Source organism: Microbacterium oryzae (assembly GCF_009735645.1).
In the GTDB taxonomy this organism is placed as follows: Bacteria; Actinomycetota; Actinomycetes; order Actinomycetales; family Microbacteriaceae; genus Microbacterium; species Microbacterium oryzae.
The window spans coordinates 1,015,924-1,471,328 of the sequence record NZ_CP032550.1; the positions used below are offsets into that span (position 1 = coordinate 1,015,924).

The 455,405-nt window shown below is 71.4% G+C and carries 423 protein-coding genes, 4 tRNA genes, 3 rRNA genes and 1 other RNA gene (2 of these 431 only partly in view); 143 read left to right on the forward strand and 288 right to left on the reverse strand.

Going from position 1 to position 455,405, the window contains the following annotated elements:
- Nucleotides 1-951, reverse strand: partial view of a 3-isopropylmalate dehydrogenase gene (locus tag D7D94_RS04715; protein WP_156241534.1) — the 5' portion only. 102 nt of this gene lie to the left of the window's left edge; 951 of the gene's 1,053 nt are visible here — the first part of the coding sequence; its start codon is at nt 949-951; its stop codon lies off the left edge, out of view.
- 39 nt (nt 952-990) lie between these two features.
- Nucleotides 991-2,517, reverse strand: coding sequence for an MFS transporter (locus D7D94_RS04720; RefSeq protein ID WP_156241535.1), 1,527 nt, complete (start codon nt 2,515-2,517; stop codon nt 991-993).
- A 77-nt stretch (nt 2,518-2,594) separates the two neighbouring features.
- Here D7D94_RS04720 and D7D94_RS04725 point away from each other — a divergent pair, with 77 nt between their 5' ends.
- On the forward strand, nt 2,595-3,161 hold the full coding sequence (locus D7D94_RS04725; protein ID WP_156241536.1) for a TetR/AcrR family transcriptional regulator: 567 nt from the start codon (nt 2,595-2,597) through the stop codon (nt 3,159-3,161).
- 290 nt (nt 3,162-3,451) lie between these two features.
- On the opposite strand, the gene serA is transcribed toward D7D94_RS04725, so the two are convergent.
- From serA to prfB, 4 genes are all read right to left on the reverse strand, one after another.
- Entirely contained in the window at nt 3,452-5,044 is a 1,593-nt protein-coding gene (serA, locus tag D7D94_RS04730) for a phosphoglycerate dehydrogenase (RefSeq protein WP_156241537.1), read from the reverse strand.
- 146 nt (nt 5,045-5,190) lie between these two features.
- Entirely contained in the window at nt 5,191-5,535 is a 345-nt protein-coding gene (locus D7D94_RS04735; protein WP_156241538.1) for a hypothetical protein, read from the reverse strand.
- Nucleotides 5,532-6,047, reverse strand: a complete 516-nt coding sequence (locus D7D94_RS04740; RefSeq protein ID WP_156241539.1) for a DNA polymerase III subunit gamma/tau — start codon at nt 6,045-6,047, stop codon at nt 5,532-5,534. Before D7D94_RS04740 ends, D7D94_RS04735 begins: the two co-directional genes overlap by 4 nt.
- 26 nt (nt 6,048-6,073) lie before the next feature.
- Entirely contained in the window at nt 6,074-7,183 is a 1,110-nt protein-coding gene (gene prfB / locus D7D94_RS04745) for a peptide chain release factor 2 (protein ID WP_156241540.1), read from the reverse strand.
- Between the two features lie 40 nt (nt 7,184-7,223).
- On the opposite strand from prfB, the gene D7D94_RS04750 reads away from it, so the two are divergent.
- Complete coding sequence (locus D7D94_RS04750) at nt 7,224-8,513, forward strand: MFS transporter (RefSeq protein ID WP_156243322.1); 1,290 nt, start codon at nt 7,224-7,226, stop codon at nt 8,511-8,513.
- Nucleotides 8,514-8,543: 30 nt separating this feature from the next.
- Here the strand turns inward: D7D94_RS04750 and D7D94_RS04755 are convergent, their stop codons facing one another.
- The 11 genes from D7D94_RS04755 to D7D94_RS04805 form a co-directional block, all read right to left on the reverse strand.
- The gene (locus tag D7D94_RS04755; protein WP_156241541.1) at nt 8,544-8,957 is read right to left on the reverse strand and encodes a pilus assembly protein TadG-related protein; all 414 of its coding nucleotides are present in this window, start codon (nt 8,955-8,957) and stop codon (nt 8,544-8,546) included.
- Complete coding sequence (locus D7D94_RS04760; RefSeq protein ID WP_156241542.1) at nt 8,954-9,424, reverse strand: TadE family protein; 471 nt, start codon at nt 9,422-9,424, stop codon at nt 8,954-8,956. Before D7D94_RS04760 ends, D7D94_RS04755 begins: the two co-directional genes overlap by 4 nt.
- Nucleotides 9,399-9,782 carry a TadE/TadG family type IV pilus assembly protein gene (locus tag D7D94_RS04765; protein WP_156241543.1) on the reverse strand — a complete coding sequence of 128 codons (384 nt, stop codon included), beginning with the start codon at nt 9,780-9,782 and terminating at the stop codon, nt 9,399-9,401. Before D7D94_RS04765 ends, D7D94_RS04760 begins: the two co-directional genes overlap by 26 nt.
- A gap of 1 nt (nt 9,783) precedes the next feature.
- Nucleotides 9,784-9,999 carry a hypothetical protein gene (locus D7D94_RS04770; protein ID WP_156241544.1) on the reverse strand — a complete coding sequence of 72 codons (216 nt, stop codon included), beginning with the start codon at nt 9,997-9,999 and terminating at the stop codon, nt 9,784-9,786.
- A gap of 21 nt (nt 10,000-10,020) precedes the next feature.
- Complete coding sequence (locus tag D7D94_RS04775) at nt 10,021-10,965, reverse strand: type II secretion system F family protein (protein WP_156241545.1); 945 nt, start codon at nt 10,963-10,965, stop codon at nt 10,021-10,023.
- Nucleotides 10,962-11,822 carry a type II secretion system F family protein gene (locus D7D94_RS04780; RefSeq protein ID WP_343032145.1) on the reverse strand — a complete coding sequence of 287 codons (861 nt, stop codon included), beginning with the start codon at nt 11,820-11,822 and terminating at the stop codon, nt 10,962-10,964. The genes D7D94_RS04775 and D7D94_RS04780 overlap by 4 nt, the downstream gene beginning before the upstream one ends.
- The gene (locus tag D7D94_RS04785) at nt 11,813-12,958 is read right to left on the reverse strand and encodes a TadA family conjugal transfer-associated ATPase (RefSeq protein ID WP_425486981.1); all 1,146 of its coding nucleotides are present in this window, start codon (nt 12,956-12,958) and stop codon (nt 11,813-11,815) included. Before D7D94_RS04785 ends, D7D94_RS04780 begins: the two co-directional genes overlap by 10 nt.
- 62 nt (nt 12,959-13,020) lie before the next feature.
- On the reverse strand, nt 13,021-14,271 hold the full coding sequence (locus D7D94_RS04790) for a DUF6716 putative glycosyltransferase (RefSeq protein ID WP_156241546.1): 1,251 nt from the start codon (nt 14,269-14,271) through the stop codon (nt 13,021-13,023).
- Complete coding sequence (locus tag D7D94_RS04795; RefSeq protein ID WP_156241547.1) at nt 14,268-15,140, reverse strand: N-acetylneuraminate synthase family protein; 873 nt, start codon at nt 15,138-15,140, stop codon at nt 14,268-14,270. The genes D7D94_RS04790 and D7D94_RS04795 overlap by 4 nt, the downstream gene beginning before the upstream one ends.
- On the reverse strand, nt 15,137-16,330 hold the full coding sequence (locus D7D94_RS04800; protein ID WP_156241548.1) for an acylneuraminate cytidylyltransferase: 1,194 nt from the start codon (nt 16,328-16,330) through the stop codon (nt 15,137-15,139). Before D7D94_RS04800 ends, D7D94_RS04795 begins: the two co-directional genes overlap by 4 nt.
- Nucleotides 16,327-17,238, reverse strand: coding sequence for a hypothetical protein (locus D7D94_RS04805; protein ID WP_156241549.1), 912 nt, complete (start codon nt 17,236-17,238; stop codon nt 16,327-16,329). Before D7D94_RS04805 ends, D7D94_RS04800 begins: the two co-directional genes overlap by 4 nt.
- A gap of 207 nt (nt 17,239-17,445) precedes the next feature.
- Here D7D94_RS04805 and D7D94_RS04810 point away from each other — a divergent pair, with 207 nt between their 5' ends.
- The gene (locus tag D7D94_RS04810; protein ID WP_343032146.1) at nt 17,446-18,420 is read left to right on the forward strand and encodes a hypothetical protein; all 975 of its coding nucleotides are present in this window, start codon (nt 17,446-17,448) and stop codon (nt 18,418-18,420) included.
- A 62-nt stretch (nt 18,421-18,482) separates the two neighbouring features.
- On the opposite strand, the gene D7D94_RS04815 is transcribed toward D7D94_RS04810, so the two are convergent.
- On the reverse strand, nt 18,483-20,147 hold the full coding sequence (locus D7D94_RS04815; protein ID WP_156241550.1) for a catalase: 1,665 nt from the start codon (nt 20,145-20,147) through the stop codon (nt 18,483-18,485).
- A 154-nt stretch (nt 20,148-20,301) separates the two neighbouring features.
- Between D7D94_RS04815 and D7D94_RS04820 the strand changes: the two genes are divergently transcribed.
- From D7D94_RS04820 to D7D94_RS04830, 3 genes are all read left to right on the forward strand, one after another.
- Nucleotides 20,302-20,679, forward strand: coding sequence for a PPOX class F420-dependent oxidoreductase (locus D7D94_RS04820; protein WP_156241551.1), 378 nt, complete (start codon nt 20,302-20,304; stop codon nt 20,677-20,679).
- 44 nt (nt 20,680-20,723) lie between these two features.
- Nucleotides 20,724-20,805: transfer RNA gene (locus D7D94_RS04825), tRNA-Leu, on the forward strand.
- A 46-nt stretch (nt 20,806-20,851) separates the two neighbouring features.
- On the forward strand, nt 20,852-21,610 hold the full coding sequence (locus D7D94_RS04830; protein WP_156241552.1) for a DedA family protein: 759 nt from the start codon (nt 20,852-20,854) through the stop codon (nt 21,608-21,610).
- A gap of 132 nt (nt 21,611-21,742) precedes the next feature.
- Here D7D94_RS04830 and ku read toward each other — a convergent pair whose 3' ends face one another.
- Nucleotides 21,743-22,630 carry a non-homologous end joining protein Ku gene (ku, locus tag D7D94_RS04835; protein WP_156241553.1) on the reverse strand — a complete coding sequence of 296 codons (888 nt, stop codon included), beginning with the start codon at nt 22,628-22,630 and terminating at the stop codon, nt 21,743-21,745.
- A 75-nt stretch (nt 22,631-22,705) separates the two neighbouring features.
- Between ku and D7D94_RS04840 the strand changes: the two genes are divergently transcribed.
- The gene (locus D7D94_RS04840) at nt 22,706-25,114 is read left to right on the forward strand and encodes an ATP-dependent DNA ligase (protein ID WP_156241554.1); all 2,409 of its coding nucleotides are present in this window, start codon (nt 22,706-22,708) and stop codon (nt 25,112-25,114) included.
- 62 nt (nt 25,115-25,176) lie between these two features.
- Nucleotides 25,177-26,523: an NADP-specific glutamate dehydrogenase gene (gdhA, locus tag D7D94_RS04845; RefSeq protein ID WP_156241555.1), complete on the forward strand. Its 1,347-nt coding sequence runs from the start codon at nt 25,177-25,179 to the stop codon at nt 26,521-26,523.
- On the opposite strand, the gene D7D94_RS04850 is transcribed toward gdhA, so the two are convergent.
- On the reverse strand, nt 26,516-27,145 hold the full coding sequence (locus tag D7D94_RS04850; protein ID WP_156241556.1) for a flavin reductase family protein: 630 nt from the start codon (nt 27,143-27,145) through the stop codon (nt 26,516-26,518). The two genes, gdhA and D7D94_RS04850, sit on opposite strands and share 8 nt — an antisense overlap.
- Before the next feature lie 70 nt (nt 27,146-27,215).
- On the opposite strand from D7D94_RS04850, the gene D7D94_RS04855 reads away from it, so the two are divergent.
- Together D7D94_RS04855 and D7D94_RS04860 are read left to right on the forward strand one after the other, a co-directional pair.
- On the forward strand, nt 27,216-27,575 hold the full coding sequence (locus tag D7D94_RS04855) for a DUF488 domain-containing protein (RefSeq protein ID WP_246171873.1): 360 nt from the start codon (nt 27,216-27,218) through the stop codon (nt 27,573-27,575).
- 2 nt (nt 27,576-27,577) lie between these two features.
- Nucleotides 27,578-28,603, forward strand: coding sequence for an NAD(P)H-dependent flavin oxidoreductase (locus D7D94_RS04860; RefSeq protein WP_156243327.1), 1,026 nt, complete (start codon nt 27,578-27,580; stop codon nt 28,601-28,603).
- Between the two features lie 2 nt (nt 28,604-28,605).
- Here D7D94_RS04860 and D7D94_RS04865 read toward each other — a convergent pair whose 3' ends face one another.
- Genes D7D94_RS04865 through murI form a run of 4 tightly spaced genes read right to left on the reverse strand, consistent with a single transcriptional unit; the run spans nt 28,606 to nt 31,710 of the window.
- Nucleotides 28,606-29,520 (reverse strand): cation diffusion facilitator family transporter, encoded by a 915-nt coding sequence (locus tag D7D94_RS04865; RefSeq protein ID WP_156241557.1) that lies wholly within the window; start codon nt 29,518-29,520, stop codon nt 28,606-28,608.
- 26 nt (nt 29,521-29,546) lie between these two features.
- Nucleotides 29,547-30,140, reverse strand: a complete 594-nt coding sequence (gene rdgB / locus D7D94_RS04870; protein ID WP_173024357.1) for an RdgB/HAM1 family non-canonical purine NTP pyrophosphatase — start codon at nt 30,138-30,140, stop codon at nt 29,547-29,549.
- A gap of 2 nt (nt 30,141-30,142) precedes the next feature.
- Complete coding sequence (gene rph / locus D7D94_RS04875; protein WP_156241559.1) at nt 30,143-30,877, reverse strand: ribonuclease PH; 735 nt, start codon at nt 30,875-30,877, stop codon at nt 30,143-30,145.
- Nucleotides 30,878-30,891: 14 nt separating this feature from the next.
- Nucleotides 30,892-31,710 carry a glutamate racemase gene (murI, locus tag D7D94_RS04880; protein ID WP_156241560.1) on the reverse strand — a complete coding sequence of 273 codons (819 nt, stop codon included), beginning with the start codon at nt 31,708-31,710 and terminating at the stop codon, nt 30,892-30,894.
- Between the two features lie 58 nt (nt 31,711-31,768).
- Between murI and D7D94_RS04885 the strand changes: the two genes are divergently transcribed.
- A complete protein-coding gene (locus tag D7D94_RS04885) occupies nt 31,769-33,100 on the forward strand; it encodes a nicotinate phosphoribosyltransferase (RefSeq protein WP_156241561.1) in 1,332 nt (443 codons plus the stop codon).
- A 39-nt stretch (nt 33,101-33,139) separates the two neighbouring features.
- On the opposite strand, the gene D7D94_RS04890 is transcribed toward D7D94_RS04885, so the two are convergent.
- The 4 genes from D7D94_RS04890 to D7D94_RS04905 form a co-directional block, all read right to left on the reverse strand.
- Nucleotides 33,140-33,406: a DUF3039 domain-containing protein gene (locus tag D7D94_RS04890; RefSeq protein WP_156241562.1), complete on the reverse strand. Its 267-nt coding sequence runs from the start codon at nt 33,404-33,406 to the stop codon at nt 33,140-33,142.
- Between the two features lie 10 nt (nt 33,407-33,416).
- Nucleotides 33,417-34,412 carry an IS481 family transposase gene (locus D7D94_RS04895; protein WP_156241563.1) on the reverse strand — a complete coding sequence of 332 codons (996 nt, stop codon included), beginning with the start codon at nt 34,410-34,412 and terminating at the stop codon, nt 33,417-33,419.
- 141 nt (nt 34,413-34,553) lie between these two features.
- Entirely contained in the window at nt 34,554-36,104 is a 1,551-nt protein-coding gene (locus tag D7D94_RS04900; RefSeq protein ID WP_156241564.1) for a hypothetical protein, read from the reverse strand.
- A complete protein-coding gene (locus tag D7D94_RS04905) occupies nt 36,080-36,874 on the reverse strand; it encodes an ABC transporter ATP-binding protein (protein WP_156241565.1) in 795 nt (264 codons plus the stop codon). Before D7D94_RS04905 ends, D7D94_RS04900 begins: the two co-directional genes overlap by 25 nt.
- A 185-nt stretch (nt 36,875-37,059) precedes the next feature.
- On the opposite strand from D7D94_RS04905, the gene D7D94_RS04910 reads away from it, so the two are divergent.
- The 3 genes from D7D94_RS04910 (at nt 37,060) to D7D94_RS04920 (ending at nt 39,158) form a co-directional block, all read left to right on the forward strand.
- Nucleotides 37,060-37,755 carry a phosphocholine cytidylyltransferase family protein gene (locus tag D7D94_RS04910; RefSeq protein WP_156241566.1) on the forward strand — a complete coding sequence of 232 codons (696 nt, stop codon included), beginning with the start codon at nt 37,060-37,062 and terminating at the stop codon, nt 37,753-37,755.
- Nucleotides 37,756-37,804: 49 nt separating this feature from the next.
- The gene (locus tag D7D94_RS04915) at nt 37,805-38,749 is read left to right on the forward strand and encodes a hypothetical protein (protein ID WP_246171874.1); all 945 of its coding nucleotides are present in this window, start codon (nt 37,805-37,807) and stop codon (nt 38,747-38,749) included.
- A 109-nt stretch (nt 38,750-38,858) separates the two neighbouring features.
- On the forward strand, nt 38,859-39,158 hold the full coding sequence (locus D7D94_RS04920) for a hypothetical protein (protein ID WP_156241567.1): 300 nt from the start codon (nt 38,859-38,861) through the stop codon (nt 39,156-39,158).
- A gap of 6 nt (nt 39,159-39,164) precedes the next feature.
- On the opposite strand, the gene D7D94_RS04925 is transcribed toward D7D94_RS04920, so the two are convergent.
- Nucleotides 39,165-39,473 (reverse strand): helix-turn-helix domain-containing protein, encoded by a 309-nt coding sequence (locus D7D94_RS04925; RefSeq protein ID WP_156241568.1) that lies wholly within the window; start codon nt 39,471-39,473, stop codon nt 39,165-39,167.
- A 94-nt stretch (nt 39,474-39,567) separates the two neighbouring features.
- Here D7D94_RS04925 and D7D94_RS04930 point away from each other — a divergent pair, with 94 nt between their 5' ends.
- A complete protein-coding gene (locus tag D7D94_RS04930) occupies nt 39,568-39,783 on the forward strand; it encodes an SCO4848 family membrane protein (protein WP_156241569.1) in 216 nt (71 codons plus the stop codon).
- A gap of 15 nt (nt 39,784-39,798) precedes the next feature.
- Here the strand turns inward: D7D94_RS04930 and D7D94_RS04935 are convergent, their stop codons facing one another.
- The 3 genes from D7D94_RS04935 to D7D94_RS04945 all read right to left on the reverse strand — a co-directional run bounded on the left by D7D94_RS04935 (nt 39,799) and on the right by D7D94_RS04945 (nt 41,831).
- Complete coding sequence (locus D7D94_RS04935; protein ID WP_156241570.1) at nt 39,799-40,641, reverse strand: class I SAM-dependent methyltransferase; 843 nt, start codon at nt 40,639-40,641, stop codon at nt 39,799-39,801.
- 65 nt (nt 40,642-40,706) lie between these two features.
- Entirely contained in the window at nt 40,707-40,961 is a 255-nt protein-coding gene (locus D7D94_RS04940; RefSeq protein ID WP_156241571.1) for a type B 50S ribosomal protein L31, read from the reverse strand.
- Between the two features lie 72 nt (nt 40,962-41,033).
- Complete coding sequence (locus D7D94_RS04945) at nt 41,034-41,831, reverse strand: ABC transporter ATP-binding protein (RefSeq protein WP_156241572.1); 798 nt, start codon at nt 41,829-41,831, stop codon at nt 41,034-41,036.
- Between the two features lie 64 nt (nt 41,832-41,895).
- On the opposite strand from D7D94_RS04945, the gene serB reads away from it, so the two are divergent.
- On the forward strand, nt 41,896-42,525 hold the full coding sequence (gene serB / locus D7D94_RS04950) for a phosphoserine phosphatase SerB (protein WP_246171875.1): 630 nt from the start codon (nt 41,896-41,898) through the stop codon (nt 42,523-42,525).
- A gap of 3 nt (nt 42,526-42,528) precedes the next feature.
- On the opposite strand, the gene D7D94_RS04955 is transcribed toward serB, so the two are convergent.
- Together D7D94_RS04955 and D7D94_RS04960 are read right to left on the reverse strand one after the other, a co-directional pair.
- Nucleotides 42,529-43,239 carry a beta-ketoacyl-ACP reductase gene (locus tag D7D94_RS04955; protein WP_156241574.1) on the reverse strand — a complete coding sequence of 237 codons (711 nt, stop codon included), beginning with the start codon at nt 43,237-43,239 and terminating at the stop codon, nt 42,529-42,531.
- 39 nt (nt 43,240-43,278) lie between these two features.
- Nucleotides 43,279-43,995 carry an aspartate/glutamate racemase family protein gene (locus D7D94_RS04960; protein WP_156241575.1) on the reverse strand — a complete coding sequence of 239 codons (717 nt, stop codon included), beginning with the start codon at nt 43,993-43,995 and terminating at the stop codon, nt 43,279-43,281.
- A 117-nt stretch (nt 43,996-44,112) separates the two neighbouring features.
- Between D7D94_RS04960 and D7D94_RS04965 the strand changes: the two genes are divergently transcribed.
- Entirely contained in the window at nt 44,113-44,823 is a 711-nt protein-coding gene (locus D7D94_RS04965; RefSeq protein ID WP_156241576.1) for an AAA family ATPase, read from the forward strand.
- On the opposite strand, the gene D7D94_RS04970 is transcribed toward D7D94_RS04965, so the two are convergent.
- Nucleotides 44,806-46,074, reverse strand: coding sequence for an MFS transporter (locus tag D7D94_RS04970; RefSeq protein ID WP_156241577.1), 1,269 nt, complete (start codon nt 46,072-46,074; stop codon nt 44,806-44,808). The two genes, D7D94_RS04965 and D7D94_RS04970, sit on opposite strands and share 18 nt — an antisense overlap.
- A gap of 217 nt (nt 46,075-46,291) precedes the next feature.
- On the opposite strand from D7D94_RS04970, the gene D7D94_RS04975 reads away from it, so the two are divergent.
- The 3 genes from D7D94_RS04975 to D7D94_RS04985 are packed head-to-tail and all read left to right on the forward strand — an operon-like array spanning nt 46,292 to nt 47,720.
- On the forward strand, nt 46,292-46,666 hold the full coding sequence (locus D7D94_RS04975) for a DUF3099 domain-containing protein (RefSeq protein ID WP_246171876.1): 375 nt from the start codon (nt 46,292-46,294) through the stop codon (nt 46,664-46,666).
- Nucleotides 46,663-46,893 carry a hypothetical protein gene (locus tag D7D94_RS04980; RefSeq protein ID WP_156241578.1) on the forward strand — a complete coding sequence of 77 codons (231 nt, stop codon included), beginning with the start codon at nt 46,663-46,665 and terminating at the stop codon, nt 46,891-46,893. The genes D7D94_RS04975 and D7D94_RS04980 overlap by 4 nt, the downstream gene beginning before the upstream one ends.
- Nucleotides 46,890-47,720 carry an SURF1 family cytochrome oxidase biogenesis protein gene (locus D7D94_RS04985; protein WP_425486982.1) on the forward strand — a complete coding sequence of 277 codons (831 nt, stop codon included), beginning with the start codon at nt 46,890-46,892 and terminating at the stop codon, nt 47,718-47,720. The genes D7D94_RS04980 and D7D94_RS04985 overlap by 4 nt, the downstream gene beginning before the upstream one ends.
- Before the next feature lie 3 nt (nt 47,721-47,723).
- Here the strand turns inward: D7D94_RS04985 and D7D94_RS04990 are convergent, their stop codons facing one another.
- From D7D94_RS04990 to D7D94_RS05010, 5 genes are all read right to left on the reverse strand, one after another.
- Nucleotides 47,724-48,260 carry a type 1 glutamine amidotransferase domain-containing protein gene (locus D7D94_RS04990; RefSeq protein ID WP_156241579.1) on the reverse strand — a complete coding sequence of 179 codons (537 nt, stop codon included), beginning with the start codon at nt 48,258-48,260 and terminating at the stop codon, nt 47,724-47,726.
- 102 nt (nt 48,261-48,362) lie between these two features.
- Nucleotides 48,363-49,961, reverse strand: a complete 1,599-nt coding sequence (locus tag D7D94_RS04995) for an ABC-F family ATP-binding cassette domain-containing protein (RefSeq protein ID WP_156241580.1) — start codon at nt 49,959-49,961, stop codon at nt 48,363-48,365.
- A gap of 139 nt (nt 49,962-50,100) precedes the next feature.
- Nucleotides 50,101-50,694: an energy-coupling factor transporter transmembrane component T family protein gene (locus D7D94_RS05000; protein WP_156241581.1), complete on the reverse strand. Its 594-nt coding sequence runs from the start codon at nt 50,692-50,694 to the stop codon at nt 50,101-50,103.
- A complete protein-coding gene (locus D7D94_RS05005; RefSeq protein ID WP_156241582.1) occupies nt 50,691-51,383 on the reverse strand; it encodes an energy-coupling factor ABC transporter ATP-binding protein in 693 nt (230 codons plus the stop codon). Before D7D94_RS05005 ends, D7D94_RS05000 begins: the two co-directional genes overlap by 4 nt.
- Before the next feature lies 1 nt (nt 51,384).
- On the reverse strand, nt 51,385-51,966 hold the full coding sequence (locus D7D94_RS05010) for a biotin transporter BioY (RefSeq protein WP_156241583.1): 582 nt from the start codon (nt 51,964-51,966) through the stop codon (nt 51,385-51,387).
- Between the two features lie 56 nt (nt 51,967-52,022).
- Between D7D94_RS05010 and D7D94_RS05015 the strand changes: the two genes are divergently transcribed.
- Nucleotides 52,023-52,586, forward strand: coding sequence for a TetR/AcrR family transcriptional regulator (locus tag D7D94_RS05015; protein WP_156241584.1), 564 nt, complete (start codon nt 52,023-52,025; stop codon nt 52,584-52,586).
- 9 nt (nt 52,587-52,595) lie between these two features.
- Here D7D94_RS05015 and D7D94_RS05020 read toward each other — a convergent pair whose 3' ends face one another.
- The 7 genes from D7D94_RS05020 to sufB are packed head-to-tail and all read right to left on the reverse strand — an operon-like array spanning nt 52,596 to nt 59,272.
- Nucleotides 52,596-54,002, reverse strand: a complete 1,407-nt coding sequence (locus D7D94_RS05020; RefSeq protein WP_246171877.1) for an MFS transporter — start codon at nt 54,000-54,002, stop codon at nt 52,596-52,598.
- On the reverse strand, nt 53,999-55,153 hold the full coding sequence (locus D7D94_RS05025; protein ID WP_246171878.1) for a MalY/PatB family protein: 1,155 nt from the start codon (nt 55,151-55,153) through the stop codon (nt 53,999-54,001). The genes D7D94_RS05020 and D7D94_RS05025 overlap by 4 nt, the downstream gene beginning before the upstream one ends.
- A 54-nt stretch (nt 55,154-55,207) precedes the next feature.
- Nucleotides 55,208-55,537 carry a metal-sulfur cluster assembly factor gene (locus D7D94_RS05030; RefSeq protein ID WP_156241585.1) on the reverse strand — a complete coding sequence of 110 codons (330 nt, stop codon included), beginning with the start codon at nt 55,535-55,537 and terminating at the stop codon, nt 55,208-55,210.
- 9 nt (nt 55,538-55,546) lie between these two features.
- On the reverse strand, nt 55,547-56,317 hold the full coding sequence (gene sufC / locus D7D94_RS05035; RefSeq protein ID WP_156241586.1) for a Fe-S cluster assembly ATPase SufC: 771 nt from the start codon (nt 56,315-56,317) through the stop codon (nt 55,547-55,549).
- Between the two features lies 1 nt (nt 56,318).
- Nucleotides 56,319-56,645 (reverse strand): non-heme iron oxygenase ferredoxin subunit, encoded by a 327-nt coding sequence (locus D7D94_RS05040; RefSeq protein ID WP_156241587.1) that lies wholly within the window; start codon nt 56,643-56,645, stop codon nt 56,319-56,321.
- Nucleotides 56,642-57,853 carry a Fe-S cluster assembly protein SufD gene (gene sufD, locus D7D94_RS05045; RefSeq protein WP_156241588.1) on the reverse strand — a complete coding sequence of 404 codons (1,212 nt, stop codon included), beginning with the start codon at nt 57,851-57,853 and terminating at the stop codon, nt 56,642-56,644. The genes D7D94_RS05040 and sufD overlap by 4 nt, the downstream gene beginning before the upstream one ends.
- Entirely contained in the window at nt 57,854-59,272 is a 1,419-nt protein-coding gene (gene sufB, locus D7D94_RS05050) for a Fe-S cluster assembly protein SufB (RefSeq protein ID WP_156241589.1), read from the reverse strand.
- 233 nt (nt 59,273-59,505) lie between these two features.
- On the opposite strand from sufB, the gene D7D94_RS05055 reads away from it, so the two are divergent.
- The gene (locus tag D7D94_RS05055; protein ID WP_156241590.1) at nt 59,506-60,447 is read left to right on the forward strand and encodes a COX15/CtaA family protein; all 942 of its coding nucleotides are present in this window, start codon (nt 59,506-59,508) and stop codon (nt 60,445-60,447) included.
- Between the two features lie 126 nt (nt 60,448-60,573).
- Here the strand turns inward: D7D94_RS05055 and D7D94_RS05060 are convergent, their stop codons facing one another.
- On the reverse strand, nt 60,574-61,092 hold the full coding sequence (locus tag D7D94_RS05060) for a YbhB/YbcL family Raf kinase inhibitor-like protein (RefSeq protein WP_246171879.1): 519 nt from the start codon (nt 61,090-61,092) through the stop codon (nt 60,574-60,576).
- A gap of 338 nt (nt 61,093-61,430) precedes the next feature.
- Between D7D94_RS05060 and D7D94_RS05065 the strand changes: the two genes are divergently transcribed.
- Nucleotides 61,431-61,856, forward strand: a complete 426-nt coding sequence (locus D7D94_RS05065) for a dinucleotide-utilizing enzyme (protein WP_156241591.1) — start codon at nt 61,431-61,433, stop codon at nt 61,854-61,856.
- Nucleotides 61,857-61,877: 21 nt separating this feature from the next.
- On the opposite strand, the gene D7D94_RS05070 is transcribed toward D7D94_RS05065, so the two are convergent.
- Nucleotides 61,878-63,368 carry an MFS transporter gene (locus D7D94_RS05070; protein ID WP_156241592.1) on the reverse strand — a complete coding sequence of 497 codons (1,491 nt, stop codon included), beginning with the start codon at nt 63,366-63,368 and terminating at the stop codon, nt 61,878-61,880.
- Between the two features lie 39 nt (nt 63,369-63,407).
- Nucleotides 63,408-64,340, reverse strand: a complete 933-nt coding sequence (locus tag D7D94_RS05075) for a heme o synthase (protein ID WP_156241593.1) — start codon at nt 64,338-64,340, stop codon at nt 63,408-63,410.
- Between the two features lie 221 nt (nt 64,341-64,561).
- Here D7D94_RS05075 and tkt point away from each other — a divergent pair, with 221 nt between their 5' ends.
- From tkt to pgl, 6 genes are read left to right on the forward strand one after another with little or no spacing between them, the layout of a single operon-like run.
- Entirely contained in the window at nt 64,562-66,658 is a 2,097-nt protein-coding gene (gene tkt, locus D7D94_RS05080; protein WP_156241594.1) for a transketolase, read from the forward strand.
- Nucleotides 66,655-67,761: a transaldolase gene (gene tal, locus D7D94_RS05085; protein WP_156241595.1), complete on the forward strand. Its 1,107-nt coding sequence runs from the start codon at nt 66,655-66,657 to the stop codon at nt 67,759-67,761. The genes tkt and tal overlap by 4 nt, the downstream gene beginning before the upstream one ends.
- Nucleotides 67,758-69,356, forward strand: coding sequence for a glucose-6-phosphate isomerase (locus tag D7D94_RS05090; protein ID WP_156241596.1), 1,599 nt, complete (start codon nt 67,758-67,760; stop codon nt 69,354-69,356). Before tal ends, D7D94_RS05090 begins: the two co-directional genes overlap by 4 nt.
- Before the next feature lie 23 nt (nt 69,357-69,379).
- On the forward strand, nt 69,380-70,927 hold the full coding sequence (zwf, locus tag D7D94_RS05095; protein ID WP_156241597.1) for a glucose-6-phosphate dehydrogenase: 1,548 nt from the start codon (nt 69,380-69,382) through the stop codon (nt 70,925-70,927).
- Nucleotides 70,924-71,862, forward strand: coding sequence for a glucose-6-phosphate dehydrogenase assembly protein OpcA (locus D7D94_RS05100; protein WP_156241598.1), 939 nt, complete (start codon nt 70,924-70,926; stop codon nt 71,860-71,862). The genes zwf and D7D94_RS05100 overlap by 4 nt, the downstream gene beginning before the upstream one ends.
- On the forward strand, nt 71,862-72,629 hold the full coding sequence (pgl, locus tag D7D94_RS05105; RefSeq protein ID WP_156241599.1) for a 6-phosphogluconolactonase: 768 nt from the start codon (nt 71,862-71,864) through the stop codon (nt 72,627-72,629). The genes D7D94_RS05100 and pgl overlap by 1 nt, the downstream gene beginning before the upstream one ends.
- A 78-nt stretch (nt 72,630-72,707) precedes the next feature.
- Here the strand turns inward: pgl and D7D94_RS05110 are convergent, their stop codons facing one another.
- The 10 genes from D7D94_RS05110 to uvrA form a co-directional block, all read right to left on the reverse strand.
- Nucleotides 72,708-73,061, reverse strand: coding sequence for an RNA polymerase-binding protein RbpA (locus D7D94_RS05110; RefSeq protein WP_156241600.1), 354 nt, complete (start codon nt 73,059-73,061; stop codon nt 72,708-72,710).
- Nucleotides 73,061-73,309: a preprotein translocase subunit SecG gene (gene secG / locus D7D94_RS05115; protein ID WP_156241601.1), complete on the reverse strand. Its 249-nt coding sequence runs from the start codon at nt 73,307-73,309 to the stop codon at nt 73,061-73,063. The genes D7D94_RS05110 and secG overlap by 1 nt, the downstream gene beginning before the upstream one ends.
- Before the next feature lie 99 nt (nt 73,310-73,408).
- Nucleotides 73,409-74,200 (reverse strand): triose-phosphate isomerase, encoded by a 792-nt coding sequence (gene tpiA, locus D7D94_RS05120; protein ID WP_156241602.1) that lies wholly within the window; start codon nt 74,198-74,200, stop codon nt 73,409-73,411.
- Nucleotides 74,191-75,405, reverse strand: coding sequence for a phosphoglycerate kinase (locus D7D94_RS05125; protein WP_156241603.1), 1,215 nt, complete (start codon nt 75,403-75,405; stop codon nt 74,191-74,193). Before D7D94_RS05125 ends, tpiA begins: the two co-directional genes overlap by 10 nt.
- 82 nt (nt 75,406-75,487) lie before the next feature.
- Nucleotides 75,488-76,492: a type I glyceraldehyde-3-phosphate dehydrogenase gene (gene gap / locus D7D94_RS05130; protein WP_156241604.1), complete on the reverse strand. Its 1,005-nt coding sequence runs from the start codon at nt 76,490-76,492 to the stop codon at nt 75,488-75,490.
- A gap of 99 nt (nt 76,493-76,591) precedes the next feature.
- Nucleotides 76,592-77,218 carry a superoxide dismutase gene (locus tag D7D94_RS05135; RefSeq protein WP_156241605.1) on the reverse strand — a complete coding sequence of 209 codons (627 nt, stop codon included), beginning with the start codon at nt 77,216-77,218 and terminating at the stop codon, nt 76,592-76,594.
- A gap of 144 nt (nt 77,219-77,362) precedes the next feature.
- On the reverse strand, nt 77,363-78,337 hold the full coding sequence (whiA, locus tag D7D94_RS05140) for a DNA-binding protein WhiA (RefSeq protein WP_156241606.1): 975 nt from the start codon (nt 78,335-78,337) through the stop codon (nt 77,363-77,365).
- Between the two features lie 128 nt (nt 78,338-78,465).
- Nucleotides 78,466-79,335 carry an RNase adapter RapZ gene (gene rapZ / locus D7D94_RS05145; protein WP_156241607.1) on the reverse strand — a complete coding sequence of 290 codons (870 nt, stop codon included), beginning with the start codon at nt 79,333-79,335 and terminating at the stop codon, nt 78,466-78,468.
- A 10-nt stretch (nt 79,336-79,345) separates the two neighbouring features.
- On the reverse strand, nt 79,346-81,298 hold the full coding sequence (uvrC, locus tag D7D94_RS05150; protein ID WP_156241608.1) for an excinuclease ABC subunit UvrC: 1,953 nt from the start codon (nt 81,296-81,298) through the stop codon (nt 79,346-79,348).
- A gap of 1 nt (nt 81,299) precedes the next feature.
- Nucleotides 81,300-84,188, reverse strand: a complete 2,889-nt coding sequence (uvrA, locus tag D7D94_RS05155; RefSeq protein WP_156241609.1) for an excinuclease ABC subunit UvrA — start codon at nt 84,186-84,188, stop codon at nt 81,300-81,302.
- A 154-nt stretch (nt 84,189-84,342) separates the two neighbouring features.
- Between uvrA and D7D94_RS05160 the strand changes: the two genes are divergently transcribed.
- Complete coding sequence (locus tag D7D94_RS05160; protein WP_156241610.1) at nt 84,343-84,561, forward strand: hypothetical protein; 219 nt, start codon at nt 84,343-84,345, stop codon at nt 84,559-84,561.
- Between the two features lie 45 nt (nt 84,562-84,606).
- Here the strand turns inward: D7D94_RS05160 and uvrB are convergent, their stop codons facing one another.
- From uvrB to D7D94_RS05210, 10 genes are read right to left on the reverse strand one after another with little or no spacing between them, the layout of a single operon-like run.
- A complete protein-coding gene (gene uvrB / locus D7D94_RS05165) occupies nt 84,607-86,694 on the reverse strand; it encodes an excinuclease ABC subunit UvrB (protein WP_156241611.1) in 2,088 nt (695 codons plus the stop codon).
- 9 nt (nt 86,695-86,703) lie between these two features.
- Nucleotides 86,704-88,332 (reverse strand): 5-oxoprolinase subunit B/C family protein, encoded by a 1,629-nt coding sequence (locus tag D7D94_RS05170; protein ID WP_156241612.1) that lies wholly within the window; start codon nt 88,330-88,332, stop codon nt 86,704-86,706.
- Nucleotides 88,329-89,108 carry a LamB/YcsF family protein gene (locus tag D7D94_RS05175; protein WP_156241613.1) on the reverse strand — a complete coding sequence of 260 codons (780 nt, stop codon included), beginning with the start codon at nt 89,106-89,108 and terminating at the stop codon, nt 88,329-88,331. Before D7D94_RS05175 ends, D7D94_RS05170 begins: the two co-directional genes overlap by 4 nt.
- Nucleotides 89,081-89,683, reverse strand: coding sequence for a dephospho-CoA kinase (gene coaE / locus D7D94_RS05180; RefSeq protein ID WP_156241614.1), 603 nt, complete (start codon nt 89,681-89,683; stop codon nt 89,081-89,083). The genes D7D94_RS05175 and coaE overlap by 28 nt, the downstream gene beginning before the upstream one ends.
- A gap of 9 nt (nt 89,684-89,692) precedes the next feature.
- Entirely contained in the window at nt 89,693-90,283 is a 591-nt protein-coding gene (locus D7D94_RS05185; protein ID WP_156241615.1) for a HutD/Ves family protein, read from the reverse strand.
- A gap of 9 nt (nt 90,284-90,292) precedes the next feature.
- Entirely contained in the window at nt 90,293-90,634 is a 342-nt protein-coding gene (locus D7D94_RS05190) for a P-II family nitrogen regulator (protein ID WP_156241616.1), read from the reverse strand.
- A gap of 22 nt (nt 90,635-90,656) precedes the next feature.
- Nucleotides 90,657-91,928: an ammonium transporter gene (locus D7D94_RS05195; RefSeq protein ID WP_156241617.1), complete on the reverse strand. Its 1,272-nt coding sequence runs from the start codon at nt 91,926-91,928 to the stop codon at nt 90,657-90,659.
- 26 nt (nt 91,929-91,954) lie between these two features.
- On the reverse strand, nt 91,955-93,187 hold the full coding sequence (locus D7D94_RS05200; protein ID WP_156241618.1) for an allantoate amidohydrolase: 1,233 nt from the start codon (nt 93,185-93,187) through the stop codon (nt 91,955-91,957).
- A gap of 1 nt (nt 93,188) precedes the next feature.
- A complete protein-coding gene (locus tag D7D94_RS05205) occupies nt 93,189-94,364 on the reverse strand; it encodes an FAD-dependent oxidoreductase (protein WP_156241619.1) in 1,176 nt (391 codons plus the stop codon).
- On the reverse strand, nt 94,364-95,518 hold the full coding sequence (locus D7D94_RS05210) for a tyramine oxidase subunit B (RefSeq protein ID WP_246171880.1): 1,155 nt from the start codon (nt 95,516-95,518) through the stop codon (nt 94,364-94,366). Before D7D94_RS05210 ends, D7D94_RS05205 begins: the two co-directional genes overlap by 1 nt.
- A gap of 151 nt (nt 95,519-95,669) precedes the next feature.
- Between D7D94_RS05210 and D7D94_RS05215 the strand changes: the two genes are divergently transcribed.
- From D7D94_RS05215 to D7D94_RS05225, 3 genes are read left to right on the forward strand one after another with little or no spacing between them, the layout of a single operon-like run.
- Nucleotides 95,670-96,590, forward strand: coding sequence for a LysR family transcriptional regulator (locus tag D7D94_RS05215; protein ID WP_156241620.1), 921 nt, complete (start codon nt 95,670-95,672; stop codon nt 96,588-96,590).
- 39 nt (nt 96,591-96,629) lie between these two features.
- The gene (locus D7D94_RS05220; protein WP_173024239.1) at nt 96,630-98,621 is read left to right on the forward strand and encodes an FAD/NAD(P)-binding protein; all 1,992 of its coding nucleotides are present in this window, start codon (nt 96,630-96,632) and stop codon (nt 98,619-98,621) included.
- Nucleotides 98,618-99,313 carry an SDR family oxidoreductase gene (locus tag D7D94_RS05225; protein ID WP_156241622.1) on the forward strand — a complete coding sequence of 232 codons (696 nt, stop codon included), beginning with the start codon at nt 98,618-98,620 and terminating at the stop codon, nt 99,311-99,313. The genes D7D94_RS05220 and D7D94_RS05225 overlap by 4 nt, the downstream gene beginning before the upstream one ends.
- 85 nt (nt 99,314-99,398) lie before the next feature.
- On the opposite strand, the gene D7D94_RS05230 is transcribed toward D7D94_RS05225, so the two are convergent.
- The gene (locus D7D94_RS05230; protein ID WP_156241623.1) at nt 99,399-99,914 is read right to left on the reverse strand and encodes a hypothetical protein; all 516 of its coding nucleotides are present in this window, start codon (nt 99,912-99,914) and stop codon (nt 99,399-99,401) included.
- A gap of 72 nt (nt 99,915-99,986) precedes the next feature.
- Complete coding sequence (locus D7D94_RS05235; protein WP_156241624.1) at nt 99,987-100,724, reverse strand: hypothetical protein; 738 nt, start codon at nt 100,722-100,724, stop codon at nt 99,987-99,989.
- A 171-nt stretch (nt 100,725-100,895) separates the two neighbouring features.
- Between D7D94_RS05235 and D7D94_RS05240 the strand changes: the two genes are divergently transcribed.
- The gene (locus D7D94_RS05240; RefSeq protein WP_156241625.1) at nt 100,896-101,258 is read left to right on the forward strand and encodes a VOC family protein; all 363 of its coding nucleotides are present in this window, start codon (nt 100,896-100,898) and stop codon (nt 101,256-101,258) included.
- A gap of 279 nt (nt 101,259-101,537) precedes the next feature.
- Here D7D94_RS05240 and rpsA read toward each other — a convergent pair whose 3' ends face one another.
- Nucleotides 101,538-102,986 (reverse strand): 30S ribosomal protein S1, encoded by a 1,449-nt coding sequence (gene rpsA, locus D7D94_RS05245; RefSeq protein WP_156241626.1) that lies wholly within the window; start codon nt 102,984-102,986, stop codon nt 101,538-101,540.
- Nucleotides 102,987-103,232: 246 nt separating this feature from the next.
- On the opposite strand from rpsA, the gene D7D94_RS05250 reads away from it, so the two are divergent.
- From D7D94_RS05250 to D7D94_RS05260, 3 genes are all read left to right on the forward strand, one after another.
- Nucleotides 103,233-104,474, forward strand: coding sequence for a dicarboxylate/amino acid:cation symporter (locus D7D94_RS05250; protein WP_156241627.1), 1,242 nt, complete (start codon nt 103,233-103,235; stop codon nt 104,472-104,474).
- A gap of 69 nt (nt 104,475-104,543) precedes the next feature.
- Nucleotides 104,544-106,031 carry a DNA recombination protein RmuC gene (locus D7D94_RS05255; protein ID WP_156241628.1) on the forward strand — a complete coding sequence of 496 codons (1,488 nt, stop codon included), beginning with the start codon at nt 104,544-104,546 and terminating at the stop codon, nt 106,029-106,031.
- Nucleotides 106,032-106,119: 88 nt separating this feature from the next.
- Nucleotides 106,120-107,904 carry a pyruvate kinase gene (locus D7D94_RS05260; RefSeq protein WP_156241629.1) on the forward strand — a complete coding sequence of 595 codons (1,785 nt, stop codon included), beginning with the start codon at nt 106,120-106,122 and terminating at the stop codon, nt 107,902-107,904.
- A 30-nt stretch (nt 107,905-107,934) separates the two neighbouring features.
- Here D7D94_RS05260 and D7D94_RS05265 read toward each other — a convergent pair whose 3' ends face one another.
- From D7D94_RS05265 to D7D94_RS05295, 7 genes are all read right to left on the reverse strand, one after another.
- Nucleotides 107,935-109,455, reverse strand: a complete 1,521-nt coding sequence (locus D7D94_RS05265; protein WP_156241630.1) for an amino acid permease — start codon at nt 109,453-109,455, stop codon at nt 107,935-107,937.
- Between the two features lie 98 nt (nt 109,456-109,553).
- Nucleotides 109,554-110,579, reverse strand: a complete 1,026-nt coding sequence (ilvC, locus tag D7D94_RS05270) for a ketol-acid reductoisomerase (RefSeq protein WP_156241631.1) — start codon at nt 110,577-110,579, stop codon at nt 109,554-109,556.
- A gap of 65 nt (nt 110,580-110,644) precedes the next feature.
- A complete protein-coding gene (gene ilvN, locus D7D94_RS05275; RefSeq protein WP_156241632.1) occupies nt 110,645-111,154 on the reverse strand; it encodes an acetolactate synthase small subunit in 510 nt (169 codons plus the stop codon).
- 1 nt (nt 111,155) lies between these two features.
- Entirely contained in the window at nt 111,156-112,961 is a 1,806-nt protein-coding gene (locus tag D7D94_RS05280; protein ID WP_156241633.1) for an acetolactate synthase large subunit, read from the reverse strand.
- Nucleotides 112,962-113,022: 61 nt separating this feature from the next.
- Complete coding sequence (gene ilvD / locus D7D94_RS05285) at nt 113,023-114,717, reverse strand: dihydroxy-acid dehydratase (RefSeq protein ID WP_156241634.1); 1,695 nt, start codon at nt 114,715-114,717, stop codon at nt 113,023-113,025.
- 76 nt (nt 114,718-114,793) lie between these two features.
- Nucleotides 114,794-115,585, reverse strand: coding sequence for a trehalose-phosphatase (otsB, locus tag D7D94_RS05290; protein ID WP_343032147.1), 792 nt, complete (start codon nt 115,583-115,585; stop codon nt 114,794-114,796).
- Nucleotides 115,582-117,000: an alpha,alpha-trehalose-phosphate synthase (UDP-forming) gene (locus D7D94_RS05295; RefSeq protein ID WP_156241635.1), complete on the reverse strand. Its 1,419-nt coding sequence runs from the start codon at nt 116,998-117,000 to the stop codon at nt 115,582-115,584. The genes otsB and D7D94_RS05295 overlap by 4 nt, the downstream gene beginning before the upstream one ends.
- 181 nt (nt 117,001-117,181) lie before the next feature.
- On the opposite strand from D7D94_RS05295, the gene D7D94_RS05300 reads away from it, so the two are divergent.
- Nucleotides 117,182-117,475: a hypothetical protein gene (locus D7D94_RS05300; RefSeq protein ID WP_246171881.1), complete on the forward strand. Its 294-nt coding sequence runs from the start codon at nt 117,182-117,184 to the stop codon at nt 117,473-117,475.
- 159 nt (nt 117,476-117,634) lie between these two features.
- On the opposite strand, the gene D7D94_RS05305 is transcribed toward D7D94_RS05300, so the two are convergent.
- The gene (locus D7D94_RS05305) at nt 117,635-119,566 is read right to left on the reverse strand and encodes an HNH endonuclease signature motif containing protein (protein ID WP_156241636.1); all 1,932 of its coding nucleotides are present in this window, start codon (nt 119,564-119,566) and stop codon (nt 117,635-117,637) included.
- 241 nt (nt 119,567-119,807) lie between these two features.
- Between D7D94_RS05305 and D7D94_RS05310 the strand changes: the two genes are divergently transcribed.
- Genes D7D94_RS05310 through D7D94_RS05320 form a run of 3 tightly spaced genes read left to right on the forward strand, consistent with a single transcriptional unit; the run spans nt 119,808 to nt 122,207 of the window.
- Complete coding sequence (locus D7D94_RS05310; protein WP_156241637.1) at nt 119,808-120,269, forward strand: MarR family winged helix-turn-helix transcriptional regulator; 462 nt, start codon at nt 119,808-119,810, stop codon at nt 120,267-120,269.
- Nucleotides 120,266-121,504, forward strand: a complete 1,239-nt coding sequence (locus tag D7D94_RS05315) for an MFS transporter (protein ID WP_156241638.1) — start codon at nt 120,266-120,268, stop codon at nt 121,502-121,504. The genes D7D94_RS05310 and D7D94_RS05315 overlap by 4 nt, the downstream gene beginning before the upstream one ends.
- Nucleotides 121,505-121,562: 58 nt before the next feature.
- Entirely contained in the window at nt 121,563-122,207 is a 645-nt protein-coding gene (locus D7D94_RS05320; RefSeq protein ID WP_156241639.1) for a GntR family transcriptional regulator, read from the forward strand.
- On the opposite strand, the gene D7D94_RS05325 is transcribed toward D7D94_RS05320, so the two are convergent.
- Together D7D94_RS05325 and D7D94_RS14345 are read right to left on the reverse strand one after the other, a co-directional pair.
- Nucleotides 122,192-123,619, reverse strand: coding sequence for an anthranilate synthase component I family protein (locus D7D94_RS05325; protein ID WP_216648691.1), 1,428 nt, complete (start codon nt 123,617-123,619; stop codon nt 122,192-122,194). The genes D7D94_RS05320 and D7D94_RS05325 overlap by 16 nt on opposite strands.
- Nucleotides 123,616-124,212, reverse strand: a complete 597-nt coding sequence (locus D7D94_RS14345) for an anthranilate synthase component II (RefSeq protein ID WP_216648692.1) — start codon at nt 124,210-124,212, stop codon at nt 123,616-123,618. The genes D7D94_RS05325 and D7D94_RS14345 overlap by 4 nt, the downstream gene beginning before the upstream one ends.
- A 40-nt stretch (nt 124,213-124,252) precedes the next feature.
- On the opposite strand from D7D94_RS14345, the gene D7D94_RS05330 reads away from it, so the two are divergent.
- The 3 genes from D7D94_RS05330 to D7D94_RS05340 all read left to right on the forward strand — a co-directional run bounded on the left by D7D94_RS05330 (nt 124,253) and on the right by D7D94_RS05340 (nt 127,679).
- Entirely contained in the window at nt 124,253-125,041 is a 789-nt protein-coding gene (locus D7D94_RS05330) for an aminotransferase class IV (RefSeq protein WP_156241640.1), read from the forward strand.
- A 62-nt stretch (nt 125,042-125,103) separates the two neighbouring features.
- On the forward strand, nt 125,104-126,477 hold the full coding sequence (locus D7D94_RS05335) for a cryptochrome/photolyase family protein (RefSeq protein ID WP_156241641.1): 1,374 nt from the start codon (nt 125,104-125,106) through the stop codon (nt 126,475-126,477).
- Between the two features lie 539 nt (nt 126,478-127,016).
- Nucleotides 127,017-127,679, forward strand: a complete 663-nt coding sequence (locus D7D94_RS05340) for a phosphoribosyltransferase (protein ID WP_156241642.1) — start codon at nt 127,017-127,019, stop codon at nt 127,677-127,679.
- A gap of 47 nt (nt 127,680-127,726) precedes the next feature.
- Here D7D94_RS05340 and D7D94_RS05345 read toward each other — a convergent pair.
- A tRNA-Lys gene (locus D7D94_RS05345) sits at nt 127,727-127,799 on the reverse strand.
- A gap of 170 nt (nt 127,800-127,969) precedes the next feature.
- Between D7D94_RS05345 and D7D94_RS05350 the strand changes: the two genes are divergently transcribed.
- From D7D94_RS05350 to D7D94_RS05395, 10 genes are all read left to right on the forward strand, one after another.
- Nucleotides 127,970-128,809, forward strand: a complete 840-nt coding sequence (locus tag D7D94_RS05350) for an inositol monophosphatase family protein (RefSeq protein ID WP_156241643.1) — start codon at nt 127,970-127,972, stop codon at nt 128,807-128,809.
- On the forward strand, nt 128,806-129,348 hold the full coding sequence (locus tag D7D94_RS05355) for a hypothetical protein (RefSeq protein WP_156241644.1): 543 nt from the start codon (nt 128,806-128,808) through the stop codon (nt 129,346-129,348). The genes D7D94_RS05350 and D7D94_RS05355 overlap by 4 nt, the downstream gene beginning before the upstream one ends.
- 29 nt (nt 129,349-129,377) lie before the next feature.
- Nucleotides 129,378-130,205, forward strand: a complete 828-nt coding sequence (locus D7D94_RS05360) for an aldo/keto reductase (RefSeq protein WP_156241645.1) — start codon at nt 129,378-129,380, stop codon at nt 130,203-130,205.
- Between the two features lie 47 nt (nt 130,206-130,252).
- Nucleotides 130,253-130,930 (forward strand): response regulator transcription factor, encoded by a 678-nt coding sequence (locus tag D7D94_RS05365; RefSeq protein ID WP_156241646.1) that lies wholly within the window; start codon nt 130,253-130,255, stop codon nt 130,928-130,930.
- Entirely contained in the window at nt 130,920-132,227 is a 1,308-nt protein-coding gene (locus D7D94_RS05370) for a sensor histidine kinase (RefSeq protein ID WP_156241647.1), read from the forward strand. The genes D7D94_RS05365 and D7D94_RS05370 overlap by 11 nt, the downstream gene beginning before the upstream one ends.
- A 56-nt stretch (nt 132,228-132,283) precedes the next feature.
- Complete coding sequence (locus tag D7D94_RS05375; RefSeq protein ID WP_156241648.1) at nt 132,284-132,991, forward strand: hypothetical protein; 708 nt, start codon at nt 132,284-132,286, stop codon at nt 132,989-132,991.
- Nucleotides 132,992-133,056: 65 nt separating this feature from the next.
- The gene (locus tag D7D94_RS05380) at nt 133,057-134,232 is read left to right on the forward strand and encodes a glycosyl hydrolase (protein WP_156241649.1); all 1,176 of its coding nucleotides are present in this window, start codon (nt 133,057-133,059) and stop codon (nt 134,230-134,232) included.
- Between the two features lie 71 nt (nt 134,233-134,303).
- The gene (locus tag D7D94_RS05385; RefSeq protein WP_156241650.1) at nt 134,304-134,804 is read left to right on the forward strand and encodes a heme-degrading domain-containing protein; all 501 of its coding nucleotides are present in this window, start codon (nt 134,304-134,306) and stop codon (nt 134,802-134,804) included.
- A 64-nt stretch (nt 134,805-134,868) separates the two neighbouring features.
- Complete coding sequence (trxA, locus tag D7D94_RS05390; RefSeq protein WP_156241651.1) at nt 134,869-135,246, forward strand: thioredoxin; 378 nt, start codon at nt 134,869-134,871, stop codon at nt 135,244-135,246.
- A 72-nt stretch (nt 135,247-135,318) separates the two neighbouring features.
- Nucleotides 135,319-135,756 (forward strand): hypothetical protein, encoded by a 438-nt coding sequence (locus tag D7D94_RS05395; protein ID WP_156241652.1) that lies wholly within the window; start codon nt 135,319-135,321, stop codon nt 135,754-135,756.
- A 76-nt stretch (nt 135,757-135,832) separates the two neighbouring features.
- Here the strand turns inward: D7D94_RS05395 and ssrA are convergent.
- Nucleotides 135,833-136,202: a transfer-messenger RNA gene (gene ssrA / locus D7D94_RS05400) on the reverse strand.
- Nucleotides 136,203-136,461: 259 nt separating this feature from the next.
- Here ssrA and D7D94_RS05405 point away from each other — a divergent pair.
- From D7D94_RS05405 to D7D94_RS05430, 6 genes are all read left to right on the forward strand, one after another.
- On the forward strand, nt 136,462-137,241 hold the full coding sequence (locus D7D94_RS05405; RefSeq protein WP_156241653.1) for a hypothetical protein: 780 nt from the start codon (nt 136,462-136,464) through the stop codon (nt 137,239-137,241).
- Nucleotides 137,238-138,830 (forward strand): DNA polymerase Y family protein, encoded by a 1,593-nt coding sequence (locus D7D94_RS05410; RefSeq protein ID WP_156241654.1) that lies wholly within the window; start codon nt 137,238-137,240, stop codon nt 138,828-138,830. The genes D7D94_RS05405 and D7D94_RS05410 overlap by 4 nt, the downstream gene beginning before the upstream one ends.
- Nucleotides 138,830-142,345, forward strand: a complete 3,516-nt coding sequence (locus tag D7D94_RS05415) for an error-prone DNA polymerase (protein WP_156241655.1) — start codon at nt 138,830-138,832, stop codon at nt 142,343-142,345. The genes D7D94_RS05410 and D7D94_RS05415 overlap by 1 nt, the downstream gene beginning before the upstream one ends.
- A 60-nt stretch (nt 142,346-142,405) precedes the next feature.
- On the forward strand, nt 142,406-142,921 hold the full coding sequence (locus D7D94_RS05420; protein WP_156241656.1) for a hypothetical protein: 516 nt from the start codon (nt 142,406-142,408) through the stop codon (nt 142,919-142,921).
- A 32-nt stretch (nt 142,922-142,953) separates the two neighbouring features.
- Nucleotides 142,954-143,802, forward strand: a complete 849-nt coding sequence (locus tag D7D94_RS05425) for a hypothetical protein (RefSeq protein ID WP_156241657.1) — start codon at nt 142,954-142,956, stop codon at nt 143,800-143,802.
- A gap of 90 nt (nt 143,803-143,892) precedes the next feature.
- Nucleotides 143,893-144,798, forward strand: coding sequence for a 5'-3' exonuclease (locus D7D94_RS05430; protein WP_156243335.1), 906 nt, complete (start codon nt 143,893-143,895; stop codon nt 144,796-144,798).
- Nucleotides 144,799-144,804: 6 nt separating this feature from the next.
- Here the strand turns inward: D7D94_RS05430 and trpD are convergent, their stop codons facing one another.
- Nucleotides 144,805-145,869, reverse strand: coding sequence for an anthranilate phosphoribosyltransferase (trpD, locus tag D7D94_RS05435; RefSeq protein WP_156241658.1), 1,065 nt, complete (start codon nt 145,867-145,869; stop codon nt 144,805-144,807).
- 127 nt (nt 145,870-145,996) lie between these two features.
- Between trpD and ctaE the strand changes: the two genes are divergently transcribed.
- The 5 genes from ctaE to D7D94_RS05460 all read left to right on the forward strand — a co-directional run bounded on the left by ctaE (nt 145,997) and on the right by D7D94_RS05460 (nt 151,445).
- Nucleotides 145,997-146,626, forward strand: a complete 630-nt coding sequence (gene ctaE, locus D7D94_RS05440) for an aa3-type cytochrome oxidase subunit III (protein WP_156241659.1) — start codon at nt 145,997-145,999, stop codon at nt 146,624-146,626.
- Nucleotides 146,627-146,646: 20 nt separating this feature from the next.
- Complete coding sequence (qcrC, locus tag D7D94_RS05445) at nt 146,647-147,450, forward strand: cytochrome bc1 complex diheme cytochrome c subunit (protein WP_156241660.1); 804 nt, start codon at nt 146,647-146,649, stop codon at nt 147,448-147,450.
- 29 nt (nt 147,451-147,479) lie between these two features.
- Nucleotides 147,480-148,544 carry a cytochrome bc1 complex Rieske iron-sulfur subunit gene (qcrA, locus tag D7D94_RS05450; RefSeq protein WP_156243336.1) on the forward strand — a complete coding sequence of 355 codons (1,065 nt, stop codon included), beginning with the start codon at nt 147,480-147,482 and terminating at the stop codon, nt 148,542-148,544.
- Nucleotides 148,541-150,244, forward strand: coding sequence for a cytochrome bc1 complex cytochrome b subunit (gene qcrB / locus D7D94_RS05455; RefSeq protein WP_156241661.1), 1,704 nt, complete (start codon nt 148,541-148,543; stop codon nt 150,242-150,244). The genes qcrA and qcrB overlap by 4 nt, the downstream gene beginning before the upstream one ends.
- A 160-nt stretch (nt 150,245-150,404) precedes the next feature.
- Nucleotides 150,405-151,445: an NAD(P)-dependent alcohol dehydrogenase gene (locus D7D94_RS05460; protein WP_156241662.1), complete on the forward strand. Its 1,041-nt coding sequence runs from the start codon at nt 150,405-150,407 to the stop codon at nt 151,443-151,445.
- 90 nt (nt 151,446-151,535) lie between these two features.
- On the opposite strand, the gene ctaF is transcribed toward D7D94_RS05460, so the two are convergent.
- The 5 genes from ctaF to D7D94_RS05485 form a co-directional block, all read right to left on the reverse strand.
- Complete coding sequence (gene ctaF / locus D7D94_RS05465; protein ID WP_156241663.1) at nt 151,536-151,958, reverse strand: aa3-type cytochrome oxidase subunit IV; 423 nt, start codon at nt 151,956-151,958, stop codon at nt 151,536-151,538.
- Entirely contained in the window at nt 151,958-153,700 is a 1,743-nt protein-coding gene (gene ctaD, locus D7D94_RS05470; protein ID WP_156241664.1) for an aa3-type cytochrome oxidase subunit I, read from the reverse strand. Before ctaD ends, ctaF begins: the two co-directional genes overlap by 1 nt.
- Before the next feature lie 2 nt (nt 153,701-153,702).
- Nucleotides 153,703-154,602 (reverse strand): aa3-type cytochrome oxidase subunit II, encoded by a 900-nt coding sequence (gene ctaC / locus D7D94_RS05475; RefSeq protein ID WP_156241665.1) that lies wholly within the window; start codon nt 154,600-154,602, stop codon nt 153,703-153,705.
- A 173-nt stretch (nt 154,603-154,775) separates the two neighbouring features.
- Complete coding sequence (erpA, locus tag D7D94_RS05480) at nt 154,776-155,141, reverse strand: iron-sulfur cluster insertion protein ErpA (protein ID WP_156241666.1); 366 nt, start codon at nt 155,139-155,141, stop codon at nt 154,776-154,778.
- Between the two features lie 103 nt (nt 155,142-155,244).
- On the reverse strand, nt 155,245-156,639 hold the full coding sequence (locus tag D7D94_RS05485) for a dipeptidase (RefSeq protein WP_156241667.1): 1,395 nt from the start codon (nt 156,637-156,639) through the stop codon (nt 155,245-155,247).
- A gap of 47 nt (nt 156,640-156,686) precedes the next feature.
- Between D7D94_RS05485 and D7D94_RS05490 the strand changes: the two genes are divergently transcribed.
- Nucleotides 156,687-157,256 (forward strand): DUF3043 domain-containing protein, encoded by a 570-nt coding sequence (locus tag D7D94_RS05490; protein WP_156241668.1) that lies wholly within the window; start codon nt 156,687-156,689, stop codon nt 157,254-157,256.
- A 70-nt stretch (nt 157,257-157,326) separates the two neighbouring features.
- Here D7D94_RS05490 and D7D94_RS05495 read toward each other — a convergent pair whose 3' ends face one another.
- The 24 genes from D7D94_RS05495 to D7D94_RS05610 form a co-directional block, all read right to left on the reverse strand.
- Nucleotides 157,327-158,358, reverse strand: a complete 1,032-nt coding sequence (locus D7D94_RS05495) for a quinone-dependent dihydroorotate dehydrogenase (protein WP_156241669.1) — start codon at nt 158,356-158,358, stop codon at nt 157,327-157,329.
- 26 nt (nt 158,359-158,384) lie between these two features.
- The gene (nrdR, locus tag D7D94_RS05500; protein WP_156241670.1) at nt 158,385-158,867 is read right to left on the reverse strand and encodes a transcriptional regulator NrdR; all 483 of its coding nucleotides are present in this window, start codon (nt 158,865-158,867) and stop codon (nt 158,385-158,387) included.
- An 11-nt stretch (nt 158,868-158,878) separates the two neighbouring features.
- Nucleotides 158,879-160,192 carry a histidinol dehydrogenase gene (hisD, locus tag D7D94_RS05505; protein WP_156241671.1) on the reverse strand — a complete coding sequence of 438 codons (1,314 nt, stop codon included), beginning with the start codon at nt 160,190-160,192 and terminating at the stop codon, nt 158,879-158,881.
- Between the two features lie 50 nt (nt 160,193-160,242).
- Nucleotides 160,243-161,529 carry a hypothetical protein gene (locus D7D94_RS14435; RefSeq protein ID WP_246171882.1) on the reverse strand — a complete coding sequence of 429 codons (1,287 nt, stop codon included), beginning with the start codon at nt 161,527-161,529 and terminating at the stop codon, nt 160,243-160,245.
- Between the two features lie 76 nt (nt 161,530-161,605).
- Nucleotides 161,606-165,118 (reverse strand): DNA polymerase III subunit alpha, encoded by a 3,513-nt coding sequence (gene dnaE, locus D7D94_RS05515; protein ID WP_156241672.1) that lies wholly within the window; start codon nt 165,116-165,118, stop codon nt 161,606-161,608.
- A gap of 260 nt (nt 165,119-165,378) precedes the next feature.
- Nucleotides 165,379-166,302, reverse strand: a complete 924-nt coding sequence (locus D7D94_RS05520; protein WP_156241673.1) for an RluA family pseudouridine synthase — start codon at nt 166,300-166,302, stop codon at nt 165,379-165,381.
- Nucleotides 166,299-166,874, reverse strand: a complete 576-nt coding sequence (lspA, locus tag D7D94_RS05525; RefSeq protein WP_156241674.1) for a signal peptidase II — start codon at nt 166,872-166,874, stop codon at nt 166,299-166,301. Before lspA ends, D7D94_RS05520 begins: the two co-directional genes overlap by 4 nt.
- Before the next feature lie 7 nt (nt 166,875-166,881).
- Nucleotides 166,882-167,526, reverse strand: a complete 645-nt coding sequence (locus D7D94_RS05530; protein WP_156241675.1) for a DivIVA domain-containing protein — start codon at nt 167,524-167,526, stop codon at nt 166,882-166,884.
- Between the two features lie 111 nt (nt 167,527-167,637).
- Nucleotides 167,638-167,940, reverse strand: coding sequence for a YggT family protein (locus D7D94_RS05535; RefSeq protein WP_156241676.1), 303 nt, complete (start codon nt 167,938-167,940; stop codon nt 167,638-167,640).
- Between the two features lie 37 nt (nt 167,941-167,977).
- Nucleotides 167,978-168,472, reverse strand: coding sequence for a cell division protein SepF (locus tag D7D94_RS05540; protein ID WP_156241677.1), 495 nt, complete (start codon nt 168,470-168,472; stop codon nt 167,978-167,980).
- 38 nt (nt 168,473-168,510) lie between these two features.
- Nucleotides 168,511-169,194, reverse strand: coding sequence for a YggS family pyridoxal phosphate-dependent enzyme (locus D7D94_RS05545; protein ID WP_156241678.1), 684 nt, complete (start codon nt 169,192-169,194; stop codon nt 168,511-168,513).
- 3 nt (nt 169,195-169,197) lie between these two features.
- Nucleotides 169,198-170,373, reverse strand: coding sequence for a cell division protein FtsZ (gene ftsZ / locus D7D94_RS05550; protein ID WP_156241679.1), 1,176 nt, complete (start codon nt 170,371-170,373; stop codon nt 169,198-169,200).
- 193 nt (nt 170,374-170,566) lie between these two features.
- On the reverse strand, nt 170,567-171,673 hold the full coding sequence (locus D7D94_RS05555; RefSeq protein WP_246171883.1) for a cell division protein FtsQ/DivIB: 1,107 nt from the start codon (nt 171,671-171,673) through the stop codon (nt 170,567-170,569).
- Nucleotides 171,674-171,678: 5 nt separating this feature from the next.
- Nucleotides 171,679-173,082 carry a UDP-N-acetylmuramate--L-alanine ligase gene (gene murC, locus D7D94_RS05560; protein WP_156241680.1) on the reverse strand — a complete coding sequence of 468 codons (1,404 nt, stop codon included), beginning with the start codon at nt 173,080-173,082 and terminating at the stop codon, nt 171,679-171,681.
- Nucleotides 173,083-173,198: 116 nt separating this feature from the next.
- Nucleotides 173,199-174,284, reverse strand: a complete 1,086-nt coding sequence (locus D7D94_RS05565) for a UDP-N-acetylglucosamine--N-acetylmuramyl-(pentapeptide) pyrophosphoryl-undecaprenol N-acetylglucosamine transferase (RefSeq protein ID WP_156241681.1) — start codon at nt 174,282-174,284, stop codon at nt 173,199-173,201.
- Between the two features lie 31 nt (nt 174,285-174,315).
- The gene (ftsW, locus tag D7D94_RS05570) at nt 174,316-175,551 is read right to left on the reverse strand and encodes a putative lipid II flippase FtsW (RefSeq protein ID WP_156241682.1); all 1,236 of its coding nucleotides are present in this window, start codon (nt 175,549-175,551) and stop codon (nt 174,316-174,318) included.
- Nucleotides 175,520-177,085 carry a UDP-N-acetylmuramoyl-L-alanine--D-glutamate ligase gene (murD, locus tag D7D94_RS05575; protein ID WP_156241683.1) on the reverse strand — a complete coding sequence of 522 codons (1,566 nt, stop codon included), beginning with the start codon at nt 177,083-177,085 and terminating at the stop codon, nt 175,520-175,522. Before murD ends, ftsW begins: the two co-directional genes overlap by 32 nt.
- Nucleotides 177,067-178,179, reverse strand: coding sequence for a phospho-N-acetylmuramoyl-pentapeptide-transferase (gene mraY / locus D7D94_RS05580; RefSeq protein ID WP_156241684.1), 1,113 nt, complete (start codon nt 178,177-178,179; stop codon nt 177,067-177,069). Before mraY ends, murD begins: the two co-directional genes overlap by 19 nt.
- A complete protein-coding gene (locus D7D94_RS05585; RefSeq protein WP_156241685.1) occupies nt 178,176-179,588 on the reverse strand; it encodes a UDP-N-acetylmuramoyl-tripeptide--D-alanyl-D-alanine ligase in 1,413 nt (470 codons plus the stop codon). Before D7D94_RS05585 ends, mraY begins: the two co-directional genes overlap by 4 nt.
- 28 nt (nt 179,589-179,616) lie before the next feature.
- Nucleotides 179,617-181,407, reverse strand: a complete 1,791-nt coding sequence (locus D7D94_RS05590) for a peptidoglycan D,D-transpeptidase FtsI family protein (protein ID WP_156241686.1) — start codon at nt 181,405-181,407, stop codon at nt 179,617-179,619.
- Between the two features lie 34 nt (nt 181,408-181,441).
- Nucleotides 181,442-182,053: a cell division protein FtsL gene (ftsL, locus tag D7D94_RS05595; RefSeq protein WP_156241687.1), complete on the reverse strand. Its 612-nt coding sequence runs from the start codon at nt 182,051-182,053 to the stop codon at nt 181,442-181,444.
- Entirely contained in the window at nt 182,050-183,003 is a 954-nt protein-coding gene (gene rsmH / locus D7D94_RS05600; protein ID WP_156241688.1) for a 16S rRNA (cytosine(1402)-N(4))-methyltransferase RsmH, read from the reverse strand. Before rsmH ends, ftsL begins: the two co-directional genes overlap by 4 nt.
- A gap of 97 nt (nt 183,004-183,100) precedes the next feature.
- Entirely contained in the window at nt 183,101-183,532 is a 432-nt protein-coding gene (mraZ, locus tag D7D94_RS05605) for a division/cell wall cluster transcriptional repressor MraZ (protein ID WP_156241689.1), read from the reverse strand.
- A 237-nt stretch (nt 183,533-183,769) separates the two neighbouring features.
- On the reverse strand, nt 183,770-184,156 hold the full coding sequence (locus tag D7D94_RS05610) for a DUF3040 domain-containing protein (protein WP_156241690.1): 387 nt from the start codon (nt 184,154-184,156) through the stop codon (nt 183,770-183,772).
- A gap of 65 nt (nt 184,157-184,221) precedes the next feature.
- Between D7D94_RS05610 and D7D94_RS05615 the strand changes: the two genes are divergently transcribed.
- Complete coding sequence (locus D7D94_RS05615) at nt 184,222-185,304, forward strand: polyprenyl synthetase family protein (RefSeq protein WP_246171884.1); 1,083 nt, start codon at nt 184,222-184,224, stop codon at nt 185,302-185,304.
- Between the two features lie 11 nt (nt 185,305-185,315).
- Here D7D94_RS05615 and D7D94_RS05620 read toward each other — a convergent pair whose 3' ends face one another.
- Complete coding sequence (locus tag D7D94_RS05620) at nt 185,316-185,666, reverse strand: Rv2175c family DNA-binding protein (protein ID WP_156241691.1); 351 nt, start codon at nt 185,664-185,666, stop codon at nt 185,316-185,318.
- Between the two features lie 218 nt (nt 185,667-185,884).
- Here D7D94_RS05620 and D7D94_RS05625 point away from each other — a divergent pair, with 218 nt between their 5' ends.
- Nucleotides 185,885-187,183 (forward strand): LysM peptidoglycan-binding domain-containing protein, encoded by a 1,299-nt coding sequence (locus D7D94_RS05625; protein WP_156241692.1) that lies wholly within the window; start codon nt 185,885-185,887, stop codon nt 187,181-187,183.
- Between the two features lie 88 nt (nt 187,184-187,271).
- A complete protein-coding gene (gene pknB / locus D7D94_RS05630) occupies nt 187,272-189,239 on the forward strand; it encodes a Stk1 family PASTA domain-containing Ser/Thr kinase (RefSeq protein WP_425486983.1) in 1,968 nt (655 codons plus the stop codon).
- A gap of 41 nt (nt 189,240-189,280) precedes the next feature.
- Here the strand turns inward: pknB and D7D94_RS05635 are convergent, their stop codons facing one another.
- Both D7D94_RS05635 and D7D94_RS05640 read right to left on the reverse strand, forming a co-directional pair.
- Complete coding sequence (locus D7D94_RS05635; RefSeq protein WP_156241694.1) at nt 189,281-190,618, reverse strand: class II 3-deoxy-7-phosphoheptulonate synthase; 1,338 nt, start codon at nt 190,616-190,618, stop codon at nt 189,281-189,283.
- A 55-nt stretch (nt 190,619-190,673) separates the two neighbouring features.
- Complete coding sequence (locus tag D7D94_RS05640) at nt 190,674-191,357, reverse strand: lysophospholipid acyltransferase family protein (RefSeq protein ID WP_156241695.1); 684 nt, start codon at nt 191,355-191,357, stop codon at nt 190,674-190,676.
- A gap of 125 nt (nt 191,358-191,482) precedes the next feature.
- Here D7D94_RS05640 and D7D94_RS05645 point away from each other — a divergent pair, with 125 nt between their 5' ends.
- A complete protein-coding gene (locus D7D94_RS05645; RefSeq protein ID WP_156241696.1) occupies nt 191,483-193,315 on the forward strand; it encodes an AMP-dependent synthetase/ligase in 1,833 nt (610 codons plus the stop codon).
- Between the two features lie 4 nt (nt 193,316-193,319).
- On the opposite strand, the gene D7D94_RS05650 is transcribed toward D7D94_RS05645, so the two are convergent.
- From D7D94_RS05650 to D7D94_RS05660, 3 genes are read right to left on the reverse strand one after another with little or no spacing between them, the layout of a single operon-like run.
- The gene (locus D7D94_RS05650) at nt 193,320-193,814 is read right to left on the reverse strand and encodes a peptide deformylase (RefSeq protein WP_156241697.1); all 495 of its coding nucleotides are present in this window, start codon (nt 193,812-193,814) and stop codon (nt 193,320-193,322) included.
- Entirely contained in the window at nt 193,811-195,454 is a 1,644-nt protein-coding gene (locus D7D94_RS05655; protein ID WP_246171885.1) for a MinD/ParA family ATP-binding protein, read from the reverse strand. The genes D7D94_RS05650 and D7D94_RS05655 overlap by 4 nt, the downstream gene beginning before the upstream one ends.
- A 50-nt stretch (nt 195,455-195,504) precedes the next feature.
- A complete protein-coding gene (locus D7D94_RS05660; protein ID WP_156241699.1) occupies nt 195,505-198,912 on the reverse strand; it encodes a pyruvate carboxylase in 3,408 nt (1,135 codons plus the stop codon).
- A 91-nt stretch (nt 198,913-199,003) separates the two neighbouring features.
- Here D7D94_RS05660 and D7D94_RS05665 point away from each other — a divergent pair, with 91 nt between their 5' ends.
- Nucleotides 199,004-199,822, forward strand: a complete 819-nt coding sequence (locus tag D7D94_RS05665) for a ParA family protein (protein WP_156241700.1) — start codon at nt 199,004-199,006, stop codon at nt 199,820-199,822.
- Between the two features lie 172 nt (nt 199,823-199,994).
- Here D7D94_RS05665 and D7D94_RS05670 read toward each other — a convergent pair whose 3' ends face one another.
- The 3 genes from D7D94_RS05670 to D7D94_RS05680 all read right to left on the reverse strand — a co-directional run bounded on the left by D7D94_RS05670 (nt 199,995) and on the right by D7D94_RS05680 (nt 201,849).
- Nucleotides 199,995-200,534: a MerR family transcriptional regulator gene (locus D7D94_RS05670; protein ID WP_156241701.1), complete on the reverse strand. Its 540-nt coding sequence runs from the start codon at nt 200,532-200,534 to the stop codon at nt 199,995-199,997.
- Between the two features lie 131 nt (nt 200,535-200,665).
- Nucleotides 200,666-201,346 carry a transcriptional regulator FtsR gene (gene ftsR / locus D7D94_RS05675; RefSeq protein WP_173024240.1) on the reverse strand — a complete coding sequence of 227 codons (681 nt, stop codon included), beginning with the start codon at nt 201,344-201,346 and terminating at the stop codon, nt 200,666-200,668.
- Entirely contained in the window at nt 201,346-201,849 is a 504-nt protein-coding gene (locus D7D94_RS05680) for an FHA domain-containing protein (RefSeq protein WP_425486984.1), read from the reverse strand. The genes ftsR and D7D94_RS05680 overlap by 1 nt, the downstream gene beginning before the upstream one ends.
- A gap of 152 nt (nt 201,850-202,001) precedes the next feature.
- On the opposite strand from D7D94_RS05680, the gene D7D94_RS05685 reads away from it, so the two are divergent.
- Both D7D94_RS05685 and lpdA read left to right on the forward strand, forming a co-directional pair.
- The gene (locus D7D94_RS05685; RefSeq protein ID WP_156241703.1) at nt 202,002-202,688 is read left to right on the forward strand and encodes a copper resistance CopC family protein; all 687 of its coding nucleotides are present in this window, start codon (nt 202,002-202,004) and stop codon (nt 202,686-202,688) included.
- 63 nt (nt 202,689-202,751) lie between these two features.
- Complete coding sequence (lpdA, locus tag D7D94_RS05690) at nt 202,752-204,152, forward strand: dihydrolipoyl dehydrogenase (RefSeq protein ID WP_156241704.1); 1,401 nt, start codon at nt 202,752-202,754, stop codon at nt 204,150-204,152.
- Nucleotides 204,153-204,252: 100 nt separating this feature from the next.
- Here the strand turns inward: lpdA and D7D94_RS05695 are convergent, their stop codons facing one another.
- From D7D94_RS05695 to D7D94_RS05730, 8 genes are all read right to left on the reverse strand, one after another.
- Nucleotides 204,253-204,861, reverse strand: coding sequence for a CYTH domain-containing protein (locus D7D94_RS05695; RefSeq protein WP_173024241.1), 609 nt, complete (start codon nt 204,859-204,861; stop codon nt 204,253-204,255).
- The gene (locus tag D7D94_RS05700; RefSeq protein WP_156241706.1) at nt 204,861-205,103 is read right to left on the reverse strand and encodes a response regulator; all 243 of its coding nucleotides are present in this window, start codon (nt 205,101-205,103) and stop codon (nt 204,861-204,863) included. Before D7D94_RS05700 ends, D7D94_RS05695 begins: the two co-directional genes overlap by 1 nt.
- Nucleotides 205,104-205,107: 4 nt before the next feature.
- Nucleotides 205,108-206,142 carry a YihY/virulence factor BrkB family protein gene (locus D7D94_RS05705; RefSeq protein WP_156241707.1) on the reverse strand — a complete coding sequence of 345 codons (1,035 nt, stop codon included), beginning with the start codon at nt 206,140-206,142 and terminating at the stop codon, nt 205,108-205,110.
- Nucleotides 206,143-206,210: 68 nt separating this feature from the next.
- Nucleotides 206,211-206,681 carry a prepilin peptidase gene (locus D7D94_RS05710; protein ID WP_156241708.1) on the reverse strand — a complete coding sequence of 157 codons (471 nt, stop codon included), beginning with the start codon at nt 206,679-206,681 and terminating at the stop codon, nt 206,211-206,213.
- Nucleotides 206,682-206,733: 52 nt separating this feature from the next.
- Nucleotides 206,734-207,210 (reverse strand): SsrA-binding protein SmpB, encoded by a 477-nt coding sequence (smpB, locus tag D7D94_RS05715; RefSeq protein ID WP_156241709.1) that lies wholly within the window; start codon nt 207,208-207,210, stop codon nt 206,734-206,736.
- Between the two features lie 54 nt (nt 207,211-207,264).
- On the reverse strand, nt 207,265-208,176 hold the full coding sequence (ftsX, locus tag D7D94_RS05720; protein WP_156241710.1) for a permease-like cell division protein FtsX: 912 nt from the start codon (nt 208,174-208,176) through the stop codon (nt 207,265-207,267).
- Nucleotides 208,173-209,291: a cell division ATP-binding protein FtsE gene (gene ftsE / locus D7D94_RS05725; RefSeq protein WP_156241711.1), complete on the reverse strand. Its 1,119-nt coding sequence runs from the start codon at nt 209,289-209,291 to the stop codon at nt 208,173-208,175. Before ftsE ends, ftsX begins: the two co-directional genes overlap by 4 nt.
- 75 nt (nt 209,292-209,366) lie before the next feature.
- A complete protein-coding gene (locus D7D94_RS05730; protein ID WP_156241712.1) occupies nt 209,367-210,782 on the reverse strand; it encodes a sugar porter family MFS transporter in 1,416 nt (471 codons plus the stop codon).
- Nucleotides 210,783-210,899: 117 nt separating this feature from the next.
- Here D7D94_RS05730 and D7D94_RS05735 point away from each other — a divergent pair, with 117 nt between their 5' ends.
- Together D7D94_RS05735 and D7D94_RS05740 are read left to right on the forward strand one after the other, a co-directional pair.
- Nucleotides 210,900-211,475: a TetR/AcrR family transcriptional regulator gene (locus D7D94_RS05735; RefSeq protein ID WP_156241713.1), complete on the forward strand. Its 576-nt coding sequence runs from the start codon at nt 210,900-210,902 to the stop codon at nt 211,473-211,475.
- 25 nt (nt 211,476-211,500) lie between these two features.
- Complete coding sequence (locus D7D94_RS05740; protein WP_156241714.1) at nt 211,501-212,604, forward strand: LOG family protein; 1,104 nt, start codon at nt 211,501-211,503, stop codon at nt 212,602-212,604.
- Here the strand turns inward: D7D94_RS05740 and D7D94_RS05745 are convergent, their stop codons facing one another.
- Both D7D94_RS05745 and D7D94_RS05750 read right to left on the reverse strand, forming a co-directional pair.
- Nucleotides 212,605-213,999, reverse strand: coding sequence for an FtsX-like permease family protein (locus D7D94_RS05745; protein WP_246171886.1), 1,395 nt, complete (start codon nt 213,997-213,999; stop codon nt 212,605-212,607).
- Nucleotides 213,996-214,727 (reverse strand): ABC transporter ATP-binding protein, encoded by a 732-nt coding sequence (locus tag D7D94_RS05750; protein WP_156241715.1) that lies wholly within the window; start codon nt 214,725-214,727, stop codon nt 213,996-213,998. Before D7D94_RS05750 ends, D7D94_RS05745 begins: the two co-directional genes overlap by 4 nt.
- Nucleotides 214,728-215,222: 495 nt before the next feature.
- On the opposite strand from D7D94_RS05750, the gene D7D94_RS05755 reads away from it, so the two are divergent.
- Nucleotides 215,223-217,628, forward strand: coding sequence for an HNH endonuclease signature motif containing protein (locus D7D94_RS05755; RefSeq protein ID WP_156241716.1), 2,406 nt, complete (start codon nt 215,223-215,225; stop codon nt 217,626-217,628).
- 63 nt (nt 217,629-217,691) lie between these two features.
- Complete coding sequence (locus D7D94_RS05760; RefSeq protein ID WP_156241717.1) at nt 217,692-218,186, forward strand: nucleoside deaminase; 495 nt, start codon at nt 217,692-217,694, stop codon at nt 218,184-218,186.
- Between the two features lie 108 nt (nt 218,187-218,294).
- On the opposite strand, the gene pepN is transcribed toward D7D94_RS05760, so the two are convergent.
- Complete coding sequence (pepN, locus tag D7D94_RS05765) at nt 218,295-220,787, reverse strand: aminopeptidase N (RefSeq protein ID WP_156241718.1); 2,493 nt, start codon at nt 220,785-220,787, stop codon at nt 218,295-218,297.
- 41 nt (nt 220,788-220,828) lie between these two features.
- Between pepN and D7D94_RS05770 the strand changes: the two genes are divergently transcribed.
- Nucleotides 220,829-221,275, forward strand: coding sequence for an acyl-CoA thioesterase (locus D7D94_RS05770; protein ID WP_246171887.1), 447 nt, complete (start codon nt 220,829-220,831; stop codon nt 221,273-221,275).
- Nucleotide 221,276: 1 nt separating this feature from the next.
- Here the strand turns inward: D7D94_RS05770 and D7D94_RS05775 are convergent, their stop codons facing one another.
- From D7D94_RS05775 to D7D94_RS05800, 6 genes are read right to left on the reverse strand one after another with little or no spacing between them, the layout of a single operon-like run.
- Nucleotides 221,277-222,230: a diacylglycerol/lipid kinase family protein gene (locus D7D94_RS05775; RefSeq protein ID WP_156241719.1), complete on the reverse strand. Its 954-nt coding sequence runs from the start codon at nt 222,228-222,230 to the stop codon at nt 221,277-221,279.
- Nucleotides 222,231-222,260: 30 nt separating this feature from the next.
- Nucleotides 222,261-222,461 (reverse strand): hypothetical protein, encoded by a 201-nt coding sequence (locus D7D94_RS05780; RefSeq protein WP_156241720.1) that lies wholly within the window; start codon nt 222,459-222,461, stop codon nt 222,261-222,263.
- A gap of 31 nt (nt 222,462-222,492) precedes the next feature.
- On the reverse strand, nt 222,493-224,049 hold the full coding sequence (locus D7D94_RS05785) for a gluconokinase (protein WP_246171888.1): 1,557 nt from the start codon (nt 224,047-224,049) through the stop codon (nt 222,493-222,495).
- A complete protein-coding gene (locus D7D94_RS05790; protein WP_156243343.1) occupies nt 224,046-225,065 on the reverse strand; it encodes a zinc-binding dehydrogenase in 1,020 nt (339 codons plus the stop codon). Before D7D94_RS05790 ends, D7D94_RS05785 begins: the two co-directional genes overlap by 4 nt.
- 17 nt (nt 225,066-225,082) lie before the next feature.
- Complete coding sequence (locus D7D94_RS05795; protein WP_156241721.1) at nt 225,083-225,850, reverse strand: SDR family oxidoreductase; 768 nt, start codon at nt 225,848-225,850, stop codon at nt 225,083-225,085.
- Nucleotides 225,850-227,232 (reverse strand): GntP family permease, encoded by a 1,383-nt coding sequence (locus tag D7D94_RS05800; protein ID WP_156241722.1) that lies wholly within the window; start codon nt 227,230-227,232, stop codon nt 225,850-225,852. Before D7D94_RS05800 ends, D7D94_RS05795 begins: the two co-directional genes overlap by 1 nt.
- A 112-nt stretch (nt 227,233-227,344) precedes the next feature.
- On the opposite strand from D7D94_RS05800, the gene D7D94_RS05805 reads away from it, so the two are divergent.
- The 5 genes from D7D94_RS05805 to D7D94_RS05825 all read left to right on the forward strand — a co-directional run bounded on the left by D7D94_RS05805 (nt 227,345) and on the right by D7D94_RS05825 (nt 231,982).
- Nucleotides 227,345-228,040: a FadR/GntR family transcriptional regulator gene (locus D7D94_RS05805; RefSeq protein WP_156241723.1), complete on the forward strand. Its 696-nt coding sequence runs from the start codon at nt 227,345-227,347 to the stop codon at nt 228,038-228,040.
- A gap of 88 nt (nt 228,041-228,128) precedes the next feature.
- On the forward strand, nt 228,129-229,277 hold the full coding sequence (locus tag D7D94_RS05810; protein WP_156241724.1) for a PP2C family protein-serine/threonine phosphatase: 1,149 nt from the start codon (nt 228,129-228,131) through the stop codon (nt 229,275-229,277).
- Complete coding sequence (locus D7D94_RS05815) at nt 229,274-231,232, forward strand: glycosyltransferase (RefSeq protein ID WP_156241725.1); 1,959 nt, start codon at nt 229,274-229,276, stop codon at nt 231,230-231,232. The genes D7D94_RS05810 and D7D94_RS05815 overlap by 4 nt, the downstream gene beginning before the upstream one ends.
- Entirely contained in the window at nt 231,229-231,561 is a 333-nt protein-coding gene (locus D7D94_RS05820; RefSeq protein WP_156241726.1) for an STAS domain-containing protein, read from the forward strand. The genes D7D94_RS05815 and D7D94_RS05820 overlap by 4 nt, the downstream gene beginning before the upstream one ends.
- Entirely contained in the window at nt 231,551-231,982 is a 432-nt protein-coding gene (locus D7D94_RS05825; protein ID WP_156241727.1) for an ATP-binding protein, read from the forward strand. Before D7D94_RS05820 ends, D7D94_RS05825 begins: the two co-directional genes overlap by 11 nt.
- On the opposite strand, the gene D7D94_RS05830 is transcribed toward D7D94_RS05825, so the two are convergent.
- Nucleotides 231,969-232,436, reverse strand: coding sequence for an SRPBCC family protein (locus D7D94_RS05830; RefSeq protein ID WP_156241728.1), 468 nt, complete (start codon nt 232,434-232,436; stop codon nt 231,969-231,971). The two genes, D7D94_RS05825 and D7D94_RS05830, sit on opposite strands and share 14 nt — an antisense overlap.
- A gap of 135 nt (nt 232,437-232,571) precedes the next feature.
- On the opposite strand from D7D94_RS05830, the gene pgi reads away from it, so the two are divergent.
- Complete coding sequence (gene pgi / locus D7D94_RS05835) at nt 232,572-234,257, forward strand: glucose-6-phosphate isomerase (protein WP_156241729.1); 1,686 nt, start codon at nt 232,572-232,574, stop codon at nt 234,255-234,257.
- A gap of 71 nt (nt 234,258-234,328) precedes the next feature.
- Here pgi and D7D94_RS05840 read toward each other — a convergent pair whose 3' ends face one another.
- The 5 genes from D7D94_RS05840 to D7D94_RS05860 form a co-directional block, all read right to left on the reverse strand.
- Nucleotides 234,329-234,841, reverse strand: a complete 513-nt coding sequence (locus D7D94_RS05840) for a metallophosphoesterase family protein (RefSeq protein ID WP_156241730.1) — start codon at nt 234,839-234,841, stop codon at nt 234,329-234,331.
- A 72-nt stretch (nt 234,842-234,913) separates the two neighbouring features.
- Nucleotides 234,914-235,255, reverse strand: coding sequence for a sugar ABC transporter ATPase (locus D7D94_RS05845; protein WP_156241731.1), 342 nt, complete (start codon nt 235,253-235,255; stop codon nt 234,914-234,916).
- A 99-nt stretch (nt 235,256-235,354) separates the two neighbouring features.
- Nucleotides 235,355-237,037, reverse strand: a complete 1,683-nt coding sequence (locus D7D94_RS05850; protein ID WP_156241732.1) for an ABC1 kinase family protein — start codon at nt 237,035-237,037, stop codon at nt 235,355-235,357.
- 6 nt (nt 237,038-237,043) lie between these two features.
- Nucleotides 237,044-237,586 (reverse strand): PadR family transcriptional regulator, encoded by a 543-nt coding sequence (locus D7D94_RS05855; protein ID WP_156241733.1) that lies wholly within the window; start codon nt 237,584-237,586, stop codon nt 237,044-237,046.
- Nucleotides 237,587-237,673: 87 nt separating this feature from the next.
- Nucleotides 237,674-238,540, reverse strand: coding sequence for a Rieske (2Fe-2S) protein (locus D7D94_RS05860; protein WP_156241734.1), 867 nt, complete (start codon nt 238,538-238,540; stop codon nt 237,674-237,676).
- Nucleotides 238,541-238,650: 110 nt separating this feature from the next.
- On the opposite strand from D7D94_RS05860, the gene D7D94_RS05865 reads away from it, so the two are divergent.
- The 3 genes from D7D94_RS05865 (at nt 238,651) to D7D94_RS05875 (ending at nt 240,729) form a co-directional block, all read left to right on the forward strand.
- Nucleotides 238,651-239,022 carry a TraR/DksA family transcriptional regulator gene (locus D7D94_RS05865; RefSeq protein ID WP_156241735.1) on the forward strand — a complete coding sequence of 124 codons (372 nt, stop codon included), beginning with the start codon at nt 238,651-238,653 and terminating at the stop codon, nt 239,020-239,022.
- A gap of 62 nt (nt 239,023-239,084) precedes the next feature.
- Nucleotides 239,085-239,861, forward strand: a complete 777-nt coding sequence (locus D7D94_RS05870; RefSeq protein ID WP_156241736.1) for a histidine phosphatase family protein — start codon at nt 239,085-239,087, stop codon at nt 239,859-239,861.
- Nucleotides 239,845-240,729 (forward strand): NAD(P)H-hydrate dehydratase, encoded by an 885-nt coding sequence (locus D7D94_RS05875; protein WP_156241737.1) that lies wholly within the window; start codon nt 239,845-239,847, stop codon nt 240,727-240,729. Before D7D94_RS05870 ends, D7D94_RS05875 begins: the two co-directional genes overlap by 17 nt.
- A 3-nt stretch (nt 240,730-240,732) precedes the next feature.
- On the opposite strand, the gene D7D94_RS05880 is transcribed toward D7D94_RS05875, so the two are convergent.
- Nucleotides 240,733-241,098, reverse strand: coding sequence for a DUF1622 domain-containing protein (locus D7D94_RS05880; RefSeq protein ID WP_156241738.1), 366 nt, complete (start codon nt 241,096-241,098; stop codon nt 240,733-240,735).
- Nucleotides 241,099-241,258: 160 nt separating this feature from the next.
- Here D7D94_RS05880 and D7D94_RS05885 point away from each other — a divergent pair, with 160 nt between their 5' ends.
- The 5 genes from D7D94_RS05885 (at nt 241,259) to D7D94_RS14545 (ending at nt 246,438) form a co-directional block, all read left to right on the forward strand.
- Nucleotides 241,259-241,666, forward strand: a complete 408-nt coding sequence (locus D7D94_RS05885) for a four-helix bundle copper-binding protein (RefSeq protein WP_156241739.1) — start codon at nt 241,259-241,261, stop codon at nt 241,664-241,666.
- Between the two features lie 129 nt (nt 241,667-241,795).
- Complete coding sequence (locus tag D7D94_RS05890) at nt 241,796-242,791, forward strand: IS481 family transposase (protein ID WP_156241740.1); 996 nt, start codon at nt 241,796-241,798, stop codon at nt 242,789-242,791.
- A gap of 440 nt (nt 242,792-243,231) precedes the next feature.
- A complete protein-coding gene (locus tag D7D94_RS05895; protein WP_156241741.1) occupies nt 243,232-244,362 on the forward strand; it encodes an SIR2 family NAD-dependent protein deacylase in 1,131 nt (376 codons plus the stop codon).
- Nucleotides 244,355-246,232 carry an ATP-binding protein gene (locus D7D94_RS05900; protein WP_156241742.1) on the forward strand — a complete coding sequence of 626 codons (1,878 nt, stop codon included), beginning with the start codon at nt 244,355-244,357 and terminating at the stop codon, nt 246,230-246,232. The genes D7D94_RS05895 and D7D94_RS05900 overlap by 8 nt, the downstream gene beginning before the upstream one ends.
- A 26-nt stretch (nt 246,233-246,258) precedes the next feature.
- The gene (locus D7D94_RS14545) at nt 246,259-246,438 is read left to right on the forward strand and encodes a KTSC domain-containing protein (RefSeq protein WP_216648693.1); all 180 of its coding nucleotides are present in this window, start codon (nt 246,259-246,261) and stop codon (nt 246,436-246,438) included.
- A gap of 360 nt (nt 246,439-246,798) precedes the next feature.
- Here D7D94_RS14545 and D7D94_RS05910 read toward each other — a convergent pair.
- Nucleotides 246,799-246,875: transfer RNA gene (locus D7D94_RS05910), tRNA-Pro, on the reverse strand.
- 106 nt (nt 246,876-246,981) lie between these two features.
- On the opposite strand from D7D94_RS05910, the gene D7D94_RS05915 reads away from it, so the two are divergent.
- Nucleotides 246,982-247,575, forward strand: coding sequence for a GNAT family N-acetyltransferase (locus D7D94_RS05915; RefSeq protein WP_156241744.1), 594 nt, complete (start codon nt 246,982-246,984; stop codon nt 247,573-247,575).
- Between the two features lie 31 nt (nt 247,576-247,606).
- Nucleotides 247,607-247,975, forward strand: a complete 369-nt coding sequence (locus D7D94_RS05920; protein WP_156241745.1) for an RNA-binding S4 domain-containing protein — start codon at nt 247,607-247,609, stop codon at nt 247,973-247,975.
- A 46-nt stretch (nt 247,976-248,021) separates the two neighbouring features.
- On the opposite strand, the gene D7D94_RS05925 is transcribed toward D7D94_RS05920, so the two are convergent.
- Nucleotides 248,022-248,921: an NUDIX domain-containing protein gene (locus tag D7D94_RS05925; RefSeq protein ID WP_156241746.1), complete on the reverse strand. Its 900-nt coding sequence runs from the start codon at nt 248,919-248,921 to the stop codon at nt 248,022-248,024.
- A gap of 303 nt (nt 248,922-249,224) precedes the next feature.
- Here D7D94_RS05925 and D7D94_RS05930 point away from each other — a divergent pair, with 303 nt between their 5' ends.
- Nucleotides 249,225-250,220 (forward strand): IS481 family transposase, encoded by a 996-nt coding sequence (locus tag D7D94_RS05930; RefSeq protein ID WP_156241740.1) that lies wholly within the window; start codon nt 249,225-249,227, stop codon nt 250,218-250,220.
- A gap of 156 nt (nt 250,221-250,376) precedes the next feature.
- On the opposite strand, the gene der is transcribed toward D7D94_RS05930, so the two are convergent.
- From der to pyrG, 14 genes are all read right to left on the reverse strand, one after another.
- Complete coding sequence (gene der, locus D7D94_RS05935; RefSeq protein WP_156241747.1) at nt 250,377-251,903, reverse strand: ribosome biogenesis GTPase Der; 1,527 nt, start codon at nt 251,901-251,903, stop codon at nt 250,377-250,379.
- A complete protein-coding gene (gene cmk / locus D7D94_RS05940) occupies nt 251,893-252,576 on the reverse strand; it encodes a (d)CMP kinase (protein WP_156241748.1) in 684 nt (227 codons plus the stop codon). The genes der and cmk overlap by 11 nt, the downstream gene beginning before the upstream one ends.
- Nucleotides 252,569-253,690 (reverse strand): prephenate dehydrogenase, encoded by a 1,122-nt coding sequence (locus D7D94_RS05945; protein ID WP_156243344.1) that lies wholly within the window; start codon nt 253,688-253,690, stop codon nt 252,569-252,571. Before D7D94_RS05945 ends, cmk begins: the two co-directional genes overlap by 8 nt.
- 11 nt (nt 253,691-253,701) lie before the next feature.
- Nucleotides 253,702-254,502 carry a pseudouridine synthase gene (locus D7D94_RS05950; protein ID WP_156241749.1) on the reverse strand — a complete coding sequence of 267 codons (801 nt, stop codon included), beginning with the start codon at nt 254,500-254,502 and terminating at the stop codon, nt 253,702-253,704.
- 36 nt (nt 254,503-254,538) lie between these two features.
- Nucleotides 254,539-255,108 carry an SMC-Scp complex subunit ScpB gene (gene scpB, locus D7D94_RS05955; protein WP_156241750.1) on the reverse strand — a complete coding sequence of 190 codons (570 nt, stop codon included), beginning with the start codon at nt 255,106-255,108 and terminating at the stop codon, nt 254,539-254,541.
- A complete protein-coding gene (locus D7D94_RS05960; RefSeq protein ID WP_156241751.1) occupies nt 255,098-255,946 on the reverse strand; it encodes a segregation and condensation protein A in 849 nt (282 codons plus the stop codon). Before D7D94_RS05960 ends, scpB begins: the two co-directional genes overlap by 11 nt.
- Nucleotides 255,930-256,796: a ParA family protein gene (locus D7D94_RS05965; RefSeq protein ID WP_246171889.1), complete on the reverse strand. Its 867-nt coding sequence runs from the start codon at nt 256,794-256,796 to the stop codon at nt 255,930-255,932. Before D7D94_RS05965 ends, D7D94_RS05960 begins: the two co-directional genes overlap by 17 nt.
- A gap of 151 nt (nt 256,797-256,947) precedes the next feature.
- Nucleotides 256,948-258,300 (reverse strand): ABC transporter permease, encoded by a 1,353-nt coding sequence (locus tag D7D94_RS05970; protein WP_343032148.1) that lies wholly within the window; start codon nt 258,298-258,300, stop codon nt 256,948-256,950.
- Nucleotides 258,297-258,974 carry an ABC transporter ATP-binding protein gene (locus tag D7D94_RS05975; protein ID WP_156241753.1) on the reverse strand — a complete coding sequence of 226 codons (678 nt, stop codon included), beginning with the start codon at nt 258,972-258,974 and terminating at the stop codon, nt 258,297-258,299. Before D7D94_RS05975 ends, D7D94_RS05970 begins: the two co-directional genes overlap by 4 nt.
- Nucleotides 258,971-260,599, reverse strand: a complete 1,629-nt coding sequence (locus D7D94_RS05980) for an efflux RND transporter periplasmic adaptor subunit (protein ID WP_246171890.1) — start codon at nt 260,597-260,599, stop codon at nt 258,971-258,973. Before D7D94_RS05980 ends, D7D94_RS05975 begins: the two co-directional genes overlap by 4 nt.
- 3 nt (nt 260,600-260,602) lie before the next feature.
- Entirely contained in the window at nt 260,603-261,664 is a 1,062-nt protein-coding gene (locus tag D7D94_RS05985; protein WP_156241754.1) for a hypothetical protein, read from the reverse strand.
- Between the two features lie 192 nt (nt 261,665-261,856).
- Entirely contained in the window at nt 261,857-262,759 is a 903-nt protein-coding gene (xerD, locus tag D7D94_RS05990; protein ID WP_156241755.1) for a site-specific tyrosine recombinase XerD, read from the reverse strand.
- Nucleotides 262,760-262,764: 5 nt separating this feature from the next.
- Entirely contained in the window at nt 262,765-263,334 is a 570-nt protein-coding gene (locus D7D94_RS05995) for an NUDIX domain-containing protein (protein ID WP_156241756.1), read from the reverse strand.
- The gene (gene pyrG, locus D7D94_RS06000) at nt 263,334-265,022 is read right to left on the reverse strand and encodes a CTP synthase (protein ID WP_156243347.1); all 1,689 of its coding nucleotides are present in this window, start codon (nt 265,020-265,022) and stop codon (nt 263,334-263,336) included. Before pyrG ends, D7D94_RS05995 begins: the two co-directional genes overlap by 1 nt.
- Before the next feature lie 266 nt (nt 265,023-265,288).
- Between pyrG and D7D94_RS06005 the strand changes: the two genes are divergently transcribed.
- Entirely contained in the window at nt 265,289-266,569 is a 1,281-nt protein-coding gene (locus D7D94_RS06005) for a glycoside hydrolase family 26 protein (protein WP_343032149.1), read from the forward strand.
- Between the two features lie 2 nt (nt 266,570-266,571).
- Here the strand turns inward: D7D94_RS06005 and D7D94_RS06010 are convergent, their stop codons facing one another.
- Genes D7D94_RS06010 through D7D94_RS06035 form a run of 7 tightly spaced genes read right to left on the reverse strand, consistent with a single transcriptional unit; the run spans nt 266,572 to nt 274,938 of the window.
- Nucleotides 266,572-269,343 (reverse strand): DUF2207 domain-containing protein, encoded by a 2,772-nt coding sequence (locus D7D94_RS06010; RefSeq protein WP_156241757.1) that lies wholly within the window; start codon nt 269,341-269,343, stop codon nt 266,572-266,574.
- Nucleotides 269,340-271,031, reverse strand: coding sequence for a DNA repair protein RecN (gene recN / locus D7D94_RS06015; protein ID WP_156241758.1), 1,692 nt, complete (start codon nt 271,029-271,031; stop codon nt 269,340-269,342). The genes D7D94_RS06010 and recN overlap by 4 nt, the downstream gene beginning before the upstream one ends.
- Nucleotides 271,028-271,984 (reverse strand): NAD kinase, encoded by a 957-nt coding sequence (locus D7D94_RS06020; protein WP_156241759.1) that lies wholly within the window; start codon nt 271,982-271,984, stop codon nt 271,028-271,030. The genes recN and D7D94_RS06020 overlap by 4 nt, the downstream gene beginning before the upstream one ends.
- Complete coding sequence (locus tag D7D94_RS06025; RefSeq protein ID WP_156241760.1) at nt 271,981-272,781, reverse strand: TlyA family RNA methyltransferase; 801 nt, start codon at nt 272,779-272,781, stop codon at nt 271,981-271,983. Before D7D94_RS06025 ends, D7D94_RS06020 begins: the two co-directional genes overlap by 4 nt.
- Entirely contained in the window at nt 272,778-272,921 is a 144-nt protein-coding gene (locus D7D94_RS14240; RefSeq protein ID WP_173024242.1) for a hypothetical protein, read from the reverse strand. The genes D7D94_RS06025 and D7D94_RS14240 overlap by 4 nt, the downstream gene beginning before the upstream one ends.
- 9 nt (nt 272,922-272,930) lie before the next feature.
- Entirely contained in the window at nt 272,931-273,971 is a 1,041-nt protein-coding gene (locus D7D94_RS06030) for an HAD-IIA family hydrolase (RefSeq protein ID WP_156241761.1), read from the reverse strand.
- Nucleotides 273,955-274,938, reverse strand: a complete 984-nt coding sequence (locus D7D94_RS06035; RefSeq protein ID WP_216648694.1) for a hypothetical protein — start codon at nt 274,936-274,938, stop codon at nt 273,955-273,957. The genes D7D94_RS06030 and D7D94_RS06035 overlap by 17 nt, the downstream gene beginning before the upstream one ends.
- Nucleotides 274,939-275,103: 165 nt before the next feature.
- On the opposite strand from D7D94_RS06035, the gene D7D94_RS14245 reads away from it, so the two are divergent.
- Entirely contained in the window at nt 275,104-276,294 is a 1,191-nt protein-coding gene (locus D7D94_RS14245; protein WP_173024204.1) for a hypothetical protein, read from the forward strand.
- Between the two features lie 49 nt (nt 276,295-276,343).
- On the opposite strand, the gene rrf is transcribed toward D7D94_RS14245, so the two are convergent.
- The 22 genes from rrf to infC form a co-directional block, all read right to left on the reverse strand.
- A 5S ribosomal RNA gene (rrf, locus tag D7D94_RS06040) occupies nt 276,344-276,460 on the reverse strand.
- A 103-nt stretch (nt 276,461-276,563) separates the two neighbouring features.
- A 23S ribosomal RNA gene (locus tag D7D94_RS06045) occupies nt 276,564-279,670 on the reverse strand.
- Between the two features lie 360 nt (nt 279,671-280,030).
- Nucleotides 280,031-281,554: ribosomal RNA gene (locus D7D94_RS06050) — 16S ribosomal RNA — on the reverse strand.
- The 16S, 23S and 5S rRNA genes sit together here, the layout of an rRNA operon.
- Before the next feature lie 1,142 nt (nt 281,555-282,696).
- Nucleotides 282,697-284,001: a tyrosine--tRNA ligase gene (tyrS, locus tag D7D94_RS06055; protein ID WP_156241762.1), complete on the reverse strand. Its 1,305-nt coding sequence runs from the start codon at nt 283,999-284,001 to the stop codon at nt 282,697-282,699.
- Nucleotides 284,002-284,034: 33 nt separating this feature from the next.
- A complete protein-coding gene (argH, locus tag D7D94_RS06060; RefSeq protein ID WP_156241763.1) occupies nt 284,035-285,465 on the reverse strand; it encodes an argininosuccinate lyase in 1,431 nt (476 codons plus the stop codon).
- A 69-nt stretch (nt 285,466-285,534) separates the two neighbouring features.
- On the reverse strand, nt 285,535-286,647 hold the full coding sequence (locus D7D94_RS06065) for a heparan-alpha-glucosaminide N-acetyltransferase domain-containing protein (RefSeq protein WP_156241764.1): 1,113 nt from the start codon (nt 286,645-286,647) through the stop codon (nt 285,535-285,537).
- Entirely contained in the window at nt 286,623-287,549 is a 927-nt protein-coding gene (gene argF / locus D7D94_RS06070; protein ID WP_156241765.1) for an ornithine carbamoyltransferase, read from the reverse strand. Before argF ends, D7D94_RS06065 begins: the two co-directional genes overlap by 25 nt.
- Nucleotides 287,546-288,751, reverse strand: coding sequence for an acetylornithine transaminase (locus D7D94_RS06075; RefSeq protein WP_156241766.1), 1,206 nt, complete (start codon nt 288,749-288,751; stop codon nt 287,546-287,548). Before D7D94_RS06075 ends, argF begins: the two co-directional genes overlap by 4 nt.
- On the reverse strand, nt 288,748-289,653 hold the full coding sequence (gene argB / locus D7D94_RS06080) for an acetylglutamate kinase (RefSeq protein ID WP_156241767.1): 906 nt from the start codon (nt 289,651-289,653) through the stop codon (nt 288,748-288,750). Before argB ends, D7D94_RS06075 begins: the two co-directional genes overlap by 4 nt.
- On the reverse strand, nt 289,650-290,807 hold the full coding sequence (gene argJ / locus D7D94_RS06085) for a bifunctional glutamate N-acetyltransferase/amino-acid acetyltransferase ArgJ (RefSeq protein ID WP_156241768.1): 1,158 nt from the start codon (nt 290,805-290,807) through the stop codon (nt 289,650-289,652). The genes argB and argJ overlap by 4 nt, the downstream gene beginning before the upstream one ends.
- Nucleotides 290,804-291,850 carry an N-acetyl-gamma-glutamyl-phosphate reductase gene (argC, locus tag D7D94_RS06090; protein WP_156241769.1) on the reverse strand — a complete coding sequence of 349 codons (1,047 nt, stop codon included), beginning with the start codon at nt 291,848-291,850 and terminating at the stop codon, nt 290,804-290,806. Before argC ends, argJ begins: the two co-directional genes overlap by 4 nt.
- 475 nt (nt 291,851-292,325) lie before the next feature.
- Nucleotides 292,326-294,824 (reverse strand): phenylalanine--tRNA ligase subunit beta, encoded by a 2,499-nt coding sequence (pheT, locus tag D7D94_RS06095; protein WP_156241770.1) that lies wholly within the window; start codon nt 294,822-294,824, stop codon nt 292,326-292,328.
- Nucleotides 294,824-295,864, reverse strand: coding sequence for a phenylalanine--tRNA ligase subunit alpha (pheS, locus tag D7D94_RS06100; protein WP_156241771.1), 1,041 nt, complete (start codon nt 295,862-295,864; stop codon nt 294,824-294,826). Before pheS ends, pheT begins: the two co-directional genes overlap by 1 nt.
- Nucleotides 295,865-295,922: 58 nt before the next feature.
- Nucleotides 295,923-297,374 (reverse strand): hypothetical protein, encoded by a 1,452-nt coding sequence (locus D7D94_RS06105; RefSeq protein WP_156241772.1) that lies wholly within the window; start codon nt 297,372-297,374, stop codon nt 295,923-295,925.
- A gap of 58 nt (nt 297,375-297,432) precedes the next feature.
- The gene (locus D7D94_RS06110; RefSeq protein WP_156241773.1) at nt 297,433-298,341 is read right to left on the reverse strand and encodes an amino acid ABC transporter permease; all 909 of its coding nucleotides are present in this window, start codon (nt 298,339-298,341) and stop codon (nt 297,433-297,435) included.
- A complete protein-coding gene (locus D7D94_RS06115; protein ID WP_156241774.1) occupies nt 298,338-298,985 on the reverse strand; it encodes an amino acid ABC transporter permease in 648 nt (215 codons plus the stop codon). Before D7D94_RS06115 ends, D7D94_RS06110 begins: the two co-directional genes overlap by 4 nt.
- Nucleotides 298,986-299,060: 75 nt before the next feature.
- Nucleotides 299,061-299,972 (reverse strand): glutamate ABC transporter substrate-binding protein, encoded by a 912-nt coding sequence (locus D7D94_RS06120; protein ID WP_156241775.1) that lies wholly within the window; start codon nt 299,970-299,972, stop codon nt 299,061-299,063.
- A 69-nt stretch (nt 299,973-300,041) separates the two neighbouring features.
- Nucleotides 300,042-300,782 carry an amino acid ABC transporter ATP-binding protein gene (locus D7D94_RS06125; protein ID WP_156241776.1) on the reverse strand — a complete coding sequence of 247 codons (741 nt, stop codon included), beginning with the start codon at nt 300,780-300,782 and terminating at the stop codon, nt 300,042-300,044.
- An 80-nt stretch (nt 300,783-300,862) separates the two neighbouring features.
- A complete protein-coding gene (locus D7D94_RS06130; protein ID WP_156241777.1) occupies nt 300,863-301,669 on the reverse strand; it encodes a TrmH family RNA methyltransferase in 807 nt (268 codons plus the stop codon).
- 69 nt (nt 301,670-301,738) lie between these two features.
- A complete protein-coding gene (rplT, locus tag D7D94_RS06135) occupies nt 301,739-302,125 on the reverse strand; it encodes a 50S ribosomal protein L20 (RefSeq protein WP_156241778.1) in 387 nt (128 codons plus the stop codon).
- Nucleotides 302,126-302,157: 32 nt separating this feature from the next.
- Nucleotides 302,158-302,352 (reverse strand): 50S ribosomal protein L35, encoded by a 195-nt coding sequence (gene rpmI / locus D7D94_RS06140; RefSeq protein WP_067026090.1) that lies wholly within the window; start codon nt 302,350-302,352, stop codon nt 302,158-302,160.
- 73 nt (nt 302,353-302,425) lie between these two features.
- Nucleotides 302,426-303,094, reverse strand: coding sequence for a translation initiation factor IF-3 (gene infC, locus D7D94_RS06145; RefSeq protein ID WP_156243349.1), 669 nt, complete (start codon nt 303,092-303,094; stop codon nt 302,426-302,428).
- A gap of 176 nt (nt 303,095-303,270) precedes the next feature.
- Here infC and D7D94_RS06150 point away from each other — a divergent pair, with 176 nt between their 5' ends.
- Nucleotides 303,271-303,681: a DUF1844 domain-containing protein gene (locus tag D7D94_RS06150; protein WP_156241779.1), complete on the forward strand. Its 411-nt coding sequence runs from the start codon at nt 303,271-303,273 to the stop codon at nt 303,679-303,681.
- Nucleotides 303,682-303,718: 37 nt separating this feature from the next.
- On the opposite strand, the gene D7D94_RS06155 is transcribed toward D7D94_RS06150, so the two are convergent.
- The 6 genes from D7D94_RS06155 to D7D94_RS06180 form a co-directional block, all read right to left on the reverse strand.
- Complete coding sequence (locus D7D94_RS06155; protein ID WP_156241780.1) at nt 303,719-304,486, reverse strand: SseB family protein; 768 nt, start codon at nt 304,484-304,486, stop codon at nt 303,719-303,721.
- On the reverse strand, nt 304,470-305,216 hold the full coding sequence (gene priA / locus D7D94_RS06160; protein WP_156241781.1) for a bifunctional 1-(5-phosphoribosyl)-5-((5-phosphoribosylamino)methylideneamino)imidazole-4-carboxamide isomerase/phosphoribosylanthranilate isomerase PriA: 747 nt from the start codon (nt 305,214-305,216) through the stop codon (nt 304,470-304,472). Before priA ends, D7D94_RS06155 begins: the two co-directional genes overlap by 17 nt.
- A gap of 92 nt (nt 305,217-305,308) precedes the next feature.
- Nucleotides 305,309-305,953, reverse strand: a complete 645-nt coding sequence (hisH, locus tag D7D94_RS06165; protein ID WP_156241782.1) for an imidazole glycerol phosphate synthase subunit HisH — start codon at nt 305,951-305,953, stop codon at nt 305,309-305,311.
- A complete protein-coding gene (gene hisB / locus D7D94_RS06170) occupies nt 305,950-306,549 on the reverse strand; it encodes an imidazoleglycerol-phosphate dehydratase HisB (RefSeq protein WP_156241783.1) in 600 nt (199 codons plus the stop codon). Before hisB ends, hisH begins: the two co-directional genes overlap by 4 nt.
- A gap of 43 nt (nt 306,550-306,592) precedes the next feature.
- The gene (locus tag D7D94_RS06175) at nt 306,593-307,672 is read right to left on the reverse strand and encodes a histidinol-phosphate transaminase (RefSeq protein ID WP_156241784.1); all 1,080 of its coding nucleotides are present in this window, start codon (nt 307,670-307,672) and stop codon (nt 306,593-306,595) included.
- A 30-nt stretch (nt 307,673-307,702) separates the two neighbouring features.
- On the reverse strand, nt 307,703-308,056 hold the full coding sequence (locus D7D94_RS06180; RefSeq protein WP_156241785.1) for a LysM peptidoglycan-binding domain-containing protein: 354 nt from the start codon (nt 308,054-308,056) through the stop codon (nt 307,703-307,705).
- Nucleotides 308,057-308,307: 251 nt separating this feature from the next.
- Here D7D94_RS06180 and lexA point away from each other — a divergent pair, with 251 nt between their 5' ends.
- Nucleotides 308,308-308,991, forward strand: coding sequence for a transcriptional repressor LexA (gene lexA / locus D7D94_RS06185; protein WP_156241786.1), 684 nt, complete (start codon nt 308,308-308,310; stop codon nt 308,989-308,991).
- Nucleotides 308,992-309,052: 61 nt separating this feature from the next.
- Here lexA and metE read toward each other — a convergent pair whose 3' ends face one another.
- The gene (metE, locus tag D7D94_RS06190; protein WP_156241787.1) at nt 309,053-311,368 is read right to left on the reverse strand and encodes a 5-methyltetrahydropteroyltriglutamate--homocysteine S-methyltransferase; all 2,316 of its coding nucleotides are present in this window, start codon (nt 311,366-311,368) and stop codon (nt 309,053-309,055) included.
- Nucleotides 311,369-311,414: 46 nt separating this feature from the next.
- Complete coding sequence (locus D7D94_RS06195) at nt 311,415-312,353, reverse strand: methylenetetrahydrofolate reductase (RefSeq protein WP_156241788.1); 939 nt, start codon at nt 312,351-312,353, stop codon at nt 311,415-311,417.
- A gap of 142 nt (nt 312,354-312,495) precedes the next feature.
- Here D7D94_RS06195 and D7D94_RS06200 point away from each other — a divergent pair, with 142 nt between their 5' ends.
- Both D7D94_RS06200 and D7D94_RS06205 read left to right on the forward strand, forming a co-directional pair.
- A complete protein-coding gene (locus tag D7D94_RS06200; RefSeq protein ID WP_156241789.1) occupies nt 312,496-314,478 on the forward strand; it encodes an alpha/beta hydrolase family protein in 1,983 nt (660 codons plus the stop codon).
- A gap of 3 nt (nt 314,479-314,481) precedes the next feature.
- On the forward strand, nt 314,482-315,246 hold the full coding sequence (locus tag D7D94_RS06205) for a hypothetical protein (RefSeq protein WP_156241790.1): 765 nt from the start codon (nt 314,482-314,484) through the stop codon (nt 315,244-315,246).
- A gap of 19 nt (nt 315,247-315,265) precedes the next feature.
- Here the strand turns inward: D7D94_RS06205 and hflX are convergent, their stop codons facing one another.
- Nucleotides 315,266-316,789 carry a GTPase HflX gene (hflX, locus tag D7D94_RS06210; protein ID WP_425486985.1) on the reverse strand — a complete coding sequence of 508 codons (1,524 nt, stop codon included), beginning with the start codon at nt 316,787-316,789 and terminating at the stop codon, nt 315,266-315,268.
- A gap of 161 nt (nt 316,790-316,950) precedes the next feature.
- Between hflX and D7D94_RS06215 the strand changes: the two genes are divergently transcribed.
- Entirely contained in the window at nt 316,951-317,577 is a 627-nt protein-coding gene (locus D7D94_RS06215; RefSeq protein ID WP_156241791.1) for a class I SAM-dependent methyltransferase, read from the forward strand.
- Nucleotides 317,578-317,608: 31 nt separating this feature from the next.
- Here D7D94_RS06215 and D7D94_RS06220 read toward each other — a convergent pair whose 3' ends face one another.
- Complete coding sequence (locus D7D94_RS06220; protein WP_156241792.1) at nt 317,609-318,502, reverse strand: LysR family transcriptional regulator ArgP; 894 nt, start codon at nt 318,500-318,502, stop codon at nt 317,609-317,611.
- A 76-nt stretch (nt 318,503-318,578) separates the two neighbouring features.
- On the opposite strand from D7D94_RS06220, the gene D7D94_RS06225 reads away from it, so the two are divergent.
- Nucleotides 318,579-319,280 (forward strand): LysE/ArgO family amino acid transporter, encoded by a 702-nt coding sequence (locus tag D7D94_RS06225; RefSeq protein WP_246171891.1) that lies wholly within the window; start codon nt 318,579-318,581, stop codon nt 319,278-319,280.
- A gap of 30 nt (nt 319,281-319,310) precedes the next feature.
- Here D7D94_RS06225 and dapF read toward each other — a convergent pair whose 3' ends face one another.
- The 14 genes from dapF to D7D94_RS06295 form a co-directional block, all read right to left on the reverse strand.
- Nucleotides 319,311-320,183 carry a diaminopimelate epimerase gene (gene dapF, locus D7D94_RS06230; protein ID WP_156241794.1) on the reverse strand — a complete coding sequence of 291 codons (873 nt, stop codon included), beginning with the start codon at nt 320,181-320,183 and terminating at the stop codon, nt 319,311-319,313.
- Nucleotides 320,184-320,187: 4 nt separating this feature from the next.
- Nucleotides 320,188-321,129 (reverse strand): tRNA (adenosine(37)-N6)-dimethylallyltransferase MiaA, encoded by a 942-nt coding sequence (gene miaA, locus D7D94_RS06235; protein ID WP_156241795.1) that lies wholly within the window; start codon nt 321,127-321,129, stop codon nt 320,188-320,190.
- Nucleotides 321,126-322,670: a tRNA (N6-isopentenyl adenosine(37)-C2)-methylthiotransferase MiaB gene (miaB, locus tag D7D94_RS06240; protein ID WP_156241796.1), complete on the reverse strand. Its 1,545-nt coding sequence runs from the start codon at nt 322,668-322,670 to the stop codon at nt 321,126-321,128. The genes miaA and miaB overlap by 4 nt, the downstream gene beginning before the upstream one ends.
- A gap of 49 nt (nt 322,671-322,719) precedes the next feature.
- Nucleotides 322,720-323,499, reverse strand: a complete 780-nt coding sequence (locus D7D94_RS06245; RefSeq protein WP_156241797.1) for a regulatory protein RecX — start codon at nt 323,497-323,499, stop codon at nt 322,720-322,722.
- A gap of 13 nt (nt 323,500-323,512) precedes the next feature.
- A complete protein-coding gene (gene recA, locus D7D94_RS06250; RefSeq protein WP_156241798.1) occupies nt 323,513-324,565 on the reverse strand; it encodes a recombinase RecA in 1,053 nt (350 codons plus the stop codon).
- A 257-nt stretch (nt 324,566-324,822) separates the two neighbouring features.
- A complete protein-coding gene (locus tag D7D94_RS06255; RefSeq protein ID WP_156241799.1) occupies nt 324,823-325,041 on the reverse strand; it encodes a DUF3046 domain-containing protein in 219 nt (72 codons plus the stop codon).
- 5 nt (nt 325,042-325,046) lie between these two features.
- Nucleotides 325,047-325,361, reverse strand: a complete 315-nt coding sequence (locus D7D94_RS06260; protein ID WP_156241800.1) for a helix-turn-helix domain-containing protein — start codon at nt 325,359-325,361, stop codon at nt 325,047-325,049.
- A gap of 125 nt (nt 325,362-325,486) precedes the next feature.
- The gene (locus D7D94_RS06265) at nt 325,487-325,987 is read right to left on the reverse strand and encodes a CinA family protein (RefSeq protein ID WP_156241801.1); all 501 of its coding nucleotides are present in this window, start codon (nt 325,985-325,987) and stop codon (nt 325,487-325,489) included.
- A complete protein-coding gene (gene pgsA / locus D7D94_RS06270) occupies nt 325,980-326,561 on the reverse strand; it encodes a CDP-diacylglycerol--glycerol-3-phosphate 3-phosphatidyltransferase (RefSeq protein WP_156241802.1) in 582 nt (193 codons plus the stop codon). The genes D7D94_RS06265 and pgsA overlap by 8 nt, the downstream gene beginning before the upstream one ends.
- A 12-nt stretch (nt 326,562-326,573) precedes the next feature.
- Entirely contained in the window at nt 326,574-329,444 is a 2,871-nt protein-coding gene (locus tag D7D94_RS06275) for a DNA translocase FtsK (protein WP_156241803.1), read from the reverse strand.
- Nucleotides 329,445-329,526: 82 nt separating this feature from the next.
- Complete coding sequence (locus tag D7D94_RS06280) at nt 329,527-331,203, reverse strand: ribonuclease J (protein WP_156241804.1); 1,677 nt, start codon at nt 331,201-331,203, stop codon at nt 329,527-329,529.
- 80 nt (nt 331,204-331,283) lie between these two features.
- The gene (gene dapA, locus D7D94_RS06285) at nt 331,284-332,261 is read right to left on the reverse strand and encodes a 4-hydroxy-tetrahydrodipicolinate synthase (protein WP_156241805.1); all 978 of its coding nucleotides are present in this window, start codon (nt 332,259-332,261) and stop codon (nt 331,284-331,286) included.
- 5 nt (nt 332,262-332,266) lie between these two features.
- Entirely contained in the window at nt 332,267-332,812 is a 546-nt protein-coding gene (locus D7D94_RS06290; protein WP_156241806.1) for a dihydrofolate reductase, read from the reverse strand.
- Between the two features lie 3 nt (nt 332,813-332,815).
- Nucleotides 332,816-333,652 carry a thymidylate synthase gene (locus D7D94_RS06295; protein ID WP_156241807.1) on the reverse strand — a complete coding sequence of 279 codons (837 nt, stop codon included), beginning with the start codon at nt 333,650-333,652 and terminating at the stop codon, nt 332,816-332,818.
- A gap of 110 nt (nt 333,653-333,762) precedes the next feature.
- Here D7D94_RS06295 and D7D94_RS06300 point away from each other — a divergent pair, with 110 nt between their 5' ends.
- On the forward strand, nt 333,763-334,185 hold the full coding sequence (locus tag D7D94_RS06300; RefSeq protein ID WP_156241808.1) for an OsmC family protein: 423 nt from the start codon (nt 333,763-333,765) through the stop codon (nt 334,183-334,185).
- Nucleotides 334,185-335,081, forward strand: coding sequence for a TIGR01777 family oxidoreductase (locus D7D94_RS06305; protein WP_156241809.1), 897 nt, complete (start codon nt 334,185-334,187; stop codon nt 335,079-335,081). Before D7D94_RS06300 ends, D7D94_RS06305 begins: the two co-directional genes overlap by 1 nt.
- Before the next feature lie 18 nt (nt 335,082-335,099).
- Here the strand turns inward: D7D94_RS06305 and D7D94_RS06310 are convergent, their stop codons facing one another.
- On the reverse strand, nt 335,100-335,561 hold the full coding sequence (locus D7D94_RS06310; RefSeq protein ID WP_156241810.1) for a tetratricopeptide repeat protein: 462 nt from the start codon (nt 335,559-335,561) through the stop codon (nt 335,100-335,102).
- Nucleotides 335,558-336,364 carry a 4-hydroxy-tetrahydrodipicolinate reductase gene (locus tag D7D94_RS06315; RefSeq protein ID WP_156241811.1) on the reverse strand — a complete coding sequence of 269 codons (807 nt, stop codon included), beginning with the start codon at nt 336,362-336,364 and terminating at the stop codon, nt 335,558-335,560. The genes D7D94_RS06310 and D7D94_RS06315 overlap by 4 nt, the downstream gene beginning before the upstream one ends.
- Nucleotides 336,365-336,613: 249 nt before the next feature.
- On the opposite strand from D7D94_RS06315, the gene D7D94_RS06320 reads away from it, so the two are divergent.
- A complete protein-coding gene (locus D7D94_RS06320; RefSeq protein ID WP_156241812.1) occupies nt 336,614-337,444 on the forward strand; it encodes a type IV toxin-antitoxin system AbiEi family antitoxin domain-containing protein in 831 nt (276 codons plus the stop codon).
- A gap of 230 nt (nt 337,445-337,674) precedes the next feature.
- On the opposite strand, the gene D7D94_RS06325 is transcribed toward D7D94_RS06320, so the two are convergent.
- The 3 genes from D7D94_RS06325 to D7D94_RS06335 all read right to left on the reverse strand — a co-directional run bounded on the left by D7D94_RS06325 (nt 337,675) and on the right by D7D94_RS06335 (nt 341,898).
- Complete coding sequence (locus D7D94_RS06325) at nt 337,675-338,277, reverse strand: histidine phosphatase family protein (protein ID WP_156241813.1); 603 nt, start codon at nt 338,275-338,277, stop codon at nt 337,675-337,677.
- A gap of 91 nt (nt 338,278-338,368) precedes the next feature.
- Entirely contained in the window at nt 338,369-339,454 is a 1,086-nt protein-coding gene (locus D7D94_RS06330) for an aldo/keto reductase (RefSeq protein WP_156241814.1), read from the reverse strand.
- Nucleotides 339,455-339,621: 167 nt separating this feature from the next.
- On the reverse strand, nt 339,622-341,898 hold the full coding sequence (locus tag D7D94_RS06335; protein WP_156241815.1) for a polyribonucleotide nucleotidyltransferase: 2,277 nt from the start codon (nt 341,896-341,898) through the stop codon (nt 339,622-339,624).
- A 370-nt stretch (nt 341,899-342,268) separates the two neighbouring features.
- Here D7D94_RS06335 and D7D94_RS06340 point away from each other — a divergent pair, with 370 nt between their 5' ends.
- Complete coding sequence (locus D7D94_RS06340; RefSeq protein WP_156241816.1) at nt 342,269-343,408, forward strand: glycosyltransferase family 4 protein; 1,140 nt, start codon at nt 342,269-342,271, stop codon at nt 343,406-343,408.
- Here D7D94_RS06340 and D7D94_RS06345 read toward each other — a convergent pair.
- Together D7D94_RS06345 and D7D94_RS06350 are read right to left on the reverse strand one after the other, a co-directional pair.
- The gene (locus D7D94_RS06345) at nt 343,345-343,995 is read right to left on the reverse strand and encodes an FMN reductase (RefSeq protein ID WP_156243351.1); all 651 of its coding nucleotides are present in this window, start codon (nt 343,993-343,995) and stop codon (nt 343,345-343,347) included. The genes D7D94_RS06340 and D7D94_RS06345 overlap by 64 nt on opposite strands.
- A gap of 2 nt (nt 343,996-343,997) precedes the next feature.
- Nucleotides 343,998-345,191, reverse strand: a complete 1,194-nt coding sequence (locus tag D7D94_RS06350; RefSeq protein WP_156243352.1) for an LLM class flavin-dependent oxidoreductase — start codon at nt 345,189-345,191, stop codon at nt 343,998-344,000.
- A 170-nt stretch (nt 345,192-345,361) separates the two neighbouring features.
- On the opposite strand from D7D94_RS06350, the gene D7D94_RS06355 reads away from it, so the two are divergent.
- Nucleotides 345,362-346,480, forward strand: a complete 1,119-nt coding sequence (locus D7D94_RS06355) for an acyltransferase family protein (RefSeq protein ID WP_156241817.1) — start codon at nt 345,362-345,364, stop codon at nt 346,478-346,480.
- Nucleotides 346,481-346,566: 86 nt separating this feature from the next.
- On the opposite strand, the gene rpsO is transcribed toward D7D94_RS06355, so the two are convergent.
- Nucleotides 346,567-346,836: a 30S ribosomal protein S15 gene (gene rpsO, locus D7D94_RS06360; RefSeq protein ID WP_156241818.1), complete on the reverse strand. Its 270-nt coding sequence runs from the start codon at nt 346,834-346,836 to the stop codon at nt 346,567-346,569.
- A gap of 138 nt (nt 346,837-346,974) precedes the next feature.
- On the opposite strand from rpsO, the gene D7D94_RS06365 reads away from it, so the two are divergent.
- Entirely contained in the window at nt 346,975-348,288 is a 1,314-nt protein-coding gene (locus D7D94_RS06365) for an MFS transporter (protein WP_156241819.1), read from the forward strand.
- A 55-nt stretch (nt 348,289-348,343) separates the two neighbouring features.
- Here D7D94_RS06365 and D7D94_RS06370 read toward each other — a convergent pair whose 3' ends face one another.
- A complete protein-coding gene (locus tag D7D94_RS06370) occupies nt 348,344-348,892 on the reverse strand; it encodes a YceI family protein (protein ID WP_156241820.1) in 549 nt (182 codons plus the stop codon).
- Between the two features lie 156 nt (nt 348,893-349,048).
- The gene (locus tag D7D94_RS06375) at nt 349,049-349,420 is read right to left on the reverse strand and encodes an FKBP-type peptidyl-prolyl cis-trans isomerase (RefSeq protein ID WP_156241821.1); all 372 of its coding nucleotides are present in this window, start codon (nt 349,418-349,420) and stop codon (nt 349,049-349,051) included.
- A gap of 100 nt (nt 349,421-349,520) precedes the next feature.
- Between D7D94_RS06375 and D7D94_RS06380 the strand changes: the two genes are divergently transcribed.
- Nucleotides 349,521-351,074 (forward strand): helix-turn-helix transcriptional regulator, encoded by a 1,554-nt coding sequence (locus D7D94_RS06380; RefSeq protein ID WP_156241822.1) that lies wholly within the window; start codon nt 349,521-349,523, stop codon nt 351,072-351,074.
- A gap of 19 nt (nt 351,075-351,093) precedes the next feature.
- Nucleotides 351,094-352,656: a helix-turn-helix domain-containing protein gene (locus D7D94_RS06385; RefSeq protein WP_156241823.1), complete on the forward strand. Its 1,563-nt coding sequence runs from the start codon at nt 351,094-351,096 to the stop codon at nt 352,654-352,656.
- A 118-nt stretch (nt 352,657-352,774) separates the two neighbouring features.
- On the opposite strand, the gene D7D94_RS06390 is transcribed toward D7D94_RS06385, so the two are convergent.
- Nucleotides 352,775-353,986 (reverse strand): PrsW family intramembrane metalloprotease, encoded by a 1,212-nt coding sequence (locus tag D7D94_RS06390; protein WP_156241824.1) that lies wholly within the window; start codon nt 353,984-353,986, stop codon nt 352,775-352,777.
- A 77-nt stretch (nt 353,987-354,063) separates the two neighbouring features.
- On the opposite strand from D7D94_RS06390, the gene D7D94_RS06395 reads away from it, so the two are divergent.
- Nucleotides 354,064-354,933: a fumarylacetoacetate hydrolase family protein gene (locus D7D94_RS06395; protein WP_156241825.1), complete on the forward strand. Its 870-nt coding sequence runs from the start codon at nt 354,064-354,066 to the stop codon at nt 354,931-354,933.
- A 187-nt stretch (nt 354,934-355,120) separates the two neighbouring features.
- Here the strand turns inward: D7D94_RS06395 and D7D94_RS06400 are convergent, their stop codons facing one another.
- Nucleotides 355,121-356,587, reverse strand: a complete 1,467-nt coding sequence (locus D7D94_RS06400) for an aspartate ammonia-lyase (RefSeq protein WP_156241826.1) — start codon at nt 356,585-356,587, stop codon at nt 355,121-355,123.
- 172 nt (nt 356,588-356,759) lie between these two features.
- Between D7D94_RS06400 and D7D94_RS06405 the strand changes: the two genes are divergently transcribed.
- Nucleotides 356,760-358,898 carry a S9 family peptidase gene (locus D7D94_RS06405; RefSeq protein ID WP_156241827.1) on the forward strand — a complete coding sequence of 713 codons (2,139 nt, stop codon included), beginning with the start codon at nt 356,760-356,762 and terminating at the stop codon, nt 358,896-358,898.
- A gap of 34 nt (nt 358,899-358,932) precedes the next feature.
- Here D7D94_RS06405 and D7D94_RS06410 read toward each other — a convergent pair whose 3' ends face one another.
- From D7D94_RS06410 to D7D94_RS06425, 4 genes are all read right to left on the reverse strand, one after another.
- Entirely contained in the window at nt 358,933-359,829 is an 897-nt protein-coding gene (locus tag D7D94_RS06410; RefSeq protein WP_156241828.1) for a phosphodiesterase, read from the reverse strand.
- A 48-nt stretch (nt 359,830-359,877) separates the two neighbouring features.
- Complete coding sequence (locus D7D94_RS06415; RefSeq protein WP_156241829.1) at nt 359,878-360,906, reverse strand: 6-phosphofructokinase; 1,029 nt, start codon at nt 360,904-360,906, stop codon at nt 359,878-359,880.
- Nucleotides 360,907-360,974: 68 nt separating this feature from the next.
- Nucleotides 360,975-363,131 carry a DEAD/DEAH box helicase gene (locus D7D94_RS06420; RefSeq protein WP_156241830.1) on the reverse strand — a complete coding sequence of 719 codons (2,157 nt, stop codon included), beginning with the start codon at nt 363,129-363,131 and terminating at the stop codon, nt 360,975-360,977.
- 256 nt (nt 363,132-363,387) lie between these two features.
- The gene (locus tag D7D94_RS06425) at nt 363,388-363,984 is read right to left on the reverse strand and encodes a hypothetical protein (RefSeq protein ID WP_156241831.1); all 597 of its coding nucleotides are present in this window, start codon (nt 363,982-363,984) and stop codon (nt 363,388-363,390) included.
- Nucleotides 363,985-364,153: 169 nt separating this feature from the next.
- Here D7D94_RS06425 and deoC point away from each other — a divergent pair, with 169 nt between their 5' ends.
- Nucleotides 364,154-364,873 (forward strand): deoxyribose-phosphate aldolase, encoded by a 720-nt coding sequence (gene deoC / locus D7D94_RS06430; RefSeq protein ID WP_156241832.1) that lies wholly within the window; start codon nt 364,154-364,156, stop codon nt 364,871-364,873.
- Between the two features lies 1 nt (nt 364,874).
- Here deoC and D7D94_RS06435 read toward each other — a convergent pair whose 3' ends face one another.
- The 5 genes from D7D94_RS06435 to D7D94_RS06455 all read right to left on the reverse strand — a co-directional run bounded on the left by D7D94_RS06435 (nt 364,875) and on the right by D7D94_RS06455 (nt 368,336).
- Nucleotides 364,875-365,816, reverse strand: coding sequence for a bifunctional riboflavin kinase/FAD synthetase (locus D7D94_RS06435; protein ID WP_156241833.1), 942 nt, complete (start codon nt 365,814-365,816; stop codon nt 364,875-364,877).
- Nucleotides 365,813-366,250 (reverse strand): hypothetical protein, encoded by a 438-nt coding sequence (locus D7D94_RS06440; protein WP_156241834.1) that lies wholly within the window; start codon nt 366,248-366,250, stop codon nt 365,813-365,815. The genes D7D94_RS06435 and D7D94_RS06440 overlap by 4 nt, the downstream gene beginning before the upstream one ends.
- Before the next feature lie 75 nt (nt 366,251-366,325).
- Complete coding sequence (locus tag D7D94_RS06445; protein ID WP_156241835.1) at nt 366,326-366,694, reverse strand: hypothetical protein; 369 nt, start codon at nt 366,692-366,694, stop codon at nt 366,326-366,328.
- Nucleotides 366,691-367,608, reverse strand: coding sequence for a tRNA pseudouridine(55) synthase TruB (truB, locus tag D7D94_RS06450; RefSeq protein WP_156241836.1), 918 nt, complete (start codon nt 367,606-367,608; stop codon nt 366,691-366,693). Before truB ends, D7D94_RS06445 begins: the two co-directional genes overlap by 4 nt.
- 62 nt (nt 367,609-367,670) lie before the next feature.
- Nucleotides 367,671-368,336 carry a hypothetical protein gene (locus D7D94_RS06455; RefSeq protein WP_156241837.1) on the reverse strand — a complete coding sequence of 222 codons (666 nt, stop codon included), beginning with the start codon at nt 368,334-368,336 and terminating at the stop codon, nt 367,671-367,673.
- Nucleotides 368,337-368,484: 148 nt separating this feature from the next.
- Between D7D94_RS06455 and D7D94_RS06460 the strand changes: the two genes are divergently transcribed.
- A complete protein-coding gene (locus D7D94_RS06460) occupies nt 368,485-369,351 on the forward strand; it encodes an HhH-GPD family protein (protein ID WP_156241838.1) in 867 nt (288 codons plus the stop codon).
- A 3-nt stretch (nt 369,352-369,354) separates the two neighbouring features.
- Here D7D94_RS06460 and rbfA read toward each other — a convergent pair whose 3' ends face one another.
- From rbfA to D7D94_RS06490, 6 genes are all read right to left on the reverse strand, one after another.
- Complete coding sequence (gene rbfA / locus D7D94_RS06465; RefSeq protein WP_156241839.1) at nt 369,355-369,792, reverse strand: 30S ribosome-binding factor RbfA; 438 nt, start codon at nt 369,790-369,792, stop codon at nt 369,355-369,357.
- A gap of 74 nt (nt 369,793-369,866) precedes the next feature.
- The gene (gene infB, locus D7D94_RS06470) at nt 369,867-372,668 is read right to left on the reverse strand and encodes a translation initiation factor IF-2 (protein WP_156241840.1); all 2,802 of its coding nucleotides are present in this window, start codon (nt 372,666-372,668) and stop codon (nt 369,867-369,869) included.
- Between the two features lie 59 nt (nt 372,669-372,727).
- Nucleotides 372,728-373,015 (reverse strand): YlxR family protein, encoded by a 288-nt coding sequence (locus tag D7D94_RS06475; RefSeq protein ID WP_343032151.1) that lies wholly within the window; start codon nt 373,013-373,015, stop codon nt 372,728-372,730.
- Nucleotides 373,016-373,070: 55 nt separating this feature from the next.
- Nucleotides 373,071-374,060, reverse strand: coding sequence for a transcription termination factor NusA (nusA, locus tag D7D94_RS06480; protein WP_156241842.1), 990 nt, complete (start codon nt 374,058-374,060; stop codon nt 373,071-373,073).
- Between the two features lie 93 nt (nt 374,061-374,153).
- Complete coding sequence (locus D7D94_RS06485) at nt 374,154-375,623, reverse strand: alanine/glycine:cation symporter family protein (protein WP_156241843.1); 1,470 nt, start codon at nt 375,621-375,623, stop codon at nt 374,154-374,156.
- Nucleotides 375,624-375,678: 55 nt separating this feature from the next.
- Nucleotides 375,679-377,433, reverse strand: a complete 1,755-nt coding sequence (locus D7D94_RS06490; protein ID WP_156241844.1) for a proline--tRNA ligase — start codon at nt 377,431-377,433, stop codon at nt 375,679-375,681.
- Nucleotides 377,434-377,731: 298 nt separating this feature from the next.
- Here D7D94_RS06490 and D7D94_RS06495 point away from each other — a divergent pair, with 298 nt between their 5' ends.
- Nucleotides 377,732-379,159 carry an RNB domain-containing ribonuclease gene (locus D7D94_RS06495; protein WP_156241845.1) on the forward strand — a complete coding sequence of 476 codons (1,428 nt, stop codon included), beginning with the start codon at nt 377,732-377,734 and terminating at the stop codon, nt 379,157-379,159.
- Nucleotides 379,160-379,207: 48 nt separating this feature from the next.
- Nucleotides 379,208-379,900, forward strand: coding sequence for an alpha/beta fold hydrolase (locus D7D94_RS06500; protein WP_156241846.1), 693 nt, complete (start codon nt 379,208-379,210; stop codon nt 379,898-379,900).
- Between the two features lie 23 nt (nt 379,901-379,923).
- Here the strand turns inward: D7D94_RS06500 and D7D94_RS06505 are convergent, their stop codons facing one another.
- Together D7D94_RS06505 and ispG are read right to left on the reverse strand one after the other, a co-directional pair.
- Nucleotides 379,924-380,670, reverse strand: coding sequence for a metallophosphoesterase family protein (locus D7D94_RS06505; protein WP_156241847.1), 747 nt, complete (start codon nt 380,668-380,670; stop codon nt 379,924-379,926).
- Nucleotides 380,671-380,703: 33 nt separating this feature from the next.
- Nucleotides 380,704-381,834 carry a flavodoxin-dependent (E)-4-hydroxy-3-methylbut-2-enyl-diphosphate synthase gene (gene ispG, locus D7D94_RS06510; RefSeq protein WP_156243353.1) on the reverse strand — a complete coding sequence of 377 codons (1,131 nt, stop codon included), beginning with the start codon at nt 381,832-381,834 and terminating at the stop codon, nt 380,704-380,706.
- A 209-nt stretch (nt 381,835-382,043) separates the two neighbouring features.
- Between ispG and D7D94_RS06515 the strand changes: the two genes are divergently transcribed.
- A complete protein-coding gene (locus tag D7D94_RS06515; protein ID WP_156241848.1) occupies nt 382,044-383,984 on the forward strand; it encodes a chorismate-binding protein in 1,941 nt (646 codons plus the stop codon).
- Between the two features lie 46 nt (nt 383,985-384,030).
- On the opposite strand, the gene D7D94_RS06520 is transcribed toward D7D94_RS06515, so the two are convergent.
- Nucleotides 384,031-385,362 (reverse strand): M50 family metallopeptidase, encoded by a 1,332-nt coding sequence (locus D7D94_RS06520; RefSeq protein ID WP_156241849.1) that lies wholly within the window; start codon nt 385,360-385,362, stop codon nt 384,031-384,033.
- A gap of 57 nt (nt 385,363-385,419) precedes the next feature.
- Here D7D94_RS06520 and D7D94_RS06525 point away from each other — a divergent pair, with 57 nt between their 5' ends.
- The 3 genes from D7D94_RS06525 (at nt 385,420) to D7D94_RS06535 (ending at nt 388,548) form a co-directional block, all read left to right on the forward strand.
- Nucleotides 385,420-386,037, forward strand: a complete 618-nt coding sequence (locus D7D94_RS06525; RefSeq protein ID WP_156241850.1) for a hypothetical protein — start codon at nt 385,420-385,422, stop codon at nt 386,035-386,037.
- Nucleotides 386,038-386,114: 77 nt separating this feature from the next.
- Nucleotides 386,115-386,846 (forward strand): YcnI family protein, encoded by a 732-nt coding sequence (locus D7D94_RS06530; protein WP_156241851.1) that lies wholly within the window; start codon nt 386,115-386,117, stop codon nt 386,844-386,846.
- Between the two features lie 91 nt (nt 386,847-386,937).
- Nucleotides 386,938-388,548: a Mur ligase family protein gene (locus D7D94_RS06535; RefSeq protein WP_156241852.1), complete on the forward strand. Its 1,611-nt coding sequence runs from the start codon at nt 386,938-386,940 to the stop codon at nt 388,546-388,548.
- 39 nt (nt 388,549-388,587) lie between these two features.
- Here the strand turns inward: D7D94_RS06535 and dxr are convergent, their stop codons facing one another.
- Nucleotides 388,588-389,670 (reverse strand): 1-deoxy-D-xylulose-5-phosphate reductoisomerase, encoded by a 1,083-nt coding sequence (dxr, locus tag D7D94_RS06540; protein WP_156243354.1) that lies wholly within the window; start codon nt 389,668-389,670, stop codon nt 388,588-388,590.
- Nucleotides 389,671-389,678: 8 nt separating this feature from the next.
- Nucleotides 389,679-390,638 (reverse strand): FKBP-type peptidyl-prolyl cis-trans isomerase, encoded by a 960-nt coding sequence (locus D7D94_RS06545; RefSeq protein WP_246171892.1) that lies wholly within the window; start codon nt 390,636-390,638, stop codon nt 389,679-389,681.
- A gap of 143 nt (nt 390,639-390,781) precedes the next feature.
- Between D7D94_RS06545 and D7D94_RS06550 the strand changes: the two genes are divergently transcribed.
- On the forward strand, nt 390,782-391,552 hold the full coding sequence (locus D7D94_RS06550) for a lysophospholipid acyltransferase family protein (RefSeq protein ID WP_156241854.1): 771 nt from the start codon (nt 390,782-390,784) through the stop codon (nt 391,550-391,552).
- On the opposite strand, the gene D7D94_RS06555 is transcribed toward D7D94_RS06550, so the two are convergent.
- Nucleotides 391,521-392,012, reverse strand: a complete 492-nt coding sequence (locus tag D7D94_RS06555) for an OsmC family protein (RefSeq protein ID WP_156241855.1) — start codon at nt 392,010-392,012, stop codon at nt 391,521-391,523. The two genes, D7D94_RS06550 and D7D94_RS06555, sit on opposite strands and share 32 nt — an antisense overlap.
- Nucleotides 392,013-392,071: 59 nt before the next feature.
- On the opposite strand from D7D94_RS06555, the gene D7D94_RS06560 reads away from it, so the two are divergent.
- Entirely contained in the window at nt 392,072-393,067 is a 996-nt protein-coding gene (locus D7D94_RS06560) for an asparaginase (RefSeq protein WP_173024243.1), read from the forward strand.
- A gap of 3 nt (nt 393,068-393,070) precedes the next feature.
- Here D7D94_RS06560 and D7D94_RS06565 read toward each other — a convergent pair whose 3' ends face one another.
- The 16 genes from D7D94_RS06565 to prmC form a co-directional block, all read right to left on the reverse strand.
- A complete protein-coding gene (locus D7D94_RS06565) occupies nt 393,071-395,833 on the reverse strand; it encodes an FtsK/SpoIIIE domain-containing protein (protein ID WP_156241857.1) in 2,763 nt (920 codons plus the stop codon).
- A gap of 61 nt (nt 395,834-395,894) precedes the next feature.
- Complete coding sequence (locus D7D94_RS06570; RefSeq protein ID WP_156241858.1) at nt 395,895-396,710, reverse strand: PP2C family protein-serine/threonine phosphatase; 816 nt, start codon at nt 396,708-396,710, stop codon at nt 395,895-395,897.
- A 96-nt stretch (nt 396,711-396,806) separates the two neighbouring features.
- The gene (locus tag D7D94_RS06575; protein WP_156241859.1) at nt 396,807-397,685 is read right to left on the reverse strand and encodes a DUF5684 domain-containing protein; all 879 of its coding nucleotides are present in this window, start codon (nt 397,683-397,685) and stop codon (nt 396,807-396,809) included.
- A 71-nt stretch (nt 397,686-397,756) separates the two neighbouring features.
- Nucleotides 397,757-398,515: a YaaA family protein gene (locus D7D94_RS06580; protein WP_156241860.1), complete on the reverse strand. Its 759-nt coding sequence runs from the start codon at nt 398,513-398,515 to the stop codon at nt 397,757-397,759.
- Nucleotides 398,516-398,604: 89 nt separating this feature from the next.
- Nucleotides 398,605-398,865 carry a F0F1 ATP synthase subunit epsilon gene (locus D7D94_RS06585; protein WP_156241861.1) on the reverse strand — a complete coding sequence of 87 codons (261 nt, stop codon included), beginning with the start codon at nt 398,863-398,865 and terminating at the stop codon, nt 398,605-398,607.
- 2 nt (nt 398,866-398,867) lie between these two features.
- On the reverse strand, nt 398,868-400,316 hold the full coding sequence (atpD, locus tag D7D94_RS06590; protein WP_156241862.1) for a F0F1 ATP synthase subunit beta: 1,449 nt from the start codon (nt 400,314-400,316) through the stop codon (nt 398,868-398,870).
- 31 nt (nt 400,317-400,347) lie between these two features.
- A complete protein-coding gene (locus D7D94_RS06595) occupies nt 400,348-401,238 on the reverse strand; it encodes a F0F1 ATP synthase subunit gamma (RefSeq protein WP_156241863.1) in 891 nt (296 codons plus the stop codon).
- Between the two features lie 21 nt (nt 401,239-401,259).
- Nucleotides 401,260-402,903 carry a F0F1 ATP synthase subunit alpha gene (atpA, locus tag D7D94_RS06600; protein WP_156241864.1) on the reverse strand — a complete coding sequence of 548 codons (1,644 nt, stop codon included), beginning with the start codon at nt 402,901-402,903 and terminating at the stop codon, nt 401,260-401,262.
- 62 nt (nt 402,904-402,965) lie between these two features.
- Nucleotides 402,966-403,748 carry a F0F1 ATP synthase subunit delta gene (locus tag D7D94_RS06605; protein WP_156241865.1) on the reverse strand — a complete coding sequence of 261 codons (783 nt, stop codon included), beginning with the start codon at nt 403,746-403,748 and terminating at the stop codon, nt 402,966-402,968.
- Entirely contained in the window at nt 403,748-404,296 is a 549-nt protein-coding gene (locus D7D94_RS06610) for a F0F1 ATP synthase subunit B (RefSeq protein ID WP_156241866.1), read from the reverse strand. Before D7D94_RS06610 ends, D7D94_RS06605 begins: the two co-directional genes overlap by 1 nt.
- A gap of 28 nt (nt 404,297-404,324) precedes the next feature.
- A complete protein-coding gene (gene atpE / locus D7D94_RS06615) occupies nt 404,325-404,564 on the reverse strand; it encodes a F0F1 ATP synthase subunit C (RefSeq protein ID WP_156241867.1) in 240 nt (79 codons plus the stop codon).
- A gap of 43 nt (nt 404,565-404,607) precedes the next feature.
- The gene (gene atpB / locus D7D94_RS06620; RefSeq protein ID WP_246171893.1) at nt 404,608-405,414 is read right to left on the reverse strand and encodes a F0F1 ATP synthase subunit A; all 807 of its coding nucleotides are present in this window, start codon (nt 405,412-405,414) and stop codon (nt 404,608-404,610) included.
- 167 nt (nt 405,415-405,581) lie between these two features.
- Complete coding sequence (locus D7D94_RS06625) at nt 405,582-406,052, reverse strand: Cg1360 family ATP-synthase-associated protein (protein WP_156241868.1); 471 nt, start codon at nt 406,050-406,052, stop codon at nt 405,582-405,584.
- The gene (locus D7D94_RS06630) at nt 406,052-407,221 is read right to left on the reverse strand and encodes an MraY family glycosyltransferase (protein ID WP_156241869.1); all 1,170 of its coding nucleotides are present in this window, start codon (nt 407,219-407,221) and stop codon (nt 406,052-406,054) included. Before D7D94_RS06630 ends, D7D94_RS06625 begins: the two co-directional genes overlap by 1 nt.
- Nucleotides 407,218-407,913, reverse strand: coding sequence for an L-threonylcarbamoyladenylate synthase (locus D7D94_RS06635; RefSeq protein WP_156241870.1), 696 nt, complete (start codon nt 407,911-407,913; stop codon nt 407,218-407,220). The genes D7D94_RS06630 and D7D94_RS06635 overlap by 4 nt, the downstream gene beginning before the upstream one ends.
- A gap of 69 nt (nt 407,914-407,982) precedes the next feature.
- Complete coding sequence (gene prmC / locus D7D94_RS06640) at nt 407,983-408,870, reverse strand: peptide chain release factor N(5)-glutamine methyltransferase (protein ID WP_156241871.1); 888 nt, start codon at nt 408,868-408,870, stop codon at nt 407,983-407,985.
- A gap of 112 nt (nt 408,871-408,982) precedes the next feature.
- Here prmC and cysK point away from each other — a divergent pair, with 112 nt between their 5' ends.
- A complete protein-coding gene (gene cysK / locus D7D94_RS06645; RefSeq protein WP_156241872.1) occupies nt 408,983-409,921 on the forward strand; it encodes a cysteine synthase A in 939 nt (312 codons plus the stop codon).
- 7 nt (nt 409,922-409,928) lie between these two features.
- Nucleotides 409,929-410,498, forward strand: coding sequence for a serine O-acetyltransferase EpsC (gene epsC, locus D7D94_RS06650; protein WP_156241873.1), 570 nt, complete (start codon nt 409,929-409,931; stop codon nt 410,496-410,498).
- A 152-nt stretch (nt 410,499-410,650) separates the two neighbouring features.
- Here epsC and D7D94_RS06655 read toward each other — a convergent pair whose 3' ends face one another.
- The 10 genes from D7D94_RS06655 to argS all read right to left on the reverse strand — a co-directional run bounded on the left by D7D94_RS06655 (nt 410,651) and on the right by argS (nt 425,528).
- The gene (locus D7D94_RS06655; RefSeq protein ID WP_156241874.1) at nt 410,651-413,173 is read right to left on the reverse strand and encodes an HNH endonuclease signature motif containing protein; all 2,523 of its coding nucleotides are present in this window, start codon (nt 413,171-413,173) and stop codon (nt 410,651-410,653) included.
- A 179-nt stretch (nt 413,174-413,352) separates the two neighbouring features.
- Nucleotides 413,353-414,762: an amidase gene (locus D7D94_RS06660; RefSeq protein WP_156241875.1), complete on the reverse strand. Its 1,410-nt coding sequence runs from the start codon at nt 414,760-414,762 to the stop codon at nt 413,353-413,355.
- A gap of 43 nt (nt 414,763-414,805) precedes the next feature.
- Nucleotides 414,806-415,879 carry a peptide chain release factor 1 gene (gene prfA, locus D7D94_RS06665; RefSeq protein ID WP_156241876.1) on the reverse strand — a complete coding sequence of 358 codons (1,074 nt, stop codon included), beginning with the start codon at nt 415,877-415,879 and terminating at the stop codon, nt 414,806-414,808.
- A 19-nt stretch (nt 415,880-415,898) separates the two neighbouring features.
- Entirely contained in the window at nt 415,899-418,076 is a 2,178-nt protein-coding gene (gene rho / locus D7D94_RS06670) for a transcription termination factor Rho (RefSeq protein ID WP_425486986.1), read from the reverse strand.
- A gap of 154 nt (nt 418,077-418,230) precedes the next feature.
- On the reverse strand, nt 418,231-419,163 hold the full coding sequence (gene thrB, locus D7D94_RS06675) for a homoserine kinase (protein ID WP_156241877.1): 933 nt from the start codon (nt 419,161-419,163) through the stop codon (nt 418,231-418,233).
- On the reverse strand, nt 419,160-420,248 hold the full coding sequence (gene thrC, locus D7D94_RS06680; RefSeq protein WP_156241878.1) for a threonine synthase: 1,089 nt from the start codon (nt 420,246-420,248) through the stop codon (nt 419,160-419,162). The genes thrB and thrC overlap by 4 nt, the downstream gene beginning before the upstream one ends.
- A gap of 2 nt (nt 420,249-420,250) precedes the next feature.
- A complete protein-coding gene (locus tag D7D94_RS06685) occupies nt 420,251-421,549 on the reverse strand; it encodes a homoserine dehydrogenase (protein ID WP_156241879.1) in 1,299 nt (432 codons plus the stop codon).
- On the reverse strand, nt 421,546-422,970 hold the full coding sequence (gene lysA, locus D7D94_RS06690; RefSeq protein ID WP_156241880.1) for a diaminopimelate decarboxylase: 1,425 nt from the start codon (nt 422,968-422,970) through the stop codon (nt 421,546-421,548). The genes D7D94_RS06685 and lysA overlap by 4 nt, the downstream gene beginning before the upstream one ends.
- A 124-nt stretch (nt 422,971-423,094) precedes the next feature.
- Nucleotides 423,095-423,862 (reverse strand): LmeA family phospholipid-binding protein, encoded by a 768-nt coding sequence (locus tag D7D94_RS06695; protein WP_156241881.1) that lies wholly within the window; start codon nt 423,860-423,862, stop codon nt 423,095-423,097.
- A 1-nt stretch (nt 423,863) separates the two neighbouring features.
- Nucleotides 423,864-425,528 carry an arginine--tRNA ligase gene (gene argS, locus D7D94_RS06700; RefSeq protein WP_156241882.1) on the reverse strand — a complete coding sequence of 555 codons (1,665 nt, stop codon included), beginning with the start codon at nt 425,526-425,528 and terminating at the stop codon, nt 423,864-423,866.
- Between the two features lie 60 nt (nt 425,529-425,588).
- On the opposite strand from argS, the gene D7D94_RS06705 reads away from it, so the two are divergent.
- The 3 genes from D7D94_RS06705 (at nt 425,589) to hrpB (ending at nt 429,143) form a co-directional block, all read left to right on the forward strand.
- Nucleotides 425,589-426,440 (forward strand): SGNH/GDSL hydrolase family protein, encoded by an 852-nt coding sequence (locus D7D94_RS06705; RefSeq protein WP_156241883.1) that lies wholly within the window; start codon nt 425,589-425,591, stop codon nt 426,438-426,440.
- 16 nt (nt 426,441-426,456) lie between these two features.
- Nucleotides 426,457-426,529, forward strand: a tRNA-Arg gene (locus D7D94_RS06710).
- 91 nt (nt 426,530-426,620) lie between these two features.
- The gene (gene hrpB / locus D7D94_RS06715) at nt 426,621-429,143 is read left to right on the forward strand and encodes an ATP-dependent helicase HrpB (RefSeq protein WP_156241884.1); all 2,523 of its coding nucleotides are present in this window, start codon (nt 426,621-426,623) and stop codon (nt 429,141-429,143) included.
- A 150-nt stretch (nt 429,144-429,293) separates the two neighbouring features.
- Here hrpB and D7D94_RS06720 read toward each other — a convergent pair whose 3' ends face one another.
- The 5 genes from D7D94_RS06720 to D7D94_RS06740 all read right to left on the reverse strand — a co-directional run bounded on the left by D7D94_RS06720 (nt 429,294) and on the right by D7D94_RS06740 (nt 435,550).
- Nucleotides 429,294-431,387, reverse strand: a complete 2,094-nt coding sequence (locus D7D94_RS06720; RefSeq protein ID WP_156241885.1) for a RecQ family ATP-dependent DNA helicase — start codon at nt 431,385-431,387, stop codon at nt 429,294-429,296.
- Between the two features lie 46 nt (nt 431,388-431,433).
- The gene (locus D7D94_RS06725) at nt 431,434-432,540 is read right to left on the reverse strand and encodes an FAD-dependent oxidoreductase (RefSeq protein ID WP_156241886.1); all 1,107 of its coding nucleotides are present in this window, start codon (nt 432,538-432,540) and stop codon (nt 431,434-431,436) included.
- A gap of 532 nt (nt 432,541-433,072) precedes the next feature.
- The gene (locus tag D7D94_RS06730) at nt 433,073-433,939 is read right to left on the reverse strand and encodes a CPBP family intramembrane glutamic endopeptidase (protein ID WP_156243357.1); all 867 of its coding nucleotides are present in this window, start codon (nt 433,937-433,939) and stop codon (nt 433,073-433,075) included.
- Nucleotides 433,940-433,967: 28 nt separating this feature from the next.
- Nucleotides 433,968-434,693 (reverse strand): tRNA (guanosine(46)-N7)-methyltransferase TrmB, encoded by a 726-nt coding sequence (gene trmB, locus D7D94_RS06735; RefSeq protein WP_156241887.1) that lies wholly within the window; start codon nt 434,691-434,693, stop codon nt 433,968-433,970.
- 23 nt (nt 434,694-434,716) lie between these two features.
- Nucleotides 434,717-435,550 (reverse strand): DUF3097 domain-containing protein, encoded by an 834-nt coding sequence (locus D7D94_RS06740; RefSeq protein ID WP_156241888.1) that lies wholly within the window; start codon nt 435,548-435,550, stop codon nt 434,717-434,719.
- Between the two features lie 155 nt (nt 435,551-435,705).
- Here D7D94_RS06740 and D7D94_RS06745 point away from each other — a divergent pair, with 155 nt between their 5' ends.
- From D7D94_RS06745 to D7D94_RS06755, 3 genes are all read left to right on the forward strand, one after another.
- On the forward strand, nt 435,706-437,769 hold the full coding sequence (locus D7D94_RS06745; RefSeq protein WP_156241889.1) for a TPM domain-containing protein: 2,064 nt from the start codon (nt 435,706-435,708) through the stop codon (nt 437,767-437,769).
- A gap of 55 nt (nt 437,770-437,824) precedes the next feature.
- A complete protein-coding gene (locus tag D7D94_RS06750; RefSeq protein ID WP_156241890.1) occupies nt 437,825-438,562 on the forward strand; it encodes a PspA/IM30 family protein in 738 nt (245 codons plus the stop codon).
- 127 nt (nt 438,563-438,689) lie between these two features.
- The gene (locus tag D7D94_RS06755; RefSeq protein WP_156241891.1) at nt 438,690-439,511 is read left to right on the forward strand and encodes an arginase family protein; all 822 of its coding nucleotides are present in this window, start codon (nt 438,690-438,692) and stop codon (nt 439,509-439,511) included.
- A gap of 3 nt (nt 439,512-439,514) precedes the next feature.
- Here the strand turns inward: D7D94_RS06755 and D7D94_RS06760 are convergent, their stop codons facing one another.
- A complete protein-coding gene (locus tag D7D94_RS06760) occupies nt 439,515-440,405 on the reverse strand; it encodes an NAD(P)-dependent oxidoreductase (protein ID WP_156241892.1) in 891 nt (296 codons plus the stop codon).
- A gap of 96 nt (nt 440,406-440,501) precedes the next feature.
- Between D7D94_RS06760 and D7D94_RS06765 the strand changes: the two genes are divergently transcribed.
- From D7D94_RS06765 to D7D94_RS06785, 5 genes are all read left to right on the forward strand, one after another.
- Nucleotides 440,502-441,560: a D-2-hydroxyacid dehydrogenase gene (locus tag D7D94_RS06765; RefSeq protein WP_156241893.1), complete on the forward strand. Its 1,059-nt coding sequence runs from the start codon at nt 440,502-440,504 to the stop codon at nt 441,558-441,560.
- Between the two features lie 22 nt (nt 441,561-441,582).
- Entirely contained in the window at nt 441,583-442,359 is a 777-nt protein-coding gene (locus D7D94_RS06770; protein ID WP_156241894.1) for an IclR family transcriptional regulator, read from the forward strand.
- 91 nt (nt 442,360-442,450) lie between these two features.
- Nucleotides 442,451-443,854 (forward strand): MFS transporter, encoded by a 1,404-nt coding sequence (locus D7D94_RS06775; protein ID WP_156241895.1) that lies wholly within the window; start codon nt 442,451-442,453, stop codon nt 443,852-443,854.
- On the forward strand, nt 443,851-444,576 hold the full coding sequence (locus tag D7D94_RS06780) for a fumarylacetoacetate hydrolase family protein (RefSeq protein ID WP_156241896.1): 726 nt from the start codon (nt 443,851-443,853) through the stop codon (nt 444,574-444,576). The genes D7D94_RS06775 and D7D94_RS06780 overlap by 4 nt, the downstream gene beginning before the upstream one ends.
- Before the next feature lie 51 nt (nt 444,577-444,627).
- Nucleotides 444,628-445,086 (forward strand): Fe-S oxidoreductase, encoded by a 459-nt coding sequence (locus tag D7D94_RS06785; protein WP_173024246.1) that lies wholly within the window; start codon nt 444,628-444,630, stop codon nt 445,084-445,086.
- Here D7D94_RS06785 and D7D94_RS06790 read toward each other — a convergent pair.
- Both D7D94_RS06790 and D7D94_RS06795 read right to left on the reverse strand, forming a co-directional pair.
- Nucleotides 445,076-445,546 (reverse strand): ferredoxin reductase domain-containing protein, encoded by a 471-nt coding sequence (locus D7D94_RS06790; RefSeq protein ID WP_156241897.1) that lies wholly within the window; start codon nt 445,544-445,546, stop codon nt 445,076-445,078. The two genes, D7D94_RS06785 and D7D94_RS06790, sit on opposite strands and share 11 nt — an antisense overlap.
- A 47-nt stretch (nt 445,547-445,593) precedes the next feature.
- Complete coding sequence (locus tag D7D94_RS06795; protein ID WP_156241898.1) at nt 445,594-446,064, reverse strand: carboxymuconolactone decarboxylase family protein; 471 nt, start codon at nt 446,062-446,064, stop codon at nt 445,594-445,596.
- 196 nt (nt 446,065-446,260) lie between these two features.
- Here D7D94_RS06795 and D7D94_RS06800 point away from each other — a divergent pair, with 196 nt between their 5' ends.
- The 6 genes from D7D94_RS06800 to D7D94_RS06825 are packed head-to-tail and all read left to right on the forward strand — an operon-like array spanning nt 446,261 to nt 452,142.
- Complete coding sequence (locus tag D7D94_RS06800; RefSeq protein ID WP_246171895.1) at nt 446,261-447,205, forward strand: alpha/beta hydrolase; 945 nt, start codon at nt 446,261-446,263, stop codon at nt 447,203-447,205.
- The gene (locus D7D94_RS06805) at nt 447,202-448,710 is read left to right on the forward strand and encodes an ABC transporter substrate-binding protein (RefSeq protein WP_156241899.1); all 1,509 of its coding nucleotides are present in this window, start codon (nt 447,202-447,204) and stop codon (nt 448,708-448,710) included. The genes D7D94_RS06800 and D7D94_RS06805 overlap by 4 nt, the downstream gene beginning before the upstream one ends.
- 12 nt (nt 448,711-448,722) lie before the next feature.
- Entirely contained in the window at nt 448,723-449,673 is a 951-nt protein-coding gene (locus D7D94_RS06810) for an ABC transporter permease (RefSeq protein ID WP_156241900.1), read from the forward strand.
- Nucleotides 449,670-450,548 carry an ABC transporter permease gene (locus D7D94_RS06815; protein WP_156241901.1) on the forward strand — a complete coding sequence of 293 codons (879 nt, stop codon included), beginning with the start codon at nt 449,670-449,672 and terminating at the stop codon, nt 450,546-450,548. Before D7D94_RS06810 ends, D7D94_RS06815 begins: the two co-directional genes overlap by 4 nt.
- Nucleotides 450,545-451,351, forward strand: coding sequence for an ABC transporter ATP-binding protein (locus D7D94_RS06820; protein WP_156241902.1), 807 nt, complete (start codon nt 450,545-450,547; stop codon nt 451,349-451,351). Before D7D94_RS06815 ends, D7D94_RS06820 begins: the two co-directional genes overlap by 4 nt.
- Nucleotides 451,348-452,142 (forward strand): ATP-binding cassette domain-containing protein, encoded by a 795-nt coding sequence (locus D7D94_RS06825; protein ID WP_156241903.1) that lies wholly within the window; start codon nt 451,348-451,350, stop codon nt 452,140-452,142. Before D7D94_RS06820 ends, D7D94_RS06825 begins: the two co-directional genes overlap by 4 nt.
- 45 nt (nt 452,143-452,187) lie before the next feature.
- On the opposite strand, the gene D7D94_RS06830 is transcribed toward D7D94_RS06825, so the two are convergent.
- The 4 genes from D7D94_RS06830 to D7D94_RS06845 are packed head-to-tail and all read right to left on the reverse strand — an operon-like array spanning nt 452,188 to nt 454,827.
- On the reverse strand, nt 452,188-452,820 hold the full coding sequence (locus tag D7D94_RS06830; RefSeq protein WP_156241904.1) for a GNAT family N-acetyltransferase: 633 nt from the start codon (nt 452,818-452,820) through the stop codon (nt 452,188-452,190).
- Nucleotides 452,821-452,829: 9 nt separating this feature from the next.
- Nucleotides 452,830-453,525: a uracil-DNA glycosylase gene (locus D7D94_RS06835; RefSeq protein ID WP_156241905.1), complete on the reverse strand. Its 696-nt coding sequence runs from the start codon at nt 453,523-453,525 to the stop codon at nt 452,830-452,832.
- A gap of 8 nt (nt 453,526-453,533) precedes the next feature.
- Nucleotides 453,534-454,043: a phosphoribosyltransferase gene (locus D7D94_RS06840; RefSeq protein ID WP_246171896.1), complete on the reverse strand. Its 510-nt coding sequence runs from the start codon at nt 454,041-454,043 to the stop codon at nt 453,534-453,536.
- The gene (locus tag D7D94_RS06845) at nt 454,036-454,827 is read right to left on the reverse strand and encodes an SDR family oxidoreductase (protein WP_156241907.1); all 792 of its coding nucleotides are present in this window, start codon (nt 454,825-454,827) and stop codon (nt 454,036-454,038) included. The genes D7D94_RS06840 and D7D94_RS06845 overlap by 8 nt, the downstream gene beginning before the upstream one ends.
- A gap of 144 nt (nt 454,828-454,971) precedes the next feature.
- On the opposite strand from D7D94_RS06845, the gene D7D94_RS06850 reads away from it, so the two are divergent.
- Nucleotides 454,972-455,405, forward strand: the start of a protein-coding gene (locus tag D7D94_RS06850) for a bifunctional o-acetylhomoserine/o-acetylserine sulfhydrylase (RefSeq protein ID WP_156241908.1). 883 nt of this gene lie beyond the right edge of the window; 434 of the gene's 1,317 nt are visible here — the first part of the coding sequence; it begins with the start codon at nt 454,972-454,974; the stop codon falls past the right edge of the window.

The following is a 455,405-nucleotide window of genomic DNA, read 5'->3' on the forward strand; positions in this document are numbered from 1 at the left end:
AGCGGCCTCGTCCTGCAGACCGAGGTGGTCGAGCAGGAGGGCGACGGATCCGATCGCCGCGGTGGGGTCGGCCTGCTGGGTGCCCGCGATGTCGGGAGCGGAGCCGTGGACGGGCTCGAACATCGAGGGGAAGTCGCCGTCGGGGTTGATGTTGCCCGAGGCTGCGAGTCCGATGCCACCGGTGACGGCGCCGGCCAGGTCTGTGAGAATGTCGCCGAAGAGGTTGTCGGTGACGATGACGTCGAAGCGACCCGGGTTCGTGACCAGGAAGATCGTCGCGGCGTCGACGTGCAGATAGTCTACGGCCACCTCCGGATGCTCCTGCGCGACGGCGTCGACGATGCGCTGCCACAGCGAGCCCGCGTTCACGAGCACGTTGGTCTTGTGCACGAGGGTCAACCTGCCGCGACGGCGCTCGGCCAGGTCGAACGCGTAGCGGACGACGCGCTCGACACCGTACGCCGTGTTGACGCTGACCTCGTTCGCGATCTCCTGCGGCGTGCCTCGGCGGATGGCCCCGCCGTTCCCGACGTAGGGGCCCTCGGTGCCCTCGCGGACGACGACGAAGTCGACGTCTCCGGGCTCGGCGAGCGGGCCGGACTGACCGGGGTACAAGCGCGACGGACGCAGGTTCACGTAGTGGTCGAGGGCGAAGCGCAGCTTCAGCAGCAGGCCGCGTTCGATGTTCGCGTCCTTCAGGCGCGGGTCCCCCGGCTTGCCGCCGACCGCGCCGAGGAGGATGGCGTCGTGCTCGGCGATAGCCGCGAGATCCTCGTTGGTGAGGGTGTCGCCGGTCTCGAGGAAGCGGCCGGCGCCGAGGGAGAAGCGCGTCTTGTCGAAGGTCACATCGCTGTCCGCGGTGACGGCGTCGAGCACCTTCTCGGCCTCCGCGACGACCTCGGGCCCGATGCCGTCACCCGGGATGACGGCCAGTTTCACGACGCGCGACATTGCTCTCCTTCGGATCTCGATTCGCGCCGAGGCCCGACATCAGTGCGTCGCGCTCTCCCGGCGTCCTCCCAGGGTAATCGCCGCGACGACCATCGCGATCACGACGAGGCCCGCGCCGATGAGGGACGTCGCGGTCACTCCCCCGTCGAATGCGGCGGCCGCGGCGTCGCGGAGCGCCTGCCCGGTCGGACCGCCGAGCGCATCCGCCGCGTTCATCGCACCCGCGAGCGTCTCCTCCGCGTGGCCCGCGAGCTCGGCGGGCACGCCGTCCGGAACGACGAGGTGCGTCCGGTACCACCACGTGAGGATGCCGCCGAGCACCGACGTGCCCAGCACCGCGCCGAGCTCGTAGGCGGTCTCGGAGACTGCGCTGGCGGCCCCCGCCTTCGCGGCGGGGGCGTTCGCGAGGATGAGCTCCCCCGACACGGTCTCGGCCGCACCGACACCGGCGCCGAGCAGTGCGAAGCCGAGGACGAGCATGCCGACATCGTGCGCGCCGACGAAGGCGACGATGAGATAGGCCGCCACCGAGAGCACGAGAGCGCACGGGATGACGATCGACGCCCGCACGCGGCGCGCGATGGGGGTCACGATGAACCCGCCGGCGATGGAGGTGAGCGCCCCGGGCAGCAGCGCGAGGCCCGCGACCATCGGGCTCAGCCCGACGATCATCTGCAGGTGCTGCGAGACGAAGTACAGGAAGCCCACGATCGCGATGACGCTGAGGAGGTTCACGCCGAGTGACCCGCTGAACCCCGCGCGACGGAAGAGCGACATGTCGAGCATGGGATGGGCCATCCGCAGCTGACGACGCACGAACAGCCATCCGAAGATCGCGCCGACGACCACCGGCAGCCCGCCGGCGACGCCGTGGACGGCGACCTCCTTGATCCCGTAGGCGACGGGGCCGAGCGCGAGCATCGACAGGAGGATGCTCCAGCCGTCGATCGCGCCGGGGTGCGGATCGCGGCTCTCGGTCACGAAGATCGGGGCCAGCACGAGCATGAGGACGAGCATCGGGACCGCGAGGAGGAAGACGCTCTGCCACGGGAAGTGCTCCATGAGGAACCCGCCGACGATGGGGCCGAGCGCGCCGCCGGCCGAGAACATCCCCGCCCATACGGCGACCGCGATGCGCCGCTGGTTGCGCTCGGGGAAGATCGAGCGCAGCAGCGACATCGTCGAGGGCATCAGGGTCGCGCCGAACAGGCCCATGGCCGCACGTGCCGCGATGAGCCAGCCCGCGGTGGGCGCGAACACGGCGAGCACCGAGACGATCGTGAATCCGACCGCGCCGGTGAGGAGCAGCCGGCGCCGTCCGAATCGGTCGCCGAAGGAGCCCATCGTCACGAGGAGCCCCGCGAGCACGAGCGAGTAGGCGTCGATGATCCACAGCTGCTCGGCGCTCGTGGGCTCGAGGTCCTGCGCGATCGCCGGCAGCGCGAAGTTCAGGATGGTGTTGTCAATCGACACCAGCAGCACCGGGAGCATGAGCACCGCCAGCGCGGCCCAGGCGCGCCATCCTGCTCGCTGCGTCGATGAGGTCTCGATCGTCCCCGTGGTCATCTCGTCCGTCCCGCCATCCGATTTCTATACCGTCCAGATGGTACAGTAATAGCCATGGCTGGGCATACACCGGGCGGATGGCCCTGGGCTGGGGGGACGAGGTGAGCCGCCCCCCGCGGGCGCGCGACAAGGTCCTCGACGCCTTCGAGGACGTGCTGCGGGAGGACGGCGAGCGGGCCGCGACCCTCGAGAACGTCGCCCGCCGCGCGGGCGTCTCGAAGGGCGGGCTGCTCTACCACTTCCGCACACGGGACGCGCTCGACGTCGGCCTGTTGGAGCGCATGCAGGGTCTCGCCGCCGCCGACCTCGAGACCATGGCCGCGGCGCCCGAGGGGCCCGTGCACTACTTCCTCGCGACGTCGGGGCACGTCGGCAGCCCGTTCGACCGGGCGATCCTCGCCGTCAGCCGGCTCGCGCACGGCGGCAACGTGCCCGCCCGCACAGCGTTGACGGAGCTGCGCACGATGTGGGCCGAGGCCATCCGCCCGCACGTGCGCGACGAGGCCGCCCTCGACCTCGTGCTGCTCGTCAGCGACGGGCTCTACATCAACACGGCATCGCTGAACGACGTGCCGGGGCCGGTGCCTACAGGTGCCGCCCTCGAGGCGCTGATCCAGCTCGTGGAGGGCGCGACGCGCGAGTGACGCGCGGGCGGATCCGCGCGCTTGCGGGGTCGGTGGTGCGGAACTCGCGGCATCCGGGCTCAAAGCGCGAGAACGGCACCACCGAATTCGCGCGCGCCGCGCTCGGTGGTGCGGAACTCGCAGATTCGCGACTGAAAGCGCGACAACGGCACGGCCGAACCGGCAGACGCCGGATTCCGTGGTGCGCAACTCCCGCCATCCTGCCCGTAACGCGCGAACGGCACCGCCGAAGCAACCAGCCCGAACGCGACGAAGCCCTCGCCGAGGCGAGGGCTTCGTCGCGAGGAGGATCAGGCCTCGACGACCTCGATCTGCCGGATGACCGACGCCTCGATGGCGGCGCCCACCTCGGCGAGCAGCTCCTCGGGCACGCGGGAGTCGACCGTGAGCACCGACAGCGCCTGACCGCCGGCCTCGCGGCGCGCGATCTGCATGCCGGCGATGTTGATGCCGGCCTCGCCGAACTTCTGGCCGTAGACGGCGACGATGCCCGGGCGGTCGGTGTAGAGCATGACGATGTGGTGCTGGTCGATCGGCACCTCGATCTCGTGCCCGTTGATGCCGACGATCTTCTGGATCATGCGGGTGCCGGCGAGCGTGCCGGCGACCGTGAGCACGGTGCCGTCGGAGAGGGCGCCGCGGAGCGTCGTGAGGTTGCGGTATTCCGGGCTGTCCTTCTCGACGATGAGGCGCGTCTCGATGCCGCGCTGCTCGGCGAACAGCGGCGCGTTGACGTACGAGACGTTCTCGCTCACGACGTTCGACAGGATGCCCTTGAGCGCCGCGAGGCGGTAGACGCTCACGTCGTAGTCGGCGAGCTCGCCGCGCACCTCGATGTCGAGGCTCGTGACCGCGGAGGTCGCGAGGCCGCTGAAGACCTGCCCGAGCTTCTCGACGAGCGCGATGCCCGGGCGCACGAACGGGTCGATGACGCCGCCGGCGACGTTCACCGCGTCGGGCACGAGGTCGCCCTCGAGCGCGAGCTTCACGGACCGGGCGACGGAGACGCCGGCCTTCTCCTGCGCCTCGGCGGTCGAGGCGCCGAGGTGCGGCGTGACGACCACGTTCGGCAGCGCCGTGAGCGTGGTGTCGGCGGGCGGCTCGCTCGTGAAGACGTCGAGGCCGGCGCCGGCGATCTCCCCCGCGACGAGCGCGTCGTAGAGCGCGTCCTCGTCGATGAGCCCGCCGCGTGCGACGTTGATGACGTACGAGGTCGGCTTCATCGCCTTGAGCTGCTCGGCGCCGATCATGCCGGTGGTCTCCGGCGTCTTCGGCATGTGGATCGTGAGGAAGTCGGCCTGCGCGACGAGCTCGTCGAGGCTGAGGAGCTCCACGCCCAGCTGCTGCGCACGCGCGCTCGTGACGTACGGGTCGAAGGCGACCACGCGCATCCCGAAGCCCTGCATGCGGGCGGCGACGAGCGCGCCGATGCGGCCGAGGCCGACGACGCCGAGGGTCTTCTCGAAGAGCTCGAGACCCGTGTACTTGCTGCGCTTCCACTCGCCCGCACCCAGCGAGGCGCGCGCGGCGGGGATGTGGCGAGCGAGGCTGAGGATGTGACCGCAGGTGAGCTCCGCCGCCGAGATGATGTTCGACGTCGGGGCGTTGACGACCATGACGCCCGCGGTGGTGGCGGCCTTGATGTCGACGTTGTCGAGGCCGACGCCGGCGCGGGCCACGACCTTCAGGTTCGGCGCGTGGCGGAGGGCCTCCTCATCGACCTTCGTGGCCGAGCGAATGAGGATGGCGTCGGCCGCGGAGAGCGCGTCGAAGAGCGCCGGGCGGTCGGTGCCGTCCACATGACGCACATCGAAGTCGGGGCCGAGCGCCTCGATCGTTGCGGGAGAGAGTTCTTCGGCGATGAGCACGACGGGCTTCGGCACGGATGGATCCTTCGATGCGTTTGTGCGCGGGCGCGCGGGAGCGGGAAGACGCGCCACACGCCGTGGGGGCGCGACGGCGACCACTCTAGCGGAGCGGCGGAGGGCCGCCGTGCCGCGGCGTCACGCGACGACTCCGACGCGGCGCCTCAGAAGAGGTTGGAGGGGTTGGCCGTGAAGGCCTGCATGTCGAGCCAGAACACCGCGGTGAGCGCGAGCCCCGCCAGCAGCGACACCGACAGCCAGAGCGCGCCGCGCGTGCGGCCGAGCCCGAAGGCGACCGCGAAGGCGGCGATCGGCACCAGCACGGCGAGGATCAGCACGACCCACGCGATCGCCGACAGCGAGATGTCCTGCGCGGAGGTGGCCTGCACGAGCGTCACGAGGTAGGTGACGGCGCTCCACACGGCGTAGGCGTAGAGCAGGGCGAAGAGGCCGGCGATGACGGCGACGACCCACCCGGGAGTCCGGCGCCTCGGCACGCTCGAGGTCACTGCCCCACCACCCCCACCATCACGAACGGCCACGGCACGAGCAGCACGATCCCCGCGGCGAGCCACGCGAACCGCTTCCACTGCGCGACCCGGCGGGTGCCGAGCCAGGTCACGAGGAACCACAGCAGCGGCGCGGCGATCGCCAGCACCATGCTGCCCTGGAACATGAAGTCGGCGACGGCGTCCGTGCTCTGCTCGATGCGCTCGCGCAGGCGCGTGGCGCCGAGGTACCAGCCGACCGTCCACAGCAGCAGCACGCCGCCCATGACGCCGAGCGTGACGAGCGCGACGCTGCCGAGCGGGGGCGCAGCGGTGTCCGCACCGACGCCATGCGCTTCGTCGTCCGCCGAGCGCACGCGCTCGTGTCCGCGACCGACCGCCCGCCAGCCCTTCGGCAGGGTCGAGCCGTCGCCATCCGCCTGCTCGTCGGGCGTCGTGGCGTCGCCGCTCGGGTCGAGCGTCGGGTCGTCGTCACCGTCCCAGCTGAGGGCGTCGTCTTCGCGGGAGGCCATATCGCCAGGGTACAAGCTCAGCCGGCTCAGTCCTCGATCTTGCGCTTGCGCCAGCGGATGCCGGCGTTGATGAGGCCGTCGATGTCGCCGTCGAAGACGGAGGCGGGGTTACCGACCTCGAAACCGGTGCGCAGGTCCTTCACGAGCTGCTGGCCGTAGAGGAAGTACGAGCGGATCTGGTCGCCCCAGCTCGCGGTGATGTTGCCCGCGAGCTCCTTCTTCTTCGCCGCCTCCTCCTCCCGCTGCAGCAGGAGCAGGCGGGTCTGCAGCACCCGCATGGCCGCGGCGCGGTTCTGGATCTGCGACTTCTCGTTCTGCATCGACACGACGATGCCGGTTGGGAGGTGCGTGAGGCGGACGGCGGAGTCGGTCGTGTTGACGGACTGCCCGCCGGGGCCGGACGAGCGGAAGACGTCGACGCGGATGTCGTTCTCCGGGATCTCGACCTCCTGCGCCTCCTCCATGAGCGGGATGACCTCGACGGCGGCGAAGCTCGTCTGGCGCTTGTCGGCCGAGCCGAACGGGCTGATGCGCGCGAGGCGGTGCGTGCCGGCCTCCACCGAGAGCACGCCGTAGGCGTAGGGCGCGTCGATCTCGAACGTCGCCGACTTGATGCCGGCGCCCTCCGCGTAGGAGGTGTCCATGACCTTCACGGGGTACTTGTTGCGCTCGGCCCAGCGCAGGTACATGCGCATGAGCATCTCGGCGAAGTCGGTCGCGTCGTCGCCGCCGGCGCCCGAGCGGATGGTGACCACGGCGGAGCGCTCGTCGTACTCGCCGTCCAGCAGCGTCTTCACCTCGAGGTCGCCGATGACGCGCTCGAGATCCGTGATCTCCTTGCGGGCCTCCGCGACCGAGTCCTCGTCGCCCATCTCGTTGGCGAGCTCGACGAGCACCTCGAGGTCGTCGAGGCGACGCTCGACGGCCTGGATGCGCGCGAGCTCCGACTGGCGGTGGCTCAGAGCACTGGTGACGCGCTGCGCATTCGCGGTGTCATCCCACAGGCCGGGCTCGGAGGCCTCCTGCTCGAGACGCGCGATGTCGGCGCGGACACCGTCGACGTCGACCACCTCTCGGATGTTCGCGAACGTGGTGCGCAGCGCCTGGATCTCGGCGGAAGGATCGAACTCAAGCATGACGCTTCAGCCTAGCCTGCTCGGGATACCGTGGGAGCCGATGTCCTCCTCGCAGACCGCCTCGTTCGATCCGATTCGCCGCTACGGATTCATGGTCTACGGGCCGACGGCGCTGTACTCGCTGGGGCAGGGCGCCATCCTCCCGCTCCTTCCCGCCCTCGCCACGGACCTCGGCGCGAGCCTGCCCGCGGCCGCCCTCATCTCCGCGGCGATCGTCATCGGGCAGCTGGCCGGCAACATCCCGGCCGGATGGCTGGTGTCGCGTCTCGGGGAACGCCGGACGATGATCATCGCCGCTCTCGCCTCGCTGATCGGCATCGCAGGGATGCTCGTGGCCACGAACATCGCCGTCCTCGGTTTGTCGGTGCTGCTGGAGGGCTTCTTCGCGGCGTCGTTCGCGGTGGCGCGGCACACGTTCATGACCACCCGCGTGCCGTACACGCACCGAGCGCGCGCACTGGCGCTCGTCGGTGGCTCCTTCCGACTCGGCGGCTTCACCGGCCCCTTCGTGGCGGCGGGCCTGCTCGCGCTCTTCGGCGATGAGCACGCATCGGTGTGGTTCTTCGCCGCGTGCCTCGTCGGCGTCGCCGCTCTCGTCGCCTTCGGACCGGACCCCGAGGAGAAGGCCCGCATCGCCGACCGGATGGCCGAGCCTCGCGTCGCCGAGGAGGCGGCGGACCCCGTCGCGGAGGAGGACACCGGCGAACCCGTGTCGGCGCCGGTGACCGAGCGCATCGGCGTCTTCCGGACCATGCACCGCCACCGTGCGCTGCTCGCGCGGCTCGGCACGACCGCCGCGTCGCTCGCCGCCGTGCGCTCGGCCCGGCAGGCCGTGCTCCCGCTGTGGGGCGTCTCGATCGGACTCGACTCGCAGACCATCGCGCTCGTCGTCGGCGTCGCCGGAGCGGCGGAGTTCTCTCTCTTCTACGCGAGCGGGCAGATCATGGACCGGCACGGCCGGCTCTGGGCGGTCATCCCCGCGCTCCTCCTCATGGGCGCCGGCTTCGGCGGGCTCGCGTTCACGCACGACGTCGACCACACCGCGCTGTGGTTCGGCGCCCTGGCGGTCGTCATCGGCGTCGGCAACGGCCTGTCGTCGGGCATCCTCATGACCCTCGCCGCCGACGTCGCCCCACCGAAGGACCCCGCGCCGTTCCTGGGCGCCTGGCGGACGCTGACGGACGGCGGCGCCGCGCTCACGCCGCTGCTCGTCTCGGGCATCACCGCCGCCGCGTCCCTGCCCGTGGCCTGCGGCCTCGTCGGCGTCGTCGCACTCGCCGGCGCGGGCGCCTTCCTCCGCTACGTGCCGCGCTACGCGCCCCGGCGCTGACGCAGCCGGCCTGCTGCCCGTCGGGGCCAGTCAGTTGAGCGCGGTGCGGCTGGTGGCGGTCGCCTGCAGCGGGACACCGGATAGCACGAAGGCGCTGACGAAGGGCGCCCGCCAGGTGATCGACACGGTGACCCGTGCCGACAGGCCATCGGGCGTCCCCGCCGAGACGAGCACCGGATCGCCCGGCATCGCCGCCACGACCGCCTCCGCCTGAGCGCGCACCGACGCATCGTCGAGCACCGCGCGCGCGGCCTCTCCGTCGACGACGAGCGTGAAGCCATCCGCCCCGGCCAACGCGGCGGCGTCGGCGACGGCGTCGAGGCGCTTCTGCGCGAGGTGGAGGGACGTGGCGCTGGCGGACACGACGATGAGCGCGATGGCGAGCACCGCGTAGGCGATCGTGAGCGGCAGGACGCTCCCCCGCTCATCGCGCAGGAGCGTCACGGCGCACTCCAGAAGCGCGACACCTTCTGCACCGAAGCCGCCTCCACGGGCACGCTCGTGAGACGGTCGAGGCCCAGCACCGGCGGGACGAGCGGGAGAGGCACCGTCGCCCCGACGGTGACGATCACCGATGCCCCGGCTCGCGGGCACTCGCCGGCGGGGACGCACGAGAGGGAGACCTCCAGCGCGTCGCCGTCCAGGCCGTACTCGGCCGCGACCGCGTCGATCACCCGCGGCAGCGCTTCCGCCGCCTGCTGATCGGCGCCCGTCCGCGCGACGGCGTGAGCCGCGTGCCGAGCCGCGGCCTCCACGCCGAGGGATCCCTCCTGGACGGCACTCAGCGCGACGACGAGGTAGGCCAGCGGCACCAGCAGCACGAGACCGGCGACGAGGAACTCGAGGGCGGCCGACCCGCTCTCGTCACGCAGGCCCCGAATCGCCTCACTCCAGGCCTTCGACCGGGGCACGAGCGCTCACCTCCAGCGTGCCGGGCAGGCCGACGAACCCGATGACCGGCGTCGCGGACCGCACCCTGACGACGAGCGCGTCGCCCTCGCGCGAGACGACGACATCGCGCGCGTACTCGGGGCCGACGGATCGCTCGATGAGCGTCCGCGTGCGCTCCGCGCCGCCGGCGGGCCCCACATCCGCGAGGGCGGCGTGGTACGCGCCCTCGACTGCTGCGTCGTGCAGCACGTTGCGGACGTGGACTGCGAGCCCCAGCTGCACGACGGCGAGGGTGAGCGCGGTGAGGAGCGCCGCGACGAGGACGAACTCGGCCGTGCCGGAGCCGCGTTCGTCGTCGCGCAGGCCCGGCGTCGGCATCTCAGATCCCGTTGACGCTGCTGATCGCGCGCTCGAACAGGCCCGTCAGTGCTGGGCCGGCGAGCGCCCAGATCAGGACGACCAAACCGGCGGACATTAACGTGATCAGGACCCATCCCGGGACGTCGCCGCGTTCATCATCGGCGACGTCGCGGATGACGTCGCCCCAGGCGGTGCGGGTGCGGACGAGGAGGTCGTGCAGTGCCGTGGTGCTCATGGCGGTTCCTTTCTGGGTCGCTCAGCCGAAGCCGAGGCGGAGCATGACGATGCCGGGGAAGACGGCGAACAGAACGCTGAGGGGCAACAACCCGAAGACGAGAGGGAGGAGCATGAGGATCTCCTTGCGCCCCGCCTGCTCGATGAGCCCGCGCTTTGCCTCCTCGCGCGCGTCGGCCGCCTGCGCCTGCAGGGTCTGGGCGAGCGGGGAGCCGCGCTCGATGGCGGCGACGACGTGCTCGACCGCGCGCCCGAGCGCAGGCACCGGGAGTCTCCGCGCCATGGCCACCAGCGCGTCCGGCAGCGTGGATCCCGTCCGCACGTCGAGGACGACCGAGCGCAGCTCGGCGGTGAGCTCCCCCGAGCCGAGAGCCGCGACCCGGCCGATGCTGTCGAAGATCCCCTCTCCGGCCGCAAGGCACAGGGCGAGGAACTCGAGGACCGTCGGCAGCTCCTCGGCGACCCGCGCCATCCGGGATCGCGCTCGCGCGGTGAGGAGGAGATCGGCCCCGATGGCGCCCGCTGCAGCGCACACCAGCGGGAGCGCGAACGAGGGGGCCGAGAGCGACCCACCCAGCGCGACGACGATGACGGCGAGACCGCCGGCGACGAGGCCGACGAGGGTCGCCGCCAGCTGCTGCCCGCGGAAGGCTCCGACGTCGACCGGGCGCCCGGCCTGTGCGAGGCGGCGCGCGATGCCCTCGTTCCCGCCGAGCACGGCGGCGAGACGCCGCTGAGCCGCCGCCCACAGCGCGCGGAATCCGCCCGCGATCGCGGCGCCGGGATCGGCCACGCCCGTCCAGGCTGTGGTCCCGGCCGGACCGGTGATGTCGCGCAGATACGGCGCGATACGACGCGCGAGGCTCGGCGCGCTCCATCGCGGGGTGAGCATGAAGAGGGCCCACACACCGGTTCCGAGCGCGCCGCCCAGCAGCAGCGCGAGGGCAGCGTCCGTGGCCCAGATCACGCGAACCACCTCCGCGGCTCCGGCAGGCGGCCGATCCGCAGCATCACGCGGAAGGCCACGAGCGAGACGACCGCGCCGGCGAGGAGGAGCGCGTTCCCCTCCGGGCTCGCATACGCCGCCGCCCCCTCCGGCCGCATCGCGAGAAGCGCGACGATCACCCACGGCGCACCGGCGCCGAGGATGGCCGCGCCGCGCGTCCAGGACTGGCGGGACTCGACCTCTGCGCGCAGCGCGGCGTCCGCGCGCACGGACGCCGAGAGCGCACGCAGCACCGGGGTCAGCTCGGTTCCGCCGACCTGGCGCGCCATGCGCAGCGTCTCCACGATGCGATCCGCCATCGGGTCGGCGAGCGCGGTCTTCAGGCGGTCGGCGCTGGAGTCGAAGTGGCCGGAGGCCGCCATATCGCGCTCGAATGCGGCGAAGGCCCCCCGGAGGGGCGCCGGCGCCGACCAGGCGAGGGACGAGATGGCGTCGGGCAGCGACATGCCGGCCCGGACGGAGGCGATGAGGAGGTCGCAGACATCGGGCCAGAGCGTCCGTCTGCTCCGCACGAGACGCACCGCACGCGAACGCAGCCACAGCAGGGGCGCGGCGGCGCCCGCACCGGCCGCCAGCAGCGCGAGGACGACCACCGAGGTGGCGAGCCAGACCGCCGCGGCCGCGGCGAGCGCCGCCGCCGCGCAGAGCGCACCGAGGACGCGCGAGGGGATGTGCGCGAGTCCCGCCGATTCCAGCAGCGCGGACAGCGCGGTCGGTCGTGTGCGGACGACGCGCTCGCGCACCGGCCAGAGCCACGGCGCCAGCGCGAGGAGCACCCCGGCGGCGAGCGCGGCGCCGAGGAGGAGGGTCACCGCCATCGCTCCCCCGTCCGGAAGAGCGTGCGCGTCTCCGGCACGCCATCGTCCACGCGCCCCGTCGGAGCGATGATCTCCTGCACTCGGCGGCGTCCGTCCTCCGCGCGCTGGCAGTGCACGACGAGATCCACGCTCGCGGCGATCGCGGGCACCACGAACTCGCGCCCGATGTTCCGTCCCGCCAGGAGCGGCAGCGCGGCGAGCTTCCCCAGCGCATCGAAGGCGGAGTTGGCGTGGATCGTGGCTGCTCCCGGGATGCCGGTGTTGAGCGCGAGGAGGAGGTCCAGCGCCTCGGCGTCGCGCACCTCGCCCACGACGATGCGGTCGGGGCGCATCCGCAGCGCCTCCTTCACCAGGCGGCGGAGCGTGATCTCGCCCGTGCCCTCCAGGCTCGGCTGGCGCCCCTGGAGCGCGACGAGATCGGGCGCATCCACGCCCAGCTCGAACGTCTCCTCGACCGTCACGATCCGGTGCGAGGGCGGGCAGGCCGCGATGAGCGCGCCGAGGAGCGTGGTCTTGCCCGCATGCGTGGCGCCGGACACCAGCACGCTGCGCCCGTGTCGCATCGCGTCACGGAGCAGCGCGGCGGCCTCCGGCGCCAGCGATCCGATCTCCTCCAGCTGCTCCAGGCTCCGCACGTGCGGCAGGAACTTGCGGATGTTCACGGCCCAGTGACGCCGCGCGATGCCGCCCAGGACCACATGCAGACGCGAGCCGTCGGGGAGCGCCGCGTCGACGAACGGCTGCGACAGGTCGATGCGCCGGCCCGTCGCATGGAGCATCCGCTCCACGAGGTCGCGCACGGCGGAATCGGTGAGCGCCAGCGGGAGGCGCTCGGAGACCCCGTCTCGCGCGACGAAGATCTTGTCCGGTGCGTTGATCCAGAGCTCCTCCACGGACGGGTCGTCGAGATGCTCCTGCAGCGGGCCGTATCCGGTGACCGCCGCGAGCACCTCGCGCACGGCCGCCTGCTCGTCGTCGACCGGTGCCAGTCCGCGTGCCAGGGCGAAGTCGTTGTGCCGACGCACCTCCGCCTGCGCGATCCGGCGCACGGCGTCGGGCACCCGCGAGGGATCGGTCTGGTCGGCTCTCAGCCGGTCCCGGACTCGCTCGGCGACGACGCTCATGACGGGGGTCACCCGGCCATCCTCACTCAACCGGCGAAACAGCCCCGGAACTTATCCACAGGCGCCGCCAGCGGCTAGGCGGCGCGGGCGCGGGCCATCCGCTGCACCGTGCGCACCACCCCGCGCAGCGGCACGCCCACCACACCCGCGAGCACACCCGAGGGCGAGCGGTCGAGCGGGCCGAGCACCTGCTTCCGCTCCCACGCATCGCGCAGCATCCCGCCTCGCCGAGACCAGGAAGCTCGGGGCGGAAGCACCCCCGCCCGCCGCAGGCCGACGAGCTCAGCGAGCTGCTCGCGCCAGTCGTCATCGCCCGCCGAGTGCAGGTAGTTGTCGATCCGCCAGCGCGGTTCGGCATGGCGGAACCGGCGCGCGACCACATCGTCCTCGTCGCCGAGGAGCCCGCTGCCCGCGAAGACGAGATTGATCATCTCCGCCGACACCCCGAAGGTGTCGAGGGCGAGCACCGGGATCTCTCGCGCGACCGCCTCGATCGCGGCGGTCGAGCTCACCGTCAGCAGCCCCTCGGCCTCGTCGAGGGCCTCCGCCATCGGCGCGGTCGAGAGCACGACGTTCGGCGGCAGCACCCCGAGGGCGGCGAGCAGGTCGGGGTACGCGTCGGTCTCGTCGTGCGTCTGCCGTTCCCCCGCGGTGGCGCGCAGCTTCACGACGACCCGGCGCTCGGGATGGGCCTCGGCGGCCCGCACGAGGAGACGCGCGACCCGCTCACGGTCACCGCGCTCGCGTGGGACGACGGCCTGCGCGGCGAAGACGAGATCGGTGCCCCCGTGTCCTGCGCGCTCGTCGCCACCCCCCTGCAGAAACGGCAGCGTCGCCAGCGCGAAGCGCTGCGTCACCGCGTCGCCGTGCTCCGCGGCGAGAGCGGCGAACTCCCGCCGCTCCCGGTGCGAGTGCAGCACGAGCAGGTCGCACTGCGCGCGGTAGACGAGCGCCTTGCGGGTGGCGGGGATGGCGATGCCGGGCAGTCCCGAGACGATCACCGGCCGCGGGTGCAGCTCCGCGACCTCGCGGGCGAGCACCCGGACCACGGGGCCGCGCGCGGCGAGGAGGACGGCCGCGGGCGGATCGGCCCGCAGGCGCTCGAGCAGGCCCGAGAGGTTCCTCCGGGTGACCGCCTCCTCCGGCACACCGCTGCCGCAAAGCGCCGCTCGCTGCTGAGCGGGGCTGGCGACGAGCGGCGTCTCCAGCACGACGAGCTCCGGGCGCCATCCGTCCCCGGCTGATCCGAGCGTCGCCGCTGCCCACTTCACGTAGGAGTCGGAGTCGGCGACGGCGAGGAGGCGCGGGCGACGGTCCCGCGTCACGTCGTGACGCGACGCAGCTTCGCCATCGGCGCGAGCTCGCCCTCGTATACGCGCTTGACCCCGTCCCCGAGGGCCGCCTCGATGACGCGGATGTCCCGGACAAGATGCTGCAGGCCCGCCGGCTCGAGGGATGCGGCGTGGTCCGAGCCCCACATCGTGCGATCGAGGGTGACGTGGCGCTCGACGGCCACCGCTCCGAGGGCGACGGCCGCCAGCGACACCTGCAGGCCGCGCTCGTGCCCCGAGTAGCCCACGGGCACGCCGGGGTACCGGTCGCGAAGCGAGGGGATCATGCGGAGGTTCGCCTCCTCCGGCTCCATCGGGTACGTCGAGGTCGCGTGCATGAGGAGCAGCCGGTCGGTGCCGAGCACCTCGATCGCGGCGTCGATCTGCTCGGTCGTCGACATGCCGGTGGAGAGGATGACCGTCTTGCCCGTGTCGCGGAGTGCGCGGAGCAGCCCGTGGTCGGTCAGGCACGCCGATGCGACCTTGTGGGCGGCGACGCCGAGGTCCTCGAGGAACGCCACGCTCGGCTCATCCCACGGGGAGGCGAACCACTGCAGTCCGCGCAGCACGGCGTGATCGGAGACCTCGATGTACTGCTCGCGGTCGAACTCCACCCGTCGGCGGTAGTCGAGGTACGTCATCGTGCCCCACGGCGTCTCCCGCGGGACGTCGCGCATGTGCGCGGGCGTCGCGAGCTCGGGGGTGCGCTTCTGGAACTTCACGGCCTGGGCGCCCGCGTCGGCGGCGACGTCGATGAGGCGCTTGGCGAGCTCGACGTCGCCGTTGTGGTTGAGGCCGATCTCGGCGATGACGTAGGCGGGTCGGCCTCCGCCGATCACACGCTGCCCGATGCTGACGGTCATGTTCGCTCCTTCTCGAGTGCTCGGGGGGATGGCCGAAGGGCGCGTGCGCGGAGCACGCGGTCGGCGAGATCGCGGACGGCGCCGGCGCCGCCCGGACGGTCCACCACGACGCGGGCCGCGGCGAGGACGAGGGGATGCGCGTCAGGGACGGCCACCGGCCATCCGACGATCTCGAGGCACGCGAGGTCGTTGACGTCGTTGCCGAGGTAGGCGACGCGCGAAAGCGGCACTCCGGCGGCTTCCGCCCACTCGCGCAGCGCCGCGGCCTTGCGACGCCGCCCCTGGATGACGTCCACCCGGAGCTTCCGGGCGCGGGCGGCGACGACGGGGTTCGTCTCGGTCGACAGGATGAGCACCGGGATGCCCGCGTCGCGCAGCAGCGCGACGCCCATGCCGTCGGACCGGCTCACCGTCACGGCCTCGGCGCCGGACTGCGAGACGATCACGGTGTCGTCGGTGTGCACGCCGTCGAAGTCGGTCACCACCGCATCGACGTCGACCGCGACGGGGAGGTCGACGAGCGGCGCGAGGGCGCGCGCGGCTTCCAGCTCGGTCTCGGTGTCGATCTCGATCGCGGTGCGCTCCGGCACCGCGGCCACCTCGGTGCGGCCGAAGAAGCGGTGCCCGGCGGTGCGGAAGCCCGCGGCGTCGAGCACGTAGAAGGCACCGGTCTCCCGGTAGTGCGGTGCGCGGTCCTGGCGGCGGGGACGGTGCGCGGCGTCGTGGGCGACCGCGATCGCCGCACCGTCGCCATCCGTCGCCCAGAGGAACGCGTACGTCTCCACCGCGGAGAAGACCACGTCGCTTCGGCCTCCGCGCACCCGGTCGATCGCGGCCTCGAGCGGCGCGACGGGGATGAACGGCGAGGTCGCCTGCAGGAACACGACGACGCCGACGTCGACGCCGTCCGCGCCGAGCTCATCGAGGGCGTGCCGGAGCGCACTCTCCGACGACGCGGTGTCACCCGCGATCTCGTCGGGGCGCCGGATGGTCTCCGCTCCCCATTCCCTGGCCACGCCCGCGATCTCGTCGTCGTCGGTGCTCACCACCACGCGATCGACCGACGGGCACCGCTGGGCGGCGTCGATGGCCCGGGCGACGAGGGGCACCCCGCCCACGCGCCGCAGGTTCTTGCGGAGGACGCCCTTGGATCCGCCGCGCGCGGGGATGATCGCGACGACCTCGCTCACCGCACGCTCCCCACCGCGCGCTGCCGCGGCGGCTCGGTGCGCAGGCGCGCCCTCGAGCCGGCGAGGACGAGGGGAAGCGTCGTCAGCGTGCTGGAGGGGAGCGTGAAGATGTCGCGGAGGTCGGGCGCACCGGCGAGTACGAGCTCGACGGGGAGGTGCGTCGGCCTGACCTCCACCATGCCGACCTCCGAGACCGCGCGCAGCTGCTCGGGGGTCTCCCGGCGGTGCGGCAGGTACACGACGGGTCCATCGATCGTGGTCGCCCGCACCCAGCGCAGGTAGTCCAGCGTCGGCATCCGCCCGTCGACGGGGCGCGCGCTTCCGAGAACGACCCGCGGCCCGAGGGCTGCACCGGCGCGCGCGGTCGACCGCGTCCATCCGAAGTCATGACGCCGCATCTCGACGCCCCAGCCGTGAAGCATCGTCGCGCGCTCGGCGAGGTCGAACGCCGTGAAGAACGAGACCCGCCCCTGCAGGGCACGCCGCAGCACGATCTCGAGGGCCGCCGGCGCGGTCGCCCGGGTCAGGCCGCGCTCCTCCACGTGCGGCCGCGCGTACGGGCGTCGCCCGAGCATCGTGTCGGCGAACGGCAGCACGTGGGCTCCATCGTCGAGGAAGGTGATGCGAGACGGACGGAGGACCGCGGCCGCCAGGCGGAACTGGCCGGAGAACCCGTCGCCCACCAGCCAGTGACCGTGCTGCGCGAGGAGGCGCCATGGAATGCCGAGGTACGGCGCCATGGCACCGAGCAGGGCATCCCGCCGGCGCAGCTCCGTCGCCGTCTCGGGGATCTGGTCGGTGAGCCGGCACGCGACGGGAACCGCCGTCCCGTGCGCGGCCGCCCATTCCGCCGCGCCCAGCAGCTGCAGCGGGGACTCCACCCATGCGAGGACGTCGTCGCGACCCATCTCATCTCCTGTCGCTCGTGCGTCCACGTTCTGCGCGACGAATGAACGCGAGCCGGTCGGCAGGCGGCGGGCGCGCGTCCGACCGGTGAACGATGGGTGCGTCCGGAGGCGCTACCCCGCGCGCCGCGATTGCGCAATGCCCTGTCCCGTGCCCGCTCGTCGGTGGGTTACTGAAGCCACGCAAGCGAGCTCGAAAGGAACACAGCAATGAGCACTCCCCCGAACTCCCCGGGCGTCGGCCGCGACGACCCGAACGCGAACGAACCAGACCGTGTCCGCGACGAGCAGGGCCGCACGTGGGTGCGCGAGGGCGGCACCCCGTCGACGCCCGCCTCCCGCGAGCCGGATGGCACGCACGGCTCCTACATCGGACACGACGGCGACGCCGGATACCGCAGCGACGAGCCGACCCAGGCCTATGACGTGCGCTCGGCCGACGACAACGGCAACGACGACGACCAGAGCGACCGCCCGGGTCGCCGCGACCGCGATCGCCGCGGCACCGCCGCCGTCGCAGCGGGCGATTCCGACGGACACTCTCGCGATGACAACACGCGCTCGCACGCGGGGGCCGCGGCGGGCGGCGCCGCCGCGGGAGCCGCCCTCGGCGGCAGGCCTGCACGCGAGGAGGTCGTCCGGCGCGAGAAGGAGGAGTTCGGCGGCATGAAGTTCGGCTCGGCCTTCTTCGGATGGCTGTGCGCGATGGGCATGACCGTCCTCCTCACCGCGCTGGTCGCGGGAGCGGGCGCGGCGCTCGGCCTCGGCGCGAACGTCGATCCCGAGCAGGCCGCCGACGAGGCGACGCAGAACGCGGACACCATCGGGATCGCCGGTGCGATCGCCGTGGCGGTCATCCTGCTCGTCTCGTACTACGCGGGCGGCTACGTCGCCGGCCGGATGGCCCGGTTCAGCGGCGTGAAGCAGGGCATCGCGGTGTGGCTGTGGGCGATCATCATCGCCATCATCATCGCCATCATCACGGCGATCGCCGGCGCGCAGTGGAACATCCTCGCCAACGTGAACACCTTCCCCCGCCTGCCCTTCAGCGAGGGCGAGCTGACCACCGCCGGGATCATCACCGCGGTCGTCGCGCTGCTCGTCAGCCTCGTCGGCGCGATCCTCGGCGGCATCGCCGGCATGCGCTACCACCGCAAGGTCGACCGCGTCGGCTTCGGCGCCTGACACCCGTCAACGGAATCGGGCCCCTCGCGCGAAGCGAGGGGCCCGATTCCGTGTGCGGCGAGTCAGCGCTCGACGACGACGTGCTCGTTCGGCACGACGTGCGTCATCTTGAGCCCCGTCACATCGCGCGGGCCGTTGGCCCCGAGGTTCGCCAGGCGCTGCAGCTCCTCCTCGTTCAACGTCTGCGACTGAAGCGGCTCGAGATGCCGGACGTCGTCGACGGAGATGCCGAGGCCCTCGCCCACGCGCAGGCCGAGCTCGTCGTCGACCATGAGGAAGTGCCACACCATGCGCTCCTGCACGGCGCGCGCGGCCTGCCCGATGAGCGTGACGAAGTTGAGGACGAGGTCGTCCTTCTCCCACTGCTCGAGCAGCTGGTAGCGCTGCCCCGCCTGCGTGTAGTCGTTCGTCCGCGGGATGCGCTGGCGCGTGAGGCGGCCGGTGATCTCGGGGCCCTGCTCGTCGCGGGTCGGGTACTCCGCTTCGCGGAGGCCCCCCGTGATCGAGGGCTCGTAGTTCACGTGCGGGTTCTGCCCCTCGCCGAGATCCACGCCGTACGACATCTGGCCGCCGCGCTGATTGGTCGCCACGCGCGCGTTGCGGGGTGCGTTCACCGGCAGCTGCAGATAGTTCGGACCCACCCGGTAGCGCTGGGTGTCGGAGTACGAGAACGTCCGCCCGACCAGCATCTTGTCGTCGGAGAAGTCCAGGCCGTCCACGAGCACGCCGGTGCCGAACGAGATCTGCTCGTTCTCGTCGTGGTGGTCCGACACGTTGTGCGTGAGGGTCATCGTGCCGACGAGCTTCGGCTCGAACTCGTTCTCCGGCCACACCTTGGTGTCGTCGAGCGGGTCGAAGTCGAGCTCGGGGTGCTCGTCGTCGCTCATGAGCTGCACGTACAGATCCCACTGCGGGTGGTCGCCGCGCTCGATCGCCTCGTAGAGGTCCTTCGACGCGTGCCCGAGGTCATCCGCCTGGATGTTCGCGGCGTCGGCGGCGGTGAGGCTCGCGACCCCGGCGCGCGGGATCCAGTGATATTTCACGAGATGCGTCTCGCCGTCGGCGTTGACCCACTTGTACGTGTTCACACCGAACCCCTGCATCGTCCGGTAGTTCGCAGGGATGCCGCGCGGGCTGAACAGGTTCACCAGCATGTGCATCGCCTCGGGCGTCTGCGACATGAAATCGAAGATGCGCGCAGGCTCTTGTCGGAAGGTCACCGGGTCGGGCTTCAGCGCGTGGATGACGTCGGGGAACTTGATCGCGTCGCGGATGAAGAACACCGCGAGGTTGTTGCCGACGAGGTCCCAGTTGCCGTCCTCGGTGTAGAACTTCACCGCGAAGCCGCGGGGGTCGCGCGCTGCCTCAGACGAGTCCCGCCCGCCGATGACGGTCGAGAAGCGGATGGCCACATCGGTCCTCTTGCCGGCCTCCGAGAAGAGCTTCGCCCGGGTGTAGGTCGCGATCGGCTCGTCGCCCCACCGTCCGGTCGCCTCGAAGTGCCCGAACGCGACGGCGCCGCGCGCATGCACGACGCGCTCGGGGATGCGCTCCCGGTCGAAGTGGCTGATCTTCTCCAGGAACTGGTAGTTCTCGAGGGTGGCGGGGCCTCGGGCTCCCACCGTGCGCTGATTCTGATTGTCGTAGACGGGATGGCCCTGGCGGTTGGTGAGAATCGGACGGTCCTCTTCGCTCGGCTCCGGCCCCTGGGACGCGACATCTGTCATGGAAAACCCTCTCGTGGCGTGGTCGGGGTACGGCCACACGCTAGGTGCGATGCCCGCCCCCGTCGAGGGTCGCCGCGAGACTGGCCACGAGACGGCTGCCCGACTACCCTTCTCCACCCGCCGTGTCCTCAGACAGCTCTGACACGCTGAGCAGGTGATCAACGACGCCGGTCTCGCGTTCCTCTCCGAGCGCCACCTCGCGACCCTCTCCACCCTCGGCCGCGACGGCCGCATCCACGCCGTGCCGGTGGGCATGACCTACCGCGACGGCGTCGTGCGCGTCATCGGCTCCGGCGGCACGCAGAAGTTCGTGAACGCCGCGCGAGCGGGTCGGGCGACGGTGAGCACCGTCGACGGCGCCCGCTGGCTGAGCTTCGAGGGAGCCGCCCGCGTGAGCGACGACCCCGACGCGGTCGCCCTCGCCGTGGCGATGTACGCCGAGCGGTACCGGCAGCCGCGTGAGAACCCCCGCCGCGTGGTGCTCGAGATCGAGGTCGACCGCGTGCTCGGCTCCCCCGCCCTGCGCGGCTGACCCCGCTTTCGACCGGGATTCCGCGCCGTAGACTGATAAGACCCGCGGGAGTGGTGAAACTGGCAGACACGCAGGATTTAGGTTCCTGTGCCTCCGGGCGTGGGGGTTCGATTCCCCCCTTCCGCACAGGGCGCGATCCCCGTCGCGGCCGTTTCCTGACATCCGGAGCTCCGTGCACCACATCGCTCTCATCCCCTGGCTCGACCCGCAGGCCGTCATCGAGGCCGCCGGCCCGTGGGCGCTGCTGGTGGTGTGCTTCATCGTCTTCGCCGAGACGGGCCTGCTCGTCGGATTCCTCCTCCCCGGCGACACGCTGCTGCTGATCGCCGGCCTGCTCACGCACACTGTGAACGTGTTCGGGCTGAACATCTGGGCCGTCAGCGGGCTCATCGCGCTGGCCGCCTTCCTCGGCGGCGAGGTCGGATACCTCATCGGGCACAAGGGCGGTCCGGCGGTGTTCGAACGGCGCGAGTCCGGGCTGTTCAGCCGACGGAACGTCGAGCGCACGAACGCGTTCTTCGAGCGGTTCGGCGGTCTCACCGTGGTGCTCGCGCGCTTCGTGCCCGTCGTGCGCACCTTCGCGCCCATCGCCGCCGGCGTCGGTCATATGCCCTGGAAGCGATACTCGCTCTACAACCTCATCGGCGCCGTACTGTGGGGCTTCGGCCTGACGATGTTCGGATACCTCATCGCGTACATCCCGGTGGTTCGCGACATCGTGACGGAATACATCGACTACATCCTGCTGGCCGCCGTCGCCGGCACGGCGCTCATCGTGCTCTGGCACTACCTGCAGGAGCGCCGCCACGCGCACGAGGACCGCCAGGCCGACCAAGACCGCGGCGAGCGCGAGCAGACGAACCTCGTGCTCGATCGGGACGTGTTCGACCGTGCGCCGGACTTCGACGGAGACGGCAAGCCCGGCTTCTGATCCGCGTGCCGCGGTCCGTCCGGATGGCTCCTCCCGGACATCCGGGAGGAGAAGCGCACTCCCGAGGACAAATCCGGTCCGGGACCTCCGCCCGAACGCACATCTCCTCCCGAATGCGCGTGCGCACCGGCGTCAGGACGCCTTCTTCGCGCGCTTCTTCGGCTTCGTCTCCTTCTCCTCCGCTGCGGCCTCAGCCTCATCCCCGGCGTCGCCTGCGTCGGACTTCTTCCCGCCGCGCGCGGCCCGCGAGCGCTCCACGCTCGCACGCAGGGCCTCCATGAGGTCGATGACCTCGCCGCCCTTCTCCTCGTCGGCGCCGAAGGTGGCCTCGGTGTCGACCGCGTCGCCCTTCTCGAGCTTCGCCTGGATGAGGGTGCGCAGCTCCTGCTGGTACTCGTCGACGAACGCGTCGGGGTCGAAGTCCGACGAGTAGCTCTCCACGAGGCTCGCCGAGAGCTCGAGCTCCTTGTCGCTGATCTTCACCGGGTCCTCGAGTGACGGGAAGTCCGCCGCCCGCACCTCGTCGGCCCACAGCAGCGTCTGCAGCATGAGCACGCCCTTCCGCACCCGCAGGGCCGCCAGCCGCGTCTTCTGGCGCAGCGAGAAGCGCACGATGGCGGTGCGGTCCGAGCGCTCGAGCGTCTCGCGCAGCAGCGCGTAGGACTTCGGGGACGCGGAGTCGGGCTCGAGGAAGTACGCGCGGTCGAACGTGATCGGGTCGACCTGGTCGGTCGGCACGAACTCCACCACCTCGATCTCGCGGCTGCGCTCCGACGGCAGGGACTTCAGGTCGTCGTCGGTGAGGACGACCGTGCGGTCGCCGTCGTCGTAGGCACGGTCGATGTCGCGGTAGGCGACGACCTCGCCGCACACCTCGCAGCGGCGCTGGTAGCGGATGCGCCCGCCGTCTGCGGCGTGCACCTGGTGCAGCGAGACGTCGTGGTCCTCCGTCGCGGCGTACACCTTGACCGGCACGTTGACGAGGCCGAAGGTGAGCGCGCCCTTCCAGATCGATCTCATGCGCCCAGTGAACCGCTCCCGGGCGCGGTCGGCCAGGGCTTGACGCGCGCGCCCGCGTCGCGCTTAGCCTGGGGCATGCCCGCCGCCCCGCAGACCGTCGAGGTGGCCGGGCGACGCCTGCGGGTGTCGAACCTCGAGCGGGTGATGTACCCGGAGACCGGCACGACGAAGGCCGACGTCATCGCGTACTACACCCGCATCGCCCCGCTGCTGCTGCCGCACGTGGCGGGGCGGCCGGTGACGCGCAAGCGCTGGGTGGAGGGCGTGGGCACGGCGGACGCACCGGAGGAGTCGTTCTTCGCCAAGGCGCTGGAGCCCGGCGCCCCGTCCTGGGTGCCGCGCCGGGCCATTCCGCACAGCACGGGTCCGAAGGACTACCCGCTCGTCGAGGAGGTCGCCTCCCTCGTGTACCTCGCGCAGGTGGCGAGCCTCGAGCTGCACGTGCCCCAGTGGCGGTTCACGGCGGCCGGCGAGCCGGGACCCGCCGACCGCCTCGTCCTCGACCTCGATCCGGGCCCCGGCATGGGCCTCGCGGAGTGCGCGGAGGTCGCGCGCCTCATCCGCCCCATTCTGGCGGGGATGGGGCTCGAGGCGCACCCCGTGACGAGCGGCAGCAAGGGGATCCACCTCTACGCCGCGCTCCCCCAGCCGATGCCGTCCGACAGCGCGTCCGCCCTCGCGCACGAGCTCGCCCGCGCGCTCGAGGCCGACCACCCCGACCTCGTCGTGAGCGCGATGCGGAAGGACCTCCGCGCGGGGCGCGTGTTCGTCGACTGGAGTCAGAACAACGGGAAGAAGACGACGGTCGCCCCGTACTCGCTGCGGGGACGCTCCCGCCCCTCGGTCGCGGCTCCCCGCACCTGGGAGGAGATCGACGACCCCGAGCTCCGTCACCTCGAGCTGGACGAGGTGCTCGCCCGCGCCGAGTCGCTGGGCGACCCCCTGGCCGAGGTCGACGCTCTTCCCGTCGAGCACGGACCGCTGCGGTCGTACATCGCCAAGCGCACGGCCGGCCGCACGCCCGAGCCGGTGCCGGAGACCCCGCACGCCGAGCCCCCGCACGCCGGCGAGCTGCCCCGCTTCGTCGTGCACGAGCATCACGCGTCGCGGCTCCACTGGGACCTGCGCCTCGAGCGCGACGGGGTGCTGGCGAGCTGGGCGGTGCCGAAGGGCATCCCGGAGACCCCGGAACGCAACCACCTCGCAGTGCGGACGGAGGACCATCCCCTCGCGTACATCGACTTCCACGGGACGATCCCGAAGGGCGAGTACGGCGCGGGCACCATGACCGTCTGGGACACCGGCACGTACGAGACCGAGAAGTGGCGCGACCGCGAGGTCATCGTCACCCTGCGCGGGCGCGAGGACGGCCCGCTGCACGAGGTGCGGATCGCCCTCATCCGCACGCAGGGCGAGGGCGAGAAGGCCTCGTGGCTCCTGCACCGCACGAAACAGCAGCCCACGCAGCAGCCCGGGCACCAGCCGGACTCGTCCGATCAGGATGCTGGCGATCCGCCGCCGCAGCGCCCGGCGCCCATGCTCGCCGTCCACGGCACGCCGGGCCTCGCGCGCACGCTGTCCGACCCGCCGTGGGCCGAGTTCAAGTGGGACGGCGTGCGCGCCCTCGCCGAGTGGCGCTCGGGCGCCCTGCGCCTGTTCGCGCGCTCGGGCACCGAGATCACGCACCGCTACCCGGAGCTGTCCGAGCCCGCCCGCACGCACGTCGACGGCTGGGACGCGCTGCTCGACGGCGAGATCGTCGCGCTCGACGAGCAGGGCAGGCCGAGCTTCTCGCTCCTGCAGAACCGGATGCACCTCGAGCGCGGCGACGACATCGCCCGCGAGCGCGGGCGCGTGCCGGCGCTGCTGTACCTGTTCGACATCCTGCGCCTGGATGGCCGCGATCTCACCGCCCTCCCCCTCGAGGAGCGCCGCGCCATCCTCGAGCGCGTCACGGCGACGGCCGGCCCGACGGTGGTCGTGCCTCCCGTCCTCGACGACGTCGACCTCGCCCTGGACGTCGCGCAGGAGCACGGCCTCGAGGGGGTCGTCGCGAAGCGGCGCTCCTCGCCCTACCGCGCCGGCACCCGCAGCGAGGACTGGCTGAAGCTCAAGCTCACCCGCATGCAGGAGGCCGTGATCGGAGGCTTCCGCCGCGGCCGCGGCGCGCGCTCGGACTCGTTCGCCTCGCTGCTCCTCGGCATCCCCGAAGCGGATGGCCTGAGGTACGTCGGCCGTGTCGGCAGCGGCTTCTCGGAGCGGGAGCTGCACCGGATCCGCACGACGCTCGCTCCGCTGTGCGCGGATGCGTCGCCGTTCCTCGACGTGCCCCGCGAGGACGCCGCCGACGCGACCTGGGTGACGCCCACGCTGGTGGGAGAGGTGGAGTTCGCGGAGTGGACGCGCAGCGGCAATCTGCGGCAGGCGCGCTGGCGCGGACTGCGACCCGACAAGAGCCCGGACGACGTCCGACGGGAGGCGTGACACGAGCACGGGTCGCGGGGCGATACTCTTGGCGCTTGTGTGCCAGCGAGAGGAGCTACACGATGGCAGCACTTCATGACGCCCTGACTCCCGTATTCGACGAGGTCATCCAGCGCAACCCCGGCGAAGCCGAGTTCCACCAGGCAGTGCGAGAGGTTCTGGAGAGCCTCGGCCCCGTGCTCGCCAAACGCCCCGAGTATGTCGACGCGGAGATCATCCGCCGGCTGTGCGAGCCGGAGCGGCAGATCATCTTCCGCGTGCCGTGGACCGATGACGCCGGCCGCGTGCAGCTGAACCGCGGCTTCCGGGTCGAGTTCAACTCCGCTCTCGGCCCGTACAAGGGCGGCCTGCGCTTCCACCCGTCGGTCTACCTGGGCATCGTGAAGTTCCTCGGCTTCGAGCAGATCTTCAAGAACGCGCTCACCGGCATGCCGATCGGCGGCGGCAAGGGCGGGTCGGACTTCGACCCGAAGGGCCGCTCCGACGCGGAGGTCATGCGCTTCTGCCAGTCGTTCATGACCGAGCTGCACCGCCACATCGGCGAGCACACCGACGTCCCCGCGGGCGACATCGGAGTGGGCGGTCGGGAGATCGGCTACCTCTTCGGTCAGTACCGTCGCATCACGAACCGCCACGAGTCCGGTGTGCTGACCGGCAAGGGCCTCACGTGGGGCGGCTCGCAGGTGCGCACCGAGTCCACCGGCTACGGCACGGTGTTCTTCGTCAAGGAGGCGCTCGCCGCGCGCGGCCAGGACCTCGAGGGCAAGCGCGTCGTCATCTCCGGCTCGGGCAACGTCGCGATCTACGCGACGGAGAAGGCGCAGGCGCTCGGCGCCCACGTCGTCGCGTGCTCCGACTCCGCGGGCTACATCGTCGACGAGGCCGGCATCGACCTCGAGCTCCTCAAGGAGATCAAGAACGGCCACCGCGGCCGCGTGTCGGACTACGCGGACCGCCGCGGCAGCGCGATCTACGTGGCCGGCGGCTCGATCTGGGACGTCCCCAGCGACATCGCGCTCCCCTGCGCCACGCAGAACGAGCTCGACGCCGACGCGGCGGCCAAGCTCGTCGCGCACCGCACGCTCATCGTCGCCGAGGGCGCGAACATGCCCACCACGCCTGACGCCGCGCGCGTGCTGCGCGACGGCGGCGTGATCTTCGCTCCGGGCAAGGCCGTGAACGCCGGCGGCGTCGCGACCAGCGCCCTCGAGATGCAGCAGAACGCCTCGCGCGACTCCTGGTCGTTCGAGCACACCGAGCAGCGTCTGTCGGAGATCATGAGCTCGATCCACCAGCGCTGCCTGGAGACCGCCGACGAGTACGGCACCCCCGGCGACTACGTCGCGGGCGCCAACATCGCCGGCTTCACGCAGGTCGCCGACGCGATGCTGGCTCAGGGCGTCATCTGAGCGATTCGGGCACCGGCCGGACAGCGGTATCGCTGGTCGGCCGGTGCCCGTGCTCGGCGCCGATCCCGAAGTAGTGGCGGAAGCTGTAGATCGTCGGCTCCCACCGCTGCGGATCGATGTGATCCGTGCCGGGCGCCACGATCGCCGGGTCGGCGTGCACGGCCTGCACCTCCGCCTCCACGATCGCGTAGTCGCCGAGCCCGTCGGTCACGCGCAGCACCCGCGCCTCCAGCTGCAGGGCGCATTCCGCCACTCGCGGCGGCGCCACGTGCTGCGACGCCTGCGGGGTGAGACCGGCCGCGGCGAACTTGTCCGCCACGTGGCGATGCCGAGCCGCCTTCGTCGGCGGCACCTCGGCCATCCCGGTCGTGTCGGCGATCGCCTCGACGGCCGGCCACAGCGCCGGCGACGGGAAGCTCACCGTGAGCTCGGGCCGCTCGCGCACGTTGCGGATGGTCTGGCCGTCGTTCTCGAGGCCGAGCACGAGCATCCATCCCAGCGCCCAGTACGACGACGCCGGCGCGAGGTTGGGCGAGCCGTCGGCGTTGACGCTCGCGATGAGCATCACCGGCGTGCCCACATACAGCACGGAGGGGCGGATGTCGATGTGATCGGCCGTCATGGGACTCCTCGGAAAGGGCGCTGAGGGGTAGCGTCGAGTGCGTGTTCGAGCGTATCGAGGTCGGGCTGTCGTGACCGGCCATGTGACGAAGCTGAAGCGCGCGTATGACGATCCGGCGGGCGACGACGGGTGGCGCGTGCTCGTCGACCGCCTGTGGCCGCGCGGGGTCTCCCGCGAGCGCGCGGCCATCGACGACTGGGCCAAGGAGGTCGCGCCGAGCCCCGAGCTCCGCACCGACTGGCATCACGACCCCGACCGCTTCGACGAGTTCGCGCGCCGCTATCGCGCGGAGCTCGACGACAACCCTGCGGTCGACGCGCTGCGGGCCGGTCTCGCCGACCATCCGGTCGTGACGCTCGTGTACGGCGCGCGCGACGAGCAGCACAACCACGCCGTGGTCCTCCGCGACTACCTGGAGGAGCGCTGGTGACCCTGGAGAGCCTGCTCGGCATCGCCCACCCCCTCGTCCTCGCCCCGTTCGGCGGCGTCTCGTCGGTGGCGCTCACCGCTGCCGTGAGCGATGCCGGCGGGCTCGGCTCGTACGGGCTATACGGCTACGCGCCCGACCGCATCCGCGACACGGTGGCGGAGCTCCGCGCGGCGACCGCGCAGCCGATCGCGGTGAACCTATGGCTGCCGCGCGGCGACGAGGTGCACCCGGGCGAGGTCGACGTCGCCGACGCGATCGCGGCCATCCGCCCGCTCTTCGACGAGCTCGGCGCCCCGGTGCCCGAGCTGCCCGAGGCCTTTTTGCCCGACGTCGAGGAGCAGCTGGACGCCGTCATCGCCGCGCGCCCCGACGTGCTGAGCGTCGTCTTCGGCGTCCCGGCGACCGACCACCTCGAGCGCCTGCACGCGGCCGGCATCCGCGTCGTCGGCACCGCGACGACGGTCGACGAGGCTCGCGCGCTGGCGGCCGGCGGCGTCGACGCCGTCGTCGCGACCGGCGCCGAGGCCGGCGGGCACCGCGTGTCGTGGCTGCGGCCCGCCGAGGAGTCCCTCGTCGGCGGGCTCGCGCTCATCCCCCAGGTCGTCGACGCCGTCGACGTGCCGGTGATCGCGGCGGGCGGCATCGCCGACCGCCGCGGTGTCGCGGCCGCCCGCGCCCTCGGCGCCTCGGGGGTCCAGGTGGGCACCGCGTTCCTCCGCACGACGCTGTCGGCCGCACCGCCCTCGCACCGCGCGGCGATCGCCTCGGCGGACGAGACCGTGCTCACCCGCGCCATGAGCGGCCGGCTCGCGCGCGGCATCCCCAACCGCGCGGTCCGCGTCATCGAGACCGCCGGCGCGATCGCGCCCTTCCCCGCGCAGAACTGGCTCACCGGCCGCTTCCGGGCAGTCGCCGCCGCGCAGGACCGGGGCGACCTGCTGTCGCTGTGGGCGGGGCAGGGCGCGCGACTCACGCGGCACGACGACGTCGACGCCGTCTTCGCGGAGCTCCTCGCCGGCTGGCGCTGAGATCAGGCGTGCTGGCCGTCGTCGCGGTCGGCGTGCCCCGCCTCCTCGATCTGGAAGGTCGAGTGCGCGACGTCGAAGTGATCCGCCAGGCACTCCTGCAGGTCGCGGAGCACGGCGGCGCTTCGTCCCTCCGCCACCACGTCGGGCGAGACCACCACGTGCGCGGTGAAGACGGGCGCCCCCCGCGTGAGCTGCCACACGTGCACGTCGTGGACGTCGGCGACGCCCGGAGCGGCCAGCAGATGCGAGCGGATGGCCGCGACGCTCGTCCCCGCGGGTGCGGACTCCGACAGCACCCCGACGACCTCCCGCAGGAGCGCGACCGCGCGCGGCACGATGAGCACGGCGATGGCGAGGGAGGCGATCGCGTCCGCCGGCGCCCAGCCCGTCGTGAGGATGACCACGGCCGCCGCGATCACGAGCACCGACCCCACGAGGTCGCCAAGCACCTCCAGGTACGCGCCGCGCACATTGAGGCTGTGCCGCTGGGCGGCGCTCAGCAGCCAGAGCGAGACCGCGTTCGCGACGAGGCCCACCAGCGCGACCACGACCATCCAGCCGCCCTCGACCTCGTAGGCATCGGGCCGCAGCAGGCGACGGACGCCCTCGACGGCGACCGAGACGCTCAGCACGATGAGGATCACCGCGTTCACGAGCGCGCCGAGCACCTCCGCGCGCCGGTAGCCGTACGTCCGGCGGTCATCGGCCGGGCGCGCGGCCACCGCGCTCGCGACGAGGGCGACCACGAGCGCCACCGCGTCGGTGAGCATGTGCACGGCGTCGGCGAGCAGCGCGAGCGACCCCGAGACGAGGGCGCCGACGAGCTGGACGAAAAAGACCGCGGCCGTCAGCGACAGCGAGATCGCCAGCAGGCGCCTGCTGTCGGCGCCGCGGATGCCCGGGGCGTGGTCGTGCATGACCCCAGGCTAGGCGTGCGAGCGGCTCAGAGGGCGGCGAGCAGCGGGCCGAGCTGCGTGAACGCGCGTGCGCGGTGCGAGGCGGCGTTCTTCTCCTCCGCCGTCCACTCGGCGACGGTCCGCTCCTCCTCGCCCTGGCCATCCGGGACGAACACGGGGTCGTAGCCGAAGCCGCCGGCGCCGCGCGGCTCGCGCGCGATGCGCCCCGGCCAGATGCCCTCGACGACGTGCTCGGCGCCCTCGGGCCTCACCAGCGCGATCACCGACGTGTAGTGGCCGCCGCGGTGCGGATCGGCGATGTCGGAGATCTGGTCGAGGAGCAGCGCGAGGTTGGCCGCGTCGTCCTTCGCGTGGCCCGCCCAGTATGCGGAGAACACGCCGGGCGACCCGCCGAGCACGTCGACGCAGACGCCGGAGTCGTCGGCCATCGCGGGAAGACCGGTGTGAGCGGCCGCGGCGCGCGCCTTGATGAGCGCGTTCTCGGCGAAGGTGGTGCCGTCCTCGACGGGCTCCGGACCGTCGTAGGAGACGACCTCGAAGTCGGGGCGCGTGCGGGCGACGATGCCCTGGAACTCGGCGACCTTGTGCGCGTTGTGCGTGGCGAGGACGATGCGCTGCACCGTCACGCCTCCTGGCCGAGGGCGGCGAGCTGGTGGTCGCGCAGCTCCGCGCACCCGTTGACGCCCAGCTCGAGCAGCGCATCGAGCTCGCTCTTGTCGAACGGCGCGCGCTCGGCGGTGCCCTGCACCTCGACGAAGAGTCCGCGGCCGGTGACGACGACGTTCATGTCGGTCTCCGCGCGGGAGTCCTCGACGTACGGCAGGTCGAGCATGGGCACGCCGTCGATGATGCCGACCGACACGGCGGCGACGGAGTCGATGAGCACGCGGGACTTCTGCCCGACGAACTTGCGCTGCCGACCCCACTCGATGGCGTCGGCGAGCGCGACGTAGGCGCCGGTGATCGCGGCCGTGCGGGTGCCGCCGTCGGCCTGCAGCACGTCGCAGTCGATGACGATCGTGTTCTCGCCGAGGGCCTTCGTATCGACGACCGCACGGAGAGCGCGGCCGATGAGACGCGAGATCTCGTGCGTGCGCCCGCCGATCTTGCCCTTCACGCTCTCGCGCTGGCTGCGGTCGTTGGTGGCCCGCGGCAGCATCGCGTACTCGGCCGTGACCCAGCCCTTGCCCTGACCGGTCAGCCAGCGCGGCACGCCGTTCGTGAACGACGCCGTGCAGAGCACCTTGGTGCCGCCGAAGCTGATGAGGGCGGAGCCCTCGGCCTGGCTGCTCCAGCCGCGCTCGATCGTGATGGGGCGGAGCTGGTCGGGGGTGCGGCCGTCGGCACGCTGCGTCATGGTGTCTTCTTCTCTCATCGGGGGAGGTCGATCGCGCCGGTGCGGACGAGGCGCACGTCGCGCACCTCGCGGCCCAGCAGGCGGTTGGCGAGGGTGGTGAAGGTGGCGGTGTCGGCGCCGGTCGCCTCGTAGGTGTGCGCGGCCTCGGCACCGTGGTCGGCGAGGAGGCCGTTCGAGAGGAGCTGGCGGTAGACGTCCTTCGCGGTCTCGGAGTCGCTCGAGACGAGGGACACGCCCTCGCCCATGAGGTAGCTGATGGCGCCCTTGAGGAAGGGATAGTGCGTGCAGCCGAGCACGAGCGTGTCGACGTCGGCGGCCCGCAGCGGGGCGAGGTACTCCTCCGCGACGGCGAGGAGCTCCGGGGAGTCGGTGACGCCGGCCTCGACGAACTCGACGAAGCGCGGGCACGCCGCCGTGAACACCTCGATGCCGGGGTTCACGCCGAGCATGTCCTGGTAGACGCCGGAGCCGATCGTCCCCTCCGTGCCGATCACGCCGATCCGCCCGTTGCGGGTCGCGGCGATGGCGGTGCGGACCGCCGGGCCGATGACCTCGACGACCGGCACGTCGTAGCGCTCCCGCGCGTCGCGCAGCATGGCGGCGGAGGCGGTGTTGCAGGCGATGACGAGCATCTTCACGCCCTGCTCGACGAGGGTGTCGAGCACCTCGAGCGAGTAGCGGCGGACATCGGCGATGGGCTTCGGCCCGTACGGCGAGTGCAGCGTGTCGCCGACGTAGACGAGCGATTCACGGGGCAGCTGGTCGCTGATCGCCCGCGCCACGGTGAGCCCGCCGACGCCCGAGTCGAAGATCCCGATCGGCGCGTTGTTCACGATGTCCCAGCGTACCCGTCGGGCGGAGGGGCGCGCCCGCGCCGGTAGGCTGACCGCCATGAGCGCCTCCACGGCCCTGATGACGGACCGCTACGAACTGACCATGCTCGACGCCGCGCTGCGCGACGGCACCGCCGACCGCCACTGCGTGTTCGAGCTGTTCGCCCGCCGCCTCTCGGGCGGTCGCCGCTTCGGCGTCGTCGCCGGCACCGGGCGCCTGCTCGCGCTGCTGCGGGACTTCCGCTTCGGCGACGACGAACTGCGCTTCCTGCGCGACGAGAAGGTCGTGAGCCCCGAGACCATCCGGCACCTCGAGAGCTACCGCTTCCGCGGCACGGTCACCGGCTACCGCGAGGGCGAGCTCTACTTCCCCGGCTCCCCCATCCTCACGATCGAGGGCTCCTTCGCCGACGCCGTCATCCTCGAGACGCTCGCGCTCAGCGTCATGAACCACGACGCCGCGGTCGCCACGGCTGCCGCGCGCATGAGCATCGCCGCGGGCGACCGGCCTCTGGCCGAGATGGGATCGCGCCGCGCGGCCGAGCACTCCGCCGTCGCGGCCGCCCGCGCCGCGTACATCGCGGGGTTCCACGCGACGAGCAACCTCGAGGCCGGCCGACTCTGGGGGCTGCCGACCATGGGCACCGCCGCCCACGCCTGGACCCTCCTGCACGACACCGAGGAGGACGCCTTCCGCTCGCAGGTCGCTGCGCTGGGCTCCGACACGGCCCTCCTCGTCGACACCTACGACACCCGCCGCGGTGTCGAGCTCGCGGTGCAGGTGGCCGGCACCGGGCTCGGCGGCGTGCGCATCGACTCCGGCGACCTCCCGATCGTGGCGGGCGAGGTGCGCGCACAGCTGGACGAGCTGGGGGCGACCGAGACGCGCATCACGGTCACGAGCGACCTCGACGAGTACGCGATCGCCGCTCTCGCGGCCTCCCCCGTCGACGCGTACGGCGTCGGCACGTCCGTCGTGACCGGTTCGGGCTACCCGACCGCCGGCATGGTCTACAAGCTCGTCGCCCGTCAGGGCGCGGATGGCGGATGGGTGTCGGTCGCGAAGAAGGCGGAGGGCAAGGGCTCGCAGGGCGGCCGCAAGCGGGCCTTCCGCCGCCTGGAGAACGGCGTCGCGGTGGACGAGTACGTCGAGATCGCAGACGGCTTCGAGGAGCTGCCCGCCGCCGCCGACGTCGCGGGCGGCCGCGCCCTGCAGGTGACGCTCGTCGACCACGGCGAGACCGATGTCTCCTACGAGGGCCCCGGGGGTGTGCAGGCCGCGCGAGCGCATCACCTCGCCGTCCGCGAGGAGCTGCCGGTGCGCGCGCTCGCCCTCAGCAAGTCCGATCCGGCCATCCCCACCGTCTACGCCGACGCCGGCGACCGCTGAGACGGAGGAAGCCGCCGGCATCTGCGCCGGCGGCTTCTCTCAGTGCTGCATGGATTCGTAGATCTCCTTGCAGGTGGGACAGACGGGGAACTTCTCCGGGTCGCGGCCCGGCGTCCACTTCTTCCCGCACAGCGCGCGGACCGGCTTTCCGGTCATCGCGGATTCGAGGATCTTGTCCTTCTTGACGTAGTGCGAGAAGCGCTCGTGATCTCCGGGCTCGATCGTCTCCTCGCGGAGGAGCTCTTCGAGCTCGCGGTCGAGAAGTGCCGTGCCGCCCTGATCGGGACTGTCAAGGGGAGTGCTCATGACGTGCAGTCTAGCTGTAGTGCCCAGCCAGGTTGTTTGAGATCCGGCTGATGGGCGGGAGCTTTCCGATCGCGGTGTGGGGCCTGTGGTGATTGTAGAAGTGCAGCCAGGCCGGGAGGGCTGCGCGTCGGGCTGACTCGCTGTTGTAGTGCTTCGCGTAGGCCCAGCCGTCGGCCATGGTGCGGTGGAAGCGCTCGATCTTCCCGTTCGTCTGCGGACGGCGCGGGCGGGTGAACTTCGGCCGGACGTCGAGATCGTCGCAGGCGTGCTTCCAGGCGTGGGAGCGGTAAGCCGAGCCGTTGTCGGAGAGCACGCGTTCGACGCGGACCCCGCGGTCGGCGAACCACGAGACGGCGCGTCGTAGAACCCCGATCGCGGTCTCGGCGCGCTCATCGTCGTGGATCTCCGCGTAGGCGACGCGGGAGTGATCGTCGATCACGGTATGAACGAATGCGTAGCCGAGGATCTCGTGGCGGTGCTTGTCCCGCGCCAGGCCCGGAGTTGCCTGGCGGTTCCAGTCGCCTTGTTGACGGCCGACGAACCGCCACCCGCCGCCGAGCGGAATGTTGCCGAGCTTCTTCACGTCGACATGGATCAAGGCGCCTGGCGTCTCGTGCTCGTAACGCCGCGCCTGCTCTCCCGTCTTCACGTCGACGTGAGTGAGGCGGTTCAGCCGGCATCGGGTCAGAACCGCGTGCACGGTCGAGGCGGGCATGTCCAGCCGCCCGGCGATCTGAACCGGGCCGAGACGCTTGCGGAGCCGCAGGTGAACGATCTTCTTCACCAGCAACTGCGGGGTCTTGTTCGGGTGCGTATGCGGGCGCGAGGAGCGATCGGTCATCCCCGCCTCGCCGAGCTCGGCATAGCGGCGCGCCCACTTGGCCGCGGTCGGCCAGGAAACACGGAAGTAGCCCGCCGCCGCGGCGATGCTCCATCCGTCGTCGATGATCAACCGCGCGATGCGCAGGCGTTGGCGCCGCGTCAGCGCCGCATTACCGTGGGACACGAGAACCTCCGGGTCGTGAGTGAGTGTCTAAGCAGCTCCACTCTGACCGGAGGTTCTCGTCATGTCACGGCAACCAGATCAAACAACGTCCCTGGGCACTACATCTAGCCGCGACAGACCCGCCGCGGACGGGCCCCGGCGTCAGCTCGCGGCGGCGAACTCCATGATGCGGGTGCCGCGCGCGTCGAACACGCCGGCGCCGACGCGGATGCCCGCCAGCAGCACGACCACGCCGGTCGCGGCGCCGACGAGCACTGCGGGCATCGCGCTCGTGCGGTCGGAGAGCGCCTGCCACGCCAGCCAGGCCGTGGGCGCCGACAGGACGACCGCCCCGAGGAGGACGAGGGCCTGCGACCAGGTTCCCGTCGCATCCGTGCGCTGCGGCTGCTGAAAGGGCCCGTCGCCCGGTCGCGCGACCGCATAGGGCGCGACGACGGAGGCGATGCTGGAGAGACCGTAGCCGGACAGCAGCAGCGCCAGCGCGAGCGCCAGCACGGGCCACAGCGCGTCGGGGCGACCGCTGGCGAGGAGGCAGAGCGTCGTGGCCACGGCGATCACGGGCACCGCGACGACGGTGACCGGAGCAAGGCGGCCCGCACGGTCTGCGACGCCCCGCACGCCGGTGGCGATGTGCAGCCACACCGCCGAGGCGTCGTAGGCGAGGTCGTTGTGCGGCAGCCAGCCGTAGAAGAGGGCCATGAGCGGCACCGGCACGAGCGCCGCGATCTCCGCAGGCACGCCGGCGACGAGCAGCGGCACCACCGGCAGGACCCCGCCCACCGGGACGACGAGGAGGTTCGCGAGGTAGCGGCTGTCGCGCAGTCCGTAGACGAGGCTCCGGGCGGCGACGGCGCCCACCGCGTTCCGGGGCAGCAGCGCGAACCAGCCGAGGCTGGCGCCTCCGTGCGCGGCGACGGGGTGCTCGACGGTGGTGAGCAGCCGCCGCACGACCGCGAACCACGCGGCCGTGAGCGCGGCGAGCATCACGACCGCCACCGCGACGGCGGTGCCGATCCCCTCGCCGCGCTCTGCGGCGGCAGCGAGGCCCGCTCCCGGTGCGAACGGCGAGAGGACGAGCTGATCGGCCACGCGCTCGAGCGCGCCGCCCGGCGAGGCGGCGGGCGCCGCGAGGACCACGACCGGCGCGGCCGCGACGAGCAGAGCCGCCACGGCCGCTCCTCCGATGCCGGGGACGCCCGCTTCCCCGCCGAGCACCGATCGGACCCCCATCGCGACGCGGGCGAGCAGCACGCAGATCAGCGCGTGCAGAAGGGCTCCGAACACCGCCGCGGCGATCGGAGCGCCCATCCGCGCCCAGGTGACGGCGGCGACGATCTCGTAGGCGAGGAGCAGCCAGGTCGGCGCGCTCACCACCGCGGCCAGCAGGAGCATCGCCGCGAGCGGCCCGGGCCGGGCATCGAGCTGCCGGAAGCGACGCGGGTCGAGCGGATCCGCGGCGGCGGCGAGCAGCGGCGCGAGGGCGAACGCGACGGTGAGCGCCGACCCGGCCAGCACCAGCACGGCGGCCGCTGTCGTATCGGGGAGCGCCGAGAGGGCGAGCCCGCGCACGACGACGATCACGACGACGACGACGAGGATGGCCGCGGCCACGATGCGCGCGGACCTGCGGTCGGGTGCGCGGAGCGCTCCGAGGAGCAGCGCCGCCCTCAGCCGGAGAACGTGTGCAGCCACTCGAGCCCCTCCACCTCGCCCAGACCGCCGGCGAGCTCGACGAAGCGCTGCTCCAGCGTGAGGTCGCCCTTCACGTCGTCGACCGTGCCCTCCTCGAGCACCTGACCGGCGACGAGCACCGCCACGCGCGCGCACGTCCTCTCGATGAGGTCCATGCCGTGACTCGAGAGCAGCACCGTGCCTCCGCGGGCGACGTAGGCGTCGAGGATCTCGAGGACCTTGGCGGCGGAGGCCGGGTCGACGGCCTCGAAGGGCTCGTCGAGCACGAGCAGCTGCGGCGAGTGGAGCATGGCGGCTGCGAGCATGACCTTCTTCGTCATGCCCGCGGAGTAGTCGGACACCACGCGGCCGAGCGCGTCGTCGAGGTCGAGCGCGTTCGCGAGGTCGGCGGTGCGGTCGGCGACGACGTCGGCCTTCATCCCGCGCAGCATGCCCGTGTAGTGGAGGAGCTGGCGGCCGGTGAGCCGGTCGAAGGTCCGCAGGCGATCCGGGAGCACGCCCATCCGCCGCTTCGCCTCGCGTGGGTCGGCGCTCAGGTCGACGCCGCACACGCGGATCTCGCCCCGGTCGGGCCGCAGGAGCCCGGAGATCATCGACAGCGTCGTCGTCTTCCCCGCTCCGTTGGGGCCGAGCAGGCCGTAGTACATGCCGGCGGGGACCTCGAGGTCGATGCCGGCGACGGCATGCGTCCCCCCGTAGGACTTCGAGACGCCCTGAAGCGCCAGCGCGGGCACGCCCGGCTCGGTATCGCGGTTCTCGGCCTCGGTCACCGCCCCAACGTATCAAGCCGCCGCGATCGGCCTCTGCGGGGTCACGATCCGGTCACGTCCACCTGGCAATGTCCACCCGATGAGCGGGCATTCTCGCCCATCGGGGGCTCCATCGCTACCCTGGAGGGACCATCTCATCGTGAATGTCCGGTGAACCGGCCAGGAACCGACCAGAGGAGCCACGCTTGCCCATTCAGACCGTCATCCTCGCTGCCGGCATGGGATCGCGCCTCGGCCGTGTCCTGCCGAAGTCGCTCACCGTGCTCAGCGACGGCCGCTCGATCATGCAGCAGCAGCACGAGAACATCCGCGCCGCCTTCGGCGGCGACGCGCGCATCACGACCGTCGTCGGCTACCGCGCGGAGGACATCGTCGAGCGCTTCCCCGACGCGAACTACGTCTACAACGAGCGCTACGACCAGACGAACACGTCCAAGAGCCTGCTGCGCGCCCTCACGGCGACCGGCCGCGGCGGCGTGCTCTGGATGAACGGCGACGTCGTGTTCGACCCCCGCATCCTCGACCGCGCGATGGGGCACATCCAGAGCGACCAGTCGTTCGTGACCGTCAACACGGCCAAGGTCAGTGACGAGGAGGTGAAGTACACCGTCACGACGGAGGGCTTCATCGACGAGCTGTCGAAGACGGTGGTCGGCGGCATCGGCGAGGCCGTCGGGATCAACTACATCTCGCAGGCCGACAAGCGCGCCTTCATGCGCCAGCTCTCGCGCGTCGACGACCAGGACTACTTCGAGCGCGGCCTCGAGCTCGCCGTCGCGGAAGACGGCCTGCGCCTGCTGCCGATGGACGTCTCCGACCTGTACGCGGTCGAGGTGGACTTCGCCGAGGACCTCGAGCGAGCGAACGCGGCGCTGCTCTGAGCCGCACCCCTCCGAGCCCTGCCCCGGCCGGGACGGTACCATCGGCGTGATGGCCGACAGGGTTCACCGCATCCACTCGCTTCCGGACGACGCTCCGTGGAGCGGCGGACTTCCGCCCGTCGGCTCCCTCGAGCATCCCGTCGCCATCCGCGCGCTCGATCGCGTGCTCGGCGTGCAGCGCCCGCTGGTGCTCGCGCACCTGCGCTCCATCCGCCTCCGCCATCCCGACGCCACTCCCGCCGAGGTGGTGCGGATGCTGGAGCGGCGCTACCTGCTCGGCGTGACGTCGGGCGGTGCGGCGGTCGGGGCCGCGGCCGTCGTGCCCGGGGTCGGCACCGGCATCACGCTGGCGCTGTCGGGAGCGGAGACCGTCGGCTTCGTCGAGGCGACCGCGCTGTTCGCGCAATCCCTCGCCGAGGTCCATGGGTTCGCGGTGGAGGACCCGAACCGGGCGCGAGCTCTCGTGCTCACCCTCATGATGGGCGAGGAGGGCGTGAACCTCGTTCGCAACCTCGCCGCGCAGGTCGTCGGCAAGGGCACCTCCCTCTCCGCGCACTGGGGCGACCTCATCACCAAGACGCTCCCCCGCGCTGCCCTCGCGCCGATCGTCGACCGCCTGAAGGCGGCCTTCATCCACCAGTTCGCCGTGCGCGGCGGTGCGAGTCTCGTCGGCAAGGCGCTCCCCTTCGGCGCCGGAGCGGTCGTCGGCGGCGTGGGGAACCACGTGCTGGGCCGACGCGTGGTCGTGGCTTCCCGCCGCGCCTTCGGTCCCGCTCCCGCCGAGTTGCCCGAGTGGCTCGAGCCCGCTCCGGATGCCCGACGGATCGAGAGCGCGGCGATCCACGGCATCGGAGCGGCCGCCCGCGGCGTCGGGCGTCGTGTGGCGTCGCTGCCCCAGGCCCTCCCGCTTCCCAAGCGGAAGAGCACGCCCTCTTCCGCCGCGGCGGACACGCCGGACGGAGACCTGCCGGGGACCGGGTCCACGGAAGGCTGAGCCGCACGCCTCGTGCACAGGCCCGCGATCTCGCCCGGTCTTCCCCAGAAGGCCGTCTTCCGGCGGCTGGCAGGTCATCCGCGTCGGTGCCCGCTCCTACCGTCGGGGCATGCTCACGCTTCTGCCCACCGCCCGCCCTCCCCTCGCCTACCGCGTCCCCTGGCGGGTGAACCGCACCGACATCGCCCACCCGCGGGTCGCCAACCGCTCCTTCGAGCCCGCCTCGGGAGTGCGCGCATTCGTGCATGACGACGGCTCGCCGCCCGGCAGCGAGCACTGGGGGCTCGTCATGCCCGGCGACGTGCACGAGCTGTGCCTCTGCGACCGCGACCTCGGCTCCGCGATCGTCAGCGTGGCATGGTTCCGCCTCGGGGACGACGAGGAGTACCTGTGGCGCTTCTGCGTCTGAGCTCCGTCACCCCCAGGACCGGGGCTGCCGCCGGAATTCCTCACGGCGCGTGTAGCCGTAGGGGCGCCGTCCGCTCGGCAGATCGTCGGCGTCGATACCGGCGATCAGCTCGCCCGGGTCCACCTCGAGGGCCACCGCGATCTGCACGAGCGTCACCAGAGTCGGATTGCCGCCGCCCTTCTCGATGCGCTGCAGGTGCGTGAGATCGAGGTCCGCGCACTCCGCCAGCTTCTTCGCGCTGAGGGTGGCGGCATGTCGCAGCTCGGCGATCTTCTGCCCCACCTTCAGCGCAGCGGCGGAGTGCGGATCTGGCATCCTTCCAGCATTCCGACGACCGCAGGAAAAGGGTAAGGATGCACGCGGTAGCTTATATGCCACCCGTTCAGGGGCCGCTGCGTAGACTCGTGCGGTGACCGTGCTCCTCTCCGTGCTCCTGCTCGTCAACGCCGTCTTCAACGTCGTCGTGTGGCCCCGGTTCTGGAAGCGCGTCGCCGCGGATCCTCGTGCGCGCGACGCCGAGGGCCGCAAGACCGCCTTCTACACGGTGCACGCGACCCTCATCGGCCTCGCACTCCTCCTCGCGCTGCTCTCCGCCATCGCCGGGGTGTGGGGCCTCCTCGCCTGACGCCGTGCAGCCGCCTCAGTCGGCCTTCCGCGCGACGACGGTGAACGTGCACGGCACGATCCGCCGCTCGTCGGCCGGCCACGCCCATCCCCCGGCGACCGGCACCATCCGCTCGCTGAAGCGCCATGGCAGCAGCGTGCTCTCGTCGAGGCGCAGGATCCGCAGGCCGGCGGCGATGAGGGCGTTGACGATCTCCGACAGCGGATGCGGCCACTCGTACGTGCGGGTGTGCGCGACGGTTCCGTCTCCCGCGTACGTGGACGCGTCGTCCCAGCTCACCGCGGAGCCATTCGGCAGGTAGGGGTAGCGCAGCTGCAGGCCCGACGCGTCCTCGTCGAGCGCGTAGAGCATCGGATGGCCGTCGCGGATGTAGAAGAGGCCGCCGTCGCGCAGCAGCGCGGCGATCTGGGCCGCCCACCGGTCGAGGTCGGCCAGCCAGCAGATGGCGCCGATGCTCGTATAGACGAGATCGAAGTCGCCCTCGACCGCCGCCCGCGCGTCGAGCGCGTCGCTCTCCACCCACGTGGCCTCGACCCCGGCGCGCCGGGCGAGGCGCGCGGCCGCGACGAGCGCGGCGGGAGAGAAGTCGACCCCCGTCACGCGTGCGCCCGCCCGGGCGAGGGAGACCGTGTCGGTGCCGATGTGGCACTGCAGGTGGCAGACGTCCAATCCCGCGACGGATGGCGCGAACGGCTCGAGCGCGGCGAGATCGTCGCGCACGACCTGAGACAGATGCGCCGGATCGTCATAGGCGTCGAGCCCGTACGCCTCCTCGTGGAGGGGGACGCGGTCCTCCCAGTTCGCGAGGTTCGCGTCGCGCGCCTCCGACCATCCGATGGCGACGTCACCTGAAGTCATGGACACAGCCTATGCAACGACGGAAGGCCCCGCCGAAGCGGGGCCTTCCGTGTGGAGCTCGACGATTACTTGGAGCCGCCGAAGCCCTTGAAGCGCTGGTTGAACTTCTCGACGCGGCCGGCCGAGTCCATGATGCGCTGCTTGCCCGTGTAGAACGGGTGCGACGCCGACGAGATCTCCACGTCGATGACCGGGTACTCGACGCCGTCGAGCTCGATCGTCTTGTTGCTCGTGGCGGTGGAGCGGGTGAGGAAGGTCTCGCCCGAGCCGAGGTCGCGGAAGACGATCGGCTGGTACGTCGGGTGGATGTCAGTCTTCATGGTTGTCCTTGCGGGATCGAGTCGATCGGATGAGAAAGTCTGCGGGCGCAGAAGCACCAAAGCCCAAGCTTATCAGACGCCGGAGGCCGCCACGGCGCGGGCGGCGTAGCGGCCACCCTCCTCCGTCAGCGTGATCGGGAGTCCGAACGTCTCGGTGAGGTTCTCGGCCGTGAGGGCCTCGGCGAGCGGGCCGGCGGCGACGGGCTTGCCGTCGCGCAGCAGCAGCACGTGCGTGAAGCCCACCGGGATCTCCTCCACGTGATGCGTCACCATCACCATGGCGGGGGTCTCCGGTGCGGTCGCGTAGCCGCTGAGCAGCTCGAGCAGCACCTCGCGGGCGCCGAGGTCGAGGCTGGCGGTCGGCTCGTCGAGGAGCAGCAGCTCGGGGTCGGTCATGATCGCACGGGCGATCTGCACGCGCTTCTGCTCGCCGTCGCTCAGCGTGCCGAACTCGCGGTCCGCGAGGTGCTCGAGGCGCCACTCCTCCAGCACGCGGTGAGCGCGACGCTCGTCGATGCCCTCGTACTCCTCGTTCCAACGCCCGGTGACCGAGTACGCGGCGGTGAGCACGGTGTTCAGCACCGTCTCGTCGGCCGGGATGCGCTTGGCCATGGCGCTCGAGGCGAAGCCGATGCGCGGGCGCAGCTCGAACACGTCGGTGCGGCCGAGCCGCTCGCCGAGCACGTCGACGGTGCCGGTGGTCGGGTAGAGGTACGCGTCAGCCATCTGCAGCAGGGTGGTCTTGCCGGCGCCGTTCGGGCCGAGCACGACCCACCGCTCGTCGTCGTTCACGGTCCAGCTGAGGCCATCGACGATGTTGCGACCATTGCGGCGCACCACGACGCCGTCGAACGAGAGCACGGGAAGCATGATCCCAGCCTACCGATCCCCTCGCGGCGGCCCGGCCGGGGCGCGCCCGCTACCCTCGTTCCTCGTGACTCGCTTTCTCGTCGTGCTCGACGCCGATTCCACCCTCATCCGCAACGAGGTCATCGAACTGATCGCCGACGAGGCAGGGCGGGGCCCGGAGGTCGCCGCGGCCACCGAGGCCGCCATGCGCGGCGAGGTGGACTTCGCCGAGAGCCTCCGCTCGCGCGTGAAGGCTCTCGCCGGTGTGCCCGTCGCCTCGTTCGCGCGCGTCCTCGCCCGCATCGAGCCCACCCCCGGCGTCCACGAGCTGGTCGCCGCGGTGCACGAGCGCGGCGGGATGGTCGGGGTCGTCTCCGGCGGATTCCACGAGATCCTCGACACCGTCGCTCCCGACCTCGGCGTCGACGTGTGGCGTGCGAACCGGCTGCGCGCACAGGACGGGGTGCTCACCGGCGAGGTCGACGGACCGATCGTCGACGCCGCCGCGAAGGCCGAGTCGCTGCGGGAGTGGGCACACGCGCACGGCGTCGCCGCGCATCGCACGATCGCCATCGGGGATGGCGCGAACGACCTGAAGATGATCGCGGCGGCGGGTCTCGGCATCGCCTTCAACGCCAAGCCCGCCGTGCGTCAGGCCGCTCCCCTGGCGGTCGGCCCGGTCGACCTGCGCGAGGTCATCCGGCTGCTTCCGTAGCGGTCAGTGCCCCATCCCGAGGCCGCCGTCGACGGGGATGACGGCGCCGGAGATGTACGCGGCGTCGTCCGAGGCGAGCCACGCGGTCACGCCGGCGACCTCCTCGGGCTTGCCGTACCGGCCGGCGGGGATCGCCTTCCGGTACTCAGCCTGGGTCGCCTCGGGGAGCTCGGCCGTCATGTCGGTCTCGATGAATCCGGGGGCGACGACGTTCGAGGTGATGCCGCGCGCGCCGAGCTCCCGCGTGAGCGAGCGGGCGAACCCGACCAGCGCGCTCTTCGACGACGCGTAGTTCACCTGGCCGGCGGAGCCGTAGAGCCCGACCACGCTCGAGATGAGGATGACGCGCCCGAAGCGTGCGCGGATCATCCCCTTCAGCGCGCGCTTGACGACGCGGAACGAGCCGCCGAGGTTGGTGTTCACGACGGCGTCGAAGTCGTCCTCGCTCATGCGGAGCATGAGCGTGTCCTTCGTGATGCCGGCGTTCGCGACGAGGATCTCGACGTTGCCGAGCTTCTCCTCGACCTCCGTGAATGCCGCGTCGAGCGATGCCGAGTCCGTCACGTCGGCGCGGACCGTCAGCGTGCCCTCGGGGCCCTCGCCGCTGCGGGCGGTGACGGCGACGCGGTAGCCGTCGGAGACGAAGCGCTCGGCGATGGCGCGGCCGATGCCGCGGTTGCCGCCGGTGACGAGGACGACGCGATCAGTGCTCACAGCAGGACTCCGTTTCTGGGCGGGAGGAACCGCACCAGCTTATGCGGGTGCTGCGGGAGCCGCGTCGACCTCGAGCGCGGCGTCGACGGCGGCCCCGGCGTGCAGAGCGGTGGAGGCGAACACCGGCACCGGGCTGTCGCTCTCTCCGATGAGCAGCTCGATCTCGGTGCACCCGAGGATGACGCCCTCCGCGCCGTCTGCCGCGAGCGCGGCGACGATGCGACGGTACTCCTGGCGCGAGGCCTCGCGCACCTCGCCCCGCACGAGCTCTTCGTAGATGACGCGATCCACGAGCGCCTGCCCCGCCGCATCCGGAACCAGCGTCTCGATGCCGTGGCGTGCCATCCGCTCTCGGTAGAACCCCTCCCCCATCGTGAAGCGCGTGCCGAGGAGGGCCACTCGGGTCAGGCGGGCGCGGCGGATGGCCAGGGCCGTCACGTCGACGAGGTGGAGCAGCGGCACGTCGACGGCATCCTCGATGTGCTCCGCCACCCTGTGCATGGTGTTGGTGCAGAGGACGACGACCTCCGCCCCTGCGCGCACGAGCGCCCGCGCCTCATCCGCGAGAAGCCGGCCGGCGCCATCCCAGTCACCGGACGCCTGCAGCCGCTCGACCGCCGCGAAGTCGACGGAGACCATCACGCAGTCTGCGGAGTGCAGTCCGCCCAGACGATCGCGCACGCCCTCGTTGATCAGGCGGTAGTACAGAGCCGAGCTCTCCCAGCTCATTCCGCCGAGCAGGCCGATCCGCTTCATGCCGCACAGGTTACGCGTTCGCGGTGGAGCGGATGTCTCGGCGAGGCACCATCACAAACTTCTGAGGGTGTCGGCTGAGCGGATCGGCTGACAGCTCGCTCCGCGAGACTGGGGGGCATGGACGCCCTGAGCAGGCTGCCGGTTCGACGCATCGAAGAGCACGCGCTGGCGCCGATGGACCGGCGCCACTGGCCTGCCACGCTCGCGCCCGTGCGGCAGATCCTGGAGTCCGGTCTGGACCTCGGCCCGGTCACCGTGCTGGTGGGAGACAACGGCGCCGGGAAGTCGACTCTGGTCGAGGCGCTCGCCGCCGCCTTCGGCCTCAATCCCGAGGGCGGGACGCACTCCGCCCGGCACGAGACCCGCCGCACCGAGTCCGATCTCGCCGATCACCTGCAGCTCATCCGCGGCGCGGGCGCGTCCCGACGCGGCGTGTTCCTGCGGGCCGAGACCATGCACGGCCACTTCAGCTACCTGGAGACGCTCGGGGTGAGCGACCTGCACGAGCGGAGCCACGGTGAGGCGTTCCTCGAGTTCGCGAGCGCTCGCTCACGCATCTCGGGCCTGTGGGTCCTCGACGAGCCGGAGTCGGCCCTGTCCCTGTCGGGATGCCTCGCGCTTCTCGGCATCATGCGGCAGCTGACGGCCGGCGGCTCGCAGATCGTCCTGTCGACGCACTCCCCGATTCTGGCGGCACTGCCCGGAGCCGACCTCCTCGAGGTGGGCGAGTGGGGACTGCGGCGGTCGTCGTACGACGACCTCGACCTCGTCCGGAACTGGAGGCTCTTCCTCGAAGCGCCGGAACGCTATCTACGCCACCTCGACTGACGCGGCTTGCGCACGCACGAGCCGGTTGAGTCGTTCCGACAGCAGCAGGCCGAGTGCCACCAGCACCAGCAGGAACAGCGGGAGGATCCACAGGCCCGTCCACGTCGAGATCGCGCCGAACAGCGGCGGCGCGAGGGTGGAGCCCGTGTAGGCGGCGGCCATCTGGATGCCGATGATGGCCTGCGAGTTCCGGCGACCGAAGTTGACCGGGGTGGAGTGGATGATCGCGGGGTAGATCGGCGCGGAGCCGAGACCTGCGACCACGAGTCCGGCGAGCGCGATCGCGTCCGTCGGCACCGGGAGGGCGAGCATCACGGCCCCGAGCCCGACGATCGCGAAGCCCCCGCGGATGAGCAGCCGGTCGCCGATCCGATCGGCGACGAAGCCTGCCAGGAACCGCCCCGCGGTGATGCCCAGCAGGTAGAGAGAGGCGAACGCCGCGGCCGTGGCGGGCGCGACGCCCCGATCTGCGACGAGGTAGGTCGACGCCCACAGGATGGAGGTGCTCTCGAGAGCGCAGTACGCGAAGAAGGCGGTGAGGATGAGGACGACCCCCGGGATCCGCAGCGCCTGCAGGAGCGGGACGTGACCGCCGGCTCGCTCGATGGGCTCGTGCTCGGACCCCTGCCCGGATGCAGCCTGGGCATCGCGCGCGGCAACCGGGTGCACGCGGCCCCACAGCGGCAGGGTGACGAGCAGGGCGAACGTGAGCACGGCCTGGATGAGGCCGACAGTCCAGTAGGCGCTCGACCACTCGTGCCCGGAGGCCAGCGCGTGGCTCATGATGAACGGGCTGATGGATGCGCCGAGGCCCCAGAAGCTGTGGAGCCAGTTCATGTGCCGCGCGGCGTAGTGCAGGGCGACGTAGTTGTTGAGCGCCGCGTCGACGGCGCCCGCGCCGAGCCCGTACGGGATGGCCCAGAGGCACAGCATCCAGAACGAGCCGGACACGGAGAAGCCGACGAGCGCGGACGCGGTGAGCGCGACGCTCACCGCGGTGACGAGTCCGGTGCCGAACCGACGGGTCGCGCGCTCCGATGCCAGGCTCGAGAGGATGGTGCCACTTGCGATGATCATCGTGATGATGCCGGCGAACGCGACCGGCACACCGAGGTCGCTGTGCATGGCGGGCCATCCGGCGCCGATGAGGGAGTCCGGCAGGCCGAGGCTGATGAAGGCGATGTAGATGATCGCGAGGAGGAGCGAGTACACGGCGGGGCAGACGGCCTTTCGATCCGGCGGGATGACCATGGCGACGGACGTTCGTCGTGGCCGCTTCAGCCTAGGCAGGATCGCGATGGCCGGTGGCGCCGCTCAGGTCGTGTCGTCACGAGGACCCATCCCTCGACGGTAGGCGGACGTGCCCCCGGCAGCCGCGAGACCGTCCACCTGACGCCGCACGCATCCGGTCCGACGCGAGCCTTCTTCGCATCCCCCGCACGCCCGCGAGACGTAGGCTGGGATCACCGTGAAGATCCGCAAGCCGCAGCCGCAGGCGGCGACCTCTCTCGATCGCGCTCCCCGCGACGACGAGTCGCACCGCATGCGCACGTACCTCCTGACGATGGGCGTGCGCACGCTCTGCCTCGTCCTGATGGTGGCCGTCGTGCCGTACGGCTGGTACACCTTCGTCTTCGCGCTCGGTGCGGTCGTGCTGCCGTACATCGCGGTCGTCGTGGCGAACGCCGCCCAGTCGACGCAGGTGACCCACGCCCAGGCTCCGGAGCGGCCCGCTCTGCCCGCGGCGCCGACCCAGCCGGAGCCGACGACGCCCGGGGTCTTCCGCATCTCCGAGTCGACGGCGGATGGCGCGGAGAACGACGAGAGGGACGACCGCGCGTGATCGGCTTCGGCCAGCAATTCGACGAACCGGTGTGCTCGCGCGCCGCGTGCCGCGAGCGCGCGACATGGAGCATCGTGTGGCGCAACCCGCGCATCCACACGGCCGACCGGCGCAAGGTGTGGCTCGCGTGCGACGAGCACGTGGCGTATCTGCGCGATTTCCTCGCCAGCCGCGATTTCCCGCTCGAGGTCGTCGAGGGCGTCGGCACGGCGGGTGACCGCGCGTGATCCGCTCCCGCCTCGGCCGCTGGTCGGTCTACGTCCTCGTCGCCGTCCTGTTCGCGATCGCCTGCGCGTACCTGTCGCACTGGCAGTTCGCGCGCAACGAGCAGCGGGCCGCGGCCAACCATCTCATCGAGGAGAACTACGACGCGCCTCCCCTGCCGCTGACCGAGGTGCTCCCCGAGGGCGCCGCGTTCGAACCGCAGGACGAGTGGCAGCCGGTGACCATGAGCGGCTCGTATCTGCCCGACGCACAGCTGCTCGTGCGCAACCGCGCCGAGGGCGGGACGAGCGCGTTCGAGGTGCTCGTGCCGTTCGCTCTCGACGACGGCCGCATCCTCGTCGTCGACCGCGGATGGCTGCCGCCGGGTGAGGGGGACGCTCCGGACTCCGTCCCCGCCGCTCCGGAGGGCGAGACGACCGTCGTCGTGCGCCTCAAGCCGGGCGAGCCCCTGCCCACCTCGGGGCGCGGCGCTCCCGAGGGGCAGCTCCCGACCATCCACCTGCCGTCGGTCGCCGCGCAGACCGGCGACGAGACGATCGTCGACGTCTACGGCCTGATGGTCTCGGAGGATCCTGCCGCCGCCGCGGCGCCGAATCCGGTGACAGCGCCGGACATCGACCCGGGGCCCCACCTGTCGTACGCGATCCAGTGGATTCTCTTCGCGATCATGGGCTTCGTCTTCATCGGGTACATGATCAGGACCGAGATCCGCGCACGCCGCGAGGACGAGGCCGACGAGGACGACGACCTCGGGCTGCCCGCTCCTCCTCGCCGGCGTCGACGCGATCGCGACGCCGACGAGGAGGACGCCCTCATCGAGGGGCGCTGAGCGCTACTCCCCCAGCGCTTCGAGGAGCGCGCCGTTGAAGGCGTCGAGATCTCCCGGGTTCCGCGAGGTGATGAGGTTGCCGTCCACGACGACCTCCTCGTCGACCCAGTCTGCGCCGGCGTTGCGGAGATCGTGCTCGAGCGAGGCGTACGACGTCAGCCGGCGCCCGGAGGCGACGCCCGCCTGCACGAGGATCCACGGCGCGTGGCAGATCGCGGCGACCGGACGGCCGGACGCGATGTACTCCTTCACGAACGCGACCGCGTTCTCGTCGAGACGCAGGCTGTCGGCGTTGAGCGTGCCGCCGGGCAGGACGAGCGCGTCGTAGTCCGCGGGGTTCGCGTCGGCGACGGAGAGGTCGACGTGGAAGACGTCGCCGTGCTCCCAATCGCCCTGCATCGCCTGCAGCGTCGGGGACTCGGGCGAGACGATGACCGTCGTCGCGCCGGCGCCGTCGAGGGCCTCCCGCGGACTGGTGAGCTCGACCTGCTCGACCCCCTTCGTGAGGAGGAACGCGACCTTCTTGCCGGATGCGGCCATGGTGAGTCCTTTCGTCGGATGGATGTGCCTCCATCCGACATTGGATCACCGGCCGCATGCAACGCCTCGCCTCCCGGCGGGGTGTTCGCTACACTCCGGGGCCTAGGCGAGCGTGATGAGGTCGAGGTAGCTCTTGTTCCAGATGTCCTCGACGCCGTCGGGCAGCAGCAGCACGCGCTCGGGGTTCAGCGCCTCCACGGCGCCCTCGTCGTGCGACACCAGGACGACGGCGCCCTCGTAGTGCGACAGCGCCCCGAGGATCTCGTCGCGCGAGGCGGGGTCGAGGTTGTTCGTGGGCTCGTCGAGGAGCAGCACGTTCGCCGATGACACCACGAGCGTCGCGAGCGACAGACGTGTCTTCTCGCCGCCCGACAGCACGCCGGCGGGCTTCAGCACGTCATCGCCCGTGAACAGGAACGATCCCAGCACCTTCCGGGCCTCGGTCTCGTTGAGGTTCGGCGCGGCGGAGACCATGTTCTCCAGCACCGAGCGCTTCACGTCGAGGTTCTCGTGCTCCTGCGCGTAGTACCCGATCTTCAGGCCGTGACCGGGCTCGATCTGGCCGGTGTCGCTCTTGTCGACGCCGGCGAGGATGCGCAGCAGCGTGGTCTTGCCCGCGCCGTTGAGCCCGAGCACGACGACCTTGGAGCCGCGGTCGATGGCGAGATCGACGCCCGCGAAGATCTCCAGCGCCCCGTACGACTTCGACAGGCTCGACGCCATGAGCGGCGTCTTGCCGCAGGGCGCGGGCTTCGGGAAGCGCAGCTTCGCCACGCGGTCCTCCTGGCGCACGTCGTCGAGCCCCGCGAGCAGCTTCTCCGCGCGCGCCACCATCTGGTGGGCGGCGGCGGCCTTCGACGCCTTCGCGCCGAAGCGCGCCGCCTGCTGCTGCAGCACCGACGCCTTCTTCTCGGCGTTCGAGCGCTCCTTCTTGCGACGTTCCTCGTCCGCGACGCGCTGGCGCTGGTAGTGCTTCCAGCCCATGTTGTAGATGTCGATGACCTGACGGTTCGCGTCGAGGTAGAACACGCGGTTCACGGTCTCGCCGACGAGCTCCACATCGTGGCTGATGACGATGAGCCCGCCCTTGTACGTCTTGAGGAACTCCCGCAGCCAGGTCACGCTGTCGGCGTCGAGGTGGTTCGTCGGCTCGTCGAGGATCATCGTCTCGGCGTCGGAGAAGAGGATGCGGGCGAGCTCGATGCGACGGCGCTGACCGCCCGAGAGCGTCTTCAGCTGCTGGTCGAGGATGCGGTCGGGCAGCGACAGGTTGTGCGCGATCGACGCGGCCTCCGCCTCGGCGGAGTACCCGCCGAGCGCCTCGAACCGCTCCATGAGCCGCGCGTAGCGCTTCATGGCCTTGTCGGCCACGGCGGGGTCGTCCGACGCCATGCTCTCCGACGATTCGCGGATGCCCGCGGCGAGGTCTCCGAGGTCGCGCGCGTTGAGGATGCGCGTGCGCGCGGTCTCCTCCGGGTCGCCCGAACGCGGATCCTGGGGCAGGTAGCCGATCTGCCCGGACTTCGCGACCGTGCCGTCCGCGGGGATGAGGTCGCCCGCGAGCACCTTCGTCAGCGTCGTCTTGCCGGCGCCGTTGCGGCCGACGAGGCCGACCTTGTCACCCGGGCCGACGCGGAAGTCCACTCCCGACATGAGGAGTCGGGCTCCGACGCGGATCTCGAGGTCGTGCACGGCGAGCACAGCGGCACCAGTCTCTCTGGAAGGGGGTGGGACGGCCGAACGGCCAGCCTCCCAGTATAGGCCGGGGCGCCGATCCGGCTCCTGTGAGCGGATGGCGGCAGCGGGGCCCTCCTGCCCTGCCGCGTCGCGAGGCGGCCCATCAGGCGATGCCGCGCGCGCTCAGCGCGTCGGCGACGTCGTCGGCATGACGCAGCGACATCACGAGCAGGGGGACCACGGCCCGAACCCCCAGCCGCACGCCGCGCGCGCGCTGCGCCTCGCGCACCCGTCGGCCGAAGTCGGCGATGACCGGCACGAGCGCGATCGTGAGCGACAGGGTGAACGCCACGCGCCACGGGTCCACGCCGAAGTGCGCGAGCGGACGCAGCGCGCGCTCGACGACGTCGAGCATGTCCTCGCTGCGGGTGGTGAGGGTCAGCACGCCCGCGAGCAGCACGACCGAGACCACGCGCACGGTGTTGACGAGCGCGGGCTGCGGACCGAGGAAGAGCAGCTGCGTGCCGGCCATGAAGACGACAATCCAGCGCAGCGCCCAGAGCTGCCGCCCCCACTCGCGCGGGCCGAAGCCGCCGAGCGCGAAGAGCGCCAGCACCCCGAGGAGCGTGCCCACCGCGGTGACCGGCGTGTGGGGCCAGAGCGAGACCACCAGGGCGAGCACCGCCATCCCGATGAGCTTCGCCTCCGCGGGCAGGCGGTGGAGCGGGCTCCGCCCCGGTCGGTACAGGGAGATCATCGCGCGGCGAACTCCGCGCGATAGCGCGCGATGACCGCGCCCGGCTCGCCGACCTCGACCAGCCGGCCGCCCTCGAATCGCAGGGCGACGTCGCAGCGGGCGGCGAGCTCGAGATCGTGCGTGGCGATGACCGCCTGCGCGTCGATGCCGTCGATGAGGAGATCGGCCATCCGCCGCGCGTTGCCGAGATCGAGGAGGGTCGTCGGCTCGTCGGCCACGATCAGGCGCGGCGCGCGGATGAGCACGGAGACGAGCGCGAGCAGCTGCTTCTGCCCGCCGGAGAGGCTGTACGCGGGCTGGTGCGCGTGAGCGGCGAGACCGTGGCGGGCGAGCTCCTCACGCACGCGCTCGGCGACCTCCCGGCGGGAGAGGCCGCTGCCCTTGAGCGACAGCGCGAGGTCCTCGGCGGGGGTGGGCATGAGGATCTGCGCATCGGGGTTCGTGAAGACGAAGCCCACCCGCTCGCGCACCTGGCGCGCCTGCCGCGCCACGTCCATGCCGTGCACGTGGACTCTGCCGGCGCTCGGGGCGACCAGTCCGTTGAGGAGCCGCGCGAACGTCGACTTGCCCGAGCCGTTCGCGCCGATGACGGCGATGCGGCGCGCGTCCAGGCGCACGCTGACGTCGCGGAGGATCGGCGTCTCCCCCGCCGTCACCCCAACCCCGGCGAGCTCGATGATCTCCGACACGTCAGTGGCGGGCCGCGAGCGCCCCGCGCGGCGCGAAGGCGACCGGGTACGCGCGGTGGATCACGACGGTGAGCAGGGTGGCGACGACGACCTTGAGGACATCGCCGACGAGGAAGAGCGTGCTGGACAGCAGCGTCTCGGCCAGCGGCAGCCCCATGACGAGCGACTGCACAGGCACGCCGAAGGCGTAGACGACGAGGATGCCGCCGACCACGTTCGCGACGGCGACGCGCCACGCGGTGAACCGGCGGCCGCTGTGCGCGATGAGGCCCACCACGGCGGCACCCGCCACCCAGCCGATGAGGTAGCCCGCGGTCGGCCCGACGAAGACGCCGAGGCCGCCCTTGCCGCCGGAGAGGATCGGCAGGCCGATGGCGGCGAGCGCGAGCACGACGAGCACGGATGCCGCGCCGTTCCGCCATCCGAGCACGGCACCGGCCAGCATGACGCCGAGCGTCTGCGCGGTGATGGGGACGCCGACGGGGCCGGGGATCGGCCCCATGACGCTCAGCGCGATGAGGAGCGCGGCGAACACCGCGATGCGTGCGATGTCGCGTCCGCCGAAGCGGTCGGTGTCGGTCATGGCGCCTCCGGTCCTGAACATCGTTCACCTGAACGCCGTTCAGTATAGTCAGAGGCATGGCGGAGTCGACGACGGGGCGAGAGCGCATCGTCGCGGCCGCGCTGCGCATCCTCGACGCGCACGGGCTCGCCGACCTCACCATGCGGCGCCTGGCGGCCGAACTCGACGTGCGCGCGAGCGCCCTGTACTGGCACTTCGAGAGCAAGCAGGTGCTCCTCGCGGCGGTGGCCGACCGGATCGTGCGCGCGGCGGCGGTGGCGGAGGACGCGGAACCCGCCGACGTCGCGCTCGCCCTGCGCGATGCCCTCCTCGCTCACCGGGATGGCGCGGAGGTGGTGCTGAGCACGCAGGCCCTCGCGCTCGGCGAGGACATGCCGCGTCGACGTCTCGCCGCGGCCCTCGCCCGCGCGCTGCCGCAGGACGAGGCCGACGGCGGCGCCGCGATCCTCGTCCCCTTCGTGCTCGGCCATGCCTCCCTCGCGCAGCAGCGGCTCCAGGCAGCGCAGCTGGGCCTCGTCGCACCGGTCGACGAGCACGACGACTTCCGTCATGGCGTCGAGGTCATCCTCGCCGGGCTCGGCGCGCCGGTCGCCCGCGCGCGTCAGGCCTCGCGCGGCTGACCGGGGGTGTCAGGTCTCGCGCGCGTGCCCGAGACGCGCGCCCGGCACGAAGGCCACCAGGGCGAGGACCAGTCCGACGCCGAACACGACCGTGAAGTCGGCGCCCGTGCCCGCGAGCGCGGTGAAGGCGAGGCCCATCACGGCCATCGTCGCCGACGCCCCCATCGAGTCGCTGATCTGCAGCGCTGAGGAGTTGAACCCCTGGTTGTGCGCGGACGAGTACGCGAGGGTCAGCACCGTCAGCCGCGGGTAGACGAGCCCCATCCCGAGCCCCGCGAACCCCCAGAACGCGACGGGAACCCACGCCGGGAGGCCGAGCGCGGCCGTGAGCGTGCAGGCCGCGAGCGCCACCGCCAGCAGCCCCGCACCGAGGAACGCGATGCGCCGGTTGCCGAGCCGGTCCCCCACGCGACCCGACACCTCCGCCGACACCGCCCAGGTCAGCGCCGCGACCGTGAGCCCGGCGCCGGCGGTGGTGGGCGAGAAGCCGAAGCGGTCGATGAGGAGGTACGGAACGTAGATCTCCGCCCCGAACAGCGCGCCGGCGATGAGCCCGCGCAGCACCACGACGCTCGGGAGGCCCCGCCCGAGCCGCATGGTGCGGGCGGGAAGGAGGGGCAGGATGGCCGCGGCGATGACCGCGAGCGACCCGGCGGCCGCGAGCCAGCCGAGCACGCCCTCGATCTCGCCGGAGAGGCTGAGCGCGAGGGCCGCGGCGGCCACGACCGCCGACAGCGCCAGCCGACGTGCCACGCCGCCCACCTGCGGCTCGTGCGAGGGTGCGCCGATGCCCTTCAGGCTCGGCGCGATCATCCCGAAGGCGAGCACGGTGAACGCGGCGATGCCGGCGAATACCCACCGCCAGTGCAGGTACTCGGTGACGGCGCCGGCGAGCAGCGGCCCGATGAGCGAGGGCACGATCCACGCGGCCGAGAAGGCCGCCATCACGCGGCCCTGCACCTGGGCGGGGAACACGCGCGCGACGACGACGTAGAGCGCGACGACCTGCCCGCCCGATCCCAGGCCCATGATGAGGCGTCCGGCGACGAGCATCGTCATGTCCACCGCGAGCGCGTCGATGACGAGCCCCGCGACGAAGAACACGGCGGCGACGTACAGCGGCGCGACCGGTCCCGTGCGATCCGACCACGCGCCGGCGGCGACCATCCCGATCACCGCCGTCGCGAAGGTGCCGGAGAAGGCGACCGCGTACAGCGTCTCCCCGTCGAGGTCGGCGGCGACGATCGGCATGACGGTCGTGACCGACAGCGACTGCAGCGCGGCGAGGAAGATGAGCGCGACCGCGCCCAGCGTGGTGAAGAGGTACGGGTGACGCCAGATGCTCGGGCCGCCGGCGGGCGCGGGCGGAAGCGGCACGGCCCCCGTGGTGGCCGCGCGCGGATCGACCCCGCTCACGACGCGACGAGCGCGCCGATGCGCCTCACGGCCTGCTCGAGGATCTCCGGACCCGTCCCGTAGTTGATGCGCGCGAAGCCTCGGCCTTGCTCGCCGAACGCCGGACCGGGGTTCAGCGCGACCTTCGCCTCCGTGAGGATGGTGCGCGACGGGTCGTCGCCCCAGCCGAGCTCGCGCAGGTCGACCCACGCGAGGAACCCGGCCTGACCAGGCCGGTAGCGTGCGCCGGGCACGTGCTCGGCGAGCAGGTCGACGAGGAGACCGCGGTTCGCGTCGAGCCGCGCGAGCAGCGCGTCGAGCCAGTTGTCGCCATCCCGGAACGCGGCGATGCCGGCCATGATGCCGAAGAGCCCGGTCCGCCACTCCACCTCCATCGGGATGCGCGAGACGACCGCCTGCGCGGCGTCCGATGCCGTCACGAAGTGCGCGCACTTCAGGCCGGCGAGGTTGAACGCCTTGCTCGCGCTCATGATCGCGACGCCGACCTCCGCCGCCGTGTCGCTCGCGGCGAGGAACGGCGTGAACTCCGCGCCGGGCAGGGTCAGCGGAGCGTGGATCTCGTCGCTGATGACCCAGGCGCCGTGCCGCGCGGCGATCTCGGCGAGGGCGGCGAGGCTCTCGCGGGAGTGCACGGTGCCGGTGGGGTTGTGCGGGTTGCAGAGCAGGATGGCTCGGGCGCCGGCCGCGAAGGCCGCGTCGATCCCGTCCAGGTCTAGCTGCCATCCGCTCTCGGTCTCGGCGAGCGGAACCCGCACGGCGTGCGTGCCGGACTCGTCGTGCACGGCGAAGAACGGCGGGTACACCGGCGGCGTGACGATGACGCCCTCCCCCGCTGTGGCGACCGCGCGGATGGCCTCGGCCACGCCCATCATGACGTCGCACGTCGTGCGCACGCGGGCCGGGTCGACGTGCCACCCGAACCGGCGCTCGGCGAAGGCCGCGAAGGCGTCGGGGTAGCCGGTCTTCGGCGGCACGTAGCCGGTGTCGCCGCGTTCGACCGCGGCCATCAACGTCTCGGCGATCGCGGGAGCGAGGGCGAAGTCGGTCTCGGCGACGAACAGCGGCAGCACGTCCTCGGGGTACGTGGCCCATTTCGTGCTCGTCCGGGTTCTCAGCTGATCCAGCGGCAGGGCTTCCAGGGGCGTCGTCACCCTTCGAGCCTAGACGCGGAACGGCCCGGAGCCGAAGCTCCGGGCCGTCCGTCGTCAGATCGCGAAACCGAGCGCGCGCATCATGTCGCGGCCGTCGTCGGTGATCCGCTCCGGACCCCACGGCGGCATCCACACCCAGTTGATGCGGAAGCGGTCCACGACGCCGTCCAGCGCCTGTGCGGTCTGCTCCTCGAGCACGTCGGTCAGCGGGCAGCCGGCGCTCGTGAGCGTCATGTGGATGACCAGGGCGTCGTTCTCGTCATCCCAGGCGAGGTCGTAGATGAGCCCGAGGTCGACCACGTTGACGCCGAGCTCGGGGTCCATGACCTCCTTGAGCGCCTCGATGACGTCGTCGTACTTCTCGGGAGTGAGAGTGGCTGACATGCCGGGAGCCTACGCCTCGATCGTCTCGCCGGGAGCGAAGTAGCGGTCGTAGCCCTCGTTCTCCAGACGCTCGGCGAGCTCGGGGCCGCCCTCCTCGACGACCTGGCCCTTGACCATGACGTGCACATGGTCGGGCTTGATGTAGCGGAGGATGCGCGTGTAGTGGGTGATGAGCAGCACGCCGAGGCCGGTGTTCTCCTTGGCGCGGTTGACACCCTCGGAGACGATCTTCAGCGCGTCGACGTCGAGACCGGAGTCGGTCTCGTCGAGGATGGCCAGCTGCGGCTTGAGGAGCTCGAGCTGCAGGATCTCGTGGCGCTTCTTCTCACCGCCGGAGAAGCCCTCGTTCACGTTGCGCTGGGCGAACTTGTCGTCCATGCGGAGGTTCTTCATGCCCTCCTTGACCTGCTTCGTCCAGGTGCGGATGGCCGGGGCCTCGCCGTCGATGGCGGTCTTGGCGGTGCGGAGGAAGTTCGTCACCGTGACGCCGGGGATCTCGACCGGGTACTGCATGGCGAGGAAGAGGCCGGCACGCGCGCGCTCGTCGACGGACATCGCGAGGACGTCCTCGCCGTCGAGCGTGATGCTGCCGGAGGTGACGTTGTACTTCGGGTGGCCGGCGATCGTCGACGCGAGCGTCGACTTGCCCGAGCCGTTGGGGCCCATGATCGCGTGGGTCTCGCCCGTCTTCACGGTCAGGGTGACGCCGTTGAGGATCGGCGTCGTACCCTCATCGGTCTCGACCGTCACGTGCAGGTCGCGGATCTCGAGGACTGCCATTTCAGATTTCCTTCTTCACATTCGGGTCGATGAGCACGTCGTCGCCGTCGATCTGGACGGCGTAGACCGGGACGGGCTCGTAAGCGGGGAGGTTCAGCGGCTTGCCGGTGCGCAGCGAGAACGCCGAGCCGTGGGCCCAGCACTCGAGCGTGTCGCCCTCGACGAAGCCCTCGGACAGCGAGATGTCGCCGTGGGTGCAGACGTCGCCGATCGCGTGGACCTCGTCGTTGCCGTCGCGGACGACCGCGATCGGCACGCCGTCCACGACGACGCGCAGCGCGGCGTCCTGCTCGAGCTCGCTGAACGAGCAGACGCGGGACGCGGTCACGCCGCGGCTCCCTCGGCGAGCTCCTGCTCGATCAGCGCGACGAGCTCGTCCTGGAGCCCGGGCACGTCGATCTTCTGCGCGATCTCGTTGAGGAACCCGAGCACGACCAGGCGACGCGCCTCGGCCTCGCCGATGCCGCGCGCCTGCAGGTAGAACAGCTGCTCGTCGTCGAAGCGCCCGGTCGCCGACGCGTGGCCGGCGCCCTTGATGTCGCCGGTCTGGATCTCGAGGTTCGGGATCGAGTCCGCGCGTGCGCCGTTCGTGAGGAGGAGGTTGCGGTTCGCCTCGTACGAGTCGGTGCCGGTGGCGTCGGCGCCGATGAGCACGTCGCCGATCCACACCGAGCGGGCGGTGATCCCCTGCAGCGCGCCCTTGTACAGGACGTCGCCGACGGTCTCGGGACCCTTGTGGAAGAGGTACACCTGGCTCTCGAGGTGCTGGCCGTCGTCGGCGAAGGCGAGTCCGTAGACCTCGCCGTTCGCGCCGGCGCCGGCGAGCTCGACGTTCGGGTTGACCCGCACGACGCCGCCGCCGAAGCTCACCACGACGTGACGGAGTGTCGCGTCGCGGTCGACGCGCGCCTGGTGCGCCGACGCGTGGACGGCGGTGTCATCCCACTGCTGGATGGTCACCACGGTCAGCTGCGCGCCGTCGCGGACGAGGATCTCGACGTTCTGCGCGTACTGGGCGGAGCCCGTGTGCCGCAGCACGACGGTCGCCTTCGCGTGCTCGAGCGCCTCGATGACGATGTGCGCGTCGGCGCGACGCTCGGCGCCCTGGCCGTCGATGTTCACGAGGATCGGGTCGGCGACCTCCTCCTCGCGCGGCACGCGGATGTGGAGCGCCTCGCGGGCCCCCTGCCACGCCACCGCGGCCGGCAGATCCTCGGGGACGAAGAACTCGCCCCGGGGCGCTGCGTCGATCGCGAGCGGCGCGGCGATGTACTGCTCGCCCGCGGCGACCGTCACGGTGACGCCGTCATTCGCCTCGGCGACCGCGAACAGCGGCGCGACGCGGTCGATGGGCGTGTGCTTCCAGTTGACCTCGCGGCCACTGGGGGTGCCGAACTCCGCCGGGTCGTACGAGCGCAGGCGCTCCGAGCGGGTCTGCACCGGCACCACGGCGTCGTCGCGGAGCGCGGCGGCCGGGTCCAGGTGAGCGTGCGAATCCTGCGCCGTCGTCTCCGGCGCCTTGGTCGAGGTCGTCATCTAGCCGACCGATCCTTCCATGCCCATCTCGATGAGCTTGTTGAGCTCCAGCGCGTACTCCATCGGCAGCTCCCGCGCGATGGGCTCGATGAACCCGCGCACGATCATGGCCATCGCCTCGTCCTCGGGCATGCCGCGGCTCATGAGGTAGAAGAGCTGCTCCTCGCTGACCTTCGACACCGTCGCCTCGTGACCCAGCTGGACGTCGTCCACCCGGATGTCGATGGCGGGGTACGTGTCGCTGCGGGAGATCGTGTCGACCAGCAGCGCGTCGCAGCGGACGGTGTTCGCCGAGTGGTGCGCGTTGGCGTCGACGCGGACCTCACCGCGGTAGCCGGCGCGCCCGCCGCCGCGGGCGATCGACTTCGAGACGATCGACGACTGCGTGTACGGCGCCATGTGGATCATCTTCGCGCCGGCGTCCTGGTGCTGACCCGGACCGGCGAAGGCGACCGAGAGCGTCTCGCCCTTGGCGTGCTCGCCCATGAGGTAGATCGACGGGTACTTCATCGTCACCTTGGAGCCGATGTTGCCGTCGACCCACTCCATCGTCGCGCCCTCGTGCGCGATCGCGCGCTTGGTGACGAGGTTGTAGACGTTGTTCGACCAGTTCTGGATGGTCGTGTAGCGGACGCGGGCGTTCTTCTTCACGATGATCTCGACGACGGCCGAGTGCAGCGAGTCGCTCTTGTAGATCGGCGCCGTGCAGCCCTCGATGTAGTGGACGTACGAGTCCTCGTCGGCGATGATCAGCGTGCGCTCGAACTGGCCCATGTTCTCGGTGTTGATCCGGAAGTAGGCCTGGAGCGGGATCTCGACGTGGACGCCCTTGGGCACGTACACGAACGATCCGCCCGACCAGACGGCGGTGTTCAGCGCAGCGAACTTGTTGTCGCCGGCGGGGATGACCGTGCCGAAGTACTCCTCGAAGAACTCGGGGTGCTCGCGCAGCGCGGTGTCGGTGTCCATGAAGATGACGCCCTGGGCCTCGAGGTCCTCGCGGATCTGGTGGTACACGACCTCGGACTCGTACTGCGCGGCGACGCCGGCGACGAGGCGCTGGCGCTCGGCCTCGGGGATGCCCAGGCGCTCGTACGTGTTCTTGATGTCCTCGGGAAGCTCTTCCCAGGTCTGCGCCTGCTTCTCCGTGGAGCGGACGAAGTACTTGATGTTGTCGAAGTCGATGTCACTGAGGTCGGCGCCCCACGTCGGCATCGGCTTGCGGCCGAAGAGCTGCAGGCCCTTCAGGCGGTTCTTGAGCATCCACTCGGGCTCGCTCTTGAGGGCCGAGATGTCGCGGACGACGGCCTCGCTGAGGCCGCGCCGGGCGCTTGCGCCAGCGGCGTCGGCATCGTGCCATCCGAACTCGTACACCCCCAGACTCTCGAGTTCTGGGCGGTCGATCAGCACATCAGACATGACGCTTCACACTCTCCTCGGGGGCCTCGCGGCGGTGTCATCCGCTCCGGTCGCTCGGAGCGGAGCGGCCGTCTGTGAGACCCGGCTTCTGACGCGATCGCTCGCGCCTACACTGTTAGTGGATGCGCTGAGCGCTCGCGCCCGCATCCTCAGTCACCCCGATTCTACAGGTTCCACCCCGTCCGGCGCCCTCTGCGGCGGACGCTCAGGCGAACCGCAGGAGGCGCCGCTTCATGTCCGCCGACACCCGCTCCACCGCCGTCGCGAGCCCCCGGGCGCGCCGCGGCGGATGGCTTCCCACCACCGTGGACCGTCGCGTGCGCGTCTTCGCCTGGCTGTCGTTCCTCGCCGAGACGATCATCATCGGCACCGGCGGCGCCGTGCGCCTCACCGGGTCCGGCCTCGGCTGCGACCAGTGGCCCCTCTGCACCCCCGGGTCGCTCGTGCCGACCCCCGAGCTCGGCGTGCACGGGCTCATCGAGTTCGGCAACCGCACCATGACGAGCGTCGTCGGGATCCTCGCCCTGATCGTGCTCGTGCTCGTGTGGCGGATGCGCTCCTCGCGCCGCGACCTGTTCGTTCTCGCCTGCGTCGTGCTCGGCGGGATCGTCGCCCAGGCGATCGTCGGCGGTGTGACGGTGTGGACCGGCCTCAACCCGTTCCTCGTCGGCTTCCACTACGTCGCATCGCTGACGCTGGTGTGCGTGACGGCGGCGTTCCTCGTCCGCGCCTACTCCGCTCCCGGCCCCCGCGAGCTGGCGGTGCCGCGCTGGTACATGATCCTCACGCACATCACGACGCTCGCCCTGGCGCTCACGATCTTCTTCGGCGTGCTGACCACCGGCTCCGGCCCGCATTCGGGCGACGCCGACGTCATCCGCCAGGGCTTCGACGCGACGATCCTCGCCCACGTGCACTCGTGGCCCGGCTACACGCTGCTCGCGCTCGTCGTCGTGCTGCTGGCGTCGTCGTGGGCGCTGCGCCTGCCGACCCGCCGCTGGATGACCGCCCTCCTCGGCGCCATCGTCGTGCAGATCGTCGTCGGCATCGTGCAGGCGCGCAACGGCCTGCCCGCGCCGCTCGTCGGCATCCACATGGTGCTCGCCGCGCTCTCAGCGGCCGCGTTCACCGTCGTGGTGCTGCGGATGAAGCGCCCCCGCGTCGACGCGCGCTGACCGTCCCTCCGGGCGTCCCCGCCCGGACGTCGAGCGGAGCGAGCGCCAGCGAGCGCAGACGAAACGCCGCGAGCCGGCCTCGAGACCGCGCCCCCGGCCATCCGCCCCGTGTGTGCGCGGCGCCGCTCAGTCGCTCGTCGCCGTCGCGACGAGGATGCCGCGGGCCAGCGAGTGGAAGTGCCGCTGGAATCCGAGGATCGACGGCGTCGCGTCGGGCGTGATGTCGAGGTGCTCGACGTCCAGCGCGTCGACGACGAAGAAGTACCGGTGCACGCCGGTTCCGGGAGGCGGCCCCGCGCCGATGTAGCCGGGCACGCCGGTCTCGTTGCGCAGCGTGATCCCCGGGGTGCTGCCGGCCTCACCCGTCGCGAACGACGTCACGTCGGCCGGGACGTCGTAGACCGCCCAGTGCCAGAACCCCGCGGCGGTCGGCGCGTCGGGGTCGAAGCAGGACACCGCGAAGGACCGCGTCCCCTCGGGTGCACCGGACCAGCTCAGCTGCGGCGAGGTGTCGGAGCCGCCGAACGACTCGTCCCAGTGGGTGCGCGGCAGGGCCTCGCCATCCGCGATGTCGTTGCTCATGACGGTGAGCGGGGCGAACGAGCGCAGCGTGGCGAGCTCGGCGTACGGATCGTATGAGAACACGGACAGCTCCTTCCGGTGGCCTTCGCCGCCAGCCTAACGAGCACTGCCTCCACCAGGGCCGCTCGCCCGAAGCCGCCCGTGCTGGGCTCCGAGACCGCATGCCTGCTCGCGCACCGCGTGCGCACTCCGAGACCGCGTGCGCCGCGTGCTGTCTCGGAGCGCGCACGCGTCGGGCATGAGCCAACACGCTGTGTCCGCGCGCAGGAGACGTGTCGGAGCGGCCGGCTCGGTCACGGTGACCTGCCCTCACAGGAGGCGCATAGGCCGCGCATCGGCTCCGCACGCGCGGAGGAGTCAGGGTGGGAGCCAGCGCCGAGATGCGGCGCACAAGGAGGATCATGACTCACCGCAGCCGTCTCACCCGCAGCATCGCCTACTGGGTTCTCGTGGTGGCATCGGCCGCCGCCGTGGCCGCCGGCATCGCACTGGCGCTGCCGCGCCTGGGCACCATGGAGGAGGCGCTGCTCGCGGGCACGGCCACGGGCGTGGAGGTCTACGTCGGTCAGGCGTGGATCACGCTGGCCGCCGGCCTCGTCGGTGCCGGCGTCATCGGCCTGCTCGCCGCGCTGGGGCTCGCCGCGACCGCGGCGATGCTCACCACCCGGAGCGCGCCCGCCGACGCCACCCCCGCGAGCGCCGTCGCGCCCGCCGCGGAGAACCGGCAGGAGGCCGCCGTCGCGAACGACGCCGCAGCCGCCGAGCCCGCGTTCGACGCTCCGGACGCATCCGACGCTCAGCACGAGGCCCCTGTCATCGCCCGCTGAGCGAACGCGCGAGCGCTCGGGTCAGGCCTCCTCGGCTCCCGAGCGCTCGCGGCGTCGACGCGACCCGAGATCGACGAGCGCGATGGCGAACGCGATGGCGACGAACAGCGCCACCGTCGTCAGACCGATCGCGTAGGCGTCGTGGTACACCGTGAGCGCGGGCTTGTCGCCCTCCTCGCGGAAGATCGTCGCGTAGAACAGCGACAGCCCCACCGCGGTTCCGATCGCCGTTCCGACGCGCTGCCCGAGCTGGCCGATCGATCCGGCCACGCCGCCCTGGGCGGGCGGGATCTCCGCGAGCGTGAGCGTCTGGTTCGGCGAGATGACCATCCCGCCGCCGAAGCCGCCGACCACCATGACGCCCGCCATGATCCACGGCGTGGCCTCGACCGAGGCCAGCAGCGCCGTGGCCGCGAGGGCGATGACGGTCGCCAGCACGAGCACGAGGCCCACCACGACCACGGGTCGGCCGTAGCGGCCGACGAGCTGGCCGCCGTACCACGACGAGACCGCGCTGGAGAGCGCGAAGCCGATGGTGACCATCCCGGCATGCAGCGCGGAGACGCCGAGCCCGGTCTGCAGGAACAGCGTCGTGAGCAGGAACAGCGCCGGGATGCCCGTGAAGTACGCCGCCATCAGGACCGTGCCGTTGCGGAACGACGACAGCCGGAACAGCCGCAGGTCGATGAGCGGCGAGCCCCCGCGCCGCTCGTAGCGTCGCTCCCAGACGAGGAAGCACGCCGCGAAGAGCACGAACACGACGAGCGTCCACCAGCGCTCCGGTGCGTCGTCGGGAGAGCCCGTCGTGAGCAGGAACGGCAGCATGAGGGCGATCACCGCGACGGCGAAAAGGAGCACGCCGGCCGGGTCGAGCGACACCGGCTCCGAGCTCGGGCGCCGCACCTCCGGAAGGACCCAGATCACGAGCCCCATCGCGATCGCGAACAGCGGGACGTTCATCCAGAAGGTCCACCGCCATCCGTCGCTCTCGCCGCCGACGGCGATGAGGAGACCCCCGATGGTCGGGCCGAACGCGGTCGCGAGGCCGATCATGGCGCCGAACAGGCCGAAGGCGGTGCCGCGCTCCTTGCCCGTGAACAGCTGCTGGATGGTGCCCATCACCTGGGGCATCTGGATGCCCGCCGCCACCCCCTGCAGCAGCCGCGCGGCGAGGAGCATCTCGATGCTGCCGGCCAGCGCACAGCCGATGCTGGAGAGGGTGAAGAGCGCGAGGCCGACGATGAGGAGGGTCTTGCGCGAGCGCTGATCGCCCAATCGCCCCATGGGCACCAGCACGAGGCCGAACGCGAGGATGTAGCCCGAGACGACGAGCTGGAGCTCGGTCGACCCCGCTCCGAAGGCGGCCTCGATGGATGGCAGCGCGACGTTGACCTTGGAGATGTCGAGGATCGTCAGTCCCGACACGCTCACGCAGACCCAGAACGCCTGCCAGCGGCGGCGATCGGAGATCGGGATGGACCGGGTCGGCGAAGGCGCAGGCGTGTTCGACATCACCTGAGACGCTACTCCGCCCCGCTGGGGCGGGCCCCGTCAGAAGGGAAGCAGCGGGTCGACCGCGACCGCAACGAAGACGAGCGTCAGGTATGTGATCGACGCGTGGAACACGCGCATGGGGCGCGGCCGCTCGTCCCCACCCTGCTCGAGGACGGTGCGGCGGTAGAGCCGGTGCGACTCGTAGATGAACCAGCCGCCGAACACAAGCGCGGAGACCGAGTACACCAGGCCCATGCCCGCGACGGGGATGAGCAGCAGCGAGCACGCGACGGTGGCCCACGCGTACAGGATGATCTGCAGGCCCACCTGCGACCCGGAGCGCGTGGCGCCGAGCATCGGCACGTCGGTGTTCTCGTAGTCGGTCGCGTACTTGATCGACAGCGGCCAGTAGTGCGGGGGCGTCCAGAGGAACACGAGGGCGAAGAGGATGAACGGCGCCCAGTCGAGCCCGTTCGTCACTGCCGCCCATCCGATGAGCACCGGGAAGCACCCGGCGATCCCGCCCCACACGATGTTCTGCTCGGTGCGGCGCTTGAGGATCATCGTGTAGATGACGACGTAGAAGAAGATCGCGAACGCCGACAGGAAGGCCGTGAGCAGGTTCGTCGTCAGCAGGAACCATCCGGTGGAGATGATCGCGAGCGCCCACGCGAACACGAGGGCGTTCCGCGGCGAGATCTCTCCGGTGACGATCGGGCGGTTCTCCGTGCGCGCCATGTGCGCATCGATGTCGCGGTCGATGTACATGTTGAACGTGGCCGCGGAGCCCGCGCTCAGCGAGCCGCCGATGACCGTGGCCAGCACGAGCCAGAGATCCGGCATCCCCTGTGCGGCGAGGAACATGACCGGCACCGTGGAGACGAGCAGGAGCTCCAGCACCCGCGGCTTGGTCAGCGCGACGTAGGCGCGGATCTTCCGGCCGAGTCGCTGACGGGAGGTCCGTTCGGTATCGACGACCGTCGTGGACATGAGCTCACGTCTCCCCTCGGATGGCACAGACACTCCTGATTCTAGGCCATCCCCGCCCCGGAAAGCGCCCGTGACGGCAGGTCGTCACAGTCCGCCGTCGCGGCTCGTCACGCCGCTATGCTGGGGCCAGAACGCGCGTCCCAGCGCCGTCTGCCCCTCGTCGAGACGAGTTCGGCTGGCCGGGAGCCGGGCGCGGAAACCCCACCACGAAAGGCGGTCCGGTGTCGGAACTGCGTTGGGATGAGATCGATCGGCGCGCTGTTGACACGGCTCGCGTGCTGGCCGCGGATGCCGTGGAGAAGGTCGGCAACGGCCACCCGGGAACGGCGATGAGCCTCGCGCCCGCCGCCTACCTGCTGTACCAGCGGGTGATGCGCCATGACCCGGCCGACACGCACTGGGCGGGCCGTGACCGGTTCATCCTCTCGGCCGGGCACTCGTCGCTGACGCAGTACGTGCAGCTCTACCTGGGCGGGTTCGGCCTCGAGCTCGACGACCTGAAGGCGCTGCGCACGTGGGGTTCGCTCACACCCGGTCACCCGGAGTACGGACACACCAAGGGCGTGGAGATCACGACCGGTCCGCTGGGTCAGGGTCTGGCGTCGTCGGTCGGCTTCGCCTACGCCGCGCGCTATGAGCGCGGTCTGTTCGACCCGGAGGCGCCGGCCGGCCAGAGCCCGTTCGACCACCACATCTACGTGATCGCCGGCGACGGCGACATGCAGGAGGGCGTCACGAGCGAGGCGGGGTCGCTCGCCGGCCACCAGCAGCTGGGCAACCTCATCGCGATCTACGACTCCAACCAGATCTCCATCGAGGACGACACGAACGTGTCGTTCACCGAGGACGTCGCCGCGCGCTACGAGGCGTACGGCTGGCAGGTGCAGGTCGTGGACTGGAAGAAGACCGGCACCTACGTCGAGGACGTCGAGGAGCTGTTCCAGGCGATCGAGGCCGCGAAGGCCGAGACGACCAGGCCCTCGCTCATCGTGCTGCGCACGATCATCGGCTACCCCTCGCCGGGCAAGCAGAACAGCGGCAAGATCCACGGCGCGAAGCTCGGCGCGGAGGAGCTGGCCGCCACGAAGGGCGCGCTCGGGTTCGATCCGGAGCAGCACTTCGCCGTCGCCGACGAGGTCATCTCGCACACCCGCCAGCTGGGCGAGCGCGGCGCGGCCGCCCACGCCGAGTGGCAGGAGAAGTTCGACGCGTGGGCCGCGGCGAACCCCGAGCGCAAGGCGCTCTGGGACCGCCTGCAGGAGGGCACGCTGCCCGAGGGCATCGAGTCCGCGCTTCCGGTGTTCGAGGCCGGCAAGGACGTCTCCACCCGCGCCGCATCGGGGCAGGTCATCAACGCCCTCGCCGCCGAGCTCCCTGAGCTCTGGGGCGGGTCGGCCGACCTCGCCGAGTCGAACCTCACCACGATCAAGGACGCGGCGTCGTTCATCCCGGAGGAGTGGTCCACCCACGAGTGGTCGGGCAACCCCTACGGACGCGTGCTGCACTTCGGCATCCGCGAGCACGCGATGGGCGCGATCCTCAACGGCATCGTCCTGCACGGCCCGACGCGCGCCTTCGGCGGCACGTTCCTCATCTTCAGCGACTACATGCGCCCCGCGGTGCGTCTGGCCGCGCTGATGAACGTTCCCAGCGTGTTCGTGTGGACCCACGACTCCGTCGCGCTCGGCGAGGACGGCCCCACGCACCAGCCGATCGAGCAGCTGGCCGCGCTCCGCCTCATCCCGAACCTCGCCGTGGTGCGCCCCGCCGACGCCAACGAGACGTCCGCGGCCTGGCTGGAGATCCTCCGCCGTCAGGAGGGACCGGCCGGCATCGCCCTCACCCGTCAGAACATCCCGGTGTTCGATCGCGGCGACGGCGCGGCATCCGGTGACGTCTTCGCCTCCGCGGCGAACACCGCCAAGGGCGCGTACGTCCTCGCGGAGGCGCCCAACGGCACCCCCGACGTGATCATCATCGCCACCGGCTCCGAGGTGCAGCTGGCCGTCGAGGCTCGCCAGCGCCTCGCCGCCGACGGCATCAATGCCCGCGTGGTGTCGGCTCCCTCGCTGGAGTGGTTCGCGGAGCAGAGCGCGGAGTACCGCGAGAGCGTGCTCCCCGCCGCCGTCACCGCCCGCGTCTCGGTCGAGGCCGGCGCGACGGGCCTGTGGCAGGGCATCGTGGGCGACCGCGGCCGCACGGTCGGGATCGACCACTTCGGCGCATCCGCCGACTACCAGACGCTGTTCGAGAAGTTCGGCATCACGACGGACGCCGTCGTCGACGCCGCACGCGAGACCCTCAAGGAGAACGCATGACCTCCCCCACTGCAGACCTGTCCGGAGCCGGCGTCAGCATCTGGCTCGACGACCTCTCGCGTTCGCGCATCACCTCCGGGAACCTGCGCGAGCTCATCGAGAACCGCAACGTCGTCGGCGTCACGACCAACCCGACGATCTTCCAGGGCGCGATCTCCGCGCACGTGGGCTACGAGGAGTCCCTCGCCGCGCAGGCCGCGGACGGCGCATCGGTCGACGACGCGATCTTCGCGCTGACGACCACCGACGTCCGCGACGCGTGCGAGATCTTCCGCCCCATCTACGACGCGACCTCCGGCGTGGACGGCCGCGTGTCGATCGAGGTGTCCCCCGTCGTCGCGCACGACACCGAGGCCACTGTCGAGCAGGCCAAGCAGCTGCACGCCGCCGTCGACCGTGAGAACGTCCTCATCAAGATCCCCGCGACGAAGGCGGGCCTGCCCGCCATCACGGAGACCATCGCCGCCGGCATCTCCGTCAACGTCACGCTGATCTTCAGCCTCGAGCGCTACGCCGAGGTGATCGAGGCGTACCTCGCCGGACTTGAGAAGGCCCGCGACGCCGGCCACGATCTCTCCCGCATCCACTCCGTGGCGTCGTTCTTCGTCTCCCGCGTGGACTCCGAGGTCGACAAGCGCCTCGCGGCCATCGGCACCGACGAGGCCCTCGCGCTGAAGTCGAAGGCGGGGCTCGCGAACGCGCGGCTCGCCTATGAGCTCTTCGAGCAGAAGTTCGACGAGAAGCGCGCGACCGACCTCATCGCCGCGGGCGCCAACGTGCAGCGTCCGCTGTGGGCCTCCACCGGCGTCAAGGACCCGGCGCTCCCCGACACCCTCTACGTCACCGAGCTCGTCGCCGCGGGCACCGTCAACACGATGCCCGAGAAGACGCTCGAGGCGACATTCGACCACGGCGTCATCACGGGCGACACCATCACGGGCGGGTACGCCGACGCGCACCGCCTGTTCGACGAGCTCGCGGCCGTCGGCGTGGACTTCGCCGACGTCACCGATTCGCTCGAGAACGAGGGCGTGTCGAAGTTCATCGCGTCCTGGGAGGACCTGCAGGAGACGGTGCGCGCCGCCCTGGAGTCCAAGCAGTGACATTCGCCATCCGCGTGTCCGGCGCGGCGAGGGCGGCGGCCGAGGAGGCCGTTCCGGCCCTCGTCGCCGACCTCGTCGCGTCGGGCATCACCGCCGAGGACCCCACCCTGTGGGGCTCCTCGGCGGAGGCCGAGGCGTCTCGGCGCCTCGGCTGGGTCGAGGCGGTCGCCGACGTGCGTCCGCTCGTCCCCGAGATCATCGCGCTGCGCGACGATCTCCGAGCCCGCGGTGTGGACCGCGTGATCCTGGCCGGGATGGGCGGCTCGTCGCTCGCTCCCGAGGTGATCACGCGCACTGCCGGCGTGGACCTCGAGATCCTCGATTCGACGGCGCCCGCCGACGTGCTCGCCGCCCTCGACGGCGGCCTCGAGCGGACCGTGCTCGTGGTGTCGTCGAAGTCCGGCTCGACGGTCGAGACCGACGCCCAGCGTCGCGTCTTCGAAGCGGCCTTCCGCGACCTCGGCATCGATCCGGCGGAGCGCATCGTCGTCGTCACCGACCCCGGCTCTCCCCTGGAGGCGGAGGCGCGCGCCGCCGGGTATCGCGTCTTCGAGGCCGACCCCGAGGTCGGCGGTCGCTACTCCGCTCTCACGGCGTTCGGCCTCGTGCCGTCCGGTCTCGCAGGCGCCGACATCGACCACCTCCTCGACGAGGCCCAGTCGGTGATGCTCGAGGTCGCGATCGACTCGCCGTCGAACCCCGCGCTGGTGCTCGGCGCGGCGATCGCCGCGACATCTCCGCGCCGCGACAAGCTCGGGCTCATCGCCGACGGCACGCCCATCCAGGGCCTGCCCGACTGGATCGAGCAGCTGGTCGCGGAGTCCACGGGGAAGGACGGCACGGGGATCCTCCCGGTGGTGCTCCTCCCCGTCTCCCCCGAGGTCGACAGCGTCCCCGCCGACCTGCAGATCGTGCGCATCGTCGACGACGTCGACGATGCGCCGCACCACGGTCACGGCGAGGTGCTCATCAGCGGGTCGCTCGGCGAGCAGTTCCTGGTGTGGGAGTACGCGGTCGCGGTCGCCTCGCGTCTCCTCGGCGTCAACCCCTTCGACCAGCCCGACGTCGAGGCCGCCAAGGAGGCCGCGCGCGGACTTCTGGCCGATCGCCCCGCGCCCGCCGCGCCGGCGTTCGTCGAGGACGGGGTCGAGGTGCGCGTGAGCGACCCGGCGCTGGCGACCTCCGGCACGATCGCCGGCGTGCTCGACGCCCTGTGGGCGACGGTCCCTGCCGACGGCTACGTGTCCATCCAGGCGTACGTGGCGCGCAGCGAGGTGCCGCAGCTCGACGGCCTCCGCGAGATGGTGGCGGCCGACTCCGGCCATCCGACCACCTTCGGGTGGGGACCGCGGTTCCTGCACTCGACCGGTCAGTATCACAAGGGCGGACCGGCCAACGGGGTGTTCGTGCAGATCACCGAGCGCACCCCGGTCGACCTCGAGATCCCGGGTCTGCCCTTCACGTTCGCGCAGCTCATCGAGGCGCAGGCCGACGGCGACGCGCGCGTGCTGGCCGCTCGCGGCCGCCCGGTCGTCACCCTCACTCTCACCGATCCCCAGACCGAGGTCCTCTCGCTGTTCGAAGCAGCGCTGTAGGGCCAGGAGGAGTCTTCCCTTTCATGACCGTTGACATCTCGCGGGGCGGCAATCCGCTTCGCGATCCCGATGACCGCCGCCTCAATCGCATCGCCGGTCCGAGCGCGCTCGTGATCTTCGGCGTGACGGGCGACCTGTCGCGCAAGAAGCTCATGCCCGCGGTGTACGACCTCGCCAACCGCGGTCTCCTGCCGCCCGGGTTCGCGCTCGTGGGCTTCGCCCGCCGCGACTGGGAGGACGAGGACTTCGCGCAGGTGGTGCAGGATGCCGTCAAGAAGTACGCGCGCACCGAGTACCGCGAGGAGACCTGGCAGCAGCTCGCCCAGGGCATCCGCTTCGTCCAGGGGCAGTTCGACGACCCCGCCGCGTTCCGCAAGCTCCGTGAGACCGTCGACACCCTCGACGTCGAGCGCGGCACCATGGGGAACCACGCGTTCTACCTGTCGATCCCGCCGAAGTCGTTCCCCGTCGTCGCGCAGCAGCTGCTCGAGTCGGGGCTCGTCGACGAGAAGCCGGACGACTCCCGCTGGCGCCGCGTCGTCATCGAGAAGCCGTTCGGACACGATCTCGAATCCGCGCGTGCGCTCAACGATGCGCTCGAGGCCGCCTTCCCCGCCGACTCGATCTTCCGCATCGACCACTACCTCGGCAAGGAGACGGTCCAGAACATCCTGGCGCTGCGCTTCGCCAACGAGCTGTACGAGCCGATCTGGAACCGCAACTACGTCGACCACGTGCAGATCACGATGGCCGAGGACATCGGCGTGAGCGGTCGCGCGGGCTACTACGACGGCGTCGGCGCCGCGCGCGACGTCATCCAGAACCACCTCTTGCAGCTGCTCGCCCTCACGGCCATGGAGGAGCCCATCAGCCTCTCCGCCGAGCACCTCCGCGCCGAGAAGGAGAAGGTGCTCGCGGCGGTCACCCTCCCCGCCGATCTGTCCACCGCGACCGCGCGCGGACAGTACGCGGGCGGATGGCAGGGCGGCAAGAAGGTCACCGGCTTCCTCGAGGAGGACGGCATGAGCCCGCAGTCGCGCACGGAGACGTACGCGGCCATCAAGCTCGACATCAACACGCGCCGATGGGCCGGAGTGCCCTTCTACGTGCGGACGGGCAAGCGCCTCGGCCGTCGCGTCACCGAGATCGCGGTCGTGTTCAAGCGCGCTCCCGAGCACCTGTTCTCGCGCGGCCAGACGAGCGAGCTCGGCCAGAACGCCCTCGTCATCCGCGTTCAGCCCGATGAGGGCGTGACCCTGCGGTTCGGCTCCAAGGTGCCCGGCGCCGGAACGAACGTCCGCGACGTCACGATGGACTTCGGATACGGCCACGCGTTCACGGAGGCGAGCCCCGAGGCGTACGAGCGGCTCATCCTGGACGTCCTCCTCGGCGACCCGCCCCTGTTCCCCCGGCACGAGGAGGTCGAGCTGTCCTGGCGGATCCTCGACCCCGTCGAGAAGTACTGGGCGTCGCTCGACGAACCGCTCGAGCAGTACGACTCCGGATCGTGGGGCCCGGCATCCGCCGACGCCCTGCTCGCCCGTGACGGCCGCGTTTGGAGGCGCCCGTGATCATCGATCTTCCCGACACCAGCGTCAGCGACATCGCCAAGCGCCTTGTCTCGGTGCGCGAGGAGGGCGGCGCCGTCGCCCTCGGGCGCGTGCTGACGCTCATCATCAAGTCGAAGCGCAAGCTCGACGAAGCCGTGATCGATGCGGCGAACGACGCCTCGCGCGAGCATCCCATGCGCGTCATCGTGCTCGTCACGGACTCCCGCGGCGAGGCGAAGCTCGACGCCGAGATCCGCGTGGGCGGCGACGCCGGCGCGAGCGAGGTCGTGGTGCTCCGCGCCTACGGTCCGGCGGCGAGCAACGAGGAGACCCTCATCACGGGCCTCCTGCTGCCCGACGCGCCCGTCGTCGTGTGGTGGCCGGATGAGCCACCGGCGCGGCCGGGCAAGGATGCGCTCGGCCGCATCGCGCAGCGCCGCATCACGGACACCTCGACGGCGCCCTACGCGCCGGACCGGCTGCGCCAGCTCGACCTGGTCTACACGCCCGGCGACACCGACCTCGCGTGGACGCGTCTCACGCGCTGGCGCGAGCAGCTCGCCGCGGTGCTCGACCAGCCGCCCTTCGAGGCCGTCACGGCGGTCGAGGTGCGCGGTGCGTCGTCCTCGCCGTCGACCGCGCTCCTGGCCGCGTGGCTGGGGATGGCCCTGGACGTCCCCGTCGACTGGGCCTACGAGTCGCCCCAGGCGTGGGATCACGGCATCCACTCGGTGACGCTGCGACGCGCGTCCGGCGACATCGTCCTGGAGCGCCACAGCGCCACGCACGCGACCCTCACGCAGCCCGGGCAGCCCGATCACGTGCTGCTCCTCCCCCGCCGCTCGCTGCGCGAGTGCATCGCCGAGGAGCTGCGCCGTCTGGATCCGGACCTGCTCTACGGTCGTGTCCTCACGGAGGGCTGGGAGCGCCTCGGGCCCGCGTCCGAGGAGTTCTGATGGCCGACCCTCGCGTCGTCGTCCAGTCGGACAAGGCGTCTCTCGGCGAGCACGTGGCGAACCGCTTCGTGGGTCTGCTCGCGCAGCTCACACAGCAGGCGCGCCCCGTGCACGTCTCGCTGACCGGCGGGTCGATGGGCGTCGCCGTGCTCGAGGCCACCGCCGCGCACGCGTGGCGAGACAACATCGACTGGTCGCTCGTGCACTTCTGGTGGAGCGACGAGCGCTTCGTGCCCCGCGCGGACCCGGAGCGCAACGCCGGACAGGCGCGAGCCGCACTGCTGTCGCAGATCGCGATCCCGGCGGAGAACGTGCACGAGCCCGCCGCGACGGACGACGGCGTGAGCCTCGACGAGGCGGCGACCGCGTACGCCGCCGACCTCGCGGCGTTCGCGTCGTCGCCGGAGCACGCCGCTCCCGCGTTCGACGTCTGCTTCCTGGGTGTCGGACCGGACGCGCACATCGCCTCGCTCTTCCCGGACCGGGAGGAGGTGAACGTCGTGGACGCGACCGTGCTGCCCGTGCGCAATTCGCCCAAGCCGCCGCCCGAGCGCATCACGTTCACCCGCCCCGTCATCAACGCCTCGACACGGGTCTGGATGGTGCTCGCGGGCGCCGACAAGGCATCCGCGCTGGGCCTCGTCATGGCGGGCGCGAGCTATGCGTCGGTGCCCGCGGCGGGCGCCCACGGCACCGAGGAGACGGTGGTCTTCACCGATCAGGCCGCGGCCGCCGAGGTGCCCGAGGATCTCATCGATCCCGACTGATCGCCGCAGGATCGCAGTACGACGAAGCGAGCCGGCCTCGGGGCGTCCCGAGGCCGGCTCGCTTGGTGAAGGAATCGGCTACTGGCCGCGCTTCTCGCGCAGCTTCTGCAGCGCATCGCCGAGCAGCTCCTCGGCCTCCTCGTCGCTGCGACGCTCCTTCACGTAGGCGAGGTGCGTCTTATAGGGCTCGTTGCGGGAGGCCTCGGGCGGGTTCTCCCGGTCGCGCCCCGCGGGCAGGCCGGAGTGCGGGTGGTCGATGGTGTCCGGGATCTCCTCCTCGGGGATGCCGGCGGCGTAGTAGCGCACAGCCTCGTTGCCGAGTGCGTCCCAGTAGGACACCGCGACGCGGTCGGCCTGGTGTCCGTGATCCTGCTCGCCCATCGGGCCCGATCCCACGCGCGTGCCGCGGATCGCGTTACCGCCGGTGGCCATCAGATCACCTGGAACTTCGTGATGAGCCCGAGGCCCACGATCGCGAGGAACCACACCAGCGCGAGGATGATCGTGAGGTAGTTCAGGTTGCGCTCCGCGAGACCCGAGGATCCGACGGCCTGCGACATCCCGCCGCCGAACATGTCGGAGAGTCCGCCGCCGCGCCCCTTGTGGAGCAGGATGAGCAGCGTCAGGAGGAGACTGGTGATCCCCAGGACCACCTGGAGGATGAACTCGAGAACGTCCACGAAGAGCCTTTCATGAGTGCGCGCGCGTGCGCGGCGCACGGAGTTCAGTATACGGCGAGGGCCGTGCGGCCCGAGCAGAGGCGCCCGGGCCGCAGCGGCTCACACGCCGACGTGCTTCTCGAAGCGGATGATCGCCGCGAACTCGTCGACCTTGATGCTGGCGCCGCCGACGAGCGCGCCGTCGACATCGGGCTCGCGCATGTAGGAGGCGATGTTCGCCGACTTCACCGAGCCGCCGTACAGGACGCGGGTGCGCTCGGATGCCTCTGCGCCGAGCTTCGCGCCGATGACCTCGCGCAGCTTGGCGCAGACCTCCTGCGCCTGCTCGGGGGTCGCGGCCTGGCCGGACCCGATGGCCCAGACGGGCTCGTACGCGACGACGATGTCGGCGTCGGCGGGGACATCCGCCAGCGCCTTCTCGAGCTGGGCGACGGGAACCGCGCTCGCGCCGTGCTTCTCGAGGTCCTCGCTGGTCTCGCCCACGCAGATCACCGGCACGAGGCCGTGCTTGAGCGCGGCCTGCACCTTCGCCGCGACGACGTCATCGCCCTCGGCGTGGTACTCGCGACGCTCGGAGTGGCCGATGATGACCTGCGACACCGCGAGCTTCTTCAGGAACGCACCCGAGATCTCCCCCGTGTACGCGCCCTCATCGTGCGTGGACAGATCCTGCGCACCGAGGGTGAACGGGATCTTGTCGGCATCGAGCAGCGTCTGCACGCTGCGCAGGTCGGTGAAGGGCGGGAAGACCGCCACCTCGACGCTGCCGTCCTCGTGCTTGGCGTCCTTGAGCGCCCAGTGCAGCTTCTGCACGAGAGCGACCGCCTGCAGGTGGTCGAGGTTCATCTTCCAGTTGCCCGCGATCAGCGGGGTCCGCTTCGTCATGCCCATCCGAGCACCTCCAGTCCGGGAAGCTTCTTGCCCTCGAGGAATTCGAGGCTGGCGCCGCCGCCGGTCGAGATGTGACCGAAGGCGGAATCGTCGAAGCCGAGCTGACGCACGGCCGCGGCGGAGTCCCCGCCGCCCACGACGCTGAGGCCGTCGACCTCGGTGAGGGCCTGGGCGACAGCCTTCGTCCCGGCCGCGAACGGCTCGAGCTCGAAGACGCCCATGGGCCCGTTCCAGAACACCGTCTTCGACCCGCGCACGGCCTCCGCGAAGGCGGCGGCCGTATCGGGGCCGATGTCGAGGCCGAGCCCGGAGGCGCCGAAGGGCGAGTCCTCGATAGCGTCGGCCGCGGTCACCACGTGGTCGGCGTCCGCACCGAACTTCGACGCCACGACGACGTCGGTCGGCAGGACGAGCTCCACGCCGCCTTCCTCGGCAGCGCGGATGTATCCGGCCGCGGTCTCGATCTGGTCGCTCTCGAGCAGGCTCGAGGCCACCTTGTGGCCCTGGGCCGCGAGGAAGGTGAAGAGCATGCCGCCGCCGATGAGGATGCGGTCCACGCGCGGCAGGAGGTGGTCGATGACGCCGAGCTTGTCGGACACCTTCGACCCGCCGAGCACCACCGTGTAGGGGCGCACCGGGCTCTCGGTGAGCGTGTCGAGCACCTCGAGCTCCTTCGCGATGAGGAGACCGGCCGCGCTCGGCAGCTGCTGGGCGAGGTCGTAGACGCTCGCCTGCTTGCGGTGCACGACGCCGAAGCCGTCGGAGACCATCACGTCGGCGAGCTCGGCGAGCTGCGCCGCGAAGGCGCCGCGCTCCGCGTCGTCCTTCGCGGTCTCGCCCGCGTTGAACCGCAGGTTCTCGAGAACGGCGATCTGGCCATCCTCGAGGCTCGCCGCGGTCTCGCGAGCGGAGTCGCCCACCGTGTCCGTCGCGAACGCGACGGGGCGGTCGAGCAGCTCGGCGAGACGGTCGGCGACCGGCTTCAGGCTGTACTGGGGGTCGGGCTCGCCCTTCGGGCGGCCCAGGTGCGAGATGGCCACGACGCGCGCGCCTGCGTCGAGCAGGGCGTTGAGCGTGGGCAGCGACGCGCGGAGTCGGCCGTCATCGGTGATGACGCCGTCCGAGAGGGGCACGTTGAAGTCGCATCGGATGACGACGCGCTTCCCGGCGAGATCGCCGAGCGTTTCGAGTGTTCGCAGTGACATCGTTTCTCAATCTACAGGCGGAGAGCCCGCCGGCACGGTGGACACCGCAAGCCGACGGGCTCTCCGGGAGCTTCCTGCTGGGTCAGAACTTCGAGGCGACCAGCTCGGTGAGGTCGACGAGGCGGTTGGAGTAACCCCACTCGTTGTCGTACCACGCCGACAGCTTGACCTGGTTGCCGAGCACGCGCAGCAGGCCCGCGTCGAAGATCGACGAGTGCGGGTCGTGCGTGATGTCGCTGGAGACGATCTCGTCCTCGGTGTACTTGAGGATGCCCTTGAGCGGCCCCTCTGCGGCCTCCTTGTAGGCGGCCTTGATCTCGTCGAGGGTGAGCTCGCGCTCGGTCTCGACGGTCAGGTCCGTGATCGAGCCGGTGGGAACCGGCACGCGCAGCGCGAAGCCGTCGAGTTTGCCCTTCAGCTCCGGCAGCACGAGGCCGATGGCCTTCGCCGCACCGGTCGAGGTCGGCACGATGTTGAGCGCCGCCGCGCGAGCGCGACGGAGGTCGGAGTGCGGGCCGTCCTGGAGGTTCTGGTCGGCGGTGTACGCGTGCACGGTCGTCATGAGACCGCGGACGATGCCGAACTTGTCGTTGAACACCTTCGCCAGCGGCGCGAGGCAGTTCGTGGTGCACGACGCGTTGGAGATGATGTGGTGGTTCTCGTGGTCGTACTCGTGCTCGTTGACGCCGAGCACGAACGTCGCGTCCTCGCCCTTGGCGGGAGCCGAGATGAGGACCTTCTTCGCGCCGCCCTCGATGTGCTTGCGCGCGAGGTCGGCGTTGGTGAAGCGGCCGGTCGACTCGATGACGATGTCCACGCCGAGCTCGCCCCACGGCAGCGCGGCGGGGTCGCGCTCCGCGAGCGCCGCGATGCGACGGCCGCCGACCGTGATCGACTCCTCGTCGTAGGTGACCTCCTCGTTCAGCACGCCCAGGATGGAGTCGTACTTGAGCAGGTGCGCGAGGGTCTTGTTGTCGGTGAGGTCGTTGACGGCGACGATCTCGAGGTCAGCCCCCTGCGCGAGAGCCGCGCGGAGGTAGTTGCGGCCGATACGACCGAAGCCGTTGATTCCGATCCGAACAGACACTGGGTCTTCTCCTGAATTTCGTAGGTGCGCCCGCACAGGCGCGGTGGAGGGGAAGGCCGTCCGGGCGGGCTCGCACCCCGCGTCGGACGGCCGTGTCACTCAGGACGCTACCAGGAGACCCGTGGTCTTCTCGCGCGCGGTGGCGAGGCGCTGCTGGACGTTGTCCCAGTTGACGATGTTCCAGAACGCCTTGACGTAGTCGGCCTTCACGTTCTGGTAGTCGAGGTAGAAGGCGTGCTCCCACATGTCGAGGAGCAGCACCGGCACGGTTCCGGCGACGAGCTGCTGCTGCTGGTCGAAGAACTGCTGGATGATGAGCTGCTGGCCGATCGAGTCCCAGAAGAGACCCGCCCAGCCGGAGCCCTGGATGCCGAGCGCCGCGGCGTTGAACTGGCCCTGGAAGCCCTCGAACCCGCCGAAGTGCTCCTCGATGGCCGCGGCGATCTCGCCCTCGGGACGCTCCTGGCCCTCCGGGGTGAGGTTCGTCCAGAAGATCGAGTGGTTGGTGTGGCCGCCGAGATTGAACGCGAGGTCCTTCTCGAGCTTGTTCACGTTCGCGAAGTTGCCCGTCGCGCGGGCCTCCGCGAGCTGCTCGAGGGCGGTGTTCGCACCGGCGACGTAGGTCGCGTGGTGCTTGGAGTGGTGCAGCTCCATGATCCGGCCGCTGATGTGCGGCTCGAGCGCCGCGTAGTCGTAGGTGAGCTCCGGAAGCGTGTACTTCGCCATGCGTCGATTCTTCCCATCTCTCGGCGCCGTCGCGCGGCGCTGACCGGTGCCTCCGCCGCTGCCGCGAACGGAGGGTTCCCTCTCATCCTAGTGACGGATGGCCGGGACGGGTCGTCGAGACGGATGGCCGGAGCCGACGCGACGTCACTCCGCCCCGACGGGGACGGCCGCCTGCGTGCCGGGGATGCCATCCTGCTCCGCGCGCTTGTCGGCCATCGCCAGCAGGCGGCGGATGCGGCCCGCCACGGCGTCCTTCGTCAGCGGCGGCTCGGCGTGGTGCCCGAGCTCGTCGAGGCTCGCGTCGCGGTGGGCGAGGCGCAGCGCCCCGGCCTCGCGGAGGTGCTCCGGCACGTCCTCGCCGAGGATCTCGAGGGCGCGCTCGACGCGCGCGCAGGCGGCGACGGCGGCCTGGGCCGAGCGGCGGAGGTTCGCGTCGTCGAAGTTCACGAGGCGGTTCACGCCCGCGCGCACCTCACGGCGCTGGCGCATCTGGTCCCACTCGGCGGCGACGTTCACCGCGCCGATCGCCTGCAGCATGCCGCGGATGCCCTCGGCCTCGCGGATGACGACGCGCGGCACACCGCGCACCTCGCGCGCCTTCGCGGAGATGCCGATGCGGCCGGCGGCGCCGACGATGGCCATCCCGGCCTCGCCCGTCGGGCAGGCGACCTCGAGCGAAGCCGAGCGGCCCGGCTCGGACAGGCTGCCCGCTCCGAGGAAGGCTCCGCGCCAGATGGCGGCGAGGTCCTCGCGGGTGCCGGTCGTGAGTCGGTTCGGCAGCCCGCGGACGGGGCGACGGCGCTGATCGAGCAGGCCGGTCTGACGGGCGAGCGTCTCGCCGCCATCCACCACGCGCACGGCGAAGTGCTCGCCGTCGCGGGAGCCGGAGCCCTGGATGTGGGCGATCTCCGGACGCACGCCGTAGATCTCGGCGATGTCCCGCGCCACGCGGCGCGCGAGGTTGGGCGAGTCGACCTCGGCCTCGACCGCGACGCGTCCGGCGATGGAGTGCAGGCCGCCCGAGAACCGCAGCAGGGCCGTCGTCTCAGCGATCCGAACCGAAGGACGCGGGTCCCTGACGGTGATCAGCTCTGCCTTGACATCGGCGGTCAGTGACACGGATTTCCCCACTCTCGAAGACGGCGACGCGCCCATTTTGGCGCAAGGGTCAAGCTTAGCCGCCATACCCCTGGGACCACCGGGTGGGAACTCCCAGCCGGTGGCGTTATGACCTCGCCGTGGTGGAGCTACTCCCGCCCGAGATCGCGATGGCGCACGCGCACGGCGACGCCGGGGACGTCCTTCAGCCGCTCCGCCAGGGCCAGCGCCATGGCGACCGAGCGGTGCTTGCCGCCCGTGCACCCGACGGCCACGGTGGAGTGGTTCTTGTTCTCGCGCTGGTAGCCCTCGAGCACCGGCCGGAGCGCCTCGGCGTACGCGTCGAGGAACTCCCGCGCGCCCTCCCGCTCCATCACGTAGTCGCTCACGGGGCCATCCTGCCCGTTGAGATCGCGCAGGTCGTCGTTCCAGAACGGGTTCGGGAGGAAGCGCATGTCGGCGACGAGGTCGGCGTCGGGCGGGAGCCCGTACTTGAACCCGAAGCTCATCACCGTGACCCGGTGCCGTGGGGCGCCCTCCTCGCGCACGAGGTCGGTCACGTGCGTGGCGAGCTGGTGGATGTTGTACGTCGAGGTGTCGATGATGATGTCGGCGTTCGTGCGCACCGGCGCGAGGATCTCCCGCTCGCGTCGGATGCCGTCGAGGAGGGTGCCGTCGCCCTGCAGCGGATGCGGTCGGCGCACGGCCTCGAAGCGGCGGACCAGGACGTCGTCCGAGGCGTCGAGGAAGATCACCCGGAGGTTGTTCCGCTCGCGCAGCGCCTGCGTCGTGGCCGGGAAGTCCGCGAAGAGGTCGCGGCCGCGCACGTCGACGACGGCCGCCACGCGGGGCAGCTCGTCGCCCAGGCGGGCCGAGAGGTCGAGGAGCGGCCGCATCATCTGCGGCGGCAGGTTGTCGACGACGTACCAGTCGAGGTCCTCGAGCGCGTTGGCGACCGTCGAGCGACCCGCGCCGCTCATGCCGGTCACGATCAGGACCTCGCCCGCTGCCTCGTTCATCGCGGCCAGCCTACCGACCATCCGCGACCGGCGCGTCGACCGCGGGCTCGCGGGCGTCATCTCGATGCAGGTGCTCGTAGATCGTCGCGGCGAGCTTGGGGCCGATCCCCGGCAGCTCCTCGATCTGCTCGACGGTGCCCGCCCGCAGCGCGCTCACCGAGCCGAAGTGCCGCAGCAGGGCGCGGATGCGCGACTCGCCGAGCCCGGGGATCTCGCTGAGGACGGACTGGATGTCGCGGCGGCGCCGCTTGCGCTGATGCGTGATCGCGAAGCGGTGCGCCTCGTCGCGCAGGCGCTGCACGAGGTACAGCGCCTCCGAGGTGCGCGGCAGGATGACCGGGTAGTCCTCGCCGGGGAGCCACAGCTCCTCCAGGCGCTTCGCGATGCCGCACAGGGCGATCTCCTCGTGCCCGGACTCCCGCAGCGCGCGGGCCGCCGCGGCGACCTGCGGCTGCCCGCCGTCGACGACGAGCAGCTGGGGCGGGTACGCGAAGCGCCGCCGTTTGCTGGGCGCCGTCACGACGTCGTCGGCATCGCTCGTGGCGAGCTCGGCGGCGTCCGGCGCCGCCTCCTCCGGCCGGTCGAGATGCGCGAGCCGACGTGTGAGCACCTGGTGCATCGAGTCGGTGTCGTCGGTCGTCTCCGCGATGGAGAACGAGCGGTACTGGTCCTTGCGCGGCAGCCCGTCCTCGAACACGACCATGGAGGCCACGACGTTGGTGCCCTGCAGGTGCGAGATGTCGTAGCACTCGATCCGCAGCGGCGCCTCGTCCATCCCGAGCGCCTCCTGCAGATCGGCGAGCGCCTGGGAGCGCGCGGCGTAGTCGCTCGTTCGCCGGGTCTTGTGCCGCATGAGCGCCTGCGTGGCGTTCAGCGTCGCGTTCCGCATCAGCTCGGCGCGCTGCCCGCGCTGCGCGACGGCGACCTCGACGCGCTTCCCGCGCCGGCTCGCGAGCCACTGCTCGATCTCCTCGGCGTCGGGCGGCAGCGTCGGCACGAGCACCCGGCGCGGGACATCCGCCGGCGCGGCGTCGCCGTAGACGCGCTGCAGGATCTGATCCACGAGCTCGGGGCCCGAGATGTCGAGCTCCTTGTCGATCGTGGTGGAGTGCACTCCGCGCACGCGGCCGCCGCGGATGACGAAGTGGTGCACGGCGGCGGAGAGCTCGTCCTCGGCGATGCCGAAGAGGTCCGCGTCCGCGTCGTCGGGCAGGACCATCGCGCTCTTGTTGAGGACGGCGTCGATCGAGGCGAGCTTGTCGCGGTAGATCGCGGCCTGCTCGTAGTCCATGGCCGCCGCGGCCGCCTTCATCCGCGCGGTGAGCTCGCGGGTGAAGCGCTCGTCGCCGCCGTTCATGAACGCCACGAAGTCGTCGACCATGGCGCGGTGCTCGGCGATCGTCACGCGGTGCGAGCAGGGCCCGCCGCACTTGCCGATCTGGCCGGGGAAGCAGGGCCGCCCCGTCTGCATGGCGCGCTTGTACGACGCGTCGCTGCAGGTGCGGATGGGGAACACCTTGATCATGAGGTCGATCGTGTCGCGCACCGCCCAGATCTTCGGGTACGGCCCGAAGTACTTCGCGCCGGGGATCCGGTGGTTGCGCGTGACCATCACCCGCGGCGCCTCGTCGCCGAGCGTGACGGCGAGGAAGGGGTACGACTTGTCGTCGCGGTACTTGACGTTGAACGGCGGATCGAACTCCTTGATCCACTGGTACTCGAGCTGCAGCGAGTCGACGTCGGTCGGCACGACCGTCCACTCCACGGAGGCCGCCGTGGTGACCATCCGCCGCGTGCGCTCGTGCAGCGTGTGCAGGGGCGCGAAGTAGTTCGACAGCCGCTGACGCAGGTTCTTCGCCTTGCCGACGTAGAGCACGCGCCCGTTCGCGTCGCGGAAGCGGTACACGCCCGGATTCGTCGGGATCTCCCCCGGCTTCGGCTTGTAGGGCAGCTGATCGGCCACGTCAGCCCGCCTTGCGCTGCCGTTCGGCCATCCCGAGCACCTCGGCGAGAAACGCGCCGGTGTGGCTGGCCTCGTTCTTCGCCACCTGCTCAGGCGTGCCCGTGGCGACGATCGTGCCGCCGCCGGAGCCGCCCTCGGGACCCAGGTCGACGATCCAGTCCGCCGACTTGATGACGTCGAGGTTGTGCTCGATGACGAGCACGCTGTTGCCCTTGTCGACGAGCCCGTTCAGCACCTGGAGGAGCTTCCGGACGTCCTCGAAGTGCAGACCCGTGGTCGGCTCGTCGAGCACGTAGATCGAGCGGCCGTTGCTGCGCCGCTGGAGCTCGGTGGCGAGCTTCACGCGCTGCGCCTCGCCGCCCGACAGGGTCGTGGCGGCCTGCCCCAGGCGCACATAGCCGAGGCCGACGTCGACGAGCGTCTTCATGTAGCGGTGGATGGCCTGGATCGGCTCGAAGAACTGCTCGGCTTCCGCGATCGACATCTCGAGGACCTCGGCGATGTTCTTGCCCTTGTAGTGCACCTGCAGGGTGTCGCGGTTGTAGCGCTTGCCGTGGCACACCTCGCAGTCGACGTACACGTCGGGGAGGAAGTTCATCTCGATCTTGAGCGTGCCGTCGCCGGAGCACGCCTCGCAGCGGCCGCCCTTGACGTTGAAGCTGAACCGCCCCGCCTTGTAGCCGCGCACCTTCGCCTCGGGGGTGTCGGCGAAGAGGTTGCGGATGCGGTCGAAGACACCGGTGTAGGTCGCCGGGTTCGACCGCGGCGTGCGGCCGATCGGCGCCTGGTCGACGTGCACGACCTTGTCGAGGTGCTCGAGGCCCGTCACCCGCGTGTGCTTGCCCGGCACGGTGCGGGCGCCGTTCAGACGCTGCGCGAGCACCTCGTAGAGGATGTCGTTCACGAGGGTGGACTTGCCCGAGCCGCTCACGCCGGTGACCGCCGTCAGCACCCCGAGGGGGAAGTCGGCGGAGACGTTGCGGAGGTTGTTGGCGCGGGCGCCGACGACCGTCAGCATGCGCTTGCGGTCGATCTTCCGGCGCTTCTTCGGCGTCTCGATCGCGCGGCGCCCCGAGAGGTAGTCGCCCGTGAGCGAGCGCTCGTCCTGCACGAGGGCGGTGAAGGGGCCGGAGTGGATGACCTCGCCGCCCTCGATGCCCGCGCGGGGTCCGATGTCGACGACCCAGTCCGACGCCTCGATCGTCTCCTCGTCGTGCTCGACGACGACGAGGGTGTTGCCGAGGTCGCGCAGCGTGACGAGCGTGTCGATGAGCCGGCGGTTGTCGCGCTGATGCAGGCCGATCGACGGCTCGTCGAGCACGTAGAGCACGCCGGTGAGTCCGGTGCCGATCTGCGTGGCGAGGCGGATGCGCTGCGCCTCGCCGCCCGAGAGCGAGCCGGCGGCGCGGCTGAGCGTGAGGTAGTTCAGGCCGACCTGGATGAGGAACTCCAGGCGCACGCGGATCTCGCGGAGGATCTGCGCGGCGATCTGCTTCTCGCGGTCGGTGAGCACGACGTCGTTCATCATCGCGAGCGTGTCCTCGAGGCTGAGGTCGGCGGTCTCGGCGATCGAGCGCCCGTCCACCTTCACGGCGAGCACCTCCGGCTTCAGACGCGCGCCGTTGCAGACGGGGCACGGCACCTCGCGGAGGTACTCCGCCCAGCGCGACCGCGTGGTGTCGGTCTCCGCCTGCGCGTACTGGCGCTCGATGTAGGGCACGACGCCCTCGAACCCGCTCGCGTACCGCACCTCGCGGCCCCAGCGGTTCTTGAACCGCACGTTGACCTTGTAGTCCTGGCCGAGGAGGACGGCGTCCTTCACGTCCTGCGCGAGGGCGCGCCAGGGGGTGTCGAGCGAGAAGTTCATCTCGTCGGACAGCCCCTCGAGCAGCCGCTCGTAGTACTGGAAGAGGCCCTTGCCCTGCGTCGTCCACGGGACGATGACGCCCTCGCGGATGGACAGCTCCTCGTCGCCGAGCATGAGCTCGACGTCGACCGACATGCGGGTGCCGAGGCCGGAGCACGCCGGGCAGGCGCCGAAGGGCGCGTTGAAGGAGAAGGTGCGCGGCTCGATCTCGGTCAGCTGCAGGGGGTGACCGTTGGGGCACGCGAGGCGCTCCGAGAAGGACTGCCAGGCGTCGTCGCCCTCCTCGTCGACGAAGTTCACCTGCAGCACGCCGCCGGCGAGCCCGAGCGCGGTCTCCACCGAGTCGGTCACGCGGCCGAGGATGTCGCCGCGGGCGACGAGTCGGTCGACGACGACGGCGATGTCGTGCTTGTACGACTTCTTGAGGACGGGCGGCTCGGCGAGCTGCACGAGCTCGCCGTCCACCACCGCGCGCGCGTAGCCCTTGGCCGCGAGCTCCTTGAAGAGGTCGACGAACTCGCCCTTCTTCTGCGTCACGACCGGGGCGACGACCTGGTAGCGCGTGCCCTCCTCGAGGGTCATCAGCTGGTCGGCGATCTGCTGCACGGTCTGGCGCTGGATCCGCTCGCCGCACTGCGGGCAGTGCGGCACGCCGATGCGCGCCCAGAGGAGGCGGAGATAGTCGTAGATCTCGGTGATCGTGCCGACGGTCGAGCGCGGGTTGCGGTTGGTCGACTTCTGGTCGATGGAGACGGCGGGGCTCAGTCCCTCGATGAGGTCGACGTCGGGGCGGTCGACCTGCCCGAGGAACTGGCGCGCGTAGGCGCTCAGCGACTCGACGTAGCGGCGCTGCCCCTCGGCGAAGATGGTGTCGAACGCGAGGCTCGACTTTCCGGAGCCCGAGAGGCCCGTGAACACGACGAGGGAGTCGCGCGGGATGTCGAGGTCGACGTTCTTGAGATTGTGCACGCGGGCACCGCGGACACTGATCTTTCCGGGCGAGGCGACGGGGATGATGGGCACCTCACAATCCTAAGGACCGCCACGGACACGCGGACCTTTGTTCGACGCTTCGCTCAGCGGACTCGAAGACGCGGCCCGAGAGCGCACCGCCGCGGACCGCTCGGAGACCCCTTGGCCCGGCTCATACCCCGGCGCATACTGAGGACGAGAGGAGATGATCATCATGGAGAGCGGAGTCCGACACGCGCACCCGCATCTCCGGGAGCGGATCCGCGCCGCCGGCGGCGTCTACGAATGGGCGAACGACATGCTCATCCGGATGGCCGGCCCCGCGCAGCTGGGCGACGGCCCTGGCTCGCCGTGCGTCCACTGCGGCCACCCGCGCATCGACCACGTCGAGCGCGACGGCGAGCTGCGCTGCCCGGAGGAGTGAGCGCCTCCTGGTCCGTGCCGAGCGAGCCCGGCACGGACCGCTCGCTCAGGCGTGTCCGGCCTTCTCCATCTGCCGCAGCGCGCGCTTGAGGTCCTGCACCTCGTCGCGCAGGCGTCCGGCGAGCTCGAACTTGAGCTCCTCCGCCGCCGCCAGCATCTGCTGCGTGAGTTCGGCGATCGTCTCCTCCAGCTGATTCGCACCCTCCGCGGCGATGCCCTCGCGCCGGCGCACCGGAGTCGGCGTCTTGCCCTTGCCCTTGCCCGACTTCGTGCGCGCGGAGTCCCGCTTGGACAGCAGATCGGCGGTGTCGGCCTCCTCGCGCGTGATCGCGTCGGTGATGTCGGCGATCTTCTTGCGCAGCGGCTGCGGGTCGATGCCGTGCTCGAGGTTGTATGCGATCTGGATCTCGCGGCGACGCTCGGTCTCGTCGATCGCCTTGCGCATGGAGTCGGTCATCGTGTCGGCGTACATGTGCACCTGGCCCGAGACGTTGCGCGCGGCGCGGCCGATGGTCTGGATGAGCGAGGTCCCCGAGCGCAAGAACCCCTCCTTGTCGGCGTCGAGGATAGCCACGAGCGACACCTCGGGGAGGTCGAGTCCCTCACGGAGGAGGTTGATGCCCACGAGCACGTCGTACACGCCCTGCCGCAGCTCGGTGAGCAGCTCCACACGGCGCAGCGTGTCGACGTCCGAGTGCAGATAGCGCACCCGCACCCCGTGCTCGCCGAGGAAGTCGGTGAGCTCCTCCGACATCTTCTTCGTGAGCGTCGTGACGAGCACGCGCTCGTCGCGCTCGACGCGCAGGCGGATCTCCTCGAGCAGGTCGTCGATCTGCCCCTTGGACGGCTTCACGACGATCTCGGGGTCCACGAGCCCGGTGGGGCGAATGATCTGCTCCACCACGCCGTCGGCGATCCCCATCTCGTACTTGCCGGGCGTCGCCGACAGGTACACGGTCTGGCCGATGCGCTCCTTGAACTCGTCCCAGCGCAGCGGCCGGTTGTCCATGGCGCTCGGCAGGCGGAAGCCGTGCTCCACGAGCGTGCGCTTGCGCGACGCGTCGCCCTCGTACATGGCCCCGATCTGCGGCACGGTGACGTGCGACTCGTCGATGACGAGCAGGAAGTCGTCGGGGAAGAAGTCGAGCAGCGTGTGCGGCGGCTGCCCGGGCGCGCGCTGGTCGAGGTGCCGCGAGTAGTTCTCGATGCCGGAGCAGAAGCCCAGCTGCTCGAGCATCTCGAGGTCGAACGTCGTGCGCATCTTCAGCCGCTGCGCCTCGAGCAGCTTTCCCTGCTTCTCGAACTCCTGCAGCCGCTCCGCCAGCTCCACCTCGATCGTCTTGATCGCGCGCTGGATGGTGTCGGTGCCGGCCGCGTAGTGGGTCGCGGGGAAGATGGCGACCGCGTCCATCCGCTCGATGACGTCGCCGGTGAGCGGGTGGAGCTTGTAGAGCGCCTCGATCTCGTCGCCGAACAGCTCGATGCGGATCGCGAACTCCTCGTAGACCGGGATGATCTCGATCGTGTCGCCGCGGACGCGGAAGTTGCCGCGCGAGAAGTCGACGTCGTTGCGGTTGTACTGCATCGAGACGAACTGCCGGATGATCGCATCGCGGTCGTACCGCTCCCCCACCTGCAGCGCGATGAGCGCGCGCAGGTACTCCTCGGGCGAGCCGAGGCCGTAGATGCAGGAGACGGTGCTGACGACGACCGCATCGCGGCGGCTGAGCAGCGTGTTCGTCGTCGAGTGCCGCAGTCGCTCGACCTCCGAGTTGATCGACGAGTCCTTCTCGATGAAGGTGTCCGTCTGCGGCACGTACGCCTCGGGCTGGTAGTAGTCGTAGTACGAGACGAAGTACTCGACGGCGTTGTTCGGCATGAGGTCGCGGAACTCGTTCGCGAGCTGCGCGGCGAGCGTCTTGTTGTGCGCGAGCACGAGGGTCGGCCGCTGCACCTGCTCGATGAGCCAGGCGGTCGTCGCGGACTTGCCGGTGCCGGTCGCTCCCAGCAGCACGACATCGGTCTCACCCGCGTTGATGCGCGCGGCGAGCTCGGCGATCGCCTTCGGCTGGTCGCCGCTCGGCAGGTACTCGCTCACCACCTCGAAGGGCCGGACGCTGCGTGTGGTCTGCATGCTTCCAGCCTAGAAGGGGCCTCCGACATCGAGGGCGGTCGGGCGGAAGCGGATGCGCGCACCGGGCGGCGTCTGCGCGGCGAGGTCCAGGTCGTCCGTCACCACGCACGCGATCACGGGGTATCCGCCGGTTACGGGACGGTCCCGCAGCAGCACGACCGGATGGCCGTGGGGCGGCACCTGCACGGCGCCCGCGGCCATCCCCTCGCTCGGCAGCTCCGCCGTCACCGCGCGCTCGAGGGCGCGGGCCCCCTCGAGGCGGATGCCGACGCGATCCGACCGCGGCGTGACCGTCCACTCGTCCTCGAGGAAGCGCCGCACGCCATCCCCCGTGAACCAGTCGTCGCGCGGCCCCAGGACCACCCGCAGCACGACCGTCTCCCCGGCAGCGGGCAGGCGCGGCGGCGGCGCGAGGGATGGCCGCGCCACGGCGGCACGGACGGCCGCCGGCCCGCGCAGCGGCACGACGTCGCCCGCCCGGAGCGGCGCGGCGCCTCGCTCACGCGACCCGAGCCCCGCGAGCGTGTCGGTCGCGAGGCTGGCGAGCTCGGGGGCGAGGGCGATCGCACCTCGGACCGCGATCACGCTGCGCAGCCCGCGCCCGGCCCATCCCGCCACGAGCTCGTCGCCGTCGTGCACGGCGACCGGGGTCTCGCACGGCACCGCCTCCGTCGTGCCATCCCGGTGCACCAGGGTCGCTCCCAGGTCTGCGCCCGCCCGTGCGACGACTCCGGCGCCGCGGAAGCGCAGCGTCGCGCCGCCGGCCAGCAGCTCGAGCGCCGCGGCCTCGGGCGGATTCCCCACCGCGCGCTGTGCGGCGCGGTGCGCGCGCCGGTCCGCCGCTCCCGACTCCGCGACCCCGAGGCTCGCGCGACCGACGCGGCCGAGGTCCTGCACGAGCAGCTGCAGCCCCGGGTCGACGACCTCGATCGCGGGCGCCGTGCTGCGGTCCCCCGGCAGATCGACGGCACCGGTCGCGACCGCGGGCCGGGAGGACGCGCCGGCCCGCGGCGGCGCCCCCGCGACCGTGAAGCCCGCGGCCGCGAACCGCACGACCGTGCCGGGCGCGAGGAGCGCGGGCGGCTCGCGGTCGGCGTCCCACAGCTCCGCGTGGGTCCGCCCCACGAGCTGCCAGCCGCCCGGACTCTCCCGCGGGTACACGCCCGAGTACGGGCCCGCGAGCGCGACCGCCCCGCGCGGCACCCGTGTGCGCGGCGCGGACCGACGCGGCACGTCGAACAGCGGATCGTCGCACACGAGGTAGCCGAACCCCGGCGCGAACCCCGTGAAGGCGACCCGCCAGCGCGCGCCCGTGTGCCGCCGCACCAGCTCCGCTGCGCTCACTCCCAGGTACGCGGCGACCTCCGGGAGGTCCTCGCCGTCGTACGCGACCGCGATCTCCACCTCGCGCCCGACGACGGGCGCCGATGCGGCGAGGGGCAGCGAGCGGATGGCCGTGGCCACCTCCGCGACGCGCCGCGGGTCGCACCGCACGAGCACCGTGCGCGCGGCGGGCACCAGCTCCTCGACGCCCGGCAGCTCGGCTGCGGCGAGCGCGGCGTGCAGCCGCTCGGCCGCGGCGAGGTCGGCCACCTCGACGAGAAGCGCGCGGTCCCCCGCGGGCAGCACGCGTCTCATGGGGCGAAGGGCGCGAGCGGGATGCCCTCGGCTTCGAGCGCGCGTCGGACGGCGACCGCCATCGCCACGGCGCCCGGGCTGTCGCCGTGCACGCAGATCGAGTCCGCCCGCAGCCGCAGCGCCGTCCCATCGACGGCCGCTACCTGCCCGTCGCGGACGAGCCGGGCCATCCGCCGCGCCACCTCGTCGACGCCGTGCAGCACGGCGCCGGGCTGGCCGCGCGGCACCAGCGCGCCCGAGGCGAGGTAGCCCCGATCGGCGAACGCCTCGGTCGCGGTGCCGAGCCCCGCACGCTGGGCGGCGTCCAGCAGCGCGCTGCCGGGCAGTCCGAGGACGGGCAGCGTGGGGTCCACCGCGCGGACGGCCGCCACGACGGTCCGCGCGCGGCTCGCGTCCGCGACGGCGTCGTTGTAGAGCGCGCCGTGCGGCTTGACGTAGCGGACCCTCGTCCCCGCGGCGCCGGCCATCGGCACCAGGTCGGCGAGCTGCCCCTCGAGATCGGCCTGCAGCGCGGCCGCGTCCACGTCGAGGGAGCGGCGGCCGAACCCCTCGAGGTCGCGATAGCCCGGGTGCGCGCCCACCACGACGCCGCGGCGCGCGGCGGCCGCGAGCGTCGAGCGGATGCCGTCCGCGGTGCCGGCGTGCGCTCCGCACGAGACGTTCGCGCTGGTGACGACGTCGAGCATCGCCTCGTCGTCGCTCACGACCCGACCCGGCGCGTTCTCGCCGAGGTCGGAGTTGAGGTCGATCACGGCCCCGCGGTGAGCGACCGCCACAGCTCGTCGGTCTGCGCGCGCGTCTCGCCGAGGGTGCCGGAGGTGTCGATGACGACGTCGGCGAGTGCGAGGCGCTCGTCGTCCCCCGCCTGGTTCGCGATGCGCGCGGCGGCGTCGGCCTCCGTCATGCCGCGCTGCTCCACGAGCCGACGGCGGCGGATGTCCGCGGGCGCGTGAGCGACGACGACGCGGTCCCACTCCCCCGCGCCGCGCGCCTCGGCGAGAAGGGGCACGTCGTACACGACGACCGTGCGCGGGTCGGCGTCGAGCGCGGCGCGGAACCGGCGCTGCGACTCCTCCTTCACCGCCGGGTGCACGATCGCGTTGAGCCGGGCGAGGCGCTCGCGGTCGCCGAAGACCACCGCTCCGAGGGCCGCGCGGTCGAGCGCGCCGTCGACGGTCAGCACCTCGGGCCCGAACTCGGCCGCGATGGCCGCGAGCACGGGCTGACCGGGGGCCTGCAGCTCGCGGACGAGCGCATCGGCGTCGACGACGACGGCGCCGTGCTCCGCGAGCCGACGGGCGATGGTCGACTTGCCCGAGGCGATCCCCCCGGTGAGTGCGACGAGTGGCATGCGGTCAGTCTAGAAGGGCGGACGGATGGCGGCGGCGCGGCTGCTGGGCGCCGTCCCGTCCGTGCGCGGGCTGATGCGGATGGCCGCGAGGATCGTCGCCGGGGAGAGCGGCCGGCACGCGGCGGCGCCCCCGTCGGGGAGGATCACCGCCGGCGCGGAGACCGGTTGCGAGGCGAGAGCCGCCGCTCCGGACAGCACGGCGACCGCCGCCGCGCCCTCGAGAGGAGGCATCGCTCCGACCTCCGTCTCGATGCGCGCCGCCGAGCGTCGCACCATGACGTTGAGCACGCGTGCGTCCCGACCCTCCGCTTCCGCGACGACCCGGTCCTCGCCGCGGAAGGAGATGGCGGCGTGCCGCGCCACGCGGTGCACCTCGCCCTCGATGTCGAGGACGAGGCCCTCCTCGCTCAGGGGGATGAGCACGCGATCGAGTCCGGGAAGGGCCGAGAACGGCGCCCGCCCGGCGATGTCGGCGACGCTCAGGCGCCAGGCGGGGCGGCGCACCAGCACGCGGGTGATCCCGAGGCCGTTCGCCCAGGGTTCCGGCGCGACGTCGGACAGGCGGACGATGATCGGCTCCGCCCGGTGCTGGTGTGCCATGCCGTGCTCCTACTCGACGGCCGTCGGTCCGGTCTCGCCCGTGCGCACGCGGATGACCTGCAGCACGTCGGTGACCCAGATCTTGCCGTCGCCGATCGCCCCCGTGCGCGCGGCCTCCTGGATCGCGGTCAGCGCGGCGTCGAGCTTCTCGTCGGTCACGACGATCTCGAGGCTGATCTTCGGCAGGAAGTCGACCTTCACGCGCTGCGAGCGATAGACCTCGACCTTGCCGGTCTGCGTGCCGTGCCCCTTGGCGTCGTAGATGGTCATGCCGGCGACGCCGACCTCCGCGAGCGCGGACTTGACCGGTCCCAGCGCGCTGGTCTGCAGCACGGCGGTGATGAGCTTCATGTCGTCTTCCTCTCCGTCGCGCTCAGGAGCGGACGTCGTCCAGGTGGTAGGCGGTCTCGGCGTGGAGGCTCGTGTCGAGCCCCGCCGTCTCGGTGCCGTCGTCGACGCGCAGGCCCATCGTGATCTTCAGCAGCCACGCGATGAGCGCGGTCACGATGAAGGTGTACGCGAAGACCGAGACGGTCGCAACGAATTGCGTCCCCAGCAGGCCCCAGCTGCCGCCGAAGAGGATGCCCCGCGCGCCGGCGGGCGACGAGGGGTCGGCGAGGAAGCCGATCGCGAGCGTTCCGAAGATGCCGGGGAGCAGGTGGATGGCCACGGCGTCGAGCGCGTCGTCGTATCCCAGCCGCTCCTTCAGCCCGAGCGCGAAGAAGGCCACGACCCCGGCGAGCGCGCCGATGACGAGCGCGCCCATGGGCGAGACCGAGTTTGCGGCCGGCGTGATGCCGACGAGCCCGCCGAGCATGCCCGAGACGGCCCCCAGCGAGGTCGCCGCCTTGCGCACGATGCGCTCGACGACGAGCCAGCCGAGCAGACCCGCGCATGCGGCGACGAGCGTGTTCGTCACCGCCACGCCGGCGCTGTCGTTGATGCCGCCCGACGAGCCGCCGTTGAAGCCGTACCAGCCGACGAGCAGCAGCCCGCCGCCCACGATCGCGATGGGGAGGCTGCCGGGACGCCCGACGTGGGGGAACCCGCGACGCCGCCCGAGGAACAGCGCGAGCACGAGCGCCGCCACGCCCGCGTTCATGTGCACGGCGGTGCCGCCCGCGAAGTCGATGGCGTGCATGCCGTTGGCGATCCAGCCGCCCTGGGTCGAGCCGTCGGCCGCGTCGAACGCGAACACCCAGTGCGCGACGGGGAAGTAGACGAGCAGCGCCCAGAGTCCGCTGAAGACGAGCCACGCCGAGAACTTCATCCGCCCCTCCACGGCCCCGCCGATGATGCCCACGGTGAGGCCCGCGAAGATCAGCTGGAACACCGCGATGAGGATCGCGGGCACCGCGCCCTCCGGCGTCTCCGCTCCGAGGAGCGACTGGATGCCGAGCAGACCGGCCGGGTCGCCGATGAGGCCGGCGCCGCCGACGGAGTCGCCGAGCGTGAGCCCGTATCCGACGAGCACCCAGAGCACCGCGGTGACGGCGAAGCCGCCGAACACGATCATCATCGTGTTGAGGATGTTCTTCGTGCGGGACAGACCGCCGTAGTACAGCGCGAGTCCCGGCAGCATGAGGGTGACGGCGACCGTGGCCGTGAGCATCCACGCCGTGTTCACCTGCGAGGTGATATCCATCTCGATCTCCTTCCTTTCGAACTGGATCAGCGGGTGAGCAGGTGCTCGAGCACCGCGGTGAGTGCGTCGACGCCGGCCGCCACGTCGGCGGCCCCGGCTGTCTCGGCGGGGGTGTGGGAGGCTCCCGTGGGATTGCGCACGAAGAGCATCGCGGTGGGGACGACCGCGGCGAGCACGCCCGCGTCGTGTCCCGCACCGGTGTCGAGCACGGGCGCTCCGGGCAGCGCGCCGCGCATGAGGGCGCGGAGGTCCTCGTCGAAGGCCACGGTGGGCGAGAACGACTGCTCGGTCATGACGACCGCGCACCCCTCCGCCGCCGCCGCGCGCTCCGCGTCGGCCGTCACCTCGGCGATGATGCGGCGCACCGCCTCCTCGGAGCGATGCCGCACGTCGATCCACAGGTCCGCCGACGACGCGATGACGTTCGTGCCGCCCGGCGTGACCTTCAGGCGTCCGACGGTGCCGCGCGCGTCGTCGACGGCGAGCGCGCGCTCCCGGACGCTGCGGATGGCGTCGGCCGCGACCACGACGGGATCCTGGCGATCGGCCATCCGGGTCGCCCCGGCGTGGTCGCCGCGCCCCTCGATGCGCAGGTGCCAGCGCCCGTGCGCGATGATCGCCCCGGCGAGCGCGACCGGGCGGTCGAGGTCGACGAGACCGCGCCCCTGCTCGACGTGCAGCTCGACGAAGGCCGAGACCTCCGCCAGGCGATCGGTGTCCGCGCCGATGCGCGCGGGATCGAAGCCCGCGTCCGCCGCGACCTCCGCGTAGCTCCGGCCCGACTCGTCGGACAGCCGGCGCACCCGCTCGGGGTCCACCGCGCCGGCGAGGAGTCGGGAGCCGAGGCAGGCGACGCCGAAGCGCGAGCCCTCCTCCTCGGGGAACACCGCCACCGCGAGCGGGCGCCGGAGCGTCACGCCGCAGTTGCGCAGACGATCCACCGCGGCGAGCGCGCTGACGACGCCGAGCGGGCCGTCGAAGCCGCCGCCGCCGGGGACCGAGTCGAGGTGCGACCCCGTGACGATGGCGTCGTGACGGTCGCCGGGGTCGCGCCCGGGAACATCCCACCACGCCCACATGATGCCGTTGCCGTCCGTCTCGACGTCCAGACGCCGGGCGGCGGCCTGCTGCGTGAACCAGTCCCGGAGCATCAGCTCGGCGGGCGAGAAGACGAGACGCGTGTAGCCGCCCCGCTCCGCGTCGACGCCGATGTGCGCGATCTCCGCCAGCAGCGCGTTCGCGTCTCCGTGTGCGCTCACGTCACACCTCCGCGAATCGCTGGCCGACGGCGCGGAACCGCTCGCCCGCCGTGCCGCTGCCGGAGACGAGATCGAGCACGAGCTCGCCGAGGAGCGGCGCGAACTTCGCGCCCTGCCCCGAGCAGGGCGAGAGGACGGTGATGCCCTCGGCTCGGTCGATGATCATGTCCTCGTGCGGCACGTTGGTGAACAGGCACGTCGTCTCCGCGTAGGGCTCGGGGTCGAGACCGGGCGCGAATCGGCCGACGAAGCCGGCCACCCGTGCGCGATTCGCGGGGTCGATGCGGGCGTCCTGGTCGCGGGCGGAGCGGATGACGCGGCCGCCGTTGTACTCGGCCACCTTCTGGCCGCCGAATCCCGCGTCGCGTCCTCCCGGCAGTCCGTACGTCTGGATGTCCTCGCCCTTGTAGATGAACGTCGGCCAGCTCGTGGCCGCTCCGGATGGCGTCTCGCCGCGGTCGGACGCGTCGCGGTACGGGAAGTGGAAGGCGTTCTCCTGCCGGACCTGGAAGTCCGGGAGCGCGCGCAGGAAGCCCTCCGGAAGGTCCAGTCCGTCGAGGAGCGCGGGCAGCCACCCGCCCGCCGCGACGATCACCTGATCGGCGTGCACGGTCTCGCCGGTCGCCGACGCGATGACGTACCCGGTGGATGCCGCCCGCACCGACACGACCTCCCACCCCGTGCGCACCTCGGCCCCCGATGCGCGCGCGAGATCGAGCATCGCGGTCACCGATCGCTCGGCGTCGATGACGCCGGCGCCCGGGTGCCACAGCACGTCGCCGTCGAAGGCGAGCCCATCCCACCGCTCCTGGGCCGCGGAGCGAGAGAGCATCTCGTGCTCCACGCCCGCGCCCTCGAGCACGCGAGCGAGCCGGTGGGGGTCGCGGACGGCGCCGAAGTCGAGCGATCCGCTCGGCGTCACGAGGGTCGCGCCGTGCGCGGCCTCGAGCTCGTCCCAGCTGCCCCGCGCCCGCACGACGAGCTCGGTGTAGAAGGGATCCGGGTATGCGTAGCGGAAGATGCGCGCCGAGCCGTGGGAGCTTCCCCCGGCGGACGCGGGAGCATCCCGCTCGAGCACGAGCACCTCGGCACCCGACTGGGCGAGCCGCCAGGCCGCGGCCGCGCCGCTGAGACCGGCCCCGATGACGACGTGCTTCGCCGTGGTCTGCGCCGACATCAGGCGAGGTCCGGCGCGTTCCAGAGGTTCAGCTGGGTGCCGATCCCCATCTCGACGGCGTTCTCGTAGACGGTCTTCGCCCACGCGACGTCCTCCACGCCCATCCCGCCGACGCTGAACAGCACGGGCTGCTCGTCGAACTCGCGCCCGACGGCGGTGCCGTCGAGCACGTCGCCGATGTTCACGACGCGCGACTCGTCGAGCTTCCCGAGGCCGATGAGGTCCTGCCAGTACAGGCCGATCATGCCGAACGCGGTCTCGTGGGACGGGGCGGGGTACTCCTCCGCCCACGCCTCGTAGATCTTCTTCGCGTCCGCGATGAGGCGGGCCTTCCCCGAGAGGGTGTACTCCTCGTCCATCTTGAGATTCGCCGGCAGGCTGAGGAACGCCCCGGGCTTGATCCAGTCCCCGTCGATGTAGGGGTAGTTCTCCGATCCGACCAGGCCCGTGACCGCCTCCGAGACGATGTCGCTGTCGCGCACGGCGGCCTCGACGGTGTCGGCGATCTCGATCGTCGTGAACTGCGGGTAGTGCTCCTTCACGTACGCGGCGAAGGACTCCGAGGTGGAGCGGCGGCGCCCGTTGATCCGGATGGTGTCGAGGGAGGGGCGGGCCGTCGTCATCGCGTGCAGCGCGCTCTTGTTCATCGCGCCCGGGCCGATGATGCCGAGGGTCTTCGCGTCGACGGGAGCGAGCTTCTTGGCGGCGGCGCCGGGGACAGCGGCCGTGCGGTAGGCGCTCTCGAGGTTGCCCGACATGATCGCGAAGGGGGCGCCGGTCTCCTTGTCGTTGAGCACGATGAGGTGGATGGAGCGGGGCAGCCCCTTCTCCCGGTTGTCGATGTTCGACCCGTACCACTTGACGCCGGCGGCGTCGAAGCGCCCGCCGAGATACGCCGGCATCGCCATGAAGCGGCGGTCCGCGGCGTCGAGCGGCATGCCGGGGAACGGCGAGGACGGGGGGAAGCTGATCTGCGCGCCGTGCGAGTTCCACGTGCTCCCGGCCATCCGATAGTCGCCCTTGGCGACGAGCACGAGCACCTCCTCCATCACCTCCATGCAGCGGGCCATGTCCTTCATGCCGGCGGCGATGACCTCGGGCTCGCTGAGGTAGAGCATGTCGATACGGGTGTCGGATGGGAGTTGTGCGCTCACGGGTATTCCTTCGGAAGTCGGGTGGTGCTTCCCCCTCAGAGAAACTCATTTCGGGAATTCAGGTCAAATATCTTTTCGCGCGGAATTCATAGCGCGATGCTCGCAATATGCCCGAAACATATCGGTAATATCCGAGCCCTATCGTCACCTCATGGAGATCCGCCAGCTGCGCTATTTCCTGGCCGTGGCGGAGGAGCTGCACTTCGGTCGGGCGGCCCAGCGTCTCCATATGTCGCAGCCGCCGCTCAGCGTGCAGGTGGGGCGCTTGGAGGAGGAGATCGGCACGGCGCTCTTCGAGCGCAGCACCAGGCGCGTGAGCCTCACCCCCGCGGGAGTTCATCTGCGCATGCGCGCGAAGGAGATCCTCGAAGACGTCGACGCGGCGGGCCGGGAGATGCGCGAATACGCAGACGGTCTCGTCGGTCGCCTTTCCGCGGGATTCGTGAGCTCCGCGAATTACACCGTCCTCCCCGGCGTCGTGCAGCTCTTCCGCGCTCGTCGCGAGAATGTCGAACTGGCTCTCGTTCCGCTGACCTCCGGGGAGCAGTTCGAGAGACTGCGCGCGGGCACCCTCGACGTCGGCATCGTGCGCGACGAGCTGCCCCCGGGCGACGCGCACGCCCCGGCGCTCGTCACCGAGGTCGTGTACGAGGAGCGCCTCGTCGCGTGCGTCCCCGTGACGCATCCGCTCGCGACGCGCGCGGAGCTCGCGCCCGCCGACATCGTCGAGGCGCCCATGATCGCCTACCCGCGGTCGCTCATGCCCGGGTTCGTCGACCGCGTCTCGGCGGCGCTGGCCTCGGCCGCTCGCGCGCCGATGGTCGTCGAGGAGGTCGTGCACCAGGAGACCGCCCTCAGCTTCGTCGCCGCGGGCGTGGGACTGAGCGTCCTGCCGGAATCGGTCCGCCAGCTCGTGCCGCCGTCGATCGCGGTCGTGCCGATCGCGGGATCGCCCACCACCCGGCTCCTCGCCGCGCACCCGGCCGGCGGCGACGACCATCCCGCCCGCTCCGCCTTCGTGGACTGCCTGCGCGAGGCCGCGCGCGCTCTCGCGGCGGCGAGAGCGGTCTGATCGCCGCCGCCCGCTTCCGCGAGCGGGAGAATGGTGGGGATGCCCTCCTCTTCTCGACCCGTCATCGCGATCATCGGCGCGGGCCCGCGCGGCGTCTCGCTCCTCGAGCGGCTCGGCGCGAACCTCCCCGCCGACGCCGAGCTCGACATCCACCTCGTCGACGACACGCAGGTCGGCGCCGGGCGGATCTGGCGCACCGAGCAGCCGCGCGAGCTCTGCATGAACACCCTCGCCGACGCCGTCACGCTCTTCACCGACGACGCCGCCAGCATCGCCGGCCCCGTGCGGCCGGGGCCGACGCTGTACGAGTGGTGCCAGCTCGCCCGTCATGCCGCGCTCGACGATGCGGCCGAGGTCGTCGCCCGGATCCCCGCCGCGCACGTCTCCGCCTTCCGCCGCGTGCCCGTGCGGGCGGGGCTCGTCGACGACTACCGCGCAGAGCTCCGTGACCAGCGCCCCGAGTCCCACCCGTCGCGCTCGCTGTACGGCGAGTACATCGCCTGGTGCCTCGCGCACGCGCGCGCGGCGCTGCCGGCGGGGGTGGTCGTGCACGAGCACCTCGGCCGCGTGCAGGCCACGCGACGCGAGGCCGGGCGCGAGGTGCTCGACCTCGGCGACGAGCAGCTCGTGGCCGACGCCGTGGTGGCGGCGACCGGATGGCTCGCGCGCGCGGTCACCGCGGAGGAGCGGCGCATCCTCGCCGCCGTGGACGGCCATCCGGATCTCGTCTGGGTGCGGCCCGACTCCCCCGCGGATCAGACGCTCGACGCGGTGCCCGACCGCGCGACGGTCATCGTCCGCGGGCTCGGCATGGGCTTCTTCGACGCGATGGCGCTGCTGACCGTCGAGCGCGGCGGCGTCTTCGTCGAGGACGCCGAGACCCCGACGGGACTGCGCTACGTCCCCTCGGGTCGCGAGCCGGTGCTGCACGTGACCTCGCGCCGCGGCGTGCCGTTCCGGGCGAAGACGCAGTACGGGTCCCTCCCGCCGCGGGCCCCCATGCACCACCTCCGCGGCGTCGACTGGACGGCCGTGCCGCGCCCCATCGACTTCGACGCGCGCGTGTGGCCCCTCATCCTCCGGGATGCCTTCGCCGCCTACCACGCCACGCTCGCGCGCGTGAAGCCGGGCTCGGTGGAGCTCGATGCCGCACTCGCGGCCATCCGGTCGGCCCCGCTGGAAGCCGACGGGGCGGCCACCCGCACCCGGATCGACGCGCTCGCCGACGCCGTCGCGCCGTTCGTCGCCGATGCGGCGGACCGGCTGGACCTCGCCGCGGCGATCTTCCCCGGCGACGGCGAGACGTGGCCATCCCCTGCCGCGTTCGACGCATGGGTCGCGCGGTTCGTCGCCGACGACCTCGCGGAGGGGGCGCGCGGTGCGGACAGCGCGCTCAAGGCCGCGCTGTGGTCCATCGCGTCGGCGCGCGGCATGGTGAGCCGCATCGGCGCGTTCGGCGGCTTCGACGCGGAATCTCGCGCGTCGGGCTTCCGCACGCTGATGACGGTCGGCGGCATGGTCGGGTCGGGCCCGCCCGCGTTCCGGAGCCGGCAGCTGCTCGCCCTCATGGCGGCCGGGCTCGTCCGGTTCATCGGCCCGGCCGGCGCGGTCGACGTCGCCGACGGCGCGTTCCACGCCTCGTCGCCGGCGGTCGCCGGGTCCGGCGTGTCGGCGGCCGTGCTCGTGGACGCGTGGATGCACGCGCACGACCTCGCGCAGACGGCGGACCCGCTCGTCCGCTCGCTCGCCGCGGCGGGGCGCGTGCGGCCCTTCGCCGCGCCGTCGCGGCTCGAGGGCGACGTCGACACCGGCGGGTTCGACGTGGAGCCCGAGTCCGGGCGGATCGTCCACGCCGACGGCACGGTCGACGACGCGTTCCACGTGGCCGGCATCCCCCTCGACGAGACCATGCACGACGCGATCATCAGCCCGATGCCGCGCACCGACCCCACCATGCTGCGCGAGACCGATCGCGTGGCCCGATCCCTCATCGCCGCAGCCCGTGCGGCCCGAACCAGGAGCGCCTCATGACAGAGAACCGACCCACCGCCGTCGTCACGGGAGCCACCGGAGGCATGGGAGCCGAGATCGTCCGCGACCTCGTCCGCACGCACCGCGTGGTCGCGCTCGGCCGCCGCGCCGACGCCCTCGCCGCGCTGGCGGAGGAGACGGGTGCGGAGACGCGCCGTCTCGATGTGACGGACCGCGACGCTCTGGCGGCCCTGGCCGCGGAGCTCGACCGCGTCGACGTCCTCGTCCACGCGGCGGCTCTCGGCGACCACATCTCCGTCGAGGACGCCACCGAGGACGACTGGACGCGGATGCTGTCGACGAACGTCGTGGCGCCGTCGCTCCTCACCCGCGCGCTGCTGCCGCAGCTGCGCGCGAGCGTCGCCACCGTCATCTTCATCGGCTCCGGCGCCGGCACGAAGGCCGCGCCGGGCAGCGTCGTCTACACCGCCTCGAAGCACGCCCTCCGCGCGGTCGCCGACGTGCTGCGCCTGGACGAGGAGAAGCACCGCATGCGCGTCGTCACGATCGCGCCGGGGCAGACCGACACGCCGATGCTGCGCGCGGGCATCCCCGCGGAGAACTACGCGGCGGAGCGGTACATCCAGCCGTCGACCGTCGCGGCGTCGGTGCGGTACGTCGTCGATCTCCCCGACGACGCGCACATCACCGACATCGCGTTGCGCCCGCGGCAGGAGATCGCCCGCCTCTGAGCCGATGGCCGCCGTCGGCCGGGCGTCCGGCCGGCGCGGTCCTCGGCCGATGGCGGTCGCCGGCGGCGGTGACCGCCGACGGCGGTCACTCGGAGACGATGCGCCAGCGGGTGCTGATCTTCGGGAAGCGCTTCTTCGTCGCGCGCAGCAGCCCCAGCACGCCGCTGCGGTTCGCGCCGATGTCGTTCGTCGCGAGCACGTCGAGGATGCGCAGGATGTCGGCGGTGTGGACGAGCTCGTCGTTGACGAGGCGCGTGACGCCGCGGTTCCGGTCCGTGTCCCACAGCCGGTCGCCCGCGTGGTCGCACACGAACGACAGCAGCGCGCGGCAGCGCAGCTCGGGGATGAGATCGGCCGCGTGGGACGGCGTGTCGTCGCCCTTCGCGAACTCGCCCTCGGCGGTTCCGTGGGTGAGCACGATGAGGAGCTCGGCGGGCTCCGCGAGCGCGCCGACGAAGTCGTCGACCCCCGCGCACTCGACGAGATCCAGCCGGCCGGACGCCTGCAGCGGCCGAACCGCCTCCCGCGCCTTCGCGGCGTTCTCGTCGTGATCGAACACCACCATCCGGATGGGCGCGTGGGCTCTCGTGGGGATGCTCATGACCCCATCGTGACAGGTCCGGCGGGCGCGGCGCACCGCGCGCCCTCCGGAAGGGCGCGGCGCGGGCGCCGATCAGACGTCGAAGCCGCCGATATCCCCGCCGAAGCCGCCGAAGTCGCCGAATCCGGCGTCGCCGGCTGCCTCCGTGCCTGCGGACGTCTCGGTCGCCGAACCGGGGTCGCCGAAGCCGGGGCCGCCGAAGCCGCTGCCGTCCGCTTCGCTGCCATCCGCGCTCTCGCCACCCCCGCCATCCGCGCCGCCCGGGTCGCCGCCGTCGGCGAGCGACGGCCCGATGAAGGAGCTGACGAGCGCCGAGCCGACGACGTAGCCGGCCACGGTGCCGAGCAGCGACCCGCCGATCGCGGTGCCGAGCCCGGGGCCTTGGCGGCCGCCGAGCGTGCGCTCCATCGTGCCCGGCTGCTGGTACTCCGCGCGCGTGGCGGCACGCGCCATCGCAGCGGGCTCGGCGGAGGCCGGGCGCTCCTGCGGCGGCAGCGAGCCGGAGAGCTCCGCGAGGACGCGCTGCCGCTGCTCGTCTGACAGCTTCGCGAACGCCTCGGCGTGGACCTGCTCGATCGTCTCGGGAGGAGCCGTCCGCAGCAGGTACCGATACCGCTCGACGGCACGATCATCCTCGGTCCGGTCGTCCCCTGTGCGGGAAGGACGCGAGGCCGGCTGCCCGTGCCCGTCGATCGTCCCGAACGCGGTGGTCTGCGGCGGATGGGCGTGGTCGCGCGTGTACGCGCGGTCCGTCTCGGCAGATCTGCCGTCGCCGCGGACGGCCTGCTTGATGCGGTCGAGGAATCCCATGCGTGACCTCCTGTGGGGGCGGATGCGACGACAGTAGCGCGGCTCGCTCGGCCGTGCGCGGTCGTCCGCGATGGGTTCGCTGTGGATCGCGCGGGAGCTCCCTTGTCGCCCGCGAGACCCGGCGGTACCGTGAGCGCGTCACCACGACCATCCGCTCGGGAAGGGGCTGCCATGCCGCACGGCGACATCACGCACATCGACATCCCGGTCAGCGATCACGATCGCGCGGCCGCCTTCTACCACGATCTGTTCGGCTGGCAGATCTCCGCGCCGCCGGGCTTCGAGGACTATCCCATGTGGCAGGCGCCGAATCGGATCTCCGGCGGCGGGCTGGCCCCGCGCTCGGCGGACTTCACGCAGCCGCGGTCGTATGTCGAGGTCGACTCGATCGACGACGTGCTGGCGAAGGCGCAGGCCGCCGGCGCCACCGTCGTGATGGAGAAGAGCCCGATCACCGAGACCAGCTGGTGGGCGGTGTTCCGCGACCCCGACGGCAACCACATCGGCCTGTTCGAGGGCCTCGTCGGCATGTGACGCGCAGCCCGCTCACGCGTCGCGCGCGCCGCTCGGGCGGCACGTCGCTCGGAGACTGCGCCCCCGCTCCGACACGGCAGGCCCGCGCAGCCCGCTCGCGCGCCCGCTCCGAGACCGTGTGCCCCACGCGCAGGCTCGGAGCGATCAGGCCGCACCCGAGCGAGGACGCTGTCTCGGGGCGCGCCGGGCCACGGGCACGACGAAGGGGCCGGCTCCCGGAGGAGCCGACCCCTTGGTCGTGCGATGTCAGCGGGTCAGACCCGCCGGATCAGCGTGAGCTCAGCGGCCCGACAGCTTCTCGCGCAGTGCGGCGAGAGCCTCGTCGTCGGCGAGCGTGCCGGCACCGGCCGACTCGCTGGAGAAGGTCGGCGCACCGAACTCCTCGCCGGCCTCCGCCTCGGCCTCGAGGGCCTTGGCGACCTGGGCCTTGTGCGACTCCCAGCGAGCCTGGGCGGCAGCGTACTCCTGCTCCCACTTCTCGCGAGCCTCGTCGAAGCCCTCGAGCCACTGACCGCTCTCGGGGTCGAAGCCCTCGGGGTACTTGTACTCGCCGTTCTCGTCGTACTCGGTCGCCATGCCGTACAGCGCCGGGTCGAACTCGGTGCCGTTGGGGTCGACGAGGTCGTTGGCCTGCTTGAGCGACAGCGAGATGCGACGACGGTCGAGGTCGATGTCGATGACGCGGACGAAGACCTCTTCGCCGACGGAGACGACCTGCTCGGCGAGCTCGACGTGCTTGTTCGAGAGCTCCGAGATGTGGACGAGGCCCTCGATGCCGTCGGCGACGCGGACGAACGCACCGAACGGAACGAGCTTGGTGACCTTGCCCGGCGTGATCTGGCCGATCGCGTGGGTGCGGGCGAAGACCTGCCACGGGTCTTCCTGCGTCGCCTTGAGCGACAGCGAGACGCGCTCGCGGTCCAGGTCGACCTCGAGGATCTCGACGGTGACCTCCTGGCCCACCTCGACGACCTCGGAGGCGTGCTCGATGTGCTTCCAGGACAGCTCGGAGACGTGCACGAGGCCGTCCACGCCGCCCAGGTCGACGAACGCGCCGAAGTTGACGATCGAGGACACGACGCCCTTGCGGACCTGGCCCTTGTGCAGGTTGTTGAGGAACTGCGTGCGGGTGGCCGACTGCGTCTCCTCGAGGAGGGCGCGACGCGACAGCACCACGTTGTTGCGGTTCTTGTCGAGCTCGAGGATCTTCGCCTCGATCTCCTGACCGAGGTACGGCGTCAGGTCGCGGACCCGGCGCAGCTCGATCAGCGACGCGGGAAGGAAGCCGCGGAGCCCGATGTCGACGATGAGACCGCCCTTGACGACCTCGATGACCGTGCCGGTGACGACGCCGTCGTTCTCCTTGATCTTCTCCACGTCGCCCCACGCACGCTCGTACTGCGCGCGCTTCTTCGACAGGATGAGACGGCCTTCCTTGTCCTCCTTCTGGAGAACGAGGGCCTCGACGTGGTCGCCGACGGTGACGACCTCGTTGGGGTCGACGTCGTGCTTGATGGAAAGCTCGCGCGAGGGGATGACGCCCTCGGTCTTGTAGCCGACATCGAGGAGGACCTCGTCGCGGTCGATCTTGACGATCGTGCCGTCGATGATGTCGCCGTCGTTGAAGAACTTGAGCGTCTTCTCGACCGCGGCCAGGAAGTCCTCAGCAGAGCCGATGTCGTTGATCGCGACCTGCTTGGTGGCCGGGGCGGTCGTTGCGTTAGTCATGTAGTGGGTTGTCCTTGTTGGGGATGTTCGGGCCTCGCACTCGGGAGCCGCGCGTCCACAGGCGGACACGGGCGCCACGGGATGAGCCGAGGCAGTGGATCGGATTGTCTTGCGTCTACGCTACGGCAGTCCTGGCGGCACGCCAAGAGCACGCACGCGCGCGACAGCCAAGGCTACCAGATGCGGCTGCGGCGACGCCGGGCAGGCCCGCACTTCCCGCGCGCATCGCACTACGATGACTCCACCATGCGCATCCTCCGCCTCCCCCTCCTCGCCTGGATCCTCATCGCCATCGTGCTAGGTCTGCTCTCCGGCCCGGTCATGCCGGTGTGGCTCGGCAACGCCTTCCTCACCTACAACTCGCTGTTCTCCGGGCTGCTGGGCTTCTCGGTGCCGCTCATCATCGTGGGGCTCGTCACGCCGGCGATCGCCGAGCTCGGTCGCGGCGCCGGTCGGTGGCTGGGCATCACCGCGGGCATCGCGTACGCCTCGACGATCCTCGCGGGGCTTCTGGCATACCTGGTGAGCCGCTGGATCTTCACGCCGGTGATGAGCGGGGCCGGCCTCGCGTCGCTCGAGGAGGGCGGCTCGGGACTCGCGCCCTACTTCTCCCTCACCGCCTCGCCGACGGGCTCCCCGACCGAGATCGTGCTGCCGCCCGCCCTCGATGTGATGACGGCGCTCGTCCTCGCCTTCGTGGTGGGCATCGGCCTCACGCGGATCCGCCGCTCGGTGCTGCTGCAGGCGGCGGTGGAGTTCCGCGGCGTCATCGAGATGCTCATCCGCTCGGTCATCGTGCCCGCCCTGCCGCTGTACATCTTCGGCATCTTCATGGACCTGTCGAAGAGCGGCGAGGCATACGACGTCATCGGGCGCTTCCTCATCGTCGTGATCGTGTCGTTCGCCCTGACCCTCGTCGTCCTCCTGATCCAGTACACCGTCGCCGGCGCCATCGCCCGCGTCAACCCGCTCCGCGCCCTGTGGAACATGCGCGACGCGTACGTCACCGCGCTCGGCACGTCGTCGTCGGCGGCCACGATCCCGGTCACCCTCGAGTCGGTCAAGCGCAACCGCGTCACGCACGCCGTCGCCGGCTTCGTCGTGCCGCTGTGCGCGACGATCCACCTCTCCGGGTCGATGGTGAAGATCACCTGCTTCTCCATGGCCATCCTGCTCGTGACGGATGGCCCGGTCTCGTTCGCCTCGTACGCTCCGTTCATCCTCATGCTGGGGATCATGATGATCGCGGCGCCCGGCGTCCCCGGCGGCGCCATCGCCGCCGCGGCCGGCCTGCTCACGAGCATGCTGGGCTTCGGCGAGGTCGAGGTCGGCCTCATGTTCGCGCTCTACATCGCGCTCGACAGCTTCGGCACCGCGACGAACGTGACGGGGGACGGCGCGATCGCGCTCGTGATCAACCGGCTCACGCGCGGCCGGATCGGCGAGGACGTCGAGGAGACCGAGGACCGCGAGCACGTCGCCCCCTGACACGTCGGCCCCTGACACGTCGGCACGCCGCGATCGGGCGATGTCCGACCCCTCCCGCACAATGCAGGTATGGACATCGCCCTGCTCGTCATCGTCGTCGTCATCGCCGCGGCCCTCGCCGGAGCCCTCGGGTTCCTCCTCGGTCGACAGCGAGGCGCGTCGGCCGACCTGTCGGATCGCGCCGAGCTCGGCGCCGCGCGGGCGCAGATCGCGACCCTCCAGGGCGACGTCGAGGCCGCGCGCGCGGAGACCGCGTCGCGGGTCGCCGACGAGCGGCGGGCCGGCGAAGCGCGCCTGCTCGACGAGCGGCGTCAGCACGAGCAGCGCGTGCGCGAGCTGCGAGCCGACGCGGAGGCGGACGTCCTCGCCGAGCGCGCGCGAGCGGCCGAGCGGCTGGAGGAGCTCCGCACCGACCAGAAGCGCCTGGCGGACGAGTTCGACGCCCTCAGCCGACGGGCGCTGGAGGCGAACACGCGCGCCTTCCTCGAGCAGGCGGAGGAGCGCCTGAAGCGCAGCCAGAGCGAGGGCGCGGCGGAGCTCCAGAAGCGGCAGGACGCCGTCCAGCAGCTCATCGAGCCGATCCGCGAGACGCTCGACACCGTGAAGACCGAGGTCTCGACCGCGGAGCGGGCGCGACTGGAGGCCAATGCCGCCCTCGCCGAGCAGGTCGCGCAGATGCGCCGGTCGTCGGAGGCGCTCGGCAGCGAGACGCGCAACCTCGTGAACGCCCTCCGCGCCCCGCAGGTGCGGGGCCGCTGGGGCGAGCTGCAGCTGCGTCGCGTGGTGGAGACGGCCGGCATGCTGAACCACGTCGACTTCGTCGAGCAGGCCCACCACTCGACCGACGACGGCGCGCTCCGCCCCGACATGGTCGTGCACCTCGCGGGCGACAAGCATGTCGTCGTCGACTCGAAGGTCGCCTTCAGCGGGTATCTCGAGGCGATGGAGGCGAGCGACGACACGGTGCGCGCGCAGCGCCTGCAGGCGCACGCACGCCATCTGAAGAAGCACATCGACGACCTCGGCACGAAGGAGTACTGGGACGTCGTCGACGGCTCCCCCGACTTCGTCGTCATGTTCGTCCCGGCCGAGCCGTTCCTCGCCGCCGCGCTCGATCAGGACGCGACGCTCTACGAGTACGCGTTCGAGCGCAACGTCGTGATCGCCACGCCGTCGACCCTCGTCGCCCTGCTGCGGACGGTCGGTCACGCCTGGCGACAGGATCAGCTCGCGCAGGAGGCGCATCAGATCTTCGCCGTGGGCAAGGAGCTCCACAAGCGCCTCGGCACCCTCGGAACGCACCTCGCGACCCTCGGCAAGCGGCTGAACGCGACCGTCGAGGCGTACAACAGGTTCGCAGGCTCCCTCGACCGCAACGTCGTCACCCAGGCGCGCCGGTTCAGCGCCCTGCAGGGGCTCGACGAGGTGCTCACCGACACCGCACCGGTCGAGGCCCTGGCGATCGCGCCGCAGAAGCCCGACCTGTATGCGGAGGACGAGGGCGCGACGCCGTCGTTCTCCTCCGCCCTCGAGCAGCTGCGTGAGGAGCGCCTCTGAGCTACCCCGTCCCCGCGCGCTTGTCCAGCCCTCTCGCGATCCGACCGGCCGGCGGGTCCGCGATCTATCGTGGGCACGAGGTGATGTCATGAACGCCGAACGAGCCTTCCACGACGCGCTGGCGGTCGTCCGAGACGAGGTGCGCGCTCTGCGTGACGATGCCCGCTCGGCTGCGGACGCCGCCGCCGAGCGGATCGAGCGCGTGCACCCGCACCACCGTGAGGGCGCGCGGAACCTCCTCCACTACCTCGCGCTCCGCGAGCACGATCTGCGGCCGCTGCAGGAGCGCCTGAGCACCCTGGGGCTGTCGTCGCTCGGCCGCATGGAAGGCGACGTCCTGCGCAATCTCGATGCGGTGCTGCGCGTGACGGAGGCGGCACTCGGAACCGAGGACGATCGGCAGGAGATCGACCCCGACGACCGCGGCGACCTCCGCGACAACGCCGCCGCGCTCCTCGGGGGCGACGCAGACGATCGGCGCACGCGCATCATGGTGACGCTCCCCAGCTCGGGCGCGGATGACGCGTCCCTCGCGGCGGGCTTCGTCGACGCCGGCATGGACCTCGCGCGCATCAACTGCGCCCACGACGATCCGTCGGCGTGGCGCCGCATGGCCGAGAACGTCCGCGCGGCAAGCGACCGCGTCCGCGTGGCGATGGACCTCGCGGGGCCGAAGCTCCGCACCGGCCCGGTGGGCGACGGACCGCACGTCGTGAAGGTCAAGCCCGCCCGCGATGCCGCCGGCGGGGTCGTGGAGCCGGCGCGATTCGCGCTGGCGGCGGAGCTCGACCTGGGTGCATCCGTGCCCCGCATCCCGGTGGCCGATCGGGCATGGCTCGCCCGCCGCTCCCCCGGCGACCTCGTTCGGTTCCACGACGCACGGGGTCGCTCGCGCCGTATGTCCGTCGCGCGAGCGGATGGCGAGGGCGTCGTCCTCGAGGGAGACCGCACGTCGTACCTGGAGCAGGGCGCCACGCTGCGCTGCGAGGACGACGAGGCGCGCATCGGCGAGCTGCCGGCGGTCGCCGGCGCACTGCGCGTCGAGCGCGGGGACACGCTGACCCTCACGGCCTCGCTCCAGCCCGCTTCCTCCGAGGGCGGCTCGCACCGCATCGGCTGCACCCTTCCCGAGGCCTTCACGGCCATCGAGGTCGGTCACCGGGTCGCGTTCGACGACGGCAAGATCGAGGGCGTCGTGCGGAGCGCGGGTGACGGCGAGGCGTCGATCGAGATCACGCGTGCGCGAGCGGGCGGCGCCAAGCTCAAGGCCGAGAAGGGCATCAACCTGCCCGACACCGACCTCCCGATCGCCGCTCTGACCGAGGAGGATGTCGCAGCGCTCGATACCGTCGTCGACATCGCCGACATCGTGGAGCTCTCCTTCGCCCGCTCGGCCGACGACATCCGCCGTCTGTACGACGAGCTCGATGCGCGCGGCGCGGATCAGCTCGGCGTGGTCGTCAAGCTCGAGACCACGCAGGGGTTCCGCGCACTGCCCGAGATCATCCTCGAGCTCATGCGGCGCCCGCGCGTGGGCGTCATGATCGCGCGCGGCGACCTCGCCGTCGAGGCCGGCTTCGCGCGCCTCGCCGAGGTGCAGGAGGAGCTGCTGTGGATCTGCGAGTCCGCGCGGATCCCGGTGATCTGGGCGACCCAGGTCCTCGACGATCTCGCCAAGAGCGGCGTCCCCACCCGCGCGGAGATCACCGACGCCGCCACGGCCGGCCGCGCAGAGTGCGTGATGCTGAACAAGGGTCCGCGCATCGAGGACGCCATCCGCGCGCTCGACGACATCCTCGGGCGGATGGCCGACCACATCGACAAGAAGAGCCCGCAGCTGCGCCGGCTGCGCTCCTGGTCGCCGCCCGCCTGACCGGCCCTGCGGCACGCTCCGCGCGGGTCATCACGGGCGGAGGCCGTCGCCCCCGGCGCGGAGCCCGGACTTCGCGTCCGCGGCCAGCTCCTGGCCGAGCACGGAGTTCCGTCGGGAGTAGCCGAAGTAGATCGCGAAGCCGATGACCAGCCAGATCGCGAATCGCAGCCAGGTCTCCGTGCTGAGGTTGAGCATCAGCCAGAGGCACGCCGCCGCGGAGATCCACGGCAGCCACGGCGACAGCGGCACGCGGAAGGGCCGAGCGAGATCCGGGCGGCTCCGCCGCAGGATGGGCACGCCGACGCTCACGAGGACGAAGGCCGAGAGCGTGCCGATGTTGATCATGTCGCCGAGCACCTGCACGTCGGTGAAACCCGCGATGACGGCGATCAGGACGCCGACGATGAGCTGGATCCGCACCGGCGTGCCGCGCCGCGCGTCCGTGACGCTGAGGGCGCGCGGCAGCAGGCCGTCGCGGCTCATCGCGAACACCACGCGGGCGAGCCCCAGCAGCAGCACCATGACGACGGTGGTGAGCCCGATGAGGCTGCCCACGGCGATGACGCGTGCGGCCCACGTCGCTCCGACCAGCTCGAACGCGCTCGCGAGGGAGGGTGTGTCGAGTGCGGCGAGGTCGAGGTAAGAGACCATGCCGGTCACGACGACGGCGACGAGAACGTAGAGGACGGTCACGATGGCGAGCCCGAGGATGACGCCGCGAGGCACCGTGCGCTCGGGCCTCTCGGCCTCCTCCGCGCTCGTGGCCACCACGTCGAACCCGATGAACGCGAAGAAGACGAGTGCCGCTCCGCTGAGGATGCCGAACACGCCGTACATCGACGGGTCCGCTCCGGTCGCCCAGGAGAAGAGCGACTGGGTCCACGCGCTCCCGACCTCGGGCCCCTCCTGCGCCGGCGGAACGAAGGGCGTGAAGTTCGCGGGGTCGACGAACATGAATCCGACGACGATGACGAACAGGACGATCGCGACCTTGATCACGGTGAACACCGCGTTGACGCGGCTCGAGAGGCGCGTGCCGAGAGCGAGCAGCGTGGTGAAGACGGCGACGATCACCACCGGTCCCCAGTCGAACGAGAGCGGACCGAGCGGGATGGACGTCGCCACATCCAGGTCGAACAGCGCGATCGCCTCGCCGAGGTAGACGCCCCAGTACTTAGCGATGACCGCGGCGGCCATGAGCATCTCGAGGATCAGGTCCCATCCGATGATCCAGGCGAGGACCTCACCGAGTGTGGAGTACGTGAAGGTGTACGCGGACCCCGCCACCGGGATGGAGGAGGCGAACTCGGCGTAGCAGAGGATGGCGAGACCGCACACGATCGCGGCCATGAAGAAGGACACGATGACCGCGGGTCCGGCATGGAACGCCGACGCCTCCGCTCCCACCGAGAAGATGCCGGCGCCGACGGCGACCGCCACGCCCATGACCGCGAGGTCCCAGGTCCGCAGCGAGCGCTTCAGCGATCGGTGCTCCTCGTGCGTCTCCGCGACAGACCGCTCGACGCTCTTCACTCTGCGCGGATTGCTCATGGCTCGTCATGCTACGACCGGAATCGCTGCGTCGCAGGGGAAGGCGAACGGCCGCCGCTCCTCGTGGGAGCGGCGGCCGTGCCGTCGGCGTCAGCGGATCAGCGAGCGGCCGAGCCCTCGACGTAGTCCGAGTCCTGCGACTTCCAGGCGAACAGAGCGCGGAGCTCCTTGCCTGTGACCTCGATCGGGTGCTGCTGCTCCTTCTCGCGCAGGCCGAGGAACTCGGGGGCTCCCGCGTCCTGGTCGTCGATGAAGCGCTTGGCGAACGCGCCCGACTGGATGTCGGCGAGGACGGCCTTCATGTTCTCCTTGACCTGTGCGTCGACGACGCGGGGGCCGGAGACGTAGTCGCCGAACTCGGCGGTGTCGGAGATCGACCAGCGCTGCTTGGCGATGCCGCCCTCCCACATGAGGTCGACGATGAGCTTCAGCTCGTGCAGCACCTCGAAGTAGGCGATCTGCGGCTGGTAGCCGGCCTCGGTCAGCACCTCGAAGCCCGCCTGCACCAGGTGGCTCATGCCACCGCAGAGCACGGCCTGCTCGCCGAAGAGATCGGTCTCGGTCTCCTCGGTGAAGGTGGTCTTGATGACGCCGGCGCGGGTGCCGCCGATGGCCTTCGCGTACGAGAGGGCGACGTCCCACGCCTGACCCGACGCGTCGTGCTCGACGGCGATGATGTCGGGGATGCCGCGGCCGGCCGCGAACTCACGGCGCACGGTGTGACCGGGGGCCTTCGGCGCCACGAGGATGACGTCGACGTCCTGCGGTGCGTCGATGTAGCCGAAGCGGATGTTGAAGCCGTGCGCGAACGCGAGCGTCTTGCCGGCCGACAGGTTCGGCGCGATCGACTCGGAGTAGATCGAGCGCTGGTGCTGGTCGGGCGCGAGGATCATGATGAGGTCGGCCCACGCGGTGGCGTCGGCGACGTTCTTGACCTCGAAGCCCTCGTCCTGCGCCTTCTGGGTCGACTTCGACCCCTCCTTCAGCGCGATGACGACCTCGACACCCGAGTCGCGGAGGTTCTGCGCGTGGGCGTGGCCCTGCGAGCCGTAGCCCACGATCGCGACCTTCTTGTTCTGGATGATCGACAGGTCGGCGTCTGCGTCGTAGAGGATCTCGGTCACTTGTTTCTCTCCTTAGATGGGGTTCTGCTCCGGCAGCGGATGGCCGCGGCCGGGGGTTCGGGGACTCAGCCGCGCAGCGCGCGCTCGCTGATCGACTTGCCGCCGCGGCCCAGGGCGAGCAGGCCCGACTGGGCGAGCTCCTTGATGCCGAACGGCTCGATCGCCTTGAGGAACGCGTCGACCTTGCCCTGATCGCCGGTGATCTCGACCACCAGCGCGTCGGGCGCGTAATCCACGACGCTCGCGCGGAACAGGTTCACGACCTCGATCACGTTCGAGCGCGACGCGTTGTCGGCGCGCACCTTCACGAGCATGTGCTCGCGCTGCACGGACGCCGCAGGGTCGAGCTCCACGATCTTCACGACGTTGATGAGCTTGTTGAGCTGCTTGGTGACCTGCTCGAGAGGCAGCTCGTCGACGTCGACGACGACCGTGATCCGCGACAGGCCGGGGATCTCGGTCACGCCGACCGCGAGGGAGTGGATGTTGAAGCCGCGTCGCGCGAAGAGGCCCGCGACGCGGGTCAGCAGACCCGGACGGTCCTCGACGAGCAGGCTCAGCACGTGAGACGACATGTCAGTCCTCCTCGGAGAAGGCGGGCGAGTGGTCGCGCGCGTACTGGATGTAGCTGTTGCTGACGCCCTGCGGGACCATCGGCCACACCATGGCGTCGGCGCTCACGACGAAGTCGATGACGACGGGGCGGTCGTTCGTCTCCAGCGCGAGACGGATGGCGTCGTCCACCTCGTCCTCCCGCTCCACGCGGATCGCGAGGCAGCCGTACGCCTCGGCGAGCTTCACGAAGTCGGGGATGCGGACGGTGTCGTGCCCCGTCTGCAGGTCGGTGTTCGAGTAGCGACCGTCGTAGAACAGCGTCTGCCACTGGCGCACCATGCCGAGCGACGAGTTGTTGATGATGGCGACCTTGATCGGGATGTTGTTGAGCGCGCACGTGGCGAGCTCCTGGTTCGTCATCTGGAAGCAGCCGTCGCCGTCGATCGCCCACACCACCCGGTCGGGCTCGGCGACCTTGGCGCCCATCGCGGCGGGCACCGAGTAGCCCATGGTGCCGGCGCCGCCGGAGTTCAGCCAGGAGTTCGGACGCTCGTACTTGATGAACTGCGCCGACCACATCTGGTGCTGGCCCACGCCCGAGGCGTACACGGCCTCCGGTCCGGTCAGCTCGCCGATGCGCTGGATGATCGCCTGCGGGGCGAGGTGTCCGTCGGTCGTCGGCGCGAATCCCAGCGGGTACTGGTCCTGCAGGCCGCGGAGGTAGGCCCACCACTCGTCGTAGTCGGGCGTGTCCGGCGTCGCCACCGAGCGGAACGCGGTGTCGAGGTCGACGAGGACCTCCTTGAGGTCGCCCACGATCGGCACGTCGGCCGTGCGGATCTTCGAGATCTCCGCGGGGTCGATGTCCACGTGCACGACCTTGGCGTGCGGCGCGAACAGCGCGGCCTTCCCGGTCACGCGGTCGTCGAAGCGCGCGCCGAGGGAGACGATGAGGTCGCTCTCCTGCAGCGCGAGCACGGCCGGAACCGCACCGTGCATGCCGGGCATGCCGAGGTGCTGCGGGTGGGAGTCGGGGAATGCGCCACGCGCCATGAGCGTGGTGACCACGGGAGCGCCGGTCGCCTCGGCGAACGTCTTCAGCTCGGCCGCCGCGTTGCCGCGGATGACGCCGCCGCCCACGTACAGCACGGGCTTGCGTGCTTCGGCCATCAGCGCGACGGCCGCCTGGATCTGCTTGCCGTGCGCCTTGGTGACCGGGCGGTAGCCGGGCAGGTCGTAGCGGGGCGGCCACACGAACGGCGCCTCGGCCTGCTGCGCGTCCTTGGTGATGTCGACGAGCACGGGGCCCGGACGGCCGGTGGACGCGATCTCGTAGGCTGCGGCGATCGCACCGGGGATCTCCGAGGCGTCCTTCACGAGGAACGAGTGCTTGGTGATCGGCATCGTGATGCCCACGATGTCGGCCTCCTGGAAGGCGTCCGTGCCCATCAGCGTCGAGAACACCTGGCCGGTGATCGCGAGGACCGGCATCGAGTCCATGTAGGCGTCGGCGATCGCGGTGACGAGGTTCGTGGCACCGGGGCCGCTCGTCGCGATCGCGACGCCGACCTTGCCGCTGGCCGCGGCGTAGCCCTCGGCCGCGTGGCCGGCGCCCTGCTCGTGACGGACGAGGATGTGGCGCAGCTTCGTGGCCGACATCAGCGGGTCGTACACGGGCAGGATGGCCCCGCCCGGCAGTCCGAAGACATCCGTGACACCCAGCAGCTCGAGGGTGCGGACGACCGCCTCAGCGCCCGTGAGCACGGGCGCTTGCGCGGTGGTGCGAGCGGGTGGCCGGGGAACGGCCGATGCGGTTTCGGCAGGCATGATGATGCTTCCTCGCTTGGGGGTGGGGATGATCCGTGGACGCCGCGATGCGCGGGCCGGCTCAGCCGGTCGTCGCGCCTTCCGCGGCGGAGCGCACGAGCTTGGAGTACTTGGCCAGAACGCCTCGGGTGTAGCGCGGGGGCAGGGGCTCCCAGCCGGCACGGCGGGAGCTCAGCTCTGCTTCATCGACGAGTAGGTCGAGAGTGCGAGCCGCGATATCGACCCTGATCAGATCACCATCGCGCACGAAGGCGATAGGACCTGCGTCCACTGCCTCTGGTGCGATATGGCCGATGCACAGCCCGGTTGTGCCGCCTGAGAATCGACCGTCCGTCAAGAGTAGTACATCCTTGCCGAGCCCAGCGCCCTTGATGGCCGCCGTGATCGCCAGCATCTCGCGCATGCCGGGGCCGCCCTTGGGCCCTTCGTAGCGGATGACCACCACGTCGCCCGCGCTGATCTCGCCGTTCGCGAGTGCGTCCATCGCGCCGCGCTCGCGCTCGAAGACCCGCGCGGGCCCCTCGAACACCGACGCGTCGAAGCCGGCGGTCTTCACGACGGCCCCCTCCGGCGCGAACGAGCCGTGCAGGATGGTCAGCCCGCCCGTGGCGTGGATCGGGTCGTCGAAGCGGTGCACGACCTCGCCGTCGAGGGGGTCCGGATCGAGGTCGCGCAGGTTCTCCGCGACCGTCTTGCCCGTGACCGTGAGCGCGTCGCCGTGGAGCAGGCCCTCGTCGAGCATGGCCTTCATGATGACGGGGATGCCGCCGTGACGGTCGACGTCGTTCATGACGTACTTGCCGAACGGCTTCATGTCGGCCACGTGCGGCACGCGGTCGCCGATGCGGTTGAAGTCGTGGAGGTTCAGCTCCACCTGCGCCTCGCGCGCGATGGCGAGCAGGTGCAGCACGACGTTGGTCGAGCCGCCGAGCGCCATGGCCAGGGCGATCGCGTTCTCGAACGACTCCTTCGTCAGGATGTCCTTGGTCGTGATCCCCTGCTTGAGCAGGTTGACGACGGCCTCGCCCGAGCGGTGCGCGAAGTAGTCGCGACGGCGGTCGGCCGACGGCGGCGCGGCGGAGCCCGGAAGGCTCAGCCCGAGGGCCTCGGCCACCGACGCCATGGTGTTGGCCGTGTACATGCCGCCGCACGCGCCCTCGCCCGGCGCGAACGCGCACTCGATGCGCTTGAGGTCCTCCTCCGACATGAGCCCGGCGCGGCAGGCGCCCACGGCCTCGAAGGAGTCGATGATCGTGATGTCCTTCTCGGAGCCGTCGGAGAGCTTGACCCAGCCCGGCGCGATCGATCCGGCGTAGAGGAAGACGCTGGAGAGCCCCAGGCGCGCGCTCGCCATGAGCATGCCGGGGATGGACTTGTCGCATCCCGCCAGCAGCACGGTGCCGTCGAGGCGCTCGGCCATGATGACGGTCTCGACGCTGTCGGCGATGACCTCGCGGCTGACGAGCGAGAAGTGCATGCCCTCGTGGCCCATGGAGATGCCGTCGGAGACCGAGATGGTGCCGAACTGCAGCGGGTACCCGCCGCCGGAATGCACGCCCTCCTTCGCGCCCTGCGCCAGACGATCCAGCGACAGGTTGCAGGGGGTGATCTCGTTCCAGCTCGACGCGATGCCGATCTGCGGCTTGTCCCAGTCCGCGTCACCCATTCCGACCGCGCGGAGCATCCCGCGCGACGTGGTGGCCTCGATGCCGTCGGTCACGACGCGACTGCGCGGTTTGATGTCGATCTCGCTCACGCAGGCAGTCTATTCCCCGCCGTCGGCGCCCCTCGACGCGCTGAGCACCTGGATCGGCGCCGCCGCGGCGGGGCTGTCAGGATGCGCGGCGACGCGCGATCTCGGTGAGCAGTGCGGCGAGGGCGGGAGCGTCGGGAACACGCACGGTCGCGGCGGTCTCACCCTCCCCCACGCGCACGCCGAGATCGCCCGCGCCGAGCGAGCGCAGCGCATCCTCATCGGTGACGTCGTCGCCCGCGAACAGCACGGCGGTGGCGCCGGTCGCCTCACGAAGCTCGGCGACCGCCGAGTCCTTGCCCTCGTGCCGCCACGCGAACTCGACGATGTCGCGTCCGGTGCGCCGCCGCCATCCCGGAGCGCGCGCGGCGACGAGAGCGTCGACGCCCTCCTGGGCGCGCGCGGTGCTCTCGTCGTCGGCGAGGCGCGTGTGCAGGGCGAAGCCGAACGCCTTGCGCTCGATCCAGGCGCCGGCGAGGTCGGCCACGATCGCCTCCGCAGCGTCGACGATCGACGCGGCATCGCCATCCGCCGCGCTCTCGTCGCCGCGCCGTGCCGGGGCCGACGAAGGCCGCCAGTGCTCGGCCCCGTGCGACCCGGCGAGCCAGATCGGCGACGCGTCGTCGTGCTCGGCGATCACCCGCAGGTCGGCGAGCGAGCGGCCCGAGACGAATGCGACGACCGTGTCGGGCAGCGCGGCGAGCTCGGCCACCGCGCGGCGCGCCTCCGGCAACGCGCGGGCCGTCAACGGCTCGTCGACGAGCGGCGCGAGCGTGCCGTCGAAGTCGAGCGCGACGAGCAGCCGCGGGGTCGTGGCGACGGCGGTGAGGGCCGCGTCGGCGACGGGGTCGTGCTGTCCCTGCATGCTCATCGCCGCCGCGAGTCCCGGAACGTCTCGAGGTCGGCGAGGAAGCGACGCCCCCAGCGCTCGACGTCGTTCTCCAGCACGCGGCGCCGCATGCTGCGCATCCGGCGCGACTGCTCCGCAGCCGGCATCTCGATCGCGCGCATGATGGTGTCCTTCATGCCGCCGATGTCGTGCGGATTGATGAGGAGGGCGCTGGTGAGCTCGTCGGCTGCACCGGTGAACTCGCTGAGCACGAGCACGCCGCGATTGTCGGCGTGCACGGCGACGTACTCCTTGGCGACGAGGTTCATGCCGTCCCGCAGGGCGGTGACGAGCATGACGTCGGCCGCGAGGTAGAGCGCGACCATCTCCTCCCGCGGGAATCCCTGGTGGAGGTAGCGGATGGCGGTGTGATGGATGGTGTCGTAGTCGCCGTTGATGCGCCCGACCGTGAGCTCGATCTCATCGCGCAGCTCCTGGTACGCCTCGACGCCGGGCCGACTGGGGCTCGCCACCTGGACGAGCGTGACGTCACCCACCTCGACGCGGCCGTCGTCGAGCAGCTCGCCGAAGGCCTTGAGGCGATGACGGATGCCCTTGGTGTAGTCGAGCCGGTCGACGCCGAGGAGGATCTTCGACGGGTTGCCCAGCTGCTCGCGGATCTCCACGGCGCGAGCCCGGATGGCCGGATCCTGCGCGAGCTCGATGAACGACTGCGCGTCGATGGAGATCGGGTACGGCTTGGCGATCGCCGTGCGCGCCGTGCCGTCCGGCTGCGGGATGGTGATGCTCTCCCGCTTCGTGCCGTAGCGGAGGATCCGGCGCACGGAGCGCTGGAAGTTGCCGGCGTCGGCCGCGCGCTGGAAGCCGATGACGTCGGCGCCGAGGAGACCCTCGACGACCTGCCGCCGCCAGGGCAGCTGCGCGTAGAGCCCGTAGGCCGGGAACGGGATGTGATGGAAGTAGCCGATGATGACGTCGGGGCGGAGCTCGCGCAGCATCTGCGGCACGAGCTGCAGCTGGTAGTCCTGCACCCACACGAAGCCGCCTTCGTCCACGACCTCGGCGGCGGCCTCCGCGAACCGGCGGTTCACGCGCACGTAGGCGTCCCACCAGCGCCGCTTATACACGGGCGTCGCGATGACGTCGTGGTACAGCGGCCAGATCGTGCCGTTCGCGAAGCCCTCGTAGTAGTCCTCGAGCTCCTCCTCGCTGAGCTCGACGGGCACGAGGTGCGTGCCGTCGAAGTCGAAGGGGTCGACCTGGAGTCCGGGCTTCCCAGCCCATCCGACCCAGGCGCCGTCGACCTTCTGCATCACCTGCTCGAGGGCGGTGACGAGACCGCCGGGAGAGCGACGCCAGGCGGGCTGTCCGCTCTCATCCTGGATCCGATCCACCGGAAGGCGGTTGGCTACGACGACGAGGTCCGCTTTGGGCATGCCGCTCCTTCAATGTGTGCCGGGTCAGTCTAGCCACGGCGGCGGCGCACGCCCGGGGCACGACCGGTGCCCGAAAGCGCCGTCGGCGCGACACGCTCCGCGCGTTAGCAGGCGGCACCCGCGGGCACAACCCCCGGTGTCGCCGCCGTCGCCACAGCCGCGGCGGCGCTACCGTGGTGCCATGCGCAAGTACCTCATGGGAACCGGCCTCTTCGGAGCGATCACGAGCGGATACTCGCTGCTCAAGGGCGCCAACCACAAGCGGTTCACGTGGCGGGTGGGGCTCGCGTGGATCAGCTGGGCCATCACGCTCCTGCTGGCGATCGGCGAGGCGCGCGATATCCGCACCGCCTCCCACGGCGGTGCGGTGCCGGAGGACTCCCCCATCGCGGGCAAGGAGTACAAGTACGCGGGAACGCCGAAGCCGGGCAAGAAGCAGAAGCTCGACAAGAAGCAGAAGCGCGCGAAGAAGTAGAAGCGCGCGAGGAAGCCGAAGCGCGAAGAAGCAGAGCGGATGGCGTGCGCTCGAGGCGCCTGCCGTTTCGATCGGACACCCTGACGACCCACCTCAGCGACGTGAGCGGGTCTCGAGGCGTATCCCGCCGACGCCTGGTGCATGACGATTCATGACCTTCTACTGCCTGCCGCGGATCTTCGTGTGGAGTCGGGTGGTGGAGGTGGGTGCGGGCCGGTAGCGGTGGTGTCGGTCGATCCAGTTCGGGGCGGCGATGTAGGGGGTGCCGTTTCGCATCTGGATGTCCCACCCCGAGTGCTCCAGGTGATGGTGATGCCACCAGCACAGCAGGACCCCGTTGTCGGTGTGGGTGGCGCCGCCGAGGGCGTGGTCTTGGACGTGGTGGATCTCGCACCAGGCGGCGGGGATCGTGCACCCGGGGATGATGCACCCACCGTCTCGGGCGACGATCGCCTTCCGCTGGGTGGCGGTGAAGATGCGCTGCACACTGGTCAGGGACAGGATCCTCCCGGTGGGGCTGAACGCGGCCCGGAGGATGTCGCCGCTGCACCCGATCCGCCGAGCGACCGATGCCGGCACCGCCCGGGAGGTGCCGTCGAGGTGCGCGATCCCGGACCGGCGTCGCCGCGAGGGTGACCAGGGTGGCGGCGCAGCCGGCGAAGGCGAGGTCGGTGGCGGCCCGGAGCTCGGAGGATGGTCGTTCCCCGACCCTGGAGAGTCGTCCCACTCTGGAGAGTCGTCCCACCCTGGAGACCCGTCCCACCCTGGAGACCCGTCCCATCCTGATAAGCCGTCGCATGCGGACTCGTCGGTCGGGTCGGTGTCGGGGTGGGTGGTGGCGAGGTCGGTGTCGGTGACGTGGATCATCACGGTCGGGGCGGCGCCGCCGAGGGTCGGGGTCTCTGCGGCGCGGGAGGCCGCCTGCAGCATCGCCATGAGCGCGTCGTGGCGCTTCTGCGTCGCGGTGCGGGGGTCGTGGACGATCTCCGCCGCCTGCCACGGTTTCGTGCCCTGATCCTCCGGATCCACCCCGTCCAGGAACCCGCCCCCGAGGTCCGCGCCCGTGGACCCGCTCGCTCCTTCTTCGTCTTCCGAGGCACCGTCAGCGTCTGCGTCCGCGCACTCTGTCGAAGCGGCCCCCTCAGCTGACGCGCCGTCTGCGCCGGCAGAGTCGTCCGGGCCGTCTGCGCCGTCGGGGCCGGTGAAGGTGACGCCGCGGGCGGGATTGGTGTGCGCGGCGAGGAGGATCTGGAGGAGGGCTCCGGCTTCGGGAACGAGGACCCCGTTCACCCGGAAGTTCCCATTCGGGAGCTCCGTGACCGTCAGACCCCGTGCCCGGAACGCCTTGTCGTGCTCATGGTCCGGATCGAACCCGTCCGCCGTGAGCACATCCACCCACGCATCCGCGTGCGCCTTCACCACACTCCACGGCGGCGGCACCACCCCACCCGCGTCAACACCACCGCCCGCCGCATCGGCGTCGGCAGTATCGGTCTTCGGGTCGAGGAGCCCGGCGAGACCATCCGGGACGGTGGCGTCGTCGAGGTCGGAGCGGATCGTGCCGGTGGCGATGCCGACCAGGTGCGCCTCCATCGCATCGACCTTGTGCCGCTCCTCGGCCGGCAGCGCCTTCGACGCCGCATCGAACGCCTTCACCAGCAGCGCCGCCGGCTCCACCCCGATCCGCCCACCCGCGAGAGCCGCCGCGAGCACCGGACGCTCCGCCGGCAACGGAAGTCCCGTCGCGGACTCCCTCTCCCGAGTCCCCTCATCCAACCGCGCCCGCGACGACAGCGTCGCCCCCGGCACGCCCGTCACCCGCTCCAGCACCTCCCGGCCCGTGCGGCACCCCAGCCCCTCCGACAGCGGATGCTCCAACCCCCGCCGCGAGCGGCGCGTGACCTCCCCTGCCGCCCGTACACGGAGCGCGTCGACGATCCTGCCGAGCTGCTCCACCCGCCCCGTCACCGCCACCAGGTCCACATCCGGCAGATCCTCCACCCCGCAGAAGAGACCACCCAGCAGCGCGACCGCCGCGTCCACCGGGACGGTGGAAGCAGTCCGCGTGACCGGGCTGGCGTCTTTGACCATGCCTCCACGATAGAATCGACCACCGACATTCCTCGGATCCACGTTCGAATATCGATCAGGTGTGGAAAACCCGCCCGAGACACACCGCTGCAGGCAAACTGTGCAGACGACGAGGACTGTGAGATGGCGCGCGCGCACGCGAGGCGCATCAAATTCAGCATCAAACTAAACTCTTCCTGCCGTGCGACATCGATGCCTCGAACCACATACCCACGTTATATAACCGCGGTATGATGGAGGGATGGATCACGCCCGAGACCTCGAGAGCATCATCGTCGCGGCGCACGCGCTCACCCGCGTCGCCGCGCTCGAGACCCGCAACGAGGCGCCGGCCGCGCAGTGGCGCACCCTCGCCATCCTGCGCGACAGCGGCCCGCTGCGGATCGGCGAGCTCGCGCAGCTCAGCCGCATCACCCAGCCCGGGGCGACGCGTCTGATCGGCACCATGGCGCAGGCCGGGCTCGTCGAGCGCATCGGCGACCCCGACGACTCGCGCGCCGTGCGCGTGGCCGCCACCGAGCGGGGGCGCGAGGCCTACGCGGCCTGGCGCGTGCAGCTCGTCGACGCACTCCTCCCCCGTTTCGCGGATCTCGATGCGAACGAGTGGGAGGCCATCCGCACGACGGCCGCGCTGCTCACCCGGCGCACGGCGCCTGATCTCACGACACCGAAGACCAGCAGAGAGGAGAGCTCGGCACGATGAGCTCCGGAGAACAAAAGAAGGCGTCGCTGTGGCAGCAGCCGATGCAGGTATGGGCGGTGGCGTTCGCGAGCGTCGTCGCGTTCATGGGCATCGGCCTCGTGGACCCGATCCTCCCGGCCATCGCCGACCAGCTCCACGCGACGCCCGCGGAGAGCGAGCTGCTGTTCACGAGCTACCTCGTCATCACGGGGCTGATGATGCTCTTCACGAGCTTCATCTCCAGCCGGATCGGCGCCAAGCGGACGCTCCTCATCGGGCTGTCCTTCATCCTGGTGTTCGCGTTCCTCTGCGCGATCAGCGGATCGGTCGACATGGTCATCGGCTTCCGCGCGGGCTGGGGCCTCGGCAACGCCCTGTTCATCTCCACCGCCCTCGCGACGATCGTGGGCGCCGCGGCAGGCGGCAGCGCGAACGCCATCATGCTCTACGAGGCCGCACTCGGTCTCGGTCTCGCCGTCGGCCCGCTCGTGGGCGGCCTGCTCGGCGAGATGACCTGGCGGGCGCCGTTCTTCGGCGTCGCCGTGCTCATGGCCGTGGCCATCATCGCGATCTCCGTGCTGCTGAAGACGCCGGCAGACGCCGAGCGTCCCGCACCCGTGCGCCTCACCGCCGCCTTCCGCGCCCTCGGCAACCCGGCACTCGGGCTGCTGGCGGTCGCGGCCGTGTTCTACAACATCTCGTTCTTCGTCTTGCTGGCCTACTCGCCCTTCCCGCTCGAGTTCTCCGCGCTCGGCATCGGCTTCACCTTCTTCGGCTGGGGCCTCGGTCTCGCGATCACATCGATCTGGGGCGCCCCGCTCCTCCTGCGCTTCGTCAAGCGCACCACGGCGATCGCGATCGTCCTGCCGCTCATCGCGATCGACCTCGTCGTCGCAGGCCTCCTCGTGCACAGCAAGCCGACGCTCGTGACCTGCATCGTCGTGGGCGGCCTGCTCTACGGATTCATGAACACGATCCTCACCGAGACGGTCATGGACGCCACGGATGTGCCGCGCTCGATCGCCTCGTCGTCGTACTCCGGCGTGCGCTTCCTCGGCGGCGCGGCGGCCCCGCCGATCGCCGCGATCCTCGCCGAGAGCTGGGGCGACACCGCGCCCTACGTCTTCGGAGCGGTCGCCGCGCTCATCGCCGCCGTGATCGTCTTCTCCGGGCGCCGACTGCTCGCCCGCGCCGACGGCGCGCACGAGTCAGCGGTGACCGAAGCCGAAGCCGTCCTCCTCGGCGACGCGGACTGATGGCGCCGCGGGGGCGGGGGCCGTACACTGCGAACATGCCCGTTCAACCGGTATCGCGATGAGCGGCTTCGCCCCTCTTCACGCCCCCTCCCCCGCGCGCCTCAGCGAGCTCGTCTTCGAGCGGATGGCCGCGGCGATCATCGCGGGCGAGCTCGCGCCGGGAACGCAGATCAAGGACGAGGAGATCGCCTCGCGTCTGGGAGTCTCGCGCATGCCCGTGCGCGAGGCTCTCCTGCATCTCGAGCGCATCGGGCTGATCGAGATGGTGGCGAGCCGCTACACCCGCGTCACCGAGGTCAACCGCGAGCTGATGCGCGACGCGTTCGAGTACGCCGGCAATCAGGCCGGATGGGCCGGGCGGCTCGCCACGGAGCGGATGTCCGATGCCGAGCTGGCCGAGACGCTCGCCCTCCTCGACGCCCTGCTCGCCGAGGAGATCGACCCGGCCGAGCAGCGCCGGCGCCTCGACGCCTTCTACCTGCACCTGATCGCGCAGTCCCGCAGCCGGCACCTGCAGCTGGCCACGCGCGACATCAACCTCGCGCTCGCGCGGGCCATGCACGCCGCCGACGAGGTCACCGAGTCGCGGGTCGCGGAGATCCGCGAGGCCTATCGTCGCCTGCGGCCGGCGGTCGAGAAGCGGGACGCCGACGCGGTGGAGCGGATCATCCGCGAGATCCACGCGATCTACGCCTCGCTCTGAGCCTCCAGCGGGTGCCTCGCGCCGAACGCCGCGAGCAGCGCCGACGCCTTGACCACGGTCTCGTCGAGCTCGTCCTCCGGGTCGCTGTCGATCGTGATCGCACCCCCGGTTCCGATGCGCGCGACGCCGTCGGCGACGACCGCGGTGCGGATGACCACCGACAGGTCGACCGCGCCGCAGCGTGAGAACGCCCCGATGACGCCCGAGTAGACCCCGCGGGGCTCCGCCTCCCGCGCGTCGAGCAGCTCCACCGTGCGCTGCTTGGGCGCTCCCGTCATTGAGCCGGGCGGGAACAGCGCGCCCGCGGCGTGCACCGCCGCCGCCGGGCGCGGACGCAGTCGACCCCGCACCGACGTCACGAGCTGATGGACCGTCGCATAGCTCTCCACCGCCATGAGCTGCGGCACCGTGACCGTGCCAGGAGCGCACACACGCCCGAGGTCGTTCCGCAGCAGGTCGACGATCATGAGGTTCTCGCTGCGGGTCTTCGGGTCCGCGGCGAGCGCGGCAGCCGCCGCGGCGTCGGCCGCGGCGTCGGGGCTCCGCCGAGCGGTGCCCTTGATGGGCTTCGTCTCCGCCCATCCGGCGCTCGTGACGCGCAGGTAGCGCTCCGGCGAGCACGACAGGATGGCCCGGCCCGGCAGCCGCAGATACGCCGCGTAGGGCGCGGGGTTGGCGCGACGCAGGCGCCGGTACGTCGTGAAGGGCGCCTCGGTCGCGGGCGCGTCGAGGGCGTACGTGTAGCAGGCCTCGTACGAGTCCCCGGCGAGCAGCCACGAGCGGATGGCCGCGAGGTCGCGTCGATAGCGATCCGGGGTGACGGAGGCGCGGGCCGGGCCGGCATCGAGGACCGAGGGCAGCTCGCCCAGCGGGCGAACTGTCCCGATCCGATCCGCCGTCGCCGCCAGCCACGCGCGGGCGTCGTCCTCCTCGTCAGCCGGCCCGACCCCGACGACGTGCACGACCCCGTCGACGTGATCGAGCGCGACGAACCGGCTGAGGTGCACGAGCTGCGCGTCGGGCGCCACCCCCGCCGAGCGCGCGCCGATCGTCTTCACGCCATAGCCGACCGCGCCGACGTATCCGCCCGCGAACGGCAGCCCATCGGGCGCGTCGACGGGGTTGGCGTCGAGACGTTCGCCCAGCACCGTCCACAGATCCCCGCTGTCTCCGGCATCGACGCCGTCGATGCGCAGGCGGCCCTCGGCGGCCCAGAATTCGAGGACGTGATCATGCGCGGTGGCGGGCGCTCCCATGATCGACCACCGGCCCATCCCGTACGCCTGCTGCGCGCTGTCCAGCCAGACGGCGCTGCCGCCGTCCTCCCCGTAGAGGTGGGCGAAGAGCGCGTCGGGCGCGACCTCGAGGGGCAGCGCGACGCTCCACGCCTGCCAGGCACCCGGGCCCCTCACGACGTCGTCCGCTCGAGGAAGTTCTCCACGATCCGGCCGCCCTCGCCCGTCCCGATGGACTCCGGATGGAACTGCACGCCGAACCAGCCGCGCTCCGCGCACTCCCCCGCCATGATGAGGCCGTCGCTCGACCGCGCGGTGATGCGCAGCGCGTCGGGCGCGGGCTCGGCCACCGCGAGCGAGTGATAGCGCACCGCCTCGAAGCGCTCGGGGACGCCGTCGAAGAGCGGCGACGTCGCGTGCTCGACGACGTCGACCATCCCGTGGGCGGGGCGCGGCGCGCGCGTCACGCTGCCGCCGAGGGCGACCGCCATGAGCTGGAACCCGAAGCACACGCCGAGCACGGGCACGTCGGCGCGCGCGAGCACCTCGAACCCGCGGCCCGCATCGACCGCGCGGTGCGGCGTCCCGGGGCCGGGTCCGAGCACGACGTGCGAGCACGAGGCGAGCACGCCGAGGTCCAGCTCGTCGCTCTGCGCGAGGAGCGGCTCGACCCCCGTCGCGACCCAGATCTGCTGCAGCAGGTTGCCCGTGTAGGAGTCGTGGTTGTCGACGAGGAGCACTCGCCGACCGCTCGCGTGTCCCTTCGTCATCGAGACCATTGTGCGGCACGGCGGGTGGGAGACTGAGCGCATGCAGCAGCTCGACGGCGCCCCCGCTCCGGCGACCGATCTGCAGCAGCTCGCGCTCCTCGGCTTCGGCCACTTCACGACCATGCGCGTCGAGCACGGCGGCGTGCGGGGGCTGTCCCTCCACCTCGACCGGCTCGCGCGCGACTGCCGCACCGTGTTCGACGCGGATCTCGATCGCGACCGCGTGCGCGACCTGGTGAGCCGCGCGATCGCCGACGAGCCGGAGCCGGTGCTGGTGCGGGTGACCGTCTTCGACACCGAGACCGCGCTCGGTGCGCCGGGAGCGCCATCGCGGCCCCGCGTTCTCGTGACCCCTCGCCCCGCCACCGGCCCCCGGCCATCCGCTCTGCGCGTGCAGACAGCCGCATTCATGCGCGACCTGCCCGCCGTGAAGCACACGGGCCTCTTCGGCGCACTGCATGCGCGCGCGGAGGCGCAGCGTGCGGGCTGGGACGATGCGGTCTTCGCGGATGACCGTGGCCGACTCTCCGAGGGACCGACCTGGAACCTCGGGTTCGCGGCGGACGGGCGCATCGTCTGGCCCGAGGCGGAGGCGCTCGCCGGCGTGACCGCCGAGCTGCTCGCGCGGACGGCTGCCGGCACGCGCGCTCCCGTGACGCGCGACGATCTCGCCGGGATGTGCGCGGCGTTCGCGACGAACGCGGGCTTCGGCGTGCGGGCGATCTCCGCGATCGACGACGTCGCGTTCGATCCCGACCATCCGGCCCTCGCCGAGCTCGAACGGGCGTACCGGGCCATCCCCCTCGAGGCACTCGCCGCGCGACGATAGGAGAGCCGCGAGCCGCGGTCAACCACCGAGCGTCGCAGACGCCGTCGGGGTACCGTGACGCGGTGACCACGATCGTCTGGTTCCGCGACGACCTCCGCATCGCCGACCATCCCGCGCTGCACGCGGCCGCCGCGCGCGACGAGCCCGTCGTCGGCGTGTACGTGCTGGACGAGGAGTCCCCGGGCGTGCGCCCCCTCGGCGGCGCCGCCCGCTGGTGGCTGCACCACTCGCTGGCGTCGCTCGGCGAGCGGATGGCCGCGCGGGGTGCGCCGCTCGTCCTGCGGCGCGGGGCGGCGGCGGAGGTCATCCCGTCGCTCGTGCGCGAGCTGGACGCTCGCGCGGTGGTGTGGAACCGCCGCTACGGCGGGCCCGAGCGCGAGATCGACGCGGGCGTGAAGAGCGAGCTTCGGGCGTCCGGGGTCGAGGCCGGATCCTTCGCGGCCTCCCTGCTGTTCGAGCCCTGGACCATCCGGACCGGCGGCGGCACGCCGTACGCGGTGTTCACCCCGTTCTGGCGCGCCTGCCAGGCGATGCCCGCACCGCGCGCTCCGCTCCCCGCGCCCGAGGCGCTGCGTGGCCCCGAGATCGCGCCCGCATCCGACCGCCTGGATGACTGGGAGCTGCTGCCGACCGCGCCGGACTGGGCGGCTGGCCTCCGCGAGACCTGGCGCCCGGGCGAGCCGGCCGCGCGCGAACGGCTGCAGGCGTTTCTCGACGACGACGTGCGCGACTACGAGCGCGCCCGGGATGAGCCGGCGGGCGGGGCGACGTCCCTGCTCTCACCGCATCTGCGGTGGGGCGAGCTGAGCCCGCACGAGGTCTGGCACCGCGCGCTGGCGTCCGGCGCGGACGCGGGCGCGTTCCTCTCCGAGCTCGGCTGGCGCGAGTTCGCCTGGCACACGCTCTACCACCATCCGGATCTCGCCACGGCGAACCTCGATCGCCGCTTCGACGCGTTCCCCTGGCCGCCGCTCGATCCCGTCGCCCTCGAAGCATGGCGGCGCGGGCGGACCGGATTCGCGCTCGTCGACGCGGGCATGCGGGAGCTGTGGCACACGGGGACGATGCACAACCGGGTGCGGATGGTCGTGGCATCGTTCCTCGTGAAGAACCTCCTCATCGACTGGCGGCACGGCGAGGAGTGGTTCTGGGACACGCTCGTCGACGCGGACGCCGCGAGCAATTCCTTCAACTGGCAGTGGGTGGCGGGCTCCGGTGCCGACGCCGCGCCGTTCTTCCGCGTGTTCAACCCCGAGCTGCAGGCGCAGAAGTTCGACCCGCAGCGCCTCTACGTGCGGCGGTGGGCTCCCGACCACGCCGACGGGCTCGGCCCGATGCCGATCGTCGATCTGAAGGCGTCGCGCCGAGCGGCTCTCGACGCCTACGAGACGGTGAAGCAGCATCCGCGCTCGGGCGGGGAGACGGAAGCGGGGTAGGACTCCTTCCGGAGCCCTACCCCGCTCATGCCCGCCGGACTGACGCCCGGCATGGATGTCGCGTGACGCGGTATGGGCGACCCGCCATCCCCAGAGGGCGGGCTGCTCTCCGCGTCGCCTCGCTCAGGCGGCCACGCTGCGGCGCGCTGCCGCGCCTCGAGGTTCCGCATCTCGCGCGAACGGAGTGTGGGCGCTGGGCAGGAATCCAGGTCCGTCGCCGAGCATCGTCTGGCTCGCCGGTCGTCCCGAGTCCCCCGCACCTGCGCACACGTCGTAGCGGATGAAAGGCATCGTGCTCTCCTTGTGGGTGAGGCCCCAGTCCGCACACGACGATTCCGTGCTTCGAATGAACGAAGCGCGGCCCCCACGTCGTGGTGCGGTTCCTCACCTGGGATCCAGTAAAAACGCTCGGCTGGCTCTCAGGTGGAGGATGTGCGCGAATTAACCCCGCACTTCACCCCTTGCACCCGAGGGCTTCGAGTGGCATTCTTCCGCCGCGCAGATGCCCGGCGCGGACCCGCGGAGGGAGTGGATCGAGGATGTCGAGAGAGCGATTTCGCGACCGCCGGACCGCCGGGAGGGAGCTGGCAGCCGCCCTCCGCGAGCGCTCGTGGCGCGCCGATCTCCTGGTCCTCGCGCTCCCCCGCGGCGGTGTCCCCGTCGCAGCGGAAGTCGCCCGCGCCCTGTCCGCGGAACTCGACGTGCTCGTCGCGCGCAAGCTCGGCCATCCGGCGCAGCCGGAGGTCGCCATGGGCGCCATCGCGGGCATCGGCGACATCGTCGAGGCGGTGGAGAACCCCGCCATCGCCGACCCGCGCGCGATGGGCGCCGTGCGCGCGGCCGAGGAGGCCGAGCTGCGGCGCCGGCAGCGCACCTACCGCGGCGCGCGCCCGCCGGTGCGCATCGCCGGCCGGTCGGTGCTGCTCGTGGACGACGGCCTCGCGACCGGAGCCACCATGCGTGCCGCGGTCGCCGCCGCCCGGCGCGAGGATCCGGCCGAGTTGGTCGTCGCGGTGCCGGTCGCCCTGGGCGCGGCCGCCCGCGTGCTGCGGCAGGACGCGGATGAGGTCGTCTGCGTGTGGGACGCGCCGGGTCTCTGGGCGGTCGGCTCCGCGTACGAGCGCTTCGACCAGACCGGCGACGACGAGGTGCGGGCCCTGCTGTCCGAGGCGTGGGAGCGCGAGGGGCCGACCTCCTCGTAGACGCGAAAAAGCCCCGGTCACTGGCGAGAGTGACCGAGGCTGATCCGTGCACCCCCTGGGACTTGAACCCAGAACCCACTGATTAAGAGTCAGTTGCTCTGCCGATTGAGCTAGAGGTGCGTTCCGATCCGGTGGAATTTCATTCCCTCGAACCGAGGAACGACATTACCAGCGTCCGGGGGTCGGCGCGAATCGACCCTGTATCCCGGGCGCGCCGGAACCCCGCCGCACCGTTTCGCCGTGCGTCGCGGTGGCCTGAGGGCGGTGCGCCGCGCCGATATCCTGAGGGGGTGAACACCGTCTCGTCGACGCCCGCCGCGCCCGCCCTCGATGGGCTCGCCGACGACCTCGCGCTCGCGCTGCGCCTGGCCGACGCCGCCGACGCGCAGACGCTGCCGCGGTTCGACGCAGCCGACCTGCAGGTGTCGCGCAAGGCCGATCGCACCCACGTGACCGACGCCGATCTCGCCGCCGAGCGGGCCATCCGCGAGCTGATCACCGCCGAGCGCCCCGAGGACGGCATCTTCGGCGAGGAGTTCGGCCGCACCGACGAGGCCCCGCGCCGCTGGATCATCGACCCGATCGACGGCACCGCGAACTTCCTCCGCGGCGTGCCCGCGTGGGGCACGATGATCGCGCTCGACATCGCCGGCTACCCGCGCCTCGGCGTGGTGAGCTCCCCCGCGATGCGCCGCCGCTGGTGGGCGGCCGAGGGCCTCGGCGCCTGGACGAGCGTCGACGGCGGCGACCCGCGCCCGATCCGCGTCTCCGAGGTCGACGACCTCGACGACGCGAGCGTGAGCTTCCAGAGCATCGCCCAGTGGGATGGCGCGGGTCACCTCGACGCGCTCGTCGCGCTCTCTCGCCGCGTCTGGCGCGACCGCGCGTATGGCGACATCTGGTCGTACATGCTGCTCGCCGAGGGCCGCCTGGAGTTCGTCGCCGAGTTCGACGTCAAGGAGTACGACCTCGCCGCCGCCGCCGCCATCGTCACCGAGGCGGGCGGACGCATGACGTCGTTCACGGGCGCGCCGAGCGTGGCCGAGGGATCCGCGCTCGCGACCAACGGCGTGCTCCACGACGCGTTCCTCGAGCTGCTGTCCTCCGCTCCCCCGCTGGCCGCGCCATGATCCCGCGCGGCGGTCGATCCTCTCGTCTGGCGCTCGCGTCCGCGACGGCGCTGCTGGCCGCCACCCTGCTCGCCGGCTGCACGGCGACGGCACCGGGCTCCGACGCCGACACCGGCGACGACGGCGGGGGGTCCGGACTGCCGCCGACGTGCGAGACGATCATCGCCCCGGCCCTCGTCGCGCAGTTCGAGGATCTCGGCTGGACCGCCAGGACCGACCCGTTCTACATCGGCCCCCACGAGGTGCCGGGCGGCGTGAGCTGCACGTGGGGCGACTTCGAGGTCGAGGCGACCGACGTCGTCCAGATGTACGGCTGGGCGCCGATCGGCGCCGACGCCGCGACGAAGGAGGAGGACTTCCTCGTCGAGCAGGGCTGGCGGCGCGAGGAGGGCGACGGCGTCGTCTACCTCACCGAGAGCTCGCCGTCGGCGGAGTGGGCGGATGACGAGGGCTACGGCATGACGTACGCCTTCGGCGACGGCTGGGTCGCGCTCTCCGACACGAAGAGCGGGCTCGACGTCATCACCTGGCAGGGCTGAAGCCGCCGAACCTGCGGCAGAGTGGACGCATGACGACTCCCACGGTGCCGCGCATCCCCCTCTCCGACGGGCGCGCCATCCCGCAGCTCGGGCTCGGCGTGTACAAGATCCCGGATGGCGATGCCGCCGAATGCGTGCGCGTCGCGCTGGACGCGGGCTATCGGCACGTCGACACCGCCGCCCTCTACGGCAACGAGCGCGGCGTCGGCGAGGGCATCCGCACGAGCGGCGTCGCACGCGACGACGTCTTCGTCACGACGAAGGTGTGGAACGACGACCACGGGTTCGACGAGACGCTACGGGCGTTCGACGCGAGCCTCGACCGTCTCGGCCTCGACGAGGTGGATCTCTACCTCGTGCACTGGCCCATCCCCTCGCGCGACCGGTACGTGGAGACGTATCGCGCGCTCGAGCGCATCCGCAGCGAGGGCCGCGCGCGCTCCATCGGCGTCTCCAACTTCGCCGTCGAGCACCTCGAGCGCCTGCGGGCGGAGACCGAGATCGCGCCGGTCGTGAACCAGGTGGAGCTGCACCCGCTGCTCCCTCAGCGCGAGCTGCGCGCATACCACCGGGCCCACGACATCGTGACCGAGGCCTGGTCGCCGCTCGCCCGCGGGCGGCTCCTCGACGACCCGGCCCTGGCCATCCTCGCCGCGAAGCACGGCGTCGCGCCCGCGCAGGTCGTCATCCGCTGGCACCTGCAGCAGGGCACCGTCGTGATCCCGAAGTCGGTCACCCCCTCCCGCATCCGCGCGAATATCGACGTCTTCGGGTTCGAGCTCGACGACGACGACCTCGCGGCGATCGCCGCCCTCGAATCGGGCGCGCGCACCGGTCGCGACCCGTCGCTCGACTGACCGCGCGCTTCAGGCGCGCTTCAGCCCCGTCACGCCACACTGACACCATGCGCGTACTCGTGGTCGACGACGAGGTCCGGCTCGCGGAGGGCATCCGCCGCGGCCTCGAGGCCGAAGGGTTCGCCGTCGACGTCGCGCATGACGGCGTCGACGGGCTCTGGCGGGCGCGCGAGACGCGCTACGACGCCATCGTGCTCGACCTCATGATGCCCGGCATGAGCGGCTGGAAGGTGTGCGAGACGCTGCGCGCCGAGGAGAACTGGACTCCCGTGCTCATGCTCACGGCAAAGGACGGCGAGTGGGACCAGGTCGAGGCGCTGGAGACCGGGGCCGACGACTACGTCACCAAGCCGTTCTCGTTCGTCGTGCTCGTGGCCCGGCTGCGCGCGCTCATCCGGCGGGGCGCCGCGGAGCGCCCCGTCGTCCTCGAGGCGGGCGATCTGCGGGTCGATCCGCGCGCGCATCGTGTCTGGCGCGGCGACGACGAGATCGCCGTGACCGCGCGCGAGTTCGCGGTGCTGGAGCACCTCATGCGGCACCGCGGCGACGTCGTCTCCAAGCGCGAGCTCATCGCCGGCGTCTGGGACGATGACTTCGAGGGCGACCCGAACATCGTCGAGGTGTACGTCGGCCACCTGCGCCGGAAGGTCGACAAGCCGTTCGGACGTGCGGCGATCGAGACGATCCGCGGCGTGGGCTACCGATTGGCCGCGCATGGCGGGTGAGCGGCGCGGATGGTCGGTGCGCGCCCGCACGACGGCCGGCGCGGCCATCGTCGTCGGCCTGGCACTGGTGCTGGGCGCGGCGGCGTTCTTCGGCGTGCTGCGCGGCAGCGTCCTCGGCGCCGTGGAGCGTTCGACCGAGTCGCGCGCCGAGCAGCTGGTCGCGCTCGTCGAGGCGGATGGCGCGGGTGCGGTCGCGCAGATCGAGGACGAGATCGTGCAGGTGGTCGCGGAGGACGGATCCCTGCGCGCCGCGTCGGAGGAGGCCGGCCGCACGCCCCTGCCCGTCGACGACGACTCGCGGACGCTCGACGTCGACGGGGAGCCCGCGCTCGTCGTCTCCGAGGAGCTCGACGAGGGCGACGCCCTGCTCGTGGCGGCTCCGCTCGAGGACGAGCAGGAGACGCTGAACACCGTCGCCGCGCTCCTCGCGGTCGCCGTCCCCCTGCTGCTGGCGCTCGTAGCGCTGACGACGTGGCTCGTGACCGGCCGTGCGCTGCGCCCCGTCGCGCTGATCCGCCGCGAGGTCGACGGCATCACCGCGGAGCACCTCGACCGGCGGGTGCCCGTTCCCGCGACCGGCGACGAGATCGCCGCTCTGGCCGCCACGATGAACGGCATGCTCGACCGCCTCGACGACGCGGCCCGCGCGCAGCGCCGGTTCGTGTCCGATGCCTCCCATGAGCTCCGCTCGCCGCTCGCGACCCTGCGACAGCACGCCGAGCTGGCTCAGCTGCACCCGGAGACGACGTCGACCGAGGAGCTGGCCGAGGTCGTGCACGACGAGGGACTGCGCCTGCAGGGCATCGTCGACGCGCTCCTCCTCCTCGCTCGTCTCGGCGAGGGCGCCGCGGACGCCGTCGAGGCGGTGGACGTCGACGACATCGCCCTCGCGGAGGTGTCGCGGCTGCGCACGGCCGGATGCTCGGTCGACGGCGCCGGGATCGGGGCCGCGCGCGTGCGCGGCAGCGCCCGGCTCGTGGGACAGCTCCTGAGAAACCTCGCCGACAACGCCTCCCGCCATGCCCGCTCCCGCATCGCGATCGGCGTCGCTGAGCGGCGGGGGCAGGTCATCATCACGGTGGAGGACGACGGCGAGGGGGTTCCCGTCGACGAGCGCGAGCGGGTCTTCGAGCGCTTCGTGCGCTTGGACGCGGCCCGCTCTCGTGATGCCGGCGGCAGCGGGCTCGGGCTCGCCATCGTCCGCGGCATCGTCGACGCGATGGACGGCGATGTGCGCATCGACGACTCCCGCTGGGGCGGCGCGCGCTTCGTCGTGACCCTGCCCTCGCATCCCTGAAGACGCCTTCAGGTCGCTTCAGACCCGCTTCAGCGTCTCTTCGAGACCATCGGAACATGAGCGACAACGACACGATCCCCCAGTCCCCCGCCGACCAGCCCGCGCCATCCGCCCCCGTGAAGCGACGTCGAGGTCTGCTCGTCGGCGGGGCAACGCTCGCCGCCGTGCTCCTAGCCGGCGGCGGAGCCGCGATCGGCGCGGCCCTCTCCGACGACGATGACGACCGCGGCGAGCGCAGCGCCGAGCGCGACGGCGAGAGGAACGACGACGAGATGAACGACGGCGACGCCGCCGGCGGTGTCGCGGGCGACGAGGGCACGGGCGACGCCGCTTCCGGCGATGCCCGAACGGTCGGCGCCGACTCGGCGGCGGCCCTCGTCGACCTCGTCTCCGCCGCGACCGGCGTCGCCGACGGCGACGCGGTGAGTCTCGACGCGGAAGGCGGCGGTGCCTGGGAGGTGCAGCTCGAGACGGATGGCGGTGACGAGACGGAAGTCCGGGTCGCCTCGGACGGCGCCGCCGAGGTCATCGGGACGGAGACGGCCGACGCCGACGACCGGGCCCCCGCGCACGTGCTCGACGCGGAGACCATCGAGGCGCTCTTCACCGCCGCGACCGCCGACACCGCGGGGCGCGTGGTCGAGATGAGCAGCGACGACGACGCGAGCCCGTACGAGGTCACCGTGGTGGACGCGGACTCCCGCACGGTCGAGCTCACCTTCGACGAGGCATTCGCGGTCGTCGACCGCGACACCGACGACTGAGTGCGGGGAGCCCACGACGCGCGCCGGGCGACGGGCGCGGCCATCCGGATCGATATCCTGGGCGCATGCTCCCACCCGCGCGACGACCCGCGGGCGCGGCGCTCGCCCTGGCCGCCCTCCTCGCGACGTCGCTGACATCGTGCGCGACCGGGCCGTCCGCCGAGGAGCTGCGGGAGCGCGCGGCCTGCGCGGTCGACGCGCTCTCGGCGGCGGACGGGGTCGCCTTCGGCGTCGACCTCGACTGGGAGGAGCAGACCGTCGCCGAGTACGCCGATCTCCTCGGCGAGCACCCTGCGGACGTCGTCTCCTACGCGCCGATCCCCTGGCGGGAGGAGGATCGCGCGCACGTCCTCGATGCGGCGAAGCAGGCGGCCGACGCGGGCGCGGCGCAGCTGCTGACGCTGGAGCCCTCGGACGGACTGACGGCCGTGACCGACGAAGCGGTGTCGGACCTCGTCGAGACGCTCGTCGACGTCACCGAGCTCGGGGTGCCCGTGCTCGTGCGCTTCGGACACGAGATGAACGGGTCGTGGTATCCCTGGGGGCAGCAGCCCGAGGCGTACGTCACGGCGTTCCGGCGGGTCGCGACGGCGGTGCACGCCGACGTTCCCGGCGCGGCGATGATGTGGGCGCCGAACTACGGCGGCGGCTACCCGTTCCCCGGGCGCGCCTACTCCTACGCGCCGGACTCGGCGCAGGCCAGCGCGCTCGACACCGACGGCGACGGCGCGGTCACCGACGCCGACGACCCCTATGCGCCGTACTACCCCGGCGACGAGGCCGTCGACTGGGTCGGCATCTCGCTCACGCACTGGGGCTCGAGCTACCCTTGGGGCGAGAACGAGACCCCCGAGGCCGACAAGTTCGCCGCGCAGCTGACCGGCGCCTACGACGGTCTCGCGGGCGACGAGACCGCAGTGCCCGACTTCTACAGGGAGTACGCCGAGCGGAGGAACCGGCCCCTGGCCATCCCGAGCACCGCCGCTCTCGTGACCGGCGACGACGACGAGGCCGGGCAGGAGATCCGTCGCGTCTGGCGGGAGCAGGTCTTCTCGGAGGAGACGCGCCAGGACTTCCCGCTGCTGCGGCTCGTCAACTGGTTCGAGTGGGAACGCTTCGAGCCGGAGGCCGATGCGATCGTGCACTGGGCCGCGCTCGCCGACGAGGAGGAGCGGAGGCTGTTCCGCGCGGACGTGCCGGAGTGGGTGTCGTTCGGGGGCGGTGGCGACGGTTGCAGGTGAGGACCACTGAACGGACTGCTACTTTGTACTGACATAGATGGAGCGGTCCACCCGCAGTTCGAGGAGGCACCATGTTCGCGACCGGCGAGTCCTATCGGAAGCTCGACGGCGAAGCGCTCGCGCAGCGCATCGCCGAGGAGGAGGCCGAGCTGGACTTCGACTCCTTCGGCGTCGACGACGCGTGGGCTGTCGGCTCCTGGCTGCGTGACGCCGCGCGCGAGCGCGGCTACGGCGTGGGCTTCGCCGTCGTCCTCGGCGAGCACCGCGCGTTCCACGCCGCGACGGATGGCGCCGCCGCCGTCAACGACGCCTGGCTCGAGCGGAAGTTCCGCACGGTGCGTCACTTCGGCCACGCCTCGCTCGCCGTGAAGGCGCAGTACGAGCGGGGCGGCGGCTCGTTCGCCGCCGACTCCGCCCTCGACCCGACCGTGTACGCGGCGGCGGGTGGCGCGTTCCCCATTCGCGTGCGCGGATCGCTCGTCGGAGCGGCGGGTGTGAGCGGGCTCGAGATGCACGACGACCACGCCCTCGTCGTCGAGGCCCTGCGCGCGCACCGCGAGCGCCGCGGCTGAGCGGCCGCGGCGCGTCACGGACTGCTACGTTGCAACGACGTGCCGCCATCCTGAGGAGAGACACATGCCCACACGCGACCTGACCATGACGGACTTCGAGGAGACCGTGCTGGCGCCGGGGATCACGCTCGTCGATTTCTGGGCCGCCTGGTGCGGCCCGTGCCGGATGTTCGCTCCCATCTACGACGCCGCCTCGGAGACCCATGGCGACATCACCTTCGCGAAGGTGGACACCGAGGCGAACCGCGACCTCGCCGGCGCGATGCAGATCACGTCGATCCCGACCCTGATGGTGTTCCGCGACGACGTGCTCGTGTTCTCGCAGGCGGGCGCCCTGCCGGCGCCGGCTCTGGAGAGCCTCATCGAGCAGGTTCGCGCACTCGACATGGACGAGATCCGCGCGCACATCGCGCAGGAGGGCGACGACCCCGCAGCGGACTGATCATCCTCTGGATGTAGCGGGCTCATGCCTCGGAGCGATGCGCGGCGCTGCCCCCTTCGAGAGGCTCGAGTCATGCGAAAGACGAAGCTCGCCCTCACGGCCCTCGCCGTCACCACGGGCGCTGCGATCCTGCTCACCGGATGCTCGACCGTCGAGGACGCGCTCCACAAGGAGAAGCGCTCCACCTATGAGAACCTGACCGCGTTCGACGACGACAGCGGCATCGACGCGACCTGGCTGCCCGAGGACGCCAGCGGAATCGAGATCATCCGGTCCACTCAGGCCGACGACGCCGCGATCGCCCTCGAGTCGTCTGCCGACCTCTCCTCCGAGCTCTGCGCGCCGGTGGAGCGCCAGTCGGCGCCCGCGTACCAGCCCGGTCCGGAGGTCGACGTGTTCAAGATCTCCGACGCCTTCGCCTGCGGCGACTGGACCGTCGTCGAGACCGGCTACGGCTGGCTCGGCTGGTCCCCCGCTCACCCGGACGAGAAGGCGCAGAGCCCGTCGTAGGACGCCGGACAGAGAAGAACCCCCGGGTCGCCTGCTCTCGCAGGTGACCCGGGGGTTCTTCATGAGCGACAGTGGTCGGTGGAGCTGGGGGGAATCGAACCCCCGTCCAGCGCTGAGTCTCTGGGGCTTCTCCGGGCGCAGTCTGTGCAGGCGTTCTACTCGGCTCCGACCTTTGTCACAGACACCTAAGTCGACAAGCCCAGTCGAGGAAAAGTCCCGCACGGCGTCTCGACACCACCGTGCAGCAAGACCCCTAGATGACGCCAGAATCCGTGTCGGGATCACCCACGGTCTGACGGACTATCGGGCTCGCTTACGCAGCGAGGGCGAAGTCAGTGCGCTTGGTTTCGGCACTTATTGGTTCGCAGGGAGCGTTTACGAGATAACCCTGCATCCTCGGCCCGCTTCTCGCAGATTCACAAGCACTGTCGAAACCGATCAGCCCCGGGAATCCTTCGTGCGAAGGGAACCGCTGTCGCTCTGTGGAGTTGTCATCTCGGGTCTCCCCGAGCACTACAGACTACAACAGGATCGCCCCTGCTGTCATTCCCGGTCGCCCTCGCCGCACTCGGAGAAGACGAATCGCCGGGCCGACCTGGGCACTCCTCCCCTCCCACCGTCCTCTCGACCGCGATGTCCGAGGCTGGAAATAGTGTTCGAAGAACTCCTCTGGTGGAGCTAGAACATACTTTCTAGAATGGTGGGATGGGGATGGCACTTCCGGTCGAGGTGCTGCGTCTGCAGACCGAGATCAGCAGGATGCAGCGGGCGAGCGCGCGCGTCAAGGCGCTGCCCGTGCACGACGCGCTCGCGCCGCTCTTCCCCGAGGGCGGGCTGCGGCCGGGCGCCGTCTACACGCTCGACTCGTCGGCGAGCCTGCTCCTCGCGCTGCTCGCCGAGCCGTCTCGCGCGGGGTCGTGGTGCGCGGTCGTGGGAATGCCCGAGCTCTCGGCCGAGGCGGCGGAGGCCGCCGGTGTGGACCTCTCCCGCTTCGCCCTCGTGCCCGACCCCGGCGACCGCTGGCTCGCGGCGGTCTCGGCGATCGCGGAGGTCTTCCCCGTCGTCGCCGTGCGCCCCGTCGGCTCGCCGCGCGACGCGGAGGTCGCCCGCCTCACCGCCCGGCTCCGCGACCGCGGTGGCGTGCTGCTCGTGGCGGGCGGATGGCCGCAGGCGGAGGCGACCCTGCACCTGGAGGACCCGGTCTGGACGGGACTGGGCGAGGGGCACGGCCTCCTCAGCGCGCGCATGGTGACGGTGGCGTCGTCGGGACGGCGCTCCCCCGTCCCGAAGCGGGTGCGCGTGCAGCTGCCCGGTCCGCTCGGCGCGCCCGTGGCCATCCCTCGCCCGACCCTCGTCCCCGCACCGGCCCCGGCCGCTCGCCCCGAGCCCGTCGACCCGGAGACCGTCGAGCGCGCCGCACGCGCGCGGGAGGTGCTCGCCCGAGCCGAGCAGAAGACCCGACGCGGATTGGCGGCGGTCGGATGACGAGGGCCATCGTCGTCTGGCTGCCGGACTGGCCCGTGACGGCGCACCTGCGCACCGTGTCCCGCGACGCGGCACGCCGCGCTGCCCGCAACCCCGCGAGTCGCGCGCCGAGCGAGCTCGGTCCGCTCACGGCCGACGCCGCTCCGCCGATCGCGATCCTGCACGCCAACCGGGTGGTCGCCTGCTCGGCCGCCGCACGCGCGGAGGGCGTGCGACGCGGGCAGCGCCGTCGCGACGCTCAGTCGGCCTGCCCCGCGCTGCGCATCGCCCCCGCCGACCCGGGGCGCGACGAGCGCGCATTCCTCCCCGTGCTGACGCGACTCGACGAGCTCACCCCGGGCGTGCAGCCGCTGCGTCCGGGCCTCGCAGCCGTCCGAGCCCGCGGCCCTGCACGCTTCTATGGCAGCGAGGAGTCCGCAGCCGAAGCGCTGCTCGCGGCGCTCGCGGAGATGGGGCTCCCCGGCGGGCGCGCGGGCATCGCCGACGGGATCTTCACGGCCGAGCGCGCTGCGCGCCTCACCCGCGCCGACGCGGCCGTCCGCAGCGTGCCGCCCGGCGCATCCGCCGACTTCCTCGCCCCGCTCTCCATCGCGACGATCGAAGACGATGCTCTCGTGGGCCTACTCGTGAAGCTGGGCGTGCAGACCCTCGGCGATTTCGCCGCCCTCGACGGCGAGCAGGTGCGCTCGCGGCTCGGGGAGCACGGCGTGCGCCTGCACGATCTCGCCCGCGGCGCGGACTCCCGCCCCGTCGAGCCGCGGGTGCCGCCGCCCGAGCTGGCACGGGACCTCTCCCTCGAGCCGCCCCTCGAGCTCGCCGACCAGATCGCGTTCGCCGTGCGCCAGACCTGCGACGACGTGTGCACGGCGCTCGGCGAGGCCGGGCTCGTCTGCACGGAGGCGCGGATCATCCTCACCGACGACCGCGGCAGCCGCAGCGAGCGGGTGTGGCTGCATCCGACGCGCTTCGACCCCGCCTCGCTGGTCGACCGCGTGCGGTGGCAGCTGCAGTCCGCGGCGGAGGAGGACGGCGCCCTCATCGGGGGCATCACGCACGTGCGCATCGAGCCCGAGGCCGTCGACGACAGCGTGCACCACCAGCCGACCCTCATCGGGCAGGGCCCCGACGAGCGGCTGCATCACGCCATGTCGCGCGTGCAGGCGCTGCTCGGGCACCGCGGCGTGGTGACCCTCGCGATCGGCGGCGGGCGGTGGCTGGAGGAGCGCGAGGTGCGCGTGCCGTGGGGAGACGGCGAGCGCCCCGCGCAGCGACGCGACGCGCCCTGGCCCGGCGCCCTCCCGCAGCCGCTTCCGACCGAGGTGTTCCGCAGTCCGCGGCGCACGCGGGTCGCCGGAGCGGGTGGCGCCGAGGTCGTCGTCGACGATCGCGGTCTGCTCACGGTCGCGCCGGCGGCGATGGATGGCCGTCCTCTCGCCGCGTGGGCGGGCCCCTGGCCGGTGATCGAGCGCGGCTGGGACGGCGAGCGGATGCGGCGAGCGCACCGCTTCCAGGTCGTCGACGCGGATCAGACCGCCTGGCTCCTCGTGCTGGAGGACGGCTCCTGGTGGATCGAGGGGAGGTACGCCTGATGGGATTCCACAATCCGCCGGTGCCGTGGTCGGAGCTCGAGCGGGCGATGAGCGGTCGGCGCCCCGATCACGTCCCGGCGGGGGCGGATGGCGGCGACAGTCCCGCATGGAGCCGCAAGCGAGGCGCGTACCAGCCGCCGTTCATCGAGCGGCCGGCCGATGCCATCCCCTATGCCGAGCTGCACGCGCACTCGTCGTTCTCCTTCCTGGATGGCGCGTCCTCGCCCGAGACGCTGGTCGAGGAGGCCGAGCGGCTGGGTCTGCACGCCCTCGCGCTCACCGACCACGACGGCTTCTACGGGCTCGCCCGATTCGCCGAGGCGGCGGAGGCGACCAGCGTGCAGACCGTCTTCGGCGCGGAGCTGTCGCTCGGGCTGGCCGAGCCGCAGAAGGGGCACGCCGATCCGGAGGGCGAGCATCTGCTCGTGCTCGCCCGCGGGATGGCGGGGTACCACCGGCTCTCGGCCGCCATCACGCACGCCCAGCTGCGCGGGGGCGAGAAGGGGCGCCCCGTCTACGACCCCGAGGAGCTGAGCGCGCAGGCCGACGGGAGCTGGGCCATCCTCACCGGATGCCGAAAGAGCGGCGTGCGCCGGGCGCTCGACCCGGCCCTGCGCACCGCCGGCGGCATCGATGCCGCACGGCGTGAGGTCGACCGGCTCGTGGCCCTGTTCGGGCGGGAGAACGTGCACGTCGAGCTCGGCGACCACGGCGATCCGCTCGACTGCCTGCGGAACGACGCCCTCGCCGCGCTCGCCGACGGGATGCGGCTGCCGACCGTGGCGACGAACAACGTGCACTACGCGACCCCGCACGACGCCGAGCTGGCCGCCGCCGTCGCCGCGGTGCGCGCGAACCGCAGCATGGACGAGCTCGACGGATGGCTGCCCGCCCACACCTCCGCGCACCTGCGATCGGGTGCCGAGATGACACGCCTCTTCGCCCGCTACCCCGGCGCCGTCGCCCGCACGGTGCCGCTGGCCGACGAGCTCGCCTTCCCGCTGCGGAAGGCCAAGCCCGCACTGCCGAAGCAGCGGGTGCCCGAGGGACACACCCCCATGTCGTATCTGCGTCAGCTCGTGTGGGAGGGCGTCGCGCGCAAGTACCCGCACGCCGACGCCGACGTGCGCGCGCGGATCGAGAAGGAGCTGCGCGTCATCGAGCAGAAGGACTTCCCGGGGTACTTCCTCATCGTCCACTCCATCGTGCAGGAGGCGCGTCGCCGGGGCATCCTCTGCCAGGGCCGGGGCTCCGCGGCCAACAGCGCCGTCTGCTATCTGCTCGACATCACCGCGGTCGACGCCATCTACTACGAGCTGCCGTTCGAGCGGTTCCTCTCGGCGCTGCGCGAGGAGGAGCCCGACATCGACGTCGACTTCGACTCCGACCGCCGCGAGGAGATCATCCAGTGGGTCTACGAGCAGTACGGCCGGGAACGCGCCGCGCAGGTGGCGAACGTCATCCAGTACCGGCCGAAGAACGCCATCCGCGACATGGCCAAGGCGCTCGGGTTCTCGCCCGGGCAGCAGGACGCCTGGTCGAAGCAGGTCGAGGGCTGGGGCGCGTCGCTCGAGACGGGGCCCGACCACGACATCCCCGATCAGGTGCTCGTCTACGCCACCGAGCTGCTCAAGGCGCCCCGGCACCTCGGCATCCACTCCGGCGGCATGGTGCTGACCGAGCGGCCCGTCGGCGAAGTGGTGCCCATCGAGCACGCCCGCATGGAGAAGCGCACGGTCATCCAGTGGGACAAGGACGACGCGGCCTGGATGGGCCTGGTCAAGTTCGATCTGCTGGGTCTCGGGATGCTCGCCGCGCTCCAGCACTGCTTCGACCTCATCCGCGAGTCGACCGGCGAGGTCTGGACGCTCGAGACCCTCCCCCGCGAGGAGGCCGCCGTCTACGACATGCTCGCCCGCGCGGACTCGATCGGGGTCTTCCAGGTGGAGTCGCGCGCGCAGATGGGGCTGCTCCCGCGCCTGCAGCCACGGCGCTTCTACGACCTCGTCGTGCAGATCGCGCTCATCCGTCCCGGTCCCATCCAGGGCGGCGCCGTCCATCCGTTCGTCAAGCGCAAGGCGGCGCTCGCCGCGTACCGCGCCGCGCATCCCGACCTCTCCCTCGAGCAGTGCCTCCAGGACGTCATCGAGTACCCGCACCCCAAGCTCGAGCCGGTGCTCAAGCGCACCCTAGGGGTTCCGATCTTCCAGGAGCAGCTCATGCAGATGGCCGTCGCGGTCGGCGACTGCACGGCGGCCGAGGCCGACCTGCTGCGGCGCGCGATGGGGTCCAAGCGCGGCCAGGAGAAGATCGAGACCCTCAAGGAGAAGCTCTACGAGGGGATGGCGAACAACGGCATCACAGGAGAGCTCGCCGACGATCTCTACGGACGCATCCAGGCCTTCGCGAACTTCGGCTTCGCCGAGTCGCACTCGCTGTCGTTCGCGCTGCTCGTCTACGCCTCGTCGTGGATCAAGCTGCACTATCCGGCCGCGTTCCTCGCGGGGCTGCTGCGCTCGCAGCCGATGGGGTTCTACTCCCCCGCCTCCCTCACCGCCGACGCGCGACGGCACGGCGTGAGAGTCCGTCGCCCCGACATCAACCTCTCCAGCGCGACCGAGGTGCTCGAGCCCCTCGACCTGTCGGACACGGTGACCCCCGGACACCCTCTGCACAGCCGCGAGACCATCGGCGTGCCGCATCGGGCGCCGACGGGACGCGACGCGTGCCGTGCGCACCTCCAGCCGCCGGTTCCCGACTTCGACATCCGCGCGCCGGATGAATCGGCCGCGCACCGGCGCGACGGCGCGCACGCCGTGCGACTGGGGCTCGCGGGCGTCACCGGCATCGGGCTCGCGACCGCGAAGCGCATCGTCGCCGAACGGGAGGCGCACGGCCCGTACACCGACCTGCACGGACTCGTCCGCCGCACCGGCGTCTCCGAGACGCAGGTCGAATCCCTCGCGACCGCCGGCGCGTTCGAGGGCCTCGGAATGACCCGGCGAGAGGCGATCTGGATGGCCGGGGCCGCGGCCCTCGACCGCGCCGAGTTCCTGCCGGGGACCGTCGCGGCCGTGCAGCCGCCGCTCTTCCCGGACCCCACCAGCTTCGAGCGGCTTGCCGACGATCTGTGGGCGACGGGCATCTCGGTCAACGACCATCCGCTGCGGCACTACCGGGTGGAGCTCAACACTCGCGGCGTGCTCCCGTCCTCTGCGCTGCGCAGCCACGAGTCCGGGCGCCGGATCGAGGTCGCCGGGCTCGTGACGCATCGCCAGCGACCGGCCACGGCATCGGGGGTCACGTTCCTGAACCTGGAGGACGAGCACGGGCTCATGAACGTCATCTGCTCGACAGGGGTCTGGAATCGCTACCGGCGCGTGCTGCGCGACAGTCCCGCGCTCATCGCCCGGGGCATCCTGGAGTCGACGCCCGAGGGAGTCGTGAACCTCATCGCGGACGCGTTCGAGGACCTCCGCGTGGGGGTGAAGCACGCGTCCCGCGACTTCCGCTGAGCCCGGACCTGCTGTGGATAAGTCTGACGCCGCCCGCGCGACCGCACTACCGTGATGCCCATGACGCCCCGCCGGCTGCTCATCCTCGTCACCACGGTCACCGCCGTGATGACCCTGACCGGGTGCGTCCCCGAGCCCGCCCCCACCCCGACGCCGACCGGCTTCGCGAGCGAGGAGGAGGCGTTCGCCGCGGCCGAGGAGACGTATCGGGCGTATATCGACGCAACGAATGCGCGGAACGCGGGGAAGAAGTCCGACCCAACGAGCTACCTGATGGGCGAAGCTCTCGATTCCGACCGAGAGGTTAGACAGCTTCTCAAAGAAACAGGCAGATCGTTCGAGGGCAAATTTGTTATAACCGGCTTCAAACCCGTCGAAGCCCAGCAAATCGACGCTGCAACCTCACTCAGCGCCGTCGTTTGCATGGATTCAAGCGACGTACTGGTCGTAGACGAAGACGGGAACGACGTCACGCCCGAAGGCGACATAGCGGTTTATGCCCTGAGCGTCGAGTTCACAGCGGTAGACGACGAGCTACGCATCTCCCAAAGTGAAAGCTCCTCCGAGACATGTTGAAACTCGGCCTCGTGATTGCGCTCGCAGGACCAATGCTCATCGGTACCCCCGTCATCCCCACGGATGCGACCGCCGTTGCTTGTTCAGGGGAGAAGCAGAAGCTCGGTATCTGCACTGAGAACCATCAGGACCACGTCGACATCGAGGGAGAGCGGCGGGTTCCGCAGGTGCCGCGGCTTCCTCAGCAGTTCATCGAGCCGCCGCCGAGCTGGCATCAGAACGGTGCGCCGCCGCTCGCCCCTCGTCCACCGGGCGAGAACCCGTACGAGGGGCTCGAGTGCACGATCGAGGCGTGGCAGGAGCGGGGCGACCGCTGCATCATCCCGAAGACGCCGCGCACGGAGGAAACGGAGCCGGAGCAGGAGGAGGAAGCCGCTCCCGAGGTCCCGGTCATCCCGACCATCACCGAGCGCGACGTGCTCACCTTCGCCCCGGCGCCACCTGCCGTCACGACAGAGCCGAACGGAGTCGCCCTCGTCGGAATGCCGATGAACGTCGTCGCTCCCGCCCAGCAGCACGTGTCGGGCGGCTCGCTGTTCGAGCTTCCGGTGACGATCACATTCACTCCGGCTCGGTTCTCGTACGACTTCGGCGACGGCACGGTCGAGACGACGGACTCCGGTGGCTCGACGTGGCAGCAGCTCGGCCTGCCACAGTTCTCGGCCACGCCGACGAGCCACGCGTTCGGCGCTCGCGGTCAGTACACGCTGACCGTGTCGGTCGGCTACACCGCGATCGTCGACTTCGGCGAGTGGGGCGTGTACCCCGTCGAGGGCCTCGTCACCTCGACGGCCCCCGGGTCCTCGGTGCGGGTCGTCGAAGCGCACACCGCGCTGGTCGAGAAGTCATGCACGGAGAACCCCGCCGGCCCCGGCTGCTGACCTCTCGCCGCGGTCCCGTGGTCCCGCAGCCCAGCACCCCGCCGCCCGCGGGAGACGCCGCGCTGGCAGGATGGGCTCGTGCCCCGCCTCATGCTGCTCGACACCGCCTCGCTCTACTTCCGCGCGTTCTACGGCGTGCCGGACACGGTCCGCGCGGGCGACGGAACGCCCGTGAATGCCGCGCGCGGGCTGCTCGACATGATCGCGAAGCTCGTCACGGCGTATGAGCCCACGCACGTCGTCGCCTGCTGGGACGACGACTGGCGCCCGCAGTGGCGGGTCGACCTCATCCCCTCGTACAAGGCGCATCGCGTCGTCGAGGTCGTCGAGGCCGGTGCCGACGTCGAGGAGATCCCGGATCCGCTCGAGGCGCAGGTGCCGATCATCCGCGAGGAGCTGACGGCGCTCGGCATCCCCATCGTCGGCGCCGCCGAGCACGAGGCCGACGACGTCATCGGGTCGCTCGCCACCCAGGCGCAGATGCCGGTCGACATCGTCACCGGCGACCGCGACCTCTTCCAGCTCGTCGACGACGCACGCGATGTGCGCGTCATCTCGACCGTCAAGGGCATGAGCAACCTCGAGGTCATGACGGAGGACGTCATCCTCGAGCGCTACGGCATCCGCGCGGCCCAGTACGCGGACTTCGCCACCCTGCGCGGCGACGCATCGGATGGCCTCCCGGGCGTCGCGGGGATCGGCGAGAAGACCGCGGCGACGCTGCTCTCCGCGCACGGCGACCTCGACGCCATCCGCACCGCGGCGCAGGCCGGCACAGGGATGACCAAGGGCCAGGCGGCGAAGGTCCTCGCCGCCGCGGACTACCTCGACGTGGCTCCGCGCGTCGTGGCCGTGGTGAAGGATCTCGATCTCGGTGACGTGACGGTGCCGCTCCGCGCGCTCGACGACGCGCAGCGCGCGGCGGCCGTCGCGCTCGCGGAGCGCTGGAACCTCGGCACGTCCATGGCACGCGCGATCGCGGCGCTCGACCGCTGAGGCGGCTCAGCCCGCGGTGACGGACCGCGTCGCGGCGATCCACTCCTCGAGCTTCGCGGATGCCCGTCCGTCGTCGACGGCGGCCGCCGCGTCGCCGAGGGCCTCGACGAGTCGCTGGATCATGTTCCGCTGCGCCTGCGTCGGGTCCTGCGACAGGCGGTACGCCACGATGCCCGCGGCGGCGTTCAGCAGCACGATGTCGCGCACCGGGCCCTGCTCCCCGGCGAGGGTGCGACGGAGCACGTCGGCGTTGTGCTCGGGGGTCCCGCCGAGCAGCTCGTCCATCTGGGCGGTGGGGAGCCCGACGTCGCGAGGGTGGATGTCGAACTCGTGCATGTCGCCGTTCGAGATCTCCCAGATGCGGCTGTAGCCGGTGGTGGTGAGCTCGTCGAGTCCGTCCTCGCCCCGGAACACGAGCGCCGTCGCACCGCGGGTGCGGAACACGCCGGTGATGAGCGGCACGCTCTCCAGCTGCGCGACGCCGACGGCGTTCGCCTCCGCACGCGCCGGGTTCACCAGCGGACCGAGGTAGTTGAAGACCGTGGGCACGCCGAGCTCCGCGCGAGCCGCACCCGCGTGCTTGAAGCCCGGGTGGAAGGCGGCCGCCCACGCGAAGGTGATTCCCGCGACGTCGAGCACGCGCGCCACCGCCTCGGCCGGAAGCCGCAGATCGATGCCGAGCGCGCTCAGCACGTCGGAGGAGCCCGACTTCGAGCTCGCGGCCTTGTTGCCGTGCTTGACCACGGGGATGCCCGTGGCCGCCACGATGATGGACGCCGTCGACGAGATGTTCACCGTTCCGAACCGGTCCCCACCGGTGCCGACGATGTCCAGCACCCGCGGGTCGACGGGCAGCGGCACGGCCGCCTCGAGGATCGCGTCGCGGAAGCCGATGATCTCCTCCACCGACTCGCCCTTGGCGCGCAGGGCGAGGAGGAATCCGCCCAGCTGCGCGTCGGACGCCTGCCCCTGCATCACCTGGCGCATGGCCCAGGTCGCCTCCGAGACGCTGAGATCCTGCTTCGCGAGCACGGTGGTGAGGATGGCAGGCCAGCTGAGCGCGTCGGTCATACGACGATCTTAGGGCGGACGCGGAGCACCCTCCCAGCACCTTATAAGGCTCGCCTAAGTTGGAAACACGTGCGACGCACATGCCCGGGTGCCAGAATCACCCGTCAGAATCGGCCATAATGGTTGGGTGACGACCTCAGCTACGTATGCCCCCGCGCCGAAAACCGTGAAGCGCCCAGATCCCGTCGCCGTCGGCACGATCGTCTGGCTCGGCAGCGAGGTCATGTTCTTCGCTGGCCTGTTCGCGATCTACTTCACGCTCCGCAGCACGTCTCCGGAGCTGTGGGAGAGCCGGACGGAGCTTCTCAACGTCCCGTTCGCTCTCGTGAACACGATCATCCTCGTGCTCTCGAGTGTGACCTGCCAGATGGGCGTGTTCGCCGCCGAGCGCATGCAGCCCTACACGGTCAAGGGGAACGGCTGGAAGAGCTGGGGCATGGTCCCCTGGTTCGGCCTGACCTTCGTCCTGGGCGCGATCTTCGTCTCGGGTCAGGTGTGGGAGTACGCGCAGCTCGTCACCGAGGGCATGCCCTACACCGCCGACTCGTACTCGTCGGCGTTCTACCTGACGACCGGCTTCCACGCCATGCACGTGACCGGTGGCCTCGTCGCCTTCCTGTTCACCATCGGCCGCGCCTTCGCGGTCAAGAAGTTCACGCACAAGGAAGCCACCACGGCGATCGTCGTGTCGTACTACTGGCACTTCGTCGACGTCGTGTGGATCGCCCTGTTCGCGGTCATCTACTTCCTGCAGTAAGAGCGGAGCAACACAAACCCATGGCACGAGAGAAGAAGCGCCGCTCCCACGGCCGACGCAGCCCCCTCGCCGCAGCCGCACTCATCGGCATCGGCCTCGTCCTCTCCGGCGGCATCTACGCCGGCGCGTCCGCTGCGGTGGCCGCGACGAGCGAGCCGACCGCGGCCGACACGGCGCTGACGGCGGAGGACGGCCAGAAGCTGTTCCAGGCCAACTGCGCGACCTGTCACGGTCTCGACCTCCAGGGCACCGACGACGGCCCCTCGCTGTACGGCGTGGGCGCTCTCGCCGTCGAGTTCCAGGTCTCCACCGGGCGCATGCCGCTGCAGATGCAGGGCCCCCAGGCCGAGCAGAAGCCGGTCCAGTTCACCGAGGAGCAGATCCTCGCGATGGCGGACTACGTGCAGTCGGTCGCTCCGGGTCCTGACCTGCCCTCCGACCACATCCTCGACGGCGAGGGCGACCTGGCGCGCGGCGCCGAGCTCTTCCGCATCAACTGCGCCATGTGCCACAACGTGGCCGCGGCCGGCGGTGCCCTGACCCAGGGCAAGTGGGCCCCGGACATCCAGGACACCAGCGCGCTGCACATCTACGCCGCCATGGTCACGGGCCCGCAGAACATGCCGGTGTTCAACAACATGAACCTGACGCCCGAGGACAAGCGCGACATCATCTCGGCGCTCCTCTACCAGCAGGAGGAGCAGGCTCCCGGCGGCTTCAACATCGGCTCGCTCGGCCCCGTGGCTGAAGGCTTCTTCGTGTGGATCTTCGGCATCGGCGGCCTCGTGGCCATCACGGTGTGGATCACGGCGAAGTCGAACTGAGCATGGCGAACGAAGAGGACATGAGCGACATGGCACACGAGCACGACACGCAGGCGGTCGAGAGGGTCTACCGGCCCTCTCCCGGCCTCGCCGTCGCGGTCGACGACCCGGTGCAGAACCCGGGCCTCCCCCCGCACCGGGAGCGCGTCACCGACAAGGACCCGCAGGCCAACCGCCGCGCCGTCCGCACGGTCTACACGCTGTTCTACGTCTCGGTCGCGGCGAGCATCTGGGCGGTCGCCGCCTACATGCTGTTCCCCATCGAGGGCGAGTACGCCACGATGGGCAACATCCGGAACAACAACCTGTTCATCGGACTCGGCATCGCCTTCGCGCTGCTCGCCATCGGCATCGGCGCGATCCACTGGTCGAAGTCGCTCATGAGCGACAAGGAGCACGTCGAGGCGCGCCACTCCACGCGTGGCAGCGAGCCAACCCGCGCCGCCGTGATCCAGGCGTTCGCCACCGCCAACGAGGAGTCGGGATTCGGACGTCGCAAGATGATCCGCAACTCGCTCTTCGCCGCTCTGGTCGCGAGCGTCATCCCTGGGATCACGCTGTTCCGCAACCTCGCGCCGAACGACGGCAACGACCCCGTCCAGCTCCTCAACGAGACCATGTGGGCCAAGGGCGAGCGCCTCGTGCTCGACCCCGAGGGCACGCCGGTCAAGGCCGCCGACGTCACCATCGGATCTGCCTTCCACATCATCCCGGAGTCGCTCGCGGGCCTCTCCCACGATGAGGGCTACCTCGAGGAGAAGGCGAAGGCCATCGTGCTCCTCGTGCGCCTGCTCCCCGAGCAGCTCAAGGAGACCGAGGAGCGCAAGACCTGGTCGTACGACGGCATCGTCGCGTACTCCAAGGTCTGCACGCACGTCGGCTGCCCCGTCGCGCTGTACGAGCAGCAGACGCACCACCTGCTCTGCCCCTGCCACCAGTCGCAGTTCGACGTCACCGAGCACGCCAAGGTCGTCTTCGGCCCCGCTGCCCGCCCGCTGCCGCAGCTGCCCATCACCGTCGACGCCGAGGGCTACCTCGTCGCCAAGGACGGCTTCTCCGAACCCGTCGGCCCGAGCTTCTGGGAGCGTCATTGAGCACCGCAACCGTCACTGACAAGCCGCAGCAGCAGAAGCCGCTCGGCGGACGCTTCGTCGGCGCCACGGCGAACTACCTCGACGAGCGCACCAGCATGTCGGGCTTCATCAAGGAGCTCGGTCGCAAGGTCTTCCCCGACCACTGGTCGTTCATGCTCGGCGAGATCGCCCTGTGGGCGTTCGTCGCCGTGCTCATCTCCGGCACCTATCTGACGTTCTTCTTCCAGGCGTCGATGGTCGAGACCCACTACGACGGCGCCTGGCTGCCGATGCGCGGCATCCCGATGTCCGCCGCCATGGAGTCGACGCTGCACATCAGCTTCGACATCCGCGGCGGCCTGCTCGTCCGGCAGATCCACCACTGGGCGGCTCTCGTGTTCATCGCCGGCATCGGCGTGCACATGCTGCGTGTGTTCTTCACGGGCGCATTCCGCAAGCCGCGTGAGCTCAACTGGCTGATCGGCTTCGTGCTGTTCATCCTGGCTCTCGCCGAGGGCTTCACCGGCTACTCGCTCCCCGACGACCTGCTGTCGGGCAACGGCCTCCGCATCATCGACGGCATGATCAAGGGCCTCCCCCTGATCGGCACGTGGACCTCGTACCTGCTCTTCGGCGGCGAGTTCCCGGGCACCGCCATCGTCGGACGTCTCTACACGCTGCACATCCTGATCCTGCCGCTGCTCGTCATCGGCCTGATCGCGGTGCACCTCCTGCTGATGATCGTCAACAAGCACACGCAGTTCGCGGGCCCCGGCCGCACGAACGGCAACGTCGTGGGCTACCCGATGATGCCGGTCTACATGTCCAAGATGGGCGGCTTCTTCTTCATCGTGTTCGGCGCGATCGTGCTCATCGCATCGCTCGTGCAGATCAACCCGATCTGGAGCTACGGTCCGTACGACCCGTCCCCCGTGTCTGCCGGCACCCAGCCCGACTGGTACATCGGCTTCGCGGATGGCGCGCTGCGTCTGGCGCCGTCGAACCTGGACTTCTCGATCGGCAACTTCACGCTCTCCATGGGCATCCTGCTGCCGGTGGGCATTCTCGGCCTGTTCATCGTCGCCGTCGCGGTCTACCCCTTCCTCGAGGCGTGGATCACGGGCGACAAGCGCGAGCACCACCTCGCTCAGCGTCCGCGCAACGCGGCCACCCGCACCGCGATCGGCGCGGCCGGTGTCGTGTTCTACGCGGTCCTGTGGGCGGCGGCCTCGTCCGACATCATCGCGACGCACTTCCGCCTCACGATGGAAGGCGTGATCCTGTTCCTGCAGATCTCGCTGTTCGTCCTGCCGGTGGTCGTGTACTTCATCACGAAGCGCGTGGCCATCGCCCTTCAGAAGAAGGACCGCGAGATCGTCCTCCACGGCTACGAGTCCGGCCGCATCGTCCGGATGCCCGGTGGCGAGTACCGCGAGGTGCACAAGCCGGTCAACGAGTACGAGCGCTGGAAGCTCGTCGCCGAGGAGACGTTCGAGCCCCTCGTCGTCCGCCCCGACGACCGCGGCCGCATCAGCACCGGTCAGAAGATGCGCGCGGGCCTCTCGCGCTGGTTCTTCGAGGACCGTCTGGCTCCCGTCACCGAGACGGAGTACCGTGCCGCGCTGGAGCACCAGCAGCACGCGCTGCACGAGTACGGCGAGGCGCACGCCGGCGAGAGCGAGCACGACCAGCTCGCGGCCGGCGACGGTCTGCGTCACTGAGTCACCTCCCCAGCGGATGGCCTCGGATCTTCGGATCCGAGGCCATCCGCTTTTCTGTGCCCGGCGACGCGCTCTCGGACCCAGGACGGGCAGGCAGACCCTCTCCCACCGGAATGGGCGTTGAATAGAGGGAACGACCCCGACCGCAGGAGGACCTCCCTTGCTCACCGTCAACGCCTACGCGGCGCCCTCGGCCACCGAGCCGCTCGTGCCCACCACCATCGAGCGTCGCGACGTCGGCCCCTCCGACGTCCTCATCGCCATCCGGTACGCCGGCATCTGCCACTCCGACATCCACACCGTGCGAGGCGAGTGGGGCCCCATCCAGTACCCCCAGGTCGTCGGCCACGAGATCGGCGGCGAGGTCGTCGAGATCGGCTCCGCGGTGACCCGGCACGCGGTCGGTGACCGGGTCGGCGTGGGCTGCATGGTGAACTCGTGCCGGGAGTGCGAGAACTGCCGCGCTGGCATGGAGAACTACTGCCTGAAGGGCAACACGGGGACGTACGCCTCGGTGGACCGCGACGGCACCATCACCCAGGGCGGGTACTCCACGCACGTCGTCGTGGACGAGGACTTCGTGCTGCGCCTCCCCGAGGCCATCCCGTACGAGGCCGCCGCTCCCCTGCTGTGCGCGGGCATCACGACCTACTCGCCTCTCGCCCACTGGAACGCCGGCCCCGGCACGCGCGTGGCTGTCGTGGGCATGGGCGGTCTCGGCCACATGGCCGTGAAGATCGCCGCCGCGATGGGCGCGGAGGTCACCGTCCTCTCGCGTACGCTCGACAAGCGGGAGGATGCGCTGGCGTTCGGCGCTGCCGACCACTTCGCCACCTCGGACGACGCGACGTTCGACGCGCTCGCGAACCGGTTCGACCTCATCGTGAACACCGTCAGCGCCCCGCTCCCGCTCGACCGCTACCTGTCGCTGCTGCGGCTCGACGGCACCATGGTGAACGTCGGAGCCCCGCCGGAGCCGCTCCCCGTCACCGTGTTCACCCTGTTCGGCAACCGCCGCTCGTTCGCGGGCTCCAGCATCGGCTCCATCGCCGAGACGCAGGAGATGCTGGACTTCTGCGCGGAGCACGGCATCGCCCCGGAGACGGAGCTCATCGCCGCCGAGGGGATCAACGAGGCGTACGAGCGCGTCCTCTCCAGCGACGTGCGGTACCGCTTCGTCATCGACACCACGACCCTCTGAAGCCGCGCTGGGCTCGCGCCTGAGCTCGTCGCAGACAGAGAGAGGCCCCGATCCGGATTCCGGATCGGGGCCTCTCTCTGCGTCAGGCGCTCAGCGCGCGAAGTTGCCGCGGTAGTACTCGTACACCCAGCCGAAGAGGCCGACGACCAGCAGGCCGGCCGCGACGGGAATGAGGAAGTGCGCCGTCGCCAGCGCGACCATGCCGATGGCGACCGCGCTGGCCAGCACGAGCGGCCACCAGGACCACGGGCTGAACTCGCCCTGCTCGACGTCGCCGTCGTCGATGTCGGCGTCGAGACGGTCCTCAGGGAGTTCGACGCCCTTCTGACCGCGGTAGACGAGCTGCACGTAGAACGCGATGAGCGCGGACATGAACGCCGCGAACAGCAGCGCCACCGTGCCGACCCACTCGATCCGGCCGCCGTACCAGGCGAGCCCCCACACTGCGTAGAGCGCTGCGGCGACCGCGAAGAACGCGCACAGGATCCACCAGATGACGACGTTGGACCGCATTACTTCACCTTCCCGTCCGAGAGGTCGACGGCGGGCGCGTCAGGCGCGTCCTTCGCCGGTCCGATGCCCACCGGAAGGCCGGCCTCGGGGTGGTTCAGGTCGAAGGCCGGACGCTCGCTGCGGATGCGCGGGATCGACGTGAAGTTGTGACGCGGGGGCGGGCACGACGTCGCCCACTCGAGCGAGCCGCCGTAGCCCCACGGGTCGTTGACCGTGATGGTCGGCGCCTTGCGGGCGGTGATCCACACGTTGACGAAGAACGGCAGCAGCGAGGCGCCGAGGATGACCGCGCCGACTGTGGACAGCTGGTTGCCCCAGGTCCACCCGTCTGCCTCGGAGTAGTCCGCGTAACGACGCACCATGCCGTCGACGCCCAGCCAGTGCTGGATGAGGAAGGTCATGTGGAAGCCGATGAACAGCATCCAGAAGTGCACGTAGCCCAGACGCTCGTTCAGCATCTTGCCGGTCCACTTGGGCCACCAGAAGTAGAACCCGGCGAACATCGCGAACACGACGGTGCCGAAGACGACGTAGTGGAAGTGAGCGACGACGAAGTACGAGTCGCTCAGGTGGAAGTCGAGCGGGGGCGACGACAGGATGACGCCGGTGAGGCCGCCGAAGACGAACGACACCAGGAAGCCGAGGGCGAACACCATCGGCGTCTCGAACGTCACCGAACCCCGCCAGAGCGTGCCGATCCAGTTGAAGATCTTCACACCGGTCGGAACCGCGATGAGCATCGTCATCAGCGCGAAGAACGGCAGCAGGACCGCACCGGTCACGTACATGTGGTGCGCCCACACCGACACCGACAGCGCGGCGATGGCGATCGTCGCGTAGACGAGCGTCTTGTAGCCGAACAGCGGCTTGCGGCTGAAGACCGGGAAGATCTCCGAGACGATGCCGAAGAACGGCAGCGCGATGATGTACACCTCGGGGTGGCCGAAGAACCAGAACAGGTGCTGCCACAGCAGCACGCCGCCGTTCTGGGGGTCGTAGATGTGCGAGCCGAAGATGCGGTCCGACGCGGCGGCGAACATGGCGGCGGCCAGCACGGGGAACGCGATCAGGATGAGGAGGCTCGTGATGAGCGTGTTCCACGTGAAGATCGGCATGCGCCACATGGTCATGCCGGGCGCGCGCATCGTGATGATCGTCGTGATGAAGTTCACACCGCCGAAGATCGTGCCGAAGCCCGAGATGCCGAGACCCAGCATCCAGAGGTTTCCGCCGATGCCCGGAGTGAATGACGCATTCGCCAGTGGCTGATACGCGAACCATCCGAAGGAGGCCGCACCCTGCGGGGTGAGGAAGCCGGCGACGGCGATGAGCGAGCCGAACGTGAACAGCCAGAAGGCGAAGGCGTTCAGACGCGGGAACGCGACGTCGGGCGCACCGATCTGCAGCGGCAGCAGCGCGTTCGCGAAGCCGGCGAAGAGCGGCGTCGCGAACATCAGCAGCATCACGGTGCCGTGCATCGTGAACAGCTGGTTGTACTGCTCCTTCGTCGGGACGATCTGCATCCCGGGCGCGAAGAGCTCCGCGCGGATGACGAGCGCCATGACGCCACCGAGGCAGAAGAAGAGCATCGAGGCGATCAGGTACATGTACCCGATGGTCTTGTGGTCAGTGGAGGTGATCCACTTGACGACGATGTTGCCCTTCTGCTCCACGCGGGAGCCGCTCAGCAGAGCAGCTTGCCGCGGGGGCAGCGTAGTCGGGCGGTCCGTGACGGTCGCCATGATCAGTGCTCCTCTTCGGTGGTGCTGGCAGCCCCGGTGCCGGGGTTGTTGGCGAGACGGTCGTAGACGCCCTTGATCTCGCCGGTCTGCCCCTTCGCCTCGAGCTCGTCGAGGTATGCCTCGTACTCCGCCTCGCTGACGACCTTCACGTTGAAGAGCATCATCGAGTGGTACTCGCCGCAGAGCTCGGCGCACTTGCCGGCGTACTCGCCCTCGCGGGTCGGGATGAACGACCAGGCGTTCTCATGCCCCTGGTACATGTCCTTCTTGTAGAGGAAGTCGACGATCCAGAAGGAGTGGATGACGTCACGCGACTCGAGGTCGATCGTCACGCGCTTGTCCACGGGCAGGACGAGCGTGGGCAGCTCGGACTGGTCGACGTCGCCGGCCTCGTCGGGCTGCGCCTGAACGCCCATGGTCCAGACGGTGTCGGAGCCGTCCTCGGCCTCGCCGTTGTACTGGAAGTCCCACGACCACTGCTTGCCGATCGCGGTGATGGTGACGTCGGGGTCCTCGTGCTGGTCCTCGAGGATCGCCTGGTCGCGCGCCGTGAAGGCGAACAGACCGAGCACGAGGATGAGCGGCGTCGCCGTGAAGAAGATCTCGATCGGCATGTTGTAGCGCAGCTGCACGGGCAGACCGGTCTGTCCCTTGCGGCGACGGTAGGCGATCATCGCCCAGAGCATCAGGCCCCAGGTGACGATGCCCACGACGAGCGCAGCGACCCACGAGCCGACCCAGAGCGACGAGATGACGGGCGCCTGGTCGGTGGTGGCCGTCCCGGACTCATCGAACCCCGGAAGGTATCCGTGCAGTTCCGTGGGCGAGCACCCTGCGATAGCGACGGCTGCCGCAGCGATCACGGGGATCGCGGCCCAGCGGAGATGGCGTTTCGACGGCACGAACTCACCTTTCGAACGTGGATAGGGCATCTGCAAGTCTACGGCAATCGCACACGCGATTCTGGCCAAGCTCGCAGGGCGCGCCGCGGCGGCGGCGCCGCTTCGGACATGCGAAAGCCCCGCTCCGATGGGGCGCGGGGCTCTCGCTGACGTGCTCGGTGCGAGCGGATGGCTCAGTGGAAGCTGTCTCCGCAGGCGCACGAACCCGAGGCGTTCGGGTTGTCGATCGTGAAGCCCTGCTCGGAGATCGTGTCCTTGAAGTCGATCTGCGCGCCGTCGAGGTACGGGACGCTCATGTTGTCGACGATGACCTCGACGCCGTCGAAGTCGACGGTCTCGTCGCCCTCGAGGTAGCGCTCGTCGAAGTAGAGCTGGTAGATGAGGCCGGAGCAGCCGCCCGGCTGCACAGCCACGCGAAGGCGGAGGTCGTCGCGACCCTCCTGCTCGAGCAGGCTCTTCACCTTGGCGGCGGCGGCATCGCTGAGGCTCACGCCGTGAGCGCGCGTGGCGGCATCGGCCGCAAGTGTCGTGTCTGTCATGACGCTCCTTCGAGGACTGCCGCGCGCAGGCGGCGGATTCACTCCATGGTAACGCCGTGGGCTGGGAGACGGGGCGGCGGATGTCCCCGTCTCCCGCGCCCTCTCAGACGGTGCGCTCGTTCGCCCGTGCGAGCAGCAGCGTCTCGGCGAGGATCGCGTGCCGGAAGGTGTCGAGATGCAGCGATTCGTTCGGGCTGTGCGCTCGAGAGTGCGGGTCCTCCACGCCGGTGACGAGGATCTGCGCGTCGGGGTAGCGCTCGACGAGATCGGCGATGAACGGGATCGAGCCGCCCACGCCGTAGTCGACGGCGTCCCGGCCATAGCCATCCCGCATGGCTCCCCGCGCGGTCTCCACCGCCCATCCGCTCGTGTCGACGAGGAACCCGTTGCCGAGGTCGACGTCGCTGAAGCTCAGCTGCGCGCCGAACGGGGCGTGCGCGCGGAGGTGGCGCTCCATGGCGTCGTAGGCGTCCTGGGCGCTCTGCCCGGGGGCGACCCGCGCGCTCACGACGACGGTGACCTCGGAGGAGAGCGTGTTGGACGCGGCGGCGACGCTGGTGAAGTCGATGCCGGTGACGGTGATCGACGGCTTGTTCCAGATGCGCGACAGGATGGTGCCGCCTCCGATGGGCGCGACGCCCGCGAGCAGGCCGGTCTCGCTGCGCAGCGTGTCCTCGTCGTAGGCAGGCGTGTCGCTGTCGCGCTCGGCGAGGCCCTCGACGGCGACAGCGCCCTCGTCGTCCCACAGGGTGGCGAGCAGCTTGACCGTGGCCAGCATGGCGTCGGGCACCGCGCCGCCGAACATCCCCGAGTGCGACGCGTGGTCGAGCGTGCGCACGGTGAGGTGGAACTTCGCGTTCCCGCGCAGCGAGACGGTCACGGCGGGCGTCTCGCTGTCCCAGTTGCCCGAGTCGGCCACGACGATGACATCGGAGCGCATCGCCTCCGCGTTGTCGGCGAGGAACCGCGTGAACGAGCGCGAGCCGAACTCCTCCTCGCCCTCGATGAAGAGCACGATGCCGAGGTCGAGGTCGTCGCCGTAGGTCTCGCGCAGCGCGCGGAGCGAGGCGATGTGCGCCATGACGCCGGCCTTGTCGTCGGCGGCGCCGCGCCCGTACAGGCGCCCGTCGCGCACGGTCGGCTCGAAGGGAGGCGTCTCCCACAGCGCCTCGTCGCCGGGAGGCTGGACGTCGTGGTGCGCGTAGAGCATCACCGTCGGCTTGCCGTTGCGCGCCGCGCGCGTGGCGAGGATGGCGGGCTGCCCCTGCTCCCCGGTCTCCGGGATGGTCGCGGTGCGGATGGCGACCTCGTCGAAGACGCCGGTCTCCTCCGCGAGGCGGGCGATCTCGCGCGCGCTGCGCTGCAGCTGCTCCTGGTCGAACGCGGGCCACGCGATGCCCGGGATCCGCACCAGACGGCCGAGATCCGCGAGGGCCGAGGGGATGCCTCCTTCCGCGGCTTCGATGAGCTGGGGTTCCGCAGAAAGCTGGGAGGTCATGCCGGTAATCTTAGATACTCCCGCGACGAGACTTCCGAGGTTCCCTCATGGCCAAGACACCTTCCGCCGAGAACAATGCGTCATCGACGACGCCCCCTGCCGGGAAAGGACGCCCCACCCCGACCCGTGCCGAGCGCGAGGCGGCGAACCGACGCCCCCTCGTCCCCGCGACCAAGGAGGCTCGCCAGGCCGCCAAGGCCGACCTGCGTGCGCGCCAGGAGCGCGCCCGCGTCGGCATGGCCAACGGCGAGGAGAAGTATCTCCCGGTGCGCGACAAGGGCCCGCAGAAGAAGTTCGCCCGCGACTTCACCGACGCCGGCTGGCACCTCGGCGAGTTCCTCATGCCGATGATGGTGCTCGTCATCGTCGCGACCTTCATTCCGCTCGCCGCGACCCAGTTCTGGTCGTTCATCGTGCTGTGGATCTTCATCCTCTTCGCGGTCGGCGACATGTTCATCCTGTCGCGCCGCGTGAAGATGCTCGCGGCCGAGAAGTTCGGCGGCAAGGACAAGCTCGAGAAGGGCCTGGGCTGGTACGCGGCCATGCGCTCGGTGCAGATGCGCTTCATGCGCCTGCCGAAGCCGCAGGTCAAGCGCGGCCACTACCCCGCCGCCTGACCCGCGACGCAACGCAGAAGCCCCGGAGCCGATGGCTCCGGGGCTTCTGCGTTACGGGGGTGGCACTCGATCAGCGCTTCGCTCGCAGCTGCGCCAGGTCGCGGTTGATGCGGCGGGCCCAGAACGGGCCCTCGTAGATGAAGCCGCTGTAGCCCTGCACCAGCGTGGCACCCGCGTCCAGGCGCTCCTGCACCTCGGCGGCGGTCTCCACCCCGCCCACCGAGATCACGCAGAAGTCGGGATCGGGCACGGCCGCGCGCACCACGCGCAGCACCTCGAGCGACCGCGCCTTCAGCGGCGCCCCCGAGAGTCCGCCGTCGCCTGCCTGGATGATCGTGACCGGGTCCGCGGTGAGGCCGTCGCGGGCGATCGTGGTGTTCGTGGCGATGAGCCCGGCGAGCCCGAGCTCGCGCGCGAGCCGTGCGATGCCGTCGATCTCGTCATCGGGCAGGTCCGGAGCGATCTTCACGAGCAGCGGGGTCGCGCCCGCCGCCGCCTTCACGGCGGACAGCAGCGGCCGCAGCGTCTCCGCGGCCTGCAGCCCGCGGAGTCCCGGCGTGTTCGGCGAGGAGACGTTGACGGCGAGGTAGTCCGCGAGGGGGCTCAGCATCCGGGCGCTGGCGACGTAGTCGGCGGTCGCGTCGGCGACGTCCACGACGCGGCTCTTGCCGATGTTGACGCCGACGACCGCTCCCCCGCGGCGCAGGCGCGCGAGGCGCTTCGCGGCCGCGGCGGCGCCGTGGTTGTTGAAGCCCATGCGGTTGACGAGCGCCCGGTCGGCGACGAGGCGGAACAGGCGCGGCTTCGGGTTGCCGGGCTGCGGGATCGCGGTGAGCGTGCCGACCTCGACGTGCCCGAACCCGAGCGCGTCGAGCCCGCGCACCGCGACCGCGTTCTTGTCGAATCCGGCCGCGACGCCGAACGGCGTCGGGAACTCGTGGCCGAGCGCGTGCACCCGCAGCTCGGGCGCCGGGCGCGTGAAGGCGCGCGCGGCCCAGGAGAAGGGGCGGATGCCCATGGCCCGGATCACGGGCATGGCCAGGTGGTGCGCCGTCTCGGGATCGAAGCGCGAGAGGACGTGCGTGAAGAGGAGGGGATACATCCCCGCCAGGGTATCGGGTGGCGCCGTCAGTTCGCCGTCGCGGCGTCCGCCCTGCCGCGCAGCGCGTGGTCTGCGCGCAGGTCGGCGATGGCGCTCTCAAAGTCCTCCAGGGAGTCGAACGCCTGGTACACGCTCGCGAAGCGCAGGTAGGCGACCTCGTCGAGCTCGCGGAGCGGGCCGAGGATGGCCAGGCCGATGTCGTTCGCGTCGATCTGGCTGAGTCCGGTCTGCCGCAGCGACTCCTCGACCTTCTGAGCGAGGATCGCGAGGTCAGCGTCGGTCACCGGGCGGCCCTGGCACGCCTTGCGCACGCCCAGCACGACCTTCTCGCGGCTGAAGGGCTCGACCGCGCCGGAGCGCTTGATGACGTTGAGGCTCGCGGTCTCGACGGTGGAGAACCGTCCGCCGCACTGCGGGCACTGCCGGCGTCGCCGGATCGAGAGGCCGTCGTCGCTCGTGCGGGAGTCGATGACACGGGAGTCGCCGTGGCGGCAGAACGGGCAGTGCATGAGGCGCCAGCCTACTCGGCCGCGTTCGAGAACCGGGCGGTGACCGCCTCGCCATGGGCGGGGAGGGCCTCCGCATCCGCCAGCGCGACGATGGCGTCGGCGACCTCGGCCAGGCCATCCCGGTCGTACTCGATGACCTGCTGGGGCCGCAGGAAGGTGTGCGCGCCGAGACCCGACGCGTACCGCGCCTGTCCCCCGGTCGGGAGGACGTGGTTGGACCCCGCGAGGTAGTCGCCGAGGCTCACCGGCGCGTACCCGCCCACGAAGATCGCCCCGGCGCTCGTGTAGCGCGCTGCCGCCTCGGAGGCGTCGGCGAGGTGCAGCTCGAGGTGCTCGGGGGCATAGGCGTTGCTGAACGCCTCCGCGGTGGCCGCGTCGTCGACGAGGACGACGGCCGACTGCTCCCCCGCGAGCGCCGCGGCCACGCGCTCGGCGTGCCGCGTGAGGGGCTGGATGCGCTGTAGCTCGGCGGTCACCGCGTCGGCGAGCGGCGCCGACGCGGTGACGAGCACGGCCGACGCCTGCTCGTCGTGCTCGGCCTGGCTCACGAGGTCGTAGGCGATCAGGCGAGGGTCCGCCGACTCGTCGGCGACGATGAGGATCTCCGTCGCGCCGGCCTCGGAGTCGGTCCCGACGAAACCGGCCACGGCGCGCTTGGCGGCGGCGACGAAGTTGTTGCCGGGCCCGGAGACCACGTCGACGGGGTCGAGGCCGAGCGACGCGACGCCCGATGCGAGCGCGCCGATGGCGCCGGCGCCGCCCATGGCGTAGACCTCGTCGATGCCGAGGAGGCCGGCGACGGCGAGGATCGTGGGGTGCACGCGCCCGGCCTGGTCCGCCTGCGGCGGCGACGCGAGCGCGATGCGCGAGACGCCCGCGACCTGCGCGGGGACGACGTTCATGACGACGCTGGAGGGGTAGACCGCCTTTCCGCCCGGGATGTAGACGCCGGCCCGGCTCACAGGCTGCCACCGCTGGAGGATGCGCGCGCCGGATCCGAAGCGCGTCTCGCGCGCCGGCGGCACCTGGGCGGCCGAAGCCGACCGCACGCGCTCGATGGCCTGCTCGAGCGCGGCGCGCACGCGCGGGTCGAGACCGGCGACCGCCTCCGCGATGTGGGCGGCGGGCACGCGCACCTCGTGCCCGGTGACGCCGTCGAACCGCTCGGCCTGCTCGCGCAGGGAGTCCTCGCCGCGGCGGCGGACGTCGGCGACGATCTCGGCTGCCACGGAGGCGGCCGTCTGCAGCGCCTCGGCGGCGCGGGGGACGACGGCCAGCAGCTCGGCCGTGCTGAGCGTGCGGCCGCGGAGGTCGATGGTGCGCATAGGACGATTATCCCGCGGTCTCCGGATGCCGGAGACCGCGGGAGCCGCACTCAGCCCCGCGTGACGCCGGAGACGTCGTGCAGGTACCCGACACGGCCGTCGTCGTCCCGCACGACGTAGACCTCGCCGCGGTCCTCCAGCACGAGCGCCCATGCGGTGGGGCCGATGCGGAACAGCGGCGCCCCGGTCTCGTCGACGACGTCGCGCTCCTCGGGCACGAGCGCCCAGAACGGCTGGTTCGCCGGGGCGGGCTGAGCGGCCGGCTGCCCGTCCGCATCGTGCCCCATCAGGCGCGCGAGGTCGTCCACATCGCCGTGCCCGTGCGCGGGCGCGGGCTGCTCGGCGTCGGGCTCCGTCACATGCAGTCCGGCGACCTCCTGTGAGGCGGACGCCGCGAGGGAGGGGTCCACGGGCTGGCTCTCCGCCTGGTCGCCGGGCGCGGTGCCCACGGGCTGGTCGCCGTGCGGCTGCTCGCCGTACTGCTGCTCGCCGTACTGCTGCTCGCCGTACTGCTGCTGGCCGTAGGGCTGCTGCTGCCCGTACGCCTGCTGCTGGCCATAGGGCTGCTGCGCGAACGGCTGCCCGTACCCCGGCTGCTGGCCGAACTGCTGCGGCTGGCCGTACGGCGGGTTGAAGGGCTGCTGCCCCTGCGGTGCCGGCTGGCCATAGGGCTGCTGACCGGGCTGCATGCCCGGCTGCTGGCCGTAGTGCGGCTGCTGGCTGTAGGGCTGGCCGACGAACTGGCCGGGCGTCCAGCCGGCGGCGGCCGGGCGGGGCTCGTGGCGGATCGGCCGGGCCGCGCGGGCGGCCGGGTGCGCGACGCGCTCGGCGCGCCCCTCGAAATCCTCGCGGAACGGCGGCACGAACGGCGCGACGACCGTGAAGAACACGCCGGCGAGCATGAGCAGCGTCTCGAGCCACGGCACCCAGGTGAGGAAGGAGTCGCCACCCTGGGCGCCCCAGGCCAGGCGGCTGATCCATGTGACCGCGCCGACCGAGAACGCGACCGACGCGAACTGGTCGATGCTGAGCGACCCGACGCGCGTGATCGCCGCGGGCGCCACCCGCCGCAGCAGGATGAGCAGCGCCGCCGCCGCCGGCACGAGTGCCGCGAGCACCCAGTCCAGTCCGACCGCCCAGATCGGATGGAACGAGAAGTGCACGATCGAGAAGAACGACGTCAGCAGCGCGACGCCGCCGATGATGACGAGGATGAGCTCACGGGCCGAGAACGGTCCGACGCCCTTCTGCGGGCGGCCGTCGCCCTCATTCGGCTCCGGCAGCGCGTGGGCCGCCGGCTCCGACTCCGGCGTGTGTCCGGGGTACTGCTCGCTCACCCTGATTCCTTCCGTCGATGGGGCTCGATCCTACTGGCCGAGCCGATGCGCCCGCCGCCTGGGGACATCCGCCCGATCAGGCGATGCACTGCGGGCCGAGGAGCGCCTTCAGATCTCCGAACAGCTCCGCCGTGATCGACACGGGAAGCGGCACCTCGAACACCTTCGCCGTGCGGCCGCGATGCATCTTCAGCCGCACCTCGGTCTCGCCGCGATGACGGCGCAGCATGTCGGCGAGGTCCTCGACGACCTGCTCGGTGGCCCGTTGCTCGGGGAGGAGCAGCGTCAGCGGACCGGAGACCTCGAGCGCTCCCACGTCGGGCACGAACGCCATCTGCGCGTGCAGGTTCAGTCCGTCGTCGCGCCGCGAGACGCGGCCGCGCACCGCGAGGACCGAGTCCTGCTGCAGGATCGGCTGGAACTCGACGTACGTCTTGCCCATGAACATGACGGTGACCTCGCCGTCGAAGTCCTCGACGGTGATCATGCCGTACGGGTTGCCGCTCGACTTCGCCACGCGGTGCTGCGCGCTCGTGACGAGCCCCGCCACGGTGACCTGGTCGCCGTCCTGCAGGTCCTCGGAGGCGAGTAGGTCGCTGATCGTGATCGAGCGGTGCTTCGCCAGCGGCACCTCGAGACCGGCGAGCGGATGGTCGGAGACGTAGAGTCCGAGCATCTCGCGTTCGAACGCGAGCTTGTCCTTCTTCGTCCACTCCGGGCGCTCCGGCACCTTCTGCACGGCCTCCGGCTCGTCCCACAGGCTGTCGAAGTCGAAGCCGATGGCGCCGCCGGCGGCGTTGCGCTTGTCGGTGACGGCGGACTCGACGGCCTGCTCGTGGATCTCCAGCAGCGCGCGGCGCGTCGATCCCATGGTGTCGAAGGCGCCCGCCTTGATGAGCGACTCGACCGTCCGCTTGTTCGCCACGTGCATGGGCACGCGCCGGAGGAAGTCGTGGAAGTCCGAGTACGGACCGTCCGCGCGCGCGGAGATGATGCCGTCGACGACGTTGGAGCCGACGTTGCGGATGGCGCCCAGGCCGAAGCGGATGTCGTCGCCGACGGCTGCGAAGAAGCCGATCGACTCCGAGACGTCCGGCGGGAGCACGCGGATGCCCATCCGCCGGCACTCGTTGAGGTACATCGCGAGCTTGTCGCGCGAGTCGCCGACGCTCGTGAGCACGGCCGCCATGTACTCGGCCGGATAGTGCGCCTTGAGGTACGCGGTCCAGTACGACACCACGCCGTATGCGGCGGAGTGCGCCTTGTTGAACGCGTAGTCGGAGAAGGGCAGCAGGATGTCCCACAGCGCCTTGATCGCGCCCTCGCCGAAGCCGCGCTCCTTCATGCCGCCCGCGAAGCCCTCGTACTGCTTGTCGAGCTCCGACTTCTTCTTCTTGCCCATCGCGCGGCGGAGGATGTCGGCCTGGCCGAGGCTGAAGCCGGCCACCTTCTGCGCGATGGCCATCACCTGCTCCTGGTAGATGATGAGGCCGTAGCTGGTGTCGAGGATGTCGCGCAGCGGCTCCTCGAGCTCGGGGTGGATGGGCGTGATGTCCTGCTGCCCGTTCTTGCGCAGGGCGTAGTTCGTGTGCGAGTTCGCGCCCATGGGTCCCGGACGGTACAGCGCGATGACGGCGGAGATGTCCTCGAAGTTGTCGGGCTTCATGAGGCGCAGCAGCGACCGCATCGGCCCGCCGTCGAGCTGGAAGACGCCGAGGGTGTCGCCTCGAGACAGGAGGTCGTAGGCACCGCGGTCGTCGAGCGGCAGGTGCTCGAGGTCGAGCTCCTCCCCCCGGTTCGTCCGGATGTTGTCGAGGGCGTCCGACAGGATGGTCAGGTTCCGCAGCCCGAGGAAGTCCATCTTGATGAGACCCAGCGACTCGCAGGCCGGATAGTCGAACTGCGTGACGATCTGGCCATCCTGCTCGCGGCGCATGATCGGGATGATGTCGATGAGCGGCTCGCTCGACATGATCACGCCAGCGGCGTGCACGCCCCACTGGCGCTTCAGTCCCTCGAGGCCGACCGCGCGGTCGAAGACGGTGCGCGCCTCGGGGTCGGTCTCGATGACCGTCCGGAACTCGCTCGCCTCCTTGTACCGGGGGTGCTCGGGGTTGAACATGCCGTCGAGCGGCATGTCCTTGCCCATCACGGCCGGCGGCATCGCCTTCGTGAGGCGCTCGCCCATGCTGAACGGGAAGCCGAGGACGCGGCCGGCGTCCTTCAGGGCCTGCTTCGACTTGATGGTGCCGTACGTGACGATCTGCGCCACGCGCTCGGAGCCGTACTTCGCGGTGACGTAGTCGATGACCTCGCCACGGCGCCGGTCGTCGAAGTCGACGTCGAAGTCGGGCATCGAGACACGGTCGGGGTTGAGGAAGCGCTCGAAGATGAGGCCGTGCTCGAGCGGGTCGAGGTCGGTGATGCGCATCGCGTAGGCGGCCATCGACCCCGCACCCGAGCCGCGGCCCGGACCGACGCGGATGCCGTTGTCCTTGGCCCAGTTGATGAAGTCGGCGACGACGAGGAAGTACCCCGGGAAGCCCATCTGGGTGATGATGCCGATCTCGTACTCGGCCTGCTTGCGGGAGGCGTCGGGGACGCCGTTCGGGTACCGGTAGTGGAGTCCCTTCTCCACTTCCTTGACGAACCAGCTCTCCTCGGTCTCGCCATCCGGAACCGGGAAGCGCGGCATGTAGTTCGCCGAGGTGTTGAACTCGACCTCGCAGCGCTCGGCGATGAGGAGCGTGTTGTCGCACGCCTCCGGGTGGTCGCGGAAGAGCTGGCGCATCTCCTGCGCGGTCTTGATGTAGTACCCGTCGCCGTCGAACTTGAAGCGGTTCGGGTCGTCGAGGGTCGAGCCGGACTGCACGCAGAGGAGCGCGGCATGCGCGTCGGCCTCGTGCTGGTGCGTGTAGTGCGAGTCGTTGGTGGCCACGAGCGGGATCCCGAGGTCCTTCGACAGCCGCAGGAGGTCGGTCATGACCCGGCGCTCGATGGAGAGGCCGTGGTCCATGATCTCGGCGAAGTAGTTCTCCTTGCCGAAGATGTCCTGGAACTCCGCGGCCGCCGCGCGTGCGGCGTCGTACTGCCCGAGGCGCAGGCGGGTCTGGATCTCGCCCGACGGGCATCCGGTCGTCGCGATCAGGCCCTTGCCGTACGTCTGCAGCAGCTCGCGGTCCATGCGCGGCTTGAAGTAGTACCCCTCCATGCTCGAGCGCGAGCTCAGCCGGAACAGGTTGTGCATGCCCTGCGTCGTCTCGCTCCACATGGTCATGTGGGTGTACGCGCCGGATCCCGAGACGTCGTCGCTCTTCTGATCGGGCGAGCCCCACTGCACGCGCGACTTGTCGCTGCGGTGCGTGCCGGGCGTGACGTAGGCCTCGAGCCCGATGATCGGCTTCACGCCGGACGACTTGGCGGCCTTGTAGAACTCGTACGCCGCGAACGTGTTGCCGTGGTCGGTCACCGCGATCGCCGGCATGGCGTAGTCCGCGGCGGCCTGCGTCATCGCGGTGAGCTTCGCCGCCCCGTCGAGCATCGAGTACTCGCTGTGCACGTGCAGGTGGACGAAGGAGTCAGACGGCATGCTCCGAGTCTACGAGCCGCCCCCGACGGAGCGCTGGACGTCCTCGCGAGGCGCCCCGGGCCATCCGTCGGCGCCGCGCTGGACGTCCTCGCGAGGCGGCCCGGGCCATCCGCCCAGACGATGTCGTCTCGTCGAGCGCACACGGAAATCGGCGGAGAAGCGTGTCGCCTCGGCGAGACGACATCGTCTGGCGGGTGCGGGCGGGGTGCGGGTGCGGGCGGGCGTGGGCAGCGTCGCGAATCGTCGCACGCCGCGGCCCGCTACTCGTCGCGGAGGACGTCCAGCGCGTGCTGCAGGTCCGCGGGGTACTGCGAGGTGAACTGCACCCACTCCCCCGAACCGGGGTGAGCGAACGCCAGCTCATGCGCGTGCAGCCACTGGCGCGTCAGGCCGAGCCGTGCCGAGAGCGTGGGGTCGCCGCCGTAGAGCGGGTCGCCGACGCACGGATGGCGGTGGGCCGCCATGTGCACGCGGATCTGATGCGTGCGGCCGGTCTCGAGGTGGATCTCGAGGAGCGACGCCCCGCGGAACGCCTCGATGGTCTCATAGTGCGTCACCGAGTCCTTGCCGTCGGGAATGACGGCGAACTTCCACGAGTGGTTCGGATGGCGGCCGATCGGCGCGTCGATCGTCCCGCTGAGCGGGTCGGGATGCCCCTGCACCACCGCGTGGTAGATCTTGTCGACCGTGCGCTCCTTGAACGCGCGCTTGAGCAGCGTGTACGCGCGCTCGGTCTTCGCCACGACCATGAGCCCGCTGGTACCGACGTCGAGGCGGTGCACGATGCCCTGCCGTTCGGCGGCGCCGGTCGTCGCCACCCGCACGCCCGCGGCCAGCAGCGCGCCGAGCACGGTCGGGCCCTCCCACCCCACGGAGGGGTGCGCGGCGACCCCGGAGGGCTTGTCGACGACGACGATGTCGTCGTCCTGGTGCACGATGCCGAGATCGGGCACCTCGACGGGGATGACCCTGGGCTCCTCCTTCGGCTGCCACTCCACGTCGAGCCAGGAGCCCGCCGAGACGCGGTCGGACTTGCCGACGACGATGCCGTCCAGCTCGACGCCGCCGGCCTCGGCGACCTCCGCGGCGAACGTGCGGGAGAACCCGAGCATCTTCGCGAGCGCGGCGTCCACGCGGACGCCCTCCAGGCCATCCGGGATGGGAAGGCGCCGCGACTGGCTCATGCGCCGGGCTCCGCCCCGGGCGCATCCGCATCGGTCGTCTCGCGGGTGCGCTCGCGCGTGCCGTCGAAGCGGATGCCGATGAGCGTCAGCACCGCGACCGAGATCATCATCGTGACGATGAACATGTCGGCGACGTTGTAGATCGCCGGGGTGGTCCAGAACCACATCCACGGCGTGAGGATGAAGTCCACGACATGCCCGACCGCGAAGCCCGGCTCGCGGAACACGCGGTCGACGAGATTGCCCAGCACGCCGCCGAGGAGCAGCCCCAGGACGATCGCCCACACACGCGAGCGGATGCGGGTGGCGGCCAGCCAGACGATGATGGCCGCGACGATCGCCATCGCCAGCGTGAAGATCCAGGTGACGCCCTCCCCGAGGGAGAACGCCGCCCCCGGGTTGTAGACGAGATGCCACTGGAGGACATCACCGAGCACCGGCCTGGTCGTGCCCGGGGTGAGGCTCTCGATGGCGAGGTGCTTGGAGAACTGATCGGCGGCCAGCACCACGGCCGCGAGGATCGCGATCGTGGTGCCGGCCGCCGCAGCACGCAGAGGGGGTCGGCCCGACAAGACGGGCTTACAGACCGATGGCCGAGACCGGCGTCGAGCTCGCGGTCGTGGCCGACGAGTCGAGGTCCTTCAGCTTGGTCTCGAAGTAGGTGCGCAGCTGCTGACGGTAGTCCTGCTCGAACTGGCGCAGCTCGGAGATGCGGCTCTCGAGCGACTTGCGCTCGGTGTCGAGCTTGGTCGTGATCTCGCGCTGCTTCGCCTCGGCGTCGGAGACGATCTGGTTCGCCTTGGCCTGCGCCTCGGAGACGAGCTGCTCGGCCTGGGCCTGGCCCTCGGCGACGTGCTCGTCGTGCAGACGCTGCGCGCGCTCGATGATGCTCGCGGCGCTGCTCGCGGTGGACGACACGCCGGCGGCGGCGGGCGCCTCCTGCACGGGGGCCTGCTCGACCTGAGCCTCGGGAGCGGCCTCGACGGCGGGCGCCTCGGGCGCCTCCTCGACGGGAGCCTCGGCAGCGGGAGCGGCGGCCGGGGCGGCCTCGCCGGACTCGTACTGCGCCAGCTGAGCCTTCAGCTGCTCGTTCTCCTCGATGGTCTTGCGCCACTCGACGACGATCTCATCCAGGAAGTCGTCGACCTCGTCCGGGTCGAAGCCCTCCTTGAACCGGACGTGCTGGAACTGCTTGGTGACGACGTCATCCGGGGTCAATGCCATGGTTTTGGCTCCTCTTTCGATGAGTACTCGGTCGGCGGCCGGCACCGGACCTGCCACGTTTCCGTGACTGACAGCATAACCGCCCCCGCGGCAGGGGCCGTCATCGGGTGGTCAGACGAGCGCGAGCGTCCGCGTGACCGACAGCAGGATGAAGCAGATCAGCATCGTCAGCGCGAACGCGAAGTCGATGGCGATCCCGCCCACGCGCAGCGGCGGGATGACCTTGCGGAACATCCGAATCGGCGGGTCGGTCAGCGTGTACACGACCTCCGCGAGCACGAGGACCGCGCCCTTCGGTCGCCACTCCCGGTTGAACATCGGGATGTACTCGAGCACGAGGCGCGCGAAGAGCACGAAGATGTACAGCAGGAGGACGAAGTTCAGGATCGAGGCGATGAGGGCGAACACGCTCACAGCGACCGATCCCGCTCGGCGAGTCCGTGCGCGGGCGTCACGACTGCGCGAAGGACGCCGACTCGATGTCGGCGTGGGCGATGGCGCCGTCGCCCGAGACGGCGATGTTCTCCGGCGACAGCAGGAACACCTTGCTCGTGACGCGCTCGATGCGGCCGTACAGCCCCAGCGACAGGCCGCTCGCGAAGTCGATGAGACGGCGCGCATCGGCGTCGCTCATCTGCGAGAGGTTGATGATCACGGGGATGCCGTCGCGGAAGTGCTCGGCGATCGTCTGCGCGTCGCGGTACTGCTTGGGGTGGACGGTGACGATCTCGTTGACCGCGCCGGACGCCGGCTGGCGCACCACGGCGGGGCGACGCAGCGGGGTGACCGGTGCGGGAGCTGCATCTTCGATGAGCTTCTCCTCTCGGTGGGGACGCTCTTCGCGAGCGATGCGGTCTTCGCGGGGCTGGGACGAGGCTTCCTCCTCGTACTCTTCCTCGTCGGCGAGGCCGAGGTAGACCATCGTCTTCTTGAGCGGGTTCGCCATGGCGTCCGTCCTCCGTTGTGTTCGCGTCTTGTCCGAGGCTAGACCCGCGCCGCGCGCGGGCCGGTGATTGCGGAGCCGATCCGCAGGTGTGTCGCGCCGCAGGCGATCGCCTCGACGAGATCCGCCGACATGCCGGCGGAGATCCAGGTGGCGGCGGGCTCGACGGCCCGCACGAGCTCGGCGTATCCGGCGAGCCGCGCGAACGCGGAGGCCGGCGGCTCGTCGAGCGGCGCGACCGCCATCACGCCCTTCAGCGCGAGTGTGGGCGCCGCCGCGATCCGCTCCGCGAGGGCGGTCACGCCGTCGGGCGCGATGCCGCCGCGAGCGGGATCGTCGGTGAGATTGACCTGCACGAGCACGTCCAGCGGAGCATCACCCGGCTCGGCCGCCCCGTCGAGCGCGTCGACGAGGCGCTCCCGGTCGACCGAGTGGATGGCCGCGGCCGCGCGGCGCACGGAGCGCGCCTTCTTCGTCTGCAGCTGGCCGATGAAGTGCCAGCGCAGGTCGAGCTCGGACAGCTCCTCCGACTTGGCGACGAGCTCCTGCTGCCGGTTCTCCCCGACGTCCACGACCCCGAGGCCGTGGAGCTCGCGGACGAGCGAGGCCGGATGGAACTTCGTCACGACGATGCGCGTGATGTCACGCGCATCGCGCCCCGCCGAGCGTGCGGCGTCCGCGATGCGAGCGTCGACGGCCGCCAGCCGCTCGGCGAGGGCGCTCATCGCCTACTTCAGGAAGTCGGGGATGTCGAGGTCGTCGCCGCCGAACGCCGAGTCGAACCCGCTCGTGTCGGGCAGGACCGGATTCGAGACGGCAACCGACACCGGCTCGCGCTCGGCCTTGGCGGGCTCGGCGGCGGGCTTCTCCTCCGTGCGCACGACGTGCGGCAGCGAGGCCGGCTTGTGCGGCTCGGCGCGCCCGTTGAACGCGGGGACCTCCACGCGCGACTGCGGCTCGCCGCTGTCGAAGCCCGCGGCGATCACCGTGACGCGCACCTCGTCGCCGAGAGTGTCGTCGATGACCGTGCCGAAGATGATGTTCGCCTCGGGGTGCGCGGCCTCCTTGACGAGCTGAGCGGCGTCGTTGATCTCGAAGATGCCGAGGTTCGAACCGCCCTGGATCGACAGCAGCACGCCGTGCGCACCCTCGATCGACGCCTCGAGGAGGGGCGACTCGACGGCCAGCTCTGCCGCCTTGATCGCGCGATCCGCGCCGCGCGCGGAGCCGATGCCCATGAGAGCGGAGCCCGCTCCCTGCATCACCGACTTGACGTCGGCGAAGTCGAGGTTGATGAGACCCGGCGTGGTGATGAGGTCGGTGATGCCCTGCACACCGGCGAGCAGCACCTGGTCTGCCGTGGCGAAGGCCTCCACCATCGAGATGCCCCGGTCGCTGATCTCCAGCAGACGGTCGTTCGGGACGACGATGAGGGTGTCGACCTCTTCCTTCAGCGTCGCGACGCCGAGCTCGGCCTGGTTCTGACGACGACGCCCCTCGAAGGAGAAGGGCTTCGTCACGACGCCGATGGTCAGGGCGCCGATGGACTTGGCGATGCGCGCCACGACGGGCGCGCCGCCCGTGCCCGTGCCGCCGCCCTCGCCCGCGGTGACGAACACCATGTCGGCGCCCGCGAGCGCCTGCTCGATCTCCTCCGCGTGATCCTCCGCCGCGCGACGCCCGACCTCGGGGTCCGCGCCCGCGCCGAGTCCGCGGGTGAGCTCGCGTCCGACGTCGAGCTTGACGTCGGCGTCGCTCATCAGCAGCGCCTGCGCGTCGGTGTTGACCGCGATGAACTCGACGCCGCGAAGCCCGAGTTCGATCATGCGGTTCACCGCGTTGACGCCACCGCCGCCGACGCCGACGACCTTGATCACGGCGAGGTAGTTCTGGTTCTGGCTCATGCCGGCCTCCGTATCGACCTCAAGCTTCACCGGGACTCAACCCTCAGGTTCAGGTAGAGGGTTAAAGTATTGCCCGGTATGTATTTCTTCCGTGCACGACGCTACGTGGACGCGGCGCAGGACACGGCAATGGACACGGGCGTGTCGGAACAATTTCGCCGAATGACGAGCTCGCGGCGACGCGGTGCCGCGGTCAGCGCACGATGATCGTGTCGGGCGCCGACACGTCGTACACCGTGGCGTTCTCCGCGAGCGCCCCGCCGAGCGCCTTCTGCAGCACCAGCGCCTTATACGGCGAGCGGTCCGCACTTCCCCAGATCACCTGCGGGCCGTCCTCTCCGAGCAGGAGGGAGACGTCCTCCGCGGTGGTCGCCGTCGCGGAGGTCACGCTCGAGCGGAGCTCCTCCGGCAGGGCACGCAGCACCTCGCCCACCGTGAGGAAGGCCTCCGACGTCGTGCCGCCGTCGACCTCGATGAGCGGCAGTCCCCCGGGGCGCTCGCCCGCGGTCGTCAGGGCGACGCCCGCGGCGTCGACGGTGGTGAAGCCGGCGTCGGACTGGAGCACGCCGACGGGCGTGCGCTCCACGATCCGCACCACGAGGTCGTGGGGCGGGTGCGCCTCGATCGTGTAGCTCTGCACGAGGGGGAAGCCGACGAGCGCGGCCTTCACGGCGCTGTCGTCGACGAGCGGAAGGGGCTTGCCCACCTGGTCTTCGAGCGCCGAGGCCACGGCGCCCGCGTCCAGGAGCTCGGTGCCCTCCACGCTGATCTCCTCGACCGCGAAGAGCGGACTGTAGGCCGCTCCCACGCTGCCGACCACGAGCACGAGGAGCGATCCCAGCGCGATCGTCCAGCCGAGCCGGCGCCGACGCGCGCGCGCTGTGAAACGCCGCACCTCCGCGCGGAGCACCCGGCGGCGCGCACGGGCGGCGCGCCAGACGCCCGCCCAGCCCACGCGCTCGCCGGAGCGCTCCTCGGCGTCGTCGGCATCGCCATCCGAGGTCGCATTCACGGCCCGCGCGGCGACGCGCGGCTCGGCGGGGCGCAGCGCGACGATCGGCGCGGTGTCGGTGTGGTCGTCGGCAGCGCGACCCTCCGCGGCGCGGCCCTCAGCTGCCGGTCCCTCTGGAGCGGCCCGCTCAGGAGCGACGTGCTCGGGCGCGATCGGAGCCTCGGCCGGGGCGCGCTCGATGCCCAGCCGCTCCATCGCGGCGCGGCGCTCGGCGAGCTGCCGCTCCTCGTCCGCGGCGGAGGGCGTCTCCGGGCGCGAGGAGGGCGGAAGGGGACCCGGCCGCCGCATGCTGCTCAGTCCGCTGCGCCGGCGCTCGCGAGCGAGCCGAGCACCTGCGGGATGATCCGGTACACGTCGCCGCAGCCGAGGGTGATGACGTAGTCCCCCTCGCGCGCGACCGAGGCCGTGTAGTCGGCGGCCTGCTGCCAGTCCGCGACGAAGTGCACGTGCGACGGATCGGCGAACGCGCCGCTGACGAGCTCTCCGGTGACGCCCGGGATCGGGTCCTCGCGCGCGCCGTACACGTCGAGCACGACGGTGTGGTCGGCGTGCTCCTCGAGCACCCGGGCGAACTCGCCCGCCATCAGCTGGGTGCGCGAGTAGGTGTGCGGCTGGTGGAGGGCGATGATGCGCCCCTCGCCCACGACCGTGCGCGCGGCGGCGAGGGCGGCGGCGACCTCCGTGGGGTGGTGCGCGTAGTCGTCGTAGACGCTGACGCCGTGCTCCACGCCGTGCAGCTCGAAGCGGCGGACCGTCCCGCCGAACGACTCCACCGCGCGGACGGCGGGCTCGAGCCCGTAGCCGAGCTGCAGCAGCACCGCCACCGCGCCGGCGGCGTTGATCGCGTTGTGGCGGCCGGGCACGGCGAGCCGGCCCGACACGCGCTCGCTGCCGCGGACGAGGGTGAAGCCCACCGGCCCGTGGGCGTCGATGTCGACGACCCGCACGTCGGCGCTCTCGGCCTCGCCGAAGGTCACGACGTTCTCGTGCGCGAGGCGGGCGGTGACGCGGCGGGCGCCGGGGTCGTCGGAGGAGATGACGACGGCCTCGCGGGCCTCGTCGGCGAAGCGCACGAAGGCGTCGTCGAACGCCTCGTGAGAGCCGTAGTGGTCGAGGTGGTCGGCGTCGACATTCGTGATGAGCGCGACGGACGTGTCGTACAGCAGGAAGGTGCCGTCGGACTCGTCGGCCTCGACGACGAAGAGGTCGTCGCTGCCCACGCCGCTCGACGCGCCCAGCTGCTGGATGACGCCGCCGTTGACGTAGCTCGGATCGGCGCCGATGGCCGCCAGCGCCGTGACGATCATGCCCGTCGAGGTCGTCTTGCCGTGGGCGCCGGCGACCGAGACGAGTCGGCGTCCGCCGATGAGGTAGTGCAGGGCCTGCGAGCGGTGGATGACGGCGAGGCCGCGCTCCTTCGCCGCGAGGAACTCGGGGTTCTCGGGCCAGATCGCGCCGGTGTAGACCACCGTGTCGACGTCGCCGAGATTCGCCGCGTCGTGCCCGATGTGCACGGTGGCGCCGAGGGCCTCGAGGTCGCGGGTGTTCTGGCTCTCCGCGCGGTCGGATCCGGAGACCGGGACGCCGGCGGCGAGGAACATGCGGGCGAGCCCCGAGATGCCGGAGCCGCCGATGCCGATGAAGTGCACGGCGTCGATGCGCTCGGGGATGGGGACGGTGAGGTCGGGCTTGATCATGGCCCGTCGAGTCTAAGCCGCCGCCCTGGCATCCGCCTCAGGGCGCGCGGTCGAGGGCGCGGTCAGCCGAGACGGCGCGGTGAGCCGAGACGGCGCGGTGAGCCGAGACGGCGCACTCAGGCGGCGCGGCGCCCGGCGAGGGCGGCGTCGAGGTGCGCGATGACGTTCTCCGTGCCGCGACGCGTGCCGGCGTCGGCGGCCGCATCGGCCATCCGCTCGATCCGTGCGCGGTCGCGCAGCAGGGGCAGGATGGCCTCGCGCACCTTCTCGGGCGTGAAGGCCGCGTCGTCGATGAGGATGGCGGCACCCGCCTCGACCACCGAGCTCGCGTTGAGGCGCTGCTCGCCGTTGCCCACCGCGTACGGCACGTACACGGCGGGGATGCCGAGGGCGCTGATCTCGCTGACGGTGGACGCTCCGGAGCGCGACACGACGAGGTCGGCCAGCGCGAAGGCGAGGTCCATGCGGTCGACGTAGCGGCGCAGCGCGTAGCCGGCGGCGCCCGGGTCGGCGAGCTCCGAGCGCTCCCCGGTGATGTGGAGGAGCTGCCATCCCGCGTCGAGGATCTCCTGCCAGGAGCCGGCGAGGGCCTCGTTGATGCGGCGCGCGCCGAGCGAGCCGCCGAAGGCGAGGAGCACGGGCTTGTCGGCGTCGAGGCCGAAGTGCGCGGCGGCCTGCGCGCGGGTCGCGCCGCGGTCGAGGTGCACGATCTCGGGACGCAGCGGCATGCCGACGACCTCGCCGCGGCGCAGCGGCGTGCCGGCGAAGGCCACCCCGACGAACGCCGCGCCGCGGGCGCCGAGCACGTTCGCGAGGCCCGGCCGCGCGTTCGCCTCGTGCACGACGTACGGCACGCCCTCGCGGCGCGCGGCGATGTAGGCGGGTGCGGCCGCGTAGCCGCCCACGCCGAGGACCACGTCGACGCCGCGCTCGCGGATGTATCGGCGCACATCGGCGATGGCCTTCCGCCACCGCGCGGGGAAGCGGAGCGCAGCGGCATTCGGACGGCGCGGGAACGGCACCTTCTCGACGACCAGCAGCTCGTAGCCGCGCTCGGGAACGAGCCGCGACTCCAGCCCCTCGCGCGTGCCGAGGACGAGGATCTCGTCGTCGGCGCGCCGTGCACGCAGCCCGTCGGCGACGGCGAGCAAGGGGTTCACGTGGCCGGCGGTGCCGCCGCCGGCGAGGAGGTAGGTCGTCACTCCCCGATCCTCCCATGGCGGCATGTCCCACTCATGCAGGCGTGCGGCGCCCCTTGGCCTGCGTCTTCGGGACATGCCGCGGGTCGGCGGGCGCGGGAAGGGTGCGCGCGCACGCGAGGAGCACGCCGCACGCCAGCAGCACCGCGATGAGCGACGAGCCTCCCGACGACAGGAACGGCAGCGGCACGCCGAGCGCGGGGAACACCCGCAGCACGACGCCGACGTTGATGAGCGCCTGTCCGACGATCCACACGCCGAGGGCGCCGGCGACGACGCGCACGAAGAGGTCCTCCGCGCGTGCCACGACGCGGAACGCCCCGAACGCCAGCACGAGGAACAGCGCGAGCACGGCGAGGCAGCCGATGAGGCCCAGCTCCTCGCCGACGATCGCGAAGATGTAGTCGTCGGCCGCAGCGGGCAGCCAGTCGTACTTCTCCTTCGAGTTGCCGAGGCCGAGTCCGAGGAGGCCGCCGCTGGCGAGGCCCCAGATGCCGTGCAGGGGCTGGTAGCACTCGTTGAGGTAGCGGTCGAGGCAGCTGGTGTCGAAGACGCTGAGGATGCGCGTCATGCGGTTGGGGCTGAGGATGGCGAACGCCGCGATCGCGAGGACGGCCGCGAGCACGGGCGGCACGAAGTAGCGGAGCTTCACACCGGAGAAGAACAGCGCACCCAGCACCACCAGCGCGATGACCATGACGGTGCCGAGGTCCTTGCCCGCCATGACGGTGCCCATCGCGACGACCGCCACAGGGCCGAGCGGCACGAGCACGTGCTTCCACCGGCCGAGCAGCGCCTTCTTGCGATCGAGGATGAACGCGCACCAGATCGCGAGCGTGAGCTTGATGAACTCCGACGGCTGCACGGAGAGGACCCCGAAGTTCAGCCAGTTCCGGTTGCCGCCGACCTCCATGCCGAGCGGCGTGAAGACGAGCAGCTGCAGCAGGACCGCCCCGATGAGCGCGACGCCCGCCATCCGCTTCAGCCACCTCATCGGGAAGCGGCTCACCACGAGCATGAGCGGGATGCCGACCGCCGCGAAGATCGCGTGCTTGCCGCCGTCGTTGTACGGGTTGTTCGCGGTCTGCATCGAGGTGACCGTCGTCGCCGAGATCACCATGAGGATGCCGAACAGGGTCAGCAGCAGCGCCGCCGAGGCGATGAGGAGGAACTCCAGCGGAAGGGGCGTGAATGACCGCCCCAGCGACACCCGCGCCGTGACGGGGCCGCGCCCGCGCTCAGCCTCTGTCGGGACCGTCGTGCGCGCCATCCTCGGTCCCCTTCCCCAGACGCTCCCTGACCGCGGCGGCGAAGCGCTCGCCGCGATCGTCGTAGCTGCGGAACTGATCGAACGAGGCCGCAGCCGGCGCCAGCAGCACCGTTCCGCTCGCTCCCGCCGCCTCCGCGGCGAGCTCGACGACCCGGGCCATGACGTCTTCAGTGTCGGTGTGGTCGACCTCGAAGACGGGCACCGCCGGCGCGTGTCGCGCGAACGCGTCGAGCACGGGCGCCCGGTCGACGCCGATCACGATCGCCGCGCGCACGCCGGGGCCCTGCTGCGCGACGAGATCCGAGATGTCGACGCCCTTCAGCAGCCCGCCGACCACCCACACCGCGCCCGGATACGCCGCGAGCGACGATGCCGCCGCGTGGGGGTTGGTCGCCTTCGAGTCGTCGACCCAGACTACGCCGGCGGCGGCCACGACCTCGATGCGGTGCGGGTCGAGCCGGAAGTCCACAAGAGACGAGCGGATGGCCGCGGGCGCGACCCCGAGGGAGCGCGCGAGCGCCGAGGCGGCGAGGATGTTCGCCACCATGTGGGGCGCAGCCAGCCCGGCCTCGGCCAGGTCGGCGACGGTCGTCAGCTCGAGCGCGGAGGTGCGGCGGTCGTCGAGGAAGGCCCGGTCGACGAGGATGCCGTCCACGACGCCGAAGTCGCTGGGCCCCGGCACGCCGAGGTCGAAGCCGATGGCGCGTGCGCCCTCCACCACGTCGGCGTCCTCGACCATCAGCCGGGTCGCCTCGTCGGACTTGTTGTACACGCACGCCACGCGGGTGTTGCGGTACACGACGGCCTTCGCGTCGCGGTAGGCCTCGAACGAGCCGTGCCACTCGAGGTGGTCGTCGGCGAGGTTCAGGCAGGTCGACGCGTGCGGCACGGGCGCGCCGACGCCGTCGTTCAGCCCGAGGTACCAGAGCTGATGACTGGAGAGCTCCACGACGAGCGCATCGAATCCGGCCGGGTCGCGCACGGCGTCGAGCACCGGCACGCCGATGTTGCCGCACGGGGCCGCGCGCAGGCCGCCCGCCACGAGCATCGTCGCGGTCAGGCGCGTGGTCGTGGTCTTGCCGTTGGTCCCGGTGACGAGCACCCACGCGGCGGGTGTGCCATCGGGGCGCACGACCTTGTCGCGCACGCGCCAGGCGAGCTCGATGTCTCCCCACAGCGCGATGCCGCTCTCCTGCGCCCACCGCACGACCGGGTGCGAGGGCGGGAATCCGGGCGAGGCGACGACGACGTCGGGCGCGAACGCGACGAGCTCCTCGGGCACCGCGGAGAGCGACCCCTCCCACATCCGCACGCCGATGACCGGCAGCAGCTGCGCGTACTCCTCGGCGGCCGACTCGGTGACGACGAGCACGTCGGCGCCGAGCTCGGCGAGCGTGTCGGCGACGGAGAAGCCGGTCATCGACAGACCGAGCACCGCCACGCGCAGGCCCTTCCAGTCCGCGTGCCAGCTCGTCAGCGTGTCGAGCCGCGCGTGCGCGGCGTCCTGCTCGTGCGTCATACCTTCGACAGCCATTCCACGTAGAAGAGGCCGACGCCGCTCACGGCGAGCATGCCGGCGATGATCCAGAACCGCACCACGATGGTGACCTCGGGCCATCCGCGCAGCTCGAAGTGATGGTGCAGCGGGCTCATGAGGAAGAGGCGCTTGCCCTTGGTCGCCTTGAAGTAGAGGCGCTGCAGGACCACGGATCCCGACGACAGCACGAAGAGGCCGGCGATGAGCACGCCCAGCATCTCGGTGCGGGTGAGGATGGCCATGGCGGCGACGACGCCGCCGATCGCCATCGAGCCCACGTCGCCCATGAACACCTTGGCCTTCGGCGCGTTCCACCAGAGGAAGCCGACGAGCGATCCGACGACCGCCGCGCCGACGATGGCGAGGTCGAGGGGATCTCTCGCCTGGTAGCAGGCCTGCAGGTAGTCGTCGGCGAGCTGCGCGGTCGAGCAGGCCTGGTTGAACTGCCAGAACGCGATGAGGCTGTATGCGCCCACGACGAAGATGCCGGCGCCCGCGGCGAGGCCGTCGAGCCCGTCGGTCAGGTTCACGCTGTTCGAGAACCCGACGCCCAGCAGGGCGAGCCACGCGAGGTAGAGGAACCAGCCGAGGATCGGGCCGAGCGCCATGAACGACAGCAGCGGGATGTCGCGGAAGAACGAGATGTACGCGCTTCCGGGCGTCAGCGCGTAGGTGTCGCCGAAGTTCAGCGCCACGATGCCGAACGGGATGACGACGATGATCTGCCCGGCGATCTTCTTCCACCCCGACAGTCCCGCGTAGTGCTGCATGCGCACCTTGAGGAAGTCGTCGATGAAGCCGACCGCGCCGAAGCCCACCATCATCCACAGCACGAGCCATCCGGACGCGGTCGGCGGGTTGTAGCCCGTGTACGCGCCGATGAGATAGCCGACGATGGTGCCGGCGATGAACACCACGCCGCCCATGGTGGGGGTGCCGCGCTTGAGCTCGTGCTTGGGCGCGTTGAAGTTCTCGCCGTCCGTGCGGATGACCTGACCCCAGCCCCAGCGGCGGAACAGCCGGAGGAAGAGCGGAGTGAGGAAGAGGGTGAACGCCAGTGAGATCGCCGCGGCCGTCAGGAGTGATCTCACGAGAACGATTCTCCCAGACGATCCCCGAGGAACCTGAGTCCGGCCGAGTTGGACGACTTCACCAGCACGCGGTCGCCGTCGCGCAGCTCGCCCTGCAGGTACGCGAAGGCCTCGTCCGCGTCGGCGAAGAAGACCGCCTCATCGCTCCAGGAACCCTCGGCGACCGCGGCGAGGTAGAGCGGTCGCGCCTCCTGCCCGACGACCACGATGCGCGGGATGCGCAGGCGCACGGCGAGGAGGCCGATCTTGGCGTGCTCGTCGACGGCGTACTCCCCCAGCTCGCTCATGGCGCCGAGGACGGCGACCATGCGCTCGTCGGGCCCGGTGATCTGCGCGAGCGTGCGGAGCGCCGCGTGCACGGAGTCGGGGCTCGCGTTGTAGGCGTCGTTGATGATGCGCACGCGGTCGGAGCCCATGACCTGCATGCGCCAGCGCTCGGCGAGCTCGACGGTCTCGAGGCGTGCGACGGCGTCCTCGAGCGAGACGCCGAGAGCGAGGGCCGCCGTGGTCGCCGCGAGGGCGTTCTTGATGTGGTGGCTGCCGAGCACCTTGAGGTGGAGGGGCAGCGAGGTCTCCCCTGCCGTGACCGTCGCGTGCGTGCCGGAGGCGGTGACCTCCAGGCCCGACGCGCGGACGTCGGCGATCTCGCCCTCGCCGAACCAGCGGATGGCCAGGCCCCGCTCCTCGGCGATGGTCGCCATGCCCGCCACGCGGGCGTCGTCCGCGTTGAGCACGGCGGTGCCGCCGTCGCGGATCGCCGAGACGAGCTCGGACTTCGCCCGGACGGTCGCCTCGATGCCGCCGAAGCCGCCCGCGTGCGCCATCCCCACCATCAGCACGACGCCGACGTCGGGTGTCACGAGCCCGGCGAGCCGCGCGATCTGCCCGTGGGCGTCGGCGCCGAACTCGCACACGAGGTAGCGCGTGTCGCGGGTGACCCGCAGCATCGTGAGGGGGGCGCCGACGGCGTTGTTGTACGAGCCCACGGGCGCGACGGTCTCGCCCTCCGCGCGCAGGATCGTGGCCAGCATGTTCTTCGTGGTCGTCTTGCCGTTCGACCCCGTGATGCCGACGATCTGCAGCTGTCCGCCCGCGCGCACGCGTGCGACGACCTCCCGCGCGAGGTCGGCGATGGCGGTGACGACGTCGGGCACGACGATCTGGGTGACGGGCTCGTCGACGACGTGCTCGACGAGCGCGAGCGCGGCGCCCTGCGCCACGGCGGTTCCGACGAACAGGTGCCCGTCCGTCGCCTCCCCGGGCTTGGCGACGAAGACGTCGCCGGGCCCGATGTTGCGGGAGTCGGTGTCGACGGTCCCGTCGACGAGGGTGTCGGCGGTGTGCGCACCGTGCAGGTGCAGCTCTCCGCCGATGGCGGCCGAGATCTCGGCCAGGGACAAAGCGATCATGTGAGGGAGGCTCTCCGCGCGGGGCGCGTCATTCGGCGAACTTGGGAAGCGGCTCTTCGGTCTTCTCGGACGGCATCACCCGGTAGTTCTTCACGACCTGCGTCACCGCCTTCTGGAGGGCGGGAGCCGTGGCCGCAGACGATGTTACCCGCGTGGGTTCGTCGAGGGTGACCATGACGATGTACTGCGGGTCGTCCGCGGGGACCACGCCGATGATGCTCGTGAAGTAGAGACCGGCCTTGTATCCGCCGTGTCCGTCGCTCTTCTGCGCGGTGCCCGTCTTCGTGCCAATGCGGTAGCCGTCGACGGCCACCGCGGGCGCGAGGCTCCCCTGCGTGGCGACGTTCTCGAGCAGCCGGATGGTGGTGTCGGCCGCCTCCTCGCTCACCACGCGGCGCGGCTCGCTGAGCTCGGGCTTCGTGACGGTGCCGTCCGGCTTCGTGCACGACTCCACGATGTGCAGCGGCTCGCGCACGCCGTCGTTGGCGAGCGTCTGGTAGGCGTTGACGACCTGCGGCATGGTCGTCGTGAACGCCTGCCCGAACGTCGTGGCGTAGTGGCCCTGGGCGCCCCACTGGTCGGGCGGGTAGATGAGGCCGGGCTCCTCGCCGGGGAAGCCGATGTCGGTCTTGGTGCCGACGCCGAACTTCTGCAGGTACTCGTAGCGGGTCTCGTCGGGCACGAGCTCGCCGAACTTCGACAGGGCGACGTTGGACGAGTCGATGAGGGCGCCGGTGAGCGTGTAGTTGAACGCCGCGTGCTGGAACGAGTCGCCGACGACCGCGCCGTTGGGGAACGCCTCGTGCCCGGAGGCGGTCACCGAGGTGTACGGCGTCGCCGCGCCCTGGTCGAGCAGCGTCGCGGCGGTGACGGCCTTGAAGGTCGATCCGGGCTCGAAGGTGCGGGAGAAGATGCGCGAGCCCCGGTCGTCCGCGTCCACCGCCGTGGGGTCGTTGGGGTCGACCGTCGGGTACTCCGCCGCCGCGCGCACCGCGCCGGTGGCCACCTCCACGACCATGACGGCGCCCGCCTGCGCCTGCTGGTTCTGCGTCTCCTCGGCGATCATCTGCTGCATGTACCACTGCAGATCGGCGTCGAGCGTCAGCTGCAGGGTGCCGCCGTCCACGGGCGCCTCGGTGACCTCGGTGCCGGGGATGATGAGGCCGTCGGACCCCTGCTGGTAGGTGAGGGAGCCGTCGGTGGCCTGAAGGCAGGTGTTCTCCGCCGCCTCGTAGCCGGCCAGCGGCTCGCCGTCGTCGCCGACGAATCCGATGAGGTTGCCGGCGACCGCGCCGTACGGGTAGGCGCGGGACTGGACCGGGTGGAAGGAGAGGTACGGCAGACCGAGCGCGGTGAGCTCGCGGTACTGCTGCGTGGTGAGGTCGTCGGCGAGCAGCGCGTACTGGGATGCCGCGTCGGCGGCCAGCGCATCGGCGACGATCGCCTGCACCTCGTCGCCGCTGCGCCCGACGATCTCGCCGATGTCGGCGGCGCTCTCCTCCCAGGTGACGGTGTACTCGCGGCCGTCCTCGTCGACGTGCTCGATGTCCTTGACGTGCACCGGGTCGAACTGCGCGCTGTACTGCGTGGTGCTGCTGGCGAGCACGGTCCCCTCGCCGTCGACGATCGACCCGCGGGTGCCGGAGAGCACCTGGCTGAAGCCGATGCCGCTGTAGGCCGCGCGGTTGTCGAGGTGCTCCTGCGCGTTCACCACCTGGATGTCCACGAGCCGCACGGCGAACCCGGCGACGATCACGGCGACCGCGGCTCCGACGATGGCGGTTCGGCGTCTCGCGCTGCGACGGGCCTTGGCGTGCATGGCGCCTCCTGGACTCGAGGGCGGGTGTGAGCGGTCAGTGCGTCGTGGGCGTGGGGAGCCCGTCCGACGCCGACGGCGGCAGCTGCGGCGCCGGCAGCTCGTCGGGTGCGTCCGCGGCCGGCGTCTCCTCCGCCTGACCCGAGGGTGCCTCATCCTCGGCCGTCTGCGCGGAGGCGGCCTGCGTGTCGGTCAGGAAGGCGTTGCCGACCGCCGAGCGCCCGGCGGCGTCGACCGTCGACGCGTCGCCCGCGGCCGCGCCGCCGCCGATGACGGCGCCGTCGCTCAGGCGCAGGTAGCTGGGAGCGGCGTCGATCACCATGCCCAGCGCGCCCGCCCGCTCGGCGAGGTGCTGCGGCGAGCTCAGCCCGGCGACCTGGTCGTAGAGCACCTGCGCCTCGAGGGTGAGCTCGTGCTGCTGCCCGTCGAGCTCGGCGATCTCGAAGGTGCTCTGCGTGGTCATCACCGACAGCGCCATCTGGGCCACGGCGATGAGCACCGCGCCCACGACGGCGACGACCGCATAGGCGAGCCGCGGACGCGTGCGACGCAGCGGCGCGTCGAGCGGACGCAGGGCGGGGCGACGTCTCTCCGACGGCTGGGGCGCCTCGGGCGGCGCGAGCACGGCGGATGGCGTGGCAAGGGTCATTGCACTTCCCTCACTCGTTCGATGGCGCGCAGGCGCACCGGCTTGGCACGGGGGTTCGATTCGGCTTCGGCCTCGCTCGCGAGCTCGGCTCCGCGGACGAGCAGCCGGAACTCAGGAGCGTGCTCGGGCATCTCCATCGGCAGGCCGGCGGGTGCCTTCGAGCGGACCGCCTCGGCGAAGAGCCGCTTGACGAACCGGTCCTCGAGCGACTGGTACGCGAGCACGACCATCCGGCCGCCGACTGCGAGCGACGAGAGCGCCGCGGGGATGGCGCGCTCGAGCGCGGCCAGCTCGCCGTTGACCTCGATGCGCAGCGCCTGGAACACGCGCTTCGCGGGATGGCCGGCGTTCTTCAGGGCGGAGGGGGTCGCGTCCTGGAGGATGTCGACGAGTCGCCCGGAGCGCTCGATGGCGGCGTCGGCGCGCGCGGCGATGATCGCGCGGGCGTAGCGTCCGGCGAGCTTCTCCTCGCCGTAGCGCTCGAAGATGCGGCGGAGGTCGCCCTCGCCGTACGTTGCGATGACGTCCGCGGCGGTCATCCCGCCGGTCGGGTCCATGCGCATGTCGAGCGGAGCGTCCTGCGCGTACGCGAAGCCGCGCTCCGCCTCGTCGAGCTGGAACGACGAGACGCCGAGGTCGTAGAGGATCGCGTCGGCCCGCCCGACGCCGGCCTCGCCGAGCGCCTCGCGGATCCCGTCGTAGACCGTGTGGACGAGGGTCGTGCGGTCCGCGAAGCGGGCGAGCCGCTCCCCCGCGATGCGGAGCGCATCGGGGTCGCGGTCCAGCCCCACCAGGCGCGCCTGCGGGAAGCGCTCGAGGAACGCCTCGGAGTGGCCGCCCATGCCGAGCGTCCCGTCGACGTAGACCGCGCCGTCGTGCTGGAGGGCCGGGCCGAGAAGCTCGACGCAGCGGTCCAGCAGCACGGGGGTGTGGATGTCGCGGATGCTCATGTCATGTCCCTCTTCCGTCCCCGGCTCTGATTCCCATCCGCTCGACCTGCCGCCGGGGAAGTGGCGTCAGGGCTGCGGGTGGGGATCACAACCGGGGTCAGAACAGTCCGGGGATCACCTCCCCCTCCAGCTCGGAATAGCTCTCCTCGTTGCTCTCCAGGTACGCGTTCCAGGCGCCCGCGTCCCAGATCTCGGCGTGCGCGCCGACACCCGTGACGACGAGCTCCTTCTCCAGCCCCGCGTAGCTGCGCAGGTGCGTCGGAATGGTGATGCGGTTCTGGCCGTCGGGGGTCTCGGCACTCGCACCGGAGAGGAACATGCGCATGAAGTCGCGCGCCTGCTTGTTGGTGAGCGGCGCCTCGCGGATGCGCTCGTGCACCCGCTCGAACTCCGCCGTACTGAACACGTACAGGCAGCGCTCCTGGCCGCGGGTCACGACGATCCCGCCCGCCAGCTCCTCGCGGAACTTGGCGGGGAGGATGACACGGCCTTTGTCGTCGAGCTTGGGGGTGTGCGTGCCCAACAGCATCGGCCATCTCACCCCCTCCGTCTCGGCCCGCCCAGGTCTGCCCCACTTTACTCCACATTCCCCCACTTTTCAGGCGAAATCGCGCGTTCACAGGATCGGATCGCGGCGGCCATCCGCGTCTTTCCGCGGGAGAGGCGCGGTGGAGGAAAAGGGAGGCCCGGTGGAGCGCGGAGGGCGCCCGGGCACGAAAAAAGCGCCGACCCGCAGGTCGGCGCTTCCCGTGAGGGAGGAGAGGGGTCAGCCCCCGTTCTGGCGGCGGTCCCATCGATCGCTCATGCGATCCATGAAGCTCGCCCCCTGCGCGGGCTTGCTCGGCGCACGGCCCGTGCGCGGCTGGCCCGGCGCGTCATCGCCCTTCGCGGGCGTGGTGGCCAGCACGACGCCGCCGACCATGGCGGCGAATCCCGCCACCCCGAGGCCTATGCCGAGGGGGAGGATGCTGGTCCAGACGGCGATCCCCGCCACGACGGCCGCCAGGCCGACGAGCACGAGGATGGCCCCGTAGACGACATTACGGTAGCTGAGCGCTCGGCCCGCCGTCGCGCTCACGACATCGGCGTCGTTCTGCATGAGATGGCGTTCCATCTCATCCAGCAGGCGCTGCTCCTGTTCGGAGAGTGGCATGGTGTCCCCCTCGGGTGAAACTCGTGCTTCATTCTATCGCCGCGTGTCCTCACTAGGCTAGGCCCGTGGCGCTTCCTCTTCCGCTCATCGAGCACATCTCCCAGCGACTGGATAGCTTCGCCGACACGCAGCGCGACGAGGTGCGGGAGCTCGGCCCCGAGGCGGAGGGCTTCGTCGCCCATGCGCTCGCGTCTCTCGTGGGCGGCAAGCGCCTCCGCGGCCGCTTCTGCGCCACCGGATGGCGGTCGGTGCGCGGCGGGGACGCCCCGCTTCCCCCGTCGGTCATCGACGCGTGCGCATCGCTCGAGGTCTTCCAGGCGGCCGCGCTCGTGCACGACGACCTCATCGACAACTCCGACACGCGGCGAGGCCGCCCCGCCGCGCACCGCGCGCTCGAGGCGTGGCACCGCGACGCCGCATGGGTCGGCGATGCCGCGCGCTTCGGCCGGTCGGGCGCGGTCCTCCTCGGCGACCTCCTCCTCGCGTGGAGTGCCGACCTCTTCGACGCCGCGCTCTCGGCCCTCGACACCTCGCCCGACGCCGCCCGTCGCGAATACGCCCGCATGCGCCGCGAGGTCATGATCGGACAGTTCCTCGACGTGGCCGAGGAGTCGGCCTGGCCGCGCACGCCCGACGACGAGCACGCGGACCGCGCACTGCGCATCGCGTCTCTCAAATCCGCCCGCTACAGCGTGCAGCAGCCGCTCGTCATCGGCGGCGCACTCGGCGGCGCGGATGACGACCAGCTCCGCGCGCTGGCGGCCTTCGGCCATCCGCTCGGACTCGCCTTCCAGCTGCGCGACGATGTGCTCGGCGTCTTCGGCGACGAGCAGCAGACCGGGAAGCCCGCCGGCGACGACCTCCGCGAGGGCAAGCGCACCCTGCTCATCGCGTACGCGCGCGAGGGCGTCGCGCCCGATGTCCGCGAGCGCATCGACGCGCTCGTCGGCGATCCCGACCTCGCCGACGACGACGTCACGTCGCTGCGGCGGGTCATCGTCGACAGCGGCGCTCTGAACCGGGTGGAGGAGCTCATCTCCTCCTACGGGGAAGAGGCGGCCGCCGCGCTGTCGGCGGCGCCGCTCGACGCCGGCGCTGTCGAGGAGCTCGGACGGCTCCTCGATGCAGCGACGCGGCGCACCGCCTGATCGGGCCCCGCTCAGGCCAGGGTCTGCGCGACCCTGCGCACCTCCGACTTGCGCCCCGCCAGCAGGGCGGTGATCGGCGCGACCCCGATGGTGTCGTCTGTGCTCAGCAGCCAGTCGATCGCCTCGTCGTCGGAGAACCCGGCGTCCGCCAGCACGGTCACGGTGCCGCGCAGCGATGCGAGCGGCTGGCCGTCGACGAGGAACACGGCGGGAACCTTGAGCGGACCCTCCCGCCGCGACGCGATGAGCACGCGATCGTCGAGGAGACGCCGGATGCGCCCCTGCGGTTCGCCGAGGATGTCGACGAGCTCGGGAATCGTCAGCCAGTCGGTGGGAACAGTCGAGGAAGTCTCCGCAGTCACTCCCTCAGTTTCTCATCCCGATGCCGGTCCGCGGTGACGCGCTTGTTTCACTCTCGTCACACCAGTGCCGACTCCCCCATGTGCACCTCTCGCCACTCGGGATACCTTCTTTTGACTTCGTGACACTTCCGTGACAATGTTGGCGCGTCCGATCGTTGGGGGTCAACGTGCATCGACCGACTTCGCGCCGCAGGCGCGACCTGTTCACCACCGTTCCCATGGCAGTCACCGGCGCCATCGCCGTGACGCTGGGAGCGCCTGCTGCCGCATCGGCAGTGGAGAAACCGCGCGAGGGCGTGCGGCACATGCCGTCCGACTTCGGGCACGCCGACGGCAGCCTCGCCGTCGCCGCGAGCGCGCATGCCGCGCGCACTCCCGCCGCGACCGCCGGCGTGACGGTGCGCCAGGCCGCCGCGGCCATCACGAGCTACACCGTCCAGCCCGGCGACACCATCACCGGCATCGCGATCCGCCACGGTCTGCGCACGGTCGACGTACTGACGTGGAACGGGCTCGGCTGGTCGAGCACCATCTACCCGGGTCAGTCCATCCGTCTGACCGCGTCGAACGCCGGCGCATCGCACGACGCCCCGGCCGCCGCCGCGCCGAAGCCCGCCGCCGTCATCCAGGGCGAGGCGCGCAGCCAGCACCACGTCGTGAAGTCCGGCGACACCGTCTGGTCGATCGCCCAGCGCTACGGCTCCTCGGTCGACCGCATCATCTCGCTGAACAAGCTCGGCTCCGACGCGATGATCTTCGTCGGCCAGAAGCTCGCCGTCGCCGACAACGCGGTCGCGGTCCCCGCGCAGCACCACGATGCGGCACCGCAGGCGCCCGCAGCGCCGCAGGCGCCCGCCGCACCGAAGACCGAGAGCTACATCGTCCAGGCCGGCGACACGCTCTGGGCGATCGCGCAGAAGCACGGCGTGAGCGTCAGCGAGCTGCTCGCGGCGAACGGGCTGAACGGGTCGAGCATCATCTACCCCGGTCAGAAGATCGCCCTCCCCCGGGCGGGCGGCGCTCCTGCTCCGCAGAGCACCCCGCAGGTGCAGCAGCAGAGCAGCACGCCTCAGTCGATCTACGACATCCCGAAGGACCAGCTGGCGGCGTCGCTCAACGCACCGCAGTCCGAGAACGCCCAGATGATCATCCGCGTCGGCCGCGAGCTGGGCATCTCCGACAAGGGCATCGCGATCGCCCTCGCGACCGCGATGGTGGAGTCGGGCCTGCGCAACCTCGACTGGGGCGACCGCGACTCGCTGGGACTGTTCCAGCAGCGCCCGAGCACGGGCTGGGGCTCCGAGGACCAGATCCTCGACCGCGACTACTCCATCCGGGTGTTCTTCGGCGGCGCCGGCGACCCCAACGGCAGCACCACCCGCGGTCTCCGCGACATCGCCGGCTGGCAGGACATGGACTTCGGGCAGGCCGCGCAGACCGTGCAGATCTCCGCGTTCCCCGACCGGTACGGCCGCTGGGAGAAGCAGGCCTACTCCTGGCTCGCACAGCTCGGCTGAGCTCCCCTCGGGGCACGACGGTGACCGGCGCGGTGGCGCGCCGGTCACAGTCGTCTCAGCCGGGCTTTCGTAGAATCAGGCTGTGTCCATGAGTCAGCAGGTCGACCCCCTCATCGGGCGGCTTGTCGACCAACGGTACCGAGTGCGCGCGCGCATCGCCCGCGGCGGCATGGCGACCGTCTACGTCGCCACCGACCTGCGCCTGGAGCGCCGCGTCGCCCTGAAGGTGATGCACAGTCATCTGAGCGACGACAGCGCCTTCCAGAGCCGCTTCATCCAGGAGGCCCGCACCGCCGCCCGCCTGTCCGACCCGCACGTCGTGAACGTCTACGACCAGGGGCAGGATGGCGAGCTCGCGTACCTCGTGATGGAGTACCTCCCCGGGATCACGCTGCGCGAGCTCCTGAAGGAGCAGCGCCGTCTGACGGTCACGCAGACCATCACGGTGATGGACGCCGTGCTCTCCGGCCTCTCCGCCGCGCACCGCGCGGGGCTCATCCACCGCGACGTGAAGCCCGAGAACGTGCTGCTCGCGGAGGACGGCCGCATCAAGATCGGCGACTTCGGCCTCGCCCGAGCGAGCTCGGCCAACACCGCGACCGGGCAGCAGCTGCTGGGCACCATCGCGTACATCCCGCCGGAGCTGCTCACGCGAGGCACCGCCGACAGCCGCAGCGACATCTACGCGCTCGGAATCATGCTGTACGAGATGCTCGCGGGCGAGCAGCCGTACCAGGGCGAGCAGCCCATCCAGATCGCCTTCCAGCACACGACCGAGTCCGTGCCGCGTCCGAGCACGAAGAACCCCGGCGTGCCGGAGCAGCTGGACGAGCTCGTGCTGTGGGCGACCGAGAAGGTGCCGGACGAACGGCCGGCCGATGCCCAGGAGATGCTCGACCGCCTGCGCGAGATCGAGCGGGAGCTCGGCGTCTCGCCGCTCCCCACGCGGACGGCCGCCGCGTCCCGGTTCCCCGACGACTCCGCAGACGACGAGGAGTCGGCCGACGGGCAGACGCGGGTCATGCCCGACGCGCCCACCTCGATCCTGCCGGCCACCCTCACGAACGCGACCGCGCACGACGACGCCGACAACGCCGCCGCGCTGCGTCGGCGCGCGCAGCGTCGCCGCACCCGCGGCGCCTGGCTCATCGTCGTGGCGCTCCTCGCGACGGCAGGTGCCGCGGTGACCGGATGGTGGTGGGGCTCCGGCCCCGGATCGCTCGTGGCGGTGCCGCAGCTGCAGGGCCTCACGTTCGACGAGGCGCAGAGCGCGCTGGATGGCCGTGAGCTGCTCGCCGAGGAGACGAGCGAGAACGCGCTGGACGTGCCGACCGGCGAGGTCATCCGCACGGAGCCCGGCGCGGGGGCGCGCGTGGACCGGGAGACGACGATCACCGTGGTCACCTCGGCCGGGCCCGCCGGCGCGGACTTCGAGCGGCTCGCCGGGCGCTCGGCCGACGAGGTGCGCAGCGTCCTGTCCGATCAGCGGATCTCCGTGGCCGACGACGAGGCGGCGGTCTTCGCCGACGACGCCGAGGGCACGGTGCTGGCGGTGTCGGTGACGCCGGCCGCCGGCGGGGACGCCGTCGACTGCACCGAGGGATGCTCCGTGCACCAGGGCGACACCGCCCAGCTGACCGTGTCGATCGGGCCCCTCCCCGACGTCACGGGCATGAGCGCCGAGGAGGCGCAGGCGACCCTCGACGAGGTCGGCGTCGCCACCGAGGTCGCCTCGCAGGAGTACAGCGACAGCGTGCCGGAGGGGCACGTGATCTACACGCTCGAGCGTGCGGAGCCCGGCAGCTGGCGCCCGGGCGACACGGTGCGCGTGGTGACGTCGCTCGGTCCGCAGCTGTTCGAGGTGCCCGACGTGATCGGCATGACGCGCGACGAGGCGAAGGCGGCCCTCGAGGGCGCGGGCTTCGGCGTGACCTACAACGGCCTGTGGAACGCGGTCGTGGACACGTTCACCGAGGTCGAGGGCATGAGCCCCGAGGGCGGCTCGTCGCAGCCTGCCGGCACCACCATCACGCTGACCATCACCGGCTCGTTCTGACGCCTTCGGTCGGGCCGCCCGAAGGCGGCCCGACCGACGCGTCAGCGCTTCTCGAGCTCCTCGGCGACGAGGAAGGCGAGCTCGAGCGACTGCATGTGGTTGAGGCGCGGGTCGCACAGCGACTCGTAGCGCGTCGCGAGCGTCGCCTCGTCGATGTGCTCGGACCCGCCCAGGCACTCCGTGACGTCGTCGCCCGTCAGCTCGACGTGGATGCCGCCCGGGAAGGTGCCCACCGCGCGGTGCGCCTCGAAGAAGCCGCGGACCTCGTCGACGACGTCGTCGAAGCGCCGCGTCTTGTAGCCGGTGGGCGTCGTGATGCCGTTGCCGTGCATCGGGTCGGTCACCCACAGCGGCTGCGCGCCGGAGTTCTTGACCGCCTCGAGGAGCGGGGGCAGGGCGTCGCGGATCTTCCCCGCGCCCATGCGCGTGATGAAGGTCAGCCGCCCGGGCTCGCGCTCGGGGTCGAGCTTGTCGATGAGCGCCAGCGCCGTCTCGGGAGACGTCGACGGGCCGAGCTTCACGCCGATGGGGTTGCGGATGTGCGAGAAGTACTCGACGTGCGCGCCGTCGAGCTCGCGCGTGCGCTCCCCGATCCAGAGGAAGTGGCCCGAGGTGTTGTAGATCTCGCTGGTGCGCGAGTCGATGCGCGTGAGCGGACGCTCGTAGTCCATGAGCAGGCCCTCGTGGCCCGTGTAGAACTCCACGCGACGCAGCTCGTCGAAGTCCGCACCGCACGCGTCCATGAAGCGGATGGCGCGGTCGATCTCCGCAGCGAGTCGCTCGTAGCGCTTGTTGGCGGGGTTCTCCGCGAAGCCCTTGTTCCACGAGTGCACCTCGCGGAGGTCCGCGAAGCCGCCCTGCGTGAAGGCGCGGATGAGATTCAGGGTCGATGCCGACGTGTGGTACGCCTGCAGCAGCCGCTGGGGGTCGGCCTGCCGCGAGGCGGCCGTGAAGTCGTAGCCGTTCACGATCTCGCCGCGGAAGGCGGGGAGCGTCACGTCGCCGCGGGTCTCCACGTCGCTCGAGCGGGGCTTGGCGAACTGCCCCGCCATCCGCCCCATCTTCACGACCGGCATGGCCGCGCCGTAGGTGAGCACGACGGCCATCTGCAGCACGGTCTTCACGCGGTTGCGGATCTTGTCCGCGGTGGCGCCGGCGAAGGTCTCCGCGCAGTCGCCGCCCTGCAGCAGGAACGCCCGACCGGTGGCCGCGTCGGCCAGCCGCGACTTGAGGGTGTCGACCTCGCCCGCGAAGACGAGCGGCGGCAGCGCGCCGAGCTCGGCGGCGACCTCGGCGACCGCGGCCGCGTCGTGATACTCCGGCTGCTGCTTGATCGGCAGGGTCTTCCAGGAGTCGAGAGCATCCAGCGTTCGAGGCATTGTCTGATGCTATCGCGCGGGCGGGGCTGCTCCGATCACCGTGACGCCCCGCGACTCAGACCTCGGTGAGCCGGTTCTTCACGCTCGACGCGTATTCGTCGCGGTACTCCTGAGCGCCCAGTCGCTGCAACGCCACCATGATCTCGTCGGTGACGGATCGCAGCACGTACCGGTCGCTCTCCATGCCCGCGTAGCGCGAGAAGTCGAGCGGCTCTCCGATGACGATGCCCGCGCGCATCACCTTGGGGATGGTCCTCCCGATCGGCATCATCTCTCCCGTGTCCACCATGACCACCGGGATGACCGGGACCTTCGCTTCGAGGGCCATCCGCGCGATGCCGGTGCGCCCGCGGTAGAGCCGCCCATCGGGGCTGCGTGTGCCCTCGGGGTAGATGCCGAGGAGGTCGCCGCGGCCGATGACCTGCAGCGCGGTGTTGAGGGCCGCCTCCGATGCCGGCCCTCCCGAGCGGTCGAGCGCGATCTGACCCGTCCCCTTCATGAACCAGCGCGTGGCCCATCCCTTGAGCCCGCGCCCCGTGAAGTACTCGGCCTTCGCGAGGAACGAGACGGGGCGATCCAGCATGAGCGGCAGGAACACCGAGTCGATGACCGACAGGTGGTTGCTGGCGAGGATGGCCGCGCCCGTCTTGGGGACGTTCTCCCTGCCCGTGATCCAGGGACGGTACACGGCTTTGACCAGTGGGCCGACGAACACGTACTTCATGAGCCAGTAGAACAACGTCAGCTCCCTCTGTCGGTTCCCGCGCTCGGAAGTCTAGCCTTGTGGGAACCGTGCACGTGTCCGACGCGTCGCATGCCGCGGCATATACTCGCCTCACCCGCACCGGTACCGAAGGAGATGCCGTGATCGAGACCTCGATACCCGCAATCGTCCCCGCCGATCCCTCGGCCAACGTCACAGATCTGCTCGTCGATCGGGTCGCCGCGACTCCCGATCGCGTGCTGTTCGGGGTTCCCGACGGCGACGGCGGATGGCAGGACGTGACCGCCAGCGAGTTCCACGGGCAGGTGCTCGCCCTCGCCAAGGGATTCGTCGCCGCGGGCGTGCAACCCGGCGAGAAGGTGGCCTTCCTCGCGCGCACCACGTACGAGTGGTCGGTGGTCGACTTCGCGCTGTTCTTCGCCGGCGCGATCATGGTGCCCGTCTACGAGACCAGCTCCCCGTCGCAGATCCAGTGGATCCTCTCCGACTCGGGAGCGACCGCCCTGCTCGTCGAGAGCGGCGAGCACGCCGCCCGCTTCGAGGAGGTGCGCGGCGAGCTGCCGCTCGTGCGCGAGGTGTGGCGGATGGACGAGGGCGCGCTCGACGCGCTCGCGAACCAGGGCGCGTCGATCGACGACTCGGAGATCGACCTGCGCCGCCAGCTGGCGAACGGCGACGACATCGCGACGCTCATCTACACGTCCGGGTCCACCGGCCGGCCGAAGGGGTGCGTGCTCACGCACAGCAACTTCGTGGAGCTCTGCCGCAACTCCGCCGAGGCGCTGTCGGAGGTCGTCCTGCAGCCCGGAGCCTCGACCGTCCTCTTCATCACGACCGCGCACATCTTCGCCCGGTTCATCTCCATCCTCTGCATTCACGCCGGCGTGCGGACCGGTCACCAGCCGGACACCAAGCAGCTCATCCCCGCGCTGGGCTCGTTCCAGCCGACGTTCCTCCTCGCCGTGCCGCGCGTGTTCGAGAAGGTCTACAACTCGGCCGAGCAGAAGACCGAGAGCGAGGGCAAGGGCCGGATCTTCCGCGCGGCGGCGAAGGTGGCCGTCGAGCACTCCCGCCGTCTGCAGGACGGGGAGCGGATCGGCCTCGGCCTCCGCGTGCAGTACGCGCTGTTCGATCGCCTCGTCTACGCGAAGCTGCGTGCGCTGATGGGCGGCAAGGTGCAGTACGCCGTCTCCGGCTCCGCGCCGCTCGGCCCGCGGCTCGGGCACTTCTTCCACAGCCTCGGCATCCACATCCTCGAGGGATACGGGCTCACGGAGACCACGGCGCCCGCCTCGGTGAACCTCGCGACGAAGTCGAAGATCGGATCGGTCGGGCCGGCGCTGCCGGGCGTCGCTCTGCGCATCGCCGATGACGGCGAGGTGCAGGTGAAGGGCATCAACGTCTTCCGCGAGTACTGGCGGAACCCGGAGGCGACGGAGTCCGCCTTCGACGGCGAGTGGTTCCGCACCGGCGATCTCGGCTCGCTCGACGACGACGGCTTCCTCACCATCACGGGGCGCAAGAAGGAGATCATCGTCACCGCGGGGGGCAAGAACGTGGCGCCCGCGGCTCTCGAGGATCCGATCCGCGCGAACCCGATCGTGGGGCAGGTCGTCGTGGTGGGCGATCAGAGGCCGTTCATCGCCGCGCTGGTGACCCTCGATCCGGAGATGCTGCCGGCGTGGCTCGCCACGCACGGCGAGTCGTCCGACCTCACCCTCGCCGAGGCCGCGCAGAACGCGACGGTCCGCGCGGAGGTCCAGCGCGCCATCGACGAGGCCAACCGCCATGTGTCGCGCGCGGAGTCCATCCGCGAGTTCACCATCCTCGGCACCGAGTGGACGGAGGCATCCGGCCACCTCACGCCGAAGATGTCGATCAAGCGCTCGGAGATCCTCAAGGACTTCGCGAAGGAGATCGCAGGGATCTACGAGAAGCCCGTCACGACATCCAACATCTCCGTCGGCGGCTGAGCGGTCAGCTGACCCAGATCTTCTCGCGCACCTCGCGCATGGCGGCCTTGCGGGCGTCGGCGGGCAGGCGCCGGAGGTAGAGCTTGCCATCGAGGTGGTCGGTCTCGTGCTGGAGCATCTGCGCGAACAGGCCCTCGCCCTCGAGGACGACGCGCTCGCCCTCGAGGTCGATGCCCTCGGCGCGCGCGTACGGGTGCCGCAGCGCATCGTGCCAGAGCCCCGGCACGGAGAGGCAGCCCTCCCCCGTCGGCTGCGCGTCGCCGCGCACCTCGACGATCCGGGGGTTGAGGATGTACCCGATCTGGTCGTCGACGTTGTAGCTGAAGGCGCGGAGGCCCACCCCGATCTGGGGCGCCGCCACCCCGGCGCGGCCGGGGACCTTCACCGTCTCGATGAGGTCCTCGACGAGCGCGCGCACGCCGTCGTCGATCGTCTCGATCTCGCGGCACTGCTGTGCGAGGACGGGGTCTCCGATGATGCGGATGTCGCGGACGGTCAACGGCTCTTCCCCTCTTCGGCGCCCTGCGGACGCAGACCCTCGACGACCCGCGCCGCGAGCTCGCGGGCGGCGTCGCGCGTGGCCGGACGCAGCTCGGCGTAGGTGATCGCGCTGCCCGTGGCGAGCTGCGGATCGTACGGAAGCCGCACCACCGCGCGCACGCGGCTGCGGAAGTGGGCCTCGAGCTCGTCCAGACGCACGACCGGTGCGCCCGGCGTGGACTGGTTGAGCACCACGACGGCGTGGCGCACGCGCTCGCTGTGCCCGTTCGCCTCGAGCCAGGTGAGCGTCTCGCTCGCCAGTCGCGCCTCGTCGACGCTGAGCCCGGCCACGACCACGATCTGGTCGGCGAGGTCGAGCGTCGCGCCCATCACGGACTGGACGATGCCGGTGCCGGTGTCGGTGAGCACGATGGAGTAGTAGTGCGCGGCGACGTCGGCGACCGCTCGGTAGTCCTGGTCGCTGAACGCCTCGGAGAGCCGCGGGTCGGTGTCGGACGCCAGCACGTCGAGGCGCGTCTCGTCGCGGACGACGTGGGCGCTCATGTCGGCGTAGCCGCGCACGCTGTCGCGGTTGCGCACGAGATCGCGCACGGTCCTGCCCGTGGCCCGCGCGATGCGCTCGGCGAGCGTGCCGCGATCGGGGTTGGCGTCGACGGCGATCACGCGGTCGTCGCGGGCATCCGCCAGCGCCATGCCCAGCAGCGCGGTGACGGTCGTCTTGCCGACGCCGCCCTTGCGGCTGAGCACCGGGACGAAGCGCGCCGCGCCGACGAGCGGCGCCGCGATGCGACTCGACACGTCCTTCCGCGCGCGCACCGCGCGGCTGTCGCCGAGATTGACGACTCCTCGCGTCGCGCGGTACACGAGCTGACGCCAGGGGCCTTCCGGCTCCGGACGCCGCACGGCGCTCGACTCCAGCAGCCGGTCGGCCGTGAGGACGTCGGCGCTCTCGCGGGCGGCGCTCTCGGTCACCTCGCCCGCACGGCGGGCGGCGACGGCTTCGGGAGCGGCGGCGTCGAGTGGCGCGTGGGGGGTCACGAACGACGGGCGCGTGAGCGCCGGGTCGGGTCGAGCGCCCTCGGTGGGTTCGGGCATGGTGTCTTCTCTCGCATCTGCGCCCGCCGGGACGGCGAGCGGTCGCGCGGCGAACGAGTCGTAGCCGCGCGGCAGCGTCTCCTCGCGCGCGGGCGTCGCGGGCACGGGCTCCTGCTCCTGCTGACGGATGGCTTCGGCTGCGTCATCCGCTGCTGCGCCGTCGGTCTGGGTGTCGGCCGCGTCGATCTCGACCGCATCGACCGTCTCGTCGACCATGTCGGTCTCGTCGGCCGGCTCGAGGTCCGCCTCGGTCACGTCGAGCATCTCGCCGGCCGGCTCGAGGGTGTCGTCGTCGTGCTCGGCGTCATCCGCCGCGTCGACCTCGTCGCTCTCCACCTCGTCGAACCGGGCCATGACGTAGTCGAGGTCGTCGTCGTCCACCACGTCGTCGTCCGGGTCCTCGCGGTTCAGCGGCACTGCGACCTGCACCTGCGCCGTGTGCGCTCCGAGGACGCCGATCGCCGTCGTGTCGAGGCCGATGCCGCCGAGCACTCCGTTGTCGGCGGGCTCGGCATCCGGGCGACCGCCGCGATCAGAACTCACTGTCATGTCTCCTCATGCGGGGTCCGGCACCTGCCAGACCCCGCACAAGGTTACTCGGCGGGCGTGACGACGACCAAAAGGTCCCCGGCCTCCACCTGCTGCGTGCTGGCGATCGCGATGCGCTCGACGACGCCGCCGATGGGCACCGTGATGGCCGCCTCCATCTTCATGGCCTCGATGGAGGCGATCGGCTGACCCGCGCTGACCCGGTCGCCCTGCTCCACCTTCACGGTCACCACCCCGGAGAACGGCGCGGCGACCTGGCCCGGCCGGTTGGTGTCCGCCTTCTCGGCCTCGTGCACCTCGACCGCGATGCTGCGATCGCGCGCCGACACCGGCCGGAGCTGCCCGTTGAGAGTCGTCATGACCGAGCGGATGCCCTTGTCGTCGGCGGCGCCGATCGACTCGAGCCCCGCGTACAGCTGCACGCCCCGCTCGAGCGTGATGACGTGCTCGCGTCCCGGGGTGAGCCCGTAGAGGTAGTCCGCGGTGTCGAGCACCGAGAGGTCGCCGTACGCCTCGCGCTGCTCCTCGAAGATGCGCGTCGGCTGCGGGAACAGCAGCCGGTTGAGCGCGGCGCGCCGAGTGGCGGAGTCCGCCTCGAGGGCGGCACGGTCGGCCGCGGAGATCGGCGTCACGCCGGTCTTCACCTCGCGGCCCGCGAGCACCTTCGTGCGGAACGGCTCCGGCCATCCGCCCGGCAGGTCGCCGAGCTCTCCGGCCATGAATCCGACCACCGAATCCGGCACGTCGTACTTCCCGGGGTTCTGGGCGAAGTCCGCAGGGTCCGCCCGCACCGCGGCGAGGTGCAGCGCGAGGTCTCCGACCACCTTCGACGACGGGGTGACCTTGGGCACGCGCCCGAGGATCTCGTTCGCCGCCGCGTACATGTCCTCGATGAGCTCGAAGTCGTCGGCGAGCCCCAGCGCGATGGCCTGCTGGCGCAGGTTGGAGAGCTGCCCGCCGGGGATCTCATGCGCGTACACGCGGCCGGTCGGGCCATCCAGACCGGACTCGAAGGGCCGGTAGAGGTGACGCACGGCCTCCCAGTACGGCTCCAGGTCGGAGACGGCCCGCAGGTCGAGACCGGTGTCGCGATCGGTGTGCGCGAGCGCCGCGACGAGCGACGACAGCGACGGCTGGCTCGTCGTGCCCGCCATCGGCGCCGATGCCGCGTCCACCGCGTCGGCGCCGGCGGCGCTGGCGGCGAGCAGCGTGGCGAGCTGCCCGCCCGGGGTGTCATGGGTGTGCACGTGCACGGGCAGGTCGAAGTTCTCGCGGAACGCCGAGACGAGCTTCGCGGCGGCGGCCGGGCGCAGCAGCCCCGCCATGTCCTTGATCGCGAGGACGTGCGCGCCCGTGCCGACGATCTGCTCCGCGAGGCGGAGGTAGTAGTCGAGCGTGTACAGGTCCTCCGCCGGGTTCAGCAGATCGCCCGTGTAGCAGACGGCCACCTCGGCGACCGTGGTGCCCGTGGCGAGCACCGCGTCGATCGCCGGCCGCATCTGCGCGACGTCGTTCAGCGCGTCGAAGATGCGGAAGATGTCGACGCCGCTGTCGGCGGCCTCGCGCACGAACGCGTCGGTCACCTCGGTCGGGTACGGCGTGTAGCCGACGGTGTTGCGCCCGCGCAGCAGCATCTGGATGGCCACGTTCGGCAGCGACTCGCGCAGCTTCGTCAGGCGCTCCCACGGGTCCTCGGACAGGAAGCGCAGGGCGACGTCGTACGTCGCGCCGCCCCAGGCCTCCACGGAGAGCAGCTGCGGTGTGAGCCGCGCGACGTGCGGCGCGACGTTGAGGAGGTCCTTGGTCCGCACGCGCGTGGCGAGCAGCGACTGGTGCGCGTCGCGGAACGTCGTCTCGGTGACCGCGAGCGGCGTCTGCTCGCGGAGCGCCCGCGCGAAGCCGGCGGGCCCGAGCTCGCGCAGCCGCTGCCGCGAGCCGGTCGCCGGCTCCGTCGCGAGGTCGACGGCGGGCAGCTTGACCCGGGGGTCGATCGTCAGCGGGTTCTCGCCGTGCGGCTTGTTGACGGTGACGTCGACGAGCCAGTTGAGCACCTTCGACCCGCGGTCCTTCGACTCCCGCCCGCGCACCAGATCCGGTCGCTCGTCGATGAACGCGGTCGACAGGTGCCCGGCGAGGAACGCCGGGTCGTCGAGCACGGCCTGCAGGAACGGGATGTTCGTGGAGACGCCGCGGATGCGGAACTCGGCCAGGGCGCGGCGCGCACGGCGCACGGCCGCCGTGTAGTCGCGGCCGCGACACGTGAGCTTCGCCAGCATGGAGTCGAAGTGCGGGCTGATCTGGGAGCCGGCGGCCGTGGTGCCGCCGTCGAGGCGGATGCCCGCGCCGCCGGGCGAGCGGTACGTGGTGATCTTGCCCGTGTCGGGACGGAAGCCCTGACCGGGGTCCTCGGTGGTGATGCGGCACTGCAGGGCGGCGCCGTGCAGCTGGATGTCGCTCTGCCGCAGGCCGAGGTCGGCGAGCGTCTCCCCCGCGGCGATGCGCATCTGCGCCTGCACGAGGTCGACGTCGGTGACCTCCTCGGTCACGGTGTGCTCGACCTGGATGCGCGGGTTCATCTCGATGAAGACGATCTCGCCCGCCCGCGGCCCCGCGGTTTCGAGGAGGAACTCGACCGTTCCCGCGTTGACGTAGCCGATCGAACGGGCGAAGGCGACGGCGTGACGGTGGAGGTCGGCGCGCACGGCGTCGTCGAGGTTCGGCGCGGGGGCGATCTCGATGACCTTCTGGTGGCGGCGCTGCACGGAGCAGTCGCGCTCGAAGAGGTGGACGGTCTCCCCCGCCGCGTCCGCGAGCACCTGCACCTCGACGTGGCGGGGCCGGAGCACCGCCTGCTCGAGGAACATGCGCGGGTCGCCGAAGGCGCTGCCGGCCTCGCGCATCGCCTCCGCGAGCGCGGGGGCGAGCTCGTCCTTCGACTCCACGCGCCGCATGCCGCGTCCGCCACCGCCGGCGACGGCCTTGGCGAAGAGCGGGAAGCCGATCTCGTCGGACTGCGCGACGAGCGCGTCGATGTCGTCGGACGCGTCGGTCGAGCGCAGCACCGGCACGCCCGCGTCGATCGCGTGCTGCTTGGCGGTCACCTTGTTGCCCGCCATCGACAGGACATCCGCGGACGGGCCGATGAAGGCGATGCCGTGGGCGGCGGCCTGGGCCGCGAGCTCCGGGTTCTCCGACAGGAAGCCGTAACCCGGGTAGATGGCGTCGGCACCGCACTCCCTGGCGACGCGGATGATCTCCGCCACGTCCAGGTACGCGCGGACGGGGTGCCCCTCCTCACCGATCTGATACGCCTCGTCGGCCTTCAGTCGATGCAGCGAGTTGCGGTCCTCATACGGGAAGACGGCGACCGTGCGGGCCCCCAGCTCGTATGCGGCGCGGAACGCGCGGATGGCGATCTCTCCGCGGTTGGCAACCAGAACCTTCGAGAACATGCGCCTCCTCGGCGACGGACGGCAGGGCCGAGCCCGGCGCACCGGCATCGCTGAGCTCGCCCTCAGCTTAGAGGAGGGTAGGTTAGACGACGTGCACGTACTCAGCGTCAGCTCTCTCAAGGGAGGCGTCGGCAAGACGACCGTGACCCTCGGGCTCGCTTCGGCGGCATTCTCGCGGGGGATCCGGACGCTCGTCGTCGACCTCGACCCTCAGTCGGACGTCTCGACGGGCCTGGATATCCAGATCGCCGGTCACCTCAACGTCGCCGACGTGCTCGAGAACCCGAAGGAGAAGGTCGTCCGCCAGGCGATCACCGCCAGCGGCTGGACCAAGGTGCACGCGGGGGTCATCGACGTCCTCATCGGCAGCCCCTCGGCCATCAACTACGACGGTCCCCACCCCACCGTCCGCGACGTGTGGAAGCTCGAGGAGGCGCTCGCCTCCGTCGAGGCCGACTACGACCTGGTGCTCATCGACTGCGCGCCGTCGCTCAACGCCCTCACGCGCACCGCTTGGGCGGCCAGCGACCGCGTCGCCGTCATCACCGAGCCCGGCCTGTTCTCGGTCGCCGCCGCCGACCGCGCCCTGCGCGCGATCGAGGAGATCCGCCGCGGCCTGTCGCCGCGCCTGCAGCCGCTCGGCATCGTCGTGAACCGCGTGCGCCCGCAGTCGATCGAGCACCAGTTCCGCATCAAGGAGCTGCGCGACATGTTCGGCCCGCTGGTGCTCTCGCCCCAGCTCCCCGAGCGCACGTCGCTGCAGCAGGCGCAGGGCGCCGCGAAGCCCCTGCACGTGTGGCCGGGCGAGTCCGCTCAGGAGCTCGCCGCCGACTTCGACCAGCTGCTGGACCGCATCGTCCGCGCCGGACGCATCCCGGCCCCTGAGGCCGGCGCCCCCGCAGCCGAGTGACCCGCCGCGGGTGACCCGCAACGGGTGACCCGCCGGCCGGCCAGCCGGCATGACCGTGCCGCGCTCGGCGCGGCGATCACCGGCTGATTTCCGCACGCCGTGAGACACGGTCGGCCGACACGACGACACAGTCGTGCGGAACGGGTGCCCGGCATGACGGCCGGGCGGGAGTTCAGGCGGTGCGACGCGAGCGACGGGCGGCGAGCTCGTCGACGGGGTCCGGAGCGGCGGGATCGAACGCCACGAGCGTCGACTCCACCTCGCGCAGCACGCGTCCGACGGCGATGCCGAACACGCCCTGACCGCGGCTGACGAGATCGATGACCTCGTCGTTCGACGTGCAGAGGTACACCGAGGCGCCGTCGCTCATGAGCGTCGTGCCCGCGAGATCGCGGATGCCCGATGCGCGCAGCTGATCGACGGCGATCCGGATCTGCTGCAGCGAGATGCCGGTGTCGAGCAGGCGCTTGACGAGCTTCAGCACGAGGATATCGCGGAAGCCGTAGAGACGCTGCGAGCCCGATCCCGTGGCGCTGCGGATGGTCGGCACGACGAGCTCCGTGCGCGCCCAGTAGTCGAGCTGACGGTAAGTGATGCCCGCCGCGCGAGCCGCCACCGCGCCGCGGTAGCCGGTCTCGGGGTCGAGCTTCGGGAGACCGTCGGTGAAGAGCAGGTCGGCCGTGAAGCCGGCCGATGCGGGATCCTCAGCCATCGTGATCCTTACTCCTCACGTTCGATTCCTGTCCACCGTATGGCAGGGTCGGGGCCCCGGCAACGACATCCGCTCCGAGCGGGCGGCGTGTCGAGACAAGCGTTATGAACGTTATGAAACGCGTGCCGAGGTCACGGCAGGATGCGCTCGAGCGCCTGCCGGACGAAGATCCCGCGCACCTCGTCGAGGCGTCCGGCGAGCTCCGGGCCGAGCTCGCCCGCGCGGGCGCGGGAGCGCGGATCGGCGCGGCGCATCAGCGGCGTGAGCGCCTGATCCACGAGGTCGGCGTCGCGATCGGCGCTCTGCTTCACCGCCCGCAGGTGACGCGGCTCGATGCCGTGACGGTCCAGCGCGACGAACGCGCGCAGCAGCGCCACGGCGTGCTCGTCGTACATCTCCGACGCCTGCATCAGGCCGATGCTGATGGCGTCGTTGAGGAGCTGCGGGGCGGCGCCCGCGGCCGCCAGCAGGTCGGCTCGGGTGAACGAGCGGGCCGTCGGATGGATGGAGGTCGGCAGCGGGAGCCGCTCGCCTCCGTTCGCATCCACCTCGTCGAGGTGCTCGCGGATCACGCTGAGCGGGAGATAGTGGTCGCGCTGGAGCACGAGCCCCAGCCGCAGGCGCTCGACGTCCTGCGGCGAGAACTTCCGATAGCCGGAGGGCGTGCGCTGCGGCGCGACGATGCCCTGCTCCTCGAGATAGCGCAGCTTGCTCGAGGTGAGGTTCGGGAACTCCGGGGTGAGCTTCGCGAGCACCTGGCCGATGCTCAGCAGCGCCGCTGTCGCGCTTCGCTCTGCGGCAGCGGCTGCCATCAGGCGCCGGCCCCCGCGATGTCTCGGGGGGAGGCGAAGAAGTTGAAGCGGAACTTGCCGATGCGCACCTCGGCGCCGTTGTGCAGCACGGCGCGATCGACGCGCTCGCCGTCCACGTAGGTGCCGTTCAGCGAGCGCTGGTCGATGATCTCGAACGAGGTGCGGTCGCGCGTGATCTCCGCGTGACGGCGCGACACCGTCACGTCGTCGAGAAAGATGTCCGCTTCCGGATGGCGGCCGGCCGTGGTGACCTCGGCATCCAGCAGGTAGCGGGCGCCGGCCGTGGGGCCCGAGCGCACGAGCAGGAGCGCGGCGCCGGACGGCAGCGCGCCGACCGCGTCGAGCTCGGCGGTGGACAGCTCGCCCGCGAACGGGACGAACGACAGATCGGCGTCATGTCCGAAGGTCTGCGTGACGTCTCCGGAGCCGTCGTGGCCTCCCGACGTCGGTCCGACATCGCGTCGGATCGAGGCCGAATCCGGCCGGTACTGCGCATCTGACACGCTCGACCTCCCTTTGGTGACCCACCCTATCGGATCCGGGGCGGTGCTGATGGGGCTCTCAGCGCCTCCCAAGGGGGATCGAACGGGACTCGAGGCGCCGCAGACGGCTCGCGCGAGCGCCGCTCAGGATCCGCGGATATCGTCGAGGGGTCATGGTCGCCTTCTTCACCTCACCGCGCTCCCACCGATCCACGCGTCTCGGCGCCGCCACGGCCATCCTCGCCGCGGCCGTGCTCGCGCCCCTCCTCTCCCCTGCCGCAGCCTCCGCGCACGATGCCCTCGTGGGCACCGCGCCCGCCGAGGGCGAGACCGTGCAGACGCTGCCGGACGAGGTGACCCTCACGTTCAGCGGCTCCCTCCTCGAGGGCGCTCCGCAGGCGGTCTTCGTGACGGACGCCTCCTGCCCCGGCATCACCGACGCGGCGCCCGGCCATGTCGCCATCGATGGCGACGCCTGCCACGACTACTCCGCGGGCGACGCCGTCGCCGCCGGCCCCATGCTCCGACAGGAGCTCGATCCGGCCGGCGCCCCGGCCGGCGAGTACACCGTCATCGCGAGCGTGACCTACGGCGACTCGCACAGCGAGGACAAGATCTTCCGGTTCACGACCACCGAGGCGGCGGATGGCGCGGCGACGCCGGAGCCGACGATGACGACGCAGGCCGAGCCCGCGCCATCCGACGCCGTCACCCCCTCCGCGACCGCGGCAGACGAGACGCCGTCCGACGACGATGCGCTCCAGCGGAACCTGCCGTGGATCATCGGCGGCGTCGTCCTCGTCGCGGGCGGCGGGGCGCTCGGCGCCACGCTGCTCGCCCGCTCGCGCCGCTCCTCCTGATCGGCACCGCCATCCGTCACGCCACCGGCGTTCTGCACTCCTCACACAGATAGGGTTGATCACATGGCTCACTACGACGTCGTCATCCTCGGCGCGGGCCCCGGCGGGTACGTCGCCGCCGTCCGCAGCGCCCAGCTCGGTCTCAAGACCGCCATCATCGAAGAGAAGTACTGGGGCGGTGTGTGCCTCAACGTGGGCTGCATCCCCTCGAAGGCGCTCCTGAAGAACGCCGAGCTCGCCCACACCCTCAAGCACAAGTCGGACTTCTTCGGCATCTCCGGCGAGGTCACCTTCGACTACGGCAAGGCGTACGACCGCTCGCGCGAGGTCGCGAACGGCCGCGTCAAGGGCATCCACTTCCTCATGAAGAAGAACAAGGTCGTCGAGTACGACGGCCGCGGCACCTTCACGGGCCCGAAGGCGATCTCCGTCGCCAAGTCGGACGGCTCGACCGAGGAGGTGACGTTCGACAACGTCATCATCGCGACCGGCTCGAAGGTCCGCCTGCTTCCGGGCGTCACCCTCAGCGAGAACGTCGTCACGTACGAGGAGCAGATCCTCTCGCGCGAGCTCCCCGGCTCGATCGTGATCGTGGGCGCGGGCGCCATCGGCATGGAGTTCGCCTACGTCATGTCGAACTACGGCGTGGACGTCACCGTGGTCGAGTACCTCGACCGCGTGCTCCCCAACGAGGACGCCGACGTCTCCAAGGAGATCGCGAAGCAGTACAAGAACTACGGCATCAAGGTCCTCACGGCGACCAAGGTCGAGTCGGTCGTCGACAACGGCTCGAACGTCACGGTGTCGTACACGCCCAACAAGGGCGGCGACACGCAGCAGGTCACCGTCGACAAGGTGCTCATGTCGGTCGGCTTCGCCCCGAACGTCGACGGCTTCGGCCTCGACAAGACCGGCGTGCAGCTCACCGACCGCGGCGCCATCGCGATCGACGACTACATGCGCACGAACGTCGACGGCATCTACGCCATCGGCGACGTCACCGCGAAGCTGCAGCTCGCGCACGTCGCCGAGGCGCAGGGCGTCGTGGCGGCCGAGACGATCGGCGGCGCGGAGACCATGCCGCTGGGCGACTACCGCATGATGCCGCGCGCGACGTTCTGCTCGCCGCAGGTGGCCTCGTTCGGCCTCACCGAGCAGCAGGCGAAGGACGCCGGCCACGAGATCAAGGTGTCGACGTTCCCGTTCATGGCCAACGGCAAGGCGCACGGCCTCGGCGAGCCGGTCGGCTTCGTCAAGCTCGTCGCCGACGCGGAGCACCTCGAGCTGCTCGGCGCCCACATGGTCGGCCCCGACGTGTCGGAGCTGCTGCCCGAGCTCACCCTCGCGCAGAAGTGGGACCTCACGGCCCACGAGCTGGCGCGCAACGTGCACACGCACCCCACGCTGTCGGAGGCGCTGCAGGAGGGCTTCCACGGCCTCGCGGGCCACATGATCAACTTCTGATCCGCTGACGCGAAGAAGGCCGCCCCCTCCTCGGAGGGGGCGGCCTTCGTCATGTCGTCGGGCGGCGGATGGCCGTGGGCCGTCGGGCGCCCGCCTTCGGTCAGCGGCCGAGCGCGCGGGCGAGCTTGGACGCGTGCGACGCCTCGCGAGCTCCGGCGGCCAGCGCGGCGCGGGCGACGGCGTCGAAGAACGCGGCCTTGTCGGCGGGAGCGGCGGCCCCCAGCTCGATCTCCCACTCGTGCCATTCGCGCTCGTCGCCGGCGCGCAGGTCTGTGGTGCGCACGTGGTCGTCCACGAACTCGGCCAGGACGCCGCCGTCCGCGTCGAGCAGCTCGTACGCGGTGCGGTGGTTGACGATGCGCGCGAGCGGCTCGAGGGGCGCGGTGGTCCACTGCGCGATCTCGGCCGCGACGCCCTCCGGCACGCTGTCGTCTGAACCCAGCGGCCATCCCAGCTCGACGCGCCCGCCGTCGACGAGGGGGCCCTTGATGTGCCAGCCCTCATCGGGCCCGCCGGTGCGACGCCGCAGCGCGACGCCCGCGCGCGCGAGCGCGAGGTCGTCGGTGTCGAGGTAGAGGGCGTCGAGGTGGCGCTCCTCCCCCGCCGACACCGACGCGACGCCGGGAACGTCCGCCCAGGACGGGACGGACGTGCCGGCGTCGACGTCGAACTTGCGCTCGATCTCGACGAAGCGCGTGGGATCGGTCATCAGCTGCGGTGCTTCACGTCGCCTTCGCCCTCGCCGTCCTGGACGAGGCGATCCTCCTCTTCCTCGAACCGGAAGGGGACCTCCGTCGCGCCGTCGTCGGAGCCGGTGTTCTCGGCTTCGCCGGAGCGGCGGTAGACGACCTGGGTCTCCGAATACGGGACGATCAGGCGGTCGAGGTCGGCGTCGTCCAGGGGAAGGGCCTGCCCGTCGAGGGGACCTCCGTGCAGTCGTGCGATAGCCATACCCTCACGATAGACGCGCTGCGAGCTGACGGCGCTCCTCGCGCTCGGATTCGCGGGCGGCCTCGAGCGCGTCCACCGCGACGCGCACGTCGCGCTCGGCCATCCGCACCCGGCGCTGCACGAGCGTCTCGGCGCCGTAGCGCTCCTGCAGGCGGTTCTCTCGCTCTTCCACGCGCACGACGATGTAGCTGCACGCGAGGAGGATCACCTGCGCGGACAGGTTGAACCACAGCAGCAGCGCGATGAGCGAGCCGAAGGAGGCCATCAGCGGGTTGCGGTCCGCCGCGCCCGCGAACAGGCCCGAGAGCTGCTGCAGCACCGTCAGCCCGAGCCCGCCGAGGAGCGCGCCCGACCAGAGCGCGCCGGCGGGCGCGCGCACGCCCGAGAGCAGCCGGAAGAGCCACGCGATGATCACGGCGTCGAGCGCGAACGTCGTCGCGAGCGCGGCGAGCCGCGTGAGGACCTCCGCCCATCCGCCGCCGGCCAGCCCCAGCCATCCGAGGGCCGTCTCGATGAAGGTCGAGCCGAGGAAGGTGAAGACGGCGGCGGCCAGGAACAGCACGCCGACCGACACCGCGAAGAGCAGGTCGCGCAGCAGCAGCCAGACGACGAGGACGTCTTCGTGGGCGGTGCCGGCGATCAGGCGGATGGCCGTGCGCGCGTTCCCGATGGCGCCGATCGCCGCCCACGCGAGCGCGACGGCCGACACGATGCTGAGCCAGAGGCTGGCGCCGAGCGCGCCGCCGAGGCTCTCCGCGTCGATGATCCCCTCGTCGTCGCCGTCGCGGACGAGCCCGGGGATCGCCTCGTTCACCGCGTCGATGAGGGCGTGCCACAGGTCGCTGCGCGAGCTGAGCCAGAGCGCGGCGACGGCGAAGCCGAGCGCGACGGCGGCGAAGACCGAGAACAGGGCGCGGAAGCTCACCGCCGCCGCGAGGAGCCCGCCCTGCTGCTCGACGAAGAGCAGCGCGGCGCGCACGAGGCGCCGGCGGAGAAGCCACGCGAGCGCGTCTCTGACCCATCTCTCGACCGACGACATGCACACACGTTACCCATGCGCGTGCAGGCGGCGGCCGGCGCAGGCGGCGCGGCCCCGGATGCGGGCGGTCACACGGCGAGGAGGCCCGCCCACGCGCCGAGGATGATCCACGGCCCGAACGGGATGCGCGCCTGCCGCTCGATGCGCCTTGCGGCCAGCAGCGCGAGCGCCCAGGCCGCACCCGCCACGAAGGCGGCGGCGGCCCCTGCGACGAGCGCGGGCCATCCGTGCCAGGCGAGGAAGACGCCGACGAGCGCGGCGAGCTTCACGTCGCCCCCGCCCATCCCCTCCGGATCGACCGCCCGCAGCGCGAGGTAGAACGCCCCGAGCGCGAGCCCGCCGAGCACCGCCCGCACCAGCGCGACGCCGTCGTGCGTCGCCGCGGCATGCAGCGCGATGAGGGCGAGCAGCGCCGCGGCAGACGGCAGCACGATCCGGTCGGGCAGCCGGTGCTCGTCGATGTCGATGCGGATGAGCACGGCGCCCACCGCGAGGAACCCCGTGTAGACGAGGGCGGTCAGGAGCGCGGCGACCTGCATCGCGCCAGGCTAGGCGCGGCTGCGGGGGTGGCGCAGAAGCCTGTGGAGAGGGTCACTCCCCCATGCGATTGCGCATGCGCATGGCGCGCTCGGCCTCGCGCTTGTCCTGCCGTTCGCGGAGCGTCTGGCGCTTGTCGAACTCGCGCTTGCCCTTCGCGACGCCGATCTCGACCTTCGCGCGCCCGTCGAGGAAGTACAGCCGCAGCGGCACGAGGGTGTAGCCGCCGGCGGAGACCTGGTGGCTGAGCTTGATGATCTCCTCGCGGTGCAGCAGCAGCTTGCGCACGCGCTTCGAGGAGTGGTTGGTCCAGGTGCCCTGCGCGTACTCCGGGATGTGCACGGCGTCGAGCCACGCCTCGTTCCCGTCGATGTACGCGTAGCCGTCGCTGAGGTTCGCCCGTCCCTGGCGCAGGGACTTCACCTCGGTGCCGGTGAGCACGAGACCCGCCTCGTACGTCTTCTCGATCGTGTACTCGTGACGGGCGCGACGATTCGTCGCGACGACCTTCTCACCCTGTTCCTTGGGCATGCGCTCACCTCCTCGGCTCTCGGTGCACAGCCTTCAACCCTAGCAACGCTCCGACTAGGTGCGGAGCCAGCGGCGGATGGCGAACCCGGCGGACAGTGCCGCGAGGGCGACGCCGACGACGATGAGCACGGGCACCACGGCCCACGCCTCCCCGATCCCCACCCACGGGATGGCGTACATCTCGTCGACGAGGTACCGCTCGACGCCGAAGTGCACGCCCGCGAGCACGGCGGCTCCGGCGAGAGCGGCGCCGATGAACGCGGCGAACACGCCCTCGAGCACGAACGGCGTCTGGATGAAGCGGTTCGACGCGCCCACGAGACGCATGATCGCGACCTCGCGGCGCCGCGCGTACGCCGACAGCCGGATGGTCGTGGCGATGAGGAGCACGGCGGAGACCAGCATGAGGGCCGCGATGCCGATCGCGATGTACGTGGCGATGGTGAGCGTGGCGAACAGCGGGTCGAGGTACTCGAGCTGATCGGTGATCTCCTCGACGCCGTCGACGCCCGTGAACGCCTCGACGATGACGTCGGACTGGCTCGGGTCGACGAGGTTGACGTGGAACTCCGCGCTCGTCTGCTCCGCGGTCAGCAGGCTCGCGTAGTCCTCGCCGAGGTTCTCGACGATGGAGTCATACGCCTCCTCCGGCGACAGGTACGTGTACCCCTGGATGAGCGGCGACAGCGTCGGGCCCTCGAGCTCGGTGCGCACCGTCTCGATCTGCTCGTCGCTCGCGGCGCCGTCGACGCACGTGTCGCCCGTCGACAGCGGCGAGCACATGTAGACGTCGACGAGCGCGCGGTCCTGGAAGTAGGCGTTGGTCTTGGCGATCTGCGTCTGCATGAGCACCGCGGCGCCCACGAACGTGAGCGACACGAAGGTCACGAGGATGACCGAGACGACCATCGAGGCGTTGCGGCGCAGACCCTGCAGGGCCTCGCCGAGGACGAGTCCGAGTCTCATGAGGTGGGTCCCACTTCCTCGTCGCCGGACTCGAGTCCGAGCCGGTCGACCATCCCGATCGCGTCGTGGTCGACGCGGCGGCTGCGCCGTCGGCGCTCGCTCGCGTCGGATGGCGCGGCGTCGGCCTCGCGCGTCGGCTCCGCCGCGCGGGCGGGCGCGGCGGATGGCGCGGGCTCGGCGGGCGGGAGGGGCTCGGCGGGCGGGATGGCGGCGTCGACGGACGTCACCGGCTCGGCGGGCGGAGCGACGACGGTGGGGTGCACGACCTCGTCGACGACCTCCTCCACCGCCTCCACGGCGCGCTGGGCGGCGGCCTTCGTCTGCGCGTCGGCGGTCGCCGACACCTCGCGCTGCACGTCGAGGACGGCGGTGAGGGCGGCGATCGCCGCCGCGCCGCGCTCGGCCTCGGGCTGCAGGGTCTGCACCACGGAGGTGTCGCCGTAGCCGCCGCGACGGTCGTCGCGCATGAGCTCGCCCTCGCGCAGCTCGATCACGCGCCGCTGCATCTGGTCGACGAAGGTCGCCTCATGCGTGGCCATGACGATCGTGGTGCCGGTGGCGTTCACCTCGGCGAGGATCCGCATGATGTCGACCGAGGTCGTCGGGTCGAGGTTTCCGGTCGGCTCGTCCGCGAGGAGGAGCTGGGGCCGGTTCACGAGCGCACGCGCGATCGCCACGCGCTGCTGCTCGCCCCCCGAGAGCTCGTGCGGCATGCGCTTGCCCATCTCCGCCAGCCCCACGCGCTCGAGCGCCTCGGGGACGGCGTCCTTGATGAACGCGCGCGAGCGGCCGATCACCTGCAGGGTGAAGGCGACGTTCTGCGCGACGGTCTTCGACTGCAGCAGGCGGAAGTCCTGGAACACCGCGCCGATGTTGCGTCGGAAGTAGGGCGTGCGACGCGAGGTGAGCGTCTTCGTGTCGCGCCCGAGGGCGACGACGCGGCCCGAGGAGGGCAGGTCCTCGCGGAGGATGAGGCGCAGGCAGGACGACTTCCCGGAGCCCGAGGCCCCGACGAGGAAGACGAATTCGCCGCGCTGGACCTCGAAGTCGATGTCGCTGAGGGCCGGCTTCGCCGTTCCCTTGAAGCGCTTGGTGACGTGTTCGAACCGGATCATGGCCTACCGAGCCTAAGCGGCGGCGCGACCGCGTCCCCCAGCGACATGCCCTCCCCGGGCGTTGTCAGCCGGCGCTCAGGTCATCTCCTCGAGCTCGCGCCCCTTCGTCTCCCGCACGCGCCACAGCACGAAGAAGAACGACAGCAGCGAGAAGAACGCGTAGAACCCGTACGCGAAGGTCAGGCTGATGTTGCTGAAGATCGGGAACGTCGTCGAGATGAAGAAGTTCGCGAGCCACTGCGCGGCGGCGGCGACGGCGAGCGCGCTCGCACGGATCCGGTTGGGGAACATCTCCCCCAGCAGCACCCAGACCACGGGGCCCCACGTCGCGCCGAAGCCGACGACGAAGAGGTTCGCGGCGATGAGCGCGATGATGGACCACGGAGCGCCGAGCTGCGCGCTCGTCGAGCCGTCGTCCGCCGTGACGAGCTCGGCGAACGAGAACGCGAGCGCCATGGTGCCGAGCGCGACGGTCATGAGCACGGAGCCCGCCAGCAGCAGCGCGCGGCGTCCGACGCGGTCCACGAGGAGGATGGCCACGATCGTCACGACGATGTTCGTCACGGAGGTGATGACCGACGTGGTGAGGGCGCTCGACTCGTCGAAGCCCACCGACCGCCACAGCGTCGTCGAGTAGTAGAAGATGACGTTGATGCCGACGAACTGCTGGAACACCGACAGCAGCAGACCGACCCAGACGATGGGCTTCAGGCCGAGCGCGGGCCCCGCGAGGTCGCGCAGCGATTCGGCCTTCTCGCTGTCGAGCGAGTCGCGGATCTGCTGGATCTTGAGGTTCACGTCGGGCTCGCCCGTGAAGTCGAGCAGCACCTGCGACGCGCGGTCGTAGTCGCCCTTTCGCACGAGGTAGCGGGGCGACTCCGGCAGGCGCAGCGACATCACGCCGTAGACGACGGCCGGGATGGCCTCGGCCATGAACATCCATCGCCATGCGTCGATGCCGAACCACAGCACCTCGTTCGAGCCGCCGGCGACCGCGGCGAGGACCGCGTTCGACAGCAGCGCGACGAAGATGCCGCTGACGATCGCGAGCTGCTGCAGCGAGCCGAGGCGGCCGCGGATGCCCGCGGGCGACACCTCCGCGATGTAGGCGGGTGCGATGACCGACGCCGCGCCGACGCCGAGGCCGCCGACCACGCGCCAGACGATGAGGTCGACGACGCCGAAGGCGAGCCCCGAGCCGATCGACGAGACGAGGAACAGCACCGCCGCCACGAGCATGACCGGCACGCGCCCGCGGCGGTTGGCGATGGAGCCCGCGAACCAGGCGCCGGCGACGCAGCCGAGAAGCGCGGACGACACGGCGAAGCCCTTGATGGCGGCCGCCAGCTCGAAGTCCGCGGCGAGCGCGTCGACCGCGCCGTTGATGACGGCGGTGTCGAACCCGAAGAGGAACCCGCCGAGGGCCGCCGCGATCGCGATGCCGATGACCCGGCCACTCGTTCTCCTGTGCTGCTGGGGCTGCCTGTGCATCGCTGTTCCTCTCCGATCCGGGGTCTCCGGCTGAGTGAGCCTTTCGCGGCGTCGTTTCCGGCGTCAAGGGGTTGCGGCATGCCCGCATTTCAGCTCTTCTTCGGGCAGACTGGGGAGATGACGGATGACCCTCGAGCTCTCCGCAGTCGACGCCGACTGCAGGGCGCTCTGCGCGGTCTGCTCGAGCGCGAGGAGCTGACCGAGATCGGCGTCTCGGAGCTCTGCCGGGCCGCCGGCGTGCATCGTACGACCTTCTACGGCCATTACACGAACGTCGGCGACGTCGCGTCCGACCTGTACGCGAGCTGGCTCGACGACGCGGCGGAGTTCCCCGTCGCCCCGTCTGACACCGTCGACGCCCTCGCCGCCCGCTACGTCGAGGCGACCAACGCCGTCCTCCGCAGCGTGACAGCCGAGCGCCGCACGCTGCGCGCGCTCCTGGCATCGGAGTTCTCGCTCGCCTTCCGTCGGCGCCTGCAGTCGCTCTTCGACGCGCGCATCGCCGAGGCCATCGCGCAGTTCCGCCGGCGCGGTCTCGATGCGGAGTTCGACGACGCCCTCGCGACGGCGTTCGTCGGCGGCGGCTTCGTCGGAGCCGTGCTGCTGTGGGTCATGAGCGACGAGAACGACGAAGAGTCCTACACGCGGGGGATCCTCGTCCACACGCCCGCCTGGTGGCCGCGCGTCGACTGACGCGAGCGCGCGGTAGCGTCGGAGCATGAAGCACCGGCGCGGGCGGATCGTCACGGTCGAGTCGCTCGACGAGCTCGACGCACGGCTGTCGGATGGCGCGCGGCGCCTGCGCGGGTGGCGCATCGTGGGGCTCGACCTCACGCGACGGTCCGCCGCTCTCGACGCGTGCGACACGTCTCGGACCACCTTCGCCGGATGCCGCTTCGCCCCGGGCGACGAGACGAAGCACGCGCTGCGCGGCGCGCTCGTCCTCCCCGATGTCGCCGTCGCCCCCGTCGACCCGCAGCGCGACACGCTCTACACCGCCGACGAGCTGTACGACGCTCCGACCTGGAGGACCTCGCTGGACGGCCGCGCGTACGCCTGGTCGCAGCGCGATCGCTCCCCCGAGTCGGTGCTCGTACGGGTGCTGCACGACGCGGGCGTCGACGCCGCGCTCGAGCGGTGGCTGGATGGCCGCCGCCTCGTCGGCGTGATGGGCGGGCATGCGATGCAGCGCGGTGACGCGGCGTACGCCGAGGCCGCGCGTCTCGGACGTCTGCTAGCCACCGACCGCGACGGCGGACGTCTCGTCGTCGCGACCGGCGGCGGACCCGGCGCCATGGAGGCGGCGAACCTCGGCGCCCGGCTCGCGCGCCGACCACCGGAGGAACTCGAGGCGGCCCTGGCGACGCTCGGCGGCCATCCGTCGTTCCATCCCTCGGTCGATGCGTGGGCCGACGCCGCGCGGGCGGTGATCGCCGCATCCGACGACCCCGTCGCCTCGCTCGGCGTGCCCACCTGGCACTACGGGCACGAGCCGCCCAACCTGTTCGCAACGGCGATCGCGAAGTACTTCCGCAACGCGCTGCGGGAGTCGATCCTGCTGCAGCTGTGCGACCAGGGCATCGTGTTCCTTCCCGGGGCGGGCGGAACCGTGCAGGAGATCTTCCAGGACGCCTGCGAGAACTACTACGCGACGCCCGAGACCGTCGGCGAGATGGTGCTCGTGGGCCGCGAGTACTGGACGCGGACGTACCCCGCCTGGCCGCTCCTCGACGCTCTCGCGGCGGGAAGGGCCATGGCGGGGCACGTGCACCTGGTCGACACCGTCGACGCGGCGGCGGAGGTCGTGCTCGCCCGAGGCTGACTACTCGGCGCGCTCCGGCTCGAGGAGCACCCGGGTGAGAATCGGACGCGTCGCCCGGAGCGCGAGCCACACGAGCAGGATCCCGCCGACGATGCACGCCACGATGACGAGCACCGACACCGGCGCCGTGATGAGCGACAGGCTCAGCAGCGGCGCGACGAGGGCGACGCCGGCCAGTGCCGCGACGATGACGGTGAACAGCAGCGGGCCCATGGTCGCGCGGGTGCGCGCGGCCTCCATGGTGTCGCGCGGCATGCCGACGCGGTCGAGCGCCACGTAGAGCGCACGGCGGTCGAGGATGGCCGCGGCCTGGTTCACGCCGACCGAGCACGCGACCATGAGGAACGAGATGGCGAGCGTGATGATGACGCCCGTGCGGATGTCCACGATGAGGGAGTCGTCGTCGGCCGAGGGCAGGGCCTGCGCGTACGCCGTGCCCGCTCCCCCGACCACCGCGACGAACGTCGTCATGGCGAGGCCGCCGACCTGGCGCCATGCCGCCTTCGGGGATTCGAGGACCGTCCGCGCCGCGATGAGGCGGTCGGGGGTCTTCGCCCGCTTCACGCGGATGCGCGCGTGGACGCCGATGAGCCAGGGGCCGATGATGCCGAGCACCCCGACGCCGGCGGCGAAGCACGCGCCGACGGCCGCGACGACGAAGGCGTAGCTGGGCAGCGCGTCGAGAGCGCTCAGTACGCCGGCCGCGACGACGACCACCACGACCGCGATGACCGCGCGGATGGCCCGCACCCGCGGCGCGTCCTGCTTCGTGCGGACGCCGAGGGGCGAGATGACGACGCGTCGCAGGCCGAGGCTCGCGCTCACCGCCGCCACGAGCGCGACCGCCACGACGACGGCGATGGTCATCACCGGACCCGCCCACAGTGCGCCGGGCCCGATCGGCTCGTCGAGGAACGAGATGAATCCCGCCAGCGGCACGATGACGGCGTGGAGGGCGACGCCCGCGACCGCGCCGATGACCGCGACGGCGGTCGACTCGAGCACCGTCATGATGGTGACGAGCTGCGGCGTCGCGCCGAGCAGACGCAGCGTCGCCAGCCGGTCATCCCGACGACGAGCCGACAGGCGTGCCGCGGCGCCGCCGAGCGACATGAGCGGCACCGCCAGGATGGCCAGGGCGACGATGCTCAGCAGCTGGTACAGCTGCACGAGGCCGAGGCGGTCCGGCGGCCAGCTCCAGAACATGAGCACTCCGCCGACGACGGTCAGCAGCAGCGCGGTCGCGACGGCGAACGCCACCGCCGGCAGCACGAGGGCCGCGGCGCTCTGAGCGCTCGGGCGTGAGAGATGCCAGGTGAGACGCAGGAGCGGCGCACGACCGGAGGCGCGTGCGAGAGGCGCGGGAGGCGCCATCCGCTGGACGACCGCGGTCATCGCGCGGCCGCCGTCGCGGTCTCGTCGGCGACGACCTTGCCGTCGCTCAGGCGGACGGTGCGCGTGCAGCGCGCCGCGACCCGGGGGTCGTGGGTGACGACCACGAGCGCGTGCCCCTGGTCGAGAGTCGCGTTGAGCAGCGCCGTCATCACATCGACCGAGGTCGCGGAGTCGAGGGCGCCGGTCGGCTCGTCGGCGAACACCACGCGGGCGCCGGTGGCCTGCGCGCGGGCGATCGCGACGCGCTGGGCCTGGCCGCCGGAGAGCTGGCCGATGCGGCGGTTCTCCATGCCGGCGAGGCCGAGCGTGGCGAGCCAGCGCGCGGCGTGCTCCTGCGCCTCCGCACGGGCGTGCCCGGTGAGCATGAGGGGCAGGGCGACGTTCTCGACCGCGGTGAGCTCGGGCAGCAGCAGACCCTGCTGGAAGACGAAGCCGAACTCCTCGCGCCGCAGCCGCGATCGCTCCGAGTCCGGCAGCTCGTGGACAAGGCGCAGGCCTGCGCGGGTCTCCAGCGCGACGGTGCCCGAGTCGGGAGCGATGATGCCGGCGAGCACGTGCAGCAGGGTGGTCTTGCCCGACCCCGAGGCGCCCATGATCGCGACCGCCTCGCCCGGACGGAGGTCGATGTCGACGCCGGCGAGGGCGTAGGTCGCGCCGTAGGACTTCGTGAGCGCACGGGCGCTGAGCAGCGGTGCGGCAGATGCGGTCTGAGGGGCTGAAGTGTGCATGGTTCCACTCCATCGGATGGCCGTGCTCCCGTCGTCGGTCGGAGGGAGCGTCCGCGTCATCCTCGGGATGTATCCCGGGGCGCGGGTTGCCGCACGTCGCGCCCGTCGGCGTTCCCGTCGCCGCGAACAGGGGCAGACGTCGCCGCGGGCAGGATGGCGGCTGCCGCAGGACGCGTCCATCGCGATTCCGATTGCCGCGTTGCGAGGCAGCAGTTGCGCCGCACGCGCGGTCCCGGCGAGGCCCTGCACCCCGACTGCCGTCTTCCGTCGCCAGAGGGCGTCTCCATCTCGTTCGTCGAGCTCGCTCAACCTCGTTCGTCGAGCTCGCTCAACCTCGTTCGTCGAGCTCGCTCAACCTCGTTCGTCGAGCTCGCTCAACCTCGTTCGTCGAGCGAGCGGAGCGAGACGAGACGCCCGCAGGACATTGTCGATCCCTGCGCTTCTGCCCTGTGGATAACTCGCGGGAATGTCGGTGGTGGTTCGTAGCGTGGGGGTATGTCGAAGGGGACAGAGCCGGGTGAGGTGTCGGGGGTTCCGTGGGAGCCCACGGACGCTGAGATCTCCGCGACCCTGCACCTCCTCGACAAGCTGCAGGAGGCGCGCCGCCTGCGGGCGGTGGCGGATGCGATGGAGGTCGATGCCCTCGCGGAGGCGTCTTCGATCGCGTGGGCGCAGATGGGGCGGGCGGAGTCGGATTCGCGGTACGTGTTCCCGATGCGGTCGATGGCCGGGGAGATCGCCGCGGCGGTGCACGAGTCGAAGGGCCGCACCCAGACCCGCATGGCGGACGCGGACGAGCTGTCGAAACGGTTCCCCACCACGGTGGAAGCGTTGCGGGAGGGGCGGATCACGCTCCGCCACGCGGATGTGATCCGGCGGGAGTCGGGGAACCTGCCCGAGGAGGTGCTGGGGGTGTTCGAGGAGGCTCTTCTTCCGGTCGCGGAGGAGGTGTCGCCGGGGGTGCTGCGGGGTTTCGCGGTGCGGGTGGCGGAGGAGTTGAATCCGCGGTCGTTTAGGGAGCGGCAGCAGGACGCGTTGAAGCGGCGGACGGTGTGGTCCGAGGACCTCCCCGACGGCCTCGCGGAGCTGCACGTGGTGGGGGACGCGGTGAAGATCCACGCCGTCCGGGACCGGTTGCAGCGGATGGCGCGCGCGTACACCCGGTATGTCCGCGCGCAGGAACGTCAACGAGAGCGGGAGCAGGCCGGCCAGCAAGAGCGCGCCGACCGGGAGCAGCGCGAATGGGAACAGACCCAACACGAGCAGGGTCAGGCCGGCGAGAAGCCGAAGCAGGAGGCATCCGGTCCCGAGCAGTCGGAACGGGAGGGTGAGGAGCGGGCCGGGACCGGTGAGGCGCAGGCGGAAAACTCCTCCCCGGACACGCAGCAGTCGGCCGGGCGCGCTGCGCAGAACGCGACCTCGTCGGAGCCCTCGGAGTCCTCGGAAGACTCGCAGCCCTCCCAGTCAGCGAATGGCGGGAAGAGGATGGATCGGTGGTGGTTGAACGTGTCGGAGGAGGACGAGGCGCTCTTCGGCGAGCTTCTCGAAGCCTCGTGCACGGGCAACGGCGGAAGACTCCGCGGAACGGCCAACCAACCCGATGCCCGTTACGGCATGGGCATCGGCCGCGGTGACGGCCTCAATGCCTCGGGAAGCATGAACGGCGCTCGCCCTCCCGGCCCCATCATCGACGGGCCTCCCGACGGATCGTTACCGGATGCGTGGCCGGACGACGAAGCAGGGGATGCCGACTTCGTGGCGGTCGCGAGTGCGGAGGAGGTGGAGGACTGGCTGCGGTCCATCGAAGACCGGATCCTCCACGCCGAACCCGGGGACCCCTGGTGGCCGCCCGATTCTTCCGATACCGATCCCGTCGACATCGGTCCCGACGACATCGACCCGAACGACATCCGTCCGGACGATGGTGACACGGTCGAGGTCGATCTCAGCATCGAGGAGCTGGACGCCCTGTACGCGTCATGGTGCGCGAACGTCGGGCTTCCAGACCCCGACGAGGGACCGGACTTCGCTCCCGGCTCTCTCGCGAAGGCGGTGTCCGAGCCCGCCGACCTCGAGAGAGTCGCCGAGTACCGGCAGCGGGCGGAGGCGTGGGCGGATGAGCGCACCCGGACCCAGGTCGCCTCCGACATGGCGTTGGAGATGCTCCTCACCGGAACCGTCGACGCACACTCCCGGATGAACGGGGAAGACCTCGCCCTCGGCGCCATTCAGGCGAATATCCAGGTCACCGTCCCCGCCACCACCCTCGCCGGAGCCAACGAAGACACCGGATTCCTCACCGGCAACGGGCCCGTCGACCCCGCCACCGCCAGACACCTCGCCAGCGAACAACCCGGCTGGGACCGCCTGTTCCTCAACCCCGACACCGGGGCCCTCGAGACCGTCGACCGGTACACACCCACCCCGGCGCAGAAACGGTACCTGCGCGCCCGGGACGAGGTGTGCCGCACCCCGGGATGTGAGAACCTCGCCATCCACGCCGACCTCGATCACACCATCCCGTACTCCCAAGGCGGGAGCACCCATGTCTCGAACCTCGAGGCGCTGTGTCCGGGGTGTCACAAGGACAAGCACCACACCCCGTGGACGGTCAGGCAGATCCGTCCCGGCGTCCTCGAATGGACAAGCCCCACCGGCCGCCGCTACGTCGACCACCCCCTCCCACAAGTCCGCTTCCACATCGTCACTAACACCAGCAAGGCAGCGACACGCGCCACAGAAGCCGCGAAGGCCGCCTGCGAGAAAGCAAAGGCCACACGCGAGAAGAAGCGCAACGGCAAGACCCAGGCCTCGGCCGCCGAGGTGGACACGACGCAGAGTGGCTCCTCGGACGGCGGCCGGCGCGCTGAGAGTGGCGACGAGCACGAGGAGGGCAGGTGATCACCGTGACCTCGGCGGCTTCCGTCCGAGGAGCGCGACCGCGCCCGCTGGTACCGTCGCGGGATGAGCGACGCCACTCCCCTGTCCGATGTCGACCTCGCACACCTCCGGCGGTGCGTCGAACTCGCGAAGGAGGCACTCGACGACGGGGACGAGCCCTTCGGCTCCCTTCTCGTCGATCGGCGAGGCGAGGTGCTCTTCGAGGACCGGAACCGCGTGAAGGACGGCGATGCGACACGGCATCCGGAATTCGAGATCGCTCGCTGGGCGGCGGCGAATCTCCCGCCCGAGGAACGACAGACCGCGACGGTCTACACGTCGGGCGAGCACTGCGCGATGTGCGCGGCCGCCCACGCCTGGGTCGGGCTCGGACAGATCGTGTACGCCTCCAGCACACGTCAGCTCACGGAGTGGCACCGCGAGTGGGGCATCGCGCCGGGACCCGTGGCGCCGCTGCGGATCACGGACGTCGCTCCGGGCATCGAGGTCGCCGGCCCCGCGCCCTCGCTCGCGCCCGAGGTCCGCGCGCTCCATGCCCGGCTGCACGGACGCGCCTGACCCAGCGGCACGAGCGGCCAGCCCGGCCCGCCAGGGAACGACCACGACCGGGCGACGGTGACGTCCGCCCCGGCCGTCCGCCGCCACCCGGCCGGTCTCACCGCCCGGCTACTGCGCCGCGCGCACGCGCAGCTCGCGGGCGAGGTGGTCGCGCTGCTCGATCACGAGGCGTCGCAGGGCGGCCGGGGCGTCCTCGTTCTCCGCCAGCCACCCGTCGACGAGCTCGAGCGAGTCCGAGCTCGGGAACAGACCGCGCACGAGGCGCCCGGCGATCTCGATGCTGCGCTCGTTCCACGCGTCGCGGATCCGCGCGAAGTACTCCGCGTCGAACCGCGCGATGAGATCGCGGCGCCCGCCCGCGCGGAAGCCGGCGATCGTGGCGGAGAGGTGGTCGTTCGTCAGGCTGGTGTCGTCCCAGGCGGATGCCCATGCCGCGGCCCGCACATCGGCGTCCGGCCGCGCGGCGAGCACCTCGATCCGCGAGGTCCGCCCGTTCGCCGTGTCGTCGCGCACGAGCTCCGTATCGGCATCCTCCGCCGACGCGTGCCCGGTCGCGGCGAGCGCGGCCAGCCACGACCAGCGCAGCTCGGGATCGAGCGCGAGTCCCTCCGGCGCGACCGCCGACCCCTCGAGCATGCCGCGCAGCTCGTCGGCATGCGCATCGTCCACGGCGGCGGCCGCACCGACAGCACGGGCCCACGCGAGCTGCGCGTCGGAGCCCGGCGCGGACGCGACCATCCCCTGCCAGGCCGCGTCCAGCCATCCGGCCCGTTCGCCGGCTCGCGCGTCATCGGCCGTGTAGTGCTCCACGGCGAACGCCGCATTCGCGAGCACGCCGCCGAGGAGCGCGACATTCGACTCCGCGGGCGCGTGACGGCGCACGATCTCCAGATAGCGGGCGGTCGCGAGCTCGCCGTCGCGCACCGCGTTCCACAGCGCCGACCACACGAGGCCGCGAGCGAGCGCGTCGTCGATCGTCGACAGGGCCTCGGTCACCGCGTCGAGCGAGCGCTCGTCGAGCCGGGCCTTCGCGTAGGTGCGGTCGCCCTCGTTGGGCAGGATGAGGTCCGCATCGGGTGCGACGGGCAGTGCGACGGTCGTCCGCTCCTCGTGGATGTCGAGGTCGACCGCGGCTCGCCGCGCGAGGCGCCCTCCATCCAGCGCGTACAGGCCGAGGGCGAGGCGATGCGGGCGCGGGTCGGTCTGCACGACGACGAGTTCGCCATCCCCCCGCTCGACGGAGATCGTCGACACACCGGTCGTCTCGAGCCACGCGCGCGACCAGCCGCGCACATTCCGACCGGAGACCTCCTCGAGCTGCACGAGCAGGTCCTCGAGCGTGGTGTTGCCGAACGCGTGCGCGGCGAAGTAGCGGCGGGCGCCCTCGAAGAACGCCTCCTCGCCCACGAACGCCACGAGCTGCTTCAGCACCGACGCGCCCTTGGCGTAGGTGATGCCGTCGAAGTTGAGCTTCGCGGCCTCCAGGTCCGGGATGTCCGCGACGACCGGATGGGTCGTGGGCAGCTGGTCCTGCTGGTACGCCCAGGCCTTCCGCCGGTTCGCGAACGTCACCCACGCATCCGTGTACTGCGTGGCGACCGCCGCGGCATGCGACCCCATGTAGTCGGCGAAGGACTCCTTCAGCCACAGGTCGTCCCACCAGCGCATCGTCACGAGGTCGCCGAACCACATGTGCGCCATCTCGTGGAGGATGGTGTTCGCGCGTCCCTCGTGCTGGGCGACGGTCGACGCGCCACGGAACACGTACGACTCGGTGAACGTCACGAGCCCGGGGTTCTCCATCGCCCCGAGGTTGTACTCGGGGACGAAGATCTGGTCGTACTTGCCCCACGGATACGCGTACGCGAACGCCTCGCTGAAGAAGTCCAGGCCCTGCCGCGTGATCTCCAGCACCTCGTCGGCGTCGAGGTGCGGGGCGAGCGAGCGGCGGCACAGCACACCGAGCGCGACGGTCTGGTCATCACCCGTCCACTCCCCGTCGACCCGGTGATACGGGCCCGCCGCCACCGACGTGATGTAGCTGGAGATGGGCAGCGTCGGCGCGAACTCGATCTCCTGCGCGCCATCCGTCTCGCTCGACGCGACGGCGCTTTGGTTCGACAGCACCTGCCATCCGCTCGGCGCGACGACGCGGAACGTGTACCGGGCCTTCATGTCGGGCTGCTCGAAGCACGCCATCACACGACGCGAGTCCGCCGGCTCGTACTGCGTGTAGAGGTAGGTCTCGCCGTCGACCGGGTCGACGAAGCGGTGAAGGCCCTCGCCCGAGCGGCTGTAGGCACCGCGCGCCACGACGCGCACGGTGTTCTCGTCGCCGAGCCCCGTCACGCGGATCCGCGCGCCGTCCCAGTCGACCGGCTGCTCTGCGCCGTTCACCGCGACCGACTCGACCGCCTCGCCGATGAAGTCGATCCACGTCTCGTCGGTCGTCGCGGCGAACTCGAGCGTGCTGACGGTGGGGAACCCCGTCTGCGTCGGGTCCGGCGCACCGGTGAGGTCGAGTTCGACCCGGATGGCCCGGGCGAAGATGGCCGCGGATCGCGCGGCCGCTGCTTCATGGCTGAGGTTGGCGCTGTTCACCCATCCATGCTGTCACGCGGTCTGGGCGTAGGCTGGCCGCGATGAGCACTCCCGACACCGACGGCATGAACTTCCACACGCGCAAGTGGATCCGCCCCGAGGACCTCAATGCGAACGGCACCCTGTTCGGCGGCAGCCTGCTGAAGTGGATCGACGAGGAAGCGGCGATCTACGCGATCATCCAGCTCGGCAACTACCGCGTCGTGACGAAGCTTATCTCCGAGATCAACTTCCAGGCCTCCGCGCTGCAGGGCGACCTCGTCGAGATGGGCCTCATCGCGACGCACTTCGGCCGCACGTCGCTGACCATGCGCGCGGTCGTCCGCAACATGATCACGCGGAAGACCATCCTCACGATCGAGAAGATCGTCTTCGTGAGCATCGGCGACGACGGGCTCCCCTCGCCGCACGGCTACGACTCGATCACCTACAAGCGCGATCGCATGCCGACGCAGCATTCCGCGACCGGGGCCATCCGCCTGCCCTAGTTCAGCGGACGGACACCGCTCCGGCCTGGATCTCGACGGCGAAGCCCTCGACCTCGCCGATCTCCTCGCCGTCGACCTCGAGCACGCGGGGCCGCGGCAGGCGCACGTCGACCGCGGTTGCGCGCGAGTGCGCGGCCGTCGAGGTGCTCTCGGCCCTGTCGGTCGCACCGAGCATGCGACGCACGCCGTTCTCCCACATGAACGAGCGCATGGTGTCGAGCCAGCCGGCCAGGCCCTCCGCGCTCAGCAGCAGCAGGTCCAGCTCGCCGTCTGACGGGTTCGCGTCGGGCATGAGGCTGATGCCGCCCTGCAGCATGCCGCAGTTGCCGATGAGCAGCGTGTGCCCCGCCGCCGCGACGAACTCACCGTGATCGACGGCGATCCGCATCTTCACGACCTCGCTCGCATTGACGGCGCGACCGAGCGACTCGACGTAGGCCAGCCATCCGACCCGGCCCTTCAGGTCGTCGCTCGTCTCGACGATCATGTGCGCATCGATGCCGAAGCCGGCCATCACGCTGAACGCCATGCGCGTCGGCTCGCCCGCGAGCTCGGTCTCGAGCCATCCCAGGTCGAGGGGTCGCGGCTGGCGCGCGAACGCCCGCGCGAAGGCGGCCGCGGGGCTGGCGAGCGGGATGTCGAGGTTGCGCGCGAGGAGGTTGCCGGTGCCGAGCGGCACGATCGCGAGCTCCGCGCCCGCCCCCGGCTCGGCGAGCCGCTCCGCGACCGCGCGCACGGTGCCGTCACCCCCTGCGGTGACGATCACGTCGGCGCCCCACTCGAGGGCCAGCTCGGCGACGATCTGCCCGGGGTCCTCGGGCGTGGTCTCCCACCACGAGATGTCGGGAAGCTCGTCGGTCAGCGCCGCATGGAGGGCGGTGTCGAGCCCGCGCTCGAGCACCTCGCGCTCGGTCTTGGCGGGATTCCAGATGATGGCCATCCGCTCGTGTGCCATGCGCTCCCTCTGTTCGGCGGCGCGGCTCCGTCAGTCCCCCGGGACGACGAGATGGGCCTTCTTCGCCTGCTTGCGATTGCGTTCCTTCGCGAAGATCTCCTTCGCGTCGGCTGGGTCCAGTCTGCCCTCCGCGAGCATCCGGATCGGACAGCGCTTGCAGCGTGGCTTCGACTTGCAGCAGGTCTTCTTCGGCTTGTCCCGCTTGCCCTTCTTCTTCTTCCCGGAGCCCACCCCGTCATGGTAGGCGCTGCCGCCTCCCCCGTCAGAACGAGATCGGAAGCGACGGGGTGAGCCGCCGCAGCCGCGTGTGCGTCGGCAGCAGCGCGTCGTACAGCTCGTCGAACACCGGCAGCAGCGCGCGATACACGGCCGAATCGCCCGGATGGGGGCGGATCGTCTCGTGCACGGGCAGGCGCTGCGCGGCGACGTCGATCGACTCGATGAGCCCGAGCGCCTGCATGCCGAGGAGCGCTGCGCCGTAGCTCGACCCCTCCTGGCCCTCCAGCAACCCGACCGGCGCGCCGAACGCGTCGGCGAGCGTCTGCTGCCACAGCGGGTGCTGCATGACGCCGCCGGTGGCGCGGATCTCCTGCACCTCGAGATCGGCGGCCCGCATCGACTGCAGCACGAGCGCCAGCTGCATCGCGACGCCCTCGACCGCCGCGCGGACGAGGTGCTCGGTGCGGTGCGCGCGCGTGAGCCCGATGTAGGAGCCCCGCGCGATGCTGCTCCAGTGCGGCGCGCGCTCGCTCAGCAGGTACGGCAGCATGAGCAGCCCGCCCGACCCCGCCGGCACGGTGGCGGCGGCGTCGAGGAGCTCCGCGGTGGTGAGCTCGTGCCCGCCCGCGATCTCCGAGCGCACCCAGTCGAGGGTGACGCCGCCGTTGTTGATGGCGCCGCCGATGACCCAGCGGTCCTCCGTGAGCGCGTAGCAGAACACGCCGCCGCGCGGGTCGACCGCGGGCCGGTCGACGGCGACGCGCAGGGCGCCGCTCGTGCCGATCGAGCAGGCCGCGACGCCGGGCCGGACGGCGCCGACACCGAGGTTCGCGAGCGGGCCATCCCCCGCGCCCACGACGACCGGAGTGGCGGCGGGCAGCCCCGTGGCCGCGGCGCCCTCCTCGGTCATCGTCTCGAGGATGGTCGTGGTCGGGACGAGCTCCGGCAGCTGCTCCGCGCGGATGCCGGCGAGCGACAGGGCCTCCTCGTCCCACGCCAGTCGATGGATGTCCATGAGACCCGAGCAGGACGCCAGCGAGTGGTCGATGACGAGGGCGCCGCACATCCGCAGCAGCACCCAGTCCTTGATTCCGGCCCAGATCGCGGCCTCCTGGCGGATCCGCGGCTCCTGCTCGCGGAACCAGATGAGCTTCGTCAGCGGCGACATGGGGTGGATGGGGGTGCCCGTGCGACGGTGGAGGGCCAGGCCCGCCGCCGACGCGCGCAGTCGTTCGGCCTGGACGGCGGCGCGGGTGTCGGCCCAGGTGACCACGGGAGTCAGCGGCCGCAGGCCCGCGTCGAGCGCCATCAGCGAGTGCATCGCCGACGAGAACGACAGCCCGGCGACGCGCTCGGCGCCGATCTGCTCGACGACCTCTCGGATGGCCTGGTACACGGCCTCGAGGATGAGGTCGGGATCCTGCACGGCGTGGCCGGGGTGCGGCTCCTCCAGCGGGTAGCCGCGCGAGGCCGAGGAGACGAGGTCGCCGTCCACCGTCCAGGCGACGGCCTTCGTCGCCGTCGTGCCCATGTCGACACCGATGACGATGTCGCGCGCGGTACCCGCGACCGTCCCTGCGCCGGTCTCTGCGGCCGTCACAGCTCTGCGCTCGGGAGGGCGATGACGACCTTGCTCGAGGTCTGGGAGTCGCGGGCGAGGGCGAAGGCGTCGGCGACGTCGTCGAGGGGCAGCACGTGGGTGACGACCTGCTCGATCTCGGGCCGCGCGGTCAGCAGCGTCACGGCCTCGTCGATCTCGTCGTCGAACCGGAACGTGCCCACCAGCGCGACCTCCTTCGAGATGAACGGGGCCAGGTTCACCGGGCGCGGCTCGTTCGGCACCATCCCGACCTGCACCACCACACCCCGGCGACGCACCGCGCCACCGGCGGCGGAGATCGCCACCGGCGCCCCCGAGCACTCCAGCACCACATCGAACGCGTTCCCCGGCAGCTCGTCCACCCCGACCCGCACCACCGCGTCCGCGCCCAGGGCACGCGCCCGCTCCAACGGCGCCTCGAGCACATCGCTCACCGTCACGTGCGCAGCGCCCCGCGCCCGCACGGCCGCCACCGCCAGCAGCCCGATCGGCCCCGCCCCCGACACCAGCACCCGCGCCCCGGCGAGATCCCCCGCCCGGGCCGCGGCGTGCAGGGCGACCGCGAGCGGCTCGGCGAGCACGGCCCGCCGCACCGGCAGGCCCCCCGGCAGCACCCGGACCATGTCCTCCCCCACCACCAGCAGCTCGCTCATCGCGCCCTGTGTATGCGGCCACGTCGACGCCGAACCCAGGTACGACCCGCCCGGCCACAGATGCCGGTCCCCCTCGATCCCCCGCTCCGGAGAGCCGAACCGGGCCGGATGCACCGTCACCGCAGTCCCCGGCGCCAGCCGCCCCGACGGGTCCAGATCCACCCGCCCCGACAGCTCGTGCCCGGGAACCAGAGGCTCACGCACCACGTACTCGCCGTTCGCGCCCTCGAAGTAGTAGTGCAGATCCGACCCGCAGATCCCCACGAACTCCACCCGCACCCGCACCTCCCCCGCCCCGGGCTCGGGCGCCGGAGCGTTCCGCACGTCGATCTGCTCCTTGCCGTCGATGAACGCCGCGCGCATCATCGCCTCCCTCTCGCTCATACGACCGCCGTCATCCCACCGTCGACGAAGATGTTCTGCCCCGACACGAAACTCGACGCATCCGACACCAGATACAGCAACGTCCCCCACAGCTCCCGGAAATCCCCCCACCGCTGAGCCGGAGTCCGCGCCCGCAACCACGCGTCGAACGCCTCGTCCTCGACCAGCGCACGGTTCATCTCCGTCGCGAAGTAGCCCGGCGAGATCGCGTTGACCTGCACGTTGAAACGCGAAAGATCCGCCGCCATCCCCTTCGTCAGCATCGCCACCCCGCCCTTCGACGCCGAATACGGGGCGATCGTCTGCCGCGCCAGCTGAGACTGCACCGACCCGATGTTCACCACCTTCCCCGACCCCCGCTCCGCCATCCCCGGCGTCACGAACCGCGACACATAGAACACGCTCGACAGATTCGCCGAGACCACCGCATCCCAATCCGCCACCGGGAACTCCGTGAACGGCGCCCGCCGCTGCACCCCCGCATTGTTCACCAGGATGTCCGGCACGCCCCGCTCCGCGACGAGATCACCCACACCCCGCTCCACCGCAGCAGCATCCGTCACATCGAACGCCACCACACCCGGCTCCCGACCCGTCGCCTCCGCGATCGCGTCACGCGTCGCGACGAGCGCGTCCCGATCCCGCCCGTGCAGCACCACATCCGCACCCGCCTCCGCCAGCGCGAGCGCAAGCGAACGCCCCAACCCCCGCGACGAACCCGTCACGAGAGCCGAACGACCCGAGATGTCGAAGATGTCCGTCATCAGAAGATCGCGAAGATGACGAGGACGAGCGCGAATCCGACGACGGACTCGATCGCCTGCTGCACCGTCCAGGTCTTCAGCGTCGTCTTCACGTCCATGCCCATCAGGCGTCCGACGAGCCAGAAGCCGGAGTCGTTGACGTGGCTGGCGAACACCGAGCCCGCCGCGGCAGCGAGGGTGATGGCGGCGGTGTCGATCGCGCTGAACCCGCCGTCGATGACGGCCGGCGCGAGCAGGCCCGCCGTGGTGACGAGCGCGACGGTGGCCGAGCCCTGCGCGACGCGGAGCGCGACGGCGATGACGTACGCGGCGAAGATGATGGGCAGGCCCAGGTCGGAGAGCGTGCTCGAGAGCGCGTCGCCGATGCCCGATGCGCGCAGCACCCCGCCGAACATGCCGCCGGCGCCGGTGATGAGGATGACCGACGAGACCGTGCCCAGCGTGCCCTCGACGAGCTTCTCGAGCGCGGACCCGTTCTCGCCGCGGAACTTGCCGAGCACGAGCAGCGCGATGAGCGACGTGATGAGGAGCGCGACCGGCGAGGTGCCCACGAGCATGAGCGCCTGCACCCAGGTGGCGTCGCGGTCGACGGCGCCGACCGAGCCGAGGGCGTTGAGGCCGGTGTTCATGAAGATGAGCACGAGCGGGAGCACGAGGATCCAGATGACCGTCGACGCCTTCGGTGGATTCTGCGGCTGGTCGTCGTCGGCCTGTCCAAAGAGGGCGGGCACGATCATGGGGTAGCGCTTGTTGACGAATTTGCCCCACAGGTAGCCGGAGAGGTACCAGGTCGGGAAGGCGATGACGAGACCGAGGAGCAGGACGATGCCGAGGTCCGCCTCGAAGAACTCCGTCGCCGACACCGGGCCCGGGTGCGGCGGCAGGAAGACGTGCATGACCGAGAAGGCCGCCGCGCCGGAGAAGCCGTAGAGCAGCAGGTTCTTGCCGCCGATGCGACGCGCGACGGCGAAGATGATCGGCAGCATGACGACGAGACCCGCGTCGAAGAAGATCGGGAAGCCGAGGATGAGCGAGGTGACGCCGAGGGCGAAGGCCGCGCGCTTCTCGCCGAAGATCGAGACCATCTTCTCGGCGATCACCTTCGCGCCGCCGCTCGACTCGATGAGGCGGCCGAGGATGGCGCCCAGTCCGATGAGCAACGCGACCGACCCCAGCGTGGAGCCGAAGCTCGCGACGAGGACGTCGTTGACGAGCGCGCCCATCGGGATGCCGGTCGCGATCGCGGTCAGCAGTGAGACGACGATGAGCACGAGGAACGCGTGCAGCCGCACCTTGATGACGAGGAAGAGGATGAGCGCGACGGCAGCGGCCGCGATGGCGAGCAGGGGCCCGGCGCCCATCGTCTGGGTCCAGTCTTCCATGGGGTTCTCCGTTGAATCGAGGGATCGAACGCGGTAGCGCGCTCGCCAGGCAGGAAAGGTACTACTTAATAGGCAGATAAGATACTACGTAACGAGCGAGCAAGGGAGCGGCATGGCGCGCGTGCACGGCGATGTGCTGGATGACCTGGGGCGCCGCATCGCCTCGGGAGACCCGCGCCCCGGCTCCGTCTTCACGCTCGCGCAGATCGAGAGCGAGTACGGGGCATCCCGGACCGTCGTGCGGGAGGCCGTGCGCGTGCTCGAGAGCATCCGGATGGTCGCCTCGCGTCGCCGCGTCGGCATCACGGTGCAGCCGCGCGAGCGGTGGGACGCGTTCGACCCGCAGCTCATCCGCTGGAGCCTCGACGGCCCGTTCCGGCAGCAGCAGCTCGAGGCGCTCATGGAACTGCGCGTGTCGGTGGAGCCGATGGCCGCTCGTCTCGCCGCCGCGCGGGCGACGGCGGCGCAGCGGGCGGAGCTGCTGCGTCTGGCCGAGCGACTGCAGGAGCTCGGCGCCCGGGGCCGCGGCGACTCGCCCGACTACCTGCAGACCGACCTCGACTTCCACGGCACGCTGCTCGAGGCGTCGGGCAACCCGCTGCTCACCGCGCTCGTCACGCCCGTGCACGACGTGCTCGCCGGCCGCGCGCACCTGGGACTCACCCCCGGCACGCCCGCCCCCGGCACCCTCGAGCAGCACGTGCGAACGGCTCAGGCGATCGCCGCCGCGGACGCCGACGCGGCGGAACGGCATTCCCGTTCGCACATGCGGACGGTCTGGCAGGAGATCGCCGACCACGGCACCTGACCCTGGCCGACTCCGTCGGGGGTGTCAACCCTCAGGGCGCGCTTCCGAGCCTGCCTAGGATATCGGGAAGACCATCGGAAGGCGGGGGATGATCGACGAACGACGGCGACAGCAGGCACTCGACGCGCTGGGGGTGCTGGACACGCCGCCGGACGAGCGCGTGGATCGCATCACGCGGCTCGCGAAGGACATCTTCGACGTGCCGATGGTGAGCGTCACCCTCATCGATCGCGATCGGCAATGGCGCAAGTCGGAGATCGGCCTCGGCGGCCGGGAGGCCCCCCGCGAGGACGCCTTCTGCGATGCGACGGTGCGCCAGGACGCCACCCTCGTGGTCGAGGACGCATCGACGACCGAGCGGTTCGCCGAGAACCCGTTCGTCGCCGGCGACCCGCACCTGCGCTTCTACGCCGGCCAGCCCCTGCACGCGCCGGGTGGCGAGCCGATCGGCACCCTGTGCCTGCTCGACACGCAGCCCCGCGCCTTCGACGACGACGAACGCAAGATGCTGGGAGACCTCGCCCTCTGGGTGCAGACCGAGCTCGCGAACGAGCAGGAGCTCGACCACGCCGTGCTCGTGCAGCGCAACCTCACTCCCCGCCGCCTCCCGGAGGTGCCCGGCTACACGCTCGCCGGCGGCTCTGCCGCGCGGGGCCGCCTCGCCGGCGACTTCTACGACCTGGCCCTCCGCGACGGACGCATCCGACTCACCCTCGCCGACGTCATGGGCAAGGGCACGGGCCCCGCCCTCATCGCCTCGGCCGTGCGGGCGTCGTTCCGCACCGCACCCTCGCGGCCGCTCGTCGCCGCCGTCGCCGAGGTGGACCGCCTGCTCGAGGAGGACCTCGGCGACCTGACGATGTTCGTCACCGCCGTGCACGCCGACATCGACATGCAGACCGGAGCTCTCGAACTCGTCGACGCGGGGCACAGCCTCGCCTTCGTCATGCGGGCGGATGGCTCCTGGCTGCCGGTGCGCTCGACCGGGCTTCCGCTGGGCATGGGGATGATCCCTCCCGAGGACCGGGAGGTCGCTCGTGCGGTCCTCGAGCCCGGCGACGCCCTCCTCTGCTGCAGCGACGGTCTTCTCGACGTGCTGGATCCCGAGGATCCCTTCGGGCACGTCGCCCGGATCCTCGACGAGCGCGGACCGGCGGGCGCGGTGGACGAGGCGCTGCGCCTCGTGACGGACGCGATCGACGACATCACCGTGGTCGTCGTCAGGCGCGACGCATGAACGGGCGCTTCGCGGCCATCCGCGTCCTGGCGGTGCTGTCGGTCCTGCTGGGCGTGAACTACGTCGCCTGGCGCTGGCTCGCCTCCGTGAACTGGGAGGCGTGGTGGATCGCCGTTCCGCTCGTGATGGCCGAGACCTACAGCGTCATCGACACCGTGCTGTTCTGCCTCACGATGTGGCGCGCCCGCGATCGGCCGGCGCCGACGTCCGACCCGCAGGGCACCGTCGACGTGTTCATCACGACCTACAACGAGCCCATCGAGATGGTGATGCACACGGCGATCGCCGCGAAGCGCATCGCGTACCCGCACGAGACGTGGATCCTCGACGACGGCTCGCGCGCCGAGCTCGAGCAGGCGGCCGCAGAGGCGGGCATCGGCTACATCCGCCGCTCCGAGGAGTGGGATGGCAAGCCGCGCCATGCGAAGGCCGGCAACCTCAACAACGCCCTCTTCCAGACCGACGGCGAGTTCCTCCTCATCCTCGACGCCGACCAGGTGCCCGACCCGCTCATCCTGCACCGCACGCTGGGCTACTTCGCCGACGACCCCGAGGTCGCGCTCGTGCAGACCCCGCAGTGGTTCTCGAACGTCGATGAGGCCGACCCGCTCGGGAGTCAGGCGCCGCTGTTCTACGGTCCCATCCAGCAGGGCAAGGATGGCTGGAACGCCGCGTTCTTCTGCGGATCGAACGCGATCCTGCGGCGCGAGGCGCTCATGCAGCTCGGCATCGTCGGATATGTGCGCGACGTGGCCGACTCCACCGCGCGCGCCCTCCGCGCCTCGGAGACGCTGATGCGGCGCGAGATCCGCGCGACCGGCGACCCCGAGCTCCGCGAGGAGCTCGTCGCCGTGCGCGACGAGATCGTCAAGGCCAGGGCCGCGCTCGCGCAGGGCGAGCCGGTGGCCGACATCACGTTCGCTCTGCGGGCCGTGGTCGACCAGGCGTCGCTGCGTCTGCTCACGCACGACATGGCCGGCATCCGCGACGACCTCGACGTCATCCGCAGCCTGCCCGTCGAACGCGACGCCGAGCTCGATGCGGTCGTCGTCGACGATGCGGCCCTCGACGCCTTCGCCGCCGCCGACCTCTCCCCGCTCGGCGCGCTCGAGGCCGTCGCCGGTCTCGTCGACGCCCTGCGGATCGACCGCTCCGACGAGGCCCAGCCGGTCCTCCCCCTCGCCACGATCTCGGTCACCGAGGACATGGCCACGGCGATGCAGCTGCACGCGCTCGGATGGCGCAGCGTCTATCACCACGAGATCCTCGCCCGCGGTCTCGCCCCCGAGGACCTGCGGACCATGCTCACGCAGCGTCTCCGCTGGGCGCAGGGCACGCTGCAGGTGATGCTGCGCGACAACCCGCTCGTCAAGCGCGGGCTGTCGGGCGGGCAGCGCCTCATGTACTTCGCGACCATGTGGAGCTACCTGTCCGGCTTCACCGCGCTCATCTACATCGCCGCGCCCGTCGTCTACCTCGTCTTCGGCGTGCTCCCGGTGACGGCCTGGTCGGTCGACTTCTTCGCCCGGTTCCTGCCGGCGTTCCTCGTCAACCAGCTGCTCTTCCTCGTGGTCGGTCGCGGCATGAAGACGTGGCGCGGCCAGCAGTACTCCCTCGCGCTCTTCCCGGTGTGGATCCGCGCGTGCTGGACGGCGTTCGCCAACGTCGTGCTCAAGCGCCCCCTGGGCTTCGCCGTCACCCGCAAGGACGGTCGCGACCCGAACGGCGTCCCGTGGCGTCAGATCTGGCCGCAGCTCGCCGCGATGGGAACGCTCGTCGTGGCGCTCGTCATCGGGGCCGTGCGCGTGTTCATCGGAACCGCGGATGGCCTCGGCACCCTCGTCAACACGGCGTGGGTCACGTACGACCTCGTCGTGCTCAGCGTCATCCTCCAGGCGGCCTTCTACCGCGGCCCCGCCCCCGAACCCGCTCCCGACCGAGAGGCAGCAGCATGAACCTGACCACCGACATCCGCCGGCGCTACGCCGTCGTGACGATCACCGGAAGGCTGACCGCCTCGGGCGCCCCGCGCCTGCGCGACGCCGTGAAGGAGCTCGTCGACGCCGGCCACGCGCAGATCGTCGTCGACCTCGGCGCGACGGAGTTCGTCGACTCGTCCGGGCTCGGCGCCCTCATCAGCGGCCTGAAGACCGCACGCGTCGCAGGCGGCGACCTCCGCATCGCCCAGGTGCCGGCGGGCGTGCGCTCGGTGATGAAGCTGACGAACCTCGATCGCGTGCTGCGCGAGCACGAGTCCGTGGAATCCGCGTTCGATGTCCGCTGACGACCGCACCCGCCGCGCCCGCGTCGAGGGACGCGCGGATCTCCCCTTCGTCGACGCCGTCCTCGACGCCCTCGAGAAGCTGTGGGACGAGGCGCCCGACGTCGCCGACGAGGACCGCATGCTCTTCACGCTGGCGGTGTCGGAGATCGCGACCAACGTCGCCACGCACGCTCCCGGCGCTCCGGACCTCGTGACGTCCGCCGAGCTCGAGGTAAGCGAGGACATGCTGCGCGCGGTGATCAAGGACACCGCGGCGCCGGTGCAGATCGACTGGTCGGCCGTCGGCATGCCGGGGGACGACGCCGAGTCCGGGCGCGGACTCGCTCTCGCTCAGGCCACGCTCGATCGACTCGAGCACCGGTCGGACGAGGACGGCAACATCTGGCTCCTCGTCCGCCGAGGCGGAGTCACTCGCTCGTAGGCGCCGAGGAGCGCTGCCGGTCGGCGTGCCCCTCGGCGAGGAACGCCAGCCGGCGGAGGGTCTCGTTGTTGCGCGCGTGCAGCATCGGGTCCATGACGAACTGCGGGACGAGCGTGCCCGGCCCTTCGTCGGCGCGCTCGAGGATGCGGACCACCGAGCCCTCGCCGCGCGGCTTCACCTCGATCGTCACCTTCGCCTCGCCGATCGGCCAGCCGCGGGCCTGCAGCACCATGCGGTGCGGCGGGTCCCACTCCAGGCACACGGTGGTGTCGTCGATGAGCGCGGGCCAGCTGCCGAAGGAGTGGTGGAGCCGCGATCCGGGCTGCGGCCATTCGGCCTCGACCTGGCGCATCCGCGACGCGCCGACCACCCAGACCGGATACAGCCATCCGTCACCGAGGACGCGGAACAGCGTCTCGGGGCTGCAGCGGATCTCGCGCACATTGCTCGACATGGTCGACCTTCCCGTTCGTTCGGCTCGTGTCCTCACGCTATGCCGCCGGGCGCGGCGGGGCGCAGGGCTTGACACACCCGGGGCGCGAGCACGACGAGCGGAGCACCCCGGCCCGGCAATCGGTACGGTTGCAGCATGACCGCTGCTCCTGTCGACCCCACGTCCACATCGGCCTGGGCCGAGCTCGACGCGCATCGCGCGGGCTTCACCCCCGACCTCCGCGGCTGGTTCGCCGCGGACTCCGCGCGCGCGGAGCGGCTGAGCCTGCCGCTCGCCGATCTGCATGTGGACCTCTCCAAGAACCTCGTGACCGACGACATCCTCGCCTCGCTCGTGCGCCTCGCCGAGCAGACGGGCGTGGCGGAGCGCTTCGCCGCGATGCTGGAGGGCGCGCACCTCAACACCACCGAGGACCGCGCGGTGCTGCACACCGCACTGCGCCGCCCCGCCGGCGCGGAGCCGGCGCTCGTCGTCGACGGCCAGCAGGTCGACGCCGACGTGCAGGCCGTCCTGGAGAAGGTGTCGGCGTTCGCCGACCGCGTGCGCAGCGGCGAGTGGCGCGGCGTGACCGGCAAGCGGGTCACGCACGTCGTCAACATCGGCATCGGCGGCTCCGATCTCGGGCCGGTCATGGTCTACGAGGCGCTCGCGCCCTACGCCGATGCGGGCATCCAGGCGCGCTTCATCTCCAACATCGACCCGACCGACCTCGCCCAGAAGGTGGCCGACCTCGACGCGGAGACGACGCTCTTCATCGTCGCGTCGAAGACGTTCACGACCCTCGAGACGCTGACCAACGCGCGGCTCGCGCGGGACTGGCTGTGGGCGCAGCTCGAGGAGAAGGGCGCGATCTCGGCCGACGAGGCCGCGCGCACCGACGCCGTCGCGCATCACTTCGTCGCGGTGTCGACCGCGCTCGACAAGGTCGCCGACTTCGGCATCGACCCCGAGAACGCGTTCGGCTTCTGGGACTGGGTCGGCGGCCGCTACTCCGTCGACTCCGCCATCGGCACGTCGCTCGCGATCGTGCTCGGACCGGAGGCGTTCCGCGAGCTGCTGGCGGGCTTCCACGCCGTCGACGAGCACGTCCGCACCGCCCCGCTCGCGCAGAACGTGCCCGTCCTCATGGGCCTCCTCAACGTCTGGTACACGAACTTCCTCGGCGCGCAGTCGCACGCGGTGCTCCCGTACGCGCAGCAGCTGAACCGCTTCGCGGCCTACCTGCAGCAGCTCACGATGGAGTCGAACGGCAAGTCCGTCCGATGGGACGGCTCCCCCGTCACCACCGACACCGGCGAGATCTTCTGGGGCGAGCCCGGCACGAACGGCCAGCACGCGTTCTACCAGCTGATCCACCAGGGCACGCGCCTCATCCCGGCCGACTTCATCGCGTTCGCGAACCCCGCGTACCCGCTGCAGGACGGCGGGCGCGACGTGCACGGCCTGCTGCTGGCGAACTTCCTCGCGCAGACGAAGGCGCTCGCGTTCGGCAAGACCGCCGAGGAGGTCGAGGCCGAGGGCACGACCGGGCCGCTCGTGGCAGCGCGCACGTTCCCGGGCAACCGCCCCACGACGTCGATCTTCGCGCCCGCGCTCACGCCGGCCGTGCTGGGGCAGCTCATCGCGCTGTACGAGCACATCGTCTTCACACAGGGCGCGATCTGGGGCATCAACTCCTTCGACCAGTGGGGCGTGGAGCTCGGCAAGCAGCTGGCCCTGCAGATCGCCCCCGCGCTCGAGGGCGACGAGAGCGCGCTCGAGGCGCAGGACGCATCGACGAAGGCGCTTCTCGCCTACTACCGCGCGCAGCGGAAGCACTGACACCCGACTGAGGGGGCCGGCCGCGCGGCCGGCCCCCTCAGTCATGCTCGGACGCGATGTGCGGCGTGCTCTCACGCGCGCTCGACGGGCACGATCTCGACATCGCGCAGCCCGCCCCCGTCGACGACCGCGGTCATGAGCGTGCACACCGGCTGGCGCCGCCGGTCGGTCGGCGAGCCGGGGTTCAGCAGCCGCATGCCGCCCGGAGTCGTCGAGTCCCACGGGATGTGGCTGTGGCCGAAGACGAGCAGGTCGATCCCCCGACCGCTGTAAGCGGCGTCCATCCGCTCCTCCCGGCCGCGCGCCGCTCCCGTCTCGTGGACCACGGCCATCCGCAGCCCCTCGACCGACGCGACGGCGACCTCGGGCAGGCGCGCCCGAAGCGCGGCGCCGTCGTTGTTGCCCCACACGGCGACGAGGCGCGACGCGCGCTCCTCCAGGACGTCGAGCGTGGCGACGTCCACCCAGTCGCCGGCGTGCACGACGACGTCCGCGGCGTCGACCGCGCGCCAGACGACATCGGAGAGCCGCTTCGCCCGCGCGGGCACGTGGGTGTCGGAGAGGAGGAGCAGGCGGGTCACCATGTCGTCATCCTCTCTCGGAAGCGCGCACGGCCGAGGCCGCGGCCCGCTCGACGCGGACCGCGGCCTCCCGTGTCAGATGTCCTCGGGGGCGAGGTCGCCCTCGCCGTCCTCCCCGAGCTCCGCGATGATCGGGTCGTCGGCCTGGCTCTCGGGCTGGAGGCCCGCGCCCGGCTGGTCGATGCGCGGGATCTGCTCCTCGTCGGAGGCCAGCTCGTCGGGGTCGGCCCCCGTCGCGGTGTCGATGGATCCGTCCGCGCGAAGCGGCGCGCCGGCATCGAGGGCCTCCGTGTGCTCCCACTCGGCCTGCGCCGGGTCGTCCGAGGGATCGGCGTACGACGTCGCCTCACCCTCGCGGATGGGCTGGATGGCGTCGGGGTCATCGACGATATGGCTGTCGCGCGGTTCGGCGTCCATGGGCGTCCTCCTGTCGGTGGTGCTGATGCTCCCACTCTGCGCGAGCGGGAGCCTCAGGTCGACGGGGTTGACGCGCCGAAGGCGTGCGGGGTACCGGCGTCAGTGACGCCGGCTCGCCAGCAGCGCGTGCAGGAGGGGCAGCACCGAGGCGCCCATGAGCCACGCGCCGAGGTCGACGCCGGCGGCCTGCAGGATGGCGCCCGAGAGCACCAGGGCTCCGAAGAGGACCGCCGACATGAGCCGGCGCAGTCGGCTCTCCAGGCGCGCGAGCCATCGCTCGAGGCTCGGCGTGGTGACCGCGATCGAGCCGTCCTCGAGACGGGCGGCGAGCCGGTCGATCCGCTGCGGCAGGCGCAGAGCGACGCCGGCGGCGTCCATCGTGTCCTTCGCCACGTCCTGCATCACGTTGCGCCGCTCGTCGCGGAGGAGCTGCGCGGCGTACGGCTCGACGGAGTCCCAGAGGTTGAACTCGGGATCGAGCGCGCTGCACACCCCCGAGGTGAGAGACGCGGCGCGGATGACGAGGAGGAAGTTCTCCGGCAGCTGGAACGGGAGCGAGCGCACCAGGTCGCCGAACTCCGTCGCGAAATCGCGGAACTCCCGCGGATCGACCTCACGGAGCTGCGCGAAGCCCATCCCCCCGAAACGGGCGAACAGCTGCGTCATCGCCCGCTCGAGCTCGGTGGTGTCGGCGGAGGGCAGCAGCACGCCGACGTCCTGCACGGCCGCGACGAGACCGGCGCCATCCCGAGCCGCGGCCGCGATGAGGAGACGACGGAGGCCGCGGCGCGTCGAGTCGGGCACCGCGCCCATCATGCCGAAGTCGATGAACGTCAGCTTCCAGCTGCCGTCGGCGCTGGGCGTGACGAAGATGTTGCCGGGGTGCGGGTCGGCGTGGAAGTAGCCCGTGCCGAACATCTGGTCGAACATGACCGCCGCGAACACGGGCGCCACGACGGCCGGGTCGATTCCCGCGGCACGGAGCCCCTCGGCGTCGGTGATCTTGATCGCCGTGACGTCCTCCAGGGTGAGGACGCGCCGGGTCGTCCGCTCCCAGACGACGGCAGGGATGGCCACGCGCGCGTCCCCGGCGAAGTCCGCCGCGAAGCGCTCCGACGCGGCCGCCTCGTGCAGGTAGTCGATCTCCTCCAGGGAGGTGGCGGCGAACTCGGCCACGAGCGCGGGAGCGTCGACACGCGACGACACCGCGCGGACGCGGCTCAGCCATCCGCCCACCCGCCGCAGGGCGGCGAGGTCGACGGCGACGATCTCGTCGATGCCGGGCCGCTGCACCTTGACGACGACCTCGGCGATGCCGGTCTCCGCGGCGTCATCGGCCCGCAGGCGCGCGCGGTGCGCCTGCCCGAGCGACGCGGCGGCGATCGGCCGCTCCTCGATCTCGGCGAGCGCGCGCTCGAGCGGCAGGCCGAGCTCCGCTTCGGCGAGGGTGCGGATGGCCGCGAACGGCACCGGGGGGACCTCGTCCTGCAGACCGGCGAGTTCCGACGTGACCTCGGGCGGCAGCACGTCGAGGCGCGAGGAGAGGAACTGGCCGACCTTGATCATGAGGCCGCCGAGCTCGACGGCGAGCACGCGGAAGCGCCGGGCGAAGCGCAGCAGGCGCCTCGTCCGGCTGCGATCCGCGACGCGCTGCAGCCCGATCCGCGGCAGGAACAGCTCGTACCACCACTGGACGGCGAGATTCCAGGCGGCGAACCGGAGGATGCGTCGGTAGCGGGAGCGCGCGGCCGGGCGGGCCGGCGCCCCCTCTGCCGATGCCACCGGCGCTCAGCCCTGCGCGAGGATCGCGTAGAGCCGGCGACGTGCGTCCTCGAGGACGCCGACCGCCTCCTGCACCTGCTCGGGCGTTCCCGTGCGTCCGACCTGGGCGGCGGCCTGCGCGAGGTCGATGCCGGCCTTCGGAAGCGCGCCGAATCCGCCGTGCTCGCTCCGGTGCGACGACTCCCACGGCGCCTGCGACTTCGCAGCCTCCGCGTGGCCGAGGTCGGTCATGATGTACGTCTTGCGTCCATCCGACTCCTCGGTCGTGACGAGGCCCTCGTCGGCCAGCAGCTGCAGGGTCGGGTACACGGAGCCGGCGCTCGGCTTCCACGAGCCGCCGCTGCGCTCCTCGATCTCGCGGATGATCTGGTAGCCGTGCATGGGCTGCTCGGCGAGCAGCGTGAGGACGGCCGCGCGGACGTCGCCGCGCCCCATCCGACCGCTGCTGCCGCGCTTGTCGAACGATGCACGCAGCTGGTCCATCATCTGCCACATGCCGTCGAGCGGATTGCCGGTGCCGAATGGACCGGTGGGGAACGAACTGCTCATGATGGCCTCCTTCACGACCGTCGAACGATACTTGACGATATGTCGTCGAGCGGCCCAGCACCAGGGGGTACGCGTGCGGCTCGGACCTCAGCCGGCCGAGCGGACGAGGACGCGGCCCTCTTCGACGCGCACGTCCCACCGGGGCTGCGGCACGCTGGCCGGGCCGCGCTTCACGGCCCCGTCCGCGGTGTCGAAGCGGCTGCCGTGCCAGGGGCAGGTGACGCAGCCGCTGTCGTCGAGGGTGCCCTTCTCGAGCGGACCGCCCGCGTGCGAGCAGACCGCGGAGATCGCGCGCAGCTCACCGCGCTGCCGCACGAGGAGCACGGGGACGTCGTCGACGTCCACGCGAGTGAGCGCACCCTCGGTGAGCTCCGCGTCGGCCGCGACGTCGGTCCACGTCGTCGTCTCGTCCTGGAACGCGGTGTTGTTCACCCCCACGCCGCGGGCGAAGGAGAGGTGCCCGCCGAGGTAGGCCGACCCGAGGGTCAGGCCCATCGCGAGGAGGCTGAGGCCGGCGCCGACGCCGCGGTGGCCGCGTCGACGCGCGAACCAGGAGGCGGTCTGCAGGATCGTGGCCACGCCGTTCATGGCGCCGTGGACGAGGCCCACCCGTCGGTCCTCGCCGATCGTGTCGGACCAGTCCGATGCACCGGACATGGCCGTGGGCGCGGAGGCGAGGATGCCGACGCCCACCAGGCGACGCGATGCCGCTGCCGTGTCGTCTCCGCCGAAGAGGTCGAGGAGCGTCGCCGAGGTGAAGGCGCCGATCGGGACGTCGGTGAGCATCGGGTGCAGCTGGTGCCCGAGCCATGAGCCCGAGAGGAGGTTCTTCACCGGGGTCGCGCGCGTGGCGGCGGTCACCCATCCCGACACCTTCTTCGCGGGAGCGTCGAGCCCCTTCGCGCCGCCGATCGCGCTCAGGGCGCCCCGCATCATCTCTGTCGCCTGTGGCATGTCGCTCGCTCCTTCGGTGGTGATCAGCGCTCGGTGTCTCCGGTATAGCCGCTCACGCGGCGGGAGTCACGGGGTTGCATGCGCGCGCCTCCCCTGGCAGATGATGAGGGATGGCCGATGACCAGCCCGCCCTCACCGACGCGAATCTCGACGAGATCCGCGTCCTGCTGCTCGCCGACCGCGAGCGGACCGAGCGCCTGCTCGCGTCGCTCGCCGGCACGTTCACCTCGATCGTGGCCGCGTCGCAGGACACCGCGAACGACGACGAGCACGACCCGGAGGGCTCGACGATCGCGTTCGAGCGCTCGCAGACCTCCACGCTGCTCTCGGCCTCGCGCAGCCGCCTGGTCGACATCGACGCCGCGCTCACCCGCATCGCAGACGGCCGCTACGGCTTCTGCGAGCGCTGCGGCCGCCCCATCCCGCTGGGCCGGCTCGAGGCGAGGCCGACCGCGCTGACCTGCGTCTCCTGCGCGACATAGAAGGCCCGCGCGGCGAGCGCAAGCCCTGCCGACGGATGGCGGTGGGTCGTTACCCTCGGACGATGCGACTCCAGCGGCTCATCCTGATCCGACACGGCGAGAGCGTGGGCAACGAGGCGGCGAGCGCCGCCGAATTCTCCGGCGACGAGGTCATCGACCTGCCCTTCCGCGATGCCGACACCCCGCTCTCCCCCACCGGCGAGGCGCAGGCGGATGCCCTCGGCACGGCCCTGCGCGAACTCGGCGTCGGTCTCGAGGCCGCCGTGTGGACATCCCCGTACCGTCGCGCGATGCAGACGTCGGCGCGCGCGCTGGACGCCGCCGACCTCGAGCGGGCGGCGATGGCCGACGAACGGCTGCGCGATCGCGAGCTGGGCATCCTCGATCACCTCACCTCGCACGGCACCCTCGCCCGCTACCCGTCCGAGACCGAGCGCCGCGCCCACCTGGGCAAGTTCTTCTACCGGCCGCCGGGGGGCGAGTCGTGGGCGGATGTCGCCCTGCGGCTCCGCTCGTTCCTCGCCGAGGCGCAGGGCGGCTCGGCCGAGACCGGCGTGGTGTTCGCGCACGAGGCGATCATCCATCTCCTCCGCTACGTGCTCGAGGGGTGGGACGAGCACCAGGTGCTCGCGGCCGCCGTCGAGGCGCCGGCCCCGAACGCGTCGGTCACGCTTCTCGAGCGCGACCCGGCAGGTGCGTGGGTCGCCTCGGTCGTCGGCGACGTCACGCACCTGCGCGAGCACGGCGTCGAGGCGACGCTGCACACCGGCCGGCCGGATCCGCGCGTGAACCGTGCGACCGAAGCCGCCGAGGAGGTGTCGCATGTCTCGGCGGAGTGAGCGCGTCTCGCCCCGTCTGCTGCGCGGGTGGGGGCTCCCCGCCCCTGGCGGATCGAAGTACGACCGCGGCACCGTGCTCGTCGTCGGCGGGTCGCTCCGCAGCCCGGGGGCGGCGATGCTCGCCGGCACCGCAGCGCTGCGCGTCGGGGCCGGCAAGATCACGCTCGCCGTCGCACGGTCGGTCGCGGCCGCCGTCGCCGTCGCCGTGCCGGAGTCAGGCGTGGTTCCGCTGCCCGACAACGCCGCGGGGTCCGTCCGCGGCGATGCAACCGGCGCTCTCCTGCCTGAGCTCGCGAACAAGAGCGCTGCGCTCATCGGGTCGGGCCTCGACGACATCGACGCGACCCGCGAGATCGTCGCGGGTCTCGTCGCCGAAGCGCCCGCTGAGCTCGTCTTCGTGCTCGACGCCTATGCGCTGGCCTCGGTGGCCGATCAGCTGGAGCTCGTGCGACCGCTGCGCGACCGCCTCATCCTCACGCCGAACCCGGTCGAGCTCGCCACGCTGCTCGGCGACGGCGAGGAGATCGCGCCCGACGACGCGCGCCGCATCCGCCGTGCCGCGCAGGAGGTCGCCCGCCGTTACGGTGCGGCCGTCGCCACGCAGGCGCTCGTCGCGGCGCCCGACGGCGCGACCTGGACTCTCAAGGCGGGCGGCCCCGGCCTCGGCACCTCCGGCAGCGGCGACGTGCTCGCCGGGGCGGTCACCGGCTTCGCCGCCCGGGGCGTCTCTCCCGCGCAGGCGGCCGTCTGGGGCACGTACGTTCACGCGGCGGCGGGCGATCGGCTCGCGCACGGCGAGGAGTGCGTGGGCTACCTCGCCGGGGAGTTGCCGGCGGAGTTCCCGCGCATCATCGCCGACCTCGCCTGATCGTCAGGCGGAGGCTTCCGCGGTCTCCGACGCCGGGGCCTTCTGCCAGGGCCAGCGGCCGGTGATCTCGAGCTCGAGCGACCAGCTGAGGAACGTCCGGATGACGACGATCACGGCGAGCACGGCGACGCTGTCGAGACTCGGCGTCACCGCCACGGTGCGGATGATGTCGGCCGCGACGAGCAGTTCCAGGCCGAGCAGGATAGAGCGGCCGAGGAACCTGCGGAACCGGCCGTACACGTTCTGCTTGCGCTGGGCCATCCCGCCGATGGCGAAGACCACCGCGGCGAGCGCGCCCAGCACGATGGCGATCACCCCGGCGGCGTCGACGACCTTGCCGAATCCCTCGACGATCTCCTGGAAGTCCATGTCTCGTCCTCTCCTCTGCGCCGGGCGCCACGCTAGAGGGCGGGCTGCCGGCGACGCGAGAGGTCGACGTGCCGGGGGCGGGTGGACTATCGTCGGGGCCCCGGCCGGTTCATCCGCCTCGCGGGGCGTGCGCCGGCACCATCCAGCGAAGGAGGACCCGTTGGCTCACGACGTTCAGACCATGCTGAAGACCCATCCCGGCGAGCCCGCAGTGGACCAGGCGAAGCTCGCCCCGTGCATCGAGGCGTGCTTGGCCTGCGCGCAGACCTGCACCTCGTGCGCGGACGCGTGTCTCGCCGAGGACATGGTCGCCGAGATGGCGAAGTGCATCCGCACCGACCAGGACTGCGCTGACATCTGCGCGACGACCGGGCGCATCCTCTCCCGGCAGACCGCCTTCGACGCGGCGACCGTGCGCGCGGTCGTCACGGCCTGCGCGGCGGTGTGCGGAACCTGCGCCGCGGAGTGCGAGAGCCACGCCGATATGCACGACCACTGCCGTCTGTGCGCCGAGGCATGCCGCCGGTGCGAGCAGGCGTGCCAGGAGCTGCTGGCCGAGCTGGGGTGAGGGGGGCGCCGCTCGCGACTACTAGGTGTAGTGCCCAGGGACGTTGTTTGATCTGGTTGCCGTGACATGACGAGAACCTCCGGTCAGAGTGGAGCTGCTTAGACACTCACTCACGACCCGGAGGTTCTCGTGTCCCACGGTAATGCGGCGCTGACGCGGCGCCAACGCCTGCGCATCGCGCGGTTGATCATCGACGACGGATGGAGCATCGCCGCGGCGGCGGGCTACTTCCGTGTTTCCTGGCCGACCGCGGCCAAGTGGGCGCGCCGCTATGCCGAGCTCGGCGAGGCGGGGATGACCGATCGCTCCTCGCGCCCGCATACGCACCCGAACAAGACCCCGCAGTTGCTGGTGAAGAAGATCGTTCACCTGCGGCTCCGCAAGCGTCTCGGCCCGGTTCAGATCGCCGGGCGGCTGGACATGCCCGCCTCGACCGTGCACGCGGTTCTGACCCGATGCCGGCTGAACCGCCTCACTCACGTCGACGTGAAGACGGGAGAGCAGGCGCGGCGTTACGAGCACGAGACGCCAGGCGCCTTGATCCATGTCGACGTGAAGAAGCTCGGCAACATTCCGCTCGGCGGCGGGTGGCGGTTCGTCGGCCGTCAACAAGGCGACTGGAACCGCCAGGCAACTCCGGGCCTGGCGCGGGACAAGCACCGCCACGAGATCCTCGGCTACGCATTCGTTCATACCGTGATCGACGATCACTCCCGCGTCGCCTACGCGGAGATCCACGACGATGAGCGCGCCGAGACCGCGATCGGGGTTCTACGACGCGCCGTCTCGTGGTTCGCCGACCGCGGGGTCCGCGTCGAACGCGTGCTCTCCGACAACGGCTCGGCTTACCGCTCCCACGCCTGGAAGCACGCCTGCGACGATCTCGACGTCCGGCCGAAGTTCACCCGCCCGCGCCGTCCGCAGACGAACGGGAAGATCGAGCGCTTCCACCGCACCATGGCCGACGGCTGGGCCTACGCGAAGCACTACAACAGCGAGTCAGCCCGACGCGCAGCCCTCCCGGCCTGGCTGCACTTCTACAATCACCACAGGCCCCACACCGCGATCGGAAAGCTCCCGCCCATCAGCCGGATCTCAAACAACCTGGCTGGGCACTACAACTAGGGGAGCCGGCCCCGTCGCTCGCGGTCGCGGAGGCTGGCAGTAGGAGCAACGGCGGTAACGTCACGCAGCCCCCCGACCGCTTACCGCCTCGGCGAAGGAACGAGGCTCCTTCGGCTCACGAGGCGGGTCAACGCGCTTCCCCAACCCGAGCGGACCCGTCAAGGGGACGGCCGCGGCGCGCATTCTCAGATCCGCCACGCCGCCGCCGGGACCAAATGGGCCGACCGCTGAGCTTCATCTCGTAGTTCGCTCGTTCCTTTGACACGGCCGGTTGACCTCGACTGGCACGTGCACCGACAAGCGCTCTTATTCCCACCCCACCTCAGTAAAGGCGCGGGTTCCGCGACGTTTGAGATGCGTCGTTCACGGGATGGAGTGTGCGAGGCGCCAGGGGCGGGGGTCTCCAAGCAGATAGATTGCATTCAGGAAGCGAGGCCGCCATGACTCACGAGCTGCAACAGCAGATGGACTACATCAGGGCCGCCCTGGAACAAGAAAAGAAGCCTCTCGGATTTCTTATCGGTGCCGGGGCGCCTATGTCGATGCGACCGAACGGCGTGCCCCTCATCCCAGGTCTCGAGGAACTCACGGCGAAGGTTAGGGCCGAACTGAATCCCGCCTACGCGACGGCCGTCGACACGCTCCTCGGGCATCTGGAACCGAAAGACTCTGCGAACCTTGAGTCGCTCCTGAACTACGTGCGCTCATTGGCAGCCCTCCCGGGTTCAAGCGACATCCGCGGCGTCAGCGTCGAGGTCCTATCGAAGCTCGACGCCGAAATCTGCAAAGTTGTGCGAACTCATGTGGACCAATCCCTGCCACCCGGAGACAATCCGTACTTCGCACTTGCCCTGTGGGTTAGCGCAGTGCGAAGAATAGTGCCGACTCAGATTTTCACGACCAACTACGACCTCTTGATGGAACAGGCATTGGAACGCCAGCGCGTAGCCTACTTCGATGGTTTCATGGGCTCTCGGGAACCAAGCTTCGACCTGCAAGCTATCGAGGAAGACCAGTTGCCGAGCCGCTGGACGCTGCTATGGAAGCTTCACGGCTCGATTAACTGGTCTCAGGACCCCGACGGAAACGTGGTACGTCGGCCTCCCGACGCCAGCGACGCGTCGTCAGCCCTCGTATACCCAAGCCATCTGAAGTACGACCAAAGTCGCCGTCTGCCGTACCTCGCCATGATGGATCGTCTCAAGGCGTTCATGCGGAAGCCTGGAGCAATTCTCATCACAACCGGGTTCTCCTTCCGCGATCAACACATCAACGAGGTCATCGACCAGTCGTTACGAGCTAACCCTACTGCGAGCGTTCAAGGGCTCCTGTTCGGCTCGCTCAATAGCTACGACGATGCGGTGGCGCTTGCTAAGGGGCTACCTAATCTGATGCTCCTAGCTGAAGACGCCGCGGTTGTGGGAAGCGTCTCGAGCCCCTGGTCGCCGGACAACGCCGCACCGGACGCAACATCGTCGCCAAAGTTTACGCTCGGGGATTTCACCGAACTCGGGAAACTATTGCGTAGCCTCACTGGCGAACTCCCGCATAAGGAAGGCGCCGATGAGTAGCGACCCCACGCACATCGGAGATGTCGCTAACGTGCAGGGCGATACGATAACCGCCGCTGTTCTTCCCGAAGCAGCTCCAGGCCTCACCTTTTCTCGTGGGCATGCCTATTTCGTTGGCCAGGTAGGCGCGTATGTACGGATCCCACTCGGCCTAGTCGATCTCTTCGCTGTTGTCGTACAGGTAGGCTCTTCGACTCAGTCTGAGGAACCGATCGAAGGCGCCGTTCCTGGGCGACCATGGATGCGTTTAGAGCTTCTCGGCGAAGCTCATCGCGATGGAAGTTTCAATCGCGGCGTCGCGAGATACCCGTCCATCGGGGACCGAGTTCTCCTCGTTACATCCAACGACCTGAATCGCATTTATGAGGTGAAGGACCGCTCCAAGTCGATTCGCATCGGTCATATCGCTAACGCGCCTCATCTTCCGGCGCTAATCGACGTAACGAAACTGGTCACACGTCACGCCGCCGTTGTTGGCAGCACGGGAAGTGGCAAGTCAACCACAGTCTCAGCAATTCTGAGCGCCCTGGCCGAGCCAGCACGCTTCCCTTCCTCACGGGTCCTTGTAGTCGATGTCCACGGCGAGTACGCTCACGCGTTCGGCGACTTGGCCTTATGCCTTCAGGTCGACGCCACGGAGAATGCTACTGAGACCAGGAACACACAACAATTGTGCCTGCCATACTGGGCGCTTCCGTTCGACGACTTCCTTTCTCTCGCGCTCGGCACCGTTGACGACAACTCGGCGACGCTTGTGCAAGCTCACGTTACAGAGGCCAAACGCGCTTTCGTCGAGCGTCACCCAGACCTCGGATTGAATGTCCACGCAGTCACGGCTGACACACCTCTTCCATTCAGCGTTCGAAAACTTTGGATGTCGTTGCATGAAATGCACTTCTCAACCCACACAGTTGCCCCAAATGCGCAGACGAACGAAACGCGCGCGTATGCCGTTGACTCGGACGGCAACGATTTGCGCGGAGACATAGAGAGCGTGACTCCCCCCACTTACAGGCCCGCCACAGCAGGCGGGCAAGAGCGGATCTACCTCAGCGGCTCAAGCATCAACATACGACGCCAGACCGATGCGCTCGGCGCAAAGTTACGTGATCCACGCTATGACTTCCTCTTCCGTCCCGGGCCTTGGGACGTCTCACTCACTGGCGAAACGCAGAAAGATGTTGGCGAATTTCTCGAGACCTGGCTCGGCGCCGACAGGCCAATTGTCATCGCCGACCTATCAGGTGTTCCGAATCAAGTCCTGCAGCGCGTGGTGAGCGTACTACTTCGCCTTCTCTATGAGTCTCTGATTTGGGCGCGGAAACTTTCCGAAGGTGGACGGGAGCGACCTCTCTTGATCGTTCTCGAAGAGGCACATCGGTACCTGAACGACAGCAATGACGCAGCAGGCGAAGCAGTCGAGCGTATTGTGAAGGAAGGCCGCAAGTTCGGCATAGGTACGCTCATCGTCAGCCAGAGGCCTAGCGAAATCAGGCCGACTGTCCTTTCACAGCTTGGTTCATTCATCGTGCTTCGATTGAGCAATACCTCCGACCGCGGCCTCGTCAGGTCAACGTTGCCCGATAATTTGTCGGGCCTTTTCGACGCCGTTCCCGTACTGCGCACGGGCGAGGCCCTTATCACCGGCGACATCGTCAAACTTCCGACGAGAGTTGTTGTCAACATACCTGCGGAAAGGCGCCCTGATAGCGCCGATCCTGAAGTCGTTGGGCGTGAACTTCCGGGCGGCTGGGACGTTCCGCGAGTACCCCAAGACTACGACGACGTAGCAAGGGCTTGGCGTGGCCTTACGCCGAACAGTATTCGTGTAATCACTGACGACGCGCAAGAAAAAGAGGAGTCAAATTGAATCGGGAACCGGTAGAGAGCTCAAATTTGTCGTCAGTCGGCTACGACGCGAGCAGTCAAACCCTCGAGATCGAGTTCAAGAACGGGAACATCTACCAGTACTTTGACGTCCCGCCGTCAGAGTACAGTGAGCTAATGCGTTCCCAGAGCGTCGGAATCTACTTCTCTTCTAACATTCGCGCAGCGTATAGGTACGCCCGATTGTGAACAACCCATTCCCAGTGCGGTGGGCAACATAGCGCGAGGTACGACGCGTAGCGTTGCTCACCCGCTTGAAGGACGCCGCTAACAGCCCGAGCACGGACCCTGCGGGCCGCGTCCATCGCGAGCGGCTGGCCGACGTGCTTCGGCGGCAGTGCCGGCCGCGCGCGACAGTTGCGGTACCCGCCGTTTTGCTCCGCAGGTGGTCCGGCTATGCGGCGTGCCCTCGCAGCCTCGCGGTGATTGGCACCCCGAGTTTTTTCTACGATGACCGCATCGCGACCTTAGAGAGGCAAGCTGGAGACGGACGAACCAGTACTTCGCCAACGGAAAAGCCGCGGGAACCCTTGGGTTCCCGCGGCTTTCTGGTCGGGCTGACAGGATTTGAACCTGCGACCCCTTGACCCCCAGTCAAGTGCGCTACCAAGCTGCGCCACAGCCCGTAGTCCACGTGAACGCGGACAACTCGAACAGTCTACCGGGTCGCAGGGGGTGCCGCGAACCAGGACGACCGCCGCGTGTGTCGGCGGGCAGGAGTAGCGTCTGAGCATGGCAGAGATCACGACGACAGCAGCGACCGGCGCGCAGTGGGACGACGTGCAGAGCGCGCTCACCGGAGGCGGAGATGGGCGCGACTGCCAGTGCGTCTGGCCCCTGCTCACGAACGCTCAGTGGGAGGCTACGAGCGTGCCCGACCGGGAGCGCATGCTGCACGACGAGATCGATGCCGGTCCTGCGCCCGGCCTCGTTGCCTACGTTGACGGCGAGGCCGCCGGCTGGGTGCGCGTCGGGCCTCGACCACCGCAGCGTCGGCTCGCGCGCTCGCGCATCGTGAAGGCGGGTTCCGAAGAGCCGCTCGACGACGCCAGCGTGTGGGCGATCACCTGCTTCTCCATCCGCAGCGAGCATCGCGGCAAGGGCGTCATGCGGGCGTTGCTCGACGCCGCGATCGAGTACGCCCGGGAAAGCGGAGCGCGAGTTCTCGAGGCCTACCCGATCGACACCGACGCGCAGGAGAAGACGCGCTCAAACGACCTGTACGTCGGCAAGCTCTCCACCTTCACGTCCGCCGGCTTCGAAGTCGTCGCGCACCCCACCCCGACGCGGGCGGTCGTCGCTCTCGCCTTCGGCCCGGCGGCCTGAGCCGACGGGACCGCCGTACGATGGACGGATCATGAGCGAGTCCGTCCGAGTCGATGTCTGGCTGTGGGCGGTGCGCGTCTACAAGAGCCGGTCCGCTGCCACCACGGCCATCCGCGGCGGCCACGTGCGCGTCAACGGCGACCACGTGAAGGCCGCCTACGCGGTGAAGGTGGGCGATGAGGTGCGCGTGCGCATCAGCGGGTTCGACCGCATTCTCGGCGTGAAGCAGCTGCTGCAGAAGCGCGTGGGTGCGCCGATCGCGGCGGCGGCATACGAGGACCGCACTCCCCCACCGCCGCCCCGCGAGTTCGTCGCCCCGATCGTCACGCGTGACCGCGGAAGCGGCCGGCCGACGAAGCGCGAGCGCCGGGAGATCGACAAGCTCATCGGAAGGGAGTGACGCGGGGGCGGCGTTTCGTCTCGCTTCGCTCGCTCAACGCCCGGATCTACGGGAGCTGATCCAGCAGCCAGCGCGTGCCGACCACGGAGGCGCCGACCTCCTCGAGACGCGCACGCAGCTCACGATCGCTCGTGACGGTCGTCGTGCGCAGACCCGACGCGACCATCGCCTGAGCGCGACGGACGATCTCGTCGTCGCCCGAGCCATCCGCGGAGAACACCCGCACACCATCCGCATCGGCGACGCCACGCGCCTGCCCCTCGACCACCATCGCGAAGAGGGGGAACCAGCGCACCTCGGGAAGCTGGAGCGCGTCAGCCGCGACGCCCTCGACCGCGAGCGCGGCGATGCGGTCGCGCAGTCGGACCGCGGCTCCCTCGCGATCTCGCCACCAGCCATCCGGCACGGAGCCGACGACGTTCGCCGCGTCCACGAGCACAATGGGACGGACATCCAGCTGCGCGCGCAGGGATGGCCACGCGGCGGCGAATGACGGATGGAGCGGAAGCGCATCGACGTCCGCGACGGGCACCCAGGCGAGCTCGAGGCTCTCGGGATCGCTGATGACGGGCTCGAATGGGTCGGCGACGTCGGCCACCACGGTCGTGTACTGCCAGACGCCGGCGTCGTACACGTGCGTGAATCGCGGGACGACCGCCCCGTCGGGGACGCCGGCCTCCTCCTGCGACTCGCGGATGGCGCCGACGAGCGGCGCCTCGCCCTCGTGCAGCGCGCCACCGGGCAGGGCCCAAGTGCCGCCGAAGTGGCTCCAGCCGACGCGGTGTTGCAGGAGCACGCCGCGTGCCGGGTCGATGGCGAGGAGGCCCGCGGCGCCGAAGCGCCCCCAGTACCGCTGGCCGTCGGGCGTGACGACCCAGGCGTCTCCGGGATCGCGCGGACCCTGAGGCCGTCGTGGTTCACCGGGCGCGGGAGGTTGGATCGTCACCGTTCCACCCTCGCACATGCGGGTGACCACGTGCCCGGCCACGGCCATCCGCTCGGGTCGGCCGCTGGACTAGCGTTCCGAGCGCCGGGACTAGCGTTCCCGGCGCTAGGGCTAGCGTTCGGGCGCGAGACTAGCGCTCCGAACGCTGGTCTCGACGACGAGCACTAGTCTCACGGCCAGCACCCGCGACGAGCACTAGTTGTAGTGCCCAGGGACGTTGTTTGATCTGGTTGCCGTGACATGACGAGAACCTCCGGTCAGAGTGGAGCTGCTTAGACACTCACTCACGACCCGGAGGTTCTCGTGTCCCACGGTAATGCGGCGCTGACGCGGCGCCAACGCCTGCGCATCGCGCGGTTGATCATCGACGACGGATGGAGCATCGCCGCGGCGGCGGGCTACTTCCGTGTTTCCTGGCCGACCGCGGCCAAGTGGGCGCGCCGCTATGCCGAGCTCGGCGAGGCGGGGATGACCGATCGCTCCTCGCGCCCGCATACGCACCCGAACAAGACCCCGCAGTTGCTGGTGAAGAAGATCGTTCACCTGCGGCTCCGCAAGCGTCTCGGCCCGGTTCAGATCGCCGGGCGGCTGGACATGCCCGCCTCGACCGTGCACGCGGTTCTGACCCGATGCCGGCTGAACCGCCTCACTCACGTCGACGTGAAGACGGGAGAGCAGGCGCGGCGTTACGAGCACGAGACGCCAGGCGCCTTGATCCATGTCGACGTGAAGAAGCTCGGCAACATTCCGCTCGGCGGCGGGTGGCGGTTCGTCGGCCGTCAACAAGGCGACTGGAACCGCCAGGCAACTCCGGGCCTGGCGCGGGACAAGCACCGCCACGAGATCCTCGGCTACGCATTCGTTCATACCGTGATCGACGATCACTCCCGCGTCGCCTACGCGGAGATCCACGACGATGAGCGCGCCGAGACCGCGATCGGGGTTCTACGACGCGCCGTCTCGTGGTTCGCCGACCGTGGGGTCCGCGTCGAACGCGTGCTCTCCGACAACGGTTCGGCTTACCGCTCCCACGCCTGGAAGCACGCCTGCGACGATCTCGACGTCCGGCCGAAGTTCACCCGCCCGCGCCGTCCGCAGACGAACGGGAAGATCGAGCGCTTCCACCGCACCATGGCCGACGGCTGGGCCTACGCGAAGCACTACAACAGCGAGTCAGCCCGACGCGCAGCCCTCCCGGCCTGGCTGCACTTCTACAATCACCACAGGCCCCACACCGCGATCGGAAAGCTCCCGCCCATCAGCCGGATCTCAAACAACCTGGCTGGGCACTACAACTAGTCTCGCGGCCAGCACCAACGCCCAGCACTAGTCTCGCGGCCAGCACCCACGACGAGCACTAGTCTCGCGGCCAGCACCCACGACCACACGCACAGCGGCCCCGCCGATCCGGAATCCGGATCCACGGGGCCGACGGTGCAGCGGGCGGAGCGCCGCCTACTTGCGCTGGCGGCGTTCGCGCACGCGCATGTTGATCACGATCGGGGTTCCCTCGAACCCGTACAGCTCGCGGAGGCGACGCTGCACGAACCGGCGGTAGCCGGGGTCGAGGAAGCCGGTCGTGAACAGCACGAAGGTCGGCGGACGGGTGCCCGCCTGCGTGCCGAACAGGATGCGCGGCTGCTTGCCCCCGCGCAGCGGGTGCGGGTGCTCCGCGACGAGCTCGGTGACGAACGCATTGAACTTGCCCGTCGGGATGCGCTGATCCCACGAGTCCAGCGCCTGCTCGAGCGCCGGCACGAGCTTGTCCAGACGACGGCCGGTCTTGGCGGAGATGTTCACACGCGGAGCCCATGCGACGTGCGCGAGGTCCTGCTCGATCTCGCGCTCGAGGTAGCGGCGCCGGTCCTGGTTCTCCATCTCGGGAGTGTCGAGCATGTCCCACTTGTTGAATGCGAGGACGAGGGCGCGACCCGACTCGAGCACGAGGTCGATGATGCGCACGTCCTGCTCGCTGATGGGCTGCGTGACGTCGAGGACGACGACGGCGACCTCCGCCTTCTCCAGCGCGGCCGAGGTGCGCAGCGACGCGTAGAAGTCCGCACCCTGCGCCATGTGCACGCGGCGGCGGATGCCGGCGGTGTCGACGAAGCGCCACAGCTTGTCGCCGAGCTCGACGATCTCGTCCACCGGGTCGCGGGTCGTGCCGGCGAGGTCGTTGACGACGACGCGCTCCTCCCCCGCGGCCTTGTTCAGCAGCGACGACTTGCCCACGTTCGGTCGACCGAGGATGGCCACGCGGCGCGGTCCGCCGATCTCGTGCTTGGCGACGGCCGAGACGTCGGGCGTCTTCTCGAGGACGGCGTCGAGCAGGTCGGCCACGCCGCGACCGTGGATGGCCGAGACCGGGTGGGGCTCGCCGAGGCCGAGGTTCCAGAGGGCGGCGGCCTCCGGCTCGTGCCGCGCGTCGTCGACCTTGTTGGCGACGAGAAAGACCGGCTTCGACGTCTTGCGCAGCATGCGCACGACGTGCTCGTCGGTCGAGGTGGCGCCCACCGTCGCGTCGACGACGAAGAGGATGACGTCGGCGAGCTCGATGGCGACCTCCGACTGCATCGCGACCGAGCGGTCGATGCCCTTCGCGTCGGGCTCCCAGCCGCCGGTGTCGACGACGGAGAACCGGCGACCCAGCCACTCGGCCTTGTACGTCACGCGGTCGCGGGTGACGCCGGGAGTGTCCTCCACGACGGCCTCGCGGCGCCCGAGGATGCGGTTCACGAGCGCGGACTTGCCCACGTTCGGGCGCCCCACGATCGCGATCACCGGCAGCGCGGGCAGGTACTCGATGCCGTCGCCGGCGTCCTGCAGACCCGCGAGGAGGGCGGCGTCCTCCTCGTCGAGCTCGTAGTCCTCGAGGCTCGCGCGCAGCGACTCCGCGCGGCGCTCGATGAGCTCCTCGTCGAGTTCTGCGAGCTTCTCGGCGAGCCGGTCCGGCTCGCCCTCGTACTCGTTCTCAGCGGCCATCCCGGCCTCCCGTCTTCTCGTCGATCACCGTGAGCACGGCGGCGACGCTCTGGTCGAAACTCAAGTCTGTCGTGTCGACGACGTCCACGCCGGGGGCGGCGTGCAGGAAGTCGACGACCTCGCTGTCGGATGCGTCGCGGCGGCGCATGGCCGCGGCGACCGCGGCGGTGTCGGAGTCGCCGAGCTCGGCGGATCGCCGCGCCGCGCGCACGTCGGGGTGCGCGGTGAGGAGGATGCGCACCGGCGCATCGGGCGCCACCACCGTGGTGATGTCGCGGCCCTCGACGACGACGCCCGGCAGTCCGGACTGCGCGACGAGCGAGCGGAACAGCGCGTTGATCTTCTCGCGCACCGGCAGCACCCGGGCGACTCCGCTGACCGCCGCCGAGGTCTCCGGCGTGCGGATGGCCTCGGTCACGTCGACGTTGCCCACACGGACCGTGCGCACATCGGGGTCGAGGGAGATCGTCGGCGCGAAGGTGCCGAAGGCCGCGAGGACCGCGTCGGCGTCGTCGGTCGAGGCCCCACCGGACTGCACGTGCCAGGCGAGCGCCCGGTACACCGAGCCGGTGTCGAGGTAGCCGAAGCCGAGCCGACGCGCGCTCTCCTTGGAGACGCTCGACTTTCCGGCGCCCGCGGGGCCGTCGATGCCGATGAAGAAGGGTTCAGTCACTGGTGCTCGCAATCCGCCACCCGCGGGACTCGAGACCCGCCACGGCGGCGTTCAGGATGGCCGGGTCGACCGCGATCTCCGCGAGGCCCAGCTGGGCACCCGGGGAGTGCTCGAGCCGGAAGTCCTCGACGTTCACGCTCAGCTCGCCGAGGTCGCCGAAGAGCCGGCCGAGCTGGCCGGCGACGTCGTCGACCATGACGACGAGCGACTCGAAGCGGTGCCGCTGCCCGTGCTTGCCGGGCAGCCGCTCGACGCCCACGTTGCCGCGGCGGATGGTCTCGGCGAGGGTTCGGCGCGCACCGGGCGCATCCGGGTGGCGCAGCGCGTCTGCCGCGCTGGCGAGGTCCACGGCGAGCGCGTCGAGCACCTCGACGACGGGGGTCGCGTTCGCGCCGAGGATCTGCACCCACAGCTCGGGAGCGGAGTGGGCGATGCGGGTGGTGTCGCGCACTCCCTGCCCCGCGAGCCCGAGCGAGAGGTCGGGCGCATCCGCGAAGCGGGCGGCGAGGAGCGACGCCACGACCTGCGGCACGTGCGAGACGAGCGCGACCGACCGGTCGTGCTCCTCGGGCGTCATCTCGATGGGCACCGCGCCGAGGTCGAGCGCGAGCGCCTCGATGAGGGCGAGGTCGGCCGCGGGCGTCTCGCCGTCGCGGCAGATGACCCAGGGGCGCCCGGCGAAGATGTCGGCGCGGGCGGAGATCGCTCCCCCGCGCTCGCGCCCGGCCATGGGGTGCGAGCCGATGTAGTGCGTGAGGTCGACGCCGCGGCCGCGCAGCGCGCGCAGGGGCTCGAGCTTCACCGATGCCACGTCGGTGACGACGGCACGCGGGAACGCGGCGAGCTCGGCCTCGACGACGTCGGCGACGACATCCGGCGGCACGCACACGACGACGATCGCGGGGTCGTCGGACTCCGACGCGGCGCGGCCGGCGCCGTAGTCCACCGCGAGGCGCAGCTGCGCGGGCGAGGTGTCGGCGAGCGCGACGTCGACGCCGTGCTGCGTGAGGGCGTGGCCGATGCTCGCGCCGAGCAGTCCCGAGCCCACGATGCGCACGGTGCCGTGCACGCGGGCGGCGCGACCGGGCACGGTCGGCGCGGCCGCGCTCGGCATGGCGCTGTCGGTCACGAGGTCTCCTGCTCCTCCGATGCCGGAGTCTCGACGCCGTCGGCGGGCGGAGCATCCGTCTCCTGGCGCGACAGAGTCAGCAGCGCGCCACGCTCCACCTTAGTCAGTTCCCGCGTGCGACCCACTGGGAGGGTTCCCAGGTGCAGCGGGCCGAACTGCCGGCGCACGAGCTCGACGACCGGATGGCCGACAGCCGCCATCATGCGGCGGACGATGCGGTTGCGCCCGGAGTGCAGGGTCAGCTCGACGAGGCTGGAGTCGCCCGACGAGTCGAGGATGCGCGCCTTGTCGGCCGCGATCGGGCCGTCCTCGAGCTCGATGCCGCGCGTGAGCGTGGCGACGGTCTGCGCGGAGACGCGCCCGTCGACCTTGGCGATGTACACCTTCGTGACGCCGAAGCGGGGGTGCGCGAGCACGTGGGCGAGCTCGCCGTCGTTGGTGAGGACGAGCAGACCGCTGGTGTCGGCGTCGAGGCGGCCGACGTTGTACAGCCGCTCCTCCCAGTCCTTCGTGAAGCGGCGGAGGTCATCGCGGCCGCGCTCGTCCTTCATCGTGCTGACGACGCCGGTGGGCTTGTTGAGCATGACGTAGCGCTTGGTCGTGTCCAGCTGCACCGCGGTGCCGTCGACGTCGACGAGGTCGTTCTCGGGGTCGATCCGCGAGCCGAGCTCGGTGACGACGGCGCCGTTCACCCGCACGCGCCCCTCGACGATCAGCTGCTCCGACACCCGTCGGGATGCCACGCCGGCGTTCGCGAGCACCTTCTGCAGGCGGATGCCCTCGTTCGTCTCAGCCATGTGTCCTCGTTCTCTCGTCCATGTCGTGTGCGCGGCTCACGCCAGCAGCTCCTCGAAGCCGTCCGCCCCGTCGTCGAGGAGCGGCGAGATCGGCGGCAGCTCCTCGAGGGAGGTGATGCCGAGCTTCTGCAGCAGCAGATCGGTCGTGCCGTAGGTGGTCGCCCCGGTCTCGGGGTCGGCGTACATCTCGCTGATGAGGCCGCGCGCCACGAGCGTGCGCACCACGGAGTCGACGTTGACCGCGCGGATGGCCGCCACCTGCGAGCGCGTGACCGGCTGCTTGTAGGCGATGACGGCGAGCGTCTCGAGCGCCGCCTGCGAGAGGCGGACGGGAACCTGCCCCCCGACGAAGTCGGCGACGAGGTCGTCGAACTCCGCGCGGACGTACATCCGCCATCCGCCGCCCACCTCGCGCAGCTCGAAGCCGCGCCGCGGACCGTCGCCATCGCCGTCGTAGTCGGCGACGAGCTCCGCGAGCGCGGCGCGCACCTCGGCCGCGGGCGCGCCCACGGCCGAGGCGAGGCTCACGACGCCGAGCGGCTGATCGGCGACGATGAGGATGGCCTCGAGCCGCTGCGCGACGGAGCTCGCGTGCTCATCGGTCATAGTCAGCCCCCAGCGCCGCGAGCATGTCGTCGGACCACTCCTCGGCCGTCCAGCGGACGGTGAGCTCGCCGAGCGGCTCCGGCTGGTCGAAAGCGACCGCGGCGTGCCGGTACAGCTCGAGGATGGCGAGGAAGCGTGCGACGACGACGCCCACCCGGTCGACGTCGGCGACGAGCTCGCCGAAGGTCATCGCCGCACGGGAGCGCAGCCGGGACACGACGATCGCCGCCTGCTCCCGGATGGACACCGCCGGCGCGTGGAGATGGTCGAGGCCCACGCGAGGCAGGGTCTTCGGCGCGAACGCGGCCATGGCGAGCGCGGCGAACTCGTCCTTGGACAGCGTCCAGACGAGCTCGGGCGTCTTGGCCCGGTGCTTCTCCTCGAGGGGCACCGCGCGCGCGTGCCGGGTGTCCTCCGCGGTGAGGCGGGCGCGGAACCACTCCGCTGCCTCCTTGAACGCGCGGTACTGCAGCAGGCGCGCGAAGAGGAGGTCGCGCGCTTCGAGCAGGGCGACCGACTCCGCGTCGACGAGCTCGCCCTGCGGCAGGAGGCCGGCGACCTTCATGTCCAGCAGGGTCGCGGCCACCACGAGGAACTCGCTGGCCTGGTCGAGGTCCTCGTCGGGGCCCAGCTCGCGCAGGTATCCGATGAACTCGTCGGTGACCTTGCTGAGCGCGATCTCGGTGATGTCGAGCTCGCGCTGCGAGATGAGGGTCAGCAGCAGATCGAAGGGGCCGTCGAAGTTCGACAGCGAGACCCGGAAGCCGGTCTCGCCCTCTGTCTCCGCGCGCGGGGCGAGCGGAGCGGTGTCGTGCGCCGCGTCAGGCGACGGCGCCACGGGCCACCAGCTCCCGCGCTAGCCTCAGGTAGGCCTGCGCAGCCGGGTGCTCGGGAGCGAACTCGGTGATCGGCACGCCCGACACCGACGCGTCGGGGAACTTCACCGTGCGTCCGATGACGGTCTCGAGCACACGGTCGCCGAACGCCTCGACGATGCGGTCGAGCACCTCGCGCGAGTGCAGCGTGCGGGAGTCGTACATCGTCGCGAGGAGGCCGTCGAGCTCGATCGCCGGGTTCAGGCGGTCGCGCACCTTGTCGATGGTCTCGATGAGGAGCGCCACGCCGCGCAGCGCGAAGAACTCGCACTCGAGCGGGATGAGCACGCCGTGCGCGGCGGTGAGCGCGTTCACGGTGAGGATGCCGAGCGAGGGCTGGCAGTCGATGAGGATGACGTCGTACTCGTTGGCGATGCCGCGCAGCACGCGGGCGAGGATCATCTCGCGCGCGACCTCGTTGACGAGGTGGACCTCCGCCGCCGACAGGTCGATGTTGGCGGGGATGATGTCGAGGTTCTCGACCGCTGTGTGCACGATCGCCTCGTGCGCGTCGCGCTTGGGCTCGAGCAGCAGGTCGTAGATGGTCGTCACGTCGTGCGTCTGCACGCCCAGGCCGGCCGACAGCGCGCCCTGCGGGTCGAAGTCGACCGCGAGCACCTTGCGCCCGTAGTCGGCGAGCGACGCGGCGAGGTTGATGGTGGTCGTCGTCTTGCCGACGCCGCCCTTCTGATTGCACAGCGCGATGATCCGAGCCGGGCCGTGGCTCTCGAGCTTCGGCGGGGTCGGGAAGCCCTGGTAGGGACGACCGGTCGGTCCGATCGGTCTCTCGTCCTGCTGGGCCTTGCGCGCCACCGAATCCCCTGCTTCCGCCGTCGTGGATGGTCCTGTTGCAACCACGTCGAGTCTAAACGCCCTCCCTGCACTGCCGGTGAGCACCCGCCGCGTGCCGAGAACCGCCTCGGCCATCGCCGGGCCATCCGCTGCCGCCGGAGCGGCGGCCGCGCTACGCGCCGCGGAGCGCGTTCACCGGCTCCACTCGCGCGGCGCGACGGGCGGGGTACCAGCCCGACAGCCATCCGACGATCGCGCCGAGGAGGACGCCCCCGCACGCCACGAGCGGATCCACCACCGCCGTCCAGTGCTGCAGCGCCGCGACGACGACGACCGCGAGCACGCCGAGCGCGGCCCCGATGAGCCCGCCGAGCAGCCCGATCACGATCGACTCCGCCGTGAACTGCGCGGCGATCTGCCGCCGCGTCGCGCCGAGCGCGCGCCGCAGGCCGATCTCGCCCACCCGCTCCATCACCGACAGCAGCGTCACGTTCGCGATGCCGAGGCCGCCGGCGAGGAGCGAGACCGCGCCGACGATGACGAACACGATGTTCACGTCGGACTGCACGGCGTCCTGGAGGTCGGAGCGAGCGGATGGCGCGCGCACCTCGAGCGTGTCGGTCGCGTCGGGCGCGAGCGCGAGCGGCGCCTGATCGGCGATCTGCGGCCCCGCGCCCACCGCGATCCGCACGACGGCCTCGGCCGGGGCGGCCAGGGCGAAGTCCGCGCGTGCCGCGCCGTCGGGGATGATCACCGCGTCGCGCAGCTCGCCGCGCGTCTGGGTCTCCCCCAGGATCCCGATCACGGCGTAGGCGATCCCGTCGACGAAGATCGACGGCTGCCGGTCGACGCGCGTGACGCGGAGGCGCTCGGCGGCGCGGGAACCGAGCACGGCGACGCGGTCTCCGCGGGCGTCGTGGCCCCCGTCGAACATGCGCCCGGTGGTCAGCTCGCCGTCGACGACGTCGAGCAGCCCCGCCGATGCCGCCATGAGCGGCGGCGGCGCGACGGCGGGCGCCGACGGGTCGTTGAGCGGCACGGCCGTGATCGCCGCCTCGCCGATGGACACCTCGGACAGGAGCGCCGCGGCCTCCGCCCCCGCCAGGCGCTCCAGGCGCTCCGGTGAATCCCACGGCAGCGTGCCGAGCGCGCCGGTGCGCCCCTCCGGGCCGCTCGACGCCTCCGCCGGCGCGATGGAGACCTGCGTCGCGGCGGCCGCATCGAACTGGCTGGCGATCTGCGCCGACGCGGTCTGCGCGAATCCCCATGTCGCCACGAGCGACCCGATGCCGAGCACCGTGCCGAGGATGGTCATGATGAGGCGCCCGGGTCGGGAGCCGATGTCGGTCGTCGCCTCGACGAGGAGGTCGCTCGTCGTGAACCGGTCCGCGCGGGCGACCGGACGCATCAGCTCGGTCGCGCTCATGACGTCGGCGGCGGCGTCTCGCCGCCGGCGTGGCCAGCGGAAGCGGCGGCGCGGAACGGCTTCGACGGGCGCCTCCCGCTCGATCGTGTCGGCGCTCATGACGCCTCGCTCAGCCGGCCGTCGGCGATTCGGACGGTGCGCGGCGCGCGCTCGGCGACGCTCTGATCGTGCGTGATCACGACGAGGGTGAGCCCGTCGGCGTTGAGCTCCTCGAAGAGCTCCATGACCTCGCCGGATGTCCGCTGATCGAGGCTCCCGGTCGGCTCGTCCGCGAGGAGGAGCCGGGGGTCGCTGACGACCGCGCGGGCGACCGCCACGCGCTGCCGCTCGCCGCCGGAGAGCGTCCCGGGGAAGAACGACTTGCGGTGGCCGAGGCCCACCCGCTCGAGCGCGCGCTCGGCGCGTCCCTCCCGCTCCGCACGCGGCACGCCGCTGTAGAGCATGGGCATGAGCACGTTGTCGAGCACGGTCCGCCGCGGCATGAGGTGGAAGGCCTGGAACACGAATCCGATGAACTGCGCGCGGACGGCCGCGCGCTCGTCCTCCGACAGCGCGCCCGTGAGCGCACCCGCCAGCCGGTACTCGCCCACGGTCGGGCGGTCGAGGAGTCCGAGGATGTTCAGCATCGTCGACTTCCCCGATCCGCTCGGTCCGACGATCGACGCGTACTCGCCCTGATCGAGCGTCAGCGTCGCCGCCTTGAGCGCCTGCACCTCGGGCGGCCCGGGGAAGGAGCGGGTGATGTCGCGCAGCTCGACGATCGGGGCCGTCACGAGCCGACCACCACGAGGTCGCCCTCGGCGAGGTCGCCCTCCGTGGCGGTCACCTCGACGTACCCGCCGGCGGCGAGGCCCGTCTCCACGGTGACCATCCGCGTCTCCGCACTCTCGCCATCCCGCGGGTCGCCGGTGACGATCTCCAGCCGCGACTCGCCGCCCGGCCCGGCGGTGAGCGCGGCGTACGGCACCGACAGCACCTCGCCGTCGGTCGCGCCGACGGGCACCTCGATGCGCACGTTCGTCCCCAGCACCTGCTCCATCTGCTCGGGCGAGAGCGGGTCGGGCTCGAACGAGATGACGGTGCGGCCGCCGTCCTCGGCCGGCTCGATCGCGACGATCACGGCGCGATGGGCGGCGCCGTCGGGCAGCTCGAACGACGCCTCCGCGCCGACCTCCAGCAGCTCCACGTCGGCGGCTGCCGCCGTGCCGGTGAGCTCGACGGCCGCACCCGACACCGTCATCGCGGCCCCCTCAAGAGCCGTGCCGCGCTCGACGTCGACCGCGTCGACGCGACGGGGCAGGTCCTCGAGGTAGAGCACCTCGCTCGCCGGCAGGTAGGGAAGAGCGGCCTGACGCGCCTCGGCGAGCGAGGCGTTGGCGGTCTCCACTCCCGCGATGGCGCCGTCGACGGCCGCCTGCTCCGCGCTCGTGTCGCGCGGAGCGTCCAGCGCCTGACGCTGCAGCTGCGCGAGGGCGAGCTGGTCGCGCAGGTCGCTCGAGTCCTCCCCCGCCGCGTCGGCGGCGGCCACCTGCCGGTCGAGGCTCGCGATCTGGTTGTCGGCCTCGCGGACCTCGATGGCGGAGGGTCCCTGACCCGCCACTGCGAGGGCCGCCCGCGCGTCGGCGAGCGACTGCTCGGCCATCCGGACGCTGTCCTCGGCGGCGATCACGGTCTCCGCGACGCCCTCTTCCGCATCGGGCGCCGGGTACCCCACCTGGTTGTAGAGCTCGCCCACGGCGAGCGCAGTCGCCTCGTCGAACACGTCGGAGGCGGCGTCGCCTACGCCGATGCCGGCGGCCGCGAGCGTCTCCTTGAGCTGCAGGACGTCGGGACCGGAGACGCCGATCCGCAGGGTGCGGTAGGCCGGCAGCGCGCCGGGCAGCACGATCACGGGGCGTCCGGCTACCTCGAGCGCGACCGAGAGGCGGTCGAGCTCGGCGCCGGTCTCCGGCACCTGACCGGTGACGACAGCCGGGCCCGTGAACGTCGAGGTGTCGATCTTCAGTTCGACCGCGTCGGTGTAGCCCACGTCGCCGCGCAGCGTGACGTCGTTGCTCAGCTCGCCGAACTCGACCGGCACCGTCACGAGGCCCGGATCCGGGGCGCCGGCGCCGGCAGCGGCGTCGATCGGCGAGATGACGAAGCGACCGAGGACCAGGCCGCCCGCGAGCGCGACGACGGCGACCGCCGCGGTGATCCACAGTCCGCGGTTTCCGCGGAAGACCCGTCCCCATCCACCGGTGCGAGCGGCTCCCGTCTCCGTCGCCGTCGTCTCCACGAGGGCGTCGAACCCGGCCTCGGCGACCGGCGTCTGATCGATTGGGACGAGGACCTCCGTCACCGGCTCCGACGCGTCCTGCTGCGCGCGCTCCTCAGCGCTGCGATTCCGTCCGCGCACCGCTCAGCTCATCTGCTCGGCCGCGGCCCGGTAGGCCTCGAGGTCGGCTTCGTTGTCGGCGATGAACTGCTCCTCGAGCGCGAACTGCACGCGCATGGTCTCGTCGCGGTAGTCGGTCTCCTCGCGGCACTCGAGGTCCGCGAGCGCGACCTCGATCTCCTGCTCGGCGAGCTCCTTCCACTCCGGCTTCGTCGACGGGTCGTTCTGCGCGTCCAGCGCGGCGATCTCCTCCTCCGTCACCGTCTCCCAGTCGATCTCCTCGTACGCGGCATTCTGCTCATCCCAGAAGGCGCTCTGCTTCTCGCCGAGCTCGGTCGACGGATCGGCCTGAGTCGAGTAGGAGGGGAAGCCGGCCTCAGCCATGCACGCAGACCACGCGGCGTCGAGCTCGACGAGCTCGGGCGCCTCCTGCACCTTCAGGTACAGCTCGTCCATCTTGGTGAGCAGGGGCTCGAACTGCGTGTTGAGCTCCTCCCACGTGTCCATGCCGCTGACCTCGTCGGAGGCCTCGCCGCTGCACCCGAGATCGGCGGTCTCATAGAAGGCGTCCCAGTCGAACTCGGGATCGTTCATCTCGTCCTCCGACGGCTGCGCGCCGTAGAGGGTCTCGCTGTACGCGCTCTGCTCCGACTCCGACAGAGACTCGACGTACTCCTGATTCGGGTCGACGTACTCCTCCGACTCGGGCTGAGGGTCGTTTCCGTAAGGGTCGTTGAAGATGCCGTAGCCGTACTGCTCGACCCACTCCCGCGACTCCGGGTCCCAGACGTCGTCGTCCTCCGAGAAGATGGTCGTGCCGTTCTGCACGTTGGGGATGTACTCGAACCCCTCCGCCTGCATGCACTCCGCCGTGAGCTCCTCGATCTTCCGGGTCTCCTCATCGGCCTTGGCCTGCTGCTCCTCGACCGAGAGGCCCGTGCCGTAGGCGGCCGCCATGTACTCGCTGAGGGGCGAGTCCTCCCAGCTGAGCTCCTGTTCACCGCCCTGCTGACCGGAGCACGCGGTCAGGGTCACCGCGAGGACGGCCGCGGAGGCGGCGAGGGCGAGGGGACGGGTGATGCGCATCGTGATCCTTGGGGGGGGGGGGAGGCGCGCCTGGTGCGCGCTGCTGTTCTGCCATCGTGGCAAGTGCGCCGTCGCTCCGGCATCCGTCTGAAGGATGATGTCGCGGGAGGCGCTCTCATCCGGAAGCATCCGACATCCACCGTCCGCTGCGCCACTCGACAGAGCCGACGTCATCGAAACGTGATATCCCAGTCAGCGAGCGCGAGGATGACTCGTCGCGTACACGTCGCGCAGAGCGTCGACGGTGACGTGGGTGTAGATCTGCGTGGTGGCCACCGAGGAGTGCCCCAGCAGCTCCTGCACGACGCGCACATCGGCGCCGCCCTGCAGCAGGTGCGTCGCGAACGAGTGCCGCAGCGTGTGCGGCGAGACGTGGGCGGACAGCTGCGCGCGCTCCGCCGCCGACTGGATGACGAGCCACGCGCTCTGCCGCGACAGCGGGGCGCCGCGCGCGCCGAGGAACAGCCTCGCCGTCGCCCGGCCCTTCGCGGCGAGCTCCGGACGCACGCGCGTGACGTAGGCCGCCACCGCCGCCTGCGCGAACGAGCCGACCGGCACGATGCGCTCCTTGTCGCCCTTGCCGCGCAGGCGCAGCACGTCGCCCGCGGCGAGGTCGTCGACGTCGAGCGAGATCGCCTCCGACACGCGAGCGCCCGTCGCATAGAGCAGCTCCAGGAGTGCGCGGTCGCGAAGACCCAGCGGCTCATCCGGCGACGGAGCGGCCAGCAGACGCTCGACCTCGTCGATCGAGAGGGCCTTCGGCAGCCGCTGCGGCTGGCGAGGGGGGCGCAGCCGCTGCGCGGGATCGTCCGGTGCGAGCCCCTCGCGCACGAGGAAGCGATGGAGACCGCGGACCGACGACTGCAGCCGCGCCAGCGACGACGCCGCTGGCTTCGGCTCCTCGGACGCGCGCGCGGCGGCGAACTCCGTCACGACCGCCGGGGTGACGGCGTCGACGTCGTTCACGCCCGCGTCCTGCAGCCATCCCGCATACCCCGCGAGATCGCGCCGGTAGGCATCGATCGTGTGGTCAGACAGCCCGCGCTCGATGGTGAGATGGCGCAGGTACGCGTCGACCGCGCGATCGAGACGCACGGGCGCTAAGCGCCGCGGAGCCGCGCCGCGGTGAGGAGGACGCCGAGCGCCGTCGTCGCGTTGCGGAACCGGCCCTCGACGACGGCGCGGATGGCCTCGTCCAGCGGCACCCACTCCACGCGCATGTCGGCCTCCTCGCCCTCGCGATCGAAGGAGGTGCCCGTGGCGCGGAGGTCGCGGGCGAGGAAGAGGTGGATGAGCTCCGACGTGCCGCCCGGCGACAGGTGCACGGCCGTCAGCTCCTGCCAGTCCCCCGCCTCGAGGTCGGCTTCCTCCGCCAGCTCGCGCCGCGCCGCCGCCAGCGGGCTCTCCCCCTCGACGTCGAGCAGCCCGGCCGGCAGCTCCCAGTCGCGCTCGCCGATCGGATGGCGGTACTGCTGGATGAGCAGGACCCGCTCGTCGGCATCGAGGGCGACGATCGCCGCCGCCCCGGGGTGGGCGAGGTACTGCCGCGTCAGCTCGCCGTCGCCGTACGCGAAGCGGTCCGCGACGATGTCCCACACGATGCCGTGGAACGCCACCTCGCTCGAGAGGATGCCGACCTCGTGCGGCTCGTCGCGGAGCTCCTCCGTCATCAGGCGTTCTCGACGTCGAACAGCTCGCCCGCGTGGCTGCGCTCGACGGCGGCGGCGACGAGCCCGCGGAAGAGCGGGTGCGGGTCGGTCGGGCGCGAGCGCAGCTCGGGGTGAGCCTGCGTGGCGATGTAGTACGGGTGCACGTCGCGCGGCAGCTCGACGAACTCGACGAGGTCGAGGTCGGGGTTCAGTCCGGAGAAGACGAGACCCGCCTCGGCGATCTGAGCGCGGTAGGCGTTGTTCACCTCGTAGCGGTGACGGTGGCGCTCCTGCACCTCGGTCGCGCCGTAGAGGTCCGCGGCGAGCGACCCCTCCGCGAGGCGGGCGGGGTACAGGCCCAGGCGCATGGTGCCGCCGAGGTCGCCGCGATCGATGATGTCGACCTGCTCCGCCATCGTCGCGATGACGGGGGCGGTCGACTCGGGGTCGAACTCGGTCGACGAGGCGTCGGCGATGCCGGCCATGTCGCGGGCGTATTCGATGACCATGCACTGCAGACCGAGGCAGAGGCCCAGGGTCGGGATGCCCTGCTCGCGGGCGAACTTCAGCGCGCCGAGCTTGCCCTCGATGCCGCGGATGCCGAAGCCGCCGGGCACGCAGATGCCGTCGAGCGAGGAGAGCTGCTCACGGGCGCCCTCGGGCGTCTCGCAGGTGTCGGAGGGGATCCAGCGGATGTTGACCTTGGTCTCCTGCGCGAAGCCGCCGGCCTTGATCGCCTCGGTGACGGAGAGGTACGCGTCGGGAAGGTCGATGTACTTGCCGACGAGGCCGATGGTCACCTCGTGCTTGGGGTTGTGCACGGCGTGGAGCACCCTCCCCCAGCGAGTCCAGTCGACGTCGCCGGCCTTCTCCGCGAGGCCCAGGCGGCGCGCGATGTACGCGTCGAGCCCCTGCTCGTTGAGCGTGGAGGGGATGTCGTAGATGCTCGGCAGGTCGACGGTGTTGACGACGCCCTCGATGTCGACATCGCACATGAGCGCGATCTTGTTGCGGTTGCCCTCGCTCACGGGGCGGTCGCTGCGGAGGACGAGCGCGTCGGGCTGGATGCCGACCTGACGGAGCGCGGCGACGGAGTGCTGCGTCGGCTTCGTCTTCTGCTCGCCGGAGGCGCCCATGAACGGCACGAGCGACACGTGCACGAAGAAGACGTTGTCGCGGCCGAGCTCGTGACGCAGCTGGCGGGCGGCCTCGAGGAAGGGCTGCGACTCGATGTCGCCGACCGTGCCGCCGACCTCGGTGATGATGACGTCGGGGCGGGGCTCGTCCTCGGCCTGCAGGCGCATGCGCCGCTTGATCTCGTCGGTGATGTGCGGGATGACCTGCACGGTGTCGCCGAGGTACTCGCCGCGACGCTCGCGCGCGATGACCTGGGAGTAGATCTGGCCGGTGGTGACGTTCGCCGCCTCGGACAGGTTGATGTCGAGGAACCGCTCGTAGTGCCCGATGTCGAGGTCGGTCTCGGCGCCGTCGTCGGTCACGAAGACCTCGCCGTGCTGGAAGGGGTTCATCGTCCCCGGGTCCACGTTGAGATAGGGGTCGAGCTTCTGCATCACGACGTGCAGGCCGCGTGCGGTCAGGAGGTTTCCGAGACTCGCGGCGGTGAGCCCCTTGCCGAGCGAGGAGACGACACCGCCCGTCACGAAGATCTGCTTGGTGGTGTCGTCGCGCCGTGCCTCAGAAGTCTGCATCACGGGCTTCGATCCTAACAGTGCGAGGTCGGCAGGGGCTGTGCTGCTCGCAGACTGCTCACAGCGGCGGATGCCTGTGCGGCTCCGGGGCCATCGTGTCACGTCGCGGGATGTCTGGGGCGACTTCTCAGCAGGTCGTGACGTCTCCACCGGCCGTTGGGCGTGCGCGTGTGGCATCCTTTCCTCGGTCCTGCTCACGGGGGGTGGGCGATGCGGCAAGGATCTCGCGAGGACACGCTCCTCGCGAGACCGGAAGAAGGACGAACATGCGCTCCATGCGGCGTGCCCTGCGGACCCTGACGATGCTCATCACGGGCATCGCGCTCCTGACCGGGACACTCGCCGGCGGCTCGCCTGCCATGGCGGGCTCGGGCGGAGCGTCCCTGACCCTCTCACCCGCGTCCGGCCCGGTCGGCTCGGCCGTCACCGTGACCGGCACGGGCATGGCCAAGAAGACCGCGGGGACCCTCACCGCCGGGAGCGAGCGCGTCGCGTTCACCACCAGCGCCTCGGGCTACTTCGCCTCGAGCATCGTGATCCCCTCGACCAGCAGCGCCACCGTCGACATCGTTGCGACGGCCGGAGCCAGCCGGGCGTCGGCTTCATTCACGGTGACGTACAGCCCCGCCTCGACCTCGACGCCAGACACGTCGACGTCGAGCCCGGCCCCGACGGCACCGGCGACCAGCTCGGCGCGGCTCCGGTTCGGTGTCGCGACTCCGGGCGGCGCCCAGGCGAACGCCGAGCTCGACGCCGTCGCGTCGCTGGCGGGCGAGAGCCCCTCGATCGTGCTGTCGTACGACGACTTCGGGCAGCCCGCTCCGATCGCCGACCTCGACAGCGTCGCTGCTCGAGGAGCGACGAGCCTCATCACGTGGGAGCCGTGGCGATGGGGAGACGGCGTCTCCCAGCCGGCGTACTCCAACGCCCGGATCGCGGCGGGCGAGTACGACGCGTACCTGCGCCAGTGGGGCGCCGCCCTGGCCGGCTGGGGCAAGCCCGTGTACCTGCGCTATGCGCACGAGATGAATGGCGACTGGTACCCCTGGTCCGACGGCGCGAACGGCAACGCTCCCGGCTCGTACGTCGCCGCCTGGCAGCACGTGCACGATGTCGTCGAGAGCCAGGGGGCGACGAACGTGCAGTGGGTGTGGAGCCCGAACATCCCCTACGCCGGCTCCACCCCGCTCTCGAGCCTGTACCCGGGAGCGTCGTACGTGGACGTCGTGGCGCTCGACGCCTATAACTGGGGAACCGCCGTGGCGTGGAGCACCTGGACCGCCCCCTCGGCCCTGTTCGGCGACGGTCTCGCCCAGGTGCGCGCGCTCGCCCCGGGCAAGCCCGTCCTCATCGCCGAGACCGGGTCCGCCGAAGCGGGCGGCTCGAAGGCCGACTGGAACAGGGCGCTCGTGTCCTATCTGAACGACCAGAGCGACGTCGTCGGCTTCGTCTGGTTCCACCAGAACAAGGAGGTCGACTGGCGCATCGACAGCTCCGCGACCTCCGCCGCCGCCCTCGCGGGCGCGCTCGCGCAGCGACGGGGCTGACGTCACCGCTTCCGAGTGGCGACGAGCGACCAGACCGCGGCCGCGAGGTTCGCGAGCAGCAGCACACCGGGCCAGATGAAGAACCACTCCTCCCCCGACGCGTCGGCCGTCATCCAGACGAACAGCACCAGCTGCGTGACGGCAAGCGCGGGAGCGAGCCAGCGCGCGGCGTCGCGGCCGAGCCCCGGGCGCAGACGACGGCCCCCGAAGACGCCGATGAGGGCCGCGGCGAGAGCGACGACGCCCGTTCCCACCGTCAGGATCGGCGGGGTCGCCTGCCACAGGGCGTGGCGGATCCACGGCCCACGGCCATCCGATGAGAACGCGCCCTCGTCGAACCGCAGCTGCACCCCGGCCATCCCCTGTGACAGCCAGAACCACTGGTCGTCGTCGGCGGCGAGCGCGGTGCGGTAGACGACGGCGTCGTCGTCCTCGGTCGCCTCGAGCAGCGGCGGGTCGTCCTCGGACGTCCACGACGGCGCGTCGAGGGGCTCGACCGCCTCGGCGTCGGCGGCGATGTCCTGCGGCACCCGCAGCGCGAACGACACGCGCTCGACGTCCACGTCGACGCCCGACCAGTTCCAGTCCCAGTCGGGCGTGAGGGCGGTCCAGGTGACCGCGTCGCGCCATCCGTCGGCGGTGCGGATGGCCGCGGCCGCATCGGCGAGACGGTACCGCACCACGACGTCGTGCTCCCCCGGCCAGTCGTCGGCGAGCTCCGTCCGCAGGTACGCCTTCCCGTGACGGCGGCCGGTCTCGAAGGGGACCTCCGCCCCGTCGACCTCGACGGTCGTGACCTCGAGCTCCTGGCGGGACCCGTCGGGTCGATCACGCCACTCCCGCAGCAGCTGCGGGACCTCGTGGCGATCCTCGACCACCATCTCCAGCCGCTCCTCGACCTCCACCGCGAGGCCGCCGTCCGCCGTCGGGATGAGCTCGCCGGTCGCGTCGAAGGCCCGCACGAACGCGCCGTAGTCGCCGGCGAGGTCGGCGTCGAAGATCGAGTCGTCGGCGGTCTCGACCGTGGGCGACGCCACGGTGTTCGCGAGCAGGATGGCCACGAGCGGCGCGAGGATCGCGACCGCACGGATCGCGAGGCGGCCGCCGGTCAGAAGCGTCGGGTCGCTCGCGGCGGTGCGCGGCACGCCGGCGTCGTCGAGGGCGCGCTCGACGATGCGTCGCCCATCCCGCGCCCCGGCGAACAGGACGACGTAGGGCAGCAGCGGATCGCGCAGCGTGGTCTGCTCCGCCGTGCGCGCCTGCTCGATGTACTGCCGCAGCCCCAGCAGGTGCTCGCGGGCGAAGGCGCCGCGGCGGGTGAGGGGGAAGGCCGAGGTCGCGATGGCGATCACGACGACCGAGAGGATGGCGGTGGCCGCGACGATCGCGAGCGGCCACCAGTAGACGGACAGCGGCATCTGGTGGGACAGCTGCCGCGCGAGGCCGATCTGCAGGACCGGCAGGGCGACGGCCGCACCGAGGAAGCCATCGCGGACGACGCCGGCGGTCGACCGTCGGAGGCCGCGCTGCCGTTGCTCGCGTCGCTCGGGAGCCGCCCGGAAGCGCAGCCGCGCGGCGGCGACATCTCCCACGCGCCCTGCGCGATGCAGCTCGCGGAGGAGCTTCGGCCGGGCGCTGCGATCGCGCTGGTACGCCGCGATCGCGCGAACGAGAGCCGCGACGCGCCATCCGCCCCAGAGGTGGCTCGCCAGTGCGGGCGACACGTCGGGCTGCGGCCCGTATTGCGCCACGTACCAGAGGCGGCCGCGGGCATCGGCCCAGGCCACCGCTCGCGCGGCGAGGGCGAGGAGGAGCACCGCCCCGGACACCAGCAGCGGCAGGAACGGACCGACCACCATCACCCAGTAGAGCGGCGTGTGCGGGGGCATCGCGAAGGTGCCGGGCGCGAAGTTCAGGGCGAGCCGGAACGACGCGTAGGGCGGCATGGTCTGGTCGTTCGTCGCGGAATAGGTGACGGCGTCGACCGTCTCGCTGTCGGGCTCGAGCGCGACGTCGGTGCTCAGCAGCAGCCAGGCCAGCGAGGCGCGGGGCTGGCGCAGCAGCGCGTCGTCGAGGTCGCGAGGCAGCGTCACGCTGATGCGCTTGTCGAGCGTGCCCTGCGCCCATTCCGCACCCAGTGCGTCCCAGTCGAGCGTCTGCTGCCAGCGCCCGGTCGACTCGTCGTACACGTCGGCTGCCACGTCGTGCAGCGTGTAGCGGAGGAGCACGTCGTGGTCGCCGCCGAGACGCTCGCCCGCGGCGATGGCGAAGGTCGTGCGGGTGGCGGAGTCCGCGACCGTGACGTCCGCGGGCGAGCCGTCCAGGGTCGCCTCGACCAGTTCCGGCCGCAGGTCGTGACCGTGCAGCTCGGTGACGAGGGTGCGCTCGATGCCGTCCAGGTCGACGCCGTCGGGGAAGAACGCCTGCACGCGCTCCTCGACCTCGAGCTCCAGGCGACCGTCGCCGGTCCGCTGCACCTCGTAGTCCGCTGCGAACGAGCGTGCGATCCACGACTCGCCCGCGTCCTCTGCGCTCGAGTAGTAGTCGTCGAGCTCGAGCGGCGCGTTCACGACCGGGCCGACGAGCAGCAGCAGCCCGACGAGAGCCACGGCGGTCCAGATCGCGCGCATGCCCCAGCGGGCGGCGCGACTGCCACGAGCGCGCGAGCGCGCCTCGAACCGCAGCAATTGCGCGGACAGCCACCGGTACAGCGGCGTCTGCCGACGCGGTTCCAGACGCACGGCGTCGTCGGGAACCGCCCCTCCGCCGCTCATGCAGTCGCGTGCGCGAGGTCCAGCAGCTCCCGAGCGTGCGTGAGCGCCGCGTCGGAGTCGGTCAGCCCCGAGAGCAGCCGCGCCATCTCCGCTTCGCGGGCGGAGCCATCCAGCCGCTGGACGCTCGAGCGCGTCACCGACCCGTCATTCGCCTTCACGACGCTGAGGTGGTTGCCGGCGAAGGCCGCGACCTGCGCGAGGTGCGTGACGGCGATCACCTGGGACGACTGCGCGAGGCGCGCGAGGCGCTTGCCGACCTCGATCGCCGCGGCGCCGCCGATGCCCGCGTCGACCTCGTCGAACACGAAGGTGGGCACCGGGTCGGTCTCGGCGATGACGACCTCGATCGCCAGCATCACGCGGCTGAGCTCGCCACCCGACGCGCCGCGCGCGACCGACCGCGGCTCGGCTCCCGGGTGCGGGGCGAGCAGGAAGGCCACGTCGTCGCGCCCCGCCGCGCTCTCCTGCCCCGCGCTCACCTCGACGACCAGGCGCGCGTCGGGCATCGCCAGCGCGTGCAGCTCGGCCGTGACGGCGGTGCCGAGGCGGGTCGCCGCCTCCGTGCGCGCCGCGGTGAGCTGGTCGGCGGCCTCGTCGAGCTCGGCACGCGACTCCTCGCGCTGCGCGGACAGTCGCTCGATGCGGTCGCCGTCGTCGTCGAGCTCCGCGAGGCGCGCGGAGCCCGTCTCGAGGAGGGCGATCGCGGCATCCAGCGTGCCGTGCGCGCGGACGAGACCGCCGAGCACCGCGCGGCGCTCCTCCACGGCCGCGAGCTCCTGCGGGCCGGTCTCGTCGAGGTCGGCGAGGAAGCCCGACAGCTCGACAGCGAGGTCGGCGGCCCGGTAGCCGAGGTCGGCGAGCTGCTCGGCGATGCCGTCGAGTGCGGGGTCACCCGCGCGCTCGAGAGCCCGGCGCGCCTCGCCGAGGAGGCCCGAGACGTCGGCCGCGCCCTCCTCGCTCGAGAGCGACTCCCGGGCGAGAGCTGCCGCCGTGCGCAGCTCCTCGGCGTTCGCGAGGCGCTCGGCGCGCTCGGCGAGCTGCGCGTCCTCGCCGGGCTCCGGAGCGGCCTCCTCGATCTCGGCGAGCGTCGCGCGCAGCGTCTCCGCCTCGGTCTGACGCGCGGTGCGCTCGGCCCTGAGGGTGTGCAGCTCCTGCTCCAGGTCGCGGTGCGCGTGCCACGCCGAGCGATAGCGGTCGAGCGCCTCGCGCACCGGGGTGCCGGCGAAGCGGTCGAGGGCGTCGCGCTGCGCGGTGGCGGATCGCAGCCGCAGCTGATCGGTCTGCCCGTGCACGACGACGAGCGCATCGGCGAGGTCCGCCAGCACACCGGCGGGCGCCGCGCGTCCGCCGACGCTCGCGCGACTGCGTCCCTCCGCCGCGAGGGTGCGGGAGAGGTAGAGCTCGGCCCTGCCCTCGCCGATCGGCTCGAGGTCGCCGCCGGCCTCGCGCACGCGCTCGGCGACGGGACCCTCCTCCGGCACCACCCAGACGCCCTCGACGACCGCCTGGGACGCCCCCGCACGCACGGCGCCGGAGTCGGCACGCTGGCCGAGCAGGAGGCCGAGACCGGTGACGACCATCGTCTTGCCCGCGCCGGTCTCGCCCGTGATCGCGGTGAAGCCCGCGCCCATGGGCAGCGTCGCCTCTGCGATGACGCCGAGATCGCGCAGGCGCATCTCCTCGATCACTCGCGCTCCCCCAGCGTCGGCAGGGTGATCGCCTCGGTGGGGCTGTGCTCGCTCGGCCCGCGCCATCCCTCGGTGGGCAGCTTGAACTTGCGCACGAGCCGGTCGGTGAACGCGGCCGGGTGCAGCCGCGCGAGGCGGACGGGCTTCGGCGAGCGGCGCACGACCACGCGCGCGCCGGGCGGCAGCGGGTGGGAGCGCCGCCCGTCGCACCAGAGCACGCCGTTGCCGGCCGAGTCCGCCTTCAGCTCGACCGCCACGGCGTGGTCGGGCCCCACCACGAGCGGCTTCGAGAACAGGGTGTGGGCGGACAGCGGCGCGACCGCGATGGCCTGCACGGTCGGCCAGATGACGGGGCCGCCGGCCGAGAAGTTGTAGGCGGTCGACCCGGTCGGGGTCGCGACGACGACGCCGTCCGCGCCGTACGCCGTGAGCGGCCGCCGGTCGACCTCGATGATGACCTCGATCATCCGCTCGCGCTGGTCCTTCTCGATCGCGGCCTCGTTGAGGGCCCACGTCTCGTACACGACGCGGTCGTCGTCGTCCTTCACGATCACCGACAGCGCGAGGCGCTCCTCGACGGCGTAGTCGCCGATGATCGCGCGGTGCACGGCCTCATCCATGTCGTCGCGCTCGATCTCCGCGAGGAAGCCGACGTGCCCCATGTTGACGCCGAGGACCGGCGCGCTGCCGCCGCGCACGAGCTCCGCGGCACGGAGGATCGTGCCGTCGCCGCCGAGGACGATCGCGATGTCGATGTCGGCCAGCGGGATGTCCTCGCCCAGCGCCGGCACGTCGCCGAGAACGGGTGCGATCGCGGAGAGCTCCGCGCGATCAGCGGGCGCGAGCACCGCGACGGCGCCTTCGCTGCGCACGGCGTTCACCACGCGCACGGCCGCGGCCACGGTCTCCTCGCGGAAGGCGTGAGCGACGATCAGGATCCTGCGCTCGCTCATCGTCTCCCCGCCTCGCTCACGATCGTGTCCTCCCATTGTGTCGGATCCCCTCCGCCCTCCGGCCCGATGTGCACAAGCAACTCGACATTGCCATGACCGCCCTCGATCGGCGAGCGGCGCACGCCCCGCGTGCCGAGCCCGAGCTCCCACGCCGATCGCAGGACGTCGCGGACGGCCGTCGCGCGCAGCGCGGGGTCGAGGACGACGCCGTTGCGGATGGCCGTGCGGCCGACCTCGAACTGCGGCTTCACCAGGAGGACGATGTCGGCATCCGCCGCGGCGACCGCGGCCACCGCCGGCAGCACGTGGAGGAGGGAGATGAAGGACAGGTCCCCCGTGATCACCGACGGCGGCGTGCCGACGCCGCTCGCCGCTGCGAGGTTCTGCCGCGTCATGAAGCGGACGTTGAAGCCCTCCACGGCATGGACGCGCGCGTCGGCCGCCACCGCGGGCGCGAGCTGACCGTGGCCCACGTCGACGGCCATGACCGGCGCGGCGCCGCGCTCGCGCAGCACCTGCGTGAACCCGCCCGTCGACGCCCCCATGTCGAGCGCGACGCGGCCGGCGACGTCGACGCCGAACGCGTCGAGCGCGTGCACGAGCTTGTGCGCGCCGCGGCTGACGTACGCGTCCGACGCTGCGACCGTCAGCGGCGTCTCGTCGGAGACCGGAGTGGACGCCTTCGTGACGGTGCGGCCATCCACCTGCACCGCGCCATCCGCGATGAGGGTCGCCGCATGGGTGCGCGAACGCGCGAGACCGCGGGCCGCGAGCGCGGCGTCGAGACGCAGGGTCATCGCCGTCCGTCGACGGGAGCGGACTCCAGGCGCGCCGCCAGCTCGTCGTGCAGCGCGGCGTACGCCGTCGCCCGGTCGCCGAGGGGCTTCCCCTCGATCTCCGTCAGCCGATCGGCGAGCTCGGTGTGGCCATCCGTCACCCGTTCAGACTAACGGCGGTGGAACCGGTCCTCGTAGAGACGCTCGGGAACGCGGAAGCCGAAGATCTGGCGACCGGTGTCCCAGATCGCCTTCGCCGCCGCGCGGACGAGGTCGATATCGCTCGACCCCTCGCTGACGATCTGCACGTCCGGACCGTCGATCCGCACCGCGGCGTCGCGCACCCACACCGTGTCGCCCTTCACCCGAGCGACGGGGTACGGCTCGAAGAGCTCGCGCAGATCGCTGAGGATGTACGTCGGCCGGGAATGGGACGGCGCCGCGAGCACGTGCTTCGGCCGGTCGATGCCGGTGAGCACGAGCACGGAGTCCATGCCGGCCGCTTGGGCGCCCATGATGTCGGTATCGAGGCGGTCGCCGATGAAGAGCGGGTGCTGCGCCTCGAACCGCGCCGTGGCGGCGTGGAAGATCGGTGCCTCCGGCTTGCCCGCCACCGTCGCCAGACGGCCGACGGCGGTGTGCACGGCCGAGACCAGCGTGCCGTTTCCCGGCGCGATGCCACGGGCCTGCGGGATCGTCCAGTCGGTGTTGGTGGCGATCCAGGGGATGCCGCCCTCTTCCTCGGGAACGGCCAGCGCGAACGCGGCCTCCGCGAGCTGCGACCATCCGACCTCGGGCGCGAACCCCTGCACGACGGCCGCCGGGGCGTCCTCCGCGCTGCGGGTGACGACGTAGCCGGCCTTCTCGGCCTCGACCACGAGCCCTTCCCCGCCGACGACGAGGATGGTCGATCCGGCCGGGACGCGCTCGGCCAGCAGGCGCATGGCGGCCTGCGGGCTCGTGACGACGTCCTCGGCCGCGGTCGGGATGCCGAGCTCGCTCAGGTGCGCGGCGACCGAGGCGTCGGTGCGCGCGGCGTTGTTCGTGATGAATCCGAGGCGACGACCCTCGCTCGCGGCGCGGTTCAGGCTCTCGACCGCGTGCGGGATGGGGCCGGGCCCGGCGTAGACGACGCCGTCGAGGTCCGCGAGGACGACGTCCACCCCCTCGAGGGGAGCAGGGCCATCCGTCTTCTTAGAAAAGAGCGCCATCGGGGCGGCCGCCGTCCTTCTTCGATCCGTCTGCCTTGTCGCCGGCGGTGGGCGCGGCGCTCTCGTCTTCGTCCTCGTCGGCGCTGTCGATGCCGGCGGCGATGAGGAGCTCGGAGACCTCGTCCTCGATCGACATCTCCTCATCGGATGGCGCGGGCTCGGTCTTCGAGGAGCGCTGCGGTTCGGCAGTGCGCTCGGTCTCCGGCTCAGCCGGCGTCTCGGGCTCGACGGGGGCCTCGGGCTCGACGGGTGCCTCGGGCTCGACCTCCGCGTCGGAGGGCTCGTCGTTCGAGTCGGAGTCGGCGTCCGCGGGCTCGTCGGCCGCGGGCTCGTCCTTCGACTGCGGTTCCGCATCCGAGTCCTGCTGAACGTCGTGCTCGGACTCGTCGAACGGCAGCTCCTCGGTGTCCGTGTCATCCACGAACATGAAGTCGTCCTCGTCGGCGCCGCGGTGCTCGCTCAGCGCGCGCTCCGCGACCTCCGCGCGGCGACGCCACGACGCGGCCTCCTCCGTGCGTCCGAGGTCCTCCAGCACGTTCGCGCGTGCGGCGAACAGGCCGGGGCTCCACTCGAATGCGCGGTCCGGGTCCAGCTCGGGGATGTCCAGCTCGTGCAGCGCGAGCTCGGTCTGCCCGAGGTCCAGACGCGCACCGGACATCGCGATGGCGAGCTCCACGCGCGCCGCGACATCGAGTGCGTCGCGATCTGCGGCGCGGCCCTCCTCGAGAGCCTTCTCGGGGCGCCCGACACCGCGCTCGCTGTCGACGATGAGCGCCACGTTGTCGTTGCGGCCGGTGATGCGGCGCTGCGTGCGCAGCTCACGCAGCGCAAGCGAGAAGTCGCCGTTGGCATACGCCGTGATCGCGAGGGTCTCGCGTGCGACGCCGATGCGGCCCGCGTGACGCACGGCAGCCAGAGCGTGCTCGTGCGCGAGCTCGGGGTCTTCGTCGATGAGATTCGAGGCCATCGCGAGATGGCGCGCGACGCGGTCAGCGTTCTCCTTGCTGAGGGTCTTCAACTCGTTGCGCGCTGCCGGCGCGAGATCGCGCGCGGTGACGTCGTCGGGAAGGAACGGGTCCGGGATGCGCGCGTGCTCCGGCGGACGCGAGCCGCCGTCGCGATCGTAGGAGCGGTGGTCACCGGAGTTCCGGTCATCGCGCTGGTACGGACGACGCTCACCGGCGTTCCGGTCATCGCGCTGGTACGGACGACGCTCACCGGAGTTGCGGTCATCGCGCTGGTACGGACGACGCTCACCGGAGTTGCGGTCATCGCGCTGGTACGGACGACGCTCACCGGAGTTGCGGTCATCGCGCTGGTACGGACGACGCTCACCGGAGTTGCGGTCATCGCGCTGGTACGGACGACGCTCACCGGAGTTGCGGTCATCGCGCTGGTACGGACGACGCTCACCGGAGTTCCGGTCATCGCGCTGGTACGGACGACGCTCACCGGAGTTCCGGTCGTCACGCTGGTACGGACGACGCTCACCGGAGTTGCGGTCGTCACGCTGGTACGGACGACGCTCACCGGAGTTGCGGTCATCGCGCTGGTACGGACGACGCTCACCGGAGTTGCGGTCATCGCGCTGGTACGGGCGACGCTCACCGGAGTTGCGGTCATCACGCTGGTAGGGACGACGCTCACCCGACTGACCCGAGCTGCGATCGTCGCGCTGGTAGGGACGACGCTCACCGGAGTTCCGGTCATCGCGCTGGTACGGACGACGCTCCCCCGAATTGCGGTCATCACGCTGGTAGGAGCGACGCTCACCGGACTGACCCGAGCTGCGATCGTCGCGCTGATAGGGGCGACGATCGCCGGAATTGCGATCGTCACGCTGGTACGGACGACGCTCACCAGACTGGCCATCCCGCGAGTACGGACGACGCTCACCGGAGTTGCGGTCGTCGCGCTGGTAGGGACGACGGTCGCCCGACTGGCCCGAGCTGCGGTCGTCGCGCGAGTACGGACGGCGCTCACCGGACTGGCCATCCCGCGAGTACGGACGGCGCTCACCGGAGTCGCGGTCGTCGCGCTGATACGGACGACGGTCGCCCGACTGGCCCGAGCTGCGGTCGTCGCGCTGCTGATAGGGGCGACGTTCGCCCGACTGACCATCGCGGGAGTACGGGCGACGCTCCCCCGAGCTGCGATCGTCACGCTGACTCGGCCGGCCGCCGCGCCCGTTGCTCTCGCTGTAACGCGGCCGGCTGGTGCCACCATCGCGCTGCTGACGATCGCCGTTCGGTCGAGATCCGCCGTCGCGGCGGTCGTTGTCTCCGTTAATCGGCATGTCCACTCCTCGATGATGCCCCTGTAAACGCACGAAAGGGTCATCCGTCGTCGGATGACCCTTTCGTCTACGTGAAGTCCGGCGGTGTCCTACTCTCCCACAAGGTCCCCCTTGCAGTACCATCGGCGCTGAGAGGCTTAGCTTCCGGGTTCGGAATGTGACCGGGCGTTTCCCTCTCGCTATGACCGCCGAAACACTTGGTGATGTGTTTCTGACATCTAGCTTCTCTATGAAACTGTTTGGTGCCCGTACATCGGGAACCACAAAGTGGACGCGAGCACTCGCAGAAGGAGTGTGTTATCAAGTCATCGGCTTATTAGTACCAGTCAGCTGCACCCATTGCTGGGCTTCCACGTCTGGCCTATCAACCCAGTAGTCTGCTGGGAGCCTCTCACCCCGAAGGGTATGGAAGTCTCATCTTGAGGCCGGCTTCCCGCTTAGATGCTTTCAGCGGTTATCCATCCCGAACGTAGCCAACCAGCGGTGCCCTTGGCAGGACAACTGGCACACCAGAGGTTCGTCCAACCCGGTCCTCTCGTACTAGGGTCAGATCCTCTCAAACTTCCTACGCGCGCAGCGGATAGGGACCGAACTGTCTCACGACGTTCTAAACCCAGCTCGCGTACCGCTTTAATGGGCGAACAGCCCAACCCTTGGGACCTACTCCAGCCCCAGGATGCGACGAGCCGACATCGAGGTGCCAAACCATGCCGTCGATATGGACTCTTGGGCAAGATCAGCCTGTTATCCCCGAGGTACCTTTTATCCGTTGAGCGACAGCGCTTCCACAAGCCACTGCCGGATCACTAGTCCCGACTTTCGTCCCTGCTCGACCTGTCAGTCTCACAGTCAAGCTCCCTTGTGCACTTACACTCGCCACCTGATTGCCAACCAGGTTGAGGGAACCTTTGGGCGCCTCCGTTACTCTTTAGGAGGCAACCGCCCCAGTTAAACTACCCACCAGGCACTGTCCCTGAACCGGATCACGGTTCGAAGTTAGATATCCAGAGTGACCAGAGTGGTATTTCAACAACGACTCCACGGTAACTGGCGTCACCGCTTCAACGTCTCCCACCTATCCTACACAAGCCACACCGAACACCAATACCAAGCTGTAGTAAAGGTCACGGGGTCTTTCCGTCCTGCTGCGCGTAACGAGCATCTTTACTCGTAATGCAATTTCGCCGAGTTCGTGGTTGAGACAGTTGGGAAGTCGTTACGCCATTCGTGCAGGTCGGAACTTACCCGACAAGGAATTTCGCTACCTTAGGATGGTTATAGTTACCACCGCCGTTTACTGGGGCTTAAATTCTCAGCTTCGCCTTGCGGCTAACCGGTCCTCTTAACCTTCCAGCACCGGGCAGGCGTCAGTCCGTATACATCGTCTTGCGACTTCGCACGGACCTGTGTTTTTAGTAAACAGTCGCTACCCACTGGTCTCTGCGGCCACCACACCCTTTCCGGAGCAAGTCCGTATAAGTGGATGGCCCCCCTTCTCCCGAAGTTACGGGGGCATTTTGCCGAGTTCCTTAACCACGATTATCTCGATCTCCTTGGTATTCTCTACCTGACCACCTGAGTCGGTTTGGGGTACGGGCGGCTAGAACCTCGCGTCGATGCTTTTCTTGGCAGCATAGGATCACCCACTTTTTATCCCCATCACATCTCAGCCTTAATGAGTCACGGATTTGCCTATGACTCGGCCTACATGCTTGGACCAGGACAACCATCGCCTGGCTTGGGCTACCTTCCTGCGTCACACCTGTTAATACGCTAACCGCACCAGCATGGGGTCACGCGCTCCCCCGGACGGTGCCACCCGAAGGTGACGATGTCCGGCTTTGGGCGTTTAGCACCACTGGATTGATTGGGGCGGTTCTTTGCCGGTACGGGAATATCAACCCGTTGTCCATCGACTACGCCTGTCGGCCTCGCCTTAGGTCCCGACTTACCCAGGGAAGATTAGCTTGACCCTGGAACCCTTGGTCTTCCGGAGGACGTGTTTCTCACACGTCTTTCGCTACTCATGCCTGCATTCTCACTCGTGTGCCGTCCACGGCTGGATCACTCCGCCGCTTCACCCCGCACACGACGCTCTCCTACCCATCAACACGGCTGGACCACGAAGGCCTACCATTAATGTCAATGCCACAGCTTCGGTGGCGTGCTTGAGCCCCGTTACATTGTCGGCGCGGAATCACTTGACCAGTGAGCTATTACGCACTCTTTCAAGGGTGGCTGCTTCTAAGCCAACCTCCTGGTTGTCTAAGCAACTCCACATCCTTTCCCACTTAGCACGCGCTTAGGGACCTTAGATGGTGGTCTGGGTTGTTTCCCTCTCGACGATGAAGCTTATCCCCCACCGTCTCACTGCTGCGCTCTCACTTACCGGCATTCGGAGTTTGGCTGACGTCAGTAACCTTGTAGGGCCCATCGGCCATCCAGTAGCTCTACCTCCGGCAAGAAACACGCAACGCTGCACCTAAATGCATTTCGGAGAGAACCAGCTATCACGAAGTTTGATTGGCCTTTCACCCCTATCCACAGCTCATCCCCTCAGTTTTCAACCTAAGTGGGTTCGGCCCTCCACGACGTCTTACCGTCGCTTCAGCCTGGCCATGGATAGATCACTTCGCTTCGGGTCTAGGACACGCGACTGATGATCGCCCTATTCAGACTCGCTTTCGCTACGGCTACCCCACACGGGTTAACCTCGCCACGTATCGCTAACTCGCAGGCTCATTCTTCAAAAGGCACGCCGTCACCCCAACAAGGAGGCTCCGACGGTTTGTAAGCAAACGGTTTCAGGTACTATTTCACTCCCCTCCCGGGGTACTTTTCACCTTTCCCTCACGGTACTTGTCCGCTATCGGTCATCTGGGAGTATTTAGGCTTACCAGGTGGTCCTGGCAGATTCACACGGGATTTCACGGGCCCCGTGCTACTCGGGATACCACTCGCGGCAGGAACACGCATGTCGACTACGGGGCTACCACCCGCTCTGGCCGGCCATTCAAAACCGTTCGTCTATACGCACCTGTACCACGCGGAACACGGCAGCGTCCCCTAGTGGTCCCACAACCCCGAACGTGCAACGCCTGCCGGCTATCACACACGACTCGGTTTAGCCTCTTCCGCTTTCGCTCGCCACTACTCACGGAATCACTATTGTTTTCTCTTCCTGTGGGTACTGAGATGTTTCACTTCCCCACGTTCCCTCTACCCGCCCTATATATTCAGGCGGGAGTCACCAGGTCAGCACGCCGCCTGGCGGGGTTTCCCCATTCGGAGACCCTCGGATCACAGCCCGCTTATCGGCTCCCCAAGGCTTATCGCAGATTGCTACGTCCTTCTTCGGCTCCAGATGCCAAGGCATCCACCGTTTGCTCTTAAAGACTTGAAATCACATGAGTACACACACCCCAGCCGAAACCGGAGTATGCGAATTTCTTTAAGATGCTCGCGTCCACTGTGTAGTTCTCAAAGTACGGGCGGCACCACCCCACCCACCGGAAAACCCGGCTTCAGGATGGCCCACAAGGATCCAGCCACCAACAGGTGCCTGAGCCCTCAGGACCCAACAACGTGCACGCGCCCCACCCGCAGCCAGCACCCCGTTCCCACCCCGTCCGAAGACGAGACGTACTAAGAGCACCAGCGCGACTGAGGCGCCTTGTCAAATGTTCCACCCATGAGCTACCAGCACCACACATTCGGTGATGAACTGGCCTCTAGAACCTAAAAGGTTCGAGATGCTCCTTAGAAAGGAGGTGATCCAGCCGCACCTTCCGGTACGGCTACCTTGTTACGACTTAGTCCTAATTACCGATCCCACCTTCGACAGCTCCCTCCCACAAGGGGTTAGGCCACCGGCTTCAGGTGTTACCGACTTTCATGACTTGACGGGCGGTGTGTACAAGACCCGGGAACGTATTCACCGCAGCGTTGCTGATCTGCGATTACTAGCGACTCCGACTTCATGAGGTCGAGTTGCAGACCTCAATCCGAACTGGGACCGGCTTTTTGGGATTCGCTCCACCTCACGGTATTGCAGCCCTTTGTACCGGCCATTGTAGCATGCGTGAAGCCCAAGACATAAGGGGCATGATGATTTGACGTCATCCCCACCTTCCTCCGAGTTGACCCCGGCAGTATCCCATGAGTTCCCACCATAACGTGCTGGCAACATAGAACGAGGGTTGCGCTCGTTGCGGGACTTAACCCAACATCTCACGACACGAGCTGACGACAACCATGCACCACCTGTACACCGACCATAAAGGGGCGACCATCTCTGGCCGTTTCCGGTGTATGTCAAGCCTTGGTAAGGTTCTTCGCGTTGCATCGAATTAATCCGCATGCTCCGCCGCTTGTGCGGGTCCCCGTCAATTCCTTTGAGTTTTAGCCTTGCGGCCGTACTCCCCAGGCGGGGAACTTAATGCGTTAGCTGCGTCACGGAGACCGTGGAAAGGCCCCCACAACTAGTTCCCAACGTTTACGGGGTGGACTACCAGGGTATCTAAGCCTGTTTGCTCCCCACCCTTTCGCTCCTCAGCGTCAGTAACGGCCCAGAGATCTGCCTTCGCCATCGGTGTTCCTCCTGATATCTGCGCATTCCACCGCTACACCAGGAATTCCAATCTCCCCTACCGCACTCTAGTCTGCCCGTACCCACTGCAGGCCCGAGGTTGAGCCTCGGGTTTTCACAGCAGACGCGACAAACCGCCTACGAGCTCTTTACGCCCAATAATTCCGGATAACGCTTGCGCCCTACGTATTACCGCGGCTGCTGGCACGTAGTTAGCCGGCGCTTTTTCTGCAGGTACCGTCACTTTCGCTTCTTCCCTGCTAAAAGAGGTTTACAACCCGAAGGCCGTCGTCCCTCACGCGGCGTTGCTGCATCAGGCTTCCGCCCATTGTGCAATATTCCCCACTGCTGCCTCCCGTAGGAGTCTGGGCCGTGTCTCAGTCCCAGTGTGGCCGGTCACCCTCTCAGGCCGGCTACCCGTCGACGCCTTGGTGAGCCACTACCTCACCAACAAGCTGATAGGCCGCGAGCCCATCCCCAACCGAAAAATCTTTCCCATCACAGACCATGCGGCCATGATGCATATCCGGTATTAGCAACCGTTTCCGGCTGTTATCCCAGAGTCAGGGGCAGGTTGCTCACGTGTTACTCACCCGTTCGCCACTAATCCACCCAGCAAGCTGGGCTTCATCGTTCGACTTGCATGTGTTAAGCACGCCGCCAGCGTTCATCCTGAGCCAGGATCAAACTCTCCGTAAAAAACAGAAGCTGACCGCCACCGGGAAAACGGTGAAACGAGCAGCGAGTTCAATCATGACCAAATACGGATGTCATAACTGACAACCATTGTTTTGATCCAAAGGAATTCTCAAACCCAGTCACAAAGACCAGGCCGAGGATAATTTGGCATTTGACAAGTGCACGCTGTTGAGTTCTCAAGGATCAGACGCACCCAGCCCCACGACTCCCGCCGTGGCCCTCCGGGGCAACCATTCACCCCCAGAACAAGACCAGAAGCCTTGAACCGGGGAGTTATGTTTTGTGTTTGTCGCTGACCTGGGGCGGGGAACCTTCCGGCTCAACCTCGCTGCTTGGCGGCGACAAGAGACAACATTACGCCCGCACCCCCACCCCCGCAAACCGGTCAACACCTCGGGCGTGTCGCGCCGCTGGTCGCGGATGCGGCCTCCGAGCGGGTCCCGAGTCGACCCGCAAGTTCAGAGCAGTAGGGCTCTCTCGCTGGCTGGCACCTCGCCCATCCCGCACCTCCACTCCCCCACCGTGCGCACCACGCGCAGTCTTCGAGCGATCACGCACCTTCGGCGCCGCAGCGCAATCGACGAGCAACGGTGCAGCGTCAGAGCGGCAACGCTGTCTCAGAGCGCGGCTGGTCCGTCGAGCAACCGTGCGGTGTCGGAGCGGCGACGCAGTCTCGACCGCACGCCCCGAGCTCCGCTCTCGAACAGCGAGCACCACGCGCAGTCTTCGAGCGATCACGCACCTCCGGAGCGGGAACAGAACTGGCGAGCGACGGCGCGGCGTCGGAGCGGCAAGGCTGTCACGACAGCTCCCCTTGCGCCACCCCTCATATCCGCTCCCGAGCAGCGTGCGCCAGGCGCGGCCCCAGAGCGACAGCGCAGCTCGGAGCCCCGACCCCGTCGGCGAGCGACTGCGCAGGGTCGGAGCGGCGACGCCGTGTCAGCCACGCGTCACGGGCCTCCGCTCCCGAACAGCGTGCGCCGCACGCCGTCGCGGAGCGACCGCTCCGCGAGTGAGGGAACCCGCGGTCTCGGCGCGCGGGCGAAGTGCGGCGAGGGGAAACGCGAAGAGGGCGCGACCCCTGCCGGGATCGCGCCCTCGTCGGGAGCGGATGACGATGTCGAGTCGCAGAGCTGAGGCGGTCAGCCCTGCACGAAGACGCCGGCGAGCGCCTTCTTGCCGCGTCGGATCACCGACACGTCACCGGGCAGGCCGCCGACCACCGTGGCCTCGTCACTCGCCACCTTGGCGCCGTCGAGCGACACTCCCCCCTGCGCGATCGCCCGGCGTGCCTCCGACACGGAGGACACCAGACCGGTCTCCACCAGCGCCTGTGTCACCGGGGTGCCGGAAGCCAGCGTGGCGTGGGGCAGCTCGCGGAGTGCAGCGGCGAGGGTGTCGGCATCGAGGGCCGTGAGGTCCCCCTTGCCGAACAGCGCCTCCGAGGCGGCGATCGCCGCATGAGTGGCAGCGAACCCGTGCACCGTCGTCGTCACCTCGAGCGCGAGACGCTTCTGGGCGGCGCGGCGGAACGGCTCGCTCTCGACGAGAGCCGCGTACTCCTCGATCTCCTCGCGGCCGAGGAAGGTGAAGACCTTGAGCCGGGCGATCACGTCGGCGTCGTCGGTGTTGAGCCAGAACTGGTACATCGCGTAGGGGCTGCACATCTCGGCATCGAGCCAGATCGCGTTGCCCTCGCTCTTGCCGAACTTCGTGCCGTCGCTGTTCGTGATGAGGGGCGTGCCGATCGCATGGACGGACTTCCCCTCGACACGGTGGATGAGGTCGGTGCCGCTGGTGAGGTTCCCCCACTGATCGCTGCCGCCGGTCTGCAGCACGCAGTCGTACTGGCGGTGGAGCTCCAGGTAGTCCATCCCCTGCAGGATCTGGTAGCTGAACTCGGTGTAGCTGATGCCGGCGTCGGAGTTCAGGCGGGCGCTCACCGCGTCCTTCTTGAGCATCGTGCCGACACGGAAGTGCTTGCCGATCTCGCGGAGGAAGTCGATGGCCGACAGCGGAGCCGTCCAGTCGAGATTGTTCACGATCCGCGCGGCGTTGTCGCCCTCGAAGCTGAGGAACCGCTCGACCTGGGCCTGCAGCTTGGCGACCCACTCCGCCACCGTCTCCGGGGTGTTGAGCGTGCGCTCCGCTGTCGGCCGCGGGTCGCCGATCAGACCGGTCGATCCGCCGACGAGCCCGAGCGGCCGATGCCCGGCCAGCTGCAGGCGGCGCATCGTCAGCAGCTGCACGAGGTTGCCGAGGTGCAGGCTCGGCGCCGTGGGATCGAACCCGCAGTAATACACGATCGGCTCGCCGCTGAGGAGCTCGCGGAGCGCCTCCTGGTCGGTCGACACGTGCACGAGGCCGCGCCAGACGAGCTCATCCCAGACGTTCTCGAAGGAGGGATCGTTCGCCTGCGCGACAACCGAGGTTGCGGGGGCAGTCATGACCTCCAGCCTAGAGGCTCGAAGCGCGCCCGATCACAGGCCGAGGGCGTGCGCGGCGGACTGCGTGCGCGAGACGAGCTGGGCGCGCTGCTCCGCGACGCGCTCGGGTGCGGTGCCGCCGACGCCGGTGCGCGAGGCGACCGACCCCTCGATCGTCAGCACCTCTCGCACCGCCGGAGTCAGGTGCGCCGACACCTCGGCGAGCAGCTCGTCGGACGCATCCTCGAGGCCGATGCCGCGCTCCTCGCACGCCCGGACGAGCGCACCGGAGATCTCGTGCGCATCGCGGAACGGCACCCGCTGCTTCACGAGCCACTCGGCCACGTCGGTCGCCAGGGAGAATCCCTGCGGCGCGAGCGAGGCCATCCGCTCGGTGTCGAAGCGCAGGGTCGCGACCATGCCGGTGAACGCCGGCAGCAGCACCTCGAGGGTGGCGATGGAGTCGAAGACCGGCTCCTTGTCCTCCTGGAGGTCGCGGTTGTAGGCGAGCGGCAGGGCCTTGAGCGTCGCGAGGAGACCCGCGAGGTTGCCGATGAGTCGACCGGACTTGCCGCGGGCGAGCTCCGCGATGTCGGGGTTCTTCTTCTGCGGCATGATGCTCGAGCCGGTGGAGTACCCGTCGTCGAGGGTGACGAAGCCGAACTCGCGGGTGTTCCAGAGGATGATCTCCTCGGCCAGGCGCGACAGGTCGATGCCGATCTGCGCGGTGATGTAGGCGAACTCGGCGACGACGTCGCGGGCGGCGGTGCCATCCATGGAGTTCTCGGCCGGGCGATCCAGGCCGAGCTCACGCGCGACGAGCTCGGGGTCGAGTCCGAGCGTCGAGCCGGCGAGGGCTCCCCCGCCATACGGCGAGACGCCGGCGCGAGTGCGCCAGTCGCGCAGGCGCTCCAGGTCGCGGACCAGCGGCCATCCGTGCGCCTGCAGGTGGTGCGCGAGCAGCACTGGCTGCGCGTGCTGCAGGTGGGTGCGACCGGGCAGGATGGCCGCGGGGTGCGCGTCGGCCTGGGCCACGAGCGCGTCGACGAGCTGGACGAGCTCGCGCGCGATCACCGACGCGTGGTCGATGAGGTAGAGCCGGATGAGCGTGGCGATCTGGTCGTTCCGGCTCCGGCCCGCGCGAAGACGGCCGCCGAGCTCGGCGCCGACCTCGGCGAGGAGCGCCGTCTCGAGCGCGCCGTGCACGTCCTCGTCGGCGGCGCGGGGCTGGATGCGCCCGCTGCGGACGCCTTCCGCGAGCGCGTCGAGGCCCGCGTGCATGCGCTCTGCCTCCTCCGCGGTGAGGTAGCCGGCCGCGGCGAGCGCTGTCGTGTGCGCGTGCGAGCCGCGGATGTCGTACAGCGCCAGCTGCCAGTCGAAGTGCGTCGACCGGCTCAGCGCCTGCAGCTCGGGGCTCGGTCCTCCTGCGAAGCGTCCGCCCCAGAGGGCGCCCTCGTTCGTGCCGCGGTTCTCGCCTGTGCTCACGCCCCCAGCCTAGTGAAGCGACTCCACCCGGTCTTACCCGCGCGACCTGAGACACGCCGCCCCCCTGCCTCAGAGGCGCGCGGGGACGAGCACGCGCGCGAGCCACGCCATCGCGGACTCCAGCGGGCCGCGGCCCACGAGCAGCGCCCACACCGAGCAGGCGAGCACCGTGGCGAGCGTCATCGGCCAGAACGGGTCCGTCGCGCGGAAGGCGACGAGGTCCGACCCGAACTGGAGCGGGGTGGGCTCGGGCTGCAGCGCCGCCCACGCGACGAGCTGCCCGGCATACGCGGTGAGCGGCATCGAGCCGACCGCCCGCAGCGGCCAGACGATCCATCGGGCGGGGGTCGCGCACACGAGGACGCAGGCTCCGATGACGGCGACGGCGAATCCACCGGAGCCGATCGCCTCAGCGACCCCGCTCGTGTGCGCGCCCGCGTCGAGGATGTGCGCCCAGAGCCCGCTCGGTGGGACGACCGCGTGCCAGCGCCCCAGCACGCCGTAGCCGACGAGCGCGGCGGCGGCCCCGATGCACAGCAGGGCGAGAGCGACGGGCACCTGCCCGAGGCGGGTGCGCCCGATGCCCAGCCCGGCGGCGACGAACGCGAGCCACAGGAGGAACGGATAGTGCCATCCGACGAGCGCGACCAGGGCCTGCCCCGACGTCGTCGGCCACCCCGGCCATCCGTCGATGAACCACAGCGCGAACGGCGCGACGACCGCGATGGCCGCCGCCACGGCGAACAGCGTCGCAGCGGGAAGCCGCAGCAGCGGCAGCGCGAGAAGGAAGAGGATGCCGTACGCGGGCAGGATCACGTACACCGGGGTGCCGAGTCCGATCAGGAGCATCCCGATCGCCCAGATCAGCGCCGCGCGGACCAGGATCCGCCCGCAGGCGATGCGCATCCGCTCGCCCTCCACACGCTCCGGGCCCCCGGTGACGAGGGCGAGCGACACCCCCGCGAGGACGGCGAAGAGGATGGACGAGCGCCCGTTGACGACGTCGGTCCAGGTCGCCGGATCGCCCGGGTCGAACGGCGAGGTGTCGAGGAGGTGGGCGGCGAACATCCCGACCACCGCGAGACCGCGCGCGAGGTCGATCCCGGGCGCGCGGCCGGGCCCGTCGAGCCGCAGCCGACGGGCCCGCACTCGGCCGGTCAGGCCGCTTGGCGCAGCAGCCAAACGAGGAGGGCCTTCTGCGCGTGCAGGCGGTTCTCCGCCTCGTCCCAGATGACGCTCTGCGGTCCGTCGATGACCTCCGCGTCGACCTCGTAGCCGCGGTCGGCGGGGAGGCAGTGGATGAAGATCGCCTTCTCATCGGCCCGGCTCATGAGCTCGGCGGTCACCTTGTAGACGGAGAGGTCGCGCAGGCGCGCCTGCTTCTCCTCCTCCTTGCCCATCGACACCCAGGTGTCGGTGACGATGACGTCGGCGCCCGCGGCTGCCTCCTCCGGGTCGGTGAGCACCGTCACCGAGCCGCCGGTCTCCGCCGCGATGCGCTGGGCGTCGGCGACGACGTCCTCGCGCGGCGCGTACTCCGCCGGCGACGCGATGCGCACGTGCATGCCGGCCATGGCGCCGGCCAGCGCGTACGAGTGCGCCATGTTGCTGCGGCCGTCGCCGAAGAACGACAGTGCGAGCCCCCGCAGCTCGCCCTTGTGCTCGCGCACGGTGAGGAGGTCGGCCAGCAGCTGGCAGGGGTGGAAGTCGTCGCTCAGTGCGTTGACGACCGGCACCCGGGTGCCCTCGGCCATTTCCTCGAGGCCCTGCTGCGCGTAGGTGCGCCAGACGATCGCCGCGACCTGGCGCTCGAGCACGCGCGCGGTGTCGGCGGGCGTCTCCTTGCCGCCGAGCTGGCTGCTCGCCGTCGTGATGATGAGCGGCGAGCCGCCGAGGTCGGCGATCCCCACCGCGAACGAGACGCGCGTGCGGGTCGAGGACTTGTCGAAGATCACCGCGACGGTCTTCGGGCCGGCGAGCGACTTGTCGGCCCAGCGATCCTTCTTCAGCTCGACGGCGAGATCGAGGATCTCCGCCTGCTCGGCGGGGGTGATGTCGTCGTCGCGCAGGAAGTGCCGGGTCATGCGGGGGTCTCCGTCTGGGTGGGGATGGTCGTGGCGACGGCGGCGAGCGCCTCGCCGAACAGGGCGAGGAATTCCGACACCTCGTCGTCGCCGATCGTGTAGGCCGGGGCGATCCGGATGACGTCGTCGGCCGGGGCGTTGACGATGAGGCCGCGCTCGTGGGCGACTGCGCGCACCTCGCCCGCGACGGGGGCGGCGAGCGTGATGCCGATGAGGAGGCCCTCGCCGCGCGTGCCGGAGACGAGCGGCAGACCTTCGACGCCCGCACGCAGCTCGGCGCCGCGTGCGGTGACGTTCTCGAGCAGCCCGGCCGTCTCGATGTGGTCGAGCACCGCGTTCGCCACCGCGCTCGCGAGCGGATTGCCGCCGAAGGTGGAGTTGTGCGTGCCCGGGTAGAACAGGTCGCTGGTCGCACCGAAAGTGAGGAGGGCGCCGAGCGGGAAGCCGGCGGCGATGCTCTTCGCGACGGTGACCGCGTCGGGGACGATGCCCGCGCGCTGGAAGGCGAACCACTCCCCCGTGCGCCCCGACCCGGTCTGCACCTCGTCCAGGACGAGCAGCGCGCCGTGCTGGGAGGTGAGCTCCCGCGCCCGCGCGAGGTAGCCATCCGGAAGCGGCACCACGCCCGCCTCGCCCTGGATGGGCTCGGCGAAGAGCGCGACGACGGAGTCGTCCATCGCCTCCTCGAGGGCCTCGAGCGTCGGCGCGATCGCGCGGATGCCCGGGAGAACGGGCTCGAACGGCTCGCGGTAGGCGGCCTTCGGCGTGATCGACAGCGCGCCCATGGTGCGCCCGTGGAAGGCGCCCTCGAGCACGAGGATGGTCGACTTGCCGGTCTTGCCGCCGTGCAGGCGGGCGAGCTTGATCGCCATCTCGTTGGCCTCGGTGCCGGAGTTCGCGAGGAACACCCGACCCTCGTCGCCGGTGCGGGCGAGGCGCTTGAGGCGCGCGGCGAGCTCCAGCTGAGCGGGGCTCGCGAAGTAGTTCGAGATGTGCGCGAGCGTGGCCGCCTGCTTCGAGACCGCGTCAACGAAGACCGGATGGGCGTGACCCAGGCAGTTCACGGCGATGCCGCCGAGGAAGTCGAGGTAGCGGCGGTCGTTCGCGTCCCACACGTGGGAGCCCTCGCCGCGCGTGAGGAGCGCGAGGCGCCCCCCGAGGCTCATGAGATCGCGCGATGCGTCGTCCTGCCAGGTGGTCATCCGACCACCACCTCCGTTCCGATTCCCTTGCTCGTGAAGAGCTCGACGAGCACCGAGTGCGGCACGCGTCCGTCGATGATGGCCGCGGTGGGCACGCCGGCGTCCACCGCGTCCAGGCACGCCTGCATCTTGGGGATCATCCCCGACTCCAGGCGCGGCAGCATCTCGCGCAGCTCCTCGGCCTTGATGTGCGAGACGAGCGAGTCGCGGTTCGGCCAGTCCGCGTACAGCCCCGGGACGTCGGTGAGGACGACGAGCTTGCGCGCGCCGAGCGCGACCGCGAGCGCGGACGCCGCGGCGTCGGCGTTGATGTTGAGGGTGTGACCGGGATGGTCGAGGTCGGGAGCGACGCCCGCCACGACCGGGATGCGGTCGGCCTTCAGCTGATCGAGCACCGGGGTGGGGTCGACGCGGACCACGTCGCCGACGCGCCCGAGGCTCTCCTCGACGCCGTCGATGACGACCCCGCGGCGCCGACCGCCGAAGAGGCCCGCGTCCTCGCCGGAGATGCCGACCGCGAACGGCCCGTGCGAGTTGATCTTCGCGACGAGCTGCGGGTTGATCTGGCCGGTGAGGACCATCCGCACCACCGAGATCGCCTCGGTGCTGGTGACGCGGTACCCGCCCTTGAACTCGCTCGGGATGGCCAGACGGTCGAGCATGCTCGAGATCTGCGGGCCGCCGCCGTGGACCACGACGGGCTTGATGCCGACGTAGCGGAGGTACGCGATGTCCGCGGCGAAGGCGTCCTGCAGCTCCTCCGAGATCATCGCGTTGCCGCCATACTTCACGACGACGATCTGGTCTCGGTACCGCTTGAGCCACGGCAGCGACTCGATGAGGGTCGCCGCCTTGACCTCGGCTTCCTCGGGGCTGGTGTCCTGCAGATCGATCGGAGTCATGAGGAGTACGCGCTGTTCTCGTGGACGTAGTCGTGCGTGAGGTCGTTCGTCAGGATGGTCGCGGTCGTGTCGCCGGCGTGCAGGTCGATGAGCACGTGGGTGTCGCGGGGCGTCAGGTCGACCTCCTCGCGCGGGCGGTCGGGGCCGCCGGCGCTGCAGACGCGGACGCCGTTCATCGACACGTCGACCTGGTACGGGTCGAACTCCGCCGCGGTCGTGCCGATGGCGGCGAGCACGCGGCCCCAGTTGGGATCGTTGCCGAAGATCGCGGCCTTGAAGAGGTTGTTGCGGGCGACCGAGCGGCCCACCTCGACCGCGTCCTCCTCGCTCGCCGCCCCGACGACCTCGATCGCGATCGCGTGGCTCGCGCCCTCCGCGTCGGCCTGCAGCTGGCGGGCGAGGTCACGGCACACCGCGGCGAGGGCCTCAGTGAAGGCGTCGGCATCGGGGACGACGCCGGAAGCGCCGCTCGCCAGCAGGGTGACCTGATCGTTCGTCGACATACAGCCATCCGAGTCGAGCCGGTCGAAACTGACCCGCGTCGCCGCGCGGAGACGGGCATCGGCCTCTGCGGGCTCGAGCACCGCATCCGTCGTCAGCACGACGAGCATGGTCGCGAGACCGGGAGCGAGCATCCCGGCGCCCTTGGCCATCCCGCCGATCGACCATCCGTCGCCCTCGTGCACCGCCATCTTGGGCACGGTGTCGGTGGTCATGATCGCGCGCGCCGCGTCTTCGCCGCCGTCGGGGCTGAGCACGGCGATCGCCTTCTCGGTGCCGTCGAGGACCTTCCCGCGGAACACCTCGTCGCCGGTGCCGATGAGGCCGGTCGAGCAGACCTGGATGCCGACCGCGCCGACGCCGAGGAGCTCGGCCGCGCGCTCGGCGGTCTGGTGCGTGGTCTGGAAGCCGAACGATCCGGTGAAGCAGTTCGCACCGCCGGAGTTGAGGACGATCGCCTCGACCACGCCGCCCTTGATCGCCTCCTGCGACCACAGGATCGGATTCGCCTTCGCGCGGTTGGAGGTGAAGACGGCGGCGCCCACCTTGCGCGGGCCGCGGTTGACGACCACCGCGACATCGGGCTTGCCCGTCGACTTCAGGCCGACGGCCACGCCGGCCGCTTCGAATCCTGCGGGTGCGGTCACGCTCACGGCGCCACTCCGTTCACGGTGAGTGCGCGGCTCTCGGGGAGGCCGAGCGCGATGTTCATGGACTGGATGGCGGCTCCGGCCGTCCCCTTGGCGAGATTGTCGACCGCGGTGACGACGACCACCCGGCCCGCCGCCCGGTCGACGGTGAGGCCGATGAGGGCGGTGTTGGCTCCGAGCACGTCGGCGGTGCGCGGCACCTGCCCCTCGGGGAGCAACTGCACGAACGTCTCGTCGCCGTACGCGCTCTCCCACGCGTCGCGGATCTGCGCGTCCGTCACGCCGTCGGAGATGCGCGCGGTCGACGTCGCGAGGATGCCCCGCGCCATCGGGACGAGCACCGGGGTGAAGGAGATGCGGATGTCGCCTGTTGCGCCGGCCGCACGCAGCGCCTGCCGGATCTCGGGGATGTGGCGATGGCTGCCGCCGACCGCATACGGGTTCGCGCTGCCGAACAGCTCGGCGCCGAGGAGGTGCGGCTTCAGGCTCTTGCCGGCGCCCGAGGGGCCGACCGCCAGGACGCTGACGATGTCGGAGGGGTCGATCACGCCGGCGGCGACGCCCGGCGCGAGACTGAGGCTCACGGTCGAGGCGTTGCAGCCGGGGGCGGCGATGCGGGTCGCCCCGACGAGCTGCTCGCGCTGCTTCGCGCCGGCGACGGGCAGCTCGGGCACGCCGTAGGCCCACGGCTCATGGAAGTGGCCGCCGTAGAAGGAATCCCAGTCCGCGCCATCCGTCAGCCGGTGATCGGCGCCGCAGTCGATGACGAGGCGGGTGTCGCCGAGGGCGTCGGTGTACTGACCCGACTGCCCGTGCGGGAGGGCGAGGAAGACGACGTCGTGACCGGAGAGGATCTCCGGCGTCGTGTCCTGCAGGGTGAGGTGCGCGAGCGAGCGCAGATGCGGCTGGTGCTGGATGAGCGGCTGGCCGGCGTTCGAGTGCGCGGTGACCGTGCGGATCTCCACGTCGGGGTGTTCGGCGAGCAGGCGGAGCAGCTCGCCGCCGGCATAACCCGAAGCGCCGGAGACGGCGACCGAATACGACATGACTTCTACCTTATGGTCCGGGGGCGGTGGCCTGAGACGGCGACACCGGCGGACGGACCACGCGGAGGCGCGGTGATCTCGCGGTGTCGCCTAGATTCGGCGGCCGCGGAGACGTCGGAGCGCGACGACGGCGCGCGAGACGAGCGCGGGTCCGGTCGCGGGCGAGGTCATGCCGACGACAGTAGCACGGGGCCGGGCCGGGCTCGGGCAGGGCGGGCTCGGAGCCGGGAGCCCGGAGCCCGGAGCCCGGAGCCCGGAGCGCGGAGCCCGGAGCCCGGAGCCCGGAGCCCGGAGCCCGGAGCCCGAGCCCGGAGCGCGAGACTAGCGCCGGGCGTCGAGACTAGTGCTCCGAGCGCTAGCCTCGACCACCGGCGCTAGTCCTAGCGTTCGGAGCGCTAGTCCCAGCGCTCCGAACGCTAGCCCGGCGCGAGAGCCGCCACCGACAGCCACCAGCACCGGCCGCCGCGCCGGCGGGTCAGTCGCGGATCTCGGCGCCGAAGCGCTCGCCTGCCACCGCCACGCCCGCGAGCTTCGCGTCGGATGCCTCGGCCGCGGTGAGCGTCCGGTCGGGGGCGCGGAAGCGCAGCGCGAACGTGAGGCTCTTCGACCCCTCCGGCACGCCCTGCCCGCGGTAGTCGTCGACGAGACGCAGCGACTCGAGCAGCTCGCCCGCGCCCTCCGCGAGGGCGTCTCGCAGCGCGGCGGCGGGGACGTCCGCCGGCACCACGAGCGACACGTCCTGCGTCGCGGCGGGGAACGTCGACAGCGACTCCGCCACCACGCGCTCCCCCGCGCGCTCGAGCACGGCGTCGAGGTCGAGCTCGCCGACCGTCACGCGCCCGACGAGGTCGGCGTCGGCGGCGACCTGCGGCAGCAGCTCGCCGACGTAGCCGACGACGTCGCCGCGGACCGTGAGCAGACCCGTGCGCCCCGGGTGCAGCGCCGCGCGCTCGCCCTGCGCCACCTCGATCTCGACGCCCGCGGCCGCCGCGATGGTGCGGATGGCGTCGAGCGCGACCTCGAGCCCGGCCGCCTCGGCCGCGCGGCCGGGCTGCTTCGGCGCGACGCTGCCGGCGAGGAGGAACGCCACGCGCTGCGGCTGCGCGGGGATGGCCGCATCCAGCGCCGCGAGCGTGGCCGCGTCGGGACGCACGCCGAGCGGCGGGATGAAGTCCGTGCCGTAGGTCGCACCGGGCTCCGGCAGGAACACCGTCCCGAGCTCGAAGAGCGCGAGATCGGTGAGTCCACGCGCGAGGTTGCGGTGCGCGGTCTGGACCAGCCCCGGCAGCAGCGAGCGGCGCAGGTACGGAGCCTGGCCATCCAGCGCGTTGACGAGCTTCACGCTCGGCAGGTGCTCGCCGGTCGCCGACCCGTGCAGGTCGTTCTGCTCCTGCGTCGTGAACGGGAACGACGGCGTCTCCACGAAGCCGGCGGCGGCGAGCGCGTTCGCGACGCGGCGGCGGCCCTGCTGCGAGGGCGTGAACCCGCGACCCGAGGGCGGCGTGGGGAGGATCGACGGGATGCGGTCGAGCCCGTGGATGCGCGCGACCTCCTCCGCGAGCGTCCACTTGTCGGTGAGGTCCGGGCGCCACGACGGCGGGGTCGCGCGCCAGCCGCCGTCGACCGCTGCCACGTCGGCGCCGATGGTCTCGAGGGCGCCGACGATCTCGTCGTCCGAGTAGTCCACGCCGATGATGCCGGGGACGAAGGCCGCGGGCAGCTCGATGGCCGCGGCCGAGTGCTCCGCGAAGAGCGCGCCGCCGAGCGTGTCGGCGGTGCCGCCGGCGAGCTCGACGAGGAGGTCGACGACGCGCTGCGCGGCGACGAACGGGATGAGCGGGTCGACGCCGCGCTCGAAGCGGCGCGACGCGTCGCTCGAGAGCTTGTGACGTCGTGCGGTGCGGGCGATCGACACGGAGTCGAACGTGGCGGCCTCGACGAGCACGTTGCGGGTCTCGGCGCCCATCTCGGTCGCCGCTCCCCCCATGACGCCGGCGAGACCGACGGGTCCGCTGGCGTCGGCGATGACGAGATCCTCGGGGTGGAGCGCGCGCACCTGGCCGTCGAGCGTCTCGAGCTTCTCGCCCGCCTCCGCGCGGCGGACGGTGAGCCCGCCGGAGAGCCGGTCGAGGTCGTAGCCGTGCACGGGGTTGCCGAGCTCGAGCATGACGTAGTTCGTGATGTCGACGAGGATGCCGAGCGAGCGGACGCCGGCGAGCGTGAGCCGCGCGATCATCCACGGCGGCGTCGGCTTGGCGGTGTCGACGTCGCGGACGACGCGGGCGACGAACTCCGACGCACCGACGCGACCGCGCACGGGGCGCGCGTCCTCGACCGCGACGGCGAAGCCCTCACCGGGTGCCACCTCGCCGGCGACGCGCTCGGCGGGATCGCGGAACGTCGCCCCCGTCGCGTGCGCGTACTCCCGGGCGATGCCGCGGATCGACAGCGCGTACCCGCGGTCGGGCGTGACGTTGACGTCGACGGCGGTGTCGTCGAGGCCCAGCAGCGCGATCGCATCGGTGCCGGGTGCGGCGTCGATCCCGAGCTCGACGAGGCGCAGGATGCCGTCGTGCTCGTCGCCGAGACCGAGCTCGCGCGCGGAGGCGATCATGCCATCCGAGAGGTGCCCGTAGGTCTTGCGGGCGGCGATCGGGAACGGCCCTGGCAGCACGGCGCCGGGCAGCGTCGCGACGATCTTGTCGCCGGGGAAGAAGTTGCCCGCGCCGCACACGATGCCGCGGGGCTCGGCCTCGCCGACGTCGACCTGGCACCAGCGGATGGTCTTGCCGTTCTTCTGGGGCTCCTCCTCGAAGGAGAGCACCTGACCGACCACGATGGGCCCGGTCAGGTCGAAGCGGACGACCGCCTCCTCCTCGAACCCGACGCGCACGAGCGCCGCGAGGACGTCGTCGGGAGTCGTCCCCGCCGGAAGCTCGACGTACTCACGCAGCCACGAAAGCGGAACGCGCATCACACCACCATCCCGAACTGCTCGCTGAAGCGGACATCGCCCTCTGCCATGTCGCGCATGTCCTTCACGTCGCTGCGGAACATCAGCGTCCGCTCGACGCCCATGCCGAACGCGAAGCCGCTGTAGACCTCGGGGTCGATCCCCGCCGCGCGCAGCACGTTGGGGTTGACCATGCCGCAGCCGCCCCACTCGATCCAGCGCGCACCGCCCTTGAAGGTCGGGTGCCACAGATCGAGCTCGGCGGAGGGCTCGGTGAAGGGGAAGTAGTTGGTGCGCAGGCGCGTCTTCGCCTCCGCGCCGAAGAGCTGGCGCGCGACGTGGTCGAGCGTGCCCTTGAGGTGCGCCATCGTGATGCCCTTGTCGACGACGAGGCCCTCGAACTGGGTGAACACCGGCAGGTGCGTCGCGTCGAACTCGTCGGTGCGGTACACGCGGCCCGGGCAGATGACGTAGACCGGCAGGTCGCGCTCGAGGAGCGAGCGCACCTGCACGGGGCTCGTGTGCGTGCGCATGACGAGGTGGCGCTCGACCGGGTCGACGAAGAACGTGTCCTGCATCTGACGGGCCGGGTGGTCCTCGTCGAAGTTCAGCGCGTCGAAGTTGAACCACTCGTGCTCGAGCTCGGGGCCCTCCGCGATCTCCCACCCCATGCCGACGAAGATGTCGCCGATCTGCTCCTGCAGCAGGGTGAGCGGATGGCGCGCGCCCGTCCGCGTGCGGCTCGCGACGGCGGTGATGTCGATCCGCTCCGCCTCGAGGCGCGCGGACAGCTCGGCGGAGGCAAGCTCCTCCTCGCGGGCGGCGAGCGCATGGGTCACCTGGCCGCGGGCCTGGCCGACGAGCTTGCCGAACTCGGCCTTCCGCTCCTTCGGCACGCTGCGCATCTGCGCGTTGAACGCGGCGAGCGGCGACCCCTCCCCCGCGTGCGCGGCTCGGGCTGCCTTCAGGGCGGCGGTATCGGGGGCTGCGGCGATCGCGGCGAGCGCATCGGCGACCGCGGCCTCCACCCCTTCCGGAGTGATCTCGGGAGCATCAGACACGGAAGACAAGTCTAGCCGTGCCATCCGTCGCCCTCCGCGCGGGCGCTCAGCGCCGGACTCAGCGCGGTGCGTACATCGCGACGCCCTCGTACGTCCAGTTCCGGTCGGTCTCGCGGAGCTTGCGCGCCTCGGCCGCGTTGGCCGTGTAGAAGTGCTTCTCGAACTTCGCGCTCCAGAAGCGGTGCACGGGGACCGTGCCCGCCTGCCCCGAGGCGGCGGTGCAGAAGCCGACGCCCTCGTACGACCAGTTCTTGTCGCCCGAGCGCACCTTCGCCGCCTCCGCTCCGTTCGTCGTGTAGAAGTGCGAGGCGAAGGTCGACGACCAGAACCGGTGCACGGCGACGGTGCCGGCCCGGCATCCGCCATTCGACGCGGGCCAGACGCGGAAGTCGGTGCCCTCGTAGGTCCAGTTGGGGTCGGTGCGGCGCAGCGCGTCCGCCTCCGCCGCGTTCGCGGTGTAGAAGTGCGCGTTGTCGAACTTCGAAGACCAGAATCGGTGCACGGCGACGGTTCCCGAGGAGTCGGCCTTCGGTCCCCCGCCGCCGCGCGACGGCCCGAACCAGTCGGTGTAGTAGTTGTAGAAGTTGCGGTTGCCGTACGACGCGCACCGGTCGTTCGACGCGGCGTAACCTGCCGCGAGCGATGCCCGATTCGGCTGGTACGGCGTGTAGTAGTAGAGCGCCGCGGTCGCCTTGTTCTGGATCCGGACAGGGCCGGAGCCGCAGCTGGCATCGGGGTGCCAGCGCACCTGCGAGGTCTTGCCCACCGGATACCAGTTGAAGAAGCTGTCCTTGCTGTACCGCTGCAGCTGGTGCGCGGCCATGTACACCTGGTTCTGGAAGCCGAAGTAGCGCTCGTCGCACGCGGCGCCATCCGGGCACGCGTAGCCCATGGCGATGTCGTACCGCCAGTCGCTCGGCCAGTGGTGCGTGACGAGGCCCTGCTCCTTCTGCAGCATGACGAGCAGCACCTTCTCGCTCACCCCGCACGCACGCGACACCTTCGAGATGATCGTCCCGGCGGACTCGCGCGAGGCCCCCTGGTAGGTCTGCGTGCAGTAGGCATCGGCCTTCTTGGTCGCCGTGCGCTGCGCGAAGTCCTTCAGGCAGGTGTAGCCGCGGTCGCACTTCGGCGCCTTGCCCGTGATGAAGGACTGGATCTGCGCCGCCGTCATCGTGCCCGAGGTGTACATCGCGGCGTCGCTGATGAGGTTGCCGGCGTCGAAACCCGACAGGCTCACCGCGTGCGCGGCATCGTCCTGCGCCGCGTACTCACCCGGGTCGGCCTCGTCCTCGGTGTTCGACCCGACGTAGTCGCCTTCCTCCGGCGTGGGGATGTCGGCTGCGGGAGCCGCTGCCGACGGAAGCGGCGTCGCGGGCGCTGCGACCGCCGCGGTCGCGGGCAGCAGTCCGATCGCGAGGATGGCCGAGACGACAGCTCCGAGGGCGGCCCGACGCAGACGGACGAAGGGCAGAGCGGCGCGGCGGGAGGTGGAGCGGGGGTGGGGCACGCGACCAGTATTCCAGAGCGGCCGCCGATCCCGTGACCGGCGGCCGCTGCGGATCCGGTCAGCGACCGCCTGCGGTGAGGTCGCCGTCGCCCTGCTGGGCGATGACCGAGGTGACCGTGGCCTCCTCGTGACGACGCGGGTCGGCCGCGACGGCGTGCACGCGCGGGGACTTCCGCAGCCGCTTCTCCACGCGACGCGCGATGTACGACAGCACCAGACAGAGCGCGATGTAGATGCCGCCCATGACGATCGCGGCGGGGATGTAGGGCCGTCCGTACTGCAGCTGGCCGCCGATGAGCTTGGCCACGTAGAGCAGCTCGTCGTACGTGATGATCGAGCCGAGCGCGGTGTCCTTCAGCGTCACCACGAGCTGCGCGAGGATGACCGGGAGCATGGCGGTGAACGCCTGCGGCAGCAGGATGAAGGTCATGACGCCGGTCTTGCGGAGCCCGATCGCGTAGCCGGCCTCCGTCTGCCCGTTGGGCAGGGAGACGACGCCCGCGCGGATCGCCTCGGCCATGACCGAGCCGTTGTAGGCGATGAGCGCGACGACGACCGCGACGTACGGGCTCACCGAGATGCCGATGCTCGGCAGGCCGTAGTACATGATCATCATGAAGATGAGGACCGGGATCGCGCGGAACACCTCGATGATGACGGTGAACGGCGCGCGCACCCAGGCGTGGTCCGAGAGGCGGCCGACCGCGAGGACGACGCTGAGCGCGAGCGCGCCGACGGCCGCCGAGAGGAATGCCAGCACGGTCGAGCGGAGTCCATGGAGGATCTGCTCCCAGATGAGGGAGTAGCTGAAGATCGACCACTTCTGCGCGCTGAGCTGCCCGGTGTCGATCATGAGCCAGATGATCCACGCGAACAGCGCGACGATCACGAGGACCGTCACCGCGCCGAGGATGCGATTGCGCAGGATGGCCCGGGGCCCGGGGACGTCGTAGAGGACCGAGGTCATCGGATCACCTTCCAGCGGGTCTCGAGCGTTCGCTGCAGCCAGGACAGCAGCAGCACCATGACGACGAAGAAGGCCGCGATCCACAGCAGCACGACCATGGCCGGCTCGCCGCGCTCGCTGAGATTGGCGCGCATGGCGCCGAGCTCGATGACCGAGAACCCGGCGGCGATCGTCGTGTTCTTCAGCAGCGCGATGAGCACGCTCATCATGGGCGGCACGACCGAGCGCACGGCCTGCGGCAGGACCACGAGCGTCATGACCTGGCCGAAGGAGAGGCCGATGGCGCGGGCCGCCTCCGCCTGGCCGACGGGCACGGTGTTGATGCCGGAGCGCAGCGTCTCCGCCACGTACGTCGCGGTGTAGAAGCCCAGGGCGAGGATGGCCAGGGTCGTGTAGCTGACGTCCACGAGCTTCAGCGCGGGGAAGCCGAGCGCGAAGAAGAAGAAGATGAGCGTGAGCGGGGTGTTGCGCACGAAGTTCACGTACACCGTGCCGACCGCTCGCGCGATCGGGACGGGCGAGACGCGCATCGCGCCGACGATCAGCCCCAGGACGAGGGCCATGAGACCGCTCACGACGAACAGGCGCACGGTGTTGCCGAGCGCCAGTCCCCACAGGTCGAGGTTGTCGAGCAGGGTGCCCATGCACCGGCTCCTCTCAGGGGTCGGGGATCGGAAGGAAGCCGCGGCGGCCGTCGGAGACGGCCGCCGCGGTGGGGATCAGTACTGGTCGACGGCGGGCTGCTCGGCCTCGACCCCGGAGGCGCCGAGGTTCTTGTCGAAGATCGCCTGCCAGACGTCTGCGCCGTCGCTCAGGGTCTCGTTGAAGTGCGTGCGCAGGGCGTCGTCGCCCTTCGTCAGGCCGATGCCGTACTTCTCCTCGGAGAACGGCTCGCCGACGACCTTCAGCTCCTCCGGGTTCTGCGCAGCGTAGCCGATGAGGATGAGCTCGTCGGTGGTGACCGCGTCGACGGTGCCGTTGAGCAGGGCGTCCACGCACTGGGTGTACGTGTCGAACTCCTCGGTCTTCGCCTCGTAGTTGTCGCGGATGTTCTGGATCGGCGTGGAGCCGGTCGCCGAGCACACCGTGACGTCGGAGCTGAGGTCGGCGTCGGAGGTGATGTCCTCGTTGTCCGCCGCCACCAGCAGGCCCTGGCCGGTCTCGAAGTACGGGCCGGCGAAGTCGATCTGCTCCTTGCGGGCGTCGGTGATCGAGTAGGTGCCGACGTAGTAGTCGATGTCGCCGTTGACGATGGCCTGCTCGCGGTTCGCGGACGGGATCGCCTCGAACGTGATCTGGTCCTCCTCGAAGCCGAGGGAGGCGGCCATCCAGCGCGCGATGTCGATGTCGAAGCCGGTGCGCTCGCCGGTCGTGGCGTCGAGGTAGCCGAGTCCGGGCTGGTCCTCCTTGACGCCCACGACGATCTCGCCGGCCTCGCTGGCGCGGTCGAAGGTGGGGCTCCCCTCGAGCTGGACGTCGCTCGCGACCTCCCAGGGGGTGCTGGTGCTGCCGGTGTCGCCTTCGGGGGCGGCGCTTCCCGTGCTGCCGGGGGTGCCGCTGTTGCAGGCGGTGAGGGCGAGCGCCGCCGTGACGGCGATCCCCGCGCTGGCGATGGTGCGGAATGTGCGCATGTGCGCGTCCTCTCTCTCGGTTTTCGGTCGGACCGGAGCGCACATCGTCGTACGACTCCGGAGTCTGCGTCAGTGCGTGATGAGCTTCGAGAGGAAGTCCTTCGCGCGCGCCGACTTCGGCCGGGTGAAGAACTCCTCGGGCGTCGCCTGCTCGACGATCTGGCCATCCGCCATGAACACCACGCGGTTGGCGGCCTTGCGCGCGAAGCCCATCTCGTGCGTGACGACGATCATCGTCATGCCGTCGTGCGCGAGGCCGACCATGACGTCGAGGACCTCGTTGATCATCTCGGGGTCGAGCGCGCTGGTGGGCTCGTCGAAGAGCATCACCTTGGGGCGCATGGCGAGGGCGCGCGCGATCGCGACGCGCTGCTGCTGGCCGCCGGACAGCTGAGCGGGGAGCTTCGACGCCTGGTGTCCGACGCCGACCCGGTCGAGGAGCTCGCGCGCCTCCTTCTCGGCCTCGGCCTTCTTGAGCCCCCGCACGCGGATGGGCCCGAGCGTCACGTTCTCGAGGATCGTGAGGTGCGAGAAGAGATTGAAGGACTGGAAGACCATGCCGACCTCGGCGCGGAGGTTCGCGAGGGCCTTGCCCTCCTTGGGCAGCTCCTTGCCGTCGATCGTGATCGTGCCGCTGGTGATCGTCTCGAGGCGGTTGATCGTGCGGCACAGCGTCGACTTGCCGGAGCCGGAGGGGCCGATGACCACGACCACCTCGCCGCGGTCGACCGTGAGGTCGATGTCCTTCAGCGCCTGGAAATCTCCGTAGTGCTTCTGCACGTCCTTCACGACGACGAGGGGCTCTGCCATGGCTTCACCCTAGGGCGTGACGGCGTCGCCGACGAACACCCCACGGGAGCTTTACCGAGTTGTGACGCCGACGCGCGGCGTCAGCCCGCCGAGCGCTGTGCGAACGCGGTCTCGTACAGGCACACGCTGGCCGCGGTGGCGAGGTTGAGCGACTCGGCCCGGCCGTAGATCGGCAGGCGCAGGGCGCCGTCCGCGAGGGCGAGCGCCTCGTCGTCGAGACCGCGCGCCTCGTTGCCGAACAGCCACCCGGTCGGCTGCGCGAGCGTGCCGTCCTGCCGGGCGGCGAGGAGGTCATCGCCCTTCACATCGGCCGCCACCACGCGCAGGCCGGCGGCGCGCGCGCGCACGACCACGTCGGCCAGATCGGCGTTCACGGCGACGGGAACGTGGAAGAGCGACCCCGTCGTGGAGCGCACGACCTTGGGGTTGTACGGGTCGACGGTGCGCCCCGTGAGCACGACGGCGTCTGCGCCGGCGGCGTCGGCGGCGCGGATGATCGTGCCGAGGTTCCCCGGATCGCGCACCTCCTCGCAGATGGCGATGAGCTTCGGCTCGGCGGCGAACACGTCCTTCACAGCGGTCGGGTTCTGCCGGGCGACCGCGACGAAGCCCTGCGGCGTGACGGTGTCTGCCATCGACTCCAGAACGGGCTCGGTGACGAACTCGATGTCGACGCCGGCGTCGACGAGCGCGGCGCGCAGGTCGGCGTGCTTCTCCAGAGCGGTGGGCGTCGCGTAGAGCTCGACGATGACGTCGGGCGCGTAGGCCACCGCCTCGCGGACCGCCTGCGGCCCCTCGAGGAGGAAGAGCCCCGTCTCCTTGCGGGCGTCGCGTCTGGCCAGCTTCGCTACCGCCCGCACGCGGGGGGATCGGGGATTCTCGAGCACGCCTCAAGTCTACGGACATGCGAAGAGGGCGCCCCTCGCGGGACGCCCTCTTCGGGAGATCGTGTCAGATCACGCAGCCGACTTCGGCGCGTTCACGTCGGCGGGCAGCGCGTTGCGCGCGACGTCGACGAGAGCGGCGAACGTGTTCGGCTCGTTGACCGCCAGCTCGGCGAGCATGCGACGGTCCACCTGGACGCCCGCGAGGCCGAGGCCCTGGATCAGGCGGTTGTAGGTGAGGCCGTTCGCGCGGCTCGCGGCGTTGATGCGCTGGATCCACAGGCGACGGAAGTCGCCCTTGCGCTGACGACGGTCGCGGTACGCGTAGACGAGGGAGTGGGTGACCTGCTCCTTCGCCTTGCGGTACAGGCGCGAACGCTGACCGCGGTAACCCGAGGCGCGCTCGAGGATGACGCGACGCTTCTTGTGCGCATTGACTGCGCGCTTGACTCTAGCCATTCTTCATACTTCCTAACGAACGTGCGTCGCGCTCAGCGACCGAGGAGCTTCTTGACGACCTTGAGGTCGTTGCCCGAGATGACCTGGTCCTGGTTCAGACGGCGGGTGCGGCGGCTCGACTTGTGCTCGAGGTTGTGGCGCATACCTGCCTGCTGCTTCTTGATCTTGCCGCTGCCGGTGATCTTGAAGCGCTTCTTGCTGCCCGAGTGGGTCTTCTGCTTCGGCATCTTCTTCTTTCCTTGCGTCTGCGCCCCACGGGGCGACGTTGTGGCAACCCGCCGCAGCGGGAAGTTCTCGGGACTACTCCCCTTCGGGAGCGGTGGTCTTCGCGTCGCGCTGCGCCTGCTTGTTGGCTGCGCGCGCGGCGTTCTGCTCGGCCTTCGCGTCGGACTTGTTCCGATGCGGGGCGATCACCATCACCATGTTGCGACCGTCGATCGTGGGCCGCGACTCGACCGATCCGAGCTCCGCGACGTCCTCGGCGAACTTCTGCAGCAGACGCACGCCCTGATCGGGACGCGACTGCTCGCGGCCGCGGAAGAGGATCATGGCCTTGACCTTGTCGCCGGCCTGCAGGAAGCCCTCCGCACGCTTGCGCTTGGTGTCGTAGTCGTGCTGATCGATCTTCAGGCGGAAGCGGACCTCCTTGAGGACCGTGTTCGCCTGGTTGCGGCGCGCTTCCTTGGCCTTCTGGGCGGCTTCGTACTTGAACTTCCCGTAGTCCATGATCTTCACCACGGGCGGACGGGAGTTGGGGGCCACCTCGACGAGGTCGAGGTCAGCCTCCTGCGCCAGGCGCAGGGCCACCTCGATGCGGACGACGCCGATCTGCTCGCCTGCCGGGCCGACGAGTCGGACCTCTGGCACGCGGATGCGCTCGTTGGTGCGGGGATCGCTGATGCGGAACTCCTTGGGTCGGTATCCGAGCCACCGCGCCTGCGGGGATCGCGGCGCGGGCGGGAGAGTCATCAGCATCCACCCGAGCACGACGACATGCATCGGCTCGACACCCTGTGCAACTCGCGCGGACGCGAGCGGAGTGTGCATGACCCGGTAGCCTGGAACGGCAAGCGCGGGTGGGAACTGAATCCTCTTTCGTCCGGAGAACACTCCGGAGCCCGCAGAAGTCTAACAGAGAGCGGACCATGAGCGCCATTCCCGCGGACAACTCCCCCTTCGACGCCGAGCGCCACGCGCGCTGGGAGGAGCAGGAGCAGGCCGCTGCCGAGACATCCGCCGTGCGGGACATCGCCGATGTGGCGGCCGTGGAGGTCATCGCCTCCGGGTGCGTGCACCTCATGAGCGCCGCCGCCGTCAAGCTCGGACTCGTCGATGCGCCCGACGCCGACGGCTACGTCGACCTCGACGAGGCGCGCAAGCTCATCAACGCGCTGGCGGGACTCGTGACCGCCGCCGCACCCGAGATCAGCGACATGCACGCGCGTCCGATCCGCGATGGTCTGCGGTCGCTCCAGCTCCGCTTCCGCGAGCTGTCGGCAATCCCCGACGCCCCCGGTCAGGGCCCCGGCGAGAAGTGGACCGGCCCGGTCATCTGACTCGGCGGCGGACCGCCGGCCGGCGACCGGTCGGCGGTCAGGCCGCGTCGAGCTTGACCTGCAGCGAGTCCACGAGCACGGCGATCCGGTCGTCGGCCGCCCAGCGCCGAGCCAGTCGCTGCAGGACGGCATCGAGCTCGGCCTGCTCGAGCCCCGCGATGAGCGAGAGGCGCACGATGAGCTCCGGGCCGGCGAGGCGCGCATCCGGGTCGCCCGGCTCCGCGCCGATGTCGACGACGGCGAGCTCTCCCGCGATGCTGTCCTGCAGGCCGAGGAACACGTCGGGGTTCGCCGACGCGGGCTCCCACGGCTGATCCTGGGCGATCGCCCACACCGCGGGGCGCCGCACGACGAACTCGGTGGGGCTCGTCGGATCGAGCACGATGAGGTCGGTGTCCTCACCGGCCGCCGACAGCGCAGCGCGCGTGCCGGCGACGGGGATCGGGCGCGCCTTCGGATCCCACGCGGTGAGCGTCTCGACGCAGGAGAACAGCGGAAGCACCTTCCGGCCATCCGGAGCGGCGACGGTGACGATGGACAGCTCCTGCGTCTTGTCGACCGCGAGGCCGTGCGGGCCGACGCCCTCGTCGCCCTTCTCGGCGACGAGCGGCACGAGCACGCGCGCGGTGCGCAGGGCGTCGACGACGGCGGTCTGCGTCCCGGTGCCCGCGCGGAACCCCGTCAGCGCCTGCCACAGCTTCGGGTCGGCGGAGCCGTCGTCGCCCGCTGCCGGGTTCGGTTGGAAGCGGCGCCCCTCCCAGGGGACGCCGGCGGAGTCGGTCGCGCCGTCAGTATCCGGCGACATCCAGCGCCTCGGCGAGCGTGAAGGCGCCCGCGTAGAGGGCCTTGCCGACGATCGCGCCCTCGACCCCGAGCGGCACGAGCTCGCGCAGCGCGATGATGTCGTCGAGGCTGGAGACGCCGCCCGAGGCGACGATCGGCTTCTGCGTGCGCCGAGCCATCTCGCGCAGGAGGTCGAGGTTGGGGCCGCGCAGGGTTCCGTCCTTCGTGACGTCGGTGACGACGTAGCGGCTGCAGCCGCCCTCCTCGAGGCGCTCGAGCACCTCCCAGATGTCGCCGCCCTCCTGCGTCCAGCCGCGCGCCGCGAGGGTCGTGCCGCGGACGTCGAGGCCGACGGCGACCGCGTCGCCGTACCGGCTGATCACGGAGGCCGTCCACTCGGGGTTCTCGAGGGCGGCCGTGCCGAGGTTGATGCGCTGGGCGCCGGTCTCCAGCGCCGCCTCGAGCGACGCGTCGTCGCGGATGCCGCCGGAGAGCTCCACGTTCACGCCGCGGACGTGCTTGATCACGCGACGGAGGATCGAGGCGTTGCTGCCGCGTCCGAAGGCCGCGTCGAGGTCGACGAGGTGGATCCAGTCGGCGCCCTGGCTCTTCCACGCGTCGGCCGCCTCGAGCGGGTCGCCGTAGCTCGTCTCGGAGCCGGCCTCGCCCTGGGTCAGGCGCACGGCCTTCCCGTCGGCGACGTCGACCGCGGGCAGCAGCGTGAGAGCGGGAGTGGATGCGAAGTCGTTCATATCACCTCGTGCTTGCAGGCATCTCCTGCCGACGCACGAGTCAAGAGACTAGACCGCCGTCGGCCCCGACTCCAACTCCGCGCCGGAAGCGATCAGCGGCGGAGGGTGTCCACCCAGTTGCGGAGGAGTCGGATGCCGGCCTCGCCGGACTTCTCCGGGTGGAACTGAGTCGCCGTCAGCGGCCCGTTCTCGACCGCCGCGAGGAAGGGGCCGCCGTGGTCGGCCCAGGTCAGCACGGGCTGCGGGAACGGCGGATCGACCTCGAGCTCCCACTGCTGCACGGCGTAGGAGTGGACGAAGTAGAAGCGCTCGTCCTCGACGCCGCGGAAGAGCCGCGACCGCTCCCCCGCCTGCACGGTGTTCCAGCCCATGTGCGGCACGACGGGGGCGTCGAGCTCGGCGACGGTGCCCGGCCACTCTCCGAGGCCCTCCGTCTCCACGCCGCGCTCGATGCCGCGGCCGAAGAGCACCTGCATGCCCACGCAGATGCCGAGCACGGGGCGCCCGCCCGCGAGGCGGCGGTCGATGAGCTCGCCGCCGCGGATGGACTCGAGCTGCTCCATCACGGCCTGGAAGGCGCCGACGCCCGGCACGAGCAGGCCGTCGGCGCCGAGCACGGTCGCGCGGTCGCGCGTGAGCTCGACATCCGCGCCCGCTGCCTCCAGCGCCTTCACGGCGGAGTGGACGTTGCCCGACCCGTACTCCAGGACGGCGACGCTGGGCCGCTCGGCGCTCACAGCGCGCCCTTCGTCGACGGGATGCCCTGCACGAGCGGGTCGAGCGCCTTCGCCTGGCGGAAGGCGCGGGCGAATGCCTTGTACTCTGCCTCCGCGATGTGATGCGGGTCGCGACCCCCCACGACGCGCACGTGCACCGTCAGCCCCGCGTTGAACGCGAGGGCCTCGAAGGTGTGACGCACGAGCGAGCCGGTGAAGTGTCCGCCGATGAGGTGCTGCTCGAAGCCCGCCGGCTCTCCCGTGTGGACGAGGTAGGGCCGACCGGAGATGTCGACGACCGCCTGCGCGAGCGCCTCGTCGAGCGGCACCAGCGCGTCGCCGTAGCGGGAGATGCCCGCCTTGTCGCCGAGCGCTTCGCGGATGGCCTGGCCCAGCACGATCGCGGTGTCCTCGACGGTGTGGTGCGCGTCGATGTGCGTGTCGCCCGTCGCGCGCACCGTGAGGTCGGTCAGCGAGTGCTTCGCGAACGCCGTGAGCATGTGGTCGAAGAACGGCACCGACGTGTCGATGCTGCTCCTGCCCGTGCCGTCGAGGTCGAGCTCCAGCTCGATGCTGGACTCGCTCGTGGAACGGGTGCGGCGCGCGGTTCGGGTCATGCCCCGATTCTAGTCGCGGCCGGCGCGCGCCTTCCGCGAGGCGTCAGCGTCCGATGGCGGCGAGGGCGTCGAGGAACGCGCTCGTCTCCTCCTCGGTCCCCGCCGTCACGCGCAGGTGTCCGGGGATGCCGACGTCGCGGATCAGCACACCGCGGTCGTACAGCGCCTGCCACGTCGCCCGGGTGTCCTCCACGCCGCCGAACAGCACGAAGTTCGACCAGGTCGGGTAGACGGTGTAGCCGAGCGCCTCGAGGGTCGCCGAGATGCGGTCGCGCTGCTCCACGATCTCGTCGACCATGCCCAGCATCGTGTCGGCATGACGCAGCGCAGCCGACGCCGCCGCCTGTGTGAGGGCGCTGAGGTGGTAGGGCAGGCGCACGAGCCGCAGCGCGTCGATGACGGCGGGGTCCGCGGCGAGGTACCCGACGCGGGCACCGGCGAAGGCGAACGCCTTGCTCATCGTGCGCGAGACCACGAGCCGCGGCCGCCCGGGAAGCAGCTGCAGCGCCGACGGCGCGTCGCGGGGAGCGAACTCGCGGTAGGCCTCGTCCACGATGACGATGCCCTCCGACGCCTCGTACACCGCCTCGATCACGTCGTTCTCCATCGGGGTTCCGGTGGGGTTGTTCGGCGCGCAGAGGAAGACCACATCGGGGCGGGCGGCCGCCACCTGCTCGGCCGCGCTCTCCGGGCTGAGCGAGAAGGCGGGCCCCCGCTCGCCGGAGACGTAGGTCGCGCCCACTCCGCGCGTGAGGAGGGCGTACATCGAGTAGGTGGGCGCGAAGCCGAACGCCGTGCGACCCGGGCCGGCGAACGCCTGCAGGATGTGCTGGAGCACCTCGTTGGAGCCGTTGGCCGCCCACACCTGCTCGGGCTGGATGCCGTGGCCGAGGTAGTCCGCGAATCCCTCGCGCAGCGCGGTGAACTCCCGGTCGGGGTAGCGGTTCACGTCGCGCAGCGCCAGCGCCACCGAGTCCGCGATGTCGTCGGCGACCTCGTCGGGGATGGGATGCGTGTTCTCGTTGACGTTCAGTGCGACGGGGAGGGGCGCCTGCGGCGCTCCGTACGGCTGCTGGCCGCGGAGGTCGTCGCGCAGGGGCAGGTCATCGAGTGAGACGGTCACCCGTCCATGCTAGAGCGCCGCCGCGCGCGCTCAGCCGGCGGTGGAGTAGGCGGCGGGGATGGCGAGCTGCTGACCGGCGGCGATGACGCCGTCGCGCAGCTGGTTCAGGTGCAGGATCTCGTCGACGACGTCGCGAGGGTCGGCATCGGGGGCGACGGTCTCGGCGATCTCCCACAGGGAGTCCCCCGCACCGACGGTGACGGTGTCGAAGGTGCCGGCGGGCGCGCTGTCCGCGCGGGAGGCGAGAGCGGCACCGCCGCTGAGAGCGCCGAAGCCGATCGCCGCGACGACGGGGGCCGCGGCGAGGCCGGCGAGGACGCGGCGACCGCGCAGGGTCAGGCGCAGACGGGTGGCGGGAGCCGGAGCGGAGCGATGTGCGCGCATGGCCTTTCCTTCCTGTAGATCTCTTCGGGCGGTGCGGATCCCTCAGGATCTCGCTGCCGAAGCGATGTTCCGAACCTATCTTCGATTTCGTACGAGTGTCAAGAGTTGTCTTCGAACTGCTCTCGCGAGGAATGCCCAACACGCTCGAACAAAGCTCCCCGTCTCGCGGTGCGTCCGCTAGCGTTTTCACCGACGGGACCACCACACCACGCACCTCCGACATTCGAGCGGGGCAGCGAAGGAGCACGGACATGACGGATGCGGGTACGCGCGAGGAGAAGCCGCGCACGCGGCGACGCAAGAGCCTGAGCGACAAGCAGCTGGCCATCCTCGAGGTCATCCAGCGCTCCATCCAGCACAACGGCTACCCGCCGAGCATGCGCGAGATCGGCGACGCCGTCGGGCTGAAGTCGCTGTCGAGCGTCACCCACCAGCTGGGCCAGCTGGAGCTCAGCGGCTACCTGCGGCGCGACCCGGGCAAGACGCGGGCCATGGAGGTCCTCATCGACCTGCCGGGATCCGCCGCCGAGAACCCCGCAGACGCGGGCCCCGCGGTGGGCGATGCCGCCCTCGTCCCCCTCGTCGGACGCATCGCGGCGGGCGTGCCGATCACCGCCGAGCAGCAGGTCGAGGAGATCTTCCCACTCCCCCGTCAGTTGGTCGGTAAGGGCGAGCTGTTCATGCTCAAGGTCAGCGGCGAGTCGATGATCGACGCCGCGATCTGCGATGGGGACTGGGTTGTCGTCCGCTCGCAGGGTACGGCGGAGAACGGCGACATCGTCGCGGCGATGGTCGACGGCGAGGCCACCGTCAAGACGTTCCGTCAGCGCGACGGCCACACCTGGCTGCTGCCCCGCAATTCCGCGTTCGAGCCGATCCTCGCCGATGAGGCCGTGGTGCTCGGGAAGGTCGTGGCGATCCTCCGCTCCGTGTGAGGCGCGGGGAGACGATGAGAGAGCGGGAGCCGTCGGCTCCCGCTCTCTCATCGTCTTCGGGTCAGGCGCGCGCCAGGAGCGCCTCCCGTGCCTCGCCCGTCGCGGCGACGAGGTTCGCCAGCGACGCCACGGTCTCCTCGTACTGTCGCGTCTTCAGACCGCAGTCGGGATTGATCCAGACGCGGTCGACGTCGACGGCGGCGACGGCGCGATCGATGCGGCCGCCGATCTCCGCCGCGCTCGGCACGCGCGGCGAGTGGATGTCCCACACGCCGGGGCCGATCCCCCGCTCGTAACCGGCGAGTGCCTCGAAGAGCTCGTCGCGACTGCGGGCGGCCTCGATCGAGGTGACGTCGGCATCGAGCGCCGAGATCGCCTCGAGGACGGTGCCGAACTCGGAGTAGCAGAGGTGCGTGTGGATCTGCGTGGCCGGGCGCGCGCTCGCGGTCGCCAGCCGGAACGACCCGACCGACCACTCGAGGTATGCGTCGCGTGCCCGGGCGTACAGGGGCAGCAGCTCGCGCAGGGCGGGCTCATCCACCTGGATGATGCCGATGCCGGCCTGCTCGAGATCGGCGATCTCGTCGCGCAGCGCGAGCGCGACCTGACGGGCGGTCTCGCCGAGCGGCTGATCGTCGCGGACGAACGACCAGGCGAGGATCGTGACCGGACCCGTGAGCATGCCCTTGACGGGCTTCGACGTGAGCGACTGCGCGTAGGTCGCCCAGCGCACGGTGATGGGAGCCGGCCGGGAGACGTCGCCCCAGAGGATCGACGGGCGCGTGGCGCGCGAACCGTACGACTGCACCCAGCCGTTGCGCGTCACCGCGAAGCCGTCGAGGTTCTCGGCGAAGTACTGCACCATGTCGTTGCGCTCGGGCTCGCCGTGCACGAGCACGTCGAGTCCCAGCTCCTCCTGCAGGCGGATGACCCGCTCGACCTCGTCGCGGAGCACCTGCTCGTACGCGGGCGTCGTCAGCTCTCCGCGGTCGTGCGCCGCCCGCGCGCGGCGGATGTCGCCGGTCTGCGGGAACGAGCCGATGGTCGTCGTCGGAAGCGGCGGGAGCGCAAGCGCGTCGCGCTGCGCGGAGACGCGCTCCTCGACGGCACCGCGCTCGAAGTCCGTCGGCGCGAGGGCGCGCGTGCGGGCGCGGACGCGGTCGTCGTGCACGCCGGGTGCCGAGCGGCGGTCGGCGAGGGCGACGGCGGCCTCCGTGAACGCGTGCTCGACCGCGGTGCGTCCCTCGCGGAGTCCGCGGGCGAGGACGGACACCTCCCCGGTCTTCTGGTCGGCGAATGCGAGCCAGGTCTTCAGGCGCGGGTCGAGGTCGGGCTCATCCGCCACGTCGTGCGGCACGTGCTGCAGGGAGTTCGAGGTGCCCACGGTGACGCGTGCGGGCTTCAGCCCGCTCGTCTGCTCGAGAAGCGCCCACGCCCGGTCGAGGTCGCCGCGCCAGATGTTCCGCGCATCGACGACGCCCGCGACGATGGTCTTCTCCTCGACCCCGTCGACGGCGGCGGGCACGCCGCCGCGGACCAGGTCGAGCGCGATCGCCTCGACGGGCGTGCCGACCAGCGCCCCCCATCCCGCGACGCTCGGTGCGCCGTAGGGGGCGGCGACGAGGAGCTGCGGTCGATCCTCCGCCGCGCCGAGAACCGCGTAGGCCTCGGCCACCGCGCGCGCGACCTCGGCCGGGCTGACCTCGAGCGTCTCGCTCACGAGGGCGGGCTCGTCGAGCTGCACCCACTCGGCGCCCGCTGCGCGCAGTGCGGACAGGATCTCCAGGTACGCCGGCAGCAGGTCGGCGAGGCGGTCGAGCGGCCGGAATCCGGCCGCGGCGCCGTCGGCGGCCTTGGCGAGCGCCAGCAGCGTCACCGGGCCCACGACGACGGGGCGCGTGCTCACGCCGTCGGCCGCCGCCTCGGCGACGAGATCGGCGTACCGCGCGGGCTGCGCGGCGAAGACGGTGTCCGGGCCGATCTCCGGCACGAGGTAGTGGTAGTTCGTGTCGAACCACTTCGTCATCTCGAGGGGCGCGTTCTCGCCGTCGCCGCGCGCGGCGGCGAACTCGGCGGCGAGGCCGATCGAGCCATCCTGTTCGCGGTGGTCGGCGAACCGCGCGGGCAGGGCGCCCACGGCGAGCGCGGCATCCAGAACCTGGTCGTAGAACGAGAACGACTCGGGGATGGCCGACGGCTCGTCGAGGCCGAGCTCGACCAGGCGCGTGCGCGTGGCGCGTCGCAGCTCGGCGGCGCGCTCGCGCAGCTCCGACTCGTCGATCTTGCCGCCCCAGTGGGCCTCGACCGCGCGCTTGAGCTCACGGCGGCGTCCGATGCGGGGGTACCCGAGGATCGTTCCCAGGGGGAAGTCGGTCATCGCTGGTCTCCTTCGTGGTTCCGGATGTCTCCGGGGATGAGTGCGGTCAGGAAGCGGCGGTCTCGCGGAGCGGGATGCCCGCCTCGCGCAGGACGGCGAGCACGGTCTCGTGCTCGTTGAAGGCGTACAGGTGGATGCCCGGGGCGCCGCCCGCGAGCACCTCGCGAGCGAGCCGCGCGGCGTAGGCGATGCCCACCTCGCGACGGCCCTCCGCGGTGGGCTCGACCTCGAGGTCGATCGACAGGTCGGCCGGCAGCGGCTCCCCCGTCAGCTCCAGCATCCGGGCGAGCTTGCCCGGGGAGGTCACCGGCATGATGCCGGGGAGGATCGGGATCACCACGCCGGCGGCGCGCGCACGGTCGACGAACCGCAGGTAGTCCTCCGCGTGGAAGAACAGCTGCGTGATCGCGGCGTCGGCTCCCGCCGCCTGCTTCGCGAGCAGCGCGTCGATGTGCTCTCGGGGGTGCCGCGAGCGCGGATGGCCGTTGGGGAACGCGGCGACCGTCGTCCGAGCGCGCGGCCGCGGGTCCACGCGGGCGGCCTCGGGATGGCCGGGGATCGTCGTCTCGCTGTACGGCGCCCGCTCCGCCTGCACGCGGTGGATGAGCTGGACGAGCTCGGCGGAGGTGGTGAGGTCGCCGAGGAACACGTCGCCCTCCGCCTTGCCGAGGGGCGGATCGCCGCGCAGCGCGAGGAAGCGCAGCACGCCGGCGACGAGGAACTCGCGGATGAGGGCGCTCGCGGTGGCGTAGTCGTTGCCCACGCACGTGAGGTGCGCGAGGGGCTCCACGTCGGTGTTCTCGCGGATCCAGCGCAGCACCCGCAGGGACTCCCCGCCCGTGGCGCCGCCCGCGCCGTACGTCACCGAGAGGAACTCCGGCCCCGCCGCCGCGAGGCGGCGGATGGTCTCCTCGAGGGCCGCCGTGCGCGACCGCGTCCTCGGCGGATACAGCTCGAACGAGAACGGCGTGGCCGACGACTCCATGCTCCTCCCCCGCGCTTCCGGTCGCCGCGGCGACTGCGTATCCGGCCGGTGCCCGGCCTCCTCCGGAAAGGTAGCCCGCCCCGCTCCCGGGAGGGAGATCTGTGACGCCCCGTGTCACCGGGAGCCGGTTACCGTGGGGGGCATGGTGCAGACGCTTCCGTTCGGCTCATGGCCGTCGCCGATCTCCGCCCGTGACATCGCCGGGAACGCGCCGCGGCTGGGAGACGCCCGGTTCGTCGGCGACGACGTCTGGTGGGCGGAGGGGGTCGCCGCCGAGGGCGGGAGGACCGCCGTGCTGCGCGCGAGCGACGGGCGGCGCGTGCTGCCCGCGCCGTGGAGCGCGCGGTCGCGCGTGCACGAGTACGGCGGCGGCGCATGGACGGCGGACGAGTCGGGGCGGCTCCTCTTCGTCGAGCAGTCCGACCAGCGCATCCACCTCCTCGCGGCGGGCGCGGACCCCGTGCCGCTCACCCCCGCCGGCGCGGGCATGGCATTCGGCGATCTCGTCCTGACGGATGGCCGGCTCTGGGCGGTGCGGGAGACGCAGAGCGGCGAGGGGGCACCGCGACGCGACATCGTCGTCGTCCCGTTGGACGGCAGCGCCGCGGCGGACGGGTCGGCCATCCGCAGCGTCGTGTCGGGGAGCGACTTCGTGGCCTATCCCGCGCCGCGCGGCGACCGGATCGCATGGGTCGCCTGGGATCATCCGGACATGCCCTGGGACGCAGCGGAGCTGCGGCTCGGCCGCATCGAGTCGGATGGCCGGGTGCGGGAGTGGACGACGCTCGCCGGCGGACGACGAGCGTGGGAGGCGCAGGACGTGTCGGCGCTGCAGCCGCAGTGGACCTCGGACGACGACCTCCTCTTCGTCGCCGATCCGCCCATCTGCGAGGGCGGACCCGCCCGCTGGAACCTCCGGCGCGCGCGCCTGGCGGCCGGCGCGACGGCCGTGGTGGAGTCCATCCTCCCCGCCGACGCCGACACCGGGGGCCCGCTGTGGAACCTCGGCACCCGCTGGTACGCCCCGCTCGACGACGGCCGCGTGCTCGCGGTGCAGACGAACGGGCGGGACCGCCTCGTGGTCGTCTCCCCCGACACGCGCGCGGTGACCGAGCTCGAGACCCCGCTCGCGCAGGTCCTCGTGAAGGACGTGCGCGGCTCGCAGGTGCTGCTCTCCGGCGCGGGTCCGCGCACCCCCGGCGGCATCTGGCTGCTGGACGTCGACGCGCGCACCGTCACCCCGGTGCGCGGCGGCGAGACCGACCTCGATCTCGTCTGGATGCCCGAGGCGCTGCCGCTGACCTTCCCCGGCCCTCACGGCGAGGTGCACGCCTTCGCCTACCCGCCGACGAACCCCGAGGTCACCGCGCCCGAGGGCGAGCTGCCGCCGTATCTCGCGCTGGTCCACGGCGGGCCGACCGCGCATGTCGCGGGCGACCTCTCCCTCGCCGTGGCGTACTTCACGAGCCGCGGGATCGGCGTCCTCGACGTCAACTACGGCGGCTCGACGGGCTACGGACGCGCCTACCGCGAGCGTCTGCAGGGCGGATGGGGCGTGGTCGACGTCGACGACGTCGCCGCCGCCGCGCGCGGGATGGCCGAGTCCGGCTTCGCGGACCCGGCGCGTCTGGCCATCCGGGGCGGGTCGGCGGGCGGGTGGACCGTGCTGTGCGCGCTCGCCGACACCGACGTCTTCGCCGCGGGGATCAGCCGCTACGGCGTGGCCGACCTGCGCATGCTCGTCGCCGAGACCCACGACTTCGAGGCGCGCTACATCGACAAGCTCGTGGGCCCGCTGCCCGAGGCCGCAGACCTCTACGAGAGCCGCTCGCCGCTGTCGCGGCCACAGCTCCTGCAGACGCCGCTGCTCATCGAGCAGGGCGCGGACGACCCGGTCGTGCCGCCCTCCCAGGCCGAGGCGCTGCGCGACGCGCTGGCGGCGAACGGGGTGCCGCACGCGTACCTCCTCTTCGAGGGCGAGTCGCACGGCTTCCGCGGCAGCGAGGCGATCGTGCGCTCGCTGGAGTCGGAGGTGGCGTTCCTGGGCGCGGTGCTGGGATTCACCGCACCCGACGTGCCGGCGCTGGAGATCGAGGCGCTGTCGGCGCCCGACGGTACCGTCTGATCCATGGAGCTCACGGGGCTGGTCCTCGCCGCGATCGGCGGCGCGGATCTCGTGCGGGCGGGCGCATCGCACCGCGTGCGCGGAGCCGGCGTGACCGCGCTGCTCGTCGTGATCGTGCTGGCCGGCGCGGCGGTCGGCGCCGACCCCGTCTCCTCGGTGCTGCTGGCACTCGTGCCGGCGGCGGCCGCGCTCGGCTGGCTGGCGACGATGCGCGCCGACGACTCACCGCTCGGGTTCTTGCCCGTCGTCCTCCTCGGGGCGCTCGCGCTGGGCGCGTTCGCCTGGAGCCCGGCGACGGTCGATGCGACGGTGACGTGGGGCGACCACGGCGCGCTGCCGGTCGCGGTCGTGCTCCTCACGCTCGGCGGCGCGCTCTTCCTGCTGGAGTCGTCGAACCGCGTGGTGCGCACGGCGCTGCGCACGGAGGACGTGCCGGCCGACGGCGACGAGGCGCCCGGACGACGCCGGCTGTTCGGCCCTCGAGCGGACGCGGACACCGTCCCTGCGCGGGACGTGCACACGCTTCGCGGCGGACGGCTGATCGGACCGCTCGAGCGCCTCGTGCTCGGCGGGCTGCTCCTGGCCGGCGCCTACCCCGTCGTCGCGGCGCTCATCGCCGCCAAGGGCATCGTGCGCTTCCCCGAGATCTCCCGCGACCGCGACCGCGGTACGCAGGCGGAGTACTTCCTCGTCGGGAGCATGGTGAGCTGGGCGCTCGCCCTCGCGACGACCGCGCTGGTGTGGCTGGGTTCCGCCTCCCTCGGGTGAGGGAGGCGGAACCGCGCGCTCACTGGGTGCCGGCGAACTGCTCGAGCTCGGCGGCCAGGCGCGGCGAGACGCGGACGTGCACGCGCGTGCCGCCGGACTCGTGCTCCTGCTCCAGGAAGATGCCCGTCTCGTGGATGGCCGACAGGAGATCGCCGCGCTCGTAGGGGACGAGCGCCCTCACCTCGACGGCCGGGACCGGCAGGGCGTCCTCGACGACCGCTCGGAGCTCCGCGACGCCCTCCCCCGTGCGGGAGGAGACGAACACGGCGTCCGGCTCGAGGCCGCGCAGCACCATCCGCGTGTCGTCGTCGATGAGGTCGGCCTTGTTGAAGACGACGATCTCGCGGATGTCGCGCGCCCCCACATCCGCCATCACATCGCGGACGGTCGCGATCTGCCCGGCCGGGTCGGGGTGGTGACCGTCGACCACATGCACGATGACGTCTGCGTCGGCGACCTCCTCGAGCGTGGAGCGGAACGCCTCCACGAGCTGGTGCGGCAGGTTGCGGACGAATCCGACGGTGTCGGCGAACGTGAACACGCGGCCGTCCGCGGTCTCGGTGCGGCGCACGGTGGCGTCCAGCGTCGCGAACAGCGCGTTCTCCACGAGGACGCCGGCGCTCGTCAGCCGGTTCAGCAGGGACGATTTGCCGGCGTTGGTGTAGCCGGCGATCGCCACGGACGGGATGGTGTTGCGCTTGCGCTCGGACCGCTTGGCGTCGCGCGCGGGCGCGAACTCCTTGATCTGCTTGCGCAGCTGCGCCATCCGCGTGCGGATGCGACGGCGGTCGAGCTCGATCTTCGTCTCACCGGGTCCGCGGGAGCCCATGCCGGCCCCGCCGGCACCGACCTGGCCACCGGCCTGACGGCTCATCGACTCGCCCCAGCCGCGGAGGCGCGGCAGGAGGTACTCGAGCTGCGCCAGCTCGACCTGGGCCTTGCCCTCGCGGGTCTTGGCGTGCTGCGCGAAGATGTCGAGGATCACCGCGGTGCGGTCGATGACCTTCACCTTGATGGCGTCCTCCAGCGCGCGACGCTGGCTCGGTGCGAGCTCGGTGTCGGCGATGACGGTGTCTGCCCCGACGGACGTGACGATGTCCTTCAGCTCCTCCGCCTTGCCGCGCCCCACGTAGGTCGCGGGGTCCGGGTGGGGGCGGCGCTGCAGCACGCCGTCGAGCACGGTCGAGCCGGCGGTCTCCGCGAGGGCGGCGAGCTCGCGCAGCGAGTTCTCCGCATCGACGAGCGAGCCCTGCGCGTAGACGCCCACGAGCACGACGTTCTCGAGGCGCAGCTGGCGGTACTCGACCTCGGTGACGTCCTCGAGCTCGGTCGAGAGGCCCGGCACGCGACGCAGCGCATGGCGCGCCTCGAGGTCCCACTGCTCGCCGTCGGTGGTCGAACCGGCGGCGGTTCCCGCATCCTGCAGCGCCTGCGCGCCGCCGAAGGTGCGGACTCCCGAGCGCGATTCGGCGTGCGAGAGCACGCGGTCAACCGGATCCGACATCGGATCGGTCTGCACATCGGGATCGATGGTGTCTGTCAAAGGGTGCCTTTCTGAGGTTTTCCGCGGCCGGCGGGCGCCGGCCGAAGGGGAGCCGCGTCGGCTGAGCCCTTCAGGATACAGCCGGGACGGCGCCCGAGGAAGGGGACGTCTCGCCCGTTCCTGTTCACGGAGCGGTGCCGGCTCCGGTAATCTCGGGGATCATGGGGGACCATTACTTCAGCGCGAATCCCTCCACCCCCGAACAGCTCCGCCGCATCGCCGTGACCCTGGCCGATCGCGATGTCGAGGTGACCACCGCGGGCGGAGTGTTCAGCCCCGATCATGTCGACACCGGCACCCGGGTGCTGCTGGCGAATGCGCCCGAGCCCCCGGCGGGCGGCGACTTCCTCGATCTCGGCGCCGGATGGGGGCCGATCTCGCTGAGCCTCGCCATGCTGTCGCCGCGCGCCCGGATCTGGGCGGTCGACGTCAACGAGCGCGCTCTCGATCTCGTCCGACGCAATGCCGATGATCTCGGCCTCGACAATGTCAACGCCGTGCGGCCGGAGGATGTTCCCGCGGATGTCTCCTTCCGCACCATCTGGTCGAACCCGCCCATCCGGGTGGGCAAGGCCGTCCTGCACGAGCTGATGGAGACCTGGCTGCCGCGGCTGGCGGAGCGCAGCGACGCGTACCTCGTCGTGCAGCGGAACCTCGGCTCCGACTCCCTGCATCGCTGGCTGGAGGCGACGCTCGAGGACGATTTCAGCGTGCACCGGCACGCCACGTCGAAGGGCTTCCGCGTGCTCCGGGTGCGGCACCAGGGACCGGGCGCCGCTCAGGCGTGATCGCGGAGCGCGAACTCGCAGGCGGGTTCCGTCAGCTCCGCTCGGGAGGCAGCGCCGCACGCGCCGCGGTGACGACGGCGTCGCGGATGGCCGTGAGCAGCGGCGAGCGCAGGTTCCACTGCTGCCAGTAGAGCGGCACGCGCAGGCGCGGCTCCCCGAGCTTCAGGAGGAGCCCGGCTTCGAGACCCGGCTTTGACTGCAGCGGAGGCAGCATGCCCCAGCCGAGCCCGAGCCGCACGGCGGCCGCGTAGTCCTCCGAGGCCGGCACGTAGTGGCGCGGCACCGTCGTCGGGTCGACCCCCTGCGCGCGCAGCCACGAGGACTGCACGTCGTCGGCGCGGTCGAAGTCGATGAGCGGCGCGCGGGCGAGCGCCTGCGGCGTCACGCCGTCGGGCAGCCAGCGCGCGGAGTATCCGGGCGTCGCAACCGCGTCGTAGATGGTGTCGCCGAGCGCGGTGACCGTGCATCCCGCGATCGGCTCGCGCTGCGAGGTCACCGCCGCCATCACCGTTCCCGCCTCGAGGAGCGCGACCGTGCGGTCCTCGTCCTCCCGGCGCAGCTCGAAGGTCACGTCATGCGTGCGGGTGACCGGCTCCAGGCCCGGGAGCAGCCAGGTCGCGAGCGAGTCGGCGTTCACAGCGATCGGGACCCGCGCGAGCCCCGGGCCCTCGAGGCCGAGTGCCACCGCCGCGTCGTGCGCGAGCAGCGCGTACTGCCGCGCCAGGCGGACGACCACCGCACCCGCCTCGGTCGCCCTGGCGGGGCGGGAGCGGACGATGAGCACGCGCCCCAGCTGGGCCTCGAGCGCCCGCAGCCGCTGACTCACGGCCGATGGCGTGATCTGCAGCGCGCGGGCGGCCGCGTCAAGGCTCCCCTCCTCCACGATCGCGGCGACGGTGGCGGCGAGGTCGGGAGGCACGTTCATGAAGCTGAGCTTACGGTGGTTCAGAATCCTTAGCCTCACTTTTGCATCGACTCCGCGCGCGAGTAGCGTCCGATTCGTGCTCACCGCCCTGCTCGCCGGATTCGGCCTCAGCCTGTCCCTCATCGTCGCGCCCGGCGCGCAGAACGTCTTCCTGCTGAAGATGGGCATCCGCCGCCAGCACGCGGTCGCACTCGCGCTGACGTGCTTCCTCAGCGATGTCGTGCTCGTCTCCGCGGGCGTGGGCGGCTTCGGCGTCGCCGTGCAGCACCTCCCCTGGCTCTTCCAGGCCGTGAAGTGGGCGGGCGTCGTGTTCCTCGCCGGCTACGCCCTGAGCGCCGCCTGGCGCGCGCTGCGCCCGACAGGCGAGGCGATCTCGGTCTCCGGGGGCGCGCCCGTGGGCGGCGCGGCGGAGCGCACGCCCCCGGCCGCGCGCGCCGACGACGGCGGGACGACCACCGCCACCCTCACTCGCCCCCGCACCGTGGCGGCCACGCTGACACCCGCCCTGCTGTCGTGCCTCGCGATCACCTGGCTCAACCCGCACACGTACCTCGACACGGTGCTGCTGCTGGGCTCGATCTCGACGAGCTACGGCGCGGACCGCTGGATGTTCGGTATCGGCGCCATCCTCGGCAGCGGCGTCTGGTTCGCGTTCCTCACTGCCATGGCGCGCGTCGCCGCGCGCTGGCTGCGCTCGCCGCGCTCGTGGCGCGTGCTCGACGGCGTCATCGCGGTCGTCATGGCCGCTCTCGCCACCACGCTCGCGATCGCGGGCTGACCCGCGGCTGCCGCGCCGACCGTCGCGGGATCAGGCGAGGGCCACCACGCCGGAGAAAACGAGGACGGCCGGCCCGGAGAGGGCGACGTGCTCGCCCTCCTCGGTGGGGAACATCCGCACGCCGAGCGTGCCGCCTGGGACATCCACGCGCCAGAAGTCGGGGGCGGCGGCGCCCGCCCAGTCCCGCACGGCGAGGGCGGCCGCCGCGGTGCCCGTGCCGCACGAGAGGGTCTCCCCGACGCCGCGTTCGAACACCCGCATCCGGATGCGGCCGATGCCGTCCTTCACGCCCTGCGGCACGACGAACTCGACGTTCGCACCGTGCGGCGGCTCGGGCTCGATCATCGGCTGCACGGTGAGGTCGAGGCCCGCAAGCTCCTCCTCCGAGGCGAGCGCCACCACGACGTGCGGGTTGCCGAGGTCGACCCCCATCCCGGGCCGCGCCACCGGCAGGCCCTTCGCCCGCACCAGGGGGTCGCCCGGCTCTGCCCGCCACCGCCCGAGGTCGACCTGGAAGCCGGTCTCGCTGCGGGTGATGTCCTTGACGCCCGCGCGAGTGCCGATCGGCAGCGTCGATCCGGCGGGCAGCTCGGCGAGATCCGAATCCAGCAGATACCGCGCGAAGACCCGAGTGCCGTTCCCGCACATCTCGGCGATCGAGCCGTCGGCGTTCCGATAGTCCATGAACCACTCGGCGGCCGGCTCCTCCGCCAGCGCAGCCGCGCCCTCGGGAAGCGCGCGCGAGCGCACGACGCGCAGGAGGCCATCCGCGCCGATGCCGAAGCGCCGGTCGCACAGCGCGGCGATCTGGTCGGCGCTGAGGTCGAGCTCGCCGTCGGGATCGGCGACGATGACGAAGTCGTTGCCCGTGCCGTGGCCCTTGGTGAACTGGATCTCCGCCATCCCCTCAGTCTAGAGTCGCCGGCTCCCCGGCGACGGCGGCGGCCAGCGCCCCGTCGTCGACCTCGCCGGCCTCGAGCCAGCGCACGTCGGCATAGCGCTTGAACCACGAGACCTGGCGGCGCGCGTAGCGGCGGGTGAGCGCCTGGGTCTGGGCGATGGCGTCCGCCTCCGTCATCTCCCCCGCCAGCTGGGCGAGCGCCTGCGCGTACCCGATCGCGCGCGGGGCGGTGACACCGCGCTCCAGGCCGCGCTCGCGCAGGCCCTGCACCTCGTCGAGCATCCCCTGCGTCCACATCCGCTCGACCCGCCGGTCGAGACGCTCGACGAGCGCCGGCCGCTCGAGGCGCAGGCCGAGCAGCGTGGCCGGGCGCCAGCGCGCGGGGGCCTCCGGAAGCGCCGCGCCGTGGGTGGCCTCCCCCTGCGCCAGCACCTCCAGCGCGCGCACGATGCGCCGGCCGTTGTGCGGGTCGACGCGCTCGGCGGTCGCGGGGTCCTCCCGCTGCAGCCGGGCATGGAGCGCACCCGCACCGAGCCGGGCCAGCTCGTCCTCCAGCTGCGCGCGCAGCGCCTCGTCGCGCGGGGGGAACCGGAACGCGAACAGCACGCTGGAGACGTAGAGACCCGACCCGCCGACGAGGATGGCGTCGCGTCCGGCGGCGAGGATCGCGTCGATCGCCGCGCGCGCCTCCGTCTGATAGCGCGCGACGGACGCCTCCTCGGTCACGTCGAGCACGTCGAGGAGGTGATGCGCGACGCCGCGGCGCTCGTGCAGCGGAAGCTTCGCCGTGCCGATGTCCATGCCGCGATACAGCTGCATGGCGTCGGCGTTCACGACCTCGGCGTCACCGCCGGCGGCGCGGATGGCCTCGGCCAGGTCGAGCGAGAGATCGCTCTTCCCGGTGCCGGTCGCGCCGACGACCGCCCAGAGCCGCGGCGCGCGGCTCACACGCCGACGCGGATGGTGGGCAGCCCCAGGCGGACCGCCCCCGGTGCGGCGGCGGGAGCGGCGGGCACCGCGCAGGACGCCGCCTGCGCACGGTCCCAGGCGTCGCCGGCGCGCGTGCGGCGGATGCGCAGCGGTGCGCCGTCGGGGCTGTCGGCGAGGAGGTGGAACGGCGCCGCATGGGTGACGACGGCGGTCACGAAGTCGCCCGGACGCGGACGCTCCGAGCCGGCGGGCAGCTCGACGTGGACGAGCCGGTTGTCCTCCGCGCGACCGGTGAGCCGGTGCGTGGCGGCGTCCTTCTTGCCCTCGCCGGTCGACACGAGCACCTCGACCGAGCGGCCCAGCTGCTTCTGGTTCTCCTCGAGGGAGATGCGCTCCTGCAGGGCCAGCAGACGGTCGTACCGCTCCTGCACGACCTCCTTCGGCACCTGGTTCGGCATGGTCGCGGCGGGAGTGCCCGCGCGCACGGAGTACTGGAACGTGAACGCGTTGGCGAAGCGCGCCTGCTCGACCACGCGCAGCGTGTCCTCGAAGTCGGCGTCGGTCTCGCCGGGGAAGCCCACGATGATGTCGGTCGAGATCGCCGCGTGCGGGATGCGCTCGCGGACGCGGTCGAGGATGCCGAGGAACTTCGCGCTGCGGTACGAGCGCCGCATCGCCTTGAGGATGCTGTCGCTGCCGGACTGCAGCGGCATGTGCAGCTGCGGCATCACGGCCGGGGTCTCGGCCATGGCGGCGATGACGTCGTCGGTGAAGGCGGCGGGGTGCGGGCTGGTGAAGCGGATCCGCTCGAGTCCCTCGATCTCGCCGGCTGCGCGCAGCAGCTTGCCGAACGCCTGGCGATCGCCGAACTCCACGCCGTAGGTGTTGACGTTCTGGCCGAGGAGGGTGACCTCGATCGCGCCGTCGTCGACGAGGAGGCGGATCTCGCTGAGGACGTCGCCGGGGCGGCGGTCCTTCTCCTTGCCGCGCAGGCTCGGCACGATGCAGAAGGTGCAGGTGTTGTTGCAGCCGACGGAGATGGACACCCAGCCGGAGTACGTGGAGTCGCGCTTGGTCGGCAGCGTGGAGGGGAACACCTCGAGCGCCTCGAGGATCTCGACCTCCGCCTCGCCGTTGTGCCGCGAGCGCTCCAGGAGCGCCGGAAGAGCGCCCATGTTGTGCGTGCCGAAGACGACGTCGACCCAGGGCGCACGGTCGAGCACCGCCTCCCGGTCCATCTGCGCGAGGCATCCGCCCACCGCGATCTGCATGCCGGCGCGGGCGTCCTTGCGGGACTTCAGGTGCCCGAGGGTGCCGTAGAGCTTGCCGGATGCGTTCTCGCGCACCGCGCAGGTGTTGATGACGACGAGGTCGGCCTCCGCGCCCGGCTCGACCTTCACGTAGCCCGCGCTCTCGAGTGAGCCCGACAGCCGCTCGGAGTCGTGCACGTTCATCTGGCACCCGAAGGTGCGCACCTCGTACGAGCGCGCGCGGCCCTCGGCGTCGAGGGCGGCGGGCGAGGGATCGATGAGCGTCGGGGCGCTGGATGGCGTAGTCATGACCTGCACATTCTACGTTCCGCCCTTCCCGCCGACACCGAGGGATCGCTCAGCGGAAGCGCACGCCGCGTCCCCCGCCGCGGGCCTCTTCGAGGGCACGACGGGCGGCCGACATGGCGAGCGAGCCGCCGAAGCCGCGGCGCCCCAGCTGGCCCACGAGACGGCGGAGCGCGGTGTCCTCGTCGTACCGCACCAGACTCTGCGCCTTGCCGCGGGCGAACTCGAGGGCGCGCTCCTCGTCGTCGTCGGGAAGCTCCGCGAGGGCCGCGTCCACGACCTCGCGGCCGATCCCGCGCGCGGACAGCGCCTGCGCGATCGCGCGCCGGCCCTGGTTCTTGCGCGTCGTGCCGACGTGCACGAGCTGCTCGGCGAGGGCCGCGTCGTCGAGCGCACCGAGCCGCTCCAGGCGGTCGACGATCGCGTCGATGTCCGCGGCGTCCACACCGTCCTGTCGCAGACGGCTGCGCGCCTCACTCACCGACAGCGAGCGCGAGCGCAGCGCCCGCAGCAGACGCGCCTCGGCGGCCTCCGCCGCTTCGGTCGCGGACGCGCTGTCGGCGTCCGCCGGGTCCGGCTCGATCTCCAGGAATCGCACGCCATCGCGGACGGTGGTGCTCACCGCCGGCACCGCCTGCGGGCGCCCGGGACGGAGGTCGCGCCAGGTGGTGTGCCACCCTTCTGCGTCGGCCGTGCCCGACTCGACGGGCCGCGCAGGTGCGGCGTCCGCCGAGCCGTCGGCCGAGCCATCGTCGGGGCGCGCGGACCGCGCGCCGAACAGGGGGATCACGGGGGCGAGGTCCGCCTCGCCCCCGTCGGTCGGCTCCGTCATGCTGAGCCGCGCCTCACGCCGTGCGTCGAGCAGGCTCCGCGGGAGCCGGCGCTTCCTCGACCTGCGGACGCTGCCCGATGCCGAGCTTGTCCTTGATCTTGTTCTCGATCTCGAGGGCGACGTCGGCGTTCTTGATGAGGAAGTTGCGGGCGTTCTCCTTGCCCTGCCCCAGCTGATCGCCGTCGTACGTGTACCAGGATCCCGACTTCTTCACGATGCCGTGGTCGACGCCGAAGTCGATGAGACTGCCCTCGCGGGAGATGCCGACACCGTAGAGGATGTCGAACTCGGCCTGCTTGAAGGGCGGCGCCATCTTGTTCTTGACGACCTTCACGCGCGTGCGGTTGCCCACCGCGTCGGTGCCGTCCTTCAGGGTCTCGATGCGGCGGATGTCCATGCGCACCGAGGCGTAGAACTTCAGCGCCTTACCGCCCGCGGTGGTCTCCGGCGAACCGAAGAAGACGCCGATCTTCTCGCGGAGCTGGTTGATGAAGATCGCGGTGGTCTTGGTCTGGTTCAGACCGCCTGTGAGCTTGCGGAGGGCCTGCGACATGAGGCGCGCCTGCAGGCCGACGTGAGAGTCGCCCATCTCGCCCTCGATCTCCGCGCGCGGCACGAGCGCGGCGACGGAGTCGATCACGACGAGGTCGATCGCGCCCGAGCGGATGAGCATGTCGGCGATCTCCAGCGCCTGCTCGCCCGTGTCGGGCTGCGAGACGAGGAGCTGGTCGATGTCGACGCCGAGCTTCTGCGCGTACTCGGGGTCGAGAGCGTGCTCGGCGTCGATGAACGCGGCGATGCCGCCGGCGCGCTGCGCGTTGGCGATCGCGTGCAGGGTCAGCGTCGTCTTACCCGACGACTCCGGCCCGTAGATCTCGATGATGCGGCCACGAGGGATTCCGCCGATGCCGAGAGCGACGTCCAGGGCGATGGACCCCGTGGGGATGACCTCGACGGGAGCGCGCTCGTCGCTGCCCAGTCGCATGACCGAGCCCTTGCCGAACTGCTTGTCGATCTGTGCGAGAGCCGATTCGAGAGCCTTCTCGCGGTCTGCTGGTGCGGGCATTTCCTGTTCCTTATCCACTCGTGTGCCGCCGCCTGTAGGCTGTCGCGCCCCGACCGGATGGCCGGGTGCTGCGACAAGGCGTGTGGCGCTGGTGCCGATCACCACGCTACGGAGGGCCACCGACATTGCCGTCGGGGCACCGTTTCTGTGGAGGGCGGACGCCTCGCAACCACGTTGTGCACGAGGCTACGCCGGTATCGAACGCACTTTCGACGACACGCCGCGATCGGACACGACGATCCTCGAACATCGCGCGCTCAGCGCCGCGGCTCCTGACGCCCCGCTCCGTACCGCCGCGAAGGGGGCACGTCGGTGTCCGCGCACAGCGCGAGCCAGATCTCCTGCGGCGGCACTCCCGCGTCGAGGGCCTCCTGCGCGGTGCGGCCGATCCCGGTCAGCACCAGATCGCTCACCAGCGACGACGCGCGGCCGCCGAACTCCTCGTCGACCGCGCGCAGGAACTCGCTTCTGCGCATCCCGGTCAGCGGTAGGACAGCTCGGGGCCGACCTCGGCGATGAGGTCGTCGGGCACGACGTCGGGGAACGACGGCACGTCGAGGCCCTCGAGCACCGCGATGCGGTCGCCGACGGTGCGGTAGATCGTGGAGATGGGGACGTCGAGCGCCTCGGCCACCGACGCGAGGATCTCGCTCGATGCCTCCTTCTGCCCGCGCTCGACCTCGCTGAGGTATCCGAGCGCGACGCTGGCCTTGCTGGCCACCTGTCGGAGGGTCTGGCCCTTCTGCTGGCGGAAGCCGCGCAGCACGTCGCCGATCTCCTGACGAACCAGGATCATGACTATCCCCTCCTCACTGGCGTATCACCGGGTGCATAAGAGTACAACGCGGGTGGATCCACTTTAATCCCGCTTGACAGGACGAAGGCGAGCGCTCCGGCCGAGAATCCGCCGAGCGAAGGCCCTCAGATCTCTGCGACCGCGAGATCCAGTGCGGCGAGCACCGACTGCGCGCGGATCTCCGCGCGGTCGCCGTCGAAGAGGTGCGAGGAGACGACGAGCCGGTCGGGCGTGGCGACGGCCACGTGCACGGTGCCCACCGGCTGGCCGTCGGGCGAGACCGGGCCGGCGATGCCCGTGGTGGCGAGCCCCACCAGGGTCTCCTCGTCGGCGAGCGACAGCACGCGCCGCACGCCGAGCGCCATCTGGCGCGCGACGTCGGGGTGCACGGCGCCCTCGGCCGCCAGCAGGTCCTCGTCGACGCCGAGCACGGTCTGCTTGATCGTGGTGTCGTAAGCGACGACCCCGCCCCGCATCCGCTGCGACGACCCCGGCACGTCGATGATCGCCGACGCCAGCAGCCCGCCGGTGAGCGACTCCGCCGTTCCGATGCTCCAGTTGCGCGCGCTCAGGCGCCGCAGCAGCTCGTTCGCGACAGCGAGGGTCTCGCGTTCGATGTCACTCATGGGCCTCGCCCTTCGCACCCCGCGCCTGCGCGACGACGTAATCGATTCCGCTGGCGACCGTGAGGACCACGACCACCCACATCAGGATCTGCGTGACGAGCGAGAAGGCGCCCTCCCCGATGACCAGCCAGATCGGCAGCAGGGCCCAGCCCAGCGCCACGCCCTGGAAGGCGGTCTTCACCTTGCCCATCCAGGCCGCGGCGACGACGTGCTGTCGCGCGACGACGAACCGATGGATCGTGATCCCCCACTCCCTCACCAGGATGATCACGACCATCCACCACGGCATCTCGTCGAGGATCGCGAGGCCGACGAACGCGGCGCCGGTGAGGAGCTTGTCGGCGATGGGGTCCCAGAGCTTGCCGAAGTCGCTCACGAGGTCGTAGCGCCGGGCGAGATACCCGTCGACCCAGTCGGTCGAGATCGCCACGATGAAGAGCACGGCCGCGATCCACCGCAGCGCGAGGTCGTGCTCGCCCAGCCGGCCGCCCAGGAGCAGCACGATGAAGAACACCACCGCGAGCGGGATGCGCACGACGGTGAGGATGTTCGGCAGCTGCCGTGGGATGGCCATGGCCTCAGTCTCTCAGTACCGCGGCTCGTCGCGCCCCGTGAGACCCCACGCGTCTTCCGACTCGCTCTCGTCGACGGTCTCGTGGCCGGCGAACTGCGCCTCGATCGGATCCTCCGCGTAGCGGTCGTCGTCGGCCGGCACCGCCACGGCAGCCGGCTTCTCCTCCGCCGCGCCGCCCGCCTGATCGGCCGGCGGCTCCTCGCCGCGCAGCTTCGCCAGCACGCCCGCGAGCTGCTCGGGCTTGACGAGCACGTCGCGCGCCTTCGAGCCCTCGGACGGGCCGACGATCTCGCGCGACTCCAGCAGGTCCATCAGGCGCCCCGCCTTCGCGAACCCCACGCGGAGCTTGCGCTGCAGCATCGAGGTGGAGCCGAACTGGCTGGACACGATGAGCTCGGCGGCGGCCAGGAGGAGCTCGAGGTCGTCGCCGATGTCCTCGTCGACCTCCTTCTTCTTCGGCTCCAGCGCCTCCGCCACGTCGGAGCGGTACTCCGGACGCGCCTGCCCGGTGACGTGCGCGACGACCTTCTCGATCTCGTCCTCGGTGACCCACGCGCCCTGCACGCGCAGCGCCTTGGACGACCCCATCGGCGAGAACAGGGCGTCACCCTGGCCGATGAGCTTGTCGGCGCCGGGCTGGTCGAGGATGACGCGGCTGTCGGTGACGCTGGTGACGGCGAAGGCGAGACGGGATGGCACGTTCGCCTTGATGAGGCCCGTCACGACGTCGACGGACGGGCGCTGCGTGGCCAGCACCAGGTGGATGCCCGAGGCGCGCGCGAGCTGGGTGATGCGCACGATCGAGTCCTCGACGTCGCGCGGGGCCACCATCATCAGGTCCGCGAGCTCATCGACGACCACGAGGAGGTACGGGTACGGCTTCAGCACCCGCTCGCTGCCGGTCGGCACGTCGACGTCGCCGGCGACCACGGCGCGGTTGAAGTCGTCGATGTGGCGGAACCCGAACGACGCGAGGTCGTCGTACCGCATGTCCATCTCCTTCACCACCCACTGCAGGGCCTCGGCGGCCTTCTTCGCATTGGTGATGATGGGCGTGATGAGGTGAGGGACGCCCGCGTAGTTCGTCAGCTCGACGCGCTTGGGGTCGATGAGCACCATCCGCACCTCGCTCGGCTTCGCGCGCATGAGGAGGCTGGTGATCATCGAGTTGACGAAGCTGGACTTTCCGGAGCCCGTCGAGCCGGCCACGAGGAGGTGCGGCATCTTCGCGAGGTTCGCCAGGACGAAACCGCCGCCGACGTCCTTGCCGACGCCGATGGTGAGCGGGTGCGTGGACTTCTGCGCGGCCGGCGAGCGGAGCACGTCGCCGAGCGCGACGGTCTCGCGGTCGGCGTTCGGGATCTCCACGCCGATGGCGCTCTTGCCGGGGATCGGGGCGAGGATCCGCACGTCGTTCGACGCCACCGCATAGGAGATGTTGTTCGACAGCTGGGTGATCTTCTCGACCTTGACCCCGGGCCCGAGCTCGATCTCGTACTGCGTCACGGTCGGACCGCGCGAGAAGCCGGTGACGCTCGCGTCGACCTTGAACTGCTCGAACACGCTGGTGATCTGCGCGACGACGCGGTCGTTCGCCTCGGAGTGCGCGACGGCGGGCGGACCGGCGGCGAGCGCCGCGGGGGACGGCAGCACGTACGGCTGGGAGGGCGGCTGCGGACCGCGTGCGCCGGGGCCGTCCGTGCCGAACCCGGTGAAGCCGGGGAGGTCGTCGTCGTCGAGGTCGTCGCCGTCGCCCACGAGCGCGGTGCGGGCCTCGGCGTCGTCGCGGAGGCCGGCGACGACGGACTCGGAGATCGCCTCGGTCACGGCGTCGTCGGGCGACACCGTGCTCCCCGACGACCCCCTGCTCTCCGACGACGTGCTCTCGGACGAGCCGGTGCTCCGGAACGACACCCTGCCCTTCGGCGCGACCGCGCTCTCCGACGTGACGATGGCCTGGTCGTACCCGCGGTCGCTCTGGTCGGTGAGCAGCTCGGTGAGGTCCTGCGGCTCGGAGACGACCTCGGGGTCCTCCTCCCGGCCGGACTTGTTCCGACGCCACCACGGCACGCTCGACTCCGCGTCGTCCTCGTCCTGCTCGAGCACCTTCGTCGGAGCCGTCGCGCCCTTCGCGGGCTTCTCCGGCTTCTCCTCGCGCGGCGTGCGCTCGGCGTCGAACAGCCACAGATACAGATCACCCAGGCGCGCGAAGATGCGGTTCGGCGGCGTCTTGGTGATGATTAGGAGGCTCAGCACGGCCAGGAGCGACAGCACGATGTACGCGCCCACATCGGTGATGAGGTAGGCCATGGCCTCGGCGACCAGCCAGCCGAAGAGGCCACCCGCCTCGCTGAGCACGACCACCCCGTCGACCGGCTTCGGGCGGCCGCCGGCGACGTGGAGGAAGCCCGCGATCGTGACGGTGAGCATGCCGAAGCCGATGCCGACCCGGCCGTTGTCGTTGACCGACGAGGGATGGCGGAAGAGCCATCCTGCCAGGAGCAGGAGCAGCACGGGGAACACGAATGCGGTGCGCCCGATGAGGGCGCCGAAGGTGTAGCTGCTGATGTTGGCGGCCACGGGGTTCCCGATCAGGAACCACTCCACGACCGCGCCGATGGCGGCGAGGAGCACGAGCAGCAGCGGAAAGCCATCGCGCCGCTGATCCTTCTCCAGCACCTCGGGGCCGAACGCGCGGAAGAGCCCGCCGACCGCGCGGGCGAGACCGTTCCAGCCGCGCACGACGGGCGACGGCCGGTCGCTCTCGTCGATGTAGCGCTGCGGCGCGGGCTCCGCCTTCTTGCGCGGGCGCGCGGCCGCCTTGGAGGCTCCCCGGTCGGCAGGGGCTCCGGAGGTCTTGGACGCGGCGGACGTACGTGGCATTGCTCCACGGTACGTCGCCCGTCCGACATCCGCCCGGAGCGACGCGGATCGGGGCGGAATCCCGCCCCGATCCGCGCGGCGATCAGGCTTCGATGACGAGCGGCACGATCATCGGGCGCCGGCGCAGCGACTGGTTCACCCAGCGGCCGATGGTGCGGCGGATGATCTGCGACAGCGCGTGGTTGTCGCGCACGCCCTTCTGCGCGGCCTCCTCGAGCGCCGCGACGATCTTCGGCTTCACCTTGTCGAAGACGCGGTCCTCCTCGGCGATGCCGCGGGCGTGGATCTCCGGGCCGGTGACGATCTTGCCGGTCTGGGCGTCGACGACGACGATGACGGAGACGAAGCCCTCCTCGCCGAGCGTGCGCCGGTCCTTGAGGTCGGCGTCCGTGATGGCGCCGACGCTGGAGCCGTCGACGTAGACGAACCCGAGGTCGAGCTGGCCGGTCACCCGGGCCACGCCGTTCTTCAGGTCGACGACGGTGCCGTTGGAGCCGAGGATCGTGCGCTCGGGCGCGATGCCGGTGTCCTGCGCGAGCTTGGCGCTCGCCATGAGGTGCCGGTACTCGCCGTGGACGGGGAGCACGTTCTTCGGCTTGAGGATGTTGTAGCAGTACAGCAGCTCGCCCGCGGCGGCGTGTCCCGAGACATGCACCTTGGCGTTGGCCTTGTGCACGACGTTCGCGCCGAGCTTGGTGAGGCCGTCGATGACGCGGTAGACCGCGTTCTCGTTGCCGGGGATGAGGCTCGAGGCGAGGATGACGGTGTCGCCCTCGCCGGGCTCGATCTCGTGGTCGAGGTTGGCCATCCGGCTGAGCACGGCCATCGGCTCGCCCTGCGACCCCGTCGACATGTAGACGATCCGGTGGTCGGGGATGTCCCGCGCCTTCTTGTAGTCGACGAGCACGCCGTCGGGCACGTTGAGATACCCCAGGTCGGCGGCGATCGTCATGTTGCGCAGCATGCTGCGGCCGAGGAGCGCGACGCGGCGGCCGTTCGCGGCGGCGGCGTCGAGCACCTGCTGCACGCGATGCACGTGGCTGGAGAAGCTCGCGACGATGACGCGGCCCTTGGTCTTCGAGATGACCTGGTCGAGCACGGGGCCGATCTGGCGCTCGGCGGGGGTGAACCCGGGCACGTCGGCGTTGGTCGAGTCGGGCAGGAAGAGGTCGACGCCCTCCTCCCCCAGCCGCGCGAAGGCGCGGAGGTCGGTGATGCGGCCGTCGAGCGGCAGCTGGTCCATCTTGAAGTCGCCCGTGTGCAGGACGAGCCCCGCCTCGGTCCGGATGGCGACGGCCAGGGCGTCGGGGATCGAGTGGTTCACCGCGATGAACTCCAGCTCGAACGGGCCCATCTCCCATCGCTCGCCCTCCTTGACGACGTGCGCCGCGGGCGTGATCCGGTGCTCCTTGAGCTTCGCCGAGACGAGCGCCAGCGTCAGCGCCGAGCCGATGATGGGGATGTCGGGGCGCTTCTTGAGGAGGTACGGCACGGCGCCGATGTGGTCCTCGTGCCCGTGCGTGAGCACGATGCCCACGACGTCGTCGAGACGACCGCGCAGCGGCTCCATGTCGGGGAGGATCAGGTCCACGCCCGGCTGGTGCTCCTCCGGGAAGAGGACGCCGCAGTCGACGATGAGGATCTCGCCGTCGATCTCGTAGGTGGTCATGTTGCGACCCACCTCGCCGAGACCGCCGAGCGGGGTGACCCGCAGCGTTCCGGGGGTGAGATCTGCGGGAGGAGCAACCGGTGTGGACATCGTCCGCCTTCCGGGATGCCCATCGGCATCCGGTTCGTCGTTTTCGGTGTGGTCGCGACGACCGGTGCCGCCGCGGAAGATCAGCGGGTGGTGCCGGGCACCTTGGGGAGCGCGCCGCCGGCGGCCGCGTTGCGGTCGGGGCGGAAGTTGGAGAAGTTCACGCCGTCGACGTCCTTCACGAGGGCGAGCTCCTCCTCGATCACCGCGGCCTCCCACTCCTCCGGCCCGACCAGGGGCAGGCGGACGCGAGGGCTGGAGATGCGGCCGAGGCCGTGGAGGACGTACTTCGCCGCGACGGTGCCGGGGACGTGCGTCATCACCGCGCGCACGAGCGGCTCGAGCCGCTTGTGCTGTTCGGTGGCCGTGGCGAGGTCGCCGCGGTTCACGGCGTCGATGATCGTGCGGTACGGGCCGGACGCGATGTTCGCGGTGACGCCGATCAGGCCGGTCGCCCCGATGGCGAGCTCGGGCAGGACGTTGGCGTCGTCGCCCGAGAAGTACATGAGGTCGGTCTGGTTGAGCACGCGGCTCACCTCGCTGAGGTCGCCTTTGGCGTCCTTCACGGCGAGGATGTTCGGGTGCTTGGCGAGGCGGAGGATCGTCTCGTACTTCAGCGGGATGCCGGTGCGGCCCGGGATGTCGTACATGATGACCGGCAGGTCGGTCGAGTCGGCGATGAGGCGGAAGTGCGTGAGGACGCCCGCCTGTGTCGGCTTGTTGTAGTACGGGGTGACGATCATGATGCCGTCGGCGCCCGCCTTCTCGCTCTTCTGGTAGAGGTCGATGGCGTGGGCGGTCTCGTTCGAGCCGCCGCCGGTGATGATCTTCGCGCGGCCGGCGGCGACGTCCTTGCCGACCTCGACGAGTCGCAGCTTCTCGGCGTCGGTGAGGGTCGAGGTCTCCCCCGTCGTGCCAGTGACGACGATGCCGTCCGCGCCCTGCTGGATGCACGCGTCGATGAGCTTCTCGACGCCGGGCCAGTCCACTTCGCCGTCCGCCGTCATCGGCGTGACGAGCGCGACGAGCACCTGTCCGAAGGGGTTTCCCGTGTGCGTCATGTCCTCTAGGCTATCGCCTCGCCGCTCGCGGTGCCGAAGGCGCTCTCGTCCGACCGCCGGTACACGAGGAAGCGGTAGCGGGTGCCGGTGCGGCTGACGAGCCACGAGCCATCCTCCGGATCCGACCGGGCGACCTCCCAGCGGGCGTCGATCTCGGGAGCGCGGGCGTCGCCATCCGCGTCGGTGTCGATCTCGGTGACCCACAGCTCGTCGACGACGTCCATCGACTGCGCGTAGATCTGCGCGCCGCCGACGATCCACACCTCCTCGTCGATCTCGGCCGCCGCGCGCAGCCCCTCCTCGAGCGAGTGCACGACCCGCGCGCCCTCGGCGGAGAAGCCCTCGTCGCGCGTGATGACGATGTTGGGGCGGTCGGGCAGGGGGCGGAACTGCTCGGGGAACGACAGCCAGGTCTTCCGGCCCATGACCACGGGCATCCCGACGGTGGCGCGCTTGAAGAACGCCATGTCCTCGGGGACGTGCCAGAGCATCCCGCCGTCCGCGCCGATCGCGCCGGTGCGGGACTGGGCCCAGATCGAGCGGATGGGCATGGCTCAGACCGCGACGGCCGCGCGGATGGCGGGGTGGTGGCGGTAGTCCTCGACGACGAAGTCCTCGTACGCGTAGTCGAAGAGCGACGCGGGGGTGCGCGCGAAGCGCAGCCGCGGGTAGGGGTACGGCTCGCGGGACAGCTGCTCGGCCACCTGTTCGCGGTGGTTGTCGTAGATGTGGCAGTCGCCGCCGGTCCAGACGAAGTCGCCCGGCTCGAGGCCGGTCTGCTGCGCGACCATGAGCGTCAGCAGCGCGTAGGAGGCGATGTTGAAGGGGACGCCGAGGAAGAGGTCTGCGCTGCGCTGGTACAGCTGGCAGCTGAGCCGGCCGTCCGCCACGTAGAACTGGAAGAGCGCGTGGCAGGGCGGCAGCGCCATGCTGTCGACCTCGGCGGGGTTCCACGCCGTGACGATGTGACGGCGGCTGTCGGGGTTGCTCCTGATCTGCGCGACGACCTTCGCGATCTGGTCGATGCTCTCCCCCGTCGGGCTCGGCCACGAGCGCCACTGCACCCCGTAGACCGGGCCGAGCTCGCCGTCCTCGTCCGCCCACTCGTCCCAGATGGAGACACCGTGCTCCTGCAGCCACCGCACGTTCGACTCGCCTCGGAGGAACCACAGCAGCTCGTACGCGATCGACTTGAAGTGCACGCGCTTGGTCGTGATGAGCGGGAAGCCCTCGCTCAGGTCGTACCGCAGCTGGCGCCCGAACACGCTCGTGGTGCCCGTCCCGGTGCGGTCGTCCTTGTGCGTGCCGTGCTCGAGGACGTCGCGGAGGAGATCCTCGTACGGGGTGGGGATGGCGGGAGCCGGGACGGCGGGGGACGTCGAATCTGCCATTACCTAAGGCTACGGCTAAGCGATGCCAGCGTCGCGCGCAAGCCGTTCCCCCCGCGAGGGCCCGTCGATAGGCTGGCCGCGACCATCCGCCCCCGACCAGGAGGATCGACATGACCGTCACCAGCGAAGCCAGCACCGCGTGGGAGGGCTCCCTCTTCGAGGGCTCCGGCACCGTCTCGTTCTCGACCGGCATCGGCACCTTCCCCGTCAACTGGAAGGCGCGCAGCGAGGGCTCGGACAGCACCACCACGCCCGAGGAGCTCATCGCGGCCGCGCACTCGTCGTGCTTCAGCATGGCGCTGTCGAACGCGCTCGCCGAGAACGGCACCCCGCCCGAGCGCGTCGACACCACGGCCTCGGTGACGTTCAAGCCGGGCACCGGGATCACCGGCAGCCACCTCAACGTCAACGCCGTCGTCCCCGGGCTCGACGCGGACCGCTTCCAGGAGATCGCCGAGGAGGCCAAGGCGGGCTGCCCCGTCTCGCAGGCGCTCGCCGGCATCGAGATCTCGCTCGAGGCGACCCTGGCCTGATGCCCGCCTCCTCGCTCTCCCGCGTCGTCGTCGCCGGGTCCTCCGGGCTCCTCGGCAGCGCCCTCGTCGACGATCTGCGCGCATCGGGCGTGGAGGTGACCCGTCTCGTCCGCCGTGCCCCGAGCGCGGCGGACGAGGCCCGCTGGCTCGACGTCCCGAGCCTCGACCCCGCGGTGCTCGCCGGCGCGGACGCTGTGGTGAACCTGTGCGGCGCGAGCGTCGGGCGCTTCCCGTGGACGCCCGCGTACCGGCGGCAGCTGCAGGGGTCGCGCCTCAGCCCCACGCGCGTGCTGGCCCGCGCGATCGCGCAGCTGCCCGAGCAGCCGCTCTTCGTCTCCGCCAGCGCGGCCGGGTTCTACGGCTCGGTGCAGGGGCGCGCGCGCACGGAGAGCGACCCCGCCGGAACCGGCTTCCTCGCCGGGCTCTGCGCGGAATGGGAGGAGACCGCTCGTGCGGCCGGGCCGCGCGTCGCACTGCTGCGGACGGCGCCCGTGGTCCACCCGGATGCCGTGCTGCGTCCGCTCATCCCGCTGACGAAGGCGGGCGTCTCCGGTCCGGTCGGCTCCGGGCGCCAGACCTGGGCGTGGATCTCCTATGCCGACGCGGTCCGGGCCATCCGCCACGTCCTCGAGCAGCGGATGACGGGTCCGGTGAACCTCGCCGCCCCCGTCGCCACGACCTACAACGACTTCGGTCGCGCGCTCGCCGCACGCCTGCACCGGCCGTTCGCCGTGCCCGCGCCGGCCTTCGCGGTGCGCACGGTGCTGGGCCGCGACTTCGCCGACGACATGCTGCTCATCGACGCCGACGTCGTGCCGGCCGCCCTCGAGGCGAGCGGCTTCGCCTTCACCCAGCCGGAGCTCGACGTCGCGATCGCGGCCGTCGTCCCGGGCTGAGGCCCGGGAGACCGAGCCTCAGGAGGTCGCCTGGCTCCGCTCCAGGCGGATGGCCTCGCGCGCGGCCGAGCGCGCGCGCTTGGTGTCGCCCGCGGCGGAGTACGCGAGGCTCAGCCGGTACCAGGCGCGCCAGTCGGTCTCGTCCTTCTCCACCTGCGCGCGGTACGTCGGGAACAGAGCGTCGCCATCCGCTCGCCCGATGCGACCGCTCGGAGAGGTGGTGACGACCTCGGTGGGCAGCCCGCCCTCGCGCTCGAGGCGGCGGGCGAGACGCTCGGCGCGCCATCCGAAGACCAGCTCGCGACCCAGCGCCCAGATCGCGATGAGCGGCAGGACGATCATCGCGCCCCCCATGACGGCGAGGATCGGCTGCCCCGTTCCGATGCCGATGCCGAGCGCGCCGATCGCGCGCTGCGCGACGAGGACGATGTACAGCAGGAGGAGCAGCGCCATCACGGCGACGCCCGCGCGGGCCTTCATGCGCTGGTGACCTCGGCCGCCTGGCCCGCGGCGGGGTCGGCGACGGGCGCCTCGGGGCGGCCGGCGCGCGGCGTGCCGATGCCGATGTCGATGAAGTTCTCGAGCCCCACGACCACGCCCTTCGCGGCGACGGCGCCGGCCAGTGCGATGCGGATGCCGGGCGCGTACGCGGCGGCGGGGTCGACGGTGTCGTGGACGAGGGTGAGCGACTCCCCCGGGCCGGAGAGGATGGCCTCCTGGCGGGCGATCACGCCGGGGCGCCGGAGCGAGTGAACGGGCACGCTGGCGACCTGCTGCCCGCGGGCGCGCTGGTCGGCGAACGGCGCGGCGACGGGCGTCGCACGGGCGGCGGCGATGAGCTCGGCCGTCCGCACCGCGGTGCCCGACGGCGAGTCGATCTTGGTGTCGCGATGCGCCTCCACGATCTCCGCGGAGGGGAAGAACGGCGCGGCGGCGGCGGCGAGCGCGGTGCCGAGCACGGAGCCGAGCGAGAAGTTGGGGACGAAGACGGCGCCCGTCCCGGCCGCCTCGACGAGCGGACGCACGAGCGCGATCCGCTCGGCCGACCATCCGCTCGTGCCGACCAGCACCGGGATGCCGAGCTCGACGGCGGCGCGCACGACCTCCATGCTCACCGCGGGCGTCGAGGCGTCGACGACGAGGTCGGCGCCATCCATCTCGTTGAGGTCGCTGCCGGAGCCGAGGACGGCCGCGACCGTGAACCCGTCGAGCTCCTCGACGACCCCGCGGATGATGCCGCCGAGCTTCCCGTTCCCGCCGACGAGGGCCACGCGTGTCGTCATGCGTCCATCCTAGGCGGGGCTCGGGGACGGGGGCTGGGGGCGTGGGCGTGCGGGATTTCGGGGCGGTGGGGCGGGTGAGGCCCGGCGTGACCGACACGCGCACACCAGCCCCGGCCATCCGCGATCTGGTACCGGGAGGAGGCCGCGGGACCCCCGACGCCGCGTGCACAGGCGGTCGGCGCGCCGACGGCGGCTGTGGCGGCTGTGGATGGTCCCTCCCGGGCATGCTCGACCATCGAGGCTGGGTGCATGGACCCGACGCAGATCGCCGCGCGCGCGGATGCCGCCGGCGGCGTCATCCGCACCGCCGCGCTGCGGTCGGCGGGCGCGACGGCGCGGGACATCCGACGCGCGTGCGAGTCCGGCGCGGTGACGAGGCTCCGCGGAGGCGTCTACACGACGCCGCATGCCGCCGCGGGTGTCCTCACGGCTGCAGCCCATGGCGGTGCGCTGTGCTGCGCATCGGAACTCGCCCGGCTCGGCGTGTGGGTGCTCGACTCCTCCCGTCTGCACGTGGCGATGGGCGGCGGCGGCCACGAGTACACCCACCCCGAGTGCACCTGCCTGCCTCATTGGGACGATCCGCCTCCGGGGTACGGGCGCGTCGACGTCGAGCGGGCGCTCGTGCAGCTCGCGCGCTGCCAGGGTCCGGAGTCGTTCTTCGCGGCGTTCGAATCGGCATGGCGGCTCGGCCTGCTGTCCCGGCGTGCGCGCATGAGCATCCGAGCCCGCCTGGATGCCCGGCATCGGTGGCTGGTCGACCTGGCGCGGGCGGATGCCGACAGCGGTCTGGAATCCATCCTGCGGCTGCGACTGCTGCGACTCGGGATCCCCCTGCGGTGTCAGGTGGTCATCCGCGGCGTGGGGCGGGTGGACTTCGTCCTCGGCGAGCGAATCATCCTCGAGGTCGACGGCCGCGACAACCACGACGATGCGACCCACCGGCACAAGGACCTGGTGCGCGATGCGAACGCGGCGGCGCTCGGCTATGTCACCCTGCGCTTCGACTATGCGCTCGTGATGCACGACTGGCCGCGCGTGGCGGCCGCGATCCTGCGCGCCCGCGCCGTCGCGCGCTGACGGCGCTCGATGCGCACCGCGTGACGCGGTCGCGCCCTCGACCTGCGCCGGACGGGTGCCGGATCGCGGGGCTCTGGTGCACGCGGGTCGCGTGTGGCGACTGCGGCCCGCATACCGTGCCGGATTTCGGGGCGGCGGTGCGGGTGACGCCCGGCGGGGTCGACACGCGCACATCAGCCCCGGCCATCCGAAATCCGAGACCGAGTCCGAGTCCGAGTCCGGCCCCGGGCTCAGACGAGCGGGGTCTCCGGGAGACCCGTACGCAGCTCGAACGGCAAATGCGCGAGGTCGTTGTGGGCGATGAGGTTCCAGGGGCGGCCCTGTCGCTGCGAGATGATCGTCAACCCGCAGTGCGCCTGGTTGAGGGTCATCCACCGCCAGTCGGGCGCGCCCAACACCTCGCGCACGAACCAGGCGATGACGAAGTTGTGCGTGATGAGCAGGTCGTGCACGTCGCCGTTCTTGCGCACGAGGAACTCGTTCATGGCATCGGCCATCTGCGCCTTGCCGGCCTCGATCTGCTCCTCGGTGACGCCGCCGAAGAACGGCTCGAACACGCTCGGGGTCTCATCGGTCATGCCCGTGGGCACGCAGTCGAAGAGCAGGGCGTGCGCCTGCGGCTGCACGGCGGGCATCCGCTCGGCGATGATGCGGGCGGTCTCGGCCGCCCGCGCGAGCGGCGAGTGCCACACGTTGTCGAACGGGACGCCGGAGAGGCGGTCAGCCAGGAGCGCCGCCTGGCGCTCACCGCGCGGTGACAGCGGCCCGTCTTCGAGTCCGTGCTCCGCATCCTGGTGCTCGCCATGGCGAACGAGGTAGATGTAGTGCGTCACTCCAGCTCCCCTCTCGCCTGGTCGACACGTCGCACGCGGCACCGCGGCAACTCCCCCAGCCTATGACACCTGTCGATGAGCGCGCGGAGGCTCACGCCATACGCGGAAACACCGGCGCGTCGACCGCCCGGGCGAGTTCCGCACGGTGCCAGCGACCGAGCCGCACGCCCACCCCGCTCACGAGCTCGTCGACATGCGCGGGGGTCACCGCGTTCACGATCGGCGCGACGACCCCGCGCTGCGCGAGCAGCCACGCCACGGCGACCGCGGCGGGTGGCAGATCGAGCTCGGCGGCGACGGCGTCGAGCGCCTTGAGCGCGCGTGTGCCGCGGCGGTTCATGAGCTTCGTCAGCTGCTCGGCCCGCGCGGACTGGCCGGCGCCGAGCTTCGAGCGGTGCAGCCCCGACAGGAAGCCGTGCTCGAGCGCGTGCGACGGGGTGACGGCGAGCCCCTGCGCCCCGGCGACGAGGCGCAGGTCGCCCTCGTACTCGGTGCGGCGGATGAGGTTGTACGGCACGTCCAGCGCCTCGATGCGCGGGTAGCCGGCGGAGGACAGGATGCGGGCCTCGACGAGCTGGTCCGCCGTGAGGCCGAACGCGCCGATCGCGCACGCCTTCCCCGTCTCGACGAGCCATTCGGCGGTCGCCAGGGCGTCCTCGAGGCTCTCCAGCGGGTAGGTGGCGGCGTCGAGGTACAGGATGTCGATGCGATCCGTGCCGAGGCGCTCGAGCGACGCCTCGACCGCGCGCACGAGGTTGACCGACCCGAGACCGGGGTTGTCCGGATGGCCGCCCACGCGGCACGCGATGACGACGTCGTCCCGCACACGGCGCGAGGCCATCCACTGCCCGAGGATGAACTCGCTGCGTCCCGCGCCGAAGCGGTCCGATGAGTGCAGCGCGTTGCCGCCCAGCTCGGCGTACCGGTCGAGCACGGCGAAGCCGGCCGCGCGGTCGAGGTTCCAGCCGAACTCGGCTCCCCCCAGCATGAGCGGGAACAGCGCCACCCGCGATGCGCCGACGACGGCGCGCGGGCCGCCGGCGATCGCCGCCCCGAGGTCGGGGACGGCGGCCGACGGATGGCCCGGGATGCGGATGGGCTCGGTCGGCACGTCCTGGAAGGCGGGCGTGCGGGTCGGCGGGCGGTCGGGCCGCTCCTGCGGCGACGCTGCATCCATGTCGCTCCTCGGGAGGGTGCGGCGTGACCGCGGGCACCCCCGTGCTCCCATTGAAGCGGACGGGCACGGCTCGACACGCGACCGCCGGTAACTGTTTCATCACGGCGCGCCCGGACGCGGAACGGCCCGGCCGCACGATGTGCGACCGGGCCGTCCGGGAGATGCGATCAGGCCTCGGCGGGAGCCTCGGCTGCCGGCGCCTCGGCGGACTCCGCCGACTCGTCGACGATCTCCAGCGAGAGCTTGCCGCGGTCGTCGATCTTGGAGATGCGGACGAGGATCTTCTGACCCACGCTCACGACCTCCTCGATGTTCTCCACGCGCTTGCCGCCGTTGAGCTTGCGCAGCTCGGTGACGTGCAGCAGGCCGTCCTTGCCCGGGAGCAGCGAGACGAACACGCCGAACTTGGCGATGTTCACGGCGGTGCCGAGGAACTGGTCGCCGATCTCCGGGTTGGTCGGGTTCGCGATCGCGTTGACGGCCGCGCGGGCAGCCTCGGCGGAGGGGCCGTCGGTCGCGCCGATGTAGACGGTGCCGTCGTCCTCGATCGAGATCTGCGCGCCGGTGTCGTCCTGGATCGAGTTGATCGTCTTGCCCTTGGGGCCGATCAGCTCGCCGATCTTGTCGACCGGGATCTGCACGCTGATGACGCGGGGCGCGGTGGGCGCCATCTCGTCCGGCGTGTCGATCGCGGCGTTCAGCACCTCGAGGATGCGCAGGCGCGCGTCCTTCGCCTGCGTGAGCGCGCCGGCGAGCACCTCGGAGGGGATGCCGTCGAGCTTCGTGTCCAGCTGGATGGCCGTGACGAAGTCGCGCGTGCCGGCCACCTTGAAGTCCATGTCGCCGAGAGCGTCCTCGGCGCCGAGGATGTCGGTCAGCGCGGCGTAGCGCGTCTGGCCGTCGACCTCGTCGGACACGAGGCCCATCGCGATGCCGGCGACGGGTGCGCGCAGCGGCACACCCGCGTTCAGCAGCGACAGGGTCGAGGCGCAGACGGAGCCCATCGACGTGGAGCCGTTGGACCCGAGGGCCTCCGACACCTGGCGGATGGCGTAGGGGAACTCCTCGCGCGTGGGCAGCACGGGAGCGAGCGCGCGCTCGGCCAGGAAGCCGTGGCCGATCTCGCGACGCTTCGGGCTGCCGACCCGGCCGGTCTCACCGGTCGAGTAGGGCGGGAAGTTGTAGTGGTGCATGTAGCGCTTGCTCGTCGTGGGCGACAGCGAGTCGATCTGCTGCTCCATCTTGAGCATGTTCAGCGTGGTGACGCCCATGATCTGGGTCTCGCCGCGCTGGAAGATCGCGGAGCCGTGCACGCGCGGGATGACCTGCACCTCGGCGTCGAGCGGGCGGATGTCCGCGAGACCGCGGCCGTCCATGCGCACGCCCTCGGTGAGGATGCGGCCGCGCACGATCTTCTTCGTGACCGACTTGTAGGCGGCGCCGAACTCGAGCGGAGCGGCGGCGGGGAGCTCGCCCGCCTCCACCTTCTCGACCAGGGCGGCCTTGACGCGGGCCTTGACCTCGTCGTCGGCGCTCTGACGCTCCTGCTTGTCGGCGATGAGGTAGACCTTCTCGAGGTCGGCGTACGCCTCACCCGCGACGAAGTCGTAGGTCTCCTGGCTGTAGGCCGGGAAGACGGGGAACTCCAGCGGAGCCTTCGACGACTTGGCGGCCATCTCGGCCTGCGCCGCGACGAGCTGCTTGATGAAGGGCTTCGAGGCCTCCAGACCCTGCGCGACGATCTCCTCGCTGGGCTTGGTGGCGCCGGCCTTGATGAGGTTCCAGCTGGCCTCGGTGGCCTCGGCCTCGACCATCATGATCGCGACGTCCTCGGAGCCGTCGGCTCCCTGGACCACGCGACCGGCGACAACGAGGTCGAACACGGCCGACTCGAGCAGCTCGGCGTTGGGGAACGCGACCCACTGGTCGTCGTTGCCGGCCTGGCCGGGGATGAGCGCGAGGCGCACGCCGGCGATCGGGCCGGAGAACGGCAGACCCGAGATCTGCGTCGACGCCGAGGCGGCGTTGATCGCGAGAGCGTCGTAGAACTCACCGGGAGCGATGGAGAGCACCGTCACGACGATCTGGATCTCGTTGCGGAGGCCGTCGACGAACGACGGGCGCAGCGGACGGTCGATGAGGCGGCACACGAGGATGGCCTCGGTGGAGGGGCGTCCCTCGCGGCGGAAGAACGAGCCGGGGATCTTGCCCGCGGCATACGAGCGCTCCTCGACGTCGACCGTCAGCGGGAAGAAGTCGAAGCCCTCGCGGGGGTTCTTCGACGCGCTCGTCGCGGAGAGGAGCATCGTCTCCTCGTCGAGGTACGCGGCGACCGCGCCCTGAGCCTGCTGCGCGAGGCGCCCGGTCTCGAAGCGGATCGTGCGGGTGCCGAAGCGGCCGTTGTCGAGAACGGCCTCGGCGGCGGTGATTTCAGGACCTTCCAAGAGGTCTCTCCTTCTTTGTTTAACCTCGCCGGTCCGTGTGACCGACGAGTCATGCGAAGGAGCAGGAACAGGCAGATATAGGCCGCACGGCCGGAGCCGAAGCTCCACGCTCGCCTGCGCTGGCCACCAGGAGAAACCCACCGGATGGCTCATCCGGGAGATCACTTCAGGGGACCAGCTTCCTGCCAGCCTGCTCCATGTCGTGTTCAGTTGTCGGGCGCGCATGAGCGTGCCCACCGCCACCCTACCAGCGCGAGGCGCGGGAGACCCGGTTTCGCCCCGGTGAACGACCGACGACGCCGGATGAACAGCCGGCGAAGCCTCGTCCAGACTCCTGGGATGGCCGGGCCCGCGACGGCAGGCTGGAGGCGTGCGAGTCGCCCTCTTCGCGGAGTCCTTCCTCCCCCACGTCAACGGGGTGACCAACTCCGTGCTGCAGGTCGTGCGCCATCTCGAGGAGCAGGGCCACGAGACGCTCGTCGTCGCCCCACGCGGCGGCGGCCGACGCGAGGCGCCTCGGCTGCGCACCGAGCTCGTCGCGTCGCTCCCCCTCCCCGCCTACCCGGATGTGCGGGTCGCGCTCGCACCGGTGCGCCGGATGCGGGCGGTGCTCCAGCGCTTCCGGCCCGACGTCGTCCACCTCGCCTCGCCGTTCGTCCTCGGATGGCAGGCCCTCCTGGCCGCGGAGTCCCTCGGCATCCCCGTGGTGGCGGTGTACCAGACCGACGTCATCGCGTACGCCGAGCGCTACGGCGTCCCGAGCGCGGCGGCCGTGGCCGCCGCGCACGTCGGGCGCCTCCACCGCCGCGCGACGCTCACCCTCGCGCCGTCGTCGGCCGCGCACGCGCAGCTGACGACGCTGGGCGTCGTCGGGCTCCGACGCTGGGGGCGCGGGGTGGACGCCGAGCGCTTCTCCCCCGGGCGGCGATCGGAGGCGTGGCGAGCGCGGGTCGCACCCGGTGAGCGGATCGTGGGGTACGTCGGGCGCCTCGCGGCGGAGAAGCAGGTGGAGGATCTGCGCGCGCTCTGCGACCTGCCGCGCACCCGTGTCGTCGTGGTGGGCGACGGCCCCGAGCGCGCGCGCCTCGAGGCCCGACTCCCCGGCGCGGTCTTCACGGGATTCCTCGGCGGAGACGACCTCGCCGATGCGCTGGCGAGCTTCGACGTCTTCGTGCATCCCGGCGAGAGCGAGACGTTCTGCCAGACCGTGCAGGAGGCGCTCGCGAGCGGGGTCCCGGTCGTGGCGACGGGCAGGGGCGGCCCGCTCGACCTCGTGCGCAGCAGCGTCGACGGATGGCTGTATCGCCCCGGAGACCTGCGCGACCTCCGCGACCGGGTGGTGGACCTCCTCGGCGACGACGCCAAGCGGCGGGCGTTCGGCGAGGCCGCCCGGGAGAGCGTCCGCACGCGCACGTGGGCCGCCCTCACCGAGCAGCTCGTGGGCCGCTACAGCGAGTCGCTCGACCTCGCGCCCAGCAGGCTCTCGAAGGAGCCGCCGGCGCCGAGGTAGCTCTCCGGCGAGAACGGATCGACCTTCTCGGTCCGCCCGCGCCCCGCCACGACGTCGACGAGCTCCCGCGCGGCGCGGTCGACGCGCTTCTGCAGCGGAGCCACGCGGTCGGCGCCCTGCCCCCAGTCGTCCGCGGCCGCGAAGACCCCCGTCGGCACCGGCTCGGCGTGCAGGTACGTGAACAGCGGCCGGATGGCGTAGTCGATCGCGAGCGAGTGGCGGGGCGTGCCTGCCGTCGCACCCAGCAGCACGGGCGTGCCCTCGATCGCCTCGCGGTCGAGCACGTCGATGAACGACTTAAACAGGCCGGAGTACGACGTGGAGAAGATCGGCGTGACGGCTATGAGCGCGTCCGCGTCGGCGATCTGCTTCATCGCGCCCGCGAGCGCCTGGGCGGGGAAGCCCGTCAGCATGGCGTTCATCACGTCGTGGGCGTGATCGCGCAGCTCGATCACGGACACCTCCGCTCGTATGCCGCGCGCGTCGAGCAGGTCGAGGACCGCCTTCGTCAGGCGATCGGCGAGCAGCCGCGTGGACGAGGGCTCGGACAGCCCCGCGGAGAGGACGGCGATGCGCACGGTGTCCATGCTCACGCGCCCTTCCCGGCGAGCCCGAAGGCCGCGCCGCGCGGGGTGTCCTGGTACGGCGAGCCGCCCGTGACGTTGTCGCCGCGGTTGGCGTTCGGGCGCGGCTGGCGGGGCTCCGCGTCGCCGTACTTGGCCTTCACGCGGGCGGCGTGCGTGGGGGCGTCGGGAACCCCGGCCGGGCGGTTCTGTGCGAGCTCGCGCCGCAGCACGGGCACGACGTCCGCGCCGAGGAAGTCGATCTGCTCGAGGACGGTCTTCAGCGGGAGGCCGGCGTGATCGGTGAGGAAGAGCTGACGCTGGTAGTCGCCGAAGGTGTCGCGCATGGCGGCGTAGCGGTCGATCACCTGCTGGGGCGAGCCCACCGTGAGCGGCGTCATCTCGGTGAAGTCCTCCATCGTCGGCCCGTTGCCGTACACGGGAGCCGAGTCGAAGTAGGGGCGGAACTGCCGCACGGCGTCCTGCGAGTTCTTCGCGATGAAGGCCTGACCGCCGAGGCCGACGATCGCCTGCTCCGGGGTGCCGTGGCCGTAGTGCGCGTAGCGCTGACGGTAGAGCGCGATGAGGCGCTGGTAGTGCTCCTTCGGCCAGAAGATGTTGTTGGCGAAGAAGCCGTCGCCGTAGTACGCGGCCTGCTCCGCGATCTCGGGGGTGCGGATGGAGCCGTGCCAGACGAAGGGCTTGACGTCGTCGAGCGGGCGCGGGGTGGAGGTGAAGCCCTGCAGCGGAGTGCGGAAGGAGCCCTCCCAGTCCACGACGTCCTCGGTCCAGAGGCGGTGGAGCAGGTTGTAGTTCTCGATGGCGAGCTGCAGGCCCTGGCGGATGTCCTTGCCGAACCAGGGGTAGACGGGGCCGGTGTTGCCTCGACCCATCATGAGGTCCATCCGACCGCCGGACAGATGCTGCAGCATCGCGTAGTCCTCAGCGATGCGCACCGGGTCGTTGGTCGTGATGAGCGTCGTCGACGTCGAGACGACGAGCCGCTCGGTCTGCGCGGCGATGTACGCGAGCGTGGTCGTCGGCGACGACGAGAAGAACGGCGGGTTGTGGTGCTCGCCGATCGCGAAGACGTCGAGGCCCGCATCTTCGGCGTGACGGGCGATGGTCACGACGTCGCGGATGCGCTCGGCCTCGCTGGGCGTGTATCCGGTCGTGGGGTCGCGCGTGATGTCGCTGACGGACATCAGGCCGAACTGCATCCCGGACCACGGGGTCGTGTCGCTCACCGGTTCCTCCGATTCCGCGGGCGGATGGCCGCTCGCCTTTTCATGCGTCTGAATGTACTTGGTGAAACGCCGGGAGCGCGAATCCATTCCCGATCCGCGCGGATCGCTCGTCGGCCATCCGCTCATCGGTAGCGTAGGGCGCGATGACCAGCGAGGCACCGCCGCCGACGTCGGCCGCGACGACGAGACCGCGGCGCCGTGTGCCGTTCTGGGACAACGCGCGCTTCGCGTGCATCGTGCTGGTCGTGCTCGGCCATGCGATCCAGCGGCTCATCCACGACTCCAATATCGCCTACGCCTTCTATCTGTCGTTCTACGCGTTCCACATGCCCGCGTTCGCGATCATCTCCGGGTACTTCTCGAAGTCCGACCCGCCGTCGCGACGCCAGATGACGCGGATCGTCACCGACATCCTCCTCCCGTATCTCGTGTTCGAGGCGCTGTGGTGGTTCACGAAGTGGCTGGTGGAGGGACGGTTCGACCCGAACATCACGCAGCCGTCCTGGACGCTGTGGTTCCTGCTCGCACTGGGCATCTTCCGGCTGACGCTGCCCTACCTGGCCCTGCTGCGCTGGCCGCTGCTGTGGTCGGTGGCCATCTCGATCGGCGTCGGCTACCTGCCGAACGTCGACAGCACCTTCTCGCTCTCGCGCACGCTGGGGTTCCTGCCGTTCTTCGTCCTCGGGTGGTGGCTGCGCGAGCACGACATCGTCGAGCGGTTCGGCCTGCTGCGGCATCGACCCTGGTGGGCGTACACCGCCGCGATCGGCCTGTTCGCGCTCGACGCGTGGCTCGCGTACGCCGGCCTCGACGCGTGGCGCGAGATGGAGCTGCGGTACTGGTTCTTCTACGACGACTCGTATCCCGACCTGCTGCCGCAGCCGATGTGGTGGGCGGGCGGTGTCCGACTGGCGACGCTGCTCATCGGGTTCGTGCTGTCGGCGGCCTTCTTCGTGCTCGTGCCGCTGCGGCGCACGCCCTGGACCGCGCTCGGCCAGTACACGATGTACGTCTACCTGCTGCACTCGTTCGTGCTGTACCCGTTCCGGGAATCGGGGGTGCTGCGCGGCCTCGAGCCGACATGGCTGTGGCTCCCGACCGTGTGCGTCCTCGCCGTGGCCGTGACCGTCCTGCTCGCGACGCGACCTGTCCGCGTCATCGCCGGCCCGCTCGTCGAGCCGCGGCCGCGGCGGCTGTTCCGCGACCCGACGCTCCTGCCGAGCCGACGCGACGACCCGACCGGATCGCGCCGCGGCAGCTGACGCGCAGGACGCCGGGTACGACGAAGGCCCGCCCCACACCTGGGACGGGCCTTCGGGAAGACGATTGAACGCTGGTGCGCTCTGCCTTATCGACGGAGACCGAGACGCTCGATCAGCGCACGGTAGCGTGCGATGTCGATGTCCTGGAGGTAACCGAGGAGGCGACGGCGCTGACCGACGAGCAGGAACAGACCACGACGCGAGTGGTGGTCGTGCTTGTGCTCCTTCAGGTGCTCGGTGAGGTCCTTGATGCGCTGCGTCATGAGCGCGACCTGCACCTCGGGGGATCCGGTGTCACCGGGGTGCGTCGCGTACTCTTCGATGATCGCCTTCTTGACGTCTGCTTCCAGTGCCATAGATTCGATCCCCTTTCAGCTCGTTGCGCGGCGCCCGACGCCTGATGCGTGGGCTCTCTTTATCCGCGGCCGATCGAACGGCAACCCCACGAGTCTACCTCATCCGCGGGGGCCGGGAGAGCGGATAGCCTCCCTGGAGTGTCCTCGCGCCTGCTCCTCGACTTGCGCCCTCTGACTGAGAGCCCCGCCTTCGCGCGGCTGTGGGTCGGCTCCATACTGGGCGGGCTCGGCGGGCAGCTGACCATCACCGCAGTCATGCTCCACATGTACGAGCTGACCGCGTCCACCTTCGCGGTGTCGATGATCGCCGTGGCGGGCCTGCTCCCCATGATCCTCGCCGGCCTCTACGGCGGGATGCTCGCCGACTGGTTCGATCGGCGCGCGGTCGCGCTGAGCGCCGCGACCGTGACCTGGATCTCCACCGCCCTGCTGGCGGTGCTGGCATGGACGGGTCTCGTCGACGTGGGATGGCTGTATGCGCTGTCCATCGTCAACTCGGCGGCGAACTCCATCGTCTCCGCGACGAAGATGGCGATCACGCCTCGGCTCGTCGGCGATCGCCTCATCCCCGCCGCGGCGGCGCTGAACGGCATCACGGTCGGCGTGATGGTCATGGTCGGGCCCGCCCTCGGCGGCGTCCTCGTGGCGCTTTTCGGCTATCCGGTGACCTACACGCTCGACGTCGTGCTCATGCTGTCGCTCTTCCTCGGCCTGTGGACGCTGCCGCGCCTGCGCCCCGAGGGCGAGTCGGTGCGCCCGGGGCTCGCGTCGCTGGCCGACGGATGGCGCTTCCTGCGACGCGCTCCGAACATCCGTCTGCAGTTCCTCCTCGACATCGTCGCGATGACGTTCGGGAACCCGCTCGCCCTCTTCCCCGCGGTGGGCGCGGTGGTGCTGGGCGGCGGCGAGATCACGACCGGACTGCTGGTCGCGGCGAACGCCGTCGGCGCCTTCGCCTCGAGCCTGTTCTCGGGCCGCATCTCCGCCTACCGCCATCACGGGCTCGGCATCGGCCGGGCGATCCAGGTGTTCGGGGCCGTCACAGCCGTGTTCGGGCTGGTGCTGACCGCCGCATGGCTCTCCCCCGGCGAGGCGTCGGCGGGGCGACCGCACGTCGCCCTCATCGTCGCGGCGATGGCGTGCCTCGCGTGCGCCGGCGCCGCAGACAACATCAGCTCGATCTACCGGCAGACGATGCTGCAGTCGGCGGTCCCCGACGCCATCCGCGGCCGCCTGCAGGGCGTGTTCATCGTCGTCGTGACGGGCGGGCCGCGACTGGGAGCGCTCTACGCGGGAGGGTTCGCCACGATCGCGGCGACATGGTTCGGCGAGAGCGGCAGCGCGTGGCTGCCGCCGCTCCTCGGCGGACTGCTGGTCGTGGCGATCACCACGGCCATCCTGCGGGCCTTCCCGCGCTTCCGCGGATACGACGCGGAGAACCCCACCCTCTGAGCGGCGCCGGGTACGCGAAGAGGCCGACCCCGCAGGGCCGGCCTCTTCGCACGGGTCACGCGGCGAGCGCGCCCTGCAGATCGAGCGTGATCTTGACGTCCTTGCCGACGAGCACGCCGCCGGTCTCGAGCGCGGCGTTCCACGTCAGGCCGAAGTCCTCGCGGTTGATCGACGCCACGGCCGTCGCGCCGGCCTTGTAGTTGCCCCACGGGTCGGTGCCGAAGCCGCCGAGCTCCAGCTCGAACGTGACCGGGCGCGTGACGTCCTTGATGGTGAGGTCGCCGTCGACGAGCAGGTCGCCGCCGTTCTCGCGGACGCCGGTGCTCGTGAACGTGAGCGCGGGGTGCTGCTCGACATCGAAGAAGTCCGCGGACCGCAGGTGCTGGTCGCGCCCCTCGTCCTTGGTGTCGAGGGAGGCGGCGTCCGCCGTCGCGGTCACCGACGCCTCCAGGACGTTCTCGGGCAGGACGATCGTCGCCGACTTCACCGTGAACGCGCCGCGCACCTTGGAGATCATCATGTGCCGCACCTCGAAGCCGACCTCGCTGTGCGCGGGGTCGAGCTCGTAGGTGCCGGGGCGGTAACCGGGGATGTCGATGGTCATGCGTGCTCCTCAGAGGTCCTTCGCCGCATCTGCGGCGTCACATGAGCACAATACCCATTCGCCTGCATATATTCCAGCTTTCCCGACATTCGTCGGAACCGGTCATGGCAAAGCGCCGCACGGATGGCCCGTGCGGCGCTTCGCGAGGATGTCGGGTCAGGCGACGGCGAGGAGGTCGATGATGAAGATCAGCGACTTCCCGCTGAGGAAGTGGCCGGCGCCGGCAGGGCCGTACGCCAGGTGCGGCGGAATCACGAGCTCGCGGCGGCCGCCGACCTTCATGCCGGGGATGCCGTCCTGCCAGCCCTGGATGAGGCCGCGCAGGGGGAACTGGATGCTCTCCCCGCGGTTCCAGGACGAGTCGAACTCGTCGCCGGTCTCGTACTCGACACCCGCGTAGTGCACGGTGACGGTGTCGCCGGGCTTCGCCTCCGCGCCGTCGCCCACGATGATGTCGCGGATGGCCAGCTGGGTGGGGGCGGGCCCCTCGGGTGCGTCGAACTCGGGCTTGGTGCGTTCTGCGCTCATATCCTCCATGATGCCCGCTTCTCGCCGGGGGCGCGCCGGTACAGCGACACATGACGCGTCGAATGCCGCTATGTCGCCGCAGTTGGGCAGAATGAGCCGCGTGAGGAGTGTTCCGCCCAGCTCTGAGCCCGCAGAGCCCGCCAGGAGCGTCGCGGCGCGCGTCTATCGCGCCCTCGCGCACCGCGCATGGGAGGATGCGCTCCGTCTCGTCGAGGCGAACTGGTCGGAGCTGCTCTCGACGAACGCGGCAGCCATCCGCGCCGTCATGAGCACCGTGCCGCTCGAGCTCGTAGAGAGCGACGCCCGCTGGCGACGCGTGCGCGACTACCTCGAGACCGTGCCCGGCGGCCGGGCGCCGACGGTGCATCTCGCGCCCTCCTCGGCGTTCGCGGAGGCGATGGCTCTCACCGAGGAGGCCAAGCACATCTCACAGCGCGGCGACCTCGCGCCGGCCCTCAAGACGGTGCGGGAGGCACGCGCGGCCTACATGACCGCGAGTGCGCAACGGCGCGGCGGCACGCTGGCCGACCTTCCGCGGCTGCTGCTCGTCTGGGGCGGGATCGAACTGGCGGGAGGCGATCCGGGCATCGCGCTGGACGAGCTGACGCGCGCCTACTCGATGGCACACGCGGGCGGAGTGCCGCAGATCGCGCTGATCGCGGCGTCCGAGGTGGCATGGCTTCATGCGCTGGAAGGGCGAGCGGAAGCGCGCGACGACTGGGTCGCGTACGCGGAGGCCATCATGCACGGAAGCCCGCGGCCGCTGCCCTCGCCGATGTCGCTGCAGCTCAGCCGAGCGCTCGCCCACTACGACGAACTCGACTTCGCGGCCGCCGGACGGGAGGTCGACGCGGCTCGCGCCATCAGCGCGGGGCGGATCCCCGCCGAGGCGCGCCTCTGGGAGCTGGCTGTTGTCTCGCTGCTCATCGCCGCGAAGGACCCGTCGTCGACGGCCACCCTCGCAGACCTCGAGCAGCCGGACCTCCCCGGGCGGGTGCAGGCGCGGGGAGGCGAGCTCGCCGTCGCCCGTGCGCAGGCGCTGGCCCACCGCGGGCAGCTGGAGCGCGCCCGCGAGATCCTCGATGCGCTGCCGATGCCGCTCATCCCGAGCGCCCGCGCGCAGCGCGCCGCCGTCCATCTTCTCCGCGGCGATCGCGAGCGAGCGGCCCAGGACGGGCACGCCGCGCTCGATGATCTCGGGCGTCCCCGTGCCGCCGTGACCGCGGCCGTCGTGCTGGCCGTCCTGCTCCTCCGGCGCGACGACCCGGAGGCCGGACCCGCCTTCCGTCGCGCGGCCGTGCTGGCCGCCGCCCACCGGGTGCCGGTCGCGCTCACCTGCGTGCCGCGCGAGGACTTCGACGCGCTGGCGGAGATCGCCGATCTCTCCGACGGCGAGCGCGATGCCGTGTCGACCGTGCGGGCCGCCGCCGTGCGCTTCCCGCCGTCCCCGCAGTCGGGCGGTCTCCGGGTCACCGAGCACGAGCTGGCCGCGCTGCGGCTCCTCGCGCAGGGCAAGAGCACGGCCGCGGCCGCGGCCGCCCTCGGCGTGAGCCCGAACACGATCAAGAGCTTCCGACGCCGCGCGTACGCCAAGCTGGGCGTCAGAACCCGCGAGGAGCTGGTCGTCGCAGCCGCAGCACACGGACTGCTGTGATGAGGACGAAGGAGCGCAGATGGCCGATGGCGACCTGAGCGAGGCGAGAAGAGACGTCGCATCGCGCATCTTCGACGCACTGGCGGACGAGCGCTGGCACGATGCGATGGCGACCGTGGAGGAGAACCTCGCCGAGCTGGTGAGCTTCGATCCCGTCCTCATCCGCACGGTCGCCGATACGGTTCCCACCTCCGCACTCCGCCGCCGGCCGCGCTGGTGGGCGCTTCGCCAGTACGTGACGCACCTGGTGGCGGCACCGGAGAAGCCGCCCGTGTTCCCCGACATCGACGTCGAGGTGCCCGAGCAGCTGCCGCCGGCCGACCGCGTCGTCCTGCTGACCGGACGGGTCGCCTCCTTGCGGTCCCGTGGACTGTTCAGAGAGGCGGCCGATCTCGCCGATGCCGCGCGCGATGCCCTCCAGGCCATGACCGCGGCCGAGCGCGCGGCCATCCGCAGCCTGCTGCCGCTCGTGCTCGTGCAGTGGGGGGTGACCATCGCGGCGGACGGCGACCTCGTCCGCGCGGCGGACGTCCTCCTCGAGGCGCACAGCGCGGCCGAGGAGACAGGCAACGTGCGCATGGCGCGGGAGGCGGCGGGCGAGCTGAGCTGGGTCCACGCGATCCTCGGCGACGGCGCCGTCGCCGACCTCTGGCTCGAGAGGGCGGCGCGCCTGCGCGCGCAGTACCCCGGCATGAGGTTCGTGCGCGCGGCGGACGACCTCGGCGCGGCCTACCGGGCGAGCGACGCCCTCGATTTCGACCGCTGTCTGGGCCTCCTCGACGACGAGAGCACGCTCTTCGAGGAGCTGACGCTGCCCGCAGCGGGCCTGCGTGCCATCGTCGGCTCCCGCGCCCGTTCCGCTCACCCGGTCTACAGCCTGGCGCGCCTGCAGGTCGCGGTCGAGGGGACGCGGCCCGGCCTCAGCGAGGGCGGGCTGAACGCGGCGGTTCTCGCCGTAGCGCGCGGCACCGTCCTCACCTACCAGGGCCTGCACGAGGCCGCCCTGCTCGCCCTCGAGCGGGCGCCGGCCATGCACCCCCAGGCCGAGGGCCTGCTGCGCACGCGGCGCGCGAGCGCGTACCTCGGCCTCGGCGAGACCGGCCGCGCGCTGCGCGAAGTGGCGCGCGAGGATCAGAGCCGAGCCCCGCGTGTCCGCGTGGAGGCCCTCGTCCTGCGCGCGACGGCGCTGTGGCGCGAGGGCGACCGGGATGGCGCGGTGACGGCATTCCGGACGGCGTGGGAGACGTCGCAGGCGAACGGCCTGCGCGCTTCGCTCGCGGTCGTCCCCATGGCCGACCTCGAAGCCCTCGCCGCGGCATCCGGATGGTCGGGGCCGCTCCCCCAGCCGCCCGGCGAGCGCCTGCTCATGCCGGCCGCGGACTACCGCTACGAGCGGCTCACCGCGCAGCAGCTCGCGGTGCTGCGCGCGGCCGCCGAGCACGAGCGTCTCGCCGACGCGGCCGCACAGCTCGGCGTGAGCGCCAACACCGCCAAGGTGCACCTGCAGGCCGCGTACCGTCGCCTCGGCGTCTCCGACCGCGCCAGCGCGATCGCCGAGGGCCACCGGCGGGGACTGCTGTAGCCCCCGGACAAAGACTCAGCGCTCGGGCCGCGGCGATGCCTGCGAGACTTCCGAGCGCTGAGTTGGTCTGAAGCAAGGATGCGCCCGCTGCGAGCGGCTGTCAAGACCCGATGTGCGATCAGCGCGCGAGCAGCTCCTGGCGGGTGCGGGCGGCCCGTGCGAGGAGCGCTCGCTCGTCGTCGGCCGCGCGCGCATCGCGCCCCGAGACCGCGCGCTGCCGCGTCGCGGCGAGGGCGGTGGCGTCGCGGATGAAGGACTTCATGAGCGCGGACCGGTCGCCGCGCAGGGTCCGGGCCCAGGCCATCCCCGCCCGTCGCCCCACCGGAGTCGCGAGCATCTCCACCTCCTCGGGGGTGAACCAGCCGGCGACCGCGTACTCACCCAGCCGCGCCTTCGTCAGCCGCTCCTCCTCGTGCCGCATCCGCACGAGCAGGAGCGTGAACACGATGAACAGCGGGACCTGCAGCACGACGTAGAGGTGCAGGAAGCCCTCGAGGCCGGTGAACGCGGCCGAGCCGTTCCACAGCGCGTGCAGGGCCATCGCGCCGATGAGGCCGCCGACCCAGGGGCGGAGGCTCCCCGCGAGCGACGCGCCGCCGCGCACCGCCCGGCCGAGCGCGTAGCCGGTGACGGCGGTGAACATCGCATGCGCGAACGGCGAGAGGAGCCCGCGCAGGATGAAGGTCCAGGTCAGCGAGCCCGCGCCGCCCTCGATCACGGAGACGGCGAAGTACTGGATGTTCTCGGTGAAGGCGAACCCCGCCCCGACGAGCGCGCCGTAGACGACGCCGTCGACCGGGCCGTCGAACGCGCGACGCCCCATGAGGAGGATGAGCAGCACGCCGATTCCCTTGCCCAGCTCCTCCACGATCGGCGCCTGGATGACGGTGCCCGCGACATCCCACAGCGGCGAGCGCGGCAGCACGAGGTGCACGCCGAGGTCGACCAGCAGCGCGAAGCCGACGGAGGCGATCGCACCCCACGCGAGGGCGAAGATCACCAGGCTGCGCGGCTCCGGCTCCCAGCGGTCGACCCAGAGCATCGCGGAGACGACCAGTGTGAACGGGGCGAGGGCCAGCACGAGCCCGACGATCGAGGCGGAGGTGCCGAGCGCGCTCGTGAAGTACGACACGAGTCCGAACAGGAGCACGGCGAGGACGGCCCAGAGCCAGAGCCAGGTCGAGCGGCCGCGTCGGGTGGGCACGGCCGGCAGGTGCGGCTGCGTCGCCCCTCCCGCGGGGATGACGGCGCCGGACCCGCGACGGGGCTGCTCGAAGGCGGTCGCGAAGGGCTCGGACGACGGAGGGTTGAGCCCGGTGCCGTAGGTCATGCCTCACAGCCTAGGGCGCGCGTTTCCGGCGGTTCCCTCACGCGCTGCGGTCGGACACGGCCGATAGCCTTGAGATCATGCGCTTCGCCCACGTGATCTTCCCCGAGGACACCGCCGTCTCTCTCGCTCTCGTCGACGAAGCGGGGGCGCTGGCCGTCTCGACGCTCATCCCCGACGCACCCCGCACGCTCGAGGAGCTCATCGCGCGGGGCCCCGCCGCGCTCGAGGAGATCCGCGCCGCGCGCGTCGGCCACGACGGCGAGCCGATGCCGGTCGCCGACGTCCGCTTCGCGCCGGCCATCCTCACCCCGCCCGCGATGCTGGCGGTGGGTCTGAACTACGCCGCGCACTCGGGCGAGCTCAACCTCAAGACCGACGACACCCCGACGGTGTTCACGTTCTGGCCCAACTCCCTGCAGGCGCACGACGGCACCACCACCTGGTCCCGGCGCATGAGCGAGGCCGTGGACTACGAGGCGGAGCTCGGCGTCATCATCGGGCGACCGGCCAAGGACGTCTCCGAGGAGGAGGCGCTCGACTACGTGTTCGGCTACACCGTGGTCAACGACATCTCCGCGCGCAACATCCAGTACTCCGAGGCGCAGTGGTGCCGCTGCAAGTCCCTCGACGGCTTCACGCCGGTCGGTCCCTACGTGGTGACCGCCGACGAGATCTCCGACCCGCAGGACCTCCACATCTGGACGCGGGTGGACGGTCACATGATGCAGGACGCCTCGACGGGCCAGATGGTGCGGACGGTGGCGCGGCTCATCGCGCACCTGTCGCAGGGCATCACCCTGCTGCCGGGCACGCTCATCTCCACCGGAAGCCCCGGCGGCTCCGGCTTCTCGCGCACGCCGCAGGTGCTGCTGCGCGACCGCTCCACCGTCACCGTCGGCATCGACGGCATCGGCGAGCTGACGACGCACTGCCGGATGACGGACTGACGCGAGCACTCGCCCGAGGCGTCGGGCCTGCGGGCGGGGCTGCGCTTGCCGGCTTGCGGGCGGGAGCTTGCGGGCGGGGGCTGCGCTTGCCGCCAGACGATGTCGTCTCGCCGCCGGGACACGGTAAGTCGCGTTGTTCCGTGTCCCGTCGACGAGACGACATCGTGTGACGAGCTGGCGCGTCCCGTCAGCCCTGCGTGGGGACGTCCTCCGGCGCGATGATCGGGATGACCGAGGTCACCGGCTCGAGTCCCGACAGGCGCGAGGGGCTGAGCTGCTTCTCGACCTCCGCCGGCTCCATCAGGCCCGCCTCGACGACGAGATCGGCGACGCTGCGGTTGGTGAGCAGGGCGGTCTTCGCCAGCGCGGCGGCCGCGGAGTAGCCGATGAAGGGCGTGAGGGCGGTGATGACGCCGACGCTCGACCCCACCATGGCTCCCAGGCGCGCTCGGTTGGCGGTGATGCCGTCGACGCAGTTGACGCGGAGGGTGCGCATCGCCTGGCGCATCCAGATGATCGACTGGAAGATCGAGTGCGCGATCACGGGCTCGAACGCGTTCAGCTGCAGCTGCCCCGCCTCGACCGCCATCGTGACGGTGACATCGGAGCCGGCGACCGCGAAGGCGACCTGGTTCACGACCTCGGGGATGACGGGGTTGACCTTGCCGGGCATGATGCTCGATCCGGCCTGACGGGCGGGGAGGTTGATCTCGCCGAGGCCCGCCTGCGGGCCCGACGACAGGAGCCGCAGGTCGTTGCAGATCTTCGACAGCTTGATGGCGTTGCGCTTGAGGGAGGACGAGAACGACATGAACGAGCCGGTGTCGCTCGTCGACTCGACGAGGTCGCTCGCGGTCTCGAGGTCGAGGCCCGTGATGTCGCGGAGGTGCCGCTCCACCGCGCCCGCGTAGTCCGGATGCGTGGTGATGCCGGTGCCGATCGCGGTCGCGCCCATGTTGATCTCGTGCAGCAGCACCGCGTTCTCACGCAGCCGCTCGTAGTCGGCGGCCAGCGTCGTGGCGAAGCCGTGGAACTCCTGCCCGAGGGTCATCGGCACGGCGTCCTGCAGCTGCGTGCGCCCCACCTTCAGCACGTCGTGGAACTCGGTCGCCTTCGCGAGGAACGACTTGCGCAGCAGGTCGAGCTCGGTCAGCAGCGACCCGAGCGACAGCGACAGTCCGATCTTGATCGATGTGGGATACACGTCGTTGGTCGACTGGCTGCGGTTGGTGTGGTCGATGGGCGACAGGTAGGCGTAGTCGCCGCGCTCGCGACCGGCGAGCTCGAGCGCGATGTTGGTGATGACCTCGTTCGCGTTCATGTTCGTCGACGTGCCGGCGCCGCCCTGGATGACGCCCACGACGAACTGCTCGTGGAACTGCCCGTCGATGACGAGCTGCGCCGCGCGGTCGATGAGGTCGGCGCGGTGCTCGTCGAGCACGCCGATCTCGGCGTTCGCCCGGGCGGCGGCCTGCTTCACCATCGCCAGCCCGACCACGAGCTCGGGGTAGACGGAGATCGGGCGCTTGCTGATCTCGAAGTTCTCCAGCGCTCGCGCGGTGTGGATGCCCCACAGCGCGTCGCAGGGGATCTCCATCGCCCCCAGCGAGTCGGTCTCGGTGCGAGTCTGCGTGGCGGCTTCAGCGTGGACCATGTGCGTCTCCTCGTGGGTCTTCACGTCGGTGTGAGCGGGATGCCTCGATCCTACCCACGCACCCTGCGACCCTCTTTCGACTCCGCGTACATCGCCGCGGCCATCCCTGTACGCGGCGTACACACCGCCCGGCGATGCGCTCCTGCGCTTCCCGGCGCACTACCGTAATGAGGTGACCACCGACGCGCCCCTCGCTACTCCGATCGCCGACCGACGCCCCCTCGTGCGCAGCCACCACGGCGACGACGTGGAGGACCGCTACGAGTGGCTGCGCGCGAAGGACGACGCCGAGGTGCGCGCGCACCTCGAGGCGGAGAACGCGTACACCGACTCCCGCGTGGCGCACCTCGAGCCGCTGCGCGAGACGCTCTTCCAGGAGATCAAGGCGCGCGTGCGCGAGACCGACCTCACGGTGCCCGTCCGCCAGGGCGGATGGTGGTACTACGGCCGCTCCATCGAGGGCAGCCAGTACGGCCTGCAGTGCCGCGCGCCGCTCGCCGACGAGGACGACTGGACGCCGCCGCGGCTCGAGGTCGACGTCGAGGTGCCCGGCGAGCAGGTGCTGCTCGATGGCAACGTCGAAGCCGACGGCCACGAGTTCTTCTCCCTCGGCGCTTTCAGCGTCACCACCGACGGCGCGCGCATGCTGTGGGGCGTCGACACCCAGGGCGACGAGCGGTACACGGTGCGCGTGAAGGACATCGCCACGGGCGAGGTGCTGCCCGACGAGCTGGAGGGCATCGCGGGCGGCGCGCGGTTCACGCCCGACGGCCGGTTCATCCTCTATTCCACGGTCGACGACGCCTGGCGCCCCGAGGGCGTGTGGCTGCACCGGGTCGGCGACCCGACCCGCGAGCGGGATGTCGAGATCGCCCACGAGGACGACGAGTCGTTCTGGATCGGCGCGGGGTTCACCCGCAGCCGCGCCTACCTCATGATCGAGTCGGCCTCCAACACCACGAGCGAGTACGCGATCATCCGCGCGGCGGACGTGCCGCGCCTGGTCGAGGACCCCGCGTCGGTGCCGCGCACCACGCTCTGGGACCGCTCGGAGAAGGTCGAGTACTCGATCGACCACGCCGTCATCGACGGGCGCGACTGGCTCTACGTCCTGCACAACCGCGACGCGCTCGACTTCGAGCTCATGCGGGTGCCGGCCGACGAGCCCGGCGCCCGGGGAGAGGTCGTCATCGCCCACTCCCCCGGCACGCGCCTCGAGAGCGTGGACTGCCTGCGCGACTTCGCCATCGTCGAGTACCGGGCCGGCGGCATCCCCCGCGTCGGGATCCTCGACTACACCACGCACGAGGTGCGCGAGATCGCCTTCGACGAGCCGCTGTACAACGCCGGATCCGGCGGCAACCCGGAATGGGCGCAGCCGGTCGTGCGTCTGAGCTACGGGTCGTTCACCACGCCCGGCACCGTGTTCGACTACGTGGTGTCGACGGGCGAGCTGCGCGAGCTCAAGCACGTCGAGGTCCTCGGCGGCTACGACCCCACGGACTACGGGCAGGAGCGCCTCTGGGTTCCCGCGACGGACGGGACGCTCATCCCCGTCTCCCTGGTGTGGAAGCGCTCGTTCGGCGCACCGGAGGACGCGGCCCGCCCCGTGCACCTGTACGGATACGGCTCCTACGAGCACTCCATCGACCCCGGCTTCTCGTATGCGCGCCTCTCGGAGCTCGACCGCGGCATCGTGTTCGCCGTCGCGCACGTCCGCGGCGGCGGCGAGATGGGCCGCGCCTGGTACGAGAACGGCAAGCTCACCCACAAGCGCAACTCGTTCACCGACTTCGTCGACGTCGCGCGGTTCCTCGTCGACCGCGGCTACACGACGCCCGATCGGATGGTCGCCGAGGGTGGCTCCGCGGGCGGCCTGCTGATGGGCGCGGTGGCGAACCTCGCCCCCGAGCTCTTCGCCGGCATCCTCGCCGACGTCCCCTTCGTCGACGCGCTCACGACCATCCTCGACCCGTCGCTGCCCCTCACCGTGATCGAGTGGGAGGAGTGGGGCGACCCGCTGCACGACGCGAGCGTCTACGAGTACATGAAGTCGTACTCGCCGTACGAGAACGTGCGCGAGGGCGTGACGTACCCGCGCATCCTCGCGATGACCTCGCTCAACGACACCCGCGTGCTGTACGTGGAGCCGGCGAAGTGGGTCGCGCGTCTGCGCGAGGTGGGCGCCGACGCCCTGCTGCGGTGCGAGATGACGGCGGGCCACGGCGGCGTGAGCGGGCGCTACAACGCCTGGCGCGAGCGCGCGTTCCAGCTCGCGTGGATGTTCGACGTGCTGGGTCTCGCCGAGTAGCCGCGCCCCGGCGCGCGCTCAGGCGAGCTCGCCGTCAGGCGGGCTTGCGCGAGAACCGCTCCAGCCGCTCCTCCGGGGTGAGCGCGGCCATCCGCTCGTACCACTCGGGTGTGAACGACGCGCCGGGCTCCGCCGACGCCACCGGCACGACGGAGTGCGTGATGGTGTCGTCGTAGACGTGCACGAGGTGGAACGCCTGGCCGGCGTCCATGCCGTTCACCTGCTCGGGCGGCAGCGCGATGTCCATCGTGTAGCAGGACGCCGACGCGACGCTCACGGGGATCCCCGCGAACGTGCCGCTCGTCGAGTAGTGCAGGTGTCCGGCGAGGATGGCCCGCACGTCAGTTCCGCGCAGCACCGCGGCCAGGTCGTCCTGTCGGCGCAGCTCGAGGATGTCGAACAGCGGGATGTGGCTCGGCAGCGGCGGGTGGTGCAGCGCGAGGATGGTCCCGAGCGGGGCGGGCACGGCGAGCTCGCCGGCCAGCCACTCCAGCTGGCCGCCGTCGAGATCGCCGTGATGCCATCCGGGGACCGACGAGTCGAGCGCGATGAGGCGCAGACCGTCGAGATCCCAGACGCCGGTGACCGGCTGCTGCGAGGCGGGGAGCCCGAGGAGGTCGCGGCGCAGCTCGGGGCGCTCGTCGTGGTTGCCGGCCACCCACACCACGGGCGCGCCGAGCCGCGCGGCGACGGGCTCGACGAGGGCCCGCAGCCGCGCGTAGGCCTCGGGTTCGCCGAGGTCGGTGAGATCGCCCGTGAAGACCAGCGCGTCGACGCCGCCGGTGAGCCGCTCGACACGGGCGAGGGTCGCGACGAGGTTGGCGTCGGTGTCGATGCCGCCCGCCAGCCGCCGCCCCTGCGCGAGCAGGTGCGTGTCGCTGAGGTGGACGATCGTGCGCTGTGCCGCCGGATGCCTGCCGAACTGCGTCATGGGCTCAGCCTAGGACGCGCCTCCGACACCGGCGGCTCAGCCCCGAGCTCAGCCGAAGAGGGCCGCGGCCTCCTCGTAGCGGGACAGCGGCACGGAGTGCAGCTCGCCCAGCGCCTCGGAGAACGGCACGCGCACGATCTCGGTGCCCTGCATGGCGACCATCTGCCCCCAGGCGCCGTCGACGACGGCGTCCGCGGCGTGGAGGCCCAGACGCGTCGCCAGCACGCGGTCGAAGCCCGAGGGCGCGCCGCCGCGCTGGATGTGGCCGAGCACCGTCGAGCGGGTCTCGATGCCCGTGGCCTGCTCGATGAGCGGCGCGAGGACCTCGCTGATGCCGCCCAGGCGCGGACGGTTGAAGGCGTCGAGGCCCTTGTCGCTGTAGGCCTCGTCCTGGCCCTTCAGCTTGAAGCCCTCCGCCACGACGACGAGCGGCGCACGGCCGCGCTCGGCGGCCGCGAGCACGTGCTCGGTGATCTCGTCGAGCGACAGCGGCACCTCGGGGATGCAGATGATGTGCGCGCCCGCGGCCATGCCGGAGTGCAGCGCGATCCAGCCGACGTGCCGGCCCATGACCTCGGCCACCATGCAGCGCTGGTGCGAGTCGCCTGTGGTGCGCAGCCGGTCCATGGCGTCGGTGGCGATGTTCACAGCCGTGTCGAAGCCGAACGAGTAGTCCGTCGCGCGCAGGTCGTTGTCGATGGTCTTCGGCACGCCGAGCACGGGGATGCCGTCGTTGTTCAGCCGCTGAGCCGCCGCGAGGGTGCCCTCGCCGCCGATCGCGATGATGCCGTCGAGCTTGTGCCCGTACAGGGTCTTGGCGATGTTCTCCGCACCGCCCCGGACGCCCTCGTAGGGGTTGGTGCGGCTGGTGCCGAGGATGGTCCCGCCCACCTTCGACAGACCCTTCACGTCGCGACGCGTGAGCGGGAAGAAGTCTGCCTCCACGAGGCCCTTCCACCCGTCCCGGATGCCCACGAACTCCATGTCGTAGGCCTCGGTGCCCTTGAGCACCGCGCCGCGGATGACTGCATTGAGGCCGGGGCAGTCGCCACCACTCGTCAGAACGCCGATCTTCATGACATCAACGCTAGGGCATGCGGGAGCATCGCTTTTCCCCCTCCCGAACGCCCTGGCGAGCGGATGGCCTAGGCGGCTCCCAGCGCCTGGCGCAGCAGGTGCATGAGGGCGGCCATCTGCACCGAGTCGCTCGACGTCTCGTCGTACGTCTCGCCGTCGAGCGCGCGTCCGGCGAGACCCTGCTTGCGGTCGATGAGCTCGGCGATCTTGCTGTCGATCGTGTGCGCGGCGATGATCCGCCATGCCGTGACGGGCTCGTCCTGGCCGATGCGGTGCACGCGGTCGATCGCCTGCGTCTGCTCGGCGGCGGTCCAGCTGAGCTCGGCGAGCACGACGTTCGAGGCGACCTGCATGTTGACGCCGACGCCGGCGGCGGTGAGCGAGCACACCGCGATGCCGACCTCGGGGTCGTTGTTGAACGCGTCGATCGCGGCCTGGCGCACCGTGCCGTTCTGCTCGCCGCGCACGGAGACGGCCTTGATCCCGGCCGCGGCGAAGTGCGCCTCGGCCTGGTCCATGACGTCGATGTGCTTGGCGAAGAAGACGACCTTGCCCACCGAGCGCTGCAGCTGAGCGGCGTAGTCCGCGGCGAGGAGCGCCTTCGCCTGGCCGATGCGGCGCACCATCGCGAAGACGTTGTCGCCGCCGTCGCCGGCCGATTTCGACTCCTCGAGCTCGCTCTGGGCGACCAGGCGCACGATGTCGTCGTCGATCTCGCCCACCGCGAGGCCGCGGTCACCGCGCGCCTCGATGATGCGGCGGTAGCGGGCGGCGAGGCGCTGGCCGAGCTCGCGCTCGGCGGCGCGGATGCTGCGCCCGTACTCGTCGTCCAGCTGCACGGGCAGGTCGGCGATGAGCTTGTCGGGCAGGTCGGCCGCGACGTCCTTCTTGCGGCGGCGCACGATGCCCATCGAGATCACCGCGTCGCGGGCCTCCGGGTAGAAGGCCTTGTCGGCGGGCGTCAGGCCCGTCGCGTCGAGCTTCTCCATGAGCTCGGGGCCCGGCTTCTCGCCGTTGGTCCAGCCGAGGAAGCGCCAGATCGCGTCGAAGTCCTCGACGTCGTTGATGAGCGGGGTTCCCGTGAGCGCCAGCAGCAGCGGATGGCCGCCGGGCGCCGTCTCGCGGATGCTCTGCGCGAGGGCGAGCACGTTCTGCGAGCGCTGCGAGCCGAGGTTCTTGATGAAGTGCGCCTCGTCGACGACCATCCCGCGCAGGCCCAGACCGGCCAGCCATCCCAGGTGCCGGTCGAGGATCTCGTAGTTGACGATGAACACGTCGGCGAACGCGTCGAGGTCCTGCCCGTCGCCGTTGATGACGGTGGCGCGACGCTGCGGCGTCCAGCGCTCGACCTCGCGCGCCCAGTTCATCTTCACGACGTTCGGCACGACGACGACGAGCGGGTACGCGTCGGCGACCGAGGCCGCCAGCACCGATTCCGCGGTCTTGCCGAGGCCGGGCTCGTCGGCGAGGAGGAAGGAGCGGTGACCCTCGCGCACCGCCTCGAGGAACCGCGACTGGTGCGGCATGACCTCGAGGCCCTTGGGCGAGAGCCGGTCGAACTCCGGCACCTCCGGCAGCGGCATGGTCGCCGCGCGGCCGCCCGCGCCGAGCTCGAACGCCTTGTAGAGGGGGCCCATGAGCTCCCAGCCGTCCAGCCGGCGACGCGGGGTCTCCCCCGAGTCGACGCGCGAGAAGTCGGGCGCGAGGAACGGGTTCGCCTCGCGGCGGGCCTCGATCTGCGGCGGCGTGACCGCGCGCTCGGAGACCACCGGCGGCAACGAGGCCGCCACCGGGGCGACGGGCTTCTCGTCGACGATGATGAGCTCCTCCGGCGGCAGCTCGGCGCCGGCCTCGAGCAGCCAGTCCCGCCGCATGCGGCGGGCGACCGGCGACGTCGCGTGGTCGGCCTCCAGCAGCTGGATGAGCGACGTGTCGCGCGCGGCGGTCTTGGCGAGGATGGTCGCGACGCCGTCGAGGCGCTTGAGCAGCTCCGCGCGGGCCGAATCGGAGATCGACTCGTCGGCCTTCACCCGGGCGCGCTCCTCGCGCACGAGGAACGCGATCACCTGGAACTTCACGCGGTTGGTCGGCCCGAGCTTGTTGCGCTGGGCCTTGGCCTCGATCTCGCGCACCTTGCGGGCGAGGATCGGGATGACGGGGGCCTCGTCGTCGCGTCGTGCGGACGAGGACTTCTTGCGCTGTCGCGCGGGTGCCGTGGTCGGCATGCTCCTCCTGAGCGTCGCTTCCGGCCGCCGCTGATGCGACCGGTCGAAGTCGTGCGTGCGTCGCGCGCCGCCGAACTGCGGCGGCGCCGGCCGTCGCTGTGGACGGGCGGCGACCGGGCAGCGCGCGAAAACCCGGCGCCCGGTGACGCGGCCCGCTCCTCCGGCGCTGTCGCGTCGAACGGATGAGCGGAAGCCTCACCGGCATTCTACGGCATCGGCCTCCGCGTCGGGAGCAGTGCCGGCCGCGGCGCCGCGCTCAGCCCCAGACGGTCGCGACGATGTCGTCGGTGTACTGGGGTTCGAAGTCGGCGTTGAGCCAGTGCGTGGCGACCCAGCCGCCCGCGCCCAGCACGTGCACCTCTCCCCCGGTGCCCTGCTCCGGTCCGCCCGACTCCTCCTCGCGCTCGCAGCGCGTCACCGCCTCGCGGTCCTCGCACGTGAAGCCGCCCTCGACCAGCGCCGACCGGAGCGTGTCGATCTGCGCGTCGTCGACGGCGGCTACGGTGGTCGCGATGCCGACCCCGCCGGCGGTCCCCCAGGTGCAGCGCAGGGGCTCCGCCGCATCGAGCACCTCGAGCGCGGGCACGACCTCGGTCGAGAGCATCGTCAGCCCCTGGTCGTTGAGCGGCCCGACCTCCTCGCTGAGGATGGCGAGCGCCTCGGCCGACCACACCCCGTCGCAGGATTCCGGCACGGCGAACCCCTCGGGAGTCGCGGTCGCGGTCGGCGTGGCCGACGGCGTCGCGCCGCCCGTGGGCTGCGAGGGCGCGGAGCCCGCCTCGTCGCCCGCGCATCCGGCGAGGGCGAGGAGGACTCCCGCGACGACGAGAGGGGCGAGGGCACGGCGCTTCATGGCGTCGACGCTAGCTCAGGGCGGCGCGCGCGGTCGTCGCCCCCGCGGATCGTGATCCGATCGCGTCGTGCCGGCCCGGTGCGTCGTCGGTTGGGCGGCCGCCCGTGCGCCGTCGGATGGCCGTCGCCCGCCTCGAGGCCGGCCGACGCCGCGCGAGTAGGCTGGGGGCATGGCCATCGAGCTCACCGAGGCGGCCGTCGCCGCCACCATCGACCACGCGATCCTCAAGCCCGACTTCACTCAGGCCGACGTCGACCGAGAGCTCGACATCGCCGCCGAGTGGGGCGTCTTCAGCGTCTGCGTGCGCCCCTCCGACATCGCCTACGCGGCCCGACGTCTGGCCGGCACGTCGGTCGCGGTCGGCACCGTCATCGGGTTCCCGCACGGCACGACCTCCATGGCGGCCAAGGTCGCCGAGCTGCGCCAGGCCCGCGCCGACGGCGCCACGGAGTTCGACATGGTCGTGCACATCGGCGCCCTCCGCGGGGGCGAGGACGAGCGCGTCGTGGCCGACATCCGCGAGGTCGTCGCGGCGGCCGAGGGCCTCGTGACCAAGGTCATCCTGGAGACCAGCCTCCTCGACGACGAGCAGATCGCGCGGGGCAGCCGCCTCGTCGAGGCCGGCGGCGCCACCTTCGTGAAGACGTCCACCGGGTTCGCCGGCGGCGGCGCGACCGTCGAGCACGTCACCCTCATGCGGGAGAGCGTGTCATCCGCGGTGCAGGTGAAGGCCTCCGGCGGCGTCCGCGGCCTCGACGCGGCCGTCGCCATGCTCGAGGCGGGCGCGACGCGTCTCGGCACCAGCGCGAGCGCGACCATCCTGGGCGAGCTGCGGGCGCGCGCGGCCGGCGGCGCCGCTTCGGGCACCGAGGACTCCAGCTCGTACTGACTCAGCCGATGCGGAGGACGTCGCGCGTGCGCACGACGTCCTCCGTCATCTGCACGATGAGCTTCTCGACGCCCTCGAACGCGACCATGCCGCGGATGCGCGACACGAAGCGCACCTCGGCGCGGCGCCCGTAGAGATCGAGGTCGTGCTCGTCGAGCACGTACGCCTCCACCTGCCGTCGGCTGACGTCGTCGAAGGTGGGGTTGGTGCCCACCGAGATCGCCGCCGGGTACGAGGTCTCGTCGACGACCAGCCATCCGGCGTAGACGCCGTCGCCCGGGATGAAGCCCTCCGCGTCCTGGGAGAGGTTGGCGGTGGGGAACCCCAGCTCGCGCCCGCGCTTCAGACCGTGCACGATCTCGCCGCGCACGGCGTGCGGGCGGCCGAGGAGGGCCGCCGCCCGCTCCACGTCGCCGGCGTCGAGCAGCTCCCGGATCCACGAGGACGAGACCCGCCGCCCATCCGCTTCGCTCGCGACATCGGGCATCACCTCGACGGAGAAGCCGTGCGCCGCGCCCATGCGCGCGAGAAGGGCCGCGTCGCCCGCTCCGCCGCGCCCGAATCGGAAGTCGCGGCCGACGAGCACGCGCCGCGCCCGCAGCGCGCCGACGAGCACGCGCTCGACGAACGCCTCCGCGTCCTCCGATGCCAGCTCCTCGTCGAAGGCCAGCAGCAGGGTCGCGTCGATGCCGGTGTCGGCGAGCAGGTCGATCTTCTGCTCCACCCCGACGAGCGGGCGCGGACAGCGCGCGGGCGCGATGAGGGCGAGCGGGTTGCGGTCGAACGTGACCGCCACCGAGCGGGCGCCCAGCTCACGCGCGTCGTCGAGCATGCGCTCCACGAGGGCGCGGTGTCCGGCGTGCAGCCCGTCGAACTTGCCGATCGCGACGACCGAAGGCCCGAGGTCCGACGGCACATGGCGGGCGTCGCGGAAGAGCATCATCGCGCGGCCGCCGCGAGCTCGGGCACGGCTGCGGGGCGGTGCGTGCGCAGCCACCAGATGCCGCAGAACGGCAGGACGAGCGGGATCCACACGTAGCCGCTGCCGTACAGCGACCACACGGTGGGGTGCTGGAAGAGCTCGGGCAGGACGATGCTGAGCGTCCCGACCACGAGCACGCCGACCAGCTCGAAGATCACCGCGATCCAGGCAATCCGATACCAGGCGCGACTGCGCGAGAACATCAGCGCGAGCGTGGCGAGGATGTACACGACGGCGGCGGCCGCCGACAGGCCGTATGCCAGGGGCGCGTCGTCGAACTCGCGCACGATCTGCACGAAGGAGCGCCCCGTGGCCGCCAGCGCCATCACGCCGTACACGAACACGAGGACGATGCCGGCGCCGGTGATCCGGCGGGCTGACGCAGGCTCAGTCATAACGGATCCATTTTAGGCGGGCGGTCAGGGCGCAGACGCGCACGGGGCGAACGCGCACGGGTGAGAGGGCGGTGGTCACGCGATCTGGATGGTCCAGATCACGTGCATGCGGTAGACCATGACCGCGACGGCGAGGGCGAGGACGCCCATGACCACGACGCTCCAGCGCGAGCGGTCGACGAACGCCCAGACGATGCCCGCGATGGGCAGGAGCGCGGCGGAGACGAGGTACGTCCAGAACTCGAGGAGGTCGCCGGTGGGCGGGTTCCCGACGAAGGGCGCCACGATCGCCACGACGATCTGGGCGATGAGCAGCACCTGCACCAGAGCGAGCGCGCCCACCGAGAGGTCGCTGGGGCGGCGCCCGGCGAGGCCCAGCGCGATGCACAGCATGCCGGCGAGAGCGGCGACGACGACCTGCGCGGTGGTGAACCAGCCGATCACGCGGCGTCTCCCGCGACCTCGGGCATGTTCATGACGCTCTTGACCGCGTCGCCGCGCTTCTCCACGATCCCCACGAGACGGCCGTCGGGGTCGACCGCCGCCGCCCGCTCGCCGCGCACGCGACCGGCTGCCCCGGCGAGGCGCTTGCCGTGGCGCAGGTCGCGCGCCTCGTCGGCGGTGGCGTCGAAGCGTCCCAGGACACGCGCGGCCACCTCGGCCGGCGGCAGAAGCGCCGCATCGGCGAGGGCGTCGAGCGATGCGCCGTCGGCGACGTCGAACGGCCCGACGTGCGTGCGCCGGAGCGCCGTGAGGTGCCCGCCGACGCCGAGCCCCGCGCCGAGGTCGCGGGCGAGGGCGCGGATGTACGTGCCCGAGCTGCAGTCGACCTCGACATCGAGGTCGACGGCATCGGCGGCGCGGCGGATGGCCGTGACGGCGAAGCGCGAGATGGTCACCGCCCGCGCGGCGAGCTCGACCTCCTCCCCCGCGCGCACGCGGTCGTATGCGCGGCGTCCGTCGACCTTGATGGCCGACACGGCGCTCGGCACCTGCGAGATGTCGCCGGTGAGCGCGGTGACGCCGCGGGCGACGGCACCGTCCGACGCCGCTGCCAGCTCCTCCGACGACGCCTGCGCGACCGCGTCGCCCTCGGCGTCGTCGGTGGTGGTGGTCTGGCCCAGGCGGATGGTCGCGGTGTAGGTCTTGCCGAGGCCGACGAGGTAGGTCAGCAGCCGCGTCGAGCCGTCGACTCCGAGCACGAGCAGGCCGGTGGCCATCGGGTCGAGCGTGCCCGCATGGCCGATCTTGCGGGTGCCGAGGGCGCGGCGCGCTCGCGCGACGACGTCGTGGCTGGTGAGCCCCCCCGGCTTGTCGACGAGCAGGATGCCTCCGGCAGGGGGAACGCGTGACGCCATCCCCCCAGATTATCTTCCCCGTGCGGTTCCCCTCTTCCCGCGAGACCACGTGGACCAGCGGGTCAGGCGCACGCCTCCCGGACGGGCGGCTCGCCCGATGTGACGGCGACCGAGCGCGCACGGTCCTCGCCGTCGACGTACTCGAAGAACAGGGCGGTGTCGTGATCGCCGGGCACGCGGAGGAAGGCCCGGCCGTCTGCCGTGTCCACGTCCTGCGCGTCGTCGTGGGCCGCGAGGACCTCGGCGCGCGTGGCGCCGATCCCGAGGCCGTCGGCCGTGCGGGGTCCCGCGCCCGACCGCCGCGAGAGCGACTCGACGGCGGCGCCGGTCACGGAGCCGGCGGCGCCGGGCGCGCGCTGGAAGGAGACGAGATAGCCACCGTCGGGCGCGCTCCAGTACGAGACCCAGGCGCAGCGGCGGTCGTTCACCCAGTCGCGGGGCAGAGCCGCCACGGTGGCGTCGAAGTCGTCGCCGATGGTGATGGGGCCGAGCTCGTGCGGCTCGATCTCCCACGTCGCGGGGTTCCACGGGTCCTCGGCGCCGCGACCCGGAGCCGCGGGGGTCTGCGACGCGGTGGGCGTGGTGCTCGGCGTCGGGGTGGAGGGCGACACCTGCGAGGCGACGGCGCTCTCGCCGACGGGCGCGGCGTGCTGGTACGCGGTGGCGCACCCGACGGCGGCGACCACCAGCGTCGCGGCGACCGCGACTGCGGCGGTGATGCGCGCCATCCGTGCTCCTCTCGACAGGCCCTCATCGACGCTAACGGCAGGATCCGCCCATCCGGTAACGGTTAGGACGCCGTCCGATAACGCTTCGGTCGCGCTCGCCCCGGAGGAGGCTGAGGACGACTTGGCGACCGCGGCTTAGGCTGAGGCGATGCCCGCCCTCGCCGACGCACTCGTGCCGTGGTTCCGTGCGCACGCCCGCGATCTGCCGTGGCGACGGCCGGGATACGGCGCGTGGGGCACGCTCGTCAGCGAGTTCATGCTGCAGCAGACGCCGGTCGCCCGCGTGATCCCCCATCTGGAGGCGTGGCTCGCGCGGTGGCCCACCCCGGCGGCGCTCGCCGCCGACCCGCCGGCCGAGGCCGTGCGGCAGTGGGCCAACCTCGGGTACCCGCGACGGGCACTCTGGCTGCATCGCGCGGCCGTGGAGATCCGCGACCGCCATGCCGGCGTCGTTCCGCGGGACGTCGACGCGCTCCTCGCCCTCACCGGCATCGGCGACTACACCGCGCGCGCCGTGGCCGTGTTCGCCTACGGCGACCGCCATCCCGTGGTGGACACGAACACGCGGCGCGTCATCGCGCGCGTGGTCGACGGCCGCGCGCAGCCGGGGACGCCGCACCGACGGGACCTCGCCGCCATGGCAGCGCTCCTGCCGGAAGACGTCGCCGACGCCGCGGCCATGAACGCCGCGACCATGGAGCTCGGCCAGGTGATCTGCACGGCGCGCGCGCCGCGGTGCGACGAGTGCCCGCTGCGCGACACCTGCGCGTGGCTCGCGGCAGGGCGCCCGGAGACCGAGGACACCCGCCGTCGGCAGGCCCGCTACGAGGGCAGCGACCGCCAGGCGCGCGGCGCGGTCCTCCGGCAGCTGCGCGACGGCGACCCCGCGCCCGCCCTGCAGGACGCGGTGATCGCAGAATGGCCCGACCGCGCTCAGCGCGACCGGGCCATCCTCTCGCTTCTGTCCGACGGCCTCATCGAGGCCGACGGCGAGACGCTGCGTCTGCCTCGATGAGGCTCAGTCCTCGTCGTCCGCTTCGCGCGGCTTGACGTACGGGTCCTCGCCTGCAGCCCACTGCGCGCCGGCGGCGAGCCCTGCGACCGCCTCATCGCGCTCGCGCGCCTCGCGCAGCAGCGCGGTGAGGTGGTCCGCGGTCTCGGGAAGGGCGTCGGGGATGAACTCCAGCGACGGGGTGAGCCGCGTGTTGAGCTGGCGCCCGACCTCGCTGCGGAGCATGCCCGTCGCCGCCTTCAGCGCGGCGCCGCTTCCCGCGCGCTCCTCGTCGGAGCCGTACACCGTGTAGAAGACGGAGGCGTGCTGCAGGTCACCCGACACCCGCACATCCGTGATCGTCACGAAGCCCAGGCGCGGATCGCGCAGGCCCTTCTCGAGGCGCTCGGCGAGGATGACGCGGATGCGATCCGCGAGTCGTGCCTGACGTTCCTGTCCTGCCATCTTGTCCTCCTTGGGATGAGACGGCCCTGCCGAGCGGCCGAAGCCGCCCGGCAGGGCCAGGGGGGAGATCCGCGTCAGCCGCGCGGCTTCTCGACCATCTCGGTCGTCTCGATCTCGTCGCCGATCCGGATGTCGTTGAACTTGCCCAGGCCGATGCCCGCCTCGAAGTCCGTGCGGACCTCGGTGACGTCGTCCTTGAACCGGCGCAGCGACTCGATCGCCAGGCCGTCGGCGAGGACGACGCCCTCGCGGATGACGCGCGCCTTCGCGTTGCGCGTGATCGTTCCCGAGCGGACGATGACACCGGCGATGTTGCCGAACTTGGAGGAGCGGAAGACCTCGCGGATCTCCGCGACGCCCGACTGGACCTCCTCGTACTCCGGCTTGAGCATGCCCTTGAGGGACTGCTCGACATCGTCGATCGCGTTGTAGATGACCGAGTAGAACCGGACGTCCACGCCCTCGCGAGCCGCGGCCTCACGGGCCTTGGCGTCGGGACGGACGTTGAAGCCGATCACGATCGCGTTGTCGATCGTGGCCAGGTTGACGTCGGACTCCGTGACGGCACCCACACCGCGGTGGATGATGCGCAGCTGGACGCTCTCGTCGACCTCGATCTTGAGCAGCGACTCCTCGAGCGCCTCGACGGCACCCGCCACGTCGCCCTTGATGATGAGGTTGAGCGACTCGACCTTGCCCTCTTCGAGAGCACGCGTGAACTCCTCGAGCGACATGCGCTTGCGGGCCTTGGCCAGCTGGGCGTTGCGCTCGACGGCCTCGCGCTTCTCGGCGATCTGACGCGCCATGCGGTCGTCGTCCGTGACGATGAAGGTGTCGCCGGCTCGGGGAACCGAGCTGAGACCCTGCACCTGGACGGGACGCGACGGAGCGGCTTCGGCGACGGCCTCGCCGTTCTCGTCGATCATGGCGCGGACGCGGCCGTAAGCCGTTCCCGCGACGATCGGGTCGCCCACGCGGAGCGTTCCGGTCTGCACGAGCACGGTGGCCACCGAGCCGCGGCCCTTGTCGAGCCTCGCCTCGATCGCGACGCCGCGCGCGGCCTTGCTGGGGTTCGCACGCAGGTCGAGACCCGCGTCGGCGGTGAGGAGCACCGCGTCCAGGAGGTCCTGGATGCCGATGTCCTGACGAGCGGACACGTCGACGAACATGACGTCTCCGCCGTACTCCTCGGCCACGAGCCCGTACTCGGTCAGCTGCTGACGCACCTTGGCGGGGTTCGCCTCGGGCTTGTCGATCTTGTTGACCGCGACGACGATCGGCACGCCGGCCGCCTGCGCGTGGTTCAGAGCCTCGACCGTCTGCGGCATGATGCCGTCGTCGGCCGCGACCACGAGGATCGCGATGTCGGTCACCTCGGCACCGCGGGCGCGCATGGCCGTGAAGGCCTCGTGACCCGGGGTGTCGATGAAGGTGATCGCGCGCTCGAAGCCCTCGTGCTCGGTCCACACCTGGTACGCGCCGATGTGCTGCGTGATGCCGCCGGCCTCGCCCGCGACGACGTTCGTCTTGCGGATGGCGTCGAGCAGTCGCGTCTTTCCGTGGTCGACGTGACCCATGACCGTGACGACGGGGGGACGGATCTCGAGGTTCTCGTCGTCCTCCTCCAGCTCCTCGCGCTCGAGGTCGAGACCGAAGCCCTCGAGGAGCTCCTTGTCCTCGTCCTCGGGCGAGACGATCTGGATCTTGTAGCCGAGCTCGGAGCCGAGCACGTCGAACGTGGCCTCGTCGAGCGACTCCGTCGCCGTCGCCATCTCACCGAGGTGGAACAGCACCGTGACGAGGTTGCCCGGCTGCACGCTCATGCCGGTGATCGACTCGATCTTGTCGGCGAAGTCCGAGATCGATGCGCCGCGGCGCATCCGGATGATGGTGTTGCCGTCACCGCGGGGGACCTTGACGCCACCGACGATCGGCGCCTCCCGCATCTCGAACTCTTGACGCTTCGCACGACGCGACTTGCGCTGCTTCGACTTGCCGCCGCCCTTGCCGAACGCGCCGGCGGTGCCGCCGCGACCGCGGCCGCCAGGGCCGGGACGACCGGCGAAGCCGCCGCCGGGAGCGCCGCCACCGGGGCGGAAGCCGCCGCCGGCACCGGGACCGCCGGGACGACCGGGTCCGCCCGGACGCTGCTGGAACGGAGCGCCGGGACGACCGGCGCCGCCACCGGGACGACCGGGACGAGCTGCGCCGCCAGGACGCGGCGCGCCCGGACGGGGAGCCTGCGGCTTCGGGGGACGCGGGATGTTGCCCGGCGTCGGACGCTGGCCCATGCCCTGCGCGGAGGCGAAGGGGTTGTTGCCGGGGCGGGGGCCGCCGGCGGCGGGACGCTTCCCCATGCCCTGGGCAGAGGAGAACGGGTTGTTGCCGGGGCGCGGGCCGCCCGGACGCGGGCCGGGCGTGGGAGCACCGGGCGTCGCGGCGTCGGAGGCCGGTGCCGCGGGCTGCTCGGCCTGAGGCGCCGCGGCGGGCTTCTCGGCCTGCGGCTCGGCGGGCTTCGGTGCGGCGGGCTTCGCCGCGGCGGGGGCCGGCTGCGCGGGGGCAGGCTGCTCGGCCGCCGGCTTCTCGGCGGGACGCGCGGGGCCGGGCTTGGGCGCGCCGGGACGCGGCGCTCCGGACGCACCGGGGCGCGCGGGGCCGGGACGACCGGGGGTGCGCGGGGCGGCGGGCTTCGCGTCGGCGGCCGGCGCTGCGCCGCCTTCCGACGCCAGCGCGGCGCGCAGCTTGCGCGCGACGGGCGGTTCGACCGTCGACGACGGGCTCTTCACGAACTCGCCGAGCTCCTTGAGCTTCGCGAGTGCGACCTTGCTGTCGACACCCAACTCAGCGGCGATCTCATGTACGCGTGGTTTTGCCACAATTCTCCTGTCTGGGCGATCTGCCCCGGACAGGGCAGACCTCTAAAGGCGGACGGGTCTCATTTCGAGCCGTTCACTTGATTTCCATAGCTGCTCAGCCATTTCTCGAGGTTCTGCGTGTCGAGCGGGCCCGGCACGCGCAGTGCTCGTACGAAAGCGCGGCGAGTGAGCGCGGTCCCGACGCACTTCTGCGTCGCATGGACCCACGCGCCCCGTCCCGGCATGACCGCGCGCTCATCGGGGACGAGCTCGGAATCGATGACGACCACCCTCAGCAGGGCGGATCGGGGGGCGCGCGTGCGACAGCCGACGCACGTCCGTACGGGTTCCATCCTACACCTCAGCATCACGGTCGGCCGTCGCGCGTGTCGCGACGGCTCGGGGCGGCATACGCCGCCCGCCTCAGCCCTGCTCGAGGATGCTCTCCGGCTGGATGTCGATCTTCGCGCCGGTGAGCTTGGCGGCGAGGCGGGCGTTCTGCCCCTCCTTGCCGATCGCGAGCGACAGCTGGTAGTCGGGCACGAGCGCGCGGACGGCCTTCGTCGTCGGGTCGAGCACGAAGCTGCTCGTGACCTTGGCCGGCGAGAGCGCGTTCGCGACGAACTTCGGCAGCTCGTCGTCGTGGTCGACGATGTCGATCTTCTCGCCGCTGAGCTCCTCGGTGACCGCGCGCACGCGGCGGCCGAGCTCGCCGATGCAGGCGCCCTTGGCGTTGATGGAGGGGTCGTTGGCGCGCACGGCGATCTTGGTGCGGTGACCGGCTTCGCGGGCGAGCGACGTGATCTCGACGAGGCCGTTGGCGATCTCGGGGACCTCGAGCGCGAAGAGCTTGCGGACGAGACCCGGGTGCGTGCGGGAGACGGTGATCTGCGGGCCCTTCAGCCCCTTCGCGACGCTCGTGACGTAGACGCGCAGACGCGAGCCGTGCGAGTACTCCTCGCCGGGCACCTGCTCCTCGGGGGGCAGGATGGCCTCGACCGTGCCGAGGTCGACGTGGATCATGCGCGGGTTCGGGCCCTGCTGCACGACGCCGGCGACGATGTCGCCCTCCTTGCCGCGGAACTCCCCCAGCACCGCGTCGTCGGCGATGTCGCGGAGGCGCTGGCTGATGACCTGCTTCGCGGCGTACGCGGCGATGCGGCCGAAGTTCTCCGGAGTGGTCTCCTCCTCGCCGACGATCGCGCCCTCCTCGTCCCGCACGGGGATGAGGATCGCGACGTGGCCCGACTTCCGGTCGAGGTGCGCGCGCGCGCCCTCCGGGATGTCGCCGTCCTGGGAGACGTGCTTCTCATACGCGGTGAGGATGGCCTGCTCGATGATCCGAACGAGTTCGTCGAACGGGATCTCCTTCTCGCGCTCGACCGTCCGCAGCAATCCGAGATCGATATCCACAACGTCCTCCGTATTCAGCTCTCGTCGGCAGACCTCTCGCCGACATCTCCGCCACGATACCGGATGCGCCCGGGCCGCCGCTGTGAGGGTCGGTCAGCGCCGCCGCACCACGTCGATCGGGCCGGTGACGCTCTCCGTGTCCTCCCAGCACTCGATCCCGCGGACGTCGGGGAGCAGCGCGCGCGTGAACACCGGGTCGAGACCCTCCCGCCGCTGGTTCGAGTAGTCGCGCAGCAGGCGGAACACGAGGCCGGAGAGGAGGGCCACGGCCACGAGATTGATGACGGCCATCACCCCCATGATCGCGTCGGCCAGCGTCCAGACGAGGCTGGGGGCGGCCACGGAGCCGGCGAGGACGGCCACCACCACGAGGACGCGGAAGACGGTGAGGACCATGGGCTTCGCCGAGATGAACTCGATGCTCGCCTCGCCGTAGTAGTAGTTCCCGATGATCGAGCTGAACGCGAGCATGAAGACGACGACGGCGAGGGCGATGGTCGCCCAGCCGCCGAGCGACGACGTCAGCGCGTGCTCGGTGAGCTCGACGCCCGTGAGACCGCCCTTCTCGATGGGCACCGCGACGAGGATCGTGAACGCGGTGATGGAGCACACGAGCATGGTGTCGAAGTAGACCCCGAGCGACTGCACGAAGCCCTGCTTCGCGGGATGCGTGACGGCGGCCGCGGCCCCCGCGTTCGGGGCCGAGCCGAGGCCCGCCTCGTTGGAGAACATGCCGCGCTTGACGCCGGTGAGCACGATCTGACCCAGCGCGGCGCCGAGGACCTCGTTGAAGCCGAACGCCTGCGTGAAGATCGACGCGAACGCGGCGGGGAGCTCGTCGAGGTGCACGACCACGACGGCGAGTCCCAGCAGCAGGTAGGCGAGCGCCATGACCGGCACGAGACCCTGCGTGACGTTCGCGATGCGGCGCACGCCGCCGAACACGATGAGGCCGGTGAGCACGGCCGTGAGGATGCCGACCACCCACAGCAGCCAGCCGCCCTCGGCGCCCGTGATCTGCGTGATGGCAGAGGACGTGGTCAGCGCGATGGTGTTGGCCTGCAGCGCGGAGAACGCGAAGGGGAAGCAGAAGATGAGGATGACCGCGAACGCGACGCCCATCCAGCGCGCGCCGAGACCGCGGGACATGTAGTAGGCGGGGCCGCCGCGGAAGCCGTTGGCGTCGCGCACCTTGAACAGCTGCGCGAGGGTCGACTCGGCGAAGGCGGAGGCGGCGCCGACCGTCGCCATCAGCCACATCCAGAACACCGCGCCCGGGCCGCCGATCGCGATGGCCGTGCCGACGCCCGCGATGTTCCCCGTTCCCACGCGGGAGGCCGCCGAGATCGTGAACGCCTGGAACGACGACACCGACTGCGGCTTCCCGTCCTGGTCGCGCGGGGTCTTGTCCCCCAGCGTCCGGATCATCTCCGGCAGCATGCGGATCTGCACGGCGCCGGACCGGACGGTGATGTAGAGCCCCAGCAGGGCGACGATGGGCAGCACCACCCAGGTCCACAGCTGGTCGCCGGCTGCCGCGATCCCCGCATCGATCTCATCCATGGCGGGCAGTCTCACCTGCGAGGCCGGCGTCCGGCAACCTCTTGACGCGCGCTGCTCAGGCGGACAGGCGCGCGACCGCCTCGGCGACCGGCACGACCTCGCGCTCACCCGAGCGGCGGTCCCACAGCTCGACGAGGCCGTCGGCCGCGCTGCGCCCGACGACGACGAGCTTCGGCACGCCGATGAGCTCCGCGTCGCCGAACTTCACGCCGGGCGACACCTTCGCGCGGTCGTCGTAGAGCACGTCCAGGCGCGCTCCCTCGAGATCGGCGACGAGCTTCTCGGCGAGCTCGAACGCCTCCTGCCCCTTGCCCGTCGCCACGACGTGCACGTCGAACGGCGCGACGGCCTCGGGCCAGATGAGGCCCTTGTCGTCGTTGGAGAGCTCGGCGATGGTCGCGAGGATGCGCGTGACGCCGATGCCGTAGGAGCCCATCGTGACGGTGACGAGCTTGCCGTTCTCGTCGAGCACCTTGAGTCCCAGTGCCTCCGCGTACTTGCGGCCGAGCTGGAAGACGTGCCCCAACTCCATGCCGCGGGCGAGCGAGACCGGACCCGAGCCATCCGGAGCGGGGTCGCCCGCGCGCACCGTGGCGGCCTCGACGAAGCCGTCGGCCGTGAAGTCGCGGCCGGCCACCAGGCCGTGCACGTGCTTGTCGAGGGCGTTCGCGCCGGTGATCCAACTCGTCCCGTCGACGACGCGGGGATCGAGGAAGTAGCGGATGCCCGTGGCCGAGTCCTCGCCGAGGATCGGGCCGGTCTCGCTCCAGGGGCCGATGTACCCGCGGACGAGCAGCGGGTTCGCGGCGAAGTCCTCCTCGTTCGCCGCCTCCACCTCGGCGGGTGCGAAGGCCACCTCGACGCGCTTGTCGTCGATGTCGCGGTCGCCGGGGATGCCGACCACGACGAGCTCGCGCGTGCCGTCGAGGTGCGTGAGCCGCAGCACGACGTTCTTCAGCGTGTCGGCGGCGGTCACCTCGCGGTCGAGGACGGCGTTCGAGTGGTCGACGAGAGTCTGGATGGTCGTGGTGCCGGGCGAGTCGAAGACGACCGGCTCCGGGAGTCCCTCGATGGGGAGCGCCTCGGGCACGAGGGTCGTGAACGCCTCGACGTTGGCCGCGTAGCCCCCGTCGCTGCGGACGAAGGTGTCCTCGCCGACCGGCGTCGGGTGCAGGAACTCCTCGGAGCGCGAGCCGCCCATGGCGCCGGCGTCTGCCTGCACGATCGCGTACTCGAGGCCGAGGCGCTGGAAGATGCGCTCGTAGGCGTCGCGCTGCGCCATGTAGCTGCGCTCGAGGCCCGCGTCGGTGTGGTCGAACGAGTACGCGTCCTTCATCGTGAACTCGCGGCCGCGCAGGAGGCCGGCGCGGGGGCGCGCCTCGTCGCGGTACTTGTCCTGGATCTGGTAGATCGTCAGGGGCAGGTCCTTGTACGAGGAGTACAGGTCCTTCACGAGCAGCGTGAACGCCTCCTCGTGCGTGGGAGCGAGCAGGTAGTCGCCGCCCTTGCGGTCCTGGAGGCGGAACAGCTGCTCGCCGTACTCGTCCCAGCGGCCCGTGGCCTGATACGGCTCGCGCGGCATGAGCGCGGGGAAGTGCACCTCCTGCGCGCCGGCCGCGGTCATCTCCTCGCGGATGATCTGCTCGATCCTCGCCTTCACGCGGAGGCCCAGCGGCAGCCAGGCGAAGATGCCCGCCGCCTGACGCCGGATGTACCCGGCGCGGACGAGCAGCTTGTGGCTCGCGACCTCTGCCTCGGCAGGGTCTTCACGGAGCGTGCGGACGAAGAGTTGCGACAGACGGGTGACCACGAGCGACAAGTCTAGGGCGTGGGCCGCCGGGCCTGCCGCGGGGGCGCCGCGGGGGGGTGCCTCGGGGTGGGCGCAGGGGTGCCGCGGCGAGGTGCCCGGGTTTCCCCCGCCAGACGATGTCGTCTCACCCGCGCGACACCGAATACCGCGATTTTCCGTGTCGCCGCGGTGAGACGACATCGTCTGGTCGCCCCCGACCCCACCCCGCGCCCCCGACCCCACCCCGCGCGGCCTCGCCCACGCCACCCGGCTGCGCCCGGCCGGCCCTGCCGCCCGCGCCCGGTTCTAGGCTGGCGGCATGCCGGCCCGCCATACCCGCCTCTCGCCGTCCGCCGTCCAGACCGCGCTCGGGGAGTCGCTCGCCGAGCTGCGCCGCTCGCTCGAGCTGCCCGAGTCGTTCCCGCCCGAGGTCGTCGCGGAGGCCGAGGACATCGTCGCATCCGGCACCGCCGTCGACGGCTCCGACGACGAGCGCGCCGACCTCCGCGACCTCCCCTTCCTCACCATCGACCCGGAGGGCTCGCGCGATCTCGACCAGGCGATGCACATCGCGCGCGAGGGCGACGGGTTCGTCGTGCACTACGCGATCGCGGACCTCGCCGCGTTCGTCCGACCGGGCGGCGCGATCGACGCGGAGGCGCAGCGCCGCGGGCAGACGCTGTACGCGCCGGATGGCTCGGTGCCGCTGCACCCGGAGGTCCTGTCCCACGGGGCGGCGTCCCTCCTGCCGGACGAAGACCGTCGCGCGTGCGTCTGGCGGTTCGCCCTCGACGCGGAGGGCCGGCACGGCCCCGACGACGTCACCCTCGTGCGCGCGTGGGTCCACTCGCGCGGGCAGTGGGCCTACGAGGGCGCGCAGGCCGCGATCGACGCGGGCACGGGGCCCGAGACCCTCGCGCTCCTGGCCGAGCTCGGCCCGCTCCGCATCGCGCAGGAGGCCCGCCGCGGCGGCGCGAGCCTCAACGCCCCCGAGGAGGAGATCGTCGACGGCCCCGACGGCTACGAGATCCAGCGCCGCGCGCTCCTCCCGGTCGAGGACTGGAACGCGCAGATCTCGCTGATGACCGGGATGGCCGCGGCCGACATCATGCTCAGCGCCGGCCGCGGGATCGTCCGCACCCTCCCGCCCGCCGACGAGGAGTCGCGCGCGGAGTTCCGCCGTCAGGTCGCACTCCTCGGCCGCCCCTGGCCGGAGGACCTCGACTACGGCGAGTACCTGCGGCGCCTGGACCCCGCGGATGACGCGACCCCGGCCATCCTGCAGGCGGCGAGCGCGCTGTTCCGCGGTGCGGACTACGTCGCGTTCCTCTCCCCCGACGAGATCCCCGCCGACGTCGAGCAGGCGGCGATCGGCGCCCCGTACGCGCACGCGACCGCTCCCCTGCGGCGCCTCGTCGACCGCTACACGCTGCGTGCGTGTCTGGGCGACGTCGACGAGGAGGTGCTGCCGCGGCTGCCGGAGATCATGCGCCGGTCGTCCGCGCTCGCCTCCCGCCTCGAGTCCGGCGCGGTCGACCGGGTGGAGGCCGCCGTGCTGCACCGGCGCATCGGCCAGGTCCTCGACGCCGTCGTGCTGTCGCAGACGAAGGGCGGCAGCCGCGTGCAGCTCGCCGACCCATTCGTCACGGCGACGGTGCCGGAGGCCGTGGAACCCGGCACCCGCATCCGCGTGCGCGTCGAGGCCACCGACATCGCGACCGGGAGCGTCACCCTCTCGGCGGAGTGAGCCGTGCGGCCCTCGCGAAGGTCGGAGGCCGCGAGTACGGTCGGGGCCATGGACGTGATCCTCATCCCCGGCCTCTGGCTCGACGCGTCGTCGTGGGCGCCGATCGCCGACGCCCTGACCGCGGCCGGGCATCGACCGCGGGCCCTCACGCTCCCCGGCACCGGCGAGCCCGCCGACCGCACGGCCGACATCGGGATGACCCGCTGGGTCGCCGCGGTGGTCGCCGAGATCGATCGAGCGGATGGCCCGGTCGTGCTGGTCGGTCATTCGGGCGGCGGCAACGTGGCATGGGGTGCGGCGGACGCGCGGCCCGACCACGTCGCGCGGGTCGTCTTCGTCGACACCGCGCCGCCCGCGCCCGGCGCATCCATCTCCGAGTTCCCCACGGAGGGCGGCGCGGTCCCCTTCCCCGGCTGGGCCTTCTTCGACGAGCCCGATGTGGCCGATCTCGACGACGCGACGCGCGAGCGCACGGCCGCATTCATGAAGGGCGTGCCCGCGCGCGTTCCGGCCGAGCCGCTGGCGCTTCGCGATGCGCGGCGCTTCCGAGTGCCGGTGACGCTCCTCATGGGCGAGAGGGATGAGGCAGCGCTGCGCGCCGAGCTCGAGAACTGGGGAGCCTTCCGCGAGGAGTTCGAGGCGATCGACGACGCCGAGGTCGTCCGCATCGGCTCCGGTCACTGGCCGCAGTTCTCCCAGCCGGAGCGGCTCGCCGAGCTGCTGCTCGCAGCCATCCGCTGACGGCGGCCTCTCCGACAGCGGGGTCAGCGCCGCTGACGACCTCGGAACACCGCGGTGCGCAGCTCGACCTCCCAGACGTCGGCGGTCGGCATGTCGAGGTCGCGGGCCACGGCGACCTCGGCGTCGATGTCGTAGGGCACGCGTACGAACTGCACGCCGAACGGCGCCTCGTCCGGGGAGTCGACGACGCCCTCGACGATGACGTAGCTCGCGCGCGGCTCATCCAGCGGATTGCCGACGCTTCCCACGTTGAAGAGGGTGCGGCCATCCGTCGTCTCGATGTAGGCGTCGTGCACGTCGCCGTAGCCGACGACGTCGGGCTCCGGCCCGTCGCCGGTCATCTCGGTGCGGCGGAACATGCCGTCGAACTCCGCCGCCGAGTGCTGGAACCGCACCCGCACGTGCGGGCTCTGCGCGGACGCGTGGAAGAGGCGGATGCGGCGCCCGCTCACGAGGAGGTCGTGGCTGAGCGGCAGCGCGGCGAGCCACTCGCGCTGCTCGGGCGCGAGCTCGTCGCGCCACCAGATCATCTCGGGCAGACCGTCGTCGGGGATGGTGCCGAGGAAGTCGTCCCAGTTGCCGCGGACGGCGACCTCGCAGACCTCCTGCGTGCGACGGACCGCGTCGCTCCCCCGCGGGCCCTTGCCCGCGACATCGCCGAGGTTGATGACGCGCGCGATGCCCCGTGCGCGGATGTCGGCGAGCACCGCGTCGTACGCGGTCATGTTCCCGTGCACGTCGGAGAGGATGGCGATGCGGTCGACGGTCACCGGGCCATCCTCACATGCCGAGCGGCGGCCGGATCAGACGGTGACGACCTGCGCGGTGCCGGTCGGGGCGGCGGGACCCATCTCGTCGGCGATGCGGTTCGCCTCCTCGATGAGCGTGCGCACGATCTCCGCCTCGGGCACGGTCTTGATGACCTCGCCCTTGACGAAGATCTGGCCCTTGCCGTTGCCCGAGGCGACGCCGAGGTCGGCCTCGCGGGCCTCGCCCGGTCCGTTCACGACGCAGCCCATGACCGCCACGCGCAGCGGCACGGTCATGTCCTTCAGGCCCTCGGTGACGTTCTCGGCGAGCGAGTACACGTCGACCTGGGCCCGGCCGCAGGAGGGGCAGGAGACGATCTCGAGCTTGCGCTCGCGGAGGTTCAGCGACTGCAGGATCTGGTGGCCGACCTTGACCTCCTCGGCCGGCGGGGCCGAGAGCGACACGCGGATGGTGTCGCCGATGCCCTCGCCCAGCAGGATGCCGAACGCCGTCGCCGACTTGATGGTGCCCTGGAACGCAGGGCCCGCCTCGGTCACACCGAGGTGCAGCGGCCAGTCGCCGCGCTCGGCGAGCTGCCGGTACGCCTTGACCATGACGACGGGGTCGTTGTGCTTGACCGAGATCTTGAAGTCGTGGAAGTCGTGCTCCTCGAAGAGGCTCGCCTCCCACACCGCGGACTCGACGAGCGCCTCGGGCGTCGCCTTGCCGTACTTCTCCAGCAGGCGGCGGTCGAGCGAGCCCGCGTTCACGCCGATGCGGAGCGAGACGCCCGCGGCCTGCGCGGCCTTCGCGATGGCGCCGACCTGGTCGTCGAACTTGCGGATGTTGCCCGGGTTCACGCGCACGGCCGCACAGCCCGCGTCGATCGCCTGGAAGACGTACTTCGGCTGGAAGTGGATGTCGGCGATCACCGGGATCTGGCTCTTGGCCGCGATGATGTGCAGCACGTCCGCGTCGTCCTGGCTCGGCACCGCGACGCGCACGATCTCGCAGCCCGAGGCGGTGAGCTCGGCGATCTGCTGCAGCGTGGCGTTGATGTCGGTCGTCGGCGTCGTCGTCATCGACTGGACGCTGACGGGCGCATCGCCGCCGACGAGGACCTTCCCGACCCGGATCTGACGCGACTTGCGACGAGGGGCGAGGGTCTCGGGCACGCGGGGCATACCGATGTTCACTGCAGGCACCCGTCCAGATTACGCCGCGATGGGTGGAAGGGCGCTGGACGGCCTGTGGTAGTTTCAGCGCATGTTCGCCGACCGCACCTGGTGGCCCGCCCCGTAGGCGGTGCTTCGCGAACTTCGACCGCCCAGTTCAACCGGATGGGGCGGTCTTTTCTGTCTGAGGGCAGCCTCGCCCAGGAGGAGATCCACGCATGACCGGGACCGCTGCCCCCACCCCCGCTTCCGCCGACCTCATCGCCCGCCTCGCCGCAGACCCCGCGGCCTCCTTCGCGCTCATCGTCCGCGAGGGCGGCGAGAGCGTCGAGGTGCTGTCCGGGCCCGTGACCGATGTCGACCTTCTCGCCGACATCCCCCTCTCGGATGGCCGGCGCCGGCCATCCGAGGTGCTCGCGCTGGTGCCGTATCGCCAGGTGCGCGAGCGCGGCTTCGCCGCGCACGACGATGGCGCGCCGCTGCGCTGCCTCACGGTCGAGGAGCATGCGGCCATCCCGCTCGCGGAGGCGCTCGACGCGCTGCCGACCACGCCCATTCCCCTTGCCGACGCCGGCTTCGATCTCGACGACGCGGAGTACGCCGCCATCGTGCGGAATGTGATCGCGGAGGAGATCGGGCGCGGCGAGGGTGCGAACTTCGTCATCCGCCGCGACTTCGTGGCCGGCGTCGACGCCGAGCCGCGGACCGCCGCCCTCACCTGGTTCCGCGCTCTGCTCGAGCACGAGCGCGGCGCGTACTGGACGTTCGCCATCGTCACGCCCGGTCACGTGGCCGTGGGCGCGAGCCCCGAGGCGCACGTCAGCGCACGCGATGGGGTCGTCACGATGAACCCCATCTCCGGCACGTTCCGCCATCCCGCGGGCGGCGCGACCGTCGAGACCCTCACGGAGTTCCTCTCCAGCACCAAGGAGACCGAGGAGCTCTTCATGGTGGTCGACGAGGAGCTCAAGATGATGAGCGCGGTCTGCAGCGACGGCGGCCGCATCACCGGGCCGCACCTCAAGGAGATGTCACGGCTCACACACACCGAGTACGTGCTGCGCGGGCGCTCGCGCCTCGACCCGCGCGACATCCTGCGCGAGACGATGTTCGCGCCGACGGTGACGGGCTCCCCCATGCAGAATGCGTGCGCGGTCATCCGCCGCCACGAGCAGTCGCCGCGCGGGTACTACTCGGGCGTCGCAGCGCTGTTCACGCCGAACGCCGAGGGCGGGCACGACCTCGACGCCCCCATCCTCATCCGCACCGCGTACCTCGAGCAGGGTCGCCTGCGCGTGCCCGTCGGGGCGACCCTCGTGCGCCACTCCGATCCGTATGGCGAGGTCAGCGAGACGCACGGAAAGGCGGCCGGCGTGCTCGGCGCGATCGGGGCCATCCCGCGCGCCATCACGATGGTGCCGGACGACGACGAGCCCGCCCCCGCCCCGCGCCTCGGCGACGATCCGGCGATCGCAGAGCTGCTGGCCTCGCGCAACGCGCGCCTCGCGCCGTTCTGGATGCAGGAGCAGGAGCCGGGCGCCCGCACGGCGCCGTTCGCGGGCCGGAAGGCGATCGTCGTGGACGCGGAGGACCGCTTCACGACGATGCTCGCCCACCAGCTGCGCCACCTCGGGCTCGACGTCGACATCGTGCACTGGAGCGCGGCGGACGACGCCCGCCTGGACGCCGCCGAGCTCGTCGTCTCCGGCCCCGGCCCCGGTGACCCGCGCGACGGCGAGAGCGCGCGGATCGCCCGCATGCGCGAGGTCGTCGTGCACCGGCTCGCACAGCATCGGCCGCTGCTGGCGGTGTGCCTCAGCCACCAGATCCTCAGCGACCGCATCGGCGTCGGCCTCGCGCCGCTGTCGAGCCCGCACCAGGGTCTGCAGCTGAGCGTCGACCTGTTCGGCGAGACCGCGTCCATCGGCTTCTACAACACGTTCACCGCACGCGTCACGCCCGGCGTCACCGTGCTCACGCCGAGCGAGACCCGCTGCGGCGCGGTCGGCGACGTCGAGATCGCGGCGGATCCCGCCACCGGCGACGTCTACGCCCTCCGCGGCGCGGGCTTCGCGTCGGTGCAGGGGCACCTGGAGTCGATCCTGTCGCGCGACGGCATGCGCACCCTGGAGCGCCTGGTCGGCCACGCCCTGTCCTGAACCAGCGGGATGGCCGGGCGGCCGACCGCGGCCGCCCCGCCCCGACTCAGCCGCCGAGCAGCTGCACGGGGTTGAAGATGTCCGCGGCGAAGAGCAGCGCCCCCATGCCGACCAGCAGCACGACGACGACGAGCGTCAACGGCACGAGGCGGGTGGCGTCGGTGGGTGCGGGCTCGGGGCGTCCGGTGAGCCGGGCGAGCGCGCGGCGCAGGCCGTCCCACAGGGCGATGACGATGTGCCCGCCGTCCAGCGGCAGCAGCGGCACGAGATTGAACACGAACAGCGCGATGTTCAGCGAGGCGAGCAGGCTCACCATCACGCCGACGCGGTCGAGGATGGGCGCGTCCGTCGCGGCGACCTCGCCGGCGAGGCGTCCGACGCCGACGACGCTCATCGGGCCGTCTGCGTCGCGCTCGCCGCCCGTGAACAGGTCGTACGCGGTGTCGTAGAGGCGCGCGGGGAGGTCCGCGACGATCCGGACGACCGCGCCGACGTTCTCGAACGCGGCCTGCGGCCCGGTCCAGATCGGCTGGCGCACGCGCTCGACCGACGCCGAGACCCCCGCATAGCCGACCTGCTCGACGGAAGCGGCGCCATCCGCGCCGGTCACCTCGACCTGGTTCTCGATCGGCGTCAGCGTGAGCGAGACCTCGTCGCCGTCGCGCTCGACGACGAGAGGGATGGCGGCGCCCGGGCGGGCGCGGATGACCTCGGATGCCTCGGCGAAGGTCTCGACGGGCTCCCCTGCGAGGGAGACGAGCCGGTCCCCCGGCAGCACGCCTGCCGCGTGAGCCGGTGCCTCCGGGTCGCCGGCGGAGCACTCCGTCGCGGTGGACCCCGCGGGCAGCACGCACTCGGCCACGGTGGCCACGGTCGTGGTCGCCTGCTGCATGCCGATGCCGCTGAACAGCACGGCGAACATCACGACGGCGAGCACGAGGTTCATGATCGGACCGCCGAGCATGATGATCACGCGCTTCCATACCGGCAGGCGGTGGAAGGTGCGGGAGTCGTCGACCCCCTCGAGGGTCTCGGCGTTGGCGGCCTGCGCGTCCTGCACGAGGGTGGCGTAGAGACCGCGGCGGCGCTCGGCGCGAGCGGCGGCACCGGCGAGCGCGGGCTCGGATGGCGCGGGCTGCGTCCGCGGGTACATGCCCGCCATCGAGATGTAGCCGCCGACGGGGAACGCCTTGAAGCCGTACTCGGTCTCGCCGCGCTTGCGCGACCAGAGGGTCGGTCCCATGCCGATCATGTACTGCCCGACCCGCACGCCGAACCGCTTCGCGGGGACGAGGTGACCGACCTCGTGCAGGGCGATCGAGACGCCGAGGCCGATCACCATGACCAGCACACCGATCACGAACGCGAGCACATCCACGCCGCAACGGTAGCCCCGCCCGCTCGGAAACTCCCGGACAGCGCCTATCGTGGTGGCGTGACCTCCCGGCAGCTGCGCACCCTCCGCGGCGCCTCGGCTTCCGGGATCGCCACCGTGATCGCTGCCCTCTCGCACACGGCGGGCGGCGCGCAGGCGCCCGCGCCGCTGATCGTCGTCGCGATGGCGGCGCTGCTGATGCCCGGGGCCATCCTGCTCGTCGGCGCCCGCCCGCGGCTCCCGCGCCTCGCGACGACGGTGCTCGCGACGCAGGCCGCATTCCACCTGGCCTTCCTCGCGCTCGGCTCGCCGGTGGCCATGCACCCGGCCGCCGGGTCCCATGCCGCGCATCTCGCGCACACGGCCCACGCCGCCGCCGCGTCAACGCAGCTCGGCCATCCGCCCCACCTCGCCGCCCTGGCCGCGTCGCAGACCGACGCGCGGATGATCGGCGCGCACGTCGTCGCCGCGCTCCTCACCGTCGCGCTGCTGCATCGCGGCGAGGCCGTCGTCCGCGCGATCGCCTCGTGGGCGTCCGTCGTCGTCCGCCGGGCGGCACCGCAGCCGCTCCTCCTCGCGCGGACAAACGCTCCGGGTGCCGCCCCGGCCCGCCTCGCGCGCGCCCTCCGCATCGTCGCCGGGCCCCGGAGCCCGCGCGGTCCTCCCGTCCTGGTCTGATCCGCCATCCCGTCGCGCACAGGCGCGACGACCTCGCCGAGCCTGTGCGCCGGCACCCAGACCACGAAGGAATCCGCATGACCTCTCCCACCCCTGCCCCGCGCCGCCGCCGCGGCCTCCGCACGATCGCCTCCGGCGCCCTCGCCGCCGCGCTCGTCGTCGGCGCGCCGCTCGCCGCCCACGCCCACGTCACCGTCACCCCCGACGCGCCGGTCGCGGGCGGCTACGACGTGCTGACGTTCGCGTTCTCCCACGGCTGCGAGGACTCGCCCACCACCGCTCTCGTCATCTCGCCGCCCGCCGAGGGCCTCGAGTCGGTCGTCCCCACGGTCCAGGCCGGATGGTCGATCGACGTCGAGCGCGACCCCGGCACCGGCGTCGTCGACACCATCACGTACACCGCCGACGAGCCGGTGCCGAACGCTCTGCGCGCGGCGGTCGAGCTGTCGGTCGCGTACTCCGCGGACGCGCCGGAGACCCTGGCGTTCCCCGTCGAGCAGCTGTGCGTCGACGGCTCGACGTCGTGGAGCGAGCTGGCGGACGAGGGCCAGGACCCGCACGACCTGGACTCGCCCGCCCCCGTGGTCACCCTCGCTCCCGCGGCGGATGACGCCGGTCACGGCCAGCACGGCACGAGCGCTCCCGACGCGACGGATGGCGATGCCGGCACGTCCGCGGAAGCCGGCGCGTCCGCCGACTCGGGCTCCGACGCCGGCGCCTGGGCGCTCGGCGCCGGCGGACTCGTCGCCGGGGTGGCCGCGCTCATCGTGAGCGTGCTGGCCTACCGCCGCACCGGGCAGCGCCGATGACGCGGCGCCGCGCCTGACGGCTGCGAGGCGCGGCGCCGTGTCGCCGCGCCTCGCACGCTTCGTCCGGATGCCGCGTGAGACGATGGTCGGGATGTCTGCGACACCGTCGAACCTGCCCCCCGTCCTGCGCCCGGAGAACCCGCCGCGCCGCTCCCTCGCCGAGCTCGCCGAGCGCTTCGGCGGCGAGCTGCGCGGCGACGCCGCCGGCGTCGAGCTCACCGGCGTCACGCTCGCCACCGCCGACCTGCGCGCGGGCGAGGCGTTCGTCGCCATCCGCGGCGTGAACCGCCACGGCGCGGAGTTCGCGCCGGCGGCCGCCGAGCAGGGCGCCGTCGCGGTCATCACCGACGCCGACGGCGCGGACATCGCCGCACCCACGGGCCTTCCCCTCGTCGTCGTGCCCGACCCGCGTGCGGTCCTCGGCGACCTCTCGGCCTGGGTGTACGGCACCGACACCGACCTGCCCCTGCTGCTCGGCACCACCGGCACCAACGGCAAGACGTCGATCACGCACCTCCTCGACGGCATCCTCACGCAGATGGGCGTCGTCACCGGGCTCTCGTCCACCGCCGAGCGCCACATCGCCGGCGACGTCATCGTGTCGCGCTTGACGACTCCGGAGGCCAGCGAGTTCCATGCGCTGCTGGCGCTCATGCGCGAGCGCGGCGTGGAGGCCGTCGCCGTCGAGGTCAGCGCGCAGGCCCTGACGCGGCACCGCGTCGACGGGCTCGTGTTCGACGTCGCCGCGTTCACGAACCTCACGCACGACCACCTCGACGACTACGCCGACATGCGCGAGTACTTCGAGGCGAAGGCGCGCTTCTTCACGCCTGAGCGCTCGCGCCGCGCGGTCATCTCGCTCGACTCCGCTCCCGGCGTCGAGTACGCCGAGCGGGCGACGGTGCCCGTCGTGACCGTCGCGACGCCCGCGATCGCCGCCGACCCGGCGGTCGCCGCCGGCGCCGACTGGATCGTCACGATCGACGACGAGCGCCAGGAGGGCACCGGCTTCACGTTGACCGGCCCGGATGGCCGCAGCCTCACATCGGTCGTGCCCGTCATCGGGCCGCACATGGCCTCGAACGCCGGCACGGCGATCGTCATGCTGCTCGAAGCCGGATACGACTGGGAGCGCATCGCCGCCGCCCTCGAGCGCGACGGCGGCATCCGGGCCTACCTCCCTGGCCGCACGCAGCTCGTGTCCGGGTCCGAGGGCCCGGCCGTCTACGTCGACTTCGGCCACACCCCCGACGCCTTCGAGAAGACGCTCGCGGCGGTGCGCCGGGTGACGCCCGGCAAGGTGCTCATGCTGTTCGGCGCCGACGGCGACCGCGACAAGACCAAGCGGCACGACATGGGCCGCACCGCCGTCGAGGGCAGCGACATCGTCGTGATCACCGACCACCATCCGCGCCACGAGGATCCGGAGGCGATCCGCGCGATGCTCCTGGAGGGAGCCCGCGCGACCGACCCCGGCCATCCGATCTACGAGTTCTCGCCGCCGGAGACGGCGATCGTCGAAGCCGTCAAGCTCGTCGGACCTGGCGACGCCATCCTCTGGGCGGGCCCCGGGCATCAGGACTACCGCGACATCAAGGGCGTGCGCACGCCCTACTCCGCCCGCGAGCTCGCCCGCCGCGCGCTGCGCGATGCCGGATGGCCCGTGCCCGAGCCGGCGTGGCCCGTCCCGTACGAGGACTGACCGCCCCGTCGCCGGCCCGCCGCCCGCGGGTCGGCGACGTCAGCGCGCGGCGATGAGGGCGTTGGCGGTCCGGCGCGCCCACGCCTCGGCGTCGGCCAGCGACTCCAGCGTGAGCTCGGCGGGCGCCTCGTGCCGGTCGAGGACATCCGAGATGGTGTCGACGATGGCGGGGAACGACAGCCGGCCCTCGTGGAACGCGTCCACCGCCTGCTCGTTGGCCGCGTTGTAGACCGCGGGGTGCGTGCCGCCGGCCTGTCCGGCCTGACGGGCCAGCCGGACGGCGGGGAACGCCTCGTCATCCAGGGGGGCGAACTCCCACGTCTGCGCGGCGGTCCAGTCGATCGGCACGTCGACGTCGGCGAGGCGCTCGGGCCAGGACAGGCCCAGGGCGATCGGCACGAGCATGCGCGGCGGGCCGGCCTGCGCGATCGTCGATCCGTCTTGGAACTCGACCATCGAGTGGATGAGCTGCTGCGGGTGCACGACCACCTCGATGCGCTCGTACGGCACGTCGAACAGCAGGTGCGCCTCGATCACCTCGAGGCCCTTGTTCACGAGCGTCGCGGAGTTCGTCGTGATGACGCGCCCCATGGCGAAGTTCGGGTGCTTGAGCGCCTGCGCCGGGGTGACCTCGGCGAGCTCGGCGCGCAAGCGGCCGCGGAACGGCCCGCCGGACGCCGTGACGATGAGGCGGCGCACTTCGCCGCGCTCCCCCGCCCGCAGCGCCTGCGCGATCGCGGAGTGCTCGGAGTCGACCGGCACGATCTGGCCGGGGCGCGCGAGCCCGCGCACGAGGTCGCCGCCGACGATGAGCGACTCCTTGTTCGCGAGCGCGAGCGTGCGGCCGGCCTCGAGCGCGGCGAGGGTGGGGCCGAGCCCCACCGAGCCCGTGATGCCGTTGAGCACCACGTCAGCCTCGACGTCGCGCACGAGCTGAGCGGACGCGTCGGCGCCGAGTGCGGTGTGCTCGACCCCGAACTCCGCCGCCTGGGCCTGCAGGAGCTCGGCCTTCGAGCCCGTGGACAGGCCGACGAGCTCGAAGCGGTCGCGGTTGGCGCGGATGACGTCCAGCGCCTGCGTGCCGATCGACCCGCTGGAGCCGAGGACGATGACCCGCCGCACGTCGGTGCTCAACGCGCGGGGACGTCGGTCGCCGCGGCAGCCTCGATGTGCTGCGTGGCGAGGATGTCGACGACGAAGACGAGCGTCTCCTTCTGGAGCTCGTGGCCCTCGCTCGCGCCGTAGCCCTCGGCCGGCGGGATGACCGCGAGCACCTGCGAGCCGACCTTCTGCCCCTCGAGCGCCTTCTTGAAGCCCTCGACGACGCCGGTGGTCTGGAACTGCGCGGGCGTGCCGCGGTCCCAGCTGGAGTCGAAGACCGATCCGTCGGAGAGCTTCACGCCGGTGTACTGCACGAGCACGCCGTCACCCTCGCCGACGGTGGCGCCGTCGCCCGCCTTCAGCGTCTCGAGCTCGGTGGTCTCGGGCGCCTTCGCGCCCTCCGGGATCGTGACGGTCGGGGCGCCGTCCTTCGCCAGCTCGACCGTGGGCAAGCCGGCCTTCGGCTCCTGGTCCTCGCCCCAGGCGGCGGTGGGCGTGGTGCCGAGCATGTCGAAGACGTAGATCTGGCCGTTCGACTGCGTGCCGTCCTGGGCGGTGGTGCCGGGCAGGGCGAGCACGAGCCGGGAGCCGATGTTCTCGCAGCCGACGAACTGGCCGAGCGCCTCCGGCGAGACGAGCGAGGGCAGGAGCTCGCCCTCTCCGTAGCCCAGCTGGCCGATCTCGTCGCCGGTGACGGCGTCGTACGCGGTCATCGCGTACTGGAGGTAGTCGCCGCTCGCGACCGGGTCGCCGTCGCCCTCGTCGAGGACGAGACGCTGCGGCTCGTCGAACTCGAGCGGAGCCTTGAACGAGGCCTCCGACGGCTTGCCCGCATCGCCCGAGACGTCCACGGCCTCGACGGCGTCGCCGGTGGGTGCCGCCGCGTCGCAGAGGTCAGCCGGCGCGCCGGTCGGCGAGGCCTCCGTGTCGGCGTCGCCCGCCGGCGAGCAGCCCGCGAGCGCGAGGGCCGCGAGCACGGCGGTGGACATCAGGCCAAGGGAGCGAGCACGCACGGAAACCTCATTCATCGCAGGATCGCGTCCATCCTCCCCGATTCCCGCTCCGTATGGGCTGAACGCGCCCGCGAGGGGCGGATGCCGGCACAGGCATATGGCCGCAGTAACCTGGGAGGATGACCGACGACGCGCAGGCGCAGGCCGAGCTTGACGGCGACCCGCTCCGTCCGAGCTGGGCGTACACGACCGGGCGTCTGGTGCTCTCACCGCTGGCACGGGCCATCTACCGCCCGCGCGTGGAGGGTCGGGAGAACATCCCCACCGAGGGGGCGGTCATCCTGGCGAGCAACCATCTGTCGTTCATCGACTCGATCGCCATCCCGATCGCGGCGGCGCCTCGGGCCGTGCACTTCCTCGCGAAGTCCGATTACTTCACCGGAACCGGTGTGAAGGGCTGGCTCTCGCGCACCTTCTTCACGGCGGTCGGCGCGATCGCCGTCGAGCGCGGGGCAGGGCAGGCCGCGCTGGACGCGCTGGACCGTCAGAAGCAGATCCTCGCCGCCGGCGCCGCGGTCGCACTGCACCCGGAGGGGACGCGCTCGCGCGACGGGCGCCTGTATCGGGGCCGCACCGGCATCGCCTATCTCGCCCTGGAGACCGGCGCGCCGGTGGTGCCCATCGGCCTGATCGGCACCGACCGCGTGATGCCCGTCGGCGCCAAGATCCCCTCCTTCCGCGAGCGCGTGACCGTGCGCTTCGGCAAGCCGCTGGATCTCACGGGTCACGGCCCGGCGTCGTCGGGCAAGGCGCGCCGCACGGCCACCGACGAGATCATGGCGGCCATCCACGAGCTGTCGGGGCAGGAGCTCGCCGGCGTCTACAACGAGGTCCCCGCGCACAACACGCTCGAGAAGATCAAGCGGGCGCTTCCCCACGAGCGTCTCTGACCTCGACCACCGCCTCGTGGCGGACGGGGAAGGCGACCGAGTTCGCGATGAAGCACCAGTCGTGCGCGTCCTCGTGGGCGGCGATGGCCTCGGCGACCATCGAAGCCTCCGCCACCTCGACGCGCGGGCGCAGCACCACCTCGGTGAACCGGCCGCTGCTGCCCTCCTGCCGCATGGTCCCCACGGCGTGGTCCTCGTAGGCGGTGACGACCACCCCGCGCACGACGCAGGCGTGCAGGTACGACAGCAGGTGGCACTCCGACAGCGCGGCGAGGAGGAGATCCTCGGGATTCCATCGCGCGCGGTCGCCGCGGAACGGCACGTCGGCCGAGGCGAGGACGTCGGGCTTGCCGGCGACGGCGAGCGTGACCGATCGGTCGTAGTCGCGGTAGCCGGATGTGCCGGTGCCGCGGTCTCCGGTCCAGGTGGCGGTGAGCGCGTAGTGATGTTCGCCGAGCATGAGCCCAGTGTGACACCGCGCGGCAGGGTGGCGGTCGGCCGCTTCGTTAGGGTTGTCTGGTGACTGCAGAGACCTTCGCCGCCCAGGAAGCCGTCGAGCTCGCCGTCGTCGACCGCGGAGGGTTCGTCGAATCCCGCCACGTCGGTTCGGCGCTCGTGCTCTCTCCGGACGGCGAGGTCGCGATGGCCCTCGGCCGCACCGACGCCCTGATCCTGCCGCGCTCGTCGCTGAAGCCGCTGCAGGCGATCGGGTCGGTCACCGCGGGCGCACCCCTCGAGGGCGAGCGGCTGGCGATCGCCACGGCGAGCCACTCGGGCACCGACCGCCACGTCGCGCTGGTGCGCGACATGCTCGCCGCCGTGGGGCTCAGCGAGGACGCCCTGGGATGCCCCGCGCAGTGGCCGAGCGACTCCGCCGCACGCGACGCGATGGTCCGCGACCACTACGAGCCGTCGCGCCTGCGCATGACCTGCTCGGGCAAGCACGCCGCGATGCTCACGGCGTGCGTCGCCAGCGGCTGGGACACGGCCACCTATCTCGACCCCGCGCACCCCCTGCAGCTGCACATCCGCGAAGTCGTCGAGCGTCTCTCGGGCGAGCGCGTCGGCGCCACCGTCATCGACGGCTGCGGCGCGCCCGTGCACGCGCTCACCCTCTCGGGGCTGGCCCGCGCGCTGCATCGTGCCGGCACCTCATCGGAGCGGTCGCCCTTCGCCATGCACCGCGTCGCCGGCGCGCTCGTGCGCGCGGTGCGCGAGAACCCCTGGACGGTCGAAGGACCGGGCCGCCCCGACACGATCGCGATCGAGACCTTCGGCGTGTACTCCAAGTTCGGCGCGGAGGGCGTGCAGACGATGATCGCCCCGGACGGGACCGCCGTCGTCGTGAAGATGCTCGACGGCTCGAACCGCGCGGCGGTCCTCGTGGCGCTGACGCTGCTCGCGCGCACGGGTGCCCTCGGTGCGGAGGCCGTCGACCACTTCGCCCGCACGAACCCGATGCTGTCGGTGCGCGGCGGGGGTGCGGAGGTCGGGCGCATCCGCGCGAGCGTCTGACGATCACGGCAGCACCACCCGCTGCGGAGGCCGCCCGTCGACGCAGAGCCACGCGCGTGACGCGCGGGGGCGCGCGTACGGCGGAAGCTCCCGCTCGCCGGTGAGCACGCGCAGCTCGGTCGCGCACTCCGCGCTCACGACGAGCGGATGGCCCGACCGCGCCTCCTGCAGGAGCGCCCACTGACGCTGCCACGACTCCGGCTCCCCCGCGACGACCACCGGCGAGGCGGGCTGCGCGAGTGCGGCGAGGATGGTGCCGGACGGGAGGTCGTCGAGCACGACCACGTGGACCCCGTTGCCCCACCCCCCGGCGAGGGCGACCGCTCGTCGCCGCGCCGCCTTCGCGACGAGTGCCGTGACCGGAGCGGACGGGCGCCATGCCGTTGCGGGAGGCGGCTCCTCGACCGGCCGCCCCGGCACGCGCGGCATCGCGAGCTGCACCTCGAGTCCGTCGAGGACGCCGCGCCCCGGCGCGCGGCGAGGGTCGAAGGCGGCGCTCTCGCCGCCTGCCGCCGCATGGTCGGCCCGCGACGACACCGCCAGCAGCGCACGGCGCGCGACGAGGTCGAGGAGGCGCGCTGCCGGTCCGGCCACCCGGGTGAGCGTGAGCACGACCGTGCTCCGCCGCTCCCCCGCGTCGCGGAGGATGCCCTCGATCCGCTCGGCGAGGACGTGCGCGTGATCATGCGGGAATCGCGCGAGCAGTGCGTCCAGGTCGTCGACGAGGAGCAGCGCGCCGGCGGCCCCCTCCGCGCGCTCCACGGCGTCCCACGCGCCCTCGGCGTCCGGCGGGACGAGCAGGGCGTCGGGGCGCTGCTCGGCGATGAGGCGCACGAGACTCGTCTTCCCGCTGCCGGCTCCGCCCACGACGGCGAGCGCCCGGTCGGCACCCGGTCGCAGCAGGACGAGCGGCTGCCGCTGATGCGCGGGATCGTCGGCGAGCCCGAGGACGACCTCGCCGGGCCCGGCCGGCGGCAGCGCGTCGATCGGGAGCTCCCGCGGCAGCGGCGCCAGCCACGGACCGTGCGACGACGGGCCATCCGTCGACGTCGCGATCGCGGCGACATCGGCCGGAGCGGTGAGCGCCACGCGGGTGAGTCGCGGGCCGGCGTCGGAGGGGCGCCGGATGTACGCCAGCCCGCGTCCGTCCACGCCGCCGGGCAGCGTGGCGGCGTCGTCTCGGCCGATGACGCCGCGGCTCTCCGCGGGTTCGGCCACGCGAAGCGCGATCCGCAGCGGGCAGTTGGCGGCCAGCGCGTCGCGGAGCACGCCCGTCGAGCGCTGCGTGCCGAGCACCAGGTGCATCCCCAGCGCGCGGCCGCGCGCGGCGACGTCGGTGAACACCGCATGCAGGTCGGCATGGTCCTGCAGGAGGGCCGCGAACTCGTCGACGACGATGACCAGGCGCGGCAGGCCGGCGCCGGGCGCCGCGACATCGCGGAGGCCGCGTGCCGCCAGGTGCGTCTCCCGTCGCCGCAGCTCCGCACGCAGGCTCTCCACCGCGCGTCGCGCCGCCCCGGCGTCGAGGTCGGTGATCACGCCCGTCACGTGCGGCAGGTGTGCGAGCGCGTCGAACGCCGTTCCGCCCTTGAAGTCGGCGAGGAGGAACACCACCCGTTCGGGGGTGTAGGTGCGCGCGAGCGATGCCACCCACGTCACCAGCAGCTCGCTCTTGCCGGCGCCGGTGGTGCCCACCACCACGGCATGGGGGCCGTCGCCGACGATGTCGACGACGGCGGGCTCGCCCGCCGTCGTCCCGATCACGGCGGGAAGGGCCGCTGCCTCACCGGAGGCGAGGGGCTCCAGGGAGCCGAGGGTCAGCGGCGGGTCGGACGGAGACGGACCGCCGCTGCCGGGAAGCCTCGACAGGCGCTCCGCGAGTGCGGCCGCCTGCGGGCCGGAGACCGCCTCCAGCGCCAGCTCCTGCACGTGCGGCCCGCGGAGGAGCCGGCCGCGGAGTCCGTCGTCGACCTCCAGCACGGCCTCGCATGCTTCCGGCGGAGGCTCGCCCGGGCCGCACGCCGCGATCACCCGGTCGGCTTCCGCGGGCGCCGCGCCGCCGAGCACGAGCGCGAGCCGGTGCGGCGCGGCTGTCGCGCCCCGATGCGGGAGCAGGTCCATCCACTCCTCCTCCTCCGGCCCCGGACACGCCGCGAGCTCGCCGGGCGACGCGCGCAGGCACAGCTGCACGGCGAGCGCCCGTGCGACCGCGCGGGAGACGACGGGATCGCCGCGGACGCAGACGCCCTCGGCGGCGCTCATCGCGATGGGGGCGTCGTCGAGCACGCCGGCTCTCGCGCGGACGCCATCGGCCTGCTCGCCGTCGCCGCCGGTCACGCGCACGCGGCTCGAGCCGGGGCCGCGTCCGACGACCAGCTCGTCTGCCCCGGCGCGCCACATCCGGCGGGCATCGGCGAGAAGCGCGGCGACGTCGACGAGGCGCGCGGCGAGTTCCTGCCGCTCGCGCTCGTGACGACGGTCGACCTCCGCCTCGACGCGGGCGCAGGCGGACGCGTACTCGGCGTCGGAGCGTCGCCGCTCGCGGCGGGAGCTGCGGCGCGCGTCGATCGCCGACGCGAGCGCCATGAGCGGCCCGAGGGCGGCGAAGCACAGTGAGAGCATCGACCCGGTCGCGAGCCACATGGCGGCGCCGCCGACGACCGGGACCAGCGCGGCGAACAGCGGCCAGCGTGCGGAACGCGGCGGCAGCGCGCGGGCCGGGAGCGCGATCGGCTCGTCGATGCGCGGAAGGACGGAGGTCGTCATGCCCCCATGACACCGCGCCACACGCTCGCGCGGTGCCGGGCTCCCGGATCTGTGGACGGATCTAGGCCGGGGCGTCCGCTGTGGAGACGGCGTCCGCTGTCGGCGCGGCGTCCTTCACGTCGACGACGATGATCGAGACGTTGTCCCGCCCGCCGTTCTCCAGCGCGGCGGCGAGCATCGCCTCGATCGCGGCGGCGGGGTCGGCGTTCTGGCGGAGGAAGTGGAGGATCCCGTAGTCCGTGAGCTCCTTGGTGAGCCCGTCCGAGCAGATGACGAACCGGTCGCCCGCGCGCACGTCGAGGCGGACGTAGTCGGGCACGACGCTCTCGCTCGGGCCCACCGCGCGGGTGATGACGTTCCCGTAGGGGTGGTTCTCCGCCTCCTCGGGGCTCAGCCGCCCGGAGGCGACGAGCTCCTGCACGAGCGAGTGATCCACCGTGATCTGCGCGAGCGCGTCGTCCCGGTCGAGGTACACGCGCGAGTCGCCGATGTTGAGGACGATCCAGGCGTCCTCCTCGCCGTCCGCGTGGAGGTAGATGCCGGTCACCGTGGTGCCGGTGCCCTCGTCCGTCGTCTCGGGGTGGTCGCCGATGTCGCCGACCGCGCGCAGCAGCGCGTCCTCGATCGCCTCCGGCGTGATGTCACCGTGCTCGACGACCTTCTGCAGCTGCGCGACGGTGCTCGCGCTGGCGATCTCGCCGCCGATGTGGCCGCCCATCCCGTCGGCGACGACGAAGAGCGGGAAGTGCGCGAGGACGGCGTCCTGATTGATCTCGCGCTTGCGGCCGCGATCGGTGACGCCGGCCCACGAGACGATGACGTCTCCCCCGGCGCGTCGCACGATCGTCGACTGAGTCGTCACGGGTGCGTCTGGCACGGAAGGGCCTCCGGGTGTCGGTGAGCGCTCGGTGACCCGAGCGCGGTCATCACATCCTAGTCGAGCGGCGCGGTCGTGTTCTCGTCGCCGATGCGGTCAGGGAGCAGGCGGCGCCGGCGGGGTCGTCGGGTCGTCGCCCTCGCATCGCGGCGGCGGCGGGACCGCGCCGGGCGTGGTGCCGGCAGGCGGGGGCGGGTAGGCGCCGGGCGCGTCGCCGCGCGGCGGGATACCTCCGGTCGCATCCGCCGGCGGCGGGAAGGCGCCGGGGAACGCGTCGGGAGCCGACTGACCGTAGGGCGCCTGCCCCTGCTGCGGATGGCCGTAGCCGCTCTGACCGGAAGGCGCCTGCCCGGAAGGCGCCTGCCCATAGGGCGCCTGGCCATAGGGCGCCTGGCCATAGCCGGCGGCACCGTAGCCGGGCGCGCCGTAGCCTGACGCGCCGTAGCCGGGCGCGCCGAGACCGGGTCGCGGGCCGGCGGGCACGCCGTCCCACACGGTGCGGTCGCCGAAGAAGGCGTTCCCGCTCCACGGCGCCGGCGGCACGGCGGGGTTCCAGCGCGACTTGTCGAACGCGTTGATGCCGAGCCAGATGAGCGACAGGAAGATGTAGAGCACCACCCAGGCGCCCTCCTTCTGCAGCTTCAGACCCACGCGGTAGGCGGCCATCGCGGAGAGCACCGCCGTCGCGATCCCGAAGATGAAGCCGAGATCGATGAAGCCGAGCACGATGGATCCGGCCAGGCTGTAGAGGACGAGCCACGGGCTCAGGTCGCCCAGCTTGAAGAAGACCATGAGGTTGTACACGGGCACCCACGCGCGCCAGCGGCCCTGCACGCCCGCCTTGTCGAAGATCCTCATGAGGAACCACGAGCTCAGCACGTAGTAGATGACCGCGCCGAAGACGACGAGGAAGAGGAAGATGCCGAGCACCGCGAGCAGCGCCCCGCCGCTCGGGCCGTACATGTCGTCGTACATCGAAGACCTCCTGGATGTCCGCGACCGAACCCGGCCGCACGACCACGATGCCAGAGTCGCGCCGCCGGCCGCTACTCGGCGACGAGCAGCACCTCGCGTGGCGACTCCCCGCGGCGCATGTCCAGGCCGACGGCTTCCGCCCAGACGAGCAGGTCGTCCGCCGTCTCCCAGACGGCGGCGCTCTCGGCGGCCAGGCGCGTGAAGCGGCCCTTTGCCTTCTTGTTGAAGTGATTGAGAGCGCGCACCGCGCCATCCGCCCCCTCTGCCACGACCGACACCGCGACCCCCGTCACGCCCTCCGCGAGCGGCCCGAGCTCGACATAGGCCTTCGAGCGGAGATCGACGACGAGCCCGTCGCCCGCCGCACGGCCGAGCGCGGCGGAGGCGGCGGCCGCCCAGTGGCGGCGCAGCGGCGGCACCCCCGGCAGCGCGGCGCCCGCGGCGAGTCGGTACGCGGGGATCGCATCGCCGGCGCCGACCGGACCGAACGGCGCGGTGTGGATCAGCGCATGGCGCGAGAGCCACTCCCGCGCGCCGGCGGACAGCGTCGCCGCGTCCAGCGCGTCGAAGAGCACCCCGGTGTAGCGGTCGACGGCGGGCATCGTCGGCGCCCCGAGCAGGGCGGCGTTCCGCTCGATCTCCCCGAGCTGCCGAGCGCCCAGCTTCAGGACGCGAGCCGCGCGCTCGGGATCCGCCGACAGCGCGACGAGCGCGTCGGAGACCGCCTCGCGCTCCCCGACGAGCTCGGGCAGACGCAGCTCGGCGAGTCGCACGGGCGCGCCGTCGCCGCCCGGGTACTTGGTCTCGGATGGCGGGAGCAGGATGAGCACGGATGTCCCCTTCCGCGCCCGTCGGGGCGCAGACGAACGCCAGGGCGGAGGATCCGAGGATCCTCCGCCCTGGCGGGAGTGAGCTTGCGTCAGTCGACGAGCGCGGCGTGTCCGGCGACGATGGTGAGCACGTCGCCCTCCATCGAGACGAACCCGTCGCGGGCGTCCGCGACGATCTTCTGGCCATCCGCCTGCGTGATGCGGACCTGCCCCTGGGAGAGGATCGACAGCACGGGCTCGTGCCCCTGCATGAAGCCGATCTCACCCTCGGTGGTCTTGGCGACCACGAGGCTCGCCTCGCCCGTCCAGACCTCCGCCTCCGCGGAGACCAGGGTGACGTTGAGCGCCATGATCAGGCGTTCTCCTTCTGGATCTTCGCCCACTGCGCCTCGACGTCGCTGATGCCGCCGACGTTGAAGAAGGCCTGCTCGGCGACGTGGTCGAACTCGCCCTTGACGATCGCGTCGAACGACTCGATGGTCTCCTTGAGCGGCACGGTCGAGCCCTCGACACCGGTGAACTTCTTCGCCATGTAGGTGTTCTGCGAGAGGAACTGCTGGATGCGACGTGCACGCGACACGACGATCTTGTCCTCCTCCGAGAGCTCGTCGACACCGAGGATGGCGATGATCTCCTGCAGCTCCTTGTTCTTCTGGAGGATCTGCTTCACCGAGGTCGCGACGCGGTAGTGGTCCGCGCCGAGGTAGCGCGGGTCCATGATGCGGCTCGTCGAGGTGAGCGGGTCGATCGCGGGGTACAGACCCTTCGACGCGATCTCGCGCGACAGCTCGGTCGTCGCGTCGAGGTGCGCGAACGTCGTGGCCGGGGCCGGGTCGGTGTAGTCGTCGGCCGGCACGTAGATCGCCTGCATCGAGGTGATCGAGTGACCGCGCGTCGAGGTGATGCGCTCCTGGAGCACACCCATCTCGTCGGCGAGGTTGGGCTGGTAGCCCACGGCCGAGGGCATGCGACCGAGCAGGGTCGACACCTCGGAGCCCGCCTGCGTGAAGCGGAAGATGTTGTCGATGAAGAGCAGCACGTCCTGCTTCTGCACGTCGCGGAAGTACTCCGCCATCGTCAGCGCCGACAGGGCCACGCGCAGACGCGTTCCCGGCGGCTCGTCCATCTGGCCGAACACCAGGGCGGTCTTGTCGAAGACGCCCGCCTCCTCCATCTCGTGGATGAGGTCGTTGCCCTCACGGGTGCGCTCGCCGACGCCGGCGAACACCGACACACCGCCGTGGTCCTGCGCGACGCGCTGGATCATCTCCTGGATGAGGACGGTCTTGCCGACGCCCGCGCCGCCGAACAGGCCGATCTTGCCACCCTGCACGTACGGCGTGAGGAGGTCGATCGACTTGATGCCGGTCTCGAACATCTGGGTCTTCGACTCGAGCACGTCGAAGTTGGGCGCCTTGCGGTGGATGGGCCACCGCTCGGTGATCTCGAGCGTCTCGCCCTCGCCGAGGTTGAGCACCTCGCCGATCACGTTGAAGACCTTGCCCTTGGTGACGTCGCCGACGGGCACCGAGATGGGCGCACCGGTGTCGCGCACCTCCTGGCCGCGGACCATGCCGTCGGTGGGCTTGAGCGAGATGGCGCGGATCATGTCGTCGCCGAGGTGCTGCGCGACCTCGAGCGTGATCTCGGTGCTCTCGCCCTCGATGGTGATCGTCGTCTTGAGCGCGCTGTAGACGTCGGGGATCGCGTCGTGCGGGAACTCGATGTCGACGACGGGGCCCGTGACGCGAGCGACGCGCCCGACCACCGCAGTGGTCTCGGCCGTGGCGTTGGCAGTCATACTTTCGTCTCTTTCCTGGTGGGTCTACAGCTCAGGACGCCAGCGCGTCGGCGCCGCCGACGATCTCGGCGATCTGCTGAGTGATCTCTGCCTGTCGCGCGTTGTTGCGCAGGCGGGTGTAGTCGGTGATGAGCTTGTCGGCGTTGTCGCTGGCCGACTTCATCGCCTTCTGCGTCGCGGCCTGCTTGGCGGCGGACGACTGCAGGAGGGCGTTGAAGATGCGGCTCTGGATGTACACCGGCAGCAGGCGGTCGAGCACCAGCGTGGCGTCCGGCTCGAACTCGTAGAGGGGGTAGACGTCGGCGGATGCCGATTCCTCCGCCTCGACGACCGCGAGCGGAAGCAGACGGATCGTCTCCGGCGTCTGCGTCATCATGCTCACGAAGCGGTTGTAGACGACGTGGATCTCGTCCACTCCGCCTTCGCTCGCGTCGAGCTCGTACGCCTCGAGCAGCGCCGCGGCCATCTCCTCGGCCGTCTCGAAGTGGGGTGTGTCGGCGTCGCCGACCCACTCCGCCTTCGCCGTGACCCGTCGGAACTGGAAGTAGCCCACGGCCTTGCGCCCGAAGAGGTAGAAGTCGATCTCCTTCCCCTCCGAACGCAGCAGCTCGGCGAGCTCCAGCCCCTCGCGGATGACCTGCGAGTTGAAGGCGCCCGCGAGACCGCGGTCGGCGCTGACGATGACGATCGCCGAGCGTCGCACGACCTCCGGCTCACGGGTGAGCGGGTGGTCGATCGACGTGTGGGTGGCGACGGCCGAGACCGCACGCGTCACCTCGCGGGCGAAGGGCGATGACGCGCGCACGCGCGCCATCGCCTTCTGGATGCGCGAAGCCGCGATGAGCTCCATCGCCTTCGTGATCTTCTTGGTCGTCTGAGCAGAAGAGATCTTCTGCTTGTACTCCCTGAGTTGTGCGCCCATGATGCGTCGTCTCCGCCGGCCTTACGCCCGGCGGCCCTTGACGATCTGCTCCTGGTTCACGTCCTCCACGGCAGCGGGAGCGAACTCCTCGCGGCCGGCGTCCGTCAGGTGCTGACCGCCGCCCTGCTTGAACTCCAGCACGAACTTGTCGACCTGCTGCTCGAGCTCGGCGACCGTCGCGTCCTCGAGCTTGCCCGAGGTGCGCAGCGTCTCGAGCACCGAGGTGTTGCGACGCAGGTAGTCCAGCAGCTCGCGCTCGAAGCGGAGGACGTCCTCCACCTCGATGCTGTCGAGCTTGCCGTTCGTGCCGGCCCAGATCGAGACGACCTGCTCCTCGACGGGGTACGGCGTGTACTGGGGCTGCTTGAGCAGCTCGGTCAGACGCGCACCGCGGTCGAGCTGACGACGCGAGGCCGCGTCGAGGTCGCTCGCGAACATGGCGAAGGCCTGCAGCGAGCGGTACTGGGCGAGCTCGAGCTTGAGCGTGCCGGAGACCTTCTTGATGTGCTTGAGCTGAGCGTCGCCGCCCACTCGCGACACCGAGATGCCGACGTCGACCGCGGGACGCTGGTTGGCGTTGAAGAGGTCGGACTGCAGGAAGATCTGACCGTCGGTGATCGAGATCACGTTCGTCGGGATGTAGGCCGACACGTCGTTGGCCTTCGTCTCGATGATCGGCAGACCGGTCATCGAGCCCGCGCCCAGCTCGTCGGAGAGCTTCGCGCAGCGCTCGAGCAGACGCGAGTGCAGGTAGAAGACGTCACCGGGGTACGCCTCGCGTCCCGGCGGACGACGGAGGAGGAGCGACACGGCGCGGTACGCCTCCGCCTGCTTCGACAGGTCGTCGAACACGATGAGGACGTGCTTGCCCTGGTACATCCAGTGCTGGCCGATGGCCGAGCCGGTGTACGGCGCGAGGTACTTGAAGCCCGCGGGGTCGGAGGCGGGAGCGGCCACGATCGTGGTGTACTCCATCGCGCCGGCCTCTTCGAGCGCGCCGCGCACGCCGGCGATGGTCGAGCCCTTCTGGCCGATCGCGACGTAGATGCAGCGGACCTGCTGGGTCGGGTCGCCCGACTCCCAGTTGGCCTTCTGGTTGATGATCGTGTCGATCGCGATCGCGGTCTTGCCGGTCTGGCGGTCGCCGATGATGAGCTGGCGCTGGCCGCGGCCCACGGGGATCATGGCGTCGATCGCCTTGATGCCCGTCTGCATCGGCTCGTGCACGCTCTTGCGCTGCATGACGCCTGCGGCCTGCAGCTCGAGCGCACGACGACCCTCGATGCCGGCGATCTCGCCGAGACCGTCGATCGGGTTGCCGAGCGGGTCGACGACGCGACCGAGGTAGCCCTCGCCGACGGGGACCGAGAGGACCTCGCCGGTGCGGGTGACCTGCTGGCCCTCCTCGATGCCGGTGAACTCGCCGAGCACGACGACGCCGATGGCGTCCTCGTCGAGGTTCTGCGCGAGGCCCAGCGTGCCGTCCGCGAAGCGCACGAGCTCGTTCGCCATGACGCCCGGCAGGCCCTCCACGTGGGCGATGCCGTCCGCCGCGTCGACGACCGTGCCGACCTCGTTCGCCGCGGAACCGGTGGGCTCGTAAGCGGCGACGAAGTCCTTCAGCGCGTCACGGATGACGTCGGGGCTGATGGTGATGTCTGCCATTGTCTTCCTTAGTGTTGTGGGGCCGATGGCGACCCCTGAGCCGTCCGCCGGGGCGGGAGAGCTTAGCCTGCGAGCCTCTGCCGGAGATCGGCGAGGCGGGACGAGATGCTGCCGTCGATGACGTCGTCGGCGACCTGAATGCGGATGCCGCCGACGACCGTCGGGTCGATCACGGGGTTGAGCGCGATCTCGCCGCCGTAGCGGTTCGACAGCGCGGAGGCGAGCCGCTCGCTCTGCACCGGCGACAGCGGCGCCGCGGTGTACACCGTGGCCACCGTGCGACCGCGCTGGGCGGCGGCGATGCGCATGGCGCGGTTGAGCATCGCGCGCACGCGACGACCGCGCGACTGCTGCACGAGCGACGACACGATGAGCGTCGTGCCCTCGCTGGCCCTGCCCTGGAGGAGGGAGCCGATGAGCTCCCCCTTCTTGGCGCTCCCGCCGAGCCGGCTGCCGAGCGCGAGCTCGAGCTGCGGGTTCGCCGAGATGATGCGGACGACCTGGAAGAGCTCGGCCTCCACATCGGCGGCCTCGGCCTTGGCCGCGGCCCGGATCGCGAGCTCCTCGAGACCCGACACGAGGTCGTCTCCCGAGGACCACCGCTGCGACACGACCTGCGCGATGAGTCCGCGCGTGACGAGCGACAGCGCGCCGAACGCCCGGGAGACCAGGGCGCCGCGGTTCTCGGCCGTCGCTGCGGAGTCGGTGAGCGCGCCGCTCAGCGCCGGGGCGCCGGCGACGGCACGCGACGCGGCGAACAGCTCGCGCGCGGTGTCGAGGTCGACCGGCGCGGCATCGAGCGCGGATGCGCTCGCTGCGAGCGCCTGAGTGGTCGCGCTGCCCATTACTTCGCCGCCTTCTCGGAAGCCTCGAGGTCGGCCAGGAAGCGGTCGACCACCGACTGCGCCTTGAGGTCGTCGTTCAGGGTCTCCCCGATGACGCCCGATGCAAGGTCGAGGGCGAGCACGCCCACCTCGCCGCGGAGCGACACGAGGGCGGCCTGACGCTCGGCCTCGATCTGCGTGTGCGCGGTGGACTGGATGCGCTCGGCCTCGGCCGTGGCGCTGTCCTTCGCCTCCGCGACGATCTTCTTGCCGTCCTCGCGGGCGGCTTCGCGGATGTCGCCGGCTTCGCGACGGGCCTCGGCGAGCTGCCGGGTGTACTCCTCGAGAGCGGCTTCGGCCTGCTTCTGGGCCTCGTCCGCCTTCGCGATGTTGCCCTCGATGGCGGCAGAGCGCTCGTCGAGCATCTTCGTCAGACGCGGGAGCGCCACGAAGATCACCACCGCGAGGATGATGACGAAGCACACCGCAGACCAGACGATGTCGTAGATCGCCGGGATGAGCGGATTGTGGGCTTCCTCCGCGGCGACAGTGACAAGAGCGTTCAGCATCCTGCCTCCTTATGTCTCGAGCGAGGGATCAGTTGTAGCCGAAGATGAAGCCGGTGGCGATGCCGATGAAGGCGAGTGCCTCGGTGAAGGCGATACCGATCCACATGAGCGTCTGCAGGCGGCCGGCGAGCTCGGGCTGGCGAGCGGTCGACTCGATCGTCTTGCCGACGACGATGCCCACACCGATCGCGGGGCCGATGGCGGCCAGGCCGTAGCCGACCGTCGCGATCGAACCGTTGACCTCGGCCAGAATCGTGGTAGCGTCCACGGGTTTTTCCTTTCGGTAAGGCGGATGACCGTGTGGTCGTCCGTCAGTGCTCTTCCGCAACCGCGAGCTGGATGTAGACCGCGGTGAGGACTGTGAAGACATAGGCCTGGAGGACAGCCACCAGGACCTCGAACAGGGTGAAGACGAATCCGAACGCGAGGGTTCCCACACTCAGCAGCGACCAGAGGCCGCCCATGGTGAAGAGGAAGAACTGCGTGGCGGAGAAGAACAGCACGAGCATGAGGTGCCCGACGATCATGTTCATCAGCAGTCGCAGCGTGAGCGTGACCGGCCGGATGATGAAGGTCGAGAGGAACTCGAGCGGCGTGACGATGATGTAGAGGAACGGCGGCACCCCGGGAGGGAACAGCGAGTTCCGGATGAATCCGCCGGGGCTCCGCTTGAGACCCGCGTAGATGAACGCGACGTACGACACCACGGCCAGCAGCAGCGGGACGGCGATGACGCTCGTGCCGGCGATGTTGATGCCGGGGATGATGCCCGTCAGGTTCATGAACAGGATCATGAAGAACATCGTCATGAGCAGCGGGAGGAACCGGTCCCCGTCCTTGCGGCCGAGGATGTTGTGCGCGAACGTGTCGCGGACGAACAGCATGCCCATCTCGACGACGCTCTGGAAGCGCCCGGGCACCACGGCCATCCGGCGCGTGCCGAGCACGAGGATGACGACGAGGACGGCCGTGGCGAGGAACTGCGCGAGGTTGATGCGCGTGATCTCGAACGGCGTGCCCGCGAACAGCAGCCCAGCGGGGAAGAAGTCGTCGATCGACGGCGGATGGAATTCTCCGTCAGCGGCGGCGTGGGCGAGGAGGTTCGCTGCCTGAGTCAACCTGTGGCTCCAGCTTCTCGCGCGGAGCAATGCCCAGCACGGTGAATTGTCATGAGAGAGCGGTTCTGCGGGGCCTCGCCGCGATCATCGCGCCGCACACCATCCGCAGGTGAGTTCAGCCTACCAAAGGTCGCGCCCAGCTTTTGACGCGCTGTAGAAATCAAGGCTCAACGGGGCTGCGTCGGCGCGTCGTCATCTCCCGGGAGCGAGACGTCGGAGACGTGCGGGATGCGCATCGTGCGGAGCACGATCATGTCGACGACGAGCGATGCGACGACGCTCGCCACGATCGCGACGAAGAAGACCACGGGCTCCAGCCAGGGCTGCCCGCGCAGGATGAACAGCGCGGCGATGAACACGACGAGCTTGACGAACCAGCCGCCCAGGACGATGCCGAAGAAGATCGGCACGTACAGCGCGTCGCCGAACCAGCGGTTGGCGACGAGCACGCTCACGCTGGTGAGCAGCAGGAACACGGCGGCGACGACGGCGCCGGCGAGCGCCGACCACAAGCCGTCGGATCCGGCGACGAGGTAGCCGATGATGCCGCCGACCACCGCGATGGCGGCGGTCGCGACGCTGCTCCACAGGATGGCGGCGCGCAGGATGGGGGTGCTCGAGACGGGCGAGGGCGACATCAGGCCTCCTGGGGAGTGGGCGCGGGGGCATCCGCGACGTCGCCGCGCGGTGCGCGGCGCGAGGGGGTGAGGGTGACCACGAGGCAGGCGATGACGCCGACCGCGCCGAAGACGATGCCGATCCACCAGTCCCCCGGCCATCCGCTCTGGGTGGCGATGTACATCAGCAGCACGGCGAGCGAGCAGATCGACGTCCACGCGTAGAAGATGAGGGTCGAGTCGCGGTCGCTGTGGCCCATGTCGAGCATCCGGTGATGCAGGTGCTTCCGGTCGGGCGAGAACGGCGAGCGGCCCGCGCCCATGCGGCGCGTGACGGCGAGCCCGAAGTCCAGCAGCGGCAGGGCGACGACGATGATCGGCAGGATGATCGGGATGAACGCTCCCAGCAGCTGGGAGTCGAAGTCGTCGCGGTCGAGGATCGACGGCGGCAGCTGCCCGGTGATCGCGATGGCGCTCGTGGCCATGAGGAGGCCGAGGACCAGTGCGCCGGAGTCGCCCATGAACATGCGGGCGGGGTTCCAGTTCAGCGGCAGGAAGCCGAGGCACGCGCCGATGAGGACGGCGGCGATGAACGTGGCGAAGTTGAAGTAGACCGTCGCTCCCGTGTCGCGCACGAGGAGGTAGGAGTACACGAAGAAGACGGCGTTGGAGATGAGGCAGACGCCGGCGACGAGGCCGTCCAGCCCGTCGATGAAGTTCACGGCGTTCATCACGACGACGATCGACAGGATCGTCAGGCCGATGCTGAACCAGCTGCCCCAGACCGTGATGCCGCCGAACGGCAGCCAGTACATCTGCAGCTGCCCTCCGACGGCGATGATCCCGGCGGCGAGGAACTGTGCGCCGAGCTTGATCATCCAGTCGAGATCCCACAGGTCGTCGGCGACGCCGATGAGCATGATGAGGGTGACCGCGCCGAGGATGGACCAGACCCGCTGCGGCTCATGCCAGAAGATGCCGAAGTACGGGTTCACCGCCGACACCGCGAAGGCCGTCGCGATCCCGAGGAACATCGCCACTCCCCCGAGGCGCGGGGTCGGCGTCTTGTGCACGTCGCGCTCGCGGATGCCCGGATACAGCCGGTACCGCATCGCGAGCTTCCACACCGCCCACGCCAGGCCGAAGGTGACCGCGGCGGTGAGGACGATGATAAAGACGTACTGCCTCACGCGTCGCTGCCTGCCTCGGACTCCGGATCGGCCTCGAGCAGGTCGCCCAGCACGTCGCGGAGCTCGCTCCGCGAGATCGCACCCTCGCGGAGCACGCGGACGACCCGCTCGGACGCGGCGCCCACGAGCGACGTCGCGTCGACGATCGTGGAGGCGATGCCGGTGGCCGAGGCGCCGCCGTCGAGGTAAACCGCGACGCTCTCGCCCAGCATGCTCATCGCCGAGTCCGCCATGACGGCGGCGGGCTCGCCCGTGAGGTTGGCGCTGGACACCGCGAGCGGGCCGGTCTCGGCCAGCAGCTCGAGGGTGAGACGGTGGTCGGGCATGCGCACGGCGACGGTGCCCTCGGTGTCGCCGAGGTCCCAGCTGAGCGACGCCTGCGCGGGCAGCACGATCGTGAGGCCGCCGGGCCAGAACCGGTCGACGAGCCGCTGCACGGGCTCGGGCACGTCCTCGACGAGCGCGCGCATGGCGTCCACGCCGCCGACGAGCACGGGCGGCGGCTGCTGCCGGCCGCGGCCCTTGGCGTCGAGGAGACGCTGCACGGCCTCGGGGCTGAACGCGTCGGCGGCGACGCCGTACACGGTGTCGGTGGGGATCACGATGAGCTCGCCGCGGGCGATCGCCTGGCGCGCCCGGCGCAGGCCGGGAAGGAGCTGCGACTCGTCACGCAGATCGAAGAGGGGGGACATAGCGGCACAAGTCTACGGCGCGCCGCCCGAGAACCCCGGGAGGACGCCGTTCCGGCCCTGCCGTCGACGTCAGGGGCGGATGGCCGTGGTCGCGCGATCTCGCGTCGTGAGGTCGGGGTGCGTGGCCGGCGCGCGCCATCCGTCGCCGGCGAGCAGCTCGCGGATGGGCGCACCCTGCCACTCCCCGTGCTCGATGACGAGGACGCCGCCCGGGCGCAGCAGGCGCAGCGCGGTGCGGCTGAGCACGCGCACGACGTCGAGACCGTCGGGCCCGCCGTAGAGCGCGGCCGCGGGATCGTGCAGCCGCACCTCCGGGTCGCGCGGGATGGCGTCGTCGGGCACGTACGGCGGGTTCGACACGACGACGGAGACGGTGCCGTCGAGGTCGGCGAACGCGTCGGCGAGGTCGGCGAGCACGAGGCGGAGGTTCGAAGCTCCCGTGCGCTCGAGGTTGCGCGTGGTCCAGGCGAACGCGTCGGGCGACTTCTCCGCCGCGTGGACGCGCGCATGCGGCACCTCGGTGGCGAGGGCCAGGGCGATGGCGCCGCTGCCGGTGCCGAGGTCGACGGCGACGGGCTCGGGCGACGGATCGGCGCGGAGGGCGTCGATGGCGAGCTGCGCCACCATCTCCGTCTCCGGGCGCGGCACGAAGACGCCCGGCCCGACCGCGAGCTCGAGGTGCCGGAAGTGCGCGACGCCGGTGATGTGCTGCAGCGGCTCGCGCGCGGCACGGCGCGCGACGAGCGCCTCGAAGGCGTCGACGGCGTCGGGAGTGAGCGCATCGCCGCGGATGGCCGCGGCCTGCACGCTGCCGCGGCTCTCGTCTCGTACGTGCGCGAGGAGGAGCTCGGCGTCGACGTCGGGATCGGGCACCCCCGCTTCGGCGAGGACGCGGACGGCGTCGGCGAGAGCGGTGCGGACGGTGACGGCGGATGGCCGGGGTGCGGGATGCGACATGGCCCGTCAAGTCTAAGGAGCCGCATGTCGCTCGATGACGCCGCCGGACTCGCGCTCGCCCTAGTGTCTTAGTGTGAACCGCATCCCAGGTTCTCCCTCCAGAAAGGCCGCCATGACCGGTATTCACGCTGACGTCACCACCGCGTTCGGCAACACGCCCCTCGTCCGCCTCAACCGCGTCACCGAGGGCGCGGGAGCCGAGGTCGTCGCGAAGCTCGAGTACTACAACCCGGGCTCGTCGGTGAAGGACCGGCTGGGGATCGCGATCGTGAACGCGGCGGAGGAGTCGGGTGAGCTGAAGCCGGGCGGCACGATCGTCGAGGCCACCAGCGGCAACACCGGCATCGCGCTGTCGCTGGTCGGCGCCGCGCGTGGATACAACGTCATCCTCGCGATGCCCGCGTCGATGTCGAAGGAGCGTCGCGTGCTCCTCAAGGCCTTCGGTGCGCAGCTCGTGCTGACCGACCCCGCCGGCGGCATGAAGAACGCCGTCGCCGAGGCCGAGCGGATCGTCGCGGAGACGCCCGGGGCCATCCTCGCGAAGCAGTTCGCGAACGAGGCGAATGCGGCCATCCACCGCGCCACCACCGCCGAGGAGATCTGGCGCGACACCGACGGCAAGGTCGACATCTTCGTCGCCGGCGTCGGCACCGGCGGCACCATCACCGGCGTCGGCCAGGTGCTGAAGGAGCGCAACCCCGACGTGAAGATCGTCGCGGTCGAGCCGTCGGCATCGCCGCTGCTCTCCGAGGGCACCCCCGGCCCCGCGAAGATCCAGGGCATCGGCCCCAACTTCGTGCCGCCGGTTCTCGACACCGAGGTGTTCGACGAGGTCGTGACGGTGGAGTTCGAAGACGCCATCGCCACGGCGCGCGACCTCGCCGCGCAGGAGGGTCTGCTGGTCGGCATGTCGTGCGGCGCGGCCACATGGGCGGCCGTGCAGCTCGCCCGTCGTCCGGAGAACGCCGGCAAGCGCATCGTCGTCGTGCTGCCCGACACCGGAGAGCGATACCTCTCCACGGCGCTGTTCGAGGACCTGCGCGAAGACTGACCGCCGGATGTCGCTCTGGACTCGCGTCCGCGAGGATCTCGCTGCCGCCCGGCAGCGGGATCCCGCGGCGCGCTCCACGATCGAGATCGCCCTCCTGTACCCGGGCGTGCACGCCATCTGGGCGCACCGGGTGTGGCACCGGCTGTGGCGGCGGGGCTTCCGCTTCGTCGCCCGCGCGGGGTCGCAGCTGACGCGCGCGCTGACCGGGATCGAGATCCACCCGGGCGCGGTGATCGGCCGACGCTTCTTCATCGACCACGGCATGGGCGTCGTGATCGGCGAGACCGCGGTGATCGGCGACGACGTGCTGGTCTATCACAGCGTCACCCTCGGCGGGCGCACGCACGACCACGGCAAGCGGCACCCGACCCTCGGCGATGGCGTCGCCGTCGGCGCCGGCGCGAAGGTGCTGGGCCCGGTCGTCATCGGCGACCGCTGCGCCATCGGCGCGAACGCGGTTGTCACGCGCAGCGCCCCTGCCGACACCGTGCTCGTCGGCATCCCCGCCCGTCCGCGCGCTCGTCGCTCTGGCGAGGACGTCCGCACGCTGCTGATGGCGCCCGAGTACAGCATCTGAGCCGGGGCTTCCGGCGGCTTCTGCCGTCGATGGCGACGCCTGCGCCTGCCTTCGTGCTTCACGAGCCGCGCGGCTGAGCGACCGGCTGACCGGTTTCGGCGCTCTCGGGCATCGAGCGGGAGAGCCGGTGACTCGAGACAAGACGGGGATCATCAGCTGCCGTCCTCGTGCTCGTCGCCACGCACCGTGCCACTGCCATTGCTCGGGTGGCCATCCGGCGTCGTGTCCTCGTCGCCGGCCGCGGCCTGGGTCTTGTCGCCGGCCGCGGTCTGGGTCTTGTCGTTGGCCGCGGCCTGGGTCTTGTCGTCGCGCTTGTTCTCGCGCGCGGCCTTCGCTTTCTCGCAGGCGGCCTTCGCGGCTTCTGTGGCGCGTGTCGCCGCCTTGCTGGTGTTGCTGACGACGTTGAAGCGGACCTGTGGGAGGGGGTGATCGACGTACCGTCGGCCGGCGGGGCTTGTCCACTCGAGGACGCCGGGACGGATCTGCCGCACCGCCCACGGGGTGTGGTGCTTGTCCTTGTGACACCCCGGACACAGCGCCTCGAGATTCGACACGTGGGTTCGCCCGCCCTGCGAGTACGGAATCGTGTGATCCAGGTCGGCGTGGACGGCGAGGTTCTCACACCCCGGGGTGCGGCACACCTCGTCCCGGGCCCTGAGGTACCGTTTCTGCGCCGGAGTGGGTGTGTACCGGGCGACGGTCTCGAGCGCCCCGGTGTCGGGGTGGAGGAAAAGCCGGTCCCAGCCGGGTTGTTCGCTGGCGAGGCGTCTAGCGGTGGCGGGGTCGACGGGCCCGTTCCCGGTGAGGAACCCGGTGTCCTCGCTGACCCCGGCGAGAGTGGTGGCAGGGACGGTGACCTGGATATTCGCCTGAATGGCGTCGAGGGCGAGGTCTTCCCCGTTCATCCGGGAATGCGCATCGACCGTCCCGGTCAGGAGCATCTCCAACGCCATGTCGGAGGCGACCTGGGTCCGGGTGCGCTCGTCCGCCCACGCCTCGGCCCGCTGCCGGTACTCGGCGACCCGTTCGAGGTCGGCGGGCTCGGACACCGCCCTCGCCAGCGAGCCGGGAGCGAAGTCCGCTCCCTCGTCGGGGTCGGGAAGCCCGACGTTCGCGCACCACGACGCGTACAGGGCGTCCAGCTCCTCGATGCTGAGATCAACATCGACCGTGTCACCATCAGCCGGACCGGCATCGTCCGGACCGATGTCAGCGGGATCGGTATCGGGAGAATCGGGCGGCCACCAGGGGTCCCCGGGTTTGGCGTGGAGGATGCGGTCCTCGATGGATCGCAGCCAGTCCTCCACCTCCTGCACACTCGCGACCGCCACGAAATCGGCATCCCCCGCATCATCGTCTGACCACGCATCCGGCCACGCCTCTGGCGGCACCCCGTCGGGAGGCTCGTCCAAGCGCCGGTCGACGGGAGGGCCAGGAGGACGAGTCCCGTTCATGCTTCCCGAGGCATTGAGGCCGTCACTGCGGCCAGCGCCCATGCCGTGCCGGGTATCGGGTTGGTTGGCCGTTCCGCGGAGTCTTCCGCCGTTGCCCGTGCATGAGGCTTCGAGGAGTTCGCCGAAGAGCTTCTCGTCCTCCTCCGACACGTTCAACCACCACCGATCCACCCCCGGGTCACCACCCTTCGGCTTGCCCGAGGACTGCGAGGGCTCCGAGCCTTCCGAGGAACCCGAGGGCTGCGACGGATCCGACGAGGTCGCGTCGTCCTCCGTTTCCGGAGCGAAAGCTTCCGCCTGCGCCTCATCGGAGCCCGCCTGCTCAGATGCCTCCCGCTCCGGTTCCTCGCGCTCCGCCTGCTCACGCTCGGCCTGACCCTGCTCACGCTCGGCCTGCTCGCCGTCCGCTCGCTCGGGGGCGGCCTTCTCACCCTGACCCTGTTCCCGCCCACGCTCGTGTTGGGTTTGCTCCCATTCGCGCTGCTCCCGGTCGGCGTGTTCCTGCTGGGCGGCTTGCTCCCGCTCTCGTTGACGTTCCTGCGCGCGCACGTACCGGGTGTACGCGCGCGCCATCCGCTGCAACCGGTCGCGGACGGCGTGGATCTTCACCGCATCCCCCACCACGTGCAGCTCCGCGAGCCCGTCGGGGAGGTCCTCCGACCACACCGTCCGCCGCTTCAACGCGTCCTCGTGCCGCTCCCGGAACGACCGCGGATTCAACTCCTCCGCCACCCGCACCGCGAAACCCCGCAACACCCCCGGCGACACCTCCTCCGCCACCGGAAGAAGAGCCTCCTCGAACACCCCCAGCACCTCCTCCGGCAGGTTCCCCGACTCCCGCCGGATCACATCCGCATGCCGCAGGGTGATCCGACCCTCCCGCAACGCTTCCACAGTGGTGGGGAACCGCTTCGACAGCTCCTCCGCGTCCGCCATCCGCGTCTGGGTGCGGCCTTTCGACTCGTGCACCGCCGCGGCGATCTCCCCCGCCATCGACCGCATCGGGAACACGTACCGCGAATCCGACTCCGCCCGCCCCAGCTGCCCCCACGCGATCGAGGAAGCCTCCGCGAGAGCATCGATCTCCATCGCATCCGCCACCGCCCGCAGCCGGCGCGCCTCCATCAACCGGTCCAGCAGGTGCACGGTCGCGGAGATCTCAGCGTCCGTGGGCTCCCACGGAACCCCCGACACCTCACCCGGCTCTGTCCCCTTCGACATGCCCCCACGCTACGAGCGACCACCGACATTCCCGCCAGTTATCCACAGGCCGGCACAGAGTTCCCGAGAAGTCTTCCGGCGTCTCGTCTCGCTCCGCTCGCTCGACGAACGAGATGGGGACGCCGACGCGCCGACTCCGCTCGCTCGACGAAGGAAGCGGCGGAGCCCGCTGCACGGCGTCAGCGCGCGAGCACGCCGGACGGCCACGGCAGCGGACCGCGCTCGGCCTCCAGCTGCGCGGCGAGGGAGATGATCGCGGCCTCTCCCCCGGGGCGTCCGATGAGCTGCACGCTCACGGGACGGCCGGTCTCGTCGGGCACGAGCGGAACGGTCAGGGCCGGGAGCCCGCACACGTTCACGAAGCTCGTGTGCGGCGCGTAGGAGCACTGCTGCGCGAAGTTCCGCTCGGGGTCGTCGGCATCGTGCCATCCGATGGGGCGCGGCGACTGCGCGAGCGCCGGCGTCACGACGACGTCGAACGGGGCGAAGGCCGCGATCGTCGCCCGCTCGAAGGCGGTCGCGGCGGCGTACGCGGCGAGCAGCCGCTCGGCCGGCAGCGCGCGCCCCTCCCGCACGAGCCACGCCGTGAGCGGCTCGAGGTCCTCGTCCAGCCGTTCGTCGGGCACCGGGATGCGCGCGGCCGATGCCCGCCAGATCGTGGTGAACAGCTCCGGGTAGCCGGTCGGCCGCCAGTGCGCGTCCTCGACGTCGTGCCCGAGCCGCGCGAGCGCCGCCAGTCCCGCGGCGAAGGCCTCGCGCGCGGACGGGTGGAGAGTCGTGTCCGTCCACCCGTCCCAGGGCGTCGCGGTCGTGAATCCGACGCGCAGCGGGCCCGGCTCCCGCATCGCGCAGGGCAGGAACGGGCCCTCGCCCGGGGCCCGCGTGGCGTAGGCGTACGGCGCGGATGGCACAAGCGCGTCGAGCAGGAACGCCGCGTCCGCGACGGTGCGGCCGATCGGCCCCGCGACGGAGAGGCCGCCCGGCACGTCCATCCCCGAGCCGATCGGCAGCCGTCCGCGCGAGGGCTTCAGGCCCACGACGCCCACGGTCGCCGACGGGATGCGGATCGACCCGCCGCCATCCGACGCGGGCGCGACGGGAAGGAGACCGGCGGCGACGGCCACGGCCGCACCCCCGCTCGACCCGCCCGCGCCGGTCGCGGGATCCCACGGATTCCGCGCCGGCGGCGCGACGCGCGACTCCGTGTACCCCGTCATCCCGAACTCGGGGGTGTTCGTCTTGCCGAGGCTGACCGCGCCGAGCTCGTCAAGGGCGAGCGCGAGCGGGTCCGACGCCGCGGGCACGTATGACGCGAACGCGCGCGACCCGTACCGTGTCGGCACGCCGGTACGGGCGGTGAGGTCCTTGTCGGCGAGCGGCAGGCCCCACAGCGCACGGCTCGGGTCGGGGGCGCCGAGGGCATCCGCCTGCGCGAGCGCGCGCTCGGCCGTCACCTCCGTGAAGGCGCCGAGCGCGCCATCCGCTCGCTCGATGCGCGCGAGGAAGTGCGCGGCGACGTCGCGCGGCGACGCCTCGCCGGCCTGCAGCGCGGCGGCGAGGGCCACCGCGCCCATCTCGTGGAACTCCATCCGGCCATCCTCTCGCAGCGAGCGGATGGCCGGAGCGACGAAGTCAGTCGCCGAGCGACGCGAGGCGCTCGGCCTCGTCTGCTTCGATGCAGGACTCGACGACCGGGCCGAGGGCGCCGTCCATCACCTGATCGAGGTTGTACGACTTGTACCCGGTGCGGTGATCCGCGATGCGGTTCTCGGGGAAGTTGTACGTGCGGATGCGCTCGGAGCGGTCCATGCCGCGGATCTGCGACTTGCGCGCATCGGCGGCGACCGCGGCGAGCTCCTCCTGCTGGCGCGCGAGAAGGCGCGCACGCAGGACGCGCATGCCGGCCTCGCGGTTCTGCAGCTGCGACTTCTCGTTCTGCATCGACACGACGATGCCCGTCGGCACGTGCGTGATGCGGACGGCGGAGTCGGTCGTGTTGACGGACTGGCCGCCGGGGCCGGACGACCGGAACACGTCGATCTTCAGATCGTTCGCGTCGATCTGAATCTCCTCGGGCTCATCCACCTCGGGGAAGACGAGCACGCCCGTCGTCGACGTGTGGATGCGGCCCTGCGACTCGGTCGCGGGCACGCGCTGCACGCGGTGGACGCCGCCCTCGTACTTGAGGTGCGCCCACACGCCCTGCGCGGGGTCGTTCGACGTGCCCTTGATCGCGACCTGCACGTTCTTGTAGCCGCCGAGGTCGGACTCGTCGCGCTCGAGGAGCTCGGTCTTCCACCCCTTGGACGCGGCGTACTGCATGTACATGCGCAGGAGGTCCGCCGCGAACAGGGCGCTCTCCGCCCCGCCCTCGCCGGCCTTGATCTCCATGATCACGTCGCGCGCGTCGTCGGGGTCGCGCGGGATGAGCAGGCGACGCAAGCGCTCCTGCGTCTGCGCGAGATTCTCCTCGAGGGCCGGGACCTCCTCCGCGAAGGCCTCGTCCTCCTTGGCGAGCTCGCGGGCGGCCGCGAGGTCCTCCCCCGCGGCCTCCCACTCCTCGTGCGCGCGCACGATGCGGCTGAGCTCGGCGTAGCGCCGGTTGACGCGCTTGGCACGCGCGGCGTCGGCGTGCACGGCGGGGTCCGAGAGCTCCTCCTGGACCCGCCGGTGCTCGTCGATCAGTCCCTGAACGGACTCGAACACTCCTGCTCCCCCGCCCGCGTCAGCGGATGTCGTTCTCGTGACCCGAGCCGCGTCCGCCGGTGGCCGGCATCGTCTTCTGCATCTGGACGAGGAACTCCACGTTCGACTGCGTCTCCTTGAGCTTGTCGAGGATGACGCCGAGCGCGTGCTGCTGGTCGAGCCCGGCGAGGGCGCGGCGCAGCTTCCACGTGATCTTGACCTCGTCGGCGGAGAGCAGCATCTCCTCGCGGCGGGTGGACGACGCGTTGACGTCGACGGCCGGGAAGATGCGCTTGTCGGCGAGCTGGCGCGACAGGCGCAGCTCCATGTTGCCGGTGCCCTTGAACTCCTCGAAGATCACCTCGTCCATCTTCGAGCCGGTCTCCACGAGCGCGGTCGCGAGGATGGTCAGCGAGCCGCCGTTCTCGATGTTGCGCGCGGCGCCGAAGAAGCGCTTCGGCGGGTACAGCGCCGAGGCGTCCACGCCGCCGGAGAGCACGCGGCCCGACGTCGGAGCGGAGATGTTGTAGGCGCGGCCCAGGCGGGTGATCGAGTCGAGGAGCACGACGACGTCGCGACCCAGCTCGACGAGGCGCTTCGCGCGCTCGATGGCGAGCTCGGCGACCGTGGTGTGGTCCTCGGCCGGACGGTCGAAGGTCGAGGCGATGACCTCGCCCTTCACCGAGCGCTGCATGTCGGTGACCTCCTCGGGGCGCTCGTCGACGAGCACGACCATGAGGTGGGCCTCGGGGTTGTTCTGCGAGATGGCGTTCGCGATCTGCTGCAGGACGATCGTCTTGCCGGCCTTCGGGGGCGCGACGATGAGGCCGCGCTGACCCTTGCCGATCGGCGAGATGAGGTCGATGATCCGCTGCGTGAGCTTCTCGGGGGCGGTCTCCAGGCGCAGGCGCTCCTGCGGGTAGAGCGGCGTGAGGTCGCCGAACTCCACGCGACCGGCGGCGTCCTCGACGGACAGGCCGTTGATCGAGTCGACCTTCACGAGCGCGTTGTACTTCTGACGTCCGCTCGACTCGCCCTCGCGCGGCTGCTTGATGGCGCCGACGATCGCGTCGCCCTTGCGCAGGTGGTACTTCTTCACCTGGCCGAGCGAGACGTAGACGTCCTGGTGGCCGGGGAGGTAGCCCGTGGTGCGGACGAAGGCGTAGTTGTCGAGCACGTCGAGCACGCCGGCGATCGGGATGAGGACGTCGTCCTCGCCGATCTCGGTGTCGAACTCGTCATCCGCGCCGCCGCGGCGCTTGGTGTTGCGAGCGCGGCCGCGACCCTCGGTCTGCGCCTGCGTCTGCGCCTGGTTCTGATTGCGGCCCTGACGCTGGTTGCCGCGCTCGGTGCGCTCGCCGCCCTCGTCGTCCTTGGCCTCGTCCTGCTGCGGGGCGCGGGTCTCCTCGGCGGCCTGCGCGTCGCCGCCCGCCTTGTTGCGGCCGCGGCGGTTGCGGTTGCGTCCGCGACGGCCGTTGCCCTCCTCGGACTTCTCGCCCTCGGCGCGGTTGCCCTCGCTGCGGTTGTCGTCGCTGCGGTTGCCCTCGCTGCGGCCGGTGGCGTCCTCCGTCGCTGCCGCGGCGTCGGTCGTCTCGGCGTCCGCCGACTCGGCGGCGGTGTCGGCGGCGGCCGTCTCGGGCGCGGCCGTCTCGCTCTCGGCGGTCTCGGTCTCCGCGTCGGCGGCCGCCTCGGCGGACTCGGGAGCGACGTCGGCGGTGGCGGCCTCGGCCTGCTCGTCGGTCGCCGGCGCGGCGGTCGCGTCGGCGGCGGGGATCTCGGCGTCGGCCGGGGTCTCCTCGGGCGCCTCGACGACGGGCTCGACCTTCTTGGGGCGGCGCGGTGCGCGCTTGCGGGCGGGCTTGGCCGGAGCCTCCTCGGCGGGCGCGGCGGGGGCGTCTGCGCCCTCGACAGCCGCACCTTCCGCGGACTCGGCAGCGGCGCCATCCGGCGCGTCGGCAGCAGGCGCGTCGGGAGCGGGCGCCTCGACGGGCGCGGCGTCAGCGGCAGGCGCGCCCTCCGCAGCGGCGGCGTCGGCGGCGAGGCCGGTCGACTTCACGCGGCGCGGGGCGCGCTTGCGCACGGGCTTGGCGGGAGCCGCCTCGGGCTCGGCCGGCGACTCGGCGGGCGACGTCTCGGTCGTCTGCATGTCGGGCTGCGCGTCGAAGAGGGTCTCTCCTTCGCCGACGGCTTCGTTCTGGATCTCGGAGATGTGCTCCACGAGTACTCCTGTCGGTATTGCGTGGCATGACCCGAACCGCACTGGCGAGATTCGCTGACGCGCGCCACGACGCGCGTGAGTCCTGGCCTGTCAGAGGAAGAAGGCTGGGACCGTGCGGGGGCTTCGCAGAATTGCGACGGTGGCTTTGAACGTGCTATTCAGCACCCACCGGGACTTCCCTCACAGTACCACCTTTGAAATCGACGGCGAGCATGAGGGCGTCCCACGGGGTGTCTGCGATCTGCGCGACGAGCTCGGCCGCCTCGAGACGGCGACCGGGGCCATCCGCGAGCACGAGCACGCTGGGGCCGGCGCCCGAGACGACGGCCGCGAACCCCTCCGCACGCAGCGCCTGCACGAGCCGGTTGGTCTCGGGCATGGCCTCCGCGCGGTAGTTCTGGTGGAGCTTGTCGTCGGTCGCGGCCAGCAGCAGCTCGGGGCTCTGCGTGAGCGCGGCGATGAGGAGGGCCGAGCGCGAGACGTTGAACACGGCGTCCTCGCGCGGCACCTGCAGCGGCTGCAGGGTGCGGGCGAGCGAGGTCGACATGGTCGTCTCCGGCACGAAGACGACGGGCGCGACGCCGCGGTGCACGAGCAGCTTCTTGTGCTGCGGGCCGGTCTCGTCCATCCACGCGATCGTGAGCCCGCCGAACAGCGCGGGCGCGACGTTGTCGGGGTGTCCCTCCAGCTCGGTCGCGAGGCGCAGCAGGTCGTTCTCCGACAGCTCCACCTCGCCCTCGAGCAGGCCCTTCGCCGCGAGCACGCCGGCCGAGACCGCCGCGCCCGACGAGCCCAGACCTCGCCCGTGCGGCACGCCGTTGTGAGCGACGAGCCGCAGGCCGGGAGCGGGGCGGTCGACGTCGGCGAAGACGTGGCGGATGGCCCGCACGATCAGGTGGGAGCCGTCACGCGGGATGTGCTCGGCTCCCGAGCCGCTGACCTCGATCTCGAGCTCGCCCTCGGGCAGGGTCGTGACGGTGAGCTCGTCGTACGCCGACAGCGCGAGACCCAGGGTGTCGAACCCGGGGCCGAGGTTGGCGCTCGTGGCCGGCACGCGGACGTGCACCGAGCGCCGAGGTGGCGTCACGCGGGCGCTCCGACGGGCGAGAGTCCCAGCACCTCGGCGACGTCGCGGGGCGCGGCGTCGACGACGGTCGGGGTGACCTGCGACCCATCCTCCTGCGTGAGGGCCCACTGCGGGTCCTTCAGGCCGTGGCCGGTGACGGTGATCGTCACGCGCGATCCGGCGGGGATGACGCCCGCGGCCGAGCGCTCCAGCAGACCCGCGACGCCGATGGCCGAGGCCGGCTCGACGAAGACGCCGGCGGTGCTGGCGAGCAGCTTCTGCGCGGCGAGGATGGCCTTGTCCGAGATCGCACCGAAGTAGCCGTCGGTCTTCTCCCGCGCGTCGAGAGCGAGCTCCCACGAGGCGGGGTTGCCGATGCGGATGGCCGTGGCGATGGTCTCGGGGTTGCGCACGACCTCGCCGCGGACGATGGGCGCGGAGCCCTCGGCCTGGAAGCCGAACATGCGCGGCACGCGCGTCGAGGTGCCGGCGGCCGCCTCCTCCATGAACCCGCGCGAGTAGGCGGTGTAGTTGCCCGCGTTGCCGATCGGGATGAAGTGGAAGTCGGAGGCGTCGCCGAGCTGCGAGACGACCTCGTACGCCGCGGTCTTCTGGCCCTCGATGCGGTCGGGATTGACCGAGTTCACGAGGTGCACGGGGTAGTTCTCGCTGAGCTCGCGCGCGATCTCGAGGCAGTCGTCGAAGTTGCCGCGGATCTGGATGAGCTGCCCGCCGTGGATGACGGCCTGGCTGAGCTTGCCCATGGCGATCTTGCCCTCGGGCACGAGCACGGCGGCGGTGATGCCGGCGTGCGCGGCGTAGGCGGCGGCGGACGCCGACGTGTTGCCGGTGGAGGCGCAGATGACGGCCTTCGCGCCGTGCTCGACCGCGCGCGAGAGGGCGACGGTCATGCCGCGGTCCTTGAAGGAGCCGGTCGGGTTCATGCCCTCGAACTTGATCCAGACATCCGCGCCGGTCATCTCCGACAGCACGCGCGCCGGGACGAGCGGCGTGCCGCCCTCGCCGAGCGTCACGACGGTCGAGGCGTCGGTGACGCCCAGACGGTCGGCGAATTCGCGCATCACTCCGCGCCAGACGTGTGCCATGGTCATTCTCCTTCCACGCGCAGCACGGACGCCACGCGCACGACGACATCGCTCTCGGCCAGGCGGGCGACAGTGTCGCCGAGTGCCTGCTCGCGAGCCCTGTGGGTTCCGATCACGATGCGGGCGGTGCCCTCGTCATCGACGGTCTGCTCGACGGTCGCCGCGGAGACGCCGCCGTCGTTGAGGATGCCGGCGATCACGGCGAGGACGCCCTGCTCGTCGGACACCTCGAGGGTGATCTGGTAGCGGGTGCTGATCCGGCCGATCTCGGCGGTCGGCAGGCTCTGCCGCGCCGACTCCCCCACGCCCACGCCGCCGGCGATGTGGCGGCGGGCGGCGGAGACGACGTCGCCGAGCACGGCCGACGCGGTCTGCACGCCGCCGGCCCCCGCGCCGTAGAACATGAGCGGGCCGGCGGCCTCGCCCTCGACGAACACCGCGTTGTTGCCGCCGTGCACGGTGGCCAGCGGGTGCTCGCGGCTGATGAGCGCGGGATACACGCGCACCGAGATCGCCTCGCCGTCGGCGTCGGCGAGCCGCTCGCAGATGGCCAGCAGCTTGATGACGAAGCCCGCGCGGCGGGCGCCCTCGATCATGTCGGCGGTGATCGACTCGATGCCCTCGCGGTGCACGTCGTCCATCGACACCTCGGTGTGGAACGCGAGGCTGGCGAGGATGGCCGCCTTCTGCGCGGCGTCGTAGCCCTCGAGATCGAGGGTGGGATCGGCCTCGAGGTACCCGAGGTCGGTGGCGAGCCGCTGCGCGTCCTCGGCGGAGAGGCCCTCGCGGTCCATCTTGTCGAGGATGAAGTTCGTCGACCCGTTCACGATCCCGAAGATGCGCACGATCCGGTCGCCGGCGAGGGAGTCCTTCAGCGGGCGGATGATCGGGATGGCCCCGGCCACGGCCGCCTCGTAGGAGACGGATGCGCCGACCTGGTCGGCGGCGTCGAAGATCTCCGGCCCGTGCTGGGCGAGCAGCGCCTTGTTGCCCGTGACGACGTCGGCGCCCGAGTTCAGCGCGGTGAGGATGTGCGTGCGAGCGGGCTCGATGCCGCCCATCAGCTCGATGACGATGTCGGCGCCGACGATGAGGCTCTCGGCGTCGGTCGTGAGCAGCTCGCGCGGCAGGTCGACGTCGCGCGGGGCGTCGAGGTCGCGCACGAGAATGCCCGCGAGTTCGAGGCGGGCTCCGCTGCGCTCGGCGAAGTCGTCGCCGTGCTCGCGCAGCAGGCGCGCGACCTGCGATCCGACGGAACCGGCGCCCAGCAGGGCGACCCTCAGCGTGCGATGGTCGATCATCCTTCTCCCTCTTCGGCCGTGGGACCGCTGTCGAGCCCGGCGTCGCGGGCGAGCAGATCGTCGATCGTCTCGCCGCGCACGATGACGCGGGCGCTTCCCGCTCGCACCGCCACGACGGGCGGGCGCGGGACATGGTTGTAGTTGCTCGCGAGCGGCACCGTGTACGCGCCGGTCACCGGCACGGCGAGCAGGTCGCCGGGGGTGACGTCGCCGGGAAGGTACTCGTGGTCGACGACGACGTCGCCCGACTCGCAGTGCATGCCGACCACGCGCACGAGCGCGGGGCCGTCGACGCCCTCGCGCGAGGCGATGCGCGCGGAGTACTGCGCCTCGTAGAGCGCGGGGCGCGCGTTGTCGCTCATGCCGCCGTCGACGCTCACGTACAGGCGCTCGGCGTCGCCGTCGTCGGTCGCGACGTGCACGGGCTTGATCGTGCCGACCTCGTAGAGCGTCACGCCCGCGGTCCCGATCACGCTGCGGCCGGGCTCGAAGGCGAGCGTCGGCAGGGGGATGCCTCGCGCCGCGCACTCGTCGGCGACGGCGTCGACGATGCCGTCGGCGAGCTCCTCGATGGGCGACGGGTCGTCGGCGCGCGTGTAGGCGATGCCGAAGCCGCCGCCGAGGTTCAGCACCGGGATGTCGCCGCCGGCCAGCAGGCGCTCGTGCAGCTCGACGACCCGTGAGGCGGACTCGCGGAAGCCGGCGACGCCGAAGATCTGCGACCCGATGTGGCAGTGGAGCCCCGCGAAGGCGAGGTGCGGCAGCTCGCGGATGCGCGCGACGGCCTCCTCGGCGGCGGCGAGGGTGAAGCCGAACTTCTGGTCCTCGTGCGCGGTCGCGAGGAAGTGGTGGGTCTCGGCGTGCACGCCGCTGTTCACCCGCACGAGCACGGTCTGGTCGGCGTCGAGGCGCTCGGTGATCGCGGCCAGGCGCTCGATCTCGATCGCGGAGTCGACGATGATCGTGCCGACGCCGGCCGTCACCGCACGCTCGAGCTCCCACATCCGCTTGTTGTTGCCGTGGTAGCCGATGCTCGCGGCGGGGACGCCGGCCGCGAGGGCGACCGCGAGCTCGCCGCTCGAGCAGACGTCCACGTGGAGGCCGGCCGCGACCATCCAGCGCGCGATCTCGGCGCTGAGGAACGCCTTCCCCGCGTAGTAGACGCGTGCCGAGCCGCCACGGCGGGCGGCGGCGGCGTCGAACGCGGTGCGGGTGCGGGCGGCTCGCGTGCGCGCCTCGTCCTCGTCGATCACGACGAGCGGCGTGCCGAACTCGCGGGCGAGGGCGGGAGCCGATGCGCCGGCGACGACGAGCGCGCCGGTCGCGTCACGGACGGCCGACGCGGGCCACACGCCGGGCGCGAGGTCGTTGGGGTCGGCGGGGGGCGTGAGCCATGCGGGCGCGAGGGCGGACGAGGACACGGGTCACCAATCGTGGGAATGGGGTTCGCCGCGGCGCGGGATGCTCACGTCGCCGCGGTGACTGAGAGTCTATGGCACGCTCTCGCCGCCCGCGTCCGCACCGCGACGCGCGGCGACACGCGGCTCAGACGCAGCCGGCCGATGCCCAGGCGCGGATGTCGGCGGCGGCGCCGTCGGCGAGCGACAGACGCACGACGAGTTCTGCGTGCTCGACGTCCGCGGAGACGACCTCGAGGCCATCCGGCAGCGCGTCGCCGTCGCACACGACGAGCGGCTCGGCGAGGGCGCTCAGATCGATCGGCGCCTGGGCGAGCGTGTCGGCCGTGAGCTCGAGGCCGCCGACGCGGATCGACTCCGGGGCGAGGACGACGTCGCCGTCCTGCACGCCGGGCACCGCGCTGAAGGCCAGCGGGATGGGCACCCCGAACAGCGACGCGGTCGTCGAGAGCTCGGCGGCCGGGCCGGGGAGCGACACGTCGATGTCGCCCCACGACAGCCAGCCGCCGCCGACCTCGTCGAGCAGCGCATCGACATCCGCCTCATCGAGCGCGATGCGCGCGGTGCCGCCGAGCGCGCCGAGGTCTTCGCCGCGCACGGGCACGCCGTGCGCGCGGATCGCGACGTCGCCGGAGAGGCCGCCGACCGAGACGTCGTCGCTGCGGACCGACAGGTCGTCGAGGCGACCGGCGATGAGCTGCGCGAGCACGATCCCCCCGACGCCGACGTCGATCCGCTGGTCGGCGGGCAGATCCAGCTCGGAGACGATCGTCTCCCGCACGCGCTGCTCGACCATCCGTCGCGCGACGAGCTCGCCGACCACGAGCACCGCCACGACGAGCACGATCGCAACCCCCGCGGCGATGAGCGCGCGAACCCGCCGACGCGCCGTCACGTCACATCCGCTCGGGGGCGCTGACGCCGAGCAGGTGCAGGCCGTTGCGGAGCACCTGGCCGGTGGCGTCGTTCAGCCACAGGCGGGTGCCGTGCACGGGCTCCACCGGCTCGTCGCCCTTGGGCGTGACGCGGCAGTTGTCGTACCAGCGGTGGTAGAGCCCGGCGAGCTCCTCGAGGTACCGGGCGATGCGGTGCGGCTCGCGCAGCTCGGCGGCGAAGGCCACGATGCGCGGGAACTCCTGCAGGGCGCCCAGCAGCGCGCTCTCGGTCTCGTGGTCGAGCAGCTCGGGCGCGAACGTCGAGCGGTCGACGCCCGAGTCGACCGCGTTGCGCGCGACGTTGTGGGTGCGGGCGTGCGCGTACTGCACGTAGAAGACGGGGTTGTCGTTCGTGCGCTTGCGCAGCTGCTCGGGGTCGAGCGCGAGGGGCGAGTCGGCGGGGTACCGCGCGAGCGAGTAGCGCAGCGCATCGGTGCCGATCCACGAGATGAGGTCGTCCATCTCGATGATGTTGCCCGCGCGCTTGGAGAGCCGCGCGCCGTTGACCGACACGAGCTGCCCGATGAGCACCTCGATGTCCTTCTGCGGGTCGTCGCCGGCGGCGCCCGCGAGCGCCTTCAGACGGTGCACGTAGCCGTGATGGTCGGCGCCCAGCAGGTAGATCTTGTGCTGGTAGCCGCGGTCGGACTTGCTCAGGTAGTACGCGGCGTCGGCGGCGAAGTACGTGTAGATCTCGCTGTCCGAGCGGCGGACGACGCGGTCCTTGTCGTCGCCGAACGTCGTGGTGCGCACCCACACCGCGCCGCCGTCCTCGAAGACGTGGCCCTGCGCCGCGAGACGGTCGATCGCCTCGTCGATCGCGCTGGCGCCGCCATCCTTCGCGTGCAGCGTGCGCTCGCTGAAGAACACGTCGAAGTGCACGTTGAACGTCTCGAGCGACTGCTGGATCTCGCGCAGCTGGCGCGCGTACGCGAGCTCGCGCGCGGTGGCGAGCTGCGCCTCGGGGTCGAGCTCGAGCAGGTCGGGTCGCTCGGCGAGCACGGCCTGCGCGAGGTCGGCGATGTACTGGCCGGGGTAGCCGCCCTCGGGGGTGGGCTCCCCCTTCGCGCTCGCGAGCACGCTGGCGCCGAACTTGTCCATCTGCGCGCCGGCGTCGTTGACGTAGTACTCGCTGACGAGGTCGGCGCCGCTGGCCTTCAGCACGCGGGCGATGGAGTCGCCGAGCGCCGCCCAGCGGGTGTGGCCGATGTGGAGCGGGCCGGTCGGGTTCGCGCTGACGAACTCGAGGTTGATGGTGTTGCCGACCTGCGTCTCGTTGCGGCCGTAGGCGTCGCCCGCATCGACGATCGTCTTCGCGAGGGCGCCAGCCGCTGCGGCATCGAGGCGGATGTTGATGAAGCCCGGGCCCGCGACCTCGGCGGACGCGACGCCCTCGACCGCGGCGAGCGCGTCGGCGATCTCCTGGCCGAGCTCGCGCGGGTTCGCGCCGAGGCGCTTGGCGAGCTTCATGGCGATGTTGGTGGCCCAGTCGCCGTGATCGCGGTTCTTGGGGCGCTCGAAGGCGACGTCGCCGGCGGCGAGGTCGAAGGACTCCTCCGGCCGGCGTCGCTCGACGATCGGGGTGAGGACGGCGAGCAGGGCGGCGGCGAGGGAATCCGGGTTCATAGCGGGTCGAGTTTACCGGGCCGTCCGGAGCGCTCGCCGCGAGCGCCTATCCTCGACACCATGACCCTGGCGCACCCGAAACGCCATGTCGCCGTGGTGCTCGCCGCGGCTGGCTTCCTCCTCCTCGGCACCGTCCTCGTGCTGGGCCTCTGGCGACCCTGGGCGCCGCTCGAGACCCCCGCCGCGGTCGCCGCCGGGCCGACGTCGAGCGACGTCGCGCCCGCCCCGCCGTCGCAGCTCTCGCTGCCCGACGATCCGTCCGTGCTCGTGTTCGGCGACTCCTGGACCTACGGGTCCGCCGCCACCGAGCGCACCCTCGGCTACGCCTACCGCTTCGGCGCGCTCGAGGGCTGGCGCACGACCGTGGACGGGGTGCGCGGCAGCGGGTACCTCAAGCCCGGTCGCGACGGTCCCGACTTCGGCGAGCGGATGGCCGCGCTCGATCCGCGTCTCGCCCCCGACCTCATCGTGGTGCAGGGATCGATCAACGACCGCCACCAGGACCTGTCGCGCTACGACGCCGCCGTCGACGCGGCGTGGGACACGCTCGAGGCCACCTACCCCGACGCGTCGGTCGTCGTGCTCGGCCCCGCCCCGCAGGTGCTTCCCGTCGAGACGCCCACGGCGGAGATCGACGAGCGCCTCACGCGCCTCGCGGCCGATCGCGGCTGGCCGTACATCTCCCCCGTGCAGGAGGAGTGGATCACCGAGGACGACTACACGCATCTCATCGACACCTCGAAGCGCGGCGCGGACCACCCCTCGGATGCGGGCCACGCCTACCTCGCCGAGCGCCTCGCGGCGGCCGTCGACGCGATGACCGCGCCGCTGCAGGTGGAGGCCGCCGAACCGCAGGTCGAGCCCGCCGCGCCCGTGGTGTCCGACGTGTACGAGGCACCCTCCGCGCGCTGATAGGCTCGAGCAGCACGCCTCCGTAGCTCAGGGGATAGAGCGCCGGTTTCCGGTACCGAAGGTCGGGGGTTCGAATCCCTCCGGGGGCACCGATGCGAAGGCCCCGCTCGTGATGAGCGGGGCCTTCGCCATGTCCGGTCGCGTCAGGCGCCTCCTCGCCGAGGTTGAGATGATCGTCGTATGCCCGCACGCCACGTCTTCGACCTCGCTCGCGTCGGCGCCGGGCTCACGGTGTCGGCGGCGCAGGCGCGGCTCGAAGCCGCTGCCGACGGCGCCCTGGTGGTCACCGCTCCCCCCGGCACCGGCAAGACGACGTTCGTGCCGCCGCTCGTGGCGAACCTCGTGCCCGGCCGCGTGCTCCTCACGCAGCCGCGACGGGTGGCGGTGCGGGCCGCCGCGCGCCGCATCGCGCAGCTCGACGGATCGCCGCTCGGCGGGCCCGTCGGCTTCACGGTCCGCGGCGAGCGCGAGGTGTCGGACGCGACGCGCGTCGAAGCGCTCACTCCCGGCGTGCTGCTGCGGCGCCTGCTCGCCGACCCTGCCCTCGAGGGCGTCGACGCGGTCGTGCTTGACGAGGTGCACGAGCGCTCCCTGGACAGCGACCTGCTGCTCGGGATGCTGGCGGAGGTCCGGGCCCTCCGCGACGACCTGCTCGTCGTCGCGATGTCGGCCACCGTCGACGCCGAGCCGATCGCGGCCCTCCTCGGCGACGCGACGGTCGTCGACGTCCCCTCGCCGCTCCATCCGCTCGCCATCGAGTACGCGCCGATGGACGGGCCGCGCCTGGACATCCGCGGCGTCACCCGTCCGTTCCTCCAGCACGTCGCGGACGTCACCGCGGCGGCCCGCCGCGAGGACGACGCGCTCGTGTTCCTGCCGTCCGCGCGCGACGTCGACGAGGTCGTGCGGCTCCTTCGCGAGCGCGGCGCGGATGCCCTCCCGCTGCACGGGCGCCTGTCCGCACGGGACCAGGACCGGGCCATCCGCGGGCGAGGCGCGGGCGAGCCGCCGCGCATCATCGTGTCGACCGCACTGGCGGAGAGCTCGCTCACCGTGCCCGGCGTGCGCCTGGTCATCGACGCGGGGCTGTCGCGCGAGGTGCGACGCGACCGTGCTCGCGACATGACGGGCCTGGTGACGGTGAGCGCGTCGCGCGCGAGCGCCGATCAGCGCGCAGGACGCGCGGCTCGGCAGGGACCGGGCCGGGCCATCCGCCTCTACGCGCAGGCGGACTTCGCGCGGATGGTCCCTGCCGCACCTCCCGAGATCGCCTCGGCCGATCTCGTGGACGGCGCGCTCCTCCTCGGCGCCTGGGGCACGCCGGGCGGCGAGGGCCTCGCCCTGCTCACGCCGCCGCCACCCGGCGCGATGGCGAGCGCGCTGGCGGTGCTCCGCGAGCTCGCCCTCGTCGACGGCGACGGCCGCCCGACGGAACTCGGCCGCCGCATCGCGACGCTGCCGGTCGGCGTGCGCGAGGCGCGGGCGCTGCTGGATGGCGCGGCCGAGCTCGCCGACGCCCGTGCAGCCGCCGAGGTGGTCGCGGCGATCTCCGACGACCACCGCGACGCCGACGCCGACCTGCCGCGACTGCTGCGCGGGCTGCGGGACGACCGCGCGCCGGGCGCCGCGCGATGGCGGCGGGAGGCGACGCGGCTCGCGCGGATCGCGGGTGCGGGGGCGGGGGCGCGCAGGGGCGCGAGCGCCGGTGCGGCGGGGATCGTGGTCGCGCTCGCCCGTCCGGACTGGATCGCTCGTCGGACGGGCGAGGGCTCCCGCAGCTACCTGCTCGCGAGCGGCACGCGCGCTGCGCTCCCCGAGGGCAGCGCGCTCCTCGCGTCGGAGTGGATCGCCGTGCACGATGTCCAGCGGGCGGATGGCCGTGCCGCCGACGGGACCGGTGCCGTGATCCGGCTGGCCGCCCCGCTGAGCGAGGAGGAGGCGCTGCACGTCGGCGCGCCGCTTCTCGTCGCCGAGCGCTCGGCGCGGATCGACGGCGGACGCGTGCGGGTGCGCCTCGAGCGGCGGCTCGGCGCGATCGTGCTGGCGTCGACGCCCGCGGCTGCCGAACCGGGCGATGTGGGTCATGCAATGGTGGCGCACCTGCGGGCGGAGGGTCTCGAGGCTCTCGACTGGACGGAGACGGCGGCGGCGCTCCGCGGTCGGCTGGCCCTGCTGCACCGGCACCTCGGTGCTCCCTGGCCCGCGGTCGACGACGACGCGCTGCTCGACCGGCTCGACGACTGGCTCGAACCCGACCTCGCGCGGATGCGGCCCGATGCCTCGCTCCGCGGCATCGACGTCGCCGGCGCGCTGCGCCGCCTGCTGCCGTGGCCGGAGGCCGCGCGCATCGACGAGCTCGCTCCCGAGCGGCTGGCGGTGCCCTCGGGCTCCACGGCGCGGATCGCCTACCCCGCTGCCGACGACGCGGCGGGCCTGCCCGTGGTGGCCGTGAAGCTGCAGGAGGTCTTCGGCCTCGCCCGCACTCCGCGGCTCGTCGGCGGACGGGTGCCGGTGCTGTTCCATCTCCTCTCCCCCGCGCGCCGCCCGCTCGCCGTGACCGCCGACCTGGAGTCGTTCTGGAACGGACCGTACCAGGACGTCCGTAAGGAGATGCGCGGGCGCTACCCGCGCCATCCCTGGCCCGAAGATCCGTGGACCGCGCCCGCCACCGCCAAGACGAACCGGCGCCTGGCGGGCGGCTGAGGCCCGACGGCGGGACACGTCGCAGGAGATCCGACCCCGCTCGGCGCTGACAGCCGCGTGTTTCCGCGATCCGGATGGCCGGGGCCGACCGGATCTCCTGCGGCGTGTCCGGCGCGCGGCGCAGCAGGTGAAGCGCGAACGCTCCGCGGGTCAGGCGCGCAGGCCCAGGGCGAACGGAAGCACGGCCGTCGCTCCGGCCGCGCGGAGTTCGCGGGCGGCGAGGGTCAGCGTCCAGCGGCTGTCGGCGAGGTCGTCGACGAGGAGCACGGGGCCGGCCGGCACGTCGACGCCCGCGGCGGACAGGTGGCCATGCAGGTCCGCGACGCGGAAGGCGCTGTTGCCGCCCGGGCGTCCGACCGGCGCGGCGGGGTCGAGCGCGAGCGCGCCGAGGTAGGGCAGGCGTCCGATGCCGGCAATTCCCTGCGCGGTCGAGGCGACGAGCTGCGGACGCGAGCGCGAGGGAACGGACACGACGGCGACCGGCCGCTCCTGCCATCCCCACCCGGCGAGCACGCGCACGCACGCGTCGAGCAGACGCTGCGGCACCGGCTGGTCGGGAGCGCCCGCGGCGAAGAGCTCGCGGAGGGCGCCGCCCCAGCCGAGGTCGGTGAGGCGTGCGAGCGCTCGCCCCTCCGCGGCCTGCTGCTCGGCGGGGATGCGTCCTTTGAGGGGCACGCCGAGCCGGTCGAGACCCGAGGGCCACTGGCGCCGCGGCTCGATGGGCACCCCGACGCGGTCGAGCGCGGACGCGGCCGACGCCGACACGGCCTGCCCGATCTCGGCGGACAACCACGGCCCCGCGCAGTTGTCGCACCGGCCGCAGGGTTCGGCGGTGTCGTCGTCGAGCCGGCGCTGCAGGAACTCCATGCGGCACGCGGTCGTCGTCTGGTACTCGAGCATGTGCTCCTGCTCGGCGCGGCGCTCGGCCGCGATGCGGTCGTAGCGCTCGGCGTCGTACGTCCACGGCTCGCCGGTCGCGACCCATCCGCCCCGTTCGCGGCGCACGGCCCCGTCGACGTCGAGCACCTTCAGCAGCAGCTCGAGCGGCGTGCGGCGGATGTCGACGAGCGCCTCGAGGGCGACGGTCGAGAGCGGCCCGTGCGCATCGCGGAGCGCGGACAGCACGCGCTCGGCCCGCTCCTGGTCGGGCATCGACGCGGTGGCGAAGTAGTGCCAGATGTCGCGATCCTCCGGGCCGGGGAGCAGCACGACGTCGGCGGACTCCGTCGCACGGCCCGCGCGCCCCACCTGCTGGTAGTACGCGACCGGCGACGACGGCGCCCCGAGATGCAGCACGAAGCCGAGGTCGGGCTTGTCGAACCCCATGCCGAGCGCGCTCGTCGCGACGAGCGCCTTCACCTCGTTGCGCTTGAGCATGGCCTCCGACTCCGCGCGCTCGTCGGCGTCGCTCTGCCCGGTGTAGGCGCGCACCTCGTGGCCGTGGTCGCGGAGGAGCCGCGCGGTGTCGTTCGCCGCGGCCACGGTGAGGGTGTAGATGATGCCCGAACCCGGCAGCTCGTCGAGGTGGCTGAGCAGCCAGGCCAGGCGGGCCGTCGCGTCGGGAAGCCGGAGGACGCTCAGCCGCAGCGAGGATCGCGCGAGCGGTCCGCGGATCGTGGTGACGCCATCCGCCCCCAGCTGCTCGACGACGTCGGCGACCACGCGGCTGTTGGCGGTCGCGGTCGTGGCGAGGACGGGCACCGTCGGCGGCATCTGCGCGATCAGGTCGCGGAGGCGCCGGTAGTCGGGTCGGAAATCGTGCCCCCAGTCGCTGATGCAGTGCGCCTCGTCGACGACGAGCATGCCGATGCGGCGCACGAGGGCGGGCAGCTGCTCGTCGCGGAACGACGGGTTGTTGAGCCGCTCGGGCGAGACGAGGAGGACGTCGACCTCGTCGGCGTCGAGCTGTGCGAGGACCTCGGTCCACTCGTGCGCGTTGGTGGAGTTGATGGCGACGGCCCGCACGCCCGCGCGCTGAGCGGCGGCGATCTGATCGCGCATGAGAGCGATGAGCGGCGAGACGAGGACGGTCGGCCCCGCTCCGGCGTCGCGGAGCAGGCGTGTGGCGACGAAGTACACCGCCGATTTGCCCCACCCGGTGCGCTGGACGACGAGCGCTCGGCGCCGCCCGCCGACGAGCGCTTCGATCGCCTCGTACTGTCCCTCGTGGAAGTCGGCGTCGTCCCGGCCGACGAGCCGGCGCAGGGCGACGAGAGCGGATGTGCGCAGGGCGTCGTCGGTCATGTCTCCAGCCTCGCACGGGCCTCTGACACCGAGCCGGGGCGCTCCCCTACCGGAGCGCGAAGAACGGGTCGGGCTGGCCACCGGTGGCGAGTGCCGCGAGGTGCTCGCCGAGCGCGGGCGCGAACTTGAAGCCGTGACCGGCGAACCCGGCGGCGATGACGAGCGGGCCGGCGGTGTCGAGGATGAAGTCCTCGCCCTCGCGCGAGGTGTAGGTGCAGGAGAGGAACTCGAACCGATCGGCGTCCGCGCCCGGCATCCACTCCGTCACGTACGCCCGCAGCGCGTCGACGAGATGCGGCTCGGGCGCGAAGGTGCGCGTGGCGGGCGTGACCTCGGGACCGGCGCCGTGCCATCCGATCTTCAGCCCCTCACCGGGCGAGACGAGCCCGTAGATCGGGCCCAGCCATCCGAAGCCCGACGGCTCCTCCCGGTGATTGAAGCTGAGCCATCCGCTGCCGTCGTCGCCCGCGGCGAGCGCGAAGTGGGCGGGATGCTCCTCCGTCACGCGGAGCGGCAGGTCGACCAGACCGGCGAGGAGCTCCCGTGACCAGGCTCCCGCGGCGACGACCGCGCGGCGGGCGCGCACGACGAGGTCGCCGGCGGTGACCTCGACCGCGTCGTCGCCGAGCACGCGGATGCCATCGACAGCCGTGCGGTGCCGCACGATGGCGCCGTCGCGCCCCGCGACCGCGTGGAAGGCGCGCACGGCGCGCTCCGCCCAGAGGCGTCCGCCGGCGGGAAGGAAGAGCGAGTCGCTCGCGAAGCGCATGCCGGGCCAGCGCCGCGCGGCCTCGCCGGGCGGGATCACCTCGACGTCGAAGCCGGCGGCGGGCGCGTTCTCGAGAAGCCGCGCGCGGTCGGGTAACGGACCGCGGTTGACGATGCCGGTCTGCTCGAGGAGGGTCTCCCCCGACTCGTCCTCGAGCTCGCGCCACAGCGGCAGCGCGCGCGTGAGCAGGCGCAGGTACGCGGGCTCGGCGTACGACGGGTTGAAGTTGCGGGTCGACGCGTGCGAAGCGCCGAGCGGATGGGCCGGCTCGCCTGCTTCGAGGAGCGCCACGTCCCGGCCGTCCCGCGCGAGCGCCCAGGCTGCCGATGCTCCGACCACGCCGCCGCCGATCACGACCACCTCGACGTCGATCCGCTCCGCCATCCGCCCGCCCTTCATCCGTTCGTCTGCGCTGTCCGCGCCGGTCGCGCCGTCCCCGCGGCGACGCTCCACGCTATCGGTCCGGCTGCGCTCGGCCGACGCTGCGCGGGCGCTCCGGGTGCGCGCGGCGGCTCCGGGTGCGCGCGGGCGCTCGCGTTCCGCGGTGCCGCTCCGAGAGCGCGCGAACGCTCGCGCCGTGCGTCCTCGCTCCCGCGCCACGCGTGGGGCACGCGGTCTCGGAGCGTGGGCGCGGGTTCGTGGCCGCTCGGGCAGCCGAGCCCGCGCGCTCGCTCGCGCACGGCACCGGCGCTCGTCGACCGCATCGGTGCTCCGAGACCTCGCCGGCGCTCTCAACCCGAGCGAACGCTCGCGGACAGCAGCTCGAGACTGCGCGAACGCTCGCACCCTGCGTCTCCGCTCCCGCACCGGGCGTGGGGCACGCGGTCTCGGAGCGACGGTGATGGCCCGCGACGGCCCCGCCCGCGACGGCACCCGCGACGCCCTCGCCCACCCCCGCGCCCCGGCACCCGCCCCGTCACACGAGGAAGAACGGCACGGCCCCGGGATTGTGCGCGTGGACGATCACCAGGAACACCACGGCGTCGAACAGCAGGTGCACGGTCACGACGTAGGCGAGGGAGCGCGTGCGGAGGAAGATCCACCCCTGCAGCAGCGCGAACGGGATGGTCAGCGCCGGGCCCCACGCGCGGTATCCGAGCTCCCACAGGAACGACACGAACACGATCGCCTGCAGCACATTGGCGGCCGCGATCGGGAAGTGCCGCAGCAGCAGGGCGAACACCGTGCAGATGAAGAACAGCTCGTCCCAGATGCCCACGGCGCCCACGCCGACGAACAGGCGCGCGATGAGGTCGCCGGTGTCCACGACGGGCCAGTTGCGGTACACCCCCGACGTGATGAAGTAGAACGGCAGGATCAGCCAGGCCAGCGCGAGCACCGCCGCGAGCCACGCCCACTGCAGGCGGCTCCAGCGTCCGCCGCCCCGCCACGGGAAGCTCGTCGCGCGGTCCCCGTAGACGAACCGCGACACCACGTACGGCACGACGACCGCGCCGCCGAGCGCGACCGTGAACCGCACCATCGCGGCGTTGTCGAGCTCGGCCGCGAGCGGGATCGAGCTGACGATGAGCATCCCCGCGGCCACGAGCGACAGGTCGCGGGCGAGGGATGGCCGGGGCCGGCCGGATGGCGGAGCGACCGGCCGCCACGGGGTGATGCCGTCCCGGCGGTCCGCAACGATCGCGACGGCGAGCCCGGCGGCCAGCAGCAGCCAGCCGAGCCACGGCGTGAGAAGCACGAAGAACGCCGGTGCGGCGAGGCACACGATGAGCGCGGCGAGAAGCGGCAGCGCGCGCAGCGGGGTGTCCGCTCCCCCGGCCATCCGCGCCCGCCGGGCCCCGGCCATCCGCTCAGCCCCTCGCGACGCGGCGGTAGACGAGGTCGCGGATGTCGCGCCCCTTCTCGATGCCCTTGCGCTCGAACGCGGTCATGATGCGGCCGTCGAAGCGCTCGGCCCAGTCGCCGTCGAACGCGCGCTCGAACTCCGGCGCGGCGTCGAGGACGTCGCGCATCTGGCGGGCGTAGTCCTCCCAGTCGGTGGCGAGGCGGAGGAGCCCGCCGTCGCGGAGGGCGCGGCCGGCCGTCGCGCCGAAGCCCGGGCGGATCATGCGGCGCTTGGTGTGCTTCTTCTTGTGCCACGGGTCGGAGAAGAAGATCCAGACCTCGTCGGCCGCGCCCTCCGGCAGCAGCACCTCGAGCACCTCGGGGGCGTTGGCCTCGACGAGGCGGAGGTTGCGGACCCCCGCGGCGTCGGCGTCGAGCATGGTGCGCGCAAGTCCTGCACGGAACACCTCCACGGCGAGGAAGTCGGTGTCGGGGTGCGTCGACGCGGCGTGGATGATCGCGTGCCCCTGGCCGGAGCCGATCTCGACGACGAAGCGGCCGTCGCGGCCGAACTCGTCGGCGGGCACGAAGCGCGCGTCGGGGTGCACGGAGGTCGAGGCGACCGCGCGCGGGACGTCGAAGAAGTAGGTCGGCGAGAGCTCGGCCCACGCCCGCTCCTGGCCCTCCGACATCCGCCCGCTGCGGCGGACGAACGAGACGGGATGGTCGCGGAACGTGCGGGGTTCGGGCATGGTTCCAGACTACGGTTCGACCCTCAGGGCTCCGTCACGAAGTCGATGAGCTCCTCGACCCGTCCCAGCAGCTCGGGCTCGAGGTCGCGGTAGGTCGTGACGCGCGAGAGGATCCGCTGCCACGCGAGGCCGAGGTCCTCCTTGGTCTCCGACGGCCAGCCGAGCCCCCGGCAGATCCCGGTCTTCCAGTCGATGCCGCGCGGCACGACCGGCCAGCGCGGGATGCCGACGGCCTGCGGCTTCACGCACTGCCACACGTCGACGAACGGATGGCCGACGATCTTCACGTGGGCGCCGTGGCGTCCGCGGGCGATCTGCTCCGCGATGCGGGACTCCTTCGACCCCGGCACGAGGTGGTCGACGAGCACCCCGTAGCGGCGCTTCCGCGACGGCGGCTCCTCCTCGAGCAGCTCGTGCAGCAGGTCGACGCCCTGCAGGAACTCCACCGCGACGCCCTCGACGCGGAGGTCGGCGCCCCAGACCTTCTCCACGAGCTCGGCGTCGTGCTTGCCCTCGACGAGGATGCGGCTGGGCAGCGCGACGCGAGCGCGCTGGTCCTCGACGACGAAGGATCCGGACGCGGTGCGGCGGCGGCCCTGCGGCGCGGCCGACGGCACGACGAGCGCGACGGGCTCGCCCTCGAGGAGGAACCCGGCACCGAGCGGGAAGACGCGCTTCCGGCCCTTCCAGTCCTCGAGCTCGACGCTGCCGTTCTCCACGCGCGTGATGGCGCCGCAGTAGCCGTCGCCGGCCACCTCGACGACGAGATCCAGCTCCGCGGGAACCGGCTTCGACGTCTTCTTCCCCTTGTCGCGCCATCCGGCCGCGAGCACATCCGTGCCGTACCTGTCGTCCATAGCGTCCTCCAGCCATCCATCCCACCACGCACATCGCACGATCCGACGGCGCACCGCCATCCGCTCCCAGCGAAAACGCGCGCCTTCCATCGCATGCCGCGACGTGCATAGGATCGGAACGCGGGCCCGTGGCCGCCCGCGGAGGGGATGTCGCCATGCGGGCGAGATGGACCGTGGCGCTCGGCGCCGGACTGACGCTGCTCCTCGGCGGCACCGCGTCCGCCGCGTTCGCGGAGGATCCCGTCTCACTCGACGACTCGTACGTGTACGACGGGTCCGATGTCCTCACTCCGGCCGAGGAGCAGGCGGCGCAGGAGCGCCTCGCCGCTCTGAGCGCCGACACCGACCTCGGCCTGTGGGTCGTCTACGTCGACGACTTCGAGAACCCGGCCGACGCCGTCGCGTGGGCCGACACGACCGCCGACCGGAACGGCCTCGGCAGCACCCAGTACCTCCTCGCGATCGCCACCGAGGGCCGTCAGCTCTACATCTCGGCTCCCGCCGACGGACCGGTCAGCGATCAGCGCCTCGGCGCCATCGAGCAGGACCTCTTCGACGTGCTCGGGCAGGGCGACTGGGCCGGCGCCGTCGACGTGGCGGCCGATGGCCTCGAGTCGCGTTCCGGGGGCGGCAGCAGCGGATGGCCGTGGATCATCGGCCTCGTCGTGGTCGCCGGCATCGTCATCGTCTTCGTCCTCGTCTCCCGCAAGCGCAGCCCTGCCCAGGCGGCGGGCGCGCCGCCCGTCGAGCCGGAGATCCCGCTCGACGAGCTGCAGCGCCGCGCGGCGGCTGCCCTCATCTCCACCGACGACGCGGTGAAGTCCAGCGAGCAGGAGCTCGGGTTCGCGATCGCGCAGTTCGGCGACGAGGCGACCGTGGAGTTCCGCGACGCGCTGGCCGCCGCCAAGGCCTCGCTCTCGCGCGCGTTCGAGCGCAAGCAGCAGCTCGACGACGCCGAGGAGGACGCTCCCGCCGACGTCCGCGCGTGGAACGCCGAGATCGTGTCGCTGTGCGAGCAGGCCGAGCGCTCCCTCGCCGACAAGGCGCAGGCGTTCGCGCAGCTGCGGCAGCTCGAGCAGAACGCCCCCGAGGCGCTCGCGCACGCGCAGGAGAAGCGCGCGCAGGCGAACGGCGTGGTCGCCGAGGCGCAGCGCTCGCTCGCCGATCTCGGCGCGCGGTACGCACCCGAGGCGCTCGCCACGGTGGCCGACAACCCCGAGCAGGCGCAGGCCCGGCTGACCTTCGCCGACGAGCAGCTCGCATCCGCGCAGATCGCGATCGGCGCGGGCGAGGGCGGCGAGGCGGCCGTGGCCATCCGCGATGCCGAGCAGGCCATCGCACAGGCGCGCCAGCTCGGCACCGCCGTCGACGAGCTCGGCGCCGCCCTCGGCGAGGGCGAGCGCCAGGCGGCCGACCTCATCCTCGAGCTCGAGGGCGACATGGCGGCCGCGCGGCAGCTGCCCGACGGCGACGGTCAGCTGGCCGCGGCCGTCGCCCGCACCGAGCAGCAGGTGCAGACCGCCCGGCAGAACCTCTCCGGCTCCGCCCGCCGCCCCCTGGCGATGCTCGAGGCCCTGCAGAAGGCCGACGACGAGATCGACCGCGCGCTCGCCGGCGGTCGCGATGCCGCCCAGCGCGGGCGCCGCGCCGAGCAGATGCTCGCGCAGACCCTCATCCAGGCCCGCAGCCAGGTGTCGACGGCGGAGCAGTACCTCTCCGCCCGCCGCGGCGGCGTCGGCGCCGACGCCCGCACCCGGCTCGCGCAGGCGGGCGCCGAGCTCAGCCGCGCCGAGAGCCTGCAGCAGGCCGACCCCGCCGCGTCCCTCACCCACGCGCAGTCCGCGCTGCGGCTCGCGGGCGACGCCATCTCCCTCATGCAGAACGACATGAGCGTCTTCACCGGCGGCATGGGCGGCGGCATGCTCGGCGGCGGCGGGATGGGCGGGGGCATCGGCGGCGACATCGTCGGCGGGCTGATCGGCGGCCTCATCGGCAGCTCGCTCGGCGGCGGCGGGCGGCGCTCCACCTCGGGCTGGGGCGGCGGCATGCTCGGCGGCGGCTTGGGCGGCGGCCTCGGCGGCATGCTCGGCGGCGGCCTGGGCGGCTCGACGCGCTCCGGGCGCGGCGGCTCGTTCGGCGGCCGGTCCGGGCGCTCCGGCGGCCGCAGCTTCGGCGGCGGCGGCGGACGCTCGGGACGCGGAGGAGGTGGCCGATTCTGACGCCCCACGACACTCATCACGCGACGAACCAGACCACAACCGAAAGGGAACACCGATGACCAAGCAGTCGATCTTCGGACGCATCTCGACCCTCATCAAGGCGAACGTCAACGCACTCATCGACCAGGCCGAGGACCCGCAGAAGATGCTGGACCAGCTGGTCCGCGACTACACGAACAACATCGCCGACGCCGAGGCGGCCATCGCCGAGACGATCGGCAACCTGCGCCTGCTCGAGCGCGACACCGCCGAGGACCGCCAGACCGCCGCCGAGTGGGGCAACAAGGCACTCGCCGCGAGCCGCAAGGCGGACGAGCTGCGGGCGGGGGGCAACACCGCCGACGCCGACAAGTTCGACAGCCTCGCGAAGGTCGCCCTGCAGCGCCAGGTCTCGACCGAGAACGAGATCAAGGCCGTCGAGCCCGCGCTCCAGCAGCAGACCGAGGTCGTGAACAAGCTCAAGGACGGGCTGAACGGCATGAAGGTCAAGCTCGAGCAGCTGAAGGGCAAGCGCGCCGAGCTGCTCGCGCGCGCGAAGACCGCCGAGGCGCAGAACAAGGTGCACGACGCGGTCAAGTCGATCGACGTGCTCGACCCCACCAGCGAGCTGGGCCGCTTCGAGGACAAGGTCCGCCGTCAGGAGGCCCTCGCCGCCGGCAAGGCCGAGATCGCCGCGTCGAGCCTCGACGCGCAGTTCGAGTCCCTCGAGGATGTCGGCGAGCTCACCGAGGTCGAGGCGCGCCTGGCCGCGCTGAAGGCCGGCGGCCAGCCGCAGGGCCAGCTCGGCGCCTGACCCGTTCGCCGTCGATGCCGTCCGCCCTCCGGGGCGGGCGGCATCGCCGCGTTCGGGCCGGCTCGACGCCAGACGCGCGCACGGCATCGGGCTCGCGCACGGCGTCGGGCGCGGGCAGGATGGAGGGATGGCACGCTTCCTCGTCGTCCCGCAGTGGCAGGGATCGCCCTCCTCCCGCGCGATGGCGCACATCGACGGCGCCGAGGCGATCGCCGGCGACCTCCCCCGCTCCGCCTGCACCGCGGTGCCCGTGCCCCTCGAAGCCGGCGACGCGCAGGGCACCGGCGTGCTGCGCGCCAGCGCGCTGCAGCGCGTGCGCGAGGCCGTCGCGGCCGCTCTCGACGAGGCGACGGGCGACGACACCACGGTCGTCGTGGGCGGCGACTGCGGCGTCGCGGTCCCCGCGATCGGCCGGGTCGCCGGCGACGACCTCGCCGTGGTGTGGTTCGACGCGCACGCCGACCTGCACGACCCGTCCACGTCTCCCTCGGGCGCCTACTCCGGGATGGCCCTCCGCAGCGTGCTCGGCGACGGCGAGCCGCTCCTCGCCCTGCCGCGCGGCGGCGTCGCTCCCGAGCGGGTGGTGCTCGTCGGCGCGCGCCTGCTCGAAGACGAGGAGGCCGCGTTCATCGCGGCCAGCGGCATCCGCCACCTGCCGTGCGCGGACTTCTCCCCCGCGGCGCTCGTCGAGGCGGTCGCCGCGACCGGCGCGCAGCGGATCTATGTGCACGTCGATCTCGACGTGCTCGACCCCGCGCACATGTCCGGCGTCACCGCGCCCGCGCCCTTCGGCCTCGAGCCCGCCGAGGTCGTCGCGGGCATCGCGGCGCTGCGCGCGGAGCTCCCCCTCGCGGGCGCGTCGATCGCGGGGTTCGCGCCATCGTCGCCCGCCGCCGCTGTCGACGACATGGGGGCCATCCTGCGGGTGGTCGGCGCGCTCGCGCGCTGACCGTCAGCGGTCTTCGACGAGCTTCCGCGCGACGGAGAGATCGTCGTCGCCCATGCCCCGCTCGACGAGCTCGTCGAACGCCGCCCGCAGCGCGGGCAGCAGCACCGGGTGCGTCCGGGTCGCCGCCGCGACGTCGTCCGCGAACCGCAGGTCCTTGACCATGTACTTGGCGACACCGGATGGCCGGTAGTCGCGCTCCACGAGCTTGTCGCGACGGCTGCTCAGCAGATTCGACCCCGCGTATCCGCGGCCGAGGAGGTCCCACAGCTCCGCCGGATCGATGCCGCTGCGCTCGGCGAGCACGGTCGCCTCGGCGAGCGCGAGCATCGTCGCCGAGACGACGAGCTGATTGCAGGACTTCGCGACCTCGCCGGCGCCCAGCGGCCCGAGCCGCACCGACGTGCCGCACGGCGCGAGCGCGCGGGCGGCGACCGCGGTATCCGCCTCATCCCCGCCCATCATGATCGACAGGCTCCCGGCGACCGCGCCGTCCTCCCCTCCCGACACCGGGCAGTCGACGACGTGCAGCAGCCCGCGCGTCTGCGCGTGGAGGTCGGCGGCGAGCGCGCGGACGCCGGTCGGCGACGAGGTCGACCCGACGAGCAGGACGAGCGGGTGATCGAGGCCCGCGACGAGCCCCTCCTCGCCGGCGAGCACCGCCTCGAGCTCAGGCAGGTCCGGCAGCATCGCCAGGACGACGTCCGACCGGGCGGCGAGGGCTCGAGGCGTCTCGCACCACGTGGCCCCGCGCTCCTCGAGCGCGTGGTAGCGGCGCGTGCGCCCGGTGATGGCGAGAGCCCCGTGCGCGGTCAGCAGGTTCTCCGCCATGGGCAGTCCCATCGCACCGAGGCCCATGACGCCGATGCGGGTGGCGGGAGGAGGAGCAGCGGTCATGTCGGGAGCCTAGTGCGCGTGGACAGGATGTGGAACAGCGTTCGACGAGCTGTCCGCCGCGTATGCTGGACGCGCATCGCATCGAGGAGGATCGTCATGACCGAACAGACCGCACGCCCGCGCGTCGTCATCGCCACCGACCTGTCCGAGGAGCTCTGTCGCGAGATCGAGCGCCAGGAGCCGCGGGTGGAGCTCGTCCGGGACCACGCCCTCCCCCGTCCGATGCGCTGGCCGGCGGACTGGGGCGGAGACCCCGCCCACGTGCGCTCGGACGACGAGCAGGCTGCCTTCGACGCCCTGGTCGACTCCGCGGACATCCTCTTCTCCATCCCCGACACCGATGCCGGCGCCCTCGCGCGCACCGTGCGCGCGAACCCGCGCCTGCGGTGGGTCCAGGTGATGGCCGCGGGCGGCGGCGCTCAGGTGAAGGCGGCGGGCCTCACCCGCGAGGAGCTCGACCGCGTGACGTTCACGACGAGCGCCGGCGTGCACGGCTCCACGCTCGCCGAGTTCGCCGTCTTCGGCGTGCTCGCCGGCGCCAAGGAGCTGCCGCGCCTGCAGCAGGCGCAGCGCGAGCACGCATGGGACGACCGGTGGACGATGCGCCACCTCGACGAGATGACGGTGCTCGTGATCGGACTCGGCGGCATCGGTAAGGCCGTCGCCACGCGCTTCGCCGCGTTCGGCGCGACCGTCTGGGGAACGAGCCGCTCCGGCCATCCGGTCGAGGGCGTGGACCGCCTCATCGCCCTCGACGAGCTGACCGAGGCCGTCGCCCACGTCGACGCCGTCGTGGTGACCCTGCCCGGCACCGAGCAGACCGAGCACCTCGTCGGCGAGGAGCTTCTGCGTGCGGTGAAGCCGGGGGTGATCGTGACCAACGTCGGCCGCGGCACCGTGATCGATGAGAAGGCGCTCCTGGCTGCGCTCGACGACGGGCGCGTCGCGTTCGCCGCCCTCGACGTGTTCGAGGTGGAGCCGCTTCCCGATGCGAGCGCGCTCTGGGACCACCCGCGCGTGCTGGTGAGCCCGCACACGGCGGCGCTCTCCACGCAGGAGGACGCGCGGATCGTGCGGCTGTTCCTCGACAACCTGCGCCGGTTCCTCGACGGCGAGCCGCTGCGCAACGTCGTCGACACCGTCGAGTTCTACTGAGCAGGCCGCGAGAAGGAGCATCATGCCCGCCACCCCCGACCGCGATCCCGCCCCCGCCGTCACCCGAGCGCTGCGGGTCCTCACCGCGCTGGCCGAATCGGGCGGCGCCCCGATGACCCTCAGCGAGCTCGCCCGCGCGGTCGGCATCGCGAAGTCCTCCGCGGCCAACCTCTGCTCCGCCCTCGAGGAGGGCGGGATGATCGAGCGCGATGCGCGCGGCTACCGACTGGGCAGGCGCACGGCCGAGCTGGGCGGCGCATTCGCCCTGCAGTTCAATCAGGTGCGCGAGTTCTTCGCGGTGTGCGCGGCGTCCGAGGTGCTGCGCGGCGAGGTCGTCCAGATCGCCATGCTCGACGGCGCGGAGGCGCTCTATCTCGCGCGCCACGAGGGGCGCGCGCCGCACCGTCTCGGCACGCCGCTCGGATCGCGCATCCCCGCCGCCCAGAGCGCGACCGGGCGCGCGCTGCTCATGGGGATCGACGACCGCGAGATCGCCGACCTGCTCCCGGCGGAGGCGTTCGCCCCCGTCACCGAGCACAGCGTCACCGGGCTCGCCGAGCTCACGGCCGTGCTCGCGGTTGCGCGCGACCGCGGATACGCCGTGGACGAGAACAGCTCCTTCGTCGGCCTCACCGGCGTCGCGGTGCCGCTCGCGCCGTGGAACCCGAGCGATCCTCCGCTCGCGATGGGCGCCGCCCTGCCGTCACGGACCGCCTCCGCCGAGCGCGTCGCCCAAGTGGGCGAGGCCCTGCTGCAGGCGGCGGCGCTGCTGACGAACCCGCTCGCCGCGCGCGCCTGAGCGGGAGTGTTCAACCTGTTGCACACCGTTCCAAGCATGGTACGGTAGCTTCGGCTCGTCATCCGACGGGCGTCTCATCGAAGGAGATGACGTGAGCACGGTCACGAACCCGACGAGCTTCCAGGACGACCCGGAGTACGCCGCGAACCTGCGGCGCGCGACACTGGCCTCCAGTGTCGGCAGCGCGCTGGAGTACTTCGACTTCGCCCTCTACGGTCTGATGACCGCGCTGGTCTTCAACCGCCTGTTCTTCAACCCGGATGATCCGGCCATCGGACTCATCGGGGCGTTCGCGGTCTACGGCGTGGGCTTCGTGGCGCGCCCGTTCGGCGGCTTCTTCTTCGGCACCATCGGCGACCGTCTCGGTCGCAAGTGGGTGCTCGTCGTGACCATCCTCCTCATGGGCGGCGCCTCGACCGCGATCGGACTGCTCCCCACCTATGACGTCGTGGGCGCGTGGGCGGCGGTCCTCCTCGTCGTCATGCGCCTGCTGCAGGGCTTCGGCGCGGGCGCCGAGCAGGCGGGAGCGACGGTCCTCATGGCCGAGTACGCGCCCGTCCGCCGGCGCGGCTTCTTCTCCGCGCTGCCGTTCATCGGGATCCAGGCCGGCACCCTGCTCGCGGCGGTCGTCTTCTCCGCGCTCTCGCTGATGCCGGAGGACGCGTTCCTCGCGTGGGGCTGGCGCCTGCCGTTCCTGTCCTCGTTCCTGCTGATCCTCATCGCCCTGTTCATCCGCCTGCGGCTGCGCGAGACGCCGACCTTCATCGAGCTCGAGAAGCACGAGCAGGTCGCGTCGCACCCGTTCCGCGAGATCTTCTCGAGCGGCATGCCCGGCGTGATCGCGGGCATCGGCCTTCGGATGGCCGAGAACGGCGGGTCGTACATCTTCCAGAACGTGTCGCTCGCCTTCGTCGCCGGCACCTTCATCGCAAACCCGGTCGACCGCGGCATCGCGACCTGGGGCGTGACGCTCGGCTCGCTCATCGGCATCTTCTCGGTGCCGCTGACGGGCGCGATCTCCGACCGCGTCGGCCGCCGCCCGGTCTACCGCTTCGGCGCCGTGTTCATGCTCCTGTTCGCCTTCCCCGCGTGGTGGATGCTCTCCCTGGGCAACCCCGTCCTGACGATCGCCGTCATCGCCATCGGCCTCGGCGTCGCCGTCAACTCGATGCTCGGCCCCCAGTGCGCGCTGCTGCCGGAGATGTTCGGCAACCGCCACCGCTACCTGGGCGTCGCGATGGCGCGCGAGATCTCGGCGGTGCTCGCGGGCGGACTCGCGGGCGTGCTCGGCACCTGGCTGCTCACCCTCACCGACGGCAACTGGGTCGTCATGGGCCTGTACCTCGCGACGCTGGCGGCGATCACCACGGCCTCCACATTCCTCATCCCGGAGACGCGCAGCCGCGACCTGCTCCGCACCGAGGACGCCCTGCGCCTGTCCACGAACGAGAAGGACACCGGCCTCGTGTCGGTCGTCGTGGCGGACGGCCGATGAGGCTCGCGCGCATCGCCACCGCCGACGGGCCCCGGTTCGCCACGTCGGTCGAGGGCGGCTGGCAGCCGGTCGCCGACCCTTTCACGGCGTTCGCGGCGGGCTCGCCTCCCGCGGTGCTCGGCGCGCCCGTGGCCGATGCGGAGCTCCTCGCGCCCACAGCACCCGCCGTCATCGTGGGCATCGGGCAGCCGGCCTCCCCAGGCGGCCGCATCGTCGCGTGGCTGAAGAGCCCCCGCTCGGTCGTCGCGAGCGGCGTCGACGTCATCGCGCGTCGCGACGCGGGGCGGGTCGTGGTCGAGGGCGAGGTGGCTCTGGTGATCGGCCGCGACACCGCCGGCCTCACCGTCGACAACGCCGCGGAGTACGTGCTCGGCGTGACGGCGGTGAACGACGTCTCCAGCCCCGACCGCGAGGACCCGAAGAACTTCGAGGTGAAGGGCGGGCGCGGCTACACGCCCCTCGGCCCGTGGATCGAGACCGAGTTCGATCTGGATCGCGTGGACATGTCGGTGCGCATCGACGGCGTCGAGCGCGTGCGCACCGGCTCCCATGAGCTCGCCGCATCCGCGGCGGAGTGCCTCGCCTACGTGACCCACTGGGTCGAGCTGGGGCCGGGCGACATCGTGATGACGGGCGCGCCGCGGTCCGCCTTCGCCATCGAGCCGGAAGCGCTCGTCGAGATCGACGTCGCCGGCGTCCCCCTCCGCACCCGCTTCCGCTGACCATCCGCCGCACCGCCGCCATCCGCCCGTGATCTGCGGGAGGATGGCGGCATGCGCATCTCCTTCCCCGCCGCCCCCGCTCCTCGGCACTGGCGCGAGATCGCCGACCTGCGCGTCGAGCGCGGGCGCCGGCTCGACGCGCGGATTCCCGCCTGGCTGCTCGACTCGCCCGTGAGCGCGGTCGGCTACGGGTGGGGCACGACGATCGGATGGCTGTGGGGCGCCCTCTGGAGCCGCGGTCGCGTCGAGCGGCGCGAGGGTCTCGTCGTCTTCCGCGGCCTGCCGTCGTGGGCCTTCCCGCGCGGCGGCGTCTGCGTCGGCGGCTGCTTCCTCACCGGAGACCGCGCGGTGTCGACCCGGCTGCTGCAGCACGAGGCCGTGCACAAGCGGCAGTGGCGGCGCTATGGATTCCTCATGCCGCTGCTGTACCTGCTGGCAGGGCGCGACCCGCTGCGGAACCGGTTCGAGATCGAGGCGGGCCTCGAGGCGGGCGGCTACGTCAGCGGATGAGGCCGGCGAACGCGTCGGGCACGTGGATGGCCTCGGCCGGTGTCCCGAGGACGCCGGTCAGGTGCTCGACGATGTCGGCGGTGCCGAGGAAGCCGCCCAGCAGCGCGACGCGTGTGGCGTCGTCGCCGACGCACATCATCTCGTCGGCCCATGCGGTGACCGCGCGCGAGAGCGCCTGACCGGGAGCGCACGCACGACCGGTGCCGGGGGCGCCACTGCGACGGGAGCGGTCGAGCCACGTGACGACCATGCGCGCGGGCGCGGTGACCGTGCCGATCCAGGAGGCGTCGGGCACCTCGATGAAGATGCGGCCGGTCGAGCAGATCGGCAGCGTCGCGACGAGCGTCTCGAGATCGACGAGCGAGTGCTCGTCGGCCGTGATGAGGTGCTGCACCCGCGTGTGGCGCGAGGCGCGGCAGACGCGGTCGCCGTGCTGCGGGGTGATCTCGGTGCTCTCCATGACGCACCCAGTCTACACCCGGCGAAGGGTTGCCTTACCTCAGCGGATCAGGCGGCGGGCTTGCGCGGCGGCACCGGGTAGCGGCCGGCGATGGTGATGCGGTTGAACGCGTTGATCGACACGCTGAGCCAGCTCACACCGACGTACTCCTTCTCCGTGAGCACGCCGCCGACCCGCTCGTACACCTCGTCGGAGATGCCCTCCCGGTGGATGAAGGTGTGCGCCTCGGCGAGTTCGAGAGCCGCGCGCTCCCGGTCGGTGAACACCCCCGAATCGCGCCAGGCGGAGACCTGAGTGATCTCGTCGGCGGTGAGCCCGGCGGCGAGCGCGCGATCGGTGTGGATGCGCAGGCAGTACGCGCAGCGATTGAGCTGCGAGCAGTGCAGCATGACGAGCTCCTTGAGCCGGTCGTCGATGCCGTAGTCCGCCGCAATGCGTCCCACCGTCTGCGAGAACGCCTCCAGCGCCCGGTACGCCTCGATCGCCGACTTGGACAGATGCACGCGCTGCTCGCTCATGCCTCGACCCTAGCGACACCGGTCAGCGGAGGAGCGAAATCCACAACGCACAATCAAGGGGGCGCGAAATCCTCAGAGTGCCCAGCAAAGAGGGATTGTTTCTTGGCAGTTTGATCTCCGATTTCCCGAGAGCCGCCCGTCATCGCCAGAATGGAGGGGTCGGCGCGGTCGCCCGACGTCCCCTTCGAGGAGCCACGTGAGCATCCACCCGGCGCAAGACGCCTCCCCCGCTGACGACTTCGACGAGTTCGCGTTCCTGCCCGAGCAGGCGGCGGCACAGCAGCGCCCGGTGCCCCCCGGTCGACGCGTGCATATCCCCCTTCCCGACGGTCGCACGGTCGGCGCCCTCGCGTACGGCGAGGGCCGACCCCGCGTGGTCCTCCTGCACGGCGCCGGTCTCAACGCGCACACATGGGACACCACCGTGATCGCCCTCGGGCTCCCCGTCCTCGCGATCGACCTCGCCGGCCACGGCGACTCCTCGTGGCGCGACGACGCCGACTACCGCCCGCGGGTGCTCGCCGACGACGTCGTGCGCGCGCTCGAGGCCTGGGCCGCTGCCCCCGTCGTGCTCGTCGGACATTCGCTGGGCGGTCTCACCGCCGCAGCCGTCGCCGCGCGCCGGCCCGACCTCGTCGCGCAGCTCGTCGTGGTCGACATCACGCCCGGGATCGACGCGAGCGGCGGCCCGGCCACGCTCCGCCGCTTCTACGAGCAGACGGTCTTCGCCGACCGCGACGAGCTGCTCGACCGCGCGCTCGCCTTCGGCCTCGGTGGATCGCGCGAGCAGGCCCGACGCGGGGTCTTCCTCAATTCGCGCGTGCGCGCGGATGGCCGTGTCGAGTGGCGCCACCACTACGCGCGCCTCATCTCGGAGGACGCGCCATCCCCCGCCGGCTCGCCCGCGGACGGCTGGTCGGACCTCGCCGGCGTCGTCGCCCCCATCACCCTGGTGCGCGCGACGTCGGGCTTCGTCTCCGAGCGCGACGCGGCGGAGCTCGCCGAGCGCACCGGCGCGACCGTCGTCGAGTTCGACGCTCCCCACAACGTGCAGGAGGTCGCCTTCACCGACCTCGCATCCCTCATCGCGCGCCTGGCCGACTCGGCCGACGCCGCCTCGGAAGGAAAGCCGACCGCATGAACCGCCTCCCCCTGCGCGTGACCGCCGTGTCCGCGCTCGCGATCCCGACTCTCGTCCTCGCCGGATGCGGCGGGCAGGGCGGCGACGGCGCGCCCGCCGGCGAGCCGAACCCCGACGCCAGCCTCCGCGTCGGCCTCGTCCTCGAGCCGACCAACCTCGACATCCGCCACACCTCGGGTGCCGCACTCGAGCAGATCCTCGTCGACAACGTCTACGAGGGCCTCGTCACCCGAACGGCGGAGAACGAGATCGTGCCGGCGCTCGCGACGGAGTGGGAGGTGTCGGACGACGGCCTCACCTACACGTTCACCCTGGCGGACGGCGTGACGTTCCACAGCGGCGCCGAGCTCACGGCGCAGGACGCGGTCGCCTCCCTCGAGGAGGTCGTGTCCGACGAGAGCGTCGTCGGACACGACGACCTCGCGGGCGTCGCGTCGGTGTCGGCCCCCGATGACACCACGGTCGTGGTGGAGCTGTCGGAGCCCAACCAGAACCTGCTGTTCACCCTCACCGGCCCCGCCGGCCTCATTCTCGACGAGGGCGACGAGACCGACCTGCAGTCGGCGGCCAACGGCACCGGCCCGTTCACGCTCGAGGAGTGGAACCAGGGCGAGAGCATCGTCCTCGCCCGCAACGACGACTACTGGGGCGAGGCCGCCGGCGTCGCCGAGGTGGTCGCGAGCTACATCCCCGACTTCACCGCCGGCGTGAACGCGGCGCTCGACGGCTCGCTCGACGTGCTCACGGCCGTCGACCCGCAGCTGGCGCCGCAGCTCGATGGCGCGAACGGCTTCTCGCTCACGAAGGGCAAGACCACCGACAAGTACGTCCTGGCGTTCAACAACGCCGAGGCGCCGTTCGACGACCCGCGCGTGCGCGAGGCGCTCCGACGCGCGATCGACCATGAGGCGCTCGTGGAGGCGGTCGGAGCCGGGACCCTGCAGTACGGGCCGATCCCCGAGCTCGACCCCGGCTACGAGGACCTGTCCGACGTCGCTCCCTACGACCCCGACCGCGCGCGCGAGCTGCTGGCCGAGGCCGGCCAGGAGGACCTCCAGCTCGAGCTGACCATCCCCTCGTTCTACGGCACGACCATCCCGACCTTCCTCGTGTCGGCCTTCAACGACATCGGCGTCGAGCTCACCGTCGATCCGGTCGAGTTCTCCACGTGGCTGCAGGACGTGTACACCAACGGCGACTACCAGCTCAGCGTCGTCAACCACGTCGAGCCGCGGGACTTCGGCTCGTGGGCCGACCCGGACTACTACTTCCACTACGACAGCGCCGAGGTGCAGGACCTCTACGCGCAGGCCGTCTCGACGGTCGACCCCGAGGAGTCCGCGGAGCTGCTCGCGCAGGCCGCCCGCCTCGTCTCCGAGGACGACGCCGCGGACTGGCTGTACACCGCCGAGACCATGGTCGCCGTGGGCCCCGGCGTCTCCGGATTCCCGGTCGACTCCATCAACTCCCGCCTCGACCTCGCGTCCGTGACGCTGGCCGGCTGACCGCCTCCGCCGGTGCTCCGCTACGTCCTCACGCGGCTCGCGCTGCTGGTGCTCGGCCTCGTCGTGGCCAGCGCGCTCGTCTTCGGGACGCTGCGCGTGCTGCCCGGCGACGTCGCGCAGCTCGTCGCGGGCACGGAGGGGAGCCCGGCGCAGGTGGCGGCCATCCGCGAGAGCCTGGGCCTCGACCGCCCGGCGCTCGCGCAGTACCTCGAGTGGATCGGCGGCGTGCTCCGCGGCGACCTCGGCACGTCGCTCCTCACCGGCACGCCCGTGTCGGCCGAGCTCGCCGCGAAGGCGCAGGTGACGGTGCCGCTCGGCGTCCTCTCCCTCCTCATCGCGCTCGCGATCGCCGTCCCGCTCGGCGTGCTCTCGGCCATCCGCCGTGGTCGCGCCGACGGCACCGCGATCGGCGTCGTGGCTCAGCTGCTCGCGGCGGTGCCGGTCGTCTGGGCGGGCATGATGCTCGTCGTCGTCTTCGCGATCGCGCTGCGGTGGTTCCCCGCGCAGGGATTCCCCCGGGGCGGATGGGCCGACCCCGGCGCCGCGCTGCAGTCGCTGGCGCTCCCCGCGCTCACGATCGGCGTCGTCGAGGGCGCGCTCCTCCTGCGCTTCGTGCGCAGCGCCACGCTGCTGGCGACCGGCGAGGACCACGTGCGCACCGCCGCGGCGAAGGGGCTCACGCGCACGCAGGCGCTCCTCCGCCATGGGCTGCCGTCGGTGGGGCTGTCGATCATCACCGTGCTCGGGCTGCAGATCGCCGGCATCGTCGTGGGCGCCGTCGTCATCGAGCAGGTCTTCAACCTGCCGGGCATCGGGCGCATGCTGGTGGACGACGTCGGCAACCGCGACCTGGTGAAGGTGCAGGGCGAGCTGCTCGTGCTGACGGGCTTCGTGCTCGTCATCGGCTTCGTCGTCGACATCGTGCACCGCCTCATCGACCCCCGACAGCGGGAGAGCACATGACCCCGGCCGTCGTCCTCGCCCGCATCTGGCGCTCCGCCACGGGCCGCTTCGGCCTGCTCGCGGTCGCCGCGATCGTCGCGGTCGCGGTCGTGTCGCTGTTCTGGACGCCGTTCGACCCGAAGACGGTCGACATCGCCGCGCGCTGGACGAACCCCGGATGGCCGCACCTCCTCGGCGGGGACAGCACCGGCCGCGACATCCTCAGCCTCCTGATGATCGGCGCCCGCACGACCGTGCTCGTGGCGGTCGGCTCGGGCATCGTCGCCACCGTCATCGGCGTGGTCCTCGCCGCGCTCGGGGCGCTCACCGCGCGACCGGTGCGCGAGGTCGTCGCGGTGCTCGTGGACATCCTCATCGCGTTCCCCGTGCTGCTCATCGCCATGATGCTCTCGGCGGTCTGGGGCGGCTCGCTCTGGATCGTCGTGTGGTCGGTCGGCATCGGGTTCGGCGTCAACATCGCCCGCGTCGCCCGCGTGGAGCTGCGCCGCGTGCAGCGCAGCGATTTCGTGCTCGCCGCCCGCGCCTCGGGGCTGACCGCCGTGCAGACGCTGACCCGGCACCTGCTGCCGAACGTGCTGCCGGTGTTCATCGTGCAGCTGTCGTGGTCGATGGCCGCGGCCGTGCTCGCGGAGGCGGGCCTGTCGTTCCTCGGCTTCGGCGCGCCCGTGACCCAGCCGAGCTGGGGTCTCCTCCTCGGCGAGACGCAGGCGTACATCTCCCTGCATCCGCTCTCGGTGCTGTGGCCAGGGCTCGCGATCACCATCACCGTGCTCGCGCTCAACCTCCTCGGCGACGCGCTGCGTGAGGCGTCGGACCCGACGCTGCGTCGTGACGAGGCGGAGCCGCACGCTCCGCAGCCGGCGGTGTTCGCATGACGCTCGAGGTCGCAGGGCTCACCATCGAGATCGCCGGCCGGCGCGTCGTCGACGACGTGTCGTTCGCGGTGCCCGAGGGCGCGCGCGTCGGGATCATCGGCGAGTCCGGGTCGGGGAAGTCGCTCACGGCCCTGGCCATCCTCGGTCTCCTCCCCGCCGGCGCCGTCGCGACGGGGAGCGTCCGCTGGCAGGGGGCGGAGATCCTCGGCCTGCCCGACCGGGAGCTCGCGCGCCTGCGCGGCGACGAGATCGGCATGGTCTTCCAGGAGCCGCAGACCGCCCTCAATCCGATCCGCACGGTCGGCCGGCAGATCTCCGAGGCCGTGCGCATCCATCGCGACGTCTCGCGGCGCGAGGCCGCGGAGATCGCCGTCGCCGAGGCCCGGCGCGTGGCCCTGCCCGACCCGGAGTCGATCGTCGCCCGCTACCCGCACCAGCTCTCCGGCGGGCAGCGGCAGCGCGTGGCGCTCGCCATGGCGCTCGCGTGCCGGCCGCACCTGCTCATCGCCGACGAGCCGACGACCGCGCTGGATGTCACCATCCAGGCCGAGATCCTCCGGCTTCTCCTCTCCCTCGTCGAGGACGCCGGCATGTCGCTGGTGTTCATCACGCACGACCTCGCCGTGCTGTCGCAGGTCGCCACGCATGGCGTGGTGCTCGAGCACGGCCGCGTCGTCGAGGAAGCTCCGGTGGCCCGACTCCTCTCGCACCCGTCGCACCTCGTGACGCAGGGCCTCCTGCGCGATGCGACCGCGACGCTGTGGCGCCCCTCCCCCCTCCCCGAGAAGGAGGAGGGCGCATGAGCGACATCGCGATGCAGGCGCGCGGGGTCGAGCGCCGGTACCGGCACGCCCGCCGCACGATGTTCGAGCGCCCGCGCGAGACCGTCGCGCTGCACGCGACCGACCTCGAGATCCGCCGCGGCGACGCGGTGGGGATCATCGGCGAGTCGGGCTCCGGCAAGTCCACGCTCGTCCGCCTGCTGCTGGGCCTCGACGCGCCCACCGCGGGCGCCGTCGAGTACGGCGGCCGCGCGATCGACGCCCGGGCGCGCGCCACGTCGCTGCACTGGTTGCGCGCGGCGACCGGCATCGTCTTCCAGGACCCGTACGCCTCGCTCGATCCGCGGATGACCGTGGGCCGCATCGTGGGCGAGCCGCTGTGGGCGCTGGGCATCGCGGGCGACCGGCGCGCTCGCGTGCGCGAGGTGCTCGCCGACGTGGGGCTCGAGCCCGCCATGGCGAACCGGTACCCGCACGAGTTCTCCGGTGGCCAGCGTCAGCGCATCGCTCTCGCCCGGGCGATCGTGCACGGCCCGGAGACCCTCGTCGGGGATGAGCCGCTATCGGCGCTCGACGTCACCGTCCGCGCGCAGATCCTCGCGCTGCTGGCCGAGCTCCGCGCGCGCGAGCGGATGACCCTCGTGCTCGTCTCGCACGACATCGGCGTGGTGCAGAGCCTGTGCGACGTCGTCGTCGTCATGAAGGACGGCCGCATCGTCGAGCAGGGCCCGACGCAGCAGGTGCTGCGCGCGCCGCGGGAGGAGTACACGCGGACGCTGCTCGCCGCGGTGCCCACCATCGACGGCGTCTGAGGGGCGCGGCGTTCAGGGGCGGCGCGTTTCGCTGCGCTCCCTCGCTCAACCTCCGGAAGAGGGGCGCAGCAGCCGCGCGAGGCGGCCCGGGCGCCGCGGCGGCGTGAGCGACTTCTGCAAATAGACCGTCCCGAGCCAGCGTCCGAACTTGAAGCCGACCCGGCCCATCCGCCCCACCTCTTCGAACCCGAAGCGCCGATGCAGGGCGAGCGATCCCTCGGCTCCCGTGTCGCTGATGACCGCGACGATCTCGCGCAGCCCCTTCTCCTCGCACGCCGCGATCAGGGCGGCCAGCAGCGCGGTGCCGAGGCCCTTGCCCGTCGCCGCCTGGCCGAGGTAGATCGAGTTCTCCACCGTGTAGCGGAACGACGACTTGCCCGACCACGGCGACACGAGTGCGTAGCCCAGCACCTGCCCGGTCGGGGCGACGGCGACGAGGAACGGCAGATCGAGCTTCTGCAGGTGGAGGAACTTGTCCTTCCACTGCCGGTGCGTCCACTTCCGCTCGTCGAACGTGACCACCGAGTTCGTCACGTAGTGGTTGTAGATCTCGCGGATGTCCTCGATGTCGCGCTGCTCGGCGGGCCGGATCTCGTACGAGAACGGCCGCTCCGGCTCGGGCCGACGCTGCAGGTGTCGCGGCAGCCGCCGACGCCGCTGATATTCCTCCGCGCGCATGCGCTCAGCCTACGCGGGCACGGTCCAGTCGACCGGCTCCGCCCCCTGCTCGACGAGCAGCGCGTTCGTCCGCGAGAACGGTCGCGAGCCGAAGAAGCCGCGGCTCGCGGACAGCGGCGAGGGGTGCGGCGACTGCACGGACGGCACGTCGCCGAGGAGCGGCGTGAGGTTCGCCGCGTCGCGCCCCCACAGGATGGCCACGAGCGGCCGGCCGCGCGCGGCGAGCGCGCGGATGGCCGTCTCCGTCACCTTCTCCCAGCCCCAGCCGCGGTGCGATGCCGGCTCGCGCGGCCGCACCGTGAGCACGCGGTTGAGGAGCATGACGCCCTGGTCGCTCCATGCCGAGAGGTCGCCATGCGGGGCCGGCGGGATGCCGAGGTCGCTCTCCAGCTCGCGGTAGATGTTCTGCAGGCTGCGCGGCACCGGCCGCACGTGGCGCTCGACCGCGAACGACAGGCCGATCGGATGGCCGGGCGTCGGGTACGGATCCTGCCCGACGATGAGCACGCGGACGTCGGCGATCGGCCGCTGGAACGCGCGCAGCACGTGGTCGCCGGCCGGGAGGTACGAGCGCCCCGCTGCCACCTCGGCGCGGAGCCGGTCGCCGAGCGCGGCGATGTCGCCCGCGACCGGGGCGAGCGCGTCGGCCCAGCCGCGGTCGATGAGCCCCGCCTCGGCGAGCTCGGGAAGGGAGTGCCCTGGCATCGCGCCGCTCACGCGCTCGGCGCCAGACCGAGGTCCTCCTGGCGCACCGTGCCGCGGGCGGACCAGGGGAAGTCGATCCAGAGGTCGGTGTCCTTCCAGGCGTAGTCGGGCTGGATGACCGTGGTCGGCTTGGTGAAGATCGTCACCGACCGCACGTCGGCCCCCTTGTCCGACAGCACCTGCACCGCGAGCGCGAGCGTGCGCCCGGAGTCGGCCACGTCATCGACGAGCAGCACGCGGCGCCCGCCGAGGTAGTCCATGTCGAGCGCGGGCGGGAGCACCTCGGGCGCATCCCGCACGGTGCCGATGCCGGTGTAGAACTCCACGTTGATCGCGCCGCAGTTCTTCGCGCCGAGCCCGTAGGCGATCGCCCCGGCCGGCAGCAGTCCGCCGCGGGCGATCGCGACGACGACCTCCGGCTCGAACCCGCTGTCGAGGATGGCCCGGGCGAGATCGCGCGTCGCGTCGCCGAACCCGTCCCAGGTGAGGACCTCGCGCTCCCCCGTCGACTCAGCCACGGCCATCCGCCTGACGCACGCGGAGCGGCCCGCGGTGCAGGAGATGCTGCGCGGACTGGGCGACCGGGCGCATCGTGATGAGGTCGAGGTTGACGTGCCCGGGCGCGGTGAGCGCGTAGGCGATGACGTCGGCGACGTCGTCGGCGGTGAGCGGGTCCTGCACGTCGGCGTAGACCGCAGCGGCGGCCTGAGCGTCGCCGAGGCGGGTGAGTGCGAACTCCTCCGTCTGCACGAGGCCCGGCGCGATCTCTGTGATGCGCAGCGGCTCGCCGTTCAGCTCGAGGCGCAGCGCGCCGACGATCATCGACTCCCCCGCCTTCGCGGCGTTGTAGCCGGACCCGCCGGGGTACGCGGCCTGCGCCGCCGTGGAGGTCACGAACAGCAGGTCGCCGTAGCCGCCCTCGTCGTCGACCGTGGCGCGCAGCTGCGGCAGCAGCGCTCGGACGACGCGCTGCGTCGCGAGCACGTTGACCTCGAACATCCAGGTCCAGTCGCCCGGGTCGCCGTCCTCGACGCGATCCGCGCCGCGGGCGCCCCCGGCGACGTGCGCGAGCGCGTGGAGGGGGCCGGTCGCGGCGAGGTGCGCGGCGAGCGCGTCGACGTCGGCCTGCTGCGTGAGGTCGGCGGCGAAGACCTCGGCGCCGGTCTCCGCGGCGAGCGCCTCCAGCCGGTCCGCGCGCCGGGCGACGCCGACGACCTCCCAGCCGCGGAATCGCAGCGCGCGCACCGTCGCCGCGCCGATCCCCGAACTCGCTCCCGTCACGACCGCACGTCTTCTCGCCATCCCCCCAGTATGCCGTCGGCGTCGCATGTGACGCCCTGTGTCCGCGCGCGTTGAGGGCGTGCGCGGGGTTCCGTACTGTCGCACTCGTGCCCGACGACGGGCACCCCCGAGCGATACCCGATCGACTTCGAGCAGGAGAGAGCCATGAGCGAGAACTGGCGTTTCGAGACCACCCAGATCCATGCCGGCGCGCAGCCCGACCCGGTGACCGGCGCCCGCGCGACGCCGATCTACAACACCACGTCGTACGTCTTCCGCGACGCCGACCACGCGAAGAACCTCTTCGCGTTGGCTGAGTTCGGCAACATCTACACGCGCCTGCAGAACCCCACCCAGGACGTCGTCGAGCAGCGCATCGCCGCGCTGGAAGGGGGCACCGGCGCCCTCCTCGTCGCGTCGGGCCAGGCCGCCGAGACGTTCGCCGTGCTCAACATCGCGCAGGCCGGCGACCACATCGTGTCGTCGAGCTCGATCTACGGCGGCACGTACAACCTCTTCAAGTACACGCTGGGCCGTCTCGGCATCGACGTGACCTTCGTCGAGAACCAGGACGACGCCGAGGAATGGCGCCGCGCCAT

Coding starts and splice junctions, on each gene's coding strand:
- D7D94_RS04720 (WP_156241535.1), bottom strand. CDS start 2,517: ATGACCACGGGGACGATCGAGACCTCATCGACGCAGCGAGCAGGATGG.
- D7D94_RS04725 (WP_156241536.1), top strand. CDS start 2,595: ATGGCCCTGGGCTGGGGGGACGAGGTGAGCCGCCCCCCGCGGGCGCGC.
- D7D94_RS04740 (WP_156241539.1), bottom strand. CDS start 6,047: ATGGCCTCCCGCGAAGACGACGCCCTCAGCTGGGACGGTGACGACGAC.
- prfB (WP_156241540.1), bottom strand. CDS start 7,183: ATGCTTGAGTTCGATCCTTCCGCCGAGATCCAGGCGCTGCGCACCACG.
- D7D94_RS04750 (WP_156243322.1), top strand. CDS start 7,224: ATGTCCTCCTCGCAGACCGCCTCGTTCGATCCGATTCGCCGCTACGGA.
- D7D94_RS04765 (WP_156241543.1), bottom strand. CDS start 9,782: ATGCCGACGCCGGGCCTGCGCGACGACGAACGCGGCTCCGGCACGGCC.
- D7D94_RS04770 (WP_156241544.1), bottom strand. CDS start 9,999: ATGAGCACCACGGCACTGCACGACCTCCTCGTCCGCACCCGCACCGCC.
- D7D94_RS04780 (WP_343032145.1), bottom strand. CDS start 11,822: ATGGCGGTGACCCTCCTCCTCGGCGCCGCGCTCGCCGCCGGGGTGCTC.
- D7D94_RS04795 (WP_156241547.1), bottom strand. CDS start 15,140: ATGACCGTCAGCATCGGGCAGCGTGTGATCGGCGGAGGCCGACCCGCC.
- D7D94_RS04805 (WP_156241549.1), bottom strand. CDS start 17,238: ATGGGTCGCGACGACGTCCTCGCATGGGTGGAGTCCCCGCTGCAGCTG.
- D7D94_RS04810 (WP_343032146.1), top strand. CDS start 17,446: ATGAGCACTCCCCCGAACTCCCCGGGCGTCGGCCGCGACGACCCGAAC.
- D7D94_RS04815 (WP_156241550.1), bottom strand. CDS start 20,147: ATGACAGATGTCGCGTCCCAGGGGCCGGAGCCGAGCGAAGAGGACCGT.
- ku (WP_156241553.1), bottom strand. CDS start 22,630: ATGAGATCGATCTGGAAGGGCGCGCTCACCTTCGGCCTCGTCAACGTG.
- D7D94_RS04840 (WP_156241554.1), top strand. CDS start 22,706: ATGCCCGCCGCCCCGCAGACCGTCGAGGTGGCCGGGCGACGCCTGCGG.
- gdhA (WP_156241555.1), top strand. CDS start 25,177: ATGGCAGCACTTCATGACGCCCTGACTCCCGTATTCGACGAGGTCATC.
- D7D94_RS04850 (WP_156241556.1), bottom strand. CDS start 27,145: ATGACGGCCGATCACATCGACATCCGCCCCTCCGTGCTGTATGTGGGC.
- D7D94_RS04865 (WP_156241557.1), bottom strand. CDS start 29,520: ATGCACGACCACGCCCCGGGCATCCGCGGCGCCGACAGCAGGCGCCTG.
- rph (WP_156241559.1), bottom strand. CDS start 30,877: ATGACGCAGCGTGCCGACGGCCGCACCCCCGACCAGCTCCGCCCCATC.
- D7D94_RS04885 (WP_156241561.1), top strand. CDS start 31,769: ATGAGCGCCTCCACGGCCCTGATGACGGACCGCTACGAACTGACCATG.
- D7D94_RS04890 (WP_156241562.1), bottom strand. CDS start 33,406: ATGAGCACTCCCCTTGACAGTCCCGATCAGGGCGGCACGGCACTTCTC.
- D7D94_RS04915 (WP_246171874.1), top strand. CDS start 37,805: ATGGCCGACAGGGTTCACCGCATCCACTCGCTTCCGGACGACGCTCCG.
- D7D94_RS04920 (WP_156241567.1), top strand. CDS start 38,859: ATGCTCACGCTTCTGCCCACCGCCCGCCCTCCCCTCGCCTACCGCGTC.
- D7D94_RS04925 (WP_156241568.1), bottom strand. CDS start 39,473: ATGCCAGATCCGCACTCCGCCGCTGCGCTGAAGGTGGGGCAGAAGATC.
- D7D94_RS04935 (WP_156241570.1), bottom strand. CDS start 40,641: ATGACTTCAGGTGACGTCGCCATCGGATGGTCGGAGGCGCGCGACGCG.
- D7D94_RS04940 (WP_156241571.1), bottom strand. CDS start 40,961: ATGAAGACTGACATCCACCCGACGTACCAGCCGATCGTCTTCCGCGAC.
- D7D94_RS04945 (WP_156241572.1), bottom strand. CDS start 41,831: ATGCTTCCCGTGCTCTCGTTCGACGGCGTCGTGGTGCGCCGCAATGGT.
- D7D94_RS04960 (WP_156241575.1), bottom strand. CDS start 43,995: ATGAAGCGGATCGGCCTGCTCGGCGGAATGAGCTGGGAGAGCTCGGCT.
- D7D94_RS04965 (WP_156241576.1), top strand. CDS start 44,113: ATGGACGCCCTGAGCAGGCTGCCGGTTCGACGCATCGAAGAGCACGCG.
- D7D94_RS04970 (WP_156241577.1), bottom strand. CDS start 46,074: ATGGTCATCCCGCCGGATCGAAAGGCCGTCTGCCCCGCCGTGTACTCG.
- D7D94_RS04990 (WP_156241579.1), bottom strand. CDS start 48,260: ATGGCCGCATCCGGCAAGAAGGTCGCGTTCCTCCTCACGAAGGGGGTC.
- D7D94_RS05000 (WP_156241581.1), bottom strand. CDS start 50,694: ATGATCTCCCTGTACCGACCGGGGCGGAGCCCGCTCCACCGCCTGCCC.
- D7D94_RS05010 (WP_156241583.1), bottom strand. CDS start 51,966: ATGACCGACACCGACCGCTTCGGCGGACGCGACATCGCACGCATCGCG.
- D7D94_RS05015 (WP_156241584.1), top strand. CDS start 52,023: ATGGCGGAGTCGACGACGGGGCGAGAGCGCATCGTCGCGGCCGCGCTG.
- D7D94_RS05030 (WP_156241585.1), bottom strand. CDS start 55,537: ATGTCAGCCACTCTCACTCCCGAGAAGTACGACGACGTCATCGAGGCG.
- sufC (WP_156241586.1), bottom strand. CDS start 56,317: ATGGCAGTCCTCGAGATCCGCGACCTGCACGTGACGGTCGAGACCGAT.
- sufD (WP_156241588.1), bottom strand. CDS start 57,853: ATGACGACCTCGACCAAGGCGCCGGAGACGACGGCGCAGGATTCGCAC.
- sufB (WP_156241589.1), bottom strand. CDS start 59,272: ATGTCTGATGTGCTGATCGACCGCCCAGAACTCGAGAGTCTGGGGGTG.
- D7D94_RS05055 (WP_156241590.1), top strand. CDS start 59,506: ATGTCCGCCGACACCCGCTCCACCGCCGTCGCGAGCCCCCGGGCGCGC.
- D7D94_RS05065 (WP_156241591.1), top strand. CDS start 61,431: ATGACTCACCGCAGCCGTCTCACCCGCAGCATCGCCTACTGGGTTCTC.
- D7D94_RS05070 (WP_156241592.1), bottom strand. CDS start 63,368: ATGTCGAACACGCCTGCGCCTTCGCCGACCCGGTCCATCCCGATCTCC.
- D7D94_RS05075 (WP_156241593.1), bottom strand. CDS start 64,340: ATGTCCACGACGGTCGTCGATACCGAACGGACCTCCCGTCAGCGACTC.
- tal (WP_156241595.1), top strand. CDS start 66,655: ATGACCTCCCCCACTGCAGACCTGTCCGGAGCCGGCGTCAGCATCTGG.
- zwf (WP_156241597.1), top strand. CDS start 69,380: ATGACCGTTGACATCTCGCGGGGCGGCAATCCGCTTCGCGATCCCGAT.
- pgl (WP_156241599.1), top strand. CDS start 71,862: ATGGCCGACCCTCGCGTCGTCGTCCAGTCGGACAAGGCGTCTCTCGGC.
- D7D94_RS05110 (WP_156241600.1), bottom strand. CDS start 73,061: ATGGCCACCGGCGGTAACGCGATCCGCGGCACGCGCGTGGGATCGGGC.
- tpiA (WP_156241602.1), bottom strand. CDS start 74,200: ATGGGCATGACGAAGCGGACCCCGCTGATCGCGGGCAACTGGAAGATG.
- D7D94_RS05125 (WP_156241603.1), bottom strand. CDS start 75,405: ATGTCACTGCGAACACTCGAAACGCTCGGCGATCTCGCCGGGAAGCGC.
- D7D94_RS05135 (WP_156241605.1), bottom strand. CDS start 77,218: ATGGCGAAGTACACGCTTCCGGAGCTCACCTACGACTACGCGGCGCTC.
- rapZ (WP_156241607.1), bottom strand. CDS start 79,335: ATGAACGAGGCAGCGGGCGAGGTCCTGATCGTGACCGGCATGAGCGGC.
- D7D94_RS05160 (WP_156241610.1), top strand. CDS start 84,343: ATGATCATCATGGAGAGCGGAGTCCGACACGCGCACCCGCATCTCCGG.
- uvrB (WP_156241611.1), bottom strand. CDS start 86,694: ATGCAGACCACACGCAGCGTCCGGCCCTTCGAGGTGGTGAGCGAGTAC.
- D7D94_RS05170 (WP_156241612.1), bottom strand. CDS start 88,332: ATGAGACGCGTGCTGCCCGCGGGGGACCGCGCGCTTCTCGTCGAGGTG.
- coaE (WP_156241614.1), bottom strand. CDS start 89,683: ATGCCACTCGTCGCACTCACCGGGGGGATCGCCTCGGGCAAGTCGACC.
- D7D94_RS05185 (WP_156241615.1), bottom strand. CDS start 90,283: ATGGCACACCAGCACCGGGCGGAGCCGATCATCGTCCGCCTGTCCGAC.
- D7D94_RS05190 (WP_156241616.1), bottom strand. CDS start 90,634: ATGAAGCTCATCACCGCCGTGCTGCAGACCAGCGCGCTGGGACCGGTC.
- D7D94_RS05195 (WP_156241617.1), bottom strand. CDS start 91,928: ATGGATATCACCTCGCAGGTGAACACGGCGTGGATGCTCACGGCCACG.
- D7D94_RS05205 (WP_156241619.1), bottom strand. CDS start 94,364: ATGTCGGCGCAGACCACGGCGAAGCACGTCGTCATCGGGGCCGGTCTC.
- D7D94_RS05215 (WP_156241620.1), top strand. CDS start 95,670: ATGGAGATCCGCCAGCTGCGCTATTTCCTGGCCGTGGCGGAGGAGCTG.
- D7D94_RS05220 (WP_173024239.1), top strand. CDS start 96,630: ATGCCCTCCTCTTCTCGACCCGTCATCGCGATCATCGGCGCGGGCCCG.
- D7D94_RS05225 (WP_156241622.1), top strand. CDS start 98,618: ATGACAGAGAACCGACCCACCGCCGTCGTCACGGGAGCCACCGGAGGC.
- D7D94_RS05230 (WP_156241623.1), bottom strand. CDS start 99,914: ATGAGCATCCCCACGAGAGCCCACGCGCCCATCCGGATGGTGGTGTTC.
- D7D94_RS05235 (WP_156241624.1), bottom strand. CDS start 100,724: ATGGGATTCCTCGACCGCATCAAGCAGGCCGTCCGCGGCGACGGCAGA.
- D7D94_RS05240 (WP_156241625.1), top strand. CDS start 100,896: ATGCCGCACGGCGACATCACGCACATCGACATCCCGGTCAGCGATCAC.
- rpsA (WP_156241626.1), bottom strand. CDS start 102,986: ATGACTAACGCAACGACCGCCCCGGCCACCAAGCAGGTCGCGATCAAC.
- D7D94_RS05250 (WP_156241627.1), top strand. CDS start 103,233: ATGCGCATCCTCCGCCTCCCCCTCCTCGCCTGGATCCTCATCGCCATC.
- D7D94_RS05255 (WP_156241628.1), top strand. CDS start 104,544: ATGGACATCGCCCTGCTCGTCATCGTCGTCGTCATCGCCGCGGCCCTC.
- D7D94_RS05260 (WP_156241629.1), top strand. CDS start 106,120: ATGAACGCCGAACGAGCCTTCCACGACGCGCTGGCGGTCGTCCGAGAC.
- D7D94_RS05265 (WP_156241630.1), bottom strand. CDS start 109,455: ATGAGCAATCCGCGCAGAGTGAAGAGCGTCGAGCGGTCTGTCGCGGAG.
- ilvN (WP_156241632.1), bottom strand. CDS start 111,154: ATGTCGTCTCACGTGCTGAGCCTGCTCGTCGAGGACCGTCCGGGTCTG.
- D7D94_RS05280 (WP_156241633.1), bottom strand. CDS start 112,961: ATGCCTGCCGAAACCGCATCGGCCGTTCCCCGGCCACCCGCTCGCACC.
- otsB (WP_343032147.1), bottom strand. CDS start 115,585: ATGAGCATGCAGGGACAGCACGACCCCGTCGCCGACGCGGCCCTCACC.
- D7D94_RS05295 (WP_156241635.1), bottom strand. CDS start 117,000: ATGCCCAAAGCGGACCTCGTCGTCGTAGCCAACCGCCTTCCGGTGGAT.
- D7D94_RS05300 (WP_246171881.1), top strand. CDS start 117,182: ATGCGCAAGTACCTCATGGGAACCGGCCTCTTCGGAGCGATCACGAGC.
- D7D94_RS05305 (WP_156241636.1), bottom strand. CDS start 119,566: ATGGTCAAAGACGCCAGCCCGGTCACGCGGACTGCTTCCACCGTCCCG.
- D7D94_RS05310 (WP_156241637.1), top strand. CDS start 119,808: ATGGATCACGCCCGAGACCTCGAGAGCATCATCGTCGCGGCGCACGCG.
- D7D94_RS05315 (WP_156241638.1), top strand. CDS start 120,266: ATGAGCTCCGGAGAACAAAAGAAGGCGTCGCTGTGGCAGCAGCCGATG.
- D7D94_RS05320 (WP_156241639.1), top strand. CDS start 121,563: ATGAGCGGCTTCGCCCCTCTTCACGCCCCCTCCCCCGCGCGCCTCAGC.
- D7D94_RS14345 (WP_216648692.1), bottom strand. CDS start 124,212: ATGACGAAGGGACACGCGAGCGGTCGGCGAGTGCTCCTCGTCGACAAC.
- D7D94_RS05330 (WP_156241640.1), top strand. CDS start 124,253: ATGCAGCAGCTCGACGGCGCCCCCGCTCCGGCGACCGATCTGCAGCAG.
- D7D94_RS05340 (WP_156241642.1), top strand. CDS start 127,017: ATGTCGAGAGAGCGATTTCGCGACCGCCGGACCGCCGGGAGGGAGCTG.
- D7D94_RS05355 (WP_156241644.1), top strand. CDS start 128,806: ATGATCCCGCGCGGCGGTCGATCCTCTCGTCTGGCGCTCGCGTCCGCG.
- D7D94_RS05360 (WP_156241645.1), top strand. CDS start 129,378: ATGACGACTCCCACGGTGCCGCGCATCCCCCTCTCCGACGGGCGCGCC.
- D7D94_RS05365 (WP_156241646.1), top strand. CDS start 130,253: ATGCGCGTACTCGTGGTCGACGACGAGGTCCGGCTCGCGGAGGGCATC.
- D7D94_RS05370 (WP_156241647.1), top strand. CDS start 130,920: ATGGCGGGTGAGCGGCGCGGATGGTCGGTGCGCGCCCGCACGACGGCC.
- D7D94_RS05375 (WP_156241648.1), top strand. CDS start 132,284: ATGAGCGACAACGACACGATCCCCCAGTCCCCCGCCGACCAGCCCGCG.
- D7D94_RS05380 (WP_156241649.1), top strand. CDS start 133,057: ATGCTCCCACCCGCGCGACGACCCGCGGGCGCGGCGCTCGCCCTGGCC.
- D7D94_RS05385 (WP_156241650.1), top strand. CDS start 134,304: ATGTTCGCGACCGGCGAGTCCTATCGGAAGCTCGACGGCGAAGCGCTC.
- trxA (WP_156241651.1), top strand. CDS start 134,869: ATGCCCACACGCGACCTGACCATGACGGACTTCGAGGAGACCGTGCTG.
- D7D94_RS05395 (WP_156241652.1), top strand. CDS start 135,319: ATGCGAAAGACGAAGCTCGCCCTCACGGCCCTCGCCGTCACCACGGGC.
- D7D94_RS05405 (WP_156241653.1), top strand. CDS start 136,462: ATGGGGATGGCACTTCCGGTCGAGGTGCTGCGTCTGCAGACCGAGATC.
- D7D94_RS05410 (WP_156241654.1), top strand. CDS start 137,238: ATGACGAGGGCCATCGTCGTCTGGCTGCCGGACTGGCCCGTGACGGCG.
- D7D94_RS05415 (WP_156241655.1), top strand. CDS start 138,830: ATGGGATTCCACAATCCGCCGGTGCCGTGGTCGGAGCTCGAGCGGGCG.
- D7D94_RS05420 (WP_156241656.1), top strand. CDS start 142,406: ATGACGCCCCGCCGGCTGCTCATCCTCGTCACCACGGTCACCGCCGTG.
- D7D94_RS05425 (WP_156241657.1), top strand. CDS start 142,954: ATGCTCATCGGTACCCCCGTCATCCCCACGGATGCGACCGCCGTTGCT.
- D7D94_RS05430 (WP_156243335.1), top strand. CDS start 143,893: ATGCTGCTCGACACCGCCTCGCTCTACTTCCGCGCGTTCTACGGCGTG.
- trpD (WP_156241658.1), bottom strand. CDS start 145,869: ATGACCGACGCGCTCAGCTGGCCTGCCATCCTCACCACCGTGCTCGCG.
- qcrC (WP_156241660.1), top strand. CDS start 146,647: ATGGCACGAGAGAAGAAGCGCCGCTCCCACGGCCGACGCAGCCCCCTC.
- qcrA (WP_156243336.1), top strand. CDS start 147,480: ATGGCACACGAGCACGACACGCAGGCGGTCGAGAGGGTCTACCGGCCC.
- ctaF (WP_156241663.1), bottom strand. CDS start 151,958: ATGCGGTCCAACGTCGTCATCTGGTGGATCCTGTGCGCGTTCTTCGCG.
- ctaD (WP_156241664.1), bottom strand. CDS start 153,700: ATGGCGACCGTCACGGACCGCCCGACTACGCTGCCCCCGCGGCAAGCT.
- erpA (WP_156241666.1), bottom strand. CDS start 155,141: ATGACAGACACGACACTTGCGGCCGATGCCGCCACGCGCGCTCACGGC.
- D7D94_RS05485 (WP_156241667.1), bottom strand. CDS start 156,639: ATGACCTCCCAGCTTTCTGCGGAACCCCAGCTCATCGAAGCCGCGGAA.
- D7D94_RS05490 (WP_156241668.1), top strand. CDS start 156,687: ATGGCCAAGACACCTTCCGCCGAGAACAATGCGTCATCGACGACGCCC.
- D7D94_RS05495 (WP_156241669.1), bottom strand. CDS start 158,358: ATGTATCCCCTCCTCTTCACGCACGTCCTCTCGCGCTTCGATCCCGAG.
- nrdR (WP_156241670.1), bottom strand. CDS start 158,867: ATGCACTGCCCGTTCTGCCGCCACGGCGACTCCCGTGTCATCGACTCC.
- hisD (WP_156241671.1), bottom strand. CDS start 160,192: ATGCGCACCATCGACCTCCGCGGCCGCACGCTCAGCACGGCCGAGCTG.
- dnaE (WP_156241672.1), bottom strand. CDS start 165,118: ATGCCGTCTGACTCCTTCGTCCACCTGCACGTGCACAGCGAGTACTCG.
- D7D94_RS05520 (WP_156241673.1), bottom strand. CDS start 166,302: ATGAGCCAGTCGCGGCGCCTTCCCATCCCGGATGGCCTGGAGGGCGTC.
- D7D94_RS05530 (WP_156241675.1), bottom strand. CDS start 167,526: ATGGCATTGACCCCGGATGACGTCGTCACCAAGCAGTTCCAGCACGTC.
- D7D94_RS05540 (WP_156241677.1), bottom strand. CDS start 168,472: ATGGCGAACCCGCTCAAGAAGACGATGGTCTACCTCGGCCTCGCCGAC.
- D7D94_RS05545 (WP_156241678.1), bottom strand. CDS start 169,194: ATGAGCGCCCTCGCCGAGCGGCTGGCGGCCGTCGACGCTCGCATCGCG.
- ftsZ (WP_156241679.1), bottom strand. CDS start 170,373: ATGAGCCAGAACCAGAACTACCTCGCCGTGATCAAGGTCGTCGGCGTC.
- D7D94_RS05555 (WP_246171883.1), bottom strand. CDS start 171,673: ATGCGGCGGCCGGGTCCCCTTCCGCCCTCCTCGCGCCCGGAGACGCCC.
- murC (WP_156241680.1), bottom strand. CDS start 173,082: ATGATCAAGCCCGACCTCACCGTCCCCATCCCCGAGCGCATCGACGCC.
- ftsW (WP_156241682.1), bottom strand. CDS start 175,551: ATGGCGCGCACGACGGTCCCGACAGAGGCTGAGCGCGGGCGCGGCCCC.
- murD (WP_156241683.1), bottom strand. CDS start 177,085: ATGGCTGTCGAAGGTATGACGCACGAGCAGGACGCCGCGCACGCGCGG.
- D7D94_RS05585 (WP_156241685.1), bottom strand. CDS start 179,588: ATGATCGCTTTGTCCCTGGCCGAGATCTCGGCCGCCATCGGCGGAGAG.
- D7D94_RS05590 (WP_156241686.1), bottom strand. CDS start 181,407: ATGCACGCCAAGGCCCGTCGCAGCGCGAGACGCCGAACCGCCATCGTC.
- ftsL (WP_156241687.1), bottom strand. CDS start 182,053: ATGACCCTTGCCACGCCATCCGCCGTGCTCGCGCCGCCCGAGGCGCCC.
- rsmH (WP_156241688.1), bottom strand. CDS start 183,003: ATGAGCATCCGCGACATCCACACCCCCGTGCTGCTGGACCGCTGCGTC.
- mraZ (WP_156241689.1), bottom strand. CDS start 183,532: ATGCTGTTGGGCACGCACACCCCCAAGCTCGACGACAAAGGCCGTGTC.
- D7D94_RS05610 (WP_156241690.1), bottom strand. CDS start 184,156: ATGCCACTCTCCGAACAGGAGCAGCGCCTGCTGGATGAGATGGAACGC.
- D7D94_RS05625 (WP_156241692.1), top strand. CDS start 185,885: ATGGCAGTCACCGGCGCCATCGCCGTGACGCTGGGAGCGCCTGCTGCC.
- pknB (WP_425486983.1), top strand. CDS start 187,272: ATGAGTCAGCAGGTCGACCCCCTCATCGGGCGGCTTGTCGACCAACGG.
- D7D94_RS05635 (WP_156241694.1), bottom strand. CDS start 190,618: ATGCCTCGAACGCTGGATGCTCTCGACTCCTGGAAGACCCTGCCGATC.
- D7D94_RS05660 (WP_156241699.1), bottom strand. CDS start 198,912: ATGTTCTCGAAGGTTCTGGTTGCCAACCGCGGAGAGATCGCCATCCGC.
- D7D94_RS05670 (WP_156241701.1), bottom strand. CDS start 200,534: ATGGCTGAGGATCCCGCATCGGCCGGCTTCACGGCCGACCTGCTCTTC.
- ftsR (WP_173024240.1), bottom strand. CDS start 201,346: ATGGCAGCCGCTGCCGCAGAGCGAAGCGCGACAGCGGCGCTGCTGAGC.
- D7D94_RS05685 (WP_156241703.1), top strand. CDS start 202,002: ATGGTCGCCTTCTTCACCTCACCGCGCTCCCACCGATCCACGCGTCTC.
- lpdA (WP_156241704.1), top strand. CDS start 202,752: ATGGCTCACTACGACGTCGTCATCCTCGGCGCGGGCCCCGGCGGGTAC.
- D7D94_RS05695 (WP_173024241.1), bottom strand. CDS start 204,861: ATGACCGATCCCACGCGCTTCGTCGAGATCGAGCGCAAGTTCGACGTC.
- D7D94_RS05700 (WP_156241706.1), bottom strand. CDS start 205,103: ATGGCTATCGCACGACTGCACGGAGGTCCCCTCGACGGGCAGGCCCTT.
- D7D94_RS05705 (WP_156241707.1), bottom strand. CDS start 206,142: ATGTCGTCGGTCGAGAGATGGGTCAGAGACGCGCTCGCGTGGCTTCTC.
- D7D94_RS05710 (WP_156241708.1), bottom strand. CDS start 206,681: ATGCAGGTCGCCGCGCTCCTGACCGCCCTCGTCTACACGGGGTTCCTC.
- smpB (WP_156241709.1), bottom strand. CDS start 207,210: ATGCCCAAGGAACAGGGTGAGAAGGTCGTCGCGACGAATCGTCGCGCC.
- ftsX (WP_156241710.1), bottom strand. CDS start 208,176: ATGAGACTCGGACTCGTCCTCGGCGAGGCCCTGCAGGGTCTGCGCCGC.
- ftsE (WP_156241711.1), bottom strand. CDS start 209,291: ATGATCCGGTTCGAACACGTCACCAAGCGCTTCAAGGGAACGGCGAAG.
- D7D94_RS05730 (WP_156241712.1), bottom strand. CDS start 210,782: ATGCACAGGCAGCCCCAGCAGCACAGGAGAACGAGTGGCCGGGTCATC.
- D7D94_RS05735 (WP_156241713.1), top strand. CDS start 210,900: ATGACGGATGACCCTCGAGCTCTCCGCAGTCGACGCCGACTGCAGGGC.
- D7D94_RS05740 (WP_156241714.1), top strand. CDS start 211,501: ATGAAGCACCGGCGCGGGCGGATCGTCACGGTCGAGTCGCTCGACGAG.
- D7D94_RS05745 (WP_246171886.1), bottom strand. CDS start 213,999: ATGACCGCGGTCGTCCAGCGGATGGCGCCTCCCGCGCCTCTCGCACGC.
- D7D94_RS05750 (WP_156241715.1), bottom strand. CDS start 214,727: ATGCACACTTCAGCCCCTCAGACCGCATCTGCCGCACCGCTGCTCAGC.
- D7D94_RS05755 (WP_156241716.1), top strand. CDS start 215,223: ATGTCGAAGGGGACAGAGCCGGGTGAGGTGTCGGGGGTTCCGTGGGAG.
- D7D94_RS05760 (WP_156241717.1), top strand. CDS start 217,692: ATGAGCGACGCCACTCCCCTGTCCGATGTCGACCTCGCACACCTCCGG.
- D7D94_RS05770 (WP_246171887.1), top strand. CDS start 220,829: ATGAGCACTCCCGACACCGACGGCATGAACTTCCACACGCGCAAGTGG.
- D7D94_RS05775 (WP_156241719.1), bottom strand. CDS start 222,230: ATGGCACACGAGCGGATGGCCATCATCTGGAATCCCGCCAAGACCGAG.
- D7D94_RS05790 (WP_156243343.1), bottom strand. CDS start 225,065: ATGCGCGCGGCGTTCATCGACGGCAAGGAGCAGATCGACGTGCGGAAC.
- D7D94_RS05795 (WP_156241721.1), bottom strand. CDS start 225,850: ATGACGGACATCTTCGACATCTCGGGTCGTTCGGCTCTCGTGACGGGT.
- D7D94_RS05800 (WP_156241722.1), bottom strand. CDS start 227,232: ATGGAAGACTGGACCCAGACGATGGGCGCCGGGCCCCTGCTCGCCATC.
- D7D94_RS05805 (WP_156241723.1), top strand. CDS start 227,345: ATGGCGCGCGTGCACGGCGATGTGCTGGATGACCTGGGGCGCCGCATC.
- D7D94_RS05810 (WP_156241724.1), top strand. CDS start 228,129: ATGATCGACGAACGACGGCGACAGCAGGCACTCGACGCGCTGGGGGTG.
- D7D94_RS05815 (WP_156241725.1), top strand. CDS start 229,274: ATGAACGGGCGCTTCGCGGCCATCCGCGTCCTGGCGGTGCTGTCGGTC.
- D7D94_RS05820 (WP_156241726.1), top strand. CDS start 231,229: ATGAACCTGACCACCGACATCCGCCGGCGCTACGCCGTCGTGACGATC.
- D7D94_RS05825 (WP_156241727.1), top strand. CDS start 231,551: ATGTCCGCTGACGACCGCACCCGCCGCGCCCGCGTCGAGGGACGCGCG.
- D7D94_RS05830 (WP_156241728.1), bottom strand. CDS start 232,436: ATGTCGAGCAATGTGCGCGAGATCCGCTGCAGCCCCGAGACGCTGTTC.
- pgi (WP_156241729.1), top strand. CDS start 232,572: ATGACCGCTGCTCCTGTCGACCCCACGTCCACATCGGCCTGGGCCGAG.
- D7D94_RS05840 (WP_156241730.1), bottom strand. CDS start 234,841: ATGGTGACCCGCCTGCTCCTCCTCTCCGACACCCACGTGCCCGCGCGG.
- D7D94_RS05845 (WP_156241731.1), bottom strand. CDS start 235,255: ATGGACGCCGAACCGCGCGACAGCCATATCGTCGATGACCCCGACGCC.
- D7D94_RS05855 (WP_156241733.1), bottom strand. CDS start 237,586: ATGAGCAGTTCGTTCCCCACCGGTCCATTCGGCACCGGCAATCCGCTC.
- D7D94_RS05860 (WP_156241734.1), bottom strand. CDS start 238,540: ATGCCACAGGCGACAGAGATGATGCGGGGCGCCCTGAGCGCGATCGGC.
- D7D94_RS05865 (WP_156241735.1), top strand. CDS start 238,651: ATGGCCGATGACCAGCCCGCCCTCACCGACGCGAATCTCGACGAGATC.
- D7D94_RS05870 (WP_156241736.1), top strand. CDS start 239,085: ATGCGACTCCAGCGGCTCATCCTGATCCGACACGGCGAGAGCGTGGGC.
- D7D94_RS05875 (WP_156241737.1), top strand. CDS start 239,845: ATGTCTCGGCGGAGTGAGCGCGTCTCGCCCCGTCTGCTGCGCGGGTGG.
- D7D94_RS05880 (WP_156241738.1), bottom strand. CDS start 241,098: ATGGACTTCCAGGAGATCGTCGAGGGATTCGGCAAGGTCGTCGACGCC.
- D7D94_RS05895 (WP_156241741.1), top strand. CDS start 243,232: ATGACTCACGAGCTGCAACAGCAGATGGACTACATCAGGGCCGCCCTG.
- D7D94_RS05900 (WP_156241742.1), top strand. CDS start 244,355: ATGAGTAGCGACCCCACGCACATCGGAGATGTCGCTAACGTGCAGGGC.
- D7D94_RS05915 (WP_156241744.1), top strand. CDS start 246,982: ATGGCAGAGATCACGACGACAGCAGCGACCGGCGCGCAGTGGGACGAC.
- D7D94_RS05920 (WP_156241745.1), top strand. CDS start 247,607: ATGAGCGAGTCCGTCCGAGTCGATGTCTGGCTGTGGGCGGTGCGCGTC.
- der (WP_156241747.1), bottom strand. CDS start 251,903: ATGGCCGCTGAGAACGAGTACGAGGGCGAGCCGGACCGGCTCGCCGAG.
- D7D94_RS05945 (WP_156243344.1), bottom strand. CDS start 253,690: ATGCCGAGCGCGGCCGCGCCGACCGTGCCCGGTCGCGCCGCCCGCGTG.
- D7D94_RS05950 (WP_156241749.1), bottom strand. CDS start 254,502: ATGGCTGAGACGAACGAGGGCATCCGCCTGCAGAAGGTGCTCGCGAAC.
- scpB (WP_156241750.1), bottom strand. CDS start 255,108: ATGACCGATGAGCACGCGAGCTCCGTCGCGCAGCGGCTCGAGGCCATC.
- D7D94_RS05970 (WP_343032148.1), bottom strand. CDS start 258,300: ATGAGCGCCGACACGATCGAGCGGGAGGCGCCCGTCGAAGCCGTTCCG.
- D7D94_RS05985 (WP_156241754.1), bottom strand. CDS start 261,664: ATGCGCATCACCCGTCCCCTCGCCCTCGCCGCCTCCGCGGCCGTCCTC.
- D7D94_RS05995 (WP_156241756.1), bottom strand. CDS start 263,334: ATGACGGAGGAGCTCCGCGACGAGCCGCACGAGGTCGGCATCCTCTCG.
- pyrG (WP_156243347.1), bottom strand. CDS start 265,022: ATGCAGACTTCTGAGGCACGGCGCGACGACACCACCAAGCAGATCTTC.
- D7D94_RS06005 (WP_343032149.1), top strand. CDS start 265,289: ATGCGCTCCATGCGGCGTGCCCTGCGGACCCTGACGATGCTCATCACG.
- D7D94_RS06010 (WP_156241757.1), bottom strand. CDS start 269,343: ATGAGCGGCGGAGGGGCGGTTCCCGACGACGCCGTGCGTCTGGAACCG.
- D7D94_RS06020 (WP_156241759.1), bottom strand. CDS start 271,984: ATGAGCGAGCGCAGGATCCTGATCGTCGCTCACGCCTTCCGCGAGGAG.
- D7D94_RS06025 (WP_156241760.1), bottom strand. CDS start 272,781: ATGACCCTGCGTCTCGACGCCGCGCTCGCGGCCCGCGGTCTCGCGCGT.
- D7D94_RS06030 (WP_156241761.1), bottom strand. CDS start 273,971: ATGGCGCTCTTTTCTAAGAAGACGGATGGCCCTGCTCCCCTCGAGGGG.
- D7D94_RS06035 (WP_216648694.1), bottom strand. CDS start 274,938: ATGGCCTCGAATCTCATCGACGAAGACCCCGAGCTCGCGCACGAGCAC.
- tyrS (WP_156241762.1), bottom strand. CDS start 284,001: ATGACTGCCCCCGCAACCTCGGTTGTCGCGCAGGCGAACGATCCCTCC.
- argF (WP_156241765.1), bottom strand. CDS start 287,549: ATGACCCGGCACTTCCTGCGCGACGACGACATCACCCCCGCCGAGCAG.
- D7D94_RS06075 (WP_156241766.1), bottom strand. CDS start 288,751: ATGACCACCTGGCAGGACGACGCATCGCGCGATCTCATGAGCCTCGGG.
- argB (WP_156241767.1), bottom strand. CDS start 289,653: ATGACTCCGATCGATCTGCAGGACACCAGCCCCGAGGAAGCCGAGGTC.
- argC (WP_156241769.1), bottom strand. CDS start 291,850: ATGTCGTATTCGGTCGCCGTCTCCGGCGCTTCGGGTTATGCCGGCGGC.
- pheT (WP_156241770.1), bottom strand. CDS start 294,824: ATGCGCGTTCCGCTTTCGTGGCTGCGTGAGTACGTCGAGCTTCCGGCG.
- D7D94_RS06110 (WP_156241773.1), bottom strand. CDS start 298,341: ATGACCTCGGTCCTCTACGACGTCCCCGGGCCCCGGGCCATCCTGCGC.
- D7D94_RS06115 (WP_156241774.1), bottom strand. CDS start 298,985: ATGGGCACCCTGCTCGACAACCTCGACCTGTGGGGACTGGCGCTCGGC.
- D7D94_RS06120 (WP_156241775.1), bottom strand. CDS start 299,972: ATGCGCACATTCCGCACCATCGCCAGCGCGGGGATCGCCGTCACGGCG.
- D7D94_RS06125 (WP_156241776.1), bottom strand. CDS start 300,782: ATGGCAGAGCCCCTCGTCGTCGTGAAGGACGTGCAGAAGCACTACGGA.
- rplT (WP_156241778.1), bottom strand. CDS start 302,125: ATGGCTAGAGTCAAGCGCGCAGTCAATGCGCACAAGAAGCGTCGCGTC.
- rpmI (WP_067026090.1), bottom strand. CDS start 302,352: ATGCCGAAGCAGAAGACCCACTCGGGCAGCAAGAAGCGCTTCAAGATC.
- infC (WP_156243349.1), bottom strand. CDS start 303,094: ATGACTCTCCCGCCCGCGCCGCGATCCCCGCAGGCGCGGTGGCTCGGA.
- D7D94_RS06150 (WP_156241779.1), top strand. CDS start 303,271: ATGAGCGCCATTCCCGCGGACAACTCCCCCTTCGACGCCGAGCGCCAC.
- D7D94_RS06155 (WP_156241780.1), bottom strand. CDS start 304,486: ATGTCGCCGGATACTGACGGCGCGACCGACTCCGCCGGCGTCCCCTGG.
- priA (WP_156241781.1), bottom strand. CDS start 305,216: ATGAACGACTTCGCATCCACTCCCGCTCTCACGCTGCTGCCCGCGGTC.
- hisB (WP_156241783.1), bottom strand. CDS start 306,549: ATGACCCGAACCGCGCGCCGCACCCGTTCCACGAGCGAGTCCAGCATC.
- D7D94_RS06180 (WP_156241785.1), bottom strand. CDS start 308,056: ATGCGCGCACATCGCTCCGCTCCGGCTCCCGCCACCCGTCTGCGCCTG.
- lexA (WP_156241786.1), top strand. CDS start 308,308: ATGACGGATGCGGGTACGCGCGAGGAGAAGCCGCGCACGCGGCGACGC.
- metE (WP_156241787.1), bottom strand. CDS start 311,368: ATGACCGACTTCCCCCTGGGAACGATCCTCGGGTACCCCCGCATCGGA.
- D7D94_RS06195 (WP_156241788.1), bottom strand. CDS start 312,353: ATGGAGTCGTCGGCCACGCCGTTCTCGTTCGAGCTGTATCCGCCGAGG.
- D7D94_RS06200 (WP_156241789.1), top strand. CDS start 312,496: ATGGTGCAGACGCTTCCGTTCGGCTCATGGCCGTCGCCGATCTCCGCC.
- D7D94_RS06205 (WP_156241790.1), top strand. CDS start 314,482: ATGGAGCTCACGGGGCTGGTCCTCGCCGCGATCGGCGGCGCGGATCTC.
- D7D94_RS06215 (WP_156241791.1), top strand. CDS start 316,951: ATGGGGGACCATTACTTCAGCGCGAATCCCTCCACCCCCGAACAGCTC.
- D7D94_RS06220 (WP_156241792.1), bottom strand. CDS start 318,502: ATGAACGTGCCTCCCGACCTCGCCGCCACCGTCGCCGCGATCGTGGAG.
- dapF (WP_156241794.1), bottom strand. CDS start 320,183: ATGGCGGAGATCCAGTTCACCAAGGGCCACGGCACGGGCAACGACTTC.
- miaB (WP_156241796.1), bottom strand. CDS start 322,670: ATGACTACGCCATCCAGCGCCCCGACGCTCATCGATCCCTCGCCCGCC.
- D7D94_RS06245 (WP_156241797.1), bottom strand. CDS start 323,499: ATGACGGAGCCGACCGACGGGGGCGAGGCGGACCTCGCCCCCGTGATC.
- recA (WP_156241798.1), bottom strand. CDS start 324,565: ATGCCCGCACCAGCAGACCGCGAGAAGGCTCTCGAATCGGCTCTCGCA.
- D7D94_RS06255 (WP_156241799.1), bottom strand. CDS start 325,041: ATGCGCAGAAGCGAGTTCCTGCGCGCGGTCGACGAGGAGTTCGGCGGC.
- D7D94_RS06260 (WP_156241800.1), bottom strand. CDS start 325,361: ATGATCCTGGTTCGTCAGGAGATCGGCGACGTGCTGCGCGGCTTCCGC.
- D7D94_RS06265 (WP_156241801.1), bottom strand. CDS start 325,987: ATGAGTGACATCGAACGCGAGACCCTCGCTGTCGCGAACGAGCTGCTG.
- pgsA (WP_156241802.1), bottom strand. CDS start 326,561: ATGGCCATCCCACGGCAGCTGCCGAACATCCTCACCGTCGTGCGCATC.
- D7D94_RS06275 (WP_156241803.1), bottom strand. CDS start 329,444: ATGCCACGTACGTCCGCCGCGTCCAAGACCTCCGGAGCCCCTGCCGAC.
- D7D94_RS06280 (WP_156241804.1), bottom strand. CDS start 331,203: ATGTCCACACCGGTTGCTCCTCCCGCAGATCTCACCCCCGGAACGCTG.
- dapA (WP_156241805.1), bottom strand. CDS start 332,261: ATGACGCACACGGGAAACCCCTTCGGACAGGTGCTCGTCGCGCTCGTC.
- D7D94_RS06290 (WP_156241806.1), bottom strand. CDS start 332,812: ATGCCCATCCGCTCGATCTGGGCCCAGTCCCGCACCGGCGCGATCGGC.
- D7D94_RS06295 (WP_156241807.1), bottom strand. CDS start 333,652: ATGGCAGATTCGACGTCCCCCGCCGTCCCGGCTCCCGCCATCCCCACC.
- D7D94_RS06300 (WP_156241808.1), top strand. CDS start 333,763: ATGACCGTCACCAGCGAAGCCAGCACCGCGTGGGAGGGCTCCCTCTTC.
- D7D94_RS06305 (WP_156241809.1), top strand. CDS start 334,185: ATGCCCGCCTCCTCGCTCTCCCGCGTCGTCGTCGCCGGGTCCTCCGGG.
- D7D94_RS06310 (WP_156241810.1), bottom strand. CDS start 335,561: ATGAAGGCCCGCGCGGGCGTCGCCGTGATGGCGCTGCTCCTCCTGCTG.
- D7D94_RS06315 (WP_156241811.1), bottom strand. CDS start 336,364: ATGACGACACGCGTGGCCCTCGTCGGCGGGAACGGGAAGCTCGGCGGC.
- D7D94_RS06320 (WP_156241812.1), top strand. CDS start 336,614: ATGGACCCGACGCAGATCGCCGCGCGCGCGGATGCCGCCGGCGGCGTC.
- D7D94_RS06330 (WP_156241814.1), bottom strand. CDS start 339,454: ATGGATGCAGCGTCGCCGCAGGAGCGGCCCGACCGCCCGCCGACCCGC.
- D7D94_RS06345 (WP_156243351.1), bottom strand. CDS start 343,995: ATGGACACCGTGCGCATCGCCGTCCTCTCCGCGGGGCTGTCCGAGCCC.
- D7D94_RS06350 (WP_156243352.1), bottom strand. CDS start 345,191: ATGCAGTTCGGCCTGATGTCCGTCAGCGACATCACGCGCGACCCCACG.
- D7D94_RS06355 (WP_156241817.1), top strand. CDS start 345,362: ATGACCAGCGAGGCACCGCCGCCGACGTCGGCCGCGACGACGAGACCG.
- rpsO (WP_156241818.1), bottom strand. CDS start 346,836: ATGGCACTGGAAGCAGACGTCAAGAAGGCGATCATCGAAGAGTACGCG.
- D7D94_RS06370 (WP_156241820.1), bottom strand. CDS start 348,892: ATGACCATCGACATCCCCGGTTACCGCCCCGGCACCTACGAGCTCGAC.
- D7D94_RS06375 (WP_156241821.1), bottom strand. CDS start 349,420: ATGAGCGCAGAACGCACCAAGCCCGAGTTCGACGCACCCGAGGGGCCC.
- D7D94_RS06385 (WP_156241823.1), top strand. CDS start 351,094: ATGGCCGATGGCGACCTGAGCGAGGCGAGAAGAGACGTCGCATCGCGC.
- D7D94_RS06390 (WP_156241824.1), bottom strand. CDS start 353,986: ATGACCTACGGCACCGGGCTCAACCCTCCGTCGTCCGAGCCCTTCGCG.
- D7D94_RS06395 (WP_156241825.1), top strand. CDS start 354,064: ATGCGCTTCGCCCACGTGATCTTCCCCGAGGACACCGCCGTCTCTCTC.
- D7D94_RS06400 (WP_156241826.1), bottom strand. CDS start 356,587: ATGGTCCACGCTGAAGCCGCCACGCAGACTCGCACCGAGACCGACTCG.
- D7D94_RS06410 (WP_156241828.1), bottom strand. CDS start 359,829: ATGACGCAGTTCGGCAGGCATCCGGCGGCACAGCGCACGATCGTCCAC.
- D7D94_RS06415 (WP_156241829.1), bottom strand. CDS start 360,906: ATGAAGATCGGCGTTCTGACGAGTGGTGGCGACTGCCCCGGCCTCAAT.
- D7D94_RS06420 (WP_156241830.1), bottom strand. CDS start 363,131: ATGCCGACCACGGCACCCGCGCGACAGCGCAAGAAGTCCTCGTCCGCA.
- D7D94_RS06425 (WP_156241831.1), bottom strand. CDS start 363,984: ATGAAGCGCCGTGCCCTCGCCCCTCTCGTCGTCGCGGGAGTCCTCCTC.
- deoC (WP_156241832.1), top strand. CDS start 364,154: ATGGCCATCGAGCTCACCGAGGCGGCCGTCGCCGCCACCATCGACCAC.
- D7D94_RS06435 (WP_156241833.1), bottom strand. CDS start 365,816: ATGATGCTCTTCCGCGACGCCCGCCATGTGCCGTCGGACCTCGGGCCT.
- D7D94_RS06440 (WP_156241834.1), bottom strand. CDS start 366,250: ATGACTGAGCCTGCGTCAGCCCGCCGGATCACCGGCGCCGGCATCGTC.
- truB (WP_156241836.1), bottom strand. CDS start 367,608: ATGGCGTCACGCGTTCCCCCTGCCGGAGGCATCCTGCTCGTCGACAAG.
- D7D94_RS06455 (WP_156241837.1), bottom strand. CDS start 368,336: ATGGCGCGCATCACCGCCGCAGTCGCGGTCGCCGCGACGCTGGTGGTC.
- D7D94_RS06460 (WP_156241838.1), top strand. CDS start 368,485: ATGCCCGCCCTCGCCGACGCACTCGTGCCGTGGTTCCGTGCGCACGCC.
- rbfA (WP_156241839.1), bottom strand. CDS start 369,792: ATGGCAGGACAGGAACGTCAGGCACGACTCGCGGATCGCATCCGCGTC.
- D7D94_RS06475 (WP_343032151.1), bottom strand. CDS start 373,015: ATGCTGAGGTGTAGGATGGAACCCGTACGGACGTGCGTCGGCTGTCGC.
- D7D94_RS06485 (WP_156241843.1), bottom strand. CDS start 375,623: ATGGATGAGATCGATGCGGGGATCGCGGCAGCCGGCGACCAGCTGTGG.
- D7D94_RS06495 (WP_156241845.1), top strand. CDS start 377,732: ATGCCGGCCCGCCATACCCGCCTCTCGCCGTCCGCCGTCCAGACCGCG.
- D7D94_RS06500 (WP_156241846.1), top strand. CDS start 379,208: ATGGACGTGATCCTCATCCCCGGCCTCTGGCTCGACGCGTCGTCGTGG.
- ispG (WP_156243353.1), bottom strand. CDS start 381,834: ATGCCCCGCGTGCCCGAGACCCTCGCCCCTCGTCGCAAGTCGCGTCAG.
- D7D94_RS06515 (WP_156241848.1), top strand. CDS start 382,044: ATGACCGGGACCGCTGCCCCCACCCCCGCTTCCGCCGACCTCATCGCC.
- D7D94_RS06530 (WP_156241851.1), top strand. CDS start 386,115: ATGACCTCTCCCACCCCTGCCCCGCGCCGCCGCCGCGGCCTCCGCACG.
- D7D94_RS06535 (WP_156241852.1), top strand. CDS start 386,938: ATGTCTGCGACACCGTCGAACCTGCCCCCCGTCCTGCGCCCGGAGAAC.
- D7D94_RS06545 (WP_246171892.1), bottom strand. CDS start 390,638: ATGTCCACCGCCGTGCTCGCGGCCCTCGCGCTCGCGGGCTGCTCGCCG.
- D7D94_RS06550 (WP_156241854.1), top strand. CDS start 390,782: ATGACCGACGACGCGCAGGCGCAGGCCGAGCTTGACGGCGACCCGCTC.
- D7D94_RS06555 (WP_156241855.1), bottom strand. CDS start 392,012: ATGCTCGGCGAACATCACTACGCGCTCACCGCCACCTGGACCGGAGAC.
- D7D94_RS06565 (WP_156241857.1), bottom strand. CDS start 395,833: ATGACGACCTCCGTCCTTCCGCGCATCGACGAGCCGATCGCGCTCCCG.
- D7D94_RS06575 (WP_156241859.1), bottom strand. CDS start 397,685: ATGTACGACGACATGTACGGCCCGAGCGGCGGGGCGCTGCTCGCGGTG.
- D7D94_RS06585 (WP_156241861.1), bottom strand. CDS start 398,865: ATGGCGCTCAACGTCACCCTGGTCTCCGCGGAGGCGGAGGTCTGGACG.
- atpD (WP_156241862.1), bottom strand. CDS start 400,316: ATGACTGCCAACGCCACGGCCGAGACCACTGCGGTGGTCGGGCGCGTC.
- D7D94_RS06595 (WP_156241863.1), bottom strand. CDS start 401,238: ATGGGCGCACAACTCAGGGAGTACAAGCAGAAGATCTCTTCTGCTCAG.
- atpA (WP_156241864.1), bottom strand. CDS start 402,903: ATGGCAGACATCACCATCAGCCCCGACGTCATCCGTGACGCGCTGAAG.
- D7D94_RS06605 (WP_156241865.1), bottom strand. CDS start 403,748: ATGGGCAGCGCGACCACTCAGGCGCTCGCAGCGAGCGCATCCGCGCTC.
- D7D94_RS06610 (WP_156241866.1), bottom strand. CDS start 404,296: ATGCTGAACGCTCTTGTCACTGTCGCCGCGGAGGAAGCCCACAATCCG.
- D7D94_RS06625 (WP_156241868.1), bottom strand. CDS start 406,052: ATGTCGCCCTCGCCCGTCTCGAGCACCCCCATCCTGCGCGCCGCCATC.
- D7D94_RS06635 (WP_156241870.1), bottom strand. CDS start 407,913: ATGTCCCCCCTCTTCGATCTGCGTGACGAGTCGCAGCTCCTTCCCGGC.
- prmC (WP_156241871.1), bottom strand. CDS start 408,870: ATGTCGCATCCCGCACCCCGGCCATCCGCCGTCACCGTCCGCACCGCT.
- cysK (WP_156241872.1), top strand. CDS start 408,983: ATGACCGGTATTCACGCTGACGTCACCACCGCGTTCGGCAACACGCCC.
- epsC (WP_156241873.1), top strand. CDS start 409,929: ATGTCGCTCTGGACTCGCGTCCGCGAGGATCTCGCTGCCGCCCGGCAG.
- D7D94_RS06655 (WP_156241874.1), bottom strand. CDS start 413,173: ATGTCGAAGGGGACAGAGCCGGGTGAGGTGTCGGGGGTTCCGTGGGAG.
- D7D94_RS06660 (WP_156241875.1), bottom strand. CDS start 414,762: ATGGAGTTCCACGAGATGGGCGCGGTGGCCCTCGCCGCCGCGCTGCAG.
- thrC (WP_156241878.1), bottom strand. CDS start 420,248: ATGGCACACGTCTGGCGCGGAGTGATGCGCGAATTCGCCGACCGTCTG.
- D7D94_RS06685 (WP_156241879.1), bottom strand. CDS start 421,549: ATGATCGACCATCGCACGCTGAGGGTCGCCCTGCTGGGCGCCGGTTCC.
- argS (WP_156241882.1), bottom strand. CDS start 425,528: ATGAACCCGGATTCCCTCGCCGCCGCCCTGCTCGCCGTCCTCACCCCG.
- D7D94_RS06705 (WP_156241883.1), top strand. CDS start 425,589: ATGACCCTGGCGCACCCGAAACGCCATGTCGCCGTGGTGCTCGCCGCG.
- hrpB (WP_156241884.1), top strand. CDS start 426,621: ATGCCCGCACGCCACGTCTTCGACCTCGCTCGCGTCGGCGCCGGGCTC.
- D7D94_RS06720 (WP_156241885.1), bottom strand. CDS start 431,387: ATGACCGACGACGCCCTGCGCACATCCGCTCTCGTCGCCCTGCGCCGG.
- D7D94_RS06725 (WP_156241886.1), bottom strand. CDS start 432,540: ATGGCGGAGCGGATCGACGTCGAGGTGGTCGTGATCGGCGGCGGCGTG.
- D7D94_RS06730 (WP_156243357.1), bottom strand. CDS start 433,939: ATGGCCGGGGGAGCGGACACCCCGCTGCGCGCGCTGCCGCTTCTCGCC.
- trmB (WP_156241887.1), bottom strand. CDS start 434,693: ATGCCCGAACCCCGCACGTTCCGCGACCATCCCGTCTCGTTCGTCCGC.
- D7D94_RS06740 (WP_156241888.1), bottom strand. CDS start 435,550: ATGGACGACAGGTACGGCACGGATGTGCTCGCGGCCGGATGGCGCGAC.
- D7D94_RS06745 (WP_156241889.1), top strand. CDS start 435,706: ATGCGGGCGAGATGGACCGTGGCGCTCGGCGCCGGACTGACGCTGCTC.
- D7D94_RS06750 (WP_156241890.1), top strand. CDS start 437,825: ATGACCAAGCAGTCGATCTTCGGACGCATCTCGACCCTCATCAAGGCG.
- D7D94_RS06755 (WP_156241891.1), top strand. CDS start 438,690: ATGGCACGCTTCCTCGTCGTCCCGCAGTGGCAGGGATCGCCCTCCTCC.
- D7D94_RS06760 (WP_156241892.1), bottom strand. CDS start 440,405: ATGACCGCTGCTCCTCCTCCCGCCACCCGCATCGGCGTCATGGGCCTC.
- D7D94_RS06765 (WP_156241893.1), top strand. CDS start 440,502: ATGACCGAACAGACCGCACGCCCGCGCGTCGTCATCGCCACCGACCTG.
- D7D94_RS06770 (WP_156241894.1), top strand. CDS start 441,583: ATGCCCGCCACCCCCGACCGCGATCCCGCCCCCGCCGTCACCCGAGCG.
- D7D94_RS06780 (WP_156241896.1), top strand. CDS start 443,851: ATGAGGCTCGCGCGCATCGCCACCGCCGACGGGCCCCGGTTCGCCACG.
- D7D94_RS06785 (WP_173024246.1), top strand. CDS start 444,628: ATGCGCATCTCCTTCCCCGCCGCCCCCGCTCCTCGGCACTGGCGCGAG.
- D7D94_RS06790 (WP_156241897.1), bottom strand. CDS start 445,546: ATGGAGAGCACCGAGATCACCCCGCAGCACGGCGACCGCGTCTGCCGC.
- D7D94_RS06795 (WP_156241898.1), bottom strand. CDS start 446,064: ATGAGCGAGCAGCGCGTGCATCTGTCCAAGTCGGCGATCGAGGCGTAC.
- D7D94_RS06805 (WP_156241899.1), top strand. CDS start 447,202: ATGAACCGCCTCCCCCTGCGCGTGACCGCCGTGTCCGCGCTCGCGATC.
- D7D94_RS06815 (WP_156241901.1), top strand. CDS start 449,670: ATGACCCCGGCCGTCGTCCTCGCCCGCATCTGGCGCTCCGCCACGGGC.
- D7D94_RS06820 (WP_156241902.1), top strand. CDS start 450,545: ATGACGCTCGAGGTCGCAGGGCTCACCATCGAGATCGCCGGCCGGCGC.
- D7D94_RS06825 (WP_156241903.1), top strand. CDS start 451,348: ATGAGCGACATCGCGATGCAGGCGCGCGGGGTCGAGCGCCGGTACCGG.
- D7D94_RS06830 (WP_156241904.1), bottom strand. CDS start 452,820: ATGCGCGCGGAGGAATATCAGCGGCGTCGGCGGCTGCCGCGACACCTG.
- D7D94_RS06835 (WP_156241905.1), bottom strand. CDS start 453,525: ATGCCAGGGCACTCCCTTCCCGAGCTCGCCGAGGCGGGGCTCATCGAC.
- D7D94_RS06845 (WP_156241907.1), bottom strand. CDS start 454,827: ATGGCGAGAAGACGTGCGGTCGTGACGGGAGCGAGTTCGGGGATCGGC.